This window comes from Devosia sp. LjRoot3, from assembly GCF_964252865.1.
In the GTDB taxonomy this organism is placed as follows: domain Bacteria; phylum Pseudomonadota; class Alphaproteobacteria; order Rhizobiales; family Devosiaceae; genus Devosia.
Window position 1 is genome coordinate 337,219 of the sequence record NZ_CAXUPK020000003.1, and the last position, 431,390, is coordinate 768,608.

The 431,390-nt window shown below is 62.1% G+C and carries 383 protein-coding genes, 2 pseudogenes and 1 riboswitch (1 of these 386 running past the window's edge); of the genes and pseudogenes, 188 read left to right on the plus strand and 197 right to left on the minus strand.

Annotation, left to right across the window (positions count from 1 at the left end):
• On the plus strand, nucleotides 1-555 hold the 3' portion of the coding sequence (locus ACSQ2A_RS12660) for a phytanoyl-CoA dioxygenase family protein (RefSeq protein ID WP_436072529.1). It extends 264 nt beyond the left edge of the window; only the last 555 of its 819 coding nucleotides appear in the window; its start codon lies beyond the left edge, outside the window; it ends in the stop codon at nucleotides 553-555.
• On the opposite strand, the gene ACSQ2A_RS12665 is transcribed toward ACSQ2A_RS12660, so the two are convergent.
• The 7 genes from ACSQ2A_RS12665 to ACSQ2A_RS12695 all read right to left on the minus strand — a co-directional run bounded on the left by ACSQ2A_RS12665 (nucleotide 552) and on the right by ACSQ2A_RS12695 (nucleotide 6,769).
• The gene (locus tag ACSQ2A_RS12665; RefSeq protein ID WP_436072530.1) at nucleotides 552-989 is read right to left on the minus strand and encodes a GNAT family N-acetyltransferase; all 438 of its coding nucleotides are present in this window, start codon (nucleotides 987-989) and stop codon (nucleotides 552-554) included. The genes ACSQ2A_RS12660 and ACSQ2A_RS12665 overlap by 4 nt on opposite strands.
• Nucleotides 989-2,086, minus strand: a complete 1,098-nt coding sequence (gene ychF / locus ACSQ2A_RS12670; RefSeq protein WP_436072531.1) for a redox-regulated ATPase YchF — start codon at nucleotides 2,084-2,086, stop codon at nucleotides 989-991. The genes ACSQ2A_RS12665 and ychF overlap by 1 nt, the downstream gene beginning before the upstream one ends.
• Before the next feature lie 306 nt (nucleotides 2,087-2,392).
• Complete coding sequence (locus tag ACSQ2A_RS12675; RefSeq protein WP_436072532.1) at nucleotides 2,393-2,971, minus strand: LysE family translocator; 579 nt, start codon at nucleotides 2,969-2,971, stop codon at nucleotides 2,393-2,395.
• Nucleotides 2,968-4,509, minus strand: a complete 1,542-nt coding sequence (locus ACSQ2A_RS12680) for a tryptophan halogenase family protein (RefSeq protein ID WP_436072533.1) — start codon at nucleotides 4,507-4,509, stop codon at nucleotides 2,968-2,970. Before ACSQ2A_RS12680 ends, ACSQ2A_RS12675 begins: the two co-directional genes overlap by 4 nt.
• Before the next feature lie 94 nt (nucleotides 4,510-4,603).
• Nucleotides 4,604-4,897 (minus strand): HigA family addiction module antitoxin, encoded by a 294-nt coding sequence (locus ACSQ2A_RS12685; RefSeq protein ID WP_436072534.1) that lies wholly within the window; start codon nucleotides 4,895-4,897, stop codon nucleotides 4,604-4,606.
• 8 nt (nucleotides 4,898-4,905) lie between these two features.
• The gene (locus ACSQ2A_RS12690; protein WP_436072535.1) at nucleotides 4,906-5,187 is read right to left on the minus strand and encodes a type II toxin-antitoxin system RelE/ParE family toxin; all 282 of its coding nucleotides are present in this window, start codon (nucleotides 5,185-5,187) and stop codon (nucleotides 4,906-4,908) included.
• Nucleotides 5,188-5,314: 127 nt separating this feature from the next.
• Nucleotides 5,315-6,769, minus strand: coding sequence for an alpha-glucosidase/alpha-galactosidase (locus ACSQ2A_RS12695; RefSeq protein ID WP_295409356.1), 1,455 nt, complete (start codon nucleotides 6,767-6,769; stop codon nucleotides 5,315-5,317).
• A 90-nt stretch (nucleotides 6,770-6,859) separates the two neighbouring features.
• Here ACSQ2A_RS12695 and ACSQ2A_RS12700 point away from each other — a divergent pair, with 90 nt between their 5' ends.
• The 10 genes from ACSQ2A_RS12700 to ACSQ2A_RS12745 all read left to right on the plus strand — a co-directional run bounded on the left by ACSQ2A_RS12700 (nucleotide 6,860) and on the right by ACSQ2A_RS12745 (nucleotide 15,055).
• Nucleotides 6,860-7,741: an AraC family ligand binding domain-containing protein gene (locus tag ACSQ2A_RS12700; RefSeq protein WP_436072536.1), complete on the plus strand. Its 882-nt coding sequence runs from the start codon at nucleotides 6,860-6,862 to the stop codon at nucleotides 7,739-7,741.
• 163 nt (nucleotides 7,742-7,904) lie between these two features.
• Nucleotides 7,905-8,378, plus strand: a complete 474-nt coding sequence (locus ACSQ2A_RS12705; RefSeq protein ID WP_295409362.1) for a molybdopterin-dependent oxidoreductase — start codon at nucleotides 7,905-7,907, stop codon at nucleotides 8,376-8,378.
• Between the two features lie 58 nt (nucleotides 8,379-8,436).
• A complete protein-coding gene (locus ACSQ2A_RS12710) occupies nucleotides 8,437-10,731 on the plus strand; it encodes a putative bifunctional diguanylate cyclase/phosphodiesterase (protein ID WP_436072537.1) in 2,295 nt (764 codons plus the stop codon).
• Between the two features lie 90 nt (nucleotides 10,732-10,821).
• Nucleotides 10,822-11,295, plus strand: a complete 474-nt coding sequence (locus ACSQ2A_RS12715; RefSeq protein WP_436072538.1) for a MaoC family dehydratase — start codon at nucleotides 10,822-10,824, stop codon at nucleotides 11,293-11,295.
• Nucleotides 11,292-11,849 (plus strand): MaoC family dehydratase, encoded by a 558-nt coding sequence (locus ACSQ2A_RS12720; RefSeq protein WP_436072539.1) that lies wholly within the window; start codon nucleotides 11,292-11,294, stop codon nucleotides 11,847-11,849. The genes ACSQ2A_RS12715 and ACSQ2A_RS12720 overlap by 4 nt, the downstream gene beginning before the upstream one ends.
• Before the next feature lie 31 nt (nucleotides 11,850-11,880).
• On the plus strand, nucleotides 11,881-12,225 hold the full coding sequence (locus ACSQ2A_RS12725; protein ID WP_436072540.1) for a hypothetical protein: 345 nt from the start codon (nucleotides 11,881-11,883) through the stop codon (nucleotides 12,223-12,225).
• Nucleotides 12,226-12,492: 267 nt separating this feature from the next.
• Nucleotides 12,493-13,512: a TerC family protein gene (locus tag ACSQ2A_RS12730; protein ID WP_436072541.1), complete on the plus strand. Its 1,020-nt coding sequence runs from the start codon at nucleotides 12,493-12,495 to the stop codon at nucleotides 13,510-13,512.
• Nucleotides 13,513-13,850: 338 nt separating this feature from the next.
• Nucleotides 13,851-14,024 (plus strand): hypothetical protein, encoded by a 174-nt coding sequence (locus ACSQ2A_RS12735; protein WP_295409379.1) that lies wholly within the window; start codon nucleotides 13,851-13,853, stop codon nucleotides 14,022-14,024.
• A 162-nt stretch (nucleotides 14,025-14,186) separates the two neighbouring features.
• On the plus strand, nucleotides 14,187-14,585 hold the full coding sequence (locus tag ACSQ2A_RS12740) for a VOC family protein (protein WP_295409382.1): 399 nt from the start codon (nucleotides 14,187-14,189) through the stop codon (nucleotides 14,583-14,585).
• A 71-nt stretch (nucleotides 14,586-14,656) separates the two neighbouring features.
• Entirely contained in the window at nucleotides 14,657-15,055 is a 399-nt protein-coding gene (locus tag ACSQ2A_RS12745) for a GFA family protein (RefSeq protein ID WP_295409385.1), read from the plus strand.
• A gap of 68 nt (nucleotides 15,056-15,123) precedes the next feature.
• Here ACSQ2A_RS12745 and ACSQ2A_RS12750 read toward each other — a convergent pair whose 3' ends face one another.
• The 5 genes from ACSQ2A_RS12750 to petA form a co-directional block, all read right to left on the minus strand.
• Nucleotides 15,124-15,657, minus strand: a complete 534-nt coding sequence (locus tag ACSQ2A_RS12750) for an adenine phosphoribosyltransferase (protein WP_295409387.1) — start codon at nucleotides 15,655-15,657, stop codon at nucleotides 15,124-15,126.
• A 22-nt stretch (nucleotides 15,658-15,679) separates the two neighbouring features.
• Nucleotides 15,680-15,874 (minus strand): hypothetical protein, encoded by a 195-nt coding sequence (locus ACSQ2A_RS12755; protein WP_035080537.1) that lies wholly within the window; start codon nucleotides 15,872-15,874, stop codon nucleotides 15,680-15,682.
• A 210-nt stretch (nucleotides 15,875-16,084) separates the two neighbouring features.
• On the minus strand, nucleotides 16,085-16,939 hold the full coding sequence (locus tag ACSQ2A_RS12760) for a cytochrome c1 (RefSeq protein ID WP_295409391.1): 855 nt from the start codon (nucleotides 16,937-16,939) through the stop codon (nucleotides 16,085-16,087).
• Nucleotides 16,940-16,953: 14 nt separating this feature from the next.
• Nucleotides 16,954-18,207, minus strand: coding sequence for a cytochrome b (locus tag ACSQ2A_RS12765; protein ID WP_295409394.1), 1,254 nt, complete (start codon nucleotides 18,205-18,207; stop codon nucleotides 16,954-16,956).
• 14 nt (nucleotides 18,208-18,221) lie between these two features.
• Complete coding sequence (petA, locus tag ACSQ2A_RS12770; RefSeq protein ID WP_295409397.1) at nucleotides 18,222-18,749, minus strand: ubiquinol-cytochrome c reductase iron-sulfur subunit; 528 nt, start codon at nucleotides 18,747-18,749, stop codon at nucleotides 18,222-18,224.
• Between the two features lie 227 nt (nucleotides 18,750-18,976).
• Here petA and ACSQ2A_RS12775 point away from each other — a divergent pair, with 227 nt between their 5' ends.
• The 4 genes from ACSQ2A_RS12775 (at nucleotide 18,977) to ACSQ2A_RS12790 (ending at nucleotide 21,748) form a co-directional block, all read left to right on the plus strand.
• The gene (locus tag ACSQ2A_RS12775; protein ID WP_436072542.1) at nucleotides 18,977-19,447 is read left to right on the plus strand and encodes a tRNA (cytidine(34)-2'-O)-methyltransferase; all 471 of its coding nucleotides are present in this window, start codon (nucleotides 18,977-18,979) and stop codon (nucleotides 19,445-19,447) included.
• 18 nt (nucleotides 19,448-19,465) lie between these two features.
• Complete coding sequence (gene hemF, locus ACSQ2A_RS12780) at nucleotides 19,466-20,338, plus strand: oxygen-dependent coproporphyrinogen oxidase (protein WP_436072543.1); 873 nt, start codon at nucleotides 19,466-19,468, stop codon at nucleotides 20,336-20,338.
• A 13-nt stretch (nucleotides 20,339-20,351) separates the two neighbouring features.
• Entirely contained in the window at nucleotides 20,352-21,485 is a 1,134-nt protein-coding gene (locus tag ACSQ2A_RS12785; RefSeq protein ID WP_436072544.1) for an AAA family ATPase, read from the plus strand.
• Nucleotides 21,486-21,550: 65 nt separating this feature from the next.
• Complete coding sequence (locus tag ACSQ2A_RS12790) at nucleotides 21,551-21,748, plus strand: DUF1059 domain-containing protein (RefSeq protein ID WP_295409405.1); 198 nt, start codon at nucleotides 21,551-21,553, stop codon at nucleotides 21,746-21,748.
• Between the two features lie 15 nt (nucleotides 21,749-21,763).
• Here the strand turns inward: ACSQ2A_RS12790 and ACSQ2A_RS12795 are convergent, their stop codons facing one another.
• From ACSQ2A_RS12795 to ACSQ2A_RS12805, 3 genes are all read right to left on the minus strand, one after another.
• Nucleotides 21,764-22,942 (minus strand): CCA tRNA nucleotidyltransferase, encoded by a 1,179-nt coding sequence (locus ACSQ2A_RS12795; protein WP_436072545.1) that lies wholly within the window; start codon nucleotides 22,940-22,942, stop codon nucleotides 21,764-21,766.
• The gene (locus ACSQ2A_RS12800) at nucleotides 22,939-23,559 is read right to left on the minus strand and encodes a CoA pyrophosphatase (RefSeq protein ID WP_436072546.1); all 621 of its coding nucleotides are present in this window, start codon (nucleotides 23,557-23,559) and stop codon (nucleotides 22,939-22,941) included. Before ACSQ2A_RS12800 ends, ACSQ2A_RS12795 begins: the two co-directional genes overlap by 4 nt.
• Before the next feature lie 78 nt (nucleotides 23,560-23,637).
• A complete protein-coding gene (locus ACSQ2A_RS12805) occupies nucleotides 23,638-24,186 on the minus strand; it encodes a GNAT family N-acetyltransferase (RefSeq protein ID WP_295409416.1) in 549 nt (182 codons plus the stop codon).
• 364 nt (nucleotides 24,187-24,550) lie between these two features.
• Here ACSQ2A_RS12805 and ACSQ2A_RS12810 point away from each other — a divergent pair, with 364 nt between their 5' ends.
• A complete protein-coding gene (locus ACSQ2A_RS12810; RefSeq protein WP_436072547.1) occupies nucleotides 24,551-25,510 on the plus strand; it encodes a glutathione S-transferase family protein in 960 nt (319 codons plus the stop codon).
• 3 nt (nucleotides 25,511-25,513) lie between these two features.
• On the opposite strand, the gene ACSQ2A_RS12815 is transcribed toward ACSQ2A_RS12810, so the two are convergent.
• The gene (locus ACSQ2A_RS12815) at nucleotides 25,514-25,987 is read right to left on the minus strand and encodes an NUDIX domain-containing protein (protein ID WP_436072548.1); all 474 of its coding nucleotides are present in this window, start codon (nucleotides 25,985-25,987) and stop codon (nucleotides 25,514-25,516) included.
• Between the two features lie 213 nt (nucleotides 25,988-26,200).
• On the opposite strand from ACSQ2A_RS12815, the gene ACSQ2A_RS12820 reads away from it, so the two are divergent.
• The 4 genes from ACSQ2A_RS12820 (at nucleotide 26,201) to ACSQ2A_RS12835 (ending at nucleotide 30,120) form a co-directional block, all read left to right on the plus strand.
• Nucleotides 26,201-27,091 carry a metallophosphoesterase family protein gene (locus tag ACSQ2A_RS12820; protein ID WP_295409425.1) on the plus strand — a complete coding sequence of 297 codons (891 nt, stop codon included), beginning with the start codon at nucleotides 26,201-26,203 and terminating at the stop codon, nucleotides 27,089-27,091.
• Between the two features lie 77 nt (nucleotides 27,092-27,168).
• The gene (locus ACSQ2A_RS12825; RefSeq protein WP_436072549.1) at nucleotides 27,169-28,500 is read left to right on the plus strand and encodes a hypothetical protein; all 1,332 of its coding nucleotides are present in this window, start codon (nucleotides 27,169-27,171) and stop codon (nucleotides 28,498-28,500) included.
• Nucleotides 28,490-29,791, plus strand: a complete 1,302-nt coding sequence (gene murD, locus ACSQ2A_RS12830) for a UDP-N-acetylmuramoyl-L-alanine--D-glutamate ligase (protein WP_436072550.1) — start codon at nucleotides 28,490-28,492, stop codon at nucleotides 29,789-29,791. The genes ACSQ2A_RS12825 and murD overlap by 11 nt, the downstream gene beginning before the upstream one ends.
• The gene (locus tag ACSQ2A_RS12835; RefSeq protein ID WP_436072551.1) at nucleotides 29,788-30,120 is read left to right on the plus strand and encodes an SMR family transporter; all 333 of its coding nucleotides are present in this window, start codon (nucleotides 29,788-29,790) and stop codon (nucleotides 30,118-30,120) included. Before murD ends, ACSQ2A_RS12835 begins: the two co-directional genes overlap by 4 nt.
• A gap of 3 nt (nucleotides 30,121-30,123) precedes the next feature.
• Here ACSQ2A_RS12835 and ACSQ2A_RS12840 read toward each other — a convergent pair whose 3' ends face one another.
• Nucleotides 30,124-31,875, minus strand: a complete 1,752-nt coding sequence (locus ACSQ2A_RS12840) for a hypothetical protein (protein ID WP_436072552.1) — start codon at nucleotides 31,873-31,875, stop codon at nucleotides 30,124-30,126.
• Between the two features lie 279 nt (nucleotides 31,876-32,154).
• Between ACSQ2A_RS12840 and ACSQ2A_RS12845 the strand changes: the two genes are divergently transcribed.
• Entirely contained in the window at nucleotides 32,155-32,601 is a 447-nt protein-coding gene (locus ACSQ2A_RS12845) for a hypothetical protein (RefSeq protein ID WP_436072553.1), read from the plus strand.
• A 255-nt stretch (nucleotides 32,602-32,856) separates the two neighbouring features.
• Here ACSQ2A_RS12845 and ACSQ2A_RS12850 read toward each other — a convergent pair whose 3' ends face one another.
• Entirely contained in the window at nucleotides 32,857-33,405 is a 549-nt protein-coding gene (locus ACSQ2A_RS12850; RefSeq protein WP_295409441.1) for an MgtC/SapB family protein, read from the minus strand.
• A 62-nt stretch (nucleotides 33,406-33,467) separates the two neighbouring features.
• The gene (locus ACSQ2A_RS12855) at nucleotides 33,468-34,514 is read right to left on the minus strand and encodes an NAD(P)-dependent alcohol dehydrogenase (protein WP_436072554.1); all 1,047 of its coding nucleotides are present in this window, start codon (nucleotides 34,512-34,514) and stop codon (nucleotides 33,468-33,470) included.
• 167 nt (nucleotides 34,515-34,681) lie between these two features.
• On the opposite strand from ACSQ2A_RS12855, the gene ACSQ2A_RS12860 reads away from it, so the two are divergent.
• Complete coding sequence (locus tag ACSQ2A_RS12860; RefSeq protein WP_436072555.1) at nucleotides 34,682-36,163, plus strand: diguanylate cyclase domain-containing protein; 1,482 nt, start codon at nucleotides 34,682-34,684, stop codon at nucleotides 36,161-36,163.
• A gap of 3 nt (nucleotides 36,164-36,166) precedes the next feature.
• Here ACSQ2A_RS12860 and ACSQ2A_RS12865 read toward each other — a convergent pair whose 3' ends face one another.
• On the minus strand, nucleotides 36,167-36,322 hold the full coding sequence (locus ACSQ2A_RS12865; RefSeq protein ID WP_436072556.1) for a hypothetical protein: 156 nt from the start codon (nucleotides 36,320-36,322) through the stop codon (nucleotides 36,167-36,169).
• A 125-nt stretch (nucleotides 36,323-36,447) separates the two neighbouring features.
• On the opposite strand from ACSQ2A_RS12865, the gene ade reads away from it, so the two are divergent.
• The 4 genes from ade to ACSQ2A_RS12885 are packed head-to-tail and all read left to right on the plus strand — an operon-like array spanning nucleotide 36,448 to nucleotide 41,021.
• Nucleotides 36,448-38,157 (plus strand): adenine deaminase, encoded by a 1,710-nt coding sequence (ade, locus tag ACSQ2A_RS12870; RefSeq protein WP_436072557.1) that lies wholly within the window; start codon nucleotides 36,448-36,450, stop codon nucleotides 38,155-38,157.
• 3 nt (nucleotides 38,158-38,160) lie between these two features.
• The gene (locus tag ACSQ2A_RS12875) at nucleotides 38,161-39,789 is read left to right on the plus strand and encodes a CocE/NonD family hydrolase (RefSeq protein ID WP_436072558.1); all 1,629 of its coding nucleotides are present in this window, start codon (nucleotides 38,161-38,163) and stop codon (nucleotides 39,787-39,789) included.
• A gap of 59 nt (nucleotides 39,790-39,848) precedes the next feature.
• Nucleotides 39,849-40,610, plus strand: coding sequence for a HugZ family protein (locus tag ACSQ2A_RS12880; protein ID WP_436072559.1), 762 nt, complete (start codon nucleotides 39,849-39,851; stop codon nucleotides 40,608-40,610).
• 57 nt (nucleotides 40,611-40,667) lie between these two features.
• Entirely contained in the window at nucleotides 40,668-41,021 is a 354-nt protein-coding gene (locus ACSQ2A_RS12885; protein WP_436072560.1) for a DUF6693 family protein, read from the plus strand.
• Nucleotides 41,022-41,068: 47 nt separating this feature from the next.
• Here the strand turns inward: ACSQ2A_RS12885 and ACSQ2A_RS12890 are convergent, their stop codons facing one another.
• From ACSQ2A_RS12890 to uraH, 11 genes are all read right to left on the minus strand, one after another.
• Entirely contained in the window at nucleotides 41,069-43,231 is a 2,163-nt protein-coding gene (locus ACSQ2A_RS12890; RefSeq protein ID WP_436072561.1) for a malate synthase G, read from the minus strand.
• A 57-nt stretch (nucleotides 43,232-43,288) separates the two neighbouring features.
• The gene (gene guaD / locus ACSQ2A_RS12895) at nucleotides 43,289-44,590 is read right to left on the minus strand and encodes a guanine deaminase (protein WP_436072562.1); all 1,302 of its coding nucleotides are present in this window, start codon (nucleotides 44,588-44,590) and stop codon (nucleotides 43,289-43,291) included.
• Nucleotides 44,587-45,813, minus strand: a complete 1,227-nt coding sequence (locus ACSQ2A_RS12900) for a urate hydroxylase PuuD (RefSeq protein ID WP_436072563.1) — start codon at nucleotides 45,811-45,813, stop codon at nucleotides 44,587-44,589. The genes guaD and ACSQ2A_RS12900 overlap by 4 nt, the downstream gene beginning before the upstream one ends.
• 73 nt (nucleotides 45,814-45,886) lie before the next feature.
• On the minus strand, nucleotides 45,887-46,972 hold the full coding sequence (locus tag ACSQ2A_RS12905) for a BMP family ABC transporter substrate-binding protein (protein WP_436072564.1): 1,086 nt from the start codon (nucleotides 46,970-46,972) through the stop codon (nucleotides 45,887-45,889).
• A 55-nt stretch (nucleotides 46,973-47,027) separates the two neighbouring features.
• Nucleotides 47,028-47,948, minus strand: coding sequence for an ABC transporter permease (locus ACSQ2A_RS12910; protein ID WP_295409477.1), 921 nt, complete (start codon nucleotides 47,946-47,948; stop codon nucleotides 47,028-47,030).
• Nucleotides 47,948-49,033, minus strand: a complete 1,086-nt coding sequence (locus ACSQ2A_RS12915) for an ABC transporter permease (protein WP_295409480.1) — start codon at nucleotides 49,031-49,033, stop codon at nucleotides 47,948-47,950. Before ACSQ2A_RS12915 ends, ACSQ2A_RS12910 begins: the two co-directional genes overlap by 1 nt.
• Nucleotides 49,030-50,547: an ABC transporter ATP-binding protein gene (locus ACSQ2A_RS12920; RefSeq protein WP_436072827.1), complete on the minus strand. Its 1,518-nt coding sequence runs from the start codon at nucleotides 50,545-50,547 to the stop codon at nucleotides 49,030-49,032. Before ACSQ2A_RS12920 ends, ACSQ2A_RS12915 begins: the two co-directional genes overlap by 4 nt.
• A 1-nt stretch (nucleotide 50,548) precedes the next feature.
• Nucleotides 50,549-51,409: a xanthine dehydrogenase accessory protein XdhC gene (gene xdhC, locus ACSQ2A_RS12925; RefSeq protein WP_436072565.1), complete on the minus strand. Its 861-nt coding sequence runs from the start codon at nucleotides 51,407-51,409 to the stop codon at nucleotides 50,549-50,551.
• A 190-nt stretch (nucleotides 51,410-51,599) separates the two neighbouring features.
• A complete protein-coding gene (xdhB, locus tag ACSQ2A_RS12930; RefSeq protein WP_436072566.1) occupies nucleotides 51,600-53,930 on the minus strand; it encodes a xanthine dehydrogenase molybdopterin binding subunit in 2,331 nt (776 codons plus the stop codon).
• Complete coding sequence (gene xdhA, locus ACSQ2A_RS12935) at nucleotides 53,930-55,396, minus strand: xanthine dehydrogenase small subunit (protein WP_436072567.1); 1,467 nt, start codon at nucleotides 55,394-55,396, stop codon at nucleotides 53,930-53,932. The genes xdhB and xdhA overlap by 1 nt, the downstream gene beginning before the upstream one ends.
• A 3-nt stretch (nucleotides 55,397-55,399) precedes the next feature.
• Complete coding sequence (gene uraH / locus ACSQ2A_RS12940; protein WP_436072568.1) at nucleotides 55,400-55,753, minus strand: hydroxyisourate hydrolase; 354 nt, start codon at nucleotides 55,751-55,753, stop codon at nucleotides 55,400-55,402.
• A 155-nt stretch (nucleotides 55,754-55,908) separates the two neighbouring features.
• Here uraH and ACSQ2A_RS12945 point away from each other — a divergent pair, with 155 nt between their 5' ends.
• The gene (locus tag ACSQ2A_RS12945; protein ID WP_436072569.1) at nucleotides 55,909-56,892 is read left to right on the plus strand and encodes a LysR family transcriptional regulator; all 984 of its coding nucleotides are present in this window, start codon (nucleotides 55,909-55,911) and stop codon (nucleotides 56,890-56,892) included.
• Nucleotides 56,893-57,059: 167 nt separating this feature from the next.
• On the plus strand, nucleotides 57,060-58,478 hold the full coding sequence (gene puuE, locus ACSQ2A_RS12950; protein WP_436072570.1) for an allantoinase PuuE: 1,419 nt from the start codon (nucleotides 57,060-57,062) through the stop codon (nucleotides 58,476-58,478).
• 59 nt (nucleotides 58,479-58,537) lie between these two features.
• Here puuE and ACSQ2A_RS12955 read toward each other — a convergent pair whose 3' ends face one another.
• Nucleotides 58,538-58,900 (minus strand): VOC family protein, encoded by a 363-nt coding sequence (locus ACSQ2A_RS12955; protein ID WP_436072571.1) that lies wholly within the window; start codon nucleotides 58,898-58,900, stop codon nucleotides 58,538-58,540.
• The gene (locus ACSQ2A_RS12960; RefSeq protein WP_436072572.1) at nucleotides 58,897-59,355 is read right to left on the minus strand and encodes an SRPBCC domain-containing protein; all 459 of its coding nucleotides are present in this window, start codon (nucleotides 59,353-59,355) and stop codon (nucleotides 58,897-58,899) included. Before ACSQ2A_RS12960 ends, ACSQ2A_RS12955 begins: the two co-directional genes overlap by 4 nt.
• 50 nt (nucleotides 59,356-59,405) lie before the next feature.
• Here ACSQ2A_RS12960 and ACSQ2A_RS12965 point away from each other — a divergent pair, with 50 nt between their 5' ends.
• The 5 genes from ACSQ2A_RS12965 to ACSQ2A_RS12985 all read left to right on the plus strand — a co-directional run bounded on the left by ACSQ2A_RS12965 (nucleotide 59,406) and on the right by ACSQ2A_RS12985 (nucleotide 62,602).
• Complete coding sequence (locus tag ACSQ2A_RS12965) at nucleotides 59,406-59,735, plus strand: ArsR/SmtB family transcription factor (RefSeq protein ID WP_436072573.1); 330 nt, start codon at nucleotides 59,406-59,408, stop codon at nucleotides 59,733-59,735.
• 76 nt (nucleotides 59,736-59,811) lie between these two features.
• Nucleotides 59,812-60,630 carry a bifunctional allantoicase/(S)-ureidoglycine aminohydrolase gene (locus tag ACSQ2A_RS12970; RefSeq protein WP_436072574.1) on the plus strand — a complete coding sequence of 273 codons (819 nt, stop codon included), beginning with the start codon at nucleotides 59,812-59,814 and terminating at the stop codon, nucleotides 60,628-60,630.
• Between the two features lie 2 nt (nucleotides 60,631-60,632).
• Nucleotides 60,633-61,142 carry an ureidoglycolate lyase gene (locus ACSQ2A_RS12975; protein WP_436072575.1) on the plus strand — a complete coding sequence of 170 codons (510 nt, stop codon included), beginning with the start codon at nucleotides 60,633-60,635 and terminating at the stop codon, nucleotides 61,140-61,142.
• A 72-nt stretch (nucleotides 61,143-61,214) separates the two neighbouring features.
• Nucleotides 61,215-61,973, plus strand: coding sequence for an META domain-containing protein (locus ACSQ2A_RS12980; protein WP_436072576.1), 759 nt, complete (start codon nucleotides 61,215-61,217; stop codon nucleotides 61,971-61,973).
• The gene (locus ACSQ2A_RS12985) at nucleotides 61,973-62,602 is read left to right on the plus strand and encodes a nucleoside deaminase (protein ID WP_436072828.1); all 630 of its coding nucleotides are present in this window, start codon (nucleotides 61,973-61,975) and stop codon (nucleotides 62,600-62,602) included. Before ACSQ2A_RS12980 ends, ACSQ2A_RS12985 begins: the two co-directional genes overlap by 1 nt.
• 123 nt (nucleotides 62,603-62,725) lie before the next feature.
• Here ACSQ2A_RS12985 and ACSQ2A_RS12990 read toward each other — a convergent pair whose 3' ends face one another.
• Nucleotides 62,726-62,872, minus strand: a complete 147-nt coding sequence (locus ACSQ2A_RS12990; protein ID WP_295409508.1) for a hypothetical protein — start codon at nucleotides 62,870-62,872, stop codon at nucleotides 62,726-62,728.
• A gap of 223 nt (nucleotides 62,873-63,095) precedes the next feature.
• Here ACSQ2A_RS12990 and otsB point away from each other — a divergent pair, with 223 nt between their 5' ends.
• The 3 genes from otsB (at nucleotide 63,096) to ACSQ2A_RS13005 (ending at nucleotide 66,344) form a co-directional block, all read left to right on the plus strand.
• The gene (otsB, locus tag ACSQ2A_RS12995; RefSeq protein WP_295409510.1) at nucleotides 63,096-63,881 is read left to right on the plus strand and encodes a trehalose-phosphatase; all 786 of its coding nucleotides are present in this window, start codon (nucleotides 63,096-63,098) and stop codon (nucleotides 63,879-63,881) included.
• 89 nt (nucleotides 63,882-63,970) lie between these two features.
• Nucleotides 63,971-65,386, plus strand: a complete 1,416-nt coding sequence (locus ACSQ2A_RS13000; RefSeq protein ID WP_295409512.1) for an alpha,alpha-trehalose-phosphate synthase (UDP-forming) — start codon at nucleotides 63,971-63,973, stop codon at nucleotides 65,384-65,386.
• Between the two features lie 103 nt (nucleotides 65,387-65,489).
• Nucleotides 65,490-66,344 carry an intradiol ring-cleavage dioxygenase gene (locus tag ACSQ2A_RS13005; protein ID WP_436072577.1) on the plus strand — a complete coding sequence of 285 codons (855 nt, stop codon included), beginning with the start codon at nucleotides 65,490-65,492 and terminating at the stop codon, nucleotides 66,342-66,344.
• A gap of 42 nt (nucleotides 66,345-66,386) precedes the next feature.
• Here ACSQ2A_RS13005 and ACSQ2A_RS13010 read toward each other — a convergent pair whose 3' ends face one another.
• The 4 genes from ACSQ2A_RS13010 to ACSQ2A_RS13025 form a co-directional block, all read right to left on the minus strand.
• Nucleotides 66,387-67,847: a DEAD/DEAH box helicase gene (locus ACSQ2A_RS13010; protein WP_436072578.1), complete on the minus strand. Its 1,461-nt coding sequence runs from the start codon at nucleotides 67,845-67,847 to the stop codon at nucleotides 66,387-66,389.
• 430 nt (nucleotides 67,848-68,277) lie between these two features.
• Nucleotides 68,278-69,069, minus strand: coding sequence for a molybdopterin-dependent oxidoreductase (locus tag ACSQ2A_RS13015; RefSeq protein WP_436072579.1), 792 nt, complete (start codon nucleotides 69,067-69,069; stop codon nucleotides 68,278-68,280).
• The gene (locus ACSQ2A_RS13020) at nucleotides 69,066-69,914 is read right to left on the minus strand and encodes a cytochrome b/b6 domain-containing protein (RefSeq protein ID WP_436072580.1); all 849 of its coding nucleotides are present in this window, start codon (nucleotides 69,912-69,914) and stop codon (nucleotides 69,066-69,068) included. Before ACSQ2A_RS13020 ends, ACSQ2A_RS13015 begins: the two co-directional genes overlap by 4 nt.
• A gap of 94 nt (nucleotides 69,915-70,008) precedes the next feature.
• Nucleotides 70,009-70,320 (minus strand): hypothetical protein, encoded by a 312-nt coding sequence (locus tag ACSQ2A_RS13025; RefSeq protein WP_436072581.1) that lies wholly within the window; start codon nucleotides 70,318-70,320, stop codon nucleotides 70,009-70,011.
• 161 nt (nucleotides 70,321-70,481) lie between these two features.
• On the opposite strand from ACSQ2A_RS13025, the gene ACSQ2A_RS13030 reads away from it, so the two are divergent.
• Together ACSQ2A_RS13030 and ACSQ2A_RS13035 are read left to right on the plus strand one after the other, a co-directional pair.
• Entirely contained in the window at nucleotides 70,482-71,033 is a 552-nt protein-coding gene (locus ACSQ2A_RS13030) for a sigma-70 family RNA polymerase sigma factor (RefSeq protein ID WP_436072582.1), read from the plus strand.
• Nucleotides 71,030-71,668 carry an NrsF family protein gene (locus ACSQ2A_RS13035; RefSeq protein ID WP_436072583.1) on the plus strand — a complete coding sequence of 213 codons (639 nt, stop codon included), beginning with the start codon at nucleotides 71,030-71,032 and terminating at the stop codon, nucleotides 71,666-71,668. The genes ACSQ2A_RS13030 and ACSQ2A_RS13035 overlap by 4 nt, the downstream gene beginning before the upstream one ends.
• Before the next feature lie 6 nt (nucleotides 71,669-71,674).
• Here the strand turns inward: ACSQ2A_RS13035 and ACSQ2A_RS13040 are convergent, their stop codons facing one another.
• Complete coding sequence (locus tag ACSQ2A_RS13040) at nucleotides 71,675-72,325, minus strand: ThuA domain-containing protein (protein WP_436072584.1); 651 nt, start codon at nucleotides 72,323-72,325, stop codon at nucleotides 71,675-71,677.
• A 250-nt stretch (nucleotides 72,326-72,575) separates the two neighbouring features.
• On the opposite strand from ACSQ2A_RS13040, the gene ACSQ2A_RS13045 reads away from it, so the two are divergent.
• Both ACSQ2A_RS13045 and ACSQ2A_RS13050 read left to right on the plus strand, forming a co-directional pair.
• Nucleotides 72,576-74,177, plus strand: coding sequence for a bifunctional metallophosphatase/5'-nucleotidase (locus tag ACSQ2A_RS13045; protein WP_436072585.1), 1,602 nt, complete (start codon nucleotides 72,576-72,578; stop codon nucleotides 74,175-74,177).
• 95 nt (nucleotides 74,178-74,272) lie between these two features.
• Nucleotides 74,273-74,545, plus strand: coding sequence for a DUF2277 domain-containing protein (locus ACSQ2A_RS13050; protein ID WP_436072586.1), 273 nt, complete (start codon nucleotides 74,273-74,275; stop codon nucleotides 74,543-74,545).
• A 9-nt stretch (nucleotides 74,546-74,554) separates the two neighbouring features.
• Here the strand turns inward: ACSQ2A_RS13050 and ACSQ2A_RS13055 are convergent, their stop codons facing one another.
• Together ACSQ2A_RS13055 and ACSQ2A_RS13060 are read right to left on the minus strand one after the other, a co-directional pair.
• On the minus strand, nucleotides 74,555-74,806 hold the full coding sequence (locus tag ACSQ2A_RS13055) for a GlsB/YeaQ/YmgE family stress response membrane protein (RefSeq protein WP_295409552.1): 252 nt from the start codon (nucleotides 74,804-74,806) through the stop codon (nucleotides 74,555-74,557).
• A 100-nt stretch (nucleotides 74,807-74,906) separates the two neighbouring features.
• On the minus strand, nucleotides 74,907-75,413 hold the full coding sequence (locus ACSQ2A_RS13060) for a MarR family winged helix-turn-helix transcriptional regulator (RefSeq protein ID WP_436072587.1): 507 nt from the start codon (nucleotides 75,411-75,413) through the stop codon (nucleotides 74,907-74,909).
• A 97-nt stretch (nucleotides 75,414-75,510) separates the two neighbouring features.
• On the opposite strand from ACSQ2A_RS13060, the gene ACSQ2A_RS13065 reads away from it, so the two are divergent.
• Nucleotides 75,511-76,293 (plus strand): SDR family NAD(P)-dependent oxidoreductase, encoded by a 783-nt coding sequence (locus ACSQ2A_RS13065; protein WP_436072588.1) that lies wholly within the window; start codon nucleotides 75,511-75,513, stop codon nucleotides 76,291-76,293.
• A 176-nt stretch (nucleotides 76,294-76,469) separates the two neighbouring features.
• On the opposite strand, the gene ACSQ2A_RS13070 is transcribed toward ACSQ2A_RS13065, so the two are convergent.
• The 6 genes from ACSQ2A_RS13070 to ACSQ2A_RS13095 form a co-directional block, all read right to left on the minus strand.
• The gene (locus ACSQ2A_RS13070) at nucleotides 76,470-77,513 is read right to left on the minus strand and encodes a Gfo/Idh/MocA family protein (protein ID WP_295409563.1); all 1,044 of its coding nucleotides are present in this window, start codon (nucleotides 77,511-77,513) and stop codon (nucleotides 76,470-76,472) included.
• Nucleotides 77,514-77,697: 184 nt separating this feature from the next.
• Nucleotides 77,698-78,486: a ThuA domain-containing protein gene (locus ACSQ2A_RS13075; protein WP_436072589.1), complete on the minus strand. Its 789-nt coding sequence runs from the start codon at nucleotides 78,484-78,486 to the stop codon at nucleotides 77,698-77,700.
• Between the two features lie 182 nt (nucleotides 78,487-78,668).
• A complete protein-coding gene (locus ACSQ2A_RS13080; RefSeq protein WP_436072590.1) occupies nucleotides 78,669-79,673 on the minus strand; it encodes an ABC transporter ATP-binding protein in 1,005 nt (334 codons plus the stop codon).
• 12 nt (nucleotides 79,674-79,685) lie between these two features.
• Nucleotides 79,686-80,531, minus strand: a complete 846-nt coding sequence (locus ACSQ2A_RS13085) for a carbohydrate ABC transporter permease (RefSeq protein ID WP_295409573.1) — start codon at nucleotides 80,529-80,531, stop codon at nucleotides 79,686-79,688.
• A complete protein-coding gene (locus ACSQ2A_RS13090; protein WP_295409576.1) occupies nucleotides 80,531-81,511 on the minus strand; it encodes a carbohydrate ABC transporter permease in 981 nt (326 codons plus the stop codon). The genes ACSQ2A_RS13085 and ACSQ2A_RS13090 overlap by 1 nt, the downstream gene beginning before the upstream one ends.
• 93 nt (nucleotides 81,512-81,604) lie before the next feature.
• Nucleotides 81,605-82,873 (minus strand): ABC transporter substrate-binding protein, encoded by a 1,269-nt coding sequence (locus ACSQ2A_RS13095; protein ID WP_436072591.1) that lies wholly within the window; start codon nucleotides 82,871-82,873, stop codon nucleotides 81,605-81,607.
• Nucleotides 82,874-83,359: 486 nt separating this feature from the next.
• On the opposite strand from ACSQ2A_RS13095, the gene ACSQ2A_RS13100 reads away from it, so the two are divergent.
• Nucleotides 83,360-84,379, plus strand: coding sequence for a LacI family DNA-binding transcriptional regulator (locus ACSQ2A_RS13100; protein WP_295409583.1), 1,020 nt, complete (start codon nucleotides 83,360-83,362; stop codon nucleotides 84,377-84,379).
• A gap of 159 nt (nucleotides 84,380-84,538) precedes the next feature.
• Here the strand turns inward: ACSQ2A_RS13100 and ACSQ2A_RS13105 are convergent, their stop codons facing one another.
• A complete protein-coding gene (locus ACSQ2A_RS13105; RefSeq protein WP_436072592.1) occupies nucleotides 84,539-85,270 on the minus strand; it encodes a hypothetical protein in 732 nt (243 codons plus the stop codon).
• Nucleotides 85,267-86,196, minus strand: a complete 930-nt coding sequence (locus tag ACSQ2A_RS13110) for an aminotransferase class IV (RefSeq protein WP_291406525.1) — start codon at nucleotides 86,194-86,196, stop codon at nucleotides 85,267-85,269. The genes ACSQ2A_RS13105 and ACSQ2A_RS13110 overlap by 4 nt, the downstream gene beginning before the upstream one ends.
• A 421-nt stretch (nucleotides 86,197-86,617) precedes the next feature.
• On the opposite strand from ACSQ2A_RS13110, the gene ACSQ2A_RS13115 reads away from it, so the two are divergent.
• The 7 genes from ACSQ2A_RS13115 (at nucleotide 86,618) to ACSQ2A_RS13145 (ending at nucleotide 96,118) form a co-directional block, all read left to right on the plus strand.
• Nucleotides 86,618-87,727, plus strand: coding sequence for an ABC transporter substrate-binding protein (locus ACSQ2A_RS13115; protein ID WP_436072593.1), 1,110 nt, complete (start codon nucleotides 86,618-86,620; stop codon nucleotides 87,725-87,727).
• A gap of 158 nt (nucleotides 87,728-87,885) precedes the next feature.
• Complete coding sequence (locus tag ACSQ2A_RS13120; protein WP_436072594.1) at nucleotides 87,886-88,761, plus strand: ABC transporter permease; 876 nt, start codon at nucleotides 87,886-87,888, stop codon at nucleotides 88,759-88,761.
• Complete coding sequence (locus ACSQ2A_RS13125) at nucleotides 88,758-89,549, plus strand: ABC transporter permease (protein ID WP_436072595.1); 792 nt, start codon at nucleotides 88,758-88,760, stop codon at nucleotides 89,547-89,549. The genes ACSQ2A_RS13120 and ACSQ2A_RS13125 overlap by 4 nt, the downstream gene beginning before the upstream one ends.
• A 2-nt stretch (nucleotides 89,550-89,551) precedes the next feature.
• A complete protein-coding gene (locus ACSQ2A_RS13130; protein WP_295409605.1) occupies nucleotides 89,552-90,535 on the plus strand; it encodes an ABC transporter ATP-binding protein in 984 nt (327 codons plus the stop codon).
• A gap of 192 nt (nucleotides 90,536-90,727) precedes the next feature.
• Nucleotides 90,728-91,561 (plus strand): 3-mercaptopyruvate sulfurtransferase, encoded by an 834-nt coding sequence (gene sseA / locus ACSQ2A_RS13135; protein ID WP_436072596.1) that lies wholly within the window; start codon nucleotides 90,728-90,730, stop codon nucleotides 91,559-91,561.
• Between the two features lie 198 nt (nucleotides 91,562-91,759).
• Nucleotides 91,760-92,992 (plus strand): efflux RND transporter periplasmic adaptor subunit, encoded by a 1,233-nt coding sequence (locus tag ACSQ2A_RS13140; RefSeq protein ID WP_436072597.1) that lies wholly within the window; start codon nucleotides 91,760-91,762, stop codon nucleotides 92,990-92,992.
• A gap of 12 nt (nucleotides 92,993-93,004) precedes the next feature.
• Nucleotides 93,005-96,118 (plus strand): efflux RND transporter permease subunit, encoded by a 3,114-nt coding sequence (locus ACSQ2A_RS13145; protein ID WP_436072598.1) that lies wholly within the window; start codon nucleotides 93,005-93,007, stop codon nucleotides 96,116-96,118.
• Nucleotides 96,119-96,123: 5 nt separating this feature from the next.
• Here the strand turns inward: ACSQ2A_RS13145 and ACSQ2A_RS13150 are convergent, their stop codons facing one another.
• The gene (locus ACSQ2A_RS13150; RefSeq protein ID WP_436072599.1) at nucleotides 96,124-96,816 is read right to left on the minus strand and encodes a helix-turn-helix transcriptional regulator; all 693 of its coding nucleotides are present in this window, start codon (nucleotides 96,814-96,816) and stop codon (nucleotides 96,124-96,126) included.
• A 72-nt stretch (nucleotides 96,817-96,888) separates the two neighbouring features.
• Between ACSQ2A_RS13150 and ACSQ2A_RS13155 the strand changes: the two genes are divergently transcribed.
• On the plus strand, nucleotides 96,889-97,314 hold the full coding sequence (locus tag ACSQ2A_RS13155; protein WP_436072600.1) for a VOC family protein: 426 nt from the start codon (nucleotides 96,889-96,891) through the stop codon (nucleotides 97,312-97,314).
• Between the two features lie 56 nt (nucleotides 97,315-97,370).
• Nucleotides 97,371-97,775 carry a VOC family protein gene (locus ACSQ2A_RS13160; protein WP_436072601.1) on the plus strand — a complete coding sequence of 135 codons (405 nt, stop codon included), beginning with the start codon at nucleotides 97,371-97,373 and terminating at the stop codon, nucleotides 97,773-97,775.
• A 57-nt stretch (nucleotides 97,776-97,832) separates the two neighbouring features.
• Here ACSQ2A_RS13160 and mmsB read toward each other — a convergent pair whose 3' ends face one another.
• The 3 genes from mmsB to chvE all read right to left on the minus strand — a co-directional run bounded on the left by mmsB (nucleotide 97,833) and on the right by chvE (nucleotide 101,960).
• A complete protein-coding gene (gene mmsB / locus ACSQ2A_RS13165) occupies nucleotides 97,833-99,110 on the minus strand; it encodes a multiple monosaccharide ABC transporter permease (protein WP_436072602.1) in 1,278 nt (425 codons plus the stop codon).
• Nucleotides 99,107-100,639, minus strand: a complete 1,533-nt coding sequence (gene mmsA / locus ACSQ2A_RS13170) for a multiple monosaccharide ABC transporter ATP-binding protein (RefSeq protein ID WP_295414717.1) — start codon at nucleotides 100,637-100,639, stop codon at nucleotides 99,107-99,109. Before mmsA ends, mmsB begins: the two co-directional genes overlap by 4 nt.
• Before the next feature lie 253 nt (nucleotides 100,640-100,892).
• The gene (chvE, locus tag ACSQ2A_RS13175; protein ID WP_436072829.1) at nucleotides 100,893-101,960 is read right to left on the minus strand and encodes a multiple monosaccharide ABC transporter substrate-binding protein; all 1,068 of its coding nucleotides are present in this window, start codon (nucleotides 101,958-101,960) and stop codon (nucleotides 100,893-100,895) included.
• 480 nt (nucleotides 101,961-102,440) lie between these two features.
• On the opposite strand from chvE, the gene ACSQ2A_RS13180 reads away from it, so the two are divergent.
• The 8 genes from ACSQ2A_RS13180 to ACSQ2A_RS13215 all read left to right on the plus strand — a co-directional run bounded on the left by ACSQ2A_RS13180 (nucleotide 102,441) and on the right by ACSQ2A_RS13215 (nucleotide 111,458).
• Nucleotides 102,441-103,190 (plus strand): FadR/GntR family transcriptional regulator, encoded by a 750-nt coding sequence (locus ACSQ2A_RS13180; protein ID WP_295414720.1) that lies wholly within the window; start codon nucleotides 102,441-102,443, stop codon nucleotides 103,188-103,190.
• A gap of 104 nt (nucleotides 103,191-103,294) precedes the next feature.
• Complete coding sequence (locus ACSQ2A_RS13185; protein ID WP_436072603.1) at nucleotides 103,295-106,630, plus strand: DUF2126 domain-containing protein; 3,336 nt, start codon at nucleotides 103,295-103,297, stop codon at nucleotides 106,628-106,630.
• 5 nt (nucleotides 106,631-106,635) lie between these two features.
• Nucleotides 106,636-109,047 (plus strand): circularly permuted type 2 ATP-grasp protein, encoded by a 2,412-nt coding sequence (locus ACSQ2A_RS13190; protein WP_436072604.1) that lies wholly within the window; start codon nucleotides 106,636-106,638, stop codon nucleotides 109,045-109,047.
• A gap of 2 nt (nucleotides 109,048-109,049) precedes the next feature.
• Nucleotides 109,050-109,928, plus strand: a complete 879-nt coding sequence (locus ACSQ2A_RS13195; protein ID WP_436072605.1) for a transglutaminase family protein — start codon at nucleotides 109,050-109,052, stop codon at nucleotides 109,926-109,928.
• 114 nt (nucleotides 109,929-110,042) lie between these two features.
• The gene (locus ACSQ2A_RS13200) at nucleotides 110,043-110,210 is read left to right on the plus strand and encodes a hypothetical protein (RefSeq protein ID WP_295414728.1); all 168 of its coding nucleotides are present in this window, start codon (nucleotides 110,043-110,045) and stop codon (nucleotides 110,208-110,210) included.
• 101 nt (nucleotides 110,211-110,311) lie between these two features.
• On the plus strand, nucleotides 110,312-110,470 hold the full coding sequence (locus ACSQ2A_RS13205; protein WP_084587687.1) for a DUF3309 family protein: 159 nt from the start codon (nucleotides 110,312-110,314) through the stop codon (nucleotides 110,468-110,470).
• Between the two features lie 185 nt (nucleotides 110,471-110,655).
• The gene (locus ACSQ2A_RS13210; RefSeq protein WP_295414730.1) at nucleotides 110,656-111,021 is read left to right on the plus strand and encodes a DUF883 family protein; all 366 of its coding nucleotides are present in this window, start codon (nucleotides 110,656-110,658) and stop codon (nucleotides 111,019-111,021) included.
• Between the two features lie 14 nt (nucleotides 111,022-111,035).
• On the plus strand, nucleotides 111,036-111,458 hold the full coding sequence (locus ACSQ2A_RS13215; protein WP_436072606.1) for a hypothetical protein: 423 nt from the start codon (nucleotides 111,036-111,038) through the stop codon (nucleotides 111,456-111,458).
• Between the two features lie 21 nt (nucleotides 111,459-111,479).
• On the opposite strand, the gene ACSQ2A_RS13220 is transcribed toward ACSQ2A_RS13215, so the two are convergent.
• From ACSQ2A_RS13220 to ACSQ2A_RS13230, 3 genes are all read right to left on the minus strand, one after another.
• Nucleotides 111,480-112,385: a diacylglycerol/lipid kinase family protein gene (locus tag ACSQ2A_RS13220; RefSeq protein ID WP_295414733.1), complete on the minus strand. Its 906-nt coding sequence runs from the start codon at nucleotides 112,383-112,385 to the stop codon at nucleotides 111,480-111,482.
• 5 nt (nucleotides 112,386-112,390) lie between these two features.
• Nucleotides 112,391-113,731, minus strand: a complete 1,341-nt coding sequence (locus ACSQ2A_RS13225) for a sensor histidine kinase (RefSeq protein ID WP_436072607.1) — start codon at nucleotides 113,729-113,731, stop codon at nucleotides 112,391-112,393.
• A 179-nt stretch (nucleotides 113,732-113,910) separates the two neighbouring features.
• Nucleotides 113,911-114,666: a Crp/Fnr family transcriptional regulator gene (locus tag ACSQ2A_RS13230; protein ID WP_436072608.1), complete on the minus strand. Its 756-nt coding sequence runs from the start codon at nucleotides 114,664-114,666 to the stop codon at nucleotides 113,911-113,913.
• A 141-nt stretch (nucleotides 114,667-114,807) separates the two neighbouring features.
• Here ACSQ2A_RS13230 and ACSQ2A_RS13235 point away from each other — a divergent pair, with 141 nt between their 5' ends.
• Complete coding sequence (locus tag ACSQ2A_RS13235; protein ID WP_436072609.1) at nucleotides 114,808-115,179, plus strand: hypothetical protein; 372 nt, start codon at nucleotides 114,808-114,810, stop codon at nucleotides 115,177-115,179.
• Here the strand turns inward: ACSQ2A_RS13235 and ACSQ2A_RS13240 are convergent.
• A complete protein-coding gene (locus ACSQ2A_RS13240) occupies nucleotides 115,167-115,721 on the minus strand; it encodes an RNA polymerase sigma factor (RefSeq protein ID WP_295414741.1) in 555 nt (184 codons plus the stop codon). The genes ACSQ2A_RS13235 and ACSQ2A_RS13240 overlap by 13 nt on opposite strands.
• 4 nt (nucleotides 115,722-115,725) lie before the next feature.
• Nucleotides 115,726-115,935, minus strand: coding sequence for a NepR family anti-sigma factor (locus ACSQ2A_RS13245; protein ID WP_295414742.1), 210 nt, complete (start codon nucleotides 115,933-115,935; stop codon nucleotides 115,726-115,728).
• Between the two features lie 149 nt (nucleotides 115,936-116,084).
• On the opposite strand from ACSQ2A_RS13245, the gene ACSQ2A_RS13250 reads away from it, so the two are divergent.
• Both ACSQ2A_RS13250 and ACSQ2A_RS13255 read left to right on the plus strand, forming a co-directional pair.
• Nucleotides 116,085-116,879: a response regulator gene (locus ACSQ2A_RS13250; protein WP_436072610.1), complete on the plus strand. Its 795-nt coding sequence runs from the start codon at nucleotides 116,085-116,087 to the stop codon at nucleotides 116,877-116,879.
• A 113-nt stretch (nucleotides 116,880-116,992) separates the two neighbouring features.
• Nucleotides 116,993-117,157, plus strand: a complete 165-nt coding sequence (locus ACSQ2A_RS13255; RefSeq protein WP_295414746.1) for a DUF1328 domain-containing protein — start codon at nucleotides 116,993-116,995, stop codon at nucleotides 117,155-117,157.
• Between the two features lie 45 nt (nucleotides 117,158-117,202).
• On the opposite strand, the gene ACSQ2A_RS13260 is transcribed toward ACSQ2A_RS13255, so the two are convergent.
• Nucleotides 117,203-117,997 carry a YdcF family protein gene (locus ACSQ2A_RS13260; RefSeq protein WP_436072611.1) on the minus strand — a complete coding sequence of 265 codons (795 nt, stop codon included), beginning with the start codon at nucleotides 117,995-117,997 and terminating at the stop codon, nucleotides 117,203-117,205.
• 193 nt (nucleotides 117,998-118,190) lie between these two features.
• On the opposite strand from ACSQ2A_RS13260, the gene ACSQ2A_RS13265 reads away from it, so the two are divergent.
• The 6 genes from ACSQ2A_RS13265 to ACSQ2A_RS13290 all read left to right on the plus strand — a co-directional run bounded on the left by ACSQ2A_RS13265 (nucleotide 118,191) and on the right by ACSQ2A_RS13290 (nucleotide 122,863).
• Nucleotides 118,191-118,988: an ABC transporter ATP-binding protein gene (locus tag ACSQ2A_RS13265; RefSeq protein WP_436072830.1), complete on the plus strand. Its 798-nt coding sequence runs from the start codon at nucleotides 118,191-118,193 to the stop codon at nucleotides 118,986-118,988.
• Between the two features lie 60 nt (nucleotides 118,989-119,048).
• Nucleotides 119,049-119,801, plus strand: a complete 753-nt coding sequence (locus tag ACSQ2A_RS13270) for a transporter substrate-binding domain-containing protein (protein WP_295414749.1) — start codon at nucleotides 119,049-119,051, stop codon at nucleotides 119,799-119,801.
• Nucleotides 119,802-119,862: 61 nt separating this feature from the next.
• A complete protein-coding gene (locus ACSQ2A_RS13275; protein WP_436072612.1) occupies nucleotides 119,863-120,675 on the plus strand; it encodes an ABC transporter permease subunit in 813 nt (270 codons plus the stop codon).
• Nucleotides 120,675-121,409 (plus strand): ABC transporter permease, encoded by a 735-nt coding sequence (locus tag ACSQ2A_RS13280; protein ID WP_436072613.1) that lies wholly within the window; start codon nucleotides 120,675-120,677, stop codon nucleotides 121,407-121,409. The genes ACSQ2A_RS13275 and ACSQ2A_RS13280 overlap by 1 nt, the downstream gene beginning before the upstream one ends.
• A 12-nt stretch (nucleotides 121,410-121,421) precedes the next feature.
• A complete protein-coding gene (locus ACSQ2A_RS13285) occupies nucleotides 121,422-121,709 on the plus strand; it encodes an MTH1187 family thiamine-binding protein (protein WP_436072614.1) in 288 nt (95 codons plus the stop codon).
• Between the two features lie 11 nt (nucleotides 121,710-121,720).
• The gene (locus ACSQ2A_RS13290; protein WP_436072615.1) at nucleotides 121,721-122,863 is read left to right on the plus strand and encodes a succinylglutamate desuccinylase/aspartoacylase family protein; all 1,143 of its coding nucleotides are present in this window, start codon (nucleotides 121,721-121,723) and stop codon (nucleotides 122,861-122,863) included.
• A 2-nt stretch (nucleotides 122,864-122,865) separates the two neighbouring features.
• Here ACSQ2A_RS13290 and ACSQ2A_RS13295 read toward each other — a convergent pair whose 3' ends face one another.
• From ACSQ2A_RS13295 to ACSQ2A_RS13310, 4 genes are all read right to left on the minus strand, one after another.
• Complete coding sequence (locus ACSQ2A_RS13295; RefSeq protein WP_436072616.1) at nucleotides 122,866-123,213, minus strand: response regulator; 348 nt, start codon at nucleotides 123,211-123,213, stop codon at nucleotides 122,866-122,868.
• Nucleotides 123,214-123,374: 161 nt separating this feature from the next.
• Nucleotides 123,375-124,586 carry a mannonate dehydratase gene (gene uxuA, locus ACSQ2A_RS13300; protein ID WP_436072617.1) on the minus strand — a complete coding sequence of 404 codons (1,212 nt, stop codon included), beginning with the start codon at nucleotides 124,584-124,586 and terminating at the stop codon, nucleotides 123,375-123,377.
• A gap of 58 nt (nucleotides 124,587-124,644) precedes the next feature.
• On the minus strand, nucleotides 124,645-124,992 hold the full coding sequence (locus tag ACSQ2A_RS13305; RefSeq protein WP_436072618.1) for a DUF4326 domain-containing protein: 348 nt from the start codon (nucleotides 124,990-124,992) through the stop codon (nucleotides 124,645-124,647).
• A complete protein-coding gene (locus ACSQ2A_RS13310) occupies nucleotides 124,989-125,606 on the minus strand; it encodes a trimeric intracellular cation channel family protein (RefSeq protein ID WP_295414761.1) in 618 nt (205 codons plus the stop codon). The genes ACSQ2A_RS13305 and ACSQ2A_RS13310 overlap by 4 nt, the downstream gene beginning before the upstream one ends.
• 91 nt (nucleotides 125,607-125,697) lie before the next feature.
• On the opposite strand from ACSQ2A_RS13310, the gene ACSQ2A_RS13315 reads away from it, so the two are divergent.
• Complete coding sequence (locus ACSQ2A_RS13315; RefSeq protein WP_436072619.1) at nucleotides 125,698-126,318, plus strand: hypothetical protein; 621 nt, start codon at nucleotides 125,698-125,700, stop codon at nucleotides 126,316-126,318.
• Here ACSQ2A_RS13315 and ACSQ2A_RS13320 read toward each other — a convergent pair.
• The 17 genes from ACSQ2A_RS13320 to mdh form a co-directional block, all read right to left on the minus strand.
• Nucleotides 126,315-126,650, minus strand: a complete 336-nt coding sequence (locus tag ACSQ2A_RS13320; RefSeq protein WP_295414765.1) for a cupin domain-containing protein — start codon at nucleotides 126,648-126,650, stop codon at nucleotides 126,315-126,317. The genes ACSQ2A_RS13315 and ACSQ2A_RS13320 overlap by 4 nt on opposite strands.
• A 4-nt stretch (nucleotides 126,651-126,654) precedes the next feature.
• Nucleotides 126,655-127,419, minus strand: coding sequence for a 2-dehydro-3-deoxy-D-gluconate 5-dehydrogenase KduD (gene kduD / locus ACSQ2A_RS13325; RefSeq protein ID WP_436072831.1), 765 nt, complete (start codon nucleotides 127,417-127,419; stop codon nucleotides 126,655-126,657).
• Nucleotides 127,416-128,240 (minus strand): 5-dehydro-4-deoxy-D-glucuronate isomerase, encoded by an 825-nt coding sequence (gene kduI / locus ACSQ2A_RS13330; protein WP_436072620.1) that lies wholly within the window; start codon nucleotides 128,238-128,240, stop codon nucleotides 127,416-127,418. The genes kduD and kduI overlap by 4 nt, the downstream gene beginning before the upstream one ends.
• 32 nt (nucleotides 128,241-128,272) lie before the next feature.
• Entirely contained in the window at nucleotides 128,273-129,013 is a 741-nt protein-coding gene (locus ACSQ2A_RS13335; protein WP_295414768.1) for a FadR/GntR family transcriptional regulator, read from the minus strand.
• A 6-nt stretch (nucleotides 129,014-129,019) separates the two neighbouring features.
• The gene (locus tag ACSQ2A_RS13340) at nucleotides 129,020-130,300 is read right to left on the minus strand and encodes a TRAP transporter large permease (protein WP_295414770.1); all 1,281 of its coding nucleotides are present in this window, start codon (nucleotides 130,298-130,300) and stop codon (nucleotides 129,020-129,022) included.
• 7 nt (nucleotides 130,301-130,307) lie between these two features.
• Nucleotides 130,308-130,835: a TRAP transporter small permease gene (locus ACSQ2A_RS13345; protein ID WP_436072621.1), complete on the minus strand. Its 528-nt coding sequence runs from the start codon at nucleotides 130,833-130,835 to the stop codon at nucleotides 130,308-130,310.
• 53 nt (nucleotides 130,836-130,888) lie between these two features.
• Nucleotides 130,889-131,869 (minus strand): TRAP transporter substrate-binding protein, encoded by a 981-nt coding sequence (locus ACSQ2A_RS13350; protein WP_295414774.1) that lies wholly within the window; start codon nucleotides 131,867-131,869, stop codon nucleotides 130,889-130,891.
• Nucleotides 131,870-132,204: 335 nt separating this feature from the next.
• On the minus strand, nucleotides 132,205-133,614 hold the full coding sequence (lpdA, locus tag ACSQ2A_RS13355) for a dihydrolipoyl dehydrogenase (protein WP_436072622.1): 1,410 nt from the start codon (nucleotides 133,612-133,614) through the stop codon (nucleotides 132,205-132,207).
• 23 nt (nucleotides 133,615-133,637) lie between these two features.
• On the minus strand, nucleotides 133,638-134,270 hold the full coding sequence (locus ACSQ2A_RS13360) for a LysE family translocator (protein WP_436072623.1): 633 nt from the start codon (nucleotides 134,268-134,270) through the stop codon (nucleotides 133,638-133,640).
• A gap of 112 nt (nucleotides 134,271-134,382) precedes the next feature.
• Nucleotides 134,383-134,772, minus strand: coding sequence for an MAPEG family protein (locus ACSQ2A_RS13365; protein ID WP_436072624.1), 390 nt, complete (start codon nucleotides 134,770-134,772; stop codon nucleotides 134,383-134,385).
• Between the two features lie 52 nt (nucleotides 134,773-134,824).
• Nucleotides 134,825-135,307: a hypothetical protein gene (locus ACSQ2A_RS13370; protein WP_436072625.1), complete on the minus strand. Its 483-nt coding sequence runs from the start codon at nucleotides 135,305-135,307 to the stop codon at nucleotides 134,825-134,827.
• A 58-nt stretch (nucleotides 135,308-135,365) separates the two neighbouring features.
• The gene (locus ACSQ2A_RS13375) at nucleotides 135,366-135,818 is read right to left on the minus strand and encodes a hypothetical protein (RefSeq protein WP_295414783.1); all 453 of its coding nucleotides are present in this window, start codon (nucleotides 135,816-135,818) and stop codon (nucleotides 135,366-135,368) included.
• Between the two features lie 168 nt (nucleotides 135,819-135,986).
• Nucleotides 135,987-137,258 (minus strand): 2-oxoglutarate dehydrogenase complex dihydrolipoyllysine-residue succinyltransferase, encoded by a 1,272-nt coding sequence (gene odhB, locus ACSQ2A_RS13380; RefSeq protein WP_436072626.1) that lies wholly within the window; start codon nucleotides 137,256-137,258, stop codon nucleotides 135,987-135,989.
• Nucleotides 137,259-137,281: 23 nt separating this feature from the next.
• Nucleotides 137,282-140,287, minus strand: coding sequence for a 2-oxoglutarate dehydrogenase E1 component (locus ACSQ2A_RS13385; RefSeq protein ID WP_436072627.1), 3,006 nt, complete (start codon nucleotides 140,285-140,287; stop codon nucleotides 137,282-137,284).
• Between the two features lie 380 nt (nucleotides 140,288-140,667).
• On the minus strand, nucleotides 140,668-141,576 hold the full coding sequence (gene sucD, locus ACSQ2A_RS13390) for a succinate--CoA ligase subunit alpha (protein ID WP_295414789.1): 909 nt from the start codon (nucleotides 141,574-141,576) through the stop codon (nucleotides 140,668-140,670).
• Nucleotides 141,577-141,600: 24 nt separating this feature from the next.
• Nucleotides 141,601-142,800 (minus strand): ADP-forming succinate--CoA ligase subunit beta, encoded by a 1,200-nt coding sequence (gene sucC, locus ACSQ2A_RS13395; RefSeq protein WP_295414791.1) that lies wholly within the window; start codon nucleotides 142,798-142,800, stop codon nucleotides 141,601-141,603.
• 93 nt (nucleotides 142,801-142,893) lie between these two features.
• On the minus strand, nucleotides 142,894-143,856 hold the full coding sequence (gene mdh / locus ACSQ2A_RS13400) for a malate dehydrogenase (protein ID WP_291409122.1): 963 nt from the start codon (nucleotides 143,854-143,856) through the stop codon (nucleotides 142,894-142,896).
• A gap of 218 nt (nucleotides 143,857-144,074) precedes the next feature.
• On the opposite strand from mdh, the gene ACSQ2A_RS13405 reads away from it, so the two are divergent.
• Together ACSQ2A_RS13405 and ACSQ2A_RS13410 are read left to right on the plus strand one after the other, a co-directional pair.
• On the plus strand, nucleotides 144,075-144,329 hold the full coding sequence (locus tag ACSQ2A_RS13405) for a BrnT family toxin (protein ID WP_436072628.1): 255 nt from the start codon (nucleotides 144,075-144,077) through the stop codon (nucleotides 144,327-144,329).
• A complete protein-coding gene (locus tag ACSQ2A_RS13410; RefSeq protein ID WP_436072629.1) occupies nucleotides 144,322-144,747 on the plus strand; it encodes a BrnA antitoxin family protein in 426 nt (141 codons plus the stop codon). The genes ACSQ2A_RS13405 and ACSQ2A_RS13410 overlap by 8 nt, the downstream gene beginning before the upstream one ends.
• Here ACSQ2A_RS13410 and zapE read toward each other — a convergent pair.
• The 3 genes from zapE to ACSQ2A_RS13425 all read right to left on the minus strand — a co-directional run bounded on the left by zapE (nucleotide 144,744) and on the right by ACSQ2A_RS13425 (nucleotide 147,001).
• Entirely contained in the window at nucleotides 144,744-145,877 is a 1,134-nt protein-coding gene (gene zapE, locus ACSQ2A_RS13415) for a cell division protein ZapE (protein ID WP_436072630.1), read from the minus strand. The genes ACSQ2A_RS13410 and zapE overlap by 4 nt on opposite strands.
• A gap of 167 nt (nucleotides 145,878-146,044) precedes the next feature.
• On the minus strand, nucleotides 146,045-146,647 hold the full coding sequence (locus ACSQ2A_RS13420) for an AprI/Inh family metalloprotease inhibitor (protein ID WP_436072631.1): 603 nt from the start codon (nucleotides 146,645-146,647) through the stop codon (nucleotides 146,045-146,047).
• A 120-nt stretch (nucleotides 146,648-146,767) separates the two neighbouring features.
• Nucleotides 146,768-147,001: a hypothetical protein gene (locus ACSQ2A_RS13425; protein WP_295414800.1), complete on the minus strand. Its 234-nt coding sequence runs from the start codon at nucleotides 146,999-147,001 to the stop codon at nucleotides 146,768-146,770.
• A gap of 189 nt (nucleotides 147,002-147,190) precedes the next feature.
• Between ACSQ2A_RS13425 and ACSQ2A_RS13430 the strand changes: the two genes are divergently transcribed.
• The 5 genes from ACSQ2A_RS13430 (at nucleotide 147,191) to ACSQ2A_RS13450 (ending at nucleotide 154,324) form a co-directional block, all read left to right on the plus strand.
• Complete coding sequence (locus tag ACSQ2A_RS13430) at nucleotides 147,191-148,291, plus strand: microcin C ABC transporter permease YejB (RefSeq protein WP_295414801.1); 1,101 nt, start codon at nucleotides 147,191-147,193, stop codon at nucleotides 148,289-148,291.
• Nucleotides 148,288-149,382 (plus strand): ABC transporter permease, encoded by a 1,095-nt coding sequence (locus ACSQ2A_RS13435; protein ID WP_295414803.1) that lies wholly within the window; start codon nucleotides 148,288-148,290, stop codon nucleotides 149,380-149,382. Before ACSQ2A_RS13430 ends, ACSQ2A_RS13435 begins: the two co-directional genes overlap by 4 nt.
• Nucleotides 149,379-151,001 (plus strand): ABC transporter ATP-binding protein, encoded by a 1,623-nt coding sequence (locus ACSQ2A_RS13440; RefSeq protein ID WP_436072632.1) that lies wholly within the window; start codon nucleotides 149,379-149,381, stop codon nucleotides 150,999-151,001. Before ACSQ2A_RS13435 ends, ACSQ2A_RS13440 begins: the two co-directional genes overlap by 4 nt.
• Nucleotides 151,002-151,032: 31 nt before the next feature.
• Nucleotides 151,033-152,886: an extracellular solute-binding protein gene (locus ACSQ2A_RS13445; RefSeq protein ID WP_436072633.1), complete on the plus strand. Its 1,854-nt coding sequence runs from the start codon at nucleotides 151,033-151,035 to the stop codon at nucleotides 152,884-152,886.
• Between the two features lie 79 nt (nucleotides 152,887-152,965).
• Nucleotides 152,966-154,324: a metallophosphoesterase gene (locus tag ACSQ2A_RS13450; RefSeq protein WP_436072634.1), complete on the plus strand. Its 1,359-nt coding sequence runs from the start codon at nucleotides 152,966-152,968 to the stop codon at nucleotides 154,322-154,324.
• 120 nt (nucleotides 154,325-154,444) lie between these two features.
• On the opposite strand, the gene ACSQ2A_RS13455 is transcribed toward ACSQ2A_RS13450, so the two are convergent.
• From ACSQ2A_RS13455 to ACSQ2A_RS13475, 5 genes are all read right to left on the minus strand, one after another.
• Entirely contained in the window at nucleotides 154,445-155,047 is a 603-nt protein-coding gene (locus ACSQ2A_RS13455; protein ID WP_436072635.1) for an SAM-dependent methyltransferase, read from the minus strand.
• Nucleotides 155,047-159,378, minus strand: a complete 4,332-nt coding sequence (locus ACSQ2A_RS13460; RefSeq protein WP_436072636.1) for a translocation/assembly module TamB domain-containing protein — start codon at nucleotides 159,376-159,378, stop codon at nucleotides 155,047-155,049. The genes ACSQ2A_RS13455 and ACSQ2A_RS13460 overlap by 1 nt, the downstream gene beginning before the upstream one ends.
• On the minus strand, nucleotides 159,378-161,246 hold the full coding sequence (locus ACSQ2A_RS13465) for an autotransporter assembly complex protein TamA (protein ID WP_436072637.1): 1,869 nt from the start codon (nucleotides 161,244-161,246) through the stop codon (nucleotides 159,378-159,380). The genes ACSQ2A_RS13460 and ACSQ2A_RS13465 overlap by 1 nt, the downstream gene beginning before the upstream one ends.
• A 364-nt stretch (nucleotides 161,247-161,610) precedes the next feature.
• Nucleotides 161,611-163,569: a MacB family efflux pump subunit gene (locus ACSQ2A_RS13470; protein ID WP_436072638.1), complete on the minus strand. Its 1,959-nt coding sequence runs from the start codon at nucleotides 163,567-163,569 to the stop codon at nucleotides 161,611-161,613.
• A 152-nt stretch (nucleotides 163,570-163,721) separates the two neighbouring features.
• Nucleotides 163,722-164,927: an efflux RND transporter periplasmic adaptor subunit gene (locus tag ACSQ2A_RS13475; protein ID WP_436072639.1), complete on the minus strand. Its 1,206-nt coding sequence runs from the start codon at nucleotides 164,925-164,927 to the stop codon at nucleotides 163,722-163,724.
• Between the two features lie 175 nt (nucleotides 164,928-165,102).
• Here ACSQ2A_RS13475 and ACSQ2A_RS13480 point away from each other — a divergent pair, with 175 nt between their 5' ends.
• On the plus strand, nucleotides 165,103-165,879 hold the full coding sequence (locus ACSQ2A_RS13480) for an SDR family NAD(P)-dependent oxidoreductase (protein ID WP_436072640.1): 777 nt from the start codon (nucleotides 165,103-165,105) through the stop codon (nucleotides 165,877-165,879).
• Between the two features lie 47 nt (nucleotides 165,880-165,926).
• Nucleotides 165,927-166,595: a hypothetical protein gene (locus ACSQ2A_RS13485; protein ID WP_436072641.1), complete on the plus strand. Its 669-nt coding sequence runs from the start codon at nucleotides 165,927-165,929 to the stop codon at nucleotides 166,593-166,595.
• A 107-nt stretch (nucleotides 166,596-166,702) separates the two neighbouring features.
• On the opposite strand, the gene ACSQ2A_RS13490 is transcribed toward ACSQ2A_RS13485, so the two are convergent.
• Nucleotides 166,703-167,740 (minus strand): Ldh family oxidoreductase, encoded by a 1,038-nt coding sequence (locus ACSQ2A_RS13490; protein ID WP_436072642.1) that lies wholly within the window; start codon nucleotides 167,738-167,740, stop codon nucleotides 166,703-166,705.
• 269 nt (nucleotides 167,741-168,009) lie between these two features.
• On the opposite strand from ACSQ2A_RS13490, the gene ACSQ2A_RS13495 reads away from it, so the two are divergent.
• From ACSQ2A_RS13495 to ACSQ2A_RS13505, 3 genes are all read left to right on the plus strand, one after another.
• Entirely contained in the window at nucleotides 168,010-168,906 is an 897-nt protein-coding gene (locus ACSQ2A_RS13495; protein WP_436072643.1) for an aromatic ring-hydroxylating dioxygenase subunit alpha, read from the plus strand.
• Nucleotides 168,907-168,997: 91 nt separating this feature from the next.
• Complete coding sequence (locus ACSQ2A_RS13500; protein ID WP_436072644.1) at nucleotides 168,998-170,707, plus strand: Rieske 2Fe-2S domain-containing protein; 1,710 nt, start codon at nucleotides 168,998-169,000, stop codon at nucleotides 170,705-170,707.
• A gap of 2 nt (nucleotides 170,708-170,709) precedes the next feature.
• The gene (locus tag ACSQ2A_RS13505) at nucleotides 170,710-171,354 is read left to right on the plus strand and encodes a glutathione S-transferase family protein (protein ID WP_436072645.1); all 645 of its coding nucleotides are present in this window, start codon (nucleotides 170,710-170,712) and stop codon (nucleotides 171,352-171,354) included.
• A 27-nt stretch (nucleotides 171,355-171,381) separates the two neighbouring features.
• Here ACSQ2A_RS13505 and ACSQ2A_RS13510 read toward each other — a convergent pair whose 3' ends face one another.
• Nucleotides 171,382-172,497 (minus strand): hypothetical protein, encoded by a 1,116-nt coding sequence (locus tag ACSQ2A_RS13510; protein ID WP_436072646.1) that lies wholly within the window; start codon nucleotides 172,495-172,497, stop codon nucleotides 171,382-171,384.
• A 228-nt stretch (nucleotides 172,498-172,725) separates the two neighbouring features.
• Between ACSQ2A_RS13510 and fabV the strand changes: the two genes are divergently transcribed.
• Complete coding sequence (fabV, locus tag ACSQ2A_RS13515; RefSeq protein ID WP_436072647.1) at nucleotides 172,726-173,895, plus strand: enoyl-ACP reductase FabV; 1,170 nt, start codon at nucleotides 172,726-172,728, stop codon at nucleotides 173,893-173,895.
• A gap of 202 nt (nucleotides 173,896-174,097) precedes the next feature.
• Here fabV and ACSQ2A_RS13520 read toward each other — a convergent pair whose 3' ends face one another.
• Both ACSQ2A_RS13520 and epmA read right to left on the minus strand, forming a co-directional pair.
• Nucleotides 174,098-175,165: a lysine-2,3-aminomutase-like protein gene (locus ACSQ2A_RS13520; protein ID WP_436072648.1), complete on the minus strand. Its 1,068-nt coding sequence runs from the start codon at nucleotides 175,163-175,165 to the stop codon at nucleotides 174,098-174,100.
• The gene (epmA, locus tag ACSQ2A_RS13525; protein WP_436072649.1) at nucleotides 175,162-176,220 is read right to left on the minus strand and encodes an EF-P lysine aminoacylase EpmA; all 1,059 of its coding nucleotides are present in this window, start codon (nucleotides 176,218-176,220) and stop codon (nucleotides 175,162-175,164) included. The genes ACSQ2A_RS13520 and epmA overlap by 4 nt, the downstream gene beginning before the upstream one ends.
• Nucleotides 176,221-176,345: 125 nt before the next feature.
• Here epmA and efp point away from each other — a divergent pair, with 125 nt between their 5' ends.
• Complete coding sequence (efp, locus tag ACSQ2A_RS13530; RefSeq protein ID WP_291416202.1) at nucleotides 176,346-176,915, plus strand: elongation factor P; 570 nt, start codon at nucleotides 176,346-176,348, stop codon at nucleotides 176,913-176,915.
• 126 nt (nucleotides 176,916-177,041) lie between these two features.
• Here the strand turns inward: efp and ACSQ2A_RS13535 are convergent, their stop codons facing one another.
• Both ACSQ2A_RS13535 and ACSQ2A_RS13540 read right to left on the minus strand, forming a co-directional pair.
• Nucleotides 177,042-177,263 carry a DUF2934 domain-containing protein gene (locus ACSQ2A_RS13535; protein ID WP_295414831.1) on the minus strand — a complete coding sequence of 74 codons (222 nt, stop codon included), beginning with the start codon at nucleotides 177,261-177,263 and terminating at the stop codon, nucleotides 177,042-177,044.
• Nucleotides 177,264-177,315: 52 nt separating this feature from the next.
• Nucleotides 177,316-177,804 carry a YciE/YciF ferroxidase family protein gene (locus tag ACSQ2A_RS13540; protein WP_295414832.1) on the minus strand — a complete coding sequence of 163 codons (489 nt, stop codon included), beginning with the start codon at nucleotides 177,802-177,804 and terminating at the stop codon, nucleotides 177,316-177,318.
• A gap of 200 nt (nucleotides 177,805-178,004) precedes the next feature.
• On the opposite strand from ACSQ2A_RS13540, the gene ACSQ2A_RS13545 reads away from it, so the two are divergent.
• On the plus strand, nucleotides 178,005-178,712 hold the full coding sequence (locus ACSQ2A_RS13545) for a hypothetical protein (protein ID WP_436072650.1): 708 nt from the start codon (nucleotides 178,005-178,007) through the stop codon (nucleotides 178,710-178,712).
• A 117-nt stretch (nucleotides 178,713-178,829) separates the two neighbouring features.
• On the opposite strand, the gene ACSQ2A_RS13550 is transcribed toward ACSQ2A_RS13545, so the two are convergent.
• The 12 genes from ACSQ2A_RS13550 to ACSQ2A_RS13605 form a co-directional block, all read right to left on the minus strand.
• Nucleotides 178,830-179,474 carry a ThuA domain-containing protein gene (locus tag ACSQ2A_RS13550; RefSeq protein WP_295414836.1) on the minus strand — a complete coding sequence of 215 codons (645 nt, stop codon included), beginning with the start codon at nucleotides 179,472-179,474 and terminating at the stop codon, nucleotides 178,830-178,832.
• Nucleotides 179,471-181,111 carry an acyltransferase gene (locus ACSQ2A_RS13555; protein WP_436072651.1) on the minus strand — a complete coding sequence of 547 codons (1,641 nt, stop codon included), beginning with the start codon at nucleotides 181,109-181,111 and terminating at the stop codon, nucleotides 179,471-179,473. The genes ACSQ2A_RS13550 and ACSQ2A_RS13555 overlap by 4 nt, the downstream gene beginning before the upstream one ends.
• Nucleotides 181,111-182,121 (minus strand): hydroxyacid dehydrogenase, encoded by a 1,011-nt coding sequence (locus tag ACSQ2A_RS13560; protein WP_436072832.1) that lies wholly within the window; start codon nucleotides 182,119-182,121, stop codon nucleotides 181,111-181,113. Before ACSQ2A_RS13560 ends, ACSQ2A_RS13555 begins: the two co-directional genes overlap by 1 nt.
• Nucleotides 182,118-183,989, minus strand: coding sequence for a DUF2264 domain-containing protein (locus ACSQ2A_RS13565; RefSeq protein ID WP_436072652.1), 1,872 nt, complete (start codon nucleotides 183,987-183,989; stop codon nucleotides 182,118-182,120). Before ACSQ2A_RS13565 ends, ACSQ2A_RS13560 begins: the two co-directional genes overlap by 4 nt.
• Before the next feature lies 1 nt (nucleotide 183,990).
• Entirely contained in the window at nucleotides 183,991-185,025 is a 1,035-nt protein-coding gene (locus tag ACSQ2A_RS13570) for an ABC transporter ATP-binding protein (RefSeq protein ID WP_436072653.1), read from the minus strand.
• The gene (locus ACSQ2A_RS13575; protein WP_436072654.1) at nucleotides 185,022-186,038 is read right to left on the minus strand and encodes an ABC transporter ATP-binding protein; all 1,017 of its coding nucleotides are present in this window, start codon (nucleotides 186,036-186,038) and stop codon (nucleotides 185,022-185,024) included. The genes ACSQ2A_RS13570 and ACSQ2A_RS13575 overlap by 4 nt, the downstream gene beginning before the upstream one ends.
• Before the next feature lie 24 nt (nucleotides 186,039-186,062).
• Nucleotides 186,063-187,199: an ABC transporter permease gene (locus tag ACSQ2A_RS13580; RefSeq protein WP_295414845.1), complete on the minus strand. Its 1,137-nt coding sequence runs from the start codon at nucleotides 187,197-187,199 to the stop codon at nucleotides 186,063-186,065.
• A 1-nt stretch (nucleotide 187,200) separates the two neighbouring features.
• Nucleotides 187,201-188,193 carry an ABC transporter permease gene (locus ACSQ2A_RS13585; protein ID WP_295414846.1) on the minus strand — a complete coding sequence of 331 codons (993 nt, stop codon included), beginning with the start codon at nucleotides 188,191-188,193 and terminating at the stop codon, nucleotides 187,201-187,203.
• Between the two features lie 223 nt (nucleotides 188,194-188,416).
• A complete protein-coding gene (locus ACSQ2A_RS13590; RefSeq protein WP_436072655.1) occupies nucleotides 188,417-190,324 on the minus strand; it encodes an ABC transporter substrate-binding protein in 1,908 nt (635 codons plus the stop codon).
• A 721-nt stretch (nucleotides 190,325-191,045) separates the two neighbouring features.
• The gene (locus ACSQ2A_RS13595; RefSeq protein WP_295414849.1) at nucleotides 191,046-192,050 is read right to left on the minus strand and encodes a LacI family DNA-binding transcriptional regulator; all 1,005 of its coding nucleotides are present in this window, start codon (nucleotides 192,048-192,050) and stop codon (nucleotides 191,046-191,048) included.
• A gap of 67 nt (nucleotides 192,051-192,117) precedes the next feature.
• Nucleotides 192,118-193,092: an acetylxylan esterase gene (locus tag ACSQ2A_RS13600; protein WP_436072656.1), complete on the minus strand. Its 975-nt coding sequence runs from the start codon at nucleotides 193,090-193,092 to the stop codon at nucleotides 192,118-192,120.
• Nucleotides 193,093-193,193: 101 nt separating this feature from the next.
• The gene (locus tag ACSQ2A_RS13605) at nucleotides 193,194-193,646 is read right to left on the minus strand and encodes a hypothetical protein (RefSeq protein WP_436072657.1); all 453 of its coding nucleotides are present in this window, start codon (nucleotides 193,644-193,646) and stop codon (nucleotides 193,194-193,196) included.
• A 280-nt stretch (nucleotides 193,647-193,926) separates the two neighbouring features.
• On the opposite strand from ACSQ2A_RS13605, the gene ACSQ2A_RS13610 reads away from it, so the two are divergent.
• The 6 genes from ACSQ2A_RS13610 to ACSQ2A_RS13635 all read left to right on the plus strand — a co-directional run bounded on the left by ACSQ2A_RS13610 (nucleotide 193,927) and on the right by ACSQ2A_RS13635 (nucleotide 199,682).
• Nucleotides 193,927-195,411, plus strand: coding sequence for an ABC transporter substrate-binding protein (locus ACSQ2A_RS13610; protein ID WP_436072658.1), 1,485 nt, complete (start codon nucleotides 193,927-193,929; stop codon nucleotides 195,409-195,411).
• 132 nt (nucleotides 195,412-195,543) lie between these two features.
• On the plus strand, nucleotides 195,544-196,491 hold the full coding sequence (locus ACSQ2A_RS13615) for an ABC transporter permease (RefSeq protein ID WP_436072833.1): 948 nt from the start codon (nucleotides 195,544-195,546) through the stop codon (nucleotides 196,489-196,491).
• The gene (locus tag ACSQ2A_RS13620; protein ID WP_436072659.1) at nucleotides 196,488-197,336 is read left to right on the plus strand and encodes an ABC transporter permease; all 849 of its coding nucleotides are present in this window, start codon (nucleotides 196,488-196,490) and stop codon (nucleotides 197,334-197,336) included. The genes ACSQ2A_RS13615 and ACSQ2A_RS13620 overlap by 4 nt, the downstream gene beginning before the upstream one ends.
• Nucleotides 197,333-198,142: an ATP-binding cassette domain-containing protein gene (locus ACSQ2A_RS13625; RefSeq protein ID WP_436072660.1), complete on the plus strand. Its 810-nt coding sequence runs from the start codon at nucleotides 197,333-197,335 to the stop codon at nucleotides 198,140-198,142. Before ACSQ2A_RS13620 ends, ACSQ2A_RS13625 begins: the two co-directional genes overlap by 4 nt.
• Nucleotides 198,139-198,900: an ABC transporter ATP-binding protein gene (locus ACSQ2A_RS13630; RefSeq protein ID WP_436072661.1), complete on the plus strand. Its 762-nt coding sequence runs from the start codon at nucleotides 198,139-198,141 to the stop codon at nucleotides 198,898-198,900. The genes ACSQ2A_RS13625 and ACSQ2A_RS13630 overlap by 4 nt, the downstream gene beginning before the upstream one ends.
• The gene (locus ACSQ2A_RS13635; protein ID WP_436072662.1) at nucleotides 198,897-199,682 is read left to right on the plus strand and encodes a DUF1684 domain-containing protein; all 786 of its coding nucleotides are present in this window, start codon (nucleotides 198,897-198,899) and stop codon (nucleotides 199,680-199,682) included. Before ACSQ2A_RS13630 ends, ACSQ2A_RS13635 begins: the two co-directional genes overlap by 4 nt.
• 69 nt (nucleotides 199,683-199,751) lie before the next feature.
• Here the strand turns inward: ACSQ2A_RS13635 and ACSQ2A_RS13640 are convergent, their stop codons facing one another.
• The gene (locus ACSQ2A_RS13640) at nucleotides 199,752-200,003 is read right to left on the minus strand and encodes a GlsB/YeaQ/YmgE family stress response membrane protein (protein ID WP_295414863.1); all 252 of its coding nucleotides are present in this window, start codon (nucleotides 200,001-200,003) and stop codon (nucleotides 199,752-199,754) included.
• Between the two features lie 78 nt (nucleotides 200,004-200,081).
• Nucleotides 200,082-200,402 carry a hypothetical protein gene (locus ACSQ2A_RS13645; protein ID WP_295414865.1) on the minus strand — a complete coding sequence of 107 codons (321 nt, stop codon included), beginning with the start codon at nucleotides 200,400-200,402 and terminating at the stop codon, nucleotides 200,082-200,084.
• A gap of 168 nt (nucleotides 200,403-200,570) precedes the next feature.
• Here ACSQ2A_RS13645 and ACSQ2A_RS13650 point away from each other — a divergent pair, with 168 nt between their 5' ends.
• From ACSQ2A_RS13650 to ACSQ2A_RS13705, 12 genes are all read left to right on the plus strand, one after another.
• Nucleotides 200,571-201,410, plus strand: a complete 840-nt coding sequence (locus tag ACSQ2A_RS13650) for an ABC transporter ATP-binding protein (protein WP_436072663.1) — start codon at nucleotides 200,571-200,573, stop codon at nucleotides 201,408-201,410.
• Nucleotides 201,407-202,429, plus strand: coding sequence for a FecCD family ABC transporter permease (locus tag ACSQ2A_RS13655; RefSeq protein WP_436072664.1), 1,023 nt, complete (start codon nucleotides 201,407-201,409; stop codon nucleotides 202,427-202,429). The genes ACSQ2A_RS13650 and ACSQ2A_RS13655 overlap by 4 nt, the downstream gene beginning before the upstream one ends.
• Nucleotides 202,429-203,490, plus strand: coding sequence for a FecCD family ABC transporter permease (locus ACSQ2A_RS13660; RefSeq protein WP_436072665.1), 1,062 nt, complete (start codon nucleotides 202,429-202,431; stop codon nucleotides 203,488-203,490). The genes ACSQ2A_RS13655 and ACSQ2A_RS13660 overlap by 1 nt, the downstream gene beginning before the upstream one ends.
• Nucleotides 203,491-203,504: 14 nt before the next feature.
• A complete protein-coding gene (locus tag ACSQ2A_RS13665; protein WP_436072666.1) occupies nucleotides 203,505-204,473 on the plus strand; it encodes an ABC transporter substrate-binding protein in 969 nt (322 codons plus the stop codon).
• Between the two features lie 31 nt (nucleotides 204,474-204,504).
• The gene (locus ACSQ2A_RS13670; protein WP_436072667.1) at nucleotides 204,505-205,482 is read left to right on the plus strand and encodes an ABC transporter substrate-binding protein; all 978 of its coding nucleotides are present in this window, start codon (nucleotides 204,505-204,507) and stop codon (nucleotides 205,480-205,482) included.
• Nucleotides 205,482-206,399 (plus strand): sucrase ferredoxin, encoded by a 918-nt coding sequence (locus tag ACSQ2A_RS13675; RefSeq protein WP_436072668.1) that lies wholly within the window; start codon nucleotides 205,482-205,484, stop codon nucleotides 206,397-206,399. Before ACSQ2A_RS13670 ends, ACSQ2A_RS13675 begins: the two co-directional genes overlap by 1 nt.
• Before the next feature lie 46 nt (nucleotides 206,400-206,445).
• A complete protein-coding gene (locus tag ACSQ2A_RS13680) occupies nucleotides 206,446-207,417 on the plus strand; it encodes an ABC transporter substrate-binding protein (RefSeq protein WP_436072669.1) in 972 nt (323 codons plus the stop codon).
• Nucleotides 207,418-207,441: 24 nt separating this feature from the next.
• Complete coding sequence (locus ACSQ2A_RS13685; RefSeq protein ID WP_436072670.1) at nucleotides 207,442-208,401, plus strand: ABC transporter substrate-binding protein; 960 nt, start codon at nucleotides 207,442-207,444, stop codon at nucleotides 208,399-208,401.
• A 143-nt stretch (nucleotides 208,402-208,544) separates the two neighbouring features.
• Nucleotides 208,545-209,840 (plus strand): PQQ-dependent sugar dehydrogenase, encoded by a 1,296-nt coding sequence (locus ACSQ2A_RS13690; protein WP_436072671.1) that lies wholly within the window; start codon nucleotides 208,545-208,547, stop codon nucleotides 209,838-209,840.
• Nucleotides 209,841-209,854: 14 nt separating this feature from the next.
• Nucleotides 209,855-210,835, plus strand: a complete 981-nt coding sequence (locus tag ACSQ2A_RS13695; RefSeq protein ID WP_436072672.1) for an ABC transporter substrate-binding protein — start codon at nucleotides 209,855-209,857, stop codon at nucleotides 210,833-210,835.
• Nucleotides 210,814-211,611: an ABC transporter permease gene (locus ACSQ2A_RS13700; RefSeq protein WP_436072673.1), complete on the plus strand. Its 798-nt coding sequence runs from the start codon at nucleotides 210,814-210,816 to the stop codon at nucleotides 211,609-211,611. Before ACSQ2A_RS13695 ends, ACSQ2A_RS13700 begins: the two co-directional genes overlap by 22 nt.
• Nucleotides 211,590-212,306: an ABC transporter ATP-binding protein gene (locus tag ACSQ2A_RS13705; protein ID WP_436072674.1), complete on the plus strand. Its 717-nt coding sequence runs from the start codon at nucleotides 211,590-211,592 to the stop codon at nucleotides 212,304-212,306. Before ACSQ2A_RS13700 ends, ACSQ2A_RS13705 begins: the two co-directional genes overlap by 22 nt.
• Here ACSQ2A_RS13705 and ACSQ2A_RS13710 read toward each other — a convergent pair.
• From ACSQ2A_RS13710 to ACSQ2A_RS13770, 13 genes are all read right to left on the minus strand, one after another.
• On the minus strand, nucleotides 212,303-213,562 hold the full coding sequence (locus tag ACSQ2A_RS13710) for an energy transducer TonB (protein ID WP_436072675.1): 1,260 nt from the start codon (nucleotides 213,560-213,562) through the stop codon (nucleotides 212,303-212,305). The genes ACSQ2A_RS13705 and ACSQ2A_RS13710 overlap by 4 nt on opposite strands.
• Nucleotides 213,559-214,023, minus strand: coding sequence for a TonB system transport protein ExbD (exbD, locus tag ACSQ2A_RS13715; protein WP_436072676.1), 465 nt, complete (start codon nucleotides 214,021-214,023; stop codon nucleotides 213,559-213,561). Before exbD ends, ACSQ2A_RS13710 begins: the two co-directional genes overlap by 4 nt.
• Before the next feature lie 5 nt (nucleotides 214,024-214,028).
• Nucleotides 214,029-215,075 carry a tonB-system energizer ExbB gene (exbB, locus tag ACSQ2A_RS13720; RefSeq protein WP_436072677.1) on the minus strand — a complete coding sequence of 349 codons (1,047 nt, stop codon included), beginning with the start codon at nucleotides 215,073-215,075 and terminating at the stop codon, nucleotides 214,029-214,031.
• 197 nt (nucleotides 215,076-215,272) lie between these two features.
• Nucleotides 215,273-215,701, minus strand: a complete 429-nt coding sequence (locus ACSQ2A_RS13725; protein WP_295414890.1) for an RrF2 family transcriptional regulator — start codon at nucleotides 215,699-215,701, stop codon at nucleotides 215,273-215,275.
• 18 nt (nucleotides 215,702-215,719) lie between these two features.
• Complete coding sequence (locus ACSQ2A_RS13730) at nucleotides 215,720-216,754, minus strand: sulfate/molybdate ABC transporter ATP-binding protein (protein WP_295414892.1); 1,035 nt, start codon at nucleotides 216,752-216,754, stop codon at nucleotides 215,720-215,722.
• 11 nt (nucleotides 216,755-216,765) lie between these two features.
• Nucleotides 216,766-217,641 (minus strand): sulfate ABC transporter permease subunit CysW, encoded by an 876-nt coding sequence (gene cysW / locus ACSQ2A_RS13735; protein WP_436072678.1) that lies wholly within the window; start codon nucleotides 217,639-217,641, stop codon nucleotides 216,766-216,768.
• Nucleotides 217,625-218,470, minus strand: coding sequence for a sulfate ABC transporter permease subunit CysT (gene cysT, locus ACSQ2A_RS13740; RefSeq protein WP_295414896.1), 846 nt, complete (start codon nucleotides 218,468-218,470; stop codon nucleotides 217,625-217,627). The genes cysW and cysT overlap by 17 nt, the downstream gene beginning before the upstream one ends.
• A gap of 207 nt (nucleotides 218,471-218,677) precedes the next feature.
• The gene (locus tag ACSQ2A_RS13745; RefSeq protein WP_436072679.1) at nucleotides 218,678-220,030 is read right to left on the minus strand and encodes an FAD/NAD(P)-binding protein; all 1,353 of its coding nucleotides are present in this window, start codon (nucleotides 220,028-220,030) and stop codon (nucleotides 218,678-218,680) included.
• A gap of 60 nt (nucleotides 220,031-220,090) precedes the next feature.
• A complete protein-coding gene (locus tag ACSQ2A_RS13750) occupies nucleotides 220,091-220,690 on the minus strand; it encodes an RBBP9/YdeN family alpha/beta hydrolase (protein WP_295414898.1) in 600 nt (199 codons plus the stop codon).
• Nucleotides 220,687-220,908: a hypothetical protein gene (locus ACSQ2A_RS13755; RefSeq protein ID WP_436072680.1), complete on the minus strand. Its 222-nt coding sequence runs from the start codon at nucleotides 220,906-220,908 to the stop codon at nucleotides 220,687-220,689. The genes ACSQ2A_RS13750 and ACSQ2A_RS13755 overlap by 4 nt, the downstream gene beginning before the upstream one ends.
• A gap of 95 nt (nucleotides 220,909-221,003) precedes the next feature.
• The gene (locus tag ACSQ2A_RS13760; RefSeq protein WP_436072681.1) at nucleotides 221,004-222,026 is read right to left on the minus strand and encodes a sulfate ABC transporter substrate-binding protein; all 1,023 of its coding nucleotides are present in this window, start codon (nucleotides 222,024-222,026) and stop codon (nucleotides 221,004-221,006) included.
• Nucleotides 222,027-222,311: 285 nt separating this feature from the next.
• Entirely contained in the window at nucleotides 222,312-223,562 is a 1,251-nt protein-coding gene (locus ACSQ2A_RS13765; protein ID WP_436072682.1) for an O-antigen ligase family protein, read from the minus strand.
• Between the two features lie 181 nt (nucleotides 223,563-223,743).
• The gene (locus ACSQ2A_RS13770; protein WP_295414903.1) at nucleotides 223,744-224,439 is read right to left on the minus strand and encodes a DedA family protein; all 696 of its coding nucleotides are present in this window, start codon (nucleotides 224,437-224,439) and stop codon (nucleotides 223,744-223,746) included.
• A gap of 399 nt (nucleotides 224,440-224,838) precedes the next feature.
• Between ACSQ2A_RS13770 and ACSQ2A_RS13775 the strand changes: the two genes are divergently transcribed.
• Together ACSQ2A_RS13775 and ACSQ2A_RS13780 are read left to right on the plus strand one after the other, a co-directional pair.
• Nucleotides 224,839-225,261 (plus strand): CidA/LrgA family protein, encoded by a 423-nt coding sequence (locus ACSQ2A_RS13775; RefSeq protein WP_436072683.1) that lies wholly within the window; start codon nucleotides 224,839-224,841, stop codon nucleotides 225,259-225,261.
• Nucleotides 225,258-225,977 (plus strand): LrgB family protein, encoded by a 720-nt coding sequence (locus ACSQ2A_RS13780; protein ID WP_436072684.1) that lies wholly within the window; start codon nucleotides 225,258-225,260, stop codon nucleotides 225,975-225,977. The genes ACSQ2A_RS13775 and ACSQ2A_RS13780 overlap by 4 nt, the downstream gene beginning before the upstream one ends.
• On the opposite strand, the gene ACSQ2A_RS13785 is transcribed toward ACSQ2A_RS13780, so the two are convergent.
• The gene (locus tag ACSQ2A_RS13785) at nucleotides 225,974-228,247 is read right to left on the minus strand and encodes an NADP-dependent malic enzyme (RefSeq protein WP_436072685.1); all 2,274 of its coding nucleotides are present in this window, start codon (nucleotides 228,245-228,247) and stop codon (nucleotides 225,974-225,976) included. The two genes, ACSQ2A_RS13780 and ACSQ2A_RS13785, sit on opposite strands and share 4 nt — an antisense overlap.
• Before the next feature lie 88 nt (nucleotides 228,248-228,335).
• Complete coding sequence (locus ACSQ2A_RS13790; RefSeq protein ID WP_436072686.1) at nucleotides 228,336-229,799, minus strand: alpha/beta hydrolase; 1,464 nt, start codon at nucleotides 229,797-229,799, stop codon at nucleotides 228,336-228,338.
• A 174-nt stretch (nucleotides 229,800-229,973) separates the two neighbouring features.
• On the opposite strand from ACSQ2A_RS13790, the gene ACSQ2A_RS13795 reads away from it, so the two are divergent.
• The 4 genes from ACSQ2A_RS13795 to ACSQ2A_RS13810 all read left to right on the plus strand — a co-directional run bounded on the left by ACSQ2A_RS13795 (nucleotide 229,974) and on the right by ACSQ2A_RS13810 (nucleotide 235,208).
• Nucleotides 229,974-231,629: an alpha/beta hydrolase gene (locus ACSQ2A_RS13795; RefSeq protein WP_436072687.1), complete on the plus strand. Its 1,656-nt coding sequence runs from the start codon at nucleotides 229,974-229,976 to the stop codon at nucleotides 231,627-231,629.
• The gene (locus ACSQ2A_RS13800; RefSeq protein ID WP_436072688.1) at nucleotides 231,629-233,107 is read left to right on the plus strand and encodes an alpha/beta hydrolase; all 1,479 of its coding nucleotides are present in this window, start codon (nucleotides 231,629-231,631) and stop codon (nucleotides 233,105-233,107) included. Before ACSQ2A_RS13795 ends, ACSQ2A_RS13800 begins: the two co-directional genes overlap by 1 nt.
• A 107-nt stretch (nucleotides 233,108-233,214) precedes the next feature.
• On the plus strand, nucleotides 233,215-233,523 hold the full coding sequence (locus ACSQ2A_RS13805; RefSeq protein WP_436072689.1) for a hypothetical protein: 309 nt from the start codon (nucleotides 233,215-233,217) through the stop codon (nucleotides 233,521-233,523).
• Nucleotides 233,520-235,208, plus strand: a complete 1,689-nt coding sequence (locus ACSQ2A_RS13810) for a methyl-accepting chemotaxis protein (protein ID WP_436072690.1) — start codon at nucleotides 233,520-233,522, stop codon at nucleotides 235,206-235,208. Before ACSQ2A_RS13805 ends, ACSQ2A_RS13810 begins: the two co-directional genes overlap by 4 nt.
• A gap of 5 nt (nucleotides 235,209-235,213) precedes the next feature.
• On the opposite strand, the gene ACSQ2A_RS13815 is transcribed toward ACSQ2A_RS13810, so the two are convergent.
• Complete coding sequence (locus ACSQ2A_RS13815; RefSeq protein WP_436072691.1) at nucleotides 235,214-238,222, minus strand: tetratricopeptide repeat protein; 3,009 nt, start codon at nucleotides 238,220-238,222, stop codon at nucleotides 235,214-235,216.
• 343 nt (nucleotides 238,223-238,565) lie between these two features.
• Between ACSQ2A_RS13815 and ACSQ2A_RS13820 the strand changes: the two genes are divergently transcribed.
• The 4 genes from ACSQ2A_RS13820 to ACSQ2A_RS13835 all read left to right on the plus strand — a co-directional run bounded on the left by ACSQ2A_RS13820 (nucleotide 238,566) and on the right by ACSQ2A_RS13835 (nucleotide 242,298).
• Nucleotides 238,566-239,273 carry a hypothetical protein gene (locus ACSQ2A_RS13820; protein ID WP_436072692.1) on the plus strand — a complete coding sequence of 236 codons (708 nt, stop codon included), beginning with the start codon at nucleotides 238,566-238,568 and terminating at the stop codon, nucleotides 239,271-239,273.
• A gap of 107 nt (nucleotides 239,274-239,380) precedes the next feature.
• Nucleotides 239,381-240,610 carry a polysaccharide biosynthesis/export family protein gene (locus ACSQ2A_RS13825; RefSeq protein ID WP_436072693.1) on the plus strand — a complete coding sequence of 410 codons (1,230 nt, stop codon included), beginning with the start codon at nucleotides 239,381-239,383 and terminating at the stop codon, nucleotides 240,608-240,610.
• A 10-nt stretch (nucleotides 240,611-240,620) separates the two neighbouring features.
• The gene (locus ACSQ2A_RS13830) at nucleotides 240,621-241,391 is read left to right on the plus strand and encodes a family 16 glycosylhydrolase (RefSeq protein ID WP_436072694.1); all 771 of its coding nucleotides are present in this window, start codon (nucleotides 240,621-240,623) and stop codon (nucleotides 241,389-241,391) included.
• 13 nt (nucleotides 241,392-241,404) lie between these two features.
• The gene (locus tag ACSQ2A_RS13835) at nucleotides 241,405-242,298 is read left to right on the plus strand and encodes a polysaccharide pyruvyl transferase family protein (RefSeq protein WP_436072695.1); all 894 of its coding nucleotides are present in this window, start codon (nucleotides 241,405-241,407) and stop codon (nucleotides 242,296-242,298) included.
• Between the two features lie 39 nt (nucleotides 242,299-242,337).
• Here ACSQ2A_RS13835 and ACSQ2A_RS13840 read toward each other — a convergent pair whose 3' ends face one another.
• The 9 genes from ACSQ2A_RS13840 to ACSQ2A_RS13880 form a co-directional block, all read right to left on the minus strand.
• Nucleotides 242,338-242,655 (minus strand): type II toxin-antitoxin system RelE/ParE family toxin, encoded by a 318-nt coding sequence (locus ACSQ2A_RS13840; protein WP_436072696.1) that lies wholly within the window; start codon nucleotides 242,653-242,655, stop codon nucleotides 242,338-242,340.
• Nucleotides 242,655-242,915: a CopG family ribbon-helix-helix protein gene (locus ACSQ2A_RS13845; protein ID WP_436072697.1), complete on the minus strand. Its 261-nt coding sequence runs from the start codon at nucleotides 242,913-242,915 to the stop codon at nucleotides 242,655-242,657. The genes ACSQ2A_RS13840 and ACSQ2A_RS13845 overlap by 1 nt, the downstream gene beginning before the upstream one ends.
• A gap of 85 nt (nucleotides 242,916-243,000) precedes the next feature.
• Nucleotides 243,001-244,479 carry a lipopolysaccharide biosynthesis protein gene (locus ACSQ2A_RS13850; RefSeq protein ID WP_436072698.1) on the minus strand — a complete coding sequence of 493 codons (1,479 nt, stop codon included), beginning with the start codon at nucleotides 244,477-244,479 and terminating at the stop codon, nucleotides 243,001-243,003.
• Nucleotides 244,476-245,474, minus strand: coding sequence for a glycosyltransferase (locus ACSQ2A_RS13855; protein ID WP_436072699.1), 999 nt, complete (start codon nucleotides 245,472-245,474; stop codon nucleotides 244,476-244,478). Before ACSQ2A_RS13855 ends, ACSQ2A_RS13850 begins: the two co-directional genes overlap by 4 nt.
• The gene (locus ACSQ2A_RS13860; protein ID WP_436072700.1) at nucleotides 245,425-246,711 is read right to left on the minus strand and encodes an O-antigen ligase family protein; all 1,287 of its coding nucleotides are present in this window, start codon (nucleotides 246,709-246,711) and stop codon (nucleotides 245,425-245,427) included. The genes ACSQ2A_RS13855 and ACSQ2A_RS13860 overlap by 50 nt, the downstream gene beginning before the upstream one ends.
• Nucleotides 246,711-247,910 (minus strand): glycosyltransferase family 2 protein, encoded by a 1,200-nt coding sequence (locus ACSQ2A_RS13865; protein WP_436072701.1) that lies wholly within the window; start codon nucleotides 247,908-247,910, stop codon nucleotides 246,711-246,713. Before ACSQ2A_RS13865 ends, ACSQ2A_RS13860 begins: the two co-directional genes overlap by 1 nt.
• Nucleotides 247,894-248,274 (minus strand): hypothetical protein, encoded by a 381-nt coding sequence (locus ACSQ2A_RS13870; protein ID WP_436072702.1) that lies wholly within the window; start codon nucleotides 248,272-248,274, stop codon nucleotides 247,894-247,896. The genes ACSQ2A_RS13865 and ACSQ2A_RS13870 overlap by 17 nt, the downstream gene beginning before the upstream one ends.
• 9 nt (nucleotides 248,275-248,283) lie before the next feature.
• Nucleotides 248,284-248,955, minus strand: coding sequence for a sugar transferase (locus ACSQ2A_RS13875; protein WP_436072703.1), 672 nt, complete (start codon nucleotides 248,953-248,955; stop codon nucleotides 248,284-248,286).
• A 426-nt stretch (nucleotides 248,956-249,381) separates the two neighbouring features.
• On the minus strand, nucleotides 249,382-249,564 hold the full coding sequence (locus ACSQ2A_RS13880; protein ID WP_436072704.1) for a hypothetical protein: 183 nt from the start codon (nucleotides 249,562-249,564) through the stop codon (nucleotides 249,382-249,384).
• Nucleotides 249,565-249,987: 423 nt separating this feature from the next.
• Between ACSQ2A_RS13880 and galU the strand changes: the two genes are divergently transcribed.
• The 3 genes from galU to ACSQ2A_RS13895 all read left to right on the plus strand — a co-directional run bounded on the left by galU (nucleotide 249,988) and on the right by ACSQ2A_RS13895 (nucleotide 251,595).
• Complete coding sequence (gene galU / locus ACSQ2A_RS13885) at nucleotides 249,988-250,899, plus strand: UTP--glucose-1-phosphate uridylyltransferase GalU (RefSeq protein ID WP_353920061.1); 912 nt, start codon at nucleotides 249,988-249,990, stop codon at nucleotides 250,897-250,899.
• Nucleotides 250,900-251,032: 133 nt separating this feature from the next.
• A complete protein-coding gene (locus ACSQ2A_RS13890; RefSeq protein WP_436072705.1) occupies nucleotides 251,033-251,296 on the plus strand; it encodes a type II toxin-antitoxin system ParD family antitoxin in 264 nt (87 codons plus the stop codon).
• Nucleotides 251,293-251,595, plus strand: coding sequence for a type II toxin-antitoxin system RelE/ParE family toxin (locus ACSQ2A_RS13895; RefSeq protein ID WP_436072706.1), 303 nt, complete (start codon nucleotides 251,293-251,295; stop codon nucleotides 251,593-251,595). The genes ACSQ2A_RS13890 and ACSQ2A_RS13895 overlap by 4 nt, the downstream gene beginning before the upstream one ends.
• On the opposite strand, the gene ACSQ2A_RS13900 is transcribed toward ACSQ2A_RS13895, so the two are convergent.
• The 7 genes from ACSQ2A_RS13900 to ACSQ2A_RS13930 form a co-directional block, all read right to left on the minus strand.
• The gene (locus ACSQ2A_RS13900) at nucleotides 251,592-253,832 is read right to left on the minus strand and encodes a Wzz/FepE/Etk N-terminal domain-containing protein (RefSeq protein ID WP_436072707.1); all 2,241 of its coding nucleotides are present in this window, start codon (nucleotides 253,830-253,832) and stop codon (nucleotides 251,592-251,594) included. The two genes, ACSQ2A_RS13895 and ACSQ2A_RS13900, sit on opposite strands and share 4 nt — an antisense overlap.
• Nucleotides 253,833-253,855: 23 nt before the next feature.
• The gene (locus ACSQ2A_RS13905; RefSeq protein ID WP_436072708.1) at nucleotides 253,856-254,746 is read right to left on the minus strand and encodes a glycosyltransferase; all 891 of its coding nucleotides are present in this window, start codon (nucleotides 254,744-254,746) and stop codon (nucleotides 253,856-253,858) included.
• Between the two features lie 6 nt (nucleotides 254,747-254,752).
• Nucleotides 254,753-255,748 carry a glycosyltransferase family 2 protein gene (locus tag ACSQ2A_RS13910; RefSeq protein WP_436072709.1) on the minus strand — a complete coding sequence of 332 codons (996 nt, stop codon included), beginning with the start codon at nucleotides 255,746-255,748 and terminating at the stop codon, nucleotides 254,753-254,755.
• Nucleotides 255,745-256,902, minus strand: a complete 1,158-nt coding sequence (locus ACSQ2A_RS13915) for a glycosyl transferase family 1 (protein WP_436072710.1) — start codon at nucleotides 256,900-256,902, stop codon at nucleotides 255,745-255,747. Before ACSQ2A_RS13915 ends, ACSQ2A_RS13910 begins: the two co-directional genes overlap by 4 nt.
• 178 nt (nucleotides 256,903-257,080) lie before the next feature.
• Nucleotides 257,081-259,339: an ATP-binding cassette domain-containing protein gene (locus ACSQ2A_RS13920; RefSeq protein WP_436072711.1), complete on the minus strand. Its 2,259-nt coding sequence runs from the start codon at nucleotides 259,337-259,339 to the stop codon at nucleotides 257,081-257,083.
• Between the two features lie 9 nt (nucleotides 259,340-259,348).
• Nucleotides 259,349-260,104: an ABC transporter permease gene (locus ACSQ2A_RS13925; RefSeq protein WP_436072712.1), complete on the minus strand. Its 756-nt coding sequence runs from the start codon at nucleotides 260,102-260,104 to the stop codon at nucleotides 259,349-259,351.
• Nucleotides 260,105-260,117: 13 nt separating this feature from the next.
• Nucleotides 260,118-261,077 (minus strand): ATP-binding cassette domain-containing protein, encoded by a 960-nt coding sequence (locus ACSQ2A_RS13930; protein ID WP_436072713.1) that lies wholly within the window; start codon nucleotides 261,075-261,077, stop codon nucleotides 260,118-260,120.
• A 166-nt stretch (nucleotides 261,078-261,243) separates the two neighbouring features.
• On the opposite strand from ACSQ2A_RS13930, the gene ACSQ2A_RS13935 reads away from it, so the two are divergent.
• Entirely contained in the window at nucleotides 261,244-262,026 is a 783-nt protein-coding gene (locus ACSQ2A_RS13935) for a TetR/AcrR family transcriptional regulator (RefSeq protein ID WP_436072714.1), read from the plus strand.
• 20 nt (nucleotides 262,027-262,046) lie between these two features.
• Here ACSQ2A_RS13935 and phnE (ACSQ2A_RS13940) read toward each other — a convergent pair whose 3' ends face one another.
• The 11 genes from phnE (ACSQ2A_RS13940) to phnG all read right to left on the minus strand — a co-directional run bounded on the left by phnE (ACSQ2A_RS13940) (nucleotide 262,047) and on the right by phnG (nucleotide 271,801).
• On the minus strand, nucleotides 262,047-263,390 hold the full coding sequence (gene phnE / locus ACSQ2A_RS13940; protein ID WP_436072715.1) for a phosphonate ABC transporter, permease protein PhnE: 1,344 nt from the start codon (nucleotides 263,388-263,390) through the stop codon (nucleotides 262,047-262,049).
• Between the two features lies 1 nt (nucleotide 263,391).
• Nucleotides 263,392-264,366: a phosphonate ABC transporter, permease protein PhnE gene (gene phnE, locus ACSQ2A_RS13945; protein WP_295414955.1), complete on the minus strand. Its 975-nt coding sequence runs from the start codon at nucleotides 264,364-264,366 to the stop codon at nucleotides 263,392-263,394.
• Nucleotides 264,367-264,501: 135 nt separating this feature from the next.
• On the minus strand, nucleotides 264,502-265,410 hold the full coding sequence (phnD, locus tag ACSQ2A_RS13950; RefSeq protein WP_295414957.1) for a phosphonate ABC transporter substrate-binding protein: 909 nt from the start codon (nucleotides 265,408-265,410) through the stop codon (nucleotides 264,502-264,504).
• Between the two features lie 55 nt (nucleotides 265,411-265,465).
• On the minus strand, nucleotides 265,466-266,293 hold the full coding sequence (gene phnC, locus ACSQ2A_RS13955; protein ID WP_295414959.1) for a phosphonate ABC transporter ATP-binding protein: 828 nt from the start codon (nucleotides 266,291-266,293) through the stop codon (nucleotides 265,466-265,468).
• 207 nt (nucleotides 266,294-266,500) lie between these two features.
• A complete protein-coding gene (locus ACSQ2A_RS13960; protein WP_436072716.1) occupies nucleotides 266,501-267,112 on the minus strand; it encodes a DapH/DapD/GlmU-related protein in 612 nt (203 codons plus the stop codon).
• Nucleotides 267,109-267,813 carry a phosphonate C-P lyase system protein PhnL gene (gene phnL / locus ACSQ2A_RS13965; protein WP_436072717.1) on the minus strand — a complete coding sequence of 235 codons (705 nt, stop codon included), beginning with the start codon at nucleotides 267,811-267,813 and terminating at the stop codon, nucleotides 267,109-267,111. The genes ACSQ2A_RS13960 and phnL overlap by 4 nt, the downstream gene beginning before the upstream one ends.
• Complete coding sequence (gene phnK / locus ACSQ2A_RS13970) at nucleotides 267,813-268,589, minus strand: phosphonate C-P lyase system protein PhnK (protein ID WP_436072718.1); 777 nt, start codon at nucleotides 268,587-268,589, stop codon at nucleotides 267,813-267,815. Before phnK ends, phnL begins: the two co-directional genes overlap by 1 nt.
• A 195-nt stretch (nucleotides 268,590-268,784) precedes the next feature.
• Nucleotides 268,785-269,660 carry an alpha-D-ribose 1-methylphosphonate 5-phosphate C-P-lyase PhnJ gene (locus ACSQ2A_RS13975; RefSeq protein ID WP_436072719.1) on the minus strand — a complete coding sequence of 292 codons (876 nt, stop codon included), beginning with the start codon at nucleotides 269,658-269,660 and terminating at the stop codon, nucleotides 268,785-268,787.
• Nucleotides 269,657-270,748: a carbon-phosphorus lyase complex subunit PhnI gene (locus ACSQ2A_RS13980; RefSeq protein WP_436072720.1), complete on the minus strand. Its 1,092-nt coding sequence runs from the start codon at nucleotides 270,746-270,748 to the stop codon at nucleotides 269,657-269,659. The genes ACSQ2A_RS13975 and ACSQ2A_RS13980 overlap by 4 nt, the downstream gene beginning before the upstream one ends.
• Before the next feature lies 1 nt (nucleotide 270,749).
• Nucleotides 270,750-271,346: a phosphonate C-P lyase system protein PhnH gene (gene phnH / locus ACSQ2A_RS13985; protein WP_436072721.1), complete on the minus strand. Its 597-nt coding sequence runs from the start codon at nucleotides 271,344-271,346 to the stop codon at nucleotides 270,750-270,752.
• Complete coding sequence (gene phnG / locus ACSQ2A_RS13990; protein WP_436072722.1) at nucleotides 271,346-271,801, minus strand: phosphonate C-P lyase system protein PhnG; 456 nt, start codon at nucleotides 271,799-271,801, stop codon at nucleotides 271,346-271,348. The genes phnH and phnG overlap by 1 nt, the downstream gene beginning before the upstream one ends.
• Before the next feature lie 76 nt (nucleotides 271,802-271,877).
• Between phnG and phnF the strand changes: the two genes are divergently transcribed.
• On the plus strand, nucleotides 271,878-272,603 hold the full coding sequence (gene phnF / locus ACSQ2A_RS13995) for a phosphonate metabolism transcriptional regulator PhnF (RefSeq protein ID WP_436072723.1): 726 nt from the start codon (nucleotides 271,878-271,880) through the stop codon (nucleotides 272,601-272,603).
• Here the strand turns inward: phnF and phnN are convergent.
• The 3 genes from phnN to ACSQ2A_RS14010 all read right to left on the minus strand — a co-directional run bounded on the left by phnN (nucleotide 272,600) and on the right by ACSQ2A_RS14010 (nucleotide 275,484).
• On the minus strand, nucleotides 272,600-273,157 hold the full coding sequence (phnN, locus tag ACSQ2A_RS14000; RefSeq protein ID WP_436072724.1) for a phosphonate metabolism protein/1,5-bisphosphokinase (PRPP-forming) PhnN: 558 nt from the start codon (nucleotides 273,155-273,157) through the stop codon (nucleotides 272,600-272,602). The genes phnF and phnN overlap by 4 nt on opposite strands.
• Entirely contained in the window at nucleotides 273,154-274,296 is a 1,143-nt protein-coding gene (locus ACSQ2A_RS14005) for an alpha-D-ribose 1-methylphosphonate 5-triphosphate diphosphatase (protein WP_436072725.1), read from the minus strand. The genes phnN and ACSQ2A_RS14005 overlap by 4 nt, the downstream gene beginning before the upstream one ends.
• A gap of 81 nt (nucleotides 274,297-274,377) precedes the next feature.
• Nucleotides 274,378-275,484: an NAD(P)/FAD-dependent oxidoreductase gene (locus tag ACSQ2A_RS14010; RefSeq protein ID WP_436072726.1), complete on the minus strand. Its 1,107-nt coding sequence runs from the start codon at nucleotides 275,482-275,484 to the stop codon at nucleotides 274,378-274,380.
• 235 nt (nucleotides 275,485-275,719) lie between these two features.
• Here ACSQ2A_RS14010 and ACSQ2A_RS14015 point away from each other — a divergent pair, with 235 nt between their 5' ends.
• From ACSQ2A_RS14015 to ACSQ2A_RS14050, 8 genes are all read left to right on the plus strand, one after another.
• The gene (locus tag ACSQ2A_RS14015) at nucleotides 275,720-276,724 is read left to right on the plus strand and encodes an MsnO8 family LLM class oxidoreductase (protein WP_436072727.1); all 1,005 of its coding nucleotides are present in this window, start codon (nucleotides 275,720-275,722) and stop codon (nucleotides 276,722-276,724) included.
• Between the two features lie 15 nt (nucleotides 276,725-276,739).
• Nucleotides 276,740-278,074 (plus strand): LLM class flavin-dependent oxidoreductase, encoded by a 1,335-nt coding sequence (locus tag ACSQ2A_RS14020; RefSeq protein ID WP_436072728.1) that lies wholly within the window; start codon nucleotides 276,740-276,742, stop codon nucleotides 278,072-278,074.
• On the plus strand, nucleotides 278,074-279,258 hold the full coding sequence (locus ACSQ2A_RS14025; RefSeq protein ID WP_436072729.1) for a M20 aminoacylase family protein: 1,185 nt from the start codon (nucleotides 278,074-278,076) through the stop codon (nucleotides 279,256-279,258). The genes ACSQ2A_RS14020 and ACSQ2A_RS14025 overlap by 1 nt, the downstream gene beginning before the upstream one ends.
• A complete protein-coding gene (locus ACSQ2A_RS14030) occupies nucleotides 279,255-279,800 on the plus strand; it encodes a GNAT family N-acetyltransferase (RefSeq protein WP_436072730.1) in 546 nt (181 codons plus the stop codon). Before ACSQ2A_RS14025 ends, ACSQ2A_RS14030 begins: the two co-directional genes overlap by 4 nt.
• Before the next feature lie 94 nt (nucleotides 279,801-279,894).
• On the plus strand, nucleotides 279,895-281,670 hold the full coding sequence (locus tag ACSQ2A_RS14035; protein ID WP_436072731.1) for an amino acid ABC transporter permease/ATP-binding protein: 1,776 nt from the start codon (nucleotides 279,895-279,897) through the stop codon (nucleotides 281,668-281,670).
• Nucleotides 281,671-281,752: 82 nt separating this feature from the next.
• Nucleotides 281,753-282,688, plus strand: a complete 936-nt coding sequence (locus tag ACSQ2A_RS14040; protein WP_436072732.1) for an ABC transporter substrate-binding protein — start codon at nucleotides 281,753-281,755, stop codon at nucleotides 282,686-282,688.
• A gap of 194 nt (nucleotides 282,689-282,882) precedes the next feature.
• The gene (locus ACSQ2A_RS14045; RefSeq protein WP_436072733.1) at nucleotides 282,883-283,917 is read left to right on the plus strand and encodes an LLM class flavin-dependent oxidoreductase; all 1,035 of its coding nucleotides are present in this window, start codon (nucleotides 282,883-282,885) and stop codon (nucleotides 283,915-283,917) included.
• 70 nt (nucleotides 283,918-283,987) lie between these two features.
• Nucleotides 283,988-284,905: an ABC transporter substrate-binding protein gene (locus ACSQ2A_RS14050; protein WP_436072734.1), complete on the plus strand. Its 918-nt coding sequence runs from the start codon at nucleotides 283,988-283,990 to the stop codon at nucleotides 284,903-284,905.
• Between the two features lie 278 nt (nucleotides 284,906-285,183).
• Here the strand turns inward: ACSQ2A_RS14050 and ACSQ2A_RS14055 are convergent, their stop codons facing one another.
• The 8 genes from ACSQ2A_RS14055 to ACSQ2A_RS14090 all read right to left on the minus strand — a co-directional run bounded on the left by ACSQ2A_RS14055 (nucleotide 285,184) and on the right by ACSQ2A_RS14090 (nucleotide 292,885).
• Nucleotides 285,184-285,741, minus strand: coding sequence for a flavin reductase family protein (locus tag ACSQ2A_RS14055; RefSeq protein ID WP_295414979.1), 558 nt, complete (start codon nucleotides 285,739-285,741; stop codon nucleotides 285,184-285,186).
• Nucleotides 285,742-285,911: 170 nt separating this feature from the next.
• The gene (fabZ, locus tag ACSQ2A_RS14060) at nucleotides 285,912-286,427 is read right to left on the minus strand and encodes a 3-hydroxyacyl-ACP dehydratase FabZ (RefSeq protein WP_436072735.1); all 516 of its coding nucleotides are present in this window, start codon (nucleotides 286,425-286,427) and stop codon (nucleotides 285,912-285,914) included.
• Between the two features lie 94 nt (nucleotides 286,428-286,521).
• Complete coding sequence (locus ACSQ2A_RS14065) at nucleotides 286,522-287,589, minus strand: ABC transporter ATP-binding protein (RefSeq protein ID WP_436072736.1); 1,068 nt, start codon at nucleotides 287,587-287,589, stop codon at nucleotides 286,522-286,524.
• Nucleotides 287,590-287,601: 12 nt separating this feature from the next.
• The gene (locus ACSQ2A_RS14070) at nucleotides 287,602-288,450 is read right to left on the minus strand and encodes a carbohydrate ABC transporter permease (RefSeq protein WP_295414982.1); all 849 of its coding nucleotides are present in this window, start codon (nucleotides 288,448-288,450) and stop codon (nucleotides 287,602-287,604) included.
• Entirely contained in the window at nucleotides 288,440-289,378 is a 939-nt protein-coding gene (locus tag ACSQ2A_RS14075; protein WP_436072737.1) for a carbohydrate ABC transporter permease, read from the minus strand. Before ACSQ2A_RS14075 ends, ACSQ2A_RS14070 begins: the two co-directional genes overlap by 11 nt.
• 66 nt (nucleotides 289,379-289,444) lie before the next feature.
• Nucleotides 289,445-290,659 carry an ABC transporter substrate-binding protein gene (locus ACSQ2A_RS14080; RefSeq protein ID WP_436072738.1) on the minus strand — a complete coding sequence of 405 codons (1,215 nt, stop codon included), beginning with the start codon at nucleotides 290,657-290,659 and terminating at the stop codon, nucleotides 289,445-289,447.
• Between the two features lie 85 nt (nucleotides 290,660-290,744).
• On the minus strand, nucleotides 290,745-291,530 hold the full coding sequence (locus ACSQ2A_RS14085; RefSeq protein ID WP_436072739.1) for a DUF4037 domain-containing protein: 786 nt from the start codon (nucleotides 291,528-291,530) through the stop codon (nucleotides 290,745-290,747).
• A gap of 32 nt (nucleotides 291,531-291,562) precedes the next feature.
• Entirely contained in the window at nucleotides 291,563-292,885 is a 1,323-nt protein-coding gene (locus tag ACSQ2A_RS14090) for an alpha-L-fucosidase (RefSeq protein ID WP_436072740.1), read from the minus strand.
• Nucleotides 292,886-293,095: 210 nt separating this feature from the next.
• On the opposite strand from ACSQ2A_RS14090, the gene ACSQ2A_RS14095 reads away from it, so the two are divergent.
• Nucleotides 293,096-294,103, plus strand: coding sequence for a LacI family DNA-binding transcriptional regulator (locus ACSQ2A_RS14095; RefSeq protein ID WP_436072741.1), 1,008 nt, complete (start codon nucleotides 293,096-293,098; stop codon nucleotides 294,101-294,103).
• Here ACSQ2A_RS14095 and ACSQ2A_RS14100 read toward each other — a convergent pair.
• The 7 genes from ACSQ2A_RS14100 to ACSQ2A_RS14130 form a co-directional block, all read right to left on the minus strand.
• Entirely contained in the window at nucleotides 294,100-295,686 is a 1,587-nt protein-coding gene (locus tag ACSQ2A_RS14100; protein ID WP_436072742.1) for an FGGY-family carbohydrate kinase, read from the minus strand. The genes ACSQ2A_RS14095 and ACSQ2A_RS14100 overlap by 4 nt on opposite strands.
• Nucleotides 295,687-295,766: 80 nt before the next feature.
• Entirely contained in the window at nucleotides 295,767-297,242 is a 1,476-nt protein-coding gene (locus ACSQ2A_RS14105; RefSeq protein WP_436072743.1) for a mannitol dehydrogenase family protein, read from the minus strand.
• Nucleotides 297,243-297,256: 14 nt separating this feature from the next.
• Nucleotides 297,257-298,255 (minus strand): ABC transporter ATP-binding protein, encoded by a 999-nt coding sequence (locus tag ACSQ2A_RS14110; protein WP_353921794.1) that lies wholly within the window; start codon nucleotides 298,253-298,255, stop codon nucleotides 297,257-297,259.
• A gap of 226 nt (nucleotides 298,256-298,481) precedes the next feature.
• Nucleotides 298,482-299,312 carry a carbohydrate ABC transporter permease gene (locus ACSQ2A_RS14115; RefSeq protein ID WP_436072744.1) on the minus strand — a complete coding sequence of 277 codons (831 nt, stop codon included), beginning with the start codon at nucleotides 299,310-299,312 and terminating at the stop codon, nucleotides 298,482-298,484.
• A 191-nt stretch (nucleotides 299,313-299,503) separates the two neighbouring features.
• On the minus strand, nucleotides 299,504-300,376 hold the full coding sequence (locus tag ACSQ2A_RS14120) for a carbohydrate ABC transporter permease (protein WP_295414992.1): 873 nt from the start codon (nucleotides 300,374-300,376) through the stop codon (nucleotides 299,504-299,506).
• Nucleotides 300,377-300,587: 211 nt separating this feature from the next.
• On the minus strand, nucleotides 300,588-301,898 hold the full coding sequence (locus tag ACSQ2A_RS14125) for an ABC transporter substrate-binding protein (protein WP_436072745.1): 1,311 nt from the start codon (nucleotides 301,896-301,898) through the stop codon (nucleotides 300,588-300,590).
• Between the two features lie 191 nt (nucleotides 301,899-302,089).
• Nucleotides 302,090-303,043: a sugar-binding transcriptional regulator gene (locus ACSQ2A_RS14130; protein ID WP_436072746.1), complete on the minus strand. Its 954-nt coding sequence runs from the start codon at nucleotides 303,041-303,043 to the stop codon at nucleotides 302,090-302,092.
• 262 nt (nucleotides 303,044-303,305) lie between these two features.
• On the opposite strand from ACSQ2A_RS14130, the gene ACSQ2A_RS14135 reads away from it, so the two are divergent.
• From ACSQ2A_RS14135 to ACSQ2A_RS14165, 7 genes are all read left to right on the plus strand, one after another.
• A complete protein-coding gene (locus ACSQ2A_RS14135) occupies nucleotides 303,306-303,788 on the plus strand; it encodes an NUDIX hydrolase (protein ID WP_436072747.1) in 483 nt (160 codons plus the stop codon).
• 363 nt (nucleotides 303,789-304,151) lie between these two features.
• Nucleotides 304,152-304,514, plus strand: coding sequence for a hypothetical protein (locus ACSQ2A_RS14140; protein WP_295414995.1), 363 nt, complete (start codon nucleotides 304,152-304,154; stop codon nucleotides 304,512-304,514).
• 28 nt (nucleotides 304,515-304,542) lie between these two features.
• A complete protein-coding gene (locus ACSQ2A_RS14145) occupies nucleotides 304,543-305,946 on the plus strand; it encodes a TolC family protein (RefSeq protein WP_295414996.1) in 1,404 nt (467 codons plus the stop codon).
• Nucleotides 305,947-306,054: 108 nt separating this feature from the next.
• Entirely contained in the window at nucleotides 306,055-308,199 is a 2,145-nt protein-coding gene (locus ACSQ2A_RS14150) for a type I secretion system permease/ATPase (protein WP_295414997.1), read from the plus strand.
• The gene (locus ACSQ2A_RS14155; protein ID WP_436072748.1) at nucleotides 308,196-309,524 is read left to right on the plus strand and encodes an HlyD family type I secretion periplasmic adaptor subunit; all 1,329 of its coding nucleotides are present in this window, start codon (nucleotides 308,196-308,198) and stop codon (nucleotides 309,522-309,524) included. Before ACSQ2A_RS14150 ends, ACSQ2A_RS14155 begins: the two co-directional genes overlap by 4 nt.
• A complete protein-coding gene (locus tag ACSQ2A_RS14160) occupies nucleotides 309,514-310,137 on the plus strand; it encodes a ribbon-helix-helix domain-containing protein (protein WP_436072749.1) in 624 nt (207 codons plus the stop codon). Before ACSQ2A_RS14155 ends, ACSQ2A_RS14160 begins: the two co-directional genes overlap by 11 nt.
• Nucleotides 310,138-310,311: 174 nt before the next feature.
• Nucleotides 310,312-323,232, plus strand: a complete 12,921-nt coding sequence (locus ACSQ2A_RS14165) for a DUF5801 repeats-in-toxin domain-containing protein (RefSeq protein ID WP_436072750.1) — start codon at nucleotides 310,312-310,314, stop codon at nucleotides 323,230-323,232.
• A 66-nt stretch (nucleotides 323,233-323,298) separates the two neighbouring features.
• On the opposite strand, the gene ACSQ2A_RS14170 is transcribed toward ACSQ2A_RS14165, so the two are convergent.
• Complete coding sequence (locus ACSQ2A_RS14170; protein WP_436072751.1) at nucleotides 323,299-324,123, minus strand: transglutaminase-like cysteine peptidase; 825 nt, start codon at nucleotides 324,121-324,123, stop codon at nucleotides 323,299-323,301.
• Nucleotides 324,124-324,346: 223 nt separating this feature from the next.
• Between ACSQ2A_RS14170 and ACSQ2A_RS14175 the strand changes: the two genes are divergently transcribed.
• Complete coding sequence (locus ACSQ2A_RS14175; protein WP_436072752.1) at nucleotides 324,347-324,901, plus strand: diguanylate cyclase domain-containing protein; 555 nt, start codon at nucleotides 324,347-324,349, stop codon at nucleotides 324,899-324,901.
• A 33-nt stretch (nucleotides 324,902-324,934) separates the two neighbouring features.
• Here ACSQ2A_RS14175 and ACSQ2A_RS14180 read toward each other — a convergent pair whose 3' ends face one another.
• Nucleotides 324,935-326,599, minus strand: a complete 1,665-nt coding sequence (locus ACSQ2A_RS14180; protein ID WP_436072753.1) for a Na/Pi cotransporter family protein — start codon at nucleotides 326,597-326,599, stop codon at nucleotides 324,935-324,937.
• Between the two features lie 282 nt (nucleotides 326,600-326,881).
• Here ACSQ2A_RS14180 and ugpB point away from each other — a divergent pair, with 282 nt between their 5' ends.
• The 7 genes from ugpB (at nucleotide 326,882) to ACSQ2A_RS14215 (ending at nucleotide 333,477) form a co-directional block, all read left to right on the plus strand.
• Nucleotides 326,882-328,207, plus strand: a complete 1,326-nt coding sequence (gene ugpB, locus ACSQ2A_RS14185; protein WP_436072754.1) for a sn-glycerol-3-phosphate ABC transporter substrate-binding protein UgpB — start codon at nucleotides 326,882-326,884, stop codon at nucleotides 328,205-328,207.
• A 103-nt stretch (nucleotides 328,208-328,310) separates the two neighbouring features.
• Nucleotides 328,311-329,195: a sn-glycerol-3-phosphate ABC transporter permease UgpA gene (ugpA, locus tag ACSQ2A_RS14190; protein WP_295415004.1), complete on the plus strand. Its 885-nt coding sequence runs from the start codon at nucleotides 328,311-328,313 to the stop codon at nucleotides 329,193-329,195.
• Between the two features lie 11 nt (nucleotides 329,196-329,206).
• On the plus strand, nucleotides 329,207-330,055 hold the full coding sequence (gene ugpE, locus ACSQ2A_RS14195; RefSeq protein ID WP_295415005.1) for a sn-glycerol-3-phosphate ABC transporter permease UgpE: 849 nt from the start codon (nucleotides 329,207-329,209) through the stop codon (nucleotides 330,053-330,055).
• Between the two features lie 3 nt (nucleotides 330,056-330,058).
• On the plus strand, nucleotides 330,059-331,123 hold the full coding sequence (locus tag ACSQ2A_RS14200) for a sn-glycerol-3-phosphate import ATP-binding protein UgpC (protein WP_436072755.1): 1,065 nt from the start codon (nucleotides 330,059-330,061) through the stop codon (nucleotides 331,121-331,123).
• A 44-nt stretch (nucleotides 331,124-331,167) separates the two neighbouring features.
• Nucleotides 331,168-331,914 carry a glycerophosphodiester phosphodiesterase family protein gene (locus tag ACSQ2A_RS14205; protein ID WP_436072756.1) on the plus strand — a complete coding sequence of 249 codons (747 nt, stop codon included), beginning with the start codon at nucleotides 331,168-331,170 and terminating at the stop codon, nucleotides 331,912-331,914.
• Nucleotides 331,915-331,933: 19 nt separating this feature from the next.
• Nucleotides 331,934-332,707 (plus strand): DeoR/GlpR family DNA-binding transcription regulator, encoded by a 774-nt coding sequence (locus tag ACSQ2A_RS14210; protein WP_436072757.1) that lies wholly within the window; start codon nucleotides 331,934-331,936, stop codon nucleotides 332,705-332,707.
• The gene (locus tag ACSQ2A_RS14215) at nucleotides 332,704-333,477 is read left to right on the plus strand and encodes a hydrolase (protein ID WP_436072758.1); all 774 of its coding nucleotides are present in this window, start codon (nucleotides 332,704-332,706) and stop codon (nucleotides 333,475-333,477) included. Before ACSQ2A_RS14210 ends, ACSQ2A_RS14215 begins: the two co-directional genes overlap by 4 nt.
• Here the strand turns inward: ACSQ2A_RS14215 and ACSQ2A_RS14220 are convergent.
• Complete coding sequence (locus ACSQ2A_RS14220) at nucleotides 333,474-333,896, minus strand: type II toxin-antitoxin system VapC family toxin (protein ID WP_436072759.1); 423 nt, start codon at nucleotides 333,894-333,896, stop codon at nucleotides 333,474-333,476. The two genes, ACSQ2A_RS14215 and ACSQ2A_RS14220, sit on opposite strands and share 4 nt — an antisense overlap.
• Nucleotides 333,893-334,147 (minus strand): FitA-like ribbon-helix-helix domain-containing protein, encoded by a 255-nt coding sequence (locus tag ACSQ2A_RS14225; protein WP_436072760.1) that lies wholly within the window; start codon nucleotides 334,145-334,147, stop codon nucleotides 333,893-333,895. Before ACSQ2A_RS14225 ends, ACSQ2A_RS14220 begins: the two co-directional genes overlap by 4 nt.
• A gap of 200 nt (nucleotides 334,148-334,347) precedes the next feature.
• Here ACSQ2A_RS14225 and ACSQ2A_RS14230 point away from each other — a divergent pair, with 200 nt between their 5' ends.
• The 10 genes from ACSQ2A_RS14230 (at nucleotide 334,348) to ACSQ2A_RS14275 (ending at nucleotide 345,909) form a co-directional block, all read left to right on the plus strand.
• The gene (locus tag ACSQ2A_RS14230; protein WP_436072761.1) at nucleotides 334,348-334,935 is read left to right on the plus strand and encodes an ANTAR domain-containing response regulator; all 588 of its coding nucleotides are present in this window, start codon (nucleotides 334,348-334,350) and stop codon (nucleotides 334,933-334,935) included.
• A gap of 16 nt (nucleotides 334,936-334,951) precedes the next feature.
• Nucleotides 334,952-336,175 (plus strand): CmpA/NrtA family ABC transporter substrate-binding protein, encoded by a 1,224-nt coding sequence (locus tag ACSQ2A_RS14235; protein WP_436072762.1) that lies wholly within the window; start codon nucleotides 334,952-334,954, stop codon nucleotides 336,173-336,175.
• Nucleotides 336,176-336,486: 311 nt separating this feature from the next.
• Nucleotides 336,487-338,934: a nitrite reductase large subunit NirB gene (gene nirB / locus ACSQ2A_RS14240; RefSeq protein ID WP_436072763.1), complete on the plus strand. Its 2,448-nt coding sequence runs from the start codon at nucleotides 336,487-336,489 to the stop codon at nucleotides 338,932-338,934.
• A gap of 5 nt (nucleotides 338,935-338,939) precedes the next feature.
• Nucleotides 338,940-339,275: a nitrite reductase small subunit NirD gene (gene nirD, locus ACSQ2A_RS14245; protein ID WP_295415013.1), complete on the plus strand. Its 336-nt coding sequence runs from the start codon at nucleotides 338,940-338,942 to the stop codon at nucleotides 339,273-339,275.
• 17 nt (nucleotides 339,276-339,292) lie between these two features.
• Complete coding sequence (locus tag ACSQ2A_RS14250) at nucleotides 339,293-340,156, plus strand: formate/nitrite transporter family protein (RefSeq protein WP_295415014.1); 864 nt, start codon at nucleotides 339,293-339,295, stop codon at nucleotides 340,154-340,156.
• Nucleotides 340,157-340,177: 21 nt separating this feature from the next.
• Nucleotides 340,178-341,605, plus strand: coding sequence for a siroheme synthase CysG (gene cysG / locus ACSQ2A_RS14255; protein WP_436072764.1), 1,428 nt, complete (start codon nucleotides 340,178-340,180; stop codon nucleotides 341,603-341,605).
• 80 nt (nucleotides 341,606-341,685) lie between these two features.
• Nucleotides 341,686-343,179: a sensor histidine kinase gene (locus ACSQ2A_RS14260; protein WP_436072765.1), complete on the plus strand. Its 1,494-nt coding sequence runs from the start codon at nucleotides 341,686-341,688 to the stop codon at nucleotides 343,177-343,179.
• Complete coding sequence (locus ACSQ2A_RS14265; RefSeq protein WP_436072766.1) at nucleotides 343,176-343,784, plus strand: response regulator transcription factor; 609 nt, start codon at nucleotides 343,176-343,178, stop codon at nucleotides 343,782-343,784. Before ACSQ2A_RS14260 ends, ACSQ2A_RS14265 begins: the two co-directional genes overlap by 4 nt.
• Nucleotides 343,785-343,873: 89 nt before the next feature.
• On the plus strand, nucleotides 343,874-344,356 hold the full coding sequence (locus ACSQ2A_RS14270) for a GlcG/HbpS family heme-binding protein (protein ID WP_436072767.1): 483 nt from the start codon (nucleotides 343,874-343,876) through the stop codon (nucleotides 344,354-344,356).
• A gap of 128 nt (nucleotides 344,357-344,484) precedes the next feature.
• Nucleotides 344,485-345,909 (plus strand): MFS transporter, encoded by a 1,425-nt coding sequence (locus tag ACSQ2A_RS14275; protein WP_436072768.1) that lies wholly within the window; start codon nucleotides 344,485-344,487, stop codon nucleotides 345,907-345,909.
• On the opposite strand, the gene ACSQ2A_RS14280 is transcribed toward ACSQ2A_RS14275, so the two are convergent.
• The 5 genes from ACSQ2A_RS14280 to ACSQ2A_RS14300 are packed head-to-tail and all read right to left on the minus strand — an operon-like array spanning nucleotide 345,906 to nucleotide 352,488.
• Entirely contained in the window at nucleotides 345,906-346,703 is a 798-nt protein-coding gene (locus tag ACSQ2A_RS14280; RefSeq protein WP_436072769.1) for an NAD-dependent epimerase/dehydratase family protein, read from the minus strand. The genes ACSQ2A_RS14275 and ACSQ2A_RS14280 overlap by 4 nt on opposite strands.
• Before the next feature lie 10 nt (nucleotides 346,704-346,713).
• Nucleotides 346,714-348,387, minus strand: a complete 1,674-nt coding sequence (locus ACSQ2A_RS14285; RefSeq protein WP_436072770.1) for an ABC transporter ATP-binding protein — start codon at nucleotides 348,385-348,387, stop codon at nucleotides 346,714-346,716.
• 7 nt (nucleotides 348,388-348,394) lie between these two features.
• Nucleotides 348,395-349,546, minus strand: a complete 1,152-nt coding sequence (locus tag ACSQ2A_RS14290) for an ABC transporter permease (protein ID WP_436072771.1) — start codon at nucleotides 349,544-349,546, stop codon at nucleotides 348,395-348,397.
• Nucleotides 349,543-350,526, minus strand: coding sequence for an ABC transporter permease (locus ACSQ2A_RS14295; protein WP_436072772.1), 984 nt, complete (start codon nucleotides 350,524-350,526; stop codon nucleotides 349,543-349,545). The genes ACSQ2A_RS14290 and ACSQ2A_RS14295 overlap by 4 nt, the downstream gene beginning before the upstream one ends.
• Nucleotides 350,527-350,586: 60 nt before the next feature.
• Nucleotides 350,587-352,488 (minus strand): ABC transporter substrate-binding protein, encoded by a 1,902-nt coding sequence (locus ACSQ2A_RS14300; protein ID WP_436072773.1) that lies wholly within the window; start codon nucleotides 352,486-352,488, stop codon nucleotides 350,587-350,589.
• A 206-nt stretch (nucleotides 352,489-352,694) separates the two neighbouring features.
• Here ACSQ2A_RS14300 and kdgD point away from each other — a divergent pair, with 206 nt between their 5' ends.
• On the plus strand, nucleotides 352,695-353,603 hold the full coding sequence (gene kdgD / locus ACSQ2A_RS14305; RefSeq protein ID WP_436072774.1) for a 5-dehydro-4-deoxyglucarate dehydratase: 909 nt from the start codon (nucleotides 352,695-352,697) through the stop codon (nucleotides 353,601-353,603).
• A 309-nt stretch (nucleotides 353,604-353,912) separates the two neighbouring features.
• On the opposite strand, the gene ACSQ2A_RS14310 is transcribed toward kdgD, so the two are convergent.
• Complete coding sequence (locus ACSQ2A_RS14310; protein ID WP_436072775.1) at nucleotides 353,913-354,920, minus strand: mannonate dehydratase; 1,008 nt, start codon at nucleotides 354,918-354,920, stop codon at nucleotides 353,913-353,915.
• Between the two features lie 221 nt (nucleotides 354,921-355,141).
• Between ACSQ2A_RS14310 and ACSQ2A_RS14315 the strand changes: the two genes are divergently transcribed.
• The gene (locus tag ACSQ2A_RS14315; protein WP_295415026.1) at nucleotides 355,142-355,864 is read left to right on the plus strand and encodes a FadR/GntR family transcriptional regulator; all 723 of its coding nucleotides are present in this window, start codon (nucleotides 355,142-355,144) and stop codon (nucleotides 355,862-355,864) included.
• An 8-nt stretch (nucleotides 355,865-355,872) separates the two neighbouring features.
• Complete coding sequence (locus tag ACSQ2A_RS14320; protein WP_436072776.1) at nucleotides 355,873-356,730, plus strand: SMP-30/gluconolactonase/LRE family protein; 858 nt, start codon at nucleotides 355,873-355,875, stop codon at nucleotides 356,728-356,730.
• Between the two features lie 145 nt (nucleotides 356,731-356,875).
• Here ACSQ2A_RS14320 and ACSQ2A_RS14325 read toward each other — a convergent pair whose 3' ends face one another.
• Nucleotides 356,876-357,892 (minus strand): zinc-dependent alcohol dehydrogenase family protein, encoded by a 1,017-nt coding sequence (locus tag ACSQ2A_RS14325; protein ID WP_436072777.1) that lies wholly within the window; start codon nucleotides 357,890-357,892, stop codon nucleotides 356,876-356,878.
• A gap of 110 nt (nucleotides 357,893-358,002) precedes the next feature.
• Between ACSQ2A_RS14325 and ACSQ2A_RS14330 the strand changes: the two genes are divergently transcribed.
• The 5 genes from ACSQ2A_RS14330 to ACSQ2A_RS14350 all read left to right on the plus strand — a co-directional run bounded on the left by ACSQ2A_RS14330 (nucleotide 358,003) and on the right by ACSQ2A_RS14350 (nucleotide 362,458).
• Nucleotides 358,003-358,896, plus strand: coding sequence for a LysR family transcriptional regulator (locus ACSQ2A_RS14330; RefSeq protein WP_436072778.1), 894 nt, complete (start codon nucleotides 358,003-358,005; stop codon nucleotides 358,894-358,896).
• A 77-nt stretch (nucleotides 358,897-358,973) separates the two neighbouring features.
• Nucleotides 358,974-359,891, plus strand: coding sequence for an ABC transporter substrate-binding protein (locus ACSQ2A_RS14335; RefSeq protein ID WP_436072779.1), 918 nt, complete (start codon nucleotides 358,974-358,976; stop codon nucleotides 359,889-359,891).
• Between the two features lie 232 nt (nucleotides 359,892-360,123).
• Nucleotides 360,124-361,242 carry a helix-turn-helix transcriptional regulator gene (locus ACSQ2A_RS14340; protein WP_295415031.1) on the plus strand — a complete coding sequence of 373 codons (1,119 nt, stop codon included), beginning with the start codon at nucleotides 360,124-360,126 and terminating at the stop codon, nucleotides 361,240-361,242.
• Between the two features lie 199 nt (nucleotides 361,243-361,441).
• On the plus strand, nucleotides 361,442-361,813 hold the full coding sequence (locus ACSQ2A_RS14345; protein WP_436072780.1) for a DUF1127 domain-containing protein: 372 nt from the start codon (nucleotides 361,442-361,444) through the stop codon (nucleotides 361,811-361,813).
• 108 nt (nucleotides 361,814-361,921) lie between these two features.
• The gene (locus ACSQ2A_RS14350) at nucleotides 361,922-362,458 is read left to right on the plus strand and encodes a cob(I)yrinic acid a,c-diamide adenosyltransferase (RefSeq protein ID WP_436072781.1); all 537 of its coding nucleotides are present in this window, start codon (nucleotides 361,922-361,924) and stop codon (nucleotides 362,456-362,458) included.
• 7 nt (nucleotides 362,459-362,465) lie between these two features.
• Here the strand turns inward: ACSQ2A_RS14350 and metH are convergent.
• From metH to ACSQ2A_RS14380, 6 genes and pseudogenes are all read right to left on the minus strand, one after another.
• Nucleotides 362,466-366,196: pseudogene (gene metH, locus ACSQ2A_RS14355) on the minus strand (methionine synthase).
• A gap of 174 nt (nucleotides 366,197-366,370) precedes the next feature.
• Nucleotides 366,371-368,242 carry a TonB-dependent receptor plug domain-containing protein gene (locus ACSQ2A_RS14360; RefSeq protein ID WP_436072782.1) on the minus strand — a complete coding sequence of 624 codons (1,872 nt, stop codon included), beginning with the start codon at nucleotides 368,240-368,242 and terminating at the stop codon, nucleotides 366,371-366,373.
• A gap of 201 nt (nucleotides 368,243-368,443) precedes the next feature.
• Nucleotides 368,444-368,636: riboswitch (cobalamin riboswitch) on the minus strand.
• Between the two features lie 76 nt (nucleotides 368,637-368,712).
• Nucleotides 368,713-369,897 (minus strand): ABC transporter substrate-binding protein, encoded by a 1,185-nt coding sequence (locus ACSQ2A_RS14365; protein WP_436072783.1) that lies wholly within the window; start codon nucleotides 369,895-369,897, stop codon nucleotides 368,713-368,715.
• The gene (locus tag ACSQ2A_RS14370; RefSeq protein WP_436072784.1) at nucleotides 369,894-370,922 is read right to left on the minus strand and encodes an ABC transporter ATP-binding protein; all 1,029 of its coding nucleotides are present in this window, start codon (nucleotides 370,920-370,922) and stop codon (nucleotides 369,894-369,896) included. The genes ACSQ2A_RS14365 and ACSQ2A_RS14370 overlap by 4 nt, the downstream gene beginning before the upstream one ends.
• The gene (locus tag ACSQ2A_RS14375) at nucleotides 370,919-372,031 is read right to left on the minus strand and encodes a FecCD family ABC transporter permease (RefSeq protein ID WP_436072785.1); all 1,113 of its coding nucleotides are present in this window, start codon (nucleotides 372,029-372,031) and stop codon (nucleotides 370,919-370,921) included. The genes ACSQ2A_RS14370 and ACSQ2A_RS14375 overlap by 4 nt, the downstream gene beginning before the upstream one ends.
• 172 nt (nucleotides 372,032-372,203) lie before the next feature.
• Nucleotides 372,204-377,729 (minus strand): beta strand repeat-containing protein, encoded by a 5,526-nt coding sequence (locus tag ACSQ2A_RS14380; RefSeq protein WP_436072786.1) that lies wholly within the window; start codon nucleotides 377,727-377,729, stop codon nucleotides 372,204-372,206.
• Between the two features lie 393 nt (nucleotides 377,730-378,122).
• Between ACSQ2A_RS14380 and ACSQ2A_RS14385 the strand changes: the two genes are divergently transcribed.
• From ACSQ2A_RS14385 to ACSQ2A_RS14410, 6 genes are all read left to right on the plus strand, one after another.
• Nucleotides 378,123-379,112 carry a LacI family DNA-binding transcriptional regulator gene (locus ACSQ2A_RS14385; RefSeq protein ID WP_295415039.1) on the plus strand — a complete coding sequence of 330 codons (990 nt, stop codon included), beginning with the start codon at nucleotides 378,123-378,125 and terminating at the stop codon, nucleotides 379,110-379,112.
• A 109-nt stretch (nucleotides 379,113-379,221) separates the two neighbouring features.
• The gene (locus ACSQ2A_RS14390) at nucleotides 379,222-380,499 is read left to right on the plus strand and encodes an extracellular solute-binding protein (RefSeq protein ID WP_436072787.1); all 1,278 of its coding nucleotides are present in this window, start codon (nucleotides 379,222-379,224) and stop codon (nucleotides 380,497-380,499) included.
• 130 nt (nucleotides 380,500-380,629) lie between these two features.
• Nucleotides 380,630-381,517: a carbohydrate ABC transporter permease gene (locus tag ACSQ2A_RS14395; protein ID WP_436072788.1), complete on the plus strand. Its 888-nt coding sequence runs from the start codon at nucleotides 380,630-380,632 to the stop codon at nucleotides 381,515-381,517.
• A complete protein-coding gene (locus ACSQ2A_RS14400; RefSeq protein ID WP_436072789.1) occupies nucleotides 381,514-382,356 on the plus strand; it encodes a carbohydrate ABC transporter permease in 843 nt (280 codons plus the stop codon). Before ACSQ2A_RS14395 ends, ACSQ2A_RS14400 begins: the two co-directional genes overlap by 4 nt.
• Before the next feature lie 3 nt (nucleotides 382,357-382,359).
• Nucleotides 382,360-383,706, plus strand: a complete 1,347-nt coding sequence (locus ACSQ2A_RS14405) for a glycoside hydrolase family 32 protein (RefSeq protein ID WP_436072790.1) — start codon at nucleotides 382,360-382,362, stop codon at nucleotides 383,704-383,706.
• Nucleotides 383,699-384,712, plus strand: a complete 1,014-nt coding sequence (locus ACSQ2A_RS14410; RefSeq protein WP_436072791.1) for an ABC transporter ATP-binding protein — start codon at nucleotides 383,699-383,701, stop codon at nucleotides 384,710-384,712. Before ACSQ2A_RS14405 ends, ACSQ2A_RS14410 begins: the two co-directional genes overlap by 8 nt.
• Here ACSQ2A_RS14410 and ACSQ2A_RS14415 read toward each other — a convergent pair.
• Both ACSQ2A_RS14415 and ACSQ2A_RS14420 read right to left on the minus strand, forming a co-directional pair.
• Nucleotides 384,707-385,444, minus strand: a complete 738-nt coding sequence (locus ACSQ2A_RS14415) for a phosphotransferase enzyme family protein (RefSeq protein WP_436072792.1) — start codon at nucleotides 385,442-385,444, stop codon at nucleotides 384,707-384,709. The genes ACSQ2A_RS14410 and ACSQ2A_RS14415 overlap by 6 nt on opposite strands.
• An 87-nt stretch (nucleotides 385,445-385,531) precedes the next feature.
• Nucleotides 385,532-386,023 (minus strand): N-acetyltransferase family protein, encoded by a 492-nt coding sequence (locus ACSQ2A_RS14420; protein WP_436072793.1) that lies wholly within the window; start codon nucleotides 386,021-386,023, stop codon nucleotides 385,532-385,534.
• 213 nt (nucleotides 386,024-386,236) lie between these two features.
• Between ACSQ2A_RS14420 and ACSQ2A_RS14425 the strand changes: the two genes are divergently transcribed.
• The 4 genes from ACSQ2A_RS14425 to ACSQ2A_RS14440 all read left to right on the plus strand — a co-directional run bounded on the left by ACSQ2A_RS14425 (nucleotide 386,237) and on the right by ACSQ2A_RS14440 (nucleotide 389,101).
• The gene (locus tag ACSQ2A_RS14425) at nucleotides 386,237-386,836 is read left to right on the plus strand and encodes a MarR family winged helix-turn-helix transcriptional regulator (protein WP_436072794.1); all 600 of its coding nucleotides are present in this window, start codon (nucleotides 386,237-386,239) and stop codon (nucleotides 386,834-386,836) included.
• 15 nt (nucleotides 386,837-386,851) lie between these two features.
• Nucleotides 386,852-387,553 carry a hypothetical protein gene (locus tag ACSQ2A_RS14430; RefSeq protein ID WP_436072795.1) on the plus strand — a complete coding sequence of 234 codons (702 nt, stop codon included), beginning with the start codon at nucleotides 386,852-386,854 and terminating at the stop codon, nucleotides 387,551-387,553.
• A gap of 154 nt (nucleotides 387,554-387,707) precedes the next feature.
• Nucleotides 387,708-388,412: a glutamine amidotransferase gene (locus tag ACSQ2A_RS14435; protein WP_436072796.1), complete on the plus strand. Its 705-nt coding sequence runs from the start codon at nucleotides 387,708-387,710 to the stop codon at nucleotides 388,410-388,412.
• Nucleotides 388,409-389,101 (plus strand): MOSC domain-containing protein, encoded by a 693-nt coding sequence (locus tag ACSQ2A_RS14440; RefSeq protein ID WP_436072797.1) that lies wholly within the window; start codon nucleotides 388,409-388,411, stop codon nucleotides 389,099-389,101. Before ACSQ2A_RS14435 ends, ACSQ2A_RS14440 begins: the two co-directional genes overlap by 4 nt.
• Here ACSQ2A_RS14440 and ACSQ2A_RS14445 read toward each other — a convergent pair.
• The 5 genes from ACSQ2A_RS14445 to ACSQ2A_RS14465 all read right to left on the minus strand — a co-directional run bounded on the left by ACSQ2A_RS14445 (nucleotide 389,098) and on the right by ACSQ2A_RS14465 (nucleotide 396,375).
• Complete coding sequence (locus ACSQ2A_RS14445; protein ID WP_436072798.1) at nucleotides 389,098-390,075, minus strand: Gfo/Idh/MocA family protein; 978 nt, start codon at nucleotides 390,073-390,075, stop codon at nucleotides 389,098-389,100. The two genes, ACSQ2A_RS14440 and ACSQ2A_RS14445, sit on opposite strands and share 4 nt — an antisense overlap.
• Nucleotides 390,076-390,094: 19 nt before the next feature.
• Nucleotides 390,095-392,158 carry an ABC transporter ATP-binding protein gene (locus ACSQ2A_RS14450; RefSeq protein WP_436072799.1) on the minus strand — a complete coding sequence of 688 codons (2,064 nt, stop codon included), beginning with the start codon at nucleotides 392,156-392,158 and terminating at the stop codon, nucleotides 390,095-390,097.
• A 4-nt stretch (nucleotides 392,159-392,162) separates the two neighbouring features.
• Nucleotides 392,163-393,311 carry an ABC transporter permease gene (locus tag ACSQ2A_RS14455; RefSeq protein WP_436072800.1) on the minus strand — a complete coding sequence of 383 codons (1,149 nt, stop codon included), beginning with the start codon at nucleotides 393,309-393,311 and terminating at the stop codon, nucleotides 392,163-392,165.
• Nucleotides 393,312-393,320: 9 nt separating this feature from the next.
• Nucleotides 393,321-394,313 carry an ABC transporter permease gene (locus ACSQ2A_RS14460; protein ID WP_436072801.1) on the minus strand — a complete coding sequence of 331 codons (993 nt, stop codon included), beginning with the start codon at nucleotides 394,311-394,313 and terminating at the stop codon, nucleotides 393,321-393,323.
• A gap of 73 nt (nucleotides 394,314-394,386) precedes the next feature.
• A complete protein-coding gene (locus ACSQ2A_RS14465) occupies nucleotides 394,387-396,375 on the minus strand; it encodes an ABC transporter substrate-binding protein (protein WP_436072802.1) in 1,989 nt (662 codons plus the stop codon).
• A gap of 249 nt (nucleotides 396,376-396,624) precedes the next feature.
• Between ACSQ2A_RS14465 and ACSQ2A_RS14470 the strand changes: the two genes are divergently transcribed.
• From ACSQ2A_RS14470 to ACSQ2A_RS14480, 3 genes are all read left to right on the plus strand, one after another.
• The gene (locus ACSQ2A_RS14470) at nucleotides 396,625-397,656 is read left to right on the plus strand and encodes a LacI family DNA-binding transcriptional regulator (RefSeq protein ID WP_436072803.1); all 1,032 of its coding nucleotides are present in this window, start codon (nucleotides 396,625-396,627) and stop codon (nucleotides 397,654-397,656) included.
• A 177-nt stretch (nucleotides 397,657-397,833) separates the two neighbouring features.
• Nucleotides 397,834-399,072, plus strand: a complete 1,239-nt coding sequence (locus ACSQ2A_RS14475) for an HAD family hydrolase (RefSeq protein ID WP_436072804.1) — start codon at nucleotides 397,834-397,836, stop codon at nucleotides 399,070-399,072.
• A gap of 23 nt (nucleotides 399,073-399,095) precedes the next feature.
• The gene (locus ACSQ2A_RS14480) at nucleotides 399,096-399,884 is read left to right on the plus strand and encodes a metallophosphoesterase (protein ID WP_436072805.1); all 789 of its coding nucleotides are present in this window, start codon (nucleotides 399,096-399,098) and stop codon (nucleotides 399,882-399,884) included.
• A gap of 6 nt (nucleotides 399,885-399,890) precedes the next feature.
• On the opposite strand, the gene ACSQ2A_RS14485 is transcribed toward ACSQ2A_RS14480, so the two are convergent.
• Nucleotides 399,891-400,805 carry a LysR substrate-binding domain-containing protein gene (locus tag ACSQ2A_RS14485; RefSeq protein ID WP_436072806.1) on the minus strand — a complete coding sequence of 305 codons (915 nt, stop codon included), beginning with the start codon at nucleotides 400,803-400,805 and terminating at the stop codon, nucleotides 399,891-399,893.
• Nucleotides 400,806-400,907: 102 nt separating this feature from the next.
• Here ACSQ2A_RS14485 and gabT point away from each other — a divergent pair, with 102 nt between their 5' ends.
• From gabT to ACSQ2A_RS14525, 8 genes are all read left to right on the plus strand, one after another.
• Nucleotides 400,908-402,191: a 4-aminobutyrate--2-oxoglutarate transaminase gene (gabT, locus tag ACSQ2A_RS14490; RefSeq protein ID WP_436072807.1), complete on the plus strand. Its 1,284-nt coding sequence runs from the start codon at nucleotides 400,908-400,910 to the stop codon at nucleotides 402,189-402,191.
• 10 nt (nucleotides 402,192-402,201) lie between these two features.
• Nucleotides 402,202-403,653, plus strand: coding sequence for an NAD-dependent succinate-semialdehyde dehydrogenase (locus ACSQ2A_RS14495; RefSeq protein WP_436072834.1), 1,452 nt, complete (start codon nucleotides 402,202-402,204; stop codon nucleotides 403,651-403,653).
• A gap of 50 nt (nucleotides 403,654-403,703) precedes the next feature.
• Nucleotides 403,704-404,612 (plus strand): LysR family transcriptional regulator, encoded by a 909-nt coding sequence (locus ACSQ2A_RS14500; RefSeq protein WP_436072808.1) that lies wholly within the window; start codon nucleotides 403,704-403,706, stop codon nucleotides 404,610-404,612.
• A gap of 114 nt (nucleotides 404,613-404,726) precedes the next feature.
• Nucleotides 404,727-405,878: an ABC transporter substrate-binding protein gene (locus tag ACSQ2A_RS14505; protein WP_436072809.1), complete on the plus strand. Its 1,152-nt coding sequence runs from the start codon at nucleotides 404,727-404,729 to the stop codon at nucleotides 405,876-405,878.
• Nucleotides 405,879-406,009: 131 nt separating this feature from the next.
• Nucleotides 406,010-407,005: an ABC transporter ATP-binding protein gene (locus ACSQ2A_RS14510; protein ID WP_436072810.1), complete on the plus strand. Its 996-nt coding sequence runs from the start codon at nucleotides 406,010-406,012 to the stop codon at nucleotides 407,003-407,005.
• Nucleotides 407,002-407,952, plus strand: a complete 951-nt coding sequence (locus ACSQ2A_RS14515) for an ABC transporter permease (RefSeq protein ID WP_436072811.1) — start codon at nucleotides 407,002-407,004, stop codon at nucleotides 407,950-407,952. The genes ACSQ2A_RS14510 and ACSQ2A_RS14515 overlap by 4 nt, the downstream gene beginning before the upstream one ends.
• On the plus strand, nucleotides 407,942-408,754 hold the full coding sequence (locus ACSQ2A_RS14520) for an ABC transporter permease (RefSeq protein ID WP_295415059.1): 813 nt from the start codon (nucleotides 407,942-407,944) through the stop codon (nucleotides 408,752-408,754). The genes ACSQ2A_RS14515 and ACSQ2A_RS14520 overlap by 11 nt, the downstream gene beginning before the upstream one ends.
• A 19-nt stretch (nucleotides 408,755-408,773) precedes the next feature.
• Nucleotides 408,774-410,201 (plus strand): gamma-aminobutyraldehyde dehydrogenase, encoded by a 1,428-nt coding sequence (locus ACSQ2A_RS14525; protein WP_436072812.1) that lies wholly within the window; start codon nucleotides 408,774-408,776, stop codon nucleotides 410,199-410,201.
• 149 nt (nucleotides 410,202-410,350) lie between these two features.
• Here ACSQ2A_RS14525 and ACSQ2A_RS14530 read toward each other — a convergent pair whose 3' ends face one another.
• Nucleotides 410,351-413,110, minus strand: coding sequence for an autotransporter outer membrane beta-barrel domain-containing protein (locus ACSQ2A_RS14530; RefSeq protein WP_436072813.1), 2,760 nt, complete (start codon nucleotides 413,108-413,110; stop codon nucleotides 410,351-410,353).
• 247 nt (nucleotides 413,111-413,357) lie between these two features.
• Between ACSQ2A_RS14530 and ACSQ2A_RS14535 the strand changes: the two genes are divergently transcribed.
• On the plus strand, nucleotides 413,358-414,317 hold the full coding sequence (locus ACSQ2A_RS14535) for a helix-turn-helix transcriptional regulator (protein ID WP_436072814.1): 960 nt from the start codon (nucleotides 413,358-413,360) through the stop codon (nucleotides 414,315-414,317).
• 12 nt (nucleotides 414,318-414,329) lie between these two features.
• Here the strand turns inward: ACSQ2A_RS14535 and ACSQ2A_RS14540 are convergent, their stop codons facing one another.
• Complete coding sequence (locus tag ACSQ2A_RS14540; RefSeq protein WP_436072815.1) at nucleotides 414,330-415,967, minus strand: amidohydrolase family protein; 1,638 nt, start codon at nucleotides 415,965-415,967, stop codon at nucleotides 414,330-414,332.
• Nucleotides 415,968-416,295: 328 nt separating this feature from the next.
• Here ACSQ2A_RS14540 and ACSQ2A_RS14545 point away from each other — a divergent pair, with 328 nt between their 5' ends.
• From ACSQ2A_RS14545 to ACSQ2A_RS14565, 5 genes are all read left to right on the plus strand, one after another.
• The gene (locus tag ACSQ2A_RS14545) at nucleotides 416,296-417,273 is read left to right on the plus strand and encodes a helix-turn-helix domain-containing protein (protein WP_436072816.1); all 978 of its coding nucleotides are present in this window, start codon (nucleotides 416,296-416,298) and stop codon (nucleotides 417,271-417,273) included.
• Between the two features lie 256 nt (nucleotides 417,274-417,529).
• A complete protein-coding gene (locus tag ACSQ2A_RS14550; protein WP_436072817.1) occupies nucleotides 417,530-418,558 on the plus strand; it encodes a helix-turn-helix domain-containing protein in 1,029 nt (342 codons plus the stop codon).
• A 278-nt stretch (nucleotides 418,559-418,836) separates the two neighbouring features.
• The gene (locus ACSQ2A_RS14555; RefSeq protein WP_436072818.1) at nucleotides 418,837-419,550 is read left to right on the plus strand and encodes a hypothetical protein; all 714 of its coding nucleotides are present in this window, start codon (nucleotides 418,837-418,839) and stop codon (nucleotides 419,548-419,550) included.
• 1,713 nt (nucleotides 419,551-421,263) lie between these two features.
• Nucleotides 421,264-422,466, plus strand: a complete 1,203-nt coding sequence (locus ACSQ2A_RS14560; RefSeq protein ID WP_436072819.1) for a hypothetical protein — start codon at nucleotides 421,264-421,266, stop codon at nucleotides 422,464-422,466.
• Nucleotides 422,467-423,102: 636 nt separating this feature from the next.
• A complete protein-coding gene (locus ACSQ2A_RS14565) occupies nucleotides 423,103-423,348 on the plus strand; it encodes a hypothetical protein (RefSeq protein WP_436072820.1) in 246 nt (81 codons plus the stop codon).
• 299 nt (nucleotides 423,349-423,647) lie between these two features.
• Here the strand turns inward: ACSQ2A_RS14565 and ACSQ2A_RS14570 are convergent, their stop codons facing one another.
• Nucleotides 423,648-424,181: a hypothetical protein gene (locus ACSQ2A_RS14570; protein ID WP_436072821.1), complete on the minus strand. Its 534-nt coding sequence runs from the start codon at nucleotides 424,179-424,181 to the stop codon at nucleotides 423,648-423,650.
• 1,080 nt (nucleotides 424,182-425,261) lie between these two features.
• Here ACSQ2A_RS14570 and ACSQ2A_RS14575 point away from each other — a divergent pair.
• Both ACSQ2A_RS14575 and ACSQ2A_RS14580 read left to right on the plus strand, forming a co-directional pair.
• Nucleotides 425,262-425,411 (plus strand): annotated as a pseudogene (locus ACSQ2A_RS14575) (VapC toxin family PIN domain ribonuclease); the annotation flags it as partial.
• 1,453 nt (nucleotides 425,412-426,864) lie between these two features.
• Nucleotides 426,865-431,390: hypothetical protein (locus ACSQ2A_RS14580; RefSeq protein WP_436072822.1), on the plus strand; the 4,526-nt coding region annotated here is incomplete at its 3' end.

Here is a 431,390-nt window from a genome sequence, read left to right on the forward strand (position 1 = left end):
CTCGATCCGCGCCTGAAGCCGATCCTGGCCGACCTCTTCGGCGAAGAGCCCTTCGCCTGCCAGTCGATGTTCTACTTCAAGCCACCCGGCGCCCGCGGCCAGGATCTGCACCAAGACAATTTCTACCTGCGCGTCAAACCCGGCACCTGCATGGCCGCCTGGATCGCCGTCGACGACGCCGATGCCGGCAATGGCGGCATGATGTGCGTCCCCCAAACCGCCATGCTCGACATCGCCTGCCCCGAACAGGCAGACCCCGCCCTGTTCTTCACCACCGAACACGTCGAACCGCCCCCGGGCCTCGAACCACAAATGATGCAGCTCAAAGCTGGCGACGTCCTCTTCTTCAACGGCAGCGTCATTCACGGCTCAACGCCGAACACCAGCCAGGACCGCTTCCGCCGCTCCCTGATTTTCCACTACATCCCGGCCAGCACCAAGGAAATCAGCCACTGGTACGAAGCCCTCAGCTTTGAAGGCAACAAACAGGACATCGCCATCAACATGGACGGCGGCCCCTGCGGCACAAACCAGCCGGCAATGGGCCCGCACTAAGCCAGCAACAGCCGATGGGTCGCGTGCCCACCGCCCTCAAGCCGCACAAACCCCATGCGCTCGTAAAAGGCAAAAGCCGTCTCGGGCGCATTGGTATTGAGATAATCAAAGTGCTCGGCCGCCCCGTCGCAGATCGCCGAAATCAGCGCACGCCCCACCCCATCCCGTCGCGCACCCTGCGCCACGTAGAGATGCCGCACCCGGCCCGCCCGCGGATAGGGATCATAAGGCTCGACATTCCGCCCGCCGACGCCAACGAGCACGTCACCTGACCAGGCGCCGAGCATGATTTCACCGGGAAGCGCAAAACGATTGGACCCATAGGCCCAATTCTCGGCAAGTCGCAAAACCATGCGATGCCCTTCGCTCTGACTCTCGGCGAGCAGAGCGGAAAAGCCGGCCGCACCCGGATCGAATGCGGCCAGCCGGATCATCAGGTGTTAAACTTAAACAGCATCACGTCGCCATCCTTGACGACATATTCCTTGCCTTCGTCACGAGCCTTGCCCGCTTCCTTGGCCGGAACTTCGCCGCCGAGCGTGATGAAATCATCATAGCCAATCGTCTGCGCACGAATGAACCCGCGCTCGAAATCGGTATGGATGACGCCTGCCGCCTGCGGAGCCTTGTCGCCCTTGTGGATCGTCCAGGCGCGCGTTTCCTTCGGCCCGACCGTAAAATAGGTCTGCAGCCCAAGCAGGTCATACGCTTCACGGATCAGACGGTTCAGCCCCGGCTCATGCAGTCCCAGCGATTCCAGATATTCGTTCTGCTCGGCATCCGGCAGCTGCGCCAACTGGCTTTCGATCTCTGCCGAGATGATCACGACACCGGCATCATTCGCCTTGGCATATTCAGCCACCTTGGCGCTCATCGCATTGCCGTTCTCGGCCGAACCTTCGTCCACGTTGCAAACGTATAGAACCGGCTTCGACGTAAGCAGCTGCAGCTCCTGGAACGCCTTTTCTTCCTCGGCCGAACGCTCGACAAAACGCGCCGACTTGCCATCACGCAGCAGGACGAGCGACCGGTCGATCAGGTCGAGCGTAACCTTGGCGTCCTTGTCATTGCCCTTGGCCTTCTTTTCCACGCCGTTGCGGCGCTTCTCGAGGCTTTCGAGATCGGCCAGCATCAGCTCGGTTTCGACGACTTCCGCGTCAGCCAGCGGATCGACCTTGTTGGCAACGTGGATGATGTTGCCGTCTTCAAAGCAGCGCAGCACATAGGCAATGGCGTCGCATTCGCGAATGTTCGCCAGGAACTGGTTGCCCAGCCCTTCGCCCTTCGATGCGCCCTTCACCAGGCCCGCAATATCCACAAAGCTCATGCGAGCCGGCAGAATATTGACGGATTTACCGATGGTCGCGAGCTTCTGCAGCCGCGCATCAGGCACCGGCACATCGCCCACATTCGGCTCGATGGTGCAGAACGGGAAGTTGGCTGCGGCAGCCGCAGCCGTGCGGGTCAGTGCATTGAAAAGCGTCGACTTGCCGACATTCGGCAGGCCGACGATGCCCATTTTGAAGCCCATGGGAAACTCCGGGAAATTGTTGGGTTTCAATTGGGTCGGTTTGGCCGGGATGTCAATGCTTCGAACCGTCCCACAGGGTAAAGCGCTCCAGTGGAGCGCTTTAAGGTGAGAAGGCCATGAGAGCTACGCTCGAATGGCACGACGGTCGTGAGCCACAGCCCCCTCACCCGTCTCGGCCTACGGCCGATCCACCCTCTCCCCGATGGGGCGAGGAACAAGAGGGAGTCACCGGCCCATTCTTCTCCCCCTCGGGGAGAAGGTGGCGCGAAGCGCCGGATGAGGGGGATGCTCGTCAGAAGCACCGGCTCAGCTCAGCGTCTGCACCGCCAACAACGTCGCAAACACCACCAGCGCCACCGCCGTAATCTGCTCCACCCGCGCCGACGTCAGCAGCCCCGCCGACCCCCGCTGCGCCAAAGACCCCAGCACCATCCACCCTACCGCCGTCATAACGACCAATAGCGCGAATACGCCATCGTACGGCAACCGCTCCACAAACCCGACCGTGGGAAAGATCGCAAAAGCAAACACCAGCGCCTTGGGATTAAGCAGCGTCGTCACGAAAACCCGGCCCAGCGTGATCCCCCGCTGCCCAAAGTCAGCATGCCCCGCATTGCGCCAAAGCTTCCAGGCCGACCAGTATAGAAACGCCACGGCCACCAGCTTCGCGACCACCGCAACCATCGGCTCCTTCGCCGCCACCGCCCCGGCGATCTCGATCCACACCGTGATCGCAATCGCGTAGCCGCCCAGCTCCCCAGCCAGCAAATGCAGCGATTTCCGCACCCCGCGCTGCGCCCCACTCGCCGCCATAAGCGTGTTCGTGGGTCCGGGCGTCGCCAACAGGCCAAGCACGGCGAGAATAAAAGCAGTCCAGTCGCTCAACTCATACCCTGCACGATTTCGAGGAATTCTCGGTGCCCCAGCGCCTGCTGGGCCGCCGCCCGATATTCCTTCACCAGCCCGTCGAACGCCTGCTGCGCAAAGCGCCGCAGCTTTGGGTCGGCCTCCATTTCCTTGCGCGCCAGGTTCTGGTCAAGCAGCCCAAGCCCGTTGAGGACCGGATAGTGCAACTGCGTCTCGATATGCGGCAGCCCGCCGAGATAATTCGGGAAATGCTCGTTCCGCGGCATTTCCTGCTTCCAGCGCGCCAGCCTCTCCTTGGTCTCGGGATGAATCCGATTGGCCCGCACCTCGCGCCAGAACGGCGTGTCGTCCCGCTCGGTCATGTAGTGGGTATTCACAAAGGTCCGGAAATCATCGACCTGCCGCCCCACCCGCGCATTGTAGTCGTCCCGCGCCTTCTCGGTGATCTCTCGCGGCTCATCCATATAACGCTGCGCAAACAGCATCATCTGCACGATGGTGCCATGGATCGAGGTCGATTCCAGCGGCTCCAGAAAGCTCGAACTCAGCCCCACCGCCACGCAATTGCCGATCCACGCCTTTTCCAGCCGCCCGATCTGGAAGCGAATATCGCTGCGCACCTCGATCGGATGCCCCAGCACCCGCTCGACCTCCTCCTTGGCCTGTTCCGGCGTCGTAAACTCATCGGAATAGACATAGCCACAGCCATAGCGCTGCCGCGTCGGAATCTGCCACATCCAGCCCGAGCTCTGCGCCCAGGCCCGCGTATAGGTCGCCAGCTCCTCGCCTTCCTTCAGGTCCACCCAAAACGGCAGCGCCCGATTGACCGGCAGTTCATGCGCGTAAGACTTCCAAGGCGCCTCCAGCGCCTTGACGATGATCTGCTTGCGAAACCCAGTCGCGTCGATGAAAAAATCGCCCTCAAGCCGCGAATTGTCGTCGAGCACCAGCGCCGAAATATCCCCCGTCTCGCCATTGCGCTCGACGCCCGCCACCAGCGCATCGACCTTCTCGACCCCCCTGGATTTGCTGGCAAAGAACTTCCCCACCAGCGCCTGATCGAAGTGATAGGCGTGATGAAACGGCCCGAGCGGGATCAGCGACCCATCAGCCTTCAGCGCATAGGGCGCCTTCTTCTGTTCCAGCAGCGGCTGGAACATATGCATCTCCTGCACCGCCCTGCCCGCCGCCACCGCATAGACATTCAGATAATCCGAAGGCGCCCCCGGCGGCGCCTGCACTACCTGATGCGGATCATCGATCGGCCCATAATAGGTGTAGCCTTTCCGCCGCCAGTCCTCGTGGCGAATGCCGAGCTTGAAGCTCGCATCGGTCTTCCGAAAAAACTCGAACTCATCGATCCCAAAGTGCTTCAGCAACACCCGGAACGCTGCCGTCGTCGCTTCCCCCACGCCAACCGTAGGAATCCGCGAACTCTCGACCACCGAAATCTTGAAATCGAACCCGCGCCGCCGCGCCTCATCCTGAATGATGAACGCCGCGATCCAGCCGGCCGTCCCCCCACCCACAATGACAAAATGTGCTGGCTTCGCCATGCGTTAGTCCTCCCCAAGACCACGCTATTTTGCCGAAACGACGGCGGCAAGCGCTCCTGTGAAAACCGGACTAAATGCCTGCACAACCGGACGATCAGGCAGCCCGCGGCGAAACCTGATCAGCAATCGCCGCGGCGGATTTGTCGCGTGCCCGCTCCAGATCATAGGTCGCCTGCATGTTCATCCAGAACTCGGCGCTGGTGCCGAAATAGCGGGCCAACCGGAGCGCCGTGTCAGGCGAAACCGCCCGCTTGCCCTGCACGATCTCGCCAATCCGCACCTGGGTGACACCCAGTGCCTTGGCAAGCGCATATTGGGTAATCGCGAGTGGCTTCATGAAGTCCTCAAGCAAGACTTCTCCCGGATGAGTCGGATCAAAATCAGCCATCTCGCACCTCAGTGATAGTCCACCAGTTCGACATCGAAGGCGTTGCCGTCCCGCCAGACAAAGCACAGCCGCCATTGATCGTTGATGCGAATGCTGTGCTGCCCCTCGCGATCTCCAGAAAGGCTTTCAAGCCTGTTGCCCGGCGGGATGCGCAAGTCGTCGAGCGTCACTGCGCCGTTCAATTGGGTCAACTTACGGTTGGCAACCTTCATGATGTCGTTCGGGACGCCCTTACGAAAGCGGCGGTCCCATGCAGATTGCGCAGCTTCGTTGCCGAACGACATGATCATAGCGCGATAGTATCGCGAGGCGAATGCTTTCGCAAGACGATACTATCCGTCCCGCTCCAAAGAAAACGGCCCCAGCTTTCGCCGGGGCCAGAGATGACGCTTGGGAAGTCGCGTCAAACAGAAAACGTCACTGATGCCCGCCGGATAGCTCGCGCAGCTCCTCGACCGAGCGAACGCGCTTGCGGGCGGCGCCTTCCCAGTCGCGGGTCTTCACCGTCGACTTTGCCACCCGCTCCTTGGCGGCCGGCACGGCGTCGGCATATTGCGGCAGCCACTCGGCTTGGGCGACAACCATTTCGTCGACCATGGCCCAGACCTCATCCGGCGTGCAAATCGCGCCCACCAGCGGGTCATGCAGCACAGCCAGTTTCAGCGTGTCGAGATTGCCGGTCACCGCCGCCTCGACCGAGAGCCGCTGCACCGAAACCGAAACCGAGCATGTCGCCGCTGCCGCGGTCGGCAGCTTGATGCCTTCGATCATGTTGATGCCGAAGCGATCGACATAGCCAGGGCTCTCGATGATGGCATCATCCGGCAGATTGGTGATGATGCCGTTGTTGCGGCGGTTGAAGTGGCCGCGATAGGGGCGTCCAGTTTCGAAGGCCTCGATGATGTAGCTGGCGTGTTCGCTGGTCCGCTTGTGTTCGGAAAGCGGCTTGTTGGCCTGTTCCTTGAACATCGGGAAATCGGTTTCGAACCAGTTGCGGCGCTCGGTCGAATAGCGCAGATACCCGCCTGTCTCGCCGTGGATCCAGTGGCTCATGTCGATCCAGCGGTTGATCTCGTCCGGACGCTTGCGATACCAGGGCAGATATTCGGACAGGTGCCCGTTGCTTTCGGTCGAATAGACGCCGAACCGCTTCAACACATCGATGCGGACCTTCTCGGTCTTTGAATAGATCGGGTGCCGCTCAAAGCCTTCGATCAGTTCCTCCTTCTCGATCTTCCGGCCCTTGGCGCGGACATCGATATACCAGGTCTGATGGTTGATGCCGGCACAGACATAGTCCAGCTCATCGTCGGTCACACCAAGCACTTCGGCGATCTGGTGCGCCCCGTGCTGCACGCCATGGCAGAGCCCAACGACATTGACCCCACCATAGAGATCCGCCGCCCAGGTGTTCATCGCCATCGGGTTGGCATAGTTGAGAAACAGCGCGCCCGGTTCCGCTACTTCGCGGATGTCCTTGCAGAAGTCGAGGATCACCGGAATGTTGCGCTGGCCATAGAGAATGCCCCCGGCGCAGATGGTGTCGCCCACGCACTGGTCGACGCCATACTTGAGCGGAATGGAAATATCAGTCGCAAAGGCCTCAAGCCCGCCGACACGCACGCAGCTCATGATGTAGCGCGCACCCGTCAGCGCCTCGCGGCGATTGGTCGTCGCAGTCACCTTGGCCGGCAGCTTGTTCACCGACACGATGGTCTCGATGATCTGGCGCACCATGTCGAGATTGTGCGGATTGATGTCCGTGAGCGCAAACTCGACATCGGCGAATTCCGGCACCTTCAGCAGGTCCGAAATGAGCGTTTTGGTGAAGCCGACAGAGCCAGCGCCGATCACCGTAACCTTGAATGACATATTCCCTCCCACGCACCGCTCAGCGGTAGCAGTCTGTTAGCAATAGGTAGCGGTTGGGCACCCATTGGTGTAGAGAAAGCTTGTGCGATCATGGGTAATTTTGTGCTCTCCCAGCTTCTCGACCACGGCCACGACATCCGCTCGCTGAACCTGCCGCGCAGCGCCGCCCCGCTCCATTGCATGGGCATCAGCGCCGGCTACGAACAGCGCCGCAACGAGGTCTATTCCTGGGATGGCATGCAGCGCGGCACGGCCCCCTTCCTTGTCATCCAGCACACCACCCTGGGCGAAGGCCGCCTTGACTATGCGGGCACGAAACACCGGCTAACCCCCGGAAAAACAATGCTTGTCACCATGCCGCATGCCCACCGCTACTGGCTCGAACGTGGCGGCGAATGGGAATATTTCTGGCTGCTTCTCAACGGCCGCGAAGCCCTCCGCCTCGCCCGCGAAATCCTCGAAAATGCCGGTCCGGTGCTCGAACCAACCGCAGCCCAGATCGACCGCCTGGCCGACGCCTGCCTCACCCTGCTGCAAATGCCCGAACCCTCGCCGGGCCTGGCTTCCACCGCCGCCTACGCGGCCATGACCAGCCTCCACGACACCATCTTCGGCAGCCGCCCTGCGCCGGAACGAAAGCTGCCACCAGGCATTGCCCGAGTGGTGTCATACATCGACGCCAACATCTCGGCCCCGCTTCCCGTCGACCGACTCGCCGGAATCGCCGAAATGAGTCGGGCCCATTTCGTCCGCAGCTTCGGCGCTGCCCTGGGGAAAGCGCCCTCCGACTACGTTGTTGAAAAACGGCTCGAAAGGGTGGAACGCCTGCTGCTGGCGACGGAAATGCCCGTCGCCGCCATCGCTGATGCAAGCGGATTCGCTGATGGAAATTACATGGCTAAAGTCTTGCGCCGACACCGCAATATGGCGCCACTCGAATTCCGTGCGGCAGGCCGGCGGGCCAGTCTCTAAGGGCCACAACGCCTCCGATCGCGCGCCTCAAGACCGCCGCATTCCCGACAAATCGATGCATAGAGGTGACGTCCTGTTAATCCTGCCACCACGATCACTTGCAACTTAACCGCTCTTAAGAGTTCAAGGCGCAGGCTGAAGGAATGTGCAAAGGAGCACGCCAATGATCTCAATGCGATTGATACCCGCCCTCGTTCTCGCCGCCTTCGCTTTCGCCATGCCCACATTCGCGCAGGATGTTCCGGCCGTGACGATCAGCAGCGCGTCTGGATCCGTCACTCTCGATCGTAACGAACTCGAAGCCATGGGCCTGGTCTCGGTCAAGACCACCACCCCCTGGAATGAAGGCGTGGTCGACTTCGAAGGCGTGCCGCTCAAGGCGCTGCTGGAAAAGGCCAATGCCACGGGCGAAACGGCCACCGTCATCGCGCTTAATGACTACAGCGTCGACGTGCCCACCGCCGATTTCGACGAGTTCGGCACCATCCTTGCCGTCAAGCGCAATGGTGACTACATGCCGGTCGACGATCAGGGGCCCTTCTTTGTGATCTATCCCTTTGATTCCAATCCAGTTCTGCAGGGTCAGCCCTATTACGGGCGCGCCGTCTGGCAGGTCAAGGAAATCACGGTCCAATAGTGGCTTGTCTGCCCCTGGGAGAGGGCAGGCTGGCAAAAGATAGGATGAAGCCGTCACCATGCGGTTCCTTCGCATAGCGCTGACCGTCGTCATCCTGGGCTTCATAGCCTCGGCGATCTATATCTCTGCGCTGGTCTTCCAGCGCCAGACCGCCCTTGAAGGCGTTGGCCTGGGCAATGTCACCTGGATGGTGGCCCAGGCCCCCAGCGAATTCGCCCGGCTCGAACAGCGCGTCAGCGCCTTTGCGGCGGGCGACCCCAACATTTCCGCCGACGAGGTGAAGCTGCGCTTCGACATCGTCGTCAATCGCCTCAAGACCTTGCGCACCAAGGACGTCGAGAATTTCGCGCTCGCGGATCCGCGCGTCGGCAAGACGCTCGACGATCTGGAAGTGGCGCTCGAGAATGCACGCCCCCTGCTGGCCGAACTCGACGTTCCCGGCACGCCGGCAAAAATCCTGGCCATTCTTGAGCCGATCTATCCCAAGCTGGCCCGGCTCTCGACCGACGCCAATGTGTGGAACGTGGCGCGGATCGAGGCCGACAGGCAGGGCCTCTTCACCCTGCAATGGGCCTTCACCTATGTTTCCATCGGCATGATCGTCTGCGGTGTGTTTCTCACCGCCCTGCTGCTGCTGCACAATGGTCTCCTGGGTCGAGCGCAGGAAGTCCTGCAGCAGAAGGAGCGGACCCTGGCCCTGCAGAATGCGCGCTTTGACGCGGCGCTTGATGCCATGTCGCTTGGCCTCTGCCTCCTCGACGCGCACAACCGCGTCATCGTCTGCAATCCCCGTTTCCTCGCCATTTTCGGCCTCAACACGGCGCGCGCAAAGCCGGGCACTGCGATCGCCGATCTGATCGACGCCGACCTGCTCGTCGACCATGAGGACGATCAGTCGGGTGACAATGCGGACTTCGCTTTGCTCAACAACCACACCCGTCACCTGCCCAATGGCATGGTGCTGGAAATCTCGCGCGAACCCACCGCGGAAGGCGGCTGGGTCTGCACGTTCGAAGACGTGACCGAGCGCCACCGCGCACAGAACCGCATCGTGCATATGGCGCACCATGACAATCTCACCGGCATGGCCAACCGCCTGCGCTTCTGGGAGAGCATCGGCCAGGCCGTACGCGGGCTCTCGACGCGCGCCCAACCCTTCGCCATCCTCTATCTTGACCTCGACCGGTTCAAGGAAGTCAACGACACGCTGGGCCACCCCGTCGGCGACGCCCTGTTGCGCCAGGTCGCCGAACGCCTGCGGGCCACGTCGTCGGCGCGCGATATGGTTGCGCGCCTCGGTGGCGACGAATTCGCCGTGCTCCACTATTGCCTCGACACGTCCGCCGACAGTTCGCAGGCGCTTGCCGAGCGCATCATCGCCAGCATCGCCCAGCCCTATCATATCGAGGACAACGAGATCGTCGTCAGCACCAGCGTCGGCATCGCCATGGCGCCGGTCGATGGCAGCGACGCCGATCAGCTGATGAAAAATGCCGACCTCGCGCTCTATAGCGCCAAGGCGGAAGGCGCCGGCACCTATCGCTTCTTCTCCCCGCAGATGGAAAAGTCGCTGCAGAACCGGCGGCACCTCGAAATGGACCTGCGCGGCGGCATCAAGCTCGGCCAGTTCGAGCTCTACTATCAGCCCCTGGTGCGCCTCGATACCGGCCGCGTCGTGTCCGGCGAAGCGCTGATGCGCTGGCGCCATCCCGAACACGGCCTGATTTCGCCGGCCCAGTTCATTCCCCTCGCCGAAGAGACCGGAGCCATCGAAGTCCTGGGCGAATGGGCGCTGCAACAGGCCTGCCAAGACGCGCTCAACTGGCCCGATCATGTGCGCGTTTCGGTCAATCTCTCGCCGGTCCAGTTCCGCGGCGCGGGCCTCGTCGACATCGTCAAGGCGGTGCTGGCGACGAGCGAACTCGACGCTCGCCGGCTCGAACTCGAAATCACCGAGTCGGTTCTCCTGCAAAACAACGCGGTCAACCTCGAGTCCCTGCACCAGCTGCGGGGATTGGGCCTCACAGTCGCGCTCGATGATTTCGGCACCGGCTATTCCTCGTTGAGTTATCTCCAGCGCTTCCCCTTCGACAAACTCAAGATCGACCAGAGCTTTGTGCGCGATCTCGCAGACCGGCCGGACAGCCTCTCCATCGTACAGTCGATCGCCACCCTCGGGCGTAACCTGCGGATGACCACTACCGCCGAAGGCGTGGAAACCCAGGCCCAGCTCGATATCATCACCCGCGCCGGCTGCACCGAAGCGCAGGGCTACTTCTTCGGCGCGCCCATGCCCGAAGCAGAATTCCGCGCCATGCTGATGCGCGAAGACCGGGTGAGCGCCGACGTCTGAACGCTATCTGGGTTGGCCGTTGCGCCTATTCCCGGTCTTGCCCTCGAACCGTCCCCGTGCGAAAACCACGTTGACGTAAAGGGAAAGACAATGACCAATCCTGTCACCCAAGATCGACGCCATTTCGAGGATCTCGTTGTGGGCGAAGTCATCAATCTCGGCCAGACGACCGTGACCAAGGAAATGATCTTCACCTTTGCCCGGGAATTCGACCCCCTGCCCTTTCACATCGACGAAGAGGCGGCCAAGAAGAGCCTGCTCGGCGGCCTGGCCTCAAGTGGCTGGCAAACGGGCGCCCTGAGCCTCCGCATGCTCGTCGACAGTTTTCTGAACAAGATCGCCTCGGCCGGTGGCCTGGGCTTTCAGGACCTGAAATGGAAAAACCCGGTCATGGCCGGCGACACTATCGGCGGCACCGTGACCATTGCCGGCCTTCGGCGCTCGGGCAGCCATCCGCAATGGGGGATCGTGACGCTCGATTTCGATATTCGCAATCAGGACGACAAGCCGGTGATGAGCATGCGGCTTTCCAATATCGTCGAGTGCCGCGGGGTCGCAGCATGACCCGTTGGTTCGAGGACATTGTCATCGACGAGGCCTTCCCCCTCGGCGACCACACCTTTTCCGAGGAAGAAATCATCCGCTTCGGAAAGCTCTACGATCCGCAATATTTCCACATCGATCCTGCGCTGGCCAAGCACAGCCACTTCGGCGGCCTCGTAGCGAGCGGCTGGCACACGGTCAGCGTCGGACATCGAAAAATGGTGGATGCGCTCGATGTGGAAGCGGACCGGCTCAAGGCCCAGGGCGACGAACCCGGCGTTTCCGGCCCCTCTCCCGGCGTCAATTCCATGGAGTTCAAGATACCGGTCCGCCCAGGCGATACGGTCACCTATGAACTGATCGTGACCGGCAAACGGCCATCCAATTCTCTTCCCGGCTGGGGCCTGCTCTTCAACCGCCTCACGGCGACCAACCAGCGTGGCGAACTGGTCTATCGCGCCGAAATCGTGGGCTTTTCCAAGCTGCGCGACTATTCCATGCCGCTCAAACTGAAAGTGTTGCTCGTGCTCACCAGAGTGCCGGTGATCGGCCCGCTTCTGCGGCGGAGCACTTGAAAGGCAGAGGGCACACCGGCACTCTCCTTTCATGCGCCGATTCGCCCTTGCTCTATTGCTGTTTCCCGCCTTGTCCGTGCCCTCCATGGCGCAACTCTATCAAGGCAACTGGTCCTGCCGGGACGCGACGACCAATCGCGTCGGCATTCTGACGATTTACGGCAATGTCTATGGCTGGGCCTCGCGCACCATGGCCGACCCCAACTCCGGCACCGGCACGGTGACGCCCTATCAGGACGGCGTCGGCTTCAACGACGGTAACCTCAAGGCCAATCTCGGCGTCCAAGCCGCCCGTATGGTGGAAGATCCCGTCAACGGCGTCGCTGTGCAGCTTGAAACGGCCGACACCATCGTCATGCTCTGCACGCCGCGCTGAGCCGGTTTTCCCATCCAAGAAGCCAAAATGGCCGTTATCACGGGGCTCGTCCCCAGTGCATCGGCGCGCGTTGGGGAACGAGCCCGCAATGACGATAGACCAGCTCTCCCACATTCCCCAGTCTCTAGCGCCCCTCCAAAAGGTAGGGGCTTGACCTTTTTCGCCGATTGCACAATTTAGAGGGGCAATGCCGGGCCCCTCTGGTCATGGGTTCTCCATGGCGATGTCGGAATTGCTCCACCTCGTTACATGGAGAAGGTCCGGCGTATGGAAACGCTTCTTGCCGCCCTTTCGGGCGATTTTCTCGGAACCCCCGTCTATTTCTGGACCGCGTTCATCGCGATCGTCATTGGTCTGCTTGTTTTCGACCTCGGCATTCTGCACAAGGATGAGCACGAGATCGAAGCCAAGGAGAGCCTGCTGCTCTATGGCTTCTACGTCCTGATTGCCCTCGCCTTCGGCGCCTGGGTCTGGTTTCAGCGCGGCGCGGAAGCCGGTCTTGAATTCTATACCGGCTACCTGATCGAACAATCGCTCGCGATGGACAACATGTTCGTCATCGCGACGATCTTCGGTTTCCTGGGCATTCCAAGGCTTTACCAGCACCGCGTGCTCTTCTGGGGCATTCTGGGCGTCATCGCCTTCCGCGCCGTCCTAATCGGCGTTGGCGCTGCGCTTGTCTACCAGTTCAACTGGATCCTCTTCTTCTTCGGCGCCTTCCTGGTGTTCACCGGCATCCGCATGTTCAAGCATGAGGATGAAGAGCCGAGCATGGAAGACAACAAGATCTTCCAGTTCCTCAACAAGCGCTTCCGCATCACCAAGCAGCTCCATGGCCGCAACTTCACGGTCAAGCAGCCCCACCCGACCACCGGCAAGCTGGTCACCTGGCTGACCCCGCTCGCCGTGGCGCTGATCATGGTCGAAATCGTCGACCTGATCTTTGCCGTCGACTCGGTGCCCGCCGTCTTCGCGGTGACGCAGGACACGTTCATCGTCTACACCTCGAACATCTTCGCTATCCTTGGCCTTCGTGCGCTCTACTTCGCGCTGGCTGCAGCGATGAACCGCTTCCGTTACCTGCAGGTCTCGCTGGCGATCATCCTTGTGCTGATCGGTATCAAGATCTTCCTCGTGCCGCTGCATATCCACATCGATACGCTGCTCTCGCTCGGCGTGACCATCGGCATCCTCGCCGGCGGCGTCTTCTACTCGCTGTGGAAGACGCGCAACGAGCCCAATATCAGCGTCGAAGAAGACCCCAAGCAGGGCCATCTCGAACCCTGATCGGGCCTGACTGAACCAAAGAGGCGACCCGGTTGACCCGGGCCGCCTCTTTTTTGTATATTTCCCTGCGCAACGCGCTTTGGAGGCCTTGTCCAGAAATGATCTGAAACCGCACCCCTGACGCTTCTGACTTGTCTTGGCACCCCCGCATCGGGGACCGGCCAGTCATGATGGCGCGCGTGGCAGCGGTCGATCTACGGACGGCCCAAATCTCTCCCTAGTCTACCTCTGCCCGGCCCCATCGGCGTCTCTGCTTTTCCGCATCCGCGCGCCCTTCGGCGCGCCCTGTTTCACTTGCTTGGCCACCGGAAAATAGCCGGGGCCAGAAGGATAGACTTATGCCGAAAAACCCATTCCAGCGTCCGCAGCCGATCACCCCTTCGCACAACGTGCCACGGCACGGACTACAGCAGCCCCAGCCCCAAAAGCTGCAGGCAAAATCCAAGGTTCCGGCCCAAAAGCCCGGCCTGCCGCCGCTCGAAAAGCTGCTGGGCAACCAACAACACCACTAAAATGGGTGAGGCCGGTGGAAAACACCGGCCTCACTTTTCCAAGCGCCAACAAGAGCTTCGTTTGCTTGAGCACAGTCGAGCGCTTCGCAAGCAAAGCAGTGCTCTAAACTTGCCGCATTTGCCCAATAGCAGAATTGTCATAATGACAAAGGAGAAGCGCAAATGGGTGTGATCCACGAGATCGTCTTCGACTGCGACAAGCCAGCCGTTCTCGCTCGTTTCTGGGCCGAACTTCTCGATGGCTATGATGTGCGACCCTATGATGCAGACGAGATTGCTCGCCTTGCAGCCCTCGGCCTGACGCCGGAAACGGATACCACCGTGATGGTCGATGGCCCCGGCCCCTCGATCTGCTTCCAGAATGTCGATGGACGGGTCTACGACAATAATCGCGTGCATCTCGACGTCGAGACCGGCAATCGCAGCAGCGAGGTCGAACGGCTCAAGGCAGCCGGCGCCACGGTGGACCGGGTTCTGCCCACCTATACGGTGATGCGCGACCCCGAGGGCAACCAGTTCTGCCTCGTCGATCCCCGCATGACGGAAATGGCAGCGGCCTGATCGCAAAGGTGCTGACACGCGTTGTCAGCGCCCGCCGCTACATAGGGACCATCCAATTCGAGGAGAGACCCATGTCGCTGATCGCAACCTGCCATTGCGGCGCCACGCGCATCACCCTGCCCTATCTGCCCACCGACATCAAAAGCTGCAACTGCACCTTCTGCCAGCGCACAGGCGCGGTCTGGGCCTATTTCGAAGAGGGCGAGCTCGAGTTCAACTCGCTCGATAGCGACAAGATCTATTCGGCCAGCGGCGGCATGAACGAGCACCACTTCTGCTCCAACTGCGGCATCCACACCTGGGGCAGCTCGCCGGATTGGGCATCGGCCTACAATGCCGACGGCACGCCCAAGGGCGAACCGGGCGTCATGCCCAGCAAGCGCAGCCTTGCCATCAACCTCAATGCTGTCGATTCGCTCGATTGGTCGCATGTGAAAATCGAGAAGATGGACGGCCGGAACAACTGGTAGGCCCAAACAAAATCCCCGCTTTCGCGGGGATCTCTCAGCGGTGATGGGCGACGCCTCTCGAGACGGGCTCAGTGCCCTTCGAAGGCCATCAGCGCGTTCACATTGACCTTTTCCGCGCGTAACTTGTCAGCGCCGCCGAGGTCCGGCAGATCGATGGCGAAGGCCGCGTGGTCGCAGACGGCACCGGTTCGGCGGATCAGGCCAACCGCAGCAATGGCTGTGCCGCCTGTGGCAATCAGGTCATCAACGATAAGTACCTTGTGCACATCGCTCAGCACGTCGGCATGGATCTCGATCGTGTCGACACCGTACTCCAGCGCATAATTCTGGCCGATTGTCGTGCCGGGCAGCTTGCCACGCTTGCGGACCGGCACGAAGCCCACGCCCAGCGCAATGGCAACGCCTGCGCCGAAGATAAAGCCACGCGCTTCGATACCGGCAACATGAGTAAAGCCCAGCCCACGGTGGGCGGCAGCGAGACGCTCGACGCTTTCCTTGAACCCTTCCGGGTGCTCGATCAGCGTGGTGATGTCACGAAAGAGAATCCCCGGCTTGGGATAGTCCGGAATCGTGCGGACGAGCGACTTCAGGTCGAGCGACATGGAAGGCCTTGTAAGACGTGGGTCAGGGAGTGCGGCGACCGACAATGTGGCGGGCGATGACGCCGGCATTGTAGGCGACATTGCGCGTGGCATTGGCAGCGGCTTCGCGGGCCTTGGGATTGTTGGCCACGGCCTGAATGCCGGCACGGACGGCCGGATGGCGGCTCATGGTCATGGCGGCGGACACGACGGTGACAGCCAGGCGAATGGCGGACAAGGCAACCTCCTCCCACAAAACCAATATAGTTCCATATTGCGTTTGAAGGCCGGAATGGCAAGGGCCTTGCGAGAGTGTGACGGGAAAAAGAAAAGGGGCCCAACGGGCCCCGATCCTAAACTTCAGTGTATGCCCTGCGAGCGTAGCTCTTCGGGCCTGACCACTTAAAATCGCCCCACTGGGGCGATTTTGCCGCAGAGCGGCCAGTGGTCAGTGTTCGATACCAGCCCAGATCTTGCGCTTGGTGCCGTACATCAGGCCGGCAAACAGCACGAGGAAGATCAACACGGCAAACCCGGTCTGCTTGCGCGAAACGAGGTGCGGCTCGGCCATCCACATCATGAAGGCAGCGACGTCGGTCGAGTACTGTTCCAGCGTTTCCGGCACAGACTGGCCATCTTCGCCTTCGGCATAGTCGACCGAACCATCCGCCAGCGGCGGCGCCATGCCGATGGCGTGGCCGGGGAAGTAGTCGTTGTAGTACTTGCCTTCAGGCAACTGGAAATCGTGCGGCGCAGTCTCCGGCACTTCTTCGTGGTAGCCGGTCAGCAGCGCGTGGATATAGTCCGTGCCGCCTTCCTGGTAACCGGTGAAGTAGTTGAAGATCCAGGTCGGGAACGGATCGGTCACGCCGCGGGCCTTGGCCAGCACCGAGAAGTCCGGGGGCAGCGAACCACCGTTGGCGTCGCGGGCTTCCACATCGTTGGCGAAGGGCGACGGCCAGCGATCGGCCGGCACGGCCGGACGGCGACCGCCATCAGCCGTGATGTCGGCCACTTCATATTCGGCCGCGAGAGCACGAACCTGCGCTTCCGAGAACTGGGGGCCACCGGGCTCCATCAGATTGCGGAAGGAGATCAGGTGGGCACTGTGGCAGCTCGAGCAGACTTCGCGGAAAACCTGGAAGCCGCGCTGGAGCTGGTTGGTGTCATAGGTGCCGAAGATGCCGCCGAACGACCAGGCCTGGCGTTCGACATGGGCACCGCCTTCGGCTGCCTGGGCGGGAGCCATGGCAAGACCGGCGACAAGCGCTGCTGCGGCGATGATGAGCTTACGAATGTTCATGTTACTCGCCCCGATCACGCGTGTGCAGTCTTGCCGAGAACGCTCTCGGAGATGCTGGTTGGCAGGGGCTTTGGCGTTTCGATACGCGACAGCACCGGCAGGATCACGAGGAAGTACAGGAAGTAGTAGCCCGTGCAGACCTTGGCGAGAACGGTATAGATACCCTCTGCCGGCTGCGCGCCCAGATACATCAGGCCAACGAAGTTGATGGCAAAGAGCGCGAAGAACCACTTGAACATCGGGCGGAACACACCCGAACGGACCTTGGACGTATCGAGCCACGGCACGATCAGCAGCATGAGCATCGCGCCGCCCATGGCGATCACGCCGCCGAGCTTGGAGTCGATGAACAGCACGTTGAAGTCGATGGCGCGTAGGATCGTATAGAACGGCAGCAGGTACCATTCGGGAACGATGTGGGCCGGCGTCACCTGGGCATTCGCCATGATGTAGTTGTCGGGGTGACCCAGAATATCAGGTGCGAAGAACACGAACCAGGCGAACGGGATCATGAACAGCACCATGCCGTAGAGATCCTTCATCGTGTAGTACGGATGGAAGGGCACGGTATCACGGCTGTCCTTCACCTCGACGCCGACCGGGTTGTTATTGCCCGGAACGTGCAGCGCCCAGATGTGCAGCGCAACGACGGCAGCGATGATGAACGGCAGCAGGTAGTGCAGCGAGAAGAAGCGGTTCAGCGTCGGATTGCCCACGGCAAAGCCGCCGAGCACGAGCTGCTTGATGTTTTCGCCGACCACGGGAATGGCCGTGAAGATGTTCGAGATAACCGTCGCACCCCAGAAGCTCATCTGGCCCCAGGGCAGGATGTAGCCCATGAACGCAGTGGCAGTGGTGAGCAGGAAGATCACGACGCCGAGGATCCAGAGGATTTCGCGCGGCGCCTTGTACGAACCGTAGAAGAGGCCACGGAACATGTGGATATAGAGCGCGATGAAGAACATCGAGGCGCCCACGGCGTGGGTTGCCTGGATGATACGGCCGCCATTGACGTCACGGCGGATGTGCTCGACCGAGTCGAAAGCCATCGCCACGTTGGGCGTGTAGTGCATCGCAAGGATGATGCCGGTGACGATCTGAACGCCAAGGCACATCACGAGAATGGCGCCGAAAGTCCACCAGTAGTTGAGGTTCTTCGGCGTGGGGAAGTCCATGAGATGTTCTTTGGCGAAACGCACCACCGGCAGGCGGTCGTCCAGCCACTTCTCAACGGCATTTCCCGGAACGTAAGTCGAATGTTCTGACATCGGAAAAGCCCCCACTAACCGATCTGGACCAGCGTATCGCTGAGGAATTCATACGGCGGCACAACCAGATTCTTCGGTGCGGGGCCGCGGCGGATACGACCAGCCGAGTCATAGTGCGAACCGTGGCACGGGCAGAACCAGCCATCGAAATCGCCGGCTTCGCCAACAGGGATACAACCCAGATGGGTGCAGTTGGCGATCATGATCAGCCACTGTTCGTGGCCGGGCTTGGTGCGTGCCTCGTCGGTTTCCGGATCCTTGAGGTCGGAGAGCGGGACAGCTTGGGCTTCCGTGATCTCGGCCGCCGTACGGTGACGGACAAAGACCGGCAGGCCGCGCCACATGATGGTCACCGACTGCCCTTCGGCAATCGGGCCCACATCATATTGAATGCTGGCGAGCGCCAGCGTGGACGCGTCCGGATTGAGCTGATTGATCAGCGGCCATACCACCGCGGCGGCACCAACAGCGCCGACGGCGCCAGTGGCGACGAAGAGAAAATCCCGCCGGTTGGTGGATGAGTGTTCTGCTTGCGTGGACAAGTCCGTTTCCCCGTACGATGCACTAAATGACGGAACCGGCTCCAGCCCTCGACACCATAAGCAGAATCGACAAGCCAGCCGCCCTCAAGCGGTCCGTCAGTTGGGGTTCTTTTTGCACTGTCGGACGGGCTTGTCCAGTGCGCGACGGGTGACAGTTTGCTCAAGCGCAACTATATCCTAACGCCGACCCTCTCGGATGGACCGGGCACGACCCGGGGACAACGCCCTTGTCGCTCGATCTCGCCCTCTATCAGCCTGACATTGCCAACAATACCGGCACGCTTGTGCGTCTGGGCGCCTGCCTTGGGCTTGCCGTCCATATCATCCACCCCTCCGGCTTTCCCATTACGCCACAAAACCTGGCACGTAGCGGACTCGACTATGTGGAGCACGCGGTGATCCAGCAGCACGACAGTTTTGAGGCCTTTGAGGCGTGGCGGGCCCGGCAAGGCCGTCGCCTGGTGCTGCTCACCACAAAGTCCAGCCAATCGGCCTATGACACGCGTTTCGTTTCCGGAGACATTCTCATGCTCGGCCGCGAAAGCGCCGGCGTTCCTGATTCTGTTGCCGAGCGCAGCGACCTGCGCATCCGCATCCCCATGCGCCCCGGTTTGCGCTCGATCAATGTCGCGCTCGCCGGCAGCATGATAGTTGGCGAGGCCATGAGACAGATTGGCCGCTTTACAGAGCTTTCCTGAAGGTCCATTTCCCCCGCTATGACCCTCCCTGCCGATATCGACATCAAGAAGATCACCGCCGCCGCCTGGTTCCGCGCCCTGCGCGACCGGATCTGCGCCGGCCTCGAAGCCATCGAAGCCGAAGTCACCGGCCCCAATGCCCACATGCCTGCCGGCAAGTTCGAGCGCACCCCCTGGGATCGCGCCGCGGGCGGCGGGGGCGAAATGTCCATGCTTCATGGTCGCGTCTTCGAAAAGGCCGGCGTCCACATCTCTTCCGTCCATGGCAACTTCTCCGAGGATTTTGCCAAGCAGATGCCGGGCACAGAAGCCGGCACGGCCTTCTGGAGCTCGGGCATCTCGCTGATCATCCACCCCTGGAACCCCCACGTTCCGGCGGTGCACATGAACACGCGCATGATCGTCACCGGAAAGCAGTGGTGGGGCGGCGGCGCCGACCTGACGCCCGTGCTCGACCGCAAGCGCACCCAGGACGATCCCGACACGATCGAATTCCACGCCGCCATGCGCGAGGCCTGCGAGGGCCGCCCCGGCGTCGACTACGACCGTTTCAAAGCCTGGTGCGACGAATACTTCTTCCTGCCCCACCGCAACGAACCGCGCGGCATTGGCGGGATTTTCTATGATCACTTCAATTCCGGCGACTGGGACGCCGACTTCGCCTTCACCAAGGCCGTCGGCGAGGCGTTCAACACCATCTATCCCAAGCTGGTCCGCCGCCACTTCGAAACGAACTGGACTGAAGCGGAACGCGACGAGCAATTGGTGCGCCGCGGCCGCTACGTCGAGTTCAACCTGCTCTACGATCGGGGCACGACCTTCGGCCTCAAGACCGGCGGCAACGTCAATTCGATTCTCTCCTCCATGCCGCCCGCGGTGAAGTGGCCCTGAACCAAGGCTAGCGATGAGCCTGACCGACCTCCACATCGAATTCTATCGCTCGGTCCGCAATCTGCGCCTGCCGGTGCGACGGCTGACCGTGCTGGTGGGCGCCAATGGTGTCGGCAAGACCAATATCTATCGCGGTCTGGAACTGGTGCGGGCAGCGGCGACCGGCGACCTCGCCATGTCTATCGCGCGCGAAGGGGGATTGGCCTCGGTCCTCTGGGCCGGTCATCGCCGCGTCACCGAGGGACCGCGGCTATGCCTCGAAGTTGGCCTCGACATGGATGGGCCGGAGAAAAATGCCGCCTTCTTGCCACGCTATCGCGTCGAGATCGGCTTTGGCGATGCCAAATACCAGGCCGTCTTTGCAGAAGAACCACAGATCAAGCTCGAGAGCCTCATACTTCCCGGACGTCGCGCCGTGACGCTGCTGGAGCGCAAGGGGCCGGCCGGCTGGTATCGCGACGATAGCGGCGCGCGCCGCCAGTTCGAAGACCCCTTGCTTGCCAGTGAAACTGCCCTGTCCGCGGTCCGTGGCACGGTGCCCGAACTCGATGCCGTCCGGCATCTCCTCGCCAATTGGCGCTTCTATCACGGCTTCCGCACCGATCAGGATGCACCGCTGCGTCGCCCTGCTCTTGCCGTAACGGCGCCATTGCTCGATGCCGACGGCGGCAATCTCGCGGCGGTCTTTGCGACGCTGACGCATATCCGCGGCGATACGCTCGAACTGGACGCCGCCATCGACGCAGCCTTTCCCGGCGCCAAACTGGTCGTGCCACCGCCGGGCAAGACGGCCGAATTCTCGCTGGTCTTTCCCGATCTGCCCAACCGCCCCTTCGGCGCGGGCGAGCTCAGCGACGGCACGCTGCAATTTCTGGCCCTGCTGGGCGCCCTGCTCTCTTACCGCCTGCCACCGCTCATCGCTCTCAACGAGCCCGAAGCGAGCCTCCACCCCGACCTATTGCCCGCGCTGGCCCGCGCCATCGCCAAGGCGGCGGAACGGACGCAGGTTTGGGTGGTGACGCATTCGCAAATTCTCGCCGATGCCATTGCCGATCAGACCGGCATCGTGCCGCGAACCGCGATCCGCAAAGACGGTGGCACCTCCATCCTGGGGCTTTCAGAGCTGGGCATATTTGCCGACGAATAATGGAACCCTTGGTTCAACCGCTTCGTTCCCTCCCTTACCCTTGAGATTCAAAGGAGGAAAACGCAATGAAACGCTTTGATTCCGGTACGCTCATCCCCGGATCGACCTGGAAGGCCGAAGCCGAAAGCGAGGCGGAAGTGGTGCGTCGTGCCGTGGAAAACCTCAAGAATTTCCATGGTGAGACCGAGGTTCGCCCGGAAATGGTTGAGCGGATCAAGGAACGCATCGTGGACGTAGATGCCAAGGGCACTACGAAGCACTGACTTCCACGCGCCGAGCTATCGGACGTCCAAGGTTTCCAACAGCTCATCCCGCGTCAGCGAAAAGGCGCTTTGAACCCAAAGCGTCTCCAGCCGGGCCAGAGTCGCTCCTACTTCTGGCCCGGGTTCAACGCCGTTTGCCACAATATCCTTGCCCGAAACCGGAAAATCCGGATTGGGCAGGCGCGCTATTTCACGCGCTGCTTCCATGAGGCGGTCCCGCGGCCAATTGTGCTGGGCCGCAGCCACCGCCAATCCCTCAATTGCCTCGTCCCTGTAGCGATAAACCCCTAGCGCTACCTGATCCTCGGACATCAGCTGGGCGGCCGAAGAAACGCGCCGCGCGGCTTCAACTGATGCATTCGAGAGTCGCCAGCGTTCCTGCTGCGCGTCGATATCGCTGCCCGCCAGTAGCGCCAGCCGCGCCGCGGGATTGTGGCCGCCAAGCACCTCGTACCGCAACACGGCCGACAACTCGCTGCGGGACAACGACAAAAGCCCGATCTCGTTCATGACCGCAATGGTCAGCGCAATCTTGGGCAGGGCCAGCATGCGCAGCATTTCCGAGCCAACACGCTCGGCCGACAGATGATCGAGTTTTCCCACCGCCAGCTGGCAAGCCGACAGCCCGTCGGCATCGAGCTTCTCGCCGCCATGGCTCGCCGAAAAACGGAAGAACCGGTAGACGCGCAAACCGTCCTCGGCGATGCGCTCGGCCGCTTCGCCGATAAAGCGCACACGCGTAGCGAGAGCGTCGCCCGCCCCTTTGAGCGGGTCTAAAAGCTTGCCATCAAAACCGCAATAGATGGCGTTCAGGGTAAAATCCCGCCGCTTGGCGTCCTCGGTCCAATCGGTCCCGAACTGCACCTGCGCGTGTCGCCCATCGGTCTCGACATCGCGCCGCAGCGTCGTGACTTCGACCGTCGTGTCGTTGAGCTTCAGCGTTACCGTCCCATGGTCGATACCTGTAGGATAGGTCGAAATGCCCGCGGCCTTGGCGCGCTGCATCACCATGACGGGTAAAAGCTCGGTAGCCATGTCGATATCAGCTTCGGGGCGCAGTCGCCCCATCAGGGTATCGCGCACGATTCCCCCGACAGCGCGCGTCTTGCCCTCCTGCCCATCGAGCGCGGCAAAAATCGCCTGCACATCGGGACGGGCAAGCCATTCGGTCTGCGGCAGGTGGTCGGGGATCATGCTTCACCCAAAATGAGATCGCGGAATTTTCGGGTGAGATTGGCAGTAATGCCCCAGATCACGTGGCCATCGTGGTCGATTTGCCAGGTAGAATGCTCTCGCCCCCCCCGCTTGATCCGAAACCGGCCATAGCTGGCGGAATCGAGAATACGCTTGAGCGGCACTTCAAAAACCGAATGAACCTCGCCCGGATTTGGCACGAAAGGACCGCTCGGCATCACTTCGGCAATGACTGGCGTGATCAGATAATTGCTGCCGGTAAAATAGGGCTCCATATAGCCCAGAATATTGGCCTCTGCCGGCTCGAGCCCAACTTCCTCATTGGCCTCGCGCAGAGCCGCAACGCCCGCATGCGCATCCGCCGCATCGATCTTGCCGCCCGGAAAAGCCACCTGGCCGGAATGCGAACGCAGATCAGGCGAGCGCTCGGTATAAAGAACAGTATGGCCCTCTGGCCGGCGCACAAGGCCGATCAGTACCGCGGCAGGTGTCGGCGGCCGCGAAAAAGGTTCGAGCGGCGCCCAGTCGGGCACAAGCTCACTGGCGCCGGGAAGCGACGGTGGGGAAACCAGCAAGCGGCCAGAAAGCAGCTCGGCAATCGGCGTATCGAAGGGCAAGGGAGCGTCCGGATGATTCAGCATCTCGGGCAGGAGTTTATGCGAGCCCCTGCCCCGATGCACCCGTTTTGATCGCCCTCAGACGCCGGCTTCAAACGCGGCGATCGAACCCGTCAGCGTCTTGGCCAGTTCCGGATCATCGGCCAGCAGCAGCACGCGGCTCGTATCCACCGGTCCCGGGAACTGGATATTGCCCGGGGTCGTCGGCACCCAACCAAGCGGGCAATAGTAGTCCTGATCGCCGACGAGCAGCACGAAATGGCCTTCGCCTCGCGCCAGAGCCCGCTTGCTCACTTCCCGGGCCAGCAGCTTGCCGGCGCCGCGCTTGCGGAAATTCGGATGCGTTGCCAACGGCCCCAGGAGATAGCCCTTCATGCCGCCAACGCTGATCGGGGTCATCCAGACCGAGCCGGACGGCGTACCGTCGACTTCCGAGATCAGGCTCAGGCTTGGATCGATCGGGAACCGCTCGCGCACCCGGAACGCCGTGCGCGCAAACCGGCCCGGACCAAAGGCAATCGCCTGCAGGTCTTCGACAAATGCATCATCAGCAGGGGTAGCAGGCCGAACGACAGGCTGGCCAGAGACAGGGGTAGCGTCGGCCTCGGCCGCAACGAGCGTGGTCATGGGTCTATCCAGGGAAGATTTACGTGCAAATGGGCATGCGGCCACCCCTTGGGCACCGCGCGAGAACGACCAACTAGGGTCGTCGGAACATCTGCAAAACCTTCACCATCCTGGACGCCTCCACGTCTAAATCCGCATTAGCACCAGCATTGTCGCCCGTAAATGGGAATATCGGCATCATGGCTGAAATTCCTGTTTCGAATGGATCGGTGTATCCCAATTGCACAACGCATTGTTGCGCCTGACGTGCCTTATCGGTTCTGATCGCGACAACTAAGTTTGCCGACAACAGAAACGGCGCAGCACGGCCTGGACGCAAGTGAGCGGACAATGCCGACAGCAAGATGACGAAAAAGGACCAAAGATGGGACAATTGATCGACGGCAAATGGTCGGACAAGTGGTACGACACCAGCAAGACCGGCGGTAAATTCGTCCGGTCCACCTCCGGCTTCCGCAACTGGGTAACCACCGACGGCAGCCCCGGCCCAACCGGCGAAGGCGGCTACGCAGCCGAGGCCGGTCGCTACCATCTCTATGTATCACTCGCCTGTCCCTGGGCCCACCGCACCCTGATCTTCCGCAAGCTCAAGGAACTCGAGGGCCTGATCTCGGTCTCCATCGTCTCGCCCAAAATGCCCGACGAAACCGGCTGGAGTTTCAAGACCGACGAAGGCTCGACTGGCGACACCCTCCTCGGCAAGGATTTTCTGCACCAGGTCTATACGGCGGCCAAGCCCGACTATACCGGTCGCGTGACCGTGCCCGTGCTCTGGGACAAGAAGACCAACACCATCGTGTCCAATGAAAGTGCGGAAATCATCCGCATGTTCAACACCGCCTTCAACGAGCTGACCGGCAACACGGACGACTACTATCCCGAGGCACTGCGCGAGACGATCGATACGATCAATGCGCGTGTCTATGACGACATCAACAACGGCGTCTACAAGGCCGGCTTTGCCACCACCCAGGCCGCTTACGAGGAAGCCGCCAACAAGCTCTTCGACGCGCTCGATTGGACCGAAGGCCTACTAAGCGAAAGCGCCTATCTGACCGGCGACAGCATCACCGAAGCCGACTGGCGCCTGTTCACCACGCTGGTGCGCTTCGACGCCGTCTATTTCGGCCACTTCAAGTGCAACCGTCGCCGTATCGCCGACTATCCGAACCTGTCGCACTACCTGAAGGCGCTCTACGAGGTTCCCGGCGTTAAGGAAACGGTCGATATCGGCCACATCCAGACGCACTACTACTGGAGCCACATCACCATCAATCCGCACCGCATCGTGCCGATTGGTCCGGAACTCTCGTTCCTGGACTAAGGCTCAGTACCCCCAGACGTCCCGCTTGGGCGCACCGTCGAACACTTCGTCGATGCGCTGGGACGTCGCCGGGGTCACGCCCTCCGGCAGCTTGGTGATCTCGAACCAGCCGCCTTCGGAAATCTCGTGGTCCTTCTTGCGCACGAAGACGAATTCGTGCGACCGCGCCACATAGAAGAGCACGTGGTCGCGGTTCGTGACCGAGCTCGAATTGTGATAGACGCCAAAGAGCTCCATCGGGCCGGTCACGCGGTGCCCGGTTTCCTCCAGCGTTTCGCGCGCAGCGGAAGCCTCTGCCGTTTCGCCCGGCTCGATCCCGCCACCGGGAAATTGCCAGCCCGGAATGAGCGTATGGCGGATCAGATAGACCTTGTTGCCATCGACCAGCATGACGCGCGTACCGATGGTCATGTGGCGTATGATCCCGATAATGGTGAGAAACACCTTGGCGCGCACGCGCTGGAATCGGTTCATCATGACTGGCTTCTCCGTCGAACTTGCCGCAGGGGTAGCGTTTCCTGCGCAAAAGTCGATAGCGCTTTTCGCGCTTTTCCAATGCAGCCAAGCGCGCATTCATGCGTTTGACGCCCACCTCTTCCGGGCCGGTCACCAGATTTTGCCCGGAAAATCCGTCTATCGCGGTCGATTGACCGTTTCCCTGCGCGGCACCTTCTGGCAAAACCCCTCCCGATGACAACGCTTGCGCACATATCGGACATTCACCTCTCACCCATGCCGGAGGTGTCTTTAGGCGATCTCGTCGGCAAGCGTCTGACCGGCTATCTCAACTGGAAGCTCAAGCGCCACGGCGAACTCAACTCCGAAACGCTGACCCGCCTCGTCGCTCACATGCAGGACCAGAAGGCGGACTTCACGGCCGTCACCGGCGACCTCACCAACCTCGCGCTGCCAACCGAAATACGCCGAGCCGGAAAGTGGTTACAGGACCTGGGCGACAGCGAGCGCACGGCCGTCTGCCCCGGCAATCACGATGCCTATGTGCCCGGCGCGCTCGAAATGGCGCGCGACATGTGGGGCGACTATCTCAAGGGCGAGACGCTTGAAGGCGCCCCTTTCCCCTTCGTGCGCCGTATTGGCGACGTCGCGATCATTTCCTGTTCCAGCGCCGTGCCCACCGCACCCTTCTTCGCCATCGGGCGCTTTGAAGAAAAGCAGGCAGCACGGCTCGACCGCATTCTGAAGCTCCTGGGCGACGCCGGCTATTTCCGCGTGGTGCTGATCCACCATCCGCCCAATGCCGAGTTGCAGCACCCCTCCTTCGGCCTCAAGGGCCACCGCATCTTCCGCCAGGTCATCGCCAATCGCGGCGCCGAAATGATCCTGCACGGCCACACGCACCGCTCCTCGTTGCACCACATTCCGGGGCTGGACCACGAGGTCCCGGTGATCGGCGTCGCCGCCGCTAGCGCTGCACAGGGCGGGACGCTGGACGATCCGGCCCGCTACAACCTCTTCCGCATCGAAAAGAACGGCAACGGCTGGTCCTGCACCATGCGCGAATACGGTTTTCAGCGCATCGGCAGCGAAATCGTCATGCGCATGCAGATGCGGATCTATTGAGCGCGCGCGGCTTTCGCCCCACTCCCGCCATCGCCGCAAATCACCTATATGGTAGTGCAAAGCCGCGTGAGTTGCCCGTGACCGAATCCTTTGAAATCCTGCCCCCCAGTTTTGACCCGGCAAGCGGCGAGGCCCGCTTTCCGTATCGCCTGGGAGCGCTGAACTTTACCGAAGTGCTGGGCCTGCCGAAGGGCGCCAAGGCGGCGCTGGCAGAGGGCCCCGCTTTCCGAAAGCTGCTCGACTTGACCGCCTTCGTGCTGGGCGTGAGCTACTTCAAGCTCCGCGCGCCTTTCGACATCGTAGCACCAGACCTGGCTCTCACCGCCGCCGAAAAGGCCTTCGTCATCGACGTCTACGAAAACGGCCTCGGCGAATTCTACGCGCGCAACAACCTGGCGCGTTTCGGCCGACTGAACCTTTCGACCGCCGACGACCCGCTGGAACGCAAGCCCGCACCTGACCTCCCCGAGCGCACGCTGCTGCCGATCGGTGGCGGCAAGGATTCGCTCGTCAGCGTTGAACTTCTGAGCCATGTCGGTGTCGATTTCACACCCTTCGCCGTCAATCCCAAAGGCCCGATCCTGACCTCGGTGGACGCGATCGGCCGTGCCCCAGTCTATGTAACGCGGACCCTCGACGCCGAAATGATCCGCCTCGGCAAGGAGCCGGGCTACTACAATGGCCACGTGCCCTCCACCGCGATCAATTCCATGATCGCCTCGCTCTGCGCCCTGCTCTTCGGTTACGACCAGATCGTGCTCAGCAATGAGCGCTCGGCCAGCGAGGGGAATGTCGTGTTCGATGGGCGCGAGACCAATCACCAATATTCGAAGTCGCTGGGCTTCGAACTGCTGATCGCCGACACTCTCGGCAATGCCACCGGCGGCGCGCTGAAATACTTCTCACTTCTGCGTCCCTATTCCGAAGCGCGCATTGCCTCGCTTTTCAACCAGGGCACGCGCTTTGATGCAGTATTCTCAAGCTGCAACCGCAATTTCCGCCTGATCGGCAATGACGGCCCCCTGTGGTGCGGCGAATGCCCAAAGTGCCACTTTGTCTTCCTGATCTTCGCGCCCTTCATGGCCAAGGAACGCCTCTTGAAAATCTTCGGCCGCAATCTGCTCGAAGTGCCGGAATATGAAGGCTCGTTCCGCGAACTTGCAGGCCTTGCCGGACAGAAGCCCTGGGAATGCGTGGGGGAAATCCTCGAAGCCGCCGCCTGCTTTTACACGCTCACCCGCCATGCCGACTGGCACCAGGACGCCGTCGTACGCGCCGTAAAGGCAGATCTTTTCGCTCAATATGGCGAGGAGCGGCTGCAACTGGCCATGGCCGAATGCCTCACCGACAGCCACGACCACCATATCCCCCCGGCGCTCGCCGCGAAGGTGGCCGCCTATGCGGTTTGACGAACCCGTCCTGCTCTACGGCGCCGGGCGCGAAGCCAATTCGACCCGGCAATTCCTAAAGCGCATCCAGCCCGATCTGCAGGTCTTCGTGACCGTGGACTCCGGCGCCGCCGATGTGCCGGAGACGGAAACCATCGCCGCCGCAAATCTGCCCGCCGCCATCGCCGCACGGCGCTTCGGCACCATCGTGAAAAGCCCGGGCGTGTCGCGCTACAAACCGATTTTTGCCACGGCTGCCGGTGCCGGAATTGCAGTGACGTCGAACCTCAACCTCTGGGGCGCCGCCTATCGTGGGGACCGCACCGTCATTGCCATTTCGGGCACCAAGGGCAAATCGACCACGGCGACGCTCGTCCACCTCATGCTGGCGCGTTCGGGGCTGGATGCAGGCCTTGCCGGCAATGTCGGCCTCGCCCCGCTCGAAATCGCCGACAAGCACGCCATCGTCGTGTTTGAGCTGTCGAGTTACCAGACCGCCGATATGGGTTTCATTCCTGACATCGCGGCGATCACCAATCTCTATCCCGAGCACGTCGACTGGCACGGCTCAGTCGAGCGCTATTACGACGACAAACTGAACCTGGTTGACCGGGACGGCAGCTTCGCCGTCGCGCTGGGCCACGCCGCTGCAAGCAATGCGCGCGTCGCCAAGGCCGTGCGCGACCATCGCCGGCTGGTGAAGCCACTCTCAGAAGAACAGGCCATCGCTCTCGAGGGCGCCGTATCGCGCTCGCGGCTCAAGGGCGCGCACAATCTCGACAATGCCATTCTCGCAGCAGAAATCGCCCTGGCGGCCGGCGCGACCATGGACGGCATTCTTGCCGGCATTGCCGCCTTCCGGCCCCTGCCCCATCGCCTCGAAGAGCACCGCATTGGCTCGGTGACCGTTGTCAACGATTCCATCTCCACGACACCTGAAGCCACCAAGGCCGCGCTGGCCGCCTATCCCGGCCGACGCATCGCACTGATCGCCGGCGGCCACGAGCGGGAGCAGGACTATGCCGAGCTCGCCACTCTCCTGGCGCCACGTGGTGTGACTACGCTAGTGACCCTGCCCGTAACCGGACAACGCCTCGCCACAGCCACCCGCGAAGCAGCCCCAGATATCGACGTGACCGAAGTGCCAGACCTCGAAACGGCCGTGGCCACTCTCGAAGAAAAGCGCGAAAAATTCGACACGATCATCCTGTCGCCCGGCGCGCCTTCCTACAACCAGTTCAAGAATTTCGAAGAACGCGGCCTGCGCTTCGTCGAGCTTTGTCGGACCCATTTTTTGGACGCACAATCATGAACGGCGCCCTGTATCTCGGCATCGCCATTGTCGGCGAGGTGATCGCCACCTCATTCCTGCGCGCCTCGGCTGGCTTTACCCAGCTTGTGCCCTCCGTCGTCGTGGTCGTGGGCTATTGCGTGACCTTCTACTTCTTTTCGCTGGCTCTGCAGACCATTCCAGTCGGCATCGGCTACGCCATTTGGTCAGGCGTTGGGATCATCCTCGTCTCAATCATCGCCTTTTTCGCCTATGGGCAGACGCTGGACCTGCCGGCCCTGATCGGCATCGGTCTCATTCTCGCCGGTGTGTTGGTCATCAATCTTTTCAGCCAGTCGAGCGCTCACTGAGAGCTAGTAGGCCGTCACGAGAGATAGCGGCGGCACTCCGGCCTCGGCGAGCACAGTGCGAATACGATCGAGCAGCGCTGGATCGGTAATGCGTCGCCGAAGTTGCGTCACGATGCCGACACTGCGGAAACTGGGAACCTCCAGCACGCGTGGCAATTGCCGCATGACCCCCGCCTGATCGCCAGCGCCCTCAGCAGCCAGAATGGCAAGGACCGGTCCCATTTCACGGTCGGAGCGAGCATAGACCTCAGCATAGCGCCCGGCCTTGGCGAAATCGCCCTCTCGAATGGCAACGAGCGTCGGCACGCCATAATACCAATCCGGAATGATCGTATGGGCGTCGAGCGCCCTTTGGGCCAGGGGAATGGCCTGCTCGAGTCGCCCGATGAACGCCATATGCCGCGCATGTGCGGCGAGCGCATCCAAATTTGAGGGGTTCGATTGCAGAGCCGTACCATAGGCCGCCTCGGCCAGACCATGCTCGCCAAGCACCTCATGCAGACGCGCTCGCTGCTCCCAGACAAAGCTGTTGGTCGGCAGAATGCGCACAGCCTCGCCAAGCATCTCGTTTGCTGTTCGATACCTGTCGAGCTGCGCGGTGGCTGATGGCTTGCCGCTATCTGTTTCCTCGGCCAAGAGGCTCGCAGCTGCCGCAAGTGCAATACCCGTCTTCTGATCGCTCTCCGGTAGCGCGGCATAACAGGATCGCGCGCGCTCTGCGGCGCCGAGCGTCGAGCTCTCACGATACATCGTGAACAACAGGCGGCAGAGATAGAGGTTCTCACCGCCCGAAAGCGGGTTTTGGGTAAGAAACAGGCGCGCCCGCGTATGCAGCGGCCCGCGCGGATTGCCGAGCACATCCAGGATGTCGCTTGAGATCCGGTCGATTCGTCCGGGGTCGGACAGTTGCCGCTCCGAGACGACCAGAGAGCGATTCCAGACCACGCTATTGGTCGTCAGGTCCGTGAGGATGACGCTATACTGTAAATTGGACGGCGCACCGGGGTCACGCCTGATGATGCCGGTCAGCACATACCCGTCGGCCCGAACCGGCTCGGCATTTGCTTCCCCGCGACTACCATAGTCGACGGTAAGAAAGCTCAGCGGCTGCAGACGGTCGACCAGTTCAACCGCTACGCCGGACACCGATGCGGTGATCGAGGGGTCATCGGTGAGGTTTTGAAACTCCATCACCCGCAGGCTCGGCTGCTGCATGACGCCATTCTGCGTCACCTGCTGCTCCTGCCGTGGCCCCCAGGTTGAGAGCGAATAAGCCAGCGCCGCGGCGCCTATGGCAATGATCAGGAGCACAAACCAGGACACGGTGACATGTCCGCGCGGCGCAGGGTTCTCGTTTGCATCAAGGTCGAAAAAACGCGGTGCCGCTGGCGCCGGAGCGGGCTGAGTGCTCGGGTCTACCTCAATGAAATCAGGCACATAGCGCCCGATAGGCAGCACGATTTGCAGCGTCTCGTCAGCGCCCGGACCGCGATAATACTGGTCTAGAAGTGCCCTGAGGCGGCGAGCCTGCACGCGAACAATGGGATCGCTCTGCGGATCGAAATCGGCCGGGCGGCCGAAGACATCGACGGCAATGGAATAAGCCTTGATCGATTGCGTATCGCCATCGAGTCGCCGGTTGACGATGTAGTCGAGAAAACGAGTCAGCTGGGGCGACCGGGCCATTTCAGGCCAAGCCGTCAGGCGATCCAGCGCCGCCAGCACCGCATCTCTATCGTCTTTGGCCTCGGCCATTTTACCCCCGTATGGAGGTTAATAGTCCTTGCTTACATGTAAAAAGCAACCCCGACTTACGTCTATTTTACGCGAGTTTGCCTATCCGCATCGCCCGCCCTCCCTCATATGGCGGATGTCGGTTCAATGAATTCAATGAACCTGACACGGTTCCCGGCAGATAGGCCCTGCTGGACCCATGAGACCACCAAAGTGTTTCTGAACCAGCATGCGGCGCGGCGGCCGCATGTTTTTCCACAAGTGTGATTTGCCCGGTGCGGTTCGGGCAGAGGTAAGCGTGTGACCAGTCCATTTGCGCAGGCGCCCTTCATCGGGCTGATCGATGACGACGGCCATTCGGCTCGCCTGTTCATGCGTGTGCTGGCGGCCAATGATGGCCCCTCGGTTCGCCATTATGGCGACGAGGAGGAAGGGTTTGCAGATCTCGCCCAAGTGTTGGGCGATCCGCAATCGCATTGGCCGGAATTGCTGGTCGTGGACCTCAAGGACCACAGCCACGCTACCCTCGAGTTTGTCCGCCGCCATCAGGCTTGGCTGCACCAAAAAGGTGTCGCGCTGGTGGTGATGGTGCCCCCCACCGATCGGGCCGGGCGCATGATCTATCTCGAAGCCGGCGCTGCTGCCGTCTTCTTCCGCCAGCCAGAGGCCGATGCCTATCGGCACGAACTGGCGGGCATTGCGAATTTCTGGGCGCGTAGTGAGCGCCTGGATGCTGTTGGCATGTGACTCCTGCGTCCACAGGTTGCGTGCCTGGACGGAGAGCATCGCTGCGAGCCACGGTTACCACCGTGTCCTGCATTCCCAAGCGTTGCTCTCCGTCTTCGAAATACAGGCGTCGGTCTGCACCATCGACGTCTGACACGGCTGGTTCAGCTCCAAGTGAACTGGCGTGGGGGCACGGTTGCGATACCTCCCGATCGCAACCGTACGGGGGGAGAAGCATCTCGCCCGGCAGCGCTACTGTCCCTCAGCGCCGCCAGGCTACCTATTATGCTTCTCCCCGCGGCCCAATTTTTCCTCTCCCCTCCCCTTATCCGCCTCATCGTCTTCATCTTCCTTGTTGCCGATGAGTCGATGTGCCACGGCACGCAACGCGGCGAGCACAAGAACGGCCAGAATGGTTGTGCCGACAGCCAGGGTGTAAAATCCCAGGGCACAGGCGACCCCTACCGCACCGGCCATCCACATTCCCGCGCCCGTCGTCAGCCCCTGCACAGTTCCTCCTGAACGGAAGATCGCGCCCGCGCCTAAGAAGGCTATGCCGGCCGTGACAGCCTCGACCGCACGAATGGGGTCAGCCTGCGTGCCCGCCCCGCCGCCAATGGTGTGAAAAATCTCGAAGGTGAGGATGGTGAAGAGCGCAGCCGCAACCGCGATCAGGATATGGGTGCGCAACCCGGCTTCCGCCGTGCGCACCTCGCGCTCGAAGCCGATCACCGCTCCGCAGAGCGCAGCGATGATCAGTCTGATGGCGATGATATGTTCGGGAAGATAAGTCTGGGTTAGTCCGAAACTATTGCCTGTATCCATGCCCCAAAATCCGAAAGTGACGCTGCCGTCACAATCGCCGGGACATGGACTTGGTTCCCGCCTCAGGAAGCGACGCGGATTTGCAGCTTCACGTCGTCTGGGCGCGCTTCGACGGCACGGTCGAAAGCCGCCTTGGAATCTTCGAAGGAAAACGTCTCGGAAATCAGCGGCTTCAAATCCACCTTGCCCGAGGCGATGAGCGCAATGGCACGGTCATATTGATGGGCATAGCGGAAGACGTTTTCGATCCGCAGTTCCTTGGTCGAGGCCGCAGCGATATCCACCTTGGTCGGTTCCACCGGCAGGCCAACCACCACGATGCAGCCACCAGGCCGCGGCAGGTCCATGATGGTCTCCCAGGCGCGCGGCGAGCCCGAGCATTCGAACACCACATCCGCGCCCCAACCCTCGGTCAGTTCGCCAATCTTGTCGACGAGCTTGGTCTCACGAATATTGACCGGAATGATGCCCTGATACTGCGCGGCAATGTCGAGCTTGGGCTGGGCCAGATCGGCAACGATGACGCGAGCGCAGCCACCGGCCAACGCCGCCAGCGCCACCATAGTGCCGATCGGGCCGGCGCCGAGCACGACAGCAGTATCGCCGGGGGTGATGCGGGCTTTGGTGGCCGCCTGCATGCCCACCGCAAAGGGCTCGACCATCGCGCCTTCGGCAAAGCTCACATGGTCTGGCAGCTTGAATGTGTAATTAGCCGGATGCACGACTTCCGCAGTAAGCACCCCATGGATCGGCGGCGTCGCCCAAAAGCGCACCGCAGGATCAACATTGTACATACCGAGGCGGCTGGCGCGCGAATTGGGATCCGGAATACCCGGCTCCATGCAGACGCGATCGCCCACCTTGAGATGGCTCACGCCTTCGCCGACCTCGACCACGGTACCCGCCGCCTCGTGGCCCAGCACCATGGGTGCATCGACGACGAACGGCCCGATGCGACCATGGGTATAGTAGTGCACGTCTGAACCACAGACCCCGACCGTGTGGATGGCGATCCGCACCATGCCCGGTCCAACCTCGAGCGGCAGGTCAATTTCCCGCAGACCGAGTTCATGCTGCTTTTCCAGAACCAGCGCGCGCACCTTGGCCATGACATCCTCCTGAATCGACCAGCCGAGCATTAGCCCATCGCCTGGGCAACGGCCAGCACCCCGCAGTGGCGAAACAGGCCGTTAACTCAGATTTTGGAGCCCCCGGGGCGATTCACTGTCCGCTAACGCCCGTCGACAGAGAGTTCCTGCACATTCTGGGGGCGACAATGCAGTTGCGGGACACAACGCATTTCACGACCCGGTTCCTCCTGCCCATCGTGGTGGTGACCGGCATCACAATTCTGGCGCTGGCCGGCTTTCTTGCCTGGTCAGCACAACGCATCGATGACGATGCGCTGGCGCGAGAAAAGCTGCTGCTCGAACGAGCTCTACAAGAACAGAAGTCGCAGATGTACATCGCCCAGGAAGAGCTGGCGGTGTGGGACGAAGCTGTCACAGCCGTCGAAACCGGCGACCTGCAATGGCTGGTCGACAATCTCGGCGTCTATGCCTTCGACTTCTACGGGCACAATCGCAGCTTTGTCGTCGACAACGCCCTAAAACCCATCATGGCCATCCGCGATGGGGGCCAGGTTCCCGCCAAATCATCCGCCGACGCTATCGAAAAGCTTGCGCCCTTCTTCGAGCAATTGCGCAGCCTCGATACCCAAGCCGCAATTTCCGCCTACAATGCCGGCGTGTCGGACACGCTGCCTCAAGCGATCGACTTCACACTCTTTGAGGGCCTGCCGGCCCTCGTCGCGGTCATGCCCATCCTTTCCTATAGCGGCGAGAACGCCCCGACCGTCGGCGAAGAGGGTTTCTACATCTCGGTGGGCCTGCTCGGCGACGAACTCGCCGCCTATTTCGGCGATCAGTATCGCATCGACCAATCCAAATTCATCGAAGTCGAACCGCCGGCCGACACCGACGCCGTACTTCCCATTCTCAACGCCGAAGGCCAGGCGTTTGCATGGCTAACCTGGCAACCGGAGCGCCCCGGCGCTCGCCTGGTGGGAGCCGCCATGCCGGCGCTCCTGGCCGCCCTGGCCATCGGCATCATCATCGTTGGACTGCTACTACGCAGCCTCCGCGGCGCTCTGTTCCAGCTTCAAGCCGAACGCGAAGAGGCCCGCCATCGAGCCCAGCACGATCCACTCACCGGCCTCGGCAATCGCGCCCTGTTTCAGACGCGATTGAGCGAATGCCTCAATGCCATATCCGAAGGCGAACCGCGCCTCGCCGTGCTCGCGCTCGATCTCGACAAGTTCAAGCAGGTCAATGACACGCTCGGCCATCAAGCGGGCGACGAGCTGCTGGTTCAGATTGGCGCGCGCATAAAATCCTTGCTGGGCCAGGACGACACACTCATTCGCCTCGGCGGCGACGAATTCGCCATCATCCAGCCCCGCATCAACAGCCACGAAGCGCCCCAGGCGCTGGCTCAATCCATCGTGGAAGCGCTGACCCGACCCATCAGCCTGGCCGCAGGCAAAGCAACGGTCGGCGTCAGCATCGGCATTGCCACGGCGCCCGACATGGCCCGCAACGAAACCGAACTGGTGCGCTTTGCAGACGACGCGCTCTACCGCGCCAAGAATGGCGGTCGCAACCGCTATTGCCTCTACAGCGCCACTCCAGCCAACGAGCCAGCCCGGATCGACACGCAATTGCGTGACGCCTTTGCCGCCCGTCGCGCCACGGCCTAGATTCTAGGCCGCCGGCATGGCGATGCTGTAAATGATGTAGATGACCACCAGAGCGATCACGACGCCGATCAGCGACATGGCAAGCACACGCGAATTCATTTTGCGTGAGCTGGCCTGACGCAGTTCGGTCGCACTCTTGTGGGGATCGTAGGTTTTCATAGCGCTCTCCCGAAAAAGCCCCTCGAATCCAACGTTTGCGGGTCGGCAGAGTTCCGTGGCGGGGGGCTTGACGCGGCGAACCGGCCGACCGACCTTTCGGCATGTTCAGCCCAGAGTCCTCACATATGACCACCCCTGCCCTCCTCACCCGCATGATCATGGCCGGACAGGGCAAGGAACCGGCAGACCTCGTCATCCGCAATGTGGGCATGCTCGACGTCATCACCGGCACCGTCACCACCACTGACATCGCCGTCGTCGCTGACCGTATCGTGGGTACGCACGCCTGCTACGAGGGCAAAACCGAGATCGACGGCACAGGTCGCTTCGCCGTTCCGGGCTTTATCGACACCCATCTCCACATCGAATCCTCCCTGGTAACCCCGCTGGAATTCGATCGCTGCGTGCTGCCACACGGCGTGACGACCGTGCTTTGCGATCCACACGAAATCGCCAACGTGCTTGGCGCCGAGGGCATCCGCTATTTCCTCGACAGCGCCGAGCGCACCATCATGGACGTGCGGATCAACCTCTCCTCCTGCGTGCCCGCAACACCCTTCGAAACCGCCGGTGCCCAGCTTGAAGTGGAAGACCTGCTGCCCTTCCGCAGCCACCCCAAAGTGCTGGGCCTTGCAGAGATGATGAACTTTCCGGGCGTCCTTAACGCCGATCCGGGCATTCTCGCAAAACTCGTCGCCTTCCAGGACGGCCACATCGACGGCCACGCCCCACTCCTTCTCGGCCAAGGCCTCAACGGCTATCTCGCCGCCGGCATCCGCACCGACCACGAAGCCACGAGCGCCGCCGAAGCCCGCGAAAAGCTGGCCAAGGGCATGGCTATCCTCATCCGCGAAGGCTCGGTCTCCAAGGATTTGAAGGCCCTCGCCGAAATCCTCGACGAAAACACCTCGGCCTTCGTCGCCCTCTGCACCGACGATCGCAATCCCCTCGACATCGCCGAGGAAGGCCACCTCGACAGCTCCATCCGCCGCCTTATCGCAATGGGCCGCCCCCTCCACCACGTCTACCGCGCCGCCAGCCACTCTGCCGCGCGTATCTTCGGCCTCCGGGATCGTGGCCTCCTCGGCCCCGGCTGGCGCGCCGACATCGCCATCGTCGACAGTCTTGAGGACTGCCGCGTCTCCGACGTCATCGCCGCCGGCCGTCTCGTCACCCCCGCACTGTTCGAAACCCGCGGCACGGTCGCTCCCGTCGGCCTGACCTCGGTCAAGGCAAAGCCTGTCACCGCCGAAGCCTTCATCACCGAACCCAAACCCGGTCAGAACCGAGTCCCAGTCATCGGCGTAAAACCCGGCCTGATCCTCACATTCCGCGAGGAAGCGACGCTCGCCTCGACCGAAAACGGCCTGCAACCGGACACAGACGCCGACGTCATCAAGGTCGCGGTGATCGAGCGCCACGGCAAGAACGGCAATATCGGCCGGTCCTTCGTCACCGGCTTCGGCCTCAAGCGCGGCGCCATCGCCTCCTCCGTCGGCCACGACAGCCACAACATCACCGTGGTCGGCGCCACCGACGAAGACATGGCCGTCGCCGCCAATCGCCTGGTCGAACTCGGCGGCGGCTTTGTTACGGCCGATGGCGGCAAGGTCACAGCCGAATTGGCCCTCCCCATAGCCGGCCTCATGAGTCTCAAGAGCTTCGAAGACGTCGCCCACGACCTCCACCACCTGCGCGATGCCGCCAAGGCGCTCGATTGCGTCCTGCCCGAACCCTTCCTTCAGGTCGCCTTCCTCGCCCTCCCCGTGATCCCCCATCTGAAAATGACCGATCGAGGCCTTTTCGACGTCGATAAATTCGACTTTGTGAGCTGACCCATGAGCCTGTCCTCGCTCTATCTCGCCTGGGTCGAAGACCTGCCGCCGCGGCTCAATGGCGTGAAGAAAACGCGCGGACTGTCCCTCACCATGGATGACGGCGTCATCCTCAAGACCGACCACTACGCCCCCCGCGCCGATGGCCCCCACCCGACCATCCTGATGCGCCTGCCCTACGGCCGGCGCGGTTTCAGCGCCATTTGCGAAGCCTATGCCGAGCGCGGCTTTCACGTCGTCATCCAGGCCTGCCGCGGCACCGAGCGCTCCGGCGGCGAATTCGACCCCTTTGCCAATGAGCGCGCCGACGGCCTCGCCACGCTCAAATGGATCAAGGAGCAACCCTGGTTCGACGGCCGCATCGGCCTCACGGGGCCCAGCTATCTCGGTTATGCCCAATGGGCCATTTCCGACGCCTTACCCCCGGTCGCCGCCATGGCCACAAAGGTGACAACCTCGAACTTCCGGCCCGTCGTCTTCCCCTCCGGCGCCTTCCACCTCAATCTCTGGCTAAGCTGGGTGCAGGTCATCGAAGGCCTGCGCAGCCGCCCGCTGGCCACGGCCGCCCGCATGTTCTCCGGCGACATCGAGCGCCGCACCGACCGCGCCGCCGCCGCGCTGCCATTGATCGAAGCCGACAAGATCGCCGTAGGCCACAAGATCGGCTTCTGGCGCCACTGGTTCGAACACGCCATCGGCAATGATGACTTCTGGAAAGAGATCGACCACAGCCATCGCCTGTCGAAAACGACGCCCCCGGTGCACTTCATCTCAGGCTGGTACGACTTCATGCTCGATCCCCTCCTCGCCGACTACCAGCGGCTGGTCGAGCTTGGGCACACACCCTACCTCACCATCGGCACCTGGTTTCACATCGCCGAGGAATTGCAGCGCGACAATCTCAGCGAAACCCTGACCTGGATGCGCGCCAAGCTCCTCGGCGACACAACTGGCCTCCGCAAGAACCCGGTTCGCATCCACATTTCGGGGAAGGACGAATGGCATGAGTTCGACCGCTACCCTCCGGGCCCACCCGCGCCGATCAACCTGAGCATCGGCCCAGACCGCCAATTGCTGGAAGGCGGCACCACCACCGCCGGCAGCGACAGCTATCGCTACGACCCAAACGACCCCACGCCCAATCTAGGCGGCGCCATCTTCGCCTTTACCGGCGCCGGCGCCCAGGACAATGCACCGCTCGAAGCCCGCTCGGACGTCCTCACCTATACCGGCCCCGTGCTCCTGAAGCCGCTGACCATCATCGGCCAGTGCCAAATCCGCCTCCGCGCCCGCGCCAGCCTGCCCCACGCCGACTTCTTCGTGCGTCTCTCCGATGTCGACCCCAATGGCGTCTCGACCAATATCTGCGATGGCTTCCTCCGCGTAACGCCGGAAACAAAAGCCGAAGCCGACGGCAGCTGGACGCTCACCTTCACCCTCCACGCCACAGCCCACAGCTTCCTTGCCGGCCACCGCTTGCGCCTCCTGATCGCCTCGGGCGCCCATCCTCGCTACGCTCGCAATCCCGGCACCGGCGAGCCCATCAGCACCGCCAAGACGCTGCTCGCCAATGACATCGAGATTTTCCACGAGGGCACCGGCATCACCCTGCCCACCCACGAACTAATCTGACATTGACGATCAGCATTTAATCCCTTAGTGCCGCTGCAGCATTTTGAGGGAGCCCGACCATGGCGGAAGAAAAGTCCGTATTGCAGCCGACCAGCGACGAAGCCCGGCGCCAGGCAAAAACCCTGCTCCGCTCGGCCCGCTATGGCGCGCTGGCAACGCTCGATCCGCAAACCGGTGCTCCCCAGGTCACCCGCGTCGGCGTCTCTACCGATTTCGACGGCGCCCCGGTCCTCTTGATCTCTGGCCTTGCCGCCCACTTCCCCGCCCTCAAGGCCGATGGCCGTTGCTCACTGCTTCTCGGCGAAACCGGCAAGGGCGATCCCCTCGCCCATCCGCGCATTTCCATCGCTGCCGAAGCCAAAATCCTCGAACGCGACGATCCCGATAGCCAGCGCATCGCCGCCCGCTATCTCGCCCATCAGCCCAAGGCGAAGCTCTATGCCGAACTGGGCGATTTCCGTTTCGTGCGCTTGGAGCCGCGCTCGGCCAGCCTCAATGGCGGCTTCGGCAAGGCCTTTGCCCTCACCGCAGAAGACCTGCTCTCCAACAGCGACCCGGCCCTCGCGGCCGCCGAAGGCAATGCCGTGGAGCACATGAACGAAGACCATTTTGAGGCCGTCGACCTCTACGCCCGCCACTACGCCAAGGCACCATCGGGCAAATGGGTCCTCACCGGCATCGACGCCGAAGGCATCGACATCGCCGATGGCGACGATGTCAGGCGCATCTTCTTCGAAAAGCCAATCACCGTCCCGCAAGACATGCACATGGTCTTGGTACAGATGGCCCGCGCCGCGCGCGTCGCCTTCATGGAAGTCTGACCTAGCCAACCAGATGACGCCAAACTAGATTTGCCCCGCTATATCTGGGGGCAAATCATGTCATCGTTTGGAAACGCAAGCGCGCCGGCGAGATTCCGGTGCGACTTCGGGCTTGTTGAGACCATTGGCCAGGTCATTATCTGGGTTCTGCTGACCATCGTCACGCTCGGCTTGGCCCTGCTGGTTTTTCCTTATTACTTCAACAAGGCCGTGCTCAACCGCACCGAGGTCATCGACGCCAGCGGCCGGGCTATCGGCAAACTCGACTGCCAGTTCAATCTCGGCTCGTCCATCGGCCACGCGATCATCTGGTTCCTGCTGATCGTCGTAACACTGGGCATTGCAGCATTCTTCTACGCGTACCGAATTCTCCGCGTCCTGCTGAACGACACGCGCATCGTCTACTACTGATCCCACAAACGAAAATCCCCGCTTCCGCGGGGATTTGTGTCTGCAACCTACTTCGCGTCGCGCGCCTTCACCTTGCGGCGTGCGGCGTGGAGAAGCGGCTCGGTATAGCCACTCGGCTGATCCGCCCCCTTGAGGGCCAGATCCAGCGCCGCCTGGAACGCCACCGACTGATAATTCTCCGACATCGGCCGATAGATCGGATCGCCTTCGTTCTGCTGGTCGACAATCACCGCCATGCGCTCGAAGGTCGACGTCACCTCGTCGCGGCTGACCAGCCCATGACGCAGCCAGTTGGCCACCGCCTGCGAAGAGATGCGGCAGGTCGCGCGGTCTTCCATCAGGCCGACATTGTTGATGTCGGGCACCTTGGAACAGCCAACGCCCTGCTGCACCCAGCGCACCACATAGCCCAGAATGCCCTGCGCATTGTTTTCCAGCTCGCGCGTGATTTCCTCGCGGCTCAGCGAATAGGGCGCCTGCACCGGCATGGAGAAAAGTTCCGACAGCCCCGGCACCGCCTGGTTGTGACGGCGCGACTGCGCCTCGAAAACATTGACCTGATGATAGTGCAGCGCATGCAGCGTCGCGGCCGTCGGCGAAGGCACCCAGGCGGTATTGGCGCCGGCATTGGGGTGACCGATCTTGGCATCGAGCATCGCCGCCATATCGTCCGGCCGCGCCCACATGCCCTTGCCGATCTGCGCCTTGCCCGAGAAGCCGCAGGCGAGACCAATCAGCACGTTGCGATCTTCATAAGAGGAAATCCAGCGCTCGGATTTGATCTCATCCTTGCGCAGCACAGCGCCCGCTTCCATCGACGTATGGATTTCGTCGCCGGTACGATCAAGGAAACCCGTATTGATGAAGAACACACGGGCCCGCGCTTCATAAATCGCGGCCTTGAGGTTGGCCGAGGTACGGCGTTCCTCATCCATGATGCCGATCTTGATCGTATTCGGCTTGAGACCAAGGAAGCCCTCGACCGAAGCGAAAATGGCGCAGGCAAAGGCGACTTCTTCCGGCCCATGCATTTTGGGCTTCACAACGTAGATCGAGCCGGTCCGCGAATTGTTGCCCTTGTCGTGCAGCGCACAAAGCGCCGTCACGGCGGCATCCATCAGCCCCTCGCCCACCGGCTTGCCATCGAGCAGCACGGCATCGGTCGTCATCAGATGCCCGACATTGCGCACCAGCAGCAGCGAACGCCCCTTGAGCACAAGCGGCTGACCGTTGATGTCCTTGTACGTCCGATCGGCCTTGAGCCGGCGCGTAACGGTCTGGCCGCCCTTTTCAAACGTATCTTCCAGCGTGCCGTTATTGAGGCCCAGCCAGTTGCGATAGACACCAACCTTGTCTTCAGCATCGACAGCCGCAACCGAGTCTTCGCAGTCCTGGATCGTCGTCAGCGCCGACTCGACGATGACATCGGAAAGCCCCGCCTTGTGTGTCGAACCAATCGGGCTCTTCGGATCAATGACGAGCACGGCATGCAGACCGTTGTGGCGCAGCACAAGCTCGCCACTATCCTCGGTCCCACCATACCCCACAAAGGCGGAGGGATCGCGCAGCCCCGTACGGCCAGCCGCCGTATTGACCTGCAGGTGGCGAGACTCGCCCTCCTTGACCACATGGTATCCGGTAACATCAGCATGGCTGCCGGTCGCCAGCGGAAAGCTCTGATCGAGGAACTGCGCAGCGCGCGCAACGACAGCTGCGCCGCGGGCCGGATTAAAGCCCTTGCCCGGCGCCAGCTCGCCGTCGCGGGAAATGGCATCCGTGCCATAAAGCGCATCATAGAGGCTGCCCCAGCGGGCATTGGCCGCATTCAGCGCATAGCGAGCATTGGAAACCGGCACAACGAGCTGCGGCCCACAAATGCTCGAAATCTCGGCGTCGAGATTCTCCGTCTCGATCGTGAAATCACCAGGCTCGGCAACGAGATAGCCAATCTCCCTCAGGAAGAACTCATAACCCTGCGGGTTGTTGGTGACCGGACCATATTTGTGGTGCCACTCATCGATCTGGCTTTGCAGATCGTCACGCTTGGCCAGGAGCCGCGCATTGGTCGCGGTATGCGCACGCAGCAGATTCGCAAAGCCGTCCCAAAACTGGTCTGCGGAAATGGAGAGTCCCTTGAGCGCTTCTTTTTCTACGAAATCCACCAGCAGAGGGTGCAGGGAAAGGCCGGATTTCGTCAGATAGGTGCTCATGCCAGGGGGTCCTAACGATAACAGTTTGGCGACAGCTTTAGGCCATCGCGGCCTGCCTCACAACCCGCCTAAAGTTGACTTCGCCCTTGCGCCAGCAACATAGACCTCGGCAATGGCGCGGTCGTCGCCAAGCGTCTGCAGAAGGAACAATTCCTCGACCAGCGTCTCGACTGTTGCCATGCGCATCCGCATGGTCGGCGTCGCCCGCGCATCGAGCACGACGAGGTCCGCAGCCCGCCCCGGCGCCACGCTGCCGATCGTACCGGCCAGCCCCAGCGCCTCGGCATTGCCGCGCGTCGCGAGATGGAACGAAGCCAGCGGATTGAAGCGCTGGCCGCGCAATTGCAGCACCTTAAAGGCCTCATCCATGGTTTTGAGCATGGAGAAACTGGTGCCCGCGCCAATATCGGTCGCAAGCCCGATCCGCACCCCGTGCTTCACCATCCGGTCGCGATCAAACAGCCCCGAACCGAGAAAGAGGTTCGACGTCGGGCAAAACACCGCCACGGCCCCGGCATTGGCAATCGCCGCCGTCTCTCGATGATTGAGATGAATGGAATGACCGAGCAGCGTCCGTTCGGTCAGCAGGCCGTAGTGCTCATAAATGCCCGTATAGTCCGGGGCATCCGGATAGAGCTCCATGGAATAGGAAATCTCGGCGTCATTTTCGCTGAGATGCGTCTGCACATGGCAATCGCCATGCTCTGATACCAGCGCCTGCGCCATTTCCATCTGCTCAGGCGTCGAGGTGATCGCGAACCGGGGCGAGATGGCATAGAGCCCCCTGCCCCTTTTGTGCCAGCGGGCGATCAGCGCCTTGGTATCGTCATAGCTCGATTGCGCCGTATCCAGCAGGTCTTCGGGCGCATTGCGATCCATCATCACCTTGCCGCCGACCATCAGCATATTGCGCCGCTGCGCCTCGGCAAAGAAGGCGTCGACAGAGCGCGGATGGCTCGAACAATAGGCGACAGCCGTGGTCGTTCCATGCCGGATCAGCGCATCATAGAAATCGACGGCCACGGCATCGGCATGTCCTTGCTGGGAAAACTTCTGCTCTTCAACGAAGGTGTAAGTATTGAGCCATTCGAGCAGCGACCCGGCATAGGAGGCCATCATCTGGCTCTGCACATAGTGCAGGTGCATATCGATGAAGCCGGCCATGATCAGGTTCGGCCGATGGTCGATGACCACGGCACCAGTTCTATCCGCCACGGCGAAATCACCGACGGCGACGATGACGCCATCCTCGATGCTGACCGCGCCATCCTCTAGGTACAGATAGCTTTCGCTATCCTCGATGCTTTCGGGCGCGCGCGAAAAACTCAACACGCGACCACGAAGAATGGTCCGGCTCATGAGCGCGAACCCTCGCGGAACCACTCGACCAGCAGCGCCCGCTCGTCCGCCGTCATTTCGGTGACATTGCCCGGCGGCATGGCATGGGCATAGCCCGCCTGCATGGCAATATCCTTGGCATGGTTGGCGATGGCCACATCATTGTCGAGAATGACATTCTTCGGCGCCTCGAACACACCTGGCCAAGCCGGCTCCGCCGTATGGCACATGGCGCAACGCGTCTGCACGGTCAGGCTCGCCGACGCAAAGTGCTCCGTCGCCATAAACCGCTCGCCCGTCGCGCTGGCCAGTGTCTCGGTATCAAGACCCGGCAGCTTCGGCGCAGTCGATAGCCATGCGATCACCAGAAACAGGATAACCGCCACGCCCCAGGTCCAGTGCGGATTGCCCTTCCTTGCATGGCGCGTGTTGAAATAGTGCCGGATGACCACGCCAACGAGGAAGATCAGTGAGGCAATGATCCAGTTCCACTGCGTGGCAAAGGCCAGCGGATAGTGGGACGAGAGCATGAAGAAAATGACGGGCAGCGTCAGGTAGTTGTTATGCAGCGAGCGCTGCTTGGCGATCTTGCCATATTTGGCGTCGGGCACCTTGCCCGCCTTGAGATCGCCCACCACGATCTTCTGGTTGGGTATGATGATCATGGCCACGTTCGCCGCCATGATGGTCGCGGTAAACGCGCCCATATGCAGCATGGCCGCGCGCCCGGTGAAAAGCTGCGTATAGCCCCAGCTCGCCGCCACCAGGATAGCGAACAACACCAGCATCAGCCCGGTCGTCGATTGCCCAATAGGCGACTTGCAGAGCGCATCATAAAGCACCCAGCCCAGCACGATCGACCCGATCGAAAGCAGGATCGCACCCCAGCTCGGAATGTCGAGCACATTGCGATCAACGAGATAGAGATCGGCGCCAACATAATAGATCAGCGCCAGCAGCATCGCGCCGCTCATCCAGGTCCAATAGCTTTCCCATTTGAACCAGGTCAGGTGCTCCGGAAGAAATTCCGGCGCCACCAGATATTTGTTGATGTGATAAAACCCGCCGCCATGCACCTGCCATTCCTCGCCATGGGCGAGCGACGGCAGGCTCGGCGTCTTGCGCAGCCCAAGGTCGAGCGCAATGAAATAGAACGAAGAACCGATCCAGGCGATAGCCGTGATCACGTGCAACCAGCGCACCGCGAACATCAGCCACTCGTAGAAAATTGCCAGATCGCCCATCGCCCCGTCCTCTTCAGTCGTGAAAAAGGGGCGGGCGTGAGCCCGCCCCCAAATGTCAGAATTCCAGCCGCAATCAGGCGGGCGGAATGACGCCTTCGACATACCAATCCATGCTGAGGAGTTCGGCATCGGTCATGGTCACGCCAGCGGCAACGCGCTCGGTGCCGGTGTGATCCTTGATCGGGCCGGTGAAGATGTGGACCGAACCATCGATCTGGCCGGTGCGCATGGCTTCAGCCGCGGTAACGACATCGGCCGGAACCTTCGCATTGTACGGGCCCATCTGGACCACGTCTTCCTTGAGACCTTCCCAGGTATCGCCCGGAACCCAGGTACCTTCGATCACGGCCTTGGCCGAAGCCAGGTAGTGCGGGCCCCAGTGGTCGATGATGGCGGTGAGCTGGGTATCGGGAGCAAAGGCGCTCATGTCGGCACCCTGGCCGAAACCACCCACGATGCCGCGTTCGGCGGCAACCTGAAGGGCGGCCGGACCGTCGGTGTGCTGGGCAACGATATCGATGCCCTGGTCGATCATGGCGCGGGCAGCGTCAGCTTCCTTGGCCGGGTCGTTCCAGGTCGAGATGTAGACCGGAGTGATCGTGAATTCGGGGTTCACTTGGCGCGCTGCGAGCACGAAGGAGTTGATGCCCATCACCACTTCCGGGATCGGGAAGGAGCCGATGTAGCCAGCCTTGGCGGTCTTGGACATGTGACCGGCAATCACGCCGCAAACGGCGCGGCCTTCGTAGAAGCGGGCATTGTAGAGGCCCACATTGTCGGCCTTCATGTAGCCGGTGGCGTGCTCGAAGGCGACATCCGGGAATTCCGGCGCGACCTTGATCACCGAGTCACCGAAACCGAAGCTCGTTGCGAAGATCAGCTTGCAGCCCTGCTGGGCCAGTTCGCGCACGACGCGTTCGCAGTCCGGACCTTCCGGCACGTTTTCGACGAACATGGTCTCAACCGCGTCGCCAAGGTTTTCCTCGACGTAGAGGCGGCCCTGATTGTGGGCATAGTTGTAGCCGTTGTCGTTGATCGAACCGACATAGATGAAGCCGATCTTGAGCTTTTCGGCCTGGCCGAAAGCGGTGCCGCCAAGCAGCGGCAAGGTCATGGCAGCGCCGCCGACCTTGATAAATCCACGACGGGATAGAGTCATATTTGTTTCTCCTGACTGACGTTCCGATTGCATGAGGCGGTCATTGGACGCCGCCTCAATTGCTGGGCATGAACGGCTTGCCGAGGCAGGCCGGAGCATTGGTAGAAGCATCGCGCCGGAGCGAAATCAGCACCAGCACGGCGATAGTGGCGATATAGGGCAAGGCCGCCCAAAGTTCGGACGGAATGGCCGAAAGCGGGCCGCCGCCAGCCTTGGCATAAAGCTCCATGGTCATCACGAGACCAAAGAGATAGGCGCCGCCAAGCAGGCGGAACGGCCGCCACGAGGCAAAGACCACAAGCGCCACGGCGATCCAGCCGCGCCCCGCCGTCATGCCCTCGGCCCATTGGGGCGTGAGTGTCAACGGGAAGCAGGCCCCGGCGACGCCAGCCATGGCACCGCCGAACATCACGGCAAAATAGCGCACCTGGATCACCGAATAACCGATCGAATGCGCCGACAGGTCATTCTCACCCACAGCACGCAGGATCAGCCCCGCGCGGGTCTTCTTGAGGAAGAACCAGATGGCAAAGACCATGAAAAGCGCGAAATAGGCCGGAAACGAATAGCCGAAAAGCACGCGCAGAACAGGATGCGTGGCGAGATCTGGGAAAATCGGCGACATCAACGCCACCGGCCGTGCCGAATAGGACGCGCCAGCCAGCGCCGAAAAGCCGGTACCGAAGATCGTGAGCGCCAGGCCGGTCGCCGTTTGGTTGGCCGACAGCGACAGTGTCAAAAAGCCAAAAATCAGCGACGCCGCCATGCCGGCCGCCGCACCGCACAGCAGCGCGAGGTAGTGATTGCCGGTATGGAACTGCACCACGAAGCCTGCAATCGCACCGAGCAGCATCATGCCCTCGACGCCGAGATTGAGCACGCCCGAGCGTTCGACAACCAGTTCGCCCAGCGCTGCAATCAGGATGGGGGTCGAGGCGCCGACAACGGTCACGAGAATTGCGATCGTCAGGTCCATCATGCGGCTCCCGCGCTGGCTTCAGGGCTGATGCGGCGGATGCGATAGCGCACCAGAATATCGCCGGCGAGCAGCAGGAAGAGCATCATCGCCTGGAAAATGCCGGTGGCTTCGTCGGGGAGGCCAATAGTGGTCTGCGCCACCTGCCCGCCGACGAAAGTGATGGCGAGCACCACACCAGCAACAATCACGCCCAGCGGGTTAAGCCGTCCGAGGAAGGCCACGATAATTGCCGTGAAGCCGTAATTGGTCGGAAAGCCGGGCACCATGCGCTGGAACGGTCCCGCCACTTCCAGCATACCCGCAAGACCTGCGAGCCCACCGCTGACCAGCATGGCCAGCCAGATCGTCTTGTTCTCGGAAAAGCCGCCATAGCGCGCCGCATGCGGCGCCGCACCAACCACGCGCATGCGATAGCCGAACACCGTCTTGCTCATCACGAACCAGGCAATCAGCGCCACGATCACGGCAATCGGCACACCCAGATGCACAATGGTGCCGGGAATGATGTTGGGCAGGCGCGCTGCCTCGGAGAAGAGGCGCGATTGCGGAAAGCCGATACCCATCGGATCCTTCCACGGACCGCGGATGAGGTAGTAGATCAGCTGCACCGACGCATAGGTCAGCATCAGGCTGGTCAGGATTTCGTTGACGTTGAGCCGGGTCTTGAGAAAGGCCGGAATGGAGGCATAGGCCATGCCGCCCAGCATACCGGCGATAGCCATGAGCGGCAGGATCCACCAGCCCGACATGCCCCAGGTAAGAAGCGCAATGCTGGTCGCCGCCAGGGCGCCGATGATGTACTGCCCCTCGGCGCCGATATTCCAGACATTAGCGCGATAGGCGACCGACAGGCCCGTGCCGATAATGATCAGCGGTGCCGCCTTGATCCCAAGGTCCTGCCACTTGTAGGGATTGGTCAGGGGCGTGAAGAAGATTTCCTGCACAGCCCGGAGGCCGTTGTAGCCAATGGCCGAAAACAGCAGGCATCCCAGGATCATGGTCAGCACAACGGCCGCGACCGGGGTGCCATAGAGCATCAGCTTGGAGGGTTCTGGACGCTTTTCAAGCCGGAAGCGCATCATGCGGTCTCCATCGAACCGTGTACGCCGCCCATCAGCAGCCCAATTTCTTCCACGCTGAATTCCTTCACCGGCCGGGCCGCGCTGAGGCGCCCCATATTGATGACCGCCAGCGTATCGCAAAGCGCGCGCAGCTCGTCGAGGTCCTGGCTGATGACGACTATGGCCGAACCCGCTGCCGCCAGATCAACCAGCGCCTGATGAATAGCCGCTGCAGCGCCTGCATCAACACCCCAGGTCGGCTGGCTCACCACAAGCACAGTCGGCTTCTGCAGGATTTCGCGGCCCATAATGTATTTCTGGAGGTTCCCGCCTGAAAGCGAACCCGCCGTCGAAGCCGGCCCCAGCGCCTTGACGGCAAAATCGGCAATCACCTTGCCCGTATAGGTCTTGGCCGCACCCGAATTGATCAGCCCCAGCACCACCATGCCGAGCCGGTCGCGCGCTGTCAGCACCGAATTGTCCGAGAGCGAAAAATCGCCCACCGCAGCGTGGCCATTGCGCTCTTCCGGCACCGCGCAAAGCCCCCTACGGCGCCGCTCGGTCGTGTTCATCAGGCCAATGCCAAACCCATCGATAGTGATTGCCTCGCGGTCATCGCCGATAAGTTCGCCCGAGAGCGCATCAAGCAATGCATTCTGGCCGTTGCCGGCGACACCCGCGACACCGAGGATTTCACCGGCCCGCACGGTAAAGCTGACATTGTCGACGGCCACATCGAAGTGCCCGGTCTTGAGAGTCGAAAGCTTGTTCACCACCAGCTTGGGCGGCCCAAACGTCCGGCCCTCGGCCTTCACGATATCCTTCAGCCCCGTGCCGATCATCTTCTCGGCCATGGAGCGGCTCGTCTCCTGCTTAGGATCGCAGGTATCGACCAGCTTGCCCCCGCGCAGAATGGTCGCCGTATCGCACAAGGCTTTGATTTCATGCAGCTTGTGCGAGATGTAGAGGATCGAACAGCCTTCGGCCGCGAGCTTGCGCAGGACCGTGAAAAGCTGCTCCACTTCCTGCGGCGTCAGCACCGAAGTCGGCTCATCCATGATCAGCAGCTGCGGATTGAGCAACAAGGCACGCACGATCTCGATGCGCTGCCGCTCGCCGACCGATAGCGTCGCCACGGTCCGATGTGGATCGAGCGCTAGGCCATAAGTCTCCATGACTTCGCGAATACGGCTTTCAAGCTCGCGCGACGGGATTTTCGCATCCATGCCCAGCGCGATGTTCTCAAGCACCGTCAGCGCTTCAAACAGCGAGAAATGCTGGAACACCATGCCGATGCCGAGTTTTCGCGCCGCCTTGGGATTGGCCACCACGACAGGCTCGCCATTCCAGCGGATTTCGCCGGCATCAGGCTGCATGATGCCGTAGATCATTTTGACGAGGGTGGATTTTCCGGCGCCGTTTTCGCCGAGGAGCGCGTGGATTTCGCCGGGTTTTACCGCAAATGACACATGGTCATTGGCCAGAACGCCGGGGAATTGCTTGGTAATGCCGGTCAGTTCGAGCCGATTGGGCATATCAAAATCCACTCGCCACCCCCTGTTTCCCGGGGGTGGGCGTGCGCCCGTTCGATGCTTCCCGTCCCCCAATCTGGACCATAACTTCAGCCGCGGCTAGTACTGCAATAACCGATGGTCGTTTATCCCCAAGCCCTTGCGCCCCAATAGGTAACACCAGCCGCTGCAAAAGCGCCTTGTCACCCCCCTGCTCCACGAACCAGCTCGCAAACTTGGCGCGCTTCGTCTTCGAGCCAACCATGCCGACATAGGGGCTGTCGAGCCGGTTCAGCGCCTCGGCCGCAATCAGGAAATCGAGCGCGTGATCATGCGTCATGATCACAAAGGCACTGCCCTTCGGCGCCGACCGCACCACGGCCTCCGGCATGGCAACACGCCGATGCGCAATTCCCGGCGGCAGTTGATCCAGCTCATCCTGCCGCGTATCGATGACTTCCATGCGCACCGGCAGCAGCGCCAGCATCTGGGCCAAGACCCGCCCCACATGTCCCGCGCCAAACACATAAACCTGCGGCGTCGAAGCAATCTCGACCTCAAGCCGCGCGGCATAGTCCCGGCGAATGACGGCGTCCGCATAGCGCAGCTCGACCTTCACCCGCCCGCCGCAACATTGCCCGATCTCCGGCCCCAGCGGCACATCCATGGCCTCTTCTGCGCGCCCCTCGGCAATCAACCGCCGCGCGTGGTCGATGACCATATATTCGAGCGCCCCACCCCCAATGGTCCCGAAAATAGCCCCCAGCGCCACAAGCATAAACGTGCCCTCCTCGCGCGGCGAGGAGCCGCGAACGGAGGTGAGTTCGCAGGCAATGACATCGGAGTTGGCGGCAAGGAAGGTTTCGAGAGTGGCGGAGGTGGTCATTTTGCCAACATCCTTCCCACCATCCGCCGCGTCATTCCCGCGAAAGCGGGAATCTCACGGCGCCAAAGGAGATCGCGCGAATCACGCGGTGACAATTTCGAAGTTGGACGGAGACGACGCCAAAAACTCGATGCGGCACCTCCCCCTAGATGGGGGAGGCTGGGAGTGGGTGGGGCCACGCGCGCCAGCTTCACCCCCTCGCCTCCTTCTTCAGCCGCTCGACACCCATAAGCACCCGCTCCGGCGTCACCGGCATATCCAGCTGCGGCGCGATCCGATAATCCGCCACACTCGCCACCGCCATGCCCAGTGCCTCAGGCACACTCATCGCCAGCATGAACGGCGGCTCACCCACCGCCTTCGACCGCCCGATCGTCGGCTCCCTGTTCACCGACCACTCCGCCAGTTTCACATTGAAAACCGGCGGCACATCGCTCGCGAGCGGGATCTTGTAGGTCGACGGCGCATGCGTCCGCAGTTGCCCCTTGGCATCCCAGACCAGCTCTTCCGTCGTCAGCCACCCCATGCCCTGCACAAAGGCGCCTTCAACCTGGCCCAGATCGATAGCCGGGTTCAGCGATTTACCCACGTCATGCAGAATATCCACGCGATCAACGGTGTACTCGCCCGTCAGCGTATCGATGGTCACCTCGCTCACCGAAGCGCCATAGGCAAAGTAGTAGAACGGATGCCCCTGCCCCGTAGCGCGGTTCCAGTGAATCTTCGGCGTCTTGTAAAAGCCAGCCGCGGAAAGCTGCACCCGGTTCATATAGGCCGAGGCCGCCAGTTCAGCGAAACCAACAAACTTCGGCCCCGCCTGAATACCGCCCTGCACCCACTCGCAGGCGCTTTCTTCGACCTGATGGAGCTTGGCCGCATGAGCCACCAGCCGCTCCTTGATCTGCCGGCAGGCGTCATACGCCGCCATGCCATTGAGATCGGAGCCCGACGACGCGGCCGTAGCCGACGTATTCGGCACCTTGCCCGTGGACGTCGCCATGATCTTGACCGTGTCGAGGTTCACCCCGAACGCATCGGCCACCACCTGCGCCACCTTGATATAGAGCCCCTGCCCCATCTCGGTGCCGCCATGGGAAAGATGGATCGACCCGTCCTTGTAGACATGCACCAGTGCGCCTGCCTGATTGTACCAGGTCGCCGTGAAGGAGATGCCGAATTTCACCGGCGTCAGCGAAATCCCCTTCTTGAGCACCGCACTGGTTTTGTTGAACTCAACAATCGCCTTGCGCCGCGCCTGATAATCCGACGAGGCCTCCAGCTCATCCACCACCCGGTGAATGATATTGTCCTCCACCACCTGATGATACGGCGTCACATTGTCGGTATCGGTGCCATAAAAATTGGCCCTGCGGATATCGAGCGGGTCCTTGCCCAGTGCATAGGCAATATCCTCGATCCAGCGTTCCGCCCCCACCATGCCCTGCGGCCCACCAAAACCTCGGAAGGCCGTATTGGACACGGTATTGGTGTAAAGCGGCTCCGACCGTGCCCGCACATTGGGATACCAATAGGCATTATCGCAGTGGAACAGCGCACGATCCGTCACCGGCCCTGAAAGGTCAGCCGAAAACCCGCCCCGCGCCGCGTAGACAGCATCCACCGCATGGATTTTGCCGGTCTCGTCATAGCCGACATCATAATCGACCACAAAATCGTGCCGCTTGCCCGTCGCGCTCATGTCGTCGTCGCGATCCGGCCTGATCTTGCAGGCCCGATTCCACTTCTTGGCCGCCAGCGCCGCCACCACGGCAAAGAGATTGCCCTGCGTTTCCTTTCCGCCAAACCCACCACCCATGCGGCGCACATTCACAGTCACCGCATTCTGCCGAATGCCCAGCGCATGCGCGACAATCAACTGCACCTCGGTTGGGTGCTGGGTCGAGGAATTGACGACAACGTCCTCGTCCTCGCCGGGGATCGCCAGCGCGATCTGCCCCTCAAGATAAAAGTGGTCCTGCCCGCCAATGGCGATCGCACCCTTGGCCCGCCGCGGCGCTCCCGCCAAACCAGCCTTCACATCGCCTCGCTCCAGTTTCAGCGGCGGCGTCACCAGCTTGCCGCCAGCCGCCTGGGCCGAGCGCACATCGGTGAAATAGGAAAGGTCCTTGTATTCGATCTTCGCCAGATGCGCCGCTCGCCGCGCCTGATCGCGCGTTTCGGCGACCACGGCAAACAGCGGCTGCCCCCAAAAATGGGTGACACCCTGCGCGAACAGCGGCTCGTCATGCACATGCGCCGAACTGATATCCAGCTCCCCCGGCACGTCGTCATTGGTCAGCACCCCAATGACCCCCGGCGCCTTCAGCACCTCCGAAAAATCCATGCCGACGATCTCGGCATGCGGCTTGGTCGAGAGCCCCAGATAGGCGTGCATTGTGCCCACCGGCTCGGCCATATCGTCGATATATTCGGCCGTACCCGTCACATGCTTGGGGCCGCTATCGTGCCGCGTATTGGTATGCAGCACCGCCAGATTGATGGGAGCCTGATGCTTGTTCATCACGCCACCTCCCTCTTGAGCCGCTCACCCTGCCCCGACGTCTCGAGGAAAAACCGCTTGAGCAGGTTCTGCGCAGTAAGAAGCCGATATTTCGCCGAGGCACGCATATCGCTGATCGGCTGATAATCCCCAGCAAAGGCCGGCAGCGCCGCCTCCACCGTCTCCATTGTCCACGGCTTGCCCACCAGCGCCGCCTCGACTGCCTTGGCCCGCTTCGGCGTCGCCGCCATGCCACCAAAGGCAATCCGCGCCATGCCGACCACACCGGCATCATTGACGAACACCCGGAACGCCCCACACAGCGCCGAAATGTCTTCCTCGCGGCGCTTGGAAATCTTGTAGGTCGCAAACTTCTCGCCAGCCGGCAGCAGCGGCAGCGTCACGCTCTCGACAAACTCGCCCGGCTGCCGGTCCTGCTTGCCATAAGCGACGAAATAATCCTCCAGCTTGATCTCGCGCCGATGCTCGCCCCGCCGCAGATGCAGCTTTGCCCCCAGCGCGATAAACGGCGGCGGCGTGTCGCCAATAGGCGAACCATTGGCGATGTTCCCGCCAATTGTCCCCATATTGCGGATCTGCTCACCGGCAATGCGGTTCCAGAGCTCACCCAGCTGCGGAAAATTCGCTTGAATAACCGGCAGCGCTTCCGAATAGGAAACCCCGGCATAGAACCGAACTTCGCTAGCATTCTCGGCAATGCGCTTCAGTTCCTGCAGATGACCGATAAAGATCGCCGGCCCGATATTGCGCATGAATTTCGTCACCCACAGCCCGACATCGGTCGAGCCGGCAACAATCCGCGCATTCGGATTGGCTTCATAAACGGCAGCGAAATCATCCAGGTTCGCCGGAACGATGATCTGCTTGTCACCATCTCCGATGACAACCCGCCGCCCATCGTTGAACGCCTTGATCTTTTCCTTCACGGCAATGCGTTCGGCCCAGAGCACATCACCTTGCGGCTGGCCATAAGTCCCCATGGACCCGCCCGCCCGAATGATCGGCGCATAACCGGTGCAGCGGCAAAGGTTCCCCTGCAACGCCTTCTCGATCGCCGGCCGCGTCGGACTGGGATTGCGCATCCACAGCCCATAAAGGCTCATGACAAAGCCCGGCGTGCAGAACCCGCACTGCGACCCATGGTGATCGACCATGGCCTGCTGCACCGGATGCAGCGCGCCATTCTCGCCGCGCAAATGCTCGATGGTCACGACATGCGTGCCATGGAGGCTCCCGACGAAGCGGATACATGCCGTCACCGAGTCATAAATGATCTCGTCGCCAAAGAGCCGCCCCACGAGCACCGTGCAGGCCCCGCAGTCGCCCTCGGCGCAGCCTTCCTTCGAGCCGCGCAGACGCCGCTCTAGCCGTAGCCAATCGAGCAGCGTCAGATCAGGCGCGACATCGGTTAGGGAAATCTCTTCGCCATTGAGGAGGAACCGAATGGCGTTCGCAACCTCAACCATGGCTCAGCTCCCCCGATAGGTGGAGTAGGCGAAAGGGCTCACCAGCAGCGGCACGTGATAGTGCTTGTCCTCCGAAATCGTAAAACGGATCGGCACCACATCGAGGAACGGCGTCTCAATCTCGACCCCGATGCGCTCAAAATACTGTCCGACATGGAAGCGGATTTCGAACTCGCCCTGCTGAAACTGGTCACCCGCCAGCAGCGGCTGATCCACCCGTCCGTCGGCATTGGTATAGCTGTCGCCCAGGTGATGCGTGTGGTCGCCATGCACGAAGTGCAGTTCCAAGCGCATACCGCGCGCCGGCTTGCCCGCCATCGTGTCGAGAACGTGAGTGGTAAGGCGTCCACCGGCCATATGCTGCTCCTATGCACGCCGTCCGAACGTGGGGCCGTTTCGGTTCGGCATGCGCAATTCGTTTCCCCTGACAGCACCATAGAACCCTGAATCTGCTCTTGATACTCTCAAATTGGAAGCACTATGCTGCCGAAACGGCAACAGCAAGTCCCACCATGACCGACAAGAGCCCAACCGCCGACCGCCCCCGCGAACACGCGCTTTCCGCCAGCCTTCTAGCCCGCGTCTTCCACCAGCCCTCGCTGCTCTATTTCAACGCCGTCGCCACCCACCTCTCCATCCGCGAAGCCGCCCGCCGCCTCAACGTCGCCTCCTCCGCCGTGACCCGCCAGGTCGCCCAGCTCGAAGACGCCCTCGGCATCACCCTCTTCCTCCGCGACAAGCGCCGCATGCGCCTCTCCCCCGCTGGAGAAATCCTCTTCCGCCATTCGCGCCGCCTGACCGCCCCCATGGAAGCCGCCGTCTCCGAAATCGAACTTTTGCGCGGCGTCCGCGCCGGCGTCGTTCGCATTGGCACGGTGGAAAGCGTCGGCCTCTCCTTCCTGCCCCGCCTCATCAGCGACTTCGGCCAGCGCTATCCGCGCCTGACCATCGATGTGTCGATCGTCTCCTCCAGCGAAGTCGTCGAACGCCTCGTCGAAGAGCGCGTCGACATCGGCTTTGGCTTCATCGCCAAGCCGCCGCGTCAGGTCGACGTCGCCTTCCGCCGCGACGTGCATATCGGCGCCATCATGACGCCCGACCACCCGCTGGCATCCGCGCAAAACCTCACCATGGACCAGTGCCTCGACCACGCGCTCGCCGTGGCGCGCCCGGAAATCTCCATCCGCGAGGTGATCGAACCCTTCCTCCGCCGCTCCGGCGCCATGCTGCCGCCCATGGTGGAAGTCAATTCCATCCGCATGCTGGTCGAACTGGCTCTTGGCGGCCACTATCTCTCGATCATGACCCCCATCGGCGCCCAAAACGAAATCGCCGACGGCAAGCTGATCTTCAAACCGCTCAACGATGGCGCCCTGCCAACCAACCGCTTCGGCATCCTCGTCCGCGCCGGCACGTCGCTCCATCTGGCCCCAGCCATCTTCTTCGATCACGCCAAGGGTTACTTCGAAGAGCTGCAACTACCCGGCGCAATTTGATTCCCTACACCCACACCCACCGTGTCATTCCCGCGCAAGCGGGAATCTCTGTTTCGTGCAGCGGGATTCCCGCTTGCGCGGGAATGACATCGCTGGCGTGACGACTAGCGCAACTCTCTCACATGGAGTTACGCTACATCCGTTTTACGACCACCCACGAGTCCCCGATGAACCGCTACCCCCGTGACATGCAAGGCTATGGCCGCAATATTCCCAATGCGAACTGGCCGGGCGGTGCCCATGTGGCGGTGCAATTCGTGCTCAATTACGAAGAGGGCGGCGAGAACAATGTCCTCCACGGCGACGCCGCCTCCGAGGCCTTCCTCGTCGACGTGCTCGGCGCCGCCCCCTGGCCCGGCCAACGCCACGCGAACGTGGAGAGCATGTACGAATACGGCGCCCGCGCCGGCTTCTGGCGCTTGCATCGCCTTTTCACCGAGGCAAACCTGCCCGTCACCATTTACGGCGTCGCCACCGCCCTGATGCGCGCACCCGAACAGCTCGCCGCTATGCAGGAGGCCGGCTGGGAAATCGCCTCCCACGGCTACAAGTGGGTCCAGCACAAGGACATGCCGCCCGAAGAAGAGCGCTCCCAGATTGCCGAAGCCATCCGCATCCACACCCTGGCAACCGGCTCGCGCCCCCTCGGCTGGTACACCGGCCGCTCCTCGCTCAACACCGTCGACCTCGTCGCCGAGCAGGGCGGTTTCGCATATATTTCAGACACCTACGACGACGACCTGCCCTATTGGAAAGTCATCCACGGCAAGCCGCAGTTGATCATCCCCTATTCCCTCTCGACCAATGACATGCGCTTCGTCACCGGTCCGGGCTTCGACAATGGCGAGGAATATTTCCAGTTCCTCAAGGACACCTTCGACTGCCTCTACGCCGAAGGCCAGGCCGGCAGCCCCAAGATGATGTCCCTCGGCCTCCACTGCCGCCTCGTCGGCCAACCGGGCCGCTTCCAGGGCCTCAAGAAGTTCGTGGATTACATCAGGACTTTCGACAAAGTCTGGGTTCCGACTCGTCTCGACATCGCTCGCCACTGGGCCGAGCAGCACCCCTATGTGGCACCGGAAGTCATCCCCAGCCACCTCGACCGCGCCGACTTCGTCACCCGCTACGGCTCCATCTTCGAACATTCCCATTGGATCGCCGAACGCGCCTGGGACGGTGAACTGGCTCCCGCCAACGACACCGCCGTCGGCCTTCACTTTGCACTGCGCACCCAGTTCCGCGCCGCCACGCCGGAGGAGCGCCTCGCCGTCCTCCGCGCCCACCCCGACCTTGCCGGCAAACTCGCCGCCGCCAAGCGCCTGACTGCCGACTCCACCGCCGAGCAAGCCTCCGCCGGCCTCGACGCCCTGACCGACGCCGAGCGCGAGAAATTCACCGCGCTCAACACTGCCTATGTTCAAAAATTCGGCTTCCCCTTCATCATCGCCGTCCGCGACAACACCAAGGCCAGCATCCTCAAAACCTTCGAGAAGCGCGTCTCCAACACGGCCGAAGAAGAATTCGCAACGGCCTGCGCCCAGGTCGAGCGCATCGCCCTGTTGAGGCTCAAGGCACTCCTGCCCTGAGCCGCCACATTGCCGATTGTCGCACCACTTCGGAGTGACAATCGGCGATCTGCCGTCCCTCAGGCCTTCGTTTGCTTCAACAGGTGCACGATGCCTGCGGGGTTAAAGAACCAACCACCCCGAAACGTATCGCTATTGGGCAATGGCTCGATCCCATCATTGCGCGTCACGCCTGCCGCTTCCAACGTCGCGGCCGCTTCGTCAAAGCTTGGAGTGACGAGTTCCAACCACAGCTCGGCTTGCGACATCTGGGGCACATTGTCGATCCAGAGCCGGTTCGGCCCATAGGCAAACGACACATCGCTACCGCCCTCAAGCTCGGGTAGTTTCAGAACGTCGCGATAGAACGCCACCACCGCTTCGTACTGATGCGCTGGCACTTTCATCGCGATATTGATGCCGCCGACGGCCGCACCCGTCATTTGTAAAAACCCTCGCGAAAGTGGATGCCGTATTCGAGCCACACGCGCATTGCCGCGAGCATGCCCGTCCACCCCTCGCAATTGCCATAAGATGCCTTCTGCCCGGCTTCGTTCTCGCGCCAGCCGGCCTCGTGGATACGCACCAGCGTGCGGCCATCCTCCAGCCCTTCGAAAGTCATCGTCACTGTAGTCTCGTAGTTCCCGGCCGGATCACCGTCCGGCGGCGCTTCCCAGCGCAGCACGATCTGCTTGTCTTTCACCACATCGACGACATGCACCGGAAAGGCACCCGGAAAGTCATGGAAATCCCACGTCACCGTCGCACCCTTTTCGAGCCGGCCCTCGGCGCCACCCGTCGTGAAATAATGCGACAGTTGCTTGGGGTCGATCACTGCCTCGAACACCTCGTGCACCGGCTTGGCGATGCGGCCACCCACCGTGAATTCATAGGCCATGCTGCTCTCCTCTGCTTGACGGCTCCAACGATATGTTATAAAAATATAACATGTCAACCGACGACGCAGACGACCTCATTTTCAGGGCCCTCAGCCACCGCATCCGTCGGCGCATGCTGGACGTGCTCAAGGCCGGCCCGGCTACGACCGGCACGCTTTGCGCCGCCTTTCCAGAGCTCGATCGTTGCACCGTCATGCAGCATCTCGGCGTATTGGAAGAAGCCGGCCTCGTCGTTGCCGAACGCCGCGGTCGCGAGCGCTGGAACCATCTCGATGCCCTGCCCGTCCATGCCATCCACGAACGCTGGATCGGCCCCTACGCCGCCTATGCGGTGAGCATGCTCAGCCGCTTGAAGCAGGAAATGGAACTCAGCGAATAAATCGGCCCCGGGTCTTGGCCTTCCCGGCCACATGGCTCTAGTCTCAAGCGGAATCGACCTGACCGAACTTGAGCCCATGGCAACGACCTACGCTTCCCCCATCGCCGGCCTGCCCTCGCAGATGGCCCTCCACACCGGCCGCGCCACTTTTAACGAGGCCTACGCGCTCATCCCCAACGGCGTCATGCGCGACATCGTCACCTCCTACCTGCCCCATTGGCGCGACACGCGAGCCTGGATCATCGCCCGCCCCCTCTCGGGTTTTGCCGAGACCTTTTCGCAATATATCGTCGAAGTTTTTGCCGGCGGCGGCAGCGAACGTCCGGAACAGAACCCCGAGGCCGAAGGCGTCATCTTTGTCGTCGCCGGTCAGATCAATCTGACAATCGCTGGCGAGCACCACATCCTGAAGGAAGGCGGCTATGCGTTCCTGCCCCCCGGCACGCACTGGAGCCTCGTCAACCGTACGACGTCTTCCGCCCGCTTCCATTGGGTGCGCAAGCGCTACGAAGTGGTCGAGGGCATAGAAATCCCGCCCGCCTTCGTCACCAACGAGCAGAACGAACCCATCCGCTGGATGCCCGGCACAAAGGATACTTGGGGTACGACGCGCTTCGTCGAGCCCACCGATCTCCGTCACGACATGCACGTCAACATCGTCACGCTCGAACCCGGCGCGGTCATTCCCTTCGAGGAAACCCACGTCATGGAGCACGGCCTCTATGTGCTCGAGGGCAAGGCGGTCTACCGCCTCAATCGCGATTGGGTCGAAGTCGAACCCGGTGATTTCATGTGGCTGCGCGCCTTCTGCCCCCAGGCCTGCTATGCCGGTCCCGAGCGCTTCCGCTACCTGCTCTACAAGGACGTCAACCGCCACGCCAAGCTGCCGTTCTAACCATGAGCGACCGCACGATCTACATCGAGCCGCTGACCCCAGACGCCTTCGCCCCCTTCGGCCAGGTGATCCAAACCAATGGCGCGCATCACTATCCGATCAATGCCGGCAAGACCGAGCGTTTCCATGACCTCGCCAAGGTAGAGCTGGGCGGCGTTCACGCCCGCCCGCTTATCTCCATCTTCCGCGGCCAGCCCTATACCCTGCCGCTCAGCCTGACCCTTGTCGAGCGCCACCCCCTCGGCAGCCAGGCCTTCTACCCAATCGGCGATGCCCATTGGCTTGTTATCGTCGCCGAGGACCACAGCGGCACCCCGACAAAAATCCGCGCCTTCCTTCCCGGCCCCGGCCAGGGCGTCAACATCGCCATGAACACCTGGCACGGCGTTCTCACCACGCTCGACAAGGAAGCCGACTTCCTGGTTGTCGATCGCGGCGGCGACGGCAACAATCTCGAAGAATTCCCCCTCGACCCGCCCTTCCTCGTCACCCATCGCGAACGAGGTGCTTAACCGCTTCGGCGGCTTTGCCTCGCCAGGCAAGGCAGGCTGGTTTACGTTTGAGGCGCAACAGGGAGGACTGCCATGCTGAACCGGCTCCTGACACTCATGCTAACAATCATGCTCTTCGCCGGCGCCGCCAGCGCCCAAGACCTGACACTGACCGGCGATGTCTTCTATCGCGAGCGCATGGCCCTGCCGCCCGGTGCCACCCTGCATGTAGGCCTCGTGGCTCTGCCCGGCGGGCAATCCGTCGTCGGTGCCGGCGCGCCGATCCCCGCCAGCGGCCAGGTACCTCTGCAATTCTCACTCGCCGTTCGCAGCGATGTCGCAAAATCCAGCGGCACTTTCGGCCTCGTCGCTGAAATCCGTGTTGGCGGCGCCGCGATGTGGCGCAACGAGGTGGCTGTGCCCGTCGACCTGGCAGCCCCCGCCCCGGTCTCCATCCTCGTCACCCGCACCCGCAACGAACCCGCTCCGCCCGAACCGGAGCCCGAGATCGACCAGACGCTGGTCAATACCGCCTGGCAGGTCACCAGCATCAGCGGCAGCCCGATCGTCGGCGATCGGCCATTGACGCTCAGCATTGCGCCGGACCTTCGCGTCAACGGCCACGCCGGCTGCAACAACTACTTCACCCAGGCCACCATAGAGGGCGCCAAGCTGCAATTCGCCCTTGCCGCTTCAACGCGCATGGCTTGCCTGCCCGATCTGATGACGCAGGAAAGCGCCTTCTTCGCCGCCCTTGCCGCCGTCAGCAGCTATGAAATCTCGGAAGATAGCCTGCGCCTTCTCGATGCGGCCGCAGTGCCGCTGATCGGTCTCGTTCGGGTCAAGGAGTGATCCATTTGGATACTGCCGACTTCGTCTCGCGCCTGCTCGACGTCATCGAGCACGACATCGTTCCCATGACGGCGCGTGGCGTCGCCCAAGGCAACAAGCTCTTCGGCGCCGCCATATTGCGAAAGTCGGACCTGTCGGTGGTCGTCGCCGAGACCAATAACGAGACGGAAAACCCGCTCTGGCACGGCGAAATGCACGCCATAAAGCGCTTCTTCGAACTGCCTGAAGACCAGCGTCCAGCAACCAAGGACTGCGTCTTCCTGACCTCGCACGAGCCGTGCTCGCTCTGCCTCTCCGGCATCACCTGGTCAGGCTTCGATAATTTCTACTATCTCTTCACCTACGAAGACAGCCGCGACAGCTTTGGCATCCCTTACGACATCCAGATCCTGCAGGCGGTCTACGCCGTGCCCGATCCTGATCGCAGCGCCGTCCCTCCGAACCGCCCGCTCTACAATCGCACCAATGCCTTCTTCAAAAGCCGGGGCTTGCAGGAAATGGTAGCGGGCCTCGACCGGGACCATCGCGAAAACCTACTCGCGCGCCTCGACGATATCAGCGCCGCCTATGCCGATCTCTCGGCCGTCTATCAGCGCGACAAGGGCAACAAGGGCATCCCGCTCGCCTGAAACTTGCGCAGCGATTTCAGCGGACGCCTCGCAGCGCCCGCCACGACTTGCGCCGTTTTCGGCATGGGCAGCACGACGCGCCACAGGCTCAAAGTGAGCCGTTCACGATCCGAAAGCCCTGCCTTATTCATGAATGCCGGCCTGGGTTGGAGCACTTTCTACCGGCATTTCAGCAAAGGATGCCGCGAGCGTGATGAAGCTCAATGCTGCGACGAACAGCGCCGATAGCAGCATTTGAGCCTGAGCGGGTTTGGACAGAAGCGGACGCATTTGATGTTGTTTTCCCTCAACTTTTCGCCCTCGCGTTTGACGCAGGACGTATTGTAGCAACGTTGGAACAAGCGATATCGCTCCACGGCTGAATGGGTCACGAATGCGTGATTAATGTTTCGTTCATATTCCCGCCGCGTGCATGGCAGGCATGTGGCGCGAACCTTTTCCGCTCCCTGACGTTCCCTTGCATGACCCCCGAAGTGCCATGTGAGGAATTCCGATGAACCCTATGCTTCTCGAAACCGGCGCCAAGGTCCCTGCGCTCGCCCTGTTCACCGACTTCGACGGCACTTTGGTGGAGATCGCCGAGACGCCGGACTCGATCCACGTCCCCAATGATCTCGCCGAACAGATCAACCGCATCACCCGCGAATTCGACAACGCCTTCGCCGTCATCACCGGCCGCGAAATCTCCGACATCGACCGCTTCCTCGCCCCGCTGCATCTCCCCATAGCCGGTGCCCATGGCTCGCAACGCCGTCGCGCCGATGGTTCGATGGAAGAAGTCGACGAAGACCTGATCGTCGGCGCCGAAGAAATCGCCCGGGCCATCGAGCCACTCGCCATGGCCCATCCCGAACTGCTGATCGAGCCCAAGCCCGGCACCGTGGCCCTCCACTATCGCCAGGCGCCGGAACTGGCCGATGCCTGCCTGCGCGCCCTCGAAGAAGTGCTGACCGACCACCCGCAATATTCGCTGGTCGAAGGCAAAATGGTCTACGAGGCCCGCCCCATCGGCTTCGACAAGGGCGCAGCTCTCCGCGCCTTCATGCAGGAAGAACCCTTTGTCGGGCGCACGCCCATTTTCATCGGCGACGACGTCACCGACGAAGATGCCTTCCGCGCCGCGCAGGAATTGGGTGGCGTCGGCATCAAAATCGGGCCCGGAGAAACCGCCGCCCGCCTGCGCATCGCCGACGTCACCTCGGTTCGCGCCCTGATCGGTGGCCTTGGCGATCTCGTGCACCGCGAAGAGCCGGTACTCACCGAGACCACGGCGAACTGATTTTCGCCTGGCCGCATATCGACACGACCTCGGTCCGGGCGCTTCGCGCCCGGCCTCATATTGATTTTTATACAGGGGGCCCGTCTGCCATGAGCCGCATCGTCATCGTTTCCAATCGCACACCCGGAAAAGGCCCTGCCGCCGGCGGCCTCGCCGTAGCGCTGAAGAAGGTGCTGGGTGAACGCGAAGGCTTCTGGTTCGGCTGGTCCGGCAAGCTCACCGAAAGCCCCGAGAGCAAGCCGCGCTTCGAAGACATCGACGGCCTGCAAATTGCCCAGATCGACCTCTCCCCCGACGATCACCGCGCCTATTATTCCGGCTTTTCCAACTCCATCCTCTGGCCGAGCTTCCACCTCCGGCTCGATCTCGCCACCATAGAAAGCCACTGGTACGAGGGCTATCGCCGCGTCAACGCCCAGTTCGCCAAGGCCCTGATGCCGCTCCTCAAGCCCGATGACGTCATCTGGGTGCACGACTATCACCTGATCCCGCTGGCCAGCGAATTGCGCGCCCTTGGCGCGAAAAACCGGATCGGCTTTTATCTCCACATCCCCTTCCCCACCGCCGACGCACTCTACGCCATCCCCCACCATGGCGAACTGATGCGCGACACCTCGCGCTACGATCTCCTTGGCTTCCAGGCCAATCGCGACGTGGCCGCCTTCACCGATTTCGTCGAACATCAGGCGCCCTCGACCTTCGCCATCCAGCCCACCGAAGCCATCGATTTCTCCAACACGGAAATCGCCGCCTTCCCCATTGGCTCGGACCCCGAAGCCTTTTCCCGGCTGTCCACCAGCCCCGCCGCCAAGAAGATGATCCACCGCATGCACCGCGCCCTGGGCGACCAGGCCCTGATCCTCGGCGTCGACCGTCTCGATTATTCCAAAGGCCTGCCCCAGCGCGTGGAAGCCTATGAAAAACTCCTCGCCAATAACCAGCGCTTCCGCCGCAACGTGCATCTCTTGCAAGTCGCCCCGCCGTCGCGCGATACGATCAAGGAATATCAGGAGACCAGCGACGCACTCGACGCCATGTGCGGCCGCGTCATGGGACGCTTCGCCGAGCCCGATTGGGCGCCCCTCACCTATGTGAAGCGCGCCTATGGCCAGCCGAGCCTTGCCGGCCTCTATCGCCTCGCCCGCGTTGCCCTCGTGACGCCCCTCCGCGATGGCATGAACCTTGTCGCCCACGAATATGTGGGCGCACAGGATCCAGAAAATCCTGGCGTCCTCGTTCTGTCGCGCTTTGCCGGCGCCGCGGAAATTTTCCCCGACGCCCTCCAGGTCAATCCGTTCGACACCGACGAAACCGCCGAGGCCCTGCGCATGGCGCTGGACATGCCGCTTGAGGAGCGCCAGGCGCGCTGGAAAGGTCTCATGGCCGCCGCCGAAGCGCACAATGTCGACGATTGGGCCCTCAGCTTCCTCGAGCGCCTGTCCCCCGGCATCGGCGAAGCCGGCGCTGGTGCCCGCGACGTCATCTACATGGCCTCCGTGGCCTAGCCCCCCTAACCAAATGGTCATGCCACTAACCAAGGTGTAATGCCCGCCCCCGGGGGTTCTGCGTTATGGTCTTGCCAGCAAGCCAAACAGGGGAGTGGACACCATGCCCACATTGAACCGTCGTGACGCCTTCAAGGCCCTCGCCGTGACCGCCAGCGGCGGCCTCGTGATGAGCCAGAGCGCCTTTGCCCAGGAAGCTGGCGTCAGCGCCAGCCAGACTGCCGCCCTCCTGCAGGGCGCCGACGTCTGCGCCATCATTCCCGAGGTCACCGAAGGCCCCTACTATTTCGATCCCGCCCTTGAGCGTACGGACATCACCGAAGCTCGCCCCGGCATCCCCCTACGCATCCGCTTGCAGGTCGTCGACGCTGCATGCGCCGTCATCGAAGGCGCCCGCGTCGACATCTGGCACTGCGACGCCACCGGCGTTTATTCCGGCTATCCCGGCCAGGGGGACGATGGCTCCGTCGACACAACTGGCGAAACCTTCATGCGCGGCACCCAATTTGCCGACGCCAATGGCCTCGTCGAATTCGAAACCGTCTATCCAAGCTGGTATCGCGGCCGCACCACCCACATCCATTTCAAGGTCTTCATCGCCGAGAACGTCATCCTCACCGGGCAGATCTTCTTCCCCGATGCGCTCTCCGAATACATCTACCTCAATATCGCGCCCTACAATGACCGCGCCAGCACCCGCGACACGCTCAACTCCAATGACAGCATCGCGGCCCAATCCACCCGCGCGGCCTATGCCTTCATCAAGGAACTGGACGAAGAATACCTCGCCGCCATGATCATCGGCGTCGACCCCAGCGCCAGCTCGACCATCGGCTTTTCCATGGACGGCGGCGATCGCCCTGAACCACCGGAAGGTGGCGCGGGCGGCCCTCCGGGCGGCGGCGGCCCGAGCGGAACGGCGGATCGTTCGACGATGACACCGGCGGTACGGGACTAGCTCCAACAAAAAGGGCGGCCTCTCGGCCGCCCTTTGTTCTGATTAGCCTTCGCCGCGCCGATTGCGCGCAGCGGACTTTTTCGCCGCTGTTGTCCAACGCGGTTTTTCCTTGAGACCATCGGCGCGCGGGGGCTTCACCGAGCGCGCCGGAGCCAGCGGATTGCGGGCATCACGGGCAGGGCCAGCACTCGCTTCCCGCACAGCGTTGGCATCGCGGGGAGCGCCGCCCTTGCCACGCTCGCCACCCGGGCGCGGCGTGTTGAATTTGCGCTGGCTCGGCTTGGGATTACGCGCAGTGCGCTGACCGCCCGGGGCACCCGCGTTGTTGCGCGGGGCCCGCGGCGCCGAAGCCGTCGCTTCCTCAACCATGTTGAGATCGCCCGAGAGCGGCAGCGTCCGGCGGATCAGCTTTTCAACGTCGCGCAGCTTGGAACGTTCGGTGCCGTCGCACAGCGTGATGGCAATGCCTTCAGCGCCATTGCGACCGGTACGACCAATGCGGTGCACATAGTTTTCCGGATCGTCCGGCAGATCATAGTTCACCACGTGAGTGATACCCGGCACGTCGATGCCGCGCGCCGCGATATCGGTCGCAACAAGAATGCGCACGCTACCGCTGGAAAAGCCCTTGAGGGCCGCCTGGCGAGCGTTCTGGCTCTTGTTGCCGTGGATGGCTGCAGCGTCGTGGCCGTCGATGGCGAGGTTCTTCGCAACGCGATCAGCGCCATGCTTGGTGCGAGCGAAAACGATGACCCGCTCCATGCCTTCCTTCTCGTCGCCGAGAAGGCCATTGAGCACGCCGCGCTTGGCCTTCGAACCGGAGAGGATGACGCGCTGGTCGATCTTCACGACGGTCGAGCCCTGCGGCGCCGCCTCGACCTTCACCGGATCCTTGAGCAGGCCCTTGGCGAGGTCTTCGACTTCCGCGGCCATGGTGGCCGAGAACAGCATGGTCTGGCGGCGCAGGCCGATGGCCTTGGCAATCGCCTTCACCGGGGCAATGAAGCCCATGTCGAGCATGCGGTCTGCCTCGTCGAGCACCAGCCAGCGCGTCTCGTTGAGACGGATCTTGTTGTCGTCGAGCAGGTCCTTGAGACGGCCGGGGGTCGCAACGACAACGTCCACACCCTTGGCGATCTTCTGCACCTGATGGTAGCGCGACACACCGCCCAGAACGAGCACGGTATCGAGCTTGAACTTGCTGCCGGCAAACTTGCGGATGTTTTCTTCGATCTGCACGGCCAGTTCGCGCGTCGGCGCCAGGATCAGCGCGCGCGTCGTCATCGGCCGCGGGCGGCCGGTCAGTTCGCCGATACCGGCGAGGATCGGCAGGCCAAAGGCAGCCGTCTTGCCCGAGCCGGTCTGGGCAATGCCCAGCACGTCCCGGCCTTCCAGCAGCTTCGGAATGGCCTGGCTCTGGATCTTGGTTGGGGTCTCGAACCCTGCAGCCTTGAGGCTGTTGATCAGGTTTTCAGGAAGTCCGAGACTGGAAAAATCGGTCAAATCTTGATCTTTCATGATGCGCAAAAGCTGCGCGGGCGCTCTGCAAAGCGCAGGCGCCAGGAACAAAAATTGCAATCGGGCGATAGGAGGTATCGCGCGGGTGCTGGCTCAAACCCGGAGCACTTTGCTATCCGGGATGACTTCGCCGCTCACCGCTTGAGTAAGAAGAGAAGCCCGTTAGCGGCCCTATTGACCGCAACGCTGCGCCCCATATGGGGGAAATAGCCCCAAAAGGCAAGTGTGGCAGGCGCATGGGAGGTGTGTGGGAGGCCCGTCGCCCCTGCCGATCCATCAAATCCACGGCGTCATTCCCGCGAAAGCGGGAATCCCTGTCTCCTGCACAATGAGATTCCCGCTTTCGCGGGAATGACACGGTGGGACTAGGAACGCTCAGAGCCTGTTAGGATGAGCAAGCCACGATTTCGCGGCTTCAAATCCCACCATACCAGTCATACCCGTTGTCTTCCCAATACCCGCCCTTCCCCCGCCCAAACGGGGTCAGGTCATCCACGAGCTCGATCGTGTGCAGATACTTTGGCTGTTTGTACCCCAGTGCCCGCTCGATCCGCAGCCGCACCGGCGCCCCATTGCTCACCGGCAAGACCTGGTCGTTGAGCCCGTAGGAAAGGATCGTCTGCGGATGATAGGCATCCACCAGATCCGAACTCTCATAGTAGAAAATGTCGCCCGACAGCGTCTTCTGGATATTGTCGAAGCAATGGTAGACGCAGAACCGCGCCCCCGGCTTCACCCCCGCCATATCGAGCACCGGCCCCAGCGCCGTCCCCGTCCACTTAGCAATGCAGCTCCAGCCCTCGACGCAATCGTGCCGCGTGATCTGGCTGCGCGCCGGCATGTTCCGCAGCTCATCGAGCGAGAATGACACCTCGCGCTCCACCATGCCCTTGATGGTCAGCTTGTAAGGCGCAAAATTCTGCGCCTTCAAAAACATATATTCCGGCGTCATCGGCTCGGTCGAACCATTGGGCTTCATGCCCTGTCGGATCTCGCTCGCCGAATATTCCCGCGCCAGCACTGAATCCCCGATCAGCGCCCTCTGCGCCCGATAGGTAAGAACATTGGCCTGCTCCAGCGCCTGCCGCACGGGATTGCCGCGCTGCCCCAGAAAATCGAACTGATTGCAGCCACTAAGCGCCAGGCTCGATCCCAGCGCCGCCGAGCCAATAAGAAGCTTCCGCCGATTGAGAATGATATTGCTCATGGCTTGTCTCCCGCCTCGGCCGGCGTACCCGGGCTAGTGCGGTACCAGCCCGTTACCATTGATCTCAATTCATTGAGCGGCCCCGCCAGCAGCACCATGACGATGTGCACAACGAAGAACAGCACCAGCAGCACCATCACCCCAAAGTGGATCGTGCGCGCCGTCTGCCGCCCGCCGAAAATATCCAGCAGCCACGGCCATGCCGCATCCATCCCCGGGCTCATAGTCAGTCCCGTCAGAATGATCAGCGGAAAAAGCACAAAGAAAACAGTAAAATAGCTCAGCTTCTGCAAGGGCGAATACCGCCGCCCATGATGCAGTTTCAGCCGCGCATGATCGAGCGCATCCTTCGGCAACCCGGAAATATCCGACCCTTTAGGCACGATATCGCGCCGCAAATGGCCGTTGATGAAGCTCGCCAGGAACCAAACGAACAGGGCGCCAACGAATACCCACCCAAAGAAGAAATGCACCACTCGTCCCGTCGCGAGATCACGGAACGAGGGAATAGTGACAGCCCCCGGAAAGCCCACATATTGCGGAGCTTCCGCCGTGCCGCTCATGCCGAGCACACCGGTCGTATCAAACGTCTGCCCGAAAACCGTCGTGCGCCCGCGCGGACCCTGGGGCGTATTCACCGCCCCGATCTCAAGCACCGCATTGTCGAACTCAAATCCCGACTGCTGCCCGATATAGAGCGCCGGATGAGCGTTAAAAATTTGCAGCCCCGACAGCAGCAGGAAGAACAGGCAGATCGCCCAGACCCAATGCGTCACTCGCGTCCACACCGATTGACGATAGATCAACGGCCCCTTGGCCAGCGGTGCTTTTTCTACATCTGTCATGAACGTCCCCTTGGCGGCACCATTCGCCCCGTTCACTAGCAACGGTAACGCACGGGACAAATGGCGGCCAACACTTGTTTGTGACTGCTTTTTCTTACATCGCCGGCGCCATGGCACCGCCCGCGATGGGATTGGCTTCCATCTTTTCGTCCATGCCCAGCGACCGGATCGCCCCCATCACATCCATGCCCTCGTGCAGTCCATTGCAGGCAACAGTCGCCGCCGTCATCGCTTCCTCAAAGGTAATAGCCGCCGCCTGGGTCAGGCAAAGCTCAAGGTCAGCATCACTGATCATCGCCTGCGGCGCCATGGCATCCATGGCCGGAGCCATCGCATCCTCGGCGAAAACAGGCGCCGCTCCGGCAACCATCAGGGCGGCAAGCGTGATCGTCTTGAAAACGTGCATCGGAAAAATCTCCCATTGAGACCCGCCCCTCCGGCGCGTCCATGCCCAGCCATTCGCCCGCCCATCCCAATCCGTTACGCAATCACCGCGTCGTGATATCGGCTCAACTTTCTCTGCGCCGCCGTGTAACCATTGGCGCAGAGGGGACGAATGGGAACGTGATGCAGGCGGACGAAACCGAGAGGCGGCTGCGCGGGCTGATGCTCGCTTCGCTCGATGGCGACGCTACCGCCTATCGAATGCTTCTGGCCGACCTCACGCGCTATCTGCGTCCCTGGTTTGCCCGCCGCCTCAGTCCCGCCCATGCTTCGCACGCGGAGGACCTCGTGCAGGAAACCCTGCTGGCCGTGCATACGCGGCGCGAAACCTACGATCGCACCAGGCCCTTCACGGCCTGGCTGCATGCCGTCGCCCACCACAAATTCGTGGACCACGTCCGCCGCTACGCCATCCGCCCCACCGTCCCGCTCGAAGACGACGCGCCGATCTTTGCCACCGACGACAGCGCCAACGCAGCCGATCGCCATGACGTCGAAACCGTCCTCAGCCAGGTCCCGCCCCGTACCTCCGATCTCATCCGCCAGACCCGTCTCGAAGGCGCCACCGTTGCGGAAGCCGCCGCCCGTCACGGCATCACCGAAACCGCAGCAAAGGTCTCCATCCATCGTGGCTTGAAAGCCCTGATGGGCAAGTTTGCCGGAGGCGAGAAATGACCGACGACCTCATAAATCGCCTCGCCGCCGATCTGAAACCCACCCCGCCCCGCGCCATCGAACGCAGGCTGATCCTCGCGCTCGTCGTGGGCGTGCTCGTCACCATTGCCGGCGTCTATCTCGTCCTCGACCTCATGATGGGCCGGTCCTTCGGCGGCGCCGATAGCGCGGTGATGTTCTGGACAAAGTTCGGCTACACGCTCGCCTTCGGCCTCCTGGGCCTTGCAGCCGCGCCGGTCCTCGCCCGCCCCGACGGCCGCATCATCTGGCCCCTAGCCGGCGCGGGCCTCCTCGCGCTCCTCGCCCTCGGCAGCGGCACCATGATGTGGATGCGCGCCGATTGGTCCATGCCCATGCTGGTGGGCCAGACCGCCATGGTCTGCCCGTGGCTGATCACGCTCGCCGGCACGCCTGTGCTGATTGCTTTGCTCTCTGCGCTACGCACCACCGCGCCGCGCTCGCCGACCCTCGCCGGCTTTGCCGCCGGCCTCGTGGCGGGCGGCTTCGGCGCCTGGGCCTATGCCTTCTACTGTGGCGAAACCGGCATGATGTTCATGGCCGTCTGGTATTCGCTGGGGATCGCGATGACGGCCCTCCTCGGCGCCGTCATCGGAAAGTTCGTTCTGCGCTGGTAGGCCGGACTATTCGTCCCTGGCCGCCCAGTTCATGCCACGACGCATGATCGTCGCCATGTTGGAATTCTCGAATTCCTTGGCCTGATGCCCCAGCGTCATATGGAACACCTTGCCCTTGCCATGCCGGCGCTTCCAGACGACCGGCATCACCACGCCGTCGATCCAATAGGCGTGCTCACCCGTAAAAGTCGTCGTCGCCAGCACCTCGTTGGAGGGGTCGACATGCATGTAATACTGCTCGGACTTGTAGGGGAACGAGCCTGAAATCCCCGCCATGATCGGGTCCTCGGGCTTGGTCACATCGACCGTGTAGTCGATGATATTGCCCGGATGCGCCACCCACTGGCCGCCCACCATGAACTGATAGTCCACCGCCTCGCGGAAGGCATCGCTCATGCCGCCATGGTGCCCGGCCAGACCGACACCGCCTTCGACGGCCTTGGTAAGGTTCTCCGCCTCTTCCTTGGCGATCTTGCTCATCGTGAAGATCGGGATGATCAGCGACAGGTCGCGAATGGAGGGATCGGCAAAGGCGCTGGTCTCGGTCGCCGTGCGCACCGAATAGCCATCCTCGTGCAGCCAGCGACGATAGATCGTCGCGCATTCCTCGGGATCATGGCCTTCCCAGCCGCCATAGACGATCAAAGCACTGCGCATCAGGGCACCCCCTCAAATCAAACGGGGCGGAGAATACCTGACTCATCCGCTATTGAAACCCCAAATGGCATCGATTGCAGTGCCCATTCGTGCGCTGCCATCCGTTGGATAAATCTCGGAAATGAAACACTTTCCACTGTCACAATTAGCTGGTTAACTCTCCTTAATGCTTCAGTGGCGGCACGAAAAAATGTCGGGAGCGCCGGAAGTCGAAGCAGGGCCTTGCTGCAATCACGAAGGAACCACAGGGATGAAGAAGCTTTTGCTGGGCGCCACCGCGCTCACCCTCTGCGCCGGTTTTTCGACCGCCGCTCATGCCGAATTCACACTCAACATCCTGCACATCAACGACTTCCATTCGCGCTTCGATCCGATCACCGGTTCGGACTCCAATTGCGACGCCGAAACCGACGCAGCCGGCGAATGCTTTGGCGGTATCGCGCGCCTCAAAACCATCATTGACGACACCCGCGCCAAGTACGAAGCCGGCAACTCGCTGCTGCTCTCGGCCGGCGACAATTTCCAGGGCTCGCTCTACTACACCACCTACAAGTCCAAGGTCGTTTCCGACTTCTTCAACCAGATGGGCTTTGACGTGGTCGCCACCGGCAATCACGAATTCGACGATGGCCCGGAAGAATTCCTGAAATTCATCGAAGCGGCCGAATTCCCGATCATTGGCGGCAATTTCGACGTGACCCGCGATGAAGGCCTGCGCGGCAAGGTTCAGGGTTCCATCGTCGTCGAAGTCGGCGGCGAAAAGATCGGCATCATCGGCGCCACCACCGAAGATACCCCCGAGATCGCCTCGCCCGGCGACGTCGAATTCCACGACGTCATCCAATATGTCCGCGGCGCCTCCGAGGCGCTCGATGCCGCCGGCGTCAACAAGATCATTCTTCTCAGCCACATCGGCTACAACGAAGACCTCAACGTCGCCGCCTCCCTGCCACTGGTCGACGTCATCGTCGGCGGCCACAGCCATACCCTCCTGTCCAACACCGCCGAAGGCGCCGCCGGTCCCTATCCGACCATGGTCACCAACCCAGTCGGCGTTGAAGTCCCCGTGGTTCAGGCCAATCAATACGGCAAATATCTAGGCGATATCGCCATCACCTGGGATGACAATGGCACCGTCACCAAGGCCGTAGGCGAGCCCTACCTGATCGACGCCACTGTCATTGCCAACGAAGACTTCAAGGACCAGCTCGCCACGCTCCTCGGTCCCATCGAGGAAATGACCAGCCAGGTCATCGGCACCACCACCGACAAGCTCGAAGGCGCCCGCGAAGTCTGCCGTGTGCAGGAATGCTCCATGGGCAACCTCCTGGCCGACGCCATTCTCGACCGCGTTGCCGATCAGGGCGCCACCATCGCCTTCCAGAACGGCGGCGGCGTCCGCGCTTCCATCGACGCCGGTGAAATCACCGTCGGCGACGTGCTGACCGTCCTGCCCTTCTCCAACACCCTCGCTACCGTTCAGGTGAGCGGAGCTGACGTCATCGAAGCCCTCGAAAACGGCGTCAGCGATATCGAAAACGGCGCCGGCCGCTTCGCCCAGGTCGCAGGCCTCAAGTACACCTACACCCTCGCCAATCCCGCCGGCAGCCGCATCAGCGACGTGCTGGTCAAGGGCGAAGGCGACACTTGGGTGCCGATCGACGAAGAAGCCGACTACATCGTCGTCACCAACAACTACGTGCGTGGCGGCGGCGACGGCTACGAGACCTTCGCTTCGGGCGAAAACCCCTATGACTTCGGCCCGCCGCTCGAACAGGTCGTCGCCGAATACATCGCCAAGCTGGGCGGCGAATACACGCCCTACCTCGATGGCCGCATCACCGTGAAGTAAGGTTTTTCGCGATACCAAACACGAAGGGCGCCCATCGGGCGCCCTTTTGCGTTATCTCTTTTGACCGATGCGACATCCCACAAACGGAAAACACCATGTGCCGCAACATCAAGCCGCTTTTCAATTTCGAGCCGCCCGCCAGCAAGAACGAAATGCACGAGGCGGCCCTGCAATTCGTCCGCAAGATTTCCGGCTTCAACCGCCCCTCGCATGCCAACGAGGCAGCCTTTTATGACGCCGTGGAAGAGATCGAGAAATCAGTCCGCAAGCTGCTGACCGCCCTCGACACCAAGGCCCCGCCCAGGGATCGCGAAGTCGTCGCGGCCAAGGCCCGCGAACGAGCCCGCGAGCGCTACGGCACAGCCTGAGTTCGGGCGCTAAACCCGGCGCGCCAATTGGCCCCAGGCCAGCAGGATCACCACCGCGCCGACAATAGCGCCGATGAAATTCGCCCCATCGCCCGGCCCATACCAGCCGATCTGCTGCCCAAGCCAGGTCGCCACCACCGAGCCGACAATGCCCAGCACCGTCGTGAGGATGAACCCCTGCGGTTTGTTATCGCCGGGCGTGATCCACTTGGCGATCAGGCCGGCGAGAAAACCAATGATGATGGCCCAGACAATTCCCATTGCGACGCTCCCACGACAACAGCGCCATAAATTGGAATGCCCTCCCCTGCTTGCAAGAGCGAACCCGCAATCGGGGCATTGCGCCCCCTAGTTTTCCCGCTTATTCCGGCCGCGCCAGCACTTTCTGGGCAAAGCCGGGCGCCGCCACGAGGTTGGCAAGCCCGCGCAATTGCTCGGTCGTCCCTTCCCCCAATACCGCGTCTATCCGCTCGTTCAGCTCTTGCCAGAGCAGGTACATCTGCCGCGTCTGTTTGAGCCCTTGTTCGGTCAACACCGCCCGCTTCACGCGCCTGTCGTTCGTGTCCACCACGACTTCCACCAGCCCATCCCGCACCAGTGGCCGCAGTGCATGCGTCAGTGCCGAAATCTGGATCGAAAGCCGCTTCGCCAACGCCTGCAATGACGGCCCCGTTCCGCCCAATGCGCCGCCAAGCTCATCGATCCGCGCCACCAGCAGCGCCTGCCCCGAAGTCAGTCCCGACGCGGCCAGCGCATCGTCATAAAGCTGCGTCAGTTGCCGCGACGCCACCCGCAGCGCGGTATGCGTGCAGGTGAGCGGGTCATAGGCCTCAGTGCTTTCAACATCCGCAGGCGTGATTTTTGGCATTGTCATTCTCCACCCAACAAAATAGTTGAGCACATCACCATTGACAAGAACATGGCCCGATCCCAATTAGTTGAGCACTCAATTAAAGGAACTTCCCATGTCCAAAACCGCTCTCATCACCGGTGCCTCCTCTGGCATCGGCGCCGTCTACGCCCAGCGCCTCGCCGCCCGTGGCTATGATCTCGTCCTCGTTGCGCGCCGCGCCGAGCGTCTCGCAGACCTCGCGACCCAATTGCAGCAGGCTCACAAAGTTTCCGTCCGCACCATCGCTGCCGACCTCTCGGCCGACGCCGGCATGGCCAGCATCGAAACCGTGCTGCGCGACGAAGAGATCAATCTGCTGGTCAACAATGCAGGCATGGGCCCGATCTCCTCGACCGCTGACCTCAGCGACGAAGCCGCCGCGCAAACCCTCGCCCTCAACGTCACGGCCCTCATGCGCCTCACCCGCGCCGCCCTTCCGGCCATGCGCGCCCGCAAGTCCGGCGCCATCGTCAATGTCGGTTCCGTCATGGCCTTCCACGCCATGCCTGCCACCTCGCTTTACAGCGCCACCAAGGCTTTCGTGCTGACCTATAGCCGCGCCATCCAGCAGGAAGTGCAAGCCGACGGCATCCAGGTCCAAGCCGTCCTCCCTGCCGGCACCGTCACCGAATTCTACGAAGCCGCCGGCGTACCAATCGCCAATTTCGACCAGTCCGTCTTCATGACCGCCGAAAACCTCGTCGACGCCGCCCTCGCCGGTCTCGATCGCGGCGAAGAAGTCACCCTGCCCTCGGTCCACGACCTCGAGCTCTGGAACACCTACGACACCGCCCGCCAGAACCTCTTCGGCGGCACCCAGAACGGCAAGCCAGCCCCACGCTACAAAGCCGCCTGAAACAAAAAGGCCGCCCTGATTTCGGAGCGGCCCTTTTTATCACAACCCACGGATGTCACCCCGGCGAACGCCGGGGCCCATCCTGAAATGCCTCCACCTCCACAGTGTCATTCCCGCGAAAGCGGGAATCTCTGTTCCCGGCGGAACATCTCTCGCAGGAGCGAACCGCGCCCGGCTTACACCTTGTGTTCAGCCCGATCCCTATCCGTCACCGTCGCCAGATCCAGCACCTTCTGGATATTGGTCGCATGGCGGAAGCTCGGCTCAAGGTTCTTGCCTGCCCGCACCGCTTCAGCAAAACGCTGATAGTTCGTCGGCACCGGGTCGACCGCAACCTCGGTCCAGGTACCGGTCTCGATATCGTCGCCAAGGCACGTAAACAGCTTCGACCAGTCATGCCGATGCTGCACTTCCACCGAGCCCTTTTCGCCGTAAACGCGCAGGCGCAGTTCGTTGAAGTGGCCGGTCGCCCAGCGCGTTGCATGAACCACGCCGAGTGCGCCATTCTCAAGCTGCGCCGTCATGGCAAAGCTGTCATTGGCGTCGAGATCATATTCGCCGATCCGGTTGCCCTCAGCCTTGTCGAAGGTGTGCAGGCGGCAGAACACATCCGAGAAATCGCTACCGGCCCCGTAGGCGGCAAAGTCGAGAATGTGCACACCGATATCGCCCAGCACGCCGTTGGAACCGTGCTTCTTCGACAGGCGCCACAGCCACTGGCTTTCCGTGCGCCAGTCGCCCCAGGCCTTCGACACCAGCCAGCTCTGCAGGTAGCTCGCTTCAAAATGCTTGACGGCGCCGACCTGACCGGACTGCACGATCTCGCGGGCCTTCTGCAGCTGCGCGACATTGCGATAGGTCAGGTTGACCATGTTGACGAGACCCAGCCGTTCGGCCGTCTCGGTCATTTCCATGGCCTTTGCATGGTCCGTCGCCAGCGGCTTTTCGCAGAACACATGCTTGCCGGCGTTCAGTGCCGCCATGGTCGTCGGATGGTGGATGCTGTCCGGGGTGACATTGGCCACCGCGTCGAACTCGCCCCAGGCCAGGGCCGCGTCGAGCGAGCCAAAGCCCCTCTCGATACCATGGACCTTGTTGAACGCCTCGACCCGCGCCGGATCGACGTCCACGCCACCCACCAGTGTCACGCCGTCGATGGCAGCGAAATGCTTGGCATGCTGATTGGCCATGCCGCCGGTACCCAGAATGAGGATACGCATTCTTTTGATTCCTTGGCCGCCGCGGCAGCCGCTAAACAGTTTTCAACTCATCGGGGCCGCAAAGTAGCCCTCGATACCTACCCATCGTCATCGCCCGGCTTGTCCGGGCGATCCATTACCGCGCTCGCGGCCCCCTGGATTGCCCGGACAAGCCGGGCAATGACGAAAGAAGGGAAAGTGCGTCTTACTTCTTCACTTCGCCTGCGTGGTCGGCCGACGAAAGCTTGGCGCCGCGTTCTTCGATCTTTTCGATCGCTTCGCCAACCGGCGTATTCGGCGCCTTCATCAGGTGCGCATGGCGATCGCCGTTATAGGCCCAGTTGACCGCATTGCGCAGCACCTGGCCCACATTGGCGTCGTGATAGGTCGGGTAGGTTTCGTGGCCGGGACGGAAGTAGAAGATATTGCCCGCGCCGCGACGATAGGTCAGGCCCGAACGGAACACTTCGCCGCCCTGGAACCAGGAGACGAAGACGGTTTCGAGCGGCTCCGGCACGGAGAAGGGCTCGCCATACATTTCTTCGTATTCGAGCTCGAAATAGGCCGGCAGGCCCTTGGCGATCGGATGACCCGGATTGACGACCCAGAGGCGTTCCCGTTCGCCCGCTTCGCGCCAGTGGAGGTTCGCCGGCGAACCCATCAGGCCCTTGAACACCTTCGAGTGGTGGCCCGAATGCAGCACGATCAGGCCCATGCCCTGCCACACATGTTCCATGACGCGCTTGACGACGACATCGTCGACCTTGTCGTGAGCCGCATGGCCCCACCAGACCAGAACATCGGTCTCGGCCAGCACGGCATCGGTCAGCCCGTGTTCCGGTTCCTGCAGCGTCGTGGTCTTGGTCGAGATATTGCTATCCTGCGCGATGAGCGAGGCAATCTGGTTGTGCATCCCGTTGGGATAGTTTTCGGCAACCGTCTTGTTCTTCTGCTCGTGGACGTTCTCGCCCCAGACCAGGGTACGGATCGGCATTGGTAGTCTCCTAGTTTGACGAGCCGGATGTGGAGGCATCGGCCCTTTCTCATTTCTCTGCGTCATTCCCGCGAAAGCGGGAATCTCCTTTCATCGATCAAGGGAGATTCCCGCTTTCGCGGGAATGACGCAGCGATTGGTTTTGTGGCGGCCCTAGGGCCGCCACGGCATTTGTGATTGATTTAGCGGATCGGCTTGCCCGCGGCATCGAAACGATGAATGCGCTCTTCCTGCGGCGAAACCTTGAGCACTTGCCCGCTCTGATAGCTGACCGCACCGTCGAGGCGTACCACGACCGGTTCTTCCTGGCCCATATCGAGATAGACATAGGAATCCGCACCGAGATTTTCGGTATGGATCACCGTGCCTTCCCAAATGCCATCGGTCTTGATGTCCATGTGCTCGCCGCGAATACCCAGCGTCGCGCAACCGAACTTGTCGGCCTTGTCGCCGGCAATGAAGTTCATCTTGGGCGAGCCGATAAAGCCGGCAACGAAAATGCTGTCCGGACGCTCATAGAGTTCCATCGGCGTGCCGACCTGTTCGACAAGACCATCGCGCAGCACGCAGATGCGGTCGGCCAAGGTCATGGCTTCCACCTGGTCATGCGTCACATAGATCATGGTGACGTGGTCCATACTCTCGTGGAGCTTGGCGATCTCGATACGGGTCGCCACGCGCAGCGCCGCGTCGAGGTTCGACAGCGGTTCGTCGAAGAGGAACACCTTCGGATCGCGGGTAATAGCCCGGCCGATGGCAACGCGCTGGCGCTGACCGCCCGAAAGCTGCTTGGGCAGGCGGTCGAGATACTGACGGATCTGCAGCATGTCGGCGGCTTTTTCCACGCGCCGCTGGATCTCTTCCTTGCCCTTGCCCTTTTCGAGCGTCAGGCCGAAGGCCATGTTTTCGTAGACCGTCATATGCGGATAGAGCGCATAGGACTGGAACACCATGGCAATGCCGCGCTTGGAAGGCGCCAGCGCGTTGACCAGCTTGCCGTCAAACAGCATCTCGCCCGAGGTAATATCCTCAAGGCCCGAGATCAGGCGCAGCAGGGTGGATTTGCCACAGCCCGAGGGGCCGACAAACACCATGAACTCGCCCTTGCGGACTTCCAGATCGACGCCCTTGATCACGTCGACCATGCCAAAGGACTTGCGGACATTGCGAAGTTCGATCGCAGCCATTTCTAAAACTCCTTAGCCCTTCACGCCGCCGGCCGTCAGGCCCGACACGATTTTGCGCTGGAAGACGAGAACGAGGATCACCAGAGGCACGGTGACGATGACGGAGGCAGCCATGATGTTGCCCCAGGGGATTTCATATTGGGTGCTGCCCGAAAGCAGCGCGATGGCCACCGGCACGGTGCGCGTCTCGTTGCTGGAGGTGAAGGTGAGCGCGAAGAGGAACTCGTTCCACGCCCCGATGAAGGCGAGGATGCCCGTCGTCACCAGCGCCGGCCACATCAGCGGCATGAACACGCGGGTGATGATCACCCAGGGCGAAGCCCCGTCGACGATCGCCGCTTCTTCGATTTCCACCGGCAGGTCGCGCATGAAGGTCGTCAGAACCCACACGGTGAACGGCAGCGTGAAGATCGTATAGGAGAAGATCAGCGCCCATGGCGTGTTGTAGATGCCCAGGGCCCGGATCACCTCGAAGAGGCCGGCCAGCACCGCCATCTGCGGGAACATCGAAATCCCCAGAATGGTCAGCAGCAACAGCCCCCTGCCCCGGAACCGCACGCGGGCCAGCGCAAACGACGCGGTGATGGCAAGAAACAGCGCCAGGATCACCGTGACCGAGGACACGAAGATCGAATTGAGCAGGTTGCGCGGGAAGCTGCCCGAATTGAGCACGTTCCAATAATTGTCGAGGCTGAATGAGGTCGGCCAGTAGTTGACCTGGAACAGCGCCGTACCCGACTTAAAGCTGGTGAGGATCGCGTAGTAGAACGGGAACACGCTCACCAGGACGATGAAGCCTACGAGCAGGTAGAACAGCGTCCATTTGGTTGCTTTCCAGAGATCGAAAGTCGCACCCATTATCGGTCTCCCCCGTCAAACTTCACTTGGCCCAGCCAGATATAGAGGATGGTCAGGACGGCGATGATCAGGAACAGCAAGGTCGACATGGCCGAGCCATAGGCGAACTTGTCGAAGTCGAAGAGATTTTCGCGCGCCAGCACGCTCATCGTCTTCGTCGCCGCGCTATTGGGCGTCAGCACATAGATGAGGTCGAAGATGCGCAGCGCGTCGAGCAGGCGGAAAATGATCGCGACCATCAGCGCCGGACGAACCAGCGGCAGCGTGATCTTGAAGAACTGCTTGACCGGATGCACGCCGTCGATTTCGGCGGCTTCATAGATATCCTTGGGGATCATCTGCAGGCCGGCCAGAATGAGCAGCGCCATGAACGGCGTCGTCTTCCAGATATCGACGATCAACACGGCGGTCATCGCCGTTTCGGCGGTCGCAGTCCAGGCAACCTTCTGGCTCAGGAGGCCAAGACGCATGCCAAGATCATTGAGAATGCCGAACTGGTCATTGAGCATCCAACCCCACATACGGGCGGAAACGATGGTCGGGATGGCCCAAGGGATCAGGATGGCAGCGCGAACGATACCACGGCCCTTGAACTCGGCATTGAGCACCAGCGCCACCATCATCCCGAGCACGGCTTCGAAAAGCACCGAGACGAAGGCAAAGCGCACCGTGTTCCACACCGCGTTCCACCAGGCCGGATCGACCAGCAGTCCGCGCCAGCGCACCGAGCCACTTTCGAGCACGGTCCAGCGCAGGTAGTTACCGAAGCCGATCCACTGCGCCTCGTCCAAATTGCTCAGCGAGGCGTCGGTGAAGGAAAAATAGATCGATCGCAGCAGCGGCCAGCCGGCCACCACCGCGAGAGCAATCAGCATTGGGATGAGGAACAGGCGCGCGGCGCGAATGCGCTGCTGCATCAGTTCCGATTTCACTTTTGGCGCGGCCACCCTGGTGGAAGACGCCAGTGTTTCGGTTGTCATCGTTGCTCCTCCCAACGCCTATGGTCATCTATTGCGCAAGGCGGGCGGCGGGAAATCCCGGCCGTCCGCCTTGCTGCTGGGCCCTGGGAGGACTTACCAGGCGTCGCCCTTGAGTTCGGTCAGGTCGGCTTCGAGAACTTCAAGATTCTCGGCAGCAGTACCATTGCCCGAAAGCGTGGAGTGCACGGCGCTCCAGAACAGCGAGGAGACCTCGTTGTACTTGACCTGGGTCGGCGCGGACGGGCGCGGCACGGCGTTCTGGAAGATTTCCTTCCAGGCCGGGATGATCGGCTGGCCTGCAGCGATGTCGGCGTCGTCATAGAGCGCTTCGATCGTGGGCAGGTTGGACTGCATCAGGGCGCGTTCCTTCTGCACTTCGGACGAGCTCAGATAGAGCGCCAGTTCGATGGCGGCATCCGGATCGGGCGAGTACTTGGAAACGGCAACGTTCCAGCCGCCGAGAGTGGCAGCCGAGCGGGCTTCCGGACCGTCGCCGGCCGGGAGCGGAGCAACGTCGAACTTGCCGGCAATCGGCGAGTCCGCGCCATTGCCGAGCGAGTAGGCATAGGGCCAGTTGCGGTGGAACACGGCATTGCCGAGCTGCCACACGCCGCGGCTTTCTTCTTCCATATACGCCAGGTTGCCTTCCGGAGAGATGGTGCCGATCCAGCCGGCAGCCATGTCGATGGCCTTGGCAGCCTGCTCGTTATTGATCGAGATGGTGCCGTCAGCTTCAACGATCTGGCCGCCGCCGAAGGACTTGACCCATTCAAGCGCGTTGCAGGTCAGGCCTTCATAGGCATTGCCCTGGAACAGGAAGCCCCACATTTCGGCATTGCCGGCAGCGCGTTCCGCATCCATGATTTCCTTGGCGGTCGCTTCAAGCTCGGCCCAGGTAGCAGGAACGGTCTTGCCGTACTTTTCCAGCAGGTCCTTGCGGTAGTAGAGCGCCGGGGCGTCGGTGAAGGCCGGCAGGGCCACGAGCTTGTCGCCCACGGTCTGGGATTCGATGATCGAGGGGAAGTGGTCGCCCACGACATCCTTGGCGGCTTCCGAAAGATCGAGGAACTGGTCGGCGAGCTGCGGCGCCCAGATCACGTCGGTTTGGTAGACGTCGATGTCGGTATTGCCGGCAGCCAGCCACAGCTTGTACTGGCCGAACTGGTCGGTGGTCGAGGACGGCATCGGAACGATGGTCACCTTGTGACCCGTGTCGGCCTCGAACTTGTCGAGCTGGCCGCGCAGGAACTCAAGGCCCGTGCCGGTATCGCCGGAAACGATGGAGAGCTCGGCAGCCTGCGCCGCCCCAGCCACCAGCGTCACGCTCGTCAGCATCGCGACAAGCAACTTGTTCAGTGTCATTGGAAATCCTCCCGAAAGAAACCTTGCGCAGGGAGGCAAAACGGCGCTGCCCAACGCAGCACGCGTGAGCCCGCAATTCCCTCCCCTAAAGCACCCACCCCACCGTTCACGCCGGCAGATTTTCAAAGCGCTTTGGATGAAAAGGAACCAGAGCCGCAGAAAACTGTCAAGCACCGACCGCGGCCAATTTTCACCATTTTTGCACACACCTACAAAATCACATTTATTTTCAATATCTTACAAATTGCAGAACGCCACTTTTCGGCCAAATCGTTAAAATCGATCTGATGTACGCACCTCAGCCATTTTCAAACTTTGAAGCCCTCTTGCATCAAAAATTGAAATCGCTTTGAATGCACTTTGGAGGAGTTGGGCAAAGGCTCTGGTCAAAGAGCCCTGCCTGCCCTAATGGCGAGGCGAACACAGCGGCCGCAAGGCCAAGCCCCGGAAAACCGGGCGCCGAAACCATCTGGGCCAGAAGCCGCTATGAGATTGAAAGACCTTGCCGAGCATCTCGGCCTGTCGCAAACGACGGTGAGCCGCGCGCTCAATGGCTATCCCGAAGTCAAGGAAGCGACGCGTGCGCGTGTTTCCGAGGCTGCGGCACAGCTTGGCTATCGCCCCAATGCTAGCGCCCTGCGCCTCGCCACCGGCCGCGCCGGCGCCATTGGCCTTGTCCTGCGCGGCGCCGATGAACTCGGCCCCCACATGTCCGAATTCCTCTCGGGCCTTGGCGGCCGCATGGCAACGCAGGATATCGACATCGTTGTCGCGACCGTCGCCTCGCACCAGGAAGAGCTGGCCGCCTATCGCCGCCTTGCCGCCAGCCAGCGCGTCGATGCCATGATACTGCATTCGCCCACGCTCAAGGACGAGCGGGCCGAATTGCTGATGGAGTTGAAGGTCCCCTTCGTGCTGCATGGCCGCACCAATGTCGCCAAGCCTGTCGCCTGGCTCGACATCGACAATACCGGCGCCCTCGAACGCGCCACCAGCCACCTGCTCGATTTGGGCCACCGCCGCATTGCCCTGCTCAATGGCGTCAAGGGCCGCACCTTTGCCGAGCATCGGGAACTCGGCTACATGGCCGCCCTCTCGGCCCGCGGCGTCCCGTTCGATCCGGCATTGATGGGCAATTCAGTCTTCACCGACGAAGTCGCCTTCCGCATGGCCCAGTCCATGCTCGAGCTCCGCCCCCGCCCCACGGCCTTTCTGGCCGGCTCGATGATGACCGCCCTCGGCGTCTTCCGCGCCATCCGCCAGGCCGGCATGCAATTGGGCACCGACGTCTCCATGATCGCCCATGACGACGTCTTCCCCTATCTCAACGCCGACAACATGTACCCCACCATGTCGACGACCCGATCCTCCATCCGCCAGGCCGGCGAACGCATGGCCGAACTGCTGCTGCAACTGCTTGGCGGCAAGCCAGTCGCCGACATTCATGAGCTCTGGCCGGTGGAACTGGTACTGCGCGAAAGTTCTGGGCCGGCGCCGCTATTTTAGGGCGCCAAATGCCTAGCCGCTTGCCCTTGGCGCGAGCGCTCCGCCCGTCTCAATCGTCACCCTCGGGCTTGACCCGAGGGCTCTGCACTACCGACCATGACCAAGTGAAGCGTCCTCGGGCCAAGCCCGAGGATGACGTTCGGTGGCTGAATCAAAATCTCACGCCCCGAGCCTAAACCCCTTCATCCGCTCATAAAACGGCCGTGCCTCATCCGCAATCTGAGCCAGCCGATCCGGCAGCGGCCCAATCTCGTCAGGAGGCGAAAACCCGGTGCTATTGTAGACAGCATTGTACCAATGCGGCCCCCACACCCCATCTTCCGAATGCGGCCCTTTCGGCCAGCTCAGCATGGCCGGATCCCAATCCAGCCCCACCGCCGCACAAAGCGCGGGCAGCATCCCTTCCGGATTCCGCCTGATATCATCGCTATCCACGACCACCGGTGCCGTCCCAGTCCTTTGCGCCACCCGGTCGAACAGCATCGCCTGCCCTTCGAACCCGATATCGGCCAGCGTCACGCTCTCCCGCTTCTGCGCATAGGACGCCAACACCCGCTCCGGCGATCGCAGCAGGAACACATTGGTGACCTCATCCATCCAGTCGAGCGGAAAGCCCTCAACCATGTGATGGCTCATATGCTTCTGATACCAGACGGCCTTGCCCCCCGGTACCGGCCCCAGGATATGCCGCACCACCGCATCCGGGTCCTGCGGCTGCGAGGCCAGAACCTCCTCCTGCATGGGATGAACCAGCCCCGTCGCTTTGAGATAGGCCGCATAAAACGGCTCATCACTCACAAAACTATCTGCCCGCGAGGAAAAGCTGCGCATCATCGCTGTGGAAAGGTTCCGCGGCCCCGACCACATGGCAATCCTTCTTACTTCGCTCATGGCCGGAACGTCTCCGCCTCGATCAGCTCCCGATAAAGCCCGGCCAGCCGCGCCGTCATCTCGCCCGGAATGGGCCCCGGCCCCTTCAGCGGATGCCCCATCCGCCGCCCATCCACCTCACGCACCGACGTAAGTCCCGCAAACGTGCCGGTCACAAAGGCCTCATCCGCCCCATAAACATCCGTCAGCGAGAAATTCTTCTGCCGCACGGTGATCCCCGCAGCTTCCGCGACCCGGATGATATTCCCGCGCGTAATCCCCCCGAGGCAGTAATCCCCGGTGGAGGTCCAGACCTCGCCCCGTCGCACAATGAAGAAATGCGTCGAGTTACACGTCGCCACAAACCCCTGCGGGTCCAGCATCAGCGCCTCATCCGCCCCCGCCTTCGCCGCCTGAATACACGCCTGGATGCAATTGAGCTTCGAGTGCGAGTTGAGCTTCTGGTCCTGCATATCCGGCGCCGTACGACGGATCGTCGAGGTAAAGAGCGAAATCCCATCCGGCTTTGGCGACGGCGCCTTGTATTCAGGAATGATGACTATGGTCGCATCGCCAATCGTCACCCGCGGGTCCTGATACGGCGTCGCCTTGATCCCGCGCGTCACCATCAGCCTGATATGCACGCCATCCGTCATGCCATTGGCGGCGAGACAATCGAAAATCCGCTTCACCAACTCGTCCGGCGTCAACCCCACCGAAAAATCGAGCGTCTTGGCCCCTTCATAAAGCCGCTCAAGATGCGCCCAGAGAAACGGAATACCGCCCTTGTGCAGCCGCAGCCCCTCCCAAACGCCATCGCCCAAGACGAACCCGGAATCGAAAACGGACACCACCGCCTTGTCCCGCGGCATCAGCTGGTCGTTGACGGCAATAAGAATGGAAGCATTGCGCGGATCGTCCGCATAGGCATGAACGCCATAGGCCATGAGAGTAGGCTTTCTATTCGTTAGACGCGGCGGAAACATCTCCTCTCAGGCCGCCGGTGTCGAGTGCCGAGTTCGCATTTGCCGCCACCAGCTGTCACCCCGGCGAAGGCCGGGGCCCATCCCCCGCCATACGAAAGCCACCACCCGCACAGCGAGGAAATAGCAAGTCCGCCAAAATTTTTGACCATCTGGACGAAACTGTCACAATTGGGCAATCTCCCCTTGCGGCTGGGAGGACGCGAGCAGATGGGCAGATAGGCGCAATATACTGGTGTTGCGGCAAGTATCGCCCGCTTACGGGCGACGCCTCGCCGTCATACAACTGTCATTGCACTGTCATGCCGCCCCTCTACTCCCTCGCCCGTTCGCAGCGGCTCTCCCCGTGGGAAAGCCCGCGACTGCTCATTCAGGGAGACAAAGAATGACGTTCAAGTCTGCGCTGACCACCTCGGTTTCGCTTCTCACCGTGCTCAGCTTCGCGGCTCCGACTTTCGCCCAAACCGATCTGGCAGCGCTCTACGAAGCCGCCAAGACCGAAGGCCAGCTGACCGTGATCGCCCTGCCCCATTCCTGGTGCAACTATGGCGGCGTGATCGAAGGCTTTAAGGCCAAGTATCCTGGCATCACCGTCAATGAACTGAACCCCGACGCCGGTTCGGCCGACGAGCTCGAAGCCGTCCGCGCCAACAAGGGCAATACCGGCCCGCAGGCCCCCGACGTCCTCGACATCGGTCTCGCCTTTGGCCCGCAGGCCAAGGACGAAGGCCTGCTGCAGGCCTACAAGGTCTCAACCTGGGACGAAATCCCGGACGATGCCAAGGACGCTGATGGCTTCTGGTACGGCGACTACTACGGCGTGCTCGCTTTCGGCATCAACAAGGACATCATCACCGGCGACAATCCGGCTTCCTGGGCTGACCTGAACAAGGACGAGTTCGCCAACTCCGTCGCTCTGGCTGGTGATCCGCGTACCGCCAACAACGCCATCATGTCGGTCTTTGCCGCTGGTCTTTCGACTGGTGCCGCTCAGGACGCTGCTGCTCAGGCTGGCCTCGAATACTTCAAGGCCCTCAACGACAAGGGCAACTTCGTCCCCGTCGACGCTGAAGCTGCCGCCATTGCCCAGGGCACGACCCCGATCGCCATCAACTGGGACTACAACCTGCTCGCCGCCCGCGACAACCTCAACGGCAACCCGCCGATCGAAGTCGTCGTGCCGTCCGACGGCGTTGTTGCCGGCGTCTACGTCCAGGCCATCTCGGCCTTCGCACCCCACCCGAACTCTGCCAAGCTCTGGATGGAATACCTCTATTCCGACGAAGGTCAGCTCGGCTGGCTCGCTGGCTACTGCCACCCGATCCGCTTCAACGCCCTCGCCGAAGCCGGCAAGCTCCCGGCCGACCTGATGGCCAAGCTCCCGGCTGCCGAGAACTATGCCAAGGCCGTGTTCCCCTCGATCGAAGAGCAGAACGCCAACAAGGCCACCATCACCGGCGGCTGGGACTCCACCGTCGGCGCTTCGGTTCAGTAAAGCGCATCAGCCTTCGCCGTTCATCCGGCGGAGGCTTCCCATTCTCGGTGTCATTCCCGCGAAAGCGGGAACCTCTGTTACCAATCGAACGGAGGTCCCCGCTTTCGCGGGGATGACACGCTGATGGGCTGGACGTCACCGAGGCAAAGCCGGGTAACATGACCGACATTTCAGCCAAACCACCCCGCCGCGTCCCCTGGGACTCCCTCGCGGTTCTCCCCTTCGTCATCTTCGCGGTGATGTTCCTCTTCCTGCCCACGCTCTCGCTGATGGGCGCCGCATTCACCGACCGTGCCGGCAATTTCACCCTCGATAATATCGCCGGCCTTTTCACCGACCAGATCATGGCCGCCTACTGGATTTCGATCCGGATTTCTGGCGCCTCCGCCATTCTCGGCGCGCTGATCGGCCTCGCCATCACCCTCGCCATCATCCGCGGAAAGCTGCCCCAGGGCCTGCGCTCTGCCGTCATGACCTTTTCCGGTGTCGCCTCCAATTTCGCCGGCGTCCCCCTGGCCTTCGCCTTCATCGCCACCCTCGGCCGCCTAGGCCTTGTCACCATCGTCATCCGCACGCTGTTCGACTTCGACATCTATCGCCAGGGCGGCTTCAACCTCTTCTCCTTCTGGGGCCTGACCCTCACCTATCTCTACTTCCAGATCCCCCTGATGGTCCTGACCATCGCCCCCGCCGTCGACGGCCTCAAGAAAGAATGGAACGAAGCCGCCCAGACCCTTGGCGCCAATACCTGGCAGTTCTGGCGCTATATCGGTTTCCCCATCCTCTGGCCGTCCGTCCTCGGCACCCTGTCGCTCCTCTTCGCCAACGCCTTCGGCGCCATCGCGACCGCCTGGGCGCTGACCGGCTCGAACCTCAACATCGTCACCGTGCTGCTCTACAACCAGATCCGCGGCGATGCCCTCCAAAACCCCGGCCTCGGCGCCGCTCTGGCCCTGGGCATGATCGTCATCACCTCGCTCGCCAATGTCATCTATCTCGTTGTCGCCGCCCGCGCCGAAAGGTGGATGAAATGAAGTCCGACAAGTTCTGGGCCTGGCTGGTCTTCATCCTCGGCGGCGCCTACTTCATCGTCCCGCTCGCTGCCACCTTCGAATTCTCCCTGCGCATGCGCCGCGGCGAATACTCCTTCGACGCCTATGCCTCAGTCTTCGCCGACCCCTATTTCGCCTCGAGCTTCACTTACTCAGTCGTCGTCGGCCTCTTCACCATCATCGTCGGCATCCTCGTCGTCGTCCCCGCGGTCTATTTCGTCCGCCTGCGCATGCCCTGGCTGCGCCCCTTCATGGAATTCGTCACCCTCCTGCCGCTAGTCATCCCCGCGCTGGTGCTCGTTTACGGCTACATCCGCCTCTACGGCTCCTCCTCGCTGATCCCCTTCACCGGCTCCGTCCTCGGCACCGACATCCTCCTCACCTGCGCCTATGTCACCCTGGCCCTGCCCTACATGTATCGGGCGGTCGACAACGGCATGCGCACCATCGACATCGGCACTCTGACCGAAGCCGCCCAGATCGCCGGCGCCAATCAGCTCCAGATCATCGGCCAGATCATCCTGCCGAACATTCTCGTCGCCATCCTCTCCGGCGCCTTCCTCACCTTCGCCATCGTCATCGGCGAGTTCACCATTGCGAGCCTGCTCAACCGGCCGGCCTTCGGCCCCTATCTCGTCGGCATCGGCACCAACCGCGCCTATGAGCCCGCCGCACTCGCCATCATCTCCTTCATCATCACTTGGGGCGCCATGGGCATGATCAACGTGCTCGGCCGCTTCGCCCCCCGCACTTCCGCCAGGACCGACTGACCATGGCCGCCTTCCTCGAAGTCCAGAACCTCGTCAAATCCTTCGGCACCAATACGGTCGTGAAGGGCGTCAACTTCGCCTTCGAAAAAGGCGAGTTCATCTCGCTCCTCGGCCCCTCCGGCTGCGGCAAGACCACGATCCTCCGGATGATCGCCGGCTTCGAACGCCCCACCTCCGGCTCCATCCGCGTCGATGGCGAAGAAATCACGCATCTGAAGCCCAACCAGCGCAAGCTCGGCATGGTCTTCCAGGCCTACGCCCTCTTCCCCAATCTCACCGTCGGCGACAACATCGCCTTTGGCCTGAAAATCGCCGGCATGCCCGCCGACCAGCGCCGCGCCCGCGTCGAGGAAATGCTCAAACTCATCGGCCTCCCCGGCTTCGAAAAGCGCTTCCCCTATGAAATGTCCGGCGGCCAGCAGCAGCGCGTCGCCCTCGCCCGCGCCATCGCCCCAAAACCGCGACTCCTCCTCCTCGACGAACCGCTCTCTGCGCTCGACGCAAAGATCCGCGTCTCTCTCCGCGAAGAAATCCGCGCCATCCAGCAGGACCTAGGCATCACCACCGTCTTCGTCACCCACGATCAGGAAGAGGCCATGTCCATCTCCGATCGCATCGTGGTCATGAACGCAGGCAATCTCGACCAGACCGGCTCGCCCCACGAAATCTACAACCGCCCCTCGACCCGCTTCGTCGCCACCTTCGTCGGCCAGCTCAACACGCTCCCCGAAGCCAGTTTCGGCCCCAACCGCGCCATCCGCCCCGAGCTGATTTCCCTCACCCCGCGCCCCGAAACCGACACGACCCTGACCGGCACCATCTCCGACGTCGGCTTCCTCGGCTCCGTCGTCCGCCTCCGCGTCGACGTCGCCGGCACCCCCATCAGCATCGACACTTTTAATAGCCACGCCCTCACCCCACCCCAGCGCGGCGACACGGTTACGCTGCACCTGGCCGCCAAGGACGTGCTGACGCTGGGGGCGTAAGTCGACACACGCGCGGCCAAAGCGCTTACTTGCCCGCCCACCCACCGAACGTCATCCTCGGGCTTGACCCGAGGATGACGTTCGGTGGGCAAACGTGGCTCACACTGACCACGGCCACCTCCCCCTAAATACCCTTTGACCACCCACCCCGCCCCGGCCCATTCTCCCGCCAACACAACCGGGAATCGCGCCATGGACACCACCTTCGTCACCACCGAATGGCTCGCCGCTCATCTCAGCGATCCCGGCCTAATCGTCGTTGACGCCAGCTGGCACATGCCCAACGCCGCGCGCAACGCTCAGGCCGAATACCTCGCCGGCCACATCCCGGGCGCCGTTTTCTTCGACATAGACGGCATCGCCGATACCACCACCAACCTGCCCCACATGCTGCCCTCGCCGGCCGACTTCGCCCACATGGTCGGCGCCCTCGGCATCGGCAGCGATATGACCATCGTCATCTATGACGAGCTCGGCCTTTTCAGCGCCCCCCGCGTCTGGTGGACCTTCAAGACCTTCGGCGCCGAAAAAGTGCACATCCTTTCCGGCGGCGGCCCAAAATGGCGCGCCGAACGCCACCCGCTCGAAGCCGGCCTCGTCGCCAAGCGCGCCGCCCACTTCGACGTCAAATTCCACCCCGATCGCGTCGCCGATTTCGACTTCGTCCGCGCCCGCAGCCAGGACGAAGGCGCTCAAATCCTCGACGCGCGCCCGGCCCCGCGCTTCCACGCCGAAGTCCCCGAGCCCCGCCCGGGCGTACGTGCCGGTCACATCCCCAATAGCCGCAATATCCCGGTAAGCCTCCTCTCCGAAAACGGCGTCCTCAAATCCCCCGAGGCCCTCAAAGCCATCTTCGCCGAACGCGGCGTGGACCTCGGCAGGCCCATCATCACCTCCTGCGGCTCCGGCGTCACCGCCTCCACCCTGGCCCTCGCCCTCGACCAGGTCGGCGCCAAGACCGTCGCCGTCTATGACGGCTCCTGGTCCGAATGGGGCGCAAGGCCGGACGCGGAAGTCGAGAGCTAAAAGCGCCGCTTCAGCGCAACGTTTGCCGGCCTTTCCGATCGCACCACGTCATTCCCGCGAAAGCGGGAATCTTCGTTTCCATGCCGGGCATAACTGCCCCCTCACTTTCCCGAAATCTTACCGGATTTTAATGTAGCCAAACCGCGCAAGCTGTTACGCTGCCTTCGATTTTGCGCGCCCCGCATTTGAGGTTTTCTTTTGATCCGGCAGCTTCTTGCCTCCTTCGCGGTTCTCGCCGCGGCCGCCTTTGCCTGGCTCTATTTTGCGCCCGGCGCGCCCCAGATTTTGACCAATGCCGGCATCGTCCTGCCCTTCGGCCCGCAGGCGCAAGCCGCTCCCGCCCCCCAGGCCGGCGGACCCGGCCAGCGCCCCGGCGGTCCACAAGCCTCCGGCGGACCCGGCGGTAGTGGCGGACCGGGTGGTCCCGGCAGTCGGCCCGGCGCCCGCGCCACCAATGTGATCACCACTGGCGTCTCCCTCGTCCGTATCAACGACACGCTCGCCGCCATCGGCGAGGGCACACCCGTCCGTTCCGTCACCGTTGCCGCCACCTCCGGCGGCGAGTTGACCGAAGTGCTGGTGCGCCCCGGCCAGACCGTCGAGGCGGGCACCGTCATCGCGCGCTTCGACGCCGCCGCCGAGCAGATCGAATTCGACCGCGCCCAGCTCGCCCTGGAAGACGCCCGCGCCACCCTGACCCGTACCGAGGGCCTCGCCAGCAACAACGTCGTCGCTGGCACCGCCCTCACGGCCGCCCAACTCAGCGCCGCCAATGCCGAACTGGCCATGCGCAACGCCGAAATGGCCCTGACCCGCCGCACCATCGAAAGCCCAATCGGCGGACGTGTTGGCCTCATCCGCGTCACCCCTGGCAATTACGTGCCGGCCCAGACCACCGTCACCTCCATTGACGACACCTCCTCCATCCTCATCGATTTCTGGGTGCCCGAACGCTACGCCGCCCAGATCGAGCCCGGCATGGCGGTATCAGTGAACGCCGTCGCCCTCCCCGGCCAGACCTTTGGCGGCGATATTTCCGCCATCGATACCCGCATCGATCCGGCCAGCCGCACCCTACAGGTCCAGGCCGAAATCCCCAATCCCGAGGGCGTGCTGCGCGCCGGCATGAGTTTCACCGTCTCCCTCGCCTTCCCCGGCGAGGAATATCCGGCGGTCAATCCGCTCGCCATCCTCTGGTCGGCCCAGGGCTCCTATGTCTGGAAATATCTCGACGGCAAGGCCACCCGCGTCATGGCCGAAATCATCCAGCGCAATAGCGATGGCGTCCTGGTCCGCGGCGACCTGAAACCCGGCGACGCCATCATCACCGAGGGCATCCTGCAATTGAGCGAAGGCGCCACCGTCACCCTGCTCGAAGGCCCCGACGGCACCGGCACCACCCCACCGCAACCGTCAGTCGCGACCAACTAGGGGGGCGCTGCCATGTCCATTGCCAGCAAGAATGAACGGGGCGGCGCACTGGCAACGCTCTTCGTCCGCCGCCCGGTCATGGCCGTGGTCATTAATGCTCTCATCCTGGTGGCCGGCCTCGCCGCCCTCCTCGGCATCGAAGTGCGCGAACTCCCCCGCGTCGAAAGCCCGGTCCTCTCCGTCTCCACCACGTTTACCGGCGCCGCCGCCGAAACCGTCGACCGCGAGGTGACCGCCATTGTCGAAGGCGCCGTCGCCCGCGTGCAGGGCGTCACCGCCATTTCCTCCAGCTCCTCGGTCGGCCAAAGCCGCGTCACGCTGGAATTCTCCGAAAGCACCAATCTCGATATCGCCACTTCCGACGTGCGCGACGCCCTGAGCCGTGTCACCCGCCAATTGCCCGACAGCGTCGAAGCCCCCACCATCTTCAAGGCCGATAGCGACGCTCAGCCGATCATGCAGCTCGCCGTCACCTCGGACAGTCTCAGCATCGCCGACCTCAGCGAATTGGTCGACGGCATCGTCACCGAGCGCCTCGCTGCCGTCGAAGGCGTCGCCGAAGTGCAGGTCTACGGCACCCGCACCTCGTCCTTCGAAGTCGACATCGATCCGGTAAAACTCGCCAGCCACGGCCTCACCGTCGCCGATATCCGCAACGCCCTCTCCACCATCGCCTTCGACTCCCCCGCCGGCTCCATCAACGGCCCCAACCAGAACATCTCTGTCCGCGCCATTTCCGAAATTACCGAGCCCAGCGATTTCGAAGAGATCATCATCAATGGCCGCACGCGCCTCGGCGATGTCGCCAGCGTCGTCTTCGATGCCGCCGCCAGCACCTCTTCCATCCGCGCCGATGGCCGCCCCGCAATCGGCCTTGGCATAGTCCGTCAGGCCCAGTCCAACTCCGTCTCGATCTCCCACGCCGTCCACGCGGCTGTAGAAAGCCTCAACGACACCCTCCCCGAAGGCGTCACCGTCAAGATCTCCAGCGACGAAGCCGTCTTCATCGAAGGCGCCCTGCACGAGGTGGAGATCGCCCTGATCGTCGCCCTCGTCGTCGTCATCGGCATCATCTATCTCTTCCTGCTCGATTGGCGCGCCATCATCGTGCCCGCCATTTCCATGCCCATCGCCCTGCTCGGCGCCGTCGCCGGCATGTATCTGGCCGGCTTCTCGCTCAATATCATCACCCTCCTCGCCCTGGTCCTTGCCACCGGCCTCGTCGTCGACGACGCCATCGTCGTCCTCGAAAACATCATGCGCCGCAAACATATGGGCGCCGGCCCCCGTGCCGCTGCCGTGCTCGGCACCCAGGAAGTCTTCTTCGCCGTCATCGCCACGACGCTCACCCTCGTCGCCGTCTTCGTCCCCTTGAGCTTCCTCGAAGGCCAGACCGGTCGTCTCTTCCGCGAGTTCGGCTTCACCCTCGCCATCGCCGTGCTGCTCTCGGCCGTCGTCGCGCTTTCCATGGGCCCCATGGTCGCCTCACGCCTGCTGAAAAACGATCACAAGGAACACACTGGTGGCCCCTTCGGCGCCATCGGCCGCTTCTTCGCCGGCCTCTATCGCGTGACGCTGCGCGTGGCCCTGCGCAATCCCGTGGTCGTCATCCTCCTCGCCCTGCTCTTCGCCGGCTCCGCCTATTACGTCTATGGCGGCCTCCGTCAGGAGATCACCCCTTCCGAAGATCGCTCGGCTATCAACCTGCGCATCAACGCCCCCAACACGGCCAGCCTCGATTTCGTCCGCACCCGTCTCGGCCAGGTCGAATCCATGCTGCAGCCCTATGTGGAATCAGGCGAAGTGCGCTCGGTCTTCGTGCTCTCCGGCTGGGGCAATGGCGGCTCCATCACGCTCACCCTGGCCCCCTGGGGCGAACGCGAGCGCAGCCAGCAGCAGATCGCCTCGGAGATCAACGGGCTGATGGCCCAGGTCCCGGGCGTCCGCGCCTCGGTCAGCCAGGGCAATAGCCTCGGCATCCGCGGCGGCGGCTCCGGCCTGCAATTCGCCGTGGCCGGCTCCGACTACACCGTCCTCGCCGCGACCGCCGACACCATCGCCAAGGCCCTCGAAGCCGACGGCCGCTTCGGCCGCGTCTCCGTAAACTTCGACACCAGCCAGCCCCAGCTCACCCTCACCGTCGACCGCGCCCGAGCCGCCTCCCTTGGCATCGACATCAATGGCCTCGCCCCCACCATGCAGGCCATGATCGACGGTTCCGATGTCGGCACCATCTTCATCAACGACGAGAGCTATTCGATCCGCATGCTCTCGACGAGTAACCCCGTCAACGACCCGCGCGATCTCGAAACCCTCTTCGTCCGCACCGGCGACGGCCGCTACGTCCCCATGTCGACCATCGCCACCATCGAGGAAGCGCCCGTCCCGCCCTCGCTCCGACGCGAGCAGCAGCGCCGCGCAGTCACAGTGACCGCCAGCCTCGAAGATGGCCTCGCCCTCGGCGATGCCTTCAATGAACTCCAAAAGATCGCCGCGCCTCTCCTCCCCCAGGGCACGTCCATCCTGCCGCTTGCCGAAGCCAAGACCATCGGCGAAGCCAACAACGCCCTCTTCCTCACCTTCGGCTTCGCCCTGGTGATCATCCTCCTCGTCTTAGCCGCTCAGTTCGAAAGTTTCTGGAGCGCCATCATCGTCATGGCCACCGTCCCCTTCGGCGTCGCGGCCGGTCTCTGGGCCATCCTCCTCACCGGCGGCAGCCTCAACATCTTCAGCCAGATCGGCCTGGTCCTCGTCGTCGGCATCATGGCCAAAAACGGCATTCTCATCGTCGAATTCGCCAATCAGCTACGCGACCGCGGCCTCTCCGTCGCCGAAGCCATCGAACAGGCCTCCAACATCCGCCTGCGCCCGGTGGTGATGACCATGATCGCCACAATCCTTGGCGGCGTCCCCCTGGTCCTCGCCTCCGGCGCCGGCGCCGAAGCCCGCGCCGCTCTCGGCTGGGTCATGGTCGGCGGCCTCGGCTTCGCGGCCATCGCCACGCTCTACCTCACCCCCGTCGCCTACCTCCTCCTCGCCCGCTTCTCGACCCCCAAGGCCGAAGAAGAAGCCAAGCTGGAGCGCGAACTGGACAACATGGAAACAAGGCCCGAGCCCGCGGAGTAACACTGCTATTCTCGGCTGCGTCCCTGCAACTGCGCCAGATAGTCCCGCAGCAAGGCCACCCGCCGCGGCCGAAAGCTCTCGGCTGTCACCTCAGCCCTCGCGATCCGATCCCCGCGAAAAATCCGAAAATCCTGCCGCAGGCAACACCAGGCCAGCACTGACAGCGTCCGCTCCGTATAGACGATCGCCAGTGGCCAGATGACCCGCTCGGTCTCCGCCCCGTTCTGGTCGGTGTAGCGAACCGCCACCGCCCGCTCCCGCCAAGCCGCCTCGCGCAGCTTTTCGAGATCGATTGCCAGCGGCGCCCGCGCCTGCGGTCGAAACACATGCGACACGGCATGCATTGCCTGTTGCTCGGCCTCATCCGGCAGCGTCGCCGCGATCTTGGCCAGTGCCGATACCGCCGCCCCCGCCAGCGCGGCATCGCCCATGCCGCGCACCTCGGCCAGACCCAACACCAGCGCCTCGATTTCCGAACGCGTCAGTGTCTGCGGCGGCAGGGCAAAATCCTCCACCAGCCGATAGCCATAGCCCCGCTCGCCTTCGATCCGCGCTCCCGCCGCGCGAAGACTGTCGACATCGCGATAGAGCGAGCGCAGCGACACGCCCGTCTCCTCCGCCAATCGCTTGGCAGTAAGCGGCGCGGGCAATACGCGCATCGCCTGCAACAGGCGCAAAAGTCGATCGGATCGGGCCATTTCCAACTGTCGAAAACTGGCAGTTGCCCCTCGCTATACCAGTCACTGCCAACCGGCAAGCAGGAGCCTCAAATGAGCATCGAAACCACCACCCACCTCAACTTCCGCGGCCAGGCCCGCGCCGCCCTCGCCTTCTACCAATCCGTCTTCGGCGGCACGCTCACCGCCGTCACCTATCAGGATGCCCACGCTGTCCAGAACCCCGCCGAGGCCGACCAGATCCTCTGGGGCCAGGTCGCCTCCCCTGAAGGCTTTCGCGTCATGGCCTATGACGTGCCCTCGAGCCAACCCTACGATGCCGGCACAAACCCCGTCTTCGTCTCGGTGCGCGGCAAGTCTGCCGACGACCTGTCCGCCTATTGGGCCAGGCTGATCGAAGGCTCTACCGTCATCGTACCCCTCGCCAAATCCGCCTGGTCCCCGCTTTACGGCATGGTCCGCGATCGCTTCGGCGTCACCTTCGTGGTTGACCTCGCTGTCGAATACACCCAAGCCTGATCGGAACGGCGACGAGCCCGCAGCGTTCGGCCTCAAAACCAACCGGGAGCTGAACCATGTTCGACCACACGGGCATCATCGTCACCGACCTAGCAAAGGCCCGGCGCTTCTACGACGCCATAGCCGCCGCGCTCGGCCTCCAGACGATCAGCAATAGCGAAGAGAGCTTTCTCTTCGGCAAGAGCAAGGAAGAGCCGATCGCCTATCTCTGGGTCGGCACCACCCGCCCCTCCTATTGGATCGAAGGTTCGCGCGCCGGCATCAACCAGATGCACGTCGCCTTCCGCGCCGAGAGCAAAGCCATGGTCGACGCCTTCTACAAGGCTGCTCTCGAAAACGGCGGCACCGACAACGGCGCCCCCGGCCCCCGCGATGGCGTCCCCGACTATTACGGCGCCTTCGTCCTCGATCCCGATGGCAATAACATCGAAGCCTGCGTCCGCGGCGAGGCGGCAAAGTAGGAAAACAAAAAGGGCCGCCGGATCGCTCCGGCGGCCCCAAACTCGTCGGCAAAAAACTTAAGCCGAGCGGTTCTTGTTGTAGAGATCGAAGAACACGGCTGCGAGCAGCACGACGCCCTTGATCATCTGCTGCCAATCGATGTTAACGCCCATGATCGACATGCCGTTGTTCATCACGCCCATGATGAAAGCACCGATCACAGCACCCGCCACCTGGCCGACACCACCCAGCGCCGAAGCGCCGCCGATGAACACGGCCGCGATCACGTCGAGCTCGAGACCCTGGCCGGCCTTCGGCGTCGCCGAATTGAGGCGCGCGGCATAGATCATGCCGGCAAGGGCAGCAAGCGCACCCATGATGGCGAAGATGTAGAAGGTCGTGCGTTCGGTCTTCACGCCCGAAAGCGCTGCTGCCTTGAGATTGCCACCCAGTGCATAGATGCGACGACCAAAGGTCAGGCGCTTGGTGAGGAACACGAAGAAGGCAATCAGCACGCCCATCACCACCAGCACGTTCGGCAGGCCGCGATAGGAAGCGAGCATATAGGCAAAGAACAGCACCAGCGCCGCGATGACGAGGTTTTTCACCACGAACAGGCTAAACGGCTCGACGTCATAGCCGCGAGCGCGACGACGGGCACGGGTGCGGATCGAGAAGAACACCGAGCCGACAACCGCCAGAATGGCAATGACCATGGTGGTGGTGTGCAGCACGACGTTCTGGCCGTTTTCGGCGAGCCAGGGGAGCGTCGTCGGCCCGATCAGGTCGGGAATGAAGCCGGCGGACAGCAGCTGGAACTCGGTCGGGAACGGGCCTACCGACTTGCCCGCGAGAATGGCCAGCGACAGACCCTTGAAGATCAGCATGCCGGCCAGCGTCACGATGAAGCTGGGGATCTTGTGATAGGCGATGAGATAGCCCTGCGCCGCGCCGATGGCCGCGCCTGCCAGCAGACAGATGGCACCGGCCACGATCGGATGAGCAAGGAAAGCCAGTTCCGGCGGGAACTTCCAGCCCACCATCAGCATGGCGGCGAGCGCGCCCACAAAGCCCGAAACCGAGCCGACCGACAGGTCGATATGGCCGGCCACGATCACCAGCAGCATCCCCAGCGCCATCACGATGATGTAGCTGTTCTGCAGGATGATGTTGGTCAGGTTCACCGGCTTGAACAGCACGCCAGCGGTGAAATACTGGAAAAACAGCATGATGAGGATAAGCGCCAGCAAGAGGCCATAGTCGCGCATATTGGCGCGCAGGGCCCCGATAAAGCTGAGCTCGCTGGATTTGGCCTGATCGGCCGGGGTGCCGGTCGGTGCAGTGTGAACGGTCATGATGCTTTTCCTTCAGCGCGCACGATGGAGCGCATGATCTTTTCCTGGCTCGCCTCGCTGGTGGGCATTTCGCCCACGATGCGGCCTTCGTTCATTACGTAGAGACGGTCGGTAATGCCGAGCAGTTCGGGCATTTCCGAAGAGATCACCAGGATCGCCTTACCCTGGGCGGCGAGCTGGTTGATGATCGTGTAGATTTCATACTTGGCGCCCACGTCGATGCCGCGGGTCGGCTCGTCGAGAATAAGCACTTCGGGATTGGCATAGAGCCACTTGGAGAGAACGACCTTCTGCTGGTTGCCCCCAGAAAGGTTGCCCGTCACCTGATAGACGCTCGAAGACCGGATATTGGTCTTCTTGCGGTAGTCGTTGGCCACATCGAGTTCGGCCAGATCGTCGATCACGCCCCAGCGCGAAATGCCGGCGAGGTTGGCAATCGTGGTATTGTGCTTGATGTGGTCGATCAGGTTGAGACCGTAGTTCTTGCGGTCTTCCGTGGCATAGGCAATGCCATTGGCGATGGCCTTGCCCACATTCGCCACATCGATCTTGCGGCCGTTCTTGAACACTTCGCCTGAAATCTTCTGGCCATAGGACTTGCCGAAGAGGCTCATGGCGAATTCGGTGCGGCCCGAGCCCATCAGGCCGGCAATACCGACGACTTCGCCCTTGCGCAGGTTGATGTCGATATTCTTGATCACCTGCCGCTCGCGGTGCTGCGGGTGGTAGACCGACCAGTTCTTCACCTCGAGGACCACGTCGCCGATCTTCGGCTCGCGGCTCGGATACCGGTCTTCCAGCGACCGGCCCACCATCGAGGTGATGATGCGGTCTTCGGTAATGTCATTGGTATCCATCGTCTCGATGGTGCGGCCGTCGCGGATCACGGTCACGCGGTCGGCAACGCGCGAAATCTCATTCAGCTTGTGGCTGATGATGATCGAGGTAATGCCCTGCTTCTTGAATTCGAGCAGCAGGTCGAGAAGCGCCTGGCTGTCCTTTTCCGAGAGCGACGCGGTCGGCTCGTCCAGAATGAGCAGCTGCACCTGCTTGGAGAGCGCCTTGGCGATCTCGACAAGCTGCTGCTTGCCAAGGCCGATATTGGTCACCAGCGTATCGGGATCTTCGCTGAGGCCAACCATCGCCAGGAGCTTGCGCGCGCCATCGCGCGTCTCGTCCCAGTCGATCACGCCGTTCTTGGCCTGCTCGTTTCCGAGGAAAATGTTTTCGGCGATCGAGAGCAGCGGCACCAGGGCGAGTTCCTGGTGGATGATCACGATGCCCTTGTGTTCGCTGTCGCGAATGGAGCGAAAGTTCTGCTCTTCGCCCTTGTAGACGATATGCCCCTCATAGGAGCCGTGGGGATAGACGCCGCTCAGCACCTTCATCAGGGTGGATTTACCCGCCCCGTTCTCGCCGCAGATGGCGTGGATTTCGCCTTCCTGCACGTCGAGATTGACGTCCGACAGCGCCTTAACGCCGGGGAACGTCTTGGTGATGTTGCGCATCTCAAGAATAGTCTTGGACATACTGGGCCCTGTTCTTCCTGAGCGTGTGACACTGACGTCACTCACCCTCGATTGTCACCCCGGCACCGGCCGGGGCCCATCTTGAGATCTCGGGATGGACCCCCGCAGTTTACCCCCGGACCTGGTCCGTGGGCTGGGGTGACATCCGGTGGTTGTGGCTGTCCGTTGCCAGACGCGCCTCAAACCCGAGCTCTAAAATCTCGAAGGGGCCCCGCGTTGCCGCGGAGCCCCAAATTTGTTTTGCCACAAGGGCTTACTGCAGTTCTTCCGGCTTGATGTAGCCCGAGTCAACGACCAGAGCCTGGTAGTTGGTCAGGTCAACCGAGTACGGGGTCAGGAGGACCGACGGCACAACCTTGACACCATTGTCATAGGTGGTGGTGTCGAGGCCTTCCGGCGTACCGCCAGAAACAACGGTGTCGACGAGGTCAGCAGTGACCTTGGCCAGTTCACGGGTGTCCTTGTAGACGGTCGAGTACTGTTCGCCGGCGATGATCGCCTTCACCGACGGAGCTTCAGCGTCCTGACCGGTGACAACGGGCCATGCAAGGTCAGCCGAGCCGTAGCCAACGCCGCGGAGCGACGAGATGATGCCGCGCGACAGGCCGTCATAGGGAGCCAGCACGCCGTCGACGCGCGAGCCGTCCGAGTAGTTGGCCGACAGGATGTTGTCCATGCGAGCCTGAGCGACAGCACCGTCCCAACGGAGGGTACCGACGGTTTCCATGCCCTGCTGGCCGGACTTGACGACGATGTCGCCAGCGTCGATCAGCGGCTGAAGGACGCTCATGGCGCCGTCATAGAAGAAGAACGCGTTGTTGTCGTCCGGCGAACCGCCGAAGAGTTCAACGTTCCACGGCTTGGTGTCGGGGAAGCGTTCCTTGAGACCGGCAACCAGCGAGTTTGCCTGGAGCACGCCCACCTGGAAGTTGTCGAAGGTGGTGTAGTAGTCGACATTGCCCGATTCACGGATCAGGCGGTCATAGGCGACAACCTTGATGCCGGCATCGGCAGCCTGCTGCAGCACCGCCGACAGCGTGGTGCCGTCGATCGAGGCGACCACGAGAGCCTTCACGCCCTTGGTGACCATGTTTTCGATCTGGGCGAGCTGGTTCGGGATATCGTCTTCTGCATACTGCAGGTCGACGGTGTAGCCCTTGCCTTCGAGCGCGGTCTTCAGCTCGTTACCGTCGGAAATCCAGCGGAGCGACGACTGGGTCGGCATGGCAATGCCGATAGCGCCCTTGTCCTGGGCGTAGGCAACGGTTGCGGCGGTGGCCATCAGGGCACCGGCAGCAAGCAGCGTCGCAATTGATTTCAGAACCTTCACGTCTCGACTCCCTTAGATTTTTCGAGGTGATTGATGTGTTCGTCGTGGTTTCTGCCGATCAGGCCAATTGGTTCCTGCATCCCCTTCCGAGCAAATCCTGCTCACCCGGAAAACGACGCTCTACTCTGCCCGCCGGCCTGGCGCCGGCAGCTTTGAATGGAACTGCATGATGTCCTCCTGCTCGACGGCTTGATGCCGCCTTGGCCCTCCCGGGAACCACGGCCCGCAAACTAGGATAATCAGATATGCGTGTAAAGCAGGGCAAAGCGGTGAAAGGTTATTTTTTCGATTGTCGAAGATATAAACTTGAGCGTAGAACGCCCGCTTTCAGGCGGTTGCTGACTTTCGTTTCAGTCGCTAACCTTAGAAAAATCGAGGACACCCTCTCGCCATTATGAACCGGCAAACGGTCAGCGAGAGTCAAAGGTATCAGATACCTCGGGAGGAGTTGTGGTGAGTTTGAGTGGAGACATGCGCTCCGATCACGGCAGTGCTGCAAGCGCTGTTGCCGATGATCTGGCGCAACTGATCCTGGGAGAGCTGGCACCGGGCCAGAGCCTACCCAGCGAGGCCGAGCTTGCGGAGCGCTATTCGGTCAGTCGCCTGACCATTCGCGAAGCGGTAAAACTCCTTGCCGGCCGGGGACTTTTGGAGCTTGCAAGAGGCCGCCGCGCCATGGTGCGCGAGCCCGACGGCTCCGCCTTCACCGACTTCCTGACATCCATCGTAAGGACCGATCCAAAGGGCCTCTTCGACCTCGTTGAGGTACGTTTGTCATTGGAAGTTCAATCGGCGACACTTGCAGCCAAAAGAGCGAACCGCGCCGGCATCGTCGCCATCGAAAATGCCCTCCAGGGCATGCGCGACTCCGTTGGTGATTCTCCCGACTTCGCAGACGAGGCGGCCGAAGCCAACTTCCATTCCTACGACTTCGGCTTTCACGAAGCCGTCGCCCTCGCCAGCGGTAACCGTGTTCTCGGATATCTCTTCGAAGCCATGGCCGTGCCGCTGCGCGAAGGCTTCTTCATCAGCCAGCGCGGCCACGCCGATCGTGGCCACACGCCACAGGACACCATCGCCGCCCATCAGCGCATTCTCGACTGTATCCGCGAGGGCAATGGCAGGGCCGCCGCCGAGGCCATGCGCATGCATCTGCGTGACACCGAGCGCGACATCCGCATGGCCGTAACCAAAATGGCCCAATCACCCGTTCGAAGCTAACAGTCTGCTAGCGAACTCACCGCCTATCCAAGCCCCTGAATCACCGCTAAGCTCCTTCTCGGGAAGCTGAATATCTGTGGCCATGGAGCGAGCGACGCGTTCGAATGTCGATCAAAGCCGCAATCTATCACCGGACCCATTACAAGTACGATCGCCCCGTTGTCCTCGGCCCGCAGATCATCCGATTGCAGCCGGCGCCCCATTCCAAGACCAAGGTTTTGAGCCATTCCCTGCGGGTCGCGCCGGATCTGCACTTCGTCAACACGCAGCAAGACCCATACGGTAACTTCCTGACACGCTTCGTTTTTCCGGAGCCAGTTACCGAGCTGAAGATCGAAGTCGACCTCATCGCCGACATGACGGTCTACAACCCCTTCGACTTTTTCGTCGAGGAATCGGCCGAGACCTGGCCCTTCGAATATTCCGAAGATATCCGCGCCGACCTCTCGATTTACCGCGTCCCGGAAAAACTTACTCCCGCCCTGCAAAGGTTCCTCGATACTATCGACCGGCGCCCGCGCAACACCGTGACCTTCGTCACCGAGCTAAACGCCACGCTCCAGCAGAAGATCAACTACATCGTCCGCATGGAGCCCGGCGTCTGGACGCCCGAGGAAACCTTGACCAATGGTCAAGGCTCATGCCGCGACTCGAGCTGGCTTCTCGTTAACACATTGAGAAACCTAGACTTTGCGGCACGCTTCGTCTCCGGCTATCTGATCCAGCTCAAGCCCGACCTCGTCTCACTCGACGGCCCTGTCGGTACTGACCACGATTTCACCGACCTCCACGCCTGGTGCGAAGTCTACCTCCCCGGCGCCGGCTGGGTCGGCCTCGACCCCACCTCCGGGCTCCTGACCGGCGAGAGCCACGTCCCCCTCGCCGCCACCCCGCATTACCGCAATGCCGCCCCGATTTCCGGCCTCGCCTCCTATGCCGAGGTCGATTTCAACTTCGACATGAAGGTGACTCGCGTCGCCGAACATCCGCGCATCACCAAGCCATTCTCGGACGAAAGCTGGAACCGCCTCAATAGTTTAGGCCATGAAGTCGATTCTATTCTGAAGGCTGAAGACGTCCGCCTGACCATGGGCGGCGAGCCGACTTTCGTCTCCGTCGACGACTTTGAAGCCGGCGAATGGAACGCCGACGCCGTCGGCCCCACCAAGCGCCGCCTCGCCGACGACCTCATCCGCCGCCTCCGCAGCCGCTTCGCCCCGCAAGGCATGCTGCATTACGGCCAAGGCAAGTGGTACCCCGGCGAAACCCTGCCCCGCTGGACTTTCTCCCTCTACTGGCGCCTCGACGGCAAGCCGGTCTGGAAAGACGAAAAACTCATTGCCCGTGAAGGCGTTAAGACCACCGCTACCCACGAAGACGCCCGCAAATTCCTCGAATCCTTCGCCCGGAATCTCGGCCTCACCGGCGAAACCATCGACGAAGCCTATGAAGACCCCGGCGAGTGGCTCCTCAAGGAAGCCAGGCTCCCGGCCAATGTTGACCCCGCCAATTCCGAGCTCGCCGACCCCGAAGCCCGCTCGCGCATCGCCCGCGTCTTCGAGCGCGGCCTCACCAGCCCCACCGGCTATGTCCTCCCGGTCCAGCGCTGGAACGCTGCGGCTTCAAGCCCCTGGCTGACCGAAAAATGGAAGACACGGCGCGGTAAACTCTTCCTCGCCCCCGGCGACAGCCCTGCCGGCTACCGCCTGCCATTGGCCTCGCTAAAGCACCTGAAGCCGACATCCTATCCCCATGTCGTTCCACTAGATCCCGCCGCCCCGCGAGCCCCTCTGCCTGACCCGGAAGAGCTACTTTTCCGCGAGAAGGCAGACGCACGCCAGCAGACCGCCTCGTCGTTCACCGCCTCAAGCGAACAGCAGGACCGCACCGAACAGGTCATCAGCGAAATCGAAGGCGAAGTGCGCACTGCCGTCACCGCAGAGATTCGCGACCACCGCCTCTGCATCTTCCTGCCCCCGGTCGAGCGCCTCGAAGATTATCTCGAACTCGTCGCGGCCACCGAAGCCGCAGCCAAGGAAATCGGCCAGCCCGTTCATCTCGAAGGCTATGCGCCGCCTCACGATTCTCGCCTGAACGTCATCCGCGTCGCCCCCGATCCGGGCGTCATCGAGGTCAACATCCACCCCGCCGCCACGTGGGACGATTGCGTCGCCACCACTGCGGCAATCTACGAAGAGGCTCGCCAAAGCCGTCTCGGCGCCGACAAGTTCATGCTCGATGGCAAGCACACTGGCACCGGCGGCGGCAACCACGTCGTCGTCGGCGGCGCCACGCCGAACGACAGCCCCTTCCTGCGCCGGCCGGACCTACTGAAGTCGCTGATCCTTCACTGGCAGCGCCATCCCTCGATGAGCTACCTGTTCTCCGGCCTTTTCATCGGCCCCACGAGCCAGGCCCCGCGCTTCGACGAGGCCCGTCACGACAGCCTATACGAACTCGAAATCGCCATGGCACAGGTCTATGCGCCCGGCCAAGGCGCGCCGCCTTTGCCCTGGCTCGTCGACCGCCTCTTCCGCAATCTTCTCACCGACGTCACCGGCAACACCCACCGCTCGGAAATCTGCATCGACAAGCTCTATTCGCCCGACGGCCCCACCGGCCGGCTTGGCCTTGTCGAATTCCGCGGCTTCGAAATGCCGCCAAACGCCCGCATGAGCCTCGCTCAGCAATTGCTCGTCCGCGCCCTCATCGCCCGCTATTGGCGCGAGCCCGCGCAGGGCGACCTCGTCCGCTGGGGCACGACGCTCCACGACCGCTTCATGCTACCCCACTTCGTCTGGCAGGACTTTTTGGGTGTGCTCGCCGATCTCAAGCGTTCGGGCTTCGATTTCGACCCCGCCTGGTTCGCAGCCCAACTCGAATTCCGCTTCCCCTTCTGCGGCGAAGTCGAGGTGGAAGGCGTCAAACTCGAACTGCGCCAGGCACTAGAGCCCTGGCACGTCATGGGTGAGGAAGGCGCCATCGGCGGCACCGTGCGCTTTGTCGACAGCTCCATCGAGCGCCTGCAGGTCAAGCTGACTGCGCCAAATCCGGACCGCTACACGGTCACCTGCAACCAGCGCCCGGCCCCGCTCGCCGCAACCGGCACAGCCGGCACCTCCATCGCCGGCGTCCGCTTCAAGGCCTGGCAGCCGGCCTCTGGCATGCACCCTGTCATGCCCGTGCACGCCCCGCTGGTCTTCGATATTTACGACAAATGGACCGGCCGCCCGATCGGCGGCTGCACCTATCACGTCGCCCATCCTGGGGGCCGCAACTACGAGACTTTCCCCGTCAACGGCAACGAGGCAGAGGCACGGCGCCTTGCGCGTTTCGTGCCGCACAACTATACGCCCGGCACCTATCCCTACCGCCCGGAGCAGCCAGCGGACGAATTCCCGCTGACGCTTGACCTCCGGCGACCGCCCCGGTTCACCTGAACACCATGATCAAGCGGAACTCCGAATCCCGCAGCGCCCCTCCAGAAGGTCCGAGCATCATCTCGGACTATCACCTGTTGCCGGGCGTCCCCGACGAGATGATCGACCCCAACGGCGCCCTCCGCCCGGGCTGGGATCGCCTCATGTCGGCTTTCGATGCGCTGGGCTCGACCGAACTCGCAGCCCGTTTCGAGCGCGCCGACCAATATCTGCGCGATGCCGGCGTCTTCTATCGCAAATATGACGGTGCCGAGGGCAAAGAGCGCGCCTGGCCACTGGCCCATATCCCGCTGCTGATCGACGAAGCCGAATGGCTGACCATTTCCAAGGGCCTCGTGCAGCGCGCCGAGCTGCTGGAAAACATCGTCGGCGACATCTACGGCGACAACCGCCTGGTCCAGGAAGGCCTCCTGCCGCCCGAACTGGTCGCGCAAAACAACGAATTCCTGCGTCCCCTCGTCGGCGTCAAACCCGCCAGCGGCCACTTCCTGCATTTCTGCGCCTTCGAACTCGGCCGCGGCCCCGATGGCGCCTGGTGGGTGCTGGGCGATCGCATGCAGGCGCCCTCCGGCGCCGGCTTCGCGCTTGAAAACCGCGTCGCCACCACGCGCGCGCTTTCCGATGTCTATGGCGAGATGAATATCCATCGCCTCGCCGGCTTTTTCCGGGATTTCCGCGACCATCTGTTCGTCCAGGCCAAGCGCGACGGCGGCCGCGTCGGCATCCTGACGCCAGGCCAACTCAACGAGACCTATTTCGAGCACGCCTATATCGCCCGCTATCTCGGCCTTATGCTGCTTGAGGGTGAAGACCTCGTCGTCGAGGACGGCCAGGTCATGGTGCGCACCGTCGCCGGCCTGAAGCCTGTCAGCGTCCTCTGGCGCCGCATGGATGCCAGTTTCGTCGACCCGCTCGAACTGCGCTATGACAGCCGCATCGGCACCCCCGGCATGGTCGAGGCCGTGCGCTCGGGCTCGATTTCCATGATCAATGCCCTGGGCACCGGCATTCTCGAAACCCGCGCCCTCGCTGCCTTCATGCCGCGGCTCTGCAAGCACCTGCTCGGCACCGGCCTCGAATTGCCCGAGATCGCCACCTGGTGGTGCGGCCAGGCGGCCGAACGCGAATATGTGCTCGACAATTTCGACGACCTGATGATCGGGCCGGCCTTTGCAACAACCCTGCCCTTCGACGACCTGCGCGGCACAGCACTCGGCGCGAGCATGACCGCAGCCCAAAAGGCCCAGCTTAGGGATCGCATCGCCACCCATGGCCGCGACTATGTCGGCCAGGAGCCCGTGCGCCTCTCGACCGCCCCGGTCTATTCCGATGGCAAACTCGAACCGCGGCCGATCACCCTGCGCGTTTTTGCGGCACGCACCGAGAACGGCTGGAGCATCATGCCCGGCGGTTTCGCCCGCGTCGGCTCGACGCCTGATACCACCGCCCTCGCCATGCAGCGCGGCGGCCAGGCAGCCGACGTCTGGGTGGTGTCCTCCACCCCGGTCGAGCAGGTTTCGCTCCTACCCCAAGAAGGCGACCGGCTCGTCCGCAATTCGCCCGGCAGCCTGCCGAGCCGCGCCGCCGACAATCTCATCTGGCTCGGTCGCTATGCCGAGCGCTGCGAAGCGACGGTCCGCATCCTGCGCGCCTACAATGCGCGCCTCGCCGAACTCTCAAAGCCCGATCTGCCGATCCTCACCCATTGCGCAGAGTTCCTCGAAAGCATCGATGTCGACGTAACCGAGGCCATGCCGCAGGGTCTGCTAATGTCGATCGACAGCGCTGTTCATAGCGCCGGCCAGATTCGAGATCGCTTCTCGCCCGACGGTTGGCTGGCGCTCAACGATCTGCAAAAGACCGCACAGCGTTTTGCGACACGCATCCAAACCGGCGACGACGCCACACGGGCCATGACCGTGCTCCTGCGCAAGCTCGCCGGCTTCTCGGGTCTCGTGCACGAAAACATGTACCGGTTTGCCGGCTGGCGCTTCCTCGAAATCGGCCGCCGCCTCGAACGCGCTATTCAGATCGCGCGCATCACCGGCTGGCTGACGGGCGACGATGCCCCGGACGGTTCGCTCGAAATGCTGCTCGAAATCGGCGACAGCGTCATGTCCCATCGCCGCCGCTATTCGGTGACGGCGGGCACGCAGAGCGCCATCGATCTGCTGGTCCTCGACCCGCTCAACCCGCGCTCGGTCCTCTTCCAGCTTACTGAACTGCGCGCCCAACTCGAAACCCTGCCCGGCGGCATCCGTGACGGCCAACTCTCCAGCGTCGCCAAGGCCGCCCTGCAATTGCAGACGCGCCTCATCACTGCCGAGCCAGAATCCATGACGCCGGACAAGCTCGACGAAATCTCCCGAGAGATCGGCCTCCTCGCCAGTCTCATCGCTGCGCACTATTTTACCTGACCATGCTCTACGATGTTCGCCTGACCCTGACCTACGATTATGACGCGCCCGTTCACGGCGGACGTCACCATATTCGCGTCGCCCCAACGACAGTACCGAACGTTCAGAGGGTCATTGCCTCGTCCCTTTCGTTCTCGCCGAAGCCGCATCGTCTGACCAGCTTCGTCGACTTTTTCGGCAATACGGTCAGCGACGTCACGTTCGTCGAGCCGCACGAAAAGCTCGAAGTGCGGTTGACCGCTCGGGTTCAGGTGGATGACCTTGCCCATCCTGCGGACCTCTCCGCCTCCCTCGACCAGCTTGGCCTTGAAGTCGCCCGCTACTGGTCGGTCGAAGCCGATAGTCCGCAGCATTTCCTCGCCGCCTCGCCGCGCGTGCAGATCGTGCCCGCAATCACCGAATATGCCGAGAGCGAGACTGCAGAGGCCGAAACCGTCCTCGCCAAGGCCATGGCGCTCTGCCTCGCCATCCACAAGGATTTTGAATACGACCCCAAGGCCACCGACGTCGAAACCAAGCCCGCCGAGGCGTTCTCGCTGAAGAAGGGCGTCTGCCAGGACTTTGCCCACGTCATGATCGCCGGCCTGCGCGGCATGGGTATTCCGGCCGGCTACGTCTCCGGCTTTCTCCGCACCATCCCGCCCGCTGGTCAGGCGCGGCTCGAAGGGGCCGACGCCATGCATGCCTGGGTGCGCGTTTGGTGTGGCGCCCACACCGGCTGGGTCGAGTTCGACCCCACCAATGCCATGATTGCCGGCGGCGACCATATCTCCATCGGCCACGGCCGCGACTATGCGGACATCTCGCCGATCGTCGGCGTACTACGCACTCACGGCTCGCATGAAACACGCCAGTCCGTAGACGTCATCAAGGTCGAATAGCGGCTCGCTCGCGCCGCTGGAACCAAATCTGCACCTCGCCGTTTGTCTGTCATGCCGCCCGCGACGGGCAATTTGACTGAGAACTCCGCCACTTGCGGAGTGTTGGAGGCACAGATGACCCAGGCTGAAATCAGGGCCCTCGAGCATGCAAGCCGCTCTACCGCTGTGTGGTCGAACGAAGTCTACGACAGTTCCCCGCATTTCGGCGAAGTCGTCCGCGCACTGCTGCCAGCGGCGCTGATCCTGGCGACGGCCACCGCGCTGCTTGTTGCCCTGCTCTAGTCGCTTTCTCTCGCGCCGACTGACCGCAAAAGACAACAACAATCGGCCCATCTCGAAAGATCGAGGCATCAGGGCCGGGATACAGAAGTCGAGGTAGCTCCATGACGCTCGGTACAATTCTCATCATCATCCTCATCCTGCTGCTGATCGGTGCCTTGCCGAGCTGGGGTTACTCCCGCGGCTTCGGCTACTTCCCCTCCGGCATTCTGGGCGTTGTACTCATCGTGGTGCTGATCCTGGTCCTCATGGGACGGGTCTAGCATCACCGCAATAAAGGCACGCGCTCCAGGCGTTCCGTGCCCTCGCGAACCGGCAGACGCCCCCCTTTCGGTTCGCCCCTCGCCCCGATGCACGTCGTGCGTCGGGGCTTTCTTTTTCATCGGCGATTGCGGCGGAACCGGCTGCCGCGTCAGGCGTTTTCCGTTCACCAAACAGGAGTGTACCCATGGCTTCGACGACTGATATGGCGCCCACCACGACCCGCAAGAGCAGCAATGCAGGTTCCCGCAGGCCGGCGGCCAAGACGCGCGAGCAGGAGCTTGAGGCCCAGGTCGCCCAGCTCCAGTCCGATCTCAAGTCCATCACCGAGACCCTTCGCAAGTTGACGGGCGAGAAAGCCGGCGAGGTCCGCGATATTGCCGAGGCCGAGCTTCGCCATCTCAAGAAGCGCGGCCAGCACATGGTGGAAGAAGCGCAGGATCAGGCTGGCGAATACGAACAGCAGCTCAAGGACACGATCCGGGAAAAACCTCTGACGGCGGTCGCCACCGCCCTCGGTATCGGTTTCGTGCTGGCCCTGCTGACGCGCTGATGCTTGGCCTGTTGATGCCTCTTGCAGGACTCCTCGGCCTTGAGGTCGAGGGGCTCAGCCAACGCGTAAAGGGTCTGGCGATCGTCTATGCGCTGATCCTCGTCTGCGTGGTGATCGGCCTCGGCTTCCTCATCGCCGCGGGCTACATCGCACTCAGCGACCTCGTAGGCCCGTTGACGGCCACGCTGATCCTCGCCGGCAGCTTTCTCGCCATCGCGCTGATCGTCTACATCGGCCTTGCCATCAGCGAGAGCAATCGTCGCAAGCGTCTGGCCGAGCGCAGGCGTTCCAGTGACGCCGGGGCTTTCCTCACGACAGCGGCCCTGACAGCACTGCCCCTGCTTACGCGTTCGCCCATGCTCGTGAAGCTGGGCATTCCGGCGGCTGCCCTGGCGGCTCTGGTTCTGCTGCGGGACAAGGATACCCCTGACTCGTGACGGTTCGCCGCCACGAGTTTTTTACACGTCTTTCGCTGGAAAAATGACTGACAGCGCCTGCGGCAGGATGGTGAGTTCGACATCGCGTTCGAGCTCGATCAGTTCGCCGTCGATCACGGCATGAACCTCCCGCTTCCGCTTGGGGAAATGGAGGATCAGGTTCTCGCTTTCCAGTTCCGTCACCTGCGGATTGGCGCGCCAGCGACCAACCAGTACGTCGATGACGAGGCTGATGAGTTCGCCCGTTGTCACCGTACCGGCGAAATAGATGCCCAACCGCCCGGTATCGAGGCGTTGCGCCACCGGCACCGGTCCATCGTCGAGCGGATTGTTGGAGACCGCAATCCCGGAGACGATCCGCTTCTGACGGCCTGAATCATCTTCAAATTCAACTTCGAAGCGAGGCGGATTGAGCGCCGCCGCGGCAATGGCGCGCAGGCTGGCCAGCATTTTGCCCACCCGGCTGCTATAGGCCATTCCGTTACGGATCCGCACCAGGCGCGCATGAATACCCACACCGAACTGGTGCACGAAGGGCTGATTGTTGGCCGTCGCCAGGTCAACCTGGCCCACAGTTCCCTTTGCCACCGCGTGAAGCGCCTTGCGAATATCGGACGGCACGCCGAGGGCACGGGCAAAGAGGTTCATCGTGCCGGCGGGCAATATGCCGAGCACCTTGCCGGTGCGATGCGCGATCGCGGCCGCCGAGGAAATGGTGCCATCGCCGCCGGCCGCAATCATGGCCTCAATATCGGGATCGACGGAAAATTTCTCTATTGTTGCAAGGACTTCGCTTCCGCTCACAACGTGACACTGCAACTCGTGCCCGGCCTCGGCGAAGACGGCCACCGCTTCAGCACAGAATGCATCGAGATCCATGGTGCGCAAGGTGCCGCTATCGCTATTGAAGATCGCGGCAACGCGCATGTGGATCACTCCATGGCCGACTGGCTGGGCGGAGCCGGTGTTCTATCGAGCGCCGGCAGGGAGACAGAAATGGTGACGCCTTCACCCGGAACGCTCACATAGACGGGTTCACCGCCAAATTGGCCCGAGAGCTGCCGGATGATGACGGAACCAAGCCCGCCTTCCTCCTGCCCTTCCGGCAGACCTACGCCATTGTCCGAGACTTTGAGCGTTGGCACCCCCGCTTCATCGCGGAACAGCGCCACTTCGACACGGCCATGGCGACCATCGGGAAAACCATGTTTCAGCGCATTGGTCACGAACTCGCCAACCAGAATGCCGAGCGTCGTCGCATCCCTCGCGCTGACTTCGATACTCTCGATCTTGCCCTCGATGGCAATGCGCCCTGAATCGGTCTGAGTCATCGCGATGTCTTCAAGGACCGCGCTCAAAAACTCCTCGGCACTGGCCGATTCCATATCGTCGCCGAGACGCAGGCGACGATGCGCCGAAGCGATGGCATGCACACGGAGCCGCGCCGCTTCGAGGGCCGTGCGCACTTCTGCAGACCGGGTGCGCATGAGCTGCAGCGCCAGGAGCGATGACACCGTCGCCAGGGAATTGCCGATCCGGTGACTGGTGTCCTGCAAGAGCGCCTCGACGCGCTGCCGTTCGCGCTCGGCATGGGCCCGAGCCTCTTCGATAGCGCGTGTACGCTCGACAATTTCGGCTTCCAGCGCTTCATTCTGGTTAATGAGGCCACGATGACGCTGAGCCATGGCGCTAACCTGCCTTTGCGTGCGGGCCATCAGGGCATAGGCAAGACAAACGGCCGCTGCGAGCGCCGCGATAATCGTTCCCACAAGCCAGATGCGGGAGCGATCAATCCCCTCGTTGCGCAGCGCGAGCTTCTGGTTTTCTTCGGCGATGAAGGCTTCGAGAGTATCGCGGACTTCGCTCATCAGGCGAACGCCCATTCCGGTCTCGATCAGGCTCTGCGCTTCTTCCTGCCGCGCCGTGGCGACCAGTTCCACGGTGCGCGCCATTTCGGCCATCTTGCCGGCAATATCCCCGGTGATGGAACGCACACGTTCTGCCTGGGCCGCATCTTCGGCGGTCATTTCCAGCAGTGCCTTCACATAGGCATCCACGTGCGCCGCGGCGGCATGGTAGGGCTCAAGCAGTTGCGCATCGCGCGTCAGCATGTAGCCGCGCTGGCTGGCCTCGGCCTGGCTCATGACATTGACGAGTTCCCTTGCGGTATCGCGAACCGCATAGGTATCGGTGATATCGCGAAGCTGCCGATCCATGCCCTGCATGAGCAGCAGCGACACCACTGCTGCGAGGCAAACAAGAACAAGCGACACCCATATGGCGATGCGTCTTGCCGTTCGCCGACCTAAAACTGGCGTCTGTACGCCCGCCACTCGCTGTGCCACCACACTCATCCACACCGTCTCTTTCCGACCCCTGCCAAAAGCCCGACGGCCCCTTATGGTATGTCTTCCGCTTGCCATGCTGCAATGGCAGCAATGAGGCCTGTGGCCTATATCAGCGGGCGCTTCCGCTCCCTGGGTTTCTCCCAGTCCGCAAGCTCACGCAGCCCTTCGGCATCGACGATCTCGCAGCTGCGGTCGAGCCATTGGATGAGGCCCTTTTCCGCCAGCTTGCGAAGCGTCTTGTTGGTATGCACGATCGACAGGCCCAACGTATCCGCCACGTGCTGCTGCGTGACCGGAATGTGCAGGAGCTTGTCGGAGATCTTCCCCAGCGCCTCGGCCCGGCTATGGAGAAAGGCGAGGAGATAGGCTGCCCGCTCCAGCGCCGTTCGCCGTCCGAGGCTCAAGAGATGTTCGTCCAGCATCCGCTCCTCCTGAGCCGCGATCCAGGTCACATCGAAGCCGAGCCCCGGATGTCCCTCGAATAGGCTGTCGAGCTTGTCGCGCTGGAAGACGCAGAGAACCATTGCGGTGAGCGCTTCCACCGAATGCTCCATCTCCCCCATGATCGAGCCCTGCAACCCCAGCAGATCGCCTGGCAGCAGATAGTTGAGAATCTGCCGTCGACCATCCGGCAGGGTTTTGAAGCGAAAGGCCCAGCCCGACAGCACCGTGTAGAGGTGGGGGCTGTGGGTGCCTTCGGACAGAATGGTGGAGCCCGCTTCCGCTACGAGCTCGCCCCTCTTGAAGGATGAGACGAAGCGCAATTCCGGGTCGGTGAAATCACGAAAACCGGAAAGGCCTCGCAGGGGACATTGCTCGCACGGCACACGGCGGCCAGTGCTGGGAAGAACGAGGCTCAATGGGAGATACCGGAGGGTTCATGGGCGGGGTTGGCAACTTAACGTGCAACCGCCAAACCCGTTCCACCACATGTCTTTTTTAAATGACACCCTGCCCCGTGAAAGCTCAAAAGCGGCCGTACCTTACGATGGACAGCCGACATGCTTTCTGGCCGAACGGTTCTGATCGTCGAGGCTCAATACCTCATCGCCATGGACCTGCAAAATACCCTGGACGACCTTGCCGCCGGCAAGGTCATTATCGCCCAGGATCCCGTTCATGCCCGAGAACTCGCCCCGGACTGGAGCGTTTGCGGCCTCGCCATAATCGAGGTCGAACGGGAGCTGCCCGAGCACATCGCGCTCATCGGCGAGCTGCTGCGCGAAGGTATTCCGGTCATTGGGCTGACCGCCGATTCCGAGCTTGAGAAGCACTTGAACTGGCTTTCCGGCACCCCGATCCTGCTCAAGCCAGCTCCGTCCGAGCGCATGCTCGCCCTGATCTCGGACCTTCTTGGTCCTCAGAAGGAGTGATTGGTCGTCGTCACCTGCGTCGACAGGGCATCCGGGCCATAGTCGGACTCGCCACTGACCTTGAGCATTTCCTGAAGGCGTGAACGCGCGCGGCTGACGCGGCTCTTCATCGTTCCGACAGCGCAATCGCAAATCTCGGCCGCTTCTTCATAAGAGAAGCCCGAAGCGCCGATCAGAATGATGGCTTCGCGTTGATCATCCGGCAGTTCCGCCAGTGCCTTCTTGAAGTCCTCGAGATCCATCGCGCCATATTGGGAGGGGTGCACGGAAAGGCGTTCGGTGAAAGCACCGTCGCTATCCTGCACTTCGCGGCCACGCTTGCGCATCTGGCTGTAGAACTCATTGCGCAGAATGGTGAAGAGCCACGCTTTGATATTGGTGCCCATTTCGAAGCTCGATTGCTTCGCCCAGGCTTTCATGACGGTGTCCTGCACAAGGTCATCTGCCTTGTCATGCTTGCCTGTCAGCGAGACGGCGAAAGCACGCAGGCTCGGAAGTGTGGACAGCATTTCGCGCTTGAACGACGGGGTTTCGGTCGCCATGCACTCACTCTCCACCCTGCGATGACTGCTTGGTCTGGGTCCGCTCTGCATTGTCGAGCTTTTCCAGTAGATCGAGGAGCTGGTCTGGAACCCCCTCCTCCTGCACGGCCCCGTAAAGGGCCCGCAACCGCGAACCAATATCCGATGTTGGCCCCAGTCCGTCATCCGGCTGAAGCCGCACGCGTTGTTGGTTCACAATGTTATCCTTCGTCATACCCTAACTCTAGCTTCCCGGGGCTTGCCGCTACCGATGAGAAAGTCCGTTCGCTAAAAATAGTTCCAAAGGCATCGGAACTTTTCTTTCTCCCCGCGATTTAGTCATCTCGTGAAGTCACGGTCTCAAGCGTCACTGGAGTTTCCTACATGTCATTGTCCACGCGGATCGCGCCGCACCTGCCTTACCTCCGGCGTTTTTCCCGGGCGGTTACAGGGTCGCAGACGTCTGGCGACGCCTATGTCGCAGCCACGCTGGAAGCACTGATCTCAGACATTTCCCTCTTCCCGGAGGCATCGAGCGATCGGATTGCGCTGTACAAGCTCTTTTCCGCGCTGTTCACGTCGTCTTCCGTCGATATTCCCGCACCCACTTCCAGCTTTGCCTGGGAGCAGCGCGCCGCGAGGAACCTCGCCAACCTATCGCCCCGCCCGCGCCAGGCCTTCCTGCTCGTTGCAGTCGAAGGTTTTACGCATAGCCAGGCAGCAGAGGTGCTCGACGTCAGCGATGAAGAGTTCGCCAGGTTCCTCGATGAAGCCTCGCATGAAATCTCGCGGCAGGTAGCCACCGAGATCATGATCATCGAGGACGAGCCGCTGATCGCAATGGACATCGAGCAGATGGTGGAGAGCCTCGGCCACAAGGTGGTCAGCATCGCCCGCACCCATGCCGAAGCGATCAAGCTGTTCAACCAGACCAAGCCACGCATGATCCTGGCCGACATCCAGCTGGCCGATGGCAGCTCGGGTATCGACGCCGTCAACGACATCCTCAACACCCATTCGGTGCCGGTGATCTTCATCACGGCCTTCCCCGAGCGCCTCCTGACAGGCGAACGTCCCGAGCCCACCTTCCTCGTGACGAAGCCGTTCAATCCCGATATGGTCAAGGCGCTGATCAGCCAGGCGCTGTTCTTCGAAGATGGATCTCGCGCCGCGGCGTAAGTCCTCCTCCCATGCAAAACTCAAAAGCCGGCTATGCCGGCTTTTTTGTTGGCCTCAGGAACTTGCCAAGTCCCCCAACGTTTACTTGGCAAGACAACGCCATGGAGGCACCCATGCTCTATTATGCCCTCGTCTTTCTCGTTATTGCCCTGATCGCCGGCGTCCTCGGATTCGGTGGCATTGCTGGCGCCTCTGCCGGCATCGCGCAGATTCTTTTCTTCCTGTTCCTCGCGTTCCTCGTGGTTTCGCTGCTCATCGGCCTCTTCCGTCGGACCTAGAAATCAGGAAGCTCAAACAAAAAGGCGGCCCATCGGCCGCCTTTTTTATGGTCCGGGGAAGAGTTCGCTCGTCTTGCCCGTCCAGTAGTAGATCAAGAGCCCAACCCACTCCTTGATCCCGGCCGTGCTCACATTGACGTTTTGTACCAGGTTGGCGATGTCGAAACCGAAGCCCTGCGGCCCCGGCGTGCGATAGTCAGTCGGCCATGGAATGACCGAAAGTCCCGCTTTCTCGAAAATCCCCACGGATCGCGGCATATGAAATGCCGATGTGACGAGAACGATGGTCCCGCCACCACTCTCGCCCAGTAGATCCTTGGTATTGGCGACATTCTCGTCGGTATTGCGCGACTCCCCCTCGAGCACCAATCGATCCCGCGCAATGCCGAAGGCGAGGAAGAAGCGCTCGGCGGTAGTCGCCTCCGTCTCTCCTTCGTCCGTCAGAGCCCCGCTGCCACCACTGACAAATATCTTTGCGGATGGATAGGTTTGGGCCAGCCAGAGCGTGGTCGTCAGCCGGTCGCCGGCATCGTTGAGTTCCGCAATCTGCCTGGCCGAGCTGGGCCGTTCCAGCGTCGCGCCACCCAGCATGATGATGGCGTCGACCACTGGCGGCGGGGGCGCAGGGACAGCAAAACGGTCCTCCAATGGCTGCATGATCAGATATCCCAGATTGGTGAAGCTCACCGTTCCGTGGATCAACACGCCAAGCACAAGTGCCGTCGCCGCCAGCCGCTTCTTGCCCCAAAACAGCGCCACGACGGCACCCAGCATCAGCAAAAAGACCACGCTGAGGGGCTGAGCGAGCAACCAGAAGATCTTTGACGCCAGAAAGAACATGCACGTTTCCCGTTAGCTTCCGCGTCCGTTTGTGCCCGCATTCGCTCGCAAGGCCAAGTGCGCTGGGCACTATCGCTTTTTCCCCTTGCCATCTGCCCGGCATTTGCTTTTGTTGAAGGCGGTCAAAATTGCCAGCCTCAAAAAAAGGCAATTGCCGTTCAGGAACACCCGAGAAGCGGGTGACATGGTGAGCATGCAGGAAGCTAGGCCCATACGGGCGGGGACATCGCCGGTTGTTGAGTTACGGGACTTGCACAAGTCCTTCGGCGCGTTGGAGGTTCTCAGAGGCATTTCCTTTTCGGCCCGCGAAGGCGAGGTCATTTCGCTGATCGGCTCTTCGGGCTCCGGTAAATCGACGCTTCTGCGCTGCATCAACATGCTCGAAGTGCCCGACGACGGCGACGTGCTGATCGATGGTGAACCCATCAAGCTGCGCGGCACCGGCCAAAACCGGCACATCGCCGACGAAGCCCAGATCCGCCGCATCCGCTCCGAACTCGGCATGGTGTTCCAGTCGTTCAATCTCTGGGCACACATGACGATCCTCGAAAACGTCATGGAGGCCCCGCTCATCGTGCAGGGCCGCCAACGCTCCGAGGTGGAAGCCGCGGCCCGCGCCATGCTCGACAAGGTCGGCATTGGCAGCAAGACCGACGCCTACCCGTCCCAGCTGTCCGGCGGCCAGCAGCAGCGCGCGGCCATCGCCCGGGCCCTCTGCATCAATCCGCGCGTCATGCTCTTCGACGAGCCGACCTCGGCGCTCGATCCCGAGCTCGAAGTCGAAGTTTTGCGCGTCATCAAGGTTCTCGCCGACGAGGGCCGCTCCATGGTGCTGGTCACCCACGACATGGAGTTCGCCCGCTCGGTTTCGGACAAGGTCATTTTCCTCCATCAGGGCCAGATCGAGGAGGAAGGCACCCCGGACGAAGTATTCGGCGCCACCAAATCGGCCCGCCTCAAACAGTTCCTAAACGCCGCCAGCCACAGCTAGCGGCCCCACCAGACCCGGACAACCGGGCAGACATGCGACGTCAAACGCAACGGAGACAACATGAAGAAGATTATGCTGGCAGCTCTTGCCGCTCTCGCCCTCGGCGGTTCGGCCATGGCGCAGGAATCCATCCGCATCGCCACCGAAGGCGCCTATGCGCCGTGGAACTTCCTCGATGACAGCGGCAAGCCTGCCGGCTTCGAGATCGACCTAGGCAATGCCATCTGCGAAAAGGCCGGCCTCACCTGCGAATGGCTGATCAATGACTGGGATTCGATCATCCCGAACCTGCTCGCCGGCAACTACGACCTGATCATGGCCGGCATGTCGATCACCGACGAACGCCTCGAAACCATCGACTTCACCCAGAACTACTTCCCGCCCGATCCGTCCAAGTTCGTGGCCATGGCTGGTACCGAGATCGACTTTGCCGCTCTTTCCGGCAAGCGCGTCGGCGTTCAGGGCGGCACGATCCAGGCTGCCTATGCCGAAGAGAACTTTGCCGCAGGCAATACCGTCGTGACCTTCGCCACCGCCGACCAGGCCATGGCTGACCTCGCCGCCGGCAATCTCGACACCATTCTCGCCGACGGCGCCTATCTCGAGCCCGTCGTTGCTGCCTCGGGTGGCGGTATCGCCTTCATCGGCGAAGACGTGCTGATCGGCAACGGCGTCGGTGGTGGCCTGCGCAAGGAAGATACCGAACTCAAGGCCAAGCTCGACGAAACCCTGACCGCCCTCAAGGCAGACGGCACCGTCGATGAGCTGATCGCCAAGTGGTTCGAAGGCCGCGGCCCCTACTTCGCCGAATAAGGCTTGATTTCGGCGAAGGGCCAAAGGCCCTTCGCCTACCTACGGAACTGGTGCCAGCCACATGACCGACGACATCGCCTATTGGTTCAGCTATCTGACCAACGGCAAGCATTTGACCTGGTATGCCAGCTTCCAGTTCACGGTTCTCGCCGCCCTGATGGGTGGCGCGCTAGCCGTCTTCTTCGGCCTTCTCGGCGCGACCCTGAAAAACTCGCGCTTCCTGCCCCTGCGCCTCATCGGCACGTTCTATTCGTCCATCGTCCGCGGCGTGCCCGACGTATTGTTCTTCCTCTTCTTCCCGCTGGCCTTCGAGCAGGGCGTCGAATGGCTGGTCGCGAGCCAGATCTGTACCCCCGAAGCCATCGCCGCCCAAACCGCCGCCTGGCCGCCCTGCAAGGAAGCCAACTGGTTCCTCGGCACCACAGAATATCTCATCCTTGCCAGCGTCTCGCTGGGCCTCGTTTACGGCGCCTTCGCCACTAACGTCATTCACGGCGCCCTGCGCTCCGTCCCCGCCGGCCAGCTTGAAGCCGCCCGCGCCTTCGGCATGTCGCCGGGCCAGGTGCTCTGGCGCATTCAGATCCGCCAGATGTGGGTCTATGCCCTCCCCGGCCTCTCCAATGTCTGGATGCTGATCGTCAAGGCGACCTCGCTGCTCTCGCTCCTGCAGATCGCCGATATCGTCCTCTGGGCCGACCGTCTTGGCGCGCCGAACTTCCTGCCCGCCGTGGGCCTCGTGCACGAGGACTGGCGCTGGCGCTACTATCTCGTGCTCTTCGTCTTCTACATCCTCGTGACCTGGCTCTCCGAGCGCGCCTTCGAGGCAATCATGCGCCGGGCCGGCAAGGGCATTCTGAGCGAGGCGCGCGTCTGATGCAGCCTTTCCTCAACGATCTCGCCCTGATGTCGCAGGCAGTCCTGTTCAACATCTACTTCGCTGCAGCCTCGATCCCGATCGGCTTCGTGCTGGCCGTCTTTCTCGCCCTCGGCAAGGCCTCGCCCAACCTGATCATCAACCGCCTCTCGCGCGGCTATATCTACGCCTTCCGCGGCTCGCCGCTCTTCATCCAGTTCTTCATGTTCTATTCCCTGGCCCTGTCGCTCAACCTCTCGGTCTGGAAGCCTCTGGGAATATCCGGCTTCGTGCTGCACCCACTCTTCATCGGTCCGCTGGTACTGGTGCTGAACACGGCCGCCTATACCGGCGAAATCTTCTATGGCGCCCTGCGCGCCGTGCCACGCGGCGAAGTCGAAGCCGCCCGCGCCTATGGCATGTCCCGCAGCCAGCAGTTCCGCCGCGTTACCTGGCCCAATCTGATCCGTCTCGCCTGGCCGGCCTATACCAATGAAGTGGTTTTTCTCTTCCACGCCACCGCTATCGTCTATTTCGCCCTGCCCGTTGTCGGCGCCCAGGCCGACCTGATGATCACGGCCAAGACCCTGTTCGAACGCGATTACAACGCCTTTCTCCACTTCTCGGTGGCGGCGCTCTATTTCCTCGCCGTGTCGCTGGTGGTTTTCTTCCTCTTCGGCCTCGTCTATCAGCGCCTGATGCGCCACATGCCGGCGCCGCCGCGCATGCGCTTCCGGCCCAAATGGATGCGCTGACAAGGAGCGACCATGAAGATCATCGCCGACCTCTGCATCGTTCCCATGGGCGTGGGGCCATCCGTCTCCGCCTATATCCGCGAAGTCCGCGACATCCTCGCAGGCACCGGCCTCACCCATGAGATGCACGCTAACGGCACCAATATCGAAGGCGAGATGAGCGACGTCAGCGCCGCCGTCGAGGCCTGCTGCCAGCGCCTCCATGAACTTGGCGTCGAGCGCATTTTCTGCACTATGCGTTTCTCGACCCGCACCGACAAACCGCAGACCATGGCCGACAAGCTCGCCCGTCTCGCCTGAGTTATCCGCACATGACCTTTTCCCAGCACCACCTCGACCTCCCCAGCGACGCCCCCGGCCAGACCACGCGACTCTATTGGTACACTGTCGGTCCCGAGGCGGCCGAAACCAAGGTGCACCTGCAAGCCGCGCTCCATGCCGACGAGCAGCCGGGCACCATGGCCATCCATCATCTGTTGCCCATGCTGCGCGATGCCGATGCCGCCGGGAAACTGCGCGCCCGCTTCGTGCTCTTCCCCTCGGTCAATCCGCTGGGCCTCGCCGCCCGCGTGCTGCGCCGCCATATCGGCCGCTACGACCTCGAAACCGGCGTCAACTTCAACCGCCGCTGGCCCGACCTCTACCCGATCATTGCCGAGAGTGTTGCGGGCAAGCTCGGCTCCGATGCCAAGGCCAATGTCGCCACCATCCGCGCCGCCGTCGGCGCCTGGATCGACGCGCAAAGCCCGGTCACCGCCGGACAGAAGCTGCGCCTTCACATTCTCAAATCCGCGCATGACGCCGACATCGTCCTCGACCTCCATTGCGACGACGAAAGCCTCATGCACATCTTCACCTCGCCCGACCTGATGCCAGGCCTGCAAGATCTGGCAGATCGCATGGGCGTCGCGGCAACCCTCACCGCCGAAGACAGCGGCGGCGGCTCCTTTGACGAAGTCCTGCCCAACCTCTTCCGCAAGGCCCAGCGCGCCAATCCCAACGCCTCCGTGCCCATGGCTTGCGAGGCCGCCACGCTCGAATATCGCGGCCAGGCCGACACCCATGATGCTTTTGGCAAACTCGACGCCCAAGGTCTCTTCGATTTCTTCGCGGACCGCGGCCTGATCGACCTGCCGGCCTCGAAGCCCGTCACGCCGGTCCCCGGCCCCACCCCGTTCGAGGCAACTGAAGTGCTGCGAACCTCAAAACCCGGCCTCCTCGCCTACCGCGTCGAACTCGGCCAGGAAGTGAAGGCCGGTGATGTCGTCGCCGACCTCATCGCCATGGACGGCCCCGAAGCCTTCGTCGCCCGCACACCCATTCGCGCCGGCACCAGCGGCTTCATCCTCTCCCGCGCTTCTGCAAAATTCGCCGTTGCCGGTTCAGCCGTTGCCAAGATCGTGGGCAAGGACATTCTGCCGAGCCGCGCCGGCGGCTACCTGCTCGAAGACTGATATCAGCCAATGCGGGCCATAGCGGCCCGCACCCTTTGAGCATCGAGCGGCTTGGCGATCACGCCCTCCGCCCCAGCATCGAGCGCCTTGCGGCACTCGCCCAGCATGCAGATCATCAACACGGGAATGCCGCTGGTTTCGGGATCAGACTTCAGCGCCGCGAGCAGGTCCCAGCCATCAAAACCCGGCATCAGCACATCGAGGAAAATGGCACCCGGCCGCATCGACCGGGCGATCTGCAGGGCCGATTGGGGCGTGCCTGTCAGGATCGGGACGTAGCCATCCCCGATCAACAAGCGTTCCGCGACATCAAGAACGTTCTGGTCGTCGTTGACGACCAGAACACGCATGGGATCGATCCTTGCGATCGGCCCGACCTTGCTGGCTTCCACTGACCTCAACGAGGCCACTGCCCGCTGCATCGCTGCCCGAACACCCATCCCACACGCCCTTCCCCGAATCGTCCCGGGAGTGTGGGCGGCGGCCTGTTCACGAGCCGTGAACCAGATCGTTACAATCCGACCTTTCCATGCTCCAGCGCCGTCATTACACCGCGCAGCTCGGCCAGCCCCTTCATGCGACCAATCGTGGGATAGCCCGGCTGCGCCCGGCGCCCGAGATCGTCGAGAATGTCCTGACCGTGATCGGGACGCATGGGAATGACCCAATCCTTGCGGCCTTCAGCCTTGCGGCGGCGCTCCTCGCGAATGATGGCGGCGATCAGTGCCACCATGTCGGTATCCCCCGCCAGATGCTCGGCCTCGTAGAACGAGCCGACAATGTCGTCATTGTCGCGCTTCACATTGCGCAGGTGCAGGAAGTGCACCTTTGGCCCAAAGCGTTCCATCATGCCCGGCAGATCATTATCCGGCCGCGCGCCGAGTGACCCCGAACACAGCGTCATGCCATTGCTGGGGCTATCCACGGCATCGAGGATGAACCTGTAGTCTGCCTCGGTTGACATGACGCGCGGCAGGCCGAGCAGCGCGAACGGAGGATCGTCCGGGTGGCAGCAAAGTCGCAGGCCCAGCTTTTCCGCTTCCGGCACAACCTCCTCGAGAAACTGCACAAAATGCTGCCGCAACTGATCGCGGCTGATAGCGCCATATTCGTCGAGATGCGCCTGCACGTCCTCTAGCGACATGGATTCCGTCGAGCCCGGCAGACCCATGGTTACATTGCGACCGAGCGTCTTCTTCTCGTCCTCGCTCATCGCAGCAACACGACGCCCCGCCTCGTCGGCAATGGCATTGGTATAGTCGGCAGCAGCGCCCGGACGCTTCAGGATATAGATATCGAAAGCCGCGAAATCATTGATATCGAAGCGCATGCACGAACCGCCATTGGGCACGGTCCAGCGCAGATCGGTGCGCGTCCAGTCCAGCACCGGCATGAAATTGTAGCAGATCACTTCCATGCCGCTCTCGGCGAGGTTGCGCATGGAAATCTTGTAGTTGGCAATGTGCTCGCGCCAATTGCCCTTCTGCTTCTTGATGTCCTCGCTGACCGGCAGGCTTTCCACCACATCCCATGTCAGACCCGAAGCCGTGCCGTCCTTGCGGGTGGCGATTTCCTTGTAACGCTTGGCGATCTCCTCCGGCGTCCAGACGACGCCATTGGGCACATGATGCAGCGCGCTCACGACGCCGACGGCACCGACCTGCGTAATATCATCGATGCTGCAAAGGTCCTTGGGGCCGAACCACCGCCAGGTCTGTCGCAAGTCGAAACTCCATTCTTGTATGGTAGATCGGTACTAGCACATTTCGCGCAAGAGAACCCTAGTCGTTCGCCAGCTTTATTAGGGTTTCCACATGGCAGGGCGTTCCCTCGCGACACCAGCAGGCAAGGTTCTTGCCCGCAAGTTCAGCGCGAATCTTTTCGAGCGACGGTCGCGGCCGATCGGCCTCAATTTCACCCCGCATCCACCGGCCGTGCCGCGCGACCGCCTCGACCTGCGCGGCCGCCCGGTCGAGTCCGGTTTCCTCGGCCACAGCATCGATGCTGAAGGGATTGCCCCAAGGCCCGGGTCGCGCAACAGAATGCGCCGGCAATCCATTGATCGCCTTCGAAATAGCCTGCAGGTCGAAACCTGCCCGACGCGACAACACGATACGTACCGGCCTCATTTGCGCATCTCCCTGTCGAAGACGAATTTCGGCATTTCCCATTTGAACATGATGGACAGCACACGCAGCGGCAGGCCGACGCCCAGCGCCACCAGCAAGACCAGATCCGGATGCAGCCCGGCGGTGATGCCGAGATAGTAGACAATGCCCGTCACGATCGAGACGGTGGCGTAGAGTTCGCCGTGAAAGACAAGCGGCACGTCCTGGCACAGGACGTCACGCATGATACCGCCCACGATCCCCGTCACCATGCCCGCTACGATGACGATAATCGGATGCGCCTGCGTCTCCATGGCGATATTGCAGCCGATGATGGTGAAGACCACCAGACCCAGCGCGTCGAGCAGCAGGAAGGGCCAGCGCAGCCGGTGCACCAATGGCGCAATGGCGATAGTGAGAAGGGCTGCACCGCAGCACAGCACCAGAATGTAGGGGTTTTGCACCCAATAGAGCGGGTAGTGGTCCAGAAACAGATCGCGCGCCGTGCCTCCGCCCAGCGCCGTTATGCAGGCGATCAGACAAACACCGAACCAGTCCATGTTGCGCCGCCCCGCAGCGAGGGCCGCCGACATCGCGTCGGCTGTGATCGCGACATAGAACATCATGGTAAGCATGGAAGAATCCTGGCGGCTGGTCGAAACCGGGTTGTCGCCGCCACGTTACAGAAGCACCACTGGCCGTCCAGACCTGAGAAGGATTTGTCCCATGCGCCAGCCGAAAACCGTCCGCGCCCTCGAAGCCTTCGGCCGCGTCCGCCTTTCCGAAAACTTCTTCATGCGCGACTTTTTGTACTCCGAAATCGCCGTCATCAACGGCTTCCAGAACCTGCCCGATGACCCCGATCTCGCCATCGCCGCCGGCAAGCGCCTCTGCGGAGAACTGCTCGAACCGCTGCAGGCAAAATTCGGCCGCATCTCCGTCCGCTCGTCCTACCGATCGCCCGAGGTCAACCATTTCGGCAATATCAACAAGCTCAATTGCGGCAGCAATGACAGCAACTTTGCCGGCCACATCTGGGACCGCCACGACGCCAAGGGTCGAATGGGCGCGACCGCCTGCGTGATCGTCAACCGCTTCATCCCCTATTACGAGCGAACCGGCGACTGGGAAGCCATGGCTTGGTGGGTGCACGATCACTTGCCCTATTCCGATATGGAATTCTTCCCCAAGTTTGCCGCCTTCAATCTGCAATGGCGTGAAGATCCCATCCGCGGCATCTACAGCTTCATCCCGCCCCGCCGCGGCCGCCTCACCGAACCCGGCAAACCCAATTGGGCCGGCCGGCACGATGAGGCCTACGCGGCGATGCTGGAGGAGATCGGCTAGAGGAAATCCGCCCGGTGCGGCGTGAACACGTCGACCAAACGGCCCTTTTCTAGCGCCACGACGCCATGGACGAGGCCCGACGGCACGATAAAGCTGCCACCCTGCCCCACCACCTGCGTCTTGCCGTCGATGGTCACTTCAAAACTGCCCTCGGCGACATAGCTCACCTGGATATGCGGATGGCTATGGAGCGCTCCGACAGCGCCCTTATCGAAGCCAAACTCGACCTGCATCACCTCCGGCGTGTAGATCAGCACACGCCGGGTATTGCCCGGCGCCAGTTCGGTCCATTCGGTCTCGTTGGGTTGCGCGAAAAACTTCTGTTCAGTCATGAAATCACCTTGCGAGCCAGCCGCCATCGACGGGGATGACGGCGCCATGCATGTAGTTGGAAGCGGGAGCGAGCAGGAACACCGCGGCATCGCCAATGTCCGACGGCACACCCCAGCGCCCCGCCGGAATGCGCCCGAGAATTGACGCCGATCGATCAGGATCGTTTCGCAGCGCCTCGGTATTGTTGGTCTCGATATAGCCGGGCGCTACGGCATTCACATTGATGCCCTTGGCCGCCCATTCATTTGCGAGCAGCCGCGTTATGCCCAGCACCCCGCTCTTCGAGGCCGTATAGCTCGCCACGCGGATACCGCCCTGGAAGCTCAGCATTGAAGCGATGTTGACGATCCGCGCCGGCCGATTAGCCTCGATGGCCCTGCGGCCCAGCGACTGGGCGAGGAAGAACATCGTCTTGAGATTGATGTCCATCACCTGGTCCCAATCAGCCTCGGTGAAATCCACCGCATCGACCCGCTTGATGATCCCGGCATTGTTGACGAGGCCATCGATCGGGCCGTGCTGCTCCCAAGCCCCATCGAACATGGCCTGCGCTTCCTTGGTCGAGCCAAGATCGGCCCGCACCTCGGCAAAATCAGCGCCCTGCCCCGCCATCAGCGAGGCCGTTTCTTCCATGGACGAGCGACCGACCCCGATCACCCGCCCGCCTGCCCGGCCAATGGACAGGGCCATGCCCTGCCCGATGCCGGTATTGGCGCCGGTGACCATGACGGTCTTGCCCGAAAGGCTGAATGCGCTAGGATTCATCAGCGCAACTCTTCCATCGGCACCTTCTCGGCGTCCGTATAGTCGATGTTGTCCCCGGCCATCGCCCAGATAAAGGTATAGGCGCCAGTTCCCGCGCCACAATGAATCGACCACGGCGGCGACAGAATTGCCTGCTCGTTGCGCACGATCATGTGCCGCGTTTCGTCCGGTTCACCCATCAGATGCACGACGAAAGCGTCGGGCTTGAGGTCGAAATAGAGATAGGCCTCCATGCGCCGGTCATGAACATGGGCCGGCATCGTGTTCCAGACCGAACCCGGCGCAAACTGAGTCAGGCCAACGACAAGCTGACAGCTCTTGAGGCTGTTCGTGTACTGGAAGATCGAACGTTCGTTTGCCGTTTCGGCGCTACCCATATCGAGCCGCTTTGCGCCCGATTGCTGCAGAAGCGTCGTCGGATGTGAGGCATGGGCCGGAGCACTGAGGAGATAGTACTTTGCGCCGGCACCGCCAAAGCGCACATCCTTCGACCCCATACCGACATAAAGCATGTCGCGAGGACCAACCGCGTGGGCGGTACCATCGACGGTGATGGTACCCGCCTCGCCGATATTGACCGCGATCAGCTCGCGACGATCGAGGAAATTCGCCGTGCCCGTCGGCTTGATCGTCTCAAGCGCCAGTTCCCCACCGCTCGGCACCGCGCCACCAACCGCCATGCGGTCATAATGCGTATAGGTCCAGCGCACCGCAGCATCGGCAAAGAGGTCGTCTATGAGAAAATTCTCGCGCAGCTCCGCCGTGCCCATGCCGGCAGCACCAGCGGGATCAATGGCAAAGCGGATATCGAATTCGGTGCTCATGGTTTCTCCGGCAAATAACTTGGAGTTGGTATTCAGTGTTCGTCGCTCTGCTCGGCGAGACGCGCGCGATAGCGGTCCTGGCTGCGCGACAGATGCTCGCGCATTGCCTCCCGCGCGCCATCGGCATTCTGGGCCGATATGGCAAGCATGATGCGCTTGTGCTCTTCGTGCAGCCCCGCCTGATAGTCATAGGTGAGCACGCTTTCCGTGCCCCAAGGCGAAGCTACGTCGCAGGGAATCGTCCGGCTCCCCAGTGCATCCAGCACTTCGATGTAGAATGGATTATTGGTCGCCGCAGCCACGGCGCGATGGAAGGCGAAGTCCGTCTTGCCGGTCGGATTGCCCTGCTTCAGCAAACGCCCGAATTCATTCCAGGCTTCATGAATGGCCGCATCCTGGCTGGCACTGCGCCGCAGCGCCGCGAGACCCGCCGACTCGATCTCGATGCCCATACGCACTTCAAGCACGTTGAGCGCCACCGAAATCTTGTTGGATGTCTCTCCTCCGATGGAGGTGAAGGCGCTGGCCGCATTGGCCATCACGAACACCCCTGCACCCTGCCGCGGCTGCACGGTGCCGTCAGCGGCAAGGGCCGCAATCGCCTCGCGCACCACCGTCCGGCTGACGCCGAAATGCACGGTCAGCTGGCTTTCCGTCGGCAGTTTCTCGCCCGGCCCGAACTCGCCGGCCCCGATGCGCTTGCGCAGCGCATCGACGACCATTTCGGCGAGTTTGGGTTTTCTGGGCGGCGGGGAGATTTCGATCAGAGACATGGTGTTCTACCGGAAGAGGCTCGGCAACCAGAGCGAAAGCGCCGGGATATAGGTGACAAGGCCGAGCACGATGAGACCCGCCAGATAGAAGGGCCAGATGCTCTTCATGGCTTCCCACACCGTGATCTTGCCCACCGCCGCGGCGACGAACTGCACGGGCCCTAAAGGCGGCGTGTTGAGACCGATCCCGAGGTTGAGGATCATGATGACCCCAAAATGCACCGGATCGACGCCAAAGGCTGTGACCATGGGCAGGAAGATGGGCGTGGTGATGACGATCAGCGGCCCCATATCCATGAAGGTACCGAGCAATAGCAGCAGCACATTGATCAGCAGCAGCACCATCAGCGGATCGCTCGTCAGCTGCGAAATCGCCTCGGTCAGGATCGGCGCAACCTTCATATAGGCCATGAGCCAACCAAACGAGGCGGCCGCGCCGATGATGAAAAGCACCATGGCCGTGGTACGCACGGCACCGGTCACGCAGTGCACGAACTCGCGCCAGCCCATGGACCGGTAGACAAGCAGTGTCACCAACAAGGCATAGAGCACAGCGATACAGGAGCTTTCCGTTGCCGTAAAAATCCCCGAGCGCACGCCGCCAAAGATGATGACGATCAGCATCAGGCCGGGAATGGAAATCAGGAAATATTGAAAGGCCTTGGCAAAGCCCGGGAAGGGCTCGGTCGGATAACCGCGCTTCACCGCCACGATGTAGGCGGTGATCATCAGCACCAGGGCCAGCAGCAGGCCCGGAATGATGCCGGCGGTAAAAAGATCGGCGATGGAAATACGCCCGCCGCCCGAGAGCGAATAGATGATCATGTTGTGGCTGGGCGGCAGCAGCAGCGCGATCAGCGCCGCCATCGAGGTCACATTGACGGCATAGTCAGCGCCATAGCCGCGCGCCTTCATCTGCGGGATCATGATGCCACCGACAGCCGCAGCCTCGGCCACGGCCGAACCGGAAATGCCGCCGAACAGCGTCGAGGCGGCCACATTGACCTGCCCGAGCCCGCCACGCACATGGCCGATGATCGAGCCGGCAAACTGGATGATGCGGGCGGCAATACCCCCGCGCATCATCAGGTCACCGGCAAAGATGAAGAAGGGAATGGCCATCAGCGTGAAGGCCGCGACGCCGGAATTGAGCTGCTGGAACACCACGATGGCCGGGCGTCCGAGATAGACGACGGTCGCAAAGCTCGCAATGCCGAGGCAGAAGGCGATGGGCGTACCCACCAGCATGAGCGCCGTGAAGACGCCGAAGAGAATCCAGTATTCCATGTTGTCCTCAGTCCGCCGTCATCGTGGCATCGGCTTCGACGTCGTCCACATTCTCGCCGGCCGCGCGCAACAGGAGGCGCTCGAGTGAGAACAGGCACATGAGGACGCCCGAAATAACGATCGGAAGATAGGTGAAGGTCTGCGGCAGGCCGAGAACCGGGATGCGCACGCTCCAGCCGCGCAGGGCCAGTTCGCCGCCGTAAAACACCATGCCGGCAGCAAAGGCGAAGATGGCAATGTCGGTGACCGCGCGAAGCCACGGCTTGGCCGCGGATGGCAAGAAATAGAGCAGCACGTCAAAGCCCATGTGGAAATTTTCCCGCACGCCGACGGCGGCGCCGAGGAAAATGAACCAGCTCATGATCATGATCGACGAGGCCTCGGTCCAGGGCGGCGACGCATTGACGATGAAGCGCATATAGACCTGATAGGCGACGATCACCGTCATGGCGACAAGGCCGACACCGGCGATCCAGAGCGAGCCATTGGACAGCGCCCGCAAGGCGGTGCTGATCTTCAAAAGCCGATCTTTCATGAGCATGAACTCCCAAGCGGCGCGGGCCGGTCCGAAGACCGGCCCGGCTCAAATCAGCCTTCAGTGGCCTGGATGCGGGCCACGAGATCCTGCAGGGCGGGATCGGTGACATACTTTTCGTAGACCGGCTTCATGGCCTCGATGAACGGCGCCTTGTCGACTTCGTTGATCGTGGCGCCGAGTGCTTCCACCTTGGCCTTGGATTCCACTTCCTTGGCGACCCAGAGTTCGCGCTGAGCGGCAACGGATTCCTTGGCGGCTTCGCGGAAGAGGGCCTGATCTTCAGGCGTCAGGCCATCCCAGACGATCTTCGAGATCACCAGGACTTCCGGCACCATCAGGTGCTCGTCGAGCGAGTAGAACTTGGCGACTTCAGCGTGACCCGCCGTGTCATAGCTCGGATAGTTGTTCTCGGCGCCTTCGATAACGCCGGTCTGAATAGCCGAGTAAACTTCGCCATAGGGCATCGGCGTGGCATTGGCGCCGAGGGCACCCACCATATCGACAAAAATGTCCGACTGCATGACGCGGAATTTCAGGCCCGCCATGTCAGCCGGCGACGTGATCGGCTTTTCGCTGTTGTAGAACGAGCGAGCGCCGCCGTCGTAGAAGGCGAGAGCCACAACATCCACGGCGTCGAAGGCAGCGAGGATTTCTTCGCCGATCGGGCCATCGAGCACATTGTGGAAGTGGTCAGCCGAGCGGAAGATGTAGGGCAGCTGGGTGACGGTCGCCTGAGGCACCTGCGTGCCGAATGCCCCGATCGAGATACGGTTGAGGTCGATCACACCGAACTGGGTCTGTTCGATCGTGTCGGCTTCCTGGCCGAGCTGGGCCGAATGGAACACTTCCACAGAATAGCGGCCGTCGGTCTTCGCGCTCAGCAATTCGCCGAACTTCTTGACCGCTTCGACGGTCGGATAGCCATCGGGGTGCGTGTCGGAAGAGCGCAGCACTGTCTGGGCGCTGGCAGCCGAAACCATAAGCGAAGTCGCGATGACGGCCACAGCCGCCATCTTTGGCAGATGAAACATTGGTGTCCTCCCAAGATCCAACATGGCGGCTCCTCCACGAACCGCGCATGCTTGGCCAGCTTAGCCGACCACTGGACGCCACCTCTTGCATGAGCCAGCGCCATGGCTAAAACTGGTATGGAAGTACAAGTGACAAGTCAACATACAATTCGTTGTATGTTGTATGATGAGTTTCGCGAAACGAAGAAGGCGCCGCGGTTGGCGGCGCCTTTTGTTTCTCGCATTCAGGTCCTTCCCCCGTCGTCACTACCCGGCTTGTCCGGGTATTCCATGCGGAGGTGAGATGGATGCCGGGACAAGCCCGGCAATGACGACCACTTGGAGCAGTGGCGCAGTTAGATGTGGATCGCCCCATCACCCAGCGCGAGCGCGGCTTCGCGCACGGCTTCCGAGAGCGTCGGATGGGCATGGGTGGTGCGCGCCAGATCTTCGGCAGCGCCGGAGAATTCCATCAGCGTCACCAACTCGTGGATCATTTCGCCGGCATTCTTGCCCACGATGTGCGCGCCGAGCACGCGGTCGGTTTCCACGTCTGCGAGGATCTTCACAAAACCCTGGGTGGCCAGCATTGCCTTGGCGCGGCCATTGGCGGTGAAGGGGAACTTGCCGATCTTGTAGTTGACGCCGGCAGCCTTCAGTTCGTCCTCGGTCTTGCCGACCGTCGCGACTTCCGGATTGGTGTAAACGACCGACGGAATGGCGGCGTAGTTCACATGGCCAGCCTGGCCAGCCAGGATCTCAGCAACCGCAATGCCTTCGTCCTCAGCCTTGTGCGCCAGCATCGGGCCGGCAATCACGTCGCCGATAGCATAGATGCCGTCGACCGAGGTCTTGTAGTGGCCATCGACATGCACGCGGCCGCGCTCGTCGAGCGCCACACCGGCCAGTTCAAGACCCAGGCCTTCTGTGAACGGCTTGCGGCCGATGGCGACCAGCGCCACATCGGCGTCGAGCAGCTCGACTTCGCCACCCTTGGCAGGTTCGACACGCACCTTGAGCGAGCCATCTTCCTGCTTGTCGATGCCGGCGACCTTGCTCGACAGCTTGAACTCCATGCCCTGCTTCTGCAGCATGCGCTGGAACTGGCGAGCGACTTCGCTGTCCATACCCGGCAGGATGCGATCGAGATATTCGACCACGGTAACCTGTGCACCGAGGCGCGCCCAGACCGAACCAAGCTCAAGCCCGATCACGCCGGCGCCGATAACCAGCAGGCGGGCCGGCACCTTGTCGAGCGTCAGCGCGCCCGTCGACGTGACAATGGTCTTTTCGTCGATCTCGATGCCCGGCAGGTTCGTGGACACCGAACCCGTGGCGATGACGATGTTCTTGGTCAGGATTTCAGTCTGCGGACCAGACTGCGGCGTCACCAGCACCTTACCGGCGGCCGGGATGGAACCGATGCCGCGGAAGACGGTGATCTTGTTCTTCTTGAACAGGTAATCGACGCCGCCGACGTTGGAAGCGACCACGTCAGCCTTGTGGTTCATCATCTGCGGCAGGTTGAGAACCGGCGCCGGAATGTCGATACCGAGCGTCTTGAAGCTGTGGCCGGCTTCTTCGAACAGCTCGGAAGCGTGCAGCAGCGCCTTGGAGGGGATGCAGCCGATATTGAGGCAGGTGCCGCCCAGCGTCGGCCATTTCTCGACCACGGCAACCTTGAGCCCGAGCTGCGCGGCGCGAATGGCGCCCACATAGCCGCCGGGGCCGGAGCCGATAACTACTAGGTCGAATTGGTCTGCCATGATCTTCAAAGCCTCAGAAAAGTTTAGCGCTGCTGTGCCAGCGCGACGCGAACGGCCAACGCCAGGAATGTAATGCCGGTCACCCGATTAAACCACCGGCCGACTCGGAAAAAGCCCTGTCTCACCGAAGGGGTCGTAAAGAAAACCGACACCAATGCGAACCAGGCAAAAAGCATAAGGCTCATGCTGCCCACGTAGATAACTTTTATTTCGCCCGGCGTGTGAATGGAGACGAGCGAGGTAAAGAGCGCGAGGAAGAAGAGCACGGCCTTTGGATTGAGCAGATTGGTCAGGAAGCCCAGCGCGAATGCGGCCATGTCACCACGGCGCGCGCCAGCGGCGTCCATCTCGGTCGGCGGCTGCGGCGGCGGACTGCGCAGGGCGGCGATGGCCAGCCAGACGAGATAGGCAGCGCCCAACCACTTCAAAATATTGAACAAAAGCAGCGACTGCCCGACGATCACGCCGACACCGAGCAGCGTGTAAGTGCCGTGGACGAGGATCGAGGTCGCGATCCCCGCGGAAGTGAAGAGCGCGGCGCGGCGGTTGTGCACCACCGATTGGCGCAGCACCATGGCGAAATCGGCGCCGGGAATGACCGCGTTGATGCCGAAGGCCAGCATGAGGCCTGCAAATTCGAGCCAGGGGAAATCCATGATCGCACCGCGAGGTTAAGCGCGGCAAGCGTTACACCACTGGCTGCCGGGCGGCAATGCGGCGCCCGGCAAGGCCCCCTGCCCCGGCGGGCGGACCGCAGGTCCGGTCCGCCTAGAAAGCGACGCCGACAAAGAGCAGGAAGAGACCAATGGCCGAGACGAACCAGACGCTCGAGCGCAGGAAGGTCACGTCGATGAAGTAGGCCGGCAGATAGGCCCAGCGCGCCCAGAACCAGATCTGCGCGCCCCATTGGGTCAGCGCATCCGAACGGCCCGAGAGTTCCGTCGCCACCGCGAGGGCGATGAAGACAGCATAGGTCTCGAGGAAATTGCGCAAAGCGCGATTGCCGCGACTGGTCCACTTATTGGGCTCGCGCTCGTCGTCACGCGGCGTCCCGGCGTGAACGACGCCATAGTCGAGCCGATAAATCGTTGATTGAACAAAGAGATAGGCACCCGCGAGCACAGCGCTCCAGATAAGCAGGGTAAGTTCGATACTCATGCAAGAATTCCTGATGACTTACAGTCTGCTACGGCAATCCCCGACTTCCGGATCAGGTTGCACAGCCAGAAAAGCTGAAGACATCGCCCGGTTCGTCGTCGAACTCGCTTTCGCGGTAGAATGAGTACCAGAGCGATGACGCGAGCCGCGGCAAAAGCACCTGCCGCGCCGGCGCTCCATCCATCTCCTGCGGGATCATCTCCATGCCGCTGTCGGTCAGCACATAGGCAGTATTGTTCTCCTCCTCGGTGAACCGGCATATCTTGCTGCCGCCCGGCTCACACGGCCCCTCGACGCTCCAGAGCGGAGTCGAATAGCCGTTAGGCCACATGATCGCGCCGGTGAGTGTAACACCCGATTTGAGACCGAGGATAAATGACGCCGTCTGGTTGGCCGGCGCATCGCGTGGCACTGGCTGGAACTGCAACGTCCAGCCGTCTTCCTGCGAATAGGATGCCTGTTCGAAAGGACAATCGGGGGCTGCCATTGCTGCAGGCGAACCCAACAAAGTCGCGAAAACCGCTAGCCAGCGCATGCCCAATCTCCCCGCTCTAAGAAGAGTTTAGGGAAGTCATTGGCCAAGGCAAGATGGATTAAGACGAGGCGATTTCCTGGGCGCGCTTCAGCGGCGCGGGCAATTGCTGGTCGATGTCGAGCGCGCCGGAATCAACCTGCTCAAGGAAGGCCCTGCAAAAGCTGTTCTTGTCACCGGCCTGGTTGTAGGCGGTCATGATCTGCGAGCCACCATAGGTTTCGGCTGCCTGCTGCTGCCCTTCGGCCGCGCCACCGAGGCTGATGATCACGCGGTCGGCGAGATCGAGAAAGCCGATATTGCGGAGATACCAGTTCTCTGCGGCCGTCTTGTAAGCCCCGTCGAGGCCTGTGGTTTCGTAGCAATGCGTGGTCATCACATCGACAATGGCCTGCGAGCCGTGGAAGGCCATGAGTTCGCCGATGAGCTGGCTATTGGCGGCGGAGTCGTCCTGAGCGTGAGCGGGGATAACCAGGCTCAAGAGGGAAACGACCAGGGCCAGACAGGAACGCACGACCACATCTCCGGTGGGTATGACAATGATACGACAGCGCTATGCTTAGGGGGTGTATGCGCTAACAGACTGTTAACGTCGAGCATGACCCACAACACGCTTTGGTTAGCTCATGTAAAAAGGCCCGCCGAAGCGGGCCTTTTCATGAAATTCGTGAAGACTAATGCGTCAGAGATCGAGCACCAGACGCTCGGGAGCCTCAAGGCTTTCCTTGACGCGGACGAGGAAGGTGACGGCTTCCTTGCCGTCGACGATGCGGTGATCGTAGGAGAGCGCGAGATACATCATCGGGCGGATGACGATCTGGCCGCCGACGACGACCGGGCGTTCCTGGATCTTGTGCATGCCGAGGATACCCGACTGCGGTGCGTTGAGGATCGGGGTCGACATCAGCGAACCATAGACACCACCGTTGGAGATGGTGAAGGTGCCGCCCTGCATATCGGCCATCGACAGCTGACCATCGCGGGCCTTCTTGCCGAGGTTGCCGATTTCCTTTTCGATCTCGGCAATGCTCATCTGGTCGGCATTACGCACGACCGGAACCACGAGGCCCTTGTCGGTGCCAACGGCGACGCCAATGTGAGCGTACTGCTTGTAGATCAGGTCATCGCCATCGATCTCGGCATTGACGGCCGGGATTTCCTTGAGAGCGTGAACGACGGCCTTGGTGAAGAAGCCCATGAAGCCCAGCTTCACGCCGTGCTTCTTTTCGAACAGGTCCTTGTAGGAATTGCGCAGGTCCATGACCGGCTTCATGTCCACTTCGTTGAAAGTGGTGAGCATGGCAGCGGTGTTCTGCGCGTCCTTGAGGCGACGAGCGATGGTCTGGCGCAGACGGGTCATCTTGACGCGTTCTTCGCGCTCGGCATCGCCTGCGGCGGTCGGGGCACGCGGAGCGGCCGGCTTGGCAGCGGGAGCGGCGGCAACCGGTGCCGCGGCAGCGGCGGGAGCCGGAGCAGCCGGACGAGCGAGAGCCGCCAGCACGTCTTCCTTGAGCACCTGACCGGACTTGCCGGAACCAGCGATACCGCCGGCTTCAAGACCCTTTTCGGCGATCAGCTTCTGGGCCGAGGGAGCCGGAGCGCGGTCGGTCGCCTGGATCGGCTCGGGGCCGGCAGCGTTGGCGGCGGGCACTTCGGCCTTGGCGGGGGTCGGCGCAGCAGCGGGAGCTGCAGCAGGAGCCGAGGCAGCGGCGCCAGCGCCGGCAGCGATGGCACCGAGCAGCGCGCCCACGTCCACGGTGTCACCGGGATTGGCAGCGATGGCTTCGAGCACACCGGAGGCCGGAGCCGGCACTTCGATGGTCACCTTGTCGGTTTCAAGCTCAACCAGGGGCTCGTCAGCGTTGACGGTGTCGCCAACCTTCTTGAACCACTGGCCGATGGTAGCTTCGGTAACGCTTTCGCCCAGCGTCGGCACACGGATTTCTGTCGACATTGTTTGATCCTTTTATCTTGCGCTTACTTGGCGAAGGCTTCGTCGAGGAATGCCTGGAGCTGAGCCAGATGCGTACGCATCAGGCCAGTCGCCGGCGAGGCAGCGGCCGGACGGCCGACATAACGGACGCGCTGATATTCGCGGCCCATCTGGTCAAAAACCCATTCAACATAGGGCTGGATGAAGGCCCATGCACCCATGTTCTTCGGCTCTTCCTGGCACCAGACCACTTCCGCATTCGGGAAGCGGCTGAGTTCGTCGAGAAGCGCCTTGGCCGGGAACGGATAGAGCTGCTCGACGCGGAGCAGATAGACATCGTCGATGCCCTTCTTCTCGCGATCTTCGAGCAGATCGTAATAGACCTTGCCGGTGCAGAGCACGACGCGACGGATCTTGTCGTCCGAAGCGAGCTTGATCGTGGTCTTCGGGAGGCCCGGAGCCTCGGCATCGTCCCAGAGGAGACGGTGGAAGACGCTGTCCGGACCGAGTTCCACGAGACCCGAGACGGCACGCTTGTGGCGCAGCAGGCTCTTGGGGGTCATCAGGATCAGCGGCTTGCGGAAGTCACGCTTCAGCTGGCGGCGCAGGATGTGGAAGTAGTTGGCCGGGGTCGTGCAGTTGGCAACCTGCATGTTGTCTTCGGCGCAAAGCTGCAGGAAGCGCTCGGGGCGTGCGGAGGAGTGCTCCGGGCCCTGCCCTTCATAGCCGTGCGGCAGCAGCATCACGAGGCCCGACATGCGGAACCACTTGCGTTCGCCCGAGGAGATGAACTGGTCGATGACGACCTGCGCACCGTTCACGAAGTCGCCGAACTGGGCTTCCCACAGCGTCAGAGCGCGCGGCTCAGACAGGGAGTAGCCATACTCGAAGCCGAGCACCGCTTCTTCCGAAAGCATCGAGTTGATGACTTCGTAGCGAGCCTGGTTTTCCGGGTCGAGATTGTTGAGCGGGGTATAGCTCTTGTTGTCGACCTGCTGATCATTCAGCACCGAGTGGCGCTGGCTGAACGTGCCGCGTTCGCAATCCTGACCGGAGAGACGAACGGGGTGGCCTTCGGTGACGAGCGTGCCGAAAGCGAGCGCTTCCGCGGTCGCCCAGTCGATGCCCTCGCCCGACTCGATCGCGCCGAGGCGATTGTCGAGGAAGCGCTTGACCGTGCGGTGCACGTTGAGGTCGGCGGGAACCTTGGTGAGGTTGGTACCGATCTGGATCAGCTTGTCGAGGTCGACACCGGTTTCACCGCGGCGCGCACCGTCGTCCTGGGCAGGCTTGAAATTCTTCCAGGCACCATCGAGCCAGTCGGCCTTGTTCGGACGGTAGTCCTGGCCGGCTTCGAATTCGGTCTCGAGCTTGGCGCGCCATGCGGCCTTGAGCTTTTCGACGTCGTCGGCCGAAAGCACGCCTTCAGCAACCAGCTTGTCCGAATAGAGCTCCAGCGTCGTCTTGTGGCTCCGGATCTTGGAGTACATGAGCGGCTGGGTGAAGCTCGGTTCGTCGCCTTCGTTGTGGCCGAAGCGGCGGTAGCAGAACATGTCGATGACGACAGGCTTGCCGAACTTCTGGCGGTATTCGACAGCGACCTTGGCGGCAAAGACCACGGCTTCCGGATCGTCACCGTTGACGTGCAGAACCGGGGCTTCGATCATCTTGGCCACATCGGTCGGATAGGGCGAAGAGCGCGAATACATCGGCGAGGTGGTGAAGCCGATCTGGTTGTTGATGACCAGATGGATCGAACCGCCGGTGCGATGGCCCTTGAGGCCGGAGAGGCCCAGACATTCGGCAATGACGCCCTGGCCGGCAAAGGCCGCATCGCCATGGATCAGCAGCGGCAGAACCATGGAGCGGTCCGGCTTGCCATCGGTGGCGATGTTGACGAGCTTGCCATCGGGGGAGATGTGCTGGTCCTGCTTGGCGCGCGACTTGCCGAGCACGACGGGATCGACGATCTCGAGGTGCGAGGGGTTGGCGGTCAGCGACAGGTGGACATTGTTGCCATCGAACACGCGGTCGGAAGAGGCACCGAGGTGGTACTTCACGTCGCCCGAACCCTCGACGTCGTCGGGGTAGAAAGCGCCGCCCTTGAATTCGTGGAAGAGGGCACGGTGCGGCTTCTGCAACACCTGGGTCAGGACGTTGAGGCGGCCACGGTGGGCCATGCCGAGGACGATGTCCTTGATGCCCAGAGCCCCGCCGCGCTTGATGATCTGTTCGAGCGCCGGAATGGCGGCTTCACTGCCATCAAGGCCGAAGCGCTTGGTGCCGGTATACTTGACGTCCAGGAACTTCTCGAAGCCTTCGGCCTCGATCAGCTTGTTGAGGATCGCCTTCTTGCCCTCGGGCGAGAAGGTGATTTCCTTGTCCGGACCTTCGATGCGTTCCTGAATCCACTGCTTGGCGTCAGGATCGGAGATGTGCATGAATTCGATGCCGAGCGTACCGCAATAGGTGCGCTGCAGGATCGCCAGCATCTCGGGAATGGTGGCGTATTCGAGCCCGAGATAGTTATCGATGAAAATCTTGCGGCTGTTGTCGGCATCGGTGAAGCCGTAGCTGCGCGGATCGAGTTCCGGCGCCGGTTCATCAGCCTTGAGCTTGAGCGGGTCGAGATCGGCATGCAGATGCCCGCGCATGCGATAGGCGCGGATCATCATGATGGCACGGATCGAGTCGCGCGTTGCCTGCAGTACATCGCCGGCGGTCGGAGCGGGCTTGCCTTCGGCAGCAGCCTTCTTGGCGGTAGCCTTTTCCGCCTTGATCGCCACCTCGCCCCAGTTTCCGTCCAGCGCGGAAACCAGATCGCCGCTCGCGGACTGTGGCCAGTCCTTGCGGCCCCAGCTTGGACCAGCAGCATTCTTCTCGGCGATGCCATCGCTGTCATCAAGCCGGGAGAAGAAGCTGGACCACGTCGCATCGACGCTTGAAGGGTCCGTCTTATAGCGGGAATAGAGTTGTTCGATGTAGTCGGCGTTCCCCCCGTAGAGGAACGAGGTCAGCAAGAACGTGTCGTTCTTTTCCTGTCGTGTCATCGCTTTTTGTGCAGGACCTTGCGTCCTGCCATCCTTCTCAACAAACCGGCGGAGAGCCGGCTCTAAATGCGGCCGCCCAAAGTGGGGGAATATTGACCGCTTTTCCTTTGTATCTTGTTAAGACTTGCGGCGCCCGTGGGAGGCGCCGCGGCTCACACTACAATTTTTCTCGTCCACCGGCAGGCTTAACACCGAACCGTGACTGAAGCGCGACCGACATTGGTCGCATGCACCGCGTGACCCCTACGGCAAAGGCCCCGATTTCTCGGAGGCCTCACCCCAGGCCGCCATTAGCCTGGCCGATGAAAGGCGAGGATTTCCCCACCCTTCTGGATCGATTGCGCACATGAGCTGCGCGCAATCCTTTATCCGTCTGGCGATTAGCCTTTCAGCACTTCCGCCAGCGTCTTGCCGATACGGGCCGGCGACGACGAGACGCGAATCCCGGCAGCTTCCATGGCCGCGATCTTCTCTTCAGCGCCACCCTTACCGCCCGAAATTACGGCGCCAGCATGGCCCATGGTGCGGCCAGCCGGAGCAGTACGGCCGGCGATGAAACCAGCCATCGGCTTCTTGCGGCCGCGCTTGGCTTCGTCGATCAGGAACTGCGCTGCTTCTTCTTCAGCCGAGCCGCCGATTTCGCCGATCATGATGATCGACTTGGTGGCTTCGTCAGCGAGGAACATTTCGAGCATATCAATGAATTCGGTGCCCTTGACCGGGTCGCCGCCGATGCCGACAGCCGTGGTCTGGCCGAGGCCCTCATTGGTGGTCTGGAACACTGCTTCATAGGTAAGCGTGCCCGAGCGCGAAACAATACCCACCGAACCCTTGGAGAAGATCGAGCCCGGCATGATGCCGATCTTGCATTCTTCCGGGGTCAGGACGCCGGGGCAGTTCGGCCCGATGAGGCGCGACTTGCTCTTTTCGAGCTTCGCCTTGACGCGGACCATGTCCATGACCGGCACGCCTTCGGTGATGCAGACGATGAGCGGGATCTCAGCGTCGATCGCTTCTTCGATGGCGGCAGCGGCACCCGGAGGCGGAACATAGATGACCGAGGCATTGGCGCCGGTCTTTTCGCGACCTTCGGCAACCGATGCGAACACCGGCAGCGAGGCCGAGCCATCGAGACCCGAAGTCCAGGTTTCACCGGCCTTCTTGGGGTTCACGCCACCAACCATCTTGGTGCCGTAGTAGTTCAGAGCCTGTTCGGTGTGGAAGGTACCGGTCTTGCCGGTGAGGCCCTGCACGAGAACCTTGGTGTCTTTGTTGACGAGAATAGACATTGGTTTTTCTCTTCTGCAGTGCGCTTAGGCGGCTTTGGCGACGGCGGCGACGATCTTCTGCGCAGCATCGTCAAGGTCATCGGCGGAAATCACGTCGAGGCCCGAATTGTCGAGGATGGCTTTGCCTTCCTTGACATTGGTGCCTTCGAGGCGAACCACCAGCGGAACCTTCAGACCGACTTCCTTGACTGCAGCGATCACGCCTTCGGCGATGACGTCGCAGCGCATGATGCCGCCAAAGATGTTAACCAGGATGCCCTTCACGGCCGGATCGGCAGTGATGATCTTGAAGGCCGCGGTCACCTTCTCCTTGCTCGCGCCACCGCCAACGTCGAGGAAGTTGGCCGGCTCTGCGCCGTAGAGCTTGATGATGTCCATGGTGGACATGGCAAGGCCCGCACCATTGACCATGCAGCCGATATTGCCATCGAGGGCAACGTAGGCGAGGTCATACTTGGAGGCTTCGATTTCCTTGGCGTCTTCTTCCGAGAGATCGCGAAGCGGCTTGAGCTCTTCGTGACGGAAGGAGGCGTTGTTGTCGAAGGAGACCTTGGCGTCGAGAACGCGCAGGCGACCGTTTTCCATGACGATCAGCGGGTTCACTTCGAGGAGGCTCATGTCCTTCTCGGTGAAGGCCTTGTAGAGGATCGGGAACAGGTGTTCGCCATCCACGGCGGCCGTGCCGTCGAGCTTCAGCGCGCCGTTGATCTTGGCGATATCGGCAGCGGTGACGCCGGCAACCGGGTCGATGCCGACGGTGATGATCTTTTCAGGCGTGTCGTGAGCAACAGCTTCGATGTCCATGCCGCCTTCGGTCGAAACGACGAAGGACACTTTGGACGTCGCGCGATCGACCAGCAGCGAGCAATAGAGTTCGCGGGCGATATCAGCGCCGTCTTCGATGTAGAGGCGATTGACCTGCTTGCCGGCATCGCCGGTCTGCTTGGTCACGAGCGTGTTGCCCAGCATTTCCTTGGCGTTCTTGACCACGTCCTCGACGGACTTGGCGAGACGCACGCCGCCCTTGGCATCGGGACCGAGTTCCTTGAACTTGCCCTTGCCGCGGCCGCCGGCATGGATCTGGCTCTTGACCACATAGAGCGGGCCGGGCAGCGACTTGGCTGCAGCTTCAGCCTCGTCAGCCGAGAAAATGGCGACGCCGGCAGCAACGGGCGCGCCATATTCCTTCAGCAGCGCCTTGGCCTGATGTTCATGGATGTTCATTGAATTCCCCTTGGGTGGGCAGAGATGATCCGGCCAATTCTAGAGACCGGAAAAGGGAGAAGCCGCTGGGGCTGCCAGCGGCTTTTCTTGGGTCTACGCCAGCTTCGGCGCGATTTTCTTACACGCCGCGATCAGGCCCTCAACGGCCTCCACGGACTTGTCGAAGGCCTTTTGCTCGGCCGAGTTGAGCGAGATCTCGATGACCTTCTCAGCACCACCGGCACCGATCAGCACGGGAACGCCGACATAGGTGTCCTTGACGCCATATTGGCCGGAAAGGAACGCGGCGGACGGCAGGATGCGCTTCTTGTCCTTGAGGTAGCTTTCGGCCATGGCGATGGCGGAAGCAGCGGGAGCATAGAAGGCCGAGCCGGTCTTGAGCAGCGAAACGATCTCGGCGCCGCCATCACGGGTGCGCTGGATGATTTCGTCGAGACGTTCCTTGGTGATCCAGCCCATCTTGACGATGTCGGTCAGCGGAATGCCGGCGACGGTCGAGTAGCGAGCGAGCGGCACCATGGTGTCGCCGTGGCCGCCGAGCACGAAGGCATTGATGTCTTCGACCGAGACGCCGAGTTCGTCGGCGATGAAGTGCACGAAGCGCGAGCTGTCGAGAACGCCAGCCATGCCGATGACCTTGTTGGTCGGCAGGCCCGAGAACTTCTGCAGGGCCCAGACCATCGCGTCGAGCGGGTTGGTGATGCAGATGACGAAGGCGTTCGGAGCGTACTTGGCAATGCCGGCGCCGACCTGTTCCATCACCTTGAGGTTGATTTCCAGGAGGTCATCGCGGCTCATGCCGGGCTTGCGCGGCACACCGGCGGTGACGATCACGACGTCAGCGCCTTCGATGTCCTTGTATTCGGACGTGCCCTTGATGACCGCGTCGAAGCTCTGGCTGGGAGCGGACTGGGCGATGTCGAGGGCTTTGCCCTGCGGAACACCGTCAACCACGTCGAACAACACGACGTCGCCAAGCTCCTTCTGGGCTGCGAGAAGGGCGAGAGTACCGCCAATCTGACCCGAGCCAATGAGTGCGATCTTCTTACGCGCCATAAGTCTTCATCCCGGACTGCGTTGATTTGGCGCACGTCTTAACCCTACCGACGAGGAGGGGCAAGTGAACCCTTCGTCGTAAAGGCGCAAATCGCCTTGCCGATGGGCGATGGGGGTATGCCAAATGGGCAAGCAGTGCGACCGAGCTGACCGATGGGCAATTTTATGTAACTACACATTTTCTTGACGCCGGCATTTTGTGTCACTACAAATAATTCATGCGGATCACGTGGGACGAACCCAAACGTCTGAGCAACATTGCCAAGCATGGCTTGGACTTTGCCGATCTCACCCCTGAGTTTTTCTTGACCGCCCATATCGAGCCCTCCCGAGACGGGCGCTCTCTCAATGTGGGACTGCTCGGAGAAACACTCGTGATCGCAGTTGTGTCTCGCGAGCTCGGATCGGAAGCGATTTCCGTCATCTCGATGCGCCCGGCGAGCCCGAAGGAAAGGGACCGTGCAAATGGCTAAGAAGTGGCCGCAGTTCGTCACCAAGGATCTGGACAGCTTTCCCGATAGTGACGCTGAAATGCAGCGTCGTTGGGAGCTTTACGATCGCGAGATGAAGGCACTGATTGCTGCCGGGGGCGTTCACCAGGACGACGATGGCTGGTGGATCGACGACGCCACGGGTGAACTCATTGGTCCAGACCCTGAGATCGAACGCCCCCGGACGGAAGAGGAACTAGCGCAATTTCGTCCATTCGCTGAGGTCTTCCCCGACCAGGCGGAAAGCATCAGGCGCAGCCGAGGCCGCCCGCCGCTCGAGAGCCCGAAAAAGCAGGTGACCTTGCGCATCGACGCAGATGTTCTCGAACGCCTGCGTGCATCCGGCAAAGGGTGGCAGGGACGCGTGAACGAGGTGCTGAAGAAGACGGTGGGGCTCTAAGCTCCCTCCTCCGCCGGCGCGGCATCGCGCAGCCCCTTGGCGAGGTATTCTTCGGACTGCATCTCGTTGAGGCGCGAAATGGTGCGCTGGAATTCGAAGGCGGTCTTGTCGTCGCGGCCGAGTTGTTCGAGGGGGACTTCGAAGCTGGCGGCCAGCTTCACGCCGCGGTCATAGAGGCTGTCGATGAGCAGGATGAAGCGTTTGGCGGCGTCGGACTTGGTGCGGTCCATTTGCGGAATGCCGTCGATGACGAGCGAATCGAAGTGGTGGGCGATACGGACGAAGTCGCGCGTGCCGAGCGGCTTTTCGCAGAGATCAGAAAAGTTGAAGCGGGCGGCGCCCATGGATTGCAGCGGCACCGGAATCTGGCGGCCGATGCTCTCGATCGTGCCGGGATGGCCCGGTTCGCCACCGGTAATGCGGAGCCAGAGCTTGTCCATCGTCTGGCGCGTGTCGCTGCCAAATGCATAGACCTGCTGGCCGGCGAATTTCAGGCGCCGATAGTCCTGCTCTGAGAGCAATTCGACAACCTCGGTCTCTTCCTTGAGCCGCGCGATGAAGGGCAGGAAGAGCTGGCGGTTGAGGCCGTCCTTGTAGAGCTGATCGGGCACCACGTTGGAGGTGGCGATCAGGGTGACGCCGCCAGCAAAGAGCTTTTCAAACAGCCGGTCGAGCAGCATGGCATTGGTGATGTCATGCACATGGAATTCGTCGAGACAGAGGACGCGCAGGCCGGACTTCAGGATGGGCTTGGTGACCGCCTCGACCGGATCGGCATCCTCGTTTTTGCCGCGCGCCGCCTTGCGGAAGGCGGAAATGCCGGCATGCACTTCGTCCATGAATTCGTGGAAATGCACGCGGCGCTTATGGCGCGTCGGCAGGGCTGCGAAGAACAGGTCCATGAGCATGGTCTTGCCACGGCCGACTTCGCCCACAAGATAGAGCCCGCGCACGGCTTTGGGCTTGGCGCGCAGGCCCAGGAAACTCTTGGGCTTGCCGACGACGATATCGTGCAGGACACGATCGAAATGCGCCGTGGCCTCCAGCTGCGCCGGATCGCTCGTCAGCGCGCCACGCGCGACGAGGTCCAGATAGGCTCTGCGAACGGGGGCAGTAGAGGAGGAGGTCATGTCTTGGCCGAAGTGTCGTTCGGCAGGATGACACCTGCCAGCATCCACGGCGTCATCCCCGCGAAAGCGGGGATCTCAAATAAGGTGAGAGGGATTCCCGCTTCCACGGGAATGACGCTGAGATTGGGGAATAGAAAAAGCCGGTCTATCGACCGGCTTTGGAGCGCTTAGCGCGACATCGAGATCGCCTGGCCACCGCTCACGGTGCCGATATAGCGGCCGCCCGAGGGAGCGAGGAAGGCAGCGATATTGCCGTTATCATCATAGAGCTGCAGCTGGCTGCCGACTTGCTGCCAACCGGTGACCGAAGCGATCTGCGGCACAGCGCAGCCTGGGGACGAGGCACGATAGTAGTTCGTGCCGGTCTTTGCGGTCATCGGCAGGTTGAGCTGGCAGGTGCCCGTGCCGGCCGAAACCGTCCAGACGCCTTCCGGACCCGTCGAGAAGCCGGTCGCCGGAGCGCCGACATTGACGATCGAGCTATTGGTGCCGAGCTGGCCGGGGGTGGTGGCAGCGGCCGTGGTCATGGCCGGGGCGCCGCCGAGAACCGGCGTGCCGGACAGACCCGGCGCCGGCGTACCGGTTGCACCGATTGCCGGCAGCGTGCCCTGCTGCACTGAGGACGACTGCACCGGCTGCAACTGCTGCGGTGCGCGCACGACGTTGAGATCGGCCGTATTGGACCGAGCGGTCGACGAACAACCGGCCAGCGCCAGCGCGACGAGGCCCAATCCAATCACGGAGCCGGCTCCGCGCATCCAAACCTTCATTGGTCACTCCTGCCCGAAGGCTTAAAGGAAATTAACTCATTAGGCGGCTTATTAACCGAAGCTGCCTCAGGGTTCAACGCCCGACCCGCACAGAAAATCTCTCATTCCTTTATGGCCGATTTAGGAGTCGGGCTGTGTCATGTCTTTCAACAGCTCACCAAGCAGAAGCGTTGCATCGGCGGCCTCATCTTCAGGCACTTCAATGCCCACACCCTCGCGGCCAAACAGGTTCGGCACGCCCGGCAGGCCGCCATCGCGCGGTTCGAGCGGGTGAAAGCCATGGGCGCGCAGCGCCACGAGAATGATCCGCGCCACGCCTTCGTCGCGCACCTGGCCAATGGTGATAAAGTCCATATCGGCTCCTCTTCTCGCTCAATTGTGACCGCCCGACTGCCCGGCGGCAATGCCAATCCGCGTTCAACCGAACGACTCAACGCGCTTGTGACATTGCCAAAGCGGCGCGCAAGTGATGCAGTGCGGCTAAAGCCCCGCAGGCGCAAGGCGATTTGCTTGTAGCCAGAGAGGGTCCCAACAGGAAACGAGATGGGCGCCTATATCATCCGCCGTCTATTGCTGATGATTCCGACGATCTTCGGCATCATGGCCGTTTCCTTTCTCATCACCCAGTTTGCGCCCGGCGGTCCCGTAGAACAGGCGCTGGCCAATATGTCGGGCCAGAATGTTGACCTGAGCGAACGCGTTACCGGTGGCGGCGACGAAACACTATCCCAGCCGCCGCAGGGTGGGCACCAGCAGGGCGGCGAATATCGTGGCCGGCAGGGCCTGCCGCCGGAATTGGTCGCGCGCATCGAAAAGCAGTTCGGCTTCGACAAGCCGCCGCTCGAGCGTTTTGGCAACATGCTCTGGAACTATCTGCGCTTCGATTTCGGCGAGAGCTATTATCGCGACATTTCGGTGATCGACCTCGTCGTCGAGAAAATGCCGGTCTCGATCTCGCTCGGGCTTTGGATGACGCTGATCGCCTATGGCGTTTCCATTCCTCTCGGCATCGCCAAGGCCCGCCGCGATGGCTCGCGCTTCGACGTCTGGACTTCCACCGTGGTCATCATCGGCTATGCCGTTCCAGGCTTTCTGGTCGCCATTGCGCTTGTCGTGCTCTTTTCTGGCGGCAGTTTCTGGTCGATCTTTCCGCTAAGGGGGCTCACCTCCCCCGGCTTTGCCAATTTCCCGCTCTGGCGGCAGGTGCTCGACTATTTCTGGCACCTGGTCCTGCCCATCACCGCCATGGGTCTCGGCGCCTTCGCCACGGCGACGCTGCTCACCAAAAATTCCTTCCTCGATGAAATCTCCAAGCAATATGTGGTGACGGCCCGCGCCAAAGGGCTGACGGAAAACCGCGTGCTTTATGGCCACGTCTTCCGCAATGCCATGATGCTGATCATAGCGAGCTTTCCCGGCGCCTTTATCGGCGCTTTCTTCGGCGGCTCGCTGCTGATCGAAACCATTTTCTCGCTCGACGGACTGGGCCTGCTCGGATTCGAAGCCATCGCCACGCGGGACTATCCGGTGGTGTTTGCGACGCTCTACATCTTTTCGCTGCTCGGCCTCGTCATTGGGCTGATTTCCGATCTCGCCTATATGTGGGTCGACCCGCGGCTCGATTTCGAAAGCCGCGACACATGAGCATGTCGCCGCTCAACCAGCGCCGCTGGGCCAATTTCCGCGCCAACAAGCGCGGCTGGTGGTCGCTCTGGATTTTCCTCGTACTCTTCGTCCTGACGCTGGGCGCCGAATTCATCACCAATGACCGGCCGATCATCGTCTCCTACAAGGGCGAACTGCTGGTCCCTTCGGTCGTCACCTATCCTGAAGCCAAATTCGGCGGTTTTCTCGCGACGACCGACTACCGCCAGCCCTTTATCGCCGACGAGATTGCGGCCAACGGCTGGGCCATCTGGCCGCCGGTGCGGTTCAGCCACGATACGGTGGATGGTTACCTCCCCTCCTCCGGCACCAATCCTCCAAGCTGGATGCAGAGCTGGGACCAGTTCTGTTCGCGCTATCCGCTGGGCACGGCCGATCCCAATTGCAATCTCGGCAACTACCACTGGCTCGGCACCGACGATCGCGGCCGCGACGTGCTGGCGCGTCTCGTCTATGGCTTCCGCATCTCCATTCTCTTCGGCCTGATCCTGACGATCTTCTCATCGATCATCGGCGTCTTTGCTGGGGCCGTGCAGGGCTATTTCGGCGGCTGGATCGACCTCATCGCACAGCGCCTGATCGAAATCTGGACCTCGGTGCCGGCGCTCTATCTCTTGCTGATCATTTCGAGCGTCATCGCGCCCAGCTTCTGGGTGCTGCTGGGCATCTTGCTGCTGTTCTCCTGGGTCTCGCTGGTAGGCATCGTACGCGCCGAGTTCCTGCGCGCCCGCAATTTTGAATATGTGAACGCGGCCCGGGCGCTCGGCGTCTCCAATGGCGTGATCATGTGGCGGCACCTGCTGCCCAATGCCATGGTCGCGACGCTCACCTTCATGCCCTTCATTCTCTCGGGCTCGGTGACGACTCTCACCTCGCTCGATTTCCTCGGTTTCGGCCTGCCGCTCGGCTCGCCCTCGCTCGGCGAACTGCTGGCTCAGGGCAAGCGCAACCTGCAGGCACCCTGGCTCGGGCTCACCGGCTTTTTCACCATCGCCATCATGATGACGCTGCTGGTCTTCATCGGCGAAGCCGTGCGTGACGCCTTCGATCCGCGGAAGACGTTCTCATGACCGCGCCCCTGCTCTCCGTCCGCGACCTGACCATCCGTTTCGGCGCCTTCGAGGCGGCAAAAAAGGTCAGCTTCGATATCGCGCCCGGCGAAACGCTGGCGCTGGTGGGCGAAAGTGGTTCGGGCAAGTCGGTCACGGCGCTGTCGATCCTCAAACTCCTGCCGCCCTCGGCCACGCTCGAGGGCACGGTGATGCTCGGGGCGCAAAACCTTGCCGCGGCCTCCGTCGATCAGTTGCGCGCCGTGCGCGGCAATGATGTCGGCATGATCTTTCAGGAGCCGATGAGCTCGTTGAACCCGGTGCACACCGTGGGCAAACAGGTCGGCGAAATCCTCGCGACGCATCAGGGCCTGCGTCAGACGGCGGCACGCAAGCGTACGCTTGAACTGCTGGCGGAAGTCGGCATTCCTGACCCAGCAAGCCGCATCGATGACTATCCACACCAGCTTTCGGGCGGGCAGCGCCAGCGCGTCATGATCGCCATGGCGCTGGCGAACAATCCAAAGCTGCTGATTGCCGACGAGCCAACGACGGCGCTCGACGTGACCGTGCAGGCGCAGATCCTCGCACTGCTGAAGAAGCTGCAGCGCCAGCACGGCATGGCCATGCTGTTCATCACCCATGATCTGACCATCGTAAGAAAAATCGCCGACCGGGTTTCTGTCATGACCCAGGGCGAGATCGTCGAGAGCGGACCGACCGCCGAGATTTTTGCCAGTCCCCAACACGCCTATACGCAAAAGCTTTTGGCTGCCGCGCCGCGTGGCGCGCCGGTGCTGCCCAAATCCGCCTCGCCCATTCTGGTTGAGACCAAGGACCTGAAAGTCTGGTTCCCGATCAAGCGCGGCCTGCTGCGCCGGACGGTCGGACACATCAGGGCCGTCGATGGCGTTGATATCGCCATCCACAAGGGCGAGACGTTGGGTGTCGTCGGCGAGAGCGGTTCCGGGAAATCCTCGCTCGGCTATGCGCTGCTGCGCCTCATTCCCTCGGACGGCAGGATTGTCGTTCTGGGCCAGGAGATCGCCGGACGCTCCGGCCGGGCCATGCGGCCGATGCGCAAGCATATGCAGATCGTCTTCCAGGACCCGTTCGGCTCCTTGAGCCCGCGCATGTCGGTGGGCGAGATCGTCGAAGAGGGCCTCAAGGTCCACATGCCGCGGCTGACGACGGCGGAGCGGGAAGCCAAGGTGGTCGCAGTGCTCCACGAAGTCGGCCTCGATCCCAAATCAACCAACCGCTATCCGCACGAGTTTTCCGGCGGCCAGCGTCAGCGCATCGCCATCGCCCGCGCCCTCGTGCTGGAGCCCGATTTCCTCGTGCTCGACGAACCGACCTCGGCGCTCGACATCTCCATCCAGGCGCAGGTTATCGACCTCCTGCGCGATGTGCAGCGCCGCCGCGACCTGACTTATCTCTTCATCAGCCACGACCTGCGGGTGGTAAAAGCACTCGCCCATTCAGTGGTCGTCATGCGCAATGGCAAGATCGTCGAATCGGGGCCTGCCGCCGGCATCTTCGCCCGCCCACGCGATCCCTATACACGCCAATTGATGGCGGCGGCTTTCGATATCGAAACCGCAACCGACGGCTTGTTCCCGGCGGAAAAAAGCGACTAACCTCAGTGCCAGACAAAAGCGGAGCCAGCCAATGAAGCTCTCGACCCTCCTCGCCTCCGGCCTCCTCGCGCTTGGCCTCGCCGCGCCAACGGTAGCCCAGACCCCGACCGGCGTGTGGGTGCATGCCGATAGTCTCACCGAGGCCCCGAAATATCCCGAAGGCTTTGCCCATTTCGACTACGTCAATCCCGACGCGCCCCAGGGCGGCACGGTGCGGCTCGGCGACCGCGGCGGCTTTGACACCTTCAATCCCATCCTTCCCAAGGGCGAGGTCGTCAGTGGTATCGGGTTGATCTACGAAACCCTTCTTACCGCCTCGCTCGATGAGGTAAACACGTCTTACGGCATGCTGGCCGAGGCGATGAAAGTGGCCGACGACTATGGTTCGGTGATCTTTCGCATGGACCCCAAGGCGCGCTGGCACGATGGCGAGCCGGTCACTGCCGAGGACGTCGTCTGGTCCTTCGAAAAATCCAAGGAACTGAGCCCGGTCTATACTCAGTACTACGCCAACATCGTGAGTGCCGAAGTGACGGCGCCGGGCGAAGTGACCTTCACCTTCGACATGACCGGCAACCGCGAACTGCCCCATATCCTGGGTCAGCTCCTCGTCATGCCGCAGCACTGGTGGGAGGGCACGGACGCCAGTGGCAAGCCGCGTAATCTCGGCGAATCCACCCTCGAACCGCCGCTGGGCTCCGGCCCCTACAAGCTCGCCAGCTTCGAAGCCGGCCGTTCGGTAACCTATGAGCGCGTCGACGACTATTGGGCCAAGGATCACCCAACCCAGATCGGCTCGAACAATTTTGACGAGATCCGCTACGAATATTTCCTCGATGAATCCGTCTGGTTCGAAGCCTTCAAGGGCGACCAGTTCGATTTCTGGAGCGAATACACCGCGCGTCGCTGGGCCACGGGTTTTGATTTCCCCGCCGTCGCCGATGGCCGCGTGATCAAGGAGGAATTCCCGCAGGACTATAATGGCCGCGGCGAAATGGTGGGCTTCATCCCCAATCTGCGCCGCGAAAAGTTTCAGGACCAGCGCGTACGCGAGGCGCTGAACTATGCCTTCGATTTCGAAGAGCTGAACAACACTATCTTCTACAACCAGTATGCGCGGGTGAATTCCTACTTTTTCGGCCTGCCCTTCGCCGCCAAGGGCCTGCCGCAGGGCGAGGTGCTGGACATCCTCGAAGGCGTAAAGGACCAGGTTCCGGCGACGGTCTTCACCGAGGAATTTGTCAATCCCGTCAATGGCGACCCGACCAAGCTGCGCGAAAACCTGCGCAAGGCGCTCGGCCTTCTCACCGAGGCTGGCTACACGCTCAACGGCACCCAGCTTGTGGATGCCAATGGGCAGCAGCTGACCTTTGAAATCCTGATGCACCAACCAACGCTGGAGGCCATTGCCGCCAACCTGCAGCGCAATCTCGCCCAGATCGGCATTGCCGTGAGCGTGCGCATGGTCGACACGCCGCAATATATCAACCGGCTGCGCAGCTTCGACTACGACATGATCTATGCCAGCTGGGTGCAGTCCTATTCGCCGGGCAATGAGCAGCGCTCTTTCTTTGGCTCGTCGAGTGTCGATGAAGAGGGCTCGCGCAACTATGCCGGCATTGCCGATCCGGGCATCGACGCGCTGATCGACAAGCTCATTGCGGCTGAAGATCGCGACACCCAGCTTGCCGCTACCGAAGCCCTCGACCGGGTGCTGCTCGCGCACGATTTCGTCGTGCCGGGCTATTCCCTGCGTTATTCGCGCACCGCTCGCTGGGACCGCTTCAGCCGCCCGGAAACGCTGCCGCAATTCTCCAATGGCTTCCCCACCATCTGGTGGTGGGACGCCGAAAAGGCGGCAAAGACCGGAGGCGCGGGCCAGTAAACCTGTCACGACAGTGTCGTCGCGCCTGTGCAGTTATCCGCCCGCCGTATTGGGCGACATCACGACAAGGACTTTGGGCATGACGAACACCATCACCCGCCGCTTGGCTTTGCAACTCCTCGGCTCCGCCGCAGCCCTGCCCTTCATCGCCTCGGCCCTTCCGGCCGTGGCGCAGGAAGCTGCCGGCCGCATCATCGTGCTGTCCGACCTGCACTCGGCCTATGAGCGCACTGCGGAACTGCTCTCGACGCTCGAAAGCGAAGTCTCGAGCAATCCGGTCCCGCACATCATCCTCATCAATGGTGACGTGTTCGAGCTGGGCAATGTGGTTGCCGTGCGCTCGGCCGGCATCATCGACTGGGTCTTCCTCGAAGCCGTCGCCGCCCTCGCCCCGACGGTCCTCAATATCGGCAATCACGAGCCCGACCTCGATACCGACCTCGCCAATGTCATCGCGCAGGCAGAGGAAATCGGCATCACCGTCATCAGCAACATCACCGACACGCGCACGGGCCAGCTCTATGCGAGCACCGCGACCGACCTGACGCTGGGCGACCTGCCGGTCCGCGTCGTCGGTATCGCCACCGACAAGCTCAACACCTATCCCAAGGATAGCCGCGAAGCCCTCGCCATCCCCGAGCCCGCTGCCTGGGCCACGGAGAACCTGGCTGGTCTTCTTGATGGCGATATTCTACCCGTCGTCCTCAGCCATGCTGGCGTCGTCGCCGACCGCGCCATCCTGCCGCTTCTTGCCGATGGTACGCTGCTCGTTGGCGGTCACGATCACCTGACCTTCACCCATGACGAAGGCAAGACGCGCTACGTCCATACCGGCTCATGGAGCAGCACCTATACGGTGGTCTCCGTCGCTGCCGACAAGTCGCTGTCCGTCGAACAGAACCGCGTCCGCGACGACGTTACGCCCAACGAAGCGCTCGCTACGCTGATCTTCGACATGCTCAAGACGCACCTGACCGCTGAAGAGCTTGCAACCGTCGGCACCAGCGCTGCCGCGCTCACCCTGCCCCAGACCGGCCGCTTCGTTGCTGAGAGCATGGCGGCAGCTGGCGAAGGCGATATCGGCTTTATCGGCCATACCACGCTCGGCAATGGCCTGCCGCTGGGTGAGGTCAGCAAATATGCCTTCGACTCCGTCGTGCGCTTCGATGGCAAGCTGATGGTCGCCGAAGTCGATGCCGCAACCCTCGCTGAAATCCTCGCCGTGGTGAACCAGGACGAAGCCCAGACGCTCGAACAGCGCACCGGCGACTTCCTCTACGCCGCCCCGACGGGCCTGCCGACCAAGGACGTCTATCGCCTCGTGACCAATGACTGGTCGGCGACCAACCAGAAATCGTATTTCGGGCGCGAGGATCTGGTGTTCACGCCGGGTCCGGAAGTGGCACTGAAGGCGCTGGTTGTTGCGGCGCTGAAGTAGATACTGAACCCACCCATCCGTCGTCACCACCGGGCTCGTCCCGGTGGTCCATGCGGAGGCGAGATGGATTGCCGGGACAAGTCCGGCAATGACGACAACTAACAATTGGGAGGTGGGGGGCTACCCCGCCTTCCGCCCCACCAAATCCACGAGATGCGATTTTCCGACATGGGCCGAACCCTCGGCCACTTCGCCATCCCGATCACCGAGATGAAAAATCTCGAGCGCCGAAAACTTCTCGGCCAGCAGCGCCTCGGTATAGAGGTTTTCCAAAATCCCCGGACCGCCGGTCTTGTACTCAAGCTGCCGCGGACCATAACCCTGCAGGATCAGCAACCCACCGGGTTTCAGCGTCTCGATCATGCCAGCAAAGATCGTATCGCGCAGATCCGGCCCGGCGAACTGGAAGAAGATGCCGGCGACGACATCGAAACGCTCCGCTGGCCAGTCATAGTCAGAAATATCGAGCAGCTTGGTACTGAGTTTGACGCGGCGTTTGGCGGCGAGCTTTTTCGCCTTCTCGAGCCCAACCGGCGAAGCATCAAGGGACAGAACATCGAGCCCCTGCTCCGCGAGCCAGACCCCGTTCCGCCCCTCGCCATCGGCTATCGCGAGGGCCTTGCCGGACTTCGGCAGCAGATGGCTTTGTGCGGCGAGAAAAGCGTTGGGCGCTTCGCCGAAAACATACTCGTCACGGCTGTAGCGATCGTCCCAAAAGCTCATCAATAATCCTGTTCGAAGAACACGCCGAGGCTGGAGTCGCCGTTCTGCCCGGCCGTGCCGCGCACCACGAGGTCGTTGGTGACGTCGAGGTTGATCGTCACCTTGGACTGGCCGTTTGCCCCGGCCGTTACGCCGAGATAGATATTGTCCTGCAGGTAGGTGCCGGCCTGCACACCCACATTGCCCTGTGCGTCGGTGACGACATCGAGATCGGCAAGACCAGCCGCGCCGCGGAGGCCATCGACGAGACCGCCGCCACCGCCGCCAACCAGTTCGGCAGCAGCGCCGGCAAGCTGGGCCAATTGCAGCGGTGTCAATTCGCCCATGGAGCGCTTGAAGATCAGGCGGCTCAGCACTTCATCCTGCGGCAAGGTCGGATTGGAGGTAAACGTCACTTCCGGTGCCGAAGCACGGCCGGAAATGGTGACGAAAACCGTGATCCCGTCGCCCTCGGTCCGCGCCAGGAAATAGAGCTGCGGGTCGAGATCGCCCAGCAGCGTCACCGTGCCGGTTTCAAAATCGAGCCGCTGGCCGAGGACGGACAGACGGCCACGTTCGAGCGAGAAGGCACCCACCGGCTGGATATTGTTGAGCGGCCCGGCAAGGCGCACCGAACCACCGACCTCGGCATCGAGGCCACGGCCGCGAATGAAGATCTGGTTGGGCGCATTGACGGTTACGTCGAGCAAGAGGCCCGACGACCGGGTCTGCGGCACCGGAGCGCCGGCCGCATCGATGCGGGCGCGCTGCAGGGTCTGCTTCACCTCGGGCGGCGGCGCCACATGTTTGACATCGATGAGCGGCGTGCCGCCACCAAAGCCTTCCGGCACGGTGATATTGGCATTCTCGATATTGAGCGTGCCGGCCAGCAGGGGCGTACCCGTGAGATTGCCGGTCAACGTCAAGCCACCCGAAACCGTGGCGAGGAAGATTTCGCCATCCGAATAGCGGGCCGAATTGAGCGAAACACGCAGATCGGCCGGGAATTGGCCGGAAAGGCCGACCGTGCCCGAGGCAGAAACGCTGCCGCCGGTCGCGAGATTGGCCGTGAGGCTTTCAATGCGGGCAGAGGTGCCGGCAAGCGTCGCGCGGCCGGTAATGTCGGTGAGGCGGAGATTGAGTTCGGGATCGACATAGCCGGCGCCATTGACCGACACCGAACCACCGAACTGCGGCGCGGCAATGCTGCCTGATACATCGGCATTGAAATTGGCCGTGCCGGAAAGCTGGCCACCACGATCAATGAGGAAGCGATTGGCAAGGGCCAGCGGCGCCGAGCCCGTCAGCGTAACGGCAAGCCCGCCGCCCGACAGCGGCACGCGGCCGGAACCGGTGACATTGAGACCACCTGCGCCATTGGCGGCAAGACGCTCGATGGCGACGCTATTGCCGGAGTAGGAACCGGCGACCGTGGCGCTGATCGGCGCAATGCCGAAGGACTGAATGGCGGCGGCGTTGATGCCACTGCCGCGCGCATCGAACCGCACCTGCGGATTGGACGCTGAGCCGGACACAACCGCCGTGCCATCGAGCGTACCGGCAAGGCCGAGGCTGGGCACAATGGTATTGGCGATGGAGAGCGGTAGGGAGGCAATATTGACGTTGAGTGCCAGCGTCTCGCCGGCCGTACCCGAAGCGGTGATGCTGCCGGAGCCGACATCGAAGCGCAGGGCGTCGAGAGCCACACTATTGCCCTGCACCAGCAAGGTGGTGGGGTTGGCAAGACGGGCAGAAATGCTGCCCTGGGCGAGGTTGGCGCGATCAAGCGATACGCGATAGCCGCCTTCGACCGGGGCAAGGCCACCAGCGACGTCGACATTGGTGCCGGTGCTGAGAGCCGCCTGGGCATCAAAGCTCGTCGTGTCGCCGCTCTGGCTGGCGCGCGCATTGAGCGTGTTCACCGTGGTGCCGGCGGCAACGACGTTGCTGGCCGTGACCGTGCCGTTGAGCGCGGGAACGCCGAAGAGATCGACAGCCGTGGCGCTGATTTCGGCGCGGCCAACGGCAATGTCGTTGATCTTCAAATTGGTCGCGTTCGCCGTAAGACCCGCCTGCTGCACACCATCGACCGGCGACAGGGCCAGCGCGGCATTGATGCTGCCCGAGGCTTCGGTGAGGAGCAGGGCCGCTGCCAGCGACACATCGGACGCCGTGACATCGAGCCGGCCATTCAGCAATTGCGTGTCGACAGCGCGGCTGACTGAACCGAAAACGCGCGTACCTGCGATTTCGAAATCGAGATTGTTGAGCGCCTGCTGCGCCGTGTCGGAGACGACCTGCGAAGCGAGCGTGGCCCGATGACCATCGAGCATGGCTTCGCCGCTGATGCGACCGGTCAAGTTGCCTTGCAGCAGCGAGAGATCGAGACCGACCTTTGCGTCGCGGAGGTTGCGACCGACGAGATTGCCATTGGCAACGGTGGCGTCGAGCAAGAGAGCGACCGGCGCTTCGGCCGATGCCGATTTTGCCGTGCCACGCACGACGAGCGCGCCGGAGGCCTGGTCGGTGAGAAGGCCGAGATCGGAGAGATCGAGCCCGATGGCGAAATTGGCTTCGCTGGTGCCATAGACGCCGTCGGCGGTGAACTGCACCTGCGGATTGGTGACGGAGAAATCGTCAGCGACGATACCGGCTTCGGTGCGGGCGAGGCGACCGGACAGCGCCACATTGCCGGCCAGCAGCTTGTCGGCGGTCTCATCGTCGATGGTCAGGTTATTGCCCGAGCCTTCAAAGGTCAGGTCGAACCCGCCGCCGACAAAGGCAACAGAACCTTCGGCGTCGAGCGACAGGCCGCCAGTCAATTCGCGACCGGCAAGGCCCGAGAACGGCGCGATGCTATCGGTCTGGACGCCAATGCGGCCGCGGAACGCTCCGCCATCGATGACACCCGAAAGACCCGCAGTCAGCGCTTCGCCGACAATACGAAGCTGCGCCAGTTCGATCGGCTGGCCGGCGTTCCAAAGCCCGGCAATACCGAGACCAACACTGTCGCCAAGCGCGGCTTCCACCGCTTCGTCGCCGGCAATGCCGGACAGCGTGCCGTCACCGTTAAAGGTGATCATGCGGGTCGCGGGATCGGAGAGATTACTGGCGACGCCGTTGATGGCGAGGCCAACACGATCGGCGGAGAAATCGCCGGTGATCAGCTTGTCGATGCCGAGATCGGCACTCCAGTCATCGGAACCATCGCGGCCGAAATCGATCGTGAGCTGCGCCGCCTGCACCTGCGGCGCGCCAGAGGCGGGCAGGAGCACAAGGCCACCGGCCGGGTCGGCTATGGAAGCCGTCAGGTCTAGGCGCGAGAGGAAATTGTCCGCCGTGGTGCTGGCATTGGCCTCAAGCGCCAGCTGCCCGCCGGTCAACGACAGGTCGTTGATGTCGATACCGCCGGCGCTGCGCACCAGTGCATTGAGCGACAGCCGCGTGTCGTCGCCGAAGAACGGGCGATACTGCTCGGCCATCAGCATGGAGAGCGGCCCGCCGAGATCGGCGTCTACGGCAAAGCCTTCGGCCGTCTGATTGATGGTCGAAACGCCGGCAAGCGCCGTCTGGCCATTGGCGAGCAGCGTCAGGTCCGCGCGAAGGTCCGCGACCGGCCCCTGCCCCGCCAGCGTCAACTGCATGGCTGGCCGCCCCTCGATATTGAGGAGATTGGCCAGCACACCGTTTTCCGGTTCGTTGAGATCGAATTTCAGGTCAATCTCATTGGTCTCGCGCACATAGGACACGTCGAGATTGAGCGTGCCGCCCGGCCCATCGAGGCGCACGATGTCGAGCGCCGTGTTGAGATTGCCGCCTTCAAGCGCCAGATTGCCGGCGAGCGAAATTTCTGAGCCGAGGCCGAACACGCCATCGCCGAAGGTGACGCGGGGCACCGACAATTCGCCGATATTGATGGCCACCGGGAATTCCGGCACCGAAAAACTGCCTGCTTCCGGCGGCGGCAGATCGACGCCCTCGGCCGGAACTGCATTGCGGATATATTCGATCGACTCGGCCTTGAGCGAGTTGACCTGCAACCGGCCGGTGAAGAGCGCCGCCTGGCTCCAGTTGAGGCTCGCATTGTTGACGCGCAACCACACGCCCTGCTGGTCGGCAATGGTGATCTCGCGGATCGACACATCCGAGCCGAGCGCACCATCGATATTGGACAGGCGAATCTGCCGCTCCGGCGTCGAAAGCTGGCCTTCGACGAAGCCGGTCAGCCAATCCTTCTGCGCTTCATCGGAATTGTCCTGCGCAAACAGCGCCACAGGCACGCCGATCAGCGGCACGAGAACGAGCGAAGCCAGGGCAACGCGGCGGTATTTTTTCTTCACAAGCGGCATCATCAGAAAGCCTGCCCGATGCCGACATAGATCGCATAATCCGGATCGCCCGCCCGCTTGTTGAGCGGAATGGCCACATCGAGGCGCAGCGGGCCCAAACCGGTATAGTAGCGCACGCCGGCGCCGACCCCGAGACGGAGTTCGTCAAGGCTCGGGAAGGTGTCTGCCGCGACATAGCCACCATCGACGAAGCCGACGACGCCAATGCTTTCGGTCACCTTGGCCCGCGCTTCGAGCGAGGCTTCGAGCAAATAACGTCCGCCGGTCACGCCGCCCTTGCCATCGTCAACGCCGATGGATTTGACCGCATAGCCGCGCACCGAGCCGCCGCCGCCAGCAAAGAACAGCTTGTCCGGCGCGATTTCATTGAGTGCCGGCCCGAGAAGCGCACCGGCCTTGACGCGACCGGCCAGCACGAACTGGTCATCCTCGGAGAAGCCGAAATAGGTGCGGGCTTCGGCGGTGAGCCGCAGGCCCATCTTGTCGAAGGAGAAGTCGTAATAGGGCTCGGCATTGCCCGAGAGATACCAACCCTCGGTCGGATCGACCGTGCTGTCGCGTCCGTCAAAGGTCGCGCCGGCATAAATGCCGAGGGTTGAGAAGTCGCGTGTACCAAAAACGTCGTCGAAGCGCGCGCGCTCATAGACCACGCCGCCTTCTGCCGTCAGTTCATCGGAGAAATAGTGCGTCAGGCCCAGACGCGCCTGTGCCGATGTTTCCGTATAGGTCGGATAGATCGTGCGCTCGGCCGCAATGGCGGCGACAAGATCGGTATCGGGGGTCAGGAAGCCGGGCTTGGTGAAGGTACCGCCAAACATGTAGTCGAACTGGGCGGTATCGATCGGCCAGGCAATGCTCGCGACACGCGCATCGAGCCGCAGCCTTTCGGCCTGCCCAAAAAGATTGCGCCAGAGATGGAAGCCCTCGACGCCGAGGCCGTCGACGGTGGAATAGGTCGCGCCCGCGCCAAAGCGGCGGCCGGGCAATTCTTCAACGAGAAGCTCGTAAGGCAGCAGCCCATCGGGCGAAATATCCTGCGCCGCCTGGAAGCGCGCCGCACGGAAGACTTCGAGTCGGTCCAGACGCCTTTGTGCGCGCGTCAGGTCGTCGGGATCATATTCCTGACCCACCGCAAGCCCGGTCTGCTGGCGCACGAATTCGGGGTTCATGTTCTGGGTGCCAGTGACTGTGATGTCGCCAAAGGCTGCGAGACGGCCCGGATTGACCGTGATGGTTACATCGACCGTGTTATTGGCATGATTGGCAACCACATCGCGACCGGTGATTTCAGCCTTGGCATAGCCCTGCTGCTGCCAGGCCTGAACGGCAAGCTGCTCTGCCGCAAGGATCACCGAAGAGCGCGCCACCTGGCCCGCGCCAAAGCCACGCAGAACCGGCAGGTCGACCTGGTCGTCCGGATCGCTGGTCGCGGGCGCCTGGTTGGCGATGTTGACGCTGTTGAACGTAAAGAGCGGACCGGGATCGACTGAAACGGTTACATCGACGGGATTGGGCAGCCGCGCATCGGGCGCCAGCTTGGACGCTTCCACGCCGCCGACGAGGATACTGATGGCGGCGCCATAGTGGCCCTCATTATAGAGAGCCGCGATGATGCGCCTGTAGTCGCCGCGTGCCTTGGCAAGGAGCCCTGCTACGCCGGAAGCTGGCTCGCCCTGATCGGCCACGAGCGAGGACGCATTGCGCGCCGCATTTTCGACAGCGCCGGTCTGGGTCGAGGAGAACGTGACGACATAGTTCTGCGGATCGATAACAACCGCATCCTGAGTCTCGTCCTCAAAAAACTTGAAGCCGAACAGTTCAAAACCATGCGCAGGAGCCGCCACAGCCAAGGAGGCCGCGGCGATGCACAAGGCGCCAATACTCGATACCCAACGCGCGCTTTGCAGTGAACCAGTTCCCGACCGTTACGCTTCAACCAATAGGTCAAAGCTGAGAATAGCTTGGCGCACGGAAAGATTGGGTTAACCCTCCCCCGCCTGCCCAAAGGGCGTCCTCTTCATGGCGAGTTTAGGGCCAGCCTGCCGCAAAGGGCAAGCTAGAGGCCGGAACGTGATGGTTTTGAAAAAGAATACGTGGCCGATAGGCAACGGTTTTTGGAGGCCGGTGTCCCACCACAAACTCGGTGTCATCCCCGCGAAAGCGGGGATCTCTGTTTTGCGCACAAGCAGGGATTCCCGCTTTCGCGGGAATGACGCCGTGGAGGAGGAAGGTAACCTACTCCCGCGCCAGCGCCTCCACCGGATCAAGCCTTGAAGCCGACCGCGCCGGCATGAACCCAAACACAATCCCGATCAGGCTCGCCGAGACAATCGCCAGCACGATCGATTCCGTCGAATAGACCAGCCGTGCCCCCGAGACGAGCACGGTCAGACCCTGACCCAGCGCGAAGCTCAGCCCCACACCGGCAGCGCCGCCGACAAAGCAAACCAGCACCGCCTCGATAAGAAACTGCCGCAAGATATCGCCCCGCCGCGCCCCGACGGCCATGCGGATGCCAATCTCCTTGGTCCGCTCGCTAACGGACACCAGCATGATGTTCATCACCCCAATGCCACCCACAACCAGCGAGATCACGGCGATGGTCGAGATAAGAAGCGTCATGGTCTGGGAGGTGGACTGGATGGTCGTGCGGATCGTGTCGGTATTTTGCAGGAAGAAGTCCTGCGTCCCGCCATGGAGCCGTGTCAGCAATTCGGTGATCTCGGCTTCCGCCGTAGCCATGTCGTAGTCGTCGGAAATGCGCACCGCGACCGAACTCAGGTAGGACTGCCCAAGAATACGGTCCATCACCGCCGTATAGGGCATATAGACATTGGCCGAATTGCCGCCCGGCCCAAAGCCGGACTGATTGGCAACGACACCGATGACCCGCACCGGCACTTTGCCCAACATGATCACCCGCCCGATCGGGTCTTCGCCATTGGTGAAAATGGCGTCGACGGCATTCTGGTCGAGCACCGCCTCCTGTGCCTGCGTCGTCACGCTGGTTTCCGTAAAACCCGAGCCCGACGAAAAACTGCGGCCATTGACCTGGAAATAGTCCTCGCCGACGCCGGTGATCGAAGCGCTCGACGCCGTATTGCGATAGCGCACCGTCGCCTGGCTCGACACCTGCGGCGAGACACTATCCGCGTAAGGCTGGCCCGCCAGCGCATCGGCATCCGTGGGTTTGAGCGTCCGCACCCTGCCCGAGCGCATGTCGCCAAAGCCGGAGCCGGGATAGACATTGATCGTATTGGTGCCGATCGACGAAATATTCTCGAGCACGCTCTGCTGGCTGCCCTGCCCCAGCGCCACCACAGCCACCACCGAGGCAATACCGATGATGATGCCGAGCATGGTCAGGAAGGTGCGCAGCTTGTGCGCCCCCATGGCCCGTAGGGCCATGGCCAGCGCCTCGCCCATGCGGTCGATCCCCATGCGCCAACCCGGTTTGCGCCGCACTTTTTCGACGCGATTGGCCGCCGTATCGCGTTCGCCGATATAGCGGTCATCGATGATCGCCCCATCGGCGATCTCGATCACCCGCTGGCACTGCTCTGCGATCTTGGCGTCGTGGGTGACGATGATAATCGTATGTCCGTCTGCATGCAGCTCCTTGAGCAGCGCCATCAATTCCTTGCCCGAACGCGAGTCGAGCGCGCCGGTCGGCTCGTCGGCGAGGATCACCTCGCCACCATTCATCAGCGCCCGCGCCACGCTGACGCGCTGCTGCTGGCCGCCCGAAAGCGCATTGGGCCGATGATGCAGCCGCTCGCCGAGCCCAAGCCGCGTCAGCAGTTCCGTCGACCGCTTTCGCCGCGCCGTCGCATCGGCGCCAGCATAGACGGCCGGCACTTCGACATTCTCGACCGCGTTGAGATCGGGCAGCAGCTGATAGCGCTGGAAGATGAAGCCAAAATGCTCGCGCCGCAGCGCGGCCAGCTCATCGGCATCGAACTTGCTGACGTCACGACCGTCGAAGAGATAGGTCCCCTCGGTCGCCCGATCGAGACAGCCCAGAATGTTCATCAGCGTCGACTTGCCCGAGCCGGACTGGCCGATAATGGCCACCATCTCGCCGCGATGGATATCGAGATCGACGCCCTTCAATACGGCCGCGCTCTCCCCACCCGCCGCGAAGCGGCGGACGAGGTTCTTGATGGAGATGATGGGTTTCGAGCTTGCCGACACCCCCTCCCGGCCTCCCCCATCTAGGGGGAGGTGCAGGTCTGTGTGCTTGGCAGCTTTTTTGCCCCCAACTGGATGCGGCACCTCCCCCCTTGTGGGGGAGGCCGGGAGGGGGGTATCGGCGCGGCTTGTCAGTGTCGAATGCATGGAAAACCTCACCGCATCATGATCATGGGGCCACCGGCACCGCCGGGACCACCCATGCGGCCTGCCCCCTGCCCGCCCGCCGGCCGCGACACCGTAACCAGACCGCCGCTGACGACCTGCTCGCCCTCTTCGAGGCCGGAGACGATCTGCGCCGTGATATTGTTATTGAGCCCGACCTCGATGCGACGCGGCTGCGTTTCTTCGGTCTTGGGATCATAGACCATGACCATCACGGCCCCATCCGGCCCCTTGCGCGTCACAAGACTCGAAGGCAGCGTCAGCGCGCCCTGGGCTTCGTCGAGCACGATGGTGACTTCGGCCGTCATCGAAATGCGCAGGCGATGGTCGGCATTGGGCACGTCGAACAGTCCATTGTAATAGATGGCGCTGCTCGAACTATCCGATGCCGTGTCGCTGCTGATCGATGTCGGCGCAGGCTCAACCTCGCGCAGCGTCGCCTCGATGCGATTGTCGGGTTCGCCCAGAATGGTGAAATAGACCTTCTGCCCCGGCACAACCTTGACCACATCGGCCTCGGAAATCTCGGCCTTGATCACCATGGTGTCGAGATTGGCGATCTTGGCGATGGTCGGCGTGGAAGAATTGGCATTGAGCGTCTGCCCTTCCTCGACCACCAGCGCCACGATAGTGCCATCGCTGGGGGCCACGATCTGCGTGCGGGCGAGATTGAGCTGGGCCGATTCCACCGTGAGATTGGCCTGATCGATCTGCGCGCTGAGTTGGTCGATCTGTGCCTTGGACTGTTCCACCGCCGCCTGGGCTGTCTCAAGATCGGTCTGCGACACAAGGCTACCGGCGCTCAATTGCGTATTGCGCGCCAAAGCCGCCTCGGCCTTGACCAGCACCGCTTCCTGATTGCGCTTCTGCGCCTCGATGCCCGCCAACGCTGCCTGCGCCGACTTCACCGCGTTTTCCTGATCGAGACTGTCGATCTCGGCGATGAGGTCTCCCTTCTTCACGTTCTGCCCAAGGGTGACATGAATGGCCTCGATACGGCCCGATACTTCCGCGCCAACGCTGACCAGCGAACTGGCTTCCAGCACGCCCGTCGCCAGCACCGTCGTCTCGATATTGGCCTTGGTGACGGCAGTGGTTTCCGGAACTGTTTTCGCTTCCGGCTGGCCGAGGAAATACCACCAGGCCGCACCACCGCTGCCCGCGAGCACCAGCACCACCGCAAGTAATTTGGCCAAGCGTTTCAATATCTTAAAACCCCAAACATGAATCTCATGCTCAAAATAAGGAATTCGGGGCCGAACTTCACGTTAGGCTTTGGCAATGCAGCCTTAAACTTTGGAAAGGTTGACGCGGCCAGTCTGCCGGTCCACCTTGCCGGCCTCCCTTTCTGACCTTCCTTCAGGACCTGAAATGTACCAGCTGCTCGACCCCAGCCGCTTTGTCGTCTTCATCACCGGCGCCACCTCGGGCTTTGGCGAAGCGGCCGCCCGCCGCTATGTCGCCGCCGGCGGCAAGGTGATCGCGACCGGCCGCCGCAAGGACCGCTTGGAAAAGCTGCAGGCCGAGCTCGGCGCCGACAACTGCTACATCATCGAGCTCGACGTGCAGGATCGCGCCGCGATGGAAAAGGCCATTGCCGAAATCCCCGCGCCCTTCAGCGCCATCAATATCGTCCTCGCCAATGCCGGTCTTGCGCTCGGCCTGCAGCCCGCCGCCGAAGCCGTGCTCGATGATTGGCAGACCATGATCGACACGAATATTTCGGGTCTGGTCTATACCGTACGCCTGCTGTTGCCCGGCCTCATCGCCCGCGGCGGCGGCCATGTCGTCACCCTCGGTTCCGTGGCCGGCGAATATGCCTATCCCGGTGGCTCGGTCTATGGCGCAACAAAAGCCTTCGTAAAGCAGTTCGCGCTCAACCTGCGCTCGGACCTGCAGGGCAAGAATGTTCGCGTCACCAATATCGAGCCCGGCCTGACCGAAACCGAATTCTCGCTCGTCCGCTTCAAGGGCGATGAGGGCAAGGCCTCCGCGCCCTATTCCAGGACCAAGGCAATGAATGCCGACGACATCGCCGAGAGCATTTTCTGGTCCACGACGCTGCCCGCCCATGTCAACATCAACAAGATCGAACTGATGGCGACGACCCAGGCCATTGGTCCCTTCGACATATTCCGCGAAGGCTGACAGCCTCTTATGAAACGGGCAGTATGGGGCCGATTGTGGAGGTCCTCATGCTGCCCCGTCTGCTTCTGCCGGCCCTGGTTGCCGCTCTCCTGCCCGGCACTACCCTCGCCGCGCCCGTCTCGCTGAAATCGCTCGGCGACACCTGCCTCGAAACCACCCTCAAGAACTGCACCGTGGCCGCAGCGGGCTATGTCGCCCCGCGCGACACGAACCGGCTCGCCTACCAGATCCAGTCCGGCGTCGACGAATATGAGGGCATGGCCGGCGGCGTGGTGGTCTTTGCCGAAACCGATGGCGCCTGGGAACTGCTCGCCAGCGACTTCAACGGCGTCTGGTATCAGCTGCCCCGCCTCTCCGAAGCCGAACCCATCCTCTTCCACCTGCCCGGCGTGACTGCCGGCACCGGCTCGTTCAATGCCGACGTCCTGTTCGAATTTTCCGCCGACGACAAGGAGTGGCGCCGGGTGGACATGGACAGTTGGTGGGAAGGCGTCGAAGCAAAGCTGCCAAAAGGCCTAGAAATCTGGAAGGGCGTCACCTACGATTTCGGCGAGAACTATTGGGGCGAATACGTCGCCCGCACCAGCCTATGGCAGGAAACCGACGCCAATTGCTGCCCGACGGGTGGCTCGGCGGTCATCCACTTTACGGTGGAAGACGGGGCGTTGAAGGCTGGGGACGTGGAGTATGAGGAGCCGAAGGAAGAGGCGGAGTAGGCGCCTCCCCTCGTCCGGCCACGGCGTCATTCCCGCGTAAGCGGGAATCCCTGTTTCACAACGGAGATCCCCGCTTTCGCGGGGATGACACTGAGTTTGAGCAGGCCTCAAGCCAATCCCAAAAACCTCACCGTATCCGGATCAACCGGAATCCCCTCTGCCCGCCGCCGATCCATCTCTTCCCATTCCCGATCGCCCGGCGCCATCACGCGGCCGCCTTCGCGCACCCGCGACCCACGCAGGCTCTCGAGATAGCTCCCGATCGCCGCCGCAAACACCGCGCGCCCGGCGAATTTGTCGGGATCGATCACCAGCACGAAATGCCCCATATTCCGCGGCGTCGAAATATCGTCGCCGCCATACATGGGGATGAAATCGGGATCGAGCGTTGTCCCCGTCAGCAGCGCCGAAAACAGCGTCGCCACCCCCGCAAGCGCCGCGCCCTTGTACCCATAATCCAAACCGCCGAGCGGCAGCAGCATATCCGCCGCATGCGGATCGGTCGTCGGCTCACCATCGGCAGTGGCAGCAACGCCCTCCGGCAATTCCTTGTCGAGCGAACGATGCAGCAGCACACGATTGAGCGGAATGGACGAGGTCGCCATATCGAGGAGCCACGGCCGCGCGTTCGGCACGGGCGCCGCAAAGGCCAGCGGATTGGTGCCGTGGAATTTCTGCGCCCCATCATAGAGCGCCACCATGGAGTCGGTATTGGTCGTCGCAAAGGTCACAAACCCCTGCTCCGCCCCCGCCAGCGCATAAGCGCCTGTCGCGCCCAGATGCGACGAGTGCTTTATGCCCACAGCGCCGACCCCGGCCTGCCGCGCCAGCTCAATGCCAACCTCGACTGCCTTGTAGGCCGCATAGTGCCCGAGCCCATCATCGCCATGGACCATGGCGCTACCCGCGCCCCGGCTTTCGACCTTCAACTGCGGGTTCTTGTTGAGCCGTCCGCCACCCAACATCTTGCAATAGTGACCGGTAAGCCGCACGCCATGGCTGTCCACACCCACCAGCGACGCATGGATCATCGCCCCGATCGCCGCCGCCCGCGAAGCCTCGCTCGCCCCAGCCTCGGCTAGCCGCGTCGCAACACGCTCCCGCACAAGGGCTTCGGCAAAGCGCGGCGAAATATCATCACTCATTGGTCTCTCCCTCACCCCGTTCTACCCACCGTATCAACGAGACGAAAGCCGAAACCTCCCCTTGTCGTCATTGCCCGACTTGTTCGGGCAATCCACCTCTCCGCGCGCACCGCCCTATCCCATGGATCACCGGGACAAGCCCGGTGATGACGACGACGGAGAGAGGGATATGCACTGCCCATGCTTTAACCGCACACCACCCTCACGCACTTTTTGTTGGCACTCGCATCCCGTGCCGCTATTCTTGACCCAAAGTTGAGACCAGCCCCATGCCCAAAGCCCCCGATCAGACTACAAACGACCTTTGGCACGTCGTCGCCGCGACCGATGAACTCGCCATCGGCCTCGTCGAAACGACGCTCCTCCTCGATCGCCGCATCGCCCTGACGCGCGGGCTCGATGGCGAGCCGGTCGTGTGGCTCGCGAGCGACGAGGAAAACGGCGACGAGATCGACCCCGAAACCGTGCTCGACCGCCTCCCCGTCCGCACCGCCTATGGCTACACCTGGACCTGCCTCGGCACCCCTTCGGCCGAACTCTTCCCGATCCCGGAATATGCCGAACCCGACCGCACCAACATGAGCTGCGGCTCCATCGGCATCCACGTCTCGGCTCCCCGCGCCGTCGAAAACTTCCTCGACATGGGCCACTTCCCCTATGTCCACACCGACATTCTGGGTTCCGAGCCGCATACCGAGGTCAAGGAATACGACGTCGAGGTTTCGGAAGAACGCGACGAAGTGCTGGCCACCAAGTGCAAGTTCATCCAGCCCATGGCCGCCAAATCGGCAACCGCCGCGATGGAAGTCGAATATGTCTATCGCGTGCCGCATCCCTTCTGCTCGGTGCTCTACAAATCGTGCCCCGAGGATGAGGGCCGCCGCGACGTCATCGGCATTTTCCTCCAGCCCATGACCGAAGAAACCTGCCGCGCGCACCTCTTGCAGTCGATGATCGACTCCTATTCGACCGTGACCGACCTGCGCCGCTTCCAGCAGACCATTTTCGGCCAGGACAAGCCGATCCTCGAAAACCAGTACCCCAAGAAGCTGCCGCTCGACCCGCGCTCGGAAACCCCGATCCGCGCCGACAAATCGGCCATCGCCTATCGGAGATGGTTGAGCCAGAAGGGGATTACCTACGGCGTGATCCCGCAGGCCTCGTAAGGCCCACGACCAAAGCGCCCCGTACGCCAGGGCGGTTTGTGACTAAAAATTCGATCGTGGCGCGATCCTCAAACTTTTGGATCTGATCGACATGCCCCTGTCCCTCTCAGACCCCGCCTGGTACCCTATCGCCTCAAGCGAGGACTTGCCGTTCCGCCACGTCTATCAGGGCCAGTTACTCGGCCGTGAGCTCGCCGTCTGGCGCGCCGATGATGGCAATGTAAACGTCTGGGAAAACCGCTGCCTCCACCGCGGCGTGCGCCTCTCCATCGGCATCAATGAAGGCCAGGAGCTGAAGTGCCAGTACCATGGCTGGCGCTATGCCAACCAATCGGCCGGCTGCACCTATATCCCTGCGCACCCCGCCGACGCCCCGGCCCGCCGCATCGAAAACCGCAAATATCCGGTGAAAGAAGCCTTTGGCCTCATCTGGTCCGCCGCCAATGACGACCAGAAATTTTCTCCATTTGCCGGCGCCGAAAACACCGACTGGTTCCCGCTGCGCCCCATGCCGGTCAATTCAGCGCCCGAAGATGTGCTCGCAGGTCTTGCTGGCCTCGCCCCCGATGACCAGCCGGCCGATCTTCTCCCCGGCATGGCCCTGCGCCTCGGCACCACCATCTATTTCGTCCAGCCCGTCGATGCCGGCCGCGCCGTCATTCGTGGCCTCATTGCCGGCAAGCCGGAAGACGAAGTGGCAACCCTCCGCCACTACAACGAAACGCTGACCAAGCTGCGCGACCGCCTCGAACGCGCCGCGGCCAGGAAGCCAACGCCCGAACCGCTGCAGCCGGTCTTCGAAAAAGTCTCGGCCGACCTAGCCTCCATGCCCGACATCGCCATTCCGCGCGGCAACACCATGCCCGTCGTGGTCAAGCGCAAGTGGAAATCAGCCGACGGCGTCATCGGCTTCGAGCTGGCCGACCGCGACGGCAAGCACCTGCCGACCTTCCAGCCCGGCGCCCATATCGACGTGCACCTGCCCAATGGCCTCATCCGCCAATATTCGATCACCAACGGCCCCGGCGATCTTTCGTCCTATGTCATTGGCGTCAAGCAGGAGAGCGCCTCCAAGGGCGGCTCGAAGGTTCTGGTCGAGACCGTTCGCGAGGGCGACGTCCTCGCCATTTCCGAGCCGCGCAACAATTTCCCGCTGCGCCGCGACGCTACCCGCACCGTGCTGATCGCCGGCGGCATCGGCATCACGCCGCTCCTGTCCATGGCCCGCTTCCTCGACAAGTCGAGCCTACCTTACGAGCTGCATTACTTCGCCCGCACCGGCGACGGCCTCGCCTTCCAGAGCGAACTCGCCGCGCTCCATGGCAAAATCGACCGCCACATCGGCCTCGCCCGCGAAGCCATCAAGGCAAAGATCACCGAAGTGCTTGGCCAGTACCAATTCGCCAACCACGTCTATATCTGCGGCCCCGGCGCCATGCTCGAAATGGTGCAGGAAACCGCAGCCTCGCTCGGCTGGCCCGACGACGCGATCCACTTCGAATATTTCCAGAACGACAAGGTCATCGACTCGTCGTCGGCCTTCGATGTCGAACTCGCCCGCTCGGCCATGACGCTCCATGTCCCGGCCGGCAAGACTATCCTCGAAACCATGCGTGAAGCCGGCCTCACCGTCCCATCCTCCTGCGAGCAAGGCGCCTGTGGCACCTGCCTCACCACGGTCATGGAAGGCGAGGTCGACCACCAGGACGTCTATCTCAACAAGACCGAGAAGGCCTCCAATACCTGCATGATGACCTGTGTCAGCCGCGCCAAATCTGGCCGCCTCGTGCTGGATATCTGATAATGACCATAACGCTTTACGACTTCGAGCTCTCGGGCAACTGCTACAAGCTGCGGCTGCTGATGAACATCCTCAACCTACCCTTCGAGATCGTGCCGGTGGACTTCTTCCCCGGCCGTCAGCACAAGGCCGACTGGTTCCTGCGCATGAACCCCTTCGGCCAATTGCCGGTGCTGAAGGACGATGACCTGACCCTTTCGGACTCCGGCGCCATCCTCGCCTATCTGGCGAAAAAGTACGACACGTCCGGAAACTGGTTCCCTGATGACCCAGCCATCACCGCCGAAGTGCTGCGCTGGCATTCCGTCGCCGACGACATCACGTCCACGTCCTCTGCCGCCCGCCTCGCGCTCGGCTATGGCTACGCCTTCGATATCGAAAAATCGCAAAAAGGCGCCCATCGCATTTTCCGGCTGATGGACGAGCACCTCTGGTTCGGCGAAAAATCCGGCCGCGACTGGCTCTGCTCGCCGGCACATCCGACCACCGCCGACATCGCCTGCTTCCCCTATGTGATGCTGAGCGAAGAGGGCGGCATTTCTCGCCAGGATTATCCGGCCCTCCGCCGCTGGACCGACAGGGTACGTCGCGTGCCGGGTTTCACGGTCATGTCCGGCATTTTCCCAGCCGGCCGGGCGAAGGAATAAGCTAAGGGCGCCTCTCGGCGCCCTTTTTCATTTCACCTTGCTCGCGGTCTTGGCGACCTTCCAGCTCACATAGTCATCTGCCGTGCAGCCATAGGGCGCATTGCCGTCGCCGAAGCGCGCATAAAGCTGCTCGCAACCCCAGGTGTTGAGCGGCTCGGGCATGATATTGTTGATCTCGATGCCCACAGCGTCGAAGGCATCCGGCGCCACGGTGACGTAGTAGAGCCAGAACCCCAAGAACGCGACCACGGCCAGCACCAGCACAGCGCCACCAGCCAGCAGCCCGCGCACGATATTGGGCCCGCGCTTCGCCTTCGGCGGCGGATTGGCCGCGAGCCTTGCCCCACGCTGCTCCTGCTCGGCATCGAAAGCCGCCAGCGCCTGCTCGCGTTCGATATCGGTCAGTTCCACCCGTTCGAGATTGCGATCGAGCAAAACGGGAATGGCCACATGCTCAAGCTTGACCGCCACGCCAACGGGCTTACCCACCTCATCGAGCCCGATCAGCGGCGCCTGCCCCTTGGCAAAGTGCGTCCGCGTGGTGCGCTTCGAGCGTCCCTTGAGATGGTCGACATAGGAAACCACGCCATTCTTCACCTCGACCACGTCGACCGGCACCACCGTCAACCGCCCCGGCGTCGCCGCCGCGCGATTTGCGCCGGCCGCCTTCGAAGCCGTGATGATCGTCGCGATCGCGCCACCAGCGAACAGCAGCATGAACACGGCAAAGACACCCAGCCGGTTCCACAGCATGTCGAGCCCGAGGCTGAGCGTCGCCAGCTCCGGATCGTCCCGCGCGATCACCACGTCGACCATGTAGTCGCTGCTCGAAAAATCGAGAAAGGCCAGCGAGATGTGCTTCTCGTAGCTCTGTCCGTCGACGCGATAGGTAATATCAGCCTCGCAATCGGTGAGGCCGCGGCGCGAGCTGCACTCGCCATCGCGCAGATCCCAATCCTCCACCGTGCGTGGATCCTGATTAATCTGCCAGTCGCGCCACAGGCCCGGCCCTTGCCACCAGACAAGACCGACCGCCAGCCCCGTAAGCATGACGACCGTAAAGAGGAACGCCGCCGGCATGGAAAATGGCCGCCGGGCAATGGTCAGGGATCGATTGGGTAGCGGAAGGGTGACCTGGGACATGAAGTGCCTCTTCGAGTTGTCAGCTTTGGGGCCCGACTCGGCTCGAATAGGACAGCAGAGCCCAGTCACGAACCAGCCTTGAACGCACCGCAATTGTGGAAAAGCTTCGCACGCAACCACGAGACCAGTTGCAGGTATCTCCCTGTCGAACGGGCAAAACCTGACGCACTCACTGGAACTCGGCCGCCAATCCCGCTATTGGCTTCTTAAGATCGAGGAGAAAATCCCATGATTATCGAGCCCAAAATCCGCGGCTTCATCTGCGTCACCGCCCACCCCACGGGCTGCGCAGCCAATGTGCAGCACCAGATCGACCACGTCGTGATCAAGGGTGCCATTCCTTCGGATCGCAAGCGCGTGCTCGTGCTCGGCTGCTCGACGGGCTATGGCCTCGCCTCGCGCATCGTCACCACCTTCGGCAGCGATGCCGATACAGTCGGTGTGTCCTTCGAGCGCGAGCCGGCCGAAAACCGCCCCGCCTCCGCAGGCTGGTACAATAACCGCGCCTTCGAAAATCGCGCCCGCGCCGCTGGCCGCAAGGCCGTCACCATCGAAGGCGACGCCTTCTCCGACGCGATCAAGGCCGAGACCATCGAGGCGATCAAGGCCAATCTCGGCCAGGTCGACCTCATCGTCTATTCCCTCGCCTCCCCGGTCCGCACCGACCCCAAGGACGGCGTCACCTATCGCTCGGCCATCAAGCCCTATGGCCAGCAGGTGACATCCAAGACCCTCAACACCGCCACCGGCGAAGTTTCGGAAATCACCGTCGAACCGGCGACCGAGGAAGAAGCTCAGTCGACCATCAAGGTCATGGGTGGCGAAGATTGGGAACTCTGGATCAAGGCCCTGTCGGATGCCGGCGTTCTGGCTGACGGCTTCCTCAGCCTCAACTACACCTATCTCGGCTCCGAACTGACCTGGCCGATCTACCACAAGGGTACGCTGGGCAAGGCGAAGGGCGACCTCGACCGCGCCGCCAAGGCGATCCGCGCGACCCATGGCGAAAAGTCTGCCAATGTCGTGGCGCTCAAGGCCGTCGTCACCCAGGCAAGCTCGGCCATCCCCGTCGTGCCGCTCTATGGCACGCTGCTGATCAAGGTCGAGGACGAAATGGGCCTCGGCGAAGGCCCGATCCACCAGATCGACCGCCTCTTCCGCGAAAAGCTGCAGGGCGACGTGGCGCTCGACGACGAGAGCCGTATCCGCGTCGACGATTGGGAACTCTCTGTCCCGATGCAGAAGGAACTCGAAAAGCGCTGGGCCAAGCTCACCACTGAGACCCTGCCCGCACTGGCCGACCTGCCAAAATACCGCGAAGAATTCATGCGCCTCTTCGGCTTCGCCGTCGGCGGCGTGGACTACAGCAAGGATGTCGATCCCCGCGTGGTCGAATAAGGTTTTGGGGCGCCCCTGGCGCCCCTTTTCTTTCTTGGGGTGCACGCGGCAGGCATTCGTGGCTCACCCACCCCACCCTCATTCCCTCCCCATCAAGGGGAGGGAGGCGCAAGCGTTAGTCGTCTCGGCTCCATCGTCTCCCTCCCCCTTGTGGGGAGGGATCAAGGGTGGGGGTTGGGCCGCCTCAGGCGCCCATCTCGCTTCAGCCCGGCGGATAGGCGTGCTCTTCGCCCTGCCAGTCGCGCACCCTGAAACAACCATCCCCCGCTGACACGGTCGCCGCCCCGATATCGGCCTTGCCGTAACCGCCGGGAATATCGAGCACATAGGTCGGCTGACACAGCCCCGAAATCCGCCCGCGCAGAGCCGCGACAAGTTGCTGGCCCTCCTCGATGCTCAGGCGGAAATGGCCGGTGCCCGGCGCCAGATCGGGATGGTGCAGGTAATAAGGTTTGATGCGGTTCTCGACGAACCCGCGCATCAGCGCTGCCAGCGTCTCGACATCGTCATTGATGCCGCGCAGCAGCACCGACTGGCTGACAAGGACCACGCCGCCATCGACCAGCGCCTTGAACGCCGCCTTGGCCACAGCAGAAAACTCTCGCGGATGATTGGCATGCACCGCCAGATAGGTGGTCTTGCCGCTCGAGGTCAGCGCCGCGACCATCTCCGCATCGATCCGCTCCGGCTCGACCACCGGCACACGTGTATGGAAGCGCACAATCTTGACGTGCTCGATCCCCCGTAGCCGCTCCATCAACCCAGCCAGCCGCCGCGGCGACAGCACCAGCGGATCACCGCCGGTCAGGATCACTTCCCAGATCTCCGTGTGGCTCGCGATATAGTCCATCGCCGCATCGAGCTCGGCCGACGTCAGCGTCCCCAGCCCCTGCGGCCCCACCATTTCGCGGCGGAAACAGAAGCGGCAATAGACCGGGCAGACATGCACGGCCTTCAGCAGGACGCGGTCGGGATAGCGATGGACGATACCCTCCACCGGCGAATGCGACAGGTCCCCAATCGGGTCCTCGCGCTCGTCCGGCGTCGTCAGCAGCTCCGCCGCAGACGGCACGAACTGCAACGCCATCGGATCAGCGGGATCATTGCGATCGATCAGCTCAAGCACCGCCGGCGTGATGCCGATGGCATACTTCTCCGCCACCGCCTCAAGCCCTGAATTGGCTGGCACCAACCTTGCTGTTTCAAGATCGGCCACCGTCTTCAGCGAGGCCGCCCGCGCCTTCACCGGCATTTTGGCAATCGCGCTCATTCGGCTACCGGCGCCCAGAGCACCGCCTCGATCCGCGGCGCACCTGTCGCGAGCATAAGCAGCCGGTCAAACCCCAGCGCCACCCCGCTCGCCTCCGGCATCAATTCCAGCGCCCGCAGAAAATCCTCGTCGATTGGGTAGCGCTCGCCATAAATGCGCTGCTTCTCTTCCATCTCCGCCTGAAACCGCACTCGCTGCTCCGCCGCGTCCGTCAGCTCGCCAAACCCATTGGCGAGCTCAACCCCACAGGCATAGACCTCGAACCGCTCCGACACCCGCCGATCCCCCGGCACGCGCCGCGCCAAAGCCGCCTCGCAGGCCGGATAGCGATCGAGAACCGTAACCCGCCCATTGCCCAATTGCGGCTCGACCTTTTCGACCAGGACCCGGCTAAAGAGATAGCTCCAGCTCCGATCCTCCGGCACATCGAGCCCAACAGCAATCATCTGCGCCGCCAGCGCATCGCCATCGGGCACGCCCTCATCATCCATGGTCGCAAAGAGATCAATTTCGGCATGCGCGAGAAACGCATCGGCAACGCTCACCCGCTCTGCCCCGGCGCGCGGATCACAAATCCGCCCGCGGAACTCGAACTGCGAAATCCTCGTCACCTCGGCGGCCAACTCAATAATCGCCAGCGTATCGGCAATGATCACGTCATAGGCCTCACCCACCCGATACCATTCGAGCATGGTGAATTCCGGATGGTGCAGCGCCGAACGCTCGCGATTGCGCCACACATGCTGGAGGCTCGCGATCCGCCGCTCCCCTGCCGCCAGCAGCTTCTTCATGGTGAATTCGGGCGAGGTGTGCAGATACATCGCCTGCCCTTCCCCGTCGTTCCCGATCATCGTCGTGCCAAAGGCATGGAGATGCGTCTCGTTCCCCGGCGAGCGCTGCAGCCCTGGCGGATCGACCACGAGAAAATCGCGCTCCGCCAACCACAGGCGCACTGCCGCATCGAACCGGCTACGCGCAAGCAGGATCGGCCGCCGATCGGCATGGCGCTCTGGCGCCCACCAGGGCGAATGATCGGCAATGTCGAACGAACTCATGCGGGTTTCTTGCCGTGCGGACTGGCGAAATGGCGCGGAATAGGGTATCGGGCGCTCGACAATAGCTTATCGGCGCGAGACGGCTTGCCTCTATTACGCGCCAAACGATCGAACAAGGAAGAAAAATGGTCAAGGTCATCGCCTCGTCCCTGCGCAAAGGCCATGTGGTCGAGCAGGACGGCAACCTGCACGTCGTCCTCACGGCCGAAAACGTTCACCCCGGCAAGGGCAACTCGGTGACCAACGTCACCATGCGTCGCATTTCCGATGGCGTAAAAGTTCTCGGCCGTTGGCGCACCGTTGAAATGGTCGAAAAGGCCGACGTCGATGACCGCGTCTACGACTATCTCTATTCGGACGGTGAAGGTAACCACTTCATGGAGCCGGAAACCTACGAACAGCTCGTCGTTTCCGACGACGTCATCGGCGACCAGAAGGCCTACCTGTCGGACGGCATGAAGGTTCACCTCATGACCCACGAAGGCATCGCGCTCTCGATGGAACTGCCGCAGCGCATGACCTTCGAAATCGTCGAGACCGAGCCGGTCGTGAAGGGCCAGACGGCTTCTTCCTCCTACAAGCCCGCCGTCCTCAACAATGGCCTCCGCGTCATGGTGCCCCCGCACATCGATGCCGGCACCCGCATCGTCATCCTCACGGAAGACAATTCCTACGTTGAGCGCGCAAAGGACTGATCTGCGGCGGCGCTTCGCGCCGACAAAACTCCCCGGTGGGGAGTTTTGAGCAGCTCAGGCCCGGAGAGCTATGCTCGCAGGGCGCGAACACTCGGACACCAAAACGGGCCCATCTGGGCCCGTTTTTCATTTCTCCTCGATCTGCCGTTCGGCCTCGTGCCAGTAGAGGTCCGAGCGATCCGGTGGCGTGCCGTCTTCCAGCCACCGGTCATAGGCTAGCTGCCTTTGGTGCATGTGCTTGGCCCGGAGCCAATATTCCATCGCCCTGCCCTCCGGCCGTCCATCCTGTTCCCAGAGAAAATAGGCCGTGTCCCGCACGCGCTCCGCCAGCGCCGAATTCTTGTGCATTGCTCTTGCCGCAGAATGGGGGTGAACGCTTGCCCGCTCACCCCGTCGAGCTTCAGGCCGCCTTCTTGTTGACGACGCTGGTCGCCAATTGCGTCAGCTTCTTGTCCGTCGCTTCTTCCTCGGCCAGCGTCTGGCCAAAGAGATCGGCCGCTTCGGTATGGCCAAGCTGCTTGGCCCAGGACCGCAGCGTGCCATAGCGGGCAATCTCATAGTGCTCCACCGCCTGCGCCGCAGCGGTGAGCCCGGCATCAAGCGCCTGGGTGCCCTTGAACTCATCCATGATCGATTTGCCCTCGTCCAGAATCCCGAGGATCGCGTCGCAGGTTTTCCCGCGCGGCGTCTTGCCAAGCAGTTCGAACACCCGCTCCAGCCGCTCCACATGGCCTTCGGTTTCCGTGTGGTGCTGCTCGAAGCCGGCCCGCAGTTCGGGCGAGGTAGCGGCCTTGGCCATCTTGGGCAGCGCCTTCAGGATTTGCCGCTCGGCATAGTATATGTCCTTGAGGGTTTCGAGGAACAGATCATCCAGTTGCTTTTCAGCCATTTCTTGGGTCTCCGGGATTTCGCTTTGGCGACGCTGCACCTGCAACGGGTCGTGCCGACCAAAGTTCCGGCCCGAGGCGATCACGATCTGGCCCCGGCCGATTGCCATCTGGCCCCAGCCGATCACCATCTGGCCGGCCGATCACCATCTGGCCCAGCCGCTCCACCTCGCATAGAGTTGCGCCGAGGAGAATCTGCCCCATGCCGACTTCGCTCTATCCGGCCGATTTCTACGCCAATCGCCGGGCCCATACGGCTCATGCCGCCAGCCGCATCTTTGCTGCCCTGCCCGAAAAGCTCCCGCGCAATCGCGTCGCCGACATCGGCTGCGGCACCGGCACCTTCCTCGTCGCTTCCGGCGCCAGCTATCAGTTCGGCATCGAGGGCGATTGGGTAAAGCCCGACATGCTCGACGCCCCCGACATCGTCTTCGAAAGCCGCGATCTCGAACAGCGTTTTGCAGGCCCCCGGGTCGACCTCGTGCTCTCGCTCGAAGTCGCCGAACATCTTTCCCCCGAGCGCGCCGAAAGCTTCGTCGCCGACCTTGTCGCCATGGCTCCCGCAGTGCTCTTCTCCGCCGCCATCCCCGGCCAGGGCGGTGTCGGCCATCTCAACGAGCAATGGCCAAGCTATTGGGCCGCCCACTTCGCCGCCCATGGTTACAAACCCTACGATGTGCTGCGCGACAATATCTGGACCGACGAAGCCGTCCCCGCCTGGTACCGCCAAAACGCTATTTTGTTCCTGGACGATGAAACAGCCGCGGCTCTGGCGCTAACCGCCAGCGACCCGGCCCTGCTCGACCGGGTCCACCCAGCCTTCTGGGCCCGGGCCAATCGCGAACTCAAATACGCAAACGCCCTGCCGGAGTCAGAAGTGTTGCGGCAGCAGGCGCAGCAGCAGCAATAGGATATCCCCACCCCACGGCGTCATTCCCGCGAAAGCGGGAATCCCTGTTCGAGCGCCTGAAACAGAGATCCCCGCTTTCGCGGGGATGACACCGTTTTTCTTTGGAACGAAGAGCGCCTACCTAGCCGCCCAAAGCAACCCGCGCTTCAAGATCGTTCGAACCTGCGGGATTTCCAGCTCATCCGCCGTATGCCCGAGCGAGGAGTAAAACACCCGCCCCTGGTCATGCGTGGTCGTAAACACCACCGGCATCACCACATCCTTGCGCCAGGGATGAAACTCCCCCGAGAACCTGGTCGTGGCCAACACCTCAACCGCGGGATCGTAGTTGAGATAATACTGCTCCGAGGTGTGCTCAAAGCTTTCGATCCCCGCCATGATCGGATGGTCCGACCGCGTCACGTCGACCTTATAGGTGATGATATTGCCCGGATGCTGCACCCAATAGACACTGGCCGCATAGCGGAAGGGCACGCTGGCGCGAAACGTCGTCGCTAGCCCCATGTGATAGCCCGCCAGCCCCGTCCCTGCCCGAATGGCGGCGACGAGATTGTTCATCTTCTCGGGCGCCAGCGTACCGTCGGTAATGACAGGCACAACGAGGTCATTGCTGCCGACATCCTCGGCACCCAGCGCCTCATAATCCGGCGTCACGGTGACGGCAAAACCCTCTTCCTCAAGCAATTGCCTGACGACATTGGCGCCGCGTTCCGGCGTATGCAGCTCCATGCCGCCCCAGACGACGAGTGCTTTTTTGGTCATAGCCCCAATCCCACCGCCTCAGTCCGATGCACGCCCTTCGGCACGAAGGCAAAGGCGTCTTCAATGCCTAAAAGCTTCGCTGAAAGATGCACCACCGAGAGCCACATTTCCGTGCCCTGCAGGCCCGGCGTCTGCCCATCGGCAAAGGCAAAGCCCTTCCCGTCGATCCAGCGCTCTCCCGCCCGCGCGATGACAGAACGCGCAATCTGCTCCGCCTCCGCCCGCCGATGATCGGTCTGGCTCAGGCACAGCAACAGCGGATGAATGGTATCGAGCAGGTTACAAGCGGTATAAGTCCGCCCAGAGAAACCGCCATAATTCCGATGGTTGAGCAGCACAGAGTCGATCGCCGCTTCCGGCCGCGGCACGGCAATGCCGAACTGCGCATAGGTGCCGCGAGTCAGCCGGTAAAACCCGTTGACTGGCTGCAACAGCCCTTCCGCCGCCGTCTGCGATCCCCAAAGCCCCGCACCGCGATCCTGCCGCATCGCCAGCCAGCCAAACACCGTTTCGCGAGAGGTGCCGGTCGTAAAATACCGCGCATTGAAATAGAGCGCCGTGCCGATGGCATCGACAGTCGCCCCCGCGCCCCAGGCTCGCTCGCGCCAGGGCAGGCTTTCGAGCCAAAGCCGCAATTCGGTCGCCGGTATCTCCACCGCCTCGACGCGATGTAGCGGCTGCCCGCCCAACACCTCGATCGCGTAACCCGTCGAGAGCACATTATAGAGGGCCAGCCCATCGTCGCGCTGCGCCGTGCCCGGCTTTGGCGGCTGGAACGGATCGGGGAACAGCCCGGTTACCGCGTCCTGCACCACCTGCAATCGCGCCAGCGTCCCCGGCACATCGAGCCCCGGCGGCAGCTGACCAAACGAAGTCGCAATCTCGATAGCATCGCAAAGATGCCGATTGCTCCGCCGCGCCTCGCCGTCATGCTCACGCGACACATAGGCTTCGCCATCGAAATTCTCGGCCAGCACGTCGCGCCACTGTTTTCCCGCCCGATCCCCCAGCGCCTCAAGCTGCTTTCGCGTGTCGTCCTTGCGACCCCGGCCACGAAAACGCAGCACCTTGGCCGGCACGCCACCAACGATGGCCATCGCTGGCACATCCTTGCTGACCACCGCGCCTGCCGCGATCACCGCGCCACGCCCAATGGTGACGCCATCGACGATAACCGCATTGGCCCCGACCCAAACATCGTCCTCGATGATGATGCCAAGGCTCTCGTGCTTCTGGAGATAAATCGGCACCTCGGGATCGTCATAGCCATGGTTGAACCCGACCAACGACGCATGGCTCGCGATCCGCACGCCATCGCCGCAGCGCACTTTCCCCGAGATCATCGCATAGGGATTGACCGTGCAATGCGTGCCGAATTCGACATCGCCACGCACCAGCGCGTGCCCGCCAATCCAGCTCTCCTCGCCCAAGACCAGATGGGTCGTAAAGATCGCCGCATCCGCTGCCACATAAGCACTCGGCGCAAAGCTCGCCCCCGCCCGCAGCGCCAGCTCCGCCTGCCGCGCCCGGTGCTCGGCGCTGTCGACATCCTCAGGCTTCCGATCCCAGGTGAGGAATTGCAGCCGGGCATTCCACCAGTCTGCGTCCTCACCCGGCAAGGGACCAATGCTGTTCATCACGCCAGCCTTTCCAGCAATTCCGGCTGCACTTCATAGAGCATGGGCTTGCCCTCGATAAAACGCTCGATCTCTTCCACCGCCATCAACCCCAGCCGCAACCGCTCGGTGCCGATAGCCCCCGCCACATGCGGCGTCAGAAACACATTGGGCAGCGTGAAGAGCGGCGAGTCATCATGCGGAATCTCCGGATCGGTCACATCGATGACACCAAAGATCCGCTGCGTCTGCAACTCGGCCACCAAAGCCGCCTCGTCGATCAGCCCGCCGCGTGCGGTATTGATGAAGGTCGCTCCGTCCTTCATCAGTTTCAACTGCCGCGCCCCAATCATGCCCCGCGTCGAAGGCAGCAGCGGCGCGTGTATGGAAACAACATCCGACCGCGCCATAAGCGCGTCGAGTTCCACCAGCTCCACCCCTTCGAGATCGGGATCACCCGCCTGCACGAAGGGATCATAGAGCAGCACGGAAAAATCGAAATTGCGCAGCAGTTCGATTACCCGCCGCCCGATGCGCGATGCCCCGACAATGCCCACGGTCCTGCGGAAATTGCCGATTTCCGTATCGCCCAGCGCGTAGCTGGAGCGGCGGTTCGGTTCCTGCCGGTAGAGATCGCGCAGGGTAAAGATGTGCTTGGCCGAAAACAGAATGGAAGCCAGCGTGAATTCCGACACCGGCACCGCATTGGCCTCGGCCGAATGCGTCACCCTGATCCCGGCCACATAGGCCGCCGGGTCGACGGTGAACTTCACCGTCCCTGCCGCATGGGCAATCAGCTTCAGGTTCGGCGCCGCCCGCAAAAGCTCCGGCCCGATCATCGGACAACCCCAGCCGGAGACAAGAATTTCAGCCTCGCCCAAAAGCCGCCTTGCCTCGGGGTCGGAGAAATTCTCGATCGGCTCGCGCTGCAGGACCTCGCAGGTCTGTTCGAGGCGGTCGCGAAGAGCGTCGTCGAAGACGTGCCGCGTCTTGTCTGCCGCCATGGCAAAGAGAAGTTTTGGACGCATCAGTTCCGCTCCGGCACCAATATGGCACTGACATCAACGCCTTCGCGGGCGAAGAGCGCCTCAAGCGCGGCAAGGTCAGGCGCATGCGGCGGTGCCACGAGCGCAGCCTCCGCATCAGCCCCCGCCGGCAGCGCCATGGCCGCCGTCATCAGCACCGTCGTTCCCACCGGAATATCGCCGAGCAATTGCGGCACGATCGATTTCGAGACGACCAGGTTCGTATTGGGCAGCGCCCGGAACGCCCGCCCTTGGCGCTTTCCACCGAGATCGAGAATGGCACTGACATCGGTCTTGCTCTTGGCCACCCCGCGACCTGGCTCGTCGATATAGGTGTCGGCATTGAAATCGGCCCGGCCGATGGCGAAACCACCTTCGGTCGCCTGCAGAGGACGCGGCGTGTTGATGCGATGGACGCGCACATGCCAGTGATGGGCCGGAACAAGCCAGGTCTCGACCGTTACGTCAGCCCACGGCTTCCAGCGCGCAAACAGCACATTTTCGGCGATCTGGGCGACCTCGTTGCCCTCGCGCACCCGGTAATGCAGCCCGTCATCGGTAAAGGCCAGCATGCCGTCAAACGCGCCGCTATCGTAGTCGCGATCATCCGACTCCACCGAGAAGCCGTAGCGCGAGGAATAGACGAATTTGCTATACTTCTCCGCGCCCTGGCGCATGTGCCAGGTCTTTCGACCGAACCGAACCTGCTGGCCGCTCGAGAGGGCCACCACATTGCCCTTGGTGTGCTGCATCACCATGCCCGGATGCTTCAGGGGCACGGGCTTCGCATGGAAATCGGCCTCGACCTCTTCTGCAGTCCAGAACGGATGGTCAGCCGGCAGCGCCAGCGGCAGAAAGGCTTTCAGCGCCCAATAGGGCGAGCCCGCCGAATTGTAGCTCTCGGACATGAAGAGGTTGGGATAGCCATAGCCGATCGACAGCACGCCGTTGGCATGCGCAATCGGCAGCTTGCTCCACCAGCGCAGATGCCGCAGGAAGTGCCCCTTGATGACACCCCAGGGCAGCGCCTCGACATCGGCAAAGGCCAGCGCACCCCAGAACCCACCGCAGGCAAAGCGATAGGTCAGGCTCCGCCCAAAGGCCAGCGTGCCGCCATCCTCATCGAACCAATGCTGAATATCCCAGGCAAAGAGCCGCGCCCGCTCCTTGTAGTCGGCCACGCGCTTCTCATCGCCATTGGCGAGTTTGGAATAGATCAGCCCATAAAAGTGCATGGCGAAGGGAATGTAATGGTCGACCCGCCGCACATTGCCGTCGCGATACCAGCCATCCCCGAGATAGAAACCTTCCAGCTCTTCGAGGTACTTGTCGGTCAGCGATCGGTCGAAATCGACCCCACACTGTTCAAGCCCAAGATCGACCAGGATGCGGAAGAACTTCCAGTTATTGTCCGCATAGTCGAATTTCCGCGCATGCTTCAAATAGGCCGCCAGATTGTCCTTGGCCTTCTGCGGCAGCGGATCCCACACCAGATGCGGCAGCATCTTCATGGTAAAGCCGATGGCCGCCAGTTCCACCTGACGCTGGTCAGTGCCGTTGACGGTGCCCCAATATTCCGGATGCTCGGGATCGGTACCATTGGCGAGGCCCTGCCGGTAAAGCTCCCAGTGGTCGAACTCCCCACCACCCGCCGCCAGCGGCGTCAGCCCCCAGAGCGGGCGAGCAAAGCCTTCAAGATCAGCTGCGGCGCGATCGAAATGGGCCCCGGCCCCATCGAGCCGCACGCGGGCCGACCCTTCGGAGAAATAGGGCAGCAGCGGCTGGAACAGGTCGCGAAGCCCCTTTTCGACATCATCGCGTGACTTGAGCGGGTTACCAAAAAGCGGATTGGCCGTGGCCGGATCATAAGTCATTTCAAGCAAAAGCCTTTTGCGGCGCAGCGTCGTAAGCGCCCTTGAGATTGAGTGTTTCGGCAAAGTGGCAGGCGGCCATCTGGGCCGTGCCATTGATGGGGCGCAGCACCGGCTTTTCAGCCCGGCACTTGTCCTCGGCATATTTGCAGCGCGTGTGGAACGGACACCCCTGCGGACGATTGCCCAGATACGGGATTTCGCCCTTGAGTTCCTTGTTCCGCCCCTTGCGCCGCGTCGGATCGGCAATGGGCAGCGCTTCGAGCAGCATTTCCGTATAGGGATGCCGCGGCCGCTCAAACAGCAGTTCGGTCGGCGACGTCTCAACCACATGGCCCAGATACATCACCACCACCCGGTCGGCGATGTAGTTCACCACGCCAAGGTCATGGCTGATGAAAATATAGGTCAGCCCGAACTCTTCCTTGAGATCGTCGAGCAGGTTCAGAACCTGCGCCTGGATCGACACGTCGAGCGCCGATACCGCCTCGTCGGCAATCACCAGCTTCGGGTCCAGCACCAGCGCGCGGGCAATGCCGATGCGCTGCCGCTGCCCGCCCGAAAAGGCATGCGGATAGCGCCCGATGGCATCGGCCGGAATGCCCACCTTGGCGAGGGTGGAAACCACCCGCTCCTCCAGCTCCCGTCCCTTGCAGATCCTGTGGACCCGCAGCGGTTCGGCGACGATGTCGAAGACCCGCATATTGGGGTTCAGCGAGCTCATCGGATCCTGGAAGATCATGCGGATGTCGCGCCGCCACGGCTTGATGGCCTTCTTGTCGAGCGAGGTCAGCTCGACCTTCTGCCCACCCTCCTGATGGTAGAAAACCTTACCCTCGGTCACAGGCTGCGCCTTGATGATGCAGCGCCCGAGCGTGGTCTTGCCGCAGCCGCTTTCGCCAACAATGGCCAGGGTCTCCCCCGCCTCCACCGTCAGGTTGATATCGTTGAGCGCTACAAGGTCCCGGCTCTGTTTGAAGAGCCCGCCACCGAGCGTATAGACCTTTGAGAGATTTTCGACGGAAAGCAGCGTCGTCATGCGAGCGCCTCCTCTTTGACCTGAGTGAGGAGATGGCAGCGCGCCATATGGCCCTCGGTGACCTGCGTGCGCTCCGGCCGCGTGCCGGCGCATGGCCCGAAAGCATGCGGGCAACGGCTGGTGAAAGAGCACCCGACCGGACGATCCTTCGGCGACGGCACCGTGCCCTTGATCGGCTGAAGCCGCACGCGATCGGCCTTCCGCTGCAATTGCGGCACCGAATTCATCAGCGCCTGCGTGTAGGGATGCTTCGGCGCCTTGAAGACTTCGAACACATCCCCCTGCTCCACCACATCGCCGAGATACATCACCGCAATATCGTCGGCGATTTCAGCCACGACCCCAAGGTCGTGAGTGATGAACAGCATGGCCATGCCGAAATCGTCCTGCAGCTGCCGCAACAGGTCCAGAATCTGCGCCTGCGTCGTCACGTCGAGCGCCGTGGTCGGCTCGTCCGCAATCAGCAGTTTTGGCGTACAAGCCAGCGCCATGGCGATCATGGCGCGCTGCCTGAGGCCGCCCGAAAGCTCGAACGGATAGGCATTGGCCCGATCTCGCGCGCCGGGCACGCCCACCTGGTCGAGCAGCGCAATCGTGCGCTCCCGCGCCTGCTTGGGCTTGAGCCCTTCATGCAGCACAATGATCTCGTCAATCTGGTTGCCGATCGTATGGACCGGCGACAGCGAGCTCATCGGCTCCTGGAAGATCATCGAAATCTGCGCACCGCGAATGGAGCGCATGGCCGTGCTGTCGGGCTTGAGCCGGGCAATATCCACCTGCCCGTCACGCCCGTCATAGACGATCTCGCCGGTACGAATATCGGCATTCTTGTCGAGCAGTCGCAGCACGGCCCGCGCCGTCACCGACTTCCCACAGCCACTTTCGCCCACCAGCGCCAGCGTCTTGCCCGGCGTGAGCGTGAGATCCACCTGCCGCACCGCCTCGATATCGGGCTCATCGGGCGAGGTGAAGACGATCGACATGTCATCGATGGAAAGGAGGGGCTTGGTCATGCCAGGCACTCCCGAAGTTGAAGATTACCGACCATGAGGATCAGCGGCGTCGCGAAGGCCGTCCCCGAAGAAGTTGAGCGAAAGGATCACAATCACCACGCAGAGACCCGGAGCCAGCAGCCACGGCGCCGTCGCCAGCGTGCGGATATTCTGCGCTTCCTGCAGCAGCGTGCCCCAGCTGACGATCGGCGGCTGCAGCCCAAGTCCGAGGAACGACAGCGCCGTCTCCGCCAGGATCATGCCTGGAATAGCCAGCGTCGCCGCCGCAATGATGTGGCTGGTAAAGCTCGGCACCATATGCCGCGTCACGATCCGCCAATCGCTGGCCCCATCGAGCTGCGCCGCAGTCACGAAATCTTCCGTTCGCAGCGACAGGAAGCGCCCACGCACCACACGCGCCAGTTCAGTCCAGCCGATGAGGGAGAGAATAATCGTGATAGCAAAGTAGGTTTGGAGCGCAGACCAATCCTTGGGTAGTGCCGCAGCAAGACCAAGCCAGAGCGGAATGGTCGGCATGGAGCGAATGAACTCGACCACACGCATCACAGTGCTGTCGAACCAGCCGCCGTAGTAACCCGCGAACCCACCGATCACGATGCCGAAGAAGAGGCTCAGCGTCACACCAGCAAGACCGATAGAAAGCGAAATGCGCGTGCCATGGATCAGACGGCTCAGCATGTCGCGGCCCAACCGGTCGGCCCCCAGCACATAGAAGGGATCGCGCGGGTTCTCGACGCCCATGAATTTCACCGACATTGGGATGAACCCGGCCAGGTAATAGGGCTTTGACGGCGCGAAGAACTGCACCGGAATGATCACTTCCGGATCGATCACGAAGCTGCGGCGCATGGCCTTGGGATCGACTTCGGTCTTGTACCCGTTCACATGCGGCTGAAACGCCCAGCCGCCGTCTTCGGTGGCGACGATAAACTGCAATCCCTGCGGCGGCGCATAGGTGTAGCGCGCGCTATAGGCGGCAGGATCGGTCGGTGCCAAAAACTCGGCAAAGGCCGCGACGAGGTAGAAGAAAACCACGATCCAGAGGCTGACCACGGCCAGCTGGTGGCGCTTGAAGCGCCGCCACATCAGGGCCAGCTGGGATTCACGCTTGAGCCTTTTCGGCGCAACGTGTTCGGCCGGGGCAATCGTATCGACGGCCATATCACTTACTCCCATAGCGAATTCGGGGGTCGATCCAGGCCAGAAGCAGGTCCGAGATCAGAGTGCCGATGACCGTGAGCACACCGAGCAGCATGATGATGGCCCCTGCGAGATACATGTCCTGCGAGGTCAAGGAGCGCAGCAGCAGCGGTCCGGCCGTCGGCAGGTTGAGCACCACCGAAACGATCACCGAACTCGACACCAGCGCCGGCAACAGCCAACCAATCGTCGACACCAGCGGGTTGAGCGCCACGCGCACGGGATATTTGAGAATGACCTTCCATTCCGACAGACCCTTGGCGCGGGCCGTCGTCACATAGGGCTTCTTGAGTTCATCAAGCAGATTGGCGCGGAGGATGCGGATCAGCTCCGCGGTGCCCGCCGTCGCCAAAACCAGGATCGGCGCCCAGGCATGGGAGAAGAAGTCCCACAGCCGCGGCAGGCTCCAACGGGCATTCTCGAATTCGGACGAGAACAGCCCGCCGATCGTCGTGCCGAACCAGACAAAGCTGAGATACATCAGCAGCAGCGCCAGGAGGAAATTCGGGATCGCAAGGCCGATGAAACCGGCGATGGTCGCGAGATAATCGCCCAGCGAATACTTCTTCACCGCCACATAGATGCCGATGGGCAAGGCGATGAACCACATGACGAGGACAGCGAGGCCTTCGACGAGGATGGAATTACCCAGGCGCCCCCAGATCAGGGTCGTCACCGGCGCCTTCCACTCAAAGCTCTGCCCGAAATCGCCACGGAACAGGATGCCCGAGAACCATTTCCAGTATTGGACGATGTAGGGCTCGCCAAAACCATACTGCACGCGCAGCGCCTCGATGGTCGCTGGATCCACCCGATCGCCATTGGCGCTGAGGGTCGCGAGATAAGTGGTGAGATAATCGCCCGGCGGCAGCTGGATAATGGCGAAAGCCACGAAGCTGACGGCCCAGAGCGTAAGAACCATGGCGATGAGACGCCGGAAAACGAAACGCATCATGGGGCGTCTCCTTGGTATTACGAACTCGGTGCCTTGGAGGCACCCCCACCCTCATTCCCTCCCCACAAGGGGGAGGGAGGCGCAGGCTGAAATGTCTCGGTTCCATCGTCTCCCTCCCCCTTGTGGGGAGGGACAAAGGGTGGGGGCGTGCGGCACACACAGCACCCGCCTTTTCAGTCCCCTCGCGGCCCTGGGGAGGGGTCGCGAGGGGCCGGGAGGGACCCTATTCCTGGTCGAAGTACCACTGGAACGGGTCATAGGGTGCCGGGGTCGGGAACAGGTATGCGTGCAGCATCGGTTCGGCGATGTTCCGCATATTGTTCTTGGCAATGTAGTAGCCATTGCCAGGCAGGCTGACGCCGATCACCGGGAAGTTCTCCTTGGAGATGGCAAGGATCTGCTTCATCAGGTCGTTACGCACTTCCGGATTGCCTTCGCTGCGCAGCTTGTTGAGCAGGTCCATCTGTTCCTTGGCCCAGTCGGCCGGCTCTTCGGCGATTTCCGGACGCGAACCCTGGAACCACTGTGCCCAGCGATAGGCCCAGACCGATTCATCGTTGGCCGGCAGGTAGTAGCGCGGCTCCTGGATCACATCGAGGCCACCATCGCCCTGCCAGATCTGGGCGTCATAGTCGCCAGTCGGGCGCTTTTCGTAATAGAGCGTGCGGTCGATATTGTTGAGTTCGATATCAACGCCACCGGCCTCGAGCTGCAGCTGCAGCAGTTCCATCATGTCGACCCATTCCGAACGGAACGAGGAGATCATGTCGATGGTGATCTTGAGCGGAGTGCCGTCGGCAAAGGTGTAGAATTCACCGCTCTTGATGAGGCCCGCGGCCTCGAACGCAGCAGCAGCCGCATCGGGGTCGAACTCGGTATACTGCTTGGCCATTTCCTCGTCATAGAACGGGGATTCCGGACGCGGCGCGGCCTGGTAGGGTTCGCCCTGGCCGGTAAAGATCACGTCGATGATTTCCTGCCGGTCGATCAGGTGGCTGATACCGACGCGGAAATCCTTGCTCTGGAACAGTTCGCGGCGCTTCTCGTCCACATGGTTCATGTTGAACTGCAACATGAGCGTATTCATGTTGGACGGGATGTTTTCGCCAAGCCGATAGTCGCCAGCTTCCTGACCATCGAAGAAGATCGGCTGGTTGGCAACGGTTGCGATATGGCGATCCTGGTAGTCGATCTCGCCATTGAGCGCCATCAGCGTGATTTCTTCGAGCGAGTCCGAAACGCGCATTTCGAGCCGGTCGATATAGGGCAGCTGGTTACCTTCGGTATCGACCTTCCAGTAGTACGGGTTGCGCACGAAGGTGGTCCGGGTCGAGTCACCCTTGAGCGGCTCCTCGATCATCCAGGCATTCATCATCGGCAGTTCCGGATTGGCCCAGCGGATGGTTTCCGTCGCCCACGAGCAGCGGTCGGTCATCCAGAGTTCCCAGGTCTCAAAGCCCGCCGCCTTGGCTTCCGCCGCCGCGTTCGGGTTGTACTTGGGGTAGAACTGGCTGCAATATTCCTTGTTGAGCGAAACCAGCGTGAGGCCGTTGATGCTGGCCAGGTCGTCCATGATCACGCCATTTGGCTTTTCAAAGACGAGGCTGAACGTCGTCTCGTCGACGACTTCGACCTTCACCGGATTGTTCGGGTTTTTCATGAAAGTGCCGGCGCCATAGGTCGGCTCGCTGAAGAGCTCGGCCGCAAAGGCGATGTCGGCGCTGGTAAATGGCTTGCCATTGTTCCACTTGAGGCCTTCGCGCAGCTTGAAGGTATAGGTGCGCGCGTCCTCGCTGACTTCCCAGCTTTCGGCCAGGTTCGGAATGATCTCTTTCCATTCGCGGTCATAGCGAACGAGCCCGTCATAGGCGACGGTGCGGCCGATCCAGGCATTGTCGAGGCCGCCGCGCAGGGCGCTGTGCCAGGTGCCGCCATAGGTGCCAACGCTTTCGACCGGCGTGATCACCAGCGGATTGGCCGGCAGACGCTCGGCAACCGGCGGCAGTTCACCGCTGGCGACAGCCGCGTCCAGCACCGGCGACTGCTGCTGCGCCCATGCCGGTCCAACCGCGGCCATCATGGCCGCAATGGCCACGGCTCCGGTCAAACCAAGAGCAAAATTCTTTCCCATACATAGTCCTCCCAATTCCGGGTTCTGCCCCGGCAATCACATTCGGCAGAGCCGCTTCCTCCGCAGCTCGCCATCGATTGACCCCGCCTCTAGGACGGCCCACCGCTCAGACGAGCGGCAAGATGACGACAGCAGGGCTCAACGCTCCGACAGCGATGCCGGAGAGCAATGCCTTGCCTAGTTCTCGACTTCTGGGATGCGACCAGGCAGTGAACGGCCGGCCTTCGGATGCTGCCTTGAGCACCGCCTGTACCGGTTCCGCATGCCACTGCCGAAGAGTCACCAATTCCCCTCCCAGGTCACGTTCGATGCCAACAGTCTGCTAACCGGCAGCTGCCTTATTCGTCACCGAACGAGTGCAACGCTATGCACAATCTTGCGCAAATTCAAGCAATTTGCGCATTTCACGCAATTTACGCAATATTGCAGGAATTGCATTGCAGAACGAGACGGATAGCGAACGAAGAACCGCACTAAACCGAGTGTTTTTCAACATGGAGGGCAAAAAAGTTTGCGTTGGGATGCTCACAACCAGGCCAAAAATCGAGCCCAAGATGCTGGCCACTGGCAGGATCTACCGATGCCAGGAAAGACCTGAACCACACGCCCATCGTCACCACCGGGCTTGTCCCGGTGGTTCATGCGGCAGCGAGATGGATTGCCGGGACAAGCCCGACAATGACGACCACGTCTTGTTCAGCTCAAGAGGCTGGAGCAGCCTTCACTCAAACGGATGAACCGTCTCGCCCTCAACCAGCGTCAGCCCGATCTCCAGGTGCTGCACCGCCCGCTCGCCGTCCATTTGCTGGGACAGCAGCCGCACCACGCCGCGGCCGATCGCCTCGCGATCCACCCGCACCGTACTGAGCCGAGGGCTCGCCATGCCGGCGATGGGAAGGTCGTCAAATCCCATCAGCGAAAAGTTCTTCGGCATCGGGGAATCCTGCCCCAGGAGAGCATCGACCATGGACACGGCGACGCTGTCATTCCAGCAGAACACAGCCGTCGCGTCATACTTGCCGCTCAAGAGGCCAGCCAGCAGTTCCTTGCCTGAATTCTCGTTGGCCGTGACGATAGTGCCCACGGCATCGGGCGTTGCCGCTATGGCCGCCTCGAAGCCGCGTCGGCGCTGCAGGATCGTATGCCGGTGCCGATAGGTGTAGTGCAGGAGCTTGCGATGCCCGGCATCGATCAGGTGCTGTGTCGCCATGTAGGCGCCGTAAAAATTGGCCGGCGCCACCGAGCTCAGCCGCATCTTGGGGTCAACGCCATTGGCCAGAACCAGGCTGACATCGGCATCCAGCGCCCATTCCACCAGCGGTTCGACGGGGTCGATACCAGCAAGAACCAGTCCGCCCGCACCCGATTTCGCCATGTGCCGCTGCACAAAGTCGAGCGTCACCAGGTCCTCATTGACCAGCCGCACATCGAGCACGATGCCCGACTCCGCCGCCTGGCTGCGCATACCCTCCACGATACCGTGGTAAAAACTCGCGAGGCTGCCTATGGCGCCGTTCAGCGGCACCATGGCGACGGCGCGCTTGTCGAGATTGCCCGCCGCCGGCACATGCTTGCTCTTATAGCCCAGCATGCGGGCAACGCGCTGCACGTCGCGTCGCACCGCGTCGCTGATGCCGATTTCATTGGCCAGCGCGCGCGACACAGTCGACACGGACACCCCGAGCTTTTCGGCGATATCGGCTTGACTGGCGCGCTTGCTTGGCATCTGAAAAATCCTGCTTACCCCTCTACGCAATATTTGCGTTTTTTGAATAAAGCAAGATTTCTCCGATTCAGGCCATTCCAAACCGCTTTCCGAGCCATTTCATCTGCTCGCGATCCTGGAACGGCCCACCGCCTTCGTGGTTGTTAAATTCATATTCCACAATGGTTTTGTCCGCGCCCGCAAAGGCCTGGTAGGCGCCGTAGACCGTCGAAGGCGGGCAAATGTCGTCCATCAGCGCCACCGAGAACAAGGCCGCCGCCTTGCTCTGCCGCGCAAAATTGACGCCATCGAAATAGCGCAACGTTTCGAAGACCTTGGCCGACTTATCCCTGTGCTGGGCAAGGTAGCGTACTATCTCGAGATAGGGATCGCGCCCGGCAGAACGCACGGCACGCGGAAAATCGCAGAGGAACGGAACATCCGGCATCACCGCCTTCACCCGGCTATCAATCCCCGCCACCGCCAGCGCAATGCCGCCACCCTGGCTGCCGCCGCAAACGGCCACGCGCTCGGGATCGGCAAAATCCTGAGCCAAGAGCATGTCAACGGCCCGCACGCCATCGGTGAAGAGGCGACGATAATAGTAGTCGTTCTTGTCCAGAATGCCCTTGGTCATCACGCCCGGAATGGACGAGGTCGAGCCGATCGGGTCGGGCGTCGCGCCCATGCTCCAGCTGCTGCCCTGCCCGCGCGTATCCATGCGGAAATAGGCATAGCCCGAGGCTGCCCAGTGCAGCAGTTCATGCGGAAAGCTGCGACCGCCGCCATAGCCGATGAACTGCACCACCAGCGGCAACTTCCCCTCCCTGTTCTTCGGCAGCACCAGCCAGCCTTTTACGGGATGCCCGCCAAAGCCGGGAAAGGTCACATCAAAGGCTTCAACGAGTTTCAGCGTCGTTTCCACCGGCTCGATGACAACCGCCCCACCAATGCCGCGGGCCTCGGCCAGTGTCTCGGCCCAGAATGTTGAAAAATCAGCGGGAATTTCTACCGCGCTGCGATAGGCACCAAGCGCGGGGTGGACGAGATCGGGGAATGGCACGGAACGATCCTGGTATGGAAGAAACTGCCCCAGCCTGCTCTCGCCGTGCGCAAATTTCCAGCCACAGGCGAGCTTTGCCACAACAATCGCGACCAGCGCGCCTATCGATGGTATCTGGCGATCGTAAGCCGATGAAATTGCAGGTTTTTCGCCACAGGCCGGAACATGGGTTCGGCCGGAACGAACAGCACCCGCCCTGCCACCACGTGTTGCCTTTGCTCCTCCGCCAGCGCTTCCGGCCGCGGCACGATCACCTGCCAGTCGTCGGTGGCCGCAATGAGCCCGCGCGCAAAGGCGTCGGCCATGCTGGCTTCCAGCACCAGTGCATTGCCGATCTCCAGCGAACCGCCGAGTTCCCGCGGATGGATTGGCACCACCGAAAGCTGCTCATGCAGAATCTGAGCATCAGGAGGAAATCGCAAACCACTGATGGCACAGCGATAATTGTAAGCGGTGAGCGCGAAACGATAGAAGGCAAGGTGACTGTCGATCGAATGGGTGAACCCGGCCAAAGGCCGCTCACCAAACCCATCCGGATCGTTTTCGTCGATCATATCAGCCCGTCTCCGTGATAATCTTACGGAGATTTTACGTTAGTGAAAACCACTAAGAGTGCCGGACACGACAGCGCGCAGCGGACCACATGCCGCCGAAATGACATTTCAAAACTCCGGCCCCTGGCGTAGGCTGCCGGAACGCATTTCTATTTCCTTGATCTCAAAGAAAACGAAATGCCTGAATGCGCCCAAGCGCGGCACAAGATTGTCTATCAAGCCGGTAGAGATTTATCCCGGGCAGAACTAGATTGAAGCCAACCAATAACTGGAGCGTCTCATGACCACGAAAACCCTCCTTCTCGCCGCCCTCCTGGCCGGCGTCGCCCTGCCCGCCTCCGTCCTCGCGCAGGACTTCAATCCGGACGCCTCCATCCGCATCGGCTCGCTCTATGAGCCGCAGAACCTCGACAACACCGCCGGCGCTGGCCAAGGCATCAACGAAGCCTTCAACGGCAACGTCTACGAAGCCCTGTTCCAGCTGACCGATGCCGGTTCGGTCGAGCCCAAGCTCGTCGAAAGCTACGAAGCCAGCGAAGATGGCCTCACCTATACCTTCACCCTGAAGGACGGCGTCACCTTCCACTCCGGCGACCCGCTGACCGCAGCCGACGTAAAGTACTCGATCGAGCGCGTCACCGCCGAAGCCTCCAAGAGCTCGCGCAAGCGCAGCCTCTCCACCATCACCGGCATCGAAACCCCCGATGACAAGACGGTCGTGATCACCCTCTCGGCCCGCTCGATCTCGCTGCCCTACAACCTCTCCTATGTCTGGATCGTCAACGACGCCGCCACCGACATCACCGCCACCGAAGACGGCACCGGCCCCTATTCGCTCGGCGAATGGCGCCGCGGTTCGGCCCTAGCTCTCGAGCGCAACGACAGCTACTGGGGCGAAGCCCCGACCAATGCCGAAGTCGTCTACACCTATTTCACCGACGCCACCGCGCTCAACAACGCGCTGCTGACCAACGCCGTTGACGTGATCACCTCGGTGCAGAGCCCGGATTCCCTGGCCCAGTTCACCGGCAACCCGGCCTTCACCGTCACCGAAGGCGCTTCCACCACCAAGGAACTGCTGGCCTATAACGACCGCGTCGCTCCCTTCGACAACGTCAAGGTTCGCAAGGCCCTGGCCCGCGCCACCGACAAGGCACGCCTCCTCAACTCCATCTGGGGTGACTATGGCACGCTGATCGGCTCCTTCGTGCCGCCGACCGACCCGTGGTATGTCGATCTCACGGGCGTTGATGCCTACGACGTCGAAAGCGCCAAGGCCCTGCTCGCCGAAGCCGGCTATCCCGATGGTTTTGAATTCACCCTCGACACGCCCGACTACGATCCGCATCCGATCGTGGCGCAGTTCCTGCAGTCCGAATATGCCAAGATCGGCGTGAAGGTGAACATCAACATCATCACGGCCAACGAGTGGTACACCAAGATCTACCAGGAGAAGAATTTCGAGGCGACGCTGCAGGAGCACGTCAACCACCGCGATATCGTCTTCTACGGCAACCCGGACTTCTACTGGGGCTACAACAACCCAGACGTCGTGAAGCTCGTGGCCGACGCTGAGTCTGCAGGCTCGGAAGCCGAACAGGTCGAAAAGCTGACCGAGGCCAACAAGATCATCGCGGAAGACGCAGCCGGCAACTGGCTCTACCTCTACCCGCAGATCGTCGTCTCGGCCGCCAACGTCACCGGCTACCCGATCAACGGCCTGAACTCCCAGTTCTTCGCCTACGACATCCAGAAGAGCGAATAGGCCGTAAGCGCCTTAAGCTTCTGACTGTGAACACTCTGTCCACCGGCCCTTCGGCCGGTGGCTTTGCCTTTACGGCCCCGCTATTGTCGCGTCTGATATCGCGCAAGGACTAAAACCATTCTCGCCTACACCATCCGCCGCACGCTGATCCTCATCGCCTCGCTGTTCATCGCAGCGGTTGTGCTGTTCGTGCTGCTGCGCCTCCTCCCCGGCGATCCCGCCAACGCCCTGCTCGGCGTCGGCGCCACCGAACAACAGATCGCCGCCGCCCGCGCCCAGGTCGGCTCCGACCAGCCGCTTTACGTCCAGTTCGTCGGCTTCATCGGCAATCTTGCCCGGCTCGATCTGGGCACCTCCTTCGTCAGCCGCGCCTCGGTGCTGGGCGAGATCGGCAATCGCATGGTCGTCACCCTGCCGCTGACCTTCTTCGGCTTCCTCGTCGCCCTTGTCCTCGCCATCCCGCTCGGCATTATCGCCGCCGTCCGCTCGGACAAGTGGTACGGCGCGGCGATCTCCGTCGTCTCCCAGCTCGGCATCGCCATCCCGGTCTTCTGGCTCGGCATCCTGCTGGTCACGCTCTTTTCCATCAATCTGCGCTGGCTCCCCTCGGGCGGTTTCCCCTTGAAAGGCTGGGCCAATTTCGGCGAGGCCATCACCGGCATGATCCTGCCTTCGCTCACCATTGGCCTCGTCATGGGCGCCTCCCTCTTGCGCTATGTCCGCGCCGCCACGCTCGACGTTCTCGGCAGCGACTTTCTCCGCACCGCCCGCGCCCTCGGCGCCAGTTTCCCCGAAGCCCTCATCCGCCATGGCGTCCGCAACGGTGCCGTGCCGGTCATTTCCATTCTCGGCATCGAACTCGCCAGCACCTTCCTCGGCGCCGTGGTCATCGAGCGCGTCTTTTCGCTGCCCGGCCTCGGCTCCATGCTGCTCCTCGCCATCCAGCAGCGCGACTATCCCAATGTGCAGGGCGTTCTCTTCATCTCGACCCTTCTCGTTCTGCTGATCGGCTTTGCCGCCGATATCATCCAGCGCCTCATCGATCCGCGTCTCCGCGGTCGCGGGAGGGCGCTGGCATGAGCACCGCCACCGTGACCGCTCCCGCCGACAAAAAATCCCACTCCCTGGCCCTCAAGGCCGGGATACTGCTGGTCGGCCTTCACGTCGCCATTGGCCTCCTTACCCTCGTCTGGCTCCCCTACGACCCCACCGCCATGGCCGGCGGTCGCCTCGAGGGACCAAGCCTCCTCCACTGGCTCGGCACCGACCGTCTCGGGCGCGATCTCTTCACGCAGATGATGATCGGCAGCCGCATCGCCCTGATCGTCGGCGTTGGCGCCGTCACCATTGGCGCTGTCATCGGGGTCACAATCGGCCTTCTCGCCGCCTTCGCCAGCAAATGGCTCGACGACGCCTTGGCGGCGACACTCGACATTCTCATCGCCTTCCCCACCCTGCTCATCGCCATGCTGGTGGTGGCAGCCAGCGACACGGCCAATCTCTGGTCGGCCATCGTTGCCCTCGGCATCGCCCTCTCGGCCATCGTTGCGCGCCTCACCCGCATCCTCGCCAAGCGCGTACTGGTGATGGACTACATCACCGCCGCCCGCACCTCGGGCAGTGGGTGGCCCAAAATCGTCGCCATCCATATCCTGCCCAACATCTGGCCCACCCTCTCGGTCAATTTCGCTCTGCAATTCGGCCTCGCCGTCATCGCCGAAGCCTCGCTCTCCTATCTCGGCCTCGGCGCCCCGCCGCCAAACGCCTCATGGGGCCGCATCCTCCAGGAAGCCCAGGGCACGGTGTACACTGCCCCTCTCGGCGCCATCGCCCCCGGCATTGCGCTGGTCTCCCTCGCCATCGGCGTCAACCTCTTGGCCGACGGCCTGCGCGACACCATCGACCCGACGAGGCGCGCCCGATGACCGCTCTTCTCTCCCTCGAAAATCTTTCCGTCCATGCCGGCAGCAAGGCGCTGGTTTCGAACCTGTCACTCTCGCTCAATCGCGGCGAACGCCTGGGGCTAATCGGCGAATCCGGCTCCGGCAAATCGCTGACCTCGCTTGCCGCCACGGGCCTCCTGCCAGCCGGCCTCTCGGCCTCCGGCTCCGCCATTCTCGCCGGCAAGCAAGTCATTGGCGCGCCTGATCGCGAGTTGAACCAGCTGCGCGGCACCGCCGTTGCCATTGTCTTCCAGGAACCTCTTACCGCTCTCGACCCACTAATGCGCGTAGGCAGGCAGGTGGCCGAACCACTCGCCCGCCGCGCCCAGCGCGATGGTGCCCCGCTCTCCGGCGCGGCGCTCGATCAAGCCGTCCTCGCGCTCCTCGACGAAGTCGCCCTGCCCGAGCCGCAGCGCATCGCCAAATCCTATCCGCACGAGCTTTCCGGCGGTCAGCGACAGCGTATCGCGATCGCCATGGCCCTCGCCTGCAAGCCCGACCTGCTCATAGCCGACGAGCCCACCACCGCTCTCGACGTCACCACCCAGGCCGAAATCCTCGGCCTCCTCGACCGCCTGGTTCGCGAGCGCAACATGGCCCTCCTCTTCATCAGCCACGACCTTCCCGTTGTCGCCAACACGGTCGAGCGCGTCGTGGTCTTGCGTCAGGGCGAAACCGTCGAAGCAGGCGAGGTCGCCGAAGTCTTTGGCAACCCGCGCCACGACTACACCAAGAGCCTCCTCGTCGCCGCCCGTCGCCTCGACGATGCCATGGAGGGCCGCGCATGAGCCTCGTCCGCGTCGACCACGTCAGCTTCGGCTACACCGCCAACCGCCGCATTCTCGATGACGTCTCGCTCGAGATCGCCCCCGGCGACACCATCGGCCTTGTCGGCGAAAGCGGCTCGGGCAAGACCACCCTACTGCGCCTCCTCCTCGGCCTCGCCCGGCCCGACAGCGGCAGCATCACCTTCGATGGAAAACCGCTCGATCCCGGCAATGGCGCCTTCATGCGCGATTTCCGCCGACGGGCCCAGGTGGTTTTCCAGGACCCCTATTCCTCGCTCGATCCGCGCCAGACGATCCAATCCATCATCGCCGAACCCCTGCGCTCGCTAAAAATCCCCGGCGATCACAACAAGATGGTAGGCGACGCCCTTCAAGCCGTAGGCCTCGATCGCGACGTCGGCACTCGTTTCCCGCACCAGTTCTCCGGCGGCCAGCGCCAGCGCATCGCCATTGCACGCGCCATCGTGCCCGGCCCGCGCCTTCTGCTCGCCGACGAAGCCGTCAGCGCCCTCGACCTGACGACCCGCATTCGCATCGTCGACCTCCTTGCCGGCCTTAGCAAAACCATGAGCCTGCTGTTCGTGTCGCACGATATCGGTGTCGTCGCCGCGCTTTGTCGGCGCATCGTCATTCTCGAAAAAGGCCGCGTGGTGGAAGCCGGCGACACGGCCACGGTCCTTGCCAATCCCAAACATCCCTATACGCAGCGCCTGCTTGCCAGCGTGCCGCGCCTTACCCTCCACGAGGTGTCTTCATGACCGACTACGCAACCCAATATGCCGAATGGCAGGCCAAGCGCCTCGCCGCGCTCAAGGCGCCCAATGGCTGGCTCAACATCATCGCCCGCGTCTGGCTCGCCGAAGGCACCGTCACCGTCGGCGCCGCCGCGGACAATGACATCATCCTCTCCTCCGGCCCGTCCTATGTCGGCAGCCTCACCCAGGATAGCGACGGCCAAGTCACCTATACGCCCGCCGATGGCAGCGCCGCCCAGGTGCTGAAGCTTTCAAAATACAGCCCGCCGCGCTTCACCGCCGGCAACCTGCTTTTGGAGGTCACCTCGCTCAATGGCGAGAATGCCCTACGCGTACGCGACACGACATCGGACGCACCGAACCAGTTACAGCCGCTCGAATATTTCCCGCTCGACCCGACCTGGCGCATAACCGCCGACTGGGTTGCCTTCGAAGCCCCCAAGGGCCTGACCATCAGCACCTCCAAGGCAATCGAAACCGAAGTCGAAGCGACCCACAAGGCCGTCTTCACCCGCGATGGCGTCACCTACGAACTGCTCGCCACCCATGGCACGGCGGAAGCCCCGCAGTTCGTCATCCGCGACCTGACCTCGCGCGACAGCACCTATGCTGCCTGCCGTTTCGTCTTCGGCGAAGACGTCACCGACAAGACCATCGTCCTCGACTTCAACAAGGCGCTGAACCCGCCCTGCGCCTTCACCGAACACGCCGTCTGCCCGCTGCCGCCGGCCGAAAACGTGCTGCCGATCCGTATCGAGGCCGGCGAAAAACGCCTCCACGATTGATCTGAATCCAGACGGCAAAAGGCCCGGCAGCGTCACCGCTGCCGGGCCTTTTGTTTTGAACCTTTGGCTCTAGCGCCTGACAGCGCGTACAAGGGCAATGAGGATGCAGGCGCCCAGGAGGCCCGCGACCAGATAGCCGAGCCAGCCGCCGAACGAGATGCCGATGATGCCAAAGAGGAAGCTGGCAATCAGCGCACCGACGATGCCGAGCACGATGTTGAGAAAAATTCCGGTATTGGTCTTCATGATGCTGGATGCAATCCAGCCTGCCAGACCCCCGATAATGATCGCTGCAATCCAGCCGATACCTGCGTCGCCCATGTGAACCCCACAATTGAGAAGACGGCTCGACCCGAGCCGCTCCAATCAACGCCGCAGGGACCAAACGGTTGCGTGACCTTAGAAATCGAAGGCCCAGCGCCCATCCGTTTCAGTGAAGCGCCCCATGCTCGGTGCCGACCAGCCTCGTCCGATCGAATAGAGCCGCACCCGGCAAGTAACGACGCCATTGGGGTGCTTGGCGCAATCGGTGGCTTCAAGCTTCACCCGATCTTCGACAATCGCGACCCGCTGGCGTTCGAGAATACGAGCATTGCTGAGCATGGCATCGATCGCCTGCGTCGGTGTCGGCCCTCCAGCGACCAGCGGCGCCTCTCCGGAACTGCATCCTGCGAGCACCATCAATCCAACAATAGCCAGCATACCAAGTGGCTGCATCATGGAACCCTCCTCGCCCCATAAGCGAAGACCCTAACAAATAGAGGTAAACCCGACGTGTAGCAGTCACATCGAATGCATCCGTACCAACTCGTACTGCTTCGGCTTGAATGCCCGTCCGAGCTTTGCTACAGGCAAAACAAGACAATCCTAGTCATATAAGGGAAGCCCGTGTCAGGCAGTGCAACGACGCAGCGAACGCTGCGATTGGAAGGCATCGGGCTGAGCGTCGGCTATGGCGGCACCAATGTGCTCGACAATGTCGACCTGGCGATTCCCACCGGCGAGATCACCATTCTGATCGGCCCCAATGGCTGCGGAAAATCCACGCTGCTCAAGACCATGGCACGCATCCTGACCCCATCCAACGGCAGCGTTCTTCTCGATGGCAAGGACATCCACCGCCTCGACACCAAGAGCGTCGCTGCCAAGCTGGGCCTCCTGCCCCAGGGCCCCATTGCCCCCGAAGGGCTGACCGTGCGCGAACTCGTCGCCCAGGGCCGCTTCCCGCATCAGACCCTCTTGCGCCAATGGACCCGCGCCGATGAAGACGCCGTCAATGGCGCCATGGACATTGCCGGCATCACCGATTTTGCCGATCGCAGCGTCGATACGCTCTCAGGCGGCCAGCGTCAGCGCTGCTGGGTCGCCATGGTGCTGGCCCAGGAAACCGACCTCATCCTTCTCGATGAACCCACGACCTTCCTCGACCTCAAGGTGCAGGTCGACCTCATGGACCTGCTGGCTGGTCTCGCCCACCAGCGCGGCCGAACCCTGGTCATCGTGCTGCACGAACTCAGTCTCGCCGCCGCCTATGCTGACTATCTGGTGATGATGAAAGATGGCCACATCGTCGCCGCCGGCACGCCGGACGACATCTTCACCGCCGAGCGGTTGAAGCAGGTCTTCGGCCTCGATGCCAAGGTGCTGCGCGACCCCGATAGCGGCCGCATGGTCTGCGTCCCCTCCGGCACGCGCATGCGCAGTGCAACACCCGTGACCGCACAATGAGCACCATCGTCGCCCCCAATGCCGGCACGCATCCCGTCCGGGCCTGGAGCGGCGTTCCGGTGCTTCTCGGCGTTCTGGTCCTCGCCTTCCTGCTGCACATCGCCGTCGGCGCCAAGCAACTCTCGCTCGGCACAGTCATCGAGGCTCTGTTCAACTTCGACCAGACCGTTTTCGACCACGTCATCGTACGCAATCTCCGCCTGCCCCGCGCCGTGCTGGCGGTCATTGTCGGTGCCAGCCTCTCCCTCGCTGGCGCCCTGATGCAGGGCGTGACGCGGAATCCGCTGGCCGATCCAGCCCTCCTCGGCCTCACCTCAGGCGCAGCCTTCGCTGTGGTCATCGCCACCAGCGTGCTCGGCCTCACCAGCATGATCTTCATTCCCTGGATCGCCATGCTCGGCGCGCTGGGGGCTGCGCTCGTCGTCTACATCATCGCCCGCCTCGTGCCCGGCGGCGCCACCCCGCTCAGCCTGACCCTCTCCGGCGCGGCCATCAGCGCCTTCCTCAGCGCCGTCATCTCCGTGATCCACCTGCTCGATCAGGACACTTTTGAAAACCTGCGCGTCTGGCTCACCGGCGGTCTAGCCGGCCGCGACATCACCCTTCTCTTCTATGTCGGCCCGCCAATCGCGCTTGCCCTTATCGGCGGCGTGCTGCTCGCCCCCCGCGTCACAGTCCTCGCCATGGGCGATGAAGTGGCCCAGGGCCTCGGCGTAAAAACCGGCGCGCTGAAAGTACAATTGCTCGCTGTGGTCGTGGTGTTGACCGCCTGCTCCGTCGCCCTCGCCGGCCCGCTCGGCTTCATCGGTCTCGTTATCCCCCATGTCGTCCGCCTCTATGTCGGCTCTGACTACCGCTGGATCGTGCCCTACGCAGCACTGGCCGGCGCCGTCTATCTCCTCGGCGTCGATACCATTGCCCGCATCGCCATCCCGCCGCGCGAAATCTCGACCGGCATCATCACCGCCATGATCGGCGCGCCGCTCTTCGTTCAGCTCGTCCGCCGGAGGACCCGCTGATGTCCGCTCCGGCCCACCACTGGGTTTTCCGCAGCAAGTCCGAGGGAATCGCCCTCCGCCTCCCCGTCCGCGCCCTCGTCGCACTGGCCCTCCTTACGCTGGTCCTGCTCCTCACGTGCTGCGTAAGCCTTGCCACCGGCACCTATGGCGTCGCGCTCAACGAGGTGATCGACACCTTGCGCGGCCTGAGCATCAGCCGCGCCATCGACAATGTCGTCTGGGAATTCCGCTTCCCGCGCACTCTCGTGGCCGCCCTTGTCGGCGCCATGATGGCCCTTTCAGGCGCCGCATTGCAAAACACCACCCGCAACGGCCTCGCCGATCCCTCCCTCGTCGGCGTCAGCCAGGGCGCCGCCTTGGCCGTCGTCACCCTGACCGTCGTCTTCCCCGATGTTTCCGGCGCCCTGCGCCCCTGGGCCGCCTTTGCCGGCGCCATTCTCGTTGCCCTCGCCATTCAGGGCCTGTCGCACACCCGCCAGGGCGGCAGCACCATTCGCTTCATCCTCATGGGCATCGGCCTATCGACTTTCATCTCGTCGATCACCTCGGCGCTGATGACCTATGGCGACATCGACCGCGCCATGGCCGCCCTCTCCTGGCTCGCCGGGTCGATAAATGCCGCAAGCTGGAGCGATGTCTGGACGCTGGGCATCTGGTGCGCCGTGCTGCTCCCCGCCCTCCTCGCCATCAGCCGCAGTTCCTCGGCTACCCGCATGGGTGAGGCGACAGCCGTCAGTCTCGGCGTCCGCACCCGCCTGATCCGCAATCTACAGCTCGGCATCGCCGTGGCCCTCGCCGCCATCGCCACCTCAGTTGTCGGCCCGCTCGGCTTTGTCGGCCTCATCGCACCGCACGCTGCGCGCCGCATCGCGCCAGCCGGCATCGGCCTCAATCTCTTGATCACGGCCATGGTGGGCGCCGTACTGGTCTCGCTCGCCGATCTCGTCGGCCGCGCCGCCTTTGCACCCATTCAAATTCCCGCCGGCCTGCTCACCGCCCTTATCGGCGTGCCGCTCTTCATCGTGTTGATGGTGCGCAGCCGTTCCACCGCATCGCATTGATCTTGGAGGATTTCATGTCGTTTCGTTCAAGCCTGCTCACCGCCCTCCTGGCATTCGCCATGGCTACACCGGCCCTCGCCCAGGAATTCCCGGTCACCATCGAGCACAAGTTCGGCACGACAGTTATCGAGACCAAACCCGAGCGCGTCGCCAGCCTCGATTACGGTGGCATCGGCAACCTGCTCAAGCTCGGCGTCACCCCCGTCATCGTGCGCGAATGGCGCGACAAGTTCCCCTCCACCACGCCCCCCTGGGGTCAGTCGCTGCTCGCCGGAGAGCCCGTGGTCTTTGCCGGCGACATCGATCCTGAACTGGTTGCCTCAACCAATCCCGACGTCATCATCGCCCTCGCCTCCGGCATAGATGAAGACCTCTATGCCAAGCTCAGCCTCATTGCCCCTGTCGTCGCCATTCCCAGCGGCCTCGGCGACTATGAACTGCCCTGGGACCAGCGCGCCCTGATCGCCGCCCGCGCTATCGGCGCCGAGGCCGAAGCCCAGCGCCAGATTGACGCCATCCATGCCCGCTTCGCCGAAGTGCGCGAAAGCCACCCCGAATGGGCCGGCAAGACCGCCGTGGTCGGCCGCATCGTCGAAGGCGAATTCAGCGCCTTCAACAAGCTCGACATCCGCGCCAAATTCCTCAACGAATTTGGCTTCGTGACGCCAACCGCGCTCGACGACATCACCGAAACTGCCTTCTTCAATCTCGTGTCGCCCGAACTTATCGAGCCGATCGATGCCGACGTCCTTGTCTGGTATGGCGGCTCGGCGGCCCTGCAGGAATCGCTGGATTACCCCGCTCGCCCCTTCCTCAAGGCCAGCGCCAATGGCGGCGAAATCTTCCTCACCGATGAGCATCTCGCCGCCATCGCTCGGCAGGAGCTTCTCTCCATCCCGGTCGCCGTCGACTTCCTCGTGCCGCTGCTCGAAGCCGCCGCCGATGGCGATCCGGCAACGCCGGTCGAAGGCGCCCTCCAGTAATTCCGCTCTGACCTCTCGTGGAGACTATCCGATGATCTTCCGCACTGCTCTCGCCGCCCTCACCCTGGCACTCGGCCTCGCCCTCCCTGCCATCGCTCAGGAAACCCGCTCCGTCACCGCCGCCAACGGCACGTTCGACATTCCCGTCGCCCCGCAGCGCATCGTCGCGCTCAACGACCAGATTGTCGCCCTGCCGCTCTATGAGCTGGGCGCCGCTCTGGTCGGCAGTGCTGGTCGAGTAGATGCCGAAGGCAAGACCTTCCTCCGCGGCGGCATGGATACGCTCGGCATCGACTATTCGAACACCGACATCAAATATGTCGGCCAGTTCAACGCCCTCGACCTAGAGGCCATCGCCGCCCTGCAGCCCGATCTCATCATCGGCGGCACCTATACCGACCCGGCCGTTGTGGAACAGCTTCAGGCCATCGCGCCGACCCTGGTGATCGACAACGGCGCCCTCGGCCTCGTCGAAACCCTCCGCACTCTCGCCGATGTCAGCGGCCAGGCCGGCAATTTCGAAGCTCGCTACCAGCGCTATCTCGACAATGTCGAACGCACCAAATCCTATATCGGCGACACGTCCGCCGTCTCCGCAACCATGACCTTCATGTTCCCGGCCGGCGAGGAACTCTGGGTCTATCGCGCCAATCTCGGCGCCATCGCCCAGGTCCTCTCCGATCTCGGTTTCGCCCAGCCCACAGCCGTGTCTGCCCTCGAAGCCACCCAGGCCTCATGGAGCGCCGAGCTGATCCAGGAACTCGATGCCGATTTCATCTTCGGCTTCTATCGCCAGCAGCCCGACGCGACACCTGAAGCCGTGCGCGCTGCTTACGAAAAATTCGCACCCGGCTGGTGCCAGGCCCTCACCGCCTGCCAGAAGGGCCAAATGGTCCTGCTGCCCGGCCCCACTTTCGGCAGCACCATGGCCGGCCTCGACCTCGCGCTCGATCTCGTCGAAACCCATGTCGCCGGCCGTTCCTTCGTTCCATTTGAAGAAGCCAAGTAATGGGCAAGCACGTCTTCTGCACCGATCTCTGCCACGAACGCGGCGAGCCTCTGGCCGGCACGGGTGACGCGCCCAAGCGCGTCCTCATGCTCGCCTGGCCCCGCGGCAAATGGCGGGTGCCGCGCTGGGAGTCGGTCGACATGTCGACCGAACTCTCCGAGGCTCTGCACGAAGCCGCCCATGCCAAGCTGCATGTGGCGCTGGTCGACAAGGTCGAGGCAGAAGGCAAGCTGCCGACGCTCCACGCCCTGCCAGAAAACGTCTATGCAGATTTTTCCGACGAGGCCGAACTGATCGCCGCCATCCGCGACTATATCGGCGGCAAGGTGTTTGCTGGCGCCCCCGACACACGCCCGACCATCATCTGCTGCACCGATAGCCGGCGCGACGCTTGTTGCGCCCGCCACGGTTTTTCCACCTACAAGGCCCTGGTCAAGATCGCCGACCCGGCAGAATTCAACATTGTCCAGGCCACCCATATCGGCGGCTGCCGCTTCGCCGCTTCGCTCGTCGTCATGCCCCAGCGCCAGCGCTATGGCCGTATGACCGCCGAGCACGCCGAAGGTTTTCTCGACGCCATCGGCCGCAACGAAGTCTATCTCCCGACCTACAAGGGGCGTTCCGACGAGCCCGAACCGGCCCAGGTGGCCGAACTCGCCGCGCTCAAATGGGCCTCCGAAAATGGCTTTGGTACATCAGCCGTCTCCCTCGGCGGCGACATTCCCGAAGACGCTCACGAAGGCGACCTTCTTACCCTCGAAGCCGAGCTTGCCGGGGCCCGGCTTTCCATTCGCATGCACGCCCAGGATTTCATGGTCCAGGGCAATTGCGGCGTCGTCGCCGAAGGCGGCGGCGAGATGACCCTGCGCTGGTGCGTGGACGAGGTCATCGCCCAACCAAAGGCAGCAGCACACTAACCACGTCAAATACGGGCCCCACCCGAAGCGACTCTGGAGACTACCAATGACGATCCTACCCCGCCACGCCGCCCTGATCGCCACGGCGGGCCTCGCCCTGCTGCTGGCTGCGCCGACCCTTGCCCAGGAAACCCGCTCCTATACCGACGATGCCGGCCGCACCGTCGAGGTCCCCGTTGCGCCCAAGCGCATCGTCACCCTGCATGACAGCTCGCTCACCGTGCCGCTGGTCGAACTCGGCATCATCCCGGTCGGCGCCTTCGGTCGTAATGGCGAGGCCGGCCCCTTCATGCGCGGCGCCGCGACGCTGACCGGCGTCACCTTCGAGAATTCCGACATCGTCAATGTCGGCGGCTCGCCTGCCGATCTCGAAGCCATCGCAGCGCTCGAACCCGACCTGATCATCACCTCAAGCTTCCAGGAAGCCACCGCCGAGCAGCTCGAAGTCATCGCTCCGACCGTCTTCGTCGAAGACAATGTGCGCGGCGAACTCGCAACCTTCGAGGACATCGCCGAGCTGACCAATACCCAGGACAAGCTGGCGATCCTCAAGTCGCGCTACCAGGCGCAGGTCAACCAGGTGAAGGCCGTTATCGGCGACCGGAACATCTCCGCTTCGATCATCCTGACCCAGGAAGGCCAGATCGCGGCCTGGCACACCTATGGCGTCATCGGCAAGGTTCTGCGCGATGCCGGCTTCACCTTCCCTGCCGTGATCGATGGCCTCGAAGGCACCGAGCGCACCTTCTTCTCCGGTGAAGAACTCCCGGCTTTCGATGCCGACTTCATGTTCCTCACCTATGACGCCGCCCGCGGCCAAAGCCCGCAGGAAGCCATCGCCGATATCGAAACGGTAACGCCCAGCTTCTGCCAGTTCCTGACCGCGTGCACCGGCGAACGCTTCGTGCTGGTGCCGCGCGAAGACGCTGTCGCCCGCTCCTACACCGCCGCCGGCATGATGGCTTCGGCCGTCCTCGCCGCCATTTCCGGCCGCGATCTCGACGCACTGGCCGAATAACGCTTCAACCGCAGGGAACCTCCCATGTTCAAACAGCTTGTTGCCGCCGGCATCCTGGCCCTTGCCGGGCTCACCGCCGTCTCCGCCCAGGAAACCCGCAGTTTTACCGACGACACTGGCCGTACGGTGGAAATCCCCACCAAGCCGCTGCGCATCGTCTCGCTGCACGATCTCTCGCTGACCGTCCCGCTGATCGAGCTTGGCGTCTTCCCGCTTGGCAGCCACGGCCGTACCACGCCGGAAAACGTCCCTTTCATCCGCTCCAGCAAGGTTCTCACCGGCGTCGATTTCGACAACTCGGACATCAAGTTCGTCGGCAATCTGCCCGCTGACGTCGAAGCGGTCGCCGCCCTCGAACCCGACCTGATCCTGACCACCCCGTGGCAAAAGGCCGACGTGGAGCAACTGCAGGCCATCGCCCCGACCGTCGTTCTCGACGACGACGGACGCGGTGCCTTCGCGATTTTCGATGTTCTGGCCGAATTGACCGGCACCCAAGAGCGCCTTGCCGTGCTCAAGACCCGCTATGAAGGGCAGATCGCCCAGATCAAGCGCTTGATCGACACCGGCTCGATCAGCGCCAGCGTGATCCAGGCCAATGACGGGAAACTCTATATCGAGCACACCTACGGCACGCTGGGTAAGGTTCTCCGCGACGCCGGCTTCACCTTCCCGGCCAAGATCGAAGAGATCCCGGTCGGCGAAAGCGCCGAATTCAGCGCCGAAACCCTGCCCGAATTCGACGCCGATTTCGTCTTTGCGACCTACCGCACCGACACGCTGCAGACCCCGGCCGATGCCATCGGCGCGCTCGAAACGGCCATGCCCAACTTCTGCGAGTTCCTGCATGCCTGCCGCGAGAACCAGTTCATCGTCATCCCGCGCGAGGAAGCCTCGGCCGCGTCCTATTACGCACTGGGCGCCATCAGCTACATGTTGATCTCGAATATCTCGGGCCGCGACTTCGTGCCCATGCCGCGCTAACCGCCCAAAAACTGTCCAACCACCTCATCCCCGCGAAAGCGGGGATGATCGTTTTATGTCAGGGATTCCGGCTTTCGCAGAACTGACAGCGTGATAAGAAGATGGCCCGCTTCCGTTCCATACATGTCATTCGAGATGCCGCGATGAGCAATTCCATTTTCGCCCAGATCGTTGCCGCCATCGGCGCCGTAGCCGTGACGCTCCGTCATGGCGGCGAAAACAAGTCCCCGGTCTATGGCTCCAAGCCCGACATCCCGGCCCCCAAGGCGCAGGGTAGCATCCCGACGCTGAAAATGCCGACCGCCAAGGGCTGGGAAGGCAATCACAAGCCGACCGCCGCTGCAGGCCTCAAGGTCAATGCCTTCGCCAAGGGCCTCGATCATCCGCGACAGATCTACGTGCTGCCCAATGGGGACGTGCTGATCGCCGAATCCATGGGTGAATCGGGCAAGCCCAGCTCGCTCTTCGACCACGCCATGTCGGCCACCATGCAGCGCGCCCGCGCCTCGGGCACCAGCCCCAATCGCGTGACCCTGCTGCGCGATGCCGATGGCGATGGCACCGCCGAAATCCGCCACGCCTATATCGAAAACGTCCGTCAGCCCTATGGCATGGTGCTCATCGGCTCGACGCTCTATGTCGGCGCCAGCGATGCGCTTCTCGCCTATCCCTACGATCCCGAAGCGACCAAGATAACCACGCCCGGCAAGAAGCTGATGGACCTCGTCCCCGGCGGCCACTGGACGCGCAATCTCATCGCCAGCAAGGACGGTACCAAGATCTATGTCGCCGTCGGTTCGCTGACCAATATCGGCGATGCCGGCATTGCAGCCGAAGAAAACCGCGCCTGCATCCACGAATATGACATCGCCACCGGCAAGTCGCGCATCTATGGCGCCGGCCTCCGCAATGCCGTCGGCATGGCCTGGGAGCCGACCACCGACGTGCTCTGGACCGTCGTCAACGAGCGCGACGGTCTTGGCGACGAGACCCCGCCCGACTACCTGACCTCAGTCCGCGATGGCGGTTTCTATGGCTGGCCCTATTCCTATTGGGGCGTCGTCGACGATCGCGTGCCGCAGAGCACCGCGCACCCTGCCTCCAAGCAGGATCACCCGGACTTCGCGCTTGGCGGCCACACGGCCTCGCTCGGTCTCTCCTGGGTTCCCGAAGGCACCTTGCCCGGCTTCCCCGCTGGCATGGCCATCGGCCAGCACGGCTCCTGGAACCGCAGCAAGTTGAGCGGCTACAAGCTCACCTTCGTCGCCTTCGAAAACGGCAAGCCTGTGGGCCTCCCGCGCGACATCCTCACCGACTTCCTCTCGGCCGATGAAAAGTACTCCTTCGGTCGTCCGGTGGGCGTCGCTGTTGCCGCCGACAAGGCCCTGCTCATGGCCGATGACGTCGGCGACGTGATCTGGCGCGTCACGGGCGCCTGAGGTCGGACTTGACCATGCTGACCAAAACTCTGGGCGCAGGGCTTTTTGCCCTCGCCGCTTCATCTATCGCGCATGCCCAGGAGCACCTCACGCTGACCATCGGCGTGCAGGAAAGCGGCACCGTGCAGTGGGAAATCGAGACCATCAAGTCGCTCGGCCTCGACACCGCCCACGGCCTCAATCTCGAGGTCCGTCCTTTGGCCGATAGCCGCGCCGGGCAGATCGCTCTACAGGCCGGAGCGGTCGATATCATTCTCTCGGACTTCGTCTGGGTCGCCGCCCAGCGCAATGACGGCAACCTCGTCACCATGGTTCCGCATTCGCTGACCGTCGGCGGTCTCATGGTCCCGGCCGATAGCGCCATTGCCGACGTAACCGGCCTCGAAGGCAAAACCATCGGCGTTGCCGGTGGTCCCGCCGACAAGAGCTGGGTCATCCTCCAGGCGTATTTCGCCAGCAAGACCGGCAAGACCCTGCCTGACGTCGCGGAAGCCCGCTTCGGCGCCCCGCCTCTCATCAACGAACTGCTGGGCAATGGCGGCGTCGATGCCGGCCTCAACTTCTGGCAGTGGAACGCCCGCGCCAAAGCCGCCGGCATGCACGAACTGCTCTCTGTAAGAACCATGTTGGCCGAACTCGGCGTCGCCGAGCCGCCGCCGCTACTAGGCTGGACTTTTACGGAAGCAACCGCGGAAGCCAAGCACGACGCCGTGGTCCGCTTCCTCGACACCTCCTTCGCCGCCAAAGAAGTGCTTCTCGCCGATGACGCTACCTGGGAAAGCCTCAAAGGCCTGATGGGCGCCGAGGACGATGCCGCGCTCTTCGAGCAATTGCGCGACGACTATCGAGCCGGCATCGTCTCCTCTTACAATCCCGAGGACACGGACGCCGCCGAACAAACCTTTGCCCTCCTCGCCCGCTTCGGCGGCAGCGAAGTGGTGGGTGAAGGCCAAGAACTGTTACCGGGGACATTTTGGCCGGGCTACCGAAAATAGGCGAACCGCCACGCGCAGGGCGTCAACGCGCCCTGCCGCTGCTCGAACTTCTGTCCTTCCCGATCCTGCTGCTGGTCTGGCAAGTCCTCGCCATGGTGCTGGCGCATCGGCTTTTTCCTTCGCCCGTCGCCGTGGGTCAGGAAATGCTGCGCCTCGCGACAGAGGGAAAACTCCTCGCGGACCTCGGCAAGACACTCTGGCGCGCCAGCCTCGCCTTCCTTCTCGCCATGCTGATCGGCACCGCCCTCGGCATCCTGCTGGGCCGCAAAGCCTGGCTTGATCGCCTGTTCTCCAGCTGGCTCCTCGTCGGCCTCAACCTGCCCGCCATTGTCGTTGCCATCGCCCTCTATATCTGGCTCGGTCTCACCGAAACCGCGCTGATCCTCGCCGTCGTCATCAACAAGGTACCGCTGGTCGCCACCACGATCCGCGAAGGCGTCCGCAGCTTCGCCCCCGAATTTGATGAACTCGCCCAAGCCATGCGCTGGCCAACAGCAAAACGATTGCGCCTCGTCTTCCTGCCCCAGCTCATGCCCTTCGTCCTCGCCGCCGCGCGAACCGGCCTGTCGCTGATCTGGAAGATCGTCCTCGTTTTCGAAGTCCTGGGCAGCGATGGGGGCGTCGGCTACCGCGTCAGCCTCTTCTTCCAGTTCTTCGACATCACCGGCATCCTCGCCTACACCTCGGCCTTCATCCTCGTCGTCCTTGCCATTGAATACGGCGTGCTGCGCCCCATCGAGAGGAGGGTGCTGCAATGGCGACCGGCCCAGGCCTGAACATCTCCGTCAACGAAAAGCACTACGCCGGCAGCGCGGCTCCCATCCTCTCCGGCTTCAAAACCGAGATTGCGCCCGGCAGCGTCACGGCCATTCTCGGCCCATCCGGCATCGGCAAATCGACGCTCCTGCGCATCATCGCCGGCATAGACCGCGATTTTTCCGGCCACGTGACCATCGACGGCCAACCCGCCGCCGAAGCCGCCCCGCCGGGCTTCCTCTTCCAGGACCCGCGCCTGCTGCCCTGGCTGACAACATCAGACAATGTCCGAACTGCCGGCACTGGCGTCAGCACCGAAAAGGCCATGGCCGCCCTCGGACGGACCGGCCTTGCCGACCACGCAAACCTCTACCCGCACCAACTCTCCGGCGGCATGCAGCGCCGCGCCGCGCTCGCCCGCGCCTTGGCCCTCAATGCCGGCCTGCTGCTGCTAGATGAACCCTTCGTGTCGCTCGACCGTACTCTCGTCGAGGAAATGTACGAGCTGATCGCATCAGTCGCCGCCTCGCACAGGCCGACGATGATCCTCGTCACCCACATGACCGAAGATGCTGCCCGCCTCGCCGACCGCGTGCTGGTTCTGTCCGGAACGCCCGCCCACATAACGGCCGACCTTGCCTTCCCTCAGCCCCGCGACCAACGCGACAGGGCCACGCTGGACACCTATCGCCAGCTGATCGAAGGCGCGAACTAGCGCTCGTAGTCGATCGGCATACCGATAGTCAGCCGGCTGCGCGGCAAGCCCTCAGGCGGGCGCGGAACAGGCGAACTGGCATAGACGAGGTCGCGCGCCGCCTGGTCGAGCGCAGCAAAGCCACTGGAGCCGGCGATGCTCACCGACTGCACATTGCCCCCCGCATCGATTGTGAACTGCACGACCACCCGCCCCTCTTCGCCGCGCTGCCGGGCATCGGCTGGATATTTGCGGCGTTGGCCGATATGGCGCAGCACGCTCGATTCCCAGCGATTGACCTGCGAGGCGCTTGGCTCCGCGCTGGCAGTCTGCTGCGGCGCGGCGGCCTGTTGCGCCTGCTGCTCCTGCGGCCTCGGCGCCGAGGCCTGCGTCGCTGCCTGCTGTGGCGGCGGTGTCCGGCGAGGCGGCGGCGTAAACTTGGTTTCGGGCGTGTTGGCGCGCGTCTCCGCAATGCGCGGCGACATCGTCACCGGCACCGGCAGGTTCGGATCCACAGGCTCGGCCACCGGCTCTTCGGGCACAGGTTCTGGCACCGGTTCGGGTTCTGGCTCCAGCGGCTCGACGATCTCTTCCGGTTCGACAACGGGCTCCGGTTCCGGCTCGGGCGCAGGCCGCTCGACCGTAGCCATCTGCCGCTGGATGACCACGGCAGGCTCCGGCACGTCCACTTCGGGCACATCGATGATCGGCTCGACCGGTTCCGGCACGACCGCGGGCTCGGGTTCAGGAACAGGCTCGGGTTCCGGCAGCGGTTCCAGCTTGGGCTCAACCGCCGGCTCCGGCTCTACAGCGGGTTCAGGCTCTGGCGGAGGCTCAACCTCGGCCTCGGCGGTCTCGACGACCTCCTTGGGCTCGGCCACTTCTTCCGGTTCGGTGACTTCCTCCGGCTCCGCAACCTCTTCCGGTTCAACCTCCGGCGGCGGCTCCACAACCGGCTCGGGCTCCTCGACGGGTTCGGCTTCGGGATCAGGCTCCGCTTCGCTCGGCGGCGTCGCCTCGGAGGCGGCCGAAAGCTCGCCCTCGGGCACGTCGAGTTCTTCGGTCACCGGCGACACGGCGAATTCAGCAAATTCAACAACGATCGCCCCGGCTGGCGGGCCAGCCGCTTCCTCTACCGGCACAAAGGTCTGATAGGCCCAATAACCGCCAACGAGCCCGGCAATAACCAGCAGGCTCGCCGTCGTCCAAAGGAAAACGTCGCCCTTCTTGGCGCGCAAAAAGTCTTCCGCGACAAAGCTGTCGCCTTGCTTGGTCATTCTGCGGCCTGGGCGTCCTGGCCGCTCGGCACAGCCACCGCATTGGCCGATTCCAATCCCACCAGCGCGATCCGCACATAGCCGGACGAACGCAGCAGGTTCATCACTTCCATCAGATCGCCGTAAGCCACGGCCGCATCGGCGCGCAGGAACACCCGCGTCTCCCGATCGCCGCCGGTCACTTGATCAAGCGAGGCGGCAATCGTCTCGCGGGCCATCGGATCATTGCCGATGGTAAGGCTCAGATCGTCCTTGAGCGTCACGAAAAGCGGCTCTTCCGGACGCGGTGCCGGGGTCGCATTGGAAACAGGCAGGTCGACATTGATATCAACCGTCGCAAGGGGCGCGGCCACCATGAAGATGATGAGCAGCACCAGCATGACGTCGATGAACGGCGTCACGTTGATCTCGTGATTGACATCGAGTTCGTCGCCGCCGCCTTCCTTGATCCGACCGGCCATGCCCCCTACTCCGCCGCGAGGGCCGTTGGGCCACGCACGATAGAAAGCGCTGCGCGATCAAGATCACGGCTCACAAGGCGCTCGATACCAGCCGAAACGTCAGCCAGCAGCTGGCGATAGCCCGTCACCGAGCGGGCAAAGGCGTTGTAGATCACGACGGCCGGAATAGCCGCGACGAGACCAAAAGCCGTCGCCAGCAGCGCCTCGGCAATGCCCGGCGCCACCACGGCAAGGTTGGTCGTCTGCGTTTCGGCAATGCCCACAAAGGCATTCATGATGCCCCAGACGGTTCCAAAGAGCCCCACAAACGGGCCGACCGAACCCACCGAGGCCAGGATGCCAAGGCTCTGCGAAATCTTGCGGCCCGCGGCCACTTCGATGCGGCCCAAGCGTGAGGAGACGCGCTCCTTGATCCCACCCGGATCGACCCGGCCAACGAGATCGCGCGACATTTCAACCTCTTCGGCCGCCGCCTTGACCAGCATGGCGCCAAGCCCGCGGCGATCGGCCATCACCGCGGCAACGCTTTCGAGGCTGTCGGCCTTCAACACCTCGCGCAGCGCCTTGTAGGCGCGGCGGCGAGCACCGGAAAGCTGCATGCTCTTGGCCACCCAGATGATCAGCGTGACGACGGACGCGCTCAGCAGGCCGATCATGACGCTCTTCACGACATAGTCGGCCGCCATGAACATGCCCCAGGGCGAAAGATCATGGCCTTCAAGGCCCGTTTCCACCATGGGGAGATCGGACTCCGCAGGCGCCACAGGCGTCGTCGTTTCCGTGGCAGGGGCAGACATTGCCGGATTTGCATCTGCAGGCGACGGCACCGCCGTATCCTGCACCGGGGCGGCTTCCTGGGTCACAACCGGGGCCGCCGGAGCCGGAGCGGCGGGCGCTACAGCCGTCGGCGTCTCCACCGCAGTCACAGCCGGAACAGCATTCTGCACGGGCGCAGTCTCCTGGGCCGCGACCGGAAGGGCGAGGCCGGAAATGAGGAGCAGACCAGCGACAGCGTAAAGCGCGCTTCTGTTGCGGTGCAGACGATCAGCCATGAGGACACTACCCTTGACACAGCACCTGCTGTCAACCGGGCGCCGGATCAACTGATCCCAAGCGACCGCCCATCGGGCGCGGCATATGCAGAAGCTCAATGCCGCTCACCTATTAAAGATGACGTTTATTGTCAAGAAAACGACAGGACGATTGAGCCGATCGCGCAAGGATTTGCACTGCGCGCGAAAGTCTGCCGTCAGGCAAGCAGCTCCGGTGCCGCCAAAGCCGCAGCAAGGCTCGTTTTATCGAGCACATCGCGCGAGGCCAGCGCCACGCGCGAAAACACATGCCGCAATTCGCAGCTTTCCTCCGACCGGCAATCCTCGCAGCGCCGATAGGCGACAATGGAGAGACAGGGCAAAAGCGCAATCGGCCCGTCGATGAGGCGCAAAACCTCGCCGAACATCACCTCTTCGGCCGGCCGGATCAGCTCATAGCCGCCCGTGCGCCCGCGATGGCTGCGCACGATACCATTGCCCTTGAGCTGGAGCAGGATCTGCTCCAGGAATTTCTTCGGGATCTTCTGCTCGGCCGCAATCTCGCTGGTCATCAGCGTATTGCCGGGCCCTACGCGCGCAAGCGCAAGCAGGGCACGAAGCGCATAGCGGGCCTTCTGGGAAATCACCGCGCGCTCCTCGCCACCCTATTCGGCTGGAAACAGTTTCCAGCGTTTGGGACGGAAGCTGATCTGGCTCCGCTCGCCGGCCGGATGATCGAAGGGAAGATCGATCTCCACCCGATGCCCTGCACCACCAATGTCGAGCTCAACGCGACGGGTACCACCGACGCGGCGGCTGCTGGCGACGACGCCGGACAGGGCCGCATCACCATCCACGAGTTCGATATCATGCGGGCGGAAGAACAGCCGCGCCGGCCCCACAGCCTCGGGCGAGGAAATGCCGATCGGCCGGTCGCCCAGCCAGATGTCCCCACGCTCGATATTGACCGGCAGGGTGCTGGATTCGCCGATAAAACCGAAGACGAATGGCGATTGCGGCTGGTCATAGACCGTGTCCGGCGTACCCACCTGTTCGATCTTGCCCTGGCTCATCACACAGAGCCGATCGGCCAGTTCGAGCGCCTCTTCCTGGTCATGCGTCACGAACACGGTGGTGTGCCCGGTCCGATCATGCATTTCGCGCAGCCACTTGCGCAGCTCGCGGCGCACCTGTGCGTCGAGCGCACCAAAAGGTTCGTCGAGCAGCAACACACCCGGCTCGATGGCGAGAGCACGGGCAAGTGCCACGCGCTGGCGCTGACCGCCGGAAAGCTGGCTCGGATAGCGCTTTTCAAGGCCCGAAAGCTGCACCAGATCGAGCAGCTCGCGCGCCCGACGGCGAATTTCCGCCTTGGGCGGGCGCGTCGCGCGGGGCCGCACTTCGAGACCGAACGAAACGTTCTCAAGGATCGTCATGTGCCGGAACAGCGCATAGTGCTGGAACACGAAGCCGATATTGCGCTCCTGCACGCTCTTTTCCGAAGCGTCCTCGTCGCCGAAGAAAATCTTGCCCGCCGTCGGCCGTTCGAGGCCCGCAATAAGACGCAGCAAGGTGGTCTTGCCCGAGCCCGAAGGTCCAAGCAGCGCAATGAGCTCGCCCGATTTGATATCCAGCGACACATCGTGGAGCGCCGGAAACCGGTCGAATTCCTTGCGGACGTTTTGAACGCGTACTTCCATCTCTATTCCAGTTAGTGGCCGCGACCGGTGGCAGCGAGTTCGTCGCCGAACCGCCATTCCAGCGCTGTTTTGAGAACCAGGGTGACGAGCGCCAGCAAGGCGAGGAGCGAGGCCAGCGCAAAGGCCGCCGTGCTCTGGTATTCATTGTAGAACATTTCGACCTGCAGCGGCATGGTCGTGGTCTGGCCACGGATTTTCCCCGAAACCACGGCCACAGCACCGAATTCACCCATGGCGCGCGCATTGCAGAGCAGCACGCCATAGAGCAGGCCCCATTTGATATTGGGCAGCGTCACGCGCCAGAAAGTTTGCCAGCCCGAAGCGCCGAGCGACAAAGCCGCCTCTTCGTCGCCCGAACCCTGGTCCTGCATCAGCGGGATGAGTTCGCGGGCAACGAAGGGGAAGGTCACGAAGATCGTCGCGAGGACGATGCCCGGCACGGCAAAGAGGATTTCGATATTGTAAGACCGCAGCCACGGCCCGAGCACGCTGCCCGAGCCAAACAGCAGCACATAGACGAGGCCCGAAATCACCGGCGACACCGAAAATGGCAGGTCGATGAGGGTAATAAGAAAGGCCTTGCCCTTGAATTCGAACTTGGCGATGGCCCAGGAGGCGGCAAGGCCGAAGACGACATTCAGCGGCACGGCAATGGCTGCAACGAGCAGCGTCAGCCTGATGGCCGATTGCGCGTCTGGCTGCTGCAGCGACTGGATGAAGACGCCGATCCCCTCGCGCAGCGCCTCAGAGAACACTGCGACCAGCGGCAGAACCAGGAACAGGGCCATGAACAAGAGGCCGACAAGGATCAATATCCAGCGGACATAGACCGGCTCATTGGTCGGCGAGGCCAGGCGGCGGACATGCGTACTAGCTGCCATAGCCATATCTCCGGCGGCTCCAGGCCTGAATAAGGTTGATGATGAAGAGCATCACGAAGGAAATCGCCAGCATCACCGTGGCGATCACCGCCGCCCCGGCATAGTTGAATTCCTCAAGCCGAATGACGATCAGCAGCGGCGCGATTTCCGAAACGAACGGGATATTGCCGGCGATGAAGATCACCGAGCCATATTCCCCCACAGCCCGGGCAAAGGCGAGCGCGAAGCCGGTCAGAATGGCCGGCATCAGGCTTGGCAGCAGCACGCGCGTAATGGTCTGGAAGCGGTTGGCACCAAGCGTCGCGGAGGCCTCCTCGACCTCCTTGCTGATCTCTTCGAGGATCGGCTGGATGGTGCGGACGACAAAGGGCAGGCCGATGAAGATCATGGCAATGGTGATGCCGATTGGCGTGTAGGCAATGCGCCAACCCAATTGCGCCGCAAACTGCCCCACAATGCCGTTGGGCGCATAGATCGCCGTCAGGGCAATGCCGGCCACAGCCGTCGGCAGGGCGAAAGGCAGGTCGACCATGGCGTCAAAAATGCGCCGGCCGGGAAAGCGGTAACGCACCAGCACCCAGGCGATCAGCGTGCCGAACACAACATTGATCCCAGCAGCAATTGTCGCGGTGAGAAAGCTGGTGCGCAGCGAAGCGAGCACGCGCGGATCCAGCGCCGCGGCCCAAAACCCGTTCCAGCCGAGCCCTGCCGAGCGCAGCACCAGGGCAACGAGCGGCACGAGGATGATCAGCGAAAAGTAGGTAAGGGTGAATCCGAGGGTCAGGCCGAAGCCCGGGATGACACTGGGTTGGCGAAAGCGGCCGAGTCTGCTCATGCGGCTTTCTCCAGCAGGGATGCGCTCACGAGGCATCCGGGTTGGTGCAGTTTTGGTCGGATCATGCGGGGGCCCGAAATTTCCGCCCAACTCTAGCCACGGAGTAGGGTTTCGCAAGGCGGGGCCCGGACAACATTCTATCAAATGATAGAAATTCATTCCACGGGCCGCGCCCCAGGCCAAACTCGATTGCGTTTGGGCGCAAAGTCAGTGCGCGGCGAGCAAAGAGTTCGCTATTGCGGCACATTGCAAACGGATGTCCGGGACGGCCTCGATCTCGAAATATCGACCCCTCGTCAGCGGCCCGACAACGCGTACGCGCTGCGATACGCGCCCCTCGCTGGCGACCACCGCGCAATTGGGATCGACGTCGAGACCGATATGCATTTCGTCCGGCCGCGCCGCGCCCGATTGCACCAATTGCCGGATCAGCGGATTGGCGCTGGCGCGAACGTCGACCGACACGCCCCCGCAATCATAAACGCGCGCCACCTCGATCACCTCCCGCCGCTCGGAGCCGCGCGGTCGGACCGTTGCTCGCACCACATCCCCCACCCGTTCGATGCCGACGAATTCGCCCGCCACCAGATTGACCTGCCCGCTATCCACGGCGCGCGCTAATCCCGCATAAAGATCAGGCGGCAGGCGATGGCGATGAATATTCCACCATGGCCGCACGTGACGCAGAAACTGGCGCTTTTCTCGCAGCGGCCAACTGCCCCAGAGCCGCTGATTGAACGGCCGCAACCCATCGACAACACTGCGCCAGTCGCCACCCTTCGCTTCCACATCGCGCACGATGTCGCGGAACCAGCGCGCCAGATAAGTGAGGCTGGTCCCAAACGGCACGTCGGCCGCATCGATCGCGATCGGCGCCACATCCTTGTGCGCTTTTGGAAGCAGGCCATTGCGCGAGACCACCGTAATGGGCCCACGATGCTTCGCCTCGGCCAGTGACACCCAGGCATCGACCATGCTGAGGCCCGAGCCGAGGATCATCACCGCCGCATCGGGGTCGAGCGGCGTGTCCCGCTCGGACCCCGCACGAACAGCAATGCCCCTGCCCCGCGCCGGCTGGGTTTCGTGGCCTACCGCCAAAGCAGCCCATTGCGAAACAATGCTCGTTCCATTGGCCAGCACCGTCTCGACGCCATTGGGCGTTTCGTGCAGCGCCACGGCTTCCTCGGAACGCACGAGCAGGCGTCCCGGCATATGTTCGCCAGCCTCGCGCAGCACATCTTCAAGATAGGCGCCATAGAGCCGACGCGGCACGAAGGTCCAGGACGAGCCGTGCTTGCCGGGTTCGCGCCGTTGCAGCCAGCGCCAGAAATGCTCGGGATCATCGGCAAAGGCGCTCATGCCGCGCGCCGGCACATTGACCCGGTGGTTGCGGGCGAGCGCCGAATAAGCCAGCCCCTGACCAAAGCGCCCCTGCCGTTCGAGCAAGGTAACACGCAGGTCGGGATCTGAGCTGCGCAGCAGATGCGCCGCCAGTAGCACGCCGCTCGCCCCGCCTCCGATGATGACAATGGATTTGCCCGTTGAGCCAGTGGCGGTCATCGCAGCCCTCCCGGTTATGCGCAATGCGCCGTCAATATTGGATGCCGGGACACGCCCCGGCTAAAATGAGCGCAATTGCGCTTGGGCAGAATTCACCCGCCGTGACCGCTCTTGCCAGCGATCCGCTCGCTCGGCAACCTGCCGAGCCAATTCATAGCCCTCGACCCACCGCCCAAAGCCGCTCGCCACATTGATGTGGCCCACATAGCCGGCATCGACCAGCGGCGCCTGCCAGTTTTTGGCCAGCGAAACGGCCTTGTCGAGGGTCATGTAGATATCGTCACGACTGGCGACGACCTGAGTCGGAAAGGGCAACGGATCCGTTGGAATGCGGCCGAATTCATAGGTCCGCGCATGAAGTGCCGAGGTGCGCTCTATATCGGCCGGAGCGACCAGCAAGGCTCCACCAACCAGCGATCCCACCGAACTGCCAGCCAGCCTCGCCACCAGCATGGTCCCAAGACTATGCGCGACGATGATCGCGCCTGGATTGGCCAAAACAGCCTCTTCGAGACGCTGCTGCCAGCGCGCCGCCTCCGGATTGGCCCAGTCGGTCTGCTCGACCAGTTGCGCCTCTTCGAAGTCTTCGAGCCAGAAACGCTGCCAGTGCCCGTCGCCCGATCCGTTGAGGCCAGGCACGACAAGGACCGGCCGGGTCATTGCTCCGGTATCCCTTCATGCCGCGCATCCCAAAAACTGCGCGGCTCAGGCTCCGGCGCCTTGCCGGCAAGGTAGATTGCGTCCTGTTCGAGCGGGCTCAACGCCGCCTCATCAGTGCGCGCGGGCAGGCCACCAAAGAAATTCGCCTTGGCGGGCGCCTCTTTCGCACTGTTCCGGGCCAGGGGGCCGGGGCTAAAAATACCGAAGAAATGCACCATTCTGTCCTCCAAAGTATAGACGTCACTCAGGAAGGGGACGTGCCCCGCGGCGAAGAAGGTGCGGCCGGCGCCATAAGCAACCGGCCGCAACCAGTTTATTGAGCGGGACCGGAGTAGATCTGGTCGAAGACGCCGCCGTCGCCAAAGTACTTCGGCTGCGCTTCACGCCAGCCACCGAAATCCTCGATGGTCACAAGGTTCAGCTCGCCAAAGCGGGCAATGTCTTCTGGAGCCGCAGCATCCGGACGGAACGGACGATAATAGTGCTTGGCAGCGATCGCCTGGCCGGCATCGGAATAGAGATAGTCGAGATAGCCTTCGGCGAGGTCGAGGTTACCCTTCTTCTCGGCATTGCCCGGAACCAGCGCCACCGGCGGTTCAGCAAGGATCGAGAGCGACGGCGTCACGATATCGAAAGCATCGGGGCCAAGCTCTTCAAGGGCGAGATAGGCTTCGTTTTCCCAGGCGAGCAGCACGTCGCCAATGCCACGCTGCACGAAGGTGGTGGTGGAGCCACGCGCGCCGGTATCGAGCACCGGAACGTGCTTGAAGAGCTGGCTCACAAACTCCTGCGCCTTGGCATCATCGCCGCCATTGGCTTCGCGGGCCCAGGCCCATGCCGCAAGGAAATTCCAGCGCGCGCCGCCCGAGGTCTTCGGGTTCGGCGTAATCACTTCGACGCCGTCGGCAACCAGATCGCCCCAATCCTTGATGCCCTTGGGATTACCCTTGCGCACCAGGAAAACGATGGTCGAGGTATAGGGCGCATTGTTGTTTTCGAGCTTGCCGCGCCAATCGGCCGGGATGAGCCCGGCATCGGCGATGGCATTGATGTCGCTTTCGAGCGCCAGGGTGACGACGTCGGCTTCAAGCCCGTCGATCACGGTACGGGCCTGCGAACCTGAACCGCCATGGGTGACCTGCACGGCCACGGTCTCACTCTTGGTCTCTTGCCAGTGAGCGATGAACGCCTCGTTGAACTCGCGATAGAGCTCACGGGTTGGGTCATAGGAAACGTTGATGAGCGTCCGGTCCTGCGCATGGGCAGTGACGGAGAAACCAACCGCGAGCGATGCGGCCAGGGCGGCATAGGCGAAAATCTTGGCTGTCCGTTTCAAGGAAACCTCCCGATAGCGAATACATAAACCCTATCAACTCAGTCGTGATTGAAAAGGTTCTAGCTTGCGAGCCGAAGCCCAGAAGGAGAAAATAATGCTCCAACAGGGCGCCGCTGCCAAGTTTGTCGCAATTGGGTTCTGAAACGAGCCCTCTTTCCCAGGTTTCGTTGCGCTTTTCGGAGAAGCTTTACGCGGCCTTAACGGCAGCGCCACTGCTGACTGTTAGAGTGCCGAGTCTGAAAGCAATAGAGGCAGGTCACCGTCGACGGCCCGAGGGAGCACCCTCTATCGCTCGGGTACGTCGATAAACAGCAGAGAGGCGGCCACAAAAATCAACAGGACCTTGGACATTTCAACCATGAGCAGAACATCCATCAAACCGCTCACGAACAAGCCAACTGTAAAGCTCAGAGCCAAATAGAGCCGAACGTCCCAGTTGCTGGCGTTTCGCTGACTAAAGGCCGCTAACAGCGGCATCGCCATGAACAAGACGTACGAGACAAGTCCGGGAACGCCCGCGGCGACAGCAAAGCTAAGCGGATCATTGTGGATGTAACCCCACTGCTCCGCAGCATAGCCATCCTGGGCCATTTGCGACAGATATGGCATTGCTGCCTGAAGTTGATTGTGCCAGCCGTGACCAACGTGTGGCGCGTCGAGGAATGCCTTCCATCCGGCACGCAGCATCTCGACACGGTAGGCCGTGGAAGTGTCTTGGCCCAGATCACCGGTTATCACCCCTGCGACCGCACGCAACGCGTTCCACGGGCGATCAATGCCGGCAAGACTAGCGAGGTATATCGCTAGCAGAACCGCCCCCGCCAGCGCGAAAGGAATGGCGACCTTAAGCCATAAAGGAATGGCGCGACGCTGCACCCAAGCGAATCCGAAAAGAAGAGCCAAGGCACAACCAATCACCAGAGCTGCCCTGGTGCCGGACGCTACAGCCGCCAGCAACCCGAAGGCGGGGCCCGCCAAGGCAAACCAGCGCCATGGCGATCTGCCGGTCAAGGTCAACGCCAAACTCATAAAGCCAAACGTTACGGCCCACGTGGCGAAATGTATGGGGCTAAATTCTGGCGCGGAGGCACGGGGCTGCCCCAGCAGCAGACCGCTCAGTCCAACCAGCCCCGCCAAGGCGGATGCGGCCAGACAGAGAAGAGCAAAATGCCCGAGCGTGAACTGCACCTTGCCCAGTGGGGCAATTGCAAGCGCAAGAATGGGCATCAAGGCAAAGGGTAAGAAGTCGCCGATTGACGCTACGCTCGGTAGCCCTGGCTGCAAAAGAAAGGCGATCGCCAACAGCAGGAAACCGGACCACGACGCCCAAAGCACGGGCGAACTCCGCAAGATAACCCAGAACGACTGCCGCCAGCCCAAAACGAAAGCAGGGACCGCCAACAACATTGAAATATATGCGGCATAATTTCCGGCAAATGACCAAAAAGTCACGGCAGAAACAACACAAGCAACCGAAAAAAAGACAGAAATAAAAGACCGGCTGTCAACGCTCGCGTTTTCGGACAGAAATTTCATAGGTAATTCCGAGTCACCGCATATGATTTCTATATGCGCCCATTCGGTCGCATCGATATGCCGCCTTCTTATTGCTCACGCCCGGCTCTGTAAACGGTCCAATTGCGGCATCGTGGCAACGTTGAACCACCGACTCCATTCCACAATCAGCTGAGGGCTCACCCCAGAGACGAGCCGCGTCTCAGACGCTTGACCGTCCCCAGCGCGCCTGCAGCGAGCGTCCAAAACCACCCATAAAGGGCGCAAAGACGAGGACGATCGAGCGGAAATAGTGAATCAGCAGGAACAGCACAGTCAACACCGCGGCGCCGACAATGATCACCAGTTCCAGCGACAGCCCGATGGATTTGAGCCATGCCGTCAACAGCATGCCCGGCAGGATATGAGCGGCCGCCCAGGCGAAGGCCGAAGACACGTTGATGATGGTGAACCAGCGATAAGGCATGCCCATCATCCCGGCGATACCGGGCACCACGGCTTTCACCCCCGGAATAAATCGCCCGATGAAAACCGACTTGCCGCCATGCTTGGCAAAGAACACCTCGCCCCGGCTCAGGAGCTCAAGATAGTTCCTGAACGGCCAGATCGTCTTGATGCGATCCTTGAGCGCAAAGCCCACCGTGTATGAGATGGCGTCCCCAATAACCGCGCCCACAACGGCCGCGAGGTAGATTTCCCAGAACGGCAGCTTGCCCGTGGCGATAATACCGCCAACGAGTAGCAGAACCGGCGTCGAGGGCACAAACAGCCCCAGGATAAACACCGCTTCGCCGATGGCGACGAGGAAGATGAACCCAATCGAAAGCCAGAAATTGTCCGACACGGCATTGAGCAGCGTCTCAAGCCACACCGACACGGAATGAAGAAATTCGATCATAGGGGCTGAAAACCAGGAGAAATGAAATTGGGCGTGAATGGCGTATCGGCAGCACAGCGCCGGCAGTTTGCGTCGATCTCGTCCACGAATGCCCCTCGATCACCGGCGATCCGCAGGCACGTCGCCGCGGAATTTTGGGCCAGACTACTCCTGCGACCACAAGGAAAGCTAGCCACCTTCCCCGCCCGTCGCGACGATTTGCTTATGAGCCAAGGCACCGGACTTGCCTCTGCGGGCGTCGTGCAAACCCACACCAAAGGCGAGCGCCTGCCACGCTTTTGTGGATTTTTCCACGCGCATATGTGAGACCCGCCGCGGCGCAGGGCTGCGCCGACCGATTTGCAGCATCGCCCACGCCCCAGCCGCTGCTCCGACCACACACGCCAAGGATGAACTCCGATGACCCCGAAATCGGATGAAGGCAAAGCCAAGCCACGCATCACCCCCGCCACCTTGCTCGCCGGCTTTGCCGTGTTGATTTCCTGCCAATTGGCAGGCGAGACCCTGGTCAGCGTCGCACGCCTCCTCGCGCCGTCCTTCGTTTTCCCCGGCCCCGTTGCCGGCATGCTGCTGCTTCTCGCCTATCTCGGCTGGCGCCGCCGACTGCCTGCCGGGCTTGATGCCATGGCCACCGGCCTCATCGGCATCCTGTCGCTGCTTTTCGTGCCCTCGGCCGTCGGCATCGTCCAATATGGCGGGCTGATCCTCGAATGGGGTCCGCCCCTCCTGCTGGCGCTCGTCATCTCGACGCTGCTGACCCTCTTGGTCACCGTCGGCACCTATCTCGCGCTCTCCCGCCTCTCGAATGGGGAAAAGCCATGAGTGGCATTGCGGAAATCTGGGTCTATCTCAGCGCCAGCCCCCTGCTCTGGCTCACGGCCACCATTCTCGCCTATCTACTGGCCCTTGCCATTTCGGCAAAACTCGGCGGCACGCCCATCGCCAATAGCGTGCTCATCGCCGGCCTCCTGATCATTGCCCTGCTGCAGGTGACCCAAACCTCATATGCCCAGTACTTCGAAGGCGCTCAGTTCGTGCATTTCCTGCTCGGACCGGCGACGGTTGCCCTCGCGATCCCGCTCTACAAAAACCTTGAAAAGGTCCGGCGCTCGCTCTTGCCGATAGGCGGCGCGCTGGTCGCCGGCTCGCTCACGGCCATGGGCAGCGCCGTTGCCATCGCCATGGCCTTCTGCGCCCCCGCCGACGTCGTCGCCTCCATCGCGCCGAAATCCACCAGCGCTCCCATCGCCATGGAACTCGCCCGCAATCTCGGCGGCATTCCCTCCCTCGCCGCCGTGCTGGTGATCCTCACCGGCATCCTCGGCGCCGTCATCGTCACGCCGCTGATGAATGCGCTCAAGATCAAGGACTACGCCGCGCGCGGCTTTGCCGTGGGCGTTGCATCCCACGGCATCGGCACGGCACGAGCCTTTCAGGTCAGCGAGGTCGCCGGCGCCTTTTCAGGCATAGCCATGGCGCTCAATGGCGCCCTGACCAGCATCCTCGTTCTTGTCTGGGTCCTGCTCTCCCAGGCCTAGACACCCTTGCCCACCACCTCGGCGGCGGCGATCGCCGCCATATTGACGAGACCACGGCTGGTAACGGTCGGCGCCACGATATGCGCCGGCTGCCGCGTCCCCATCAGGATCGGCCCGATATGGAGCCCGTTGTTGAGCTCCTTGAGCAGCGTCATCGACAGGTTGGCCGCCTCAAGATTTGGGAAGATCAGCAGGTTCGCTTCCCCGTTCAGCACCGAGTCCGGAATATAGCGCTCGCGCAATTCGGCATTGACCGCCAGATCGCCCTGCATTTCCCCCTCGACCACAAGATCGGGCGCCACCGCCTTGAGCCTTTCATAGACCGCCCGCATCTTGCCGGCCGTCTCGCCCTCGCGCGATCCAAAGTTCGAATAGCTCAACAGCGCCGCCTTGGCCTCGATATTGAAGCGCTTGAGATGGTCGCGCGCCTGCAAGGTGATCGACACCAGCTCATCGACGCTCGGGTCGATGTTCACATAGGTATCGGCCAGGAAGAACACGCCGCGATTGAGCAACAGCATCGATAGCGCCGAAAGCTGGCTGGCATCGTCCGCCAGCCCAATGACCGAGTGAATGTCCCGCGCATGCTTGATGTAGCGCCCCTGCAACCCGCAGATCAGCGCATCCGCATCGCCACGCCGCACGCCCAGCGCGCCGATCACCGTACTATTGGTGCGTAGGATCGTCCGCGCCGTATCCGGCGTCACCCCTTTGCGACCCACCAGCGCGTGAAACTCCGCCACATAGTCGCGATAGCGCGGATCGTCCTCAGGATTGATGACCTCAAAATCCTTACCCGGCCTGATCGTCAGACCAAACCGCTCAAGCCGCGATTCAATCACCGAAGGCCGCCCGATCAGGATCGGCTTGCCGATACCATCCTCAAGGATCACCTGCGCCGCCCGCAACACGCGCTCATCCTCGCCATCGGCAAAGGCGATGCGCTTGGCCCCGCTCTGCGCCTGCTCGATCATGGGCTTCATCACCATGCCCGAGCGGAAAACGAAGCGCCGCAACTGGTCACGATAGGCATCGAAATCCGCGATCGGCCGCGCCGCAACCCCACTCTCCATCGCCGCCTTGGCCACGGCCGGCGCGATCCGCAGAATAAGCCGCTGGTCGAACGGATTGGGGATCAGATAATCCGCCCCGAAAATCGCCGGCACACCATGGGCCGTCGCCTCTAGCCCCGGCTCATGCGCCAATTGCGCAATGGCATGCGCCGCCGCAGCCTTCATCTCCTCATTGATAACGGTCGCCCCGCAATCGAGCGCACCGCGGAAGAGGAACGGGAAACAAAGGACATTGTTGACCTGGTTGGGATAGTCCGACCGCCCGGTACAGACCAGTGCATCCGGCCGCGTTTCCTTGGCCAGTTCCGGCATGATTTCGGGGATCGGATTGCTCAGCGCCAGGATCAGCGGATTTTCCGCCATGTCCTTCATCATTTCCGGCTTCAGCGCCCCGGCCTTGGACAACCCGACATAAATGTCGGCACCGGCCATCACCTCGCTCAGTTCCGTCGCCTCGGTGTCCTGCGCAAAGGCACCGCGCCAGCGATCAACGGAGTTGTCGCGCTTCTTGGTCACCAGCCCCTTGGAGTCAGCGACCCAGATATTCTCACGCTTGGCACCCACCGCGATCAGCATGTTCATGCAGGCAATGGCCGCCGCCCCTGCCCCCGAGGTGACGATCTTGACCTTGCCAATATCCTTGCGCACGAGCCGCATGGCATTGATCACTGCCGCCGCGACGATGATCGCCGTGCCATGCTGGTCATCATGAAAGACCGGGATATTCATCCGCTCGCGCAGCGCTTCCTCGATCTCGAAGCATTCCGGCGCCTTGATGTCTTCAAGGTTGATCCCGCCAAAGCTCGGCTCCAGCGGCGCCACGATCTCGATGAACCGCTTGGGGTCCTGCTCGTTCACCTCGAGATCGATGGAATCGATCCCGGCGAACTTCTTGAACAGCACCGCCTTGCCTTCCATCACCGGCTTGGACGCCAGCGCCCCGATATTGCCCAGGCCCAGCACGGCTGTGCCATTGGATATGACGGCGACCAGATTCCCCTTGGACGTATATTTGTAGGCCGCCTGCGGATCGGCCGCGATTTCCTCGCAGGGAACAGCCACGCCCGGCGAATAGGCCAGCGACAGGTCGCGTGTATTGGCCAGCGGCTTGGTCGCCACGATCTCCAGTTTGCCGGGCTTGGGAAACTCATGAAAATGCAGCGCCGCATCGCGAAGGCTGGAAGTGGTATCGGCCATGTTGTCTCCCCGGTATTTTCTATGGGCTATTCAGCGCCTCGTCCCACAATCAGGACGGCGCCACCCGTGACCAGATAGACTTTGGTCGCTACGGCACGGCCTTCCCGAGCATCTCCACGAACAGCCCATAGGCCACTTCCGTATTGGCAAGGTCCTGCCGTGGATCGATGAGATCATGCGGCAGACCGAGGGAGAGCGGCACCAGCTTCACCTCAACCTGCGCGCCATGCCCCTGCCATGCCGCAACAAGGCGCTCGATGAGACGGTCATTCACTTCGGTGTCGGCCTCGTTGACCATCACCGAAAGCTTCTGCGCCAACGGGGCCTCCCTATCCGCCAGTCCGGAAGTTACCTCGCCAATGAACATGAACTGAGCGAAAGCCCTGGTGGCTACCCGCGGATAGGCATAGTCCATCTCGGGCGATCCTTCCGGGTTTCGCGGGTCCCAGCTGATCATCATATTGGGCAAGAGCAGCAGCAGATTGGTGGCCGCCCGATTGGCCCAGGTCGGGACCTGGCGCGGCCCGAAAAACGGGGCCATGGCAAGAGACTGGTCGACATCGGCACGCTGCTGGCCGCTCCAGGCCGAGAGCACGCCGCCCGCCGAAAGACCACTGACGACAACCTCTCCGCCAACTCCACGCGCGATCGCGATGGCCTCCTCGGTCGCCGCCACATAGTCCTCCGCGCCCACATCAGCCAGTGCCGTGGTCATGCGATCGAGCTCACCATGCCCCGGCAGGCGCGGCACATAGACATTGTATCCCAGCTCGAAAAGCTTGGGCGCCAACTCGTCCGCCTGCGCAGGACAGTTGGTCAGCCCATGCAGGAAAATGACGGTCGGCGCCTCTCGGCTGTCCTGCAAAAGCAGTTTTGACGCGCATCTGGGATTGATCGGTATCTGGTCTTCGCTTTGGCGCGCCGCATCGTAAAGGGCAATCGCCTGCTCATAGCTTGGTTCAGCGGCGAGGGCCCCCGCCCCCAAAACGCGCCCTCGATCAAGCGGCAACACCGTAAGCCAGACGAAAAGGGCAACCAAGGCGCCCGCCAATGCCAGCAATGCCAACCCCGCCCCACGCAGCAGTTTTAGGGCCGGATCGCTGCCCTTCGCCGCGGGATAGAGCGGCCGCAACACCAGCGCCGCAATCACGCCGGCAACGGCCATGGTCGGAACCGCGGCAAATCCCGTCGTCAGGAAGCCCAGGCCGCTGAGCCGGCTCACCGCGGCTGCCTGCTCCATCGCTCCATCGATTTCAGGCGAAATCCTGAACAGTTCAGCGACCCCGAGCACGACCGGGTAGGACAATATCCCCGTCAAGGCCCCGGCGATTGCGCCCCGCAGCAGCGAGGGCCGCCCGCTGCGCCCCACCAGGACCCACCAGCCCAGGGCGCCGACCACGAAAATGCCGATGGCGATATCGGCCCAGTCCAGCCCGCCCTCGCTCCCGAAGAACTCCGCCACCGGCAATCCGCCGACAAACGTCGCCAGGAGGCCGCCCAGGGAGAAAATGATCCCCGCCAGAATATTTGCCAGAACAGGTCGAAACATCATGCCGCCACCACTCCAAGGCCCCGAGCTTACTGAAAGCCTGGGGCATTCTCGATGTGCGCAAAATCCCGCGCCTTTGCTGCCCGTCCCTATTTGAGCACAAACGGCCGGCGCGCCTTTTCCCGTCACCCATTCTGGGATTAGCTAATTGGCAACAGTAGTTTGGTGAGCGTGGCCATGCGCCTGAGCGAACGAATAGGGTCCTACATATCCACGGCGGGCCTGATTGTCGGGATCCTGTTTTTCGCGCTGTCGCTCACGCCTTCGCTGATCCCGCGTCCCGCCGTCGTCCAGGGCCTATTGTCGGGTTGTGTCTTCGCCGTCGGCTACGCGGTGGGCGCAGTCCTCTTCTGGTTCTGGACCTATCTGCAGCTTCATCCCGCCAATCTCACGGTCCGGCGCTGGTTGCGCTGGGGGCTGCTCACCGCTTCAGGCGTGATCGCGCTGATCTGCCTTTATCGCTATACGGGCTGGCAAAACACCGTCCGCGCCGAAATGCAGCTCGAGCCGATGGACGATAGCCACGTCCTCGTCGTTATCGTGCTGGCCCTCATTCCGGCGCTGCTCCTCGTCACCATTGGCACTCTGATTACACGCGGGACCCAGCGCGTTGCCGCCCTCCTGCGCACCCGCCTGCCGCCGCGCGCCGCTACCCTCGCCGGCATCATCATCGTTGGCATCGTGACGGGGCTGCTGGTCAACGGCGTGCTGTTGCGCAGCCTGATCAACTTTGCCGACGAAACCTTCCTGCGCATCGACGCCGTCGTCGCCCTGACCGGCAATCCGGCGCCAATCGATCCACTCCGCTCCGGCAGCGAGGCCTCGCTGGTTCCGTGGACCTCCATCGGCCGCGATGGCCGCGTCTATATCGAAACCCAACCAACCGAAGCTGATATCGAGGCCGTCACGGGGCGGCCCGCCCTCACGCCGCTGCGCACCTATGTCGGCCTGCGCTCAGCCGAAACCCTCGCCCAACGCGCCGATCTGGCCTTGGCCGAAATGCTGCGTGTCGGCTCCTTCGATAGGTCCACGCTCGTCATCATCATGCCGGTTGGCACCGGCTGGATCGACCCGCCCAGCATCGATTCACTGGAATACCTTCTCGATGGCGATGTCGCGAGCGTCGCGATCCAGTATTCCTACCTCACGAGCCCCCTCTCGCTTCTCGTCGAGCCCGACGAGGGCGTATCGACCGCGCAGGCCCTCTTCGACATCGTCTATAATTATTGGCGTGCCCTCCCCGCCGATCAGCGCCCGCGTCTCTTCCTCAACGGCCTCAGCCTCGGGGCCAACAGCTCCCAGGCATCGACCATGTTTCTCGATGTCCTCGCCGCCCCCTTCGATGGCGCCCTTTGGGTAGGCCCGCCCTTCACCAGCACGGTCTGGCATTGGGCGACGGCAAACCGGGCTGACCAATCCCCAGAATGGCGGCCCGCTTTCGGCGACAGTTCCAGCGTTCGCTTCGCCAATCGCGGCACCGAATTTGCCGAACCCGGCGAGAACTGGGGGCCCATGCGGATCGCCTTCCTGCAGTATCCCAGCGACCCAATCGTCTTCTTCGACTACGACACCATCTTCCGCGCGCCGGACTGGATGGAGGGCGAACGGGGCGAAGGCGTATCCCCCGAATTCCACTGGTACCCGATCATCACCTTCCTGCAGCTGGCGATGGATATGGCGCTCTCCAACACCTCGCCCATCGGTTACGGTCACGTCTATTCCCCCGCCGACTACGCCGAAAGCTGGTATGCGCTGGTCGAGCCGGAAGGCTGGGACGCCCAGAAGATGACCGAGCTCAAGGCCGCATTGCTCAACAATACCGGGCGTTCCTGATGGCAGGTATTGGCTCCCGACCGCTCACGGCAGGCCTGCTGTTCGGCCTCGCCGCAGTGGCAATCGCGCCGGCCATCGGCCTCACCATCAGCGGCGACCTGCTCAATGACGATGGACAGGTCACCTGGTTCAACCTGTTCGTCGGTGCCGGCGCCTGCGGCGCGCTCATGTGGCTTCTGCTCTGCGGACTGCCCCGCGCCGTCACCCTGCTGCGCGGCGGCATCGCCGGCATCCTTGCAGGCCTCCTGTCCTACCCGGTCGTCATCACCTTCGCCGAACTCCTGCAGCGGCAATGGGGCCTGCTGCCGCCCCTGTCGGAGCGCCTGGAGCAGGTCCAGCTCATCACCACGCTCACCCTGATCACCACCGGCTTTCCGGGCGTGCTGCTCATGTCCCTTGCGGGCATGGTCATCGCGCTCCTTTTCAAGCGGCTGCATCCGGACCTCGCAGAACGCCCGGGCAAAACCTCGCCCCTCCTCAAGCACCCCGCGGTCCCGCGGGTGGCTCTGGGTCTGGCCATGCTCGCCGTTGCCGGCCTGGGCGTGGCCTTCTTCTGGTTCGGAAACACTGAAATCGACGCCCCGCCTATTTCCACGCCCGTTGACGAGACCACGATGAACTATGAGCAAGCGACGGCCGCCTTTGCCGCCGTCCAAGAACAGGAAGCAAGCCTCGACCTCGATCCGCTCTGCCGGTCCCGCCTCTTGACCCAAGGCCAGAAGGTCGCCCGCTCGATCGTCTATTTTCACGGCTTCACCAGTTGCCCCGCCCAGGCCGATGCCCTCGCCGAGCAATTGTTCGCCATGGGCTACAACGTCTACCTGCCCCGCATGCACGGCCACGGCTTTGTCAGCCCCACCCCGAGCGACCTCGACGATTTCACTGCCGAAGGACTCATCGATCACACCAATGCAGCGCTCGATCTGGCCCAGGGTCTTGGCGACGACGTTACCGTGATGGGCCTCTCAGCTGGCGGCACATTGTCCGCCTTTGCCGCCCAGTTTCGGGCTGACGTGGATCAGGTCGTGCTGATCTCGCCCTTCTTCGGACCCTATGTGGTGCCGACCTGGGCCATGCAGGCCGGCACGAACGTCACCCGCGCCCTCCCCAACATCATCTTCTCGTGGAATCCCCTCGAAAACGCCACGCCGGAAAAGGCCGCCATCGCCCACGCCATGCCGACCACCCACGCTTTGACCGAGATCATGCTCGTCGGCTGGCAGGTCCACGCCGCTGCCCAGAACACTCCGCCTGCCGTGTCCAACATCTCCATCCTGCTCAACGACGCAGACGTCGCCGTCAACAACCGCCAGACCTTGGAGATCGCAGCCTATTGGAAGGAGCATGGCGTCGAGCCGACCATCACCACATTGCCCTTCGGCGCCCGCCTCCCCCACGATATGATCAACACGCGGGAACGGGGTGCGAATGTAGAGCTGGTCTACCCCGCCTTGCTGGAATTGCTCGCCCAACCCTAGACGGAGTTGAACCCCGCAATACCGGCCAATTAACGCGTTTCTAACCATGATCCCCTAAGGTGAATCGCTGATGGGCTACACGCAATGGCGCGTGTGCTGAGGCGTCTATGCGTGACTTTCTACCGGCAATTGCCTTTTCCATTCTCGCCTCCCTAGCCGCATTCTCCACGACGATGGCCGCGCCTGAGACTGGCGAAATGGCGGTTGTTTTCCCCCCATTCACTGAGGAAACGCACGCCTGGGCCATCATCCATGCGGCTGGCGCGCAAGTCGTCGCCCCCACGCAGATCGGCAATGTCGTGGTCGTCCACGCTGACCAGACCGATTTCCAGACACGCGCCCGGGTTTTGGGCGCCCTCTTCTTCGTCAAGGCAGAGGGCCTTTGTGCCCCCCAAAGGCCGGAGGCCTCTCTATGACACTCGACACCATTCGCCAGCGCGCCACCATTGCGGTCGCGGCCCTCGCCCTCGCGCTGACCATCGCCACGATGGTCACCGAATGGCTGGTTCAGGGTAGCGATGGCCCGGCGACGCTCCTAGCGGGCTTCGGCATTGTCGCTCTCGCCGCGACCTATTTCATCAGCCGTCAGTCTGCCGCATTCCGGTATATGGCGGTGGCGGTGATGATGGGCGAAGTCATGGCCCTGCTGATCGCCGCGCGCGGCACGACCTACCAGGTCGATCTTCACATGGTGTTCTTCGCCGCGCTGGCGGTTTGCGCCCTGCTGCACGATGCACGCGCCATTCTCCTCGGCGCCGCGGTCGTCGCCGTTCATCATCTGGGCCTGGGCATGACGCTCGATACGCTCGTCTTCTATGGCGGCGCCGGCATCGGGCGCATTCTGCTCCACGCCGTCGTCCTCATCGTCGAAGCGGCGGGCCTGATCTGGATGACGCTCAACACCCACAAGCTGCTGCATCTCTCCGAAGAGCGCTCCGAGCAGGCCCAGACCAGTGCCCGCGAAGCCGAACTCCTCGCCCAGGAGGTCGAAGACACCACCGCCGCGCATCGCTTCGAACGCGCACAGACGATGGAGCAGCTCTCCAAGGACTTCAATCGCGTGGTCAATGCCGCCATCGATGGCAATTTCTCGGATCGCATTTCGACGCGCTATGACGATCCGGCCCTCGCCAATCTCGCCGCCTCAATCAATCGCCTCGTCGATACGGTTGGTCACAGCATCGGGGAAACCGGCCGCGTCCTCTCCGGCCTCGCACACTCGGATCTGACCATCCGCCTGTCGGGCACCTATCGCGGCGCCTTCGCCCAATTGCAGGGCGACACCAACGCCCTGGCCGAAAAGCTCGAAACGGTAATGAGCGCCCTGCGCCACGCCCTGATGGCCCTGCGCGGCGCCACGGGCGAAATTCTATCGGGCGCACAGGACCTCTCCGAACGCACGACCCGCCAGGCCGCAACCCTTGAAGAAACCTCCGCCGCCATGGAGCAATTCTCCGGCACGCTTGCAGAAAACGCCGAACGCTCGCGCAACGCCGACAGCAATGCCCGCAGCGTTAGCCGCACCGCCCGCGATGGCGGCATGGTCATGGCCGATGCGACCGCCGCCATGACGCGGATCACCCAGTCCTCCGCCAAGATTTCCAACATCATCGGCCTCATCGACGACATCGCCTTCCAGACCAATCTGCTCGCCCTGAACGCTTCGGTGGAAGCGGCGCGCGCCGGCGAAGCGGGCAAGGGTTTTGCCGTCGTTGCCGTGGAAGTGCGGCGCCTCGCCCAGTCGGCCGCAGGCGCCTCGGCCGACGTGAAGACCCTGATCGAACAGTCATCCAGCGAAATCGGCGTCGGTGCCAAGCTCGTCAACGAAGCCGCAGGCAAGCTCGGCGCCATCGTCCAGGCCGTCGATGCCAATACCGCCCTGATGGAGGAAATTGCCCGCGACAGCGATAGCCAGGCCTCGGCGATTGAGGCCGTCGCCAGCGCCGTGCGCCAGCTGGACGAGATGACCCAGCGCAACGCGACCCTGGTGGAAGAAACCAACCGCGCCATCGAGCAGACTGAAGCGCAGGCCAGCGACATCGAAAAGGCCGTGTCCGGCTTCAGGATCACGGGCGACATCCGTCGCGCCCGCGCCGCCTAGCGGGGTCACGGAGACATCGGCCCCACGTCGAAACTCGATATCTGTTTGGACATCAACACGGCATAGTCCGGGGTCAGCGGCCCCGCCGAACAGACCTGCGTTTCGGTACCGCTCTCCCGGCACGCCGCGTTGAACGCAGCAATAGTGCCGCGCGTCAGGCGCCCATCGAGCGCTCCCCCATAGCGTTCCGCCTTTTTCAATTGCTGTTGCAGTACATAGACATAGGCATTCTTGTTGCTCCAGAAGAGCATCTGCACCGCCTGCGAAACATCGCCCGCGCCGAGCTTGCCAAAGCTCTCTCCCACCCGCTGCATCGCATCCGGCGTCGGCGGCCCGGCGGCATAAAGCGCCATGCTTTCAAACGTCGCCGCCTCGGGCGCTAGCAGATCGCCATATTGGTCAAGCGACGCTCTCGCCTTGGCAATGGACGGAGATAGCCCCCCTCCGCCCGACCGATAGAGCTGTAGCAAAAGCCGCAAGGCCGCGGGATTTCCGCTCCCAACCTCCGCCAGAAGCCGCTCTTCCGCCGCCGCGCCGCCCCCGCCCCCGCCCCCGCCCAGACCCATCATTTCCAAACGCGCCATTTCAACCGCCGCGCCAGGCACACCCTGCGCCACCGCCCCGCGAACCAGCGCAAGCCCTTCGTCCCGATGCTCGGTCGCCAGTGGCCCCGAAGCGAGAAGCCCTCCAAACCGGAAGCTGGCGCTGGCATCGCCAAGTTGAACAGCCCGCTCAAAGTAATCCCGCGCCTTCTGATAATCCGGTTGGCCATAGCGACCATCTGCATAGTACCCGCCAAGGATGCCGTTGGCCCAGGCACTGTCTTGCGCGGCATCTCCCAGCAGCTCCAATGAGCGCCCCAAATCCTTGGCAACCCCGCGCCCCTCGAAATGCATCAGCGCCAGCTGAATTCTGGCAAGGTCGTCGCCATCGCCAACCGCCTCTTCGAAGAACTCGGCGGCCTTGGTCGGGTCCGGCCGCAGCACCCCCGCACCATTGAGATAGAGCAGCCCCAGTTTCACCGCACCTGCGTCAATGCCCTGGTCGAGCGCCCTCTCATAGTAGCCCCGCGCTGCCATGGCATCGACGTCAACAGCACCGCCCTGCGTCAGCGCGTCCCCAAGCTGGATTTTCGCCCAGCCATCCCCCGCCTCGGCAACTTCACGCAGCAATTTGAGCCCGCGCTCGGGGTCTGCCGGTCCCACCTCGCCCGCCAACAACATCAAACCCAACTTGTTCTTGGCCCCCAATTCCCCCAGCGCCGCGGCCCGCTCATAGTAGTCCCGCCCCAGCGCCGGATCTGGTTCAACCGGCTCCGCCCCCTTCACATAGAGATCGCCCAACATCGCCAGCGCAGCCGGATTCTCCTCTTCCGCCAGCGGTTCGAGCAGCGTCCGAACCCTCGCGCCATCCTTCGGCAGCACCCGCCCTTCGAGCAGCAGCGCGGCAAGGCTGGTCGTGCCCCAAACATCGTGTTCCCCGGCCGCCGCCTCAAGCAGCAGAACACCCTCGTCAACCTCCGCCCTGACCTCGGATTTGAGCAGCATCTGCGCCAGGGTCACGCGCGAAGCATTGTCCCCCATTTCGGCCGCCTGCCCGAGATACGTCCGTGCCACAACCGGGTCCGGCTCGACCGCGCCCACCCCGTCCCTGTAGCTGATCCCCAGTCGAAAGAGACCCGCCGCACTCCCGAGATCGGCCGCCCTCTTGAACATGGCAATCGCCTTGTCCCCATCCACCGGAACGACATCGCCATTGGCCAACATCGCACCCACATCGATCGCAAGCCACGGATCAGTCGACGCCGACACCGCCTTGTCCAGCAGCCCCAACCCCTTCGAAATATCCTGTTTCGTGCCCTGCCCACGCACCAGCATGAAGCCGAGACGACTCACCGCCTGCGCCTCGCCCCGCTCGAAGGCCGCTTCAACCAATGCAAAAGCGCGGTCCGGGTCCGCCACGACACTCCCCGCCCCCTTGAGATAGATGTCGCTCAACGCAACCCGCGCCGCCGGATTGCCCTCTTCAGCAAGCGGCGTCAGCAAATCCACCGCGCGTCGAGCGTCCTGCGGAACCTTGTCCCCGCGAACCAGCAAGTCCGCCAGGACCGTCGCCGGCCACGCCTCCCCCCGCGCCACGCCAGCATCGAGCAAGCCCACCGCCCGATCGACCGAAGCCTCGTCACCATCGGCCAACAGCAGCAGTGCAAGATTGATGCTGGCAAAACTGTCGCCCTTTGCCACCGCCGCCTCCCAGAATCCCCGCGATTTCGCCCGATCCGCCGCCGCGGTTCCCAGCCCGCTCGCATACGCCTGAGCCAACCGGGTCATCGCCGCCGCATTGCCACTCGCCGCCGCTTCCTCAAAATAGGCTATGGCCTTTTCCGCCGGCTCAGCCAGGCCCTTGGCATAGAGATCGCCCAGCGTGATGAGCACCCAGGGATCGCCACCCTTGCTAACCCCCTCCAGAAGGCCAACCGCCCGGCCGATATCGCGCGCAACACCCTCTCCGTCGATCAAAAGCGACGCCAACTGAAACTTGCCCCAAGAATCGCCGATAGCCGCCGCCCGTTCAAAATACTCTGCGGCCAGTGGCACATCCCTCGGCGCCTTGTTCGCACCGGCGAGGTACAGCTCCCCCAGCTCCGTCAGCGCGCCCGCATTGCCCGCCTCGGCCAGCGGCTCGAGCAACGCCACCACCTTGGTACCATCCTGCTCCACCACCTCTCCCTGCCGATAGAGATTGGCGAGCAGGATAGCGGCCCAGGCATCCCCCCGCTCCGCCACTCCAGAAAGCAGCCGCACCGCCCGCTCCGCACTGCCCGGCGTTCCCCCCTTGAGCAGAGCCTGGGCCAGTTCCACCTTGGCCGTCGGATCGCCCTGCGCCGATGCAGTTTCAAGGGCAGCAAGAACACAACTGGGCGCAGAAAGAGTCACTTCGCAGACTTCCTCTCCCGCGGCCGCCACGGCAGGGTTGATCACGCACAAGACGAACAGAATGGGCAGGTGGCGCATGGCGGTCTCCGAGCAGAGTAAACCACCAGGATCGCCGCCTCGGTGCCTTTGGCATTGATGAGCGTCAAAATCCGCTCATCACAAATTAAGCGCTGCCGCTATGCGCATGCCCCTCTTGCTGCGCCGGCATGGAACGAGAAACGCCGCATGCTATTGTCACGTCAGGCATTCTTGCGGCCGCGGCGGGGCAATGGCGCATAGGGGAAGGCCATTCGGCCACCAAATCTCCCAGCTTTTGACATATCTCGTTGCCCAGTGGCCCAGAGGTTGCCGTGGTTTTCGTGTCTTGGTAACGCGCCCGTGATTGGGCTCGCGCAATGAACTAAGAGGCTGAAGCATGCCGATGTCCCGATTTCGCTACACGCTGAACGAGGCCGTGGGCGATCCCAAGGCCTGGTCCTTCACCTGGGCGATAACGGATGACGTAACCCTCAGCAGCATCTGCGGCTTTTGCGGTCAGACGCACCAGCGCCTCACCTACGAAGTCGCCCGCGGCGACGACATACTCTGGATCTGTCAGCGCTGCGTCGGCCGCTATCCTGTGGGCGGCGTCATCGACGGAGATCGCTTCGATATCCCCTCGGTTCGGGCCTATATCCATGGCCTCACCGCCCGCCAAAAGCAGCGCACCTGCCAGGAGGCCATCCGCAAGGTGCAGGCTGCCCTGCCCGATCTCCAGCTGGGCGAAATCATCGTCTACTTCGAACGCAATCTGCAATTGTCCCCACAACCGGCGGCCGTTCTCTTCGCCGGCATGGCCCAACTGGACGAGCCCATCGACCCACGCATTTTCGAAGTTCAGACCCGCAGTATCGCCCATCAGGACGAGTTCGGCAGCCTCGATGAAAGTCAGCGCACCGTGATCTGGCCCGCCCTCACGCCCCAGCAAAGGCGCAGGCTCGCCTCCCTCGGCTATGCTCCCGGCGGTATCAAAACCCGTCGCGCCCGCGGCACCGACCGCCGCGAGTTGCCCGCCCCCCGCATGCCTGCCTTGAGCGAGCCGGCAATACTCGATCTCCGCCCGGAACGATCAGAAAAATCAACGGCTTGACCCTCTCGTCAGCCGCATGAGCCCCGATTGTCCCGAAGTCCTGCCCCATTGCGGGCATGATCAATCGCGACGATCCTCATCCCACGAATAGAAGCAAGGATGGGGACATGATCTTCGCCCCCGACTGGACTTACTCTGCCGCGCGCCGCGTCTCCGTATGCCTTCTGGCCCTCGCAGCGTCAGGCGCGGCGCAGGCCGCCGAACCCTACATCCTGGGCATTTCGGACAAGCTGGCCATCAAGGTAGTCCAATGGAAAGCCGCCGATTCCACCTTCGAGGAATGGACGGCGCTTGGCGGCGATTACATCGTCGGCGCCGACGGCAATGTGAATTTCCCCATGGTCGGCCCAACCGAGAGCCTGGGCAAAACCAGCACCGAGCTGGCCGCCAATCTCGGCACCGCCCTGCAGCAATCCCTTGGCCTGCCAACCGCGCCTTCAGTCACCGTAGAGGTCTCCACCTACGGCCCCATCTACGTCTCGGGCGATGTCGGCTCCCCCGGCGAATACCCCTTCGCCCCCAACCTGACAGTCGTAAAAGCCCTGGCCCTCGCCGGCGGCGAACGCCGCAGCGCCGAAGCCGTCGCTCGCCCCGAAAAGGAAATGCTCAGCACATCCGGCGCGCTCGACGTTCTCGAAGACGAATATGCCCGCCTCCTCATCCGGCGCGCTCGGCTAGACGCCGAACTCGCCAATCAGGAACAGATCCCCGTCCCCCCCGAGCTCGAAGGCCATCCCGATCTGCAATCGCTTCTCGCCGCCGAGACCGCAATCCTTGAAGCGCAGAAGCGGCAGGCCGAAGCCCAGTCGACCTCCCTCACCGACGAAGTCGCCCTCCTCACGACCCAGATCACCGCTTTCAACCAGAAGCAGACCAGCGCCGAGGGCCAGCTCGAAACCGCCCGCGACCAGCTCGACAAGATCACCGCCCTTTCCGACGACGGCCTCGCCCTCTCCTCACGCGTGACCTCGCTCCAGACCAATGTCGCCGATCTCGAATCCCGCCTGCTCGATACCGAAACCGCGACCCTTCAGGCCCAGCAGGCCATCGCCACGGCCAATCGCGAACAGGCCCGCCTGACCGATCAGCGCATTTCCGATCTCACACTCGAGCGCCAGACCGTCGACGGCCAGATCAGCGCCCTTGCCCTGAAAATCTCGACCCAGAAGGGCCTCGTCCAGGAAGCTGTGCTCTACACCGGCGTCTCCGCATCAAGCGAAACCGCCCCCTCCTACAGCTACGCCATCATCCGCGACGGCGCTGAAATCCCCGCCGAGATCGGCACCCCGCTCATCTCCGGCGACGTCGTCATCGCCCGCCTGGCCTTCGCACAGTGAGGATTTTGAGATGAAGCAAACGCTCGGACTTCTCGCCCTTCTGGCAGCCGGCATCGCCACCCCGGCCGTCGCACAAGACGCCTTCTTCGATGGCTTTGACACGCTCGACCAATCCCGTTGGTACGTCGCCGATGGCTGGGCCAATGGCGCCCACCAGAACTGCACCTGGTCCACCGATCAGGTCACCGCTTCAGGCGGCATGCTCCGCGTCGGCTTCTCGCCCCAGCCCAAGGGCGATCGCCAATATCGCTGCGGCGAATTGCAAACCCGCAAAGCCTATGGCTACGGCACCTACGAAACCCGCCTCAAAACCCCGTCCGGCTCGGGCCTAAACGCCGCCTTCTTCACCTATATCGGCCCCCAACAGGGCAAGCCGCACGACGAGATCGACTTCGAAATCCTCACCCGCGACACCGGCCACGTCGACACAACGACCTTCGTGAATGGCAAAAGCGGCGACGGCGAAATCGGCAGCGGCCAATCCCACGCCCTACCCTATCCCTCCGACAGCGACTTCGTCACCTTCGCCTTCACCTGGGAGCCGGACCAACTGCGCTACTACATCAACGGCCAGCTCGTCCGCACCATGGACGACCCCAAGACCATTCCGAGCAATCCCCAGCGTGTCTTCTTCAGCCTCTGGGGCACGGATACCCTGACCGACTGGATGGGCCAGTTCACTCCGGTGACCGCCCCCATCGCCATGGAGGTCGACTGGGTCGCCTTCACGCCGCTCGACCAAGAGTGCGCATTCGAACAATCCATCCTCTGCCAGGACTGAAAAGGACTTCTCGATGAAGCTGGTATTCTTCCGCGGCCACGTGCCCAATTTCGGCGATGAGTTGAACCTTCACGTCTGGCCCGCGCTCCTGCCCAAGGGCTTTCTCGACGAAGACGAAAGCGAGCTTTTTGTCGGCATCGGCTCCATCATTGGCGACCACCTCCCCGAAAAGTCGCGAAAGTTCGTCATGGGCTCCGGCTATGCCGGTTATATGGGCCTGCCCGATGTCAACGACGGCACCTGGGACATCCGCTTCGTCCGCGGCCCCAACACCGCCAAAACCCTTGGTATCGATCCCGAACTCTCAATCTGCGACAGCGCCATTCTCCTCCGCGCCATGGACCTGCCGCCCCCCGACGACAGCGTCAACATCGCCTTTATGCCCCACTATGAAAGCCTCGAACGCGGCGACTGGGCCGAAGCCTGCCGCATGGCCGGGATGACCCTGATCGACGCCACCGCGCCCGTAGACACCGTCCTCAGCCAGATCCGCGGCGCCCGCCTCCTCATCACCGAAGCCATGCACGGCGCCATCGTCGCCGATGCCCTGCGCACCCCCTGGATCGGCGCCCGCCCCATCTATGGCGGCCACCACAAGAAGTGGCTCGACTGGGCCGGCGCCCTCAACCTCGACGTCCGTCTCAACGAACTGAAGCCCACCAGCGTCCTCGAATACTACATCGGCCGCACCGGCCGCGGCGGTCGTCTCGGCAAGGTCGGCCAATTCAACGCCTCCCCCCTCGCCGCCATCCCCAACCGCATCTTCACCAGCATCGCCGCCAAGCACCTGCAGCAAATGGCCCGCCTCGAGCCCCAGCTCAGCAGCGACGCAAAGATCGTAGAAGTCACGGAAATGGCTCAGGCGGCGGTAGACGGTTTTGTCCGCAGCCGCATGGCGGTGAGCTAAGCGCACTGAGATGACAGAGGGAGTAACTTGCCCTCTGTCTCAGACCTCGAAATCCAGATCATCATCGTCAGATGGGTTCAGAAGCGGTCTGTTGACGGAACTTGAAATCGCGACGACTTCGATTTCGGTTTCCCGGATACGATAGTCGTAAAAGTACCCGTCCCTCACGAGACGACGTAAGCCAGGGACAGGTAGCCCTTCGTCGGAAAAGCCCGCTTCCGCAAAGCCCGCGAGATCACGCCTCACCGACTTGACGCGCTCCAGAAAATGCTCGGCCGCTGCACGACTGTGTTGGCGAAGATAAGCAGCTTCCTGCCGAACATAGTCAGCGGCGTTTCTAGAGAGTTTGACTTTCATCAAGCGGCATTGCCGCGGACGATCTGCTCTACCTGCGCAATGACATCATCCATATCCTCGGACTCGCCCTTCTCGAGCTGCGCAAGGCCGTCTGCAACGTTGAGGATCTCAGCGCCCTCACCGGCAAGGTAAAGCCGCATCGCACGCACCATCACCCAGCTACGGGAGCGATCAGACGTTTCCGCGATGCGCTCGATCGCTTCGAGCACATCCACCGGCAGGCGAAGCGTGATTGGGTCAGAGAGCTGTGGTTTTGACATGGCTACACTCCAGATCGAACTACAGTGTATTACAAAACCATCTGAACGCAAACGACCAAAAGGCTCGTAGGTAAGGCAGCAGCAGCTAACGCTTCTTCCGCAAGAACCCCACCATCCGCTGCACCCGCTCGCGACCCAGCACAACAATGACCGCCCCGTAGCTCGTCCCCGCGACACCAATGGTCGCAGCGAGCCGCAATACCGGTTCGGCATCGCCCATTTCGCGTTGCACCAGCCACCCTGCTCCCCACATCACCGCGGTTGCCAGCACCGGTAGGGCAAACGACCCCAGATACGACAACAGCGAAATGCCCAGCAGCCGCACCACCATGTGCAGCGTCGGCATCCACATCAGCGCATTGAGCACCACCAGCGACACCGTCAGCGGCAACAGGCCCCAGCCTGCAAACAGGAAGACGTAAAGCACCGTCACCACCTGCTTGCTGAGCACATAATAGAACCACAGGTCGGCCTGCCCCTGGCTGCGGATTAGCGAGGCCTGCAAAATCCCCACCGCAGTCAGGACACCCAGGGCGCAAAACGCCTGCACCACCGGCACCGCCTCGATCCAGTGCTCGCCAAAAGCCAGCGGGATGAGATCGCCTGCCACCAGCGCCAGCCCGGCAAAAACCGGAAATGCCACCACCGACGACGCAAAGGTCCCGAGCAGATAAGCCTCGCGCAGCTTCGCCTTCTCCCCCTGCATCGAAGACAGCAGCGAATAGGAAACAAGGTTCAGCGCCCCCGACAGGAGGTCCGTGAGGATCTGAAAAATCCGCCGCGCAAAGCCGTAAATACCCAGCCCCGCCGGCCCGAGAAGCGCGCCAATGAGAAGCTGATCGAGGCTGATCGTGGTGATGAAGTGGTTGCCCGTTGAAAACAGCCCGAACGCCTTGAGATCGCCCAATGCCTTGAGGTCAAATCGAAACCCCGGCCTCCAGCGCGCCGCGATCAGCGCCCCGATACAGGTCGTCACCGACCCCGCCAGTTGCGAAGCCGCAAGCGCCCAAAGCCCAAACCCGGCCCAGAGCAGCCCCAGGCAAACCACGGCCGCAACGAGCGACGCTGCCGTTGTCCGCAGCGCCAACATCCGGAACGACATGGTCCGCACCAAGAGCGCATTGGGCACCGCCGCGGCCATATCGAAAATCACCCGCGCCGAAATGAATGGCACTAGCGCCGTGAGCAACGGATCGCCCGAAGACGAAGCCACAAACGGCGCCGCCACGCAGAGCGCGCCAAAAATCAGAACCGCCGCCCCAACGCAAAGCCAGAACACCGTATCAAGATGCTTGGGCTCAATATCCGTGCGCTGGATCAGCGCCTCGCGAAACCCCGCCGGCGCCACCGCCAGCCCGACCGTCGCAATACTCGCGGCAAAGGCGACAATCCCAAACTCGGCCGGGGTGAGCACCCGCGACGTCGCCAGAAACACCAAAAATCCGAGGAGGGCCGGCGCGAGACTGCTGACCAGCGACCACATCGTGCCCTTGATCGCAGCCGAAGCCCGGCCCGATTTCAGATGATCGAGCCGCTTGCCTCCCACTTCTGTCGTGACACTCATGCGCTGTGCCGCAACCCATCACGCGAGGCGACGAAGCGCTCAAACTCCGGCGTCACCCGCCCAAGCAGCCGGATCATCATTCCACGCGACCGGAGTTTTGCCGCCTCCACCGGAGATACATGCGGCGACAGCCCCAGCCCCAGCAGCGCCTTGCCCACATTCATCGCGCGCACGCCAATCGGCGTCGCAAACCGCGGATCGGTCAGAAACCGCTGACGCTGCTCCGCACTCGCCTCAGTCCAGACCCGCTGCCGCAAGGCCTGCACCGACCGCTTCAGATCCAGCTCGCGCCGCAAATACCCGGCATTTAGCTCCGCATTCCGCGTCGTCTGCTCGGCATTCTCGGCCCAAACGGCCAGGGGCTCCATGGCCACATAGACCGGCTCAACCACCGAATAGGTCCGCAAATATTCCTGCAGCGTTGCCGTGCATCCATACTGGATTTCAAGCGGCGACTTCGCCCTCAGCGACCAGAACAACCCGCCATTGGAAACCCCGATCCCCGCCAACAGCGCCATGCGGAAATCGCCGGCCTCATAAAGCCCTTCGGTAAAGAGCTCATCGAGCACGCCCACATCGCTGATGGCGGCCCGCTCGGTGCCGCTCGCATATTCAAAGTACTGATTGCGTAGCACGATCTCGACACCCTGGCTCCGCACCAGCGCAATGTTCGCCACGCAAAAATCGGGCAGGACGAAATTGTCGTCCTCCACCACACAGAAGAACTCCGCCGCGTGTGGATTCTCGGCCGAAAAGCAGTGGTCGATATTCTTCGAGGCAAAAAGCTGCGGCGTGTTGGCCGTATAGCGAATGCGCTTGTCCCCGATCGCCGCGACCACCGATCGCGCCGCCTGGTCCGGATCGTCGTCATAGACGTCGCAGACCCAATGAGGCCAGGATTGGTCGATCATCGAATAGAGCGCGCGGCGCAGCGCCTCGGGGCGCTTATAGGTCGGCGTGCGGAAGTGGACGAGGCCGGGCTGGTACTCGGACATGGCTGAAAAGACCTCCAGGACGGCGCCTCGCGGGCGCAGCGGATTGGGCGCGCAGGGCAAGCAGCCCCTGCGCGGCATAAATGAGGGTGGCAATGCCCATGATCGAGCGGATGGAGAATTCGAAGAACACCTCCACCTCGATGAAGCTGCGAAGGATCATCAGCGCCTGCAGCGCCAGCAGCAGCGCATTGGGCGCATTGGGCCGGGCAAAGGTATAGGCGGCCATGGCAAGGGCCCCGCCATAGATGATGATGATCTGCAGCGTCAGCCCGATCAGCCCGATCTCGACGGCATTGGAAATATAGGTGTTGTGGAAGTTGAACCCCGCGCCCGAAGGCACGTCGAACATCGACCAAAGCTCTTCGGCCGGCGCAAAGCCGATCACCCAGAACGAGCGATAACCCAGCCCCTGCAAAGGCCGCTCGGCAATAAAGCTAAGCCCCGTCGCCCAGAGATCCGTGCGCCCCGTCAGGGTCGCATCCTTGCCCGAGCCTTCGAGTATTTCCGCCAGCAGCGTATTGCCCGCCACCATGATCAGCAGCGCCAGCGCCGCGCCCACGATAACCAGCATCACCACCACGAACAGTTTCTGCATGCCCGTCAGCCGCGTAATCAGCAGCGTCAACAGGATGATGGCCATACAGGGCGCCAGCATCAAAATAGCACCCGCCGACTGAGCCAGCGCCAGCAGCGGCCCCGACAGCACCGCACCGCCCGCCGCCAACAACCGCAGCATAACCGGCGAATCCCGATCCACCGCGACCGCCACCGATATCAGCGCAAAAACCGCGATATGTGCCGCCACAGCATTCTTGCTGCCAAACGCGCCGACCCAGGCGCCACCCAGCCCCGTCTTGCCAAAGGCGAGACTGGCCACCACGCCGATGCCGTAAACAATGAACATCAGCCGCATCAGCGTCGACGTGGACACCCGCCCGGTGATCACGATGGCCACCGCCAGCGTAAACGTCAGTTGCAGCCCATAGCGCAGCGAATTGGAAGGATAGAGCGACCACAGCGAGGTCAGCATGCAATAGGCAGGCAACAGCAACACCGGCCACCACCGCCTCAGGCTATCGATCGTCTGGTGCGGATTGCTCACGATCAGCAACGCCCCGCAGCCCATGAAGGCCAGCGCCGCCATCGACCCGAGCATGGCATTGAGCACCAGCGCCGCAAAGGCGCCGAATGTAAGAAGGGTAGCCATGTTGACGGTCAAACGCGCCGGCATCTGCATCAAGACGCCTCCGCCATTTCCGGGGCCGCTACCACCACTTCAGGAATGAACCCGGCCGCATAGCGCCCCGCCGCATCGAGCGGAATGCAACGCACTGCCCCCGTCCCGCGCCGAGCCGCCAGCCCGCGCCAGATTTCACGCTTGGCCGGCGCCGACCAATCTGTCAGCGACACCGGCACATAGGCAGGCACCATCTCGCCCGCCCCCGCGCCAAGCACGAGCACAGGCGAAGGCAACGCAGCCTGCACCGGCGCCGCGCGCCGCTGCCGGCCTTCCGCAAACGAAGACCACAGCCGCCCAACATGTCCGGGATTTCTAGCAACCAGCGCCAGCACCGAAGCCAGCCGCCGAGCCTTCACGCTCGCCACCAGCCGCTCATAGGCAAGCCCCTGCTCCAATCCCGATAGCCGCTGCCGGAAGGCCGCTTCAATCCGCCCATCGATGGGCCCAAAAGCACCAATCAGCGCCTTCTGCCGCCCAACCATGGCTTCCATATCCGCCACCGAAAGCCGATGCGAAATCGACCCCGAATGCCGGCGGTAAAGATAAAACGGCTCCGGCACGATCAGCATGCTAGCGCCGTCGAGCAGCAGCCGCAGGATCAGGTCAAAGTCCTCGCCGATCCGCAGCCCCTCGTCATAGCGAACCGCCTTCAGCCGCTCCGCCGAAATCAGCGGCTTCAGATAGCCCAAGGCTGGCGAACCATCGGTCCCCGCGAGCACCCAGCATTCGGTCGAAACCAGAAAACTCCGCTCCACCCCCTCGCCCAGCATCAGGCGAGGCGCAGAGCCATCTTCGAAAAACAGCAGGAGGTCATCGGCCACGATATCGGCATCATGCGCCGCCGCAGCCGCCAGCAGCCGCTCGAACCGTTCGGGATGAATGATGTCATCGGAATCGACCACCGCGATCCAGCGTCCACGCGCCACATCAAGCGCCCGGTTGCGGCAGCGCGCCGGCCCGCCATTCTGATCGGTGGTGATGAGCCTGATCCGCCCATCCACCTCCATCAGCCGCCGCACGTGGGCAAGGCTGTCGTCCCCCGAGCCATCGTCGCTGACGATGACTTCGAGGTCAGACACACTCTGCCGCAGCACCGAATGGAGGGCGTGAACGATCTTCTCGCCCGCCTCGAAATTGGCCATCACCACCGAGATCAGCGGCGCGGCCCCGGCCGGGGCTTCAGGCAATATCGACATCGGCCGCAGCCGTTTCAGCGGGCGCCCCATCGAGCTGCCCGATCAGCGCCAAAAACTTCTCCATCTGCAGCTCGAGCTGCGACACGCGCTTGCGCGCATTGGAGGCACTCTGCTCGGCCGAGCGGATCACCGCCTCGTCAGCCGCGGCGCGCATTCCATACTCTTCGGATGTATCGAGCATGGTCGCCGCCTGAGCATAATACATGCTCATGCGCTGCTTCAGCCCGTCGCGTTCGCGGCGGGCATCGGCGAGGGCCATGAGAATGGCATTGCGCACGGTTTCCATTCGGGCCTGGTCCGTCTCGGCGTCCCGGCCTGGATTACGGGTGCGAAACGCACCCGGTCGAAGCGAAAGAATGGCCATATGGTTCTCCTACCGGCTGCCGGTTCGAAGGGCGACAACCCTGACAGTCTTGAGAAGAATGACCATGTCACCGGTAAAGCTCCATTCGCGCACATAGGTGCTGTCGAGCTGTACGCGCTGGTCATAGCCGACATCGCTGCGGCCACTGACCTGCCAGAGCCCGGTGATCCCCGGACGCACGGCCGAATAGTGAGCAATATCATCAGCGTAGCGGACAACTTCGTCCTGCACGATCGGGCGAGGCCCAACAAGGCTCATATCCCCGCGGATCACGTTGATCAGCTGCGGCAGCTCATCGAGGCTGGTGACGCGCAGGAACTGACCGAGCCGGGTGATCCGGGGATCGTTCCGCAGCTTCTGCGTCTCTTCCCATTCGGTCCGTGCCTGGGGGAACAGTTCCAGATGACGCTGTAGCGCCTCTTGGGAATTGACCACCATGGAGCGGAATTTGAGGCACCGGAACCGGCGCCCATTGAGACCGATGCGCTCATGACCGAAGAAGATCGGCCCGCGGTCGGTCGAAAACATGATGACGGCAATGAAGAACATGGCCGGCAGTGCAAAGATCAGCATCGTAGAGGCAGCAAGCACATCGAAGGCACGCTTGGCGACGCCCCCACGGGGCATGCCGGCTTTGCTCGGATAGGTAGTTTCGCCGACTTCGGCATTGATGATCGACATGATGTTCTCTCTCGCAGAATGGACTTGCGAAGAAAGGCAGCAGAGCCCGCCTTTTCCTATCGTGCGGAAGTGGTCGCTGAAGCGCCGTGCGCTCCGTCGAAACCGGATTTCTCACTCATCTCTGATAGACCCCGAACATCAGTCCGGAGACGCCGCATTTGGTGTCGACGGCATGTGGCTTGCCGCGACGTATGGTGAACCAAACATGATGGGAAAAGGGTATCAACGCCTCTCATGCATAGCTGTCATGCAGGGGCGCGGTCACAAAATTGCCCCAAGAAACGACGGGCAAAGCCAGGCAAATCAAGCTCTTAAGAAGAGCGGATCATCGGCGAACGGGATATACTGTACTAAGGTACAGTGCGGCGCCTTTTAGCGCGGCAAGGAAGTAACCATGCGTAGAATTGGCCGTATTACCGCTCTGCCTTAAAGGCTGAGCAGGAACATCACCCCGTTCCAGACAAGGTAGATACCGACCCAGGCCAGAGCCATCACACCGATGGCAACCAGCCCCCAGGGCCAGGGAAAAGGCGCACGCTGGCCGGTGTCGGAGGGGGCTGCCAGAGGCACCTTGCGGGCCGCGCCATCCTCGGGCCTGTCACCGTCCACGTTCATCCTCCATCTGGCGGGCATTCTTGTCAGGCGGCGCCATTTGGGGCCGCAGCCATTTTCCTACCAGTGCCCGGTAAATACACCCCTCGCGGACAGATTAAAATACGTCCGGCCTTCACGACTGCGTAGCGCGGCGCTTTTGGCAGCGTTTTCCAGCTCGCCGCGCTCATTCGCCTTTACTTGCAACCCCACCTCGCGACCGAGAAAAGACTTGCAACTATATCAAAATACTTATCACCAGCGTCTGACATCAAATCGATAAAATGGCGCCTATGTGACCAATTGCCTTGAAACTAGGCAAAATGAATCGAGAGCAAAACTGCAATCGAGCCATGCGGTTCTGGAACCCAATTTGACTGGATCGACTTTGGTCTACATGCTCCAATTCAACCTGTTGTTACCCTCAATCAGGAGAAAGCCATGGTAAAACGCGTCAAAACTGCCGTTTTCCCGGTCGCCGGCCTCGGAACACGCTTCCTGCCGGCCACCAAGGCCATGCCGAAAGAGATGCTGACGGTCGTCGATCGTCCCCTCATTCAATATGCAGTGGACGAGGCACGCGAGGCGGGAATCACCCACTTCGTTTTCGTCACCGGCCGCAACAAAGGCGTCATCGAAGATCATTTCGATCGCCAGTTCGAGCTTGAGACCACGCTCGAAACCCGCGGCAAGACCGCCGCCCTCGAAGCCCTGCAAAGAGATCTGCCCTCAGCCGGCCGCACCAGCTTCACCCGCCAGCAGGAGCCGCTCGGTCTCGGCCACGCCGTCTGGTGCGCCCGCGATATCGTCGGCGACGAGCCCTTCGCCCTCCTCCTCCCCGACATGCTGTTCAAGAGCCGCCGCGGCGTCCTCAAGCAGATGGTCGAAGCCTATGAGGAAATCGGCGGCAACATCATCGCCGTCGAGGAAGTGCCGCATCAGGAAGTGTCGTCCTACGGCGTCGTCGGCCGTGGCGAAGGCACCGATGCCGGCTTCCGCATCACCGACATGGTCGAAAAGCCAAAGCCCCAAGACGCCCCCTCCAACCTGATCATTTCCGGCCGCTACATCCTGCAGCCCGAAATCTTCAACCTCCTCGCCGACCAGCCCCGCGGCGCGGGCGGAGAAATCCAGCTCACCGACGCCATGCAGACCCTGATGCACGCCCAGCCCTTCGCAGGCGTCAAATATGAAGGCCAGTCCTTCGATTGCGGCTCCAAGGTGGGCTTCCTCACCGCCAACGTCGCCTACGCCCTCGACCGCGACGACATCGCCGACGACTTCCTCGCATCCCTCGGCAAACTCGGCCTCCACACCGCCCTCATCGACGGCATGAAAATCGCCGCCGAATAATCTCTCCCTACCCCACCCAAAAAGCATGGGCCGCCCGGATCATCCCGGCGGCCCATTCGTTTCGCGCTTTCAGACGGCAACCTAGAATTGCCAATAGTTATCACTCCGTAGTAAAGTCAGACGGAGGTAGCCCATGGCCAGCAGTGCAAATCTCGGACAACATCTTGAGCAGTACGTGTCCGAACTGATCAAGAACGGTCGGTACCAATCCCGCAGCGAGGTTCTGCGCGAAGGTGTGCGGCTGGTAGAGGAGCGCGAAAAACGCCTTGTCGCGCTTGATGCCTCTATTGCCCGTGGCCTTGCGGATGCCGAGGCAGGACGAGTCACATCGGTGCGAGACGTCGCCGACGCACTAGCCGCCAAATATCAGAGAATGGCCAAAGAGCGCGAAGCGTGATCGTCGTCTACACCGACGAGGCCAGAGCAGACCTTGAAGGTATTGGCGACTATATCGCGGAGGACAATCTCGCCAGGGCGCTGACCTTCGTGCTGGAAATATCGGATCGCTGCGAAGAGTTGGCTGACATGGCCGACGCCTTTCCCCTTGTACCTCGATATGACCACACAAAGGTCCGGCGCCGTCCTTTTCGCAATTACCTGATCTTCTATCGCGTCGCCCAAAATCGGGTGGACATCCTGCATGTCCTCAATAGCGCGCAGGACTTCGAAGCCATCCTGTTCGGAAGCGCCGACTAACTCTGCGCCGCCTCAGTTTCCTTCGCCGCCCGCACTTCACCGCGATACGCAAACCGCTCCAGCCCGCCGATATCGGTAAACTTCGGCAAGGTCCCCAAATCGACCTTGTTGAGCACCACGCCGACGACATGATCAGCCAATTCCGGCTCGCGCTCGAACACACCGCGCACCAGACGCCGTGGGGTCTTGCCCCATTCAGTCACCAGCACACTGGCATCGGTCAGCGGCAGCAATGAGAGCGCATCAATCACCGGCCCCAGCGCCGGAAGGTCGACGATGACATAGTCAAACTGCCCCCGCGCCTCGGCCAGCATCTTCTGCATGGCAATACTCGAGAGATCCCCACCGCCAGCCTCCGGCGCACTGGCCGAGAGCATGACGAGCCCGGTTTCGAGATCCGTCGCCGCGGCGTTGCGCCAATCACCCTGCTGCGAAGGCATGATCCGCGTGGGAATGCCGTTCCGCCCCGCACCAAGATCGGCATCGAGCAACAGCACCCGCGATCCCATCGCCGTCAGCATTTCCGCCAAGGACAGCGCGAAGGTCGATTTCCCCTCATTGGGCAAAACCGACAGCACACCCACCACCGCGGTGCCGCGATCGGACACCGGCTGCAGCACCAGCCGCGTCGATTTCAGCGCCTCTGCATAAGCCGCACCCCATCGCCGTCCGACACGCGTACCCAAGGCACCGCGTACAAGCGCGCGAATGCTCCGCTGCCGCGCCTCTGCGGTATCGCCTCGCCCGATCTGCAGCTTCGGCATATAGCCCAGGAACCGCATCCCAAGCTCGCGACGCACCTGCGCCCCAGTCCGGAATCCGCTCTCGCGCAGTTCATTGAGAACACCCAGCACCGCACCAAAGAAACACCCGGCAATCACCGCCGCTGCCAGAATGACCATGGTCCTCGGGCTCGACGGCTGCTCCGGCAACAGCGCATCAGTCACGATACGCACCGACGGAATAGGGAAACTCTGCCGCTGCACGGCTTCCTCATAGCGCGCCAGGTAGCTGTTATAGAGCGTGCGCAAAGCATCCGAGCGCTGCTGCAACTCGTTGAGCCGCACCTGCTCCTGCCCGATGGCACCCGCACTCTGCCCTTCAGCATTGATATCGCCCCGAAGCCCGGCTTCCTGCTCCTGCGCAATGGCCAACTGCGTGCGATATTGCTGATCGAGATTCTGCAGCAGCGCAAAAATCCGGCTATCCAGCGCGCCCTTCTCCGCCTTCAGCACCGCGAGCTGCGGATGATCGGCGCCATAACTGGCCTCCACCTCGGCAATCCGGCTCGTCAGCGTCGCCACCTGGTTGCGCAGCAGGGAAAGCTCCGCAGGATCGGTCTGCGCGCCACTCAGCAGCGCCACGGCGCTCGACGCCATCTCCGGCCCCGCCGCCACCACGGCCCCAACTTGTGCCGACAGCGCGCGCAGCCGCGCCGTTTCCGCCTGCGCATCCGCGAGCTTGGTGGAAAGGCTTTCAATCCGCTGGGTCGTCAGATCGCGATCCTGCCCCACGGAGAGCCCGGTCTCCTGCCGATATTGTTCGATCGCCAGAATAGCCTGCCGCTGGCTCTCGCCAATCTCGGCCAACCTCTGCTGCAGCCAGTCCGCCGCCGCGCCCGTCGCCTCAAGTTCCGCGTTAAGCTGATCCTGCAGCAGCGCCTCGCCATAGGCCCGCGCAATCCTCTGCGCCAGCTCCGGCGTCGCGGCTTCATAACCGACGCGAATGAGCGAGCTGCGCCCCATGCGATCAACGACCACATTGGCGCGCAACATACCCACTACCTCATCAAGGCTTGCTTCCGCCGCCACCGGCTGCGCCCGCGGTCCAAGCCCGATCAGGCTCTTCACCCGCTGACTGAACGAGGGCGGCGGATTGAGGAATTCCTGATCGGTCATCAGGTTCTCCGCTTCCGCCACGGCCTTGGCCACGCGGCTCGAGCGCAAAACTTCGATCTGATTGAGCACCTGCGCCTCAAGATCGGTCGCGCTGGTGGAAACCGCCTCCCCGCTCGTCACCTGCTCAAGCTTCTTGTCGATCAGGATTTGCCCCGCCGACAGATAGCTGCGCGGCGCCATAGTCAGGTAAAACCCCGCCAACAGCACCATCATTGCCACGCAAAGCCCAAGCACCAGCGCCTGCCGCCTGATCAGCGAAAAGATGCGATCAAGATCGATGGTTTTCAGGTCCGATGGCTGAGGCGCCACCGCTTCGGGATACATGTTCTTTTCAAGCATATCGTGTCCTTGGCTGTTTCAGCTCAGGATGCGGCCGGCTGGCCGTAATGTTCAGCTTGCGCGAGGCCGAGAATGCCCCCCGCCACGCCCATGTGGAGCACCGCGCGCAGCCAGTTGCGGCGCCGCGATACCGGCGAAAACACCGTCAGTCCGGCCATCACACAGCAAAAGGAAATCTTGGCCATCACCACCGGCAGGCTCTTGAGCCGCGCACCGCCCAGCAGCATGCCATGCGTCTGCCCAAACCGCAGACGGCGCTTGGTCAGCCAATCCATGCTCGCCCGCGCCGCCGGCACCGGCTCCTCGACCACGGCCTCCGGCGCATAGTCAATCTTCCCGCCCAGCCCCGTCAGCCGATAGAAAAAGTCCGTATCTTCCCCGCCCGACCGGCCCAGCGCCACATTGAAGCGCAGCGCCCGGAACGGCGCCACCCAGCGGATCAGCACATTGCAGGTATAGCCCGTGCGAATTTCCCCGCCGACAAACACCGGCAGCGTCGAGTGGAAATCCCCCTCGACCATCCATTCCGGTGCATCCGGCTCATAGATCGCCCGCACCGGCCCAAGCACCGCCGCCGCGCCACTCGCTTGCGCCTTTTCGAGCAAAGCCTTCAGCCAGCCCTGGCTCACCACCTCGTCGTCATCGACAAAGGCAACGAAATCGCCATCCGCCGCTTCAAGACAGGCATTGCGCGCGACGCAAATATTGGCCGCCGGCGCATGCACGTAGGTGACCGGCATGCCCATTTTCTTCCGCAGCGCCTCGACCCGTTCCCGCGCCGAGGGCACCTCGTCATTGTCAGCCACGATCACGCGCAGCTCATGCACGCCGCGATCAAGCCGCGCCACCGAGCGCAGCGTTTCGACCAGAAACGGCCGCCTGAAGGTGCAGATGCAGATATCGATCCGTGCCATTCGGCCTCACACGGTTTCGCGCCGAAACGGGCGCTGGACGAGATGCAGCCAGAAGCCGGACGACCAGGCGAAATGCATGATCATCGCGGCCCAGCCAACGAGCGGAGACAGCACCATCGGCGTGCCATATTCGGGATAGTGCTTTCGCGCCGCATGTATGCCGAGCGCGATGCACCCGACACCCCACAGCGCCAGTGGAATGAGAAAGGCCCAGTGCCAGATCGACAACACCGCCAGTAGCACCACCGGCAAAATTGCCAGCGGCGCCATCTGCCGCAGCCGCGGCCGCATCCGATGCTTCAGGATATTGGCCGCCCTGCCCCCGCCATAGCCAAAATACTGCCGGAACAGCCCCGCCATGGTCGAACGCGGATAATAGATCATGCCCGTCCGGTCGGTCAGCCAGATCGTGTGCCCCACCGCCCGCAGCCGGAAATCAAGCTCCGCGTCCTCATTGGCGCGGAACGTCTCGTCATAGCCACCGACCTGCCGAAACGCACCGACCCGCATCAGCGCGTGATGCCCATGGTCAACCGGCCCGCTACCGAGCCCCATGCGATGCGCCGAACCACCGGTACCGATGGGCGAATTCTGCGCCGTCGCCACCGCGCGCTGAAAGGCGGCGTGGCCCTTGGTCGTCATGGGCACGACCACGCTGGCCACGCCGCGCTCCTCCGCCTCAGCCACCAGCGTGCGGCAGAAATCATCGGGATAGGTCCCATGCGCATCGATGCGAATGAGATAGTCCATCCCATCGCCAAATTGCGCCACGGCCAGATTGATCGCCGCCGACTGTATCCGCCGCGGATTGTGCATCAGCGTGACGCGCGGCGCCTCGACCGCCCGCGCCAGCACGATATCCCGCGTCCCGTCCGTGCTGCCGCCATCGGCCACGACCACCCGCGCATCCAGCGCCTCCGCCTCGACCAGCAGCAGGTCCAGCAGCGGCCCGATATGCCGGCTTTCGTTCAGCGTCGGCACGATGATGAGAACGCCACTCATGCCGCCAACTCCGTCTCTCGTTTGATCCCGGCGACACCAGCCAGCCGCGACACCAGCGCCACGCACTCCTCGGCCTCGCAGCGGAACGCACGCTTTCCAACGGCAGCAACGGCTTCCGCCAACTCCCGCAGCCGCTCCGGCGTCATCCCGCCAAAAAACTCGACCAGCGTTTGTTGCTCGATGTCCGGAATGACGACACCAATCCCATGCCGCTCGACAAAAGCCGCCGTCTCGGTGCCAGCCAGTGCAATTGGGATCGCCCCATTGAGGCACCCCTCGTAAATCCGATTAGGCAGCAGCCAGGCCGAGTTCTGCCCTTCCTCGAAGAAGTCGATGGCCCAGACCAGATGCACACCCGAATAGATCGGGGCGAGGTCATCGGGATACCGATACACCCCGCCAAAGCTCACATGCGGTGCCGCCTTGACGGTGCCCTCAAAATCCTCGAACTCCGTCACCGCCGGCCGCCCCCGCAGGGTCACCTCCAGCTTGCCGCCCAGCGCCCGCGAAACGCCATCCAGCGCCGCCAGCGACTTCCTGCACCGCAGCGCCCCAAACCAGCCGAGCTGCACCGGACCCTCGACGCCATCCAGCGCCGAATTGCGCCCGACGGCATCATGCCCAGGCGCAAAAACCTTGTTCTCGATCAGCAGCGCCGGCGGCGCTCCCTGCTCGTCAAAATAGCGCTCAAGAAAAGCCGGCGAACTCGTAATCAGCAGATTAGCCTTCTGCATCAGCCGCTGCTCCACGGCCCGCATGCCGCGCCCCAGCCTGTCCTGCCGCAACATCAGCCGATGGATATCGAGGCATTCATAGACCAGCGCCGGCGGCTCATCCCAAAGCGACAGCAGCCCCTCGGCCACCGCCAGCATTTCGAGATTGCGCGCAATGATCACATCCGGCCGCACCAGCGCCTTGGCCCAGCGCTTGGCGCCATAGCGCGCCTTCAGCGTCGCCAGCAGCCGCTGCAGCATGCGCGCGTCATGGGTAATATCGAGTTCGACCACAGTTTCGGCCGGCAGATCCGCCACTGGCGCATCGGCGCGACGAAACCCGGCTATCTCCACCCCTGCTCCGCCGAGGCGCAGCATGGCCAACCGCCGCGCTACGGCGGGGTCGGAGAGGTTGTGGACCAGGTAGAGAATTCTCGGCAAGAACGCATCTCCCATCCAAAGCTAAGAGCCTAAGTGGAGATGCTGGGAGCCATGCGGTCAACGCGACCCAGAGGGACGAAGCGCTGCACGCAGCGCATGCCCCAAAGCCGCCACAATTGAAACGCGGCAAGGCGGGGCTTTGCGCCACCCCGCCCCGCCACTGCCACAAGTCGAATCCTTATCGCGCTGCCAGATGCTGCCCGGTCAAGGAGTGTTTTGCCTTGGCGAGATCCGCCGGAACGCCTTCAAACTGCACATTCCCGCCTTCATTCCCCGCCCCCGGCCCCAGGTCGATCACCCAGTCGGCGCGCGAAATCACATCGAGATTATGCTCGATGACAATCACCGAAGACCCCGCCTCCACCAGCCGGTCAAACAACCCGATCAGCGTATCGACGTCGTTCATGTGCAGCCCCGTCGTGGGCTCGTCGAGCACATAGATATTGCCTTGTCTGCCCAGCTCCGCCGCCAGCTTCAGCCGCTGCCGCTCCCCGCCCGACAGAGTGGACAGCGGCTGCCCCAGCGTCAGATAGCCCAGCCCCACATCCACCAACCCTTGCAGGATTTTCGCCACCGCCGGCTCGGTAAAGAACTTCGCCGCGTCCTCGATACTCATCTCATAGACATCGGCAATCGACTTGCCGCGCAGCTCATGCGCCAGCACTTCCGGCAGGAACCGCTTCCCCTCGCAGGTCTCGCAAGTCGTCACCATCGGATCCAAATGCGCAAGATCGGTATAGATCACCCCGAGCCCATTGCAGTCCGGACACGCCCCCTTGGAATTGGCGGAAAACAGCGACGCCTCAACCCCATTGGCCTTCGCAAACGCCTTCCGCACATTGTCCAGAATGCCCGTATAGGTCGCCGTATTGCTCCGCCGCGACCCCCGCGCCAGGTTCTGGTCGATGATGATCGTGTCTGGATAAGCCGTGGGCAAACATCCCTGGATCAGGCTCGATTTCCCCGACCCGGCCACACCCGTCACCGCCGTAAGCACCCCGCGCGGAATAGCAACCGACACATCCTTCAGGTTATTGATCCCCGCCTTCTCGATCTTCAGCGCCTCGCCCTTGGCCGCCCGCACCTTGTCCTTGATCGGCTGATGCTTCTTCATGTGGTTCCCGGTCAGCGTCCCCGAACCCAGCAGCCCCGCAAAATCGCCCTCATAAACCACCTCTCCGCCTTTGGAGCCAGCGAACGGCCCCATATCGACCACATGGTCGGCAATCGCGATCATGTCCGGCTTGTGCTCGACAATGAGCACCGTATTGCCCTTGTCCCGGAGCTGCGTCATCAGCCCCGCCAGCCGTCCCACATCATGCGGATGCAACCCCACCGAAGGCTCGTCGAAGACATAGGTGATATCGGTCAGCGACGACCCCAGATGCCGCACCATCTTCACCCGTTGGCTCTCCCCGCCCGACAGCGTCGAACTCTCCCGATCAAGGCTCAAATACCCGAGCCCAATGGTCACGAGGTTCTCAAGCCGCAGCGCCAGCGCCTCCAGCATCGGCCCCACCTGCGGCGCCTCGATGGAGCGAATAAACGGCGCCAGATCGCTCACCTGCATACCGGATAGATCGGCAATCGACTTACCCTTGATAGTGGACGTCAGCGCCGCCTGATTGAGCCGCGTCCCGTGACAAGCCGGACAGACGGCGCGGGTAAAAATCTTCTCGTACTCGCGCAGCACGTGCGGCTGCAGGCTTTCCGGGTCCTTCGATCCGAGCCCGGTCTTGAGCCGCGAGACCACCCCCTCATAGGTCAGCCCGATCTTGCCCACCTTGATCTTGCGGCCATCATTGAGGTGGAAGAGATTGAAGCGTTCTTCCTCGGAATAGTCCCTGATCGGCTTGTCCATGTCGAACAGGCCCGAATTGGCGAAGATTTCCCACCACCAGCTGTCGACCGAAAAGTCCTTGGGCAGCAGCGCACCATCCCTAAGCGACTTGCTCTCGTCCACCACGGCCGACATATCCATAGCCGCCACCTGCCCGATGCCTTCGCAATCGGGGCACATGCCGCGCGGATCATTGTAGGAGTAGAGCGAAGGCGCCCCCAGCTTCGGCTCCGCCAATCGCGAAAACAGCACCCGCAACATCTGCGCCGCATCGGTCACCGTCGCCACGGTCGAACGCGAATTGCCCCCCAGCCGCTGCTGGTCGACAATAATCGCCGCCGAAATGTTCTCGAGCTGATCGGCATCCGGCTGCCCATAGCGCGGCATGAACTGCTGCACGAAGGCGGGATAAGTCTCGTTGATCAGCCGCTGGCTTTCCGCCGCAATGGTCCCGAACACCAGCGACGATTTTCCCGATCCCGAAACCCCGGTAAACACCGTGATCTTGCGCTTCGGAATATCGAGCGACACATCCCTGAGATTGTTCTCCCTTGCCCCGCGAATGATGATCGAGCCGTAAGGCGTAGTGTCGGACATTGTTGCTCCCTAAAGCGAGGCTTTGCGAATTTGACTGACGCCGACGGCCAGGCCGACAGCGGCGACGATGACGGCAACCAGCGCGCCGTACAAGACTGAGAGATCGGCGAAATTACCGGCGAACAGCGCCCGCTCCGCCTCGACGAGATAGGTCAGCGGATTGAACCGGCTCAACGTATAGAGCCAGCCCGGCGCATTGGTCATGGGCAGCAACACCCCGCCGAGCAGCATCAGTGGCAGCGAGACGGAGTGGCTGACGAGATAGAACAGCGAGCCATCATGCTTGGAGGCAATGGCCAAAGCGTAAGAAAGCGAGGCCACCCCCACACCAAAGAGCATCAGCAGAGCCAGGCCCAACAACATCTGCAATGGATGCAAAGCCAAGCCGAACGGCACCGCCACCACGATCAGGATCAGCGCCTGCACCAGTAGCGGCATCAGTTCCTTGAGCGCCCGCCCCACCATGATGGCCGGTCGGCTCATCGGCGTTGCAAGAAAGCGCTCAAAACTGCCGCTCATCAGCTCTTCGGTCAGCGCCCAGCCGCAGGAAACGGTGGTGAACAGCACCAGCATGACCACCATGCCCGGCACGAACCATTGCAACGGGCTCGCCCCATCCGGCCCGGGAACACTGCCCAGCAGCGGCACGAACAGCGCCAGGTAAAGCAGCGGCTGCACCAGCCCGAAGACAATGTAATACCAGCTCCGCAGCGTCGGGCCGATTTCGCGCCGGAAGGAAATAGTCGTGTCCGAAAGAAAAGCCATTTTCTGATCCTCCTCAGACCGGCGCGCTTTCGCGCAGCGAACGGCCCGTCAGCCCCAAAAACACATCATCCAGCGTCGGCCGCTCCACACGGGCGCTGATCGCTTCGATCCCCTCCTGGTGCAGTCGCCGAATGAACTCTGGCAGCAGCGCCTCTCCGTCCGGCAGCGCCACGGTCAGGTTACGCCCCTCCACCTTGGCGTCACGCGCCCCCGGCAAGTTCCGGGCAATCCCACCCGCCAATGCCGCCTGATCCTCGCAGAGCACGCTGACATGAATGGCGTCCCCCGCCAGATCCGCCTTGAGCCGCGCCGGCGTGTCGTCGGCAATGAGCACGCCATTGTCCATCACCATCACCCGCTCGGCCATGGTGTCGGCCTCGTCGAGATAATGCGTGGTCAGGAAAATGGTCATTCCCGATTGCCGGCGGAGTTTCAGGATATGATCCCAGAGATTGGCCCGGCTATGCGGATCGAGCCCTGTCGAGGGTTCATCGAGAAAGAGGATAGGCGGGGTATGCATCAACCCCAGCGCCACATCCAGCCGCCGCTTCTGCCCGCCCGAGAGCGAAGCACAATCCCGATCCGCCAGGCCATCAAGCTCCAGCATGCCCAGCAATTCATCCGCACGCTTCTTCGCCGCCGCTGTCCCCAGCCGCTGCGCCTTGCCCTGCGTCACCAGCTCGTCGCGCACCCGGTGATAGGGCCCCGAGGCCGTCCCCTGCCCCACATAGCCAATGCGCCGCCGCACCTCTGCCGGCTCGCCCACCACATCGAACCCGCCGACATTGGCGCTGCCCGATGTCGGCGGCAGCAGCGTGGTCAGCATGCGCACCGATGTCGATTTGCCCGCCCCATTGGGCCCGAGGAAGGCCACCAGCTCCCCCTCGGCCACATCGAGGTTAAGCCCGCGCACCGCTTCCACCGGACCGGTTTTGCTCTTGAAAGTCCGGACGAGGTCCCTTGCATGGATCATTTTTCTCTCCGCTTGAACACACTGCTCCGGCCTCGCTGACATGACGTGTCAGCAAGCTCCATTTCGACAGTGTTCTCGACATTTCCGCACGAAGGCCTATAACTTCGTACGCCGCACAGGGTTTAATCAAAACGCCGTACGGTGTAAATAGTTATTTGAGGACTAGATGGCCGACGACATTGCCGGGCGCGGAGACCCCCTGAAAACCCTGCATCTCATGTGGGGCCGCACCGAACCGCCGCGCCGTGGCCCAAAATCCCGTGTGGACCTGCGCGACCTCGTCAATGCCGCCATAGCCATCGCCGATGCCGAAGGAATCGAGGCTGTCTCGACACGCCGCGTCGCCGAAGCCGTGGGCATCTCACCCATGAGCTTCTACACGCACATCCCCGACAAGGCCGTCCTGCTCGACCTCATGCTCGACGCCGTCTCGGGACCCGCCGAGGGCGAAAGCCCCGCCTCGATGAATTTCGACCCGACCCGGTGGCGTGACAATGTCGCCCTCGTGGCCCGCGAATACCGCGCCTTCTTCCTGCGCCATCCATGGACTTTGCAGTTGAGCAGCCACAGGCCCGTTCTCGGCCCCAACACGATCAAGGCTTACGAACATTTCCTCAGCACCTTTGACGGGCTGGGGCTGAGCGAAGTCGAAATGGACCTCTCGGTCTCGATGGTCGCCAACTATGTCCACGGCGCCGTGCGCGACGTCCTGCGCGCCAGCCAGGTCAAGGCCCTGACAGGCCTCAGCGACGATGAGTGGTGGTACACCATCGCCCCATTCCTCGAGACGATCGACTTCTCGCCCTACCCGGTCTCAAGCCGCGTCGGCCCAGTCGTCGGCGAACTCTACGGCCTCGGCAATCCCGACATGGCCTTCGATTTCGGCTTGGAGCGCCTGCTCGATGGCCTGGGCGTGCTGATTGCCAGCAAGACAAAGGCGGCGCCCTAGAACGCCGCCTCTCAAATCTCTTAGTGCCCGGTTCCGCCGATCAGCCTCTGGCGGATCGCCGTACTCATATTGTCGAACAGGAACACCACAAACAGGATCAGCAGCACCATATAGGCCACCTTGTCCCAGTCCGAATTGGTGCCCATGGATTCGAGCAGCTTCAAACCAATACCACCCGCACCCACGGCACCGATCACCGTGGCCGAGCGCGTATTGCTCTCCCAAAAGTAGAGCGACTGCGACACGAACACCGGCAGCACCTGCGGCACCACGCCATAGCGATTGACCGAAGCCGGACTCGCACCCACCGACTTCATGCCCTCGCGCTGCTTGTCGTCCACATTCTCCAGCGCCTCGGCATAGACCTTCCCGAGCGCACCGGTATCGGTGAAGAAGATCGCCGCAATGCCGGGGATCGGGCCGGGGCCAAAGCCACGGGTAAAGAACAACGCCCAGATCAGCATGTCGACCGAGCGGATGAAGTCGAAGAACCGCTTCATCAGCCAGTTGGTCGTCCGGTTCGGCGTAATCGTCCGCGCCGCAAAGAAAGCCAACGGGAAGGCCAGCAGCGTCGCCAAGAGCGTACCGACGAAAGCCATCACCAGCGTCTGGAACAGCTTTACGAGAATATCCGCATGCTGCCAGGCCTGGTTATTGAGCCACTGGTTGACGACGAACTGCGCATTCGACATCTCGGGATTGACCCGGTCACCCGAGAACATCAGCCCGATCGAAGAGAAGAGATCATGGCCCCAGAGCGGCGACTTCGGATCGAAGAGGAAGTTCGCCCAGCCGAAGAACCGGCGCTGCACATAGACCTGATTGTCGCGGATCTCGGCCTGACCGGCGAAGCCGAAATCGACGATCACCTTCTGGCCGTCCTGCTGGATCGCAGCCGGCACGCCTTCCGGCGCAATCGCCGCATTCTCGGTAATGGCAACCGGCCAGGCTTCGCCACCGACAAAGACATTGACCTCGGTGGTCGTGATATCGAGCCGATCGGCCTCGCTACCAAAGGTAACCGTCACGCTGCCATCTTCATGCGCCGTCAGCCAGTCGATCGTCGCGCCCACCGGGTACTGCCCGCGGCTCGACCATTGCGGCGTGATCGTCCCATCCTCGCCAAAGCGCAGGCGCGGCGTGGCACGCCAGCTATACCAGTCCTGCACATAGATCGAGGCGCGATCCCATTTGCCGTTCTGCAATGCCGGCCCGACATTGAAGAAGAACCAGCAGAAAACGAGATAGGCCACCGTCACGCCGAGCCCGACGATCAGGCCGTGGCGCTTCAGGAACGAGGTCTTGAACACCTCGGGAAACTTCTGTTCGAGCCGAGCGCGCTCGGCAGCACTGATCGCTGACATATTACACGCTCGCCTTTCCGAAATTGAAGCTTGCATCGCCCACCAGGCGCCGGCGCAGCCAGCCCGAAAGCTGGTCGATGGCAATGATGGTCACGAGCAGGAGAATGATGATCGCATAAGTCTGGGCCGCATAATCGCGCCCGATCGACAGGCGAAACACCTCGCCGATACCGCCGCCACCCACTGCACCGATAATGGTCGAGGCGCGCACATTGATCTCCATGCGCAGCAGCCCATACGAAACAAAGTTCGGCATCACCTGCGGCACGATGGCGAAGCGCACGCGCTCCAGCCAGCTCGCGCCGACCGACTTCAGCCCCTCATCGGGCTTCATGTCGGCATTTTCCACCACCTCGAAGAACAGCTTTCCGAGCGCACCCACCGTATGCAGCGACACCGCCGCGATAGCCGCGATCGGCCCGATGGAGAGCACGGCAGTAAGCAGGCCAGCGATAACGATTTCCGGGAAAGCACGCATCACTTCCATGATGCGGCGAACGACCCAACGCACCGGCCCCGCGCCAACAAGGTTCGTGGCTGCGAAAAAGCACAGGCAGAAGGCAAAGGCGCCACCAATGATGGTCGAGACAATGGCGATATTCACCGTCACGATCAGCTGGTAGATGAAATTCGGAATATAGATCGTATCGGTCAGCCAGATATTGCTCGACGTATAGTCATACTTCGCTGACCCATCGAAATAGGGCGACTCGATCCCGAACATCGCGCGGAAGATCTCGAACGGATCGCGCGGCATAAAATTCTTGATGAAATCGAACATATAGGGGAGGCGTTCGAAGAACTTCCCCGAATTGGCCGAATTGGCATAGGACATCGCCGCAAACAGCGCGACCAAAACGCCCACGACGACGAGGATCGTATAGATCCGCCGCGTCATCACCTGGCTGCGATAATGCTCCAGCAGCGTCGCGCCCGCCGGCGAAAGTCCAGTCGAACTGTGGGTGGTATCGGCCATGGGCAGTCATCCATTCCACCGCGTCATTCCCGCGAAAGCGGGAATCTCTCTTGCAGAGACCCCCGCTTTCGCGGGGGTGACGTCGTGCTAAAACAGGAAGAGAGGCAGGACTGACCTGCCTCTCCCAGTAAGAAATTAACCGCCGATCACCGACTTACGAGCGTCGATGATGGTCTGGTAGAGCGGCTGGCCGGCGTCGACGAAGTTGGTGTAGCCACCAGCGGTGAACGCGTCGAAGCATTCGAAGTCGGTTTCCGGCAGGGCCTTGAAGAAGGCGGTAACCTGAGCCTTCGTTTCAGCCGGGAGCTTGTTGGAAACCATCAGCGGGCCGTTCGGGATGATCGGCGACTGCCAGACTTCAACCAGGTCGTCCATGTCGAGGAGCCCCTTGTCGACCATGATGCGCAGGTTGCCGGAAGTGTAGCCTTCCGAGAATTCGCCCTGGCCCGAACCGAAGGTGGTGCCAACATCCCAGGTGCCGTCGAGAACGCCGAGCACGAGGTTTTCGTGGCCGCCGCCAAAGCCGGTTTCGCCATAGAATTCAGCGATCGGAGCACCGATATCGGTCGGCAGCGAAACGTTCGGGATCAGGTAGCCGGAGGTCGAATCCGGGTCAGCAAAGCCGAGCTTCTTGCCCTTGGTCGAAGCGAGATCGGTGATGCCCGAGTCAGCGCGAGCAACCATGATCGTGTGGTAGCCGGTCGAACCGTCAGCCTGCTGGGTTGTAAGCACCGGGTCAACGGCTTCCGGATCCTGGAGGTAGATGGCGGCATAGGACGAAGCGCCCATGATGGCGATGTCGATGGTGCCACCGAGCAGGCCCTGGATGATGCCGTTATAGTCGGGCGACGGGAAGAACTGGACTTCCGAAACGCCGGTCGCAGCCTTCAGCGGCTCGGCGACGCATTCCGAACGACGCAGCTGGTCGGCTTCGTTTTCGCCGCCATCGAGGCCGATACGGAGGACGGTGACGTCCTGGGCGAAAGCAGCTGAAGACATCGAGAGGGCCACGGAGGCCAGGAGCAGTTTACGGATCGCGGACACGGGAAGTCTCCTTTGGTGACGCGGGATAGGTCTTCAGCCTCCAAGGGCCGATGACTTAGGGAGCCTGCTGCGCGTTGGTCGGCGTACGCGGCAGGAATTGGACGGGCGCGATCGAGGTCGAGGTCATGGCTTCCGAGAAAGCCTCCTTCAAACCATCGGCGCCGTAGATGGTGCGAGCGACGTCCGTCGTCAGCTCGTCAGGCGTACCGTCAAAAACCACTTGCCCCTGCGCCATGCCGACGATGCGTTCGCAGTAAGCGCGCGCCGTATCGAGCGTGTGGAGGTTGGTGATGACGGTGATGCCTTCGGCATTGATGTCACGGAGAGAGTCCATGACGATCTGCGCATTGCGCGGATCGAGGCTGGCGATCGGTTCGTCCGCCAGGATCATCTTTGGATTTTGCATCAGCGCCCGGGCAATGGCCACGCGCTGCTGCTGACCGCCCGAAAGCGTCTGCGCCCACTGCGTCGCGGTCTGCGCAATATCAAGCCGCTCCAACGCCTTAAGCGCCTCGAATTGCTCCTCAGGTGTGAACACCTGAAGCAAATTAAGAACCGGATTGCGGCCATTGAGCCGGCCGAGCATCACATTGGTGATGACATCAAGGCGCGGCACGAGGTTGAACTGCTGGAAGATCATGGCGCAGTCGCGCTGCCAGGCACGCAGCGCCTTGCCGCGCAGCTCCGACGTCTTCACGCCGTCATATTCGATATAGCCCGACGACACGTCATTGAGACGGTTGATCATGCGCAGCAGCGTCGACTTGCCGGCGCCCGAGCGGCCGATAATACCGACCATCTGGCCCTGCGGAATTTCGAGCGTCACATCATTGACGGCGACCTTGTCACCGAAGCGTCGTGTAACGTGCGAAATCTTGAGCATGCTTGGCGCCCCGCCTTTGAGATGGGCGACACCTAAGGGCCATGCATAACGTCAGCATAACGGTTGGATGACGGTTCCATGACCATCCACCGGGGCTGTCACAGTGCCGCGTCAGCAAATCCGGCCCTGACGCGCCTTCGGAAATCTCCTAACGAAGCGTCACAAACGAAAATCCCCGCTTGCGCGGGGATCGTGTCGTGACAACGTTCACTCATATTTCTCGAGAAAAGCCTCGATCCCGAGCGTCCGGAAATCCGGCAGCGCCACATGCAATTGCTCGTGGCTCCAGTCCCACCACTTCAACGCATCGAGCCGGCTGGCAATCGGATCGGAAAACCGCTGCCTGATCGTCTTGGCCGGCACGCCCACGGCAATGGCAAAATCCGCCACATCCTTGGTCACCACCGCATTGGAGCCAATAATCGCCCCATTGCCAATCTTCACCCCCGGCATGATCACCGCACCATGCCCGATCCAGGTATCGTGCCCGACACTGATCGGCGAACTCTCGCGCCACTCGAAGAACGAGGCATCATCCTCCTCGCCCTCAAAATACTGTGCCGAGCGATAGGTGAAGTGATGGAGCGAAGCCCGCTCCATCGGATGCATGCTCGCGTAAATGCGCACATTGGCGGCGATATTGGAAAACTTCCCGATCGTCGAATAGGCGATCTGCGTACCGCTGACACAGTAGGAATAGTCGCCCATGGTCGAATAGGCGACATGGCAGAACGCCCCGACCTCGGTGTATTTCCCCAGCGTCGACTGGTTCACCTTCGCCGTCTCATGCACCGACGGCGTTTCACTCAACTTCTTCATGCTGCCACCTTCGGCGCAAAGCCTGTCACATCGACGATCCGGTCGGCCACTTCCGCCCGCACGTCTTCGTCATGGAAAATCCCGAGCATGGCGACACCCTCGCGCTTCTTCTGCGCGATCATGCCCACCACCACCGCCCGATTGGCCGCATCGAGCGACGCCGTCGGTTCGTCCAGCAGCAACACCGGATGATGCGTGATAAAGCCACGCGCGATATTCACGCGCTGCTGCTCGCCACCCGAAAACGTCGCCGGCGGCAGGCTCCACAGCCGCTCCGGCAGATTGAGCCGGCTCAACATTTCGCCGGCGCGTCTCTGGGCTTCTTCTTTGTCGGTCCCACGCACCACCAGCGGTTCGGCCACCACGTCCAGCGCCGAAACACGCGGCACCGTGCGCAAAAACTGGCTGACATAGCCAATGGCATCGCGACGCAGGGTAAGCACAGTCCGTGGATCGGCACTGGCGAGATCGACTTGTTGCCCATCATGGGCAATGAGAACTTCGCCGCTATCGACGCCATAGTTCCCATAGACCATTTTCAGAATGGACGACTTGCCAGCGCCCGAAGGTCCGCCCAGCACGACACATTCGCCGGCATTGATGTCGAACGTGACATTTTCCACCACCGGCAGGCTGATCCCACCACGGAGGTGCATGGTGAAGGTTTTCGCTAGATTTCTTACGGATAGAGCGGTCATCATCACACCTGCAGGATCGAGCTGACGAGAAGCTGGGTATAGGGCTCGCGCGGATCGTCGAGCACCCGGTCGGTCAGCCCCGCCTCGATCACATGGCCGCCCTTCATCACAATCATGCGGTGCGACAACAGCCGTGCGACAGCCAGGTCATGGGTCACGACAATGGCCGAAAGCCCCAGCTCGCCCACCAACTGCCGCAGCAGATCGAGCAACCTCGCCTGCACCGACACGTCGAGCCCGCCAGTCGGCTCATCCATGAACACCAGCCGCGGCCCGGTCACGAGATTGCGCGCAATCTGCAAACGCTGCCGCATACCGCCCGAAAAACTCCGCGGCTGATCGTCGATCCGGTCCGCCGCAATTTCCACGCGCCCGAGCCAATCGAGCGCCGTGTCGCGGATTTTGCCATAGTGCCGATCGCCCACCGCCATCAACCGCTCGCCGACATTGGCGCCCGCCGAAACCGTCATGCGCAGCCCATCGGCGGGGTTCTGGTGCACAAAACCCCAGTCCGTCCGCGTCAGAAAACGCCTCTCGGCCTCACTAAGCTCATAAATATTGCGCCAGCTCTCATCGCGCATCCGATAGAGCGCCTCGCCCGAACTCGGTTCGAGATTGGCCGAAAGCGTATTGAGCAGCGTCGTCTTCCCCGAGCCGCTCTCGCCGACAATCGCCAGCACTTCGCCCGGATAAAGCTCGAAATTGACATCGGCACAGCCAAGCCGCGAGCCGTAATATTTGGTCAGGTTGCTTACACGCAGCAGCGGTTCGTCAGACATTGAAAGCTCCAGAGCGTGAGGCAAACACGGACCGTATTCTTCTCCCCCTCGGGGAGAAGGTGGCGCGCAGCGCCGGATGAGGGGGACGCTTCAGCGAGAGTGGAGAGATCCCCCTCACCGACTCGGCTTCGCCGAGCCACCTCTCCCCGAGGGGGAGAGGAACAGAGCTACCGTTCGCTGTAGTAGTGAGGCGCATCATTCCGCAGCCTCCTTCATCCCCAGAACCCCGACATGCCCCGCTTCCCGCCGCTCTTCGCAGTGGTCGGTGTCCGAGCACACATACATATGGCCGCCCCGGTCATCCAAAATGACCTCATCGAGATACACCTGCTCAGCGCCGCACAGCGCACACGGCTGCTCAAAGTGCTGGATGGTGAAGGGGTGATCTTCAAAGTCGAGGCTCACCACATCGGTATGCGGCGGCACCGCATAAATCCGGTGCTCGCGCCCTGCCCCGAAAAGCTGCAGCGCTTCCGAACGATGCATCTTGGGATTGTCAAACTTTGGCGTCGGGCTCGGGTCCATCACATAGCGACCCTCGACCTTCACCGGATAGGCATAGGTCGTGGCAATGCGCCCATGCCGCGCAATGTCCTCATAAAGCTTCACATGCATCAGCCCATATTCTTCGAGCGCATGCATTTTCCGCGTTTCGGTTTCGCGCGGCTCCAGAAAGCGCAGGGGCTCCGGGATCGGCACCTGATAGACAAGGATCTGCCCCGCCTCGAGCTTGCGCTCGGGAATACGGTGCCGCGTCTGGATGATCGTTGCCTCGGCCGTATGCGTCGTGGTTTGCACCTGCGCCACCTTGGCAAAGAAGGCCCGGATCGACACGGCGTTGGTCGTATCATCCGCCCCCTGGTCGATGACCTTGAGCACATCGTCCGGCCCGATGATCGACGCCGTCACCTGCACGCCGCCCGTCCCCCAACCATAGGGCATCGGCATTTCGCGCGACGAGAACGGCACCTGATAGCCAGGGATCGCCACGGCCTTCAGAATGGCCCGGCGGATCATCCGCTTGGTCTGCTCATCAAGATAGGCAAAGTTATAGTTCGCGACGGCGTTCATTCCGCAGCCTCCTGCTGTTCAGCGCGCGCCTCGTGTTCGGCCCGCATGCGCCGGATCAGGTCCAGCTCCGCCTGGAAATCGACATAGTGGGGCAGCTTTAGATGCTCGACGAAACCCGTCGCTTGCACATTGTCCGAGTGGGAAATGACGAATTCCTCGTCCTGCGCCGGCGCGGTAATATCCTCGCCGAATTCCTTGGCCCGCAGCGCCCGATCCACCAGCGACATGGCCATGGCCTTGCGCTCCGCCTGCCCGAAAACCAGCCCATAGCCGCGCGTAAACTGCGGCGGGATCTTTGCCGAGCCCTTGAACTGGTTGACCATCTGGCATTCGGTCACCCGAACGCGCCCCAGGCTCACCGCAAAGCCAAGCTCGGGAATATCGAACTCGACCTCGACTTCACCAATCCGGATTTCACCCACGAACGGATGCGTCCGCCCATAGCCACGCTGCGTCGAATAACCGAGCGCCAGCAGAAAGCCCTCGTCGCCGCGCGCCAAAGCCTGCAGCCTGAGATCACGATCCAGCGGAAAATCCAGGGGCTCGCGCGTCAGATCACCAACCTCTTGACCCTCAGCCAATTCGCCATCCGGCTCGATCAGCCCCTGACGCCCGAGCAGGTCCGTCACCCGCGGCGCCAGCCCATCCTCGGCCTCACGAACCGCCGGCACTTCGGCATCTTCGCCGACAATGCTCGGGTCCAGCAGGCGATGCGTATAGTCGAAGGTCGGTCCAAGCATCTGCCCACCCGGCAGGTCCTTGAAGGTCGCCGAAATACGCCGCTCGATCTTCATCGCCCCGGTGTCGATCGGCTCCGAATAGCCAAACCGCGGCAGCGTCGTGCGATAGGCACGAACCAAAAAGATCGCCTCGATCAGGTCGCCCCGCGCCTGCAAAATCGCCAGCGCCGCCAGCTCCCGGTCATAAAGCGAACCCTCGCCCATGGCGCGGTCCACCGCGAGACCCAACTGCTCGACAATCTGATCGAGCCGCAGCGCCGGCACCGAGCGATCACCGCGACGACGATCCGCCAGCAAGCGATGCGCATTGGCAATGGCGGCCTCGCCGCCCTTTACAGCTACGTACATCCTACGCCTCCACAATCCGGCTCGAGCGCGGCAGGCCCATCACCTGGCCACCGGCCACCAGCAGCAGGTCCACGCCCCGCGGAAACAGCTCGCGGTTGTCGCTCCACTGCGCGACGAAATTCCCCGGCAATCCCACCGGGCCGATCTCCTGCGTCTCGCGAATCCCCGGCCCGCGCAGCACCAGCTTTGCGCCGCCGTTCAACTCCGGCACTTCCGCAATGATGGTCGTCGAGCGATCGGGATATTCTTGGCTTCCAAGTTTGCAGCGCGCCAATTCCGGCATCGCATCGCCGAGCGCCACGAACGCGAAATTCGCCTTGGCCGGATCGTCGACCACGGTCGCGCCGGTATGAAACCCGACAAAACCCTTCACCGCGTCCACGTCTAGCGCCGGCGACAACCATATGGTCGTGTCGTGGTCGCTCAACGTTAGCAGTGTGCTAGCCAATTCACGTCCAAGTGCACCCGAACCGTCACTCGAACCCGCCAGTTTTTGCTGCGTTCCAGGGTTCGCCAGCGCATCCAGAACAGCCCGGAAAGCCGCCTGCGCATCGACAACCGGATCGGCAAAACCAGCGCCAAAATCATGGGAAAGCATCAGTTGTCCCCTCTCACCATGGTGAAAAAATCGACCCGCGTCGCCGCCGTTTCCTCGGCCCGCACGTCATCGCGCTCGGCGCCAAGTGCTTCCAGCGGCGCAATAATTTCCGCGTCCACCCTGGCCACATCGCGCTGCCGCACGGCATCGATCACCGCAATGGCTTCAGCCTTGTCGAGGTCGCGCCCCAAACAATACCCGTGCCCAACTTCCCCGGTTACAATCCGCACACTAGCCCGGCTCACCGTCGCCTCGCCCAGATTGAACGGCGCCCCGCCGCCACCGGCCCGACCGCGCACCATGACCAATCCGGTCTCTGGTCCGCGAATACGCTGATGCGCTGGTTGTTCGCCAAAAGCGGCCCAGCGCTCGGCCAACGCCTTGGACGGTGCCGATGCCAGAACATCCAGCGCCCGCTTTCTTGCGCGTTGCTCGGCAGAAATCTCTGTCGTCATGCTTGCCTCGATTTGTCTAATAAACTAGACAACTAGTCCAACTAGTTCCGCTCTACGCTTCCCGTGTGAAAGTGCAATGACAAAATCGCATTCAGCCGCAGGTGGTGTCGCGCTCTGGCGCCAGATCGCCGACGCCATCCGCCTCGACATCGTCGGCGGCAAGCTCGCCAATGGCGATCGCCTGCCGACGGAAGCCCTTCTGGCAGAACGCTTTTCCGCCAATCGCCACACGGTACGCCGGGCCCTGGCGGTGCTTGCCGAAGAAGGCGTCGTCCTCGCCGAACAAGGCCGCGGCACCTTCGTGCGCTCCATCCGACGATTGAGCTATCCCATCGGCAAGCGCACACGTTTCCGCGAAGGCCTCAAGGGCCAGGCGGGCTCCCTGATCTCAGTCAGCATCTCAGACAAAATCGAAAACGCCACCGCTCGGGTCGCGGAAGCACTGGGCCTGAAACCCGGCGCCAAGGTCGTTCGCACGGAAAGCATGTCGGTTGCCGATGGCGTGCCGATCTCCCGCTCCACCACTTGGCTACCCTATCGCCGCTTCCCCGATTTCGCGGCACGGATCAAGGAGATGCAGTCGACCACAATGGTCTTCCAAAGCTATGATATTTCAGACTATTCCCGCGCCTCGACCCGCATTTCTGCGCGCCACGTCGACGTGGAGGAAACCCGCTCCCTCAACCTCGCCCCCGGCGCAATCGTGTTGGTCTCGGAAGCCGTGGACGTCGATCCCGACGGCGAAGCGCTTTCCTACGCCCTCACCCGTTTCCCGGCCGAACGCATGGAACTCGTGGTTTAAGTATTTGCCGGCAAACGCAAAAGGTCTCGCAGCAGCGACACAAACTGCTCGCCCGCCAAATCGAGCGCACCGGAATTATCAATCCGCACCGTGCTCGCCGGCAGCCTGACGCCAACGCTGCGATCCATCCGCCGTCGGATTTCCTCGGCATCTTCCCGGCCACGCCCGGCCAACCGCGTCGCGATCACCTGCGGGTCCGCCGTCACCTCAACGACAACCGCCGTCGGATAGCGCGTCACAAGCTGCGGAATGACCGCACGGGACAAGTTGGCAATCACCACCCGCCCCTCCTGCAGATCGTCTTCGAGTTCCACCGGCAGCCCATAGCGCAGGCCATGCGCCGGCCAGCTCAGGGCAAAGCGCCCTTCCGTCTCCGCCGCCATAAACTGGTCCAGCGTCATCGTATCGTGGTCTTCGCTACCGCCATCGGCATCCCGCGTCACCACGCGCCGCACGATCACGACATCGCCGGCCAGCCGCTCGCGCGCATAGGCCATAACACTGTCCTTGCCGGCACCGCTGGAGCCGACCACGGCGACGAAAGTGCCGGTCATATCACCCGCCGCCCTTCGCGCCACACGGTCTGGACGATTGGAATGCCCTCTTCGATCCGCAGATGCACAAGGTCCGCCCGCTTGCCCACAGCGATCTCGCCGCGATCATCAAGCCCCGCCGCCTCGGCCGGGCACTTCGTCACAAAACTGATCGCCTCCGGCAAACTTATCCCCGGTACCTCGTCAACAAGGCAGAATGTCGACTGCAGCATCGAGAAGGGAATGTAGTCCGAAGACAGAATATCAAGGAGCCCCGCCGCTGCCAGATCGCGCGCCGAAACATTGCCGGAATGCGACCCGCCGCGCACCACATTGGGTCCGCCCATCAGGATCGCCATGCCCGCATCGCGCGACGCCTTGGCTGCTTCCAGCGTCGTCGGGAATTCGGCAATGCGGATGCCAAGCTCGACGGCCTCATCCACATGCGCCGAAGTCGCATCGTCATGGCTCGCCAGCGCAATGTTGCGCTCGGCACTCAGCGCCGCCAGCGCCTTGCGGTGCTTGTCGGAATAAGTGTCTGATTCAGAAGACCTTCTGGCGATGAACTCGGCCAGCGCAGCATCGCTCATCTTGAGCTTGCCCTGATAATAGACCTTATAGGCATCCGGGCTGGCAAACTGTCGCTGCCCCGGCGCATGGTCCATCAACGAAGCCAACCGCACCAGCGGGTGGTCCATGATCTTCTCAAAACTGTCGAGACAATCCGGCGCCGAAACCTCGCAACGCAGGTGAATCAGGTGGTCGGCCCGCAGCCGCCCGGCATTGACGCCAGCCGTGATCGCATCGGCCAGAATCCGCAACTCATCCATGCCCATATCGGCATGCTCATCGATGCCAACGCGAATGGCGTCGAACACCGTCGTAATCCCCGAAGCCGCAATCTGCGCATCATGCGCCTGCACGGCGGCGACCGGGTGCCAGCGCACCTTCGGCCGCGGCGCATAGTGCGTCTCAAGGTGGTCGGTGTGCAGCTCGACCAGCCCCGGAATCAGGTAGTCGCCGTTCAGATCCGTGCCGCGCTTGGCCGTAGTTCCGATGTCGGTAATGACACCACCAGAAATTTCCACGGCGCCTTCAAGCACTTGGTCGGCCAGCACGATGCGGGCATTGGTCAGGACGGTCGAGTCGAGGGCTTGCATGGTCGTTTCAGCGCGTTCGAATGAGAAAGGTCGGTGCGATAGCCCGACAATGTGACAGGGCGACGACAGGCCGCTACAGTCTCAGAGCGAACCGAGGCCCGCAAGATAGCGCGTCGCCGCTGCACCGGAGATTTCTCCCACCAGCGCCCGCGCCAGCGTATCGCCCACGGTCACCCCCAGCTTGAACCCATGCCCCGAACAGGCGCTGACCACCCAGCCAGCTCCGCCGATCGGCTCGACCAGAAACCGCTCGTCATCCGTCACCGTGTAGTAGCAGACCTTGCGCTCAAGGATTTTGTAGTCCGCCGCATCGCGAAATGCCCGGTTCAGCGCCGCCAGCACCGGCTTCACATCAGCCTCGCTGGCAATGCGATCATCGCTGCCATGCCCAAGCCGGGTAAACACATGGTCGCCAATCTTGAGTCGCGTCCCCTCCCGCGGCGGCAGGACATAGGCGCCATAATCTGCCCCCATATCGACCACCACCGGCGCCGCCGCCCAAGCGGCCGCGTATTGGGTCGGCGGCTCGAGATAGAGCACCAATTGCCGCGACGGCACCGCCACCTGCGCATGGGCAGGCAATAGATCACCAATCCACGCCCCCGCCGCGACGACAACCACATCGGCGCCAAACGCCTGCCCATCGACCGTGACTATCCCCGCCTCGGCATCAACCGAAGTCACCCGGCTGTTGGGCCTGAGATCAGCACCATTCTCCTCCAGCCACCGCGCCAGATCCTCAACGATCCGCCGTGCAAACAGTATCCCCGCCCCTTCCGCCTCAAAAGCAGAGTGCACGCCGTCCAGATTGACGAAAGGCAGCCGCGCCTCAAGTTCTCCAAGGGAAACCGAGCGATGAGCAATCCCCAAGCCGTCCAACTCCTGTGCCGTTGGCGCGTAGTAGTCCTCATCCGTCCGCGACACATAGACCGCGCCCGTCGGCAGGTAGTGGCTGCGCCCGAGATCGCGCCAAAGCTGCTCATAAAGCGCAAAGGTCGGCACCATCAGCGCGCCATAGCCATCGAGCCCGGCATAGGTGTGCCGCGTAATGCGATGTTCGTCGAAGGAAGAAGAGACTGGATTGGGAATCGGCCCCTGATCGAAAACCGTCACGTCCACACCACGCCGCCGCAGCGCCCAGGCCAGCGAAAGCCCACCAATGCCGGCGCCAACGATCGATACTTTCATTCCATCTCCTTGCCGCCGCGTCGTCGCAAAAGACTCAGCGGCCATTGCTTTGCTCGCACATTTGCCGAAAGAAGCACATTCTTTCTCGCCGCCTCCCGGCGACAGAACCCAGCCTGCGCCACCCCTCTGCCAAGGGAAAAAGCCTTGCCATTATGGGCTTGATCGGCCAACACACCATTTATCTATCAATTTTGTAGACTTAACATGTGGCTCTGTTTTCCGCGAGGAGCCATTCATGTCCTATCGCCTCAGCCTGCTCGACAAGAGCCCGATCGCAAAAGGCGAATCCGCCACGACCGCCCTGCGCCGCACCATCGCTTTCGCGCAGCGCGCCGAGGCTCTTGGCTATGAGCGCTTCTGGGTCGCGGAACACCACAACACGCCCGAGCTCGCCAGTTCCTCCCCTGAAATCCTGATCGCCGCGCTGGCTTCGGCAACCAAAACCATCCGCGTCGGCTCCGGCGGCGTCATGCTGCAGCACTACAGCCCCTACAAGGTCGCGGAAAACTTCAACCTCCTCGAAAACCTCGCCCCCGGCCGCATTGATGTCGGCATCGGCAAAGCTCCGGGCGGGCTCCCCCTCTCCACCCGTGCCCTGCAAGTCGGCCGCAGCGCGGAAAGCCGGCCCGACTTCGCGGCCCAATTGCGCGAACTCGACGCCTATCTCGGCGTCGGCAAAGACACCCGCACCGAGGGCTTGGCCGCTACGCCCGCCCCCACCGCCGAAGGCCAAAAATTCCTCCTCGGCGCATCGGTCGAAAGCGCCACCCTCGCAGCCGAGCTCGGCTGGCATTTCGTATTCGCCCGGCATCTCAATGGCGACGACGTCGCCCTCGCTTCAGCCATTTCCACCTATCGCGATCTCGCCCACCGCACGCCCATCGTTGCACTGGCGGCAATCGTCTCCGCAGATGGCGACAAGGCCCGCGAAACCGCCGAAGCCTTCACGCCCTATCGCGTCACCATTCCCGGGGGCCAGAGCGTCACCGTGGGCAGCGAGGCCCAGGCCGCCGAATATGCCCGCCAGGCCGGCGTCACCGACTACACGGTCGAAAAGCGCAAGGCCAATGTCCTCGCCGGCACGGGTCACGACATCATCGCTGCCACCGATGCCCTCGCCCGCCAATACGGCATCGAGGAATTCATCCTCGACCTCGCCAATCCCGGCGACAGCCGCCTCGACGCCATCGAGCTGATCGCGTCTGCGCGCCAGACCACGCCCACCGCCCTTTCCGCCTGATCCCTGGAGATCCAAATGACTCAGAACCGCATTCCCTTCGGCCTGATGCTGCACGGCCCCGGCGGACACATGAACGCCTGGAAGCACCCGAGCGGCCCCGCCGACGCCTCCGTCAATTTCCAGTTCCTGCTCGACCAGACCCTCAAGGCCGAAGCCGCAGGCATTGCCTTCGCCTTCGTCGCCGATGGCCTCTACATTAACGAGCAGTCCATCCCGCATTTCCTCAACCGCTTCGAACCGATCGCCCTGCTTTCGGCCTTGGCCGCCACCACCAGCAAGATCGGCCTCGTCGGCACGCTCTCGACGTCATACAGCGACCCCTTCACCGTCGCCCGCCAGTTCGGCTCCATTGATCTCCTGAGCAATGGCCGCGCCGGCTGGAATGCCGTAACCTCGCCGCTCGAAGGCTCCGCCCGCAACTACGGCCGCGCCCAGCACCCCGACCATGCCCTGCGCTACGAAATTGCCGCCGAGCACATCGATATCGTCAAGGGCCTATGGGATTCCTGGGACGACGATGCCTTCACCCGCGACCGCGCCACCGGCCAATTCGCCGACTTCGAAAAGCTGCATCGCCTCAACTACAAAGGCAAATTCCACTCCACCGAAGGCCCGCTCAATATCCAGCGCTCGCCCCAGGGTCAGACCGTGCTGTTCCAGGCCGGAGGCTCCCCGGCTGGCATCGAACTCGCCGGCCGCCACGCTGATGCGGTCTTCGCCAATTCCACCAATATCGAGGAAAACCGCACCCTCACCCAAAAGCTCAAGCAAAGCGCCGTCGCCCATGGCCGCGGCGCCGATGCGATCAAGGTGCTGCCCGGCATCGGCGTCATCGTCGGCTCGACCGAAGAAGAGGTCGAGCGCAAATACCAGGAGATCGCGGGCCTCGTGAACGTCAAGGAAGCGCTGAACTATCTCGGCCGCTTCTTCGATCACCACGATTTCAGCCAATACGATCTCGACGCGCCCTTTCCCGAACTGGGCGATATCGGCCGCAACAATTTCCAGTCCGGTACCGATCGCATCAAGTCGCGCGCTAGGGAACGCGGCCAGACCCTGCGCGAAGTCGCACTAGAACAGACGACGCCGCGCAGCGATTTCCAGGGCACGCCCGAACAGATCGCCGACAAGATCATCGAATGGGTCGACGCCGGCGCCGCCGATGGCTTTGTCCTCGGCTTCCCCGTTTCCGCCCAGGGCTGGAAGGACTTTGACGAACACGTCCTGCCCATTCTCGAAAAGCGGGGTCGCCACAGCCGTGAGCAGATCGGCTCGACGCTGCGCGATCACCTTAGCCTGCCCTTCCGCGAAAGCCGCTATGCGCTGGCAGAAGAAAAGGCCGCCGGCTGATGGGCTTTGCGGCGCCCCTAAAACCCGAAACGTCGGAGGATTTCAAGGCCCTCCGGCGCTTCCTCCATACGCGCCCCGAGCTCGCCTATGCCGAGCACGAGACCAGCGCCCTCGTCGCCAACTACCTCCGCGATTGGGGTTTTGAGGTCGAAACCGGCATCGGCGGCACAGGCGTTGTCGGTTCGCTCACCGTCGGCCCCGGTGAAAAAACCATCGGCATCCGCGCCGACATGGACGCCCTTCCCATCGAGGAAGTCACTGGCCTCGACTACGCCAGCCAAAGCCCCGGCAAGATGCACGCCTGCGGTCACGATGGTCACACCACCATCCTCCTCGCCACCGCACAGAAGCTGGCAGCGACTCGCAATTTCTCCGGCACAGTCCGCCTAGTCTTCCAGCCCGCCGAAGAAATCGGCGGCGGCGCCCGTACCATGATCAATGACGGCCTCTTCGAGCGTTTTCCCGTCGACGCCATCTTCGGCCTGCACAATTGGCCCGGCATTCCCGCCGGCCAGTTCGCCTTCCTTGAAGGCCCGGCCATGGCCTCGGTCGACATGGCAATCATCCGCATCCAGGGCAAAGGTGGCCACGGCGCCAAGCCACACCTGTCCATCGACCCCGTCGTCATCGCTGCGAGCCTCATCCTCGCCCTGCAGACGGTCGTGTCGCGTAACGTCGATCCCTTGCAGGCCGCCGTCGTCACCGTCGGCTCCATCCACGGCGGCAGCCTTCCCAATGTCATCCCCGACAGCGTCGAACTGCAACTGACCGTCCGCTCCTTCGACGAAACGGTGCGCCAGTCTATTCGCGAGCGCATCACCGCCTTGGTCCACGCCCACGTCGCCTCCTACGGCGCCACGGCGGACCTCCGCTACCCCACCGGCTACCCCGTCCTCGTCAACGACGCGACGCAGACCGATTTCGCCCGCGAGGTCGCAAAGCGCCACTTCGGCGCCGACCGCCTGGACCCAAGCCTGCGCCCCATCACCGCCAGCGAAGATTTTGCCTTCATGCTCGAAAAGCGCCCGGGCAGCTATCTCTTCCTCGGCAATGGCGACAGCGCCGACCTCCATAGCCCTCGCTACGATTTCAACGACGCTATCATCCCCGACGCGGCCCGCTATTGGGTGCACCTCGTCGAGGACTTTCTTTCCGGCAACACCTTTGCTGAGGCCACGCCATGACCGACCGCTTCTTCTACACTCTCCCCACCGATCCCGTCGCCCTGCCGCTCGTCGAACAGCTCACCGACGAGTACCAGACCCGCTATGGCAACTATTTCGAGGAAGGCGGCGCCGTTCAGGAAATGAACCGCTACCCCGCCGAGCGTTTTGCTGCGCCCGATGGTGCCTTCGTTCTCCTGCTACGCAATGAGCGCCCAATCGCGGGTGGCGCCTTCATGCGCTATGACGAAACCACCGCGGAGTTCAAGCGCGTCTGGACCGACAAGGATTTCCGCCGCCAGGGCCTCGCCAAGCGCGTCCTCATCGAGCTCGAAGAGCAAGCCATCCGCCAAGGCTATGAGCGCGTCTATCTCACCACCGGCTTTCGCCAGCCCGAGGCCCGCGGCCTCTATCTCACCACCGGCTATTCCGCGCTCTTCGATCTCGAAGCCAATCCCGAAGACATCCAGATCCTCGCTTTCGAGAAGGCGCTACCCGCTTCAGCCGGCGTTCTCGCCGCCCGGAATAGCGATGCGCAAGTGGCGCTGGCGCAGGGCAAATAGTTCCTGCGCCCGCCCAAAGTGAGCATGCCCAACACTTCTTCAGGCGACAGGCTCAAACTAATATCCACTAAATCGATAGACAATAGGTGAAGCAATGGCATCGGTAACGGATATCGGCTCGGAAGCCCCGGCACGCCCGGCCACGCGCGATCTGCATCAGCTGCGCATCGTTCCCGCAAAACACCCCTGGCGCATCGCCGGCAGTCTCCTTGCCGCCTTCGTCATCGCCATCTCGCTCCATTCCATTCTCACCAATGAGCGTTGGGGTTGGGCAGTCTTCGCCGAGTATTTCTTCTCCGAGCCCGTCCTTGCCGGCCTTGGCCGCACCCTGCTTCTTACAGGCATCTCCGCCGTCATCGGCTTCCTCCTCGGTGGCCTCCTCGCCTTCGCCCGCGTCTCGAAGTCGCCGCTGCTATCAGGCCTCTCCTGGGGCTATATCTGGCTCCTGCGCTCCATCCCGCTGATCGTGCTGCTGCTGGTGCTCAACAATCTCGGCTACCTCTACGCCAGCATCAATCTCGGCGTTCCGTTCACCGACATCCTCTGGGCCCAGTTCGATACCGTCCAGACGCTGAGCCCCTTCACCGTCGCCATCATCGGCCTCAGCCTCAACCAGGCTGCCTTCTCCTCCGAGATCATTCGCGGCGGCATCCTCTCCGTCGATCTGGGCCAGCACGAAGCTGCAGCAGCCCTTGGCCTCAGCCGCTGGCGCCAGGCGGTCCACATCGTGCTGCCGCAGGCGATGCGCGCCATCTTGCCCTCGGGTTTCAACGAGATCATCGGCCTCGCCAAGGCGACCTCCATCGTCTACGTGCTCGCCCTCCCCGAGCTCTTCTACACCGTGCAGGTCATCTACCGCCGCAATCTGGAAGTCATTCCGCTGCTGATGGTGGCGACCGTCTGGTACCTCATCATCATGGTCGTGCTCTCGACCGTCCAATACTTCATCGAGCAGTATTACTCCCGCGGCGCCCGTCGCGAAGCCCTGCCCCCGCTGGTCGACAAGCTCTTCCGTCTGATCAGCCGCAACGCGCCCCAGCCGCAGGCCGCTGTACCCACCTCCACCATCGCCGACCGCAAGCCGATCGCCGGCTTCGAAACCGGCCGTATTGGCGGCGAAGTCGAAATCCACGGCGTCAACAAGTCCTTCGGCGACCTGCAGGTTCTCGACAGCGTCAACCTCACCGTCGCATCAGGCGAAGTGGTCGCCATCATCGGCCCCTCCGGCGCCGGCAAGTCCACCCTTCTTCGCACCATAAATCACCTTGAGCGCGTCGATACCGGCATCGTCGCGATCGACAGCGAACTCATCGGCTACGAACGCCGCGGCGACGCCCTCCATGAGTTGAAAGAGCCCGCCATTCGCCGCCGCCGCGCCAGCGTCGGCATGGTGTTCCAGAACTTCAATCTCTTCCCCCACCTGACCGCCCTCGAAAACGTCATCGAGGCTCCCGTCTCCGTCGCCGGCCTGCCGCGCGAGGAAGCAATTGCTCAGGCCCGCGATCTCCTCGCCCGCGTCGGTCTTGCCGATAAGGCCGATGCCTATCCGCGCCATCTCTCTGGCGGCCAGCAGCAGCGCGTCGCCATCGCACGCGCCCTCGCGCTCCGGCCCAAAGTCCTGCTCTTCGACGAACCCACCTCGGCCCTCGACCCCGAACTCGTCGGCGAAGTTCTCGACGTTATCAAGGAACTCGCCAAGTCCGGCACGACGCTGGTGATCGTCACCCACGAAATCGGCTTTGCCCGCGAAGTGGCTGACCGCATCGTCTTCATGGAGAGCGGCAAGATCCTCGAAATCGCGCCGCCCGAGCGCCTCTTCAGCACTCCGTCGCATTCCCGAACCGCAGAGTTCCTCGCCAAGGTCCTCTAGCCCTTAAGAAACCCGCGCCCTCCTCCCTCTTTCCATGCCGGTCAGCGGCAGGATGGCGCACGTCCAAACGAATGGATTTGACATGACCACCCGCAAGACTTTCCTCATGGCCGGCACGGCCCTCCTCCTCAGCGCCATCCTCGCCCCGGCGACCTTCGCCCAGACAAGCCTGAGCCTCGATCCCAACCCGACCGATCGCCTCCACGCCGAAAAGAACGACGCAGCCGCGGCACTCCTCCCGGCAGATCACAAATGGGCCAAGGACGGCGTCATCAGCATCGCCGTCGCACCTTGGGCCCCGCCCATCGCCACCTATGCCACAGACGCCACCACCGTCGTCGGCTTCGATCCCGATGTCGCCCGCCTCGTCGGCGAAGTGCTTGACGTACCGGTCGAGATCGTCCCCGTCGCCTGGGCCGATTGGCCGCTCGGCCTCGCTTCCGGGAAATATGACGCGGTCATTTCCAATGTCGGCGTCACCGAGGAGCGCAAGGAAAAGTTCGATTTTTCGACCTATCGCCTTGGCCTCCATGGCTTCTACGTCAAGGCTGATAGCCCAATCACCGCAATCACTGAGCCCAAGGATATTGCGGGCCTAAAAGTTATCACCGGTTCGGGCACCATCCAGGAAAAGATCATCCTGCAGTGGGACGAACTCAACAAGCAGGCCGGCCTCGCCCCCGTCGAAATCCAATACTACGACGATGACGCCGCTGCGGGCCTCGCCCTCGCCTCGGGCCGCGCCGATACCAATTTCAATCCCAATTCCACCCAGGCCTATCACGCCGCCCAGACCGGCGAGACCAAGCTCGTCGGCACCGTGAGCTCCGGCTGGCCGCTCCCGGCCGAAGTCGGGATCACCACGGTCAAAGGCTCGGGCCTCGCCGAACCCTTCACCGCCGCCATCAACGACCTGATCGAAACCGGCCTCTACGCCCAGCTTCTTGAACAGTGGAACCTCGGCGCCGAAGGCATCGACGTGGCCAAGACCAATCCCCCAGGCCTGCCGAAGCCCTGAGCCCCTCCCTCCGTCGTCACCACCGGGCTTGTCCCGGTGGTCCATGCCTCGACGGGATGGATTGCCCGGACAGGCCTGATGACGACGACGGATAGTTTGGGATCGCTCGGCCCAACAACGAGCGGTCTCTAGCGCGGGCGGTGTTCTCACTCCTCCCCTGTCCCGCCCGCGCCCCTCTTTTCCGGACCATGCCAATGACCCAGCACATCAAAGAGATCGGCTTTCTCACTCCCGGCAATTTCGACAATGCCGCCCCCTTTGCCGGCATCGACGAAACGCTCGACCTCATCGCCTTCGGTGAAAAGCTTGGCTTTGACGGCGCCTGGGTCCGCCAGCGTCATCTTGAACCGGGCATCGGCTCCGCCGCTGTCTTCCTTGCTGCCGCCAGCCAACGCACCAGTCGCATTCAGCTTGGCTCCGCCGTCATCCAGATCGGCTATGAAAGCCCCTTCCGCCTAGCCGAAGACCTCTCCATGGTCGATGTGCTCTCGCGCGGTCGCCTCAATGTCGGCCTCAGCGCTGGTGTGCCGCCCCATAGCCATCTCATCGCCCACTTGATCCACGATGGCGACTGGAAGCAGCACGACCTCAGCCACGAACGCATCAAGCATTTTCGCGACAATCTCAGCGGCGCCTATCTCGGCGACGACGAAACCTTCGTCCAGACGCCCTTCGGCCCCCAGCGCCCGCGCCTCCAGCCCCACGCCGAGGGACTGGCAAACCGCCTCTGGTATGGCGGCGGCTCGCAGCGCTCCGCCCGCTGGGCCGGCGAGAACGGCTTCAATCTCCTCACCGGCAATGTCATTTCCGGCGAAGGCACCGACGACTTCCACACCGCCCAGGTCAATCTCATCAACACCTGGCGCGAAGCCCTCAATGGCCGCCCCGCCCGCGTCGCCCTCGGCCGCGTCATCGTCCCCACGGACTCCGCGCCCCCCTCGCGCATCGCCCGCTACGAAGCCTATGCCGCCTCACGCCTCGAACGCACTTTTAAGCCACAGGGCGAGCGCCGCACCCTTTTCCCGCGCGACCTCGTCGGCCCCGCCGAACAGATCGTCGAATGGCTGCTCGATGACCCGGTCCTGCCCCTCGTCTCCGAACTGCGCCTCGAACTCCCCTACGAGTTCAAGCGCGCGGAATACGAACAAATCCTCACCGACACCATCACCCGCATCGCCCCTGCCCTCGGCTGGCAAGCGAAAGCAGCGCCGCCACTCGCGGCCGAATGAACTTCGCTCCAGCGCCCGCGCGACGCTGGAGACACCTCCCTAGCGCATCCCTCAGGACAAGGAAGACGACATGACACTCAAATCCCTCCTCACCGGCGTTGCCCTTCTGGCCCTCGCCAGCGCGGCCCATTCCGCCGAGTTCGACCTCAGCCCCGAACAGCCCGGCCGCCTCAAGGCAGAGCCGAACCAGGCCGCCATCGCCGCCATCCCGGCCGACTACAAGTTCGCGGCCGATGGCAAATTCACCGTCGCCGTCTCCCCCTGGGATCCGCCGATCGCCACCTACGCCACCGATAATCAGGCGCTGGTCGGGTTCGACCCGGATCTCGCCTCGCTGGTCGCCGACTCGCTTGGTCTCGAACTCAATCTGGTGGCCACCGCCTGGGCCGATTGGCCGCTGGGCGTCAGCTCGGGCAAGTTTGACGCAGTGTTTTCCAACGTCACCGTCACCGAAGAGCGTAAGGAAAAGTTCGATTTCTCGAGCTACCGCCAGGACGTTCTGGGCTTCTATGTCCGCAATGACAGCCCCATCCAGTCGATCACCGAACCCAAGGACATTGCGGGTCTGAAGGTCATCACCGGCGCCGGCACCAATCAGGAAAAGATCATCCTCGAATGGGATCGCCTGAACAAGGAAGCCGGACTCGCCCCCATCGAAGTCCAGTACTACGACGACTCCGCCGCCAGCACCCTCGCCATCCAGTCCGGCCGCGCTGACGTCGAGTTCAACCCCAACCCGACCCTCTCCTATTCCTCCGCCGTTACGGGCGACACCCGCCTCGTCGGCGTGCAGAGCGGCGGCTGGCCGGTGAAGGCCGAAATCGCCGCCACCACCCGCAAGGGCGCAGGCATTGCCGACGCCATCACCATCGCCATCAACGGCCTCATCGAGAACGGTCTCTACGCCCAGAGCCTCGAACGCTGGAACATCGCCGCCGAAGCCGTCGAAACCTCGCAGACCAATCCGCCCGGCCTGCCCAAAACCTGATTTCTTCCAACAACCACCTTCCCCACTGGGCCGGCTCACACATGTGCGCCGGTCTTTTTTTGTGAGGGACACAGCGCAGCTGGTGAGGATTTGCCACGACGCGGCTACCCACCAGCTGTCACCCCGGCGCAGGCCCGGGCCCATCTCCAAATCTTAGGATGGGTCCCAGCCTGCGCCGGGATGAAAACCGGGGGCGGGCCGATCTACGGGGGCTCAAAACAACAAAAAGCCCCGACGCCATCAGCGCCGGGGCTTTCGATGCAAAAGGGCCAAAAACCTCAGCTCTGGAACGGATCCAGCGTCGGCAACAGCTGCTGGTATTGTCCCCGCCAATAAAGCAGCGGCTGCAGGTCCGTCGACAGCTCAACCGAGCGCACTCGTCCCAAGACAATCGCGTGCGAATGCCGCTCGATGGCCTCGTCCAGCTCGCAATCGATCACCGCCACCGCACTCTTGAGCCCGAGATTGCCACTGTCGAGCCGGTTCCATTCCCAGCCCACATAGCGATCATTACCCCTGATCCCACCACGACCAGCAAACCGGTCCGCAATCGCCGATTGCCCATCGGTCAGAATATTCACCGCAAACGACCCCGCATCACGCAGCGCCTGCCAGGACGACGAGGACTTGTTAAGGCTCACAAGAATGGTCGGCGGCTCAGCCGAAAACGAGGACACCGACGTGGCGGTAAAGCCCGTCCGATTTTCCCCCGTACCCACGGTGATCACGCTCACCGCACCTGCAAGGTTGCGCATAGCCTGCTTGAAGGCAGATGCATCGACAGCATCCGCAGCCTGCCGAACCGGCGCATAAGTTGCAAAATCGACAATCGACACCGTCAGTTCTCCTATCCCGCGCCAATGCAAGGACGCAAAGCCTGGAGAAAGACTAGCCCCGGTCGCCGAAACGCGGGAGGGCGCGAGGGAGCACAGTTTCCCGTCGTACGCAGCCCGAGAGGAATTTATATCCACTAATTCTATAGACTAATAACTTTCAGCGGCAGACGCTAGTTGGCCACGAACATTGCCGTGATGATCGCCTCCGCGACGACCCTGTCGCCGACCTTGGCAACCCCGCGATATCGGCCAATCTGCCGCCGCCTCTGTTCCTTCTGCAAATGGAAATGCAGCACGTCGCCCGGATGCGCCGGGCTCCTGAACCTGGCCTGATCGACGCCGAGCAGAAGCATTGAATTTACGTGCTCGCCGTCCGCCTGGCCGCGCAGGGCGATGGCGCCCGCCACCTGGGCGATTGCCTCGACGATAAGGACACCGGGGAAAATAGGCTGATCGGGAAAATGCCCCTGCGCCCAGGGCTCGTTGATCGAAACGCATTTGACGCCGATCGCGCTGTCGTCGCCGTCGATCGAAACGATCTTGTCCAGCATGAGCATGGGAAAGCGGTGTGGCATGACTTTGAGCAGGTCACCGATTTCCATAGCGCTCAACTCGACCATCTCAACAAGCTCCTCAAATCCAACACACATTCGAATCACGGCCACCAATAAAGGGAGCCGTCGCATACCGCTTGCAGCATTGTGAGGCAGAGCCAAGGCAGAAAACGGACTTTGCACGTCCCGCGGCAAAGTCCTGGAGCAAGACAGCATTCCGCACAGATCAGGCGAGGCGCGTCCCCGTCTGCTGGTCGAAAAGCGTGACACGATCGGGGTCTGCCTCAATCCCGATGGGAGCGCCCACCTCGGCGGCAAGACGATCATGCACCACAACCACGATCGGCTGGCCGCTCACTTCTACCTGCAAATGCGTCTCCGACCCCGTCGGTTCGATATTCAGGACCGAAGCGCCAATGCCACCCTCGACCACGCGAATATGCTCAGGCCTGATCCCGACCTGCACCGCACGCCCGACATAGGCCCGCGCCTTCTCGCCGAGCGGCCAGAGCGTGCCGCTCACATCGCGCAGCACCAGCCGCCCGCCCTCCTCGACCACCGTCCCATCGACAAAATTCATCGACGGCGAGCCAATAAACCCACCGACAAAGCTATTGGCCGGATTGTCATAAATCTCGAGCGGCGAGCCGATCTGCTCGATGCGCCCGGCCCGCATGACCACGATCCGGTCAGCCATGGTCATGGCCTCCATCTGATCATGCGTCACATAGATCATCGTCGCCTTGAGCCGGGAATGCAGCGCCTTGATTTCCCCGCGCATCTGCACACGCAGCTTGGCATCGAGGTTCGACAGCGGCTCATCGAACAGGAACACCGCCGGATGCCGCACGATGGCGCGCCCCATGGCCACACGCTGCCGCTGGCCGCCCGAGAGCTGTCGCGGATAACGATCGAGCAACGGCTCCAGCGCCAGGATCTCCGCGGCGCGCCGCACCTCGTTCTCGATCTCCTGCTTGCTCTTGCGAGAAAGCTTCAGCGAAAACGCCATATTGTCCCGCACCGTCATGTGCGGATAGAGCGCGTAGCTCTGGAACACCATGGCGATATCGCGTTCCTTCGGCTCCAACTCGTTGACCACGCGACCGCCGATATCGATCTCGCCATCGGTGATGCTTTCGAGCCCCGCAATCATGCGCAGCAGCGTAGACTTGCCGCAACCCGAGGGCCCGACCAGCACGACGAACTCCCCGTCCCGCGCCGCCACGGAAACCCCGTGCAGCACCTGCATGGGACCATAGGCTTTCACCGCATTGCGAATGGTAACACTGGCCATCTCGGCCTCCTTTTATCGGCCGCCCATGCCCGCATTGAGGGCGATGGAATTGTAGATGAGTTTTTGCAGCAGGATGGCGAGGAACACGCCCGGCAACATGGAAAGCGCCGCGCCCGCCATGATGAAATTCCACTGCGTACCCTGTTGCGTCTGGAAATAGGTCAGACCCACTGGCAGCGTCGCATTGTCGGTTCCCGTCATCACGATCAGCGGCCAGAGGAAATTGTTCCACTGCGCGATGAAGGTGAAGAGCGAGAGCAATCCGATGGCCGGCATGGACAGCGGCACGATAATGCTGACGAGGATACGCAGCCGCGAAGCCCCATCGATCCGTGCCGCCTCTTCCAGCTCCATCGGAATGGAGAGGAAAAACTGCCGCATCAAAAAGGCCCCAAAAGTCCCGAAAGCCACCGGCAGGATGACACCCTGGAAGGTGTTGACCATGCCGAGGCTGTTGACGATCAGAAACAGCGGAATGATCAGCATGATCGCCGGCACCATCAGCGTGCCCAGATACGCCATCAGCAGCGCATCGCGCCCCGGAAATTTGAGCCGTGCAAAGGCATAGCCCGAAAGGCACGACACGATCACGGTGATGATCGTCACGCTCACCGAGACAAACATGCTGTTGAAGAAGAACCGCCCGAACGGCAGCTGCGTCCAGGCCTTGGCGAAATTATCCCATTCGAACACATGCGGCAGGATGCGCACCGGATAGGCCATGACCTCGGCATTGCTGCGCACCGCATTGGTCACCATCCAGAAGAACGGGAACAGAAACAGCAGCGCGACGATAAGCAGACCGCCATGGTTGAGAATGTCGAGCGCCAGGGAAAGCCGCGTACGGGACTTAGTTGTCATAGTGCACCCACTTGCGCTGGAGCCAGAACTGCACGGCGGTGAGGGCCATGATCATGGCAAACATCACCCAGGCGATGGTCGAGGCATAACCCATCTGGAAATTCTGGAAGCCACGCTGATAGATCGCATAGCCCAGGGTTGCCGTGGCATTGCCCGGCCCGCCGCGCGTCATCACGTAGATCTGGTCGAAAACCTGCAGCGAGGTGATCGCCGTCATCACCGTGCCGAAAAACAGCGTCGGCGAAATCAGCGGCAACCGGATCTTCCAGAACCGCTGCCAGGCATTGGCGCCATCGATCCGCGCCGCCTCGAGATAGCTCTGCGGCACCATGTCGAGCGCGGCATTGAACAACACCGTATTGTACCCGACGCCTGCCCAGAGCGAGACGATAATGATCGCCTGCATGGCCAGGGTCTGGTCGGTCAGCATGCTCGGCATCTCAACCGAAATCGAGCGCATGATGAAGTCGAAGAACCCGCCCGGCGCAAAAATCAGCATCCAGACGATGGCGACAGCGATGCCGGGGGTGAAGGTCGGGAGGAAAAAGACCACCCGGAACCATCGCTGTCCCATCTTGAGGCTGGATATCCAAACTGCCAGCCCCAATGAGATGACGATGTTCAGCACCAGATATTCGGCGGTGAAGAACAGCGTGTTTCGAAGCACCGGCCAGAATTGCGGGTCGGCGGTAAAAAGTCGGACATAGTTGGAAATGCCCACGAATTGCGGCGTGCCGAGCAGCTTCCAGTTGGTAAAGCTCAGCACCACCGAGGCGATGATCGGCACCACCAGAAACAGCACCATGCCGATAAGGCCTGGCAGCAGGAAGAAGAAGGCGGTCCGCCCTTCCCGCCGATCCAGCCGGCTGCCCCAGCGCGAACGCTTCTGGCTACCGGTTACCTCGGTCACATCATTGATCGCCGTCATGGGCTCCTCCCTATCCAGCGTAAGAATGGACCCGGCCGGTCCCGTCGACCAGCCGGGTTTCGGCGCTTAGAAGGGAAGCTGGTTCTGGATGTCGCCCAGCACCGCGTCCGTCGTCGAGTCGCCGTTGAGGGCGAGCGGCATGTACTGGGTGATCAGGTTTTCGAACTCGTTCCAGTATTCGTTGAGGCGGAACGGTGTCGAATGGGCAAACATATAGTCGAGCACTTCATGAGTGCCGGCCACATCCTTGGCCGCAACGTCATACCAGAACTTCTGCTCGGCAAGACGACCCGGCAGAGCACGGCCGGCCGAAGCCAGGATTTCCGCAGCCTTGGGACCGGTCAGGATCTGCAGCGCCTTGTAGGCCTCTTCCTTGTGCTGGCTCGTAGCCGAAATACCCCAGCCCGAGCCGGCGGTAATGAAGCGCGATTCACCTTCCCCGCGCGGCAGCGGAGCCACGCCGATATTGAAGTCGACGCTGTCCTTGGTCTGCTGCAGCACCCACGGTCCGTCGATATACATGGCCGCACCACCTGCCGCGAAACGGCCGCTGCCGGTGATGGCGCCGGCGCCCGAAGCAAAGACCGGCGAGGTCTTGTCGACGGCGACGAGGTCAACGAACTTGCCGACCGCAGCGGCATAGCCGGCATTGGTCACGTCAAACTGGTTGCTGTCGTTGAAATATTCGGCACCAAGCGCGACCGGGCCGGCGACAAAGTCGAAGGCCTGCACGGCATAGCCATAGTTCTCGCCTTCGGTAAGCTTCTGGGCCGCAGCCTTGAAGTCATCAAAGGTCCAGTCGAGCGCGGGTTCGGCAACGCCAGCTTCCGCAAACCGGTCGCGGTTGTAGTAGACCATCCACGGGCCGACGTCATAGGGCAGCGCATATTGCGTGCCGTCATGGCCGAGGCCGGCAATGATCGAGCTTTCGAACACCGAAGTGTCGAACCCATCGCTCTCGAAATGCGCATCGAGCGGTTCGAGAATGGAATAGAAGCTCGGCATGCGCATGGACTGCATGGCCACGAGGTCGCCGATCTGGCCGGACGAAGCCAGCACCGGCAGGCGGGTCCAGTAGTCGGTCCAGCCCGAAATCTGGGCCGTCACGGTGATGTTGGGATATTCTTCGGTCACGAGGTCAGCCAGGCTCTTCCAGAGCGCGGCATCCTTTTCGTCGCCCCACATCTGCCAGGTCAGGTTCACCTGCTCCTGGGCTTGCGCGGTGGCGATGAAGGCACTGCTTGCGAGAAACGCAGCAGCCAGAACGGTGGTCAGTTTCACGGTAGTCTCTCCTCAGTAACTACAGGTTGATCGGCAAATTCGGTCGTTCCGGAGTTCTTGGGCTCCGGCTGGTCGGGCAGCCCTTTCAGGCCGCAAGCAACACCTCCAGGTCATGGACCATGGTGATGAATTCGGCGCGCTGCCGCCGCCAGGCATCGGCATCGCCGCCCAGCTCCAGCATCTGTGTCATGCGCGGGATGAAGTCCGGCGGCAGGTGCTTGAGCTCTGCCGCCATCGGCAGGTTCCAGCCATCGCCGGGGTAGTAGACGCGGTTGAAGGCGAAAACGACCTGCAGGATCGCATTGGCGAGCTTCCCGCTGAGCCCGACGAGAAACACCAGGTCCCGCCGCTCCACCTTGCTTTCGTAGTGATAGTCCTGCGCCCAATAAGCGAGAATTTCGCGATACTGGCGCAACACAGCCGCCCGCAGCGCCTCGGGGTAGCACACCAGTTGCGCCTTCCAGCCGGCCAGCACGCCGTCGGGATCGGAAACGATCTGCTGGTTCGCAAGATCGGTCGGCAGATGGTAGCCCCAGATCGTCCACTCAAAGCTCTTGTCGACCGGCGCACCATCGATCCAGGCGGCGAGATCGCGGTGCACCCCCGCATAGGAACGCATCCAGACCCCATCCATGCGAAAGCCCTTCTCTTCCCAATGGCGCATGGTTTCTTCAAACCGGCGCCACTGCGGCGTGCTTTCGACATCCGGCCCGCGATAGGCATCGGCATAGACCCGGAAGTCATAGTCCGACTGCGCATCCGCCCGCCCCTTGCCGCGCGATCCGGCAAGGGCGACTGCGCCCCTGCCGTTCTCGGCCAGGTCCGCGATGAGCGGCGCCATCGCGGCAATGAGCTCGGCTTCCTGGTTCATGGTGCTAACCGGTCTTCTGGTCTGAACCCCGCTCAATCCTTGAGGAACAGTTCGACGACGGGCGAAACCACGTCCGGCTTCAGCACCGGCAGTTCCAGGGTAAGAATGCCGTCGCCAACGGCCACACCGATATTGGAGTCGACCTCGGCATCGGGATCGAGCCAGTGGATCTCGCTCGCATCGTGCAGGAACTGCGCATACTTCACCTTGCGCCCCAGCCCTTCGATATGGACATGGCGGAACGGCCAGTTCTGCAGGTGCAGATAGAGACGATTGCCCTTCTGGGTGAACTTGGTGCCGTTCGGCGCCTTGAACTCCGAGGGACCGGCGCCATAGATCGAACGCGAATTGACGTCCATCCACTCGCCATAGCTCGCCAGCGCCTTGTTGGCACGCGCGTCGAACGTACCGCGCGCCGTCGGCCCGACATTCATCAAGAGGTTGCCACCCAGCGCCACGGTGTCGACGAGGATATTGATGAGCTGACCCTCATCCTTCCAGGTACCCTCGTCGCGGTGATAGCCCCAAGAGCCGGACAGCGTGTGGCACACTTCCCAGCGCACCGGCTGACCATTGATGGTCGGCGCCACACGCGGCGTATACTGTTCCGGCGTCGCCAGATCCTTGGGGAAATTGCCATCGGTCGGCAGGTCGAGACGATCGCCGACGATGATATTGGGCTGCAGCTTGCGCACGAGACCGATCAGCTCTTCGCTTTCCCAGTCATTGCGTCCCTTGCCCGGCATGCCGCGATGCTCGCGGTTGGGATAGGAGAAGTCGAACCAGATCACCGAGATTTCGCCGAACTGGGTGAGCAGTTCCGTCACCTGGTTGCGCATGTATTCGGCATAGTGCCGGACATCGCGCGTCTTGTTCATCTCCAGCGCATCGGCATGGTTGCGAAGCGGATGGATGCCGTCGATCGGAAACTGCGGGTGGTGCCAGTCGATGAGCGAATAATAGAAACCGACCTTGAGCCCTTCAGCCCGGAACGCTTCAACATAGGCCTTCAACAGGTCCTTGCCGTAAGGCGTATTGGTCGCCTTGTAGTCGGTGAACTTGCTGTCCCAGAGGCAGAAGCCTTCATGGTGCTTTGCGGTCAGCACCACATACTTCATCCCGGCCTCGCGCGCCCGGCGCGCCCATTCCTTGGGATCGTAGAGGTCGGGATCGAAATTCTCGAAATATTTCCGATAGTTCTCGGGAGAAATCTCCTCCCGGTGCTGCACCCATTCGTGCCGCGCGGCCAGCGCATAAAGCCCGAAATGGATGAACATGCCAAATCGGTCCTGGGGGAACCAAGCCTTGCCGTCCGCCGCGTCTACACCGCCGCTGGTAATAAGAGCGCTATCCAATCCATCCTCCTTACCGATCTATCGAACCGGTTCGATGACTATCCTTGAATCATGCAGCGCCGATGTCAACCCCTTCACGAAAACGGTCAAAGAAGTAACATTTTCGTTGCACACAGCCCCGCAAATGCTAGGTATCACAACAGTATCGTTAATGAAGAACGTGCCTCATACCCATCAATGAGGCATAGAAGCGGTTCGAGAAGGAGCCTGATGGCCACGATCCGGGATGTCGCCAAAATCGCCGAAGTGTCTGTTTCGACAGTCTCCCTGGCCTTCAGCAGTCCAGCCCGGGTCAGCGCCCGCACGCTGGAACGCATCCGCAACGCCGCCGCTGCGGTAGGCTATGTCGCAGACCCATTGGCGCAGAGCCTCGCCCGCGGCCGCAGCCGCATGATCGGCTTCGTCGTCGGCAATGTCGGCAACCCCTTCTTTGGCGACATCCGCCGCGAGCTCGAAAACTACGCGCTCGAGCACGAGCACTTCGTCCTCATCACCGACTCCTCGGGCAAGACCGATCGCGAGCGCGACCTCATCGAGCACCTGATCGGCCTCAAGATCGCAGGCCTCGCCCTCGCCCCCTCAAGCTTCGGCCCCGACTATGTGAAATTCGTGGAGTCGATCAAAGTCCCCATGGTCTGCTTCGACCAGAAAGTCGCCGGCATCGAGCGCGACTTCGTCGGCTCTGATAATTTCCTTGCTGGCGCCATGCTGACCGAGCACCTGCTGCAACTCGGCCACCGCCGCATCGCCTTCATCGCCGGTCCGCAGCACATGCACACCGCCTCGGAGCGCTATCGTGGCTTCGTCGAAACCATGGCCAGCGCAGGGGTGGAGGTGAACCCAAACTACGTCGTCGACGGTCAATTCACGCGCTCGGCGGGCTACGAAGCCGCAATGCGTCTCCTGATACAACCAGAACGGCCAACGGCGATACTCGGTGCTAACAATGCGGTAGCATTAGCGGCACTCCAAGCCATGCAAGAGCTAGGCTTTTCGTGCCCCGATGACATCTCCCTGGCCATGATCGACAACGTGCAATGGAGCAGCGTCATCACCCCGCGCATCACCATGGTGGTGCAGGATACGCTCCAGCTCGGCAACATCATCGCCCGCCGCCTGCTGCACCGCATCACCGACCCGGACGCATCGAACGAACCCCCGCAAGACTTTGTTCTTGCTCCGAAATTCGTCCCCGGAAACTCCTGCCGCCGTATCTAGTTCATCGCGTCGATAGCCTGGCGCTGCCTGAGCATCTCCAGGAAAATCCGATAATCCCGATCAAACTGCCCCCGCGCCGCCGCATTGGGCGCCCGCGACACCCCACCCTGCTGCATCGCCAGACAAGCCTGATCCAGACTCGAATAAATCCCCGCCGCATTCGCCGCCACCATCGCCATCCCCAGAAGGGTCGCATCCGGCGTCGAAGGCTCCACCACTGTGCAGCCGGTGGCGTCAGCGTAAAGCTCCATCAGCAAAGGATTTTTTGTATGTCCACCGGTAATGTGGAGCGTGTCGATCGCATAGCCGCGCGTGTTCAGCGTCTCCAGAATATGCCGGACACCGAGTGCGATCGAAACGCAGATCCGCCAATAGAGACGGCACAAAGAGTCAAAGTCGCTGTCGAGCGTCAGACCCGAAATGACGCCAAGCGCAAAGGGATCACCCAGCGGCGAGCGGTTGCCATGGAAATCTGGCAACACATGCAAGCGGTTAGCCAGCTCCGGGCCTTCGACCTTTCGCAACTCCACGACGCGCCGACAGATCGCCAGATGCTTCTCGCGCGTCGGCTCGCCCCCTGCCCCGTGCCAGCGGATGATATGGTCGAGCAGCGCGCCAGTCGCCGATTGGCCGCCTTCATTCAGCCAGACGCCCGGCAGAACGGCACCGAAATACGGTCCCCAGACGCCTGTCGTCGGGCGATCTTCGGCCGATAAAGCCATGACACAGCTCGATGTTCCGGCGATCAACGCCAGATGGCGGTCGATGGTATCGACGTCAGGCGCGAAGGCGCCAAGCACCCCAAGAGCGCCGGCATGGGCGTCGATGAGGCCGGCTCCGACATGGCAATTGGTGGTGAGGCCGAGCTGGGCGGCGGCAGTTTCCATTAGGGGGCCCAAGTCATCGCCGACTGGGCTCGCGACTTCGGGAAGTGCAGCCTTTTCAATGAGATCGTCGAGACCGACGAGCTGCAAAAAGTCCTGCTGCCAGCCTGGAGTGCGGTGGCCGAGATAGGTCCATTTGCAGGTCAGGGTCGACTGCGATCGCGCGAGCGAACCGGTAGCCTTCCAGGACAAAAAATCAGCAAGATCAAACATCTGGCCTGCGCGAGCCCAGCTCCTGGGCAGGTTGCGCTTGAGCCACATGAGCTTGGGCACTTCCATTTCCGGGGACATGACGCCGCCGGCATAATGGAGCACCTCGTGGCCCGTGCGCGTGCATTCATCGGCCTCTTCGAGGGCGCGATGATCGAGCCAAACTATTGTATCCCAACGATCTTCTCCGTCTTTCGAGACGGTGACCGGAGCGCCTTGCGCATCGCGAACGACGAGGGAACAGGTGGCGTCAAAGCCGATGCCGACGACATCGGCCGGGTCGGCCTTGGCTTCGGCCATGGCGGCGCGGACGGCGAGGCACACGGCGGACCAGATGTCTTCGCTGTCATGCTCGGCAAAGTTGGCGTCGGTGCGCCGCATGAGAATCGGATTTTCGTGGCGGCCCAATAGTTTGCCATCACGCGTGAATACGCCGGCCCGGGCACTGCCGGTTCCTACGTCCACTCCCACCAGGAGGTTTTGCGACACGCCGCCCTCTCTTCTCGGTCCCGGCGGGACCTTAGCGGAAGGCGTGGCGATGAGCTAGGGGCCACGCCCGAGCCATCAGGCTAAAGTCGATCAGCCAGATAGGCTTCGAGCGTGGCCTTCGTCCCCTGCGTCCACAGAGAATTCAAAGACTTAGTAAAGGCGGCGATGAAACTGGGCGCCTTGGCGAGGTCGCCGTAAATGTCTGCCATTTCGAGCCAGGCGGCCGGATTTTCCTTGGCTTTCTTGGATTGTGCGGTGAGGCGATCCCAGTTCGGATCGTTCAGTTCGATCACCGCGCCGCTGTCTGTCGTGCCGTAGCAATAGCGGCACCAAAGGGCACTCACGAGGGCCAGTCCGGTTAGCAGACTGTTGGCGTTGACCCTGTCCAAGGCGGAAGGAATGATAAATTTCGGTTGGCGATTGGAGCCATCGAGGCAAAGGCGTCGAATCGTGTCGCCGATCTTGGGATTGGCGAAGCGCTTTTCGCAGAGCGCGAGATAGTCGTTGAGGTCGGTATCGGGCACTGGCGGCACGACGGGAATGATCTCTTCGGTCTCGACCTTCTTGAGGAAGGCGGCGACCAGCGGATTCTCCATGGCTTCATGAACAAAGTGGATATCCATGAGACCCGCCGGATAGGCGATGGTCGCGTGGCCACCATTGAGGATGCGGATCTTCATGTGCTCATAGGGCGCGACATCAGGGACGAACTGCACCCCGACCTTTTCGAGCGCCGGGCGGCCGGCAGGGAAATTGTCTTCGAGTACCCACTGCTTGAAGTTTTCGCAGAAGACCGGCCAGGCGTCGTCGATACCAAAATTATCAGCGAGAAGTTTCTTCTCGCGGTCCGACGTCGCCGGGGTAATGCGATCGACCATGCCATTGGGGAAGGCGACCGAAGATTTGATCCAGGCGGCGAGCGCGGGATCGATCAGGGCAGCAAGGCCGGCGACGGCGTTTTCGGTGACATGGCCATTGCCGGGGATATTGTCGCAGCTCATCACGGTGAATGGCTGCAGACCGGCATCGCGGCGCTTGACGAGACCAGCGAGGATCAGGCCGAAGGCAGTCTTAGGCGCGTCGAAATGCGCCGCGTCATAGGCGATGTCGGGGTGTTTTGGATCGAACTTTTGGCTCGCCGGGTCGATATAGTAGCCGCCCTCGGTGATGGTCAGCGAGACGATACGGATGGCCGGGTCAGCGAGTTTTGCGATGACGGCGGCGCTGTCGCCGGGCTTCAGGTAGTCGATCATCACGCCGGTGATGTGGGCGGAGCTACTGTCGGCTTCCTGCTCGACGACGGTGGTGAGCCAATCCTGGGCCGAGAGCTTTTGGCGCATGGCCTCGTCGGTCTCGCGCACGCCGGCGCCGATGAGGGCCCAGTCGTGGCCCTCGCCGAGGTTGAACAGTGCATCGAGATAGACAGCCTGATGGGCGCGATGAAAATTGCCCACGCCGAAATGGACGATGCCGGGAGCGAGATCGGCGCGGCTGTAGCGGGGAACCGCGGCTGATTTGATGGCGTCGAGATTGGCGGCGGAGAGCTTGGTGGTCATGGCACTTATGTCTTTCAGATCGCCTTTCCGGCGGCGTCGAACTTATAGATGCGGGTCGCGTCGGGTGTCAGGTAGACAACGTCGCCGTGCTTAAAAGTCTGGTCGCCGTCGGTGCGGATGGTCATGAGGCCGAGGCCGTCGGTCTGGACGTGGAGGAACGTGTCGGAGCCGAGCTGTTCGGCAACGCCGACCGTGCCCTTCCAGGCGCCTTCGGTGGTCGAGAGCTTGAAGTGCTCGGGGCGCACGCCGATGGAATGGGCGTTATGTTTGGCGGCCTCGGCACCATCGACGAAGTTCATTTTCGGCGAGCCGATGAAGCCGGCGACGAAGCGGTTCGCGGGCTTCTTGTAGAGGTCGAGCGGCGAGCCGAACTGTTCGACATTGCCGGCATTGAGCACCACGATGCGGTCGGCCATTGTCATGGCTTCCACCTGGTCGTGGGTCACGTAGATCATCGTGGTCTTGAGCTGCTGGTGCAGTTCGGTGATTTCGAGGCGCATGTTGACGCGCAGCGCCGCGTCGAGGTTGGACAAGGGCTCGTCGAAGAGAAAAGCCTTTGGCTCACGCACGATAGCGCGGCCGATGGCGACACGCTGGCGTTGACCGCCGGAGAGCGCACGCGGGCGACGATCGAGATAGGACGCAAGGTTGAGCGTGCGCGCCGCGTAGTCGACCTTTTGCGCGATCACCTCGGGCGGCAGTTTTGCCATCTTCAGCGGGAAGGCGATGTTGTCCCTGACGCTCATGTGCGGATAGAGCGCATAGGATTGAAAGACCATGGCAAGGCCGCGCTTGGCAGGCGCTGCGTCTGTGACGTCCTGGCCGTCGAGTTTGATGATGCCCGAAGTGGTGTCTTCGAGGCCCGCGATCAGGCGCAGCAGCGTGGACTTGCCGCAGCCAGATGGGCCGACGAAGACGACGAATTCGCCATCCTTGATGTCGAGCGAGATGTCCGGAATGACCTGGACTTCGCCGAAGGACTTGTTGACGTGTTCGAGGGTGATGGAACCCATGTTTTTGGTCCTTACCTGAGCGAAATCAAAAGATGAGAGGCTTGGGTGGCACGCGGCAAGATCGCCGTTTGCTCCCTGCCCCTATGGCGAAGAGGGCGGAGTGCGGGGACCCTCTGACGGAGGTCGGGGGAAGGCCCCCTCACCCCAACCGAATTCGCAAATGCAAACTCGGTAAGCTGCGCGCCGACCTCACCCTCGAGGGGAGAGGCGAAGAAGCAGAACCCCCTCATTTCACCGCACCAAAGGTCAGGCCACGAACCAACTGTTTCTGGCTGAACCAGCCGAGCAGCAGGATGGGGGCGATAGCAAGGAGCGAGGCGGCGGAGAGTTTTGCGAGGAACAGGCCCTGCGGCGACGAGAAAGATGAGATGAAGGCGGTCAGCGTGCCGGCGCGGCCCGAGGTCAGGGTGATCGTCCAGAAGGCTTCGTTCCAGGCGAGGATGACGTTGAGCAGCAGCGTCGAGGCGATGCCGGGCACGGCCATGGGCACAAGGACGTGAACGATCTCATTCCAGAGTTCGGCGCCATCCATGCGGGCGGCCTCAAGGATATCGACCGGGATTTCCTTGAAGTAGGTGTAGAGCATCCAGACGATGATCGGCAGATTGATCAGCGTCATGATCAGCGTCAGCCCATGCACGGTGTCGAGCAGGCGCAGGTCGCGGAAGATCAGGTAGATCGGGATCAGCACGCCGACGGCCGGCATCATCTTGGTGGAGAGCATCCACATCAGGATGTCCTTGGTGCGTTTCGATGGCGCGAAGGCCATCGACCAGGCCGCCGGGATGGCGATGATGAGCCCCAGGAGGGTCGAACCAACCGAGACCACGATCGAATTCCAGGCGTGCTTGAAATAGTCGGAGCGATCCTGGACGGCCTCGAAGTTTTCGAGTGTGAAGTTCTGCGGGAAGAACGTGGGCGGCGCGGCGATAGCCTCGGCCTCGGTCTTGAAGGCGGTGAGCAGGGTCCAGAGGATCGGCGAGAACAGCAGGAGGGCCACCGCCCAGGCGAGGACGGTGAAGCCGACTTTGGTGGAGGTTGGGACGCGGCGGGCCATGTTATTGACCTCCTGCTGCACTGAGTGAGTGGAGGGATACCCCCACCCTTGATCCCTCCCCACAAGGGGGAGGGAGAAGATGGAACCGAGACGACTGAGACTTGCGCCTCTTTCCCCCACCGGACAACGCGCTTGCGCGTTTCCGGCGCAGGCACCGTGGGGAGGGAATGAGGGTGGGGGTGTTGGCGAACTCAAGCATCGAGATTCTTCCCCACCGCGCGCATCAGGAAGATGGCGACGATATTGGCGATGATGACGGCCACCACGCCACCCGCGGAACCGGCGCCGATGTCGTTGGACAGGATGCCGGTGCGGAAGACTAGGAAAGCGATATTGGTGGAGGCATAGCCGGGGCCGCCGCCGGTGGTGACGCGGATTTCGGCAAAAATGCCGAGCAGGAAGATTGTCTGGATCAGCACGACGATGGTGATCGCCCGCGCCATGTGCGGCAGGATGATGTAGCGGAAACGGTTGGCGGCATTGGCGCCGTCCATTTCGGCGGCCTCGCGCTGTTCTTCCGAGAGCGATTGCAAAGCGGTGAGAAGGATCAGTGTCGCGAACGGCAGCCACTGCCAGGCGACGATGACGATGACCGAAAACAGCGGATACTGGTTGAACCAGTCGACTGGCTGCAGGCCGAAGAATTTCCACAGATGCCCGAGCATGCCGTAGCCGGGATGCATGAAGCCGTTTTTCCAGATCAGCGCTGCGACGGGCGGCATGACGAAGAAGGGCGAAATGACGAGGATGCGCAATATCCCCTGCCCCCAGATCGGCTGATCGAGCAGGAGCGCGAGGAAAGTGCCACCGACGATGGTGATGATGAGAACGCCACCCACCAGGATCAGAGTATTGACGAGAGCCTGAGTGAAGCTTGGATCGCCGATGACATAGACGTAGTTGGCCCAGCCGGCGAAGCCCGTCATCATCGGATTGATCAGGCTGTAGTTCTGGAACGAGAACCACAGGGTCATGACCAGCGGCACGATCATCCAGATGAAGAGCACGATGACGGCAGGCGCCATCATGGTGCGCGCCAAGGCGCGAGTTTGTTTGGTGGCCATTCTTTTGCGACTTCCTCCCGGTGTGGCCAAGGCCACGGTGTCATTCCCGCGAAAGCGGGAACCCCTGTTTGCTCCGCACCGGAACGGAGATTCCCGCTTTCGCGGGAATGACCCGGTGGTTTTGGACAGTCTTTGTATGAACGCGGCTTTTGGAAAAATCCGCCCGGCCGATAGAGGGGATCAATCGGTCGGGCGGCAGTCGTCGGGAGGTCTACTTGATGTACCCGGCGCGGGTCATGTCGCGCAGGGTTGCGTCCTGGGCCTGGGTCAGGGCGTCGGCAGCCGACATCTGACCGGCAAGTGCGGCCGAGAAGAGCTGGCCGACATTGGTGGCGATACCGGCAAATTCGGGAATGGCCACGAACTGCACACCCGTATAGGGGACCGGATCTACGGTCGGGTTCGTCGGATCAGCCGAATTGATCGACGCCAGGGTCATGGCGGCGAAAGGTGCCGCGGCCTGATAGTCCGGGTTTTCGTAAAGCGAGGTACGGGTGCCCGGGGGAACGTTGGCCCAGCCTTCCTTTTCCGCAACAAGCGCGAGGTAGTCCTTGCTGGTTGCCCAGTTGATGAACTGCTCGGCCGCCTCGGCATTCTGCGAGGAAGCGGGGATGGCAAGGGACCAGGCCCAGAGCCAGTTGCCACGCTTGCCAAGGCCGGTATCGGGCGCCTGGGCAAATCCGACCTTGTCGGCAACGGTGGAGTCGGTGGGATTGGTCACAAAGGACGCGGCGACGGTGGCGTCGATCCACATGCCGCACTTGCCCTGCTGGAACAGCGTCAGGTTTTCATTGAAACCATTGGAAGAGGCGCCGGCCGGGCCGGCATCGGCCATCAGCGAGAGATAGGTATCGAGGGTATTCTTCCACTGCTCGCTGTCGAACTGCGGCTGCCAGTTTTCATCGAACCAGCGGGCGCCGAAGGAGTTGGACATGGCCGTCAGGAAGGCCATGTTCTCGCCCCAGCCGGCCTTGCCGCGCAGGCAGATGCCATTGATGTCATTGGCCCGATCGGTCATTGCGCGGGCGGCTTCGCCGATGAATTCCCAGGTCGGGGCTTCCGGCATGGTGAGGCCGGCTTTTTCCATCAGGTCGGTGCGATACATGATGAAGGAGCTCTCGCCATAGAACGGGGCGGCGTAGAGCTTGCCATCGACCGAAAGGCCGCCCCGGATGGCGGGGAGCAGGTCGTCGACGTCATATTCGGCATCGGCGGAGAGGCCGTCGAGGGGTTTGAGCCAGTTCTGCTTGGCCCAGATCGGCGCTTCATAAGTGCCGATGGTCATGATGTCGTATTGGCCGCCATTGGTGGCGATGTCGGTCGTGACGTTCTGGCGCAGCGTGTTTTCTTCCAGCACGACCCAGTTGAGTTCGATGCCGGTCTCTTCGGTGAAGGCGCTCGATAGACCCTGCATGCGGATCATGTCGCCATTGTTCACCGTGGCGATGGTCAGCGTCTGCGCCGAAGCCGAGCCGACGAGGGCAAGCGTCATCGCGCCCACGAAAAGGGGTGTCAGTTTCATTGAAGTCCTCCCAAGACGAAGCGAGTTTTTGCTCCTGTCGTGGGCAAATGTTCACTTACTGAGCAGATATGTCAATAGGGGTGGCGTGCTGGCAATATGCAGCACGTACCTCACGACACAGGAAACCTGGGAAAGTCAGGGCCGACAGAGATTAAGCAAAAGACTAATTAGTCGAGCACTTGCTCAAGTCGCTATGCCAGCAGCAGTTCGGCCGTGCGCTCGTCGGTGATGACACCATTGACCAGCCGCCGATTGAGCGCGGCGCGGATGGCAGGCGCTTTGTGTCGGCCCATAGCGAGACCGACGACGAGGCTTGATTCGCGCGACGGAATGGGCGCCGAAGCAACGCGATCGTTGATCAGGCCCTCGATGAGCCGGCCTTCGGCATCAAAGCACCAGCCGCAGATTTCGCCGACCGCGCCGGCCTTCTGCAGCATCTTGTGGTCGGCTTCGGAGATAAAGTTGTCGAGCAGCAGCGGCGCCTTGGGGCCGAGATCGCCGATGCCGACAAAGGTGGCATTGGCTTCGGCGGCAAGGGCCAGGGTCGCCTTGATCATCGGTTGCCGATGCAGCATTTCGCGCTCGGCCGCCGATGAGGCAATGACCGGCAGCGGCATGGGAAAGCTGCGGGCTTTCACCGTATCGGCCACGTTGAAGATGACGTTGTAGAACGCGGCGGAGCCATCGGGCGCGATATTGCCGGTGAGCGACACGACCTTGTGCTGCGGGCATTCCATGGGTTGGATCTGCTCGATGGCGGCTTTCAGCGTACGGCCGGTACCGATGGCCATGGTTATCGACTCGGGCCGCATCAGCCAGCGCTCGATTTCGGCGGCACCCGCTTCGGCGACGCCAATGGTGGTGGAGTCGCTCGCCGGGTCCGAGGGCACCACTTCGACGAGATCGAGCGCGAAGCGGGATTTGAGGCGCGCGCCGAGATCCATGCAGCGGCCGATGGGGTGATCGAGGCGGACCTTTATCAGGCCCTCGCTGACCGAGAGCGAGACGAGGCGCTGCGCCGACTGGCGCGAAATACCCATCTTGGCGGCGATCTCTTCCTGCGTATTGCCGGCGACATAATAGAGCCAGCCGGCGCGGGCGGCGTCGTCGAGCCGGGTGGCAGTGTTCTCTTGTCGCGCAGCCATTGGTCGTCACCTTGTCCGTCGCGCGATTAAGCGCGATTGGCGGCAAAGGGCAAGTGCGCCGGCGCGTGGAAGCGAAATACCAAAACGACGATCCCGCGCCTCTCGACCGCGCAGTGGACACGGGCGCATGGCCGCTTGCCGAGGCTCTGCCGCAAAGCGCTGAACATACGTGAATGTTCGAATGAACGCGTGTGCATTGCCTTTCCCTGCAATGGGGCGCACTCTTGTTCGGGCGTTGAGTCGATGCCTTTCGGGAACCTTCATGGCGAATACCGCACCCGCCATTTCCGCTCTTTGCCATCAGGTCGCCGCCTTGCCCTGGCGACGCGAAGCCGATGGCTCGCTTTCGGTATTGCTCATCACCTCGCGCACCAATGGAAAATGGATGCTGCCCAAGGGCTGGCCAATGAAGGGCCTGAGCGAAGCTGAATCGGCACGCCAGGAGGCGCTCGAAGAGGCCGGTGTCGAGGGCGTCGTCGATGCACAGGCAATCGGCTCGTACCGCTATTCGAAACTTTTCAGCGATGGGACCAGCACGCCCGGCCAGGCCGTGATCTTCCCCCTTGCAGTCACGCGCGAGCGAAAGGGCTGGAAAGAAAAGGGTCAACGCCAGCGCTGCTGGATGTCGCCGCACGAGGCCGCCGAGGCGGCCCATGAGCCTGACCTGGCGCGCTTTCTCGCCAATCTGGCAGCGGGCCGCGTGATCCTGCCGGAAGCTCATCGGGCCCAGGCAATCGCGCTCTAGAGGCGGCGATTCCGACGCGCTCAGGGCAGCACGGGCACAAGATTTCTGTTGATGAGGAGAGCGGCAGAAAAATGCTTGGCGCAAAAACCCGCGCAAATACTTCTCATTCCGTGCAAAACCGCGATCGGGCCAGCCCAATGCTATTTCGCCCAAGTATTCGCCCCCAACCGAAAAACCTGCTGCATTTACTGATAGATAGGTAACGCCTGCGGATTTTTTCCGCTCCCCCAAGGGTATTCGCAGTTTCTGCAAGTGTGTCGATTGCGCATCGCGCCTTGGTTAAAAAAGTGGCAACCGGCCGAGAGAACTTGCGCAAGTTCGCCCCCACAAGTAAAAGTTGCTTAGTTTGGGGACAAAACGAACATGACGGTAAAGTCTTTGCTGCGACCCGTGTTGGTTGCTGGCGGTCTTGTTCTGGCGGGGAGCGCCGGAGCCGCGGATTTGAACATTTATCGCAGCGCCAGCTGCGTCAGCTACACGCAGTCGACGCTGCCATCGCAGCCGCGCGAGGTCATCAAGCAAACGCTCTGGGACAACTTCCAGAATGCCGAGGCTGGCATGAACGATCCGCGCGTGCAGGCATCCGGACGGCAGGCTTTCACCTGGGCCATGGAAACCCGCTGGGCGTGCACTGCGGCAATTGGTTATCTCAACGGCGGCAATATTGATGAGGAGTCGGTCGGCAAGTGCGACTGCTTCCATCAGCGTTTTGTTTCGCTCAAGTAAATCCGCGGCTTGCAGAAAGTAACATTCGATGAAGAATTCTCTGCTTAAGGCGCTGCTACTATCGGGCGTAACTCTCCTGGCGCCAATCAGCGCCAACGCCATGAGCCTCCGCGATGCCGTTCAGGTTGCCCTTGAGAGCAACCCGCAGATCGGCCAGGCCATTCAGAACCATGATGCGACCGGTTTCGAGCTGCGCCAGGCCCAGGGCCTTTATGCGCCGCGGATCGACCTTGAAGCATCCACCGGCATTCAGATGCTGAGTTCGCCATCCCGCCGCGCTGCGGGCCTCGATGACGATGCTCTCTACCCCTCGCAGGTCGGCGTCGTTGCCTCGTTCGACCTTTATGACGGCGGCTTCCGCGATGCCGAACTGCTGCGCCAGTCGGCGCGCGTCGACAGCGCTTCCTATCGCGTTCTTGAGCGCAGCGAATTTGTCGCGCTGCAGATCGTCCGCGTTTACTACCAGATCATCCTGCAGCAGCAGATCGTCGACCTCAGCCGCCAGAACGTGACCTTCCATGAAGGCATCGTCGGCGACGTGGCTTCGGCCATCGAAAGCGGCCAGTTGACGGAGGCGGATCGCTTCCAGTCGATCGAACGTCTCGCGGCGGCACGCGCTCGCCTGACCGAAGCCGGCGTCGAGCTGGCGGCGGCCCAGATCGAATTCAAATCCTTTGTCGGCCTGATGCCGGGCGCGGTAAACTCGCCTGCCCGCGCCAAGGGCTCCATTCCGAACTCGCTCGAAATCGCGATCGCCAAGGGTATCCTGAACAATCCGCGGACCATGACGGCCGCCGCCGATATCGACGCCGCCTCGGCGCTGGTCGACCAGGCCGAAGCCGGCCTGCGCCCCAAGCTTCTGCTCGAAGGCCGCGCCAGCACTGGCTACGACATTTCCGGTACGGACGAATTCACCAGCGATGCAAGCCTCAAGCTGTCGATGCGCTGGAATATCTATGACGGCGGCATCAAGGCCGCCGCGGTTCAGGAAGAAATTCGCCGCGAAAGCGAAGCCAAGCTCGTCTATGACCAGACGGTCCGCGAAGTCGAGCAGGCGATCCGTGAATCCTGGCTGCGCCTGCAGAGCCAGGGCGAGCTGGCCTCGGTCTATGACCAGCAGCTCAATTCCTCGGCCGAACTCGTGACCTCCTATCGCGATCAGTTCAAGATCGGCGAACGCTCGCTGCTCGACGTGCTCGATGCGCAGAATACGCGCGTCAATGTGCAGATCCTGCGCGAAACCGCGCGCTTCAGCGTGATGTTCGCGGAATATCGCGTGCTAGCTGCAAGCGGTAGCCTGCTGGGCTTCCTGGGCGTTCAGGCGCACCAGACCGCAGTGGCCGATTCACGCGCTGCGATAGACGCGAAATCCTGGGAAGATTCGGAGCCGCGCACGCTGTCTCCGTTAACCATTCCGACACTCGGAAACTAAGTTCGGCGCTATGTTTGCGCCTTTTGGACAAGTCCATGCGTTAGTATTGGACTGTCGTGGGCCTGTCCGGAAGTGCACCATGCTTAATATCAGAGCGGCAGGATAGCCATGTCCGCCGTTACCCCTGCCGATATGCCAGGGAATGGGAGCCAGGATCCCGTTCTCGATTGCGTTCGCTTTCTTGCCCGCGCCTGGCGTAAAGCCGACTCGCCATCCACATTGACGGCGGGCCTGCCGCTCAAGGACGGGCTGATGGATGTCAGCCTGATCGAGGCAGCCTTTGCCCGCATCGGTGTGACGGTCCGCCCGGTCAACGAGGCCCTGTCCCGTTTCAAGGACTATGATTTTCCCGCCATCCTGCTGCCGGGTGATCGTCCGCCGCTGGTGATCCTGCGCAAGATCGGCTGGCGCATGTATCGGGTCTATGATCCCCTGGTCGGCGTCGAACAGAATGTCGACGCAAGGACGCTTGGCGCTCGACGCGTTGCCAGTTTCCTCTGCCCCTTCCCCAATTTCGAGAATGTACAGGACTATTCCGGCCACCGCTTTGCCCGCAGCGGCCACTGGTTCTGGTCGGTGGTGCGCGGGCACACGCTGAGCATCTGGTACGTTCTGCTGGCCGCAGCCTTCATCAACGTTTTCGCGCTGGCTTTCCCGCTCTTCACGATGAACGTCTATGACCGGGTGTTGCCGAACTCGGCCCAGACCACAATGTGGGTGCTGGCCATCGGTGTGGCGATGGTGTCAATATTCGACCTGTTGCTGAAACTGGCGCGGGCCGGCGTGATCGAATTTGTCGGGCGCTCCATCGACTTCCGCCTGTCCTCGGCCCTGTTTGATCGGGTGCTCAACACACCCATGGCGAACCGTCCCGCTTCGACTGGCGCCTTTGTCAGCCGCATCGGACAATATGAAGTGCTGCGCGAATTCGTCGCCGCCAGCACGCTGGTCATGTTCGTCGACGCCCTGTTCCTGGGGATTTTTGCCTATATCATCGCGCTTCTGGTCGGCTGGCTGGTGGTTTTCCCGCTCATTGCCGGGGTCATAGCCCTGGTCATGACGCTGGTCGTTGGCATCCTCTCGGGGCGGGCGGTGAAGTCGGCGCTGGCAGAGTCTTCCGCGCGTAACGCTGTTCTCGTCGAAGCGCTGACCAGCGCCCAGACCGTCAAAGCGTCTCGCGCCGAAGGGCAATTGCTGCGCCGCTGGGAGGCTGCCGTGCTCGCCTCATCGCACACGCAGGATCAGTTGCGCATGCTGCAATCGATCGCCACCAATTCGACCGCGGCGCTGTCTCAGCTCTCGCTGGTCGGCATCATTGTGGGCGGCTCCTATGCCTTCACCACCGGGGAAGTGACAACAGGCGCCATTATCGCCGCCATGATGCTGTCCAACCGGCTGATCGCCCCGATCGGGCTGATTGCCGCAACGCTCTTGCGCGCCCGCACGGCGATGGAGGCTTACCAGACGGTCGACTCCATCATGAAGCTGCCCGACGAGCGGCCGAACCGGCAGAACCAGACCCAGCGCGTCGTGCAGACCGGGCGGATGTCGTTCAACAAGATCCGCTTCGCCTATCCAGGCAGCAAGGTCATGGTGCTCGATGGCGTCTCCTTCGCGGTCAAGCCGGGCGAAAAAGTTGGCATTATCGGCCGCATCGGCTCAGGCAAGACCACGATCGGTCGCCTGATGGTCAACTTCCACCGCGCCAGCGAAGGCGAGGTGTCGATCGATGGCATCGACATCGACCAATACCACCCCGACGATCTGCGCCGCGCCGTGGGTTTCGTGGTCCAGGACCCCGAACTCTTCAACGGCAGCGTGCGCGACAACATTTTGATGAGCGATCCCGGGGCCACCGAGGAACGGCTGCTCACCGCCGCAAGGCGTGCCGGCGTCGAAGACTTCGTCTCCCGTCATCCGCAGGGCTATGACATGCCAGTGGGCGAACGCGGCATGTTGCTCTCGGGCGGGCAGCGCCAGGCGATCGCCCTGGCGCGCGCCATGCTCGTCGAGCCAAAGATTCTCTTCCTCGATGAACCATCCAGCTCCATGGACCTCGCCACCGAGCGCCAGCTGATCAAGCACCTCGAGACCAGCATGACGCCCGACCAGACCGTGCTGATCGCCACGCATCGCTATAGCCTCTTGTCGCTGGTGTCGCGCCTGCTCGTCATCGACAACGGCCGGCTGATCGCCGACGGCCCCAAGGACGAGGTTCTCACCCAGCTTCGCAGCCGGGGAGAAGGCGCATGAACTCGCTTGGGCCAGGAAACCAGAAGGCACGAGACTATTATCTGCCGGTCGAAAAGCCGCCGCGCTCCTGGACTTATGTCATCGTTATCGTGGCCGCCACGCTTTCTGCCTTCCTGCTCTGGGCCAACTGGGCTGAAGTCGACCAGATCAGCCGCGCAGAAGGCAAGGTCATTCCCTCGGGCAAGACCCAGATCATCCAGAGCGCCGAGCCGGGTGTCGTCAGCGACATTCTCGTTCGCTCGGGCGAGCAGGTATCGGCCGGACAATTGCTGATCCGGCTGGACGACACCACGACCGCTTCGAGCGCCGGCGAAGTCGAGGCGCGGGTGCTGGCGCTGCAGGCGCAGGCGGAACGGCTACGCGTTGAAAGCGAAAGCCTGCCGATCGATCTCTATCGCTGCCCGAACCTTGTGGCCCTGCAGGCCCCCGACGTCTGCGACGCCGAAATTGCCCTTTTGAAGTCGCGCCTCGAAAATCTGACCAGCACTACCGACGTGTTGGCGCAGCGCGTCGAACAGCGCCAGCGCGAGATCAATGAGCTCGCCGCCAACAAGACCCGGCTGCAGAACAGCCTCGACATCACCCAGCAGCGCCTCGACCTGATCGCGCCGATGGCGGAACGAGGGCTCGCAGCGCAGACCGATCTCCTGACGCTGCAAGCGGAAGTTGCCGACATCACCGGCCAGATCGCAGCATCCGAGGAAAGCGCCGGACGCCTGAACGCAGCCCTGCGCGAAGCACAATTGCAGGTGGAGCAGGCCGACCGTCAGTTCCGCCAGGAGGCCCTGTCCGAGCTGACGCAACGCCGTGCCGAACTGGCCAGCGCCGAACAGCAGCTGCGCGGCGCCACCGATCGGGTGAGCCGCACCGAAATCCGCTCGCCTGTGGATGGCATCGTCAACAGCATCGACGTGACCACGATCGGCGCCGTGGTGCAGGCTGGCGCCAGGCTGCTCGACATCGTGCCCAAATCCGACTTTCTCCTCGTGGAAGCACGGCTGAAGCCGGCCGACGTCGCCTTCGTCATTCCGGGGCAATTGGCGCGCATAAAATTCTCCGCCTATGACTTTTCAATCTATGGCGGCATCGAGGGCGTGGTCGACAATGTCGGCGCCGACAGTATCGTCGACCAGAACACGCGCGAAACCTATTATCTCGTCACGGTGCGCGCCGAAGAGACCGCGCTCGACTACAGGGGCCAGCAACTTCAAATCCTGCCGGGAATGGTGAGCACGGTCGACATTATCACCGGTCGCCACTCGATCCTCCAATACTTGCTGAAGCCAATCAACAAGGTGCAGCAGGAGGCGTTGATTGAACGATAATGTCGACGACCAGGATGGAGAACCGGAAGCCACCGCCGAAGGCGCAGCAGATTGGGCGATCCCTGTCTTCCGCACCATCAACACGCCTTCAGGCCGGCATGCGCTGAGGCTGGAAGCCGCGTTCTGGGATGGCCTTGCCCGCCTCGCCCAGCATGAAGGGCGCAAGACCACGGACCTGGTTCGCGACCTGGTCGTTCTGGACCGGGGCATTGGCGCGAACCTGTCGAGCACCATTCGCAGCGCGGTGGTCAAACGCCTGCTCGACCGCGACGCCGCCCTCGCGCCGCTGACCGCGCCCCTGGCGCTCGTCAAGCTGATGCAATTGGCGCCCCTGCCCTCCTTCGCCCTCAACCGCGCGAAAACGCTGGTGCGCGTCAACGAGGAATTTGTGCGCTATCTGCGCAACGCCCTCTCCAAGACCGGACCGGTCGAAAAGGCGCAGTTGAAGCTCGATCAGGCAGCCGAAACCCTCTTTGCGGAGATCGCGCCGGGCACTGCGGTCGAATGCGGAATTTCGATCCGGCTCGACAATCACGAGCACCGCACCCAGGCCCGCATCGTCATCCCGCCGACCATTTCCCACCCCATTCTGGTGGGTTTCATCAGCCACTGAAGCTGTTGAGGTCGAACAACATATCCCAGTATGCTGGTGAAGTTAAGGTTAAGTAAATAACTTGTATTCTAGCATATCCGGATATGTATTCGACCATTGATACCAATTGAGGTCAAAAAAGCAAGGCTGTAGTGTCGCCCCAAAATAGCAGCAATTTCGCCGCGAGGGTGTATTATGGTCGAGCGTATCGGGAACGAAGAAGGCATTGATTTTGGCACCCGCGGAGAGGCTGCCGAACCCATTCTGGTAGCCCAGGCGAACACCGGGACAACAGGACAGCCGGCACCCACGACCGCGGAAACCCGCATCGTGGTCGAGCTCGAAGACGACGTCATCCTCCGCCTGCCGTCCACGGCAAGTGTCGACCAGCCCCGCACAAACGGCGCCGACCTCGAATTCGTCCAGGCGGACGGCAGTGTCATCGTCGTCCCCAACGGCGCCATTCAGGGCCTGACCATCTTCATCGGCGCCACCGAAATCCCGCCGCTGACCGTAGCCGCCTTGTTTGAAGCCAACGGCATCGAAGCCGCAGCTGGCCCGGCCGGCGCAGGCGCCGGCGCCCGTGGTTCGGGCGGCAATTTCGAAGTACCGGTTGGCGGTATTGGCGATGCGTTCGCGCTTGGTGATCTGCTTGATCCGACGGCCCTGGCTTTTGGCGCCAATCCGCTGGAAGAGCTTTATCCCAACAATACCCCGCCGCGCTTCGCGTTCAGCAACTATGCCTTCCGCATTTCCGAAGAAGGCCTGGGCACAGGCTTGAAGGATAGCGGGCCGGCCGGCGGTGCGGACACGACGAACAACACGTTCTATTTCATCGATCTCCAGGTCACCGACGCCCCGGACGGCGACACGCTCACCTTCACGCTCGGCAGCCCTACCGCGGGCCTGACGTCGAATGGTCAGCCCATTGAATGGCAGGGCATCGACACCAACCACCTGATCGGCAAGGTCGGCGGCGCGACCGTTATCGACATCACCATCGGCGGCCAGACCGGCATCCTGATCGTGCAGTTGCTGAACCCCCTTGACCATCCGCTGGACAATGTCGAGGACGTGCTCAATCTCGGCCTGACCGTCACGGCTAATGATGGGCGCGGGGGCACGGCGACAGCCACGATTTCCATCGGCATCGAAGACGATAGCCCGGAAATCGGCAAGCCGGAATCCAAGGGCGTCGACGAGGATGGACTCGATGATGGCGTGGGCGAGACCCCCCGATCCGACGGCGACAATGACGGCAACGCCAAGAGGGTCACAGGTTCCCTCGGAATCAAGTGGGGCGCCGACAACGGTGATCAGGCCGACACGACCAACGAGAATGGAAGCTTTACCCAGGATGGAACCGGACGTTCCGTCTACTTTTCGCAGGCTGATTTCGACGCCTTTGTCGAGACCTACAAGCACCTGACGTCTGGCAACCAGAAGTTGGTCTTTACCTGGAGCGGCAACACCATCACGGCCAGCGTCATGGTCGGCGAAAGTGAGTCGCAGCCGATCTTCCGGATTTCGCTCTCGGACGACGATGTGGGCATTTACGAAGGCCGCTACGAATTTGAGCTTATGGGGCCACTCGACCATAAATCGACCGGCGGCGAGAGCGAAGAAGGGTCCAGCGACGACCTACCGCAGAGCGGCGGCGAAGGCGAGACGGGCCACGAAAACGTTGAAGACGACATCGTCCTGAATTTCCAGTTCACTGCCAAGGATGCGGACGGCGACACCGTCGGCGGCGGCTTCTCGGTGACTGTCGATGATGACATGCCCGTCCTGATCGACCGCGAGCGCGACAACGAGCGCATTGTCGATGAAGACGACATCCGGACCGAGCTTTCGCGGGGAACCAGCCCCAATGATGGCGCTGAAGAGGATGGCTCCTATACCGGCGAACCGGCGAGCAACAAGCCTGGGCCCGCCTTCATCTTCGGCAAGCTCGAGGGCCTGGTGGATTTCGGTGCCGATGGCCCTGGCGGTTATGCTATCCACGATGGTGCCCGTGCAGCCTTTGCCGCCTATGGACTGAAATCGCACGGCGACGCCCTGTCCTATTCAGTGACGCCCGGCTCAACCTGGACAACCTTCACTGCCACTGCCGGCCAGGACAACCGCATCGTCTTCGAATTCCGCGTGAACGTGACGACGGGCGACTATGAGTTCCGCCTGTACGACCAGCTCGACCACGTCCTTCCGGAGGGCGGCTTCGATCCGAACTTCGACCTGCAGACTGGGGCTGCATCCGCGCTGGACTTTGGCGCCATCGTTCGCGCCTATGATGGTGACGGGGACTACGTCGATCTCGTTGACCAACTCCTGATCAAGGTTCGCGATGACGTTCCGGAACTCGCCAAGCATGGCCTGGCCATTGGCGTTGTCGAGGAAGAACAGCTTAACGGTGGCAATGAAGACACCGGCGGGCTCCTTGATATCGACCTGAATATCTTTGGGCACCACTACGACGTCATCAGCACAGTCTCGTCTGACAATGGTCTGATGTCGCTCAAGAACCTGATAGTTGGTGGCGCTGATGGCGGCGGCAAATTCTCGGCTCGTGCGGACGTGGAAGGCACCGTCGTCCGTGATGCTGATGGCAATATTGTCAAATCCGGCGAGTTCGAAGTTGTCATCTCAAGCGTCGAAAAGCTCTCGGACGCGGGTGGCACCTATACGCTGATGATCGCCACCGCCAACGGTAACAACGTCTTCACGCTCAAGGTCTATGAGAGCGGCGAGTGGCGCTTCGAGCTTCTGGATCAGCTCGACCATAAGGACGACAACAAAGAAGACATTCTGGCGCTCGATCTCGCCGCGTTCCTGAAATACACCGATTTCGACGGCGACAGTGTCGATCTCGCCGGTGACAGCTTCCTTATCACGGTCATCGACGACATCCCCGAAGCTTCGCTGAAGCCCAAGGCTAATGCGAAACTGATCGTTGATGAAACCCGGGCAGATTCGCCTCAGGACACCGCGGGCGACAATGCCGGTGATGAGAAGAACATCACGAACCCTTTCCCCAGCTATGGCAATCTGATCGCTTATACCGCGGGCGGATCGGGCACGCTCTTTAGCGCCGCCCCCAGTGTCGGCGCCGATCAGAGCGGCAGCACCGCCTATTCGCTGTCCCTCAAGGGTAGCATTGAATCCGGCGTCCGCGATTCCGCGACGGACAGCAACATCCTCCTGTTCAAGGAAGGCGACGACATCGTCGGCCGCGTGGGCGGTTCGGGTGGTGATGTTGCCTTTGTCATCCGCGCCGATGCCACCACCGGCGAAGTGACGGTCTACCAGTTCCGCGCGGTCGAGCATGACAATGTTGGCGGCACCCAGGCTGACCATGACGAAACCACCTCGCCCGAATATCTGGACGCGAAGAAGATCTATCTGACCCAAACCGTCACAGACGAAGACGGCGACGAAGACTCGGCCTCGATTGATATCGGCAAGGTCATCGGCTTTGAAGACGACGGTCCGAAGATCGTCAGCCTCTCGCTCACCGGACGTAGCATCAGCCATGACGAGACGCCGGGGGTCAACAGCGACGACGCCGACGATATCCATGGTGCCCTTGCCATCTTTGATTCCGTTCTCAACAAGGGCGTGGATCTCGACGTCACTCAAAGTGGTGCCATTGGCTTTGCCAAGGAAACCAACTTGATTTCGTCTACCGTCAATTTTGGCGCGGACGGCAAGGCCACGTCGAATGACACCGTCTTCTCGCTCGTGCTCACCGGCGGAGACGGCCAGGATTCCGGCCTCAGCACGTCCGAAGGCGCTGCCATCCTCCTCTATCTTCAGGGTGGCATCATCGTCGGCCGCATCGGCGGCTCGGATGGTGTAGCGGCCTTCGCCATCGCCATTGATGGCAGCAACGGCGACATTTCGCTGGTCCAGTATCTGTCGATTACCCATCCAATCGGCGGCGACAGCCACGACGAGTCCACTGGCCTCAATCTGGCCGACAACAATGCCATCGAAGTGCGTCTGACCGTTAAGGACGGCGACGGCGATACCGACAGCACGACGGTCGACATCTCGGAGACGATCCGCTTCCAGGACGACGGCCCATGTATTGAGGTCGAGCGCGCCAAGGACGGCTGGGGCCATGCGGAGCTCAAGGCAGTCCTTCTCGATGAGACGACCCCGAACGGCATTCCAGACGATAACACGGGTAATTCCGACTGGTCGCTGACCACCAATCCAGCTCTGGCAGTTGCGATCGGTGGGGCTTCTACTGCCGTCTCCGGCAAGGGTTCGGTCGCCGGGCTTTTCGATATTGATGCAGACGGCGGCGCCGACGGCATCGACAGCGTCGAAAAGGCGTTCAGCTTCGATTTGCGGGATGCCGATGGCAAGATCGTCAAGACCAGTGACCAGGGTGTAGAGACAACGCTGAGGGTTACCGACGTTGAAGGTATCGCTGCTCTTGGCGGCCTAAATGATGCCCAGCGCACGATCTACCTCTACCGCATCGATGAAAACACCATTATTGGCAAAATTCGCGGCGCGAGCGCTACCGGTGACGAATACATCGCTCTCAAGATCGAACTGACCGGTACGGCGGAAAATCCGCAGTTCACTGTTACTCAGTATCTGCCGATCGCCCATCCCGACGGCACTTCGCACGATGAAGGCAGGTCGCTCTATTTCAAGGACGGCGACGCAAGCCTGTCGATCAAGCTGACCGCTACGGTTATCGACAAGGACGGCGATACCGACGAATCCTCGGCATCCGTCAAGATCATTGACGACTGCGACTCGATCATCACGATCGAAGACGATGGTCCGAAGATCATTGGCGTAACCTTCGCCTCGCTCGGACAAGAACTGATCCAGAATGGTGGTTTTGAAGCCGGCCATGGTCTGCCTAGCGGTACCTGGAACCTTTTCAACGCCATCACTGGATGGACCAAGGGCACAGCGGTGCCATTCGAAGTTCAGACGGGTGGCGCAGGCGGCGTGCCGTCGACTGACGGCGCCGTAGTCGAGCTGGATGGCGACACGGAACTAAACGGGCCGGCCAATGGCGTCACGCCGACGGCCGGCACCAATGCCAGTATCAAGCAGGAGGTCATCGGAACGGAAGCGGGCCAGTGGTACCAGCTGACCTTTGACTATGCGCCGCGTACCAATGGCGGCGCCAACACGGCTGGACTCGAGGTCTATTTCGGTGGCGAGAAAATCTTCCCGCCTGCCAATGGGACCTATGCAGCCAATGAATGGACGAAGATTACGCTTGAGGTGCAGGCGCCGTACGACAATGCCGTTCTAGAATTCCGGGGCACGGGAACCCAGGACGAATACGGCGCCTTGATCGATAATGTCAGCGTGAAGGCCAAAAGCTTTGGCCTCGACGACGAGAGCCAGGACGATGGCATCGTTGGTGGGCCCGGCGATGATCCGTCCGGCAATGTTCTCGCCGGCAAGATCAATTTCGACGCCGGCACCGACCACCTCAAGAAAATCACCGTCGACGACGACATCAATGTCAGGGCCATCTGGGTCGACAAAAACACAGGCGTTGGACACAGCGTCAAGGTGGACGTGGACTGGATTCAGGATGGTCAGGGCGGCAGGCTTGTCGGCACGATGACTCGTGGTGGGCAAATCCGCCCCGTATTCGAACTGTCCGTCAATGCCGACGGCACTTTCACCCTGACTATGAAGGCGCCGCTGGACCATCCCAAGACCGATGACGGTGACAAGAAAAACGGCACTGAGACCGAGTGGGAAGACAATATCGCTCTCGAGTTCGACTATACGATCGAGGACAATGACGGCGACAAGGCCTCCGGCTCGATCAAGGTCAGCGTCGATGACGACACGCCGGACTTTGTGGGTGGTATCCAGGATACGGCAGTCCAGAATTTTGGAAACGTCGTAAAGGGTGCTCTCAATGTAGACTTCGGCGCCGACGGCCAATATGCCGACAAGGGCCTCGTGATCTCCAAGCATCAAGACCTGGGCAGCGTTGCTGAGGAGCTCACCAATGGCGGGCGCACGCTGACGGGCTATGTAGGGAACACCAAGGTCTATGAACTCACGCTGAATAACGACGGAACTTATAGCTTTACCCAGCATGCCAATATTCCGGGTGAAGGCTCCACGCTCGCGCATGTCAGCTTCGATGCCGACTTCAATGCTGTCGCTTATAAGGACTATGGCGAGTTTGTCGTCAGGGGCCTCAACGGCGACAAGATCAATGGTTCCGACTACCATTCGGGCGGCATTGGCGTCGGCAATAGCAGCGGCATGACCGAGGGTGAAAAGCTGGAGATCGTTTTCGACTCGCAGATGACCTCGGTAAAGCTGGGCATCAACTATTCTAGCGGCGACGACGACGATGACATGGAGATCGACTGGGTTGCCTATGACCTGGCCGGCAACGTGGTCGCCTCCGGCACGACTTCGGACTTCGACGAAGATACCTCCCGCACCATCAATCCCGGTGTGGGCTTTTACAAGCTGGTCCTCACCGCCGACGACGACGCCCATAACTCGGATTCGAGCTTCCGTATCTCGAGCCTGAGCGGGGTCAAGGCCGGCAGCAATGTGGGCAGCCTCGAGTTTACCGTCACCGCCAAAGACGGCGACAAGGACGCCCAGTCGGACACGTTCACCGTCACCCTCAAGACCAACAGCGCACCGGCGGTCACGGTCCAGAGCGTGGACAACGAGGTACTGGAAGCAGCGCTAGGCACCGGCAGCAATCCGAACAACGCGGCCAAAACCGCCAGCGGCACCATCACCATTGCGGATGCCGATGGTCTCTCTGACATCGTCAGCGTCACCATCAACGGCGGGGGAGCGGGCCACGAGACGCAGTCACTTGCCAACCTCCTCAACAAGGAGATTCTGGGCGACCACGGCACGCTGAAGATCACCGGCATCACCAATGGGGTGATCAGCTATGTCTACACCCTGACATCGGCCACGACCGACCTTCAGAATGCGCTGGAAACCGACGTATTCTCGATCACCGTTAGCGATGGCGAGGCAACCGCCAATACCAGCATCACCATCGAAATCGTCGACGATGCTCCGCAGGCGGCGGCCGACGCCTTCACCCAGAGTGCTGAAAATGCCGCTGTCACCGGCAATGTCCTTGCGAACAATGGCAACGGCGCTGACGTCGTCGGCGCCGATAGCGCCCCCGTTGTCACGCTGATTGCCAACTCTTCGACCGGGGCAGGCACCCTTGTTCTCAGCAGCAATGGCGGCTTCACCTACACGCCGGGCGTCAGCGAAGAAGGGACGGTAACATTCCAGTACACGGTCACTGACGGCGACAGCGACCCTTCGACTGCGACGGTCACTATTGAGCTCCTGAAGGACAGTGAACCCACCATCTCGGTTGCACCAACGAATCCTGCGCTGGATGAAGATGGATTCATTTCTGCAAACGTTGACACGCCACTGCCTTCTCTCGAGACGGATGGTAACGAGGCGCTGACGTCTTTTGGAAGCGTCACCGTCAACTTCGGCGGCGATCGGCCAGTCGCAGGTTCCCTCGTCACCGCATTCAAATTCGTCAACCCGACCGCACTAAACGACCAGCTAGTGGCTCTGGACGGTACGCCCATCGCTTTCACCGTTTCCCCGGATGGGCGAACGCTGACCGGCAAGGCAGGCTTGGCCTCGGTCGTCGTGATCCACTTGGAAAGCGCCACACCGGTCGCACCAACGAATGCCATCTTCGCGTACTCGGCCCAAATCCTGGCGCCGTTGCAGCACGCTTCGCTTAATGGGATCACTGGAGACAACACGGAAAACCTCCTGACGCTAAGCGGCATCTCGTTCGAGGTTACCGACGCCGATGGAGATTCTATCCCCAGCAGCTTTAACGTTACCATTCTGGATGACGTGCCGACCGCTAAGAATGAAGGCGCACAGGACGTCAACGAAGGCGTGACTCTCGCCGAAGGTAGGTTCGACTTCGACGAGGGTGCAGACGGCGCCACTCTCACCCATATCAAAGACCAGGCTGTCGGTGCCTTCGACGCTCAGACTGGCTGGTCGAACTGGATCGATCTTGGTGCGGGCTCGATCCGTGTCAGGGCGAATGGCGACTATGAGTTCCGGGCCAAGAACCCGACACTCGGCGCTTCCATCGACGTCGACGGCACTTACACTGTTACCGACCGCGATGGCGATAGTTCGACGGCCAGCTTCGCCTTCGACGTCAAGGACGTTAACGTCCCGGTTGCCAACGATGATGAGGTCGGCTCCGGCACGGTCGTCTCCGACGCTGGCGTCGACATCAACGTCAAGAGCAACGACCTCGATGGCCTCGATGGCGTCGACTGGTCGGTTGGCGGCAATAAGGTTGTCGCCACCACCCAGCCTAGTCACGGCGCGGTGACATATCTTGGCAATGGCGTTTTCAAGTATGTTCCCACCCTGGGGCATCACGGCACGGACAGCTTCCAGTATACGATCACGGATAAGGACGGCAGCCCGAGCACCGCTACCGTCACCATTTCCAATATCGACACCAATGAAGATCCGGAGATCACGGTCGAGGCCACTAACCTCGTGCTCGACGAGGACACCCTGTCGGGCCATAACGTTGATAATGACCGCATAGGCGAAGAAGCGGTCCTCACGGCCCACACCGGCACCGTCACCGTGGACTTCGGCGGCGATCTGCCGGCCAATCCGGCCGCTCACTTCAAGTTCCTTACCGACGGGCTCAGCCTCCAGACCAGCGATGGCACTCCCGTCACCTTCACCATCAATTCCGATGGCGATCTGGTCGGCACCGCCAATAATCAAGAGGTTCTGCGCCTCGAAGTGACGGGTTCGCAGACCAATGATTCGGAGGTAACCTTTACCTACCAGGCCACCCTGTCGGCAGGGGTAAAGCACTCGGGCAGCGGCGAAACAGCCCTTGTCCTCAACGACATCAAGTTCGAGGTAACCGACAGCGACACCGGCACGGTCCAGGGCACGCTTGACCTGACCATCGGTGATGACATCCCGGTCGCCACTGGCAATCTCGCGACAGTCGAGGCCGGCAAACTTGAGACCGTGGATATCCAGTTCATTGTGGATCGATCCCGGAGCATGTTCCCCAGCGATGGTGGCGCGATCGCCAATGTCCCCGGTGGTTATAGTAACGATCGCATGGGTCTAGCACGCTATTCCATGGAGCAGTTGCTTAGTTCCAACGATCAGATCCAGAATGTGCAGATCGTTCGTTTCGCCGGCAGCGCGGTTTCTACAGAGTGGATGACGCGAGCAGACGCATTGCTCTTCATCAAGGATAACAGCAATTGGGGATCACAGAGCAGCACCAATTACGATGCTGCCCTGCAGAGCGCTATTGAAAACTATGGAAGCGGCCCGGCCAACCCAGCGGACAAGAGCTTCGTTTACTTCTTCTCCGACGGGGCGCCCACTTCAGGCGGTGGTATCACTACCGACGGCTCAAACAGCAATGTCTCGATCGACGAGTGGGAAACCCACATCGGTCTAAGCGGAATAGATCAAGTCTTTGCGGTGGGAATTGGTACAGCCCCTGCTAACCAGCTGAATCCAATTGCCTGGCCGAACGACACGACGAATGTGAAACTTGTCAACACGAGCAATGTCAGCGATCTGCCGGACACGTTCCAAGGTCTGCTTGGAAATGCGGTTTCCGCCACCGGCAATGTGCTAACCAACGACAGCTTTGGTGCCGACGCGGATGGTGGCTTCGTCAAAACGATCACCATTGGTGGGGTAACCTACACCTACACGCCATCCGGTGGCATTTCTGCATCAGGCACCACGCCGAGCGGCTTTGAAAACCACGGCACTTGGATCAAGGTACCAACTGCTTTGGGTGGTGTTCTCACTTTCCACTTTGCGGCCGACAGCTTTGGCAACGACGCTGGCGATTGGGGCTATCGTTCGCCTACAGGGGTGACTGGCAGCAACAATATCGAGAACTTCGGCTATACGATCTCGGACGGTGATGGCGACACTGCTTCGGCCAATCTTAAGATCGTCGTGGCTCCGAAGCTGGCCATCGAGGATATCCAAACCACCGAAGGATCGCTGGCCACCTTCAAGCTCGCCTTCTCGCATGGCTTCGGTGAAGCGGTAACCATCGACCTGTCCCTTGCCAATGGCACGGCCGGAACGGGCGACTATGGCCAGAGCTACCAGGTGTCGTATGACAACGGCCAGACTTGGGCCAATGTCTCCGGCAGCTCGATCACTGTACCGGCAGGCACCAACCCGAACCACGTGTTCGTCCGCGTGCCGACCATTGACGACACGAGCGTCGAGGGTAGCCAGACCTTCACGCTCACCGCCACGGTGACCTCCGGCAACACGACCAATACGTCGGACAGCGCCGTTGCCACCATCGTGGACAATGACAGTGCTCCGCCGGTACTGGCGCTGAATGGCGGAATTGCCGCTCAATATCTGGATGAATTTGGTTCGGGGTCGCACAGCAACAGTAACGGCGGCTCGCCAGTCTGGAGCAGTTCTTGGATTGAGACCAACGACTCGACTAACGGCAACGTCGCTACCGGCGGCACCATCCGGATCACCGGCGGCGAGTTGAGGTTAGGGGATGACAGCGACTCGGGTAGCGGCTCGGATTACATTTCTCGCACGCTGAACCTTCAGGGTGCGACCTCCGCCACGTTCACATATGATGTAAGGGAGGTCGACCTCGGCAACGGCGAAGAGGCCTACGTTTGGGTGTCTTCATCTGGGCTCGAAGGTACGTTTGTTAAGCTCGCAACGATCACGGGCAGCACAAACAGCAATTCTTTCAGCCACGATATCTCCGCATACGCGACCGCGAACACGACCATCAGGTTCGAAGTGTTGAATAACCTGGACGGGGACGAATTTGTCTATGTCGACAACGTCAAGGTAGTTTTCTCGGCCCCGCCGTCCACCGATTTCACCACGAGCTTCACTGAAGGCGGCGGCGCAGTCGCCGTGGCAGCCACCGGTTTGGCCGCACCCAAGATCACCGACAGCGACGACCTCAACATGGAGTCGGCGACGATCGTGCTGACCAATGCTCATAGCGGAGACGTTCTGAGCGTTGGAACCCTGCCGAGCGGCATAACCGCCAGTGTCGATACTTCGGTGCCAGGTCAGATCACCGTGACCCTGAATGGGTCGGCCAGTAGAGCCGACTACCAGTCGGCCATTCAGGCGGTGACCTATTCCACCTCCTCGCATGCTCCCTCGGCCACCGACCGTATCATCAATGTCACCGTCAATGATGGCCTGGTGAATTCCAACACCGCCACCACGACGATCCATGTGACGCCTACCAATGATCCATTCACGGCCGTTGACGACAAGATACTGACCAACATCACTGATTTCTCAGCGATCGATGTGCCCCGGTCGGCATTGCTCTACAATGACCTCAACCCGGATGATGACGATCTTTCGGTCACCGGAACGTCGAATCCGGTTGGCGGAACGGCCGTTGTTGCGGGCGAAAATGTAGTGTTTGATCCCGTTGATGCGCCAGCATCGACAGTCTCCGTCTACAATTTCGCCGGTGTCACGACGTCGACGAACAATCACTTCGCTCGTGACTTCGAGATCGATCCGTCCGCCGGTAACTTCCCATCGGGCACTTTCCCGAACGCAAACATTTTGTCTGGTATTCAAAATGGACCGGACCAAGCCAACAATAACGAAGCTTCCAACTCCGAATATTCGGCCATTTCCGCTTCCGACAACACGCACTGGACTACTCTTGATCCCGGCAGCGACGGCGATCACGCAGTATTCTGGGCTCAGTTTGATGTTGCCGAAGCCTTCGACTCGATTACGCAACTCGAGATCAGCGTCGAGGGGCGCCAGGCAGGCTCGCCCACGTCTGGTCAGGACGGACATCTCGGCATCTGGAATTATCGTACCGGAGCCTGGGAATCGCTGGATGTGGATCGGTTCTCGGGAACCGACGGCACTTGGAGGGGTACCATCACGGCCAACATTGCCGACTACCTCGACGACGTGACCAACCAGGTTACGATCGCCCTGGTGAATGAGGACGACAATGAACCGCTGCTGATCGATTATGCGGAGCTCAAAGTCACATCATCGGCCACCACCAAGATCGACGCCGATTTCACTGGCGGCACGTCGGACCTTGGCGGTTTCACCTATGTCGACAACTACTTTGACGGCACGGGTAGCGACGCCAGCGGGAACAGGTCTGCCAACGGGGATACAAATGCCGGCGCGCTCCATATTGACCTTGGTGGCGACAATAATGCCGATCGGGAAGACATGAATGGCGCGTTCACGCGAACATTCTCGCTTGCTGCGGCCGCCCTTGTGACTATTACCTTCCGGTACAAAGCGTCACTAGATGGCCAAACTGACGACGGTGAAGATGTCCACGTCCTAGCACGCATTAATGGCACTTCGCTGGGCCACGGCGGTGTTATTCATCAACTGGATGGCGTCGATTCTACCGATGTTGACCAGGAGACCGCTTGGCTGACGTTCACGACCACCATACGGCTTGAAGCCGGTTCGCATACACTTGCGCTTGGAGGGCTGATGACGGCCAAAACCAGCAGCAATGAGTTTGCGGACGTCGATTTTGACAACGTCGAAGTCACGGCGGCGCCTGTCGTCGGTGGCTCCTTCGACTATATCGCGAACGATGGCAGTAGCACCGACACGGCCAGCGTCACTGTAGAAAGCCAGACCGGCTCGACCATCACAGGCACCATCGCTGGCGAGATCCTCATTGGCGGCGACGGCAATGATATCCTCATCGGCAACGGCGGGAATGACTTCCTCATCGGTGGCGACGGCAATGATATCCTCTTTGGCGGAGAAGGCGGCGACGTCTTCTACTTTTCCAATAGCGGCGACGATCATGCCGACACCATCAAGGACTACGTCGTCGATCAAGGGGATGTCATTGACCTGACTGAACTGCTGGACGGCATCACGGTCACCCAGGACAATGTGGCAACGCATGTCAATGTTGCCGATGCCGGAGCCAATACGGTGATCTCGATCGGCGGAGAGACGGTAGCAACGATCGAAAACTTTGATCATGCCAGCCCGATCAAGATCCTTGTGGACGGTGACGAGTTCATCATAGACCTCTGATCTGGAGCCCACTCGAAAAGAAAAGGCCCGCTCTCGAGCGGGCCTTTTTCATTTTCTAAGCACGTCTCACAGTTCTAAGCCCGGCGCCACGGACGACAAATCCGTCGGCATGTCTGCCACTGCCCGGCTATTGCTCGCGAAGCCATGAATATAGCTGCGCTCGCCCGTAAAACTCATGATGGGCTGGTATTGAGCGATATCCGTGTCGACGAGGAGGCGGTTGCTGACATTGTCGAGCACGTAGGCGCCTGAGCCGGTGTGGGCGATCAGGACGGCGTGGAATAGTTGGCGGCGCGTGTCCTGCAGGAGGACCAGCTGCAGCTTGTCGTCCGGCATGCCGAGATTGCGCAGCGCCCAGTATTTGGCGATGGCGAAATCTTCGCAATCGCCGGCGCCCTTGCGGGCCATTTCGGCGGGCGTTGCCCAATAGTCGCTGGTGCCCCAGACCGCGTCGTCCGACTTGTAGGTCATGGCGCCGTTGACGGTGCGATTGACGAGGTTGAGCATTTCCCTGTCGGAGAGACCAGCAACCTGATCGGCAATGCCGCGGATCTTGTTGGCAAAGCGGCTGTCGCAGCCGGCAAGGCCACTCTGGACACAATCAGCGCCGAACATCTGCGAATAGTCGGTCTTTCGCGCGGCCTGCCATTTGCCGGCCGCCGGGAGGCGCGCGGCTGAAATGGCGACCGATTCGAAGACGCCAAGCTTGGCGGGCGTGCTTTTCGGTAGCGCCGGCAACGGTGTTGTTGGAGGCGGCACGGCAGCCACCAGAAGTGTGTCGGCCTGCATCGACTGACTATAGACCGGCATAGGAGCAGTAACTGGCGAGCCAGTCGGTGCAGCAGCGGCACTTACAGAGAGCAGAGCAGCAAATGTAAAGTTCAGAAGCAATTTCGCCTCCTGATTGATTGTCAGAAGGCTACGAGGATCAAAATAAAATTGTACAAACCGGCATAGTATATTTGAAGTATTCTATTTCGCTAAAATTTTATAGATCGAAGCGCAACAGCAAAAAAGTCTGGACTTGATCGATAAAATTGCATCCTTTTCTCTCAACGAGGATTGAGGAGTCGGGACTATTGCTAGTAGCCGTCATTCTCAGGGGCACACGCATATGGCGAAGTCTTGGTTCGGCTGGTTTGGTGGAAAGACCGAGGTAGAACGTCGGGCCGAAAGGCCGCGGGCGGCTATCGCTGTTGGCCCAGACGATATCGACCCTCTGACCGGGGCACTTTATTGGGACCGGTTCCAGGTCATGCTGAAGGCAGAGCAGGCGCAGGAGCCTGGCGTTCTGCTGCTGATCGACCTCAGCGAGCGCTCGATCCGCGTTGGCGCGACCGAAGAGGAGAAGGCGCTGGAAATTCTGCCCTGGCTGGCACAGGCCATCCGGCAGGCCATTCGCGCCGATGACCTGCTCGCCCATGTCGACGGCTACCGCTTTGCGGTGCTGCTGCGCGGCGCCCCGCAAGCGGTTGGTCAGATGACCAGCGACCGCATCCTGGATTCGGTTGACAACACCATCTTCATGACGGCCGACGGCATCTCCAAGCTCGATATCACCATCGGTGGCACGGTTTTTGAAGTGGCCGACGGACAGGCCGTCTTCGACACCGCCGCGGCCAACCTTGATCGCGCCAAGCGCCTCGAGCAACCGGCACTCGTCCAGTAGACGTGTGAGCCAGGCTAGGCTCGTCCGGGCGCTTTACTGGCCCGGACTTCTAGCCAGCTTGGAGCCGAGCAGTTCGCCCTGCTCGCTCAGGATCGAATAGGCGACCCCACACAGCAGCGAATTGATGTGCCGCAGCGAGCGCACGGTCTGCAGATGCAGTTCGCTGGTCTCAAAACTGTTTGGATCGCCTTTGCGCAGGCGCGCAAAATGCTGGTTCATGCTGGAGCGCTCCAGAACGCCGACCGCGTCCTTTTCGGCGACGAGCTGGCGCGCGGACTCGATGTCTTCGGAAACGAGGACATTGAGCGCAAGCTGGAGATTGCCCAGCACCCTTGCATGTAGATCGAGCAATTCCTGCCAGCCCTGCGGCGAGAAGGTCAGGTGGCGCTCGGCGAGTTGGTCGGCGACCCGCAGCAATTGCCGGGCGATAATGTCGCCGGCCTGTTCGAGCCCGATGGCAAAGGTGCTGAGGTCGGAGGCGCGGCTGACCTGGCCTTCGTCCATCTTGTCCCAATCGAGTTGAGACAGGAAAAGCTTGATCGAGGCATTGGCACGGTCGACTTCGGGCTCCAGCGCCTTGACCCGACGGATGGCTGTCTTGTCGCCGCCTTTGAGGATTTCCATCGCCGGCTGCAGCATGACCTCCACCATTTCGCTCATGCGCAGGAGTTCGCGCGTGGCGCTGGCAAGGGCTGCGTCGACATTGCCATTGCTGTCTGTTGCAAGGGCCGGACGCCGGAGGCGCGCGAGATCGGCCGTTTCATCGGCGGGGCTTTCCTTGACCACCCGATCAAGCAGGCGCGAGGCCGGGCCGACAAGCGGCAGGCCCAGGATCATGACGACAAAATTGAAGGCCGAATGAAAAAGGCTGGCCTGCAGCCCGACATTGCCCGGCAGGCCAAGCGTATGGACCTGCAGGACTTCGATGACGATCAGGCAGATAATCGCCGCGCCGCCACGGAACAGCAGAGCCCCAAGGGAAATGCGGCGGGCACGCACGTCGGCGCCGCGGGTCATGCCGAAGGCAATGAGGGTGCCGCCGAGATTGGCGCCGAGCACGAGAGCCGCGGCCACTTCGAAGGGAATAACCCCGGCTGTGCCGAACGTGATGATGACGAGGACGCTGGCGACCGAGCTATAGGACAGCCAGGTGATGATGGCTGCCACGAGGAAACCGGTCCAGGGATCGCCGCGCAGATAGTCGATGGCGACGGCAAGCACTTCGCTGTCGCGCCAGGGCGCGGTCGCTTCCGACACCATTTCAAGTGAAAGCAGCACGAAGGCGACGCCGAGTATCATGCGGCCGAGCTGTTTCATCTGGCGGTCATTGGCGCGCAGGAACAGCGTGCCGCCCAGAATGATCAGCGGCGCGGTGAGCAGGGTCAGGTCGAACGACAGAACGCTCGCAACCAGTGCCGAACCGAAATAAGCGCCGAGCATCAGCGCCAGGCCGGTACTGCCCGCGAGCAGACCACCGGAGGCGAAACTGGAGGCGAGCGCCGCCACCGCGGTCGAGCTTTGCAGCGCCACGGCCATGCCGGTGCCGACCATCGCGGCCGAGAATGCACTGCGCTCGGCGCGGGCCAGCGTGCGCTTGAGCTGGGCGGAATAGGCCCGCTCCACCGCCGTTCGCACCATGCGCACGGCCCAGAGCAAGAGCACGATGGCCGCCACCAGATGGACGATGATGAAGTACATCAGGCCTCCCCTGCCCGCGCTGTTTCGAGTCGCCATCATGTTCACATGAACACAGAGGGCGCAACTGCTCGATGCAATCGGGTGCAAAATACGACGGTCCGGCAAATTCGCCAGACCCCATGATATCCGGCAATTTCGGCCAGTTTGCGGTGCAATGTTGATCATTCGCGCCACTTAGAATGTTCATTTGAACATTTTTCTGTTGCAAACGCGCATTCCGCTGTTACCAATTCACGGAGCACGGGGCGGGGAGGCCTCGGCCAAAACACAAAGGGAGTGAGAATGTTCAAGAACGTTTTGTTCCTGTCCGCGAGCCTGGCTGTCGTTCTGTCGGCAGCACCAGTGGCGGCACAGACCGAAATTGCCTGGTGGCACGCCATGGACGCCGAGCTCGGCAAGAAGCTCGAGCAGATCGCCAGCGACTTCAACGCCAGCCAGACCGAATTCAAGGTCATCCCGACCTATAAGGGCAGCTATGCCGAAACGCTGACTTCGGCCATTGCCGCCTTCCGCGCCAATGAGCAGCCGGCCATCGTACAGGTCTTTGAAGTCGGCACCGGCACCATGATGGCCGCCAAGGGCGCCGTCTATCCGGTCTACCAGCTGATGGCCGACAACGGCGAAGCCTGGGATCCCACGAGCTTCCTCGCCCCGGTGACGGGCTATTATTCGGACACGGACGGCAACATCCTGTCCATGCCGTTCAATTCCTCGACGCCCATCATGTATTACAACAAGGACGTCTTCGAAAAAGCCGGCCTTGACCGCGATACAGCGCCGAAGACATGGGCCGACATCGAGAACTTCTCCAAGAAGATCGTCGAGTCGGGCGCCGCTCCCTGTGGTTTCACCACTGCATGGGTGAGCTGGATCCAGACCGAAAACCTTTCGGCCATCCACGACCAGCCCTTCGGCACGCTTGAAAACGGTTTTGGTGGCCTCGGCACCGAATTCACCTTCAACGGCGAAGTGCAGGCCAAGCACTGGGCCAACCTGAAGAAATGGGCCGATGAAGGCCTGTTCGAATATGGCGGCCCCGTCGGCGGTCCGGATGCGGCCCCCAAGTTCTACGCCCAGGAATGCGCGATCTTCATGAACTCCTCGGCCGGGCGCGCTGGCGTCATCAACAATGCCAAGGACTTCGAAGTCGGCTTCGCCCCCCTGCCCTATTATGACGACGTGACCACCGATCCGAAGAACTCGATCATCGGCGGCGCGACGCTTTGGGCGCTCAACGGCAAGGATCCGGAAGTCTACAAGGGCGTCGCCCAGTTCTTCACCTATCTGAGCCAGCCCGAAATCCAGTCCAGCTGGCACCAGGCGACCGGCTACCTGCCGATCACCAATGCCACCTACGAACTGGGCAAGGAACAGGGCTATTACGAAGCCAATCCGGGTTCGGACATTGCCATCAACCAGATCACCCGCGGCACGCCAACGCCCAATTCCAAGGGCGTCCGCTTCGGCAACCTGACCCAGATCCGCACCGTGGTCGACGAAGAGTTCGAAGCCATGCTTGCCGGCACCAAGACGCCGCAGGAAGCCCTCGACGCAGCTGTCGAACGCGGCAACGTGATCCTGCGCGACTTCGAAGCCGCCAATAGCTGATCCTCCCCGGATCGTCCCGGCCAAAATGGCCGGGGCGGTCCAACCGGCGGCGCTTCAATGCTGCCGGCGCGACAATATTCGGCCTCTTGGGGGAGTTCGGCCCATGCAAACCAAGCGCACCATTTTTCCAAACAAGCTGCTGCCATACATTCTCTTGGCCCCGCAGCTTGCCGTGACGCTGATCTTTTTCATCTGGCCCGCCATGCAGGCCGTCAAATCGTCGTTCGAGCGCGAAGATCCGTTCGGGTTCAAGACGACGTTCATCTGGTTCGACAATTACAAGCGGCTCTTTGCCGACCCCAGCTATATCAATGCGGCGGGCAATACCTTTGTCTTTGCCATATCGGTGACCGTGTTCTCGATGAGCCTGTCGCTGCTGCTGGCTGTGGCCGTCAATCGCGTGCTGCGCACCAACCGGCTCTATACGACGCTGCTGGTCTGGCCCTATGCCGTGGCCCCGGTGGTTGTGGGTATCCTGTGGTGGTTCATGTTCAACCCCTCCATCGGCATCGCGCCCTATCTGCTGCGTGGCCTGGGGGTCAGCTGGAACCACAGGATCGATGGCAGCCAGGCCATGTTGCTCGTCATCATCGCGGCGAGCTGGAAGCAGATTTCCTACAATTTCCTGTTCTTCGTCGCAGGCCTCCAATCGGTGCCGCAATCCCTAACCGAAGCGGCCGCCATTGATGGCGCGGGCCCCTTCAAGCGGTTCTGGACCATCGTCTTCCCGCTACTCTCGCCGACGACGTTCTTCCTGCTCATCGTCAACATCAACTACGCCATGTTCGACACGTTTGGCATCATCGACGCCACCACGGCCGGCGGCCCGGCGCAGGCGACCAATATCCTCGTCTACAAGGTTTATGCCGACGGGTTCCTGGGGCTCAACATCGGTTCCTCGGCTGCCCAGTCGGTCGTCTTGATGCTGATCGTCATCGTCCTAACCGCAATCCAGTTCCGCTATGTCGAGCGGCGTGTTCAGTACTAGGAGCGAGCAAAATGGTAGAAAATCGCCCCTTTCTGAGCTTCCTGACCCACCTGGTGCTGATCATCGGTGTCGTGCTCGTGGCGTTTCCGGTTTATCTCGCCTTCGTCGCCTCGACCCATGGCGAAGGCGACTTTCTGAGTGGTCTCGTGCCTCTCTGGCCCGGACCGCATCTGATCGAAAACTATCGGCTCATGCTCACCGAGGGCATTTCCACGGCCGGCGCGCCGCCGCTCTGGATCATGCTGTCCAATTCGTTGATCATTGCCATCATCATCGCCGTGGGCAAGATCGCCATCTCGCTGCTCTCGGCCTATGCGATCGTCTTCTTCAAGTTCCGGTTCCGGCTGATCGCCTTCTGGATCATCTTCATTACCCTGATGCTGCCGGTGGAAGTGCGCATCATTCCCACTTTCAAGGTCGTGGCGGACCTGGGCCTGCTCAATTCCTATGTCGGCCTCACCCTGCCGTTGATCGCTTCGGCGACCGCAACCTTCCTCTTCCGCCAGTTCTTCCTGACCATTCCGGATGAACTGATGGAAGCAGCCCGCGTCGATGGCGCGGGGCCGATGAAGTTCTTCCGCGATATCCTGCTGCCGCTCTCACGCACCAATATCGCCGCGCTCTTCGTCATCCTCTTCATCTATGGATGGGTGCAGTATCTCTGGCCGATGCTCGTCACCACCGACAGCCGCTATTACACGGTCGTCATGGGCATCAAGCGCCTGGCCGCCACAGCCGATGCCGAGCCCCGATGGCACCTCGTCATGGCCGCCGTGACGCTGGCTATGCTGCCCCCCGTCCTCGTCGTCATCTTCATGCAGCGCCTTTTCATCAAAGGCCTCGTGGAAACGGAGAAATAAGCCATGGCCACGATCAACCTGGTTGACCTCAAGAAGAACTACGGCTCCGTTCCGGCCGTCAAAGGCATCAATCTCTCGGTCAAGGACGGCGAGCTCATCGTTCTGGTCGGGCCCTCGGGCTGCGGAAAATCGACCCTGCTGCGCATGGTGGCGGGCCTCGAATCCGTCACCTCCGGCCGCATCGAGATCGCCGGCCGCGACGTGGTGAAAGCCGAGCCGGCCGAGCGCGACATCGCCATGGTGTTCCAGAACTATGCGCTCTATCCCCATATGACGGTGCGCGGGAATCTCGAATACGGCCTCAAAAACCGCGGCACGCCGCGCGAGGAGATCGACCGCCGCGTCAAGGAAGCAGCCGATATTCTCGAAATCGGACCCATGCTGGACCGAAAGCCGCGCCAGCTTTCCGGCGGCCAGCGTCAGCGCGTCGCCATGGGCCGAGCCATCGTGCGCGAGCCGGCGGCCTTTCTCTTTGACGAACCGCTGTCCAATCTCGACGCCAAGCTGCGCGTGCAGATGCGGGTGGAAATCCGCAAGCTGCAGCGCCGGCTGAAAACCACAAGCCTTTATGTGACGCACGATCAGCTCGAAGCCATGACCCTGGCCGACCGGCTGGTGGTGATGAACAATGGTCTGGTGGAGCAACTCGGGACGCCGACGGAGGTCTATGACCGGCCGGCAACCCTGTTCGTTGCCGGCTTTATCGGCTCACCACCGATGAACCTGCTGCCGGTTTCCGCGCTCGACGCAGCCTCCGGCTTTGACATTCTCGGCCTGCCTCCCGGCACCGATGTGGTGGGCATTCGCCCCGACCACCTCACGCTTGAAAGCTCGGACGAGCCGAGCCTTGCACTGGCCGCGACCGTGGAACTGCTCGAACCGATCGGGGGGGAAAGCCACCTCCACGCGCGGCTCAAGAACGGCGATCATGCCGTCATTCTCAGCGTTCCCGGCCGGCCGGAGATTGAGGAAGGTGCAACCATCACCATCCATGTCAAACCCGCTGACCTGCACCCATTCAATCGTGAAAGCGGCCGTCGCACCGACACCGCTGTCGCAAATCCGTAACAGAACCGACTTAGTGGCTTGCGGGCCAAGAACAAAGACGCGTCATGACCATTCCATCCGATATCGGTCCCACTCGGGACGAAGTGCAGGCCCATCGCGGTGCATCCGCCGTGGCGCCCGAAAATACCATTGCCGCCTTCAAGGCTGCCGCCGAACAGGGCGCGCGCTGGGTCGAACTCGACGTGGCCCTGCTTGCTGACGACACGCTGGTCGTTATCCACGACGATAGCGTTGACCGCACGACCTCGGGCAAGGGCTCGCTCGGCGCCCTCACCCATGCCGATGTCGCAAAGCTCGATGCCGGCGCCTGGTTCGATGCCAAATATGCTGGCGAACGCCTGTCGACCCTGGCCGAAGTCATCAAGGCGCTGGGTGAATTCGGGCTCAGCGCCAATGTCGAAATCAAGCAGCACAAGCACCACAAGTCGCTCGACCAATTGGTGCGCGCCGTGCAGGCCGACATCAACAAGCGGGACCCGAAAACCGAGATCATGATCTCGAGCTTCGATCCCGAAGCGCTCAAGGCGATGCATGCGCTGGAGCCGGACCTCGAAATGGCCATGCTCTGGGGCCGCCCGCCTGAAGACTGGGCTGACAAGCTCAAGGTCATTCCGGCGACGACCATTCACATGCATTACAAGGCGCTGAGCATCGGAATGCTGGAAGAAACCAGCAAAAACGGTATCAAGGTACGTGCCTGGACCTGCAACAACCCCGTCGAACTTGTCTCCTTCTGGGGCGCAGGCCTGACCGGGGTCATTACCGACAATCCCAAGCTCTTCCTGGGGTAGCAGAGGCTTTCGGCCAAAAATGCTGTCGCATCGGCAACGTGAAATCCTGAGCCTGATCGAGTCCGAGGGCGCTCAATATATCGAGCCCCTGGCGGCCCGCTATGACGTGACCACCCAGACCATAAGGCGCGATATCAACGCGCTTTGTGATCTTGGTTACGCACGACGCTTCCATGGCGGCGTCGACATGCCCGTGGGCGCCCGCAATATCTCGGTCAATGCCCGCGCCGCGCTCAATAGCGGGGCCAAGCAGCGGATCGCCCGGCGCATTGCCGCCGCGATCCCCGCCGGCTCGACCGTCTTCATGGGTATCGGCAGCACCGTGCAATTCGTGGCCGAGGCGCTGCGCGATCATCAGGACCTGCGCGTCGTGACCAATAATATCGATGTCGCCCTGACCCTGTCGGAAGCCCCTCAGGTTGAGGTGCACATGACCGGTGGTCTCTTGCGCCACAATGACCGCGACGTCGTCGGCCCCGACGCCCTCAATTTCTTCGAGAAGTTTTATGCCTCCCATGCCGTGGTCGGTGCCGGTGCGCTCGATCCGGAAAAGGGCATTCTCGATTTCAGCTATAGTGAAGCCCAGCTCACCATGAAACTGCTCGACAATGCGCGCACCAAATTCCTTGCCGCCGATGTGAGCAAGTGGTCGCGCGACGCCTCGGTGCGCGTTGCCCCCTTCTCCGCCATAACCAGCTTTTTCACCGACGCGCTGCCCAATGACAAACGGGTCGCCGCGGCTTTCGAAAGTGCCGGGATCGAGGTGGAAATCTGCGGCGGAGACGCCGAATGAGTTTTATCGGCTCCGCCCCCCGGCCCGAAGACCTGCGCGATGTGCGTTATCTTCTCACCGACATCGACGACACGCTGACAACCGAAGGTCGCCTGCTGCCGCAAACCTATCAGGCCCTGTGGGACCTTGATGCGGCCGGGATCCGTGTCGTCACGGTGACCGGTGGCTCGGCCGGCTGGTGCGAGCACATCGTCCGCGCCTGGCCTGTCGCCGCCGCAATCGGCGAGAGCGGCGCCTTCGTGATGACGGCCGACCATAATCGGGTCGCGGTCGAATATTGGGAAGATGAGGCCTTGCAGGTTGAGCGGCAGAGGCAGCACCTGGACACGATCGTCCCGCTGCTCGGGGATCGTTTTCGCCTCGCCCATGACCAGCACTATCGCCTCGCCGACGTCGCCATCGACATTGTCGGCTATCCGCGCCCGGAGGTAGACGCGCTGGCCGAACAAATCCGCGCTCTTGGCGGCACGGTGGCGATCAGTTCGGTGCACATCAACACCTGGATCGGCGACTACAACAAGCGCACCATGAGCGAACGCGTGCTGCGCCGCTGGGGCCTTGGCGACAATGAGCTGGCTCAACAGGTCAGTTTTGCCGGCGACTCGCGCAACGACGCGCCGATGTTCACCTTCCTGAGCAAGACTTTTGGCGTCGCTAATATCCTGCCTGTGCTCGACGATCTGCCGACCAAACCACGCTGGATTTCGGCCGACATTGCCGGGCGCGGCTTTGTCGATATCGCCAGGGCGCTGCTCGCCGCCAAGGCCTAGGCGCCAAGCTTCCAGGGATCGATTGTCGGAACGCCTGCGGCCGCAAAGGCGCTGACATCGCGGGTTGCGACCTTGAAGCCGTGGGCCGCTGCGATGGCAGCGATGTAGCCATCCGGTGTTGGAAAGCCCTTTCCCGCAGTACGGGCGGCTACAGCGAGGTCCGCATAGTGCCGGGCAGCGGCGGCATCAAAGGCAAGGATCCGGCCTTCGAACAGGGCCATGAGCCCTTCAACCGTCGCGGCAAGCTTCGTCTTGCGCTGCCCATCGGGAAGCGCCCCAATGCCGAACAACAGTTCAGCAACCGTCACGCTCGAAAGGTAAAGGGTCTCGGCCGCCTGCGCATCCAGCCAATCCAGCACGGCCGGATCTGGCTGCGGCTTCATGCCCTCGGACACGACATTGGTGTCGAGCAGGATCATTCAAAACTCAGGGGTTCCGCGGGCATCTTGTCTCCGCCCTGCTCCAGAACCTCGAAATCAGCATTGGTCAGACCGGCACTTCGGCTCAGGGCGGAGAGGGCAGAGCCGATGCGGACCCGGTCAGCGGGCCGAACCGCGGCCTCCAGGATGTCGCGCATCTCGGCTTCCGTGCTGCGGCCATGGCCGGCCGCGCGCACCTTGAGCGCGCGATGGGTTTCGTCAGAAAGGTTACGAATGGTGACGGCAGGCATGTAACAGCTTCTTCAATCAACCGATGAGCATGCTATCAATATAGACAATTTGCTATCACTTTCAAGAAGCACAGGAGGCCGGACGGCATGCCAAACACTTGCCTCGTTTTTCAGCATAGCTACCATCCTGCAAACGAAGTAGACAGCGGTCCGCCAGTCATGCAGTGACTGAGCCGCATAGGCCCTTGCAGTTGAGTACCATGGCAGAGTCGCTTTCGATTCTGGTGATTGACGACAACGCGATCCGCGCTTCGATCATCGAGGCCGGACTGCGTGAGGCTGGCCATGCCTCTGTGCGGGTCATTACCGATATCGAGGATGTTGCGCGGCGTATCGGCGAAATCGCACCCGATGTGGTGATCATTGATCTGGAAAATCCCAATCGCGACGTGCTTGAGCACTTCTTCGCCCTGAGCCGCACCATCAAGCGGCCCATCGCCATGTTCGTCGACAAATCCGACCCAGCAGAAATCGAAGCGGCGGTCGATGCCGGCGTTTCCGCTTATGTGGTGGACGGGCTGCGCAAGGATCGCATCAAGCCAATCCTCGACATGGCCATCGTCCGGTTTCGCGCTTTTTCGCGGCTACAGGGGGAACTCGAGGCAGCGCGATCAGAACTGCAGGGCCGCAAGGTGATCGACAAAGCCAAGGGCATTCTCATGTCCTCGCGCGGCCTTTCCGAGGATGCGGCCTATGCGCTCCTGCGCACCACGGCCATGAACCAGAACCGCAAGATCGTCGAGATCGCCCAGGCAGTGGTCACAGCGGCGGAGCTTTTGGGACCATGAAGAAGGATTTTTGCTCATGGGCCTGACGCAAATCACCGCCGGATACGTGCCGCTGCTCGATAGCGCGGTGCTGCTCGCCACCGAAGAATTCGGCTTTGCCGAAAGCGAAGGCCTGCACCTCAATCTCGTGCGCGAAACTTCGTGGGCCAATATCCGCGACCGTGTCGCCATCGGCCACCTCGATGTCGCCCACATGCTTGGCCCCATGCCCCTCAGCGCCAATCTTGGCCTGACCCCGCTTGATGCCGCAGTGATCGCGCCGATGGCGCTCGGCCTCGGTGGCGCTGCCATGACCATGTCCAATGCCGTCTGGGCCAAGATGACCGAGGCCGGCGCACCCGAGGATGGCGCACCGGGTCCGGTCGGGGCCGCACTGCGCAAGGTGGTCGAGGACAGGGCACGAGCCGGCGAACCGCGCCTGCGCCTCGCCGTGGTCCACCCCGAAAGCGCCCATAACTATGCCCTGCGCTACTGGCTGGCGGCCTCGGGGATCAACCCTGACCAAGACGTCGATATCGTCATCGTGCCGCCCCCGCTGCAGGCCGATGCGCTTGCTGCCAAGCGTACCGACGGGTTTTGTGTCGGCGAGCCTTTTGGCTCGGTGGCCGTGGCGCGCGGGATCGGCCGGATTGTCACGACCAAAGGCCAGATCTGGCAGATGAGCCCCGACAAGGTGCTGGGTACGCGGCTGCAATGGGCCGAACGCTTTCCCGAGCAACTGGCCGCCCTGCTGCGCGCCGCGACGCGCGCCGCGCGCTGGTGTGAAGACCCAGCCAATCACGCGACCCTGTCAGCCATGCTGGCGCGCGAGGATCGGCTGGGCATCGATGCCGATCTGATTTTGCGCACCCTGTCTGGCAGGCTGCAATTTGAGGCGGGCGTCGAAAAGTCCATGCCCGACTTTTTCGTGCCCTATTCTCGCGCAGCCAATTTCCCCTGGGTGAGCCACGCGCTCTGGTTCTACTCGCAGATGGTGCGCTGGGGCCAGGTGGCCCATACGCAAGAGAATGCGCAAAAGGCCGCGTCGAGCTATCGGCCCGACCTCTATCGCGCCGCCCTTTCAGGCATGGGCATGCCCGTGCCCGGCGCCAGCAGCAAGATCGAAGGTGCGCTGACTGAACCAACCCAGGTTGGCGCCCTCGGCGGATGGCTGACGCTGGGGCCGGATGGCTTCTTCGACGGGACGGATTTTGATCCCGACAAGCTCGATGCCTACATCGCCGCTCAAGCGCAGCGATGAACACGAAATAAGCAGATTGCCAATCTGCCGTGCAAATAATCACCTTGCAGCAGATGCCTGATTTTCAGGCTGCCCCACCTAACAGCCTGGAAAATATAGGCTTTGGCCAGGGAATCCAGTTTGGCACGCTTCCTGCAATGATGTTCCCGAGCGCTTCGGCGCACTGAATTCCGGCGTCCAACGATGGGCGCCACATATTGGCAACGCCGCCAACCACAGTTTCTTCGTCCCTCAGACGGAGTTCCTGCTGGTTGGCGGCGTTTTCGTTTTGGTCTTCGGGTCCGGCTGGACCCCGGTTTGATGGGAAGAACATGGCCGAAAAACTCGTCATCATCGGTGCAGGCATGGCCTCGGGCCGCATGCTGGAACATCTCTTCGAGGCCGAACCCGGTCGCTACGAAGTCACCCTCTTCGGCGCTGAGCCGCGCGGCAACTACAATCGCATCATGCTCTCCCCGGTGCTGGCCGGCGAGAAGCGCTATGAAGACATCGTCACCCACGATGCCGACTGGTACGCTGCCAATGACGTCCACTGCCGCTTCGGCCAGACGGTCACGAAGATCGACCGCGAAGCCAAGTCCGTCTTCGCCGACGGCGTCGAGACGCCCTATGACCGACTGGTCATCGCAACGGGTTCGGCGCCCTTCATCCTTCCCATTCCCGGCAAGGACCTTCCGGGCGTGCGTGCCTTCCGCGATCTCGACGACGTCGAGGCCATGGTGGCAGTGGCCGGCAAGCCCGACGCCAAGGCAGTGGTCATCGGCGGCGGCCTTCTGGGTCTTGAAGCAGCCGCAGCCCTGCGTGGGCGCGGCATGGAAGTGGTGGTCCTTCACCTCGCCGGACACCTGATGGAACGTCAGCTCGACGCTGCCGCCGGCTATCTGCTGCGCCGCGAACTCGAAGGCCGCGGCATTAAGGTACACTGCAAGGCGCAGACCAAGGCTATACTCGGCACCGACCGCGTCGAAGCCGTGGCGCTTGATGACGGCACGATCTATCCGGCCGACCTCGTGGTCATGGCCGCCGGCATTCGCCCCGAAACCCGGCTTGCCACCGATGCCGGCATCGAGATCAATCGCGGCATCGTCGTCAGCGACGCCATGGTGACGTCGGACCCCGATATCCTGGCGCTGGGCGAATGTGTCGAGCACAAGGGCGCTGTCTATGGCCTCGTCGCACCGCTCTACGACATGGCAAAGGTTGCCGCCAAGACGCTGACCGGCACCGAGGCCGCCTTCAAGCCGGTGCAGACCGCGACACAGCTCAAGGTTACCGGGGTCAGCCTCTATTCGGCCGGCGACTTTGCGGAGGCCGACGACCGCGAAGAGATCGTGCTGCGCGACGCCACTGCCGGCGTCTACAAGCGCGTCGTGCTCAAGGACAATCGCATCCTCGGCGCCGTGCTCTATGGCGACACGGCCGACGGCTCCTGGTTCTTCGATCTCCTCAAGCGCAGCACCGATATCGCGCCGATGCGCGACACGCTGATCTACGGGCAAAGCTATGGCGGCGGCGCGTCTGCCGACCCGCTTGCGGCTGTGGCCGCCCTGCCCGCCGAAGCCGAAATCTGCGGCTGCAATGGCGTCTGCAAGGGCACCATCGCCAATGCAATCACGTCCAAGGGCCTGACCTCGCTCGACGATGTCCGCGCCCACACCAAGGCCTCGGCCTCCTGCGGCTCGTGCACCGGGCTCGTCGAAAAGCTGTTGATGGCTACGCTTGGCGACAGCTACAACCCGGCCGCCATACAGCCGATGTGCCCCTGCACCGAGCTTGGCCACGACGAAGTGCGCCGCCTGATCGTGGCGCAGGAGCTGAAATCCATTCCCGCGGTGATGCAGGAACTGGGCTGGAAGACTTCCTGCGGCTGCGCCAAGTGCCGGCCGGCGCTGAACTACTATCTCGTTGCCAACTGGCCCGGCGAATATGAGGACGACGGCCAGTCGCGCTTCATCAACGAGCGCGTTCACGCCAATATTCAGAAAGACGGCACCTATTCGGTCGTGCCGCGCATGTTCGGCGGGCTGACCACCGCCAACGAGCTGCGCGCCATCGCCGATGTCGCCGACAAGTTCGAGGTGCCCACTATCAAGGTGACGGGCGGCCAGCGCATCGACCTTTTGGGCATCAAGAAGGAAGACCTGCCCGCCGTCTGGGCCGATCTCAACAAGGCCGGCATGATGTCGGGGGCGGCCTATGCCAAGGGCCTGCGGACCGTGAAGACCTGCGTCGGTTCGGACTGGTGCCGCTTCGGCACGCAGGACTCCACCGGGCTCGGCGTTCGCATCGAAAAATTCATGTGGGGCTCCTGGACCCCGGCGAAACTGAAGCTCGCCGTGTCGGGCTGCCCGCGCAATTGTGCCGAAGCGACCTGTAAGGACATCGGCGTGATCTGCGTCGACTCCGGCTACGAAATCCACTTCGGCGGCGCCGCCGGCCTCGACATCAAGGGCACGGAAGTCCTGTGCCATGCCAAGACCGAGGACGAGGCGATGGAGATCATCGCCGCGCTGACCCAGCTCTATCGCGAGCAGGGCCGTTATCTCGAGCGCATCTACAAATGGGCCAAGCGCGTCGGCTCGGACTCGATCAAGGCCAATGTGGTTGAAGACCTGGCCAAGCGCCACCAGCTCTTCGAGCGCTTCGTCTACTCGCAGAAATTCGCCCAGGTCGATCCCTGGGAAGAGCGCGTCAATGGCCGCGACGCCCACGAATTCGCGGCCATGGCCGATTTCCAGATGTTGCAGGCAGCGGAGTGATTGCGATGAACGATTGGGTCGATATCGGCTGCCTCGAAGACGTTCCCCGCCGCGGCGCCCGCTGCATCAAGACGCCGCTTGGCAAGATCGCCGTCTTCCGCACGGCTGACGACAAGGTTTTCGCCATCGACGACCAGTGCCCCCACAAGGGTGGGCCTTTAAGCCAGGGCATCGTCCATGGCGCGCAGGTCACCTGCCCGCTCCACAACTGGGTTTTCTCGCTCGAAACGGGCGTCGCCCAGGGCGCCGACGAGGGCGCGGTGCGGACCTATCCGCTCCGCCTCCATCAGGACCGCATCCTCATCGATGCCCAGAGCTTTGCAGCGGCCACCGCCGCCTGACCCCAGGAGTTTCAAGAATGGACTACGTTGCTCCAACAGATTTCATCAAGAAGATGATCGACGCCGGCGAGGCCAAGGTCTTCATGTCGACCCGCGACACGCTGATCCGCGCCTTCATGGCCGGTGCCATCCTGGCGCTGGCCGCAGCCTTCGCCATCACTATCAGCGTGCAGACCGGCCAGCCGCTGGCCGGGGCGATCCTGTTCCCGGTCGGCTTCTGTCTGCTCTATCTCATGGGTTTTGATCTGCTCACCGGCGTCTTCACCCTGGTGCCGCTGGCCCTGATCGACAAGCGTCCCGGCGTGACCATTGGCGGCGTACTGCGCAATTGGGGTCTAGTCTTTGCTGGCAACTTTGCCGGCGCCATCACCGTCGCACTGATGATGGCGATTGTCGTCACCTTCGGTTTCACCCAGGCGCCCGACGCCGTGGGCGAACGCATCGGCCATATCGGCGAAGGCCGCACGCTCGGCTATGCCGCCCACGGCGCCGCCGGCATGCTGACCCTCTTCATCCGCGGCGTGCTCTGCAACTGGATGGTCTCCACGGGCGTCGTCGCCGCCATGATGTCCAACTCGGTCACCGGCAAGGTTCTGGGTATGTGGATGCCCATCATGCTGTTCTTCTACATGGGCTTTGAGCATTCCATCGTGAACATGTTCCTCTTCCCCTCGGGCATCCTGCTCGGCGGCCAGTTCTCCTTCTGGGACTATATGATCTGGAACGAGATCCCCACCGTCATCGGCAATCTCGTCGGCGGCCTGACCTTTGTCGGCCTCACCCTCTACGCCACCCACAGCCGCACTGCCCCCTCGCGCCAGAAGCCATCGGCCGTGGGTGCCGTGCGCGAAGTCAAGGCCAGCCCAGTAGCGGCCGAGTAAACCAGGCAAGGAGACCGGGAGATGCACATCGTCACGCGCCAGCCGGGTGAAGCACAGCGTCCGCGCCTTGCTGCCCTCTCGACCCTTCCGGTCTTCTACACTCTCACCGGCAAGCGCGTTCTGCTTGCCGGCGGCTCGGAAGCAGCCGCCTGGAAAGCCGAACTGCTTGCGGCGACCGGCGCCGTGGTCGAAGTCGCAGCGCCAGAGGCCGAACTCTCCGAGGAAATGCAGGGCCTTGCTTCCTCCGGTCAGGTGACGCTGCTTGGTTGCCATTGGACCGTCATCTCCTGGGATGGCTACGCCATGGCAGTCGGCGATTGCGAGGACGAAGAAGAAGCCGCCCATTTTGCCGCCGCCGCGCGCCGGTTCGGCGTGCCGGTCAATGTCATCGACAAGCCGGCCTTCTGTGATTTCCAGTTCGGCTCCATCGTCAATCGCTCGCCGCTGGTGGTGGGCATTTCGACGACGGGCGCTGCCCCCATTCTCGGCCAGGCGGTGCGTCAGCGCATGGAAGCCATGCTGCCCAAAAGCCTGATGGATTGGGCGGGGCTTGCCCGGCACATCCGCGAACGCGCGACCAACCTCCTCCAACCCGGCCCCGAACGCCGCCAGTTCTGGCAGCGCCTCGCCGACAGGGCATTCCACACTCCTGCTGAAGAAGCCGAACTCGAAAGCTGGATCGACGAGGCCAAAGGCACTGAAGGCGGCCGCGTTACCCTCGTCGGCGCCGGCCCGGGCGATGCCGAATACCTCACCCTCAAGGCCATGCGCGCCCTGCAGGCGGCCGACGTCATCCTCTTCGATGACCTCGTTTCCGACGAAGTGCTCGAACTCGCGCGGCGCGAGGCGAAGCGCATTCTGGTTGGCAAGCGCGGCGGTCGTGATAGCTGCAAACAGGAAGACATCAATCGCACGATGATCACCTTGGCCAGGGCCGGCCGCCGTGTGGTGCGCCTCAAGTCGGGCGACCCGATGATCTTTGGCCGGGCTGGCGAAGAAATCGCCGAACTCAACCGCGCCGGCATTCCGGTGGATGTCGTCCCCGGCATCACGACGGCGCTAGCCCTCGCTTCCGAGCTAAAACTGTCGCTGACGCACCGCGATTGCGCCCAATCCGTCCGCTTCGTCACCGCCCATAGCCGCGATGGCAGGCTGCCAGGAAATCTCGATTGGACCGCACTCGCCGACAAATCGACGACCCATCTCTACTACATGGCTGGCCGCACTTCGGGCGAGCTGGTCGCGCGCCTCCTCGACGCCGGCCTTGCCCCCGACACGCCGGTTGTTTTTGCCTCCAATGTCAGCCGCGCCGGACAGAGCATCGTCCACACTTGCCTGCGCGATGCGGCAGACAAGGCCAAGAACCTCGATCTCGACTGCCCGATCATCCTCGGCATCGGCTCGGCTTTGCGCCTCCCAGCCGAAGCTCAACTGCAGGCCACGGCCTGACCATTCGGCAATTGACCTTGCTCCGAGAGGCCAGATTGGGTCATTGATGGCGGCGTGATGAACGCTGGCATGCCGTGCAGATGAAGTGGTTTTGGATCTGGTGGCTGGGACTGGCCCTGCTCGGCACGGCGGGCCTCGGCTTCTATCGCCAGGTGACCCTCCTTGGCGAGTTGGAACAGGCCGGCTCTACCCTTGCCGCCGAAGCTGCGCAACGCGCCGACCAGCATGATGCGCACCTGACGGCGCTGTCCGCCATCGCGCAGGCCGACAAGACCGACAGCAGCGCCTTCCTCGAAGTCGCCACCACCATCCTGCGCTTTTATCCGCGGATCGACGAAATCCAGCTAGTGCCGCTCCAAGACCCAGCGCCCATGGCCGGCACGCAGCCGCTGGAACCCAACCTCGCCGAGGCGGTGAAAGCGGCGGCAGAGGCTTCAACCGGGCAAACCGCCTTGCTGACAACCCCGGAGCGGCCCGGTCACTACCTGATGGTCAAGCGCAGCCCAAACAGCGATGCAGCCCGCGACGGCTTGATGGTGGCCGTCGATGCAGCGCAACTGCTCGCATCCGACGCCGCCTTCTGGAGAAATGGCACTGCGGCGCTGCGGCTGACCATGCCGGATGGGCATGTGGTCTATGGGCCCGCAGAAATGCCTGCACCGCAATTTTCTCGTCGCCTCGGCAGCGCGACCCAGCCGCTGCTGCTCGAAGCATCCATGCCGGTAAGCCTCAGTCAGTTGCTACCGCTCGATCGTCTGGCGGCCATCATCCTCGGTGCAGGGCTACTCGCCGCCATCGGCTCGGCCTTGCTACAACAGCGCACCCGCACGCGCCTTGCCGAGCGCCGTGCCGAACTCAGCGACATGGAATCGCGCCTCGCCCACGCCTCGCGCGTCAATGCCATGGGGGAAATGGCGAGCGGCATGGCCCACGAATTGACCCAGCCGCTGACAGCCATTCTGGCGCAAGCTCAGGCGGGAAAGCACCTCCTCGCCCGGCAAGACAATGTTTCCCTGGGTAAAGTGCTTGATGACACGGTCGGCCAAGCCCGCCGCGCCGCCGATATTCTCGAGCGGCTGCGCCACTGGTCGCGCCCACAACGGCCGGTCGCAAAGCCGGTCGATCTCGGCGCCGCAGTCCGTTCGGTTATCACGCTGCTGGAGGGCGAAGCTGCCCAGCGCGCCGTCATCGTCCAGCCGCACGTGCCGGCCAAGCCGATCAGCGTTCTCGCCGATCCGGTCGAACTGGAACAGGTGATCTTCAACCTGCTGCGCAATGCTTTCGAGGCCGTTTCCGAGCAATCCGGGGCGCGCGACGTCAGGATCGCTCTCTCCGAAGCCGATGGCGTGGCCCGGCTCGATATTGCCGACAATGGTCCCGGCGTCCCGTCCGAGCTCGTGCCAAAACTGTTCACACCCTTCACCACCACCCGGCCCGAAGGCACCGGCCTTGGGCTGGCGCTCAGCCAACGTCTCATCGAACGGGCCGGCGGCGAGATTGCCTATGTCCAGCAGGATCGGGGCGCACTCTTCCGGGTGACCCTGCCTCTGGCAAAGGGAGGCGCGAAAGCATGACTCAGCCAGTCTATCTCGTCGAAGACGACGAGGCCGTGCGCAATGCGCTGAGCCTGCTGCTCTCCACCATCGGCCTCAGCGTGAAAGGCTTTGGCGATCCCACCGCCTTTCTCGGGCAGTTGCCGCGGCTCGAACCAGGTTGCCTGATCCTCGATATTCGCATGCCCGCCATCAGCGGTCTGAAATTGCAGGAGCAATTGCTGGCGCAGGGCGTCGACTGGCCCACCATCGTCATTTCCGGCCACGGCGATATCGAGGCCTGCCGTCGCGCCTTCCGCAATGGCGCCGTCGATTTTCTCTCAAAGCCCGTTGACGATCAGGACCTGATCGACGCCATCCAGCGTGCCCAGCAGGTGCTCGATCGCAACCTCGGCGCCAAGGCGCTGCGGGCCGAAACGCTGGCGCTTCTCTCGGCACTGACCCCACGCGAGACGGAAGTGCTTGAGCGCATTGCGCAAGGGTTTTCGACCCGCGAGATCGCCGAAGGCCTCGGCCTTTCTCCGCGCACCGTGGACAGCCACCGCGCCGCCATTGGACTCAAACTGGGCACCACGTCCCAGGCCGAGATGACGCGTCTGTGGCTCGAAGTGCAGGGCACTCGGTAGTTCTACCGAGACCGGCGCCAGCCCTACCGATTCATCCAAGCCCTCCCGGCGACTAGGATTTCCTCATCACCAACGCAGAGGAAATCACCATGCTTCGCACCCTCGTTCTGACCGCCATGCTGCTGGCCCCCACCGCCACTTTCGCGCAGGACTTGCCGACCGCGCCGTACCTGCCGCTCGACCTTGCGACGACCGCTGCCCGGGCCGCGCTCGACGCTTGCGCCGCTGGCGGCCACAACGTCTCGGTTGCCGTGGTGGCGCGCGATGGCGCGACCAAGGTGCTCCTCAAGGCCGACATGTCCGGCCCGCACACCGGCAGCAGCGCCGAAGGCAAGGCCTTTACTGCCGCCGCCCTCGGCCGCAATGCCGGTGAACTCGCTGATTTCATCGCCGCTAACCCGCAGAACGATGGCCTCCGCGATATGGACTCTCGCTTCGTCATCCAGGCCGGCGGCCTGCCGATCCGCATCGGCGATGCCCTGGTCGGCGGCATCGGCGTTGGCGGCGCTCCCAATGGCGGTCTCGACGCCGATTGCGCTCGTGCTGGCCTCGCCGCCATCGGCGCTGAGTAAACGCAAAAAGGGCGAGCTACGGCTCGCCCTCGCTTATCCCTGCACATTTTTCGGGCGCGCTGCACAATTGATTGCCTTCTCCGGCGACTTGAATTAAACAAGTTTGCGCTTGGAAAATTGGAGGCAACATGTCGGATTCGGTCGAAGGTCGCTGGGCTGAAATCTTCACGCCGCGCTACGCGACCGTGACGCTGATCCTTTGCCTCGGCGTGGCGCTCCTCGCCTTTAACGCCTTCCTCGCCTCCATTTCCCTGCCGACAGCCGTGCAGGAACTGGGCGGCGTCGCGCTGATTTCCTGGGCGCTCACTCTGTTCCTTGTCTTCGCTATTGTCGGCGGCTCGGGCGCGGCACTTCTCAAGCAGCGCCTTGGCGCGCGCACCGCCTTGCTGGTCTCGGCCGGCGTCTTCCTGCTCGGCACCGTGATCGCTGCCAGCGCAACGTCCATGCCGCAAGTCCTGGTCGGCCGCGCGCTTCAGGGGCTCGGCGAAGGCGTGGTTTCGGCCATCTGCTTTGCCCTTATTCCCGAACTCTTCCCCTCGCGCCTCGTGCCAAAGGTCTTCGGTCTGCAGGCGATGATCTGGGCCATCGCCGCTTTTGGCGGTCCTGCTGCCGCCGGTCTCCTCACCGAAATGGTCTCCTGGCGCGCCGCCTTCCTGGTCAATGTACCGCTGGTGCTGATCTTTGCCGCCATGGTTGTGATCAAGGTGCCTGCCCATTCGTCGGAGGATCGCGTCGTGGCACGCTTCCCCGGCTTGCGGCTGTTCGCCATCGGCGCGGCCATCATGCTCGTGGCCTTGGCTGGCCTCGCCGCACCGCTGCCAGCGGCAGCCCTGTTGGTCGTTGCAGCAGTTCTGCTCGTTGCGACCGTCTGGATGGACGGAAGGGCCGAAGAACGCCTGATGCCGCGCGACGCATTCCGTCCCATATCGGTGGTCGGCACGGGGCTTTGGGTCGTCCTTCTCATCAATGTCGCCGGCGCAGGTTCGGCGGTCTATCTCGTGCTCGTCGTGCAAGAGATGTGGGGCTACAAGCCCGCCTCAGCCGGTGCCATCGCCGCCGTGCTCGCTGTCGCCTGGAGCGCCTCGGCCATCACCGTTGCCAATGTGCGCAGCAAGGAAACCCGCAAGACGCTTATCCGCCTTGGGCCGGGAATGATCGGGCTTGGCCTATTGCTGGTGCTGGCCGGGTTGCAGATCGATCAGGTGGCCGTGGTCATCATCGGACAATTGGTCATCGGCTGCGGTTTTGGCATGCACAATGGCTACCTCAACCTCTCCATGATGGAAGCCGCCAGCGACGAAGAACGCGACCGCGCCTCGGCCCTGATGCCAACGACGCAATCGGCTGGCAATGCCATCGGCGCGGCGCTGGCTGGTGTCGCCGCAAATTCCGGCGGCATGGCCGTCGCTGTTTCCGCGGACGCGGTGAAATTCGCGATGGTTCCGGTCTACGTGCTCGGCGCCGCCACGGCAGCGCTCGCCCTCGTGGCGGCCTGGCGCATGGTCAGCCTGATCAAGCCGCAGGACGCCAGTTCCACCTTCGCCGCCCATTAGAGGTCAGATTTGTCGTCCTGATGGCCCCACACCGAGAAAGCACCGCCCAGCAGACGGTTGCGCGGATCGGTCTCGTCGAGGGGCGCCAGCGGATCGGGTTTTCCGAGTTCAGCTGAGCCGTGAGCCGGTGTCCAATTGAGCCCGGGATCAGGCTCGTTGACCATCATGGCGCGTGGGTTGTTTGAAATCCCATAGACGATCCGATAGCCGAGATCGGGCTGGTCGAGCCCGGTCTCGATCAGGGTAGCCAGGTCATCGCGATTAAGCCAAAGCCGGGCCTCGCGCGGCGTGCCGGGATCGCCCGCCGTGCAGATACGAATGGCGAGGCATTCGATCCCGAACTTGTCGAAATAGAGCCGGCCCAGCGTCTCGCCAAAGGCTTTTGAGACGGCATAGAGCGAATCCGGACGATAGGGGACATCGAGATCGAGCGGCGTATCCGTCGGCATCGGATACATGCCCACCACGTGATAGGTGGAAGCATAGACAACGCGCTTCACTCCGGCTTTGCGGGCCGATTCAAAGATATTGTAGCTGCCGATGATGTTGGCATCGAGCACGGTCTGCCACCCGGCCTCCTTGGCCATGCCGCCCAGATGCACGACGCCGGAAATATCCCGCGCCATCAGTCGATCGACCGCCTCGCGATCCGAGAGATCGGCAATCTCCACAGCCCCGCCGTCCTCGGCCGGCCTGATATCGGTCGCGAGCACCGCCCTGCCCTTTTGGGCAAACCAGCGGCGCATATGGGTGCCCAGCCTTCCGGAAGCGCCGGTCAGCAATATGGTGGACATGGAAGCTTCCTTATTGCGGTGCGTCGGCGCGCAGACGCGGATCGGGGCGCGGCACGGCGCCGATCAGGCTCTGCGTATACTCGTGCTGCGGCCTCTCGCAAATCTGCACCACGTCGCCAACCTCGACAATTCTACCATTCTTCATCACCGCAACCCGATCACAGAAATAGCGGATGACCGAAATATCGTGCGAAATGAACAGGTAAGATAGACCATATTCGGTCTGCAGATCACGCATCAGGTCGAGCACCTGATGACGCAGCGACACGTCCAGCGCCGACGTCGGCTCATCGGCAATGATGAGGCGGGGCCGCACCGCCACCGCGCGGGCTATGGAAATTCGCTGCCGCTGTCCGCCCGAAAAGGCATGCGGATAGCGATCGCCAATATCGGGCGGCAGGCCAACGCGCGACAGCAGTTCGGAGACCCGATCCATCATCTGCCGCTCGGTCATGTCGGTATTGGTCCGCAGCGGCTCCGAAATGGTCTGGTAGATGGTCATGCGCGGGTTGAGCGAGGAATGCGGGTCCTGAAACACCATGCGCACTTCGCCATAGAGCGACTTCATACCGGCCTTGTTGAGCGTCGCGATATCGACCGGCTCGCCATTGCTCGGCCAATACATCACCTGCCCGCCGGTCGGATCATAAACCCGCAGCAGCGTCCGCCCCAGCGTCGTCTTGCCCGATCCGGATTCTCCCACCACACCGACCGTCTCGCCCTGGTTGATGGTCAGGCTCACCCCATCGATGGCTTTCAGATAATTCGTCGGCCGGCCCATGAAACCGGCATTGAGCGGAAAGTGCAGCTCAAGATTCTCGATCTTGGCGATGGGCTTCTCCGCCGTCGGACGCGGCGGGCGCGGCGCCGGCGTTTCGAGCTTTAGCACCGAGCCGAGCAGCGCACGCGTATAGGCCTGCTGCGGCCGTTCGAAGAGATCGAAGACACCGGCCTCTTCCACCTTCTCGCCCCGGAACATGACCATGACGCGATCGGCGATCTGGGCGACGACGCCCATGTCGTGGGTGATGAACAGCACCGCCATGCCCCGGTCACGCTGCAATTCGCGGATCAGTGACAGGATTTCGGCCTGGGTGGTAACGTCGAGCGCTGTGGTCGGCTCGTCGGCAATGAGGATCTCCGGATTGCACGACAGCGCCATGGCGATCATCGCCCGCTGCCGCATGCCGCCTGAAAATTCGAAGGAATAGCGATCGAGCGCCTTTTCCGGCTCCGGAATGCGCACTCTGCCGAGGAGCGCCGCGGCGCGCTTCCGCGCCTCTTCCTTGCTGACCTTTTCGTGCAGCAGGATCGTTTCGATGATCTGGTGGCCGATCGTATGGACCGGTGACAGGCTGGTCATCGGCTCCTGAAAGATCATGGCAATGCGCCGGCCGCGCACTTCGCGAATGGCAAGGCCACGGCTGCCTAGCTTGACGATATCAACCTCGCCCGAGCCAGTATCGAGCAGGATTTGCCCGCCGGTGATGGCGCCCGGCTTGGCGACGAGCTGCAAAATGGCACGGGCCGTCACCGACTTGCCCGAACCGCTTTCCCCAACCACGCATAACGTCTCGCCACGCTTGAGGTCGAAAGAGACATTCTTGACCGCGTGGACAACGGATTTCTGGATCGGGAAATCCACCGAGAGATTGCGGACTTTCAGAATGGTTTCGTCTGACATGACCGGCTCACTTGGCATAGGGGTCGGCAGCGTCGCGGACGCCATCGCCGAGGAAATTGAGGGCCAGCACCGCCACGACGACGCAGATGCCGGGCACGAAGAGCCAGGGGGCTTGCGTAATGGCGCGCAGGTTCTGCGCGTCCTGCAGCAGCACGCCCCAGCTGACGATGGGCGGTTGCAGCCCCAAGCCGAGGAAACTCAGCGCCGTTTCCGCGAGGATCATGTTGGGAATGGCGAGCGTGATGGCGGCGATAATGTGCGAATAGAGCGAGGGCATCATGTGGCGCATGATGAGGCGGAATTCGCTAACCCCATCGAGCCGTGCAGCGATGACGAAATCCTCGCGACGCAGACTAAGGTAGCGACCGCGCACGACGCGGGCAATTTCAGTCCAGCCGATCAGCGAGAGGATGATCAGGATGGCAAAGTAGATTTGTAGCGGCGGCCAATCCTTGGGCATGGCGGCGGCGAGACCGAGCCAGAGCGGAATGGTGGGCACCGACCGGATGAATTCGATGACGCGCTGGATGACCCGGTCGATCAGCCCCCCGCGATAGCCTGAAATGCCGCCCAGGATCAGCCCGATGATCAGCGACAGTGTCACGCCCACAAGGCCGATCGACATGGAAATGCGCGTGCCGTGAATGGTGCGGCTGAGGAGATCGCGTCCAAGCCGATCGCCACCGATCAGGAAGAAAGGATCAGCCTTGTCCACGGGCCCGAGGAAGTGCCGATTGGCGTCCCAGAGGCCCCAGAACTTGTAAGGCTGTCCCTCGACGAAAAAGCCGATGGGAATGACCTTTTCCGGATCGGGCTGGAACAGGCGCCGGAAACTTTTCGGATCAACCTGGCTTTTGAAGCCCAGGACATGCGGGGCAAAGCGCGTCCCCTCCTCGTCCGTCAGGAAGAGATGGATCTGCTGTGGCGGCGCAAAGGTATAGCGCGGGTCGAATTTGCCGGGATCGTAAGGCGCGAGAAACTCGGCAAAGGCGGCCACGAGATAGATCAGCACCACGACGACGAGGGCGACCATGGCGAGGCGATGCCGGCTGAACTTGTGCCAGATCAGCGTCCACTGGCTGGCGGCAACGAGGCTGCCGGCATGCACCTGCTGGTCGAGCAATTCGGCGTCCTTGGCAGTATCGAAGGGCGCACTCATGAGAGACGAATCCGCGGGTCGGAAATGGCGAGGAGAATGTCGGAGATCAGTGTGCCGATGAGCACCAGCCCGCCGGTGAGCAGGATGAAGGCGCCGGCCAGGTACATGTCCTGGCTCTTGAGCGCCTGCAAAAGCAGGGGCCCGGCCGTGGGCAGGTTAAGAACGGTGGACACGATGAGTTCGCCGGAAATGAGGGCCGGAAGCACCCAGCCAATGGTGGAGATGAAGGGATTGAGCGCCACGCGCACCGGATAGGTCAGAATGAGCCGGCCTTCGGGCAGGCCCTTGGCGCGGGCGGCCTCGACATAGGGCTTGTGCAGCTCATCGAGGAGATTGGCGCGCATGATGCGGGTCAGCGCCGCCGTGCTGCCGAGACCGATGACGAGGATCGGGATCCAGGCGTGCTGGAAGAAGTCCCACACTTTCGCAAGGGAGAATGGCGCATTCTCGAAGGCCGGCGAGAAGAGCCCACCCACCGAAACGCCAAACCACATCGTCGAGATGTAGAGAAGCACGATGGCGACCAGGAATTCCGGTACGGCCGTGGCGAGAAAGGCAAAAGTCGTCGTCAGATAATCAATGACCGAATATTGCCGCACCGCCGAGATGATGCCGATGGGCAGGGACACGGCCCACATGGTTATCAGCGTCAGGAACGAGATCAGCGCCGTCATCCCCATGCGGCCCCAGACCAGCTCGGTCACCGGCTGGTTCCACTCAAAGCTCTGGCCGAAATCGCCGCGGACGATACCGCCGATCCATTTGAAATATTGCACGGCGATGTTTTCACCCAGCCCATAGCGCTCGCGCAGATTGGCCAGCACGGCGCTGTCGACGGCTTCGCCGGTCTGAGCGATCTGGGCCGCATAGGTCGAGACATAATCGCCCGGCGGCAATTGGATGACGGTGAAGGCGAGTAGCGAGATCGCAAACATGGCCGGGATCATTCCGGCTATCCGTTTGAGAATGAAGATCAGCATGGACAGCGATCCCTTGGTCGAGGAACCCGGCCGGAGAACCGGCCGGGCAAGAGGACAGGGTTAGTTCTTGAAGTAGAACTGCTCGGTATTGAGCGTGCCCGGATCGGGGTGGATCCAGCCCGTCGGTGTATCCGCCGGCACATTGCCGAGATTGTTGGACACTACCGCCAAGCCCGGAATGGCCGTGCTGATGCCGATCTGGTAGAACTGGTCGGCCGTGATTTCGAGCAATTGCTGGAACAGCGCAGCCTGCTCTTCCGAGTTCGATGTGCCCTTGATCTGGTCGTAGAGCGCCCACTGCTCCTTGACGTATTCGGGCGGCTCGGTGCCACCATCGCCGATGTAATACTTTGCCCAATCGACGGCGAAGTTGGACTCGGTCGAGAACGGAAAATAGTCGCGCGGATCGATGAAGACGTCGATGCCGCCGGACGTAGCGCCCCAGACGACGATGTCGTGCTGGCTCGCGGTCTTTTCCTCATAGAAGCGGGTGCGATCCTGCGCCGAGAAGCGCGCATCGATACCCACGGCCTGCCAATATTGAGTAAGAAGTTCGGCAGCATCGGCATGGGCGCCCAGCGCTGTCACAGCCGCAACATTGACCACCAGCGGACTGCCATCGGGCGCCAAACGGAAGCCATTGCCGCCGCGCTTGTCGAGACCGATGGAGTCGAGCAGGCGATTGGCCTCATCGACATTGTATTCGAGATATTGAGTGGCGAGCCGCTCATTGTAGAACGGCGTGCCCTCGCGCGGTGTAACCTGCTGAGGGGTACCCTGGCCCAAGTAGAGCGTATCGATGATCGCAACGCGGTCTAGCGCATGCGACAGGGCAATACGGAAGTCCTTGTTATCGAAAACTTCGGCCTTTACCGGGTCATGCGAGTTCAGATTGACCGAGATGGCCAGCGAATTGCCGACCCGAGACTCACGCGGCGAAATATTGAAATTGCCCGCTTCCGCACCTTCGACCAGCACCGGCAGGTTCGAAGCATTGGCCGTGTGGCGCACTTCATAGTCGATTTCGCCGGCCAGAACGCTGAGCAGCAGCGTTTGCGCTTCGGCATTCACCGAAACGCTGAGCCCATCGATATAGGGCAACTGGTTTCCGGCGGTGTCGACCTTCCAGTAATAGGGATTGCGCTCGAACGAGACGCGCGTCGCGCCGGCCACATAAGGCTCGGTGATGTGCCAGGCCTCGAGCGTCGGGCGTTCGGGATTGCGCCAGCGCTGGATGTTCTCGATCCCAACGCCGCACATATTGGTCATGTGCTCGGCCCAGTCGGCAACGCCGGCGGCCTTGGCATTGGCGTCCGCATCCGGGTTGTATTTGGGCATGAACTGGCTGCAATAGGCCTTGTTCAGCAGTGCCAGCTGCACGCCATAGACGCTGGCGGCATTAATGATGAAAAGGCCGTTGGGCTTGGTCCAGGAGATGGTGAATTCGGTCGGCGACGTTACCGAGATCGTTGGTAATTCGCCTTCGACCGTCAGCCAACCGGGCTTGGTCGGGAAGAGCTTTTCGTCGGGTAGAACGTCTTCGATGAAGAAGGCGATGTCATCGGCCGTAAAAGCGCTGCCATCGGACCATTTCATCCCCTCGCGGAGGGTAAAGGTGAACGACTTGCTGTCTTCGCTCGCCGTGTAAGCGCTTGCAATATTTGGGTAAACGTCGCCGGACCAGTCGGCATCCCAGGTGAGCAGCGGCTCGTAGCCGAAATAGGTGAAGAGCATGTTGCGGTCATTGCCGCCCACCATGCCGCCGCGGAACGTGCCGCCATATTTGCCGACTTCACCGACGGGCGTGACGACGCGCGGATCACTGCCGACGCGCTCGGCCACGGGTGGCAGATCCAGCCCATCGAGCGCCGGAGACTGTTGATATTGCTGCGCAAATGCCGCGACGCTCCCCAGCGTCACAAGCGAGATTCCCGCCAGGGCGGCTACCCTCAAATGTTTCAATTTTCCCTCCCATCAGACTGATTTCGCCGGCGGATGTGCCGTTCCAGGCGATTGCTGAGGCCCGCACTCTTGTATGACTGCAATTGCAATGTCAACATGCAATCATACTTCTTTTGAAATACGGCGTTTCACATGCCGTTGACAGACCCATTCAGGCCATGCATACAGAAAGAAGTATTACTAATCGCCGCCGCAGGAGACCGGACGTGAACTTCGACGAACTCAAGACCAAGATCGGCTCGGGCCTCTTGTCATTTCCGGTGACCGACTTCGATGCCGCAGGCGAGTTCGATCGCAAATCCTACGCCAAGCGGCTGCAGTGGCTGTCCTCCTATGACTCGGCGGGCCTCTTCGCAGCGGGCGGTACGGGCGAGTTCTTCTCGATCGGCTATGACGGGGAATATGACGACATCATCAGCACGGCGGTGAGCAATGCCGCGCCCGGCGTGCCCGTGCTGGCCGGCGTCGGCTATGGCACGCGCATGGCGGTCGAGCTGGCAAAGCGCGCTGAAAAGGCTGGCGCCGCCGGCATCCTGGTCCTGCCGCACTATCTGATGTTTGCCGAACAGGAAGGCATCATCGCCCACATGAAGGCCATCTGCGACGCGGTTAGTATCGGCGTCATCTACTACGCCCGCGACAACACTCGCCTGACGCCGCAATCCCTCGCAAAACTGGCCGAGATGTGCCCGAACCTGATCGGCTACAAGGACGGCATTGGCGACCTGCAGCTGATGGTGAAAATCTCGACCCTGATCGGCGACCGCATGGTGCATATCGGCGGCCTGCCAACCGCCGAAGTCTTTGCCCAGCCCTATCTCGAAATGGGCGTAACCACCTATTCCTCGGCGGTGTTCAACTTCGTGCCGGAACTGGCTTTGCGTTTTTACAAGGCTGTGCGCGCTCGCGAGGCAGCAACGATCGAAACACTGCTGAGGAATTTCTACCTGCCCCTGATCGAACTGCGCGACCGCAAGCGCGGCTATGCCGTTTCCATGGTCAAGGCCGGCGCCGATCTGGTTGGCCGCGGGGCCGGCAAGGTGCGCAGCCCACTGACGGAACTGACGGGCGAAGAGCGTGAAGAACTCTCACAGCTCATTGCCGCCAATCGTTGACACCAAAGCGCCCTCCCTGCGCAAAAAGGCCCGGATCGCAAGATCCGGGCCTTTGTTTTTACGCCGCTGCGCTCGATGCCATTCCCGCGAAAGCGGGAATCTCATTGAAGTAGCGCCTGCTCACAAAACTCCGTCGTCACCGCCCGGCTTGTCCGGGCGGTCCATACCGCGACAAGATGGATTGCCCGGACAAGCCGGGCAATGACGATCGAAGAAATGCGCGGCTGGGATCAAACACCTGGGTCAAAAACAGAGATTCCCGCTTTCGCGGGAATGACACCGTGGGTGTGGGACGTCGGGAGAAAAGTGTCAGGCCCCGTAGGGGTCCCAGCCATTGGCCTGGAAGAGGCCGATGATATAGCCATAGCAGAAGGCAAAGGCGGTCTCGAATGGCGCTTCGCCATCGATATGCGGCACATGGTCGGGCATGATCATGCAGTCGACGCCGACTTCCTTGTAGATCTTCAGGCTCGCCGCCATGTCCATGTCGCCGGCATCGGGAAACTCCTCGGTAAACGAGTAGCGACCGCCCTTGATATTGCGGAAGTGGACGTTGAAGATCTTCTTCCGCTCACCGAACCAGCGGATGATGTCGCCGATTTCCTCGCGCGGATTTTCAAGGCTTTCTGCCACCGTTCCCTGGCAGAAGTTGAGCCCGTGATAGGGGCTTTCCGCAATGGAGACGAACTTCTTGAGCCCTTCAGCCGACCCCAGGACGCGCTCTTCCATGCCGCGATAGCCGGGGCGTGTCAGCGGATCGTGCGGGTGACAAGCAAGGCGCACCTTGCTCGCTTCCGCCACGGGCACGACGCGCTCGAGGAACCAGGTGATGCGTTCCCACATCTCGTCGGCACTGACATTGCCGGCGCTGCTGGGAACAGCGTCGTCCGTCGTCCGGTCGTGCCGGAAGGTGGACATGATGGCGCCGCCGCGACCGCGCTCGGACGGGGTGCGCGGAATGCCCAGAATGTTGAAATTGTACTTTGCCGCCTTGATGCCAAGCGCGCCCAGCGTCTCGATCAACCGACAAATGCTGTCGACCTCGCGCTCCCTTTCCGGATCCTGACCAAGAACGATGGAAGGCGATTTTACCTTGTCGACACCGGCCGACGACATGGGCAATTGCACCATGTCGAGCACCAGGCCCGCTGCCTCGATGCGCTCGATATGGCGCTCCAGCACCTCGCGCGTCCAATCATGCGGATTGCCGACCGGATCGACGCAGACATGGCGCAGGCCAAGCTGTGCTAGCTGGCGCAAGTGGGCATCCCCCACCTCGTTGAACTTCTCCCCGCTCAGCTGGGTGCCCACATACATGCAAAAATCCCTCAAGTGTTATGACTTCTACAAAGTTGTATGAAATATCTGCACATGCTACAAGCTGAACATGAGCCCGGGGGGACAGATTTTGGCGCCCCCTACAGGTTCACGGCACGAGAAGGATGACAAATCCGGCGCCGCATGGCATGCGATAAGCGTCCCCACTCTGCCGCAATGCGTTAGCAGACTGTTACCATCGAGAATGCGAAAACCGGAAAATGGCTGAAATCGAAGCGCTGCGACTGACCGACCGCGTGAAAGACGGGCTGGTCCGGCTGATCGCCGATAGCGGCCTCAAGCCGGGCGACAAACTGCCGCCGGCCGACAGGCTCTGCGAAACCTTCGATGTGAGCCGCACTGTGGTGCGCGAAGCCATTGCCAGCCTCAAAGCCGAAGGCCGGCTGCGCTCGCTGCGCGGCAGCGGTGTCTATGTCAGCGAACCGCCCAAGGTTGTTGGTGGCTCCATGTTCATGGAAGCGCCGCAGGACATTGCCGAAGTGCTCGACTTCATCGAATTTCGCATCAGCGTCGAGATCGAGGCCGCGGGGCTGGCGGCAGAGCGCCGGACGGAGACCAACCTTCTGCGCATGGAACAGGCGCTGACCCAGTTTGCCCGGCACCTGGCCGACAATTCGCTGGCGACCGACGCCGACCGCGCTTTTCACCGCGCCATTGCCGATGCCACCAACAATTCGCGCTTCCGTCTTTTCGTCGACGAAATGGGCGAGCGCCTGATCCCGCGCCGGGCGCTGGGCGCCAGTTTCAGCGACGAGAAGGACAAGGCGGAGTTTCTGGAAAATATCCAGACCGAGCATCGGCGCATTTTTGACGCCATTACCAATCGCCAGCCTGACGCGGCGCGTCTTGCCATGCGCCAGCATCTCGAAGGCGGCCGCCGCCGCTATCGCGAATGGAGCCTGGCCCACGATCTGGGCCAATGAAGCACGGGATGACGCAGCCTGATGTGAACTGGGTGATCCGCGAGCGTTTTGGCGTGGGCGAGAGCCCCGTGTGGGACGACGCGAACGGGCGCCTGCTGTGGTGCGATATTCCGGCGGGCGCCATTCATGCGCTCGATATCGCCACCGGGGAGCGGGACTTTTGGGAGTTCGGCGAGCCGGTGCCAAGCCTGGGGCTGGCCAGGAACGGCAAGCTGGTGGTGGCCCTGCGCAATGATGTCATCCTGTTCGACCCGAGCAACGGAACGCGGGAAACCGTGGCGAGCATAGAGCATGCCAAGCCCGATATGCGGCTCAACGACGGCAAGGTGGGGCCGGATGGCGCCTTCTGGGTCGGCAGCATGGATGCTGCACCCGGCGATGCGCCTTCGGCAAAACTCTATCGCGTCGCGCCGGATGGCGACGTGCGGGTGATTGCCGATGGGATTGCCATTTCCAACGGCCTCGCCTGGAATGCTGACGCTACCCTGCTCTACCATTCGGACTCGCGCGGCAGCATGTGGCTCGACTGCTGGGATTTTGACCGCGCAACAGGGGCGGTCAGCAATCGCCGCCGTCTTAGGGACAATGACGAGGCTAATGGCAGGCCCGATGGCGGCGCCTGCGATCTGGCGGGGACCTATTGGTCGGCAGGGCCTTCGGCCAGCCGGATCAATCGGTTCTCGGCAACGGGAGAATTGCTAGGCTGGGTGGATGTGCCGCTGAAGCTGCCGACCATGCCTTGCTTTGGCGGGGCGGATATGAAGACCGTGTTTGTCACCAGCCTTGGTTCGGGCGAAGACGGGCGCGATGGGATTGTGCAGTTCCGGGCGGATATACCGGGGGTGCCCATTGGAATGTTTGGGTAACCGCGCACGACTCGCCGGCGCTACCCCGCCCATCATCCTCGGGCTTGACCCGAGGGCATTTCACTTGGCGATGGCGCTGCAAGGATAGAGCCCTCGGGTCAAGCCCGAGGGTGACGATTGGCGGTTGCCCGAGCCTGGAGAGGGCTTACGGCCGCAGTAGTGTCTTGATGGCGCGGCGCTCGTCCATGGCGCGGTAGCCTTCCGCGGCTTCGGCGAGCGGGAGTTCCAGATCAAACACTCGACCCGGATTGATCTGGCGCGTGAGGATCAGATCCAGCAGATGTGGCAGGAAGCGACGCACGGGCGCGGGGCCGCCGATCATCCCGGTCTGCGAGAAGAACAGTGATTGGCCATCGAACTGCACGCCGTGCGGCACGCCGACATAGCCGATCATCGAGCCGGGGCGGGCGCAATTGATCGCCGTCTGCATGGATTCCTGCGTGCCGACGCATTCGAGCACGGCATCGGCGCCGATGCGCTGGGTCAATTCCTTGACCCGTGCCACGCCCGCATCGCCACGTTCGGCAATGATGTCGGTGGCGCCATAGTCGAGCGCCAGATCCTGCCGGCTCTTGTGGCGGCTCATGGCGATGATCCGGTGGGCGCCCAATTGCTTCGCGGCGAGGACGCCCATGAGCCCAACGGCACCATCGCCAACGACCACGACGGTCGAGCCGGACTGCACGCGGGCGGCGTCGGCTGCATACCAGCCGGTGCCGAGCACGTCGGAGGCAGCGAGGAGGCTCGGGATCAGATCGTCGTCCGGCATGGTGTCGGTGGCGATCAGCGTGCCATCGGCGAGCGGCACGCGGGCATATTCCGCCTGCCCGCCGGTCATGAACTCGCGTTGCTCGCAGGACGACTGAAAACCGTGGCGGCAATGGGGGCAGGTATTGTCGGAAAGAACGAAGGAGCCGACGACGAACTGGCCCGGCTTCACCGTCTTCACTTCGCTGCCGACGGCAACGACCACGCCGCAATATTCGTGGCCCATGGCCATGGGGCTCGAAACATCGTTGAGGCCACGGAACGGCCAGAGGTCGGACCCGCAAATGCAGGTAGCCGTCAGGCGGATGATGGCGTCGGTCGGCTTTTGGATCACCGGTTCGTCGCGTTCTTCGACGCGCACATCGCCGGGGGCATAGAGCATGGTGGCAAGCAAGAAGGGTCTCCTTGGCGAGGGATCGCCAGTGGTTCGCCCCCAGTGTAGCCAAGCTGGGATCATCGGATTATCTTGAGTAATCTTGATGCAGTGTTGAGCGGGATTCAGGAATGGCGCGTAGCCCGATCGACGATCTCCAGGCCTTTCTGGCCGTGGCCCGCGAGCGCAGCTTTACCCGCGCCGCAGCGAAACTCGGCGTAACCCCCTCGGCGCTCAGCCACACGATGAAGGGGCTGGAGGCGCGGCTGGGCGTGCGCCTCCTGTCGCGCACGACGCGCAGCGTTTCCCCAACCGAAGCCGGAGAGCGGCTGCTTCGCGCCGTCGCGCCGCATTTCGACGAGATCGAGGCCGAGATCGCGGCGCTGAGCGATTTTCGCGATCGGCCGGCGGGGACGATTCGCGTGTCCTGTGGGGATTCGGTGGTCGCCTCGGTCTTCCGGCCGATGCTACGCGGCTTCCTCGCGCAATATCCCGACATCACCGTCGAGCTGGCGATCAACAATGGCTTTGTCGACATCGTCGAACAACGGATGGATGCCGGGGTGCGTCTGGGCGAGGCGCTATCGCGCGATATGATCGCGGTGCGGATCGGGCCGGACTGGCGCTTTTCGGTGGTGGCAACGCCGGACTATTTTGCCCGGAGGCCGCCGCCGCAAAGCCCGCAGGACCTGACCAATCACCAATGCGTCAACCTGCGGCTGAGCACGGCCGGCGCGCTTTATGCCTGGGAATTCAAGAAGGATAGGCGCGAGCTCAATGTGCGGGTGGAGGGGCAGTTGATTTTCAACAGCATCCTGCCGGTGCTCGATGCAGCGCTCGACGGGCATGGCCTTGCCAACGTGCCCGAATTTATGAGCCGGCCCTATATCGAGCGCGGCGAACTGGTCGAGGTGCTGGCCGACTGGTCGCCCACCTGGCAGGGGTTTCACCTCTACTATCCCAACCGCCGCCAGCCCTCCCCGGCCTTTACGGCCTTTGTCGAGGCGCTGCGATATCGCGTCTAGCCAGATCGATGGCTTGACTCCGCCCGGCGACTGCGATTGATGAAATATGACTATTTTGGTCATCAAATGGATCGGTCATGATTTCTCGCCGCCTTCTCACGCTCCTTGGCGTGCCACTTCTGCTTGCCCTTGCGACACCCGGTTTTGCCCGCGACATCACCCACATCATGGGCGTCACTGCGGTGCCGGATCAGCCGCTGCGCATCGTTGCCCTGACCAATGAGGCGACCGAGGATCTCCTCGCGCTGGGCCTCGTGCCGGTTGGCGCGGTCCGCTCGGCCAATGCCGATCCCTGGTTCGACCACGTCGCCGACGCGCTCAAGGATACGACCCTCGTGGGCGAGGAACTGGCGCCCAATCTGGAAGTCATTCTTTCGCTCGAGCCCGACCTGATCCTGGGCAACAAGAAGCGCCACGAGCAGATTTATGAGCAGCTCTCGGCCATCGCACCGACGGTTTTTGTCGAGAACATCACCGGCCAATGGCGCAACAATCTCGCCTTCTATGCCGAGGCCGTGGGCAAGGTGGCCGAGGGCGAAGCTGTTCTCAAGGGCTATGAGGACCGCGTGGCGGCGATCAAGACGGCGCTGGGCGATCGCGTTGCCGAAAAGGTCGGGCTCGTGCGCTTCATTTCCGGCCAGAACTACGCCTACAACAATGACAGCTTTTCGGGCTCCATCCTGCGCGATATCGGCTTCGGCCGCCCCGCGGCGCAGGACAAGGCAGGCCTTGCCGAGCCGATCACCCTCGAACGCATTCCTGATCTCGACGGCGACCGCCTGCTGCACTTCAGCTACGAAACCGGCGATGGCGGGGCGACCAAGGAAGCCGAAGCCTGGATGGCCTCCCCGCTCTGGCAGAACCTCGAAGCGGTCAAGGCCGGGCATGTCTATGCTGTGTCGGACACCGTCTGGGCTACCGCCGGCGGCGTGATGGCGGCGCACCTCGCACTCGACGACATCGAGAAGATCTACGAGATTCCTTCGACCCGATAGGGCAGACGAAAAATGCGGCCGGCGCAGCAATGTGCCGGCCTTTTTGTTGGATTATCGCCTCAGAAAAGGCGGGAATGCTTGGTTTGCTCCGCCCGCACAAGATCAGGACAGCGTGAATAGTTAGTCCGAGCGTGTTGCCGCCGTTCAGCGCGGCCATCTGCCAACCGAACCACCACCATTCTAGAAAAATTCCTGCCTACCTTAGTCAGCGCAATTTTCATTGGGTGCCGTGATGAGGCCCATTCCTGCCGGGGAACTGTCCGATCTCATCGGATCGATCTATGACTGCGCCCTAACGCCCTCCCTCTGGCCTGCAACGCTGGACGCCCTGCGCGGGCGCATGGCCTTTCTCAGCGCCACGCTGGCCGTCGTCGAAATGCCCAATGGCAATACGCTGATCAATGCGGCAAGCGGGGTGGACGATATCTGGCTCATCGCCATGCGCGACTATGGCCGCGAGATCATGGATCAATGGGGCGGCGCCGACCGGGTGCGCAACTATCCCCTGGACGTGCCGATGGTGCTCTCCGAGGTGAACCCCGAAGCCCTGACGCCGGCCAATCGCTATCATCGCGAGGTCGGCTTGCCGCGCGGCGTGGTCGACTCGCTCTCGGTTGGCCTGCTGCGCGACCAGACGGCCTTTGGCGCGATCACGTTCACCCGGCATGAATCGGCCGGACTTGTCGGCCAGACCGAAATGGAACTGGCCAACCTCTTCATCCCGCATCTCAAGCGTGCGGTGACCATCAGCCGGTTGCTGGAAGCGCGCGCGGTCGAAAGCGCCACCTATGTGGCAGTGCTCGATCGCCTCAGCGTCGCAGTGCTGCTGGTGGCGTCCGATCTCCGGCTCATCCACGCCAATCAGGCGGGCGAGGCGATGCTGCGCGCGGCAAGACCCTTTGGTCTGCGCGCGGGGCGGATTTCTGGACCGCCCAATCTCGACGCTGCCCTTCTGGTTGCGCTTGCCTCCTCGCTCGATGATCTCGGCCGGCGGGGGCTTGGCATTCCTGCCTATGGCAATGGCGGCGAAGAACTGGTGCTCCATGTGCTGCCGCTCGCCGCAGCCAATCCGCTGCAGGGCGCCGCAGCGGCCATCTTCGTGGCGCCCTCCACATCCCCGCCCCCTGCCCCGCTTGCTGCCATCGCCTCGCTCTTCGATCTCACCCCAACCGAAGCGCGCGTGCTCGAACTCGTCGGCTCCGGCCGAACCAATGCCGAGATCGCCACCACCCTCAATGTTGCGGTTTCGACGGTGCGCACGCATCTGCTGCGGGTGTTCGAAAAGACACGGACGCATCGCCAGGCCGACCTTGTCGGCCTCATCGCCTCCTTCTCGTTGCCGATCGCGTAGCGGCTCCACCAAACGGTGGAAGCAATGGCATCGCCGACCGGGATAGCTTCCACCCCGTCACGGACGACCGCGAAATCGGCCCGCCAACGGCCCGAACTTCGTGCAGACGCTTCGCCAACCCCAAAGGCAGAACCTCGCACCTCATCTCGATGTGGCGGCGTCTGCTGTCGTCCGCGCAAACATTGGACAGGAGACAGAGATGTTCAAACGACTCATCACGCTGCTGACTGATTGGGCGAGACACATTGAAACGGAATCCGCCCTCCGCGATCTCGACGACCGCATACTGGCTGATATCGGCCTGAACCGGCGCCGCCCATTGCTGCTCGCGGGCCTTGAACCGCTGGTTCGGATTGTTCCTGAACCAGGCGACGCAATCACGCGTCCGATGGATTTGGGCGCCCCGGACTTCCACCAGGATCCGGCACCGCCGGCGGTCGAGCCGCGCCCCGTCGCGGCAAGAAAGACGCCCCCGCGCTATCAGCCAAATATAGCCAAAGGCGTGTCTGCGGCGCTGGCTGGCCGCAGGTTCAGCATAGGCGAAGACTTGGCCGGCCCGCATCCCCAATGAGGCGTTCAAGATGGCCGCGCCCGGCACAATGACGGACGCGGCCGATTGACACTTTTGCCCCGGAAGGCCACGACCAGTGGCGAACAGGATCGCCACACGGGGAACTCAATGGGACACCGGCTTTCGAAGATCGTTACCCGCACCGGCGATGATGGCACGACCGGACTTTCGGACGGATCGCGGCTGCGGAAAGACGATGCGCTCATTGAAGCCATCGGCACGGTGGACGAGCTCAATAGCGTCATCGGCTTTGCCGAGAGCCAGCAATCCCTCCCGCATCTGCGCGAGGCCATGGTGCTGATCCAGCACGATCTCTTCGATCTCGGGGGCGCCCTTTCCCTGCCCGGCCATGCCCTTCTAACTGAGGTGCATATCGAGGCGCTGGAGCGAACGGTCAGCGCCTGGAATGCCGACCTGCCCCCGCTCAAGGAATTCATCCTGCCCGGCGGTTCACCGGCTGTTGCGGCGATGCACATGGCCCGCACGGTTTGCCGCCGCGCCGAGCGCCGCCTGCTCTCGCTCGATGATGAGCGCACGGCCAACGGGCGGGTCTATCTGAACCGCCTGTCGGACCTGTTGTTTGTCGGTGCGCGGCTCGCGGCCGAAGGCCAGGAACGCAGCTGGAAGCCCCGGCGATTTTCTTGAAAACGCTTTAACCGGCGGGCGTATAGTTGAGGATCGGGGCAAGCCAGCGCTCGACCTCGGTCAGATCCATGCCCTTGCGCTGGGCATAGTCGATCGCCTGGTCGCGCTCGACCTTGGCGACGCCGAAATAATAGGCGTCGGGATGGCCGATATAGATGCCGGAGACCGATGAACCCGGCCACATGGCCATGCTTTCGGTCAACTGTACGCCGGCCGCAGCTTCTGCATCGAGAAGACGGAACAGGGTAATCTTCTCGGTATGGTCGGGCTGGGCGGGATAGCCCGGCGCCGGGCGGATGCCGCGATAGGGTTCGCCGATCAGTTCGTTGGGCGCAAACGTCTCATCAGCCGCATAGCCCCAGAGGTCCTTGCGCACCCGCTGGTGCAGCATTTCGGCCATGGCTTCGGCATAGCGGTCGGCCAGCGCCTTGACCATGATCGAACCAAAGTCGTCATTGGCGCGCTTGAAGCGTTCGGCGATCTCGTTTTCTTCCGGGCCAGCCGTGACGACGAAGCCGCCGACATAGTCTGGTGTGCCGGCCGGGGCCACGAAATCGGCCAGAGCGACATTGGGACGGTTCTCGCGCTTGGAGGTCTGCTGGCGCAGCGTGTAAAGCGTTGCCAGTTCGTCCCGACGGTCTTCGGCAGTGAAAAGCTTGATGTCGTCGCCCACCGCATTGGCCGGCCAGAAGCCGACGACGGCACGCGGCTTGAACCACTTTTCGGCGATGACCTTCCTGAGCATGTCCTGCGCATCGGCAAAAAGCTGGCGGGCCACTTCGCCCTGCTTTTCATCCTCAAGAATGCGCGGATAAACGCCCTTCAATTCCCAGGTCTGGAAGAACGGCGTCCAGTCGATATAGCGCGCGATTTCGGCAAGATCCCAATCCTCGATCACGCGCGTGCCGAGGAATTGCGGGGCGTCCACCTTGTAGTCGGACCAATCGACCTTGAAGGCATTCTCGCGTGCCGCGGCAAGCGGCAGGCGCTGCTTGGCGAGTTCGGCGCGCTCGTGTTTTTCGGCGACCTCGACATATTCGGCGCGGATACCGGCGACATAGTCGGGCTTCATTTCCGGCGACAGCAGCTGGCCGACAACACCGACGGCACGGCTGGCGTCGGTGACATAGATCGCCTGCCCCTTGGTGTAGCGCGGCGCGATTTTCACCGCCGTATGCACGCGCGACGTGGTTGCCCCGCCGATGAGCAGCGGCAGGTCAAAGCCCTCACGCTCCATTTCGGCGGCAAGATGCACCATTTCGTCGAGCGAAGGTGTGATCAGTCCGGAGAGGCCGATGACGTCGACATTCTCGGCGCGCGCAACTTCCAGAATCTTCTGCGGCGGCACCATGACACCGAGATCGACGATCTCGTAATTGTTGCAGGCGAGCACGACGCCGACGATGTTCTTGCCGATATCGTGCACGTCGCCCTTGACCGTCGCCATCAGAATTTTGCCGGCAGACTGGCGGCCGGTATCGCCGCCCGCGGCCTTTTCTGCTTCCATATAGGGGAGGAGAACGGCCACGGCCTGCTTCATCACGCGGGCCGATTTCACCACCTGCGGCAGGAACATCTTGCCCGCGCCAAAGAGGTCGCCGACGACATTCATGCCCGCCATGAGCGGGCCTTCGATCACGTGCAGCGGGCGCTCGGCAGAGAGGCGCGCCTCTTCGGTATCAGCCTCGATGAACTCGGTGATGCCGTTGACCAGCGCGTGCTCGATGCGCTTTTCGACGGTCCATTCGCGCCAGGCGAGGTCGCGGACCTTTTCTTCACGCGGACCACCCTTGAAGCGCTCGGCGATCTCCAGCATGCGCTCTGTCGCGGTGCCGCCGGCCTTGGGCTTGCGGTTGAGGACCACGTCTTCGCAGGCCTCGCGCAGCTCAGGATCGATCTGGTCATAGACGGCCAGCTGGCCGGCATTGACGATGCCCATATCCATGCCCGCCTTGATGGCGTGGTAGAGGAACACGGCATGCATGGCCTCGCGCACCGGTTCATTGCCGCGGAAGCTGAAGGAGAGGTTGGAAACGCCGCCCGAAATATGGGCATAGGGCAGGTTCTGGCGAATCCAGGCCGTCGCCTCGATGAAGTCGACGCCGTAATTGTCGTGCTCTTCGATGCCGGTGGCGACCGCGAACACGTTGGGATCGAAGATGATGTCTTCGGGCGGAAAGCCCATTTCTTCGACGAGGATCTTGTAGGCACGCGCGCAGATCTCGGTCTTGCGCTGATAGGTGTCGGCCTGGCCCTGCTCGTCAAAAGCCATAACGACGACCGCAGCGCCATAGGCCATGCAGAGCCCTGCATAGTGGCGGAACTGCTCTTCGCCTTCCTTGAGGCTGATCGAATTGACGATCGGCTTGCCCTGGACGCATTTCAGGCCGGCTTCGATGACTTCCCACTTGGAAGAGTCGATCATCACCGGGACACGGGCGATTTCCGGTTCCGAGGCGATGAGGTTGAGGAACTCAACCATCGCGGCCTTGGAGTCGATCAGGCCCTCATCCATGTTGATGTCGATGACCTGCGCGCCATTCTCCACCTGATCACGCGCCACCGCGAGCGCGGCGGTATAGTCGCGCGCCGTGATCAGTTTGCGGAAGCGGGCGCTGCCGGTGACATTGGTGCGTTCGCCGATATTGACGAAGACGATATCGGGCGTGAGGACGAAGGGCTCGAGACCGGAAAGGCGCAGATAACGGTTCAATTCACTTCCCTCGGAGCGACGCCGGCCACGGCATCGGCAATAGCGCGGATATGATCGGGCGTCGTGCCGCAGCAGCCGCCGACCACATTGACGATCCCCTCGCGCGCGAATTCGCCGACCTGGCGAGCGGTGTCTTCCGGACCTTCGTCATAGCCACCAAAGGCATTGGGCAGGCCCGCATTGGGATAGGCGCAGGTGAACGTATCGGCCACAGCCGAGATTTCGGCCATGTGCGGGCGCATGGCCTCGGCGCCGAGCGCGCAGTTGAGACCGATGGTGAAGGGCCGCGAATGGCGCACCGAATGCCAGAAGGCGGTCGGGGTCTGGCCGGTCAGGGTGCGGCCGGAAGCGTCGGTGATCGTGCCTGAGATCATCATCGGCAGGGCAACGCCCGTCGCCTCAAAGGCTTCCATGCAGGCAAAGATCGCCGCCTTGGCATTGAGCGTATCGAAAATGGTTTCGATGAGGATCACATCGGCACCGCCTTCGATGAGGCCATTTACCTGCTGCGAATAGGCTTTCCTGAGGTCTTCGAAGCTGACGGCGCGAAAGCCCGGATTGTTCACATCGGGGCTGATCGAGGCCGTGCGGTTGGTCGGGCCAACGGCGCCGGCAACAAAGCGCGGCTTGCCATCGATGGCCGTGGCGCGATCGAGCGCCCGGCGCACGACGCGTGCGCCTTCGACATTGAGGTCGTGCACGGCCGATTCCATGCCGTAATCGGCCTGGGCGATGGTCGTGGCCGAAAAGGTATTGGTCTCGACGATATCGGCGCCGGCCATGGCGTATTTGAAGTGAATCTCTTCAATCGCCTCGGGCTGGGTCAGAATCAGAAGGTCGTTATTGCCCTTCTGCGGATGGTGGGAATGGTGCCGGCAGGCGTGGCCGGAGCCATGGCCGATGAAGTCATCTTCCGACAGGCCAAGTCCCTGAATCTGCGTACCCATGGCGCCATCCAGAATAAGGATGCGCTCGCGCGCCAGGCGCTCCAGGGTTTTGCGGCTGGGGGAAGCAACTGCCGACATGACTACCTCGCAAGTGTTGAGGGCCTTTTATCGAGTGCTGTCCCGAAAAGAAAGCCGAGCGAGATATGGTGCGGCAAGGTGCGCCTTGCCACCACCTGCTGTCATCCCGGCGTTGGGCCGGGGTGACAATCGAGGGTGGAAAGGCAATGGGGGCGAGAGCCCCCCGCCCCGACGTCAGAACTTGGCGCGGGCGCCGGCGTAGAAGGTGCGGCCCTGCGTATTGTAGCCGTAGACTTCCTGGTACTTGGTATCGAAGAGGTTATGGACGCGGCCATAGACCTCCACCTGCTCGCTGACCTGGTAGTTCAGGCCGCCATTGACGACGGCGTAGGCCGGGAGGGTGTGCTTAGTGCCCGCGTAGGCGTCGAGGTTCTCACCGGTCAGAACCACGTCAGCATGGACGGTGAGCGGGATTTCTTCGAGCTTGTAGGCGAGGTTAATGGCACCGGAATGCTGGGGGCGACGGATTTCCCGCGTGCCATCAGCCTTGAAGGCGTCGAGATAGGTATAGGTCACCCCGGCCGTGAAGCCATTGAAGAAATTTGCCGTTGCACTCAGTTCCACGCCCTGACGAGTGCTGGTTCCGGCAACGTTGACCACCGAGCTGCCGGCGGTTGCGATCAGGTTTTCACGCGTCTGGTTGAAGTAGGTCGCATCTAGAACAACGAGGCCGTCCAGGACGCTCTGCTCCACGCCTATGTCCCAGCCAAAGCCAGTTTCCGGCTGCAGGTTGGGGTTCGGTACGAAAGTTGGGCTGAACCCGTAAAGTTCGAAGAAAGTCGGATTGGTCGAGCCGGTGCCCGCCGATGCGTGGATGCGGGTGCCCGTATCGGGAATCTGCCAAGCGCCGCTTACGCTGTAAGTGGTGTGGTCGGCAAAGCGGTCGTTGAAATCGTGGCGCAAGGCAGCAGTCAGGTAAACCTGATCAAGATATGTGCCTCGGTATTCGCCAATGAAAGAGTTTGCCGTGCGCTCTTGAATTGTCGGTGAACCGAGTTGCTGAAATGTTTCGCGCACTAGGTCATATCCCAGGGTGAGCGTATGGGTGCTATCAAGGAAGCCCGGTGTGGCAAAGTGCCGGCCCACTTGATAGCTCACTTTCTGCCGATCTCCAGTGTTGGCAAAGACTGAACCCGGGCTGATGAACTGGCGCTCTACCGTTCCCGCGCTGACGCGAGCATTTTGGAACCAGATGCCGTCCTCGCTAACCCACCCAAGGCCAAGCGATCCAAACAGTTCATCGAACGTTGTCTTATCGTCTGAATCGAGAACAACACCAGAAGGCCAGGTCTGACTGTCGGTTTTTCCGTCGAGCTTGGCATATCGGATTGTTCCATCCAACGTCAGGCTTGGCGTCAATTCGGCCTTGAACCTGGCATTTGCGTCGATATGGCTGGCGCCATCCAGTTCATTGCCCGCAAGCGCCTCATTGAACCCGTCCGTGTGACGGAGAGTGAGCGAACCCGACGCTGCGAAATTATCCTGATCATAAGCCAGAGAACCGCTGGTCATTTTCGTCCCGTCAGTGCCGAGCTCACCAGCAAGGCTGCCGTGCAGTCCCGGCTCGTCTGCTGACTTGGTAACGATATTGACGACGCCGCCTGAAGCGTTCGAGCCCCAGAACGCGCTCTGTGGCCCGCGCAGGATTTCTATTCTCTCGATGTTTGCGACTTGCAGTCGGGCGAAGTCGAACTCGCCATTCGATGTATCGCCAGCGGGGACGCCATCGATCAGGACAAGGACGTGATTGCCTTCCGCGCCGCGGACGCGAACCTGGGTTAGGCCGCCAGGCGAGCCCGTGCGCGACACCGCAAAGCCCGGCACCTGACGCAGGACATCAGCCACATAGGGCGTGCCCGACAACTGGATCTGGTCGCCATCGATCACAGTGTAGGACCGACCAATTTCCTTCTCCTCAAACGGCGTCAGGCCAGCAGCTGTAATGCGGAGGACATCCAGCGTTGTTTGCTGCGCGGCGGTCGGCAGGGCCGTGGCGAGCATGGCGGTGAGAAGGGCGAGGGACGAAACGTGGGGCTTGAAGCGCATGGGTAGAGGCTTTCTTCGGCAGGGCCGCTCAGCGGGCTCCAGCAAGTGCAATGCTGCACTGGCGGCTGGCGGGACACGCGGGCTGAGCAAGAAATTGGAAACAGTAGATCGTAGGCGCCGCGGTTAGCGGCCCGAAAGAAAGCGGATGCGATTTGTCGTCATCGATCTGGTCCTCTCGCCGATCCGCCCGATCAGCCTGATATGGATTCCGTTTCCATGGCAGGTCTCCTGGCTCGCGGATCAGGCCGAAGTCTCGCCTTCCCAGCCGGATAGGCCAGTGGACCAAGAAACTTCGTCTCCGCTTACAGTTGCGGGGGCAGCGTCGGACTGGGGATCACTCCCCCACCGGCTTCCCTATTATCCCCTCGCGGGGACCATGGACGCGACCAAGAATGGTGAAGACACCATTAAGAGTCAACGACATAAGGATTTCCTTATATCTCTTTCAACAACAGCTTTGCGGCGGGGCGTCAGTTCAGCGCAATCGAGCGGTTGAATATGCGCCCATAGCCCGGTGTCTTGTCTGGATGCAGGATGGATATGAGGTCCATCAGCACCATGTCCGGGCGCATGCTTCCCAGTTCATAGAACTGCACGCCGCCATTGGGGCCTTTCAGGGCATCCGGAATCCAGACCTGGCCGGCCTCCGCCGCGGGAAGCGCGGCTAGTCGCGGGTCTTCCGCCGCGATGTCGGCAAGCGTGTGATAGTGGATCGAGGCTTGGATCCAGACTTTTGCGTCGCGCGCCGCCACGATCAGCCGTTCGAGATCGCGAATCTGAAAGCTGCCAGTGCTGGTGTCGTCCTCGAAGACGTAGCGGCCGCCCGCATCGCGGATGAGCCGAGCCATGAAGGACTGTCCGCCCGCGGCAAAGAAGATACCGTTAAAGGCCTGCCCGCTCAGGACCAGTGGGCGCTCATCCTCCGGCACATCGGCAACCAGCGCCAGGGCCGCATCGTAGTGTTCGACCACGTCCGCAAAGGCCGCATTGGCCTTTTCCTCGGCATTGAAGAACAGACCCATGAACTTGACCCACTCGGCCCGACCCAAAGGCGAGGTCTCCTGCCATTCGGCAAAATTGACGACCGGCACGCCAGCCACCGCAAGACGCTGCACTTCCGGCTCGCCACCACCACCGGCCATGAACACGTCGGGCGCAGCGGCGACGACGGCCTCGACATTGACCACGCCAGAGGTTTCGTATTCGACGACCTCGGCCTGTTGGATGTGTTCGACCAGCTCGGGTGTAGCGATGAAATCCCGCCGCGCCACGCCGGTGACGGCACCCACCCCGCCAACGGCCACGAGGGCGGGGCTTTGTGACGTGCTGCCGGAAAACAGCGATTGGATGGGGACGGTGACGCGCGGCGCATCGGCAAGCTCGGGGCCCAATTCCGGCTCGGGCGTGCCACATTGCACCAGCACATAGGATTCGCTCTGCCCACCGGGAGAGGGCCGCTCGACCGTCACGACCTTGTAGTGGCCGAAATAGGCGACGGAAAAATTGTTGGCATAGTCCACACCGGACTTGGCGTCAAAATAGTCGGTACCAGGCTCGAATGCAGTGACGCAGCCCTCGGCATCGAATGCTGCCGAGGCCGGCAGGGTCAGTGCCAGAAGGGCAATGGCGGCTAGGACAGGACTACGACTGGTCACGATAGAGGTTCCGTCTGGAATGTAGCTTTGGCCTGCTGGCGAACGAAGCGCGCAAGATCGGCGAAGGTTGTGCCTTGATAATGCCCGTTCCCGCCTTGGGCGTCCCAGCCGGACGCGGTCATGGTGACCACCACGAGAGCGGCTTCAGGCGAATGAGTTATCTCAAAGCCTTCACGCTCCAGCACGGTCCGAGCCATGCCCACACGTTCTTTCGAACCATCGACGAAAGCCTTGCCATGCGGATGGCTGCGGATCTTGAACGTGCGGTCGCCAGCGGAGAAGGCAATGTTCGGGCCAGAAAACGCGGCAGCGACGCTGCCATCAGCAAGCAGATCCTCGGGCGCGCCGATATGCATGCGCCCTGCCCCGTCGATCAGCCAGATCGTGTCGGCCGTGCGCAGCGACAGTTCGAGATCATGGCTCGATAGGATCACCGCCACATTCTGCTCCCGCGCGAGCTGGCGCAGCGTGGCGATCATTTCGACGCGCGCAGAAACATCGAGAAAGGCGGCGGGTTCATCAAGCAGCAGCACGGCGGGTCGCTGCGCCAGCGCCCGGGCGATCATGATGCGCTGACGCTCGCCGTCCGACAGTTCATTGATTTCGCGATGCGCCAGATGTTCCGCGCCGACAGCGATGATCGCGTTACGGACGATGTCGCGGTCGATGTCCGACAGGAGACCCGACCAGCCGACATGCGGATAGCGACCCAGTTCGACCAGCTTGAAGGCTGGCATGACACCAACCGCGACGCGCTCGGTGAGGACAATGGCAACATTGCGGGCGAGGTCGTATTGCGACATGCGGATGATGTCGGTGCCGTTGATCTCGACAGACCCGGCAAGGGGCGGCTCCATGCGCGCCAAGGTGCGCATCAGCGTGGACTTGCCGATGCCGTTGACGCCGAGCAGGCACACCAGTTCGCCGGGGGCGATTGCCACATTGATATGGCTCAGAACGGTCCGCGTACTGCCATGGCTGCGATAGCCGACAACGAGGTCACGCGCTTCGAGAATTTGCGTCATCCCGTAAACACTCCGCTGCGCGAACGCAGGATGACGAAGACCACGACCGGCGCCCCAATCAGCGCCGTCACCGCATTGAGCGGCAAGACGCCGAACTGGCTGGGCAGGAGCGAGACGAGCTGCGCCAAAAGCGCCGTCAGCCCCCCCAGCAGGATCGTTGCCGGCACGAGCACGCGATGGTCCGATGTTTTCAGCATGGCGCGGGCCATATGCGGCACCGCAACGCCGAGAAAACCGATAGGCCCGCAAAACGCCGTAACGACGCCTGCGAGCATGGACGCCACCGCCATGGTGAGAAGCCGCATGGCCCGCGTGTTAAGGCCCATGGAGCGGGCATAATTCTCGCCCAGAAGCAGGGCATTGAGCTGCTTGATGCTGAAACAGGCTACGGCAAGGCCGAGTGCGGCAACAGGGGCCAGGATCTGCAGCTCGGTCCAGGTCACCGCGCTGAACGACCCGAAACCCCAGGCGATCCAACGCTCGAGCTGGTCCGGCCGCGCGCCGGCCACCAGCAGGGTGACGAAGGCGGACACCGCGTAACCGGTCATCAGGCCGAAGATCAGCACGGTGGATGGGTTTTGCAGCCGCGAGGAAATTGCCAGCACCGGCGCCAGCACCAGCAAGCCACCCAACGTTGCCGCCCCGACAATGGCAAAACCGCCACCGAGGCCCATGCCGCTCGACAGAAACGCCCCGATGGCCGTGCCCGAGGCGAGGACAACCAGCGCCACGCCAAGGCTCGCGCCGGAGGTGATGCCGAGCACGAATGGGTCAGCCAGCGGATTCCGCATCAGCGTCTGCATCTGCAGACCCGCAACAGCAAGCGCCGCGCCGGCAAGGCACGCGGTGATGGCCCGCGGCAGGCGGATCGACAGCACGATGTCAAAATCGGGATTGCCATTGGCGGGCTGGCCGGTCAGAGCGCCGAGCACGGACTGCAGTGGTATCGACGTCGACCCATAGCAGATCGCAGCAACGAAAACGGCCACGAGCAGGACCGCCACTAGGCCAAGAACCAGAACATGGCGGGCCCGCATGGACGACGCCAAGGCGGGGATGACCGCATCGTAGTTGTTCTCGCGGCCCTGCTCTTGGTGATTGAGTGTCATCAGAAAACCGCCCAACCGCACGCGACATCAGTGCGGACCAACATGATCCCCTGTTGGTAAGGCCAAAAACGCATTCTTACGATCCGCGAAAGCAGATTATCGCGAATTTCTGTGAGAAGCGCGAGAAGTCGGCGGCGGCGATCGTTAGGAGGCGGCCGGCGTCGACCACCCCCTAGAGGATGAAGTCGCCGGCGCCCATTGCTGCGAGCGTGGTTCCAGTGAGCTGGATGTCCAATTCGCTCGTGCCGATATCCGCGTCCAAGTTGACCTGCACCAGAACATTGGGCCCCAGGATATCGTTGATCCTCACCTGACCGATCCCGTCGAAGGCCAGCGCATGCCGATAGCTCAGAGTGCCATCGAAAATCGCTGCCAGATCAATGGTGTCGGCCCCCGAATCCTGAAAATCGGTGATGATGTCCATACCCGCGCCGCTCGGCGAGTCGCCGGGAGACAGGAACACGAAGCGATCGGCATTGGTCCCTCCCGTCATCGTGTCCGTTCCCGCGCCGCCGACCAGAATGTCGTCTCCCGAACCACCGATCAGAGTGTCATTGCCATCGCCGCCATGGAGGGCATCGTTGCCGGCAGCGCCGCCAAGCGTATTGTTGAGGTCATTGCCGGTGATCGTATTGGCCAACCCGTTGCCATTGCCCGTCGTCGCCGTGCCAACCAGCGTCAGGTTTTCGACATTGGACCCGAGGGTGTGATTGACCGCCGCCAGAACGGTATCGATGCCCTGATTGCTGGTCTCTATGGCCCGGTCGCCTGCCGCGTCGACATGGTAGGTGTCGTTGCCGTCGCCGCCGCGCATGGTGTCACTGCCCAGTCCACCATCGAGCGTATCAGCGCCACCATTGCCCACCAGCGTGTCGGCGCCATCGCCACCCGCCAGAGCATCATTCCCCGCCGCGCCCGTCAGGACATTGCCGAGGCCATTGCCCTGCCCGGTGAAATTGCCCGTTCCGGTGAATGTCAGGTTCTCGACATTGTCGAAGGCCCCGATCCCAAACTCGGCCAGCGCTGTCAGCACGGTATCAGTACCCTGTCCCGCAGCCTCGACGACCACGTCATCAAGGCTATCAACGACATAGCTATCGTTGCCGGCAAGGCCCGCCATGGTGTCGGCACCGAGGCCGCCATCGAGCTGGTTATTGCCCGCGCCGCCCGTCAGTGCGTTATCGAGGCCGTTGCCGGTCGCGTTCAGGCTGCCGCCGGCCGTCAAAACCAGGTTCTCGACAAAGTTGCCGAGGGAATAGGCGACGGAACTACGCACGGTGTCGATACCCTCGCCATCGCCCTCCACCACCAGATCGCCAGCATTGTTGACCATATAGGTGTCGTCATTCGCGCCACCCGCCATGGTGTCGGCGCCACCGGCACCATCCAGCGTGTCGGCACCATCGCCTCCGGTGATCACATTGGCGAGGCCATTGCCGGTGCCGGTAAAGTTTCCGGTCCCGACAAAGCTCAGGCGCTCCACATTGCCCAGGCCGGCGAGGCCAAAGACATTGAGTTTGGAGCGGATCTCGTCATTGCCCGCCCCTGCAGACTCCACGACCCGATCGGCACTGGAATCGACGTAATAGGTATCGTCGCCCTGCCCGCCGGTCATGGTGTCGTTGCCAAGCCCGCCATCGATCACATTGTTGCCGATCGTTCCGACGATGGAATTGTCGGCATCATTGCCGGTACCCGAAAGATTGCCGGTTCCGATCAGGATCAGGTTTTCGACATTGGCCGCGAGCATATAGTCGGCACCCGCCTCGACCGTGTCGACGCCACCACCGGCAAGTTCGACGATTGTGTCGAGCGAGACATCACCTGCATCGGCAAGCACATAGGTGTCATTGCCCACGCCGCCATCCAGAATATCTGCGCCAGCGCCTCCAAGCAGCCGATCGTTGCCCGCATCCCCGAACAGCTTGTCGGCGCCGGCAAGGCCGGACAGCGTGTCATTGCCGTTCCGACCGAAAATCTCGTCTTCCTCGGAGGTACCGTTCAGCGTGTTGGCGGCGTTGGTACCGATAATGACGGGCGCAACATTGGTCACCCCTATGGTGACGACCTCCTCATAGAAGGCGCCCGCACCATCGGTGACACGCAAGGTCAAGTCGTGGCTCGTCGCCGTCTCGAAATCCACCTGGGCCCCGGCCGCCACTCGTATCTGGTCGCCGACAATCTCGAAGAGACCCGCCCCGCCGGCAATGATGGAATAGGTGAAGGTGTCGCCGAGGTCAGCGTCCACCGCGCTCAACGTGGCCACTACCGTGCCCGCGGCGGCATTCTCGACCACTGTTCCACCGGCCACCAGGATGTCGGTTGGCGCCTCGGTGGTATTGACCACTTCAATGGTAACAACCTCGGAATGCGTTAGCCCACCGCTATCGGTCACCTCGATCGTGATCTCGTGGCTCGGCGCCGTCTCGAAATCGAGATTGGCGCCGGCGGCGAGCACAAGCTCGTTGTTGACGATGACAAACCGCCCACCAGCATCATCGGAAAGCGAGAAGACGTGGCTGTCGCCGGCATCCACATCCACTGCGGACAGAAGGCCGATGACTGTTCCGGCAGTGGCATTCTCGGCAATGGAAGTCGCGGAAATCGCGAGATCGGTCGGTGCATCGTTGACTGGCGCGATCGAAACCGCGACCAGCTGCTCGGCCAGGCCGCCATTGCCATCCTCGACCACGATGATGAAGCTGTCGGCGCCATTGGCATTGGCCATGGGCGTATAGACGAAGGCGTCGCCACTGATCTGCACGACCCCCTTGCTTGGCCCGTGGCCCGACTTGAGGGTGTAGGTCAGTGCGTCCCCATCGGGATCGCTGGCGCCTATTGCCGTCGAGGCAGAGGCCTCGTCCTCGTCGAGCGCGACGGTATTGTCCGGCGGAAGCGTGGGCGCCCCGTTCGGCGGATCGCCCAGACTGATGATCCGCATGAAGATTTCGTCCTGCCCGGGACCGTCAGGATCGGGCACTACCGGATCGCCATGCCAGGTTGCGACGAGATCGCCCGAGGCCAGCATGACCAGGCCATCACCCGAACGGTCGGCCTCGTGGCGCTGGTCGCCGAGGGTCTCATTGCTTATCGAGAAGCGATCGCCGAGTGGCATGCCAGTCGCGTCGTACCGCTGTCCGTAATAGGCAAAGGCCGAACCATCGTCGTCCCGGTCGGTCCAGCTGACCAGGAAGCCGCCATCCGGCATCGCGATAACCGACGAATAGTTCTGCGAATGCTCTGAAAGCGGGTGGACCTCGATTTCCACGCCGAGCGGTGTGCCACTGCTGTCAAACTGTCGCATGAAGATGCGGCCCAGGGTTCCGTCCTCGTTTGCGCCGTCCCACGCAACGACGAACCCACCATCGGCCAGAACCGCGACGGAGGGTTCCTCCTGATTAAGCTCGGTCAACGTATTGATCTGAAACTCGGCGCCGACCGGATTGGCTGAGGCGTCGAAGCGCTGGCCAAAAACGCCGCCGTCCGAGCCATCCTGCCCAGCGGACGTCCAGGTGATGACGAAGCCGCCATCGGGAAACACGGCAACCGTGGCATCCTGCTGCGACCCTTCGGTAAATGTATTGACCTGAAATTCATCCTCGATTGCGGTTCCTTGGGCGTCGAAGCGGCGAGCGAACACGCCCTGCCCGCTACCATCCTGTCCGCTGCCTTCAAGGCCTGAGGATCGCCATGTGACTATGAAGCCGCCATCGTCGAGTGCGGCTAGAGACGGCCACGCTGTTCCGGTCGTCGGCGAGATGGGTATGGTACCAGCAAGCACGCCATTGGCATCGAAGAGCTCTCCCCGCAGGCCTCCAGGCAGGCCCATCAGCACCACAACATAGCCGCCGCCAGACAGTCCCACGACATTGGCACCAGTGGCAGCGGCAAAAAGAACCTCGCCGCCGCTCGCCTCGCCCGTCGCATCAAAGCGTTGGGCAAACACATCACGGGGCACATTCTGGGTGGTCCAGGTGATGACAAAGCCACCATCCGCGAGTGCCGCGACGGAGGACAGGTACTGCGTACCAACCGTCGTCGTGTTCACCCTTGTGTCTGGCCCAGGAACAATATTCTCCACCGTCACCGCGATATCCTGCGTGTCAACCCCGCCCTCGCCGTCGGAGGCCTGAACCGTCACCTCGTAGACATTGTCGCCGCCGATATCGTTCGGCCCCTCGAAGTCGGGGCCGGCGATGAAGCGCAGAGCACCGGTTTCCGCATTGATCTCGAAACGGGATGCATCGGCTCCGCCTGCGATGGAAAAGGTGGGACGCTGGTTGAGATCGATATCGGTGGCTGCGATGACCGCCACGTCGGTGGAGTTCTCGATCACGGAGTAGGCTGCGGCGTTGCCTCCGCCACCGGAACCGATAACCGGAGCAAGATTCTGCGCCGCGGCATCGAAAATCTGGATGCGGGCGCCCGAGCCGGCGGCTTCGTCAAAGTCCCACCAGACGGCTGCAAACTTCCCGTCAGCCAGCGCGGTGATCTGCGGGGCGAACTGATAGCCCGGCGTGGCCAAATTGAGCCGGAAATCGGAGCCAAGGGGCGTGCCGTCCGGCGCAAAGGCCCGGGCGTAGGTGTCGTAATCAGTCTCGCTCACCGGCCCATCCCAGGCCACCAGGAAGCCACCATTGGAGAGTTCGACCAGCCGAGGGGAATAGTGATCTCCCGCCAGAGTGCTGACGAGCATTTCTGGCGTCAGCGCATCGCCGGTGGCAGAAAATACCCGTGCACGAATATCTGCAACGCCATCCACGACCGAAGACCAGGCGACGACAAACCGCCCATTCGACAGGGCGAGTATTTGCGGCTCGGAGTACTCCGCAGGTGTCGTCGTGTGGGCCGGGATAGGGCCAGCCAGCTGCACCCCCATCCCATCATAAAGACGAACAAAAACGCCATAATCCCCCGTGGCATCGCCGTGATACCAGGCGACGGCAAGGTTGCCGTCAGGAAGTTCTGCAACCCTGGCACTGTAGCTGAAATGGCTGGCCAGGCTGCCGACAAGAATGTCCGAACTCAATGGGCTTCCGTCGGCGGCAAAGAGACGCATGACGGTCTCGCTCAACGGCGCGGCGCCATCCACGCTCTGATCCCAGGAAACGACGAACCGGCCGTCGGCCAAGACGGTGACGCGAGGGTCGCTTTGGCTTCCCTGGGGATCGGAACTCGGTGAGAATTCGGGGCCGAGCAAGGTACCGTCCGCGGCGTGGACACTGCCCCGCACCTCAAAGCCCGACCCAGGAATGTGCGTTGTCCAGGTCAGCACGAAGCCACCCCCGTCCAGCCCTGCCATGAATGGCCCGCCGCTGTCGTGCGGAACGGCAATAAAGTCGGAGCCTTGGGGAGTGCCGTCCGCTGCAAACACCTGCGCCCGGATAACGGGGACCGAGGCTTCGTATGAGGCCCAGCTCGCAACGAAACCGCCGGAGGACAAGGCAGCGACGCTCACCTGCGGGAAGGAGTTTGAATTGACGCTGAGCTGGAGATCCGGCCCCTGGGGCAGTCCGTCTGCACCATAGACCCGGGCCCGCAAATCGTACTGATCAGGCGAACCCTCGACAGTGATCGTCGAGCTCCACCAGACGACAAATCCGCCATTGGACAGCTTTGTCAGGTTGGGGCTTTGCACGGGCTGCAACGGCGCCGCCACATCAACCGCAGTCTCGTTTCCGACACGTTGAACAGACATCCGGCCGTCCTCCACATTTTTAGCAGCATGGCCTCGACCGGCCGATGGAACTCGGGTTCACACACGCTCAAAATCAGAAACTGCGGCCCACAGGGCCCGGTGCTGACCTGCCGACCAAAGCGATGCTGTCGAGGCCAGCAACAGGAGAACGCTCGTCATCCCGGCTCGACGGAGCAGGCGTTGCAGTCGCCGTCGCTGGCGTGCAGGCCATTCAAAGGCATGAATAGACATGACCCTCTGACGCATCACAATGGACGAAGGTCTGATGGACTATCTGTGCTTTGGTTCTGCCCCGGCCCCTTCAAGCTGACATCGGGGAATCGCCCCTTCGCTGTTGATCTCGGCCTTGCCGCTGTGGCACCTATCGAAAATTGTCCAACGAAAGCCATTGCCTTGACCAACCAGCGCGAAATTGCCCGGCGGGCGAAAACCTCGCTCAAGACCGTGTCCCGCGTGATCAACCGGGACCCGCTCGTCAATGCCGAGACGCGGGCGCGGATCGAGGCGATTATTGCCGAGATCGGCTATGAGCCGTCGCAGGCAGCGCGCATGATGCGATCCCAGCGCAGCAATGTCATAGGCTTCCTGGCCGATGGTGTGGCGACAACCACCTCGTCCATCGATCTCGTCCGCGGCGCGCAGGACGTGGCCTGGGAACGCGGCAAGCAGATGATGTTGTTCAATATCGAGCGGGGCACACAAAGCGCTGACATGGCCGATAGCCAGCTCGCCGCCTTTCGCGCCGAGGCAATCATCTATGCCGCCATCTTCCATCAGGAGGTGGATATCGCCCCCACGGGCGTGCCGCACGTATTGCTCAACTGTTTCGACCGGCGCGGCCGCCACGCGGCCGTGGTGCCGGACGACTATCAGCTCGCCTTTGACCTCACCCGCATCATCTACGAGCGGGGGTATCGCAGACCAGCCTTCCTCAACCTCGGCACCGATATCGTGGCGAGCCAGTTGCGCGGCAAGGGCTTTGTCGATGCCGCCCGCACGGCGGGGCATGAGGCCGCCGGGCAGATGCATACAGCTGTCGTCTCGCCCGCCGGCGCACCGACCGAGTTTGCGACGCGACGGATCTTGGCCGAGATCATGAGCGCTGGCGAAAAGCCCGACCTGATCCTTTGCGGTCAGGACATCATGGCGATGAATGTCTATTTCGAACTGGGCGAACTGGGCCTGAAGGTCGGTCGAGACATTGCCGTGGCCAGTTTCGACAATCTCGACCCCATTGCGACTCTCCTGCAGCCCGGGCTTTCGACCATGGAATTGCCCTATTATGACATGGGCCGCGCCGCCATGAACCTCGCCATTGATGGCGCAGACGAAAGCCAAGTGCTTCGCCTGAAAGGCAAATTCATCGAGCGCCAGTCGCTCTAGCCTCCATTTTTGCAGGGCAGCCATGCACTATTGACAACGTGAGACAATTTTCACTATTAAATGTCTCACGTTGTCATAAGCGAATGACGCGCCGTTGGAGGAGATTTTTGTGAACCGTGTCCTGTATTCCGGGGTGGCTCTGGCCGCCTGCATGATGTCTTCGCACGCCCTGGCCGGGCAGCTCACCGCCTGGGTCATAGATGGCGACAGTGAAAAGCCCTATTTCACCCAGCTCGAAGAGACCTTTAACGCCAAGTACGGCGCCGAAGGCATCACGCTCGATGTCGTGCCGATCCCGAGCTACAATGAAGCCATCCAGGCTGCGACGCTTTCTGGCGGCCTGCCCGATGTGATCATGCTCGACGGCCCGAACATGGCCTCGGTCGCCTGGGCCGGCACTATCCAGCCCATCGGCGATCTCATTGATCCTGCCATCCTCGAAGACTTGCTGCCCGCCATCAAGGCCCAGGGCACCTACGGCCCTGAAGAGCAGTTCTACTTCGTCAGCCCCTATGATTCCGGCACTATCCTGTGGGGTAACAAGGCGCTGCTGGAAAAGGCCGGCGTGCGCATCCCCACGTCGGTGGAAGACGCCTGGACACGCGAGGAAATGTCCGAGGCGCTCGAAAAGCTCGCGGCTCTGCCAGAAGTCGAATGGCCGCTCGACGTCAAGATGAACTATGGCGCCGGCGAATGGATGACCTATGGCTTCTCGCCCTTCGCCCAGTCCAATGGCGGCGACATCATGGATCGTGAGACCTGGACCGCCGAAGGCACGATCAATTCGCCAGCCAATATCGACACGCTGACGACGCTGCAGAACTGGAACAAGGCTGGCTATATCGTTCCGGCCAGCGCCGGCGACAACAAGTTCTATGGCGAAAAGACCGCTGCCCTGTCCTGGGTCGGCAATTGGATGTGGCCTGCACACCGCGAAGGCCTGGGCGACGACCTCGTCCTCATTCCACCGCCCGCCTTTGGCGAAGCCGGACCGATCTCGGCCAATGGCGGCTGGGGCTGGGCCGTGCCCTCAAGCTCGACCAATCTCGAAGACGTCAAGGTGTTCCTCAACTACGCCATGTCGAGCGAACAGGTCGCCGCCTATGCCGACACCACCGGCTATGTGCCGTCGCGCGCCTCGGCCATTCCGCTCTCGGAAACCTATGGCGAAGGCGGGGCCGGCGAAATCTTTGCCAAGCTCGCCACCTGCTGCGCCGTGGTGCGTCCGGTCCATCCGGCCTATCCGGTGATCACCAATGCCTGGGCCACTGCCGTCGTCAACGTGCTCTCGGGCGATGTCGACGTGAAGGCCGAGCTCGATCGCGCCGCCCAGACGATCGATCAGGATATTGCCGACAACGACGGCTACCCGCCCTTCGGCCAGTAAGACCGGCCGCATTCCGTCCCTCCCAGGGAAGGGGCCGCAAGCCCCCAAACCGCTCCCGCTTCGATCCCCTCTGAGCGGGAGCGGCTCAGATATTTCCGACGCGGTCGGGTTAGCAGGAGGCATCCCATAGATGCGTATCAAAACCAAAGGGCAAGGCCAGGAACTGGCCATGCTGCTGCCCGCGCTGGTCTTTATCACCGCCCTTATCGTCGTGCCCTTCCTGCTCTCGGTCTGGTTTTCCTTCACCGACCAGCGCCTGGTTCCGCGGCCCATTCTAACGAAGTTCATCGGGGCGACCAATTACGAGCGCATGTTCGTCGATCCCCTGTTCTGGCAGGCGATCTGGAACACGGTGTTGTTCGCGCTGATCGTGACGCCGGTTCAGCTCGGCATGTCGCTGGGCGCGGCGCTGATCCTGAATTCGGCCATTCCCTTCCGCAGCTTCTTCCGTTCGGTGGCCATTCTGCCGCTGCTCCTGCCGATGACGGTGATCGTGTCGATCTGGGCCGTGCTGTTCCGCATCCCGTCCGGACCGTTCAACGCCGTCTATCAATGGTTCGCCGGCCAGGGAAATTATGTCGATTTCCTCGGCAATCCCTCGACAGCCATGCTCTCCGTCGTGGCGCTCTCGGCCTGGGCGACCTTTCCCTATCAGATGCTGATCTATCTCGCGGGCCTGCAGGATATTCCGCAGGACCTCTATGAGGCCGCCAAACTCGATGGCGCCAAACCTTGGCAGCGCTTCCGCTACATCACCTGGCCGGGGCTGAGGAACGTCAACATTTTCCTGCTGATCATCACCACCGTGGGCGCGCTGAAACTCTTTACCCAGGTCGATATCCTGACCAAGGGCGGGCCGAACGGGGCGACGACAACCATCATCCACTATCTCTTCAAGCAGGGCTATGCGACCCAGAAGGTCGGCTATGCCTCGGCCGTTGCGGTGTTCTTCTTCCTTGCGGTCACCGCCATTGCGCTCTTGCAGCGCCGGTTCCTCAAGAATGAGGGAGAAGCATGATGCGCTTCACCCGCGATGCCGCCCTGCCCTCGCTCTTCGCCCTCGTGCTTGCGCTGGGCGTGCTGCTGCCGCTCCTGATGATGGTGACGATCAGCCTCAACCCCAATGAGCAGGACATCATGGTGTCCATGGGGTCGATCCGTTCGTTCATTCCCCAGGTCTTTTCCTTCGAGAACTATATCGAGGTCTGGACCGATCCGGTGCACCCCTTCGCGCGCTATCTCGCCAATACCGCGCTCATCACCTTCTCGACGCTGACCCTGTCCATTCTGTTCAACTCAATGGCCGCCTTCGTGCTCGCGCAAGGCACATTGCCGATCCGCAAGCCGGTGATGATCCTGATCCTCGCCACGCTTGCCGTGCCCGGCGAAAGCCTCGTGCTGCCGCAATTGATGATGGCGGGCTGGCTCGGCCAGGTCGACAGCTATCAGGTGCAGATCGTGCCGGGCGTTGCCAATGCCATGTCGATCTTCCTCTTCTACCAGTTCTTCTCGCGCCTGCCGAAAGAGCTGATCGAGGCGGCGCGCATCGACGGCTTTTCGTTCTTCCAGATCTACCGGCATGTCGCCATGCCGCTCTCAAAACCCGTCATCTCGGCCATTGCCGTGCTGCAATTCCTCGAAATCTGGAATGCTTATCTCTGGCCGGTCATGGTCACCCGTGGCCCCGAATATCGGCCGCTCTCGGTCGCCATGTCGGCCTATTTCGGCACCAACCAGGCTGCCTGGGGCAATATCATGGCCTTTGCCGTCTCCATGGCCGTGCCCGTCATCCTCTTCTTCCTCATTCTCCAGCGCCAGTTCATCGCCTCGGTGATGTCCTCGGGCGTCAAGGGCTAGACCATGACTGAAAAGTTTCGTCCCAATCTGCATTTCTCGCCGCGCGCCGGCTGGATGAACGATCCCAATGGCATGATCCGTGTTGACGGCGTCTGGCACCTGTTCTTCCAGCACGACCCCGACAGCACCGTGCACGGCCCGATGCACTGGGGCCACGCCACCAGCACAGATCTCGTCCACTGGCAGGAGCAGCCGATCGCACTTTACCCGAACGATCTCGGCACTTGCTTTTCCGGCAGCGCCGTCGAAACCGAAGAGGGCGCGGTAAAGCTCTTCTACACCGCCCATAGCCGCACCTCGACGGGCGAAGACTACCAGGTGCAGTGCCTCATCCATGCCGACCGCGCCCTCAGCAAGTACGAAAACCATGCGGCCAATCCGGTCGTGCCCAATCCGGGCCTGACGGCCTTTCGCGATCCGAAAGTCATCTGGCACGAAGCCAGCGGCAAATGGATCATGCTGGTGACCGAAGGCCAGTCCATTGGTTTTTACGGCTCGGACGATCTTGAGCGCTGGACCCATCTTTCGAGCTTCGGTGAAACTCATGGCCGGCACAGCCCCGGGCCATGGGAATGCCCTGATATGGTCCCCCTCACCGCACCCAATGGCGAAGCGGTCTGGGTGCTGATCGTCGGCCTTAATCCCGGCGGCTATGCGCCGGGTTCGGGCACGCAGTATTTTGTCGGCCAGTTCGATGGCACGACCTTCACCAATGCCAATCCGCCGGAAACCGAACTCTGGCTCGACTATGGCCGCGACTATTATGCCGCCCAGACCTTCTTCGAGCACGGCGGCACGGCAACGCCCGTTGCCATCGCCTGGGCCAGCAACTGGCTCTATGCCAAGCAGACAAAGACTGCCGCCTTCCGGGGCGTGATGTCGCTGCCGCGCGAATTGCGTCTCCAAGACACTCCCGATGGCCTGCGCCTCGCGGCGCGCCTTCCCCTTTCGGCAGAGGCCGGATTTGCGAATGACGCCCTGCCCGGCACCAGCCGCACCGATCTCATGGCCGATCTGGCCGTGGGCGAAGAGATGGCAATTGTCCTCTTTGGCGAGGAGCAGCCGCATTTCATCGTCGGGCGCAGCAGCAAGGAGCGAGGCTCGATCCGCACCATCAGGCAGCCCATCGCCGGGATGGATCATTTCGGACACGACTATGCCGTCGACCTGCCCTGGCCGACCAATGACGTGCTCGACCTGACGCTCTTTATCGATCGCGGCCTTGTCGAACTCAGCGCCGCCCAAGGCCTCGTGTGGATCACCAACCTTTTCTATCCCGCCAGTCCCGACTCCCCCGTCTCCGTCACCACCCGCAGCGCAGATCAGTTCGAGGAGCTACTCAATGGCTGATGTCGTTTTCACCGCCGTCCACAAGCGCTATGGCGCCGTGGAGATCATTCCCGGCCTCGATCTGACCATTCCCGACGGCTCCTTCACCGTGCTCGTCGGCCCCTCGGGCTGCGGCAAGTCCACCCTGTTGCGGATGATCGCCGGGCTTGAGGAAGTCTCCGAAGGCTCGATCCATATCGGTGGCGACGATGTCACCACGCGCGATCCCTCCCAGCGCGGCATTGCCATGGTGTTCCAGTCCTATGCGCTTTATCCGCATATGAGCGTCGCCGACAATATCGGTTTCGGCCTCAAACTCTCCGGCATGCCCAAGGCCGAAATCGCCGCACGGGTAGCCGATGCCGCCGAAACGCTACAGCTGACGCATCTGCTCGATCGTAAACCCAAGCAATTGTCCGGCGGCCAGCGCCAGCGCGTCGCCATTGGCCGCGCCATCGTGCGCAAGCCAAAAGTCTTTCTCTTCGACGAGCCGCTCTCCAATCTCGACGCGGCACTCCGAGCCCAGATGCGCGTGGAACTCGCCGAGCTCCATAGCCGCATCGGCGCCACCATGGTCTATGTTACCCACGATCAGGTTGAAGCCATGACCATGGCCGACCGCATCGTGGTGCTCAATGGCGGCCGCATCGAACAGGCCGGCGCCCCCATGGAGCTTTACCGCCGGCCCGCGACCCCCTTCGTTGCCGGCTTCATCGGCTCCCCGAAGATGAATTTCGTCACCGGCGAAGAGGCTGCCAAGCTGGGCGGCGATCTCGTCGGCATCCGGCCCGAGCACCTGCGCCTCAGTGATACCGGCCCCTGGACCGCTACCATTCGCCATGTCGAGCATCTCGGGGCGGAAACCCTGATCTATGCCGAAGCCAATGCCATTGGCCCCATCACCATCAAGGCGGAAGGCGAGATCCCCCTGGCCGGCGGCAGCGCGATACGGATCGGCTTTGACCCGTCAGACCTGCACCGCTTCGCCAACGGCCACCGGCTGCAGGATGAAAGCGCCGCCTCATAGGACCGCGCGAACTTCGGCGAGCCGGCTGACGGCATAGTCGTCTTTCCAGCATACGGCGGCCTCCCAGGCGGCCGATGCCTGCGCGGCCATGTCATGGGCGACGCCTTCGAGCGCAGCGGCATTGAAGGGCAGAACCAGGTCGAGATCGGGAACGTCGACATGTGCCTCGTCCCAATCGATCAGGGCAATCCGATCGGCGGTCATACGGATATTGCCCGGATTGGTAGGATTGCCATGCACGACAGCAGTCTGCCGCCCGCTGAGCCGCTGCCATGCCGCTCGGCAGCGCGCAACCGCTTCGGACGGCATGACGGCAAGGTCGATCCGCGTTCCCGTCTCGACCTGCAGCAGATCAGCGGATGATCGCCACCCCGGGCGCTGCGGCCAGCCCCGCGTCAGCTCGTGCAGCCGGCGGAGCACATCAGCCACGCGCCGCCAATCGGCCTCCGTCTGCGGCGGCCCGCCTTCCATATATTCCATCACCACCAGCCCATCGACGAAGAGCCGGCCATCCAAAGTCGGGATCGGCACTGGTACGGTCAGACCGTTGCGGTCGAGAAATTGAAGCAGTTCGGCTTCCCAGGCGAGGTCGGCATCGCTCCTCCGGCCGAGGCGGGCAACCGCACGTCGCCCACCAACCTCTACGCTCCAGATATCGTTGGAACTGCCGCCCGTGAGCGGCTCAATGCGCCGCGCATCCTTGCCCCATTGCGCAAGATCGTCCCAAGCCATTTTGCGTCCTCATCCGACATCGACTCGCCCAGCCTAGCCAAGCCGGAAGAGGCCAACAATGCCGTGGCGCGCCGACGCGGACATTGGTCAGGCCGCCAGACTCTTCTGCAGAAGCACCAAGGTCATGTCCCCGTCATAGGACTGGGCGTCAAAACCAAGCTCCTGTTCGATCTGGATCGCGGACTTGTTGGCGCGGTTCTCGAGACTCATCAATCGCTTGACGCCCTTGGTCGTGGCAAAGCGTTCGACGTGGCGCAGCAATTCCCAGCCGATCCCGCGGTTCTTGTGGTTACCACTGACGGATATGGCGACCTCACCCACTTCAAGGCTTGGATCGCAAGCCAGCATGGCGGTGCCCAATATCGTGGCTCCATCCTCGCCCAGGGCAACGAAGCTTTCGGTCTGGTGGTGATCGACTGCCGTCATTGAAGCCAGTTGCTCATGGCCTACACGGACACTGCTGAGGAACCGAAAGCGCCGGTCTTCATTCGTCACCTCTTCAAAGAACCGTGCGAGCGCGGCCTCGTCTTCCACCCGAGCCGGGCGAACGTGGAGAACCAGCCCGCTATGCGTGACCAATCGAGCACTCCGGTTGTCCATTTCCATGCCTTTCTGCGATTTTTCTGGCCGGAACCTACGACAAGACGCCGGACGCGACCTTGACCTGCATCAAGCACGAAAGAATGCGCCACTTGCACATAAATAGGACTCCTATATATTGACTATATGGCAACGCCCCAATCATCCAGACCCATCGCATTTCGCATCCATGAAGGCCTCGAGCGTATCGCCATGGCGATGCGTTCCGACGATTGGCAGAGTTCGCGCGCGGCAGGAGTAAATCCAGCCCAGTTCGCCATACTCGCCCTGCTCGAAGGCCGCCCCGAAGGAATGGGCGTCAAGGAGATCGCCGCCAGCGTGCTGGTGTCACAACCCTCGGCGACAGATTCCATTGCAGCGCTTGAGCGCAAGGGGCTTGTCGAGAAGCGCCCCGATCCCGCTGATCTGCGCGCCCTGCGCATCCTCTGCACCCCCGCCGGTCTCGACCTGGTGCAGGTCGAACGGGGCAGGCCCGGCACCGCCGAACGCGCCGCTGACGCCCTTGAACCGGACATGCAGGAGCAGATGCTGCTCGCGCTTATCGCCATGATCCGGCAATTGCAGGAAAACGGCGACATTCCCATCCAGCGCATGTGCGTCAGCTGCCGCTATTTCAGCCCCTTCGCCCATGCCGATGCGGCCAAACCGCATCATTGCAATTTCGTGGACGCAGCCTTCGGCCAGAAGGATCTCCGCATCGATTGCCGCGAGCACGAAACCGCCGATCCTTCCCTCCGGGCTGCCACCTGGAGCGCTTTTTCGAAGGATCACTCCCACCCTCCAGGCCAATGAAGAAGGAAACTTTCCATGATCCGGACACTGCTTGTCGCTGCGAGCCTGCTCGCGGCGGCCCCTGCCCTCGCCCATTCCGTCACCGCGACGCCGGACGAAGCCATCACCGCGTCCTTTGACATCATCGAGACCAGCATCGTCACCAAGGGCGAGAATGCCATCTTCTCCACCCGCGTCCGCGGTGAAGCCGGCAAGGACAAGCCCGACGCCACCGGCAAGTTCGAAGGCTCCAGCGTCTTCGCCTATGTCTGGCCGACCAGCCTCGACAGCGGCGATATCGGCTTCGATTCCGGCCAGGGCATCGTGGCGCTCGCCGTCACCTTCCACCCCGACTTCGACGACGCGGCCTATGGTGGCACCAACCGCCACGTCTGGCATCCGCACTGGGTCGTGCTGGGCGAAGACCCCGCCTGTCCCGCCGGCCTAAAGGTCCATGACATTCCCGAGGGCACGACGCCCAAGGTGCCACCGACCTGGCCCAATGTGCCGCTGCTGATCGACAGCCCCGACTATCCGACGAGTTTTACCGGGGACGAAGTGGCCGTCTCCATTCCGCTTGAATTCATCGGCGCCATCGCCGATGCCTCCTTCGACGGTGTGACGGCAGGCCTCAAGGTCAATGCCAACCTGCACGCCCCGCTGCTCTGCGTCGACAATGTCTTCAAGGTAGCATCGGGCGATCTCAGCCTGCCCGGCAAGGTGACGCCGGCGGAGTAATCCGGCCAAAATAAAGCCGGCCCGTCGACTGCCATCGACGGACCGGCAGTTCCCACCCTCCAGGCATTGAAGAGAAGAAACATGAGCAGAAGTACCCTCTTCGCCCCCGCCAAGGCAACACGCCCCGCCTGATCCCGCTTCCAAGGAGTTCCATATGAAGATCGCCACCGTTCTCCGCCATGTGCAGTTCGAGGATCTGGGCAGCCTGCAATCGGTGCTCGAAGGCGCTGGCTATACCGTGGCCTATCGCAATGTCGGAGACGACGATTTCCTGTCCTTCGATCCGCTGGCGCCTGATCTGCTTGTCGTTCTTGGCGGTCCCATCGGGGTCTATGAGGAGGTGGTCTATCCCTTCCTTGGGTCCGAAAAGGCGCTGATTGCGCAGCGCCTGGCGGGCAACAAACCAACCCTTGGCATTTGCCTCGGCGCCCAGCTCATCGCTGCGGCCTTGGGAGCTAGGGTCTTCCCATCGGGCGTGAAGGAAATCGGCTTTGCGCCGCTATCCCTGACTACCGCCGGCCTGGCCGGTCCATTGCGCCATCTGGACGGCGTGTCCGTGCTGCATTGGCATGGCGACACCTATGAGCTGCCCGCCGGCGCGGAGCATCTTGCGTCATCGGCCCTCGTCCAGCAGCAGGCTTTTGCCCTGGGCAAGACCATATTGGGCCTGCAATTTCACGCCGAAGTCGATGCCCTCAGCGGCTTTGAGCGCTGGCTTGTCGGCCACGCGCATGAACTCGCCTCCGCCGGCATCGACATCCCCGCCCTGCGCCGCGACGCGGAGCGCCACGGAGGCGCATTGGTAGAGGCATCGACGCGGCTCTTCCGCGAGTGGCTGGCCGCATTGGAGAGCCCATGACCTATCCGCTTCGCGCCCTGCTCACCGGGCAGGTGAAACCGCTCGGCCGCCGCGGCGCGCCAAGCGGCATTGCCAAGTCGCCGGTTGCCGGTCCCATCATGCTTGGACTCACGGGATTTGAAGGCGACGCGCAGGGCGACACCAAGCATCATGGCGGCCCCGAAAAGGCGGTGCACCACTATCCCTTCGACCACTACGCAACCTGGACCGCCGAGATCGGCACCCATGCCCGGCTCGCTGAACCCGGCGCCTTCGGCGAAAACCTCTCGACGCTTGGCCTCACCGAGGATGTCGTCGCCATCGGAGACGTCTTCTCCCTCGGCGGCGCCGTTCTGGAAGTCAGCCAGGGCAGGCAGCCGTGCTGGAAACTCAACGAGCGGTTCAACATTCCCGACATGGCCCGCCGGGTCCAGACCAGCGGCCGGACCGGCTGGTACTATCGCGTGCTGCAGCCCGGCGCTATCGGGCCCACCGACCGGCTCGAACGCATTGGCCGCGCCGACCCCTCATGGACCCTGCGCCGCATCTGGCATTGCTTCTATGTCGACCGACTGAACCCCATCGAACTGGAGGCACTGGCGCGATTGCCAAAACTCGCCGAAGGATGGCGCCGCCATGCCGAGCGACGGCTGGAGACGCAATCCGTAGAGGACTGGACCAGACGGCTCGACGGACAGCCAACCTCCTAAACGGTTACCGCGTCGCCATCCTTCGCCGCCGAAAGCTTGATTGCGTCCCAAAGCCTGGCAAACCGCAATCCGTTGGCGACAGTGGATGGATTGGTCAGCCGGCCATCTCTCACCGCCATGAACGTCTGGATCGGGGTATCGCGTGTTTCGCCCTCTTCGCGCAGCCCCTCAATCTCCCGCCACTTACCCCAGGCATCGATCCGCACGATGGCTTTCGAATAGAAGAACGTGATGGCCGAAGCGCAGCCTGGCGGGCCTTCGCCGGCCGCGTTGAAGGTCACCACCGCGCCATTGCTGAGCCGCGCCGCCACCGCCGTCGCCAGGTCCACCCGCAGGCCGCGATTGTTGGCATAGGCCGAGACCCGCTCGAATTCGGCATCGGCAAGCACGCAGACCGTGTTCATCATGTGCGCGCCGGTATCGAACATGAAGCCGCCGCCGGAAATTGCCGGGTCCTGCTTCCACTGCCCCGCATAGCTGTCCGACCAGCCCTCCCAGATCGACGCATTGACGCTGACCAGTTCGCCGAACTCGCCACGCCGCGCCCGGTCGCGCGTATCGTGCACCAGCGGCGAAAGCCCGCCCTGGAAGGCAATCACAATCGTGCGGCCCGTGCGCTTCTCGGCCTCGACCAGCGCCAGTGCCTCGTCCTGCGTCGTCACCATCGGCTTTTCGAGCAGCAGGTCATATCCCGCTTCGACCACCGAAAGCGCATTGGCGCCGTGGAAGACATGCGGCGTCGACACATATACCGCGTCCATCTGCCCCTGCATGGCCGCCAGCATGTCGTCGGCGCTCGAAAATTCCTGCGGACGCGCAGCACCCGCCGCCTCGCAAACCCCGCAAAACCGGGCGAGCGAGGCCGGGCTAACCTCGGCAGCTGCGACGATCTCGACGTCGCTCATCTTCGCCCAACCCTGCGCGTAATCGGCAGCCTTCAAACCGGCGCCGATGACGCCTAGACGCAAAACCATAGTATGTGAGCTCCTCAACTCAGGTCGGTACCAGCGCTTCCACCGTCGTCACCGGACGTAGATTCAATTCCTCCGAGCGGAGGCACGCGTCAAGGTGCCCTGCCCCGCGCAGCTCCGGCACCGTCACCCGACAGGCGTCGGCGACATAGCGACACCGATCGGCAAAGGCACAGCCTTTCAGTGGCGCGCTCGCGTCGGGCACATGCCCCGTCAGGCGAATGCGCAGTCCCGTCTTGCGCGCCCCGCGCCCCGGAATGGCCGCCAGCAGCGCCTCGGTATAGGGGTGTCGCGGATTGCGGAAGATCTGGTCCGTCTCGCCCAGTTCGACGATACGCCCGGCATACATCACCGCCACCCGGTCGCTGGTATTGGCGATGACGCCGAGGTCGTGGCTGACAAAGACATAGGTCAGCCCCATCTCCGCCTGCAGCTCTTTCATCATGTTGATGATCTGCGTCTGCACCGAAACGTCGAGCGCCGACACCGCCTCGTCGGCGATCACCAGCTTCGGGTCCGAAGCCAGCGCCCGCGCAATGGCAATGCGCTGCCTTTGCCCGCCCGAAAAGGCATGCGGATAGCGCTCGGCATAGTCCGGGCTCAGCCCCACCCGCGAGAGCAGGTTTTGGACCTTGTCCTCGATCTCGGCCGCCGAATGATTGCCATTGACCTGCAGCACTTCCCCGATGATGTCGCGCACCCGCATGCGCGGATTGAGCGAACCCGTCGGGTCCTGAAACACCATGCGGATATCCGTCCGCAGCCGCTTCGCCTCGGCACCCCGCGCCGCGCGCACGTCGATATCGGCAAATTGCACCGCGCCGCTATCGGCCCGATGCAGCCCGACCAGCGTCTGCCCCAGGGTTGACTTGCCGCAACCGCTCTCGCCCACGAGCCCCAGCGTTTCCCCCGCAAACACATCGAGCGAGATGTCATTGACCGCCCGCACCGCCCCGACCTGCCGCTGGAAAAAGCCCGCGCGAATGGCAAAGTGCTTGTGGAGGTTCCTGATGCTCAGCAGCGGCTTCCCAACCGTCTTCTTCGCCACGACTTTGGTCGTGACGACCTCAGCCGCCTTGCTCGCCCGCGAGAATTTGTGCACCTGTGGCCCATAGGCGTGGCAGGCGACCATATGGCTCTGCCCGAGATCGGTCTCGAGCACGGCCACATGCCCGCACATATCCTTGCGCGCCCACTCGCAGCGCGGATGGAACGAGCACCCCGCCGGCCGCAAAGCCGGCGGCGGCACCATGCCTGGAATAGCCTTCAGCGGCGCCTTGAAATCCCCATCGAGCCGCGGCATCGAGGCGAGCAGCCCCTTGGTATAGGGGTGTTTCGGGTTCTCCAGCAGTTCCTTGACCGGCGCCCGCTCGACGATGCGCCCGAGATACATCACCGCCACTTCGTCGGCGATTTCGGCGACCACTCCGAGGTCATGGGTGATGAACAGCACCCCCATGCCAGTCTCGCGCTGCAACTCGCCCAAGAGGTCCAGAATATTGGCCTGCGTCGTCACATCCAGAGCCGTCGTCGGCTCGTCGGCTATAAGAAGCCGCGGCTTGTTGATCAGCGCCATGGCGATCATCGCCCGCTGCCGCTGTCCGCCCGAAAGCTGGAATGTGTAGCTATCGTAGCGCCGCGCCGGGTCGGGCATGCCGACCTCTTCGAGCATCTTGATGCCCTCGACCCGCGCTTCCTTCTCGCTGATCTTGCGATGCAGCATCAGCGCTTCGCTGATCTGGTTGCCGATGGTGTAGAGCGGCGACAGGAAACTCATAGGCTCCTGGTGGATCATGGCGATATCGCCGCCCCGCACCTGCCGCATCACCGGACTGGTCGGCTTTTCCTTGGCAATATCGAGCACTGACCCATCGGGCCGCCTGAGATTGATCGAGCCGCCCGAGACGCGCCCGGGATGATCGATCACCTGCAAAATGGCCTTCGCCGTCACCGACTTGCCGCAGCCGCTTTCGCCGACGAGGCACAGCGTCTTGCCCGCCGGAATATCGAGGTCGAGCCCCGGCACCACGTCGATTGCCTGGGCAAAGGTGATGCGCAGATCGCGGATTTCTACGAGATTTTCCATTGTTTCAATCCGCATAGGGGTCGGCGGCATCGCGCAGGCCATCACCGAGGAAATTGAGCGCCAAGACGGCAATCACCACCGCCGCGCCGGGCAGCAGCAGCCAGGGCGCCGAGGCAATGGTGCGCACATTCTGCGCTTCCTGCAGCAGCACGCCCCAGGAGACGATCGGCGTCCGCAGTCCAATGCCGAGATAGCTCAGCGCCGTTTCCGCAAGGATCATGCCCGGAATGGCCAGCGACACCGTCGCGATGATGTGGCTCAGAAAACTGGGCAGCATATGCCGGAAAATGATGCGCACCGGCCCGCAACCATCAAGCCGCGCGGCCTTCACAAAATCCTCGTTGCGCATGGCCAGAAACCGCCCGCGCACCACGCGCGCCAGGCTCGTCCAACCCAGCACCGAAAGAATGATGGTGATGAGAAAATAGACCTGGAGAGGTGGCACGCTGGCGGGAATGGCCGCCGCCAACCCGATCCAGAGCGGAATGGCCGGCACCGACTGAATGAACTCGATGAAGCGCTGGATGACATTGTCCGTCACTCCGCCAAACAGCCCTGAAATCCCGCCGATCAGAATGCCGAAAACAAGGCTCAGCGCCACGCCGATGAGACCGATGGTCATCGAAATCCGCGTGCCATAGATGGTGCGGCTCAGGATATCCCGCCCCAACCGATCGGCGCCAAAGAGGAAAAACGGCTGCCCCTCGATCACCGGCCCGAAGAGGTGCCGATTGGTGGGAATGAAGCCGAGGAGATTGTAGCTCTCGCCCTCGACGAAGAGCCCCAGAAAGATCGGCTGCGTCTCGTCCTCGACAAAGGTGCGGCGGCCCGAATTGTAGTCGATCTCGGACTTGTAGGCGTTCACATGCGGCCCGAAGGTCCACCCGGTCCCATCATCGCGCCCCATATGCAGCGGCTGCGGCGGCGCATAGCTGTAAGCCGGGTTGTAGGCCTCCAGCGTCACAGGCGCCAGGAACTCGGGAATGGCCGCCACGAGATAGGCGAGAATGACAACAATGCCGCCCGCGACGCCCAGCTTGTGCCGCCGGAATTTCTGCCAGACCAGCGCCCAATGCCCATCAAAGCCGCGCCCACGCTGATGGGTTTTCGCGATGGGAGCGACAAGGCCCGTGGATTCATCGAATGCGCTCATGGCCGCCCCCTAACCCTGCTGGTACCGAATGCGCGGATCGAGCCAGGCGAGCAGCAGGTCGCTGAGCAGCGTCCCGATCACCACCAGCACCGAGAGCATCAGGATAAAACTCGACGCCATGTACATGTCCTGCGTCCTGAGCGCGTCGAGCAGCAGCGGCCCCGTCGTCTGCAGCCCCATGACGATGGCGACGATGGTGCCGCCCGAAACGATGTCGACGAAAATGTCGTTCTGTCCCGAGACGAACGGATTGAGCGCATGCCGCACCGGATATTTCATCAGCAGTGCAAACTCGCCCTTCCCCTTGGCCCGCGCCGCGGTGACATAGGGCTTGTGAAGTTCATCGAGGAGATTGGCGCGGATCACGCGAATGACGCTCGCCGTGCCGGCAGTGCCCAGCACCATCATCGGTAGCCAGAGATGCGCCAGCAGATCGAGAACCCGCTCCCAACTCCACGGCGCCTCGACATATTCAGGCGAAAACAGCCCGCCGACATTCACGCCGAACCAGGCAAAGGCGATATACATGGCCGCCAGTGCCAGCAGGAAATTGGGAATGGCGAGGCCCAGAAAACCCAGAAAGGTCGCGAGATAATCGCCCGCCGAATAGCGGCGCACGGCCGAATAGATGCCGATGGGAATAGCGACGACCCAGATGAACAGAAGGCTCGCCACCGACAACACGATGGTCAGCCCCAGCCGCGGCCAGATGACGTCCTTCACCGGCAGGTTGAACGAGAACGAATAGCCGAAGTCGCCGCGCAGCACGACGCCGGTGATCCAGTTCCAGTATTGGACCATCAGCGGCAGATCGAGCCCATAGGCTTTTCGCATCGCCTCCTGCTCAGCCAGCGGCATGATATCGCCCTGCGCAGCCGCCAGTTCGGCCGTGCGGGTCACGAAATCGCCGGGCGGAATGGCAATGACGAGGAAAGAAATCAGCGACACCGCGATGAGCGCCGGGATCGCATAAATGATCCGGCGCACCATGAATGAACCCATCGCGGTCTCCTTTCATACAAACCCAATCGGACAGCCGCGGCACCCCGCGACTGTCCCGTTTTCGGGAGTGAGCTTACTTGAAGAAGAAGGTCGAGAAATTCGCCGGAGCCGGGCCGGGATAGAGCCAGCCTTCGATCAGTTCAGCCGGCACATTGTGCAGGTTGTTCTTGACCGAGCGGTAGTAGCCCGCCGGGTTGGCGATACCGATGGTGAGGAATTCTTCGGCCAGAAGGTCGGTGAATTCCTGCATCAGCGCGGCCTGCTCCTCGCCCACAGTCGTCGGAATGGTCGAGCGCAGTTCATAGAGGCGCTGCACATTGGCGGGCGGCTCCACCGGGCTCCAGCCGTCGGGCAGCGTGGCATCGGCATTAAGGCGTTTCATGTCCCAGGCGGCCCAGCCGGACCAGTTGCCCAGCGACCAGTAGCCATAGTCGTTCATGAAGCGACCGAGATTGAGCAGCGGCAACTGCCCGCAACCATTCTCGCCCACCCACACGGCCGCATCGGCTTCAGGCTTGGCGCGCGCATTCCCGAACAATTCGTCCGAGTGATAGTTGACGGTCACATCGAGCCCAGCCTGCTTCCAGGTGCGTTCGATGAGCTGGAAGGCGTCGACCGTATCCGGCTTGAAGTCGGCATTGATCTCGACCGAGAACTTGAACGGCTTGCCGTCCGGCCCGACGCGAACGCCGCTCGCGTCCTTGGGGATGATCTTGTCGAGATGCTCGGCCGCCTTGGTCAGGTCGAACTCGGTGAATTCCTTGGCCAGCTTCTCATTGTAGAAGGGCGAATTCGGCAGCGGCGCCGGCTGGAAGGGTTCACCCTGCCCCAGATAGATCGTGTCGATGATTTCCTGGCGATTGATGGCCAGCGACACGCCCGCGCGGAAGTCCTTGTTGCCGAAAACCTCGGCCTTGACCGGATCGGGATGCGTCACCGAAAAGCCAAGCACGGCAGTGTTGTAGTCGCAGCTCGTCGCCGGGATCAGGCGATAATCGCCCGCAGCCTGGTTATCGAAGAACACGGCGCGGTTCTGCGGCGTCGACACATTGCGCGGCGACATGGTGATCTGGCCCTGAATGGCCTGCAGCAATGTGACTTCCGGATCGGCCGCCACGGCCCAAACGCGCTCGTCGATATAGGGGAGCTGCTGGCAGGAGGGGTCGACGGCGAAATAATAGGGATTGCGAACGAAGGTCACGCGTTCCTTGCCCAGCAGCGTATCGGTGCCAATCCAGGCATGGACCGACGGGCGCTTGGGGTCGTTGAACTGGGCCGCGTCATTGTACGAACCGACATTGCCCTTCCACCAGGCGGCATAGTCCGTCGCCCCGGCAGCCTTCATCAGCTCGGCCACGCCATCCGGATTCAGGTCGATGTCGAACTGTTCCATATAGTGCTTGGGAAACTGCACGGCGCGCTGACCATAGGGGCCGGCCATGTTCTGCAGGAAGAGGCCGTTCGGCTCTTCATAGGCAAAGGTGACGGTGTAATCGTCGACCTTGGTCACCGTCGGCACGGCGCCATTGTTCTTGAGCTCGCCACGCGGCCCGCCGGTGGTGATCTTGATATTGTTCTCGACGCGATCCCACCAGAAGACGATGTCATCGGCAGTGAACGGCTGGCCGTCCGACCACTTCATGCCTTCGCGCAGGTGGAATGTGTAGCTGCGGGCGTCTTCGCTGATATCCCAGCTCTTGGCGATGCCGGGCACGACTTCCGAGCCATCGACACTCCAGCGCACCAGCGGCTCATAGCCGAACTGGCGGATATCGGCGAGATTGCCGCCGCCCCAGCTATCGATGAACTGACCGCCGTAGACGCCGACTTCCTCTGCCGGCTGGATCACCAGCGGCTCGACCGGCAGGCGATCGGCCACTGCCGGCAACGTGCCCGCATCGACCTGCGCCTTGAGCTGCGGCGCTTCGGTGAAACCGCTCGCACAAACCGCGGCACTATCCTGTGCCTGAGCCGGCAGCACCACCGCGCCCGGCAAAGTCGACGCGCTCAACAGCAGCGACGCCGCCATGAGCCGCGTTACGCCAAAACGTACCATCTGCATTTGCTTCCCTCCCACGAAATGAACACTTCGCATCCTCCGAGGTCCGGCCGGTGGGTTTGGAGCCGGAAGCCTCACCTTCCTGAGGGTGCTTTTGCCCCTCGTCACTAGTACCCACATCTATCGGTTTGGTGACGCTATCTTGTAAACGTTTTCAATACAAGATAGGAAAATCGACATGGTGGCGCGACCAGCAAAGTGCTATCGCAAAGGCATTCCGGTCATTCTCGATGTGAACAGTGTGCTAACCAAGTGGTAACCATAAAGGACGTCGCGAAGCTGGCCGATGTGTCGATCGCGACCGTGTCGCGCGTCGTCAATGACTATGCCCATGTGCGCCCGGAAGTGCGCGACGCGGTCAACAAGGCCATCGATACGCTGGGCTATCGCCGCAATGGCCTTGCCAGCTCTTTCCGCACGCAACAGTCCAATATCGTTGGGGTTTTGCTGCGCCAGCAACGCACCCCATTCTCCAGCGCCCTCGCCTACGCCATCGAAACCACCATGTTCGACCAGGGCTACCGCGTGTTGCTCTGCTCGACCAATGGCGATGCCGAGCGCGAGGAAGCCTATCTCGAAACCATGCTGGATATGCGCGTACAGGGTGTCATCATCCGGCCATCAGGCACCACATCGCGCACGACAAAGCAGGTTAACCTCTTGCGCGAGCGCGGTATTTCCGTCGCCTTTGTTGACATGAAGCCCAAGATCCCGGCGATCAGCTCGGTCGTCTGCGACAACTTTTCGGGCGGCTATCAGGGGATGCGCCACCTGATCGAACTGGGCCATCGCAAGATCGGCGTCGTCGCCGGCGGCGTGGCGCAAAAGGGCGGCAGCCAGGACGTCGGCAGCGAACGCGTCCGCGGCATTCGTCAGGCGGCACAGGATCTCGCCACCGACGTGGAAATCATCTTTTCCCAGCCATTCGAGACCGCCAGCTTTGACGTCGGCCGCGAAGCCGGCGCTGCGATGATAACCGGAAACCCCAGCCTGACCGCCATTTTCGGCACCACCGACATGCTCGCCATCGGCGTCATGCACGCCGCCCACGCACTCGGTCTCGACCTGCCGCGCGACCTTTCGATCCTCGGCTATGACGGCGTCCTGGAATCCGCCGTCACCTTCCCGACCCTGTCGACCATCGCCCAGCCGATCCACGAAATGGGTGAGATCGCCGCCATGACGCTGATTGGCCACATGCGCGAAGCCAGCAACTCGCCGCGCCAGGTCGTCCTCGAAAACACCCTCATCCAGCGCGCCTCGACCATTCCGCTCGAGAACTAATCCCCACCACGCCGCCCTGCCCTATACTGGCCGCACAAAACCGCTGCCCCGATGAAAAGGCGCGGTCAGACCAGAGGCATCGTCGTTTGCAAATTTACCCATCACCGCCTCTTGCAGTTCAATCTTGAAAACGATTACAAGAATTGAAGCATTCGCTGAGCGCCAAAAGGAAGCCCCATGCCCTCGCCATCAACCGCCGACATTGAACTGGCCCGCCGCCTGGCGCCCGTCATCCGGTTTGGCGACAACGAGCCATTCCTGCCGAGCCGCGTCGGCATTTCCGTCCTGACCGCCCCCGGCCGCTCGCCCTCCGCCACGCTCGACATCACCTTCGAGCCCGGCGTCGCCAAGGTCGTCGAATATGCAATCTGGTGGGACTGGGATATCCAGCACCTCTACGAACTCGAGCACATTTGGCTCAAGCTCGACGCCAATGACCAAGTCGTCGGCGTCGAAGCCAGCGCCCATGGCGGCATCTTCCCCATGACCATCGCCGAGGGCGCCCTCCCCCTCGAAAAAGGCCGCGTAACCTTGGTCTCCGCGCCCGGCAAACACGCCTTCAGCGCCACGCCCGAGGGGCAACTGCCAGCCGCCGAAATCACCTCGGTGAGCTGCCAGGAACTGGCCGGTCGCGGCACGATTCTCATCAACGACATGTTCCGCGACGCCCTCGCCGGGCTGACGGCCGAAGATCACCGCGTCGTAAAGCGCTACCTCCAGGCCCGCGCCTTCCTGCCATCCTTCCAGTTCAACCAGCGCTTTGATCTATCCACGGTCGAATTTTCGTCCTGGACCGATCTAGCCGCGTGGATTCCCGGTCGCGTCAAAACAGTTCTGGAGGAGGTCAGCGCACGGCAACCCCTTCTAAAGGCTGTGTTTCTGGATAGCGGCGACACATTGGTCAATGAGGCCACCGAGATCTTCGACGACGAAGGTTATGTCATCGAAGCCGGACTTATCCCCGGCGCCCTCGAGATGATCAACGCCCTCACCCGCGAAGGCTATCGCCTTGCCCTCGTCGCCGACGGCCGTGTCCGCAGCTTTGCCACCATCCTCGGCGGCCACGGCATAGAACCACACTTTGAAGCTCAGGTGATCTCCGAAGCCGAGGGCTGTTCGAAGCCCGACGCACGCATGTTCCAGAAGGCCATTTCGTCTCTGGGACTTAGCCAAAGCGACGCCAAGGACATCGTCATGGTCGGCAATCACCTGGAGCGCGACATCGGCGGCGCCAACCAGTTGGGGATCATAAGCATTTGGCAAAGCTGGTCCAAGAAACGCACGCATATCCCCGAATTTGACCACGAGATTCCGCGCTACACCATTCGCACCCCAGGCGAACTCCCAGCTCTTCTTGAAGAAATCGAGCGGCAGATGGCAAGGTGTCACATGAACCCGGTTAAAACATCGGCCTGACATCCAATCCGGAGAGATTCGCCGTGACGTTGAAATTCGTGGTGCTGAGCGACCTGCATGTCATGCCCGAGGGCGAATTGTCGGTGACGCTCGACACCGGCGCCCGCTTCGAACAGGCCGTGGAAGCCATCGAAGCGCGCTATGGCAATGCCGATTTCTGCGTTCTTGCCGGTGACCTCGCCGACCTTGGCCAGCCGGCCGCCTATGAGCGGCTCAAGGCCATCGTCGCGCGGATTTCTATCCCGGTGCACATCACGCTCGGCAATCACGACGACCGCGACAGCTTCGTCTCGGTCTTTGGCACCAGCCATGTCGCCGAGACGGGCAAAGTAGATAAAGCCTTTGATATCAAGGGTTATCGCATCATCCTGCTCGACTCGTCAGAGCCCGGCCGCGTCGATGGCGTGCTCAGCGCATCGCAGATCAGCTGGCTGCATGCCCGTCTCGCCGAGGCGCTGGACCGCCCTGTCATCGTCATTCTGCACCACAACGCCAATGCACTGCACATCGAATCCGACGACATCCGCATCCTCGAACCCGATGCCTTTATCGATGCGCTCAAAACCCATCCGGATATCCGCCAGGTCATTGCCGGCCACGTCCACCTGACCTCCACCGCCATGTGGCGCGGCATTGCCTTCACCACCCTTTCCGGTGGCCATTACCAATGCACGGTCGACCAGGAGCACGTCCCGATGCGCCGCCTGACCGGTCCGGGGCAAATGGCCTTCGTCATCGGCACCGAGGAGAGCACTACGGTGCTTTTCGACGACTATATCGACGGCAATACCGAGATTTTCCTGGAGGACTGAAGGTGGTCACCGGCCGCTTTCAGCCAGCTCCAGTTCGGCGCCGAGCCAGGCGATCAACCGCTCAATTGCAGCGGAGCCGCGCTGCTGGGGCGAGGTGATGGCATAGTAGCCGCCGAGGCGGACATTGGTGTCGAACAGCTCGACCAGACGTCCGCTCGCCAGATCGTCTTCCGCAAGGATGCGGCTGCCGAGCGCAATACCCTGGCCGGCGCGCGCTGCGTCGAGCCCGAGACTCGCGTCCCACAGGCGCGGGCCATTGAGGCGGTGCCCGGTCCCCACGCCGGCCGCCTCGAACCAGTCGGCCCATTGGCGATGACTTTCCTCGTGGATGAGCGGCCAATTCGGCAGGTCGGCCAATGACTGGATCTTGCCATGGGTGGCGAGCCATTGCGGGCTGGCCATGGGAAACATGCGTGGACGCAGCAGCGGTTGCTCCGTGCCCGCCAGCGCGTCGAAATCGCCAAAGCCGATGGCGAAATCTGCTTCGTCAGCGGCAAAATCGGGCAAGGCGTGCGTCGCACGCAGTACCACATCGGTGCCCCGCAAGATGTCCTCGATGGCGGCGAGGCGCGGTGTCAGCCAGCGGGTTGCGAGGCCCGGAATGCACCAGATGCGCAGCATGGCCCCGGCGCGGGCGGGCCGCAATTCGCTCACCGTATTGGCGATCTGGCGAAAAGCCTTGCTCACCGAGGCGAGCAGGATCTGTCCCTCGTCGGTGAGGATGATGCCGCGCGGTCCCGCGGTCATTAGCTTGCGACCCATCCAGCCTTCGAGATTGCGCACGTGGCGGCTGACCACGGTGTGGCTGACACCGAGATCGTCGGCCGCCTTGCGCATCGAGCCGGTCCGGCCGGTGGCCTCGAAGGCGCGCAGCATGAGAAGCGGCGGCAGGCGCGGCACGGTGTCGTCCCTCGGGGGCATAGAGAACTCCTTGTGGTGACTTTAATGCACCACACCACCCAACATAATCACATACCGCCCCAGCCTCGCAACGCCCTAGACTTGCGTCAAAGGAGTCTTGCCATGACCGACAACGCTATCCTGCAGAGCCGCCGCCAGACCGCATTGCCACGCGGCATCGGCACCGCTTTTCCCGTTTTCGCCCAGCGGGCCGAAGGCAGCGAATTGTGGGATGTCGAAGGCAATCGCTACATCGACTTCGCCGCCGGCATTGCCGTGCTCAATACCGGCCACCGCCACCCGAAGGTGATGGAAGCGGTGCGGGCGCAGCTTGACGGTTTTACCCATACCGCCTTTCAGATCGTGCCCTATGAGCCCTATGTGGCGGTCTGCGAACGCCTCAATGCGCTGGCGCCGTTCTCGGATCCGGCCAAGTCGATCCTCTTTTCGACCGGCGCTGAAGCGGTCGAAAATGCGATCAAGATCGCCCGCGCCCATACGGGCCGGTCGGGCGTCGTCGCCTTCAGCGGCGCCTTCCATGGCCGCACCACCTTCACCATGGCGCTGACCGGCAAGGTCGCGCCCTACAAGAAGAAGTTCGGCATTTCTCCTGCGGGTGTGTTCCACGTGCCGTTCCCGGCGGAATCCCATGGCGTCACCGTCGCCGAAAGCCTGCGGGCGCTCGAAACGCTGTTCCGCGCCGATATTGATCCCACCGATGTCGCCGCCATCATCATCGAACCGGTGCAGGGCGAAGGCGGCTTCCTGCCGGCGCCGACCGAACTGCTCGTGGCGCTGCGCGAGATCGCGAACAAGCACGGCATCGTGCTCATCGCCGACGAAATCCAGACCGGCTTTGCGCGCACCGGAAAAATGTTCGGCATCGAGCATTCCGGCGTCGAGCCTGATCTTGTGACCATCGCCAAAGCTCTTGCCGGCGGCTTTCCGCTCTCGGGCGTTATTGGCCGCGCCGAAATCATGGACGCTCCTGAAACGGGCGGCCTCGGCGGCACCTATGCCGGCAGTCCCGTGGCCTGCGCCGCGGCGTTGGCCGTGCTCGATGTGATCGCCGAGGAAAACCTGGTCGATCGCGCCAATGCCATCGGCAGCAAGATCAAGGCGGCGCTGGAAAAGGCATCTCGCCGCAATGACATCGCCCCGATCGCCTATATCCGCGGTCCCGGCTCGATGGTGGCTTTCGACATCGTCTCGCGCACCGATGGCGGCCCCGATGCGGCGACCACCAAGAAGGTGATCCAGGCGGCCATCGCCGACGGGTTGATCCTTCTTTCCTGCGGCATCCACGGCAACACCATTCGCCTCCTCAACCCGCTGACCATTTCCGATGCCCTGCTGGACGAAGGTCTCGAAAAGCTCGAACGCGCCCTCGTGGCCGGTGGAAACTGAGACCATGACCATGCGTCCCCTCGCCGATAGCAGCCTGCTCAAAAGTCAGGCCCTTCTCAACGGCCGCTTTGTCGGCACCGCCAGCACGGCCGTCACCAACCCCGCCAGCGGCGAAGTCGTCGGCCATGTGCCCTCCTTCGGCGCCGCCGAGGCAACCGAGGCTGTCGACGCGGCAGCCGCGGCCCTGCCCGGCTGGAGCGCCCGCACCGCCAAGGAGCGCAGTGCGGTGCTGCGCAACTGGTTCAATCTCGTCATCGCCAATCGGCAGGACCTGGCGACCATTCTCACCAGCGAGCAGGGAAAGCCGTTTGCCGAGGCGCTGGGCGAGATCGACTATGCCGCCTCCTACGTCGAGTTCTATGCCGAAGAGGCCAAGCGTATTGCCGGCGAAATGCTGCCCAGCCATCGGGCCGATGCACGGCTGATGGTGCTGCGCCAGCCGATCGGCGTGGTGGCGGCGATTACGCCGTGGAATTTCCCGGCGGCGATGATCACCCGCAAGATCGCCCCGGCGCTGGCGGCGGGCTGCACTGTGGTGGTGAAGCCTGCGCCCGAAACGCCGCTCACTGCATTGGCGCTGGCCGAGCTCGCCCAGCGCGCCGGCTTCCCGGCTGGCACGATCAATGTTCTCACGGGCGATGCCCGCGCTATTGGCGGCGTGCTCACCAGCCACCCCAAGGTGCGGCTGGTCGGCTTTACCGGCTCGACCGAAGTCGGCAAGGTCCTGATGGCTCAGGCTTCTACGACCGTGAAGAAGGTGGCGCTGGAACTGGGTGGCAATGCACCCTTCATCGTCTTTGACGACGCCGATATCGATGCGGCAGTCGAAGGCGCGCTGGTCTCAAAGTATAGGAACATGGGCCAGACCTGCGTCTGCACCAATCGCTTCTATGTGCAGTCCAGCGTCCATGATGCCTTTGTCGAAAAGTTCGTGGCCAAGGTTGCGGCCCTCAAGGTGGGCGACGGCTTTGCCGACGGTATCGCCCAGGGTCCGCTGATCACCGAAGACGCGGTGCTGAAGGTGGAAGCGCATATCGCCGATGCCACGGCCAAGGGCGCCAAAGTCAGGCTAGGCGGGCAGCGTCATAGCTTGGGCCACACCTTTTTCGAGCCCACGGTTCTGACGGGCGCACGCGCCGACATGCAGTTGGCGAAAGAAGAGACGTTTGGCCCTCTCGCCGCCGTCTTCCGCTTCGACACTGAGGCAGAAGTCATCGCCGCCGCCAATGACACCGAGACCGGCCTTGCCGCCTATTTCTACGCCCGCGACGTCGGCCGCATCTTCCGTGTGATGGAGGGGCTTGAATACGGCATGGTCGGCATCAATAGCGGCCTGATCTCAACCGAACTGGCGCCCTTTGGCGGCGTCAAGGAAAGCGGCAATTCCCGCGAGGGCTCGCAGCACGGCATTCTGGAGTTCACCGAACTCAAATATGCCTGCATCGGTGGTCTGTCGGCCTGATCGCGCCGCGCCCACTTTCGTGAGTATCATGAGCGCGTTAGGGTGAAGGCATGTCCTTCACCCTGCGCCAGTTACAGTACTTTATCGCCGTCGCCGAGCACGGAACCATCTCCGGCGCGGCCCAAAACCTGTCGATCTCGCAATCGGCCGTCACCGAGGCCATCCGCGACCTCGAACTCGACCTCGGCGTCGCGCTCTTCGAGCGTCATCGGCGCGGGCTCAACATCACCCATCAGGGTCACCAGTTCCACCGCCACGCCGCCCGCATCCTTTCTGGCGTGCAGGATGCGCGGCGCAGCTTTGTCGAAACCGCCTCGGCCCCGCCAAGCCCGCTGGCCCTCGGCGTCACCTCCATGGTCGCCGGCTACGTATTGTCCGAGCTTCTGGCGCGCTACCGGCGTGCCTATCCCTCGGTGCAGGTCACGGCCATCGAGGACAATCGCGACTATCTCGAACACCTCCTCATCGGCGGCGAGCTCGATGTGGCGGTTATGGTCATCTCCGATCTGCAGGATCGCCATGCACTGCAGGCCGAAATCTTCGAGACGTCCTCCTATCGGCTTTGGTTGCCGCTGGGGCATCGACTCGCTTCCGCCGATGTCATCCAGATCGAAGATATCGTCACCGAGCCGCTCATCATGCTGACGGTGGACGAAATCGAGGAGAATACTGGCAAGCTGCTCTCGGCCCTCGGCACCAAACCGCGGGTGGCCTTTCGCACGCGTTCAGTCGAAGCCGTGCGTAGCCTTGTGGCGACGGGCGCGGGTGTCGCCGTGCTGCCCGACCTCGTCTATCGCCCGTGGTCGCTGGAAGGCGACCGTATCGAAAACCGAATTATCTCAGGCAATCTCCCGGTTGTGCAGGTCGGCATGGTGTGGCGGCGCGGCTCGGGCCTGCCGCGATCTGCCCGTGATTTCATAGGCTTGGTGCAGGCGCAGCAGAACCAGCGCAAGTTCTAGGATGTGGTATCGGCAATTCCGATATCTTCTATCTGTCGAATGAAATTGCGAAAGTTAATGCTCGGCGTAGTCTTTCCTAAGCTGGTGGGGACCGGCGATTGAAGGGAGAACGTCATGAAGCCTGTTTTACGCACTTGTACCGCCATCGCGATGGCAACCGTGTTTTCGGGCCAGACCATGGCCGCCGAGGCTCTGCAGACGCTGGGTGCCGGCGAGGGGCAGCTGAGCATCGTGGCCTGGGCCGGCTATATCGAACGCGGCGAAACCGACGCGGCCTTTGACTGGGTCACGGGATTTGAAGAAGCCACCGGCTGCAAGGTCTCGGTCAAGACCGCCGCCACCTCCGACGAAATGGTGGCGCTGATGAACGAAGGCGGGTTCGACCTTGTCACCGCCTCCGGCGACGCGTCGCTGCGCCTCGTGGCCGGCAACCGCGTCCAGCCGATCAACACCGCCCTGATCCCGTCCTGGTCGACCATTGACGAGCGCCTGCAGAACGCCGCCTGGCACACGGTCGACGGCGTGCATTACGGTACCCCTTACGTCTGGGGCCCGAACGTGCTGATGTACAATACCGAGGTCTTCAAGGAAGCCCCGACCAGCTGGAACGTCGTGTTCGAGCCGATGGATTTCCCCGATGGCCAGCCCAATGCCGGCCGTGTGCAGGCCTATGACGGCCCGATCTACATTGCCGACGCCGCGCTCTATCTGATGAGCCACAAGCCCGAGCTTGGTATCACCGATCCCTACGCCCTCAATGAAGACCAATATGCTGCCGCGCTCGACCTCTTGCGCACGCAGCGCACCCTGGTTGGTCGCTACTGGCACGACGCCTTCATCCAGATCGACGACTTCAAGAACGAAGGCGTTGCTGCTTCCGGCTCGTGGCCCTTCCAGGTCAATCTCCTCGCTGCCGATAGCCCGGTTGCTTCGGTCTTCCCGGAAGAAGGCGTGACCGGTTGGGCCGATACCACCATGCTCCATGCCGACAGCAAGAACCCGAACTGCGCCTATATGTGGATGGAGCATTCGCTCTCGCCCAAGGTGCAGGGCGACGTCTCGGCCTGGTTCGGCACCGTCCCGTCCGTGCCCGCCGCCTGCAAGGGCAATGAGCTGCTTACCGACGAAGGCTGCGCCAATAACGGCTACGAGAACTTCGACAAGATCCGCTTCTGGCGCACTCCGACCACCCAGTGCGAACAGGGCGAATGCGTACCTTACTATCGCTGGGTCTCGGACTATATCGGGGTCATCGGCGGACGCTGATCTGCCCAAGTGGGGAGGCCATGCGCCTTCCCACCACCCAACCAACCTGAATTTCGACTAGTCTGTCTGGCCGGCCGGTTTGGCCGTGCGGTGCGGCATTGCGTCCGCCGCCAGAAACGGAGCTGCATAAAATGACCGCTGCTGTGTCCCTTCAAGGCGTTTCGCGCCACTTCGGCATCATCAAGGCCATGGATGAGGTCAACCTCGAGATCGCCAGCGGCGAGTTCTTCGCCATGCTGGGCCCCTCGGGGTCAGGCAAGACCACATGCCTCAGGGTCATTGCCGGTTTCGAACAACCCACGCACGGCCATATCGAAATCTTCGGCGAGAACGCCACGGGCGTGCCGCCCTATCGGCGCAACGTCAACACGGTCTTCCAGGACTATGCGCTGTTCCCGCATTTGAACGTCCTCGACAATGTCGCCTATTCGCTGATGCTCAAGAAGGCGGCGCGGGCCGAACGCCACAAGGCGGCTGAGGCGGCGCTCGACATGGTCAAGCTCGCCGGCTACGGCACGCGCCGCCCTTCCGAGCTGTCCGGCGGTCAGCGCCAGCGCGTGGCCCTGGCGCGCGCACTGGTCAATCGGCCGAAAGTGCTGCTGCTCGACGAACCGCTCGGCGCACTCGACCTGAAACTGCGCGAAAGCATGCAGGAGGAGCTCAAATCCCTGCAAAAGGCGCTGGGCATTACCTTCATTTTCGTCACCCACGATCAGGGCGAAGCCCTTTCGATGGCTGACCGCGTCGCCGTCTTCTCGGGCGGCCGCGTCATGCAGGTTGGCACGCCAGAAGAAATCTACTCCAAGCCCAATAGTCGTTTCGTTGCCGATTTCGTGGGCTCCTCCAATATCCTCAATCCTGACCAGGTTTCGACCCTGACCGGTGAGCGGCGTTGGGGCAGCCTCCGCTCCGAAGCCGTCAGGCTGGCCCCCGAGGCCGGCAGCGCACTGGCCGGAACCGTGGCGACGAAAAATTACCTCGGCGCGATGACGCGACTGGGCATCGATATTGGCGGCGGCAGCATCCATGCGCTGGTGCCCTCGGGGCAGGAACTGCCCGATATCGGCGCGCGCACCGGCGTCGCCTTCGAGCGCAGTGCCCTCCATCTGATGGAAACAGAGCAATGACCACAACCGCTCTTGCCATCACTGAGCGGCGCCCCGGTCTTCTCGGCTGGCTTTCAGACCAGTTCTGGCGCCACCCCGGAATATTCGTGCTGCTTCTTTTGACGCCACCGCTTTTGTGGCTGGGCATCGTCTATATCGGCTCGCTGCTGGCGCTGCTGTTCCAGAGCTTTTTCGCTATCGACGAGTTTTCCGGCATCGTCGACTATTCGACGCTGACGCTCAAGAGCTATGCCGAGCTGCTGCGCCCGGCCAATCTCGACATCATTGTGCGCACGGTGGTCATGTCGGCACTCGTGACGCTGGCCTCGGCCGTCATCGCCTTCCCCATCGCCTATATGGCGGCGCGCTATGTGCGCGGGAAATGGAAGGCGCTGTTCTATCTCGGCATCATGCTGCCGCTGTGGTCGAGTTATCTCGTGAAAATCTACGCCTGGAAGCTGATCCTCGCCAAGGAAGGCATCCTCACCTGGGTGTTCGAGAGCCTCCATATCGGCTTCGTGCTCGACTGGATTCTCGCCATCCCGGTCATCGGCGGCAACTCGCTGTCGGTGAGCTATATCGGCACTTTCCTGGTCTTCGTCTATGTCTGGATGCCGTTCATGATCCTGCCGATCCAGGCCTCGCTGGAGCGCGTGCCGGTCAATCTGATCGACGCCTCCTCTGACCTTGGCGCCACCCCGCAGCAGACGTTCAGGAAAGTGATTTTTCCCCTCGCCCTGCCCGGCATCATCGCCGGCTCGATCTTCACCTTCTCGCTGACGCTGGGCGACTACATCATTCCCCAGATCATCGGATCGTCGCGCCTCTTCATCGGTCAGGCCGTTTATGCCCAGCAGGGCACGGCCGGCAATATCCCGCTGGCTGCCGCTTTCACCGTGGTGCCGATCGTCATCATGGGCCTCTATCTCTGGATGGCCAAACGACAGGGGGCTTTCGATGCGCTCTGATGGTCCCAAGGCCTCGCTTGGCCTTAAAATCTCCGCCGCCGCAGGCCTGATCTTCATGATCGCGCCACTGCTGCTGATCTTCGTCTATGCCTTCACCACCGAGGAAAAGAGCTATCAGTGGCCGCCGCCGGGGCTGACGCTGAAATGGTTCGAAGTCACCTTGAACCGGCCCGACGTCTGGCAGGCGCTGACCCTGTCGCTCCAGGTCGCCGCCATCTCGACCGCCATCGCCCTGGTGCTCGGCACGCTCTGCGCCGCTGCGGTGAGCCAGTCCGATTTCTTCGGGCGGGAGACGATCTCGCTGCTGGTCATCCTGCCCATCGCCCTGCCCGGCATCATCACCGGCATTGCGCTGCGCTCGGCCTTCAGCATCGCCGAAATCCCGTTCAGCTTCTGGACCATCGTGCTGGGCCACGCCACCTTCTGCGTGGTGGTCGTCTATAACAATGCGGTGGCCCGCTTCCGCCGCACCTCGAAATCGCTCATCGAAGCCTCGATGGATCTCGGTGCCGACGGCTTCCAGACCTTCCGCTATGTCATCCTGCCCAATATCGGCACGGCATTGCTCGCTGGCGGCATGCTGGCCTTCGCGCTGTCCTTTGACGAGGTGATCGTCACCACCTTCACCGCCGGGCAGCAGCAGACCCTGCCGCTCTGGATGCTGGAGGAATTGATCCGGCCGCGCCAGCGCCCGGTAACCAATGTCGTAGCCATGATCGTGGTTCTGGTGACCACCATCCCGATCCTGGCTGCCTTCTATCTGACCCGCGACGGCGACCAGATCGCCGGTAGCGGCAAATAACAATGCTGAGGAGATTATGATGGACACCAACATGCTGATCGGCGCGCAGTTCGAAAGCGGCGCGGACGCGGAAGAACAGGTGCTCAACCCGCGTACGGGCGGCCTGATCAAGGCCGTCCCCGAAGCCTCCCTCGCGCAGGTAGACCGAGCGGTCACCGCAGCCAGCAAGGCCTTCGTGCACTGGTCACGCACCACGCCAGGACAGCGCTCGGCCTATCTCTTGCGCATTGCCGATGCCATCGAGGCCGATGCCGACGCCTTCGCCGCGCTCGAAGCACTCAATTGCGGCAAGCCGATCAATGCCGTGCGTAATGACGAAATCCCCGCCGTGGTGGATTGCTACCGCTTCTTCGCGGGCGCCGTGCGCAACATGTCGGGCGTGGTCGCGGGCGAATATCTCGAAGGCCATACCTCCATGGTGCGGCGCGACCCGATTGGCGTCGTCGGCTCCATCGCGCCCTGGAACTACCCTCTGATGATGATGGCCTGGAAACTGGCCCCGGCCATTGCCGGGGGCAATACCGTGGTCTTCAAGCCTTCCGAACAGACCCCGCTCAGCGCGCTCAAGCTGGCGCGGACCCTCGCCGAAATCCTGCCCGAGGGCGTGGTCAATATCGTGCTCGGGCGCGGCGAAAGCGTCGGCAATGCCCTGATCAACCACCCCAAGGTGGACATGATCTCGATCACCGGCGACATCGCCACCGGCAAGAAAGTGCTGCAGGCCGCCGCCAAATCGGTCAAGCGCACCCATCTCGAATTGGGCGGCAAGGCCCCGGTCATCGTCTATGACGACGCCGATCTCGGCGCCGTCGTCGACGGCCTTCGCGCCTTTGGCTACTACAATGCTGGTCAGGACTGCACCGCCGCCTGCCGCATCTATGCCGGCTCCAAGATTTACGACCGACTGGTGGCTGACCTTTCCAGCGCCGTCTCCACCATCCAGTTCAACCAGTCCGACGACAGCGTCAACGAAATGGGGCCGCTGATTTCCATGCGGCAGCGTGACCGCGTCGCGAGCTTTGTCGAACGCGCCCAGGAAATGTCCCATATCGAAGTGACGACCGGCGGCAAGAAATCGGGCGACCAAGGCTTCTATTTCGAGCCCACCGTGGTCGCCGGCGCCCTCCAGAGCGACGAGATCGTACGCCGCGAAGTGTTCGGCCCGGTGGTGTCGATCACCCGGTTCGACGAACCCGAGCAGGCCGTGGAATGGGCCAATGACAGCGACTATGGCCTGGCCTCCTCGGTTTGGACCAAGGACATTTCCAAGGCCATGGGCGCCGCGGCACGGCTGCGCTATGGCTGTACGTGGATCAACACCCACTTCATGCTGGTCAACGAAATGCCGCATGGCGGCATCAAGCAATCGGGCTATGGCAAGGACCTGTCGAGCTACTCGCTCGAAGACTACACCAGCGTCCGCCACGTGATGCTCAAACACGGCTGACCCATCACCGACGCAACCCGGTCGCAGCCATTGGCTGTGGCCGGGTTGCTTTTGTCCGTGGTGGATCAAGGTCCGTAGGACGCGGGCCGTTCGGTTGGCACCAATCGACCCCTCGATATTTGCCGCGCCCGTGCTTACTCGACACCCTGCTAAAACGATCCGCCCAGTGTCGCTTTGAGCATATGCGTCTGGCCGGCGGTACCTATCTGACCGTCATAGGACAAGCCGAGCGCGGCGTTTGCGGACAGGTCGATCGAGCCGGCAACTTCGAGCACCAGCGCATCTCGCTGTACCGGCGCCCCAGCGATCGCAAATGCGGGACCGACGCCAAAGGCGTTGGACAGGTTGGACTGGTCGACAAATGCGTGGCGCCAGCCCAGCCCCGCTTCCAGCGCAATCTGCCCGCCGTCCCCGGCAGGCACGGTTGTGCTGGCCCGCGCACCAATGGTTGTAAACGCACCCTGCTGCACGGCCGACGCCACGGTCAAGGCGGCGGGCCCACCGGCTTCGGCAAATCCATCCGTGGAATTGACCACATACGCCACCTCGCCATAGGGGGTGAGCTCAAAAGCGCCCAGATCAAAATGATGGGAGAGTTCGCCAAATGCCTGCGCCGTGCTGGCCCCGTAGTCAGCACTCAGAGTGTTGGCGAGGCCGCCAAAGGCAACGGATCTGGAGCTGCGCACCTGGTGCCGCGTATAGCCAAGGCCAAGCGAGAGGTTCGTATCGCCCCAGGCCGTTCCGGCATAGGCGCCCAGCCCATAATTGGTACTATTGGCCGTCATCGATCGATCCGCTATCGAGAGGCTGGTTGCACCAGCATGAAGCATCATGCCAACGCGCCAATCACCCACGACGCCATCCGCCCCGATTGCCAGCCCGCCGCTCGCCCCGTCGGCCTGGGCTGCATTGCCATCGGCCGCAAGTCTTGATTGGCTGCCGGCTGCCTGCGCCCAGACTGCAAACGGCTCGGGCGTATCCGCGAGGACTGGAGTGCTCGCATAGCCAAGGGCCATGCTCCCAATGGCCTGATCGGGATCGTGACGCGCATGGTCGAGCGCCGTTTGCCGGAGCATAGCGGCATCCTCGATGAACATGCTCGACAGCGAAGCGTGGCCTTCACCAGAAAGATCATCCATCGCCCGTCGCGCCTCGTCGGGCGTCAATGGAAGCAGGGCGTTGTAGAGCGCATTACCCGCTCCCAATGCGTCGGTTGCCCCGGCGACTGCCAACTGGTTCGGGGTCCGGGCGGCGCTCGCGAAGTTGGCGCCCTGCACCAGGGTCATGAAGGCATTGGTGGCATCGTAGCTCAGGAGTGGCGTGAGAAAGGCCAGGTTGGTCGACGCGCCGCCAAAAGCACCACTGACGCCGCCGGCGGCAGTCAGGATCGTGTAGCGGGTGTTTGACGCATAGTCCGGGCTGGCCGACACCCGCACGGTGCCACCGCTCAGAGTGGCCGTTCCGGTGGCGAGAATGCGGTCGCTGGCGCCGGCGGCGTTCACTTCCACATCGTAGAAAGAGCCAGCCCCAAAGCTGGCATTGGTGGCGGACAGCGTGCCGATCGAATTGCCCGGCGCGACGGTGCCGCCCGCGCCGGCATTCAGGGTGCCCAGCGTGCCGGACCCGGCGAGCGTACCGGCGGAAAACACATTCACCACCCCACCCAGGGCGTTGCCAACGGCAAGAGTGCCGCCACTGACCGCAGTCGTGCCGGTAAAGGCCGAAGAATCTTCGGAGAAAATCGTGGTGCCCGCGACGTGGTTGATTGCGCCGGCGCCCGACATGACCGGATCAAAATCGAGCGCGGTATCGATATGGTTGAAGTTGAGAATGGCCGTGCCCGCCCCGAAGACCAGTGCCGGCGTGTCAAGCATTCCGGCCCACGCCGCTGGGTCGCCAAGTTTGGAGCCGATGTTGATCGTGCCGGTGCTGCCAGCCTGTTGTGCGATGGTGACGGTGTTGGCCGCAACCACGCCATCGCTGGCGACGGTCAACGTACCTGTGCCGGCGGCGCCGACCAGCAAGGCGCCGGTATTGGTCCAGCGTCCGTTATTGGCGACCTCGACAATGCCGGCACCGGCATCGTACCCGATCGCGCCATCCGAACTGCTCACGCTGCCGCCGCCGAGAATGGTCATTTCGCCATTGCCGCGAATGCCCACACGAAGGTCGGCTGTATTGTTCCACTGTGCGCCCAGGCCGGAAATGTGGGCGAAGGCGGTGGATGTGGCATTTCCTCCGAGCGAGCCCGCCAGACTGTTCACGACGCCATTGGCGCGGATCTCGAGGCGGCCGCCACCATCCATGCCGACGGTCAGCCCATTGGTCACGGTCAGACGTGCGCCCGAGCCACCAATGGTGATGCTGCCGTCCGAGGCGGAATGAAAGCCCGCGATAAGTTCATCCGCCGTCACTGTTGCGCCGCTGGCGATATCGAGCCAGCCGTCACCCGAAAAACCGACTATGGCATCGTTGGCCAGATGCCATCGCGAGGCGGCGCCATCGACACGCACGACGCCCCGATATCCGGGATCGCGGCCGAGGATACCATCGAAGCTGGTGAGAACTCCGCCGCCATTGATTTCGAGAATGCCGGTTCCCGGAGCACCTCCCAATGACAGGATGTTCGATGACGCCACCCCGCCGCTGAGCACGACGCTGTTGGGCATGTCGGTGAGAATGTTGATATTGTCATCGAGGCCGGGCGCATTGACGTCCGGAACGCCCAGTGTCCAGTTGAGCGGATCGAACCAGTCCTGGCTTTGAGTGCCGACCCAGAAATTCTGCGCCTGCACGGCCGATGTCAGGGCCAGCAGCGAACAGGTGGCCAGCAAGGTTCGGGCCGAGCGCTTTTTGCGCGCCGCCCGCAAGCCAGCAGCCGAGATCGCGCCGGCATTTTCGTCATTCATAAGGAACCCTCCAAATACGCAGGGACTCCCCTGGCAAATGATGGGCCGAAATCATCATGCCTTTACCGAGACGTCTTGACGCTGGATGGCCACTGAATTGGCGCTACACGGCCAGAATTGCCCGCCACACCGCAACGTTGCAGAATTGTCGCGACAGGCGCACAAATTATCTTTGAAAATACTTGACGAGGCGGCAACCTGGCACTAGCACCGCCGCCCATTGCGAACCTGAATGGTCGTGGACCGAATGACCCAAGCAGCCCCGCTTTTCAAGATTTCGACCACAGACCTGGCGCCATCGTCGCGGAAATACGCGATCCGCGATTATCTTGAAGAAATGATGCGGGTCGAAGTCGCCCCGCTCGTGACCGATGCATTCATCCACTACAGTGCCAACCTGCGCGTGGTGCCCGGGGCCGCCTGGGGCGAAGCATATACGTCGGCCGGCACGACCCGGCGTTCGACCACCTTGCTCAGTGATGGCCAGGATGACCTGATGCTCATTACCGCGCAAATGCCCATCACGGTGCAGCCCAGAACCGGGCCCGAATTTGTCGTGCCACCGGGCGATACGGTATTGTCGTCGCAAGGGCGCGAAATCCTCATGGCCTTCCAGGGCACGGGCTATGCCTACTGCCTGCGCGTCTCGCGCCGCGGCGTGTCGCAGATGGTGCCCCGCCTTTCCTCCGCCCCGGTGATGAACCTGCCCAGGCAAACACCCCTACTATCGCTGCTGTGGAACTATACGCGCCTGTTGGCGCCCGAACCCTTGGCCGGCGAGAATGCGCAACTCATGGCCGGCCGGCAACTGCAGGAAATGGTGGCGCTACTGGTCGGCGGCACGCCCGAGCTGATGGATGCCAATGCGAGTGGCACGCTCGCCGCAGCGCGCCTCAAGATTGCTCGCGCCGACATCGAAGCCCATCTGGACGATGCCAATCTTAGCCTCGAAGCGGTAGCTGCCCGGCAGAAAGTCTCCCCTCGCTACCTGCAAAGGCTATTCGCTCGCGAAGGCCAATCCTTTTCCAGCGTGCTGCGGCGCGCCCGTCTGGATAGAGCGCGCGCCATGTTGGAGAATCCGCACAATGCCGGGCGTTCGATTCTTTCAATCGCCCTCGAATGCGGCTTTGCCGAAGCCTCCGCCATGAACCGTGCCTTTCGGCAGCACTACGGCGCCAAGCCCAGCGAGCTACGCTGGCGCCCCTGAAGCGCCTGGCGGTCAGGCATCGGAGCAAGCGGACGGCACAGCCCGGCCAACACCCCATGAAAGCCGCCCCTGGACGATGGTCAGCGTCAGCGGGCCATTGGAAAACGTAGTGCCGTCCGCCCCCATGGAAGGCAGAATGACCTCGGCCGCGTCGTTGACGGAAACAGAGGCGCTCTCGCCCATCAGACGCACCGCCAAGCGGGTGCCGTCCTCGCACATATACTTGCTGACCGGATAGGGATTACCCACGCCGATCGATGCGCCGGAGGCGGCAATCGTGTTCTTGTGGATGTTACCGTCCTTCATGATGACGACGAAGTTGTCTGGATTGGCAACGAGGTTGATGTTTTCAAGCGGATTGCCATCGACAAGCAACAGGTCAGCGAAGGCGCCTTTCTCGATAACGCCGATAGTACCCGGATAGGGATTGCGGGGTCCTGTAAGCTGGAGGAGCTCACCATTGGTAGCCGTTGCCATCTTGAGGATTTCCGCCGGGCTGAACCAGCGCTGCAACAGCGTCAGCATGTGCCCCTGGGTCTGCGCCATCTGCGACGAGAACAGAATGTCGGTGCCGAAGGCGGTCTTGATGCCGTATTGCTTGGTGAAGCCATACAGCCTGTCCGTGCCGGTAATGACCTCGCGCAGCCGCTGCATATTGGCCTCGGGCAGCGAGATGGCCTGCTCAAAGCTCTCATCGAAGGGCTGCGTGCTGAGCCAGACGCCTTTGTCGGCCATCATCTTCGCTGTCTCGTCATCGATGAGGTGACCGTGTTCGATGACTTTCACCCCCGCCTCCATGGCGCGCTGCATCGCCTCAGTCGTATAGGCGTGAACGGCGACATAGGTGCCCCAGTTCTCGGCGGCTTCGACGGCGGCGCGCAGTTCTTCAGACGTGAAGGTAGACACATCGAGCGGGCTATGCGGCGAGGCAACGCCACCGCCTGCGGTAAGCTTGATATGCACGGCGCCAAGCATCAGCTGCTCGCGCGCCCGCATGCGCACCTCGTCGGGACTGTCGGCAACCATTGCCATGCCCAGCTCTTCCACACGGGTCAGATCACCGACCGCGCGCGGCAATTCGTGCAATGCGCGGAAGTCGCCGTGACCGCTCGTGACGGTAATAATGGCGCCTGAGGGATAAATACGCGGGCCAACGACCAGGCCCTCATCGATTGCGCGCTTCAGCGAGAAGGCCGCGCCACCCATATCGCGCACGGTGGTAAAGCCGCGCATCAGCGCCGCTTCGGCCTCCTTAACGGCGATAATGGTGCTATAGCCCAAATCGTTGGCAAGGCCCTCTTCGGGCGTAATGCCGACCATCGTCGTGTGCCAATGGGCATCAATGAGCCCCGGCATAAGCGTGCGGCCGGCGCCATCGATGATTTCCGCGCCATCGGCCTCGATAGGGTCGACCGAGATCGTGTCGATGACATTGCCGCGCACCAGAACATTGCTGGCGGGCGAGAGCGCATCGCCGAGGCCGTCGAATATGCGGACGTTCTCGTAAAGCACGAGCCCTTCGTCCTGTGCCATGGCCGGCAACGTGGTCGCGGAGCAAGCAAGCGTCAGCAGCAAGCACCCGACGACATGAAGCGACGAGGCGGTACGATGAACAGCTCCGGCGAATGGATGATGGGAACTAAAGGACATTTTCGAGGGCCTCCAAACGCTAGAAGTGCAAGCACGGCACCGAACTATGCCAGTGCTTGGCCGAGGCGCCCTGTGCTTCACGTCCCATCTCTGGTCGTGTGGTCTCTTTCTTGCCGATATGGCCTTGCGGCCGATCCGCGTTCCACGCAGCCGCCAACGGCAAGCACGAGCCCCGATCGGCCGCCCCTTCCCTGGCGCCGATACGCATCGCTCACTCAAGTTGCGGGGCGCGATATTTGGGGTAAGCTCGCATACCGACGATGCAGCCTGCGCGGGGGCCGACCTGTCCAATCTCTTCCAACACGGCGTCAACTGGGGAGATCCATGAATGCGGGAAGCGCCGAACTGGTACGCGCGCAAGTACAACTCCATCGCGGCGCGCTCCCGCGAAACCGACCCAGATGCCGAGTTCCATATCCGGCAGATCGGCAAGCAAAGTCACGTATCGCGCCTGGCAACTGTTGCCCATGGTGATGCATTTGTCCTGGACCTGCGGGACAAGGGCGGCATCGCAATGTCAGGCGCAATCAATGACGATGCGCTGACGGCGGTGTTCCTCTGGGGCGAAGGCACCACCTTCAACGGGCAGCAAAGCCCCATTCCCCAATTGCGGATTCTCGGCCCGGGAACCGAATTCAAGCTTGAAATGCCCGGAAGTTATCGGCTCATGCGGATCGGCCTGCGGGGCCAGATGCTCGAGGCCCTGCGCACCGGGCGGTCCGAGCAGCATGATCGATACTGGCTCACGCCTGGCGTACATGCACGGCCTTTCGTTCCAACTGCCGAACTGGACCTGCAGCAGAAGCTGTTGCGAACGGCCGGGTATGCCGAGATTGCGGCCCGGCGCGGCTATGACCTCAGTGCCGGCCTGGCGGTCGCCGCGAGCGAGGCCGGCGCCGCACTCGCTCTCTTGCTCTCCAACGCCGAAGACCCGTCAATTCGCGTCCTCAGTTCGGGCGAACGACGCGATATCGTTGACGCGACCCTCGCCATATTCGAGTCGAGACCGCAGGTTCCGGTGTCGATCAGCGCTGTGTGCGAAGTGCTGGGCGTTGGCGAACGCATGCTCGAACGCGCGTTTCAGGAGCGCCTGGGGCTCAGCCCTCGTTCCTACGAGAGGCAAAGGCGGCTGCGAGCGGCCCATGGCCTCATCCTTACCGACGGCGATCGTCTCTCGATCACCGAAATCGCCATGAGCTTCGGGTTCTGGCACCTTGGCCGTTTTGCTGGCGCCTATACGGCGCTCTTCGGGTGTTCGCCCAGTGAAACGCGACGGCGCATCTGGGCAACAGTATCGCTGGACTGATCGACCTTGACGCGAGCCGACATGGCAGACGGCCCGCGTCGTTGGCCCGGCACGAGCCTTCGTCGAGGCGCCCCGCTCGTCGCTACTCATGTCGGAAAGTGGATAGAGATTTCCGGGTGAGTGAAGGATTCTGCTGACGCAACCTCGTTGCCGCCGCTCGCTACCAGGCGTGCGTCCGCGAGATTCGCGACGAGCGGCATGCGACCACCCGCACCCGGTGGCGCATCGCTGGGCCTGCCAACAGAGGACAGCCGTCTTGTTGTTCGATCTCGCACCACCCGCTGCACCGCCTCCAGCTGAAAGATCTCATGAGGGCGAGCGGCTACGGTGCTCCATCGAGTTGAACACCTCTCCTGCGCCCCCTGCCGAACAGTTTGACCTGTTCCGCAGCTGGTATGCCGGCCTGGTCGAAATAAGCCCACCCCCGAACGCGCTGCCGTCATTTTCCGCGCGTCAAATGGCGTGGAGTTTTGGACGGCTGACCTTAACCTATCTGAGCGCACCCGAAGTCTCGTTTGCATGGCGGAGCCTGAAAAACCCGACAATAGACAGCTGGTGTTTGCACCTGGCGCTGCCGCGCACTCCGCAGCGGGGAGGCAAGACGGTGGGCAAACTGAGCCTGTTCTCTCTCGCCGACCAGTTTTGGGGATTCTCGGAAAAATGCGATCACCTGGCCCTGTGCATGCCCCGCAACTTGCGAATTGTTCAACCATCTAGAATTGCACTTCGAGAGGAAGCAAAGCAGTTCCTGACGGACTACATGCTTCTGCTGTTTCGTTCGCTTCCTAGCCTCAGAAGTACGGACGTGACGCAAATCGACGTCGCGACCACCAATCTACTTGCCGCATGCCTGGTGCCTTCGCCGGATCATGCCGTGGAAGCGCAGCGGCCGGTCGAGATCACAATCATGAGTCGCGCTTGTCGGATCATCGAGGAGCACCTCGCAAATCCAGCTTTGACACCAAGCTTGATCTGCCGCGAGATTGGCGTTTCGCGCTCGCGACTGTACCGAATTTTTGAACCAGTCGGGGGCGTTTCGGCATACATCCGTCGTGAGCGCTTGCGAAAAACGCGCGATGCGCTGGAGAACGGCTCCGACAACCGGCCGATCTTCATCATTGCCGGGCAATGGGGCTTTTGGGACCCCTCCGCATATAGCCGGATGTTCAAAAAGGAGTTCGGCGTTTCCCCTAGCGACGCACGCGCCTATGGCACGCGCAGTGTCGTGGCGGAACGATCAAACGACGCAGCGACCCTGCGAGATCTGCTACTCAGCAACTACTAGTCTTCTCAGCGCATTCGTCGTCAAAGTGGATGACGCCGGGTCTTTGCAAAGCCGAAACACGCGCCAGGTCATCAAATGCTGACACCTCCGCCGGGCGTAGCCTGAGCAGCGCCCGAGTTCTCCTCGCCCCAAAGGTCAATGCGAACACCTTGCTTTGGCGATCGTTGCGCTTCTTCGATCGAGCTATGATCTGTCGCCTTTCGAGGAAGCCTCAAATACGGGGGATCCCCAAGTATGAGCAGTTGGCTCAATTGGCCCGTCACGCCAGGCTCTCTGACATGGCCCGCACATCTCATCTCAAGCGCATTGATTCTGTCATCAATACCCACCTTCATGCAGCCTGGCACCGCGCGCGCACGGAGCGGCTCGACCAGATGAGCTCTGTCAGGATCGAACAGAACATGTTCGAACTGGTTCTGACATGCGACCCGACTAGAACCGGGCGTTATGCGGCCTGGCTGGGGCGTTGGCGCAGGAGAATGTGGTCAATAGCGGGTCTTAGAACTATGGCCTCGATAGAGAACCTCGACGCGCTTCGCTTGGCCCTCAAGCAGTTTGACTCCATCCGCCCCAACCTCTTGCCTGCCAACCGCGACATCAACCTCTACGCCAATGTCGAAGAATTGCTGGAGGCACAGACCTTCCTGAAGTCGCAGGACGTGCGTGCGGCGCGCGCCTCCGAGCGGGCGACGGCCCATGCAGGCAGCACCATTCTTTTTGACAAAGACCCGTGGCGCCTCGTCAGGCTAAACACTGCCGAGGCCGCACGCTGGTGGGGCCGCGGGACGCGCTGGTGCACGTCCTCGCGGGGTCCGCAAGCTTTTGACGCCTACAGTTCGCAGGGTGCGTTGCTAGTCCTCTTAACCCCGCAGGGGCGCTATCAGCTCGCGACTCGTACGGGGGAATTCATGAACGCGGTGGACCGTCCAGCCAGATTGACAGAGGTTTTGGCCACGGCGCCCTCACCCCTACGGCAAATGTTGTTGCCCTAATCTCCGAAACATCACCCAATGACGACCAGACGCTGATTTCGAACGCCCAGTCTTCCACTGACGGAAGATACGTCCCGCGTTACCCAAGGTCTTCTCACGACTATGTTCAGTGGTTCGCTCGGAACAGGGCCTTCCTCATGCCTGGCCTGGGAGAATCTGTCGCAAGACAAGACCGTCGTTCATTCGTCCATGTCAGCGCCAATGTTAGTCCACGAATTTTGCGAGTGGACATCAGGATCTGTGGGAAAGCGGCGACACTTTTCACGACCCCACATTGTGCTTGAAAAGCTTGAATGAGCACCGGTCGCCAGGCGGTCAATGAGACAAACACGACGCCGAACTGATGAGAAATCCGCAACCTTCGCCTGTTAGTCCACGGTAGTGAGGCGGCGGCATGCCAGTTTTCTGGGAGGAACTGCATGGGTGTGTCGCCAAATTTTCGGTTTTTTGCTTCACTTTCGTCACGCATGAAATGGTTGAATTCGGTCAAAAAGACCGGAAAGTCAGGCCTTCCCGCTCTCCATTCGGTTTTGGCCTCGCTCAGAAAACATGAGCAGATTTGACCTGGGAAGCCGCCCGAGACGACCAATATCGCAAATCTCAAATTGGATAACGCAACTCTTGGGTCTGATAACGCAGAGGGAGCATTCAATAACGCAAAACTAGAACGATGTGACAAAAGCCCATGACCTTCTCATGATCCTCCAGTGACCCTCCTGCGATCTCCCGGCGGGTCATCCGCAGATTTTTTGAGGGTTGGCTCCCAGTTTTGTGCCGATTTTTGGGCCGCCCGCGATTTGAACGGTGATGGGCCAGGGCAATGGCGCCTCAATTGAGTGGAGGCACTATGGAAACCGTCAATCACCTGCGACCTTGGGCCTCTCGTGGATCACCCATGTCCTCGCGGTCGTCTGGATAGAAACATCCTGCTTCGTCCCTTTCCGAACCTTGATCGATATCCGAGCCTGTGTCGTCCACCTCTTCACCATAGCCAGGTGAGACATCGTCGATAATGAGCGATGCTTCGATGCTGGCCCTCTAGCCCGAGGTCGGCGATGCCGAACCAATGAGGCGACATGCACCCAGCTCGCCACGCGCAGTGGAGGCCCGGCTGCCTTTAGACGGAGATCGGCACTGCCTGCGTGTGGAAAGCCGGCCAACATCCCCCGCTTCCGCACGTGTCCACGGCTCCCGAGCCGTGTGCCGCAGCGCACGGCGACCCCAAGGCAATGAAGATGGAGGCGAAGACGCCATACGCCACCGCGCCACCAAGAACGGCTCGCCCGAAAATTGCACCAAGGCCGCCAGCGTCTCGATATCCTCTGCGCGAATAGGCTGTTGGCCCACCTAAAGTTGAACCGTCCGCACCACAGAAACCAGGACCTAACGGTCTTGACCGAACGTGCGATGCCAATAAGTGCGACCTGTCTCAGGCGACCCTGCAAAGAAAGAACTTGCCGAGGAGGGGCAAAGGGCCCGACTACTGGGCAACGCACGCTGCAGGCGCGGGAGCTGGGTGTTATTAGCTCATCTCGTGCCCTCCAAGCGATGCCTCCAATCCCCTACAAAGGCTGTGGTGCGGCTGTTGTTTGAACCTTCAAAGCGTTGGCAGCCTGACAAAAATCAGGCACTCTTGCCCCTCCCCTCGGCCAGCCAGTAAGCTGCCGTTGGCATTGACTATGGCAAATCCGTCACCACCTCATTCCACCGCTCATGCTCTCTAGACCCTCAAAGCTCAACAAGGCCGCCAGGAGCGAGGGGCAGTATCAGCGCGAAGGTGAACGTCTCCTCCGCCGCGCCATCAAGCTTTTCCCTCACTTGCCTCACGTCGAAGCTCTGATCGAAGAGGCTGGCTGGTCTCCAATAATCGAACACTCGACGCTGCGCCGCTACAAGCCGAGCTATTATAGGGCTCTCGTTATTGCAGGCTCGGTCAGTATCGGATCCGATTTCGAGCGCCTTTGCGTCGGGCTCGCTGGGCGCGCGGGCAAGCCCCAGCCTCCCCAGACAGCCAGCAACAAAGTGACCGACGCCAGTCGCGCGGAGGCGGAGGCAACGTTCCAGCATCTCAAACGCCTTGTTATGAAGCGCAAGGGCAGAAGTGCCATGGCTGCGGGCCTCTATGTGCTTGTTGCACCGAGGATCGGCATCCGCCCCATCGAATTGCTCGACGCCTCCGTGAGCGAACAGATACTCAGGATCAGGACCGCCAAGCGTCGCGACGGAAAGTCCTACCGTGAACTACGACTGAACCGTTTCGCGCCGACATTTATAGAAGCCCTCAAATGGCTTTGCGTTCTCGCACAAGAGGGAACGAAGGGGTCGCCCGGATCGGATGCGGAGGAGCGCTTCCAATCCTGGCGTAACCGTGTTGCCGAAGCACTCGCTCGGGCCAGCTATACCGCGACTGGCCGCCGGCTAAGTCTCTACTCTTTTCGTCATGTCGCGCTCGCGAGCTGGAAATCCCACGGTTTCTCGGCACACGAAATCGCGACCATGGCCGGTCATTTGCAGCTGAAAAGCGCAGGGCATTACGCCGCGGGTCGACACGGATGGAGCGAGGTAGCGGTTGCAAGCCCCGTCATGCCCCAAGAGCCGCAAGATCGGACAACACCAATGTTCCCGCGCATTCGTCAGACGCGGCCCGATCCTGGCAGTCCCGCACCAGCAGAACCGGTCATCCCGCTACCCGAGGATGATTCCCGCACAACTATCGGGCAGCCCGACTTTGTCTTTGAGGATTTCCCGATGCCGGAAAAAAAGCCCCCCGCGCCCACGAGCGGCATCGATGCGCGCGCGACATTCGAGCGAAAGGCCGACGAAGTCAAAGCCAGTGCAGACCGCCTTGAGGCAGCCACGTTACGAAGACCGAGGGGCGAGCCTGACAATCGAAAAGGCGCCCCTCGCAAACGATAATGCCTTGGACCCCGTTTCGCCGCACGGTCGAGGCTTGGGCTCACGCACCAAGGCTCAGGATCTCGCGTGGTGAGCACGGCTGCCAGTTGAGCAATACCGAAACGCGGCGATAACCATTGTGGGCCGCAGTCGATGATGGGACGCAGTTCAGTAGCGCCATATCGTCCGTCTTACGACAAGGGCCGCTTGGCTTACTGGCGTGCTCCGATCAGGTTGGACCTCGAGAGGTCCTTTTGGGGCCGGGCGAGATCAGGGATTTCTTGAGACGCTCGGCTTCCAAGGTCTTCTCGCCCAGCATGGGCTCAAGGTCATGCGCCCGCTTTTCCAGCTCGCGGACCTGGGAGGCGTATCGTTATCGCCTGAACGGCTGCATGGCCGCTCTCGAGCATGGGGCGCCCTGAACTAAAGGGCTGAGAGGGGAAGTGAGAGCCTGGTGCCCCCAAAGGAAACGCTCATGCCCGGCTGCATTGCTCCTTTTACCGGCCAGCCGTATCAAGCCCGCTTGTCGCGGGCGGTCTGAGCATTCTTTGTGGCTTGGGAAACGCGACCCACCTTGGCGGGGTTCACCTTTGTGCCGCCGCGTGTATTGGCCTTCGGTTTCATTCCCGAGCGCGGAGAATGGCCGGGAGCAGGGTGATGAACGACCTCGCCAGCTTTCCGCAAAGCAAGGGCGCGATACGCACCCGCGGCGGTTGCCGAACGGGCGGCAAGACGATCAACGCGGCTGATTTCCTTGTTGATGCGCTGCAGCGCACTGGCAAACACCTGCTTGCGCTTGAGCGACCGCTCGGCCGTGCCCGGAAAGCTGCCACCGCGTGGCTCAGCCTTACCGCGCATTTCGCGGCGCTTTTGCCAGGCAAGCGTTCTCTCCTTCTCGAATAAACCCCGAAGCCGAGGGCGCTGTGCACGGAGTTCGTCCGGAGTCATGCCCAAAATGGCAGGATGATGGGTGGTCTTGACCACCTCATGCTCATCGTGGCTGAGCAGAGACTGTTCTGCGCGGCTCGAAATCGACATGCACATCCTCCAAGTGAAGTTTGGTCCGGAGCGCGTCACCGGACCGTCAAATCCGTTGGCCAAGATGCTAGGCCTGCGGCACCCCCGCCGTCAATTGCAGCGCGGCCGGGGCCCGTCCGCAAAGACCCAGCCGATCGGCATCTTCTTCTGTCCAACCTGGTCGTTCAGTCGACATTATTATGGGCCTTGGCAATAATATGGGCCGTGCGCCGCGGTGTTTCGCGCGCCGCCCTGCACAGGGCGAGCATATACTGGGCGAAATCGGGGTCTTCGTCGGCAACCAGATCTGGCAGCCATTCGGAAAAGTCGTCCCGTGCGCACCATTCGCGCATCGTGGTTTCCCATGGCCGCCAGTTGCGGGCGCCCTCGCCTGTTTTTCCAGCATCGTAGCTAAAAATATAGGCCCGCTCGAACAAAGACACGAGCGCCTCGAACAGCGCCCATTTCTGGCCAATATCGCGACTTGTAAGACTGATATTGTCGTGTTTTTCCCACACATTCGGATCTGGCGCAGAAAGGGTCATGCGCACGAAGTCGAAATACGAGTCACCCAGATTGATATATATCTCGGATATTTCGTTTTGCCGCGCCTTCCTGCGGTCCAGCACGAAAACGAAAATGGCGAAGGGAAATCCGAGGATGAGCATGACGCTGCTCAAAGCCTGCAGCACTTCGCTGTTCTCGACCAAATAATGCATTCGCACTGTCTCCCGCCATGAAGAGCCGAGGAACCTTGAGAAATCGAACTTGCCCAGAGTTGGCTTGCCCCCATGCTAGCACTAGCGATGACGAGCGCGTGGAGCAATGTTAGCGTGAGCCAGGGACGATCTCTTGGGGCGGAGGCCTTGATGACGAAAACGAAGCACCCCGGCTCGCCAATGCGGGCATGAATCTTCAGATGTTGGGAGCACCAGCCGATATTGGAGCGCCTTGCAACGATGATCCGTCGAGGGTGCGGTGCGGCGGGGCCTGCAGAGTTGAATGCTTTTGAAGAGTAGCCGTTCTGCGGTATGAGCCCGAGAACCCGCTTGCCCAGGGCGCCGGCGTGCCCGGTTTGCCCCGCTGCCGGTTACGCAATGGCGTCACGCGGCGATAGCCATAAGTGGACCGTTGATCGATAGTGGGACGCAGTTCAGCAAGTCGGGCTATATCGTCCGCCTTTCGATCGGGGCCCCTTGGCCTCACTGGCGCGCTCCGCTCAGGCGAGATCGCTCCGCCAACAGCAAGGGAGAGATCCTTTTGGACCGGCGAGATCAGAGGCTTTCTCGATAGTCTCGGCTTCCAAGGTCTTCTTGCAAAGGAAACGCTCATGCCGGCCGCACGGCATTCTTCACCAGTTGAACCTTCTCGACCATTGACCCGTGCCGAAGGCAATGCACAACGGTGGCGACTTCGCCCTCGAAACGGCCCCTCGGAACTCATGGACCCAGTCGTGTTCATAGGCGCATGCCCATAACTTATCGGCTATGCTAACTGTCAGTCAAAACCGGTTGTGCTCGACGCCTCTTCTCCCCCGACACCGACGGCATCGCCTCGCGCCGATCCCGCGCGTAAGATCGCGTTTCGCGGCGACCTGCGCACGATCTCCTGGCGACCTGCGCGCAGGTCATCCGCAGGTCGTAAAGAAGTGTCACATTGTTCTATCATATCGTTTCCACTTTCGATCAAAGCGTTTTCGAGTTCTAGAAATCTGTTGTTGCAGTCGATTTCTGTTTTGAGGCCTACCCTGGCGAAGGGCAGGCACATTCGAAACGGGGACAAGATCCGATCACCCTGCCCGTCCAGAATTGGCCAAGGCCGGAACACCTATGGCCCCCTATGACCAGATGATTTCCGGGCACGCCCGGTCGAAAGGCTTGATTCTGGTGACGAACAATCTAGGCGAGTTTGTGCGCGTGCCAGGTCTGCGGGTCGAAGATTGGGTGTAGCCATCTGCCAAGGCGTCCCTGCCCCGCTGGAGTGGAATCCGGCACCAAAGCTCAGTCGACCCAGACCAACCTCGCGCACGAATTCAAGACATCAGAACGCCGCGCCATCGGGTCGATCTGGGCCTTGAGGTGATGTCGCACATCACCGGCGAAGTTGTGCGATCGAGATGAGCTACTATCGCTCATCCCCCGGCCTAGAGGCCGTTCTGCGATCAATGTGAGGCGTTATCGCTCATTCCCCGGCATAGAAGCCGTTGTGCGATCGAGATGAGGCGTTATCGCTCATTCCCCGGCATAGAAGCCGTTGTGCGATCGAGATGATGCATTATCGCACATTCCCCGGCATAGAGGCCGTTGTGCGATCGATATGAGGCATTATCGATCATCCCAAGGACCGGACGTGTCCTGAAGAGCGCAAAGCGGCTCGGGCGAACCTCGAAGATGAGCGAGCCATCGGCCAGCCTCGAGCGCACGGCGTCGAAGAACGCAGCCTTAAGGGCCAAATCGGCCTCCGATTTGCAAAATTAAATGAGAGGGGAATATCGAGAGCGGATAGCGCTTTGCTGGGAGGGACAGTCATGGCTCAGTATCGCGTCGTAGATTTGCGCTCAGGTACTGTTGAACCAGAGCACGTCGTTGATGCCCGCTCACCCGAAGAGGCGGCGTTGCTGGAATTGGGCATAAAGGGGGGCCAGGGCGTTTAAAATCCCACCCGACTATTCTGCCAGGTCCATTGGTGTGATAGCAGCCAAACCCACCTGGTCAAGCTCTACCGTCCGCTATGGGAAGAGGTGGAACCTTCATCGTCTCGACCGCATTAGGCGATGACAGTGCCCTTTGCGCATATCCCCGCGGGCACTGGTCTGTTCCTACTTGAGCCCCGGCTGGTCCGGGGCTTTTTTCGTGCTAGATTTCTAAAAGCTTGTCCCAGGGCATGGTCGTGGTGCCGTGCTTCGGGCGAGCGGAAAGGCTTCGACGGTGAGGGCGGTCGAAGCCTTTTCCTTTCCTTGGAACCAAGCCCGCCGATAGCAGTTCATAGACCCGAGCATCTGGCCCGGTTGTTGACGCCCAACCGAGTGGCTGGATGCTCACCTCCAAAGCCGCCGCGTGATCCAACAGAGATCATGACAGGCGGCTTTTTGCTGTGTGACGTGTGACTAACTGCAATGGCCTACACATAAGCAGCGGACGATGGATGCCACTCATCAGAAGTACCGGTGCTGCGAATTGTTCGTTTGCCCCCTGCCCTCGCACAGCAGAAATCTTTCCTGAAGCTGCAACGCGTTGACGAGTATCAATGCCCCACCGCTCGATGCACGCGACAACGTTTTCATGACAATGCAGGCAGACCCGTCCGGGCTGATGCGGTCCATTGGCTCGAACTGACATTCTCGCCCCTTTGGTCCAAGGCACGCTGCCCCCGACGCGCTGCCCGAATCTGGGGACGAAGACGATGACAATCGGGCTGGACGGGAACCTGTCGGACTGGACCGGGGCGGATCGCCTCGAAAAGAGCAATGCGGTTCCCACAGGCCACGAGATCTACGGGCGTTTCGAGGATGGCAAATTCCTGTTCGCCATCAAGTCGCCCATTGCCATCGAAGAGAATACCACGCTCTGGCTCAATACCGATCGAAGCACCGGCACCGGCTATCAGGTCTTCGGCAGCACAGTTGGGGCTGAATACTATATTGCCATCGGCAGCACCGGCACACTCAAGCTTTACGATGCGACCACATCGGCGCTGATCGGAGATGTCACCTCCGCGACAAGCGCAGACAGAACCATTCTCGAATTCGAACTCACCCCTGCCCTCCTCGGCGGGTCTGTCGGTGCGATCACCTTTACCGGTGACATCAACGATGCGACCCATCTGACCTCAGACTATGCGGCGGGCGGCTTTACCATCTACGACCCCGCAACCAATCCGCTCGATGGCGCTTTGACCGAATGGACACGCGCCGACCGGCTCGAAACCACGCAAAACCACCAGTCCGGTTTCGAAGTCTATGGCAAGGCCACGGCAACGACATATGAACTGGCTCTCAAAAGCGACCATGCCATCGGGAACAACACGACATTCTGGCTTAACACCGACCAGAATTCGGCCACGGGCCACAATGTGTTCGGATCGCCCACGGGATCGGACTACAAGATCAATGTGGATGCCGGGGGCATCGCGCGTCTCTATTCGGTGAACTCGGGAGGCGCTGAGACATTGGTCGCAACGCTGAACGCGATGCTGGGCCAGGATCAGAAAACCATCGAGATCTCGCTGCCCAAAAACCTCGTCGGCAACGCTGCTCGCCTCGATATTTTCGCCGACGTCAATGACCAGCACTATATTCCCGGCGTCTATGCCAACAATAAGCCGCTCGTTCTTGTCGACACCTCGGCAAGCCAGCATGCCGATGCGCCGCTCATGAAGATTGCCATCGTCTATTCCGAATCCACGGCGGCCAAATTCTTCAGCACCATGGCCTATTCCCAGCTCTTCATGGCTGCGCAAAGTCAGGCCATGGCTGCCGGCATTCCCTTCGATGTCATCTCCGAAGCCGACCTGACCGATCTGGGAACGCTCAGCCAGTATGATGCTCTGGTCTTTCCCTCGTTCCGCAATGTCCCTGACAACTATGCCGCCATCACCGAGACCCTGACGCGGCTGATCTATGATTACGATGTTTCGCTGATTGCCGGCGGCAATTTCATGACCAATGACAAGGACGGCAACGCGCTGCCCGGCAATTCATACGAGCGAATGGACCTGCTGTTCGGCGTACATCGGACGGGCGGGGATAGCGGCGCCATCACGGTCGCAACCACCGCATCCGGACACCCCGTGACCGAAGGCTATGCCGCCAACTCCACCATCCACCAATATGATGTGGTCACCTATTCCGATGGCACCGTCAGTACGCCAGCCACATCTTATTTCGCAGCGGTCAATTCGAACTATGCTCCGACGACGACGATCGCCACCCAGACCGTCACAACTTCCGGCGGCGCCACGGTGACGCAAGCGGCGGTCATCGGTACCGAAACCGGCGCCCGCAATGTCATCTTCGCGACCGAGAGCTTCCTCGCCGACAGCAACCTGCTTGGCAAGGCTCTCGACTGGGTCACCAATTCAGATACGACCGTCAGCGTTTCGCTGAACATGAGCCGCAACTCTTCGATCGTCGCATCGCGCAACGATATGGACCAAAGCCAGGAAGCGGCCGATGTCGATGGTTTCGACAATGGCGGCGTGGGGATTTACGACGTCCTGATGCCGATCCTGCAGGCCTGGAAGTCAGACTACAATTTCGTCGGGTCCTATTACGTCAATCTCGGATTCAATCCTCCGGACCAGGAAACCAACTGGCTGATCTCAAAACCCTATTATGACCAGTTGCTGGCCATGGGTAATGAGATCGGTTCGCACTCCTATACCCATCCGCATGACACGAATTTCCTGACCGGCCTCATCGATACAGACGCAAAGCTCCTGGCGTTTGTGACAAACTATAAGGCCGATCCAGAAGTCGATCACTCGGTCGACGCGGCCTTGGAAAGCCTCACCGTCGCGCAATATAATGCGGAATTGACCTCTGCCCTCAATTCCACCGGAGCGTTGACCGCCCTGCAACGGGCCATACTCACAACGACGTTCCAGTTCCAGTTCGAGCTCTCAAAAGAGATCATCGAAGCTCAGCTTGGCATCACCCTGACGGGCGCGGCTGTGCCGGGAATGCCGGAATCCCTCAATACCGCCCGGGAAATAATCCAATATTACGACTATCTCTCGGGTGGTGCGTCCCTCGTTGGCGCGGGCTATCCGGGAGCGTTCGGTTACCTCTCTGCCAGCGAGGACAGCAAGGTCTATCTCGCGCCGAACATGTCCTTCGACTTCACCTTGCTGGGCTGGCAGAACCTGACCGTAGAGCAGGCGAAGGCGGCATGGACGGCCGAATGGAACTCCATCACGGCCAATTCCGACATGCCTATCGCAATCTGGCCGTGGCACGATTACGGCCCGACCGAGTGGATCATCGATACCGGGAATCCGTCAGACTTTAAGCTTGAGATGTTCACGCATTTCATCGAGTCGGCATTTGCCGCCGGCGCGGAGTTCGTGACGCTTGCGGACCTCGCCGCGCGCATCAAGGCATTCGAGCAGGCGAGCTTCAGCTTTAGCGTCTCTGGCGACACGATCACCGCCAAGGCAACGCCCGTTCTCGGCACCCAGGTTGGCACATTTGCCCTCGATCTTGACGACCTCGGCACCAAGAAGATCAAGGCCGTCGCTGGCTGGTACGCCTATGACGATGACAGTGTCTTCCTTGATGCCGATGGCGGCGAACTCCAGATACAGCTCGGCACGTCGGTTGATGATGTCACGCACATCACCAAGCTCGATTCCCGCATGCAATTGGTCTCGCTCACCGGCGATGGCTCGAGCCTTGCATTCACGATCAAGGGCGAAGGCCAGATCACCGTTGCGCTGAAGGACTTTCAGGGAAATCCCTATACGGTCAGCGGCGCCACCATAGTCAGCCAGGTTGGCGATCAGCTCACTTTAAAGCTCCCGACGATCGGCAGCCATGCCGTCGAGATCAAGCTGGTGAACCAGGCGCCGACCGCGATCGCGACCTCGGGAGCGATTCCGCTGGCCGAGAATACGGCGACACTTACCAAGGTCGCCAGCGTTGCGATCACTGACGCCGACATTGATCCGCTGCTGCGCGTCAATCCTGTTACCGTCTCCGATGACCGCTTCTTTTTCGATCAGACAGATGGCGGCCTCTATCTGAAGGCAGGACAGACGGTAAATTACGAAACCGAGCAGACCATCTCGATCGGCCTGACAACTGGGCCCGCAGGGAGTACCGTGTCCACAACGCTGGTCCTCAACGTTGGCGACGTTAACGAGGCACCCACCGACATTCAGGCCGCAAATCAGATATCTCTGGCCGACAACACCACCCTACGCACAAAGGTCGCGGACCTGACGGTCATCGATCCGGATAGTCCGGCAAATTTCCGAAATAATGTGCTGGCCGTATCGGACAACCGCTTTGAAATCGACGGGAACGCCCTCTACCTCAAGGCCGGCCAGTCGCTGAACTCCACATCAGAACCAGCGATCGCATTGACGTTGACGGCAACGGATGGCGCCCTGACCTATAGCAAGGCGCACTTAGTCGCAGTCACGACATCCGCGGATCAGCCGCCGACCGCGATCACCGTCAGCAATCAGCTCGCTTCACTGGCGGAAAACACGTCGATCCGCACCAAGATCGCCGACGTCCTGGTGGTTGATCCGGACACCGACCCGCAGTACCGAAACAATACTGTCCTCGTGTCCGATCACCGCTTCGTCTTCGACGCTGGCGCCCTCTATCTTCTCGCCGGCCAGACCATCAACTACGAGGCCGAACAGACCATCAACCTGACCTTGTCGACTGGCCCCGGCAATTCAGTCACAAAGGCCGTTCAAATCGCCGTGGGCGACGTGAATGAAGCTCCGACAGATATTCTGGTCACCAACCAGATTACGCTGGCCGAGAACACCATCACGCGAACCAGAATCGCCGATCTCACGGTCGTTGACCCCGACATCGCCAGCCAGTTCCGCAACAACGTTTTGACAGTGTCGGACAACCGATTCGAAGTCGCCGATGGAAAACTGTATTTGAAGGCAGGTCAGGTCGTCGATTATGAGACGAGCCCGACCATTGGCCTGATAATATCCGCGAAGGACGGTGGCCTGAGCGTCACCAAGTCAATCTCTTTGACGATTTCGGACGTAGCCGACACCTTCAGCACGACAGTATTCCGCGCATTTGGCCCAAATTCGGGAGGATGGATAAGTAACGACCGTTTCCCAAGGCATCTGGCAGACATCAATGGCGATGGGAAAGCAGACATCGTGGCCTTTGGCGATAGCATCGTCTACACCGCTTTGGCCAACGGACAGGGAGGCTTTGGTCAGATAAC

What these genes read in the sequence shown, in the direction of transcription:
- ACSQ2A_RS12665 (WP_436072530.1), bottom strand. Translation starts at nt 989, where the DNA reads ATGATCCGGCTGGCCGCATTCGATCCGGGTGCGGCCGGCTTTTCCGCT.
- ychF (WP_436072531.1), bottom strand. Translation starts at nt 2,086, where the DNA reads ATGGGCTTCAAAATGGGCATCGTCGGCCTGCCGAATGTCGGCAAGTCG.
- ACSQ2A_RS12680 (WP_436072533.1), bottom strand. Translation starts at nt 4,509, where the DNA reads ATGGCGAAGCCAGCACATTTTGTCATTGTGGGTGGGGGGACGGCCGGC.
- ACSQ2A_RS12685 (WP_436072534.1), bottom strand. Translation starts at nt 4,897, where the DNA reads ATGGCTGATTTTGATCCGACTCATCCGGGAGAAGTCTTGCTTGAGGAC.
- ACSQ2A_RS12690 (WP_436072535.1), bottom strand. Translation starts at nt 5,187, where the DNA reads ATGATCATGTCGTTCGGCAACGAAGCTGCGCAATCTGCATGGGACCGC.
- ACSQ2A_RS12695 (WP_295409356.1), bottom strand. Translation starts at nt 6,769, where the DNA reads ATGTCATTCAAGGTTACGGTGATCGGCGCTGGCTCTGTCGGCTTCACC.
- ACSQ2A_RS12700 (WP_436072536.1), top strand. Translation starts at nt 6,860, where the DNA reads ATGGGTAATTTTGTGCTCTCCCAGCTTCTCGACCACGGCCACGACATC.
- ACSQ2A_RS12705 (WP_295409362.1), top strand. Translation starts at nt 7,905, where the DNA reads ATGATCTCAATGCGATTGATACCCGCCCTCGTTCTCGCCGCCTTCGCT.
- ACSQ2A_RS12710 (WP_436072537.1), top strand. Translation starts at nt 8,437, where the DNA reads ATGCGGTTCCTTCGCATAGCGCTGACCGTCGTCATCCTGGGCTTCATA.
- ACSQ2A_RS12715 (WP_436072538.1), top strand. Translation starts at nt 10,822, where the DNA reads ATGACCAATCCTGTCACCCAAGATCGACGCCATTTCGAGGATCTCGTT.
- ACSQ2A_RS12720 (WP_436072539.1), top strand. Translation starts at nt 11,292, where the DNA reads ATGACCCGTTGGTTCGAGGACATTGTCATCGACGAGGCCTTCCCCCTC.
- ACSQ2A_RS12725 (WP_436072540.1), top strand. Translation starts at nt 11,881, where the DNA reads ATGCGCCGATTCGCCCTTGCTCTATTGCTGTTTCCCGCCTTGTCCGTG.
- ACSQ2A_RS12730 (WP_436072541.1), top strand. Translation starts at nt 12,493, where the DNA reads ATGGAAACGCTTCTTGCCGCCCTTTCGGGCGATTTTCTCGGAACCCCC.
- ACSQ2A_RS12735 (WP_295409379.1), top strand. Translation starts at nt 13,851, where the DNA reads ATGCCGAAAAACCCATTCCAGCGTCCGCAGCCGATCACCCCTTCGCAC.
- ACSQ2A_RS12740 (WP_295409382.1), top strand. Translation starts at nt 14,187, where the DNA reads ATGGGTGTGATCCACGAGATCGTCTTCGACTGCGACAAGCCAGCCGTT.
- ACSQ2A_RS12745 (WP_295409385.1), top strand. Translation starts at nt 14,657, where the DNA reads ATGTCGCTGATCGCAACCTGCCATTGCGGCGCCACGCGCATCACCCTG.
- ACSQ2A_RS12750 (WP_295409387.1), bottom strand. Translation starts at nt 15,657, where the DNA reads ATGTCGCTCGACCTGAAGTCGCTCGTCCGCACGATTCCGGACTATCCC.
- ACSQ2A_RS12760 (WP_295409391.1), bottom strand. Translation starts at nt 16,939, where the DNA reads ATGAACATTCGTAAGCTCATCATCGCCGCAGCAGCGCTTGTCGCCGGT.
- ACSQ2A_RS12765 (WP_295409394.1), bottom strand. Translation starts at nt 18,207, where the DNA reads ATGTCAGAACATTCGACTTACGTTCCGGGAAATGCCGTTGAGAAGTGG.
- hemF (WP_436072543.1), top strand. Translation starts at nt 19,466, where the DNA reads ATGACCCTCCCTGCCGATATCGACATCAAGAAGATCACCGCCGCCGCC.
- ACSQ2A_RS12785 (WP_436072544.1), top strand. Translation starts at nt 20,352, where the DNA reads ATGAGCCTGACCGACCTCCACATCGAATTCTATCGCTCGGTCCGCAAT.
- ACSQ2A_RS12790 (WP_295409405.1), top strand. Translation starts at nt 21,551, where the DNA reads ATGAAACGCTTTGATTCCGGTACGCTCATCCCCGGATCGACCTGGAAG.
- ACSQ2A_RS12795 (WP_436072545.1), bottom strand. Translation starts at nt 22,942, where the DNA reads ATGATCCCCGACCACCTGCCGCAGACCGAATGGCTTGCCCGTCCCGAT.
- ACSQ2A_RS12805 (WP_295409416.1), bottom strand. Translation starts at nt 24,186, where the DNA reads ATGACCACGCTCGTTGCGGCCGAGGCCGACGCTACCCCTGTCTCTGGC.
- ACSQ2A_RS12810 (WP_436072547.1), top strand. Translation starts at nt 24,551, where the DNA reads ATGGGACAATTGATCGACGGCAAATGGTCGGACAAGTGGTACGACACC.
- ACSQ2A_RS12815 (WP_436072548.1), bottom strand. Translation starts at nt 25,987, where the DNA reads ATGATGAACCGATTCCAGCGCGTGCGCGCCAAGGTGTTTCTCACCATT.
- ACSQ2A_RS12820 (WP_295409425.1), top strand. Translation starts at nt 26,201, where the DNA reads ATGACAACGCTTGCGCACATATCGGACATTCACCTCTCACCCATGCCG.
- murD (WP_436072550.1), top strand. Translation starts at nt 28,490, where the DNA reads ATGCGGTTTGACGAACCCGTCCTGCTCTACGGCGCCGGGCGCGAAGCC.
- ACSQ2A_RS12835 (WP_436072551.1), top strand. Translation starts at nt 29,788, where the DNA reads ATGAACGGCGCCCTGTATCTCGGCATCGCCATTGTCGGCGAGGTGATC.
- ACSQ2A_RS12840 (WP_436072552.1), bottom strand. Translation starts at nt 31,875, where the DNA reads ATGGCCGAGGCCAAAGACGATAGAGATGCGGTGCTGGCGGCGCTGGAT.
- ACSQ2A_RS12850 (WP_295409441.1), bottom strand. Translation starts at nt 33,405, where the DNA reads ATGGATACAGGCAATAGTTTCGGACTAACCCAGACTTATCTTCCCGAA.
- ACSQ2A_RS12855 (WP_436072554.1), bottom strand. Translation starts at nt 34,514, where the DNA reads ATGGCCAAGGTGCGCGCGCTGGTTCTGGAAAAGCAGCATGAACTCGGT.
- ACSQ2A_RS12860 (WP_436072555.1), top strand. Translation starts at nt 34,682, where the DNA reads ATGCAGTTGCGGGACACAACGCATTTCACGACCCGGTTCCTCCTGCCC.
- ACSQ2A_RS12865 (WP_436072556.1), bottom strand. Translation starts at nt 36,322, where the DNA reads ATGAAAACCTACGATCCCCACAAGAGTGCGACCGAACTGCGTCAGGCC.
- ade (WP_436072557.1), top strand. Translation starts at nt 36,448, where the DNA reads ATGACCACCCCTGCCCTCCTCACCCGCATGATCATGGCCGGACAGGGC.
- ACSQ2A_RS12875 (WP_436072558.1), top strand. Translation starts at nt 38,161, where the DNA reads ATGAGCCTGTCCTCGCTCTATCTCGCCTGGGTCGAAGACCTGCCGCCG.
- ACSQ2A_RS12880 (WP_436072559.1), top strand. Translation starts at nt 39,849, where the DNA reads ATGGCGGAAGAAAAGTCCGTATTGCAGCCGACCAGCGACGAAGCCCGG.
- ACSQ2A_RS12885 (WP_436072560.1), top strand. Translation starts at nt 40,668, where the DNA reads ATGTCATCGTTTGGAAACGCAAGCGCGCCGGCGAGATTCCGGTGCGAC.
- ACSQ2A_RS12890 (WP_436072561.1), bottom strand. Translation starts at nt 43,231, where the DNA reads ATGAGCACCTATCTGACGAAATCCGGCCTTTCCCTGCACCCTCTGCTG.
- guaD (WP_436072562.1), bottom strand. Translation starts at nt 44,590, where the DNA reads ATGAGCCGGACCATTCTTCGTGGTCGCGTGTTGAGTTTTTCGCGCGCG.
- ACSQ2A_RS12900 (WP_436072563.1), bottom strand. Translation starts at nt 45,813, where the DNA reads ATGGGCGATCTGGCAATTTTCTACGAGTGGCTGATGTTCGCGGTGCGC.
- ACSQ2A_RS12905 (WP_436072564.1), bottom strand. Translation starts at nt 46,972, where the DNA reads ATGACTCTATCCCGTCGTGGATTTATCAAGGTCGGCGGCGCTGCCATG.
- ACSQ2A_RS12910 (WP_295409477.1), bottom strand. Translation starts at nt 47,948, where the DNA reads ATGGACCTGACGATCGCAATTCTCGTGACCGTTGTCGGCGCCTCGACC.
- ACSQ2A_RS12915 (WP_295409480.1), bottom strand. Translation starts at nt 49,033, where the DNA reads ATGATGCGCTTCCGGCTTGAAAAGCGTCCAGAACCCTCCAAGCTGATG.
- ACSQ2A_RS12920 (WP_436072827.1), bottom strand. Translation starts at nt 50,547, where the DNA reads ATGCCCAATCGGCTCGAACTGACCGGCATTACCAAGCAATTCCCCGGC.
- xdhC (WP_436072565.1), bottom strand. Translation starts at nt 51,409, where the DNA reads ATGACCACCTCCGCCACTCTCGAAACCTTCCTTGCCGCCAACTCCGAT.
- xdhB (WP_436072566.1), bottom strand. Translation starts at nt 53,930, where the DNA reads ATGAACAAGCATCAGGCTCCCATCAATCTGGCGGTGCTGCATACCAAT.
- xdhA (WP_436072567.1), bottom strand. Translation starts at nt 55,396, where the DNA reads ATGGTTGAGGTTGCGAACGCCATTCGGTTCCTCCTCAATGGCGAAGAG.
- uraH (WP_436072568.1), bottom strand. Translation starts at nt 55,753, where the DNA reads ATGGCCGGTGGACGCCTTACCACTCACGTTCTCGACACGATGGCGGGC.
- ACSQ2A_RS12945 (WP_436072569.1), top strand. Translation starts at nt 55,909, where the DNA reads ATGACCGACAAGAGCCCAACCGCCGACCGCCCCCGCGAACACGCGCTT.
- puuE (WP_436072570.1), top strand. Translation starts at nt 57,060, where the DNA reads ATGAACCGCTACCCCCGTGACATGCAAGGCTATGGCCGCAATATTCCC.
- ACSQ2A_RS12955 (WP_436072571.1), bottom strand. Translation starts at nt 58,900, where the DNA reads ATGACGGGTGCGGCCGTCGGCGGCATCAATATCGCGATGAAAGTGCCA.
- ACSQ2A_RS12960 (WP_436072572.1), bottom strand. Translation starts at nt 59,355, where the DNA reads ATGGCCTATGAATTCACGGTGGGTGGCCGCATCGCCAAGCCGGTGCAC.
- ACSQ2A_RS12965 (WP_436072573.1), top strand. Translation starts at nt 59,406, where the DNA reads ATGTCAACCGACGACGCAGACGACCTCATTTTCAGGGCCCTCAGCCAC.
- ACSQ2A_RS12970 (WP_436072574.1), top strand. Translation starts at nt 59,812, where the DNA reads ATGGCAACGACCTACGCTTCCCCCATCGCCGGCCTGCCCTCGCAGATG.
- ACSQ2A_RS12975 (WP_436072575.1), top strand. Translation starts at nt 60,633, where the DNA reads ATGAGCGACCGCACGATCTACATCGAGCCGCTGACCCCAGACGCCTTC.
- ACSQ2A_RS12980 (WP_436072576.1), top strand. Translation starts at nt 61,215, where the DNA reads ATGCTGAACCGGCTCCTGACACTCATGCTAACAATCATGCTCTTCGCC.
- ACSQ2A_RS12990 (WP_295409508.1), bottom strand. Translation starts at nt 62,872, where the DNA reads ATGCGTCCGCTTCTGTCCAAACCCGCTCAGGCTCAAATGCTGCTATCG.
- otsB (WP_295409510.1), top strand. Translation starts at nt 63,096, where the DNA reads ATGAACCCTATGCTTCTCGAAACCGGCGCCAAGGTCCCTGCGCTCGCC.
- ACSQ2A_RS13000 (WP_295409512.1), top strand. Translation starts at nt 63,971, where the DNA reads ATGAGCCGCATCGTCATCGTTTCCAATCGCACACCCGGAAAAGGCCCT.
- ACSQ2A_RS13005 (WP_436072577.1), top strand. Translation starts at nt 65,490, where the DNA reads ATGCCCACATTGAACCGTCGTGACGCCTTCAAGGCCCTCGCCGTGACC.
- ACSQ2A_RS13015 (WP_436072579.1), bottom strand. Translation starts at nt 69,069, where the DNA reads ATGAGCAATATCATTCTCAATCGGCGGAAGCTTCTTATTGGCTCGGCG.
- ACSQ2A_RS13020 (WP_436072580.1), bottom strand. Translation starts at nt 69,914, where the DNA reads ATGACAGATGTAGAAAAAGCACCGCTGGCCAAGGGGCCGTTGATCTAT.
- ACSQ2A_RS13025 (WP_436072581.1), bottom strand. Translation starts at nt 70,320, where the DNA reads ATGCACGTTTTCAAGACGATCACGCTTGCCGCCCTGATGGTTGCCGGA.
- ACSQ2A_RS13030 (WP_436072582.1), top strand. Translation starts at nt 70,482, where the DNA reads ATGCAGGCGGACGAAACCGAGAGGCGGCTGCGCGGGCTGATGCTCGCT.
- ACSQ2A_RS13035 (WP_436072583.1), top strand. Translation starts at nt 71,030, where the DNA reads ATGACCGACGACCTCATAAATCGCCTCGCCGCCGATCTGAAACCCACC.
- ACSQ2A_RS13040 (WP_436072584.1), bottom strand. Translation starts at nt 72,325, where the DNA reads ATGCGCAGTGCTTTGATCGTCTATGGCGGCTGGGAAGGCCATGATCCC.
- ACSQ2A_RS13045 (WP_436072585.1), top strand. Translation starts at nt 72,576, where the DNA reads ATGAAGAAGCTTTTGCTGGGCGCCACCGCGCTCACCCTCTGCGCCGGT.
- ACSQ2A_RS13050 (WP_436072586.1), top strand. Translation starts at nt 74,273, where the DNA reads ATGTGCCGCAACATCAAGCCGCTTTTCAATTTCGAGCCGCCCGCCAGC.
- ACSQ2A_RS13055 (WP_295409552.1), bottom strand. Translation starts at nt 74,806, where the DNA reads ATGGGAATTGTCTGGGCCATCATCATTGGTTTTCTCGCCGGCCTGATC.
- ACSQ2A_RS13060 (WP_436072587.1), bottom strand. Translation starts at nt 75,413, where the DNA reads ATGCCAAAAATCACGCCTGCGGATGTTGAAAGCACTGAGGCCTATGAC.
- ACSQ2A_RS13065 (WP_436072588.1), top strand. Translation starts at nt 75,511, where the DNA reads ATGTCCAAAACCGCTCTCATCACCGGTGCCTCCTCTGGCATCGGCGCC.
- ACSQ2A_RS13070 (WP_295409563.1), bottom strand. Translation starts at nt 77,513, where the DNA reads ATGCGTATCCTCATTCTGGGTACCGGCGGCATGGCCAATCAGCATGCC.
- ACSQ2A_RS13075 (WP_436072589.1), bottom strand. Translation starts at nt 78,486, where the DNA reads ATGCCGATCCGTACCCTGGTCTGGGGCGAGAACGTCCACGAGCAGAAG.
- ACSQ2A_RS13080 (WP_436072590.1), bottom strand. Translation starts at nt 79,673, where the DNA reads ATGGCTGCGATCGAACTTCGCAATGTCCGCAAGTCCTTTGGCATGGTC.
- ACSQ2A_RS13085 (WP_295409573.1), bottom strand. Translation starts at nt 80,531, where the DNA reads ATGGGTGCGACTTTCGATCTCTGGAAAGCAACCAAATGGACGCTGTTC.
- ACSQ2A_RS13090 (WP_295409576.1), bottom strand. Translation starts at nt 81,511, where the DNA reads ATGACAACCGAAACACTGGCGTCTTCCACCAGGGTGGCCGCGCCAAAA.
- ACSQ2A_RS13095 (WP_436072591.1), bottom strand. Translation starts at nt 82,873, where the DNA reads ATGACACTGAACAAGTTGCTTGTCGCGATGCTGACGAGCGTGACGCTG.
- ACSQ2A_RS13100 (WP_295409583.1), top strand. Translation starts at nt 83,360, where the DNA reads ATGAGATTGAAAGACCTTGCCGAGCATCTCGGCCTGTCGCAAACGACG.
- ACSQ2A_RS13105 (WP_436072592.1), bottom strand. Translation starts at nt 85,270, where the DNA reads ATGAGCGAAGTAAGAAGGATTGCCATGTGGTCGGGGCCGCGGAACCTT.
- ACSQ2A_RS13110 (WP_291406525.1), bottom strand. Translation starts at nt 86,196, where the DNA reads ATGGCCTATGGCGTTCATGCCTATGCGGACGATCCGCGCAATGCTTCC.
- ACSQ2A_RS13115 (WP_436072593.1), top strand. Translation starts at nt 86,618, where the DNA reads ATGACGTTCAAGTCTGCGCTGACCACCTCGGTTTCGCTTCTCACCGTG.
- ACSQ2A_RS13120 (WP_436072594.1), top strand. Translation starts at nt 87,886, where the DNA reads ATGACCGACATTTCAGCCAAACCACCCCGCCGCGTCCCCTGGGACTCC.
- ACSQ2A_RS13125 (WP_436072595.1), top strand. Translation starts at nt 88,758, where the DNA reads ATGAAGTCCGACAAGTTCTGGGCCTGGCTGGTCTTCATCCTCGGCGGC.
- ACSQ2A_RS13130 (WP_295409605.1), top strand. Translation starts at nt 89,552, where the DNA reads ATGGCCGCCTTCCTCGAAGTCCAGAACCTCGTCAAATCCTTCGGCACC.
- sseA (WP_436072596.1), top strand. Translation starts at nt 90,728, where the DNA reads ATGGACACCACCTTCGTCACCACCGAATGGCTCGCCGCTCATCTCAGC.
- ACSQ2A_RS13145 (WP_436072598.1), top strand. Translation starts at nt 93,005, where the DNA reads ATGTCCATTGCCAGCAAGAATGAACGGGGCGGCGCACTGGCAACGCTC.
- ACSQ2A_RS13150 (WP_436072599.1), bottom strand. Translation starts at nt 96,816, where the DNA reads ATGGCCCGATCCGATCGACTTTTGCGCCTGTTGCAGGCGATGCGCGTA.
- ACSQ2A_RS13155 (WP_436072600.1), top strand. Translation starts at nt 96,889, where the DNA reads ATGAGCATCGAAACCACCACCCACCTCAACTTCCGCGGCCAGGCCCGC.
- ACSQ2A_RS13160 (WP_436072601.1), top strand. Translation starts at nt 97,371, where the DNA reads ATGTTCGACCACACGGGCATCATCGTCACCGACCTAGCAAAGGCCCGG.
- mmsB (WP_436072602.1), bottom strand. Translation starts at nt 99,110, where the DNA reads ATGACCGTTCACACTGCACCGACCGGCACCCCGGCCGATCAGGCCAAA.
- mmsA (WP_295414717.1), bottom strand. Translation starts at nt 100,639, where the DNA reads ATGTCCAAGACTATTCTTGAGATGCGCAACATCACCAAGACGTTCCCC.
- ACSQ2A_RS13180 (WP_295414720.1), top strand. Translation starts at nt 102,441, where the DNA reads ATGCGCTCCGATCACGGCAGTGCTGCAAGCGCTGTTGCCGATGATCTG.
- ACSQ2A_RS13185 (WP_436072603.1), top strand. Translation starts at nt 103,295, where the DNA reads ATGTCGATCAAAGCCGCAATCTATCACCGGACCCATTACAAGTACGAT.
- ACSQ2A_RS13190 (WP_436072604.1), top strand. Translation starts at nt 106,636, where the DNA reads ATGATCAAGCGGAACTCCGAATCCCGCAGCGCCCCTCCAGAAGGTCCG.
- ACSQ2A_RS13195 (WP_436072605.1), top strand. Translation starts at nt 109,050, where the DNA reads ATGCTCTACGATGTTCGCCTGACCCTGACCTACGATTATGACGCGCCC.
- ACSQ2A_RS13200 (WP_295414728.1), top strand. Translation starts at nt 110,043, where the DNA reads ATGACCCAGGCTGAAATCAGGGCCCTCGAGCATGCAAGCCGCTCTACC.
- ACSQ2A_RS13205 (WP_084587687.1), top strand. Translation starts at nt 110,312, where the DNA reads ATGACGCTCGGTACAATTCTCATCATCATCCTCATCCTGCTGCTGATC.
- ACSQ2A_RS13210 (WP_295414730.1), top strand. Translation starts at nt 110,656, where the DNA reads ATGGCTTCGACGACTGATATGGCGCCCACCACGACCCGCAAGAGCAGC.
- ACSQ2A_RS13215 (WP_436072606.1), top strand. Translation starts at nt 111,036, where the DNA reads ATGCCTCTTGCAGGACTCCTCGGCCTTGAGGTCGAGGGGCTCAGCCAA.
- ACSQ2A_RS13220 (WP_295414733.1), bottom strand. Translation starts at nt 112,385, where the DNA reads ATGCGCGTTGCCGCGATCTTCAATAGCGATAGCGGCACCTTGCGCACC.
- ACSQ2A_RS13235 (WP_436072609.1), top strand. Translation starts at nt 114,808, where the DNA reads ATGCTTTCTGGCCGAACGGTTCTGATCGTCGAGGCTCAATACCTCATC.
- ACSQ2A_RS13240 (WP_295414741.1), bottom strand. Translation starts at nt 115,721, where the DNA reads ATGGCGACCGAAACCCCGTCGTTCAAGCGCGAAATGCTGTCCACACTT.
- ACSQ2A_RS13245 (WP_295414742.1), bottom strand. Translation starts at nt 115,935, where the DNA reads ATGACGAAGGATAACATTGTGAACCAACAACGCGTGCGGCTTCAGCCG.
- ACSQ2A_RS13250 (WP_436072610.1), top strand. Translation starts at nt 116,085, where the DNA reads ATGTCATTGTCCACGCGGATCGCGCCGCACCTGCCTTACCTCCGGCGT.
- ACSQ2A_RS13255 (WP_295414746.1), top strand. Translation starts at nt 116,993, where the DNA reads ATGCTCTATTATGCCCTCGTCTTTCTCGTTATTGCCCTGATCGCCGGC.
- ACSQ2A_RS13260 (WP_436072611.1), bottom strand. Translation starts at nt 117,997, where the DNA reads ATGTTCTTTCTGGCGTCAAAGATCTTCTGGTTGCTCGCTCAGCCCCTC.
- ACSQ2A_RS13265 (WP_436072830.1), top strand. Translation starts at nt 118,191, where the DNA reads ATGCAGGAAGCTAGGCCCATACGGGCGGGGACATCGCCGGTTGTTGAG.
- ACSQ2A_RS13270 (WP_295414749.1), top strand. Translation starts at nt 119,049, where the DNA reads ATGAAGAAGATTATGCTGGCAGCTCTTGCCGCTCTCGCCCTCGGCGGT.
- ACSQ2A_RS13275 (WP_436072612.1), top strand. Translation starts at nt 119,863, where the DNA reads ATGACCGACGACATCGCCTATTGGTTCAGCTATCTGACCAACGGCAAG.
- ACSQ2A_RS13280 (WP_436072613.1), top strand. Translation starts at nt 120,675, where the DNA reads ATGCAGCCTTTCCTCAACGATCTCGCCCTGATGTCGCAGGCAGTCCTG.
- ACSQ2A_RS13285 (WP_436072614.1), top strand. Translation starts at nt 121,422, where the DNA reads ATGAAGATCATCGCCGACCTCTGCATCGTTCCCATGGGCGTGGGGCCA.
- ACSQ2A_RS13290 (WP_436072615.1), top strand. Translation starts at nt 121,721, where the DNA reads ATGACCTTTTCCCAGCACCACCTCGACCTCCCCAGCGACGCCCCCGGC.
- ACSQ2A_RS13295 (WP_436072616.1), bottom strand. Translation starts at nt 123,213, where the DNA reads ATGCGTGTTCTGGTCGTCAACGACGACCAGAACGTTCTTGATGTCGCG.
- ACSQ2A_RS13305 (WP_436072618.1), bottom strand. Translation starts at nt 124,992, where the DNA reads ATGAGGCCGGTACGTATCGTGTTGTCGCGTCGGGCAGGTTTCGACCTG.
- ACSQ2A_RS13310 (WP_295414761.1), bottom strand. Translation starts at nt 125,606, where the DNA reads ATGCTTACCATGATGTTCTATGTCGCGATCACAGCCGACGCGATGTCG.
- ACSQ2A_RS13315 (WP_436072619.1), top strand. Translation starts at nt 125,698, where the DNA reads ATGCGCCAGCCGAAAACCGTCCGCGCCCTCGAAGCCTTCGGCCGCGTC.
- ACSQ2A_RS13320 (WP_295414765.1), bottom strand. Translation starts at nt 126,650, where the DNA reads ATGACTGAACAGAAGTTTTTCGCGCAACCCAACGAGACCGAATGGACC.
- kduI (WP_436072620.1), bottom strand. Translation starts at nt 128,240, where the DNA reads ATGAGCACCGAATTCGATATCCGCTTTGCCATTGATCCCGCTGGTGCT.
- ACSQ2A_RS13335 (WP_295414768.1), bottom strand. Translation starts at nt 129,013, where the DNA reads ATGTCTCTGATCGAAATCTCCCCGCCGCCCAGAAAACCCAAACTCGCC.
- ACSQ2A_RS13340 (WP_295414770.1), bottom strand. Translation starts at nt 130,300, where the DNA reads ATGGAATACTGGATTCTCTTCGGCGTCTTCACGGCGCTCATGCTGGTG.
- ACSQ2A_RS13345 (WP_436072621.1), bottom strand. Translation starts at nt 130,835, where the DNA reads ATGAAAGATCGGCTTTTGAAGATCAGCACCGCCTTGCGGGCGCTGTCC.
- ACSQ2A_RS13350 (WP_295414774.1), bottom strand. Translation starts at nt 131,869, where the DNA reads ATGTTTCATCTGCCAAAGATGGCGGCTGTGGCCGTCATCGCGACTTCG.
- lpdA (WP_436072622.1), bottom strand. Translation starts at nt 133,614, where the DNA reads ATGGCAGACCAATTCGACCTAGTAGTTATCGGCTCCGGCCCCGGCGGC.
- ACSQ2A_RS13360 (WP_436072623.1), bottom strand. Translation starts at nt 134,270, where the DNA reads ATGGATTTCCCCTGGCTCGAATTTGCAGGCCTCATGCTGGCCTTCGGC.
- ACSQ2A_RS13365 (WP_436072624.1), bottom strand. Translation starts at nt 134,772, where the DNA reads ATGAGTATCGAACTTACCCTGCTTATCTGGAGCGCTGTGCTCGCGGGT.
- ACSQ2A_RS13370 (WP_436072625.1), bottom strand. Translation starts at nt 135,307, where the DNA reads ATGCGCTGGCTAGCGGTTTTCGCGACTTTGTTGGGTTCGCCTGCAGCA.
- odhB (WP_436072626.1), bottom strand. Translation starts at nt 137,258, where the DNA reads ATGTCGACAGAAATCCGTGTGCCGACGCTGGGCGAAAGCGTTACCGAA.
- ACSQ2A_RS13385 (WP_436072627.1), bottom strand. Translation starts at nt 140,287, where the DNA reads ATGACACGACAGGAAAAGAACGACACGTTCTTGCTGACCTCGTTCCTC.
- sucD (WP_295414789.1), bottom strand. Translation starts at nt 141,576, where the DNA reads ATGTCTATTCTCGTCAACAAAGACACCAAGGTTCTCGTGCAGGGCCTC.
- sucC (WP_295414791.1), bottom strand. Translation starts at nt 142,800, where the DNA reads ATGAACATCCATGAACATCAGGCCAAGGCGCTGCTGAAGGAATATGGC.
- mdh (WP_291409122.1), bottom strand. Translation starts at nt 143,856, where the DNA reads ATGGCGCGTAAGAAGATCGCACTCATTGGCTCGGGTCAGATTGGCGGT.
- ACSQ2A_RS13405 (WP_436072628.1), top strand. Translation starts at nt 144,075, where the DNA reads ATGCGGATCACGTGGGACGAACCCAAACGTCTGAGCAACATTGCCAAG.
- ACSQ2A_RS13410 (WP_436072629.1), top strand. Translation starts at nt 144,322, where the DNA reads ATGGCTAAGAAGTGGCCGCAGTTCGTCACCAAGGATCTGGACAGCTTT.
- zapE (WP_436072630.1), bottom strand. Translation starts at nt 145,877, where the DNA reads ATGACCTCCTCCTCTACTGCCCCCGTTCGCAGAGCCTATCTGGACCTC.
- ACSQ2A_RS13420 (WP_436072631.1), bottom strand. Translation starts at nt 146,647, where the DNA reads ATGAAGGTTTGGATGCGCGGAGCCGGCTCCGTGATTGGATTGGGCCTC.
- ACSQ2A_RS13425 (WP_295414800.1), bottom strand. Translation starts at nt 147,001, where the DNA reads ATGGACTTTATCACCATTGGCCAGGTGCGCGACGAAGGCGTGGCGCGG.
- ACSQ2A_RS13430 (WP_295414801.1), top strand. Translation starts at nt 147,191, where the DNA reads ATGGGCGCCTATATCATCCGCCGTCTATTGCTGATGATTCCGACGATC.
- ACSQ2A_RS13435 (WP_295414803.1), top strand. Translation starts at nt 148,288, where the DNA reads ATGAGCATGTCGCCGCTCAACCAGCGCCGCTGGGCCAATTTCCGCGCC.
- ACSQ2A_RS13440 (WP_436072632.1), top strand. Translation starts at nt 149,379, where the DNA reads ATGACCGCGCCCCTGCTCTCCGTCCGCGACCTGACCATCCGTTTCGGC.
- ACSQ2A_RS13445 (WP_436072633.1), top strand. Translation starts at nt 151,033, where the DNA reads ATGAAGCTCTCGACCCTCCTCGCCTCCGGCCTCCTCGCGCTTGGCCTC.
- ACSQ2A_RS13450 (WP_436072634.1), top strand. Translation starts at nt 152,966, where the DNA reads ATGACGAACACCATCACCCGCCGCTTGGCTTTGCAACTCCTCGGCTCC.
- ACSQ2A_RS13455 (WP_436072635.1), bottom strand. Translation starts at nt 155,047, where the DNA reads ATGAGCTTTTGGGACGATCGCTACAGCCGTGACGAGTATGTTTTCGGC.
- ACSQ2A_RS13460 (WP_436072636.1), bottom strand. Translation starts at nt 159,378, where the DNA reads ATGATGCCGCTTGTGAAGAAAAAATACCGCCGCGTTGCCCTGGCTTCG.
- ACSQ2A_RS13480 (WP_436072640.1), top strand. Translation starts at nt 165,103, where the DNA reads ATGTACCAGCTGCTCGACCCCAGCCGCTTTGTCGTCTTCATCACCGGC.
- ACSQ2A_RS13485 (WP_436072641.1), top strand. Translation starts at nt 165,927, where the DNA reads ATGCTGCCCCGTCTGCTTCTGCCGGCCCTGGTTGCCGCTCTCCTGCCC.
- ACSQ2A_RS13490 (WP_436072642.1), bottom strand. Translation starts at nt 167,740, where the DNA reads ATGAGTGATGATATTTCGCCGCGCTTTGCCGAAGCCCTTGTGCGGGAG.
- ACSQ2A_RS13495 (WP_436072643.1), top strand. Translation starts at nt 168,010, where the DNA reads ATGCCCAAAGCCCCCGATCAGACTACAAACGACCTTTGGCACGTCGTC.
- ACSQ2A_RS13500 (WP_436072644.1), top strand. Translation starts at nt 168,998, where the DNA reads ATGCCCCTGTCCCTCTCAGACCCCGCCTGGTACCCTATCGCCTCAAGC.
- ACSQ2A_RS13505 (WP_436072645.1), top strand. Translation starts at nt 170,710, where the DNA reads ATGACCATAACGCTTTACGACTTCGAGCTCTCGGGCAACTGCTACAAG.
- ACSQ2A_RS13510 (WP_436072646.1), bottom strand. Translation starts at nt 172,497, where the DNA reads ATGTCCCAGGTCACCCTTCCGCTACCCAATCGATCCCTGACCATTGCC.
- fabV (WP_436072647.1), top strand. Translation starts at nt 172,726, where the DNA reads ATGATTATCGAGCCCAAAATCCGCGGCTTCATCTGCGTCACCGCCCAC.
- ACSQ2A_RS13520 (WP_436072648.1), bottom strand. Translation starts at nt 175,165, where the DNA reads ATGAGCGCGATTGCCAAAATGCCGGTGAAGGCGCGGGCGGCCTCGCTG.
- epmA (WP_436072649.1), bottom strand. Translation starts at nt 176,220, where the DNA reads ATGAGTTCGTTCGACATTGCCGATCATTCGCCCTGGTGGGCGCCAGAG.
- efp (WP_291416202.1), top strand. Translation starts at nt 176,346, where the DNA reads ATGGTCAAGGTCATCGCCTCGTCCCTGCGCAAAGGCCATGTGGTCGAG.
- ACSQ2A_RS13535 (WP_295414831.1), bottom strand. Translation starts at nt 177,263, where the DNA reads ATGCACAAGAATTCGGCGCTGGCGGAGCGCGTGCGGGACACGGCCTAT.
- ACSQ2A_RS13540 (WP_295414832.1), bottom strand. Translation starts at nt 177,804, where the DNA reads ATGGCTGAAAAGCAACTGGATGATCTGTTCCTCGAAACCCTCAAGGAC.
- ACSQ2A_RS13545 (WP_436072650.1), top strand. Translation starts at nt 178,005, where the DNA reads ATGCCGACTTCGCTCTATCCGGCCGATTTCTACGCCAATCGCCGGGCC.
- ACSQ2A_RS13550 (WP_295414836.1), bottom strand. Translation starts at nt 179,474, where the DNA reads ATGACCAAAAAAGCACTCGTCGTCTGGGGCGGCATGGAGCTGCATACG.
- ACSQ2A_RS13555 (WP_436072651.1), bottom strand. Translation starts at nt 181,111, where the DNA reads ATGAACAGCATTGGTCCCTTGCCGGGTGAGGACGCAGACTGGTGGAAT.
- ACSQ2A_RS13565 (WP_436072652.1), bottom strand. Translation starts at nt 183,989, where the DNA reads ATGACTTATGATCCGGCCACGGCCAATCCGCTTTTTGGTAACCCGCTC.
- ACSQ2A_RS13570 (WP_436072653.1), bottom strand. Translation starts at nt 185,025, where the DNA reads ATGACGACGCTGCTTTCCGTCGAAAATCTCTCAAAGGTCTATACGCTC.
- ACSQ2A_RS13575 (WP_436072654.1), bottom strand. Translation starts at nt 186,038, where the DNA reads ATGACCAAGCCCCTCCTTTCCATCGATGACATGTCGATCGTCTTCACC.
- ACSQ2A_RS13580 (WP_295414845.1), bottom strand. Translation starts at nt 187,199, where the DNA reads ATGGCCGTCGATACGATTGCCCCGGCCGAACACGTTGCGCCGAAAAGG.
- ACSQ2A_RS13585 (WP_295414846.1), bottom strand. Translation starts at nt 188,193, where the DNA reads ATGATGCGTTTCGTTTTCCGGCGTCTCATCGCCATGGTTCTTACGCTC.
- ACSQ2A_RS13590 (WP_436072655.1), bottom strand. Translation starts at nt 190,324, where the DNA reads ATGGGAAAGAATTTTGCTCTTGGTTTGACCGGAGCCGTGGCCATTGCG.
- ACSQ2A_RS13595 (WP_295414849.1), bottom strand. Translation starts at nt 192,050, where the DNA reads ATGCCAAGCAAGCGCGCCAGTCAAGCCGATATCGCCGAAAAGCTCGGG.
- ACSQ2A_RS13605 (WP_436072657.1), bottom strand. Translation starts at nt 193,646, where the DNA reads ATGATCGACGAAAACGATCCGGATGGGTTTGGTGAGCGGCCTTTGGCC.
- ACSQ2A_RS13610 (WP_436072658.1), top strand. Translation starts at nt 193,927, where the DNA reads ATGACCACGAAAACCCTCCTTCTCGCCGCCCTCCTGGCCGGCGTCGCC.
- ACSQ2A_RS13620 (WP_436072659.1), top strand. Translation starts at nt 196,488, where the DNA reads ATGAGCACCGCCACCGTGACCGCTCCCGCCGACAAAAAATCCCACTCC.
- ACSQ2A_RS13625 (WP_436072660.1), top strand. Translation starts at nt 197,333, where the DNA reads ATGACCGCTCTTCTCTCCCTCGAAAATCTTTCCGTCCATGCCGGCAGC.
- ACSQ2A_RS13630 (WP_436072661.1), top strand. Translation starts at nt 198,139, where the DNA reads ATGAGCCTCGTCCGCGTCGACCACGTCAGCTTCGGCTACACCGCCAAC.
- ACSQ2A_RS13635 (WP_436072662.1), top strand. Translation starts at nt 198,897, where the DNA reads ATGACCGACTACGCAACCCAATATGCCGAATGGCAGGCCAAGCGCCTC.
- ACSQ2A_RS13640 (WP_295414863.1), bottom strand. Translation starts at nt 200,003, where the DNA reads ATGGGCGACGCAGGTATCGGCTGGATTGCAGCGATCATTATCGGGGGT.
- ACSQ2A_RS13645 (WP_295414865.1), bottom strand. Translation starts at nt 200,402, where the DNA reads ATGATGCAGCCACTTGGTATGCTGGCTATTGTTGGATTGATGGTGCTC.
- ACSQ2A_RS13655 (WP_436072664.1), top strand. Translation starts at nt 201,407, where the DNA reads ATGAGCACCATCGTCGCCCCCAATGCCGGCACGCATCCCGTCCGGGCC.
- ACSQ2A_RS13660 (WP_436072665.1), top strand. Translation starts at nt 202,429, where the DNA reads ATGTCCGCTCCGGCCCACCACTGGGTTTTCCGCAGCAAGTCCGAGGGA.
- ACSQ2A_RS13665 (WP_436072666.1), top strand. Translation starts at nt 203,505, where the DNA reads ATGTCGTTTCGTTCAAGCCTGCTCACCGCCCTCCTGGCATTCGCCATG.
- ACSQ2A_RS13670 (WP_436072667.1), top strand. Translation starts at nt 204,505, where the DNA reads ATGATCTTCCGCACTGCTCTCGCCGCCCTCACCCTGGCACTCGGCCTC.
- ACSQ2A_RS13675 (WP_436072668.1), top strand. Translation starts at nt 205,482, where the DNA reads ATGGGCAAGCACGTCTTCTGCACCGATCTCTGCCACGAACGCGGCGAG.
- ACSQ2A_RS13680 (WP_436072669.1), top strand. Translation starts at nt 206,446, where the DNA reads ATGACGATCCTACCCCGCCACGCCGCCCTGATCGCCACGGCGGGCCTC.
- ACSQ2A_RS13685 (WP_436072670.1), top strand. Translation starts at nt 207,442, where the DNA reads ATGTTCAAACAGCTTGTTGCCGCCGGCATCCTGGCCCTTGCCGGGCTC.
- ACSQ2A_RS13690 (WP_436072671.1), top strand. Translation starts at nt 208,545, where the DNA reads ATGAGCAATTCCATTTTCGCCCAGATCGTTGCCGCCATCGGCGCCGTA.
- ACSQ2A_RS13695 (WP_436072672.1), top strand. Translation starts at nt 209,855, where the DNA reads ATGCTGACCAAAACTCTGGGCGCAGGGCTTTTTGCCCTCGCCGCTTCA.
- ACSQ2A_RS13705 (WP_436072674.1), top strand. Translation starts at nt 211,590, where the DNA reads ATGGCGACCGGCCCAGGCCTGAACATCTCCGTCAACGAAAAGCACTAC.
- ACSQ2A_RS13710 (WP_436072675.1), bottom strand. Translation starts at nt 213,562, where the DNA reads ATGACCAAGCAAGGCGACAGCTTTGTCGCGGAAGACTTTTTGCGCGCC.
- exbD (WP_436072676.1), bottom strand. Translation starts at nt 214,023, where the DNA reads ATGGCCGGTCGGATCAAGGAAGGCGGCGGCGACGAACTCGATGTCAAT.
- exbB (WP_436072677.1), bottom strand. Translation starts at nt 215,075, where the DNA reads ATGGCTGATCGTCTGCACCGCAACAGAAGCGCGCTTTACGCTGTCGCT.
- ACSQ2A_RS13730 (WP_295414892.1), bottom strand. Translation starts at nt 216,754, where the DNA reads ATGGAAGTACGCGTTCAAAACGTCCGCAAGGAATTCGACCGGTTTCCG.
- cysW (WP_436072678.1), bottom strand. Translation starts at nt 217,641, where the DNA reads ATGGCTATGGCAGCTAGTACGCATGTCCGCCGCCTGGCCTCGCCGACC.
- cysT (WP_295414896.1), bottom strand. Translation starts at nt 218,470, where the DNA reads ATGAGCAGACTCGGCCGCTTTCGCCAACCCAGTGTCATCCCGGGCTTC.
- ACSQ2A_RS13745 (WP_436072679.1), bottom strand. Translation starts at nt 220,030, where the DNA reads ATGACCGCCACTGGCTCAACGGGCAAATCCATTGTCATCATCGGAGGC.
- ACSQ2A_RS13750 (WP_295414898.1), bottom strand. Translation starts at nt 220,690, where the DNA reads ATGACCCGGCCGGTCCTTGTCGTGCCTGGCCTCAACGGATCGGGCGAC.
- ACSQ2A_RS13755 (WP_436072680.1), bottom strand. Translation starts at nt 220,908, where the DNA reads ATGGTGCATTTCTTCGGTATTTTTAGCCCCGGCCCCCTGGCCCGGAAC.
- ACSQ2A_RS13765 (WP_436072682.1), bottom strand. Translation starts at nt 223,562, where the DNA reads ATGAAATTTCTGTCCGAAAACGCGAGCGTTGACAGCCGGTCTTTTATT.
- ACSQ2A_RS13770 (WP_295414903.1), bottom strand. Translation starts at nt 224,439, where the DNA reads ATGATCGAATTTCTTCATTCCGTGTCGGTGTGGCTTGAGACGCTGCTC.
- ACSQ2A_RS13775 (WP_436072683.1), top strand. Translation starts at nt 224,839, where the DNA reads ATGACCCCGAAATCGGATGAAGGCAAAGCCAAGCCACGCATCACCCCC.
- ACSQ2A_RS13780 (WP_436072684.1), top strand. Translation starts at nt 225,258, where the DNA reads ATGAGTGGCATTGCGGAAATCTGGGTCTATCTCAGCGCCAGCCCCCTG.
- ACSQ2A_RS13785 (WP_436072685.1), bottom strand. Translation starts at nt 228,247, where the DNA reads ATGGCCGATACCACTTCCAGCCTTCGCGATGCGGCGCTGCATTTTCAT.
- ACSQ2A_RS13790 (WP_436072686.1), bottom strand. Translation starts at nt 229,799, where the DNA reads ATGATGTTTCGACCTGTTCTGGCAAATATTCTGGCGGGGATCATTTTC.
- ACSQ2A_RS13795 (WP_436072687.1), top strand. Translation starts at nt 229,974, where the DNA reads ATGCGCCTGAGCGAACGAATAGGGTCCTACATATCCACGGCGGGCCTG.
- ACSQ2A_RS13800 (WP_436072688.1), top strand. Translation starts at nt 231,629, where the DNA reads ATGGCAGGTATTGGCTCCCGACCGCTCACGGCAGGCCTGCTGTTCGGC.
- ACSQ2A_RS13805 (WP_436072689.1), top strand. Translation starts at nt 233,215, where the DNA reads ATGCGTGACTTTCTACCGGCAATTGCCTTTTCCATTCTCGCCTCCCTA.
- ACSQ2A_RS13810 (WP_436072690.1), top strand. Translation starts at nt 233,520, where the DNA reads ATGACACTCGACACCATTCGCCAGCGCGCCACCATTGCGGTCGCGGCC.
- ACSQ2A_RS13815 (WP_436072691.1), bottom strand. Translation starts at nt 238,222, where the DNA reads ATGCGCCACCTGCCCATTCTGTTCGTCTTGTGCGTGATCAACCCTGCC.
- ACSQ2A_RS13820 (WP_436072692.1), top strand. Translation starts at nt 238,566, where the DNA reads ATGTCCCGATTTCGCTACACGCTGAACGAGGCCGTGGGCGATCCCAAG.
- ACSQ2A_RS13825 (WP_436072693.1), top strand. Translation starts at nt 239,381, where the DNA reads ATGATCTTCGCCCCCGACTGGACTTACTCTGCCGCGCGCCGCGTCTCC.
- ACSQ2A_RS13830 (WP_436072694.1), top strand. Translation starts at nt 240,621, where the DNA reads ATGAAGCAAACGCTCGGACTTCTCGCCCTTCTGGCAGCCGGCATCGCC.
- ACSQ2A_RS13835 (WP_436072695.1), top strand. Translation starts at nt 241,405, where the DNA reads ATGAAGCTGGTATTCTTCCGCGGCCACGTGCCCAATTTCGGCGATGAG.
- ACSQ2A_RS13840 (WP_436072696.1), bottom strand. Translation starts at nt 242,655, where the DNA reads ATGAAAGTCAAACTCTCTAGAAACGCCGCTGACTATGTTCGGCAGGAA.
- ACSQ2A_RS13845 (WP_436072697.1), bottom strand. Translation starts at nt 242,915, where the DNA reads ATGTCAAAACCACAGCTCTCTGACCCAATCACGCTTCGCCTGCCGGTG.
- ACSQ2A_RS13850 (WP_436072698.1), bottom strand. Translation starts at nt 244,479, where the DNA reads ATGAGTGTCACGACAGAAGTGGGAGGCAAGCGGCTCGATCATCTGAAA.
- ACSQ2A_RS13855 (WP_436072699.1), bottom strand. Translation starts at nt 245,474, where the DNA reads ATGTCCGAGTACCAGCCCGGCCTCGTCCACTTCCGCACGCCGACCTAT.
- ACSQ2A_RS13860 (WP_436072700.1), bottom strand. Translation starts at nt 246,711, where the DNA reads ATGCAGATGCCGGCGCGTTTGACCGTCAACATGGCTACCCTTCTTACA.
- ACSQ2A_RS13865 (WP_436072701.1), bottom strand. Translation starts at nt 247,910, where the DNA reads ATGTCGATATTGCCTGAAGCCCCGGCCGGGGCCGCGCCGCTGATCTCG.
- ACSQ2A_RS13870 (WP_436072702.1), bottom strand. Translation starts at nt 248,274, where the DNA reads ATGGCCATTCTTTCGCTTCGACCGGGTGCGTTTCGCACCCGTAATCCA.
- ACSQ2A_RS13875 (WP_436072703.1), bottom strand. Translation starts at nt 248,955, where the DNA reads ATGTCGATCATCAATGCCGAAGTCGGCGAAACTACCTATCCGAGCAAA.
- galU (WP_353920061.1), top strand. Translation starts at nt 249,988, where the DNA reads ATGGTAAAACGCGTCAAAACTGCCGTTTTCCCGGTCGCCGGCCTCGGA.
- ACSQ2A_RS13890 (WP_436072705.1), top strand. Translation starts at nt 251,033, where the DNA reads ATGGCCAGCAGTGCAAATCTCGGACAACATCTTGAGCAGTACGTGTCC.
- ACSQ2A_RS13900 (WP_436072707.1), bottom strand. Translation starts at nt 253,832, where the DNA reads ATGCTTGAAAAGAACATGTATCCCGAAGCGGTGGCGCCTCAGCCATCG.
- ACSQ2A_RS13905 (WP_436072708.1), bottom strand. Translation starts at nt 254,746, where the DNA reads ATGGCACGGATCGATATCTGCATCTGCACCTTCAGGCGGCCGTTTCTG.
- ACSQ2A_RS13910 (WP_436072709.1), bottom strand. Translation starts at nt 255,748, where the DNA reads ATGAGTGGCGTTCTCATCATCGTGCCGACGCTGAACGAAAGCCGGCAT.
- ACSQ2A_RS13920 (WP_436072711.1), bottom strand. Translation starts at nt 259,339, where the DNA reads ATGTCCGACACTACGCCTTACGGCTCGATCATCATTCGCGGGGCAAGG.
- ACSQ2A_RS13925 (WP_436072712.1), bottom strand. Translation starts at nt 260,104, where the DNA reads ATGGCTTTTCTTTCGGACACGACTATTTCCTTCCGGCGCGAAATCGGC.
- ACSQ2A_RS13930 (WP_436072713.1), bottom strand. Translation starts at nt 261,077, where the DNA reads ATGATCCATGCAAGGGACCTCGTCCGGACTTTCAAGAGCAAAACCGGT.
- ACSQ2A_RS13935 (WP_436072714.1), top strand. Translation starts at nt 261,244, where the DNA reads ATGGCCGACGACATTGCCGGGCGCGGAGACCCCCTGAAAACCCTGCAT.
- phnE (WP_436072715.1), bottom strand. Translation starts at nt 263,390, where the DNA reads ATGTCAGCGATCAGTGCTGCCGAGCGCGCTCGGCTCGAACAGAAGTTT.
- phnE (WP_295414955.1), bottom strand. Translation starts at nt 264,366, where the DNA reads ATGGCCGATACCACCCACAGTTCGACTGGACTTTCGCCGGCGGGCGCG.
- phnC (WP_295414959.1), bottom strand. Translation starts at nt 266,293, where the DNA reads ATGCTCAAGATTTCGCACGTTACACGACGCTTCGGTGACAAGGTCGCC.
- ACSQ2A_RS13960 (WP_436072716.1), bottom strand. Translation starts at nt 267,112, where the DNA reads ATGAAGAAGTTGAGTGAAACGCCGTCGGTGCATGAGACGGCGAAGGTG.
- phnL (WP_436072717.1), bottom strand. Translation starts at nt 267,813, where the DNA reads ATGATGACCGCTCTATCCGTAAGAAATCTAGCGAAAACCTTCACCATG.
- phnK (WP_436072718.1), bottom strand. Translation starts at nt 268,589, where the DNA reads ATGTCTGACGAACCGCTGCTGCGTGTAAGCAACCTGACCAAATATTAC.
- ACSQ2A_RS13975 (WP_436072719.1), bottom strand. Translation starts at nt 269,660, where the DNA reads ATGAACGCCGTCGCGAACTATAACTTTGCCTATCTTGATGAGCAGACC.
- ACSQ2A_RS13980 (WP_436072720.1), bottom strand. Translation starts at nt 270,748, where the DNA reads ATGTACGTAGCTGTAAAGGGCGGCGAGGCCGCCATTGCCAATGCGCAT.
- phnH (WP_436072721.1), bottom strand. Translation starts at nt 271,346, where the DNA reads ATGCTTTCCCATGATTTTGGCGCTGGTTTTGCCGATCCGGTTGTCGAT.
- phnG (WP_436072722.1), bottom strand. Translation starts at nt 271,801, where the DNA reads ATGACGACAGAGATTTCTGCCGAGCAACGCGCAAGAAAGCGGGCGCTG.
- phnF (WP_436072723.1), top strand. Translation starts at nt 271,878, where the DNA reads ATGACAAAATCGCATTCAGCCGCAGGTGGTGTCGCGCTCTGGCGCCAG.
- phnN (WP_436072724.1), bottom strand. Translation starts at nt 273,157, where the DNA reads ATGACCGGCACTTTCGTCGCCGTGGTCGGCTCCAGCGGTGCCGGCAAG.
- ACSQ2A_RS14005 (WP_436072725.1), bottom strand. Translation starts at nt 274,296, where the DNA reads ATGCAAGCCCTCGACTCGACCGTCCTGACCAATGCCCGCATCGTGCTG.
- ACSQ2A_RS14010 (WP_436072726.1), bottom strand. Translation starts at nt 275,484, where the DNA reads ATGAAAGTATCGATCGTTGGCGCCGGCATTGGTGGGCTTTCGCTGGCC.
- ACSQ2A_RS14015 (WP_436072727.1), top strand. Translation starts at nt 275,720, where the DNA reads ATGTCCTATCGCCTCAGCCTGCTCGACAAGAGCCCGATCGCAAAAGGC.
- ACSQ2A_RS14020 (WP_436072728.1), top strand. Translation starts at nt 276,740, where the DNA reads ATGACTCAGAACCGCATTCCCTTCGGCCTGATGCTGCACGGCCCCGGC.
- ACSQ2A_RS14025 (WP_436072729.1), top strand. Translation starts at nt 278,074, where the DNA reads ATGGGCTTTGCGGCGCCCCTAAAACCCGAAACGTCGGAGGATTTCAAG.
- ACSQ2A_RS14030 (WP_436072730.1), top strand. Translation starts at nt 279,255, where the DNA reads ATGACCGACCGCTTCTTCTACACTCTCCCCACCGATCCCGTCGCCCTG.
- ACSQ2A_RS14035 (WP_436072731.1), top strand. Translation starts at nt 279,895, where the DNA reads ATGGCATCGGTAACGGATATCGGCTCGGAAGCCCCGGCACGCCCGGCC.
- ACSQ2A_RS14040 (WP_436072732.1), top strand. Translation starts at nt 281,753, where the DNA reads ATGACCACCCGCAAGACTTTCCTCATGGCCGGCACGGCCCTCCTCCTC.
- ACSQ2A_RS14045 (WP_436072733.1), top strand. Translation starts at nt 282,883, where the DNA reads ATGACCCAGCACATCAAAGAGATCGGCTTTCTCACTCCCGGCAATTTC.
- ACSQ2A_RS14050 (WP_436072734.1), top strand. Translation starts at nt 283,988, where the DNA reads ATGACACTCAAATCCCTCCTCACCGGCGTTGCCCTTCTGGCCCTCGCC.
- fabZ (WP_436072735.1), bottom strand. Translation starts at nt 286,427, where the DNA reads ATGCGACGGCTCCCTTTATTGGTGGCCGTGATTCGAATGTGTGTTGGA.
- ACSQ2A_RS14065 (WP_436072736.1), bottom strand. Translation starts at nt 287,589, where the DNA reads ATGGCCAGTGTTACCATTCGCAATGCGGTGAAAGCCTATGGTCCCATG.
- ACSQ2A_RS14070 (WP_295414982.1), bottom strand. Translation starts at nt 288,450, where the DNA reads ATGACAACTAAGTCCCGTACGCGGCTTTCCCTGGCGCTCGACATTCTC.
- ACSQ2A_RS14075 (WP_436072737.1), bottom strand. Translation starts at nt 289,378, where the DNA reads ATGACGGCGATCAATGATGTGACCGAGGTAACCGGTAGCCAGAAGCGT.
- ACSQ2A_RS14085 (WP_436072739.1), bottom strand. Translation starts at nt 291,530, where the DNA reads ATGAACCAGGAAGCCGAGCTCATTGCCGCGATGGCGCCGCTCATCGCG.
- ACSQ2A_RS14095 (WP_436072741.1), top strand. Translation starts at nt 293,096, where the DNA reads ATGGCCACGATCCGGGATGTCGCCAAAATCGCCGAAGTGTCTGTTTCG.
- ACSQ2A_RS14105 (WP_436072743.1), bottom strand. Translation starts at nt 297,242, where the DNA reads ATGACCACCAAGCTCTCCGCCGCCAATCTCGACGCCATCAAATCAGCC.
- ACSQ2A_RS14110 (WP_353921794.1), bottom strand. Translation starts at nt 298,255, where the DNA reads ATGGGTTCCATCACCCTCGAACACGTCAACAAGTCCTTCGGCGAAGTC.
- ACSQ2A_RS14115 (WP_436072744.1), bottom strand. Translation starts at nt 299,312, where the DNA reads ATGGCCCGCCGCGTCCCAACCTCCACCAAAGTCGGCTTCACCGTCCTC.
- ACSQ2A_RS14120 (WP_295414992.1), bottom strand. Translation starts at nt 300,376, where the DNA reads ATGGCCACCAAACAAACTCGCGCCTTGGCGCGCACCATGATGGCGCCT.
- ACSQ2A_RS14125 (WP_436072745.1), bottom strand. Translation starts at nt 301,898, where the DNA reads ATGAAACTGACACCCCTTTTCGTGGGCGCGATGACGCTTGCCCTCGTC.
- ACSQ2A_RS14130 (WP_436072746.1), bottom strand. Translation starts at nt 303,043, where the DNA reads ATGGCTGCGCGACAAGAGAACACTGCCACCCGGCTCGACGACGCCGCC.
- ACSQ2A_RS14135 (WP_436072747.1), top strand. Translation starts at nt 303,306, where the DNA reads ATGGCGAATACCGCACCCGCCATTTCCGCTCTTTGCCATCAGGTCGCC.
- ACSQ2A_RS14140 (WP_295414995.1), top strand. Translation starts at nt 304,152, where the DNA reads ATGACGGTAAAGTCTTTGCTGCGACCCGTGTTGGTTGCTGGCGGTCTT.
- ACSQ2A_RS14145 (WP_295414996.1), top strand. Translation starts at nt 304,543, where the DNA reads ATGAAGAATTCTCTGCTTAAGGCGCTGCTACTATCGGGCGTAACTCTC.
- ACSQ2A_RS14150 (WP_295414997.1), top strand. Translation starts at nt 306,055, where the DNA reads ATGTCCGCCGTTACCCCTGCCGATATGCCAGGGAATGGGAGCCAGGAT.
- ACSQ2A_RS14155 (WP_436072748.1), top strand. Translation starts at nt 308,196, where the DNA reads ATGAACTCGCTTGGGCCAGGAAACCAGAAGGCACGAGACTATTATCTG.
- ACSQ2A_RS14165 (WP_436072750.1), top strand. Translation starts at nt 310,312, where the DNA reads ATGGTCGAGCGTATCGGGAACGAAGAAGGCATTGATTTTGGCACCCGC.
- ACSQ2A_RS14175 (WP_436072752.1), top strand. Translation starts at nt 324,347, where the DNA reads ATGGCGAAGTCTTGGTTCGGCTGGTTTGGTGGAAAGACCGAGGTAGAA.
- ACSQ2A_RS14180 (WP_436072753.1), bottom strand. Translation starts at nt 326,599, where the DNA reads ATGTACTTCATCATCGTCCATCTGGTGGCGGCCATCGTGCTCTTGCTC.
- ugpB (WP_436072754.1), top strand. Translation starts at nt 326,882, where the DNA reads ATGTTCAAGAACGTTTTGTTCCTGTCCGCGAGCCTGGCTGTCGTTCTG.
- ugpA (WP_295415004.1), top strand. Translation starts at nt 328,311, where the DNA reads ATGCAAACCAAGCGCACCATTTTTCCAAACAAGCTGCTGCCATACATT.
- ugpE (WP_295415005.1), top strand. Translation starts at nt 329,207, where the DNA reads ATGGTAGAAAATCGCCCCTTTCTGAGCTTCCTGACCCACCTGGTGCTG.
- ACSQ2A_RS14200 (WP_436072755.1), top strand. Translation starts at nt 330,059, where the DNA reads ATGGCCACGATCAACCTGGTTGACCTCAAGAAGAACTACGGCTCCGTT.
- ACSQ2A_RS14205 (WP_436072756.1), top strand. Translation starts at nt 331,168, where the DNA reads ATGACCATTCCATCCGATATCGGTCCCACTCGGGACGAAGTGCAGGCC.
- ACSQ2A_RS14210 (WP_436072757.1), top strand. Translation starts at nt 331,934, where the DNA reads ATGCTGTCGCATCGGCAACGTGAAATCCTGAGCCTGATCGAGTCCGAG.
- ACSQ2A_RS14215 (WP_436072758.1), top strand. Translation starts at nt 332,704, where the DNA reads ATGAGTTTTATCGGCTCCGCCCCCCGGCCCGAAGACCTGCGCGATGTG.
- ACSQ2A_RS14220 (WP_436072759.1), bottom strand. Translation starts at nt 333,896, where the DNA reads ATGATCCTGCTCGACACCAATGTCGTGTCCGAGGGCATGAAGCCGCAG.
- ACSQ2A_RS14225 (WP_436072760.1), bottom strand. Translation starts at nt 334,147, where the DNA reads ATGCCTGCCGTCACCATTCGTAACCTTTCTGACGAAACCCATCGCGCG.
- ACSQ2A_RS14230 (WP_436072761.1), top strand. Translation starts at nt 334,348, where the DNA reads ATGGCAGAGTCGCTTTCGATTCTGGTGATTGACGACAACGCGATCCGC.
- ACSQ2A_RS14235 (WP_436072762.1), top strand. Translation starts at nt 334,952, where the DNA reads ATGGGCCTGACGCAAATCACCGCCGGATACGTGCCGCTGCTCGATAGC.
- nirB (WP_436072763.1), top strand. Translation starts at nt 336,487, where the DNA reads ATGGCCGAAAAACTCGTCATCATCGGTGCAGGCATGGCCTCGGGCCGC.
- nirD (WP_295415013.1), top strand. Translation starts at nt 338,940, where the DNA reads ATGAACGATTGGGTCGATATCGGCTGCCTCGAAGACGTTCCCCGCCGC.
- ACSQ2A_RS14250 (WP_295415014.1), top strand. Translation starts at nt 339,293, where the DNA reads ATGGACTACGTTGCTCCAACAGATTTCATCAAGAAGATGATCGACGCC.
- cysG (WP_436072764.1), top strand. Translation starts at nt 340,178, where the DNA reads ATGCACATCGTCACGCGCCAGCCGGGTGAAGCACAGCGTCCGCGCCTT.
- ACSQ2A_RS14260 (WP_436072765.1), top strand. Translation starts at nt 341,686, where the DNA reads ATGAAGTGGTTTTGGATCTGGTGGCTGGGACTGGCCCTGCTCGGCACG.
- ACSQ2A_RS14265 (WP_436072766.1), top strand. Translation starts at nt 343,176, where the DNA reads ATGACTCAGCCAGTCTATCTCGTCGAAGACGACGAGGCCGTGCGCAAT.
- ACSQ2A_RS14270 (WP_436072767.1), top strand. Translation starts at nt 343,874, where the DNA reads ATGCTTCGCACCCTCGTTCTGACCGCCATGCTGCTGGCCCCCACCGCC.
- ACSQ2A_RS14275 (WP_436072768.1), top strand. Translation starts at nt 344,485, where the DNA reads ATGTCGGATTCGGTCGAAGGTCGCTGGGCTGAAATCTTCACGCCGCGC.
- ACSQ2A_RS14280 (WP_436072769.1), bottom strand. Translation starts at nt 346,703, where the DNA reads ATGTCCACCATATTGCTGACCGGCGCTTCCGGAAGGCTGGGCACCCAT.
- ACSQ2A_RS14285 (WP_436072770.1), bottom strand. Translation starts at nt 348,387, where the DNA reads ATGTCAGACGAAACCATTCTGAAAGTCCGCAATCTCTCGGTGGATTTC.
- ACSQ2A_RS14290 (WP_436072771.1), bottom strand. Translation starts at nt 349,546, where the DNA reads ATGAGTGCGCCCTTCGATACTGCCAAGGACGCCGAATTGCTCGACCAG.
- ACSQ2A_RS14295 (WP_436072772.1), bottom strand. Translation starts at nt 350,526, where the DNA reads ATGCTGATCTTCATTCTCAAACGGATAGCCGGAATGATCCCGGCCATG.
- ACSQ2A_RS14310 (WP_436072775.1), bottom strand. Translation starts at nt 354,920, where the DNA reads ATGTATGTGGGCACCCAGCTGAGCGGGGAGAAGTTCAACGAGGTGGGG.
- ACSQ2A_RS14315 (WP_295415026.1), top strand. Translation starts at nt 355,142, where the DNA reads ATGGCTGAAATCGAAGCGCTGCGACTGACCGACCGCGTGAAAGACGGG.
- ACSQ2A_RS14320 (WP_436072776.1), top strand. Translation starts at nt 355,873, where the DNA reads ATGACGCAGCCTGATGTGAACTGGGTGATCCGCGAGCGTTTTGGCGTG.
- ACSQ2A_RS14330 (WP_436072778.1), top strand. Translation starts at nt 358,003, where the DNA reads ATGGCGCGTAGCCCGATCGACGATCTCCAGGCCTTTCTGGCCGTGGCC.
- ACSQ2A_RS14335 (WP_436072779.1), top strand. Translation starts at nt 358,974, where the DNA reads ATGATTTCTCGCCGCCTTCTCACGCTCCTTGGCGTGCCACTTCTGCTT.
- ACSQ2A_RS14340 (WP_295415031.1), top strand. Translation starts at nt 360,124, where the DNA reads ATGAGGCCCATTCCTGCCGGGGAACTGTCCGATCTCATCGGATCGATC.
- ACSQ2A_RS14345 (WP_436072780.1), top strand. Translation starts at nt 361,442, where the DNA reads ATGTTCAAACGACTCATCACGCTGCTGACTGATTGGGCGAGACACATT.
- ACSQ2A_RS14350 (WP_436072781.1), top strand. Translation starts at nt 361,922, where the DNA reads ATGGGACACCGGCTTTCGAAGATCGTTACCCGCACCGGCGATGATGGC.
- ACSQ2A_RS14360 (WP_436072782.1), bottom strand. Translation starts at nt 368,242, where the DNA reads ATGCGCTTCAAGCCCCACGTTTCGTCCCTCGCCCTTCTCACCGCCATG.
- ACSQ2A_RS14370 (WP_436072784.1), bottom strand. Translation starts at nt 370,922, where the DNA reads ATGACGCAAATTCTCGAAGCGCGTGACCTCGTTGTCGGCTATCGCAGC.
- ACSQ2A_RS14375 (WP_436072785.1), bottom strand. Translation starts at nt 372,031, where the DNA reads ATGACACTCAATCACCAAGAGCAGGGCCGCGAGAACAACTACGATGCG.
- ACSQ2A_RS14380 (WP_436072786.1), bottom strand. Translation starts at nt 377,729, where the DNA reads ATGTCTGTTCAACGTGTCGGAAACGAGACTGCGGTTGATGTGGCGGCG.
- ACSQ2A_RS14395 (WP_436072788.1), top strand. Translation starts at nt 380,630, where the DNA reads ATGCGTATCAAAACCAAAGGGCAAGGCCAGGAACTGGCCATGCTGCTG.
- ACSQ2A_RS14400 (WP_436072789.1), top strand. Translation starts at nt 381,514, where the DNA reads ATGATGCGCTTCACCCGCGATGCCGCCCTGCCCTCGCTCTTCGCCCTC.
- ACSQ2A_RS14405 (WP_436072790.1), top strand. Translation starts at nt 382,360, where the DNA reads ATGACTGAAAAGTTTCGTCCCAATCTGCATTTCTCGCCGCGCGCCGGC.
- ACSQ2A_RS14410 (WP_436072791.1), top strand. Translation starts at nt 383,699, where the DNA reads ATGGCTGATGTCGTTTTCACCGCCGTCCACAAGCGCTATGGCGCCGTG.
- ACSQ2A_RS14415 (WP_436072792.1), bottom strand. Translation starts at nt 385,444, where the DNA reads ATGGCTTGGGACGATCTTGCGCAATGGGGCAAGGATGCGCGGCGCATT.
- ACSQ2A_RS14425 (WP_436072794.1), top strand. Translation starts at nt 386,237, where the DNA reads ATGGCGATGCGTTCCGACGATTGGCAGAGTTCGCGCGCGGCAGGAGTA.
- ACSQ2A_RS14430 (WP_436072795.1), top strand. Translation starts at nt 386,852, where the DNA reads ATGATCCGGACACTGCTTGTCGCTGCGAGCCTGCTCGCGGCGGCCCCT.
- ACSQ2A_RS14435 (WP_436072796.1), top strand. Translation starts at nt 387,708, where the DNA reads ATGAAGATCGCCACCGTTCTCCGCCATGTGCAGTTCGAGGATCTGGGC.
- ACSQ2A_RS14440 (WP_436072797.1), top strand. Translation starts at nt 388,409, where the DNA reads ATGACCTATCCGCTTCGCGCCCTGCTCACCGGGCAGGTGAAACCGCTC.
- ACSQ2A_RS14445 (WP_436072798.1), bottom strand. Translation starts at nt 390,075, where the DNA reads ATGGTTTTGCGTCTAGGCGTCATCGGCGCCGGTTTGAAGGCTGCCGAT.
- ACSQ2A_RS14450 (WP_436072799.1), bottom strand. Translation starts at nt 392,158, where the DNA reads ATGGAAAATCTCGTAGAAATCCGCGATCTGCGCATCACCTTTGCCCAG.
- ACSQ2A_RS14455 (WP_436072800.1), bottom strand. Translation starts at nt 393,311, where the DNA reads ATGAGCGCATTCGATGAATCCACGGGCCTTGTCGCTCCCATCGCGAAA.
- ACSQ2A_RS14460 (WP_436072801.1), bottom strand. Translation starts at nt 394,313, where the DNA reads ATGGGTTCATTCATGGTGCGCCGGATCATTTATGCGATCCCGGCGCTC.
- ACSQ2A_RS14465 (WP_436072802.1), bottom strand. Translation starts at nt 396,375, where the DNA reads ATGCAGATGGTACGTTTTGGCGTAACGCGGCTCATGGCGGCGTCGCTG.
- ACSQ2A_RS14475 (WP_436072804.1), top strand. Translation starts at nt 397,834, where the DNA reads ATGCCCTCGCCATCAACCGCCGACATTGAACTGGCCCGCCGCCTGGCG.
- ACSQ2A_RS14485 (WP_436072806.1), bottom strand. Translation starts at nt 400,805, where the DNA reads ATGCCCCCGAGGGACGACACCGTGCCGCGCCTGCCGCCGCTTCTCATG.
- gabT (WP_436072807.1), top strand. Translation starts at nt 400,908, where the DNA reads ATGACCGACAACGCTATCCTGCAGAGCCGCCGCCAGACCGCATTGCCA.
- ACSQ2A_RS14495 (WP_436072834.1), top strand. Translation starts at nt 402,202, where the DNA reads ATGCGTCCCCTCGCCGATAGCAGCCTGCTCAAAAGTCAGGCCCTTCTC.
- ACSQ2A_RS14500 (WP_436072808.1), top strand. Translation starts at nt 403,704, where the DNA reads ATGTCCTTCACCCTGCGCCAGTTACAGTACTTTATCGCCGTCGCCGAG.
- ACSQ2A_RS14505 (WP_436072809.1), top strand. Translation starts at nt 404,727, where the DNA reads ATGAAGCCTGTTTTACGCACTTGTACCGCCATCGCGATGGCAACCGTG.
- ACSQ2A_RS14510 (WP_436072810.1), top strand. Translation starts at nt 406,010, where the DNA reads ATGACCGCTGCTGTGTCCCTTCAAGGCGTTTCGCGCCACTTCGGCATC.
- ACSQ2A_RS14515 (WP_436072811.1), top strand. Translation starts at nt 407,002, where the DNA reads ATGACCACAACCGCTCTTGCCATCACTGAGCGGCGCCCCGGTCTTCTC.
- ACSQ2A_RS14520 (WP_295415059.1), top strand. Translation starts at nt 407,942, where the DNA reads ATGCGCTCTGATGGTCCCAAGGCCTCGCTTGGCCTTAAAATCTCCGCC.
- ACSQ2A_RS14525 (WP_436072812.1), top strand. Translation starts at nt 408,774, where the DNA reads ATGGACACCAACATGCTGATCGGCGCGCAGTTCGAAAGCGGCGCGGAC.
- ACSQ2A_RS14530 (WP_436072813.1), bottom strand. Translation starts at nt 413,110, where the DNA reads ATGAATGACGAAAATGCCGGCGCGATCTCGGCTGCTGGCTTGCGGGCG.
- ACSQ2A_RS14535 (WP_436072814.1), top strand. Translation starts at nt 413,358, where the DNA reads ATGACCCAAGCAGCCCCGCTTTTCAAGATTTCGACCACAGACCTGGCG.
- ACSQ2A_RS14540 (WP_436072815.1), bottom strand. Translation starts at nt 415,967, where the DNA reads ATGTCCTTTAGTTCCCATCATCCATTCGCCGGAGCTGTTCATCGTACC.
- ACSQ2A_RS14545 (WP_436072816.1), top strand. Translation starts at nt 416,296, where the DNA reads ATGCGGGAAGCGCCGAACTGGTACGCGCGCAAGTACAACTCCATCGCG.
- ACSQ2A_RS14555 (WP_436072818.1), top strand. Translation starts at nt 418,837, where the DNA reads ATGGCCCGCACATCTCATCTCAAGCGCATTGATTCTGTCATCAATACC.
- ACSQ2A_RS14560 (WP_436072819.1), top strand. Translation starts at nt 421,264, where the DNA reads ATGCTCTCTAGACCCTCAAAGCTCAACAAGGCCGCCAGGAGCGAGGGG.
- ACSQ2A_RS14565 (WP_436072820.1), top strand. Translation starts at nt 423,103, where the DNA reads ATGAACGACCTCGCCAGCTTTCCGCAAAGCAAGGGCGCGATACGCACC.
- ACSQ2A_RS14570 (WP_436072821.1), bottom strand. Translation starts at nt 424,181, where the DNA reads ATGCATTATTTGGTCGAGAACAGCGAAGTGCTGCAGGCTTTGAGCAGC.